We start from the raw sequence: 449309 nt of genomic DNA, 5'->3' as shown, positions 1-449309 counted from the left end.
GGTGCGCAGCCAGTGCTCCTTGACGTCCTCCGGCGTCTCGGCCTTCTCGTCGCCGAACACGTGCGGGTGCCGGTGGACGAGCTTGGCGACGATGCCGCCGGCCACGTCGTCGATGGAGAACGGCGCGTCCGGGTGCTCCTCGGCGATCCGGGAGTGGAAGACGACCTGGAGCAGGACGTCGCCCAGCTCTTCGCGCAGCTCCGCGCGGTCGCCGGCCTCGATCGCCTCGACCAGCTCGTACGCCTCCTCGATGCCGTACTTGGCGAGGCCCTGGTGGGTCTGCCGGGACGACCAGGGGCATTCGGCGCGGATGCGGTCCATGACCTGCACGAGGTCGAGCAGGCGGGCGCCGGGCAGGTCGTAGGAGGCGGGCAGCAGCTCCAGCTCGGGCATGGCGACCCGGCCGGAGCCGGCCAGCCGGGCCAGGCCGTCGGTGAGCGCGGGCTCCCCCTCGCCGGTGGCCACGACCACCACGGTCCGCCCGCCGGCACAGGCGTCGACGAGCTCCTGCGCGGTGGGGGACGCCTCCTCCACCCCTATCCCCGCCTCCCGCAGATACGGCAGCTGCGGATGCGTCCCGTCCGCGCACAGCACGGCATCGGCCGCGCGCAGGGCCTGCCAGGCGGGCCAGGAGAGCAGGCCGGGGGCGACGCGGTGGCTGGTGGTGAGCAGGACGATGCGACCGTGGTCGGCAGCGGGGGCGAGGCCGGGGCTGGATGCGTTCACGATCCGAACGTAACCCACCGCGGCCGGGAGCGGATTCGGTTATCCACAGGACGGGGACGATCGTGTGATCGTATGACCAAAGGCCGCCCGCTACGCCGTCACCGGCTGCCCGCCCGCCGCCGCCGTGACCTCCCGCACCCAGGGCGTCTTGGCGTCCACGCGGCTGCTCTTCTGCACGTCCCAGGTGCCGTAGCGCGGGTTGAGGTCGATGTGGAGTTCCCCGGAGGCCTTGGACAGCGCCTTCCAGAAGGCGGGCTGGCTGGTGTCGGTGCCGAGCCGCTCGGCCAGCTTCTGCGCCTCCAGCTGGAGCCGGAGGTTGTCGTCGAGGCGGGCGGGGGCGATGCCGTATTTCTGCAGCCAGGCGGTCTGCAGCCCCTTGGCACCGCCGGCCTGCTGCTCCAGGCCGGTGCGCATCTGCTGGACCTCCTTGCGGGTGACCGTGACGCCCTCGTCCTGCGCGGCGCGGTGCAGCACCCGGTCGAGAACCATGTTGTGCAGGGTGTCCCGGGTGAGGCTGCTGGTGGAGGCGAGGACCTGCTGGTACTGGGTCTCGTCCGGCACCGCGGCCCGCTGGGCCCTGCGGATCTCGTCGACCCGGTTCTCCAGCTGGGCGACGGTGATGCGCTGCCCTCCGACGACGGCGGCGGCGCCCGGGTGCGCGTCGTTTCCGCAGGCGGTCAGCAGGGGTGCCGCGGCGGCGATCGCGGCGGTGAGGACGAGCGCGGTGCGACGGCGGCGGTGCAAGGAAACCTCCCGAGGAGATTGTGCGACGGTGCACAAAGTCTTGCGGTGATCGATGGTAGGCAGTGGGCGGGCCGCGGCCAACCCATTCGACCAACGATTCGCATGCGCTTCGGGCACCGCCGCACCCACCGCACCCACCGCTTCGGCTCAGCCGGTGCCGTATGCGCTAACCGCGCACCTGCCCGAGCCACTGCAGGGTGCGCCGGATCTCCAAGGCCATCGGATAGCCGGGGCCGTGCAGCCGCTCCACGTCCATCAGCAGCCGGGCGAGGGTGTCGTGGGCGGACGGCCGGTCGCCGAGGGCGAGCAGCAGGTGGCCGATGCGCCGGCGGACCTCGTGGGCCAGCTGCGGATCGCCGGAGACGTACTGGTTCTCGTAGTACGGCAGCAGCGCGCGGTACTCGGCGAGCGCCGCCGCCGGCTGGCCGAGCTGCTCCAGGCACTGCGCGGCCTCGTAGCGGTAGCGCAGGGACTGCGGGTCGGCCTGGCCTGCCTCGGCGGCGCGTTCGTCGGCGAGTCGGCGCAGTTCGGGCAGAGCGCGCCGGTACTGGCCGTCGTCCATGAGCGTGGCCGCGTACTGCTTGCGCAGGGTGCGTACGACCGCGGAGTGCTCGCCGTGCTGCTCGGCGGCAGCGGGCAGGATCGCGCCCAGGATGTCCACGGCCTGGGTGATGCGCCCCTCCCCCAGCAGGCGCTTGACCTCGTCCACGGCCGCGGCGACATCGGGCTTCTCGGCCACCGGCGGCGCCGGCGCGACGGGGGCGGGCTGGGGCGCGGGGGTCCGCGCGCGATCCGGCCAGGGGGCGTGCGGGCGCAGGAAGGGGCGCGTGGGGTCCAAAGGAGCCCCGGTGGGCGTGCCGCGCGCGGGCAGGAGCTGCGCCAGGTCCTCGTAGACCTCCTGCGCGGACGCCGGGCGGTGCTGCGGGTCCTTGGCGAGCAGGCGCAGGACGAGCGTCTCCAGCGCCTCGGGGACCTCGGGGCGGATACGGCGCACGGGCAGCGGGGGCTCGTACAGGTGCCGGTGCAGCACGCCGAGCGCCGTCGAACCCGCGAACGGCACGTCACCGCTGAGCAGTTCGTGCATCAGCACACCGAGCGCGTACAGGTCGGTGTACGGGCCGACCGAGCCGCCCATCGCCTGCTCCGGCGCCATGTAGGCGGGCGAGCCGATCGGGGAGCCGGTGTGGGTGAGGCGGGTGGTGTCGGTGTCCATGACCGAGGCCACGCCGAGGTCGAGCACGGTGACGGTGCCGTCCTGCTTCACCATCACATTGCGCGGCTTGAGGTCGCGGTGCACGATCGGCACGGCGTGCACGGCGCTCAGCACGGCGCACAGTTGCGCGGCCACCGCGACCGCCCACTGCCACGGGTACGGATCGTGCTCGGCGAGGTGGTCGGACAGGTCGGCGCCGTCGACGTACTGCATGACGAGGAACAGCTCCTCGCCCTCGCTGCCCGCGTCGTGCACCGTCACCAGGCCCGGGTGGTCCACCTGTGCGGTCACCCGGCACTCGCGCATGAACCGGCGGCGCAGCTCGTCCGCCTCCTGGCCCGCCACCTTGTCGGGGCGCAGCAGTTTCACCGCCACGCGCCGGTCGAGCCGCTGGTCGTAGGCCGTCCACACCTGGCCCATGCCGCCCTGTCCGATGAGCGTGGACAGTTCGTACCGGCCGGCGACGACGCGTCCTGTCGCCACGCTCACCTTCCGCCCTCGTGGCTGTCGGGCCGGCCGTCGTGCTGGCGCAGGTAGTCGCTCAGCTCGTCCAGTTCGGCGCGGACCTGCTCGATGTGGGTGGGCGCCGGGCGCTGGGGCGGTGCGGGCACGTGCGGCTGGGGCGCGGGGACGTGGGGCATCGGGGCCGGGACGTACGGGGGTTGCGGCGTGCTCGGCCTGCTCGGCGCGGTCGTCGCGGTGAACGGCGAGACGGGCTGGGGGTATGCGTAGCCCGGCCCCAACCGCACCTGCCCGGCGTAGGCCTGGCGGAGCCGATGGAAGTGGCGTATGTCCGCGTAGAGGTAGTAGGCGACGCAGGCGACGGCGTTCAGCAGCAGCATGCTCATGCCCAGATTGCCGTTCGCCGAGCTGAAGTCGTCGGTGTGGTCGGTGCTGAAGAGTGCGAAGCAGATACCGAGGACGGTCACGGATCCGCCGAAGAACCACCACTCGGCGGGCCTGCGGGTCACGATCGCCGCACGCAGCGGCGCCACCCACGCCAGGAATCCGATGCTGAGGAACGCCAACGCCACGAAGATCACGCGCAACAGGACCAGCACCCCGGTCGAGGGTGGCTGCGGCGGAGGCGGCGCGTAGCCGTGGCCTTGCATGGCTGCTCCTGGAGGCCTGATGCGTACGGACGTGTGTGCTGAGTCCGAGCGTATAGGCCGCCAGGGACAGCCGGTCCCGGGTGTACCGAACCGTTGCCGCGCTCCGGGCCCTCAGTCCGGTGCCACCGTCCCGTCCGTCAGCCCGTCGTACATCCCGCGCACGAGTTGCTCACCGAGCCGGCCCGCAAGCCGCAGCGCCCGCTCGAACTCGTCGAGTGCGCGGAAGCGCGCACCGTAGCGCCGCTGTTCGTCCAGCGGGAGCCGGGGCAGCTGCAGGCGGCGCACGTCCAGGCGGGTCGCGGTGGAGGCGTAACTGCTGGCCTGCCGGTTGTTCGCGGTGCCGCGCAGAAAGCCGGCGAGGAACCACGGGTCGAGCGCGGTGCGATCGGGGCGCAGCAGCACGAGGTTGCGCCCCAGGGCGGCGCCCCCCGTCACATCGTCGATCACGCGCGCCATCGAGCCACCGCCCAGTACCGGTACGACGACGTCGCCCGGCTCGGTCAGCACGGCCTCCTCCTCGCTCTCGGGCAGCGTCCCGGAGGGCGCCGTGCCGGCGAGGACGTCGTGGTCGGTGAGTACCGGCACACGCGCGTGGCCGCCGTTTCCACCGGTGCGCATCAACAGCGCACCCCCGCGCGCGAGTTCACCGATGGTGGTGAGCGGCCAGCGCGCGCCGGGCGCGTGCGCGGCGGGCGGCGGAGTGAGGTCGGCGGTCAGGCGCAGGGTCGCGCCGAGGCCCTCGCGCACCGCCGTGAGCTGCTCCGCGCCGTCGGCCACGGCCGCCGGGGGCAGATGACGGGCGGGGGCGAGGTCCACGTCGTCGTCGAGGAGTTCGATGACCGGCACGGCACGGGCGAGCCCCGGTCGCTCCGCCGGCCGCCCCGTGCCCTCGAAGGCACTCCAGGCGTCCAGGACGGCCTCCCGCACCGCCGCCCAGTCCGGTCCGCCGCGCCCCTCCGCGGCGAACCTCCCCGTGTCCACGAGCAGCACCTCGGGCGCGGCGGGCGTCCGGTCGGGCCGGCGCAGCACCCACACGTGCAGCGGGATGTTGTACGGCGGCGCCGCCCCGACCGGCAGCGCCACCACGGCCCGGAGCGCGCCACGACGCAGCAGGTCGGCACGGATCCGGCGCCCGGAACGGCGGGAGGCGGCGGCCGGCGGCATCAGCAGGACGGCGAATCCGCCGTCGGCCAGCCGGGCGAGCGCGTGCTGCACCCAGGCCAGTTCGGACTCGGTGCGGGCCGGGAAGCCGTACTCCCAGCGGGGGTCGTAGGCGAGTTCGTCGTGGCCCCAGTTGCGCTCGTTGAACGGCGGGTGGCACAGCACCGCGTCGGCCCGCAGCTCCGGGTGGGCGTCGGCGCGCAGGGTGTCGCCGGCGGCGCCGCGCACGCCGGCCCGGGAGTGCAGCGCGAGCCGCAGCGCGGTGAGCGCGGCCAGGTCGGGTGCGCTGTCCTGGGCGTACAGCTCCTGGTCGGGGCGGGTGTCCACGGCCCGCAGCAGGGCGCCGGTGCCGCAGGCGGGGTCCAGGACGGTACGGGCGGGTCCGGCGAGGTCGGCCATGAGCCCGGCGAGTTCGGCCGGGGTGAGCGTGTACTGGCGGGGGTTGGCGTCCAGGTGCCGGCCCAGCAGGAACTCGAAGGCCTGCCGCGCCCCGATCTCGGCGGCCAGCTCGGCCGCGCCGCGCAGGAGGGGGGCGGAGGGGAGCAGCTGGGGACTGGTGGGGATGCGGAGGGCGGGGGTGTGGGGGGCGGGGGTGTGCGGGGTGTCGGGGGTGGAGGCGTGCTGAGGGGGGGTGTCGTGAACACCGGAGGTGCTGTGAATAGCTGGCGGGGTGTTCACAGGCTGCCCAGCAGACGGTGAGGAGTTCACACCGGATGCCCCAGGGCCCGGGTTCACACCAGCCGCCGTAGCGACCGGCACACCGCCGAAGCGCGGCGTCAGCACCTGCTCCAGTGCGCCCGGCAGCAGCGCGACCAGGCGGGCGTCGGTGCCGGCGCTCGCGTCCAGCCAGACGGTCGGGCGCTCATGGATCAGCAGCAGGGCGCAGCCCGCGTGCACCAGGGCGGTCAAAGGCCCCTCGGGGTGTCCGACGAGCTGCTGCCAGACGCGTTCCCGCAGCGGGACCTCGGCGAGTTTGCCCTGCTTGCGCAGCCAGGCCTCTACCTCGGCGAGCGCGAAGGACGGGCTGGTCTCGGTGCCGCCGACCGGCTTGGGGAAATCGGCGTGCCGACGGCGCCAGTTGCTGACGGCGGCCCGGCCCACTCCGGCGAGCCGGGCGATTCCGGCCGCGGTCACCTCTGTCGCGTTGTCCTGCACCGGCCCCGCTCCCCTCGTCCTGTGTGCACCGAGCATACCGACGTACACAAGATCCATGCATTCACGCCCGTGTACACAATCAGCTCTGTGAATCGTGTTGACTCGGTTCACAGGCTCTGCTCTTATTGACCCAGCGAACGAGCGGCCACCGGAGGGGGCGGCCGCCGCTTTGGGGAGGGATTCGCTATGGGCATGAAGACCAAGGTCGGGCTGGGTGCCGTCGTGGGGATCGCCGTCATCGCCGCTGTGTCCGCGAACGCCGGGGCCCACGGCAAGGACGGCGGTTCCGGCGGCAGCGGCAAGGGCTCTTCCGCCTCCGCCGCGCACAAGCCCGGCGGCACGAAGGAGGCGGCCGGGAAGAAGGCCGCCGCCATCTCGGGCGACGGCGAGTACCAGGTCGGCTCGGACGTGAAGCCGGGCACGTACCGCACGAGCGGCAACACCGACGACATGTGCTACTGGGAGCGCGCCAAGGACGCCAAGGGCGAGACGAACTCGCTGCTGGCCAACGACAACGTCACCGGCACGAGTTACGTCACCGTCAAGCCCACCGACAAGATCTTCAAGTCCAACGGCTGCAAGGACTGGGAGGCCGTCGACCCCAAGGCCAAGGGCACGCCCGCCCACGCCATGGCCGGCAACGGCGGCATGTACAAGGTCGGCACCGACATCGCGCCGGGCACCTACAAGTCGACCGGCAACACCGACGACTCCTGCTACTGGGAGCGCACCAAGGACGCCGAGCACGGGCTGAACTCGATCATCGCCAACGACAACGTGACCGGTACGGCCGTCGTCACCATCAGCCCGGGCGACGCCTACTTCAAGACCACCGGCTGCGGCGACTGGAAGAAGGCGGCCTGAGCCGCCCCCAGCCACCGCCCACCCCCCACCCCCACCACACCGCTTACGGAACATAGGCTTCCGCTCACGGGCTCGACGCCCCCACAGCCCGGCCGGTTCCGGACCCCGTACGGCATGCCGTACGCACCCCTGTCACACCCGCCCCCATTGAAGGACTGTCATGCGCCTCTCGCCCCGTGTCGCCACGCTGCTCGCCGTCGCGGCGCTTCCCCTGGCCCTCACCGCCTGCTCCTCCGCTTCCTCCTCCGACGCCGGGGGCGCGAGCGCCAAGCCGGCCAAGGCGAAGGACCTCAACGCCGGGCTCGCCACCGGTACGCAGTTGAAGAAGGCGCTGGCGCCCGCGTCGGCCTTCCCGGCCGGGTTCGCCTTCGAGGCCGACGGCGCCTCGGACACGGGCGGCAAGTTCCTCTCCCCGTCCGCCAGGAAGACCGCGAAGCCGGACTGCACCAGACTGGAGGGCACGTCCTGGATCCAGGTGACCGGCTACGAGGGGGGCGTGTCGTTCGCGCAGAACGACTACGCGAACCACGACAAGACCGAAGAGGTGGCCCAGGAGATCGACGCGTTCCAGGGAACGACGGCGGCCACGGTGATGAAGCAGCTGCGGACCGTGGCCGGCGAGTGCGCCACGTTCACGGACACCGACGCGCATGCCAAGGTGAAGCTCACGGGCAGGTCCACGGCCGGGCTCGGTGACGAGGCCTACACGATGACGCTGACGAGCGGTACCTGGCAGAACGGCACCACGCTCATCGCGGCTCGTTCCGGCAACTCCGTGGTCACCGTGCTGTCCACGGCGGGCGCCGACAACGGTGCCGCGACCGCGCAGAAGGTGACCGCGCGGATCCTGGGCTCCCTGAAGGACCTGAAGGCCGCCTGACCTGGCCTAACCTGGGCTGACCTGGCCCGGCCCGACCTGCGGAAAGACGCGGCACCCGCTCACAGCGGGTGCCGCATCCACACGTTGGGCTCGACGTAGACGGCGTATCCGCGCTCCGGTTCGCAGCGGACCGGGACCAGCGCGCCGGGCACCTCGACGTCCGCCGCGGTGTCGAACGGCAGCCCGGTCCAGCGGCGCCACTCCTCCAGCGAGGCGCCGACGGTCATGGAGGCCGGGGCGATGGAGTCGATGCGGGCGCCGGCACGGGCGTGGACGCGCAGCCAGGGATCCTCGGGCAGGCCGTCGGGGCGGACCCGGTGGGCGTACTCGGTGATCGGGGTGTGCGGTTCGCGGTGTTTGGCGCTGGGGCGGACGGGGGCGACGACCTCGCGGAAGCCGCGGGCGCGGGCTTTGTCACGCATCGCCGTGAGCATGAGGGCGGACAGGCCGTGGCCCTGGGCGTGCGGGGCGATGGTGACGGAGATGGCGCTCACCGTGTCGGGGCGGGTGCCGCGGCGCAGGTCGGCGAAGGCCCAGACCAGGATCTGGTCCCAGCCGCGCGCGGGCAGGGTGCGCCGGCCGTCGACATCGAGGGCGAAGGGCACACTGAAGGCGTGGGCGACGATCTCGCCCTGCTCGTCCTCGGCGAACAGCGCGTATTCGGGCAGTTCGGTGGGGATGCGGCCCCAGTGGGAGTTGCCCACGGGGTCGTTGGTCACGAACTCGGGCCATGTGTCGGCCATCTCGAACAACGCCGGCAGCCGGTCGGGCCGCTCGGCGATGCTGCTCACCTTGACGTCCATGCCCCTCACGGTAGGCGGCACGCACCCGGCCCGGTATCGGTTTTGCCGGTCAGCCGGTCGGCTGCGCCGGCACGCCGGCCGTGAGGGCTACCCGGTCGGTCAACGGGTCGTATCCAACCCCGGGCGTGCCGTGGCTCAGCGGGCGCGGAAACGCTCCGGGGCCTTGGTCGGGTTGCCGCCCGTGGGGAGTTTCTGGGCGGGGCAGCCGGTGAGGACCTTCTTCATGGCGGCCTTCTCGGCGGCGGTGACCCACAGGCCGTACTTCTTCTTCACCGCGACCTGGTCGGCCACATAGGTGCAGCGGTACTTCGTGTTGGGCGGGAGCCAGGTGGCCGCGTCGCCGTCGCCCTTGCCGCGGTTGGTGCTCGCGTCGACCGCGATGAGGTTGAGGGGGTCGTTGGCGAGCGCTATGCGCTTGCTCGCGTCCCAGTACTCGGCGCCCTTCTGCCAGGCGTCGGAGAGGGGGACGACATGGTCGATGTCGACCTGGCTGGAACCGCGCCGGTAGGTGATCTCCTTGCCGGAGTAGGGGTCGGGTTCGAGCAGCCCGTAGGAGACCTTGCAGGTGCCGCCGGTGAACTTCACGTCCTTCAGGTCGCGTTTGAGTATGTCGTCGCGGGTGTCGCAGGAGTTGGAGTCGGTGTCCGCCCAGGCGGTGCCGAACCGTGCCCGCGAGTATCCGGTCTTCGGCGCCCGGCCCTTGACGGTCAGCGAGTCGACGGCGGCCAGGACCGCGCCGTTGCCCCCGGTCCGCCCGGGCCCTGAGGACCCGTTGGTCTTGTCCTTGGTGCAGCCGGCCACGGCGACCAGCACGACCACGGCGGTGACCGCCCCGCCCCTCAGACGCGTCATGGTGCGTCCCCCCTCACTCGCCACTCGCCCACTCACCCTGGTCCGCCCCGGTCCACTCGTCGAACACAGGCGGAATCGTTCCGTCCCTTACGGTAACTGCCCCGACGCCGACTGCAGATGAGGACCAATGCGGCGTTTTCGGGCAACCAACGGGCGAGTTGGGGCATCCGGTGCCGTGTGGGGGGGGAGCCTCTCGCGGCCCCTACGACCCCAGGATCGAGGCGAGGAACTCGCCGACCCAGCCGAGCAGTTCGCGGCCGACCAGCGGCTTGCCGCCGACCTTCGCGGTCTTCGGGCGCGGGACCAGCACCTGGTGCACGGCCGGCTTGATGACCGTGCCCGGGTAGAGGCGCTTGACCCGCAGTTCCTGGGACTCGCGCAACTCCACCGGTGCGAAGCGGATGTTGGTGCCCTGGAGCACGATCTCACCGACGCCGCACGCGCGCGCGAGCATCCGCAGCCCGGCCACCAGCAGCAGGTTCTCCACCGGTTCGGGCAACTTGCCGTAACGGTCGGTGAGTTCCTCGCGGACGGCCTTGATGTCCTCCTCCGAGTTGGCGGAGGCGATGGCGCGGTACGCCTGCAGGCGCAGCCGCTCGCCGGGCGCGTAGTCGTGCGGGACGTGCGCGTCGACGGGCAGCTCGATCTTGACCTCGAGCGGCGGCTCCTCCTCGATCTCACCGGTCTCCAGCTGACGCCGGTAGTCGGCGACGGCCTCGCCGACCATGCGGACGTACAGGTCGAAGCCGACGCCCGCGATGTGCCCGGACTGCTCGCCGCCGAGCAGGTTGCCGGCGCCGCGGATCTCCAGGTCCTTCATCGCCACGTACATGCCCGCGCCCATCTCGGTGTGCTGGGCGATGGTCGCCAGGCGCTCGTGGGCCGTCTCCGTCAGCGGCTTCTCCGGGGGGTAGAGGAAGTACGCGTAGCCGCGTTCCCTGCCTCGTCCCACGCGGCCGCGCAGCTGGTGCAGCTGGGACAGGCCGAAGGTGTCACCGCGCTCCACGATCAGCGTGTTGGCGTTGGAGATGTCGATGCCGGACTCGACGATCGTGGTCGAGACGAGGACGTCGAACTTCTTCTCCCAGAAGTCGACGACGACCTGCTCCAGCGCCGATTCCGACATCTGGCCGTGGGCCGTCGCGATGCGCGCCTCGGGGACGATCTCGCGCAGGCGGGCGGCCGCGCGGTCGATGGACTCGACCCGGTTGTGGATGTAGAAGACCTGGCCCTCGCGCAGCAGTTCACGGCGGATGGCCGCGCCGATCTGCTTCTCCTCGTACGGCCCGACGAAGGTGAGCACCGGGTGGCGCTCCTCCGGGGGCGTGGTGATCGTGGACATCTCGCGGATGCCGGTGACCGCCATCTCCAGGGTGCGCGGGATGGGCGTGGCCGACATGGTCAGCACGTCGACGTTCGCCCGCAGCTTCTTCAGCTGCTCCTTGTGCTCGACGCCGAAGCGCTGCTCCTCGTCGACGATGACCAGGCCCAGGTCCTTGAACTTTGTTTCGGAGGAGAACAGGCGGTGAGTGCCGATGACGACGTCCACCGCGCCGTCCCTGAGGCCCTCCAGGGTCGCCTTCGCCTCGGTGTCCGTCTGGAATCGGGACAACGCCTTCACGCTCACCGGGAACTGCGCGTACCGCTCGGAGAAGGTGCCGAAGTGCTGCTGCACCAGCAGCGTCGTCGGTACGAGGACGGCGACCTGCTTGCCGTCCTGTACGGCCTTGAAGGCGGCCCGCACCGCGATCTCGGTCTTGCCGTAGCCGACGTCGCCGCAGATCAGGCGGTCCATGGGGACCGACTTCTCCATGTCCTCCTTGACCTCGGCGATGGTGGTGAGCTGGTCCGGGGTCTCGGCGTAGGGGAAGGCGTCCTCCAGCTCGCGCTGCCAGGGCGTGTCGCTGCCGAAGGTGTGGCCGGGGGCGGCCATGCGGGCGCTGTAGAGCTTGATCAGGTCGGCGGCGATCTCCTTGACGGCCTTCTTCGCGCGGGCCTTGGTCTTCGTCCAGTCGGCGCCGCCGAGCCGGTGCAGGGTGGGTGCCTCGCCGCCGACGTACTTGGTGATCTGCTCCAGCTGGTCGGTCGGGATGTACAGGCGGTCGCCGGGCTGGCCGCGCTTGGCGGGGGCGTACTCGACCACCAGGTACTCACGGGTGGCGCCCTGCACCGTGCGCTGCACCATCTCGATGTAGCGGCCGACGCCGTGCTGTTCGTGGACGATGTAGTCGCCCGCCTCCAGGGTGAGCGGGTCGATGGTCTTGCGGCGGCGGGCCGGCATCCGGGCGCCCTCGCGGCCGGTGGCGCGCTGGCCGGACAGGTCGGTCTCGGTGAGCACGGCGAGCTTGAGCGCCGGGTCGACGAGGCCGTACTCGATCGAGCCGCAGGAGACGTGCACCACCGAGGGGCTGAGCTCGCCGAGGTCGGCGTCGAGGCGGGCGGCGATGCCCTCGCCTCCGAGCACCTCCACGGTGCGGGCCGCCGGGCCGTGGCCCTCGGTGACGAACACCGCGCGCCAGCCGTCGGCGAGCCAGCCCTTGGTGTCGGCGAGGGCCCGCGCGGTGTCGCCGCGGTAGGTCTCGGGGGCGTGCATGCCGAGCTTGAGGGTGTCCGCGTCGAGTTCCTCGTCCGCCGCGAACGGCGAGACGGACCACCACATGATGTCCAGCTCGCGCGCGCGGTCGCGGACGTCGGCGATGGACCACAGCGAGGCAGCGCCGACGTCGATCGGGGCCTCGCCGCCGCCGGCGGTGGCCGCCCAGGAGGCCTGCAGGAACTCCTGGCTGGTCGCGACGAGGTCGGCCGCGCGCGTGCGGACCCGCTCCGGGTCGCAGACGACGGCCATCGCGCCCTTGGGGAGGACGTCGAGGAGCAGTTCCATGTCGTCGACCAGGACGGGGGCGAGGGACTCCATGCCCTCGACCGCGATGCCCTCGGCGATCTTGTTCAGCAGTTCGCCCAGCTCCGGGTGCGCCTCGGCGAGGGCACGCGCGCGTGCGCGTACGTCGTCGGTGAGCAGCAGCTCGCGGCAGGGCGGGGCCCACAGGCCGTGCTCGGCGACTTCGAGGGAGCGCTGGTCGGCGACCTTGAAGTAGCGGATCTCCTCGACGTCGTCGCCCCAGAACTCCACGCGCAGGGGGTGTTCCTCGGTGGGCGGGAAGACGTCCAGGATGCCGCCGCGCACGGCGAACTCGCCGCGCTTCTCGACCAGCTCCACGCGCGCGTACGCGGCCGCCGCGAGGGCTTCCACCACGTCGTTCAGGTCGGCTGTCAGGCCGGTCCTCAGGGACACCGGCTCCAGGTCGCCAAGGCCCTTGACCTGGGGCTGGAGCACGGAGCGCACGGGCGCTACGACGACGGAGACGGGGCCGGTCCCGGGGTCGTCCGGGTTGGGGTGGGCGAGGCGGCGCAGGACGGCGAGGCGGCGGCCGACGGTGTCGCTGCGCGGGCTGAGCCGCTCGTGCGGGAGGGTCTCCCAGGAGGGGTACTCCACGACGCCCTCGGGGGGCAGCAGGGAGCGCAGGGCCGCCGCCAGGTCCTCGGCCTCGCGGCCCGTCGCCGTGACCGCGAGCACCGGGCGGCCGGCCTCGCGGGCGAGGGCGGCCACCGCGAAGGGGCGGGCCGCCGGGGGGCCGACGAGGTCGACGTGCATGCGGTTGCCGTCCGCGGCCGCCGTGATCGCTTCCGCGAGGGCGGGGTCCTTGACGACGGCGTCGAGCAGACCGTGCAGGCTCATGGGGGCTTTCCGTCCGGGGGTGGGCAACGCAAGTAGCCCGGCGCGGGTGGCGACCGGGGCTGTCCAGCCTACGACGCCGACGAGGTTGCCGCCGGGGGCTGTGGACAACCCCTGTTCCCCATGACACGAAAGAACCCGGTGCCGGGAAGTCCCAAGACTCCCCGGCACCGGGTTTTCCCCCGCAACCCCCGTATGCGGTGGTCGTCGGCCCAGCCCGCGCGGCTGCTCCGCTGGTCCGTCTAGTCCGTCGCGATCGCGTTCAGGACGTTCATCCGGCCCGCCCGGAACGCCGGGATCAGCGCGGCGAACAGGCCCACGAAGGCCGAGGCGATGAAGACGGTGATAATCGTCGGCCAGGGGATGTCCAGGATCTTCAGGCCCTCCAGCGCGAGGAGCTGCTGGGCGGTCGCACCCCAGCCCATGCCGAGGCCGAGGCCGAGCAGGGCGCCGAAGACGGCGATCACCACGGACTCCAGGCGGATCATGCGGCGCAGCTGGCGGCGGGAGAGACCGATGGCCCGCATCAGGCCGATCTCCCGGGTCCGCTCGACCACCGACAGGGCCAGGGTGTTCACCACACCCAGGACCGCGACGATGATCGCGAGGGCCAGCAGGCCGTAGATCATGTTCAGCAGCTGGCCGATCTGGTCCTTCAGCGCCTTCTTGTAGTCGGTCTGGTCGCGCACGGTCAGGTCCGGGTTGCCGTGCAGGGCCGACTTCAGCGCCTTGTAGGCGGCTGCCTGCTGCCCGTCCTTGGCCGTGGCGAAGAGCAGCTCGTCCAGCGGCATCTTGTCGGCGGGGACGTACTTGGCCATCGTCTGGATGGACGTGTACTTCGCGCCCGCGTCGATGAGACCGTCGCTGCTGGTGATCGCCCGTACGGTCAGGTGGGCGGTGGAGCCGTCCGCGAACGCCACGGCGATCCTCGAGCCGAGCCGGATGCCGTGCTCCCTGGCGAACTTGTCGGGTACCGACATCGAGTCGGGTCGGTAGGCGTCCTTCAGATCGCCGGCGACCGTCTTGGTCCGCAGGTCGCTCGCGTAGGTCGGGTCGGCGGCCATGATCGTGGTCTTCTTGAGGGTCGTGCCGTCCGGCACGGTGAAGTCCGCCTCGGTCCACTTGTACTCGGTGACCCGCTTCAGGCCCGCCGTCTCCTTGACGGCCTTGACCGCCTGCGGGGCGATGAGCCCGCCCTGGTTGTCGCTCTGGATGATGAAGTCGGTGCCGACGGTCTTGTCGAGCTGGTCGGTGGCCGAGGCGACCATGGAGGAGCCGACCACCGACAGGCAGGCCACCAGGGCCAGGCCGATCATCAGGGCGGCGCCGGTGGCGCCGGTGCGGCGCGGGTTGCGCAGCGCGTTGCGCTCGGCCATCCGGCCCACGGGACCGAAGATCCGCAGGATGATCGCGCCGAGGATCCGGACCAGTCCGCCGGCGAGCAGCGGGCCGATGACGACGAAGCCGATCAGCGTGGTCACCACGCCGAGGCCCAGCCAGCCCGAGCCGGCCTTGGCCTTGTCGGCGGTGGCGGCGACGTACAGGCTCCAGCCGCCGGCGGCGGTGAGGAGCAGGCCGATCACGGCGCGGACGGTGCCGGCCTTGGCGTCGGCCGGGGCGCCCGCGTCGCGCAGGGCGGCCATCGGGGAGACCTTGCCGGCGCGCCGGGCGGGCAGGTAGGCGGCCAGGACGGTGACGACGACACCGAGGAGCAGGCCGACGGTGGGGGTCGTCCAGGCGATGGTCAGGTCGTCGGTGGACAGGTGCATGCCCATGTTCCCCATGAGCTTCATCAGGCCGACCGCGATGCCGACGCCCGCGCCGACGCCCAGCGCGGAGCCGATCACGCCGAGCAGCAGTGCCTCGATCAGCACGGAGCGGTTGACCTGCTTGCGGGAGGAGCCGATGGCACGCATCAGGCCGATCTCACGGGTGCGCTGGGCGACCAGCATGGAGAAGGTGTTGATGATCAGGAAGATGCCGACGAGGAGGGCGATCCCGGCGAAGCCGAGCATCGCGTACTTCATGACGTTCAGGAAGCTCTTGACGCTCTTCTGGTTGGCGTCGGCGACCTCCTTGGCCGTCTGCACCTTGTAGTCGTGGCCGAGGGCGGCGGTGACGTTCTTCTTCAGCTGGTCGTTCGTCACGCCCTTGGCGGCGGTGACGTTGACGTTGGTGTAGACGCCGGTCCGGCCGACGAGTGTCTGCTGGGCGGTCTCGGTGTCCAGGTAGAAGATCGCCGCGCCCGGGTTGGTGACCTTGAAGGCGGCGATGCCGGACACGCGCGCGTGGTGCGTGCCGACCACCGAGATCATGCCGACGTCGTCACCGATCTTCAGGTGGTGCTTGTCGGCGGTGTCCTTATCGACCATGACCTGGTCCGGGCCCCTGGGCGCCGTACCGGAGGTGATCTCCATGGTGCGGGCGTCGTTGCCGTTCCAGCTGCCGACGATGGTCGGGGCGCCGCTGCTCGGCGAGAGCTTGTCCTGCTTGGCGTCGATCACGGTGACCGAGGTGGAGAACACCGTGCCCTCGGCCCTCTGGACGCCCTCGGCCCCGCGGATCCTGCCGACGAGGGAGGCCGGCACGACCGGCGGCTTGCCGGTGCGGGAGGTGGTCTGACCGGTGTCGGAGGAGCCCTTGGCGCTGACCGTGACGTCCGAGGCCGTGGCCTGGAAGAGCTTGTCGAAGGTCGTGTTCATGGTGTCGGTGAACACCAGCGTGCCGCACACGAACGCCACCGACAGCAGGACCGCGACCGCGGAGAGCGCCATTCGGCCCTTGTGCGCGAAGAAGTTGCGCATCGAGGTCTTCAGGACGGTCATGACGTGCGCCCCCGGGCGTCGAAGTCCTTCATGCGGTCCAGGACCTGATCGGCCGTCGGCTGGTACATCTCGTCGACGATCCGGCCGTCGGCGAGGTAGAGCACGCGGTCGGCGTAGGAGGCGGCCACGGGGTCGTGGGTGACCATCACGATGGTCTGGCCGAGTTCGTCCACCGAGCGGCGCAGGAAGCCGAGGACTTCGGCGCCCGCGCGCGAGTCGAGGTTCCCGGTCGGCTCGTCCCCGAAGATGATCTCCGGGCGGGCGGCGAGCGCGCGGGCCACGGCGACGCGCTGCTGCTGGCCGCCGGAGAGCTGGGTCGGCCGGTGCTTGAGCCGCCCGGCGAGCCCGACGGTCTCCACCACGCGGTCCAGCCAGGCCTTGTCCGGCTTGCGGCCCGCGATGTCCATGGGCAGCGTGATGTTCTCGATCGCGTTCAGCGTCGGCAGCAGGTTGAACGCCTGGAAGATGAAGCCGATCCGGTCCCGGCGCAGCTGGGTGAGCTTCTTGTCCTTCAGGCCGGTGATCTCGGTCTCGTCCAGGTAGATCTTGCCGCTCGTCACGGTGTCGAGCCCGGCGAGGCAGTGCATCAGCGTGGACTTGCCGGACCCCGAGGGGCCCATGATCGCGGTGAACTGGCCCCGCGCTATGTCCACGTCGACGTGGTCGAGGGCGACGACACGGGTCTCACCGGACCCGTACGCCTTCACGACCTGCCGCGCCCGCGCGGCAACGGCCGTACGCCCTCCAGTGCCCCCGTGCCTGGGAATGGTTACAGCCGATGTCACGGTATGTCTCCTATGTCGATTTCCGAACGGTGTCGTGAAGCGGTACGTCGATGAGTCTCGTGGGAGGAGAGGCTTGTGCGCGCTGGTGCGAAGCCCCGTCTTGTACGGGGGAAATACCCACCCCCGCCGGTTCGGTCAGCCGCCCCCCAGCGGCGTAAAGCCAGGTTAAGGACCGGGTCCGGCCGCTCTCGTCCTCCGTCGGGACGAACCCTCCCCTGGCCCTGGTACGGAGGTCCCCCTAGGGGTGCTCCACCCCCGGGCGGAGTCCTTCTCGGGGTCGTCTCCACCCTTCGGCAGGGAAAGCCTCCACCCTGCCGTCGCGTCAGGGTCAAGTCCCAGCTTCCGTGGGAAGCTGTCGTAGCGGAATAGGTGCAAGGGGCACGGGAGGGGATCCGGTGGGGGGTACGACACCCGCGATACACAGCGGTGCCGATCGGCGCCAGGACACCGGGCGGCGGGGCGCGGTGGTCGCCGCGCTGATGCTGGCGATGGCGCTGGCCGCGCTGGACGCCACCATCGTCTCCACGGCCGTACCGCAGATCGTCGGCGACCTCGGCGGGTTCTCGGTCTTCTCCTGGCTCTTCTCCGGCTATCTGCTCGCCGTGACCGTCACGCTCCCCGTCTACGGCAAGCTCTCCGACACCTTCGGCCGCAAGCCGGTGCTGGTGACGGGCGCGGCCGTGTTCCTGCTGGGCTCGCTGCTGTGCGCGGGCGCCTGGAACATGGCGGCGCTGATCGCGTTCCGGATCGTGCAGGGCCTGGGCGGCGGGGCGTTGCAGGGCACCGTGCAGACACTGGCCGCCGATCTGTATCCGCTGGCCGAGCGCCCGAAGATCCAGTCCAAGCTGTCCACGGTGTGGGCGGTGTCGGCGGTGGCCGGGCCGGGGCTCGGCGGGGTGCTGGCCGCGTACGCCGACTGGCGCTGGATCTTCCTGATCAACCTGCCGATCGGCGCCGCCGCGCTGTGGCTGATCGTCCGTCATCTGCACGAGCCCAAGCGGGAGAAGCCGGAGAATCCGGGAAACCCTGGGAACCCGGAAAATGTCACCCACGCGCGCGTGGACTGGGCCGGCGCGCTCGCGGTGTTCGCTTGCGGCGGGGTGCTGCTGACCGCGCTGGTGCAGGGCGGGGTCGCCTGGCCGTGGCTGTCCGCACCCTCGTTGACGCTGTTCGGCATCGGCCTGGCGCTGGCCGGTGTGGTGGTCGTGGTGGAGCGGCGGGCGGCACAGCCGATCATCCCCGGATGGGTGTGGCGGCGGCGGACGATCGCGGCCGTCAATCTGGCGCTGGGGGCGCTGGGGCTGCTGATGGTGGCGCCGAGCGTGTTCCTGCCGACGTACGCGCAGTCGGTGCTCGGACTCGCGCCCGTGGCCGCCGGTTTCGTGCTGTCGGTGTGGACGCTCAGCTGGCCGGTGTCGGCGGCGTTCAGCCAGCACGTCTACCGGCGGATCGGCTTCCGGGACACCGCGCTGCTCGGCATCGGCCTGGCCGCGCTGATCCTCGTCGCGTTCCCGTTCCTGCCCTACCCGGGCTCGTGGTGGCAGCCGACGCTGCTGATGCTGCTGCTGGGCGGGGCGCTCGGGCTGTTCCAGCTGCCGCTGATCGTCGGTGTGCAGTCGACGGTGGGCTGGTCGGAACGGGGCACCACGACCGCGTCGGTCCTCTTCTGCCGGCAGACCGGACAGACCGTGGGCGCCTCGCTGTTCGGCGCCGTCGCCAATGGGGTGCTGGCCGGGCGACTGGGCGGGGGGGGCGATCTGGACTCCGTCACGCGCGCGTTGGACGCCGGCACGGCCCCGGAGACGACCCGGCGCGCGATCGCGGACGCGGTACACGCGGTCTACTTCGGCGCAGCGGCCGCGGCAGCGCTGGCCTTCCTCGTACTGCTCCTCGTGGCACCCCGGCGCTTCCCGGTACGGGACGAATGAGCACGCCGGCCGACGCCCACCGAGGAAGCGTTTCCGCCGCCGCCCGGTGAACGCCGCAGGCACGGGACGAGTGAGAAGGCCGACCGACGCCCACCGGGCAAACGTTTCCGCCGCCGCCCGGTGAACGCCGTGGGGGCTGCCGGTCAGGGCAGGCGGACGGAGACCTCGGGGTAGTGCGGTGACGGTCCGTCGAGCAGGGGCTGGGCCATCCCCTTCAGGTGCCGGTCGAAGAAGGCGGTCACGTACGCGCGCGTGATGGCCTCCGAGCGCTGCCCGGAGAGCCCGTCGGGATTGGCGCGGCCGGCGAGTTCGGCGAGGACCGGCATGTCGGTGAAGGTGCCGTGGTCGGAACCATCGACCGTCAGCCAGCGTTTCCAGCCGTCCAGGTCCTGCCAGCCCTGCTGCCAGGTGTCGTCCTTGACGCTGGTGGTCTCGCCGAGGAGCAGGAAGGGACGGTGGCCGAGGCCGGTCGCGGGGACGGGGGCGTAGAACGTGCCGTCCATGTCGACGCCCGCGCGCACCCGGTCGTCGGCGGCCATGGTGGCCGCCGCCGCGTCGCCCCCGATGGAATGTCCGGCCATGCCGATGCGCGCCGGGTCGATCGTGCGGGCGTACCGCCAGGCGGGCCGCCGGCCCGTCAGCTCGTCCAGGACGAAGGAGATGTCCAGGGCCCTGCTCCCGGCGATGGCCGGCGGGCCGCCCGCCGGCGGACTGTCGCAGATCGCACAGGGCACGGTCCGCCCGTCGGGCAGGGTCGTCCCGCTGTTCTCGTAGGGGTGATCGACCAGCGCGACGACGTACCCGTGACTGGCCAGGTCCTCGGCCAGGCCGGTGAGCGTGGCGCGGGGCAGCGTGAAGCCCGGCGAGAGCACCACCAGCGGGTATCTGCCGGGTGCCGGGCGGGCGCCGGGGTGGGACCAGGTCCGCACGCTGCTGAGGGCCTCGGGCGGGAAGGCGACGCTCTTCTCCGCCAGCAGCAGGCGCGCCTCCTCGACGGTCATGTAGGCGCCGGGCGGGCCGCCGGTGCCGGGGCGGGCCGGGTAGTACATCGAGACCATCAGCTGCCGTGCACCCGAGGACGGCACCCATGGATCCTGGCGGCCGGTGTCGACCAGGTGCAGCGTGTCACGGCCCACCGTGTGCGGACCGGTCGGGCGGGGCAGCGCCGCCGGGGTCTCGTGCGCGGCCCGGGTGGCCACCGGGGCCGGGGCCGCGGCCGCGGGAACCGCGCCGAGAAGCGGTAACGACAGGGCGAACACGGCGGCGGCGACCGCTGCCGTGCGGCGCCGTGCGGGAGATCCGGGAGGAATCGTCATGCCGCAACGCTAGGGATGTCGCGGGTCCCTGACGTCCCCTCAGGGAGGTACACCCGGTGCGGCCCGTACGACTCAGGTCGGACACCCCAAGGGTTAACGCGGGTAACACGCCAGGTCGGACACGTTTTCGCGAAGTAAGCGCATACCGACCGGCCAGTTCGGTGAAAACGCCACGCGGCCCGGAGCTCGCGAGTAGCGTGCGTGGCTCGTTCCCCCCACCTCCCTGCGGTCCGCCGCCACGGACCCGAGCCACGCAAGGAGCCCCGGGATGTCCTATGACCCGCCCCATCCCTTCTACGGCCCGCCTCAGCCTTCGTACGACCCACCCGCGCGGCCGTACGACCCACCCGCGCGGTCCTACGACCGGCCGCACCCCTCGGACCCGCCGCACCTCACCTACCCCTGGCTGCCCGCTCCCCCGCCACCGCCCCGTCCCGAACGGCGGCCGCCACGCGAACCCATCGGCCACCACAGCGATCTGCGGGTGCTGCGCAGCGCCTACCGCTGGCAGCGGCGCACCGCCACGCTCACCGCGCTGGGCTACTTCACGCTGTTCCTGGTCCTGTCCGCGAGCGCGCCCGGCGTCATGACGCGCACGGTCGCCGACACCATCCCGGCCGGGCTGCTGCTCGCCCTGCTCCAGGTCCCGGTCACCTGGCTGGCGATCGCCCTGTACGAGTACACCGCGCGCCGTCACGTCGATCCGCTCGCGGACCGCATCCGCAAGGAGGCCGAACTGGACGCCCGCCGAGGAGTACTGCGATGACCGGCGCCGCCAGCACCCCGCCCGCAGGAGGCTTCGCCGGTTTCAGCGGATCGGCCCAGTCCATGTCGCTGGTCGCCTTCTCCACCGTCGCCACGGTGACCCTGCTGCTGTGCGTGATGACCGGCCCCGACCGCGACGACCTCGACGAGTTCTACACCGGCTACGGCTCCCTGTCCCCGCTGCGCAACGGCCTCGCCATCGCCGGTGACTACATCTCCGCGGCCACCGTCCTCGGCACGGGCGGGGTGATCGCCCTGTGCGGCTACGACGGTGTCGCCCTCGCCCTCAGTACGGCGCTGTCGCTGATGCTGCTGATGTTCCTGCTGGCCGAACCGCTGCGCAACGCGGGCCGGTTCACCATGGGCGACGCGCTCGCCCGCCGGCTGCCGGGCCGCTCGGTACGCATCACGGCCTGCGCGGTGACGATCGCCGCCCTGCTGCCGCTGATGCTGGTCCAACTCGCCGGAACCGGGCAGCTGATGGCGTTCATCCTGGGCTTCTCCAACGCGTCGCTGAAGACCGCGTGCGTCGTGGGCCTCGGCGCCCTGATGATCGCCTACGCGGCGATCGGCGGCATGAAGGGCACCGCGCTCATCCAGATCCTGAAGATCGTGATGCTGGTCGGCTCGGGCGCCGTGGTCGCCGTACTGATCCTGCGCCGCTTCGACTGGGACCCGGGCGCCCTGTTCACCGCGGCCTCGCGGCAGAGCGGCACCGGACCCGCCTTCCTGCGTTCCGGGCTGGAGTTCGGCACCGGTACCACCTCCCGTCTGGACATGATCGCCTCGGAGCTGACCGTCGTGCTCGGCGGCGGCGTCCTGCCCCACATCACCATGCGCATGTACACCGCCTCCAGCGCCCGCCAGGTGCGCCGCTCGATGTCCTGGGCGGTGTCGATCGTCACCCTGTTCGTGCTGATCATCACAGTGGTCGGGTTCGGCGCCACGGCGCTGGTCGGCCGCGTAGTGATCGCCGGGGCCGATCCGCAGGGCAACACCGCGTATCTGCTCGGCTCACGGGCGGCGTTCGGCGCCGATGTGTCCACGGCGGAGACCTTCCTGTTCACCATGGTGACGACGGCGATCTTCCTGACCCTGCTCGCCTCGGTCGCCGGGATGATCCTCGCCTGCGCCAACTCCCTGGCCCACGACGTGTTCGCGGCCCGCGTGCAGGAGATGCCGGCGCGGCGCGAGATGGCCCTGGCCCGCGTCTCGGCACTGGCCATAGGGGTGCCGACGATCCTGCTGGCCACGCTGGTGCAGCACCACAGCCTGCAGCCGCTGGTGACGCTCTCCTTCTGCCTGGGCGCCTCGGCCATCGCGCCCGCCCTGGTGTACGGGCTCTTCTGGCGCCGCTACACCCGCAGCGGGCTGCTGGCCACGCTGATCGGGGGCTCGCTGACCGTGCTGCTGCTCATGCCGGGCACCAAACTGGTCTCCGGCTCGCCCGTCTCGGCCTTTCCGCACGCCGACTTCAACTGGTTCCCCTTCACCACGACCGGCATCGTCTCCATCCCGGCCGGCTTCCTCTTCGGCTGGCTCGGCACGGTGGCCTCGGGCCGCGCGCGGGCTGAGCAACAGCGCCACCAGTACGAGGCGGTGGAGGGGCGGATCCTGGCGGGGGCGGTGCGGAAGGGGGCTGACGGGGCTTAGGTGAGGTGGGGGTGGGGGTCAGGGCCGCTCTTCCAGCTCCAGTCCCAGTTCCAGTGCCGTCCTGCCCGTCAGCGACATCAGGCGGCTGCGGACGTGGTCCATGTGCGCCGTCACGTCCTCCCAGGTCTCACCGTGCTCGCGCAGCATCTCCTCCGTCTCGCGGGCGATACGGTCCTCGTGCACGCGCGCGTCGGCGATGATTTCGGCGGCACGCGCGCGTGCCTCCTCCTGGCTGCGGCGCGCGGACTCCCGGGCGTCCGCGAAGGCCTGTTCGGCATCGGACAGTTCGGCCTCGGCCCGGCTCATCCGCTCCGCGAACCCGGCGTCCAGCGCGGCGATCCGCTCGGCCTCCTCACGCTCGGCCTCGGCCCACCGCTCGGCGTACTCCCGGGACTGTTCGGCGAGCGTGCCGGAGGTGCGCTCCCGCACCTCGCGCAACGCGTCGAGCGCCTCCGTGCGCTCTTCCTTCACGTCGCGCCGCGCGCCGATGCGGAGGGCGTCGGCCTCGGCGCGCGCGGCGAGGAGCCGCTGGCGGGCGCGTTCGTCGGTTTCCGCGCGGAGCGCGTCCGCCGCTTCCTGCGCCTCCCGGCGTGCACTGTCGGCGCGCGCTTCGGCCTGCGCGAGGTGCTCGTGCGCTTCGCGCCGCGCGCGCTCACGGAGGTCCGCCGCCTCCTCCAGCACGAGCTGGAACAACCGCTGGGCGCGCTCCCCGAGCGACTCGTACGCCTGCGGTGCGAGCTGGGCGACGACCTCGCGCATCCGCACGGCCTCCGCCTCCATGTCCCTGGCGAGCACGGTCAGCCGCGCGGCCCGTTCCCACGCGGCGTCCCGGTCGTACGACAACGCCTCCAGGTAGGCGTCGACCTGGTCGGGGCGGTAGCCGCGCCCCCGGATCGTCCCGAAGCCGTGCGGCGACATCGATGCGCTGCTCACCCGGCGAACCCCTCTCCACCCGGACATACACGACAGGATGATTTCGCGCACATCTTGATGGATAGGGCGTAAGTGTTCATAACGCGACACTCCGCAGTCACGTCACGCCCGGGATCCCACGGTTCGCCATCACCGCGGCGGGTCGGGCCGCCTACAGCACCTCCTCCTCCTCCTGGGTGATGATCATGCTGCGAACGGGCGCGAGCTGCGCCAGACGCGCGGCGTCCGCCGCCGTCGCGCGTCCCTCGGGCGACTCGAACGCCGCGCGCAGCTCGTCCAGTGAGTCCCACTCCAGCGTCGCGACCAGGTAGTACGGCGCACCTCCGCGCACCGGGGCCGTGTCCCGGCCGACCGTGTAGCGGCGCAGTCCGGGCAGCCGACGGCCGAGCGGGATGTGCACCTCGCGGTAGTGCCGGTCGAATGCCCCGGCGTCGGCGGGGGCCTCGTACAGGGCGAGGAAACAGGCCGTCATCGTGCCGCCCTGCCATGACGCGTGAGAACGGCGGCGCCCACCCGTTCGGCCGACAGGCACTCCAGCGCGGCCGGCGGGCTCCCGGCCGGGAACAGCCGCCGGCCCTGCCCCAGCACCAGCGGGAAGGTCAGCAGCCGGTACTCGTCGACCAGGTCCTCGCTCCGCAGGGCGTCCACCACGGCGAGGCTGCCCGTGACGACCACGTCCCGCCGCTCGGCCCGTACGGCGTCCATCGGATCGCCTTTCAGCACGGTGGAGTCGGACCACGCGGACACGTCGGGGGTGCCGCGGGAGACGACCAGCTTGGGTACGGCGTTCATCCGCGCGGCGAAGGGGTCGTCCCGCCCCGGCCACAGCCGCGCGAACAGCTCCCAGGTCGTACGGCCCAGCAGCAGGACCCCTTCGTCCAGCAGGCGGCCGAGGCGGAACTTGTCCCCGGCGACCGCCTCCGGGCCGTGCCGGAAGGCCCAGCCGCCGTAGGGCGTACCCGCGGACCCGTCCGGGTCGGACACGATCCCGTCCAGGGTGATGAACTCGATGACGACGACACTCACGACGACGGTCCCTTCGCTCGGTTGCTCACCGGTACCTACCGGCGGCACCGGCCGGACTCATCGCTCCCGCCGGAAAAAAGCCGGGAGGGATGGTGCCGGAGGCGAAGGTCGTCTCGGAGTGAAGGTCGCCTCAGGGGGTGCCGGCGATGATGGGTGCTGGGGGCGCGAACGCGGTCAGTACGCGCGGGTCGGCGAACACCACGTTCCGGGCGACCCGGCCGCCGGTGACCGTGAGGACCTGCACGGTGTGGAGCGCGTGCCCGCCGCCGGGCTCCGGCGCGTACGCCGCGAGCGCCGGCTGTCCGTTGGCCGCCACGCGCTCCACCCGCCAGCCCGTGCCGCGCATCGCGAACACCCGCTCCATGAACAGGCCGTAGTCCCGTCGGCCCCGGTACCACAGCGGCACCGGCGGCATCTCCAGCACCGCGTCCTCGGTGAGCAGCCGCACCAGCGCCGGCACGTCCGCCGCCTCGAAGGCGCGCATGTAGCGCCGCACCACCGCCCGCACCTCGGGATCGTCCGGCTCGCCGACCTCACCGATCGCGCCCCCGCGCGCGAGGGCGGCGCGCGCCCGCTGCAACGCGCTGTTGACCGCGGCCACCGACGTGTCCAGCTGCTCGGCGACCTCCGCCGCGGAGAATTCCAGCACCTCCCGCAGCACCAGCACGGCCCGCTGCCGCGCCGGCAACAGCTGCAGCGCCGCCACCAGCGCCAGCCGCAGGTCCGCGCGCGCCTCCACGTCGAACCGCGCCTCGGGGAACGGCTCCAGCCACGGCACGTCCGGCGCGGGCGTCAGCGGCGCGCCGGGATCACCGGAGGGCGCCCCCAGCCCGGACGGCAGGGGGCGGCGCGAGCGGCTCTCCAGGGCGTTCAGGCAGGCGTTGGTCGCGATGCGGTACAGCCAGGTCCGCAGGGACGCGCGCGTGGGGTCGTAGCGGTCCCGCGCCTTCCAGGCCCGCAGCATCGTCTCCTGCGTCAGGTCCTCGGCCTCGTGGAACGAGCCCAGCATGCGGTAGCAGTACGCCACCAGCTCGCCCCGGTACGACTCGAAGTCCACCGGCCCATCATGCCCTTCACACGCGCGTGAAGGGCATGTTCCGCTCACCTCCGGCCGCTGCGCCCGGCGTGCCTGACCGGTGCGCCCGGCGTGCCTAGAGCAGCCCGTCCCACATCTGCTCCAGCAGCACCGACCACCAGCTCTCCGGCGAACCGAGCGCCGCCGGGTCCAGCGCGGCCAGCTGCGCCTGGAAGTCGACGGTCCAGCGGCCCGCCTGCTCCTGGTTCAGCCCGTACCTCAGGCGCCACATCCGGCCCAGCAGCGCCAGGCAGCGCGCGAACTCCGGCAGGCCGGTGTTCACGAACTGCGGCGGCACCGGAGCCCCGCCCGGCCCGGCCTCCACCGGCACGGCCACGATGCTCGCCGTCCCGTACTGCACACAGATCGCCTTGCCGAAGTCGGTACCCATCACGAGGTACGAGCCCGCGTCCGACGCCGGCTGCACCCCGCGCTCGGCCGCCATCTCCGCCAGCGTCGGCACCGGCCGGCCCGGCTGGGCCTGCGCCCAGAAGAACGGGCCCATGTCCAGCGGCAGTCCGGCCACGACCAGCGTGTGCGCCACGATCGGCGGCACACCCTGCCGGGACACCGCCTGCTGCTCGAACCGGAAGACCCCCGGCCCGAACGCCGCCGCCAGCTCCTGCGCGATGCCCTCCGGCGGGACGGGCGGCGCGGCCTGCACCGGCGGCAGCGGCGCCCGCACCGGCGCGGGCCGGGCCGGCCCGTCCGCCACCTGGTGCAACTCGCCCTGGTGCGCCAGCAACTGCTGCATGCCCTGCTGCCGGCTCGCGTGATCCGTACCGTACGGCGCGATGCTCGTGATCCGCGCCTGCGGCCACTGCTCCCGGATCATCCGCGCACAGTAGGCACCCGGCAGCGCACACGACTCCAGCTCCGTGTGCAGCTCCAGCACCTGGTCCGACGGCACGTTCATCGACCGCAGCTCGTGGAAGATCTGCCACTCCGGGTGCGGCGTACCCGGCGCCGAACGCCGGATCAGCTGCTGCTCCGAACCGTCCTGCGCGCGATAGCGCAGCACCGCCTGATAGCCGGGACCCACCGTCGGCTGCCCCTGCTGCGGATACCCGTACGCCGACGGCTGCCCCGGCACGGGCGCGCCCGGCGGCATCGGCTGCGGGACACCCGGAGCGCCCGGCGGCGTGCCGAGTGCGCCCGGGGCGGGCGGCGGCGGGGGTGCGCCGGGACCGGTCACGGGCGGCGCGGCCAGCATGGTCTCCGCATGGTGCACGTCCCCGCGCCCGCCCCCGGGAACGCCGGGCGCGCCCGGCGCGGCCGGCACTCCAGGGCCGGCGGGGGCACCCGGAGGCTGCGGGGCACCGGGAGCCGCAGGGGCGCCTGGCGGATTCGGCACACCCGGAGCGCCCGGACCACCCTGCACGCCCGGCGCACCGGGAACACCCGGGGCACCCGGAGGCTGCGGCGCGCCAGGCACGGGCGGCATGCCCGGGGCACCCGGAGGACCGGGCGGATTCGGCGTACCCGGGGCGCTCGGGGCACCCGGACCACCCTGCACGCCCGGCGCGCCCGGAACACCCGGAACACCCGGGGCACCCGGAGGCTGCGGCGCGCCAGGCACGGGCGGCATGCCCGGGGCAACCCCGCCCAGCTGACTGGGGTCGGCCAGCACCGTGGCCGCGTGGTGCACATTGCCCGGAGGCGCCGCAGGCGGCTGGGCGGCACCCGGAGCATTCGGCGCGCCCGGCGCCTGCGCCCCTTCCGCACCACCCGGGCCCAAGGGCATGCCCTGTCCCTCTGGCCCCTCCGGACCAAGGGACGACATCAGCTGCGTCGGCACATATCCACCGGCGGCCGCACCCGGCGCGGGCGGCGTCGCCGCGCTCCCCGGGCGCCCACCCGGCGCACCAGGGGCACCCGGCGGCGGAGGCGGCGCACCCACACCACCGCGCGCCTTCTTCGGCGGCGGCGCCGCCTTGCTCGTCGCGGCATCCGCGATGTCCCCGGCGTTCGGCGCGAGCCGTCGCGCGGACGCCCCCCTGTCGGCGGGAGGCTGCGGCGCGCCCGCCGCACCGCCCGGCGTCTGCGGGTAGCCGTAACCCGGAGCACCCTGCGCAGCGCCGGGCCCCTGCGGATAGCCGTACGCCGAGGGACCCGGAGGTGGCGGCGGGGGCGTCGTGCCCTGCGGAGCACCCGGCGCGGGGGGCGGAAGCGGGGTGCCCGGGGCCGACGGGTACGCGGGTACGCCCGGCGGAGGCGTGCCGGGAGCCGCGGGCGGCTGCGGGTAGCCGTAGGGAGGCGTACCGGGTGGCGGCGGGGGCGTACTGCCCTGCGGAGCGCCCGGCGCACCACCAGGGGCGGACGGGTCACCCTGCGCGCCCGGCGGGAAGCCCTGCGCGCCCGGCGTGTTCGAAGGATCGAGCGCCGGCGCAACCGCCGTCGGCGGCAGCTGGCTGCCCCCCGACATCAACGCCGTCTTCGCATCCGGCACGCTCACCGGCGGCCGCGAAGCCTCGCCGTCGGAGTCGCTCAGCGGCGGCGCGAACACCGTCGCGGGCAACGGCACGGAACGGTCGTCCTCACCCGGGTCCGCGTTCGTATCCGTACCGGCCCAGGGCGTGGCCCCCACCGGCACCTCCGCGGACGGCACACCCACACCGGCGGGCGGCCCGGACGGCGCCCCGGGCTGCGTCTGAGCGAACCCCGCACCACCGGCCGAAGCCCCACCGGCCGACACCTCACCACCGGCACCGGCACCGGCACCCGAAGCGCCACCGCCGGCCCCGGCACCGGCACCGGCACCCGAACCGCCCTGGCCCTCCGGCCGCCGATCCCCGATGCCCAGCTTGTCCGCCGCCTCCTGCAACCACTCCGGAGGAGTCAGCAGGAACGACGTCTGATTCAGATCCACCCGGGCAGCCGCCGGCGCGGGCACCGCGTCCTGCGGCTCCTCCGCACGGCCGTACTCCTCCTCGTACCGGCGGATCACCTCACCCACCGGCAGCCCCGGCCACAGCGTCGCCTCCCCGCTGTCCCGGGCGATCACCAGCCGCTGCGCACCCGCGTCCGAACGCGGACCCTCCGCCCGGTCCTCGCCCCAGACCACGAACCCCAGCTCGAACTCCCGCACCCGCACCTCACGATGCTGGTACGCGGGCACGTCACCGTTGATCCACTCCTCGGCGCGCTCCTGCGCCTGCGCGTAGGTCACCATCGCCTGAAGCTCACTCCCCCACCGGGCCGGAAGACACCGGAACGACACGCGCGAATCCGCCGTCGACCATCAGATCCGCCACCGTCTCCAACTCCGGCGGACTCCCCGCCAGCCGCGACAGGAACACATCGAAATCGTCACCGCACGGCAGCAGCAGACGCTCCACCCGCTCCGCCGGCGACCACGACGGATCCACATCACGCACATCGTCGTACGCGCAGAACCACACCGAACCCGGCCGCTCGCCCTTCACCTTCACCGCGAGCAACCCGCCCTGCACGAACCCCACCCCGAGGTAATCCTTCGTCAGATGGTCGCGCAGACACTTGTTGACATACACCAAGTCGTTCACGGCCGCCTCGTCGCGCACCGTGAAGAACGGCTGGTCCAGCAACAACCCCAACTCGGCAGCCAGCGCCGTACCCACCGGCGCACAACCACCCGCCGCCTTCAAGAACGAGCGATACGCCCCCGGAAGCCGGTACCCCAGGTCCTCCTCGACCCCCTGCACCTGCGCCTCCGACACCGCCACACCCGACTTCGGCAGCCCGAAATGCGCCGGCCGCGTCTCCTGCAACGGCCGCGTCCCCCGCTTGCCATGGTCCACCGGCGCCGTCGCCACCCCACCGTGATGCCGCAGCAACGCCTTCACCTCGACCGGAACCAACTCCAACCGCCGCGTACCGGCCACGTGATGCCACGTCCAGCCATGCGGCGTCGCCACATCCGGCACCGTGTCCCACAACTCATGCCGCTCCGCCGCCAACGCCGCGTTCGCCGACACATAGTCCGTCAACCGCAACTCATCGACACCGAAACCCTCCGGCGGCTCGGCGATCTCCACCGCCACGCGCGCGTACGGAGAGAAATCCGGGTAACCACGCTCATCGACCCGTACCCCTCTCGGGTGACGCGCCGCCCGGACCGGATCCGGAAAGTGCACGACCTGCCCGGCGTAGGCCGCGTTCGGCGGCGCGGCTTGCTGCCCGAGCCGACCTGTCGTCATGGCGGTAGCCCCCTGATGGGTTCTCTCTGGCCTCATTCGGCGGTGTCGATCGCGGATGGCCACAGCCTATGCGGTACGCGAACCCCGGTCACCGGCCCACCGCACCCCGGGAAAGCCACCCCTCCACATCCCGGGGAAAACCACCCACCGCTTGCGTCACCAGCCGTCACCCCACCGTGACGACCAGCCCCGATACGGGCGTGTCGCACCGCCCCAGCTTCCGCACCCGCCACGGCATTTGGCACCCTGTGTCCTTCGGGGGATGCCGGGGAAGGCCCGGGGAGGGGAAAACGATCATGAATAGCTTGCGAACCGGAGGAACGCACGTGCGGGCCGGCGACCCACGCATCGACTGGAGCGGCACCGACACACCCCCCGCCCCCACCCTGCGCCACCGCCGCGACGGCATCCTCCCCACCATCGCCGCCGCCCTCTCCGTCCGCGGCGCCACCCTCACCGGCACCGCCGCCCGCAGCGACCAACCCCCGCCCCTCCACCCCCTCGTCCAGGACTTCCTCGACACCCTCACCAGCGGCGAACGCGACCGCTTCACCGGCCGCTGCGCCGAAACCATCCTCATCTCCCGGCACATCACCGCCGCCGACGCCACCCGCAGCAGACGCGCCGCACGCAAACCCATGACCAACGGCGAAGCCCGCAAAGCCCTCAAACACGCCAAACTCACCGCCCGCCGCATACGCGAAGACGGCGACCCCCTCCACGGCAGCTTCGCCACCCCCTGCCGCGCCTGCACCGCCCTCAGCGCCCACTTCGGCGTCCGCATCGTCGACCCCACGGCAACCGACGGCTGAAAACCACCGTCAACCCCAGTACCACCGCACCACACCCCCGGCACGACGCACGACGAACGAAGGGCAGATGCACCCCGAACACGCCGCCGCACCCAAGCTCGCCGCCACCCGCCACGAGCACGGGGCCACCCCACCGCGCTTCCCCGTACTCGTCGACGCCGCCCTGCGCGCCGCCGGCTGGCAACCCGGACGCTGGGACATAAAGCAGGCCGAAATCTGGGCCGACGCCCTGCGCGACCACACCTCACCCGCCGGACACCGGCACACCGTCTTCCCCGCCGCCGTCGAAGCCTGGGCCGAATTCGGCGGCCTGACCATCACCCCCAACAGCCCCGGCCGCCAGATCGCCCCCGCCACCGTGCACATCGACCCCCTGCACGGCCTCCACCACGCCCGCACCCTCGTCGACCTCGGCCGCGCCCTCGGCACCGAACTCTGCCCCCTGGGCGAAGAGGCCGACACCGCCGCCGTCCTCGCCATCGACGCCGAAGGCCGCGTCTACACCCTCGACCACACCGGCGACTGGTACGTCGGCCCCGACATCGACCACGCCCTCGCCGCCCTCATCACCGGCATCGAACCCGTACGCCTCACCGCCGGCTGAACCCCCGCAGGGCGCGCCTACGCCGCCGGAATCACCGCCGACACCCGGAAACCCCCCGCATCCGTCGGCCCCGACACAAACACACCACCCAGCGCCACGACCCGCTCCCGCATCCCCACCAAGCCGTTCCCACCCGACGGCAAACCCGCCGCCGACGCCGACCCCGGCTCCGGCGGCGGCTCGTTCTCCACCTGCATCGCGATCTCCGACACCCGGTGCGCCAACCGCACATGCGTCTTCGCACCCGCCGCATGCTTGTGGACGTTCGTCAACGCCTCCTGCACCACCCGGTACGCCGTCTGCTCGATCTGCGCCGCATACGACCGCACCTCCCCCTCCACCGACAGATCAACGACCATCCCCGCCGCCGCCGACTGCCCGACCAGCTCCTCCAACTCCGACAGACACGGCCCGTCCTCCGCCACCACCCGGGAAGCCGCAGCCGCAACCGCCTCCCGCACCGCCGCCAACGGCACCCCCGAAGCACGCCGGCCCGGATCCTCCCCCGCCCGCAACACCCCGAGCATCTCCCGCAACTCGGTCAACGCCTGCCGCCCCATGTCCCCCACGAGCGCGGCATTGCGCACCGCCTTCTCAGGATCCTTGGGCGCCACCGCCTGCAACGCGGCCGCATGCACCACCATCAGACTCACCCGGTGCGCGACCACGTCATGCATCTCCCGCGCGATCCGGGTCCGCTCCTCGTTCCTGGCCCACTCGGCCCGCTCCTCCGCCCGCTCCGCGAGCAACTGAAGCTCCCGCTCCAGACTGTCCGCCCGCTCCCGCAAACTCTCCATCAACCGCCGCCGCGCCCCCACATACAGACCCAGCAGCACCGGAGGAGCCGTCAGCCCCAACGCCGTCGCGACCGCCGCGAACGGCACGAACCAGTCACCCAGCGTCAGATCACCCCGCGCCATGTCCTGCCGCACCCGCACGAACGTCACCACGGCCGTCCCCAACAGCGACATCCCCGCCAGCGCGCCGATGATCCGGCGCGGCAGCTCACACGCGGCGAGTGTGTACAGGCCGACGATCCCCAGCAGAAACCCCATCTGCGCCGGCGTGATCGCGATCGCGACCAGCACCACCGCTATCGGCCACTTCCGCCGTACGAGCAACACGGAACCGGCGATCAGACCGAAAACGATCCCCACCGACACCGGAATCCCGGCATCCCGAGCGAACGGGATCCCCTCCGCAGCGCACTCCATCGCGGACACCAGCGCGAGACTCCCATCGAGCACCGCACTGCGCCACCTCCCCCACCACCACGGGCCGGTCAGGCCCCTGGCGTGGTCTTCCCCCGTCGTGGTCATGCATCCAGCCTACGGGCCACCCCTGCGCCTTTTCCGGTGACTTTCACCTACCGCCACACACCACACTCCGTAACCGAACGACCTCGAAACCCACCGGTATCACTCGAACTGGCGAACGCTTCCTCTTCACCTCCGGAACGACCCATTCCGGCCGGACGGTATGCCCATGGCACATTCAGCAACCAAGTACGCCGACTTCGAGGACCTCCGGGAGCGGGCGGTCGCCCTGCGGCGGGCGGGTTACAGCCTCCGGCAGATCCGCGACGAGCTGAAGATCTTCAACAACGACATCCTCAACCAGCTGGTGAAGGGCGAGCCGCCGCCGGAGTGGACCAAGCGCCCGAACGCCAAGGACGACCTCCGCGCGAAGGCTCGGAAGTTACGACTCCAGGGCTGGACCTACGACCAGATCGAGGCGGAACTGGGGTGCTCGCGGAGTTCGGTTTCGCTGTGGGTTCGGGACCTTCCGCGGCCCGAGCCCCAGTACACGCCGGAAGAGCAGCGCGCACTCATGCAAGAGGGCCTGGCACGGCGCCGCGCCACAGAGAGGGAGAAGCTCGAGGAGACCAAAGTGGCTGCGCTGCGCGAGGTCGGGGAACTCACCGATCGCGAACTCTTCATGGTGGGCATCGCGCTCTACTGGGCAGAAGGGGCGAAGAGCAAGCCATACGACCGCCGCGAACGCGCCGTCTTCGTCAACAGCGACCCCGGCGTGATCAAGGCCTACCTGGCTTGGCTGGACCTGCTCGAGGTGGACCGCGAACGTCTGAATTTCCGGCTGCTCATCCACGAGTCGGCAGACGTCGACGCGGCACACCGCTTCTGGGCCGCCGCCGCCGACATCGACACGTCGGTCTTCGCCAAGCCGACCCTGAAGAAGCACAACCCGAAGACCGTCCGCAAAAACACCGGAGACGACTACCACGGCTGCCTGGTCATCGGCGTTGCCAGAAGCGCCCACTTGTACAACCGCATCGAAGGCTGGTGGGCAGGAATCGTGGCCCAAGCCGAGGCACGTCTCGGGTAAGGTCTGAGGCGCTGTCCCCCGTGGTGTAACTGGCAGCACACTGGTTTTTGGTACCAGCAGGACAAGGTTCGAATCCTTGCGGGGGAGCCACAGCACACAAGACCTAGGTTCGGGCCCTGACTGGCGAAAGCCCCCGTCAGGGCCCGCTCTCACCTCCCCCAGAACTCCCCCCGGTATCCTGCGGCTGTCATCCCCACTCACCCACAGCCGAAGGGCAATCCCGTGAGCGCCATTCGCCCGGCAGCCGTCGTCGTTCTCGCAGCGGGTGAGGGCACCCGTATGAAGTCGGCCACACCGAAGGTCCTGCACGAGATCTGTGGCCGTTCCCTGGTGGGCCATGTGCTGGCCGCCGCCCGCGAGTTGGACACGCAGAACCTGGTCGTCGTGGTGGGCCACGCCCGTGAGCAGGTCGCCGCGCACCTCGCCGAGATCGACCCGGAGACGAGGACCGCTGTTCAGGCCGAGCAGAACGGGACCGGGCACGCCGTGCGGATCGGTCTGGAGGAGCTGGGCGGGGCCGTGGACGGGACCGTCGTGGTCGTCTGCGGGGACACGCCCCTGCTCACCGCCGCCACCCTCAAGCAGCTCGCCGAGACCCACCACGCCGACGGCAATGCCGTGACCGTGCTGACGGCGGAGGTGCCGGACGCCACCGGGTACGGCCGTATCGTGCGGGACGAGGCGACCGGTGCCGTGACCGCGATCGTCGAGCACAAGGACGCCTCCGAGGTCCAGCGGGCGATCCGGGAGATCAACAGCGGGGTGTTCGCGTTCGACGGGCAGTTGCTGGCGGACGCGCTGAAGAAGGTGCGGACGGACAACAGTCAGGGTGAGGAGTACCTGACCGATGTCCTGGGCATCCTGCGCGAGGCCGGTCACCGTGTCGGCGCGTCCGTGGCGGCCGATCACCGGGAGATCGCCGGGATCAACAACCGGGTGCAGTTGGCCGAGGCGCGCCGGATCCTGAACGACCGGCTGCTGACCGCCGCGATGCTGGACGGGGTCACGGTCGTCGATCCGGCCTCCACCTGGGTGGATGTGACCGTGACGTTCGAGCGGGACGCTCTCGTTCATCCCAACACGCTGCTCACCGGGTCGACGCACATCGGTGAGGGGGCCGAGGTGGGGCCGAACAGCCGGCTGAAGGACACGCGGGTGGGCGCGGGGGCGCGGGTGGACAACACCGTGTCCGACGGGGCTGTCGTGGGGCCGCAGGCCGGCGTCGGGCCGTACGCGTACCTCCGTCCCGGTACCCGGCTGGGCGCCAAGGGCAAGATCGGGACCTACGTGGAGACGAAGAACGCCACGATCGGTGAGGGCACGAAGGTGCCGCATCTCTCGTATGTCGGTGACGCGACGATCGGTGAGTACACGAACATCGGGGCGGCGAGTGTGTTCGTGAACTACGACGGTCAGGAGAAGCACCACACGACGGTGGGGTCGCATTGCCGGACCGGTTCGGACAACATGTTTGTGGCTCCTGTCACGGTCGGGGACGGTGCTTACACCGCCGCCGGGTCTGTGATCACGAAGGATGTGCCGCCCGGTTCGCTGGCCGTGGCCCGTGGTCAGCAGCGGAATATCGAGGGTTGGGTGGCTCGGAAGCGTCCGGGGAGTTCGGCTGCGAAGGCGGCCGAGGCGGCGTCCCGGAGGGGCGAGAGCGAGGGCTGACCGGAAACGGGTGCGCCAAACACGGCGTACCGTGATAAGTGCACATCCGCACACGTGCATCCGCACCCCTACCAGCTGGTTCGGCCTCTCATGCCCAGACGGGAGGTCGGAGGAGCAGCCGGCTGGCTGAGACAACCTCTGAGGAGACTGTGCTGTGACCGGGATCAAGACGACCGGCGAGAAGAAGTTGATGTTCTTCTCCGGCCGCGCCCACCCCGAGCTTGCCGAGGAGGTCGCCCAGCAGCTGGGTGTCGGGGTCGTCCCGACGAAGGCCTTCGACTTCGCGAACGGTGAGATCTACGTCCGTTACCAGGAGTCGGCTCGTGGTGCGGACTGCTTTGTGATCCAGAGCCACACGGCTCCGATCAACCAGTGGATCATGGAGCAGCTGATCATGATCGACGCGTTGAAGCGTGCGTCGGCCCGTTCCATCACGGTGATCGTGCCGTTCTACGGTTACGCGCGGCAGGACAAGAAGCACCGGGGTCGTGAACCTATTTCGGCGCGTCTGATCGCTGATCTGATGAAGACTTCGGGTGCGGACCGGATTCTGACCGTGGATCTGCACACGGACCAGATCCAGGGCTTCTTCGACGGGCCGGTGGACCACCTGTTCGCGCTGCCGTTGCTCGCCGACTACGTGGGCGAGAAGGTGGACCGGGACAAGCTGACGGTGGTGTCGCCGGACGCCGGGCGGGTGCGGGTGGCCGACCGCTGGTGTGACCGGCTGGGTGCGCCTCTTGCCATCGTGCACAAGCGGCGTGACAAGGACGTGGCGAACCAGGTGACGGTCCACGAGGTCGTGGGTGAGGTCAAGGGCCGGGTTTGTGTGCTCGTCGATGACATGATCGACACCGGTGGGACGATCTGTGCCGCCGCCGATGCGTTGTTCGCGCATGGTGCGGAGGATGTGATCGTCACCGCGACGCATGGTGTGCTGTCGGGTCCGGCCGCTGACCGGCTGAAGAACTCGCGGGTGAGTGAGTTCGTGTTCACGAACACGCTGCCGACGCCGGCGGAGCTGGGCCGGGATCTGGACAAGATCACGGTGCTGTCGATCGCTCCGACGATCGCGAGTGCGGTGCGTGAGGTGTTCGAGGATGGTTCGGTGACGAGCCTCTTCGACGAGCAGTGAGGTTTCTGCACGTCCGTCACCGGCACTAGCCGTTGATCCTTTTGGGTACGGCCTCCCTCTCCGAGTAGACTGCTTCAGTTGCTCGGCGAGGGAGGCCGTACTCCGTTTCTGACGGGGGCACGGCGGTCCGTTATCGACGCGCTCTTCGTAGCAGGCCGTTCGTGGCCGGGTGACCACGTCCGTTCGATTTCTACGAGGAGTGATCATGTCCGAGGTCAAGATCTCCGCCGAGACCCGTACCGAGTTCGGCAAGGGTGCCGCCCGCCGTATCCGTCGTGACAGCAAGGTTCCCGGTGTGCTGTACGGCCACGGCTCGGACCCGCTGCACCTGACCCTTCCGGGTCACGACCTGCTGCTCGCGCTGCGTACGCCGAACGTCCTGATCTCCCTGGACATCGACGGCAAGACCAACGAGCTGGCCATCCCGAAGGCCGTCCAGCGTGACGCGATCAAGGGCTTCCTGGAGCACGTCGACCTGCTGCTGGTCAAGCGTGGCGAGAAGGTCACGGTCGAGGTTCCGGTGCACGCCGAGGGCGAGCTGGCCCCGGGTGGCAACCTGCTGGAGCACGTCCTGTCCGCGCTGCCGGTCGAGGCCGAGGCCACGCACATCCCCGAGGCCGTCACGGTCTCCGTCGAGGGCCTGGAGGCCGGTGCCTCCGTCCTCGCCAAGGACATCACCCTGCCGAACGGCGTGACCCTGGCCGTCGACGAGGACGCGGTCGTCCTGCAGGTCCTGCAGGCGCAGGCCGAGGAGACCGAGGGCGAGGCCGCCGAGGGCGAGGAGCAGGCCGAGGCCTGAGCACTGCCCACTGCCGTATCAGCCGCTGCTTCCCTCGGGGAGCGGCGGCTGTTGCACTGTATAAGGAGACATGGACGTGACCACCCCTGCCAGTGGCCCCTGGCTGATCGTCGGGCTCGGCAATCCCGGGCCGGAGTACGCCATGAACCGGCACAACGTCGGTTTCATGGTGGTGGATCTGCTCGCCGAGCGGATCGGGGGGAAGTTCAAGCGGGCGGGCAAGGCGCAGGCGCAGGTGCTGGAGGGGCGGATCGGTCCGGCGGGGCCGGCGAACCGGCGGGTGATCCTGGCGAAGCCGATGTCGTACATGAATCTGTCCGGTGGTCCGGTGAACGCGTTGAAGGACTTCTACAAGGTGCCGGTCGCCAACGTCGTCGCCGTCCATGACGAGCTCGACATCGACTACGGCACGCTGCGGCTGAAGCTGGGCGGCGGTGACAACGGGCACAACGGTCTGAAGTCGATGACGAAGGCGATGGGTTCGGATTACCACCGGGTGCGGTTCGGGATCGGGCGGCCTCCGGGTCGTATGCAGGTGGCGGATTTCGTGTTGAAGGATTTCGGGTCGGCGGAGCGCAAGGAGCTGGACTACTTCGTGGACCGTGCGGCGGACGCGGTGGAGTGTCTGGTGATCGAGGGTCTGGAGCGGGCGCAGGGCGCGTACAACTCCTGACATGTACTTCTACGGCGGACAGCGAGGTTGACCACCTGTGCGGGTATGGCCAATGATCCCGGCCATGCCTGCCACAGCCAGCTCCGCCCGCCAGGTGTCCGTGTCCGCGTTGCGCTTCGGGCGGGTCGCGGCGACGGGTGCGGTCGCCGCGTTGATCCTGTTCGCCGGGGTGTGGGGTTCCTGGGGGACCGCGCAGCACGTGATGCTGTCCAAGGGGCGTGAGCAGGGCACGGTGCGGGTGACGTCGTGCGCCGGGGGCACGTGCGGTGGTCCGTTCACGCCGACGTCGGAGGGGGCGCGGGCACGCGCGCGCGTGGAGCTCACGAAGTCGGTCGCGGTGCGCACGGGGCAGACGTACGACGTCGTCCTCAAGCCGGGTACGGCGGACGCGGTGCGTTCGGGTCCGGCGGGGATCCTGTACGCGTGGGTGCCGTTGGGCGGGGCGTTGCTGCTGGCCTCGGTGGTGGTGGCGGGCGGGATGCGGCTGACGCGGGTGGCGTGGGTGCTGGCGGGGTGCGGGTTGGCGTTGCTGACGGGGGCTTTTCTGGCGGTGTCCGCCGGTTCGTGACCCTGTGCGCCGGGTGTGGCCGGCGGGTGTTGCGTCTTCGTGATTGACCCTGGGTCAGCGGGGGTTGGAAGCTGAGCCGCCCCCTCCACATCTTCCCCATTGGCCACTCGAAGATGGACCAGCCTCATGCGTACCCTCATCCGTGCCGGCGCGGTGACCGCCGGTCTGTCGGCAGCGCTGTTCCTCGCGCCCGCCGCGCACGCCGCTCCGCCCGGTGACAACGGCGATGTGAAGATCCACAAGTCCGCGACGGACGAGTTCGACGAGCGCAATCAGCCGCACGTGTGCTCGTTCTACCTGGACGCCTTCCACTTCGACAGCGGCCAGCAGGTCGACTGGCGCATCGAGGTGTGGGCGCCGACCGGTGGGACGAAGGGCACGACCGTGAAGTCGGGTGCCCTGTCGCTGGACGCCGACGGCCACGGCCGCACCCCGGACATGACCCTGCCCGACGGGCACTACAAGCTGTTCTGGAACTTCGCCGGCGAGAAGGGCGCGGCCAAGCACAAGGTGTTCTGGACGGACTGCCACGGCTCCGGCGGCGGTGGCGGTACGCCGTCGTCGGGTCCGTCGGCGGGTCCGTCGTCCGGTACGACGTCGAGCGCGTCCCCCGCGCCGTCCGCGTCCTCGTCGCCGTCCTCGTCGGCCCCCGGTTCGTCGTCCTCGTCCGCCCCGGCTCCGTCCTCCTCGCCGTCCGCGCAGGGCGGGGGCGGCGGTCTCGCCGAGACCGGCAACGGTGTTCCGGTGGGTGCGCTGTCGGGTGTGGCGGCCGTGCTGGTCGGTGCGGGCGGCTACCTGGTGGCGCGGCGCCGCAAGGCGCGCGGCTGACCGGAGCCGGAAAGGAGGGTGCCCCCGGGGTCGTAGGACCCCGGGGGCACCCTCTTGTGTGTCGTGGCCGTCAGCCGGTGTTGCGCAGGCCGGCTGCCACGCCGTTGACGGTGAGGAGCAGGGCGCGGGAGAGCAGCGGGTCGGGGCTCGTGTCGGCCGCGGCCTCGTCGCGCTGGCGCTTGAGCAGGGTGACCTGGAGGTAGGAGATCGGGTCCAGGTAGGCGTCGCGGATGGCGAAGGTCTGCTTCAGGGCGGGCTCGGCGTCCAGCAGTTCCTGTTCGCCGGTGACGCGAAGGACCTCGCGGACGGTCAGCTCGTGTTCGGCCTTGATGGTGTCGAAGACGTGCTTGAGGTCGTCGGGGACGAGGGTGTCGACGTAGTGCTGGGCGATGCGCAGGTCGGTCTTGGCCAGGGTCATCTCGACGTTGGAGATGAAGTTCTGGAAGAAGTGCCACTGCTGGTGCATCTCGTCCAGGACGGTGTCGAGGCCCGCCTCGCGCAGCGCCTTCAGCCCCGATCCCACGCCGAACCAGCCGGGGACGATCTGCCGGGACTGGGTCCAGCCGAACACCCAGGGGATGGCGCGCAGCCCGTCGAGGCCGGCGCCGCTGTCGGGCCTGCGCGAGGGCCTCGACCCGAGGTGCAGGTCGGCGAGCTGGTCGACGGGGGTGGAGGCGAAGAAGTACGCCGGGAGGTCCGGGTCCTCGACCAGGCGGCGGTAGGCGGCGTGGGCGGCGTCGGAGACGACGTCCATGGCGGCGTCCCAGCGGGCGAGGGCCTCGTCGGACTGGCGGGGGGCGGTGTGCAGGGCGGAGGCCTGCAGGGTGGCCGCGACCGTCAGTTCCAGGTTCTCCCGGGCCAGGGCCGGGATGAGGTACTTGTCGGAGATGACCTCGCCCTGCTCGGTGACCTTGATCTCGCCTTCCAGGGTGCCCCAGGGCTGGGCGAGGATGGCGTCGTGGGAGGGGCCGCCGCCGCGGCCGACGGTGCCGCCGCGGCCGTGGAAGAGGCGCAGCCGTACGCCGTAGCGGTGGGCGACGTCGCGCAGGCGCCGCTGGGCGCGGTGGATCTCCCACTGGCTGGTGGTGATGCCGCCGAACTTGGAGGAGTCGGAGTAGCCGAGCATGACCTCCTGGACGTCGCCGCGCAGCGCGACCAGGCGCCGGTAGGACGGGTCGGAGAGCATGTCCTCGAGGATGGTGTCGGCGGCCTTCAGCTCGTCGGTCGTCTCCAGCAGCGGGACGATGCCGATCTTCGCCCAGCCGGCGTGCAGGTCGACGAGGCCGGCCTCGCGGGCGAGGACGGCGGCGGCGAAGACGTCGTCGGCGCCCTGGCACATGGAGATGATGTAGGACTCGATGACCTCGGGGCCGAAGACCTCCAGGGCCTTCTTGACGGTCTCGAAGACGCCGAGGGTCTTCTGCCCGGCGGCGTCGACGGGTGCCGGGGTGGGGGCCAGCGGGCGGCGCGAGCGCAGTTCCTTGGCGAGGAGCTTGGCGCGGTACTCGCGGGGCATGTCGGCGTAGCGCCAGGACTCCTCGCCGAGGCGGTCGAAGAGCTGGCCGAGGGCGTGGTGGTGGGCGTCGGCGTGTTCGCGGACGTCCATGGTGGCGAGCTGGAGGCCGAAGGCGGCCAGGGTGCGGATGGTGCGGTTGAGCCGGCCGTCGGCGAAGAGGCCGCCGCGGTGTTCGCGCAGGGAGGCCTGGATGAGCCGCAGGTCCTGCAGCAGCTCACCGGTGCCCAGGTAGTCGCGGCCGGGGTCGTGCGGGGTGCCCGTGGCGAGGCGGTTCTTGGTGTTCTCCAGCTTCTGCCGGATGCAGGTGGCCTTGAGCCGGTAGGGCTCCTCGGCGTTGAGGCGCTTGTAGCGGGGGCTGATCTCGGGGAGGAGTTCGAGGTCCGTGTTCAGGGACTGGAGGAGCTCTTCCGTGGCGCCGGAGTAGCGGATGGAGTTGGAGAGCAGGCCGCGCAGTTCGTCGATCATCTCCAGGGCGTCGTTGATGCCGTGCTCGTGCTGGAGGATGAGGACGTCCCAGGTGACCTGGGGGGTGACGTTGGGGTTGCCGTCGCGGTCGCCGCCGATCCAGGTGCCGAAGGTGAGGGGGCGGGTGGCGTCGGGGAGCTTGACGCCGACGCGCTCCAGTTCCGCCGTCAGGTCCTCCAGGACGTCGCCGACGGCGTCGGCGTGCAGTTCGTCGAGGTAGTAGATGGCGTTGCGGGCCTCGTCGGCGGGCTCGGGGCGCACGACGCGCAGTTCGTCGGTCTGCCACACCAGGTCGATGTTCTCGGCGAGGCGGACGTCGTGGCGGCGGCGGTCGGAGTCGAGGACCGGGGTGTCCAGGAGCGCGGCGATGCGCCGGAGCTTGTTCAGGACCGAGCGGCGCGCGGCCTCGGTGGGGTGTGCCGTGAACACCGGGCGAACGTTCAGGTGCTGGACGGTCTGCTTGAGGTGTTCGGGGTCGGCGTCCTTGAGCCGGTCGGCGGTGCGGGCGAGGAGGCCGCCCTCGGCGGCGCGCTTGGCGCGCAGCTCGCGGCCGCGGTGTACCTGTTCGGTGACGTTGGCGAGGTGGAAGTAGGTGGAGAAGGCGCGCACCAGCTTGGCCGCGGTCTCCAGTTCGGTGCCGCGCAGCAGCTCGGCGGCGGCATCGCCGTCCTCGCGGGTGAGGCGGCGGACCTTCTCGACCAGGTCGAGTAGCTCCGGGCCCTCCTGCCGTACGAGGGTCTCGCCCAGAAGATCACCCAGCCGGCGGATGTCGGCGCGCAGCTCGCTGCTGGTCGTGGTGGTCTGGTCGTCGGCACTGCTCACAGGTGCGGCTCCTTGGAGAGTGTTGAAGCTCGTCTGGGAGGGAACCCGGCCGGCTGCCACGCGGCTGGGCGCCGCATAGGGGCCGGAGCGTCCGGGAAGGAAACTTCAGCGGACCGCGCTGTCCGACCGACTCCCAGGATAGGTGTCCGCGCGGACGCGCAGGCTCGCGGGCTCTTGCCGCCGCGCGACACGCTGCCATACTTACGACGCCGTAGGTTACGGAACCGTAGGGAAGTACCGTCCACTCCCGCCCGGTCCCCGCGGCCCGGCTATCTGCCCCGACACCTCGACCCCACAGGGGACGCGCATGACCTCAAGTTCCGATGTGATCGAAGAAGCCCCCAAGGCCGACGACACTCCCTACCCCTCCGCCACGCTGGGTGGCGAGCAGAAGCGTTCGATCGAGCAGATCACGCTGCTTTTGTTCATCACCGTGCCGTTCCTGGCGCTCGTGGCGGCTGTGCCGCTGGCCTGGGGCTGGGGGGTGAGCTGGCTCGATCTGGGCCTTCTGGTGTTCTTCTACTACCTGGGCTGCCACGGCATCACGATCGGTTTCCACCGGTACTTCACCCATGGTTCCTTCAAGGCCAAGCGGCCTCTGCGGATCGCGCTGGCGATCATGGGTTCGCTGGCGGTCGAGGGCCCCCTGGTGCGCTGGGTGGCCGATCACCGCAGGCATCACAAGTTCTCCGACGCGGAGGGCGACCCGCACTCTCCGTGGCGGTTCGGCGAGACGGTTCCGGCGCTGATGAAGGGCCTGTGGTGGGCTCACATCGGCTGGATGTTCGACGAGGAGCAGACCCCGCAGGACAAGTACGCGCCGGATCTGATCAAGGACCCGGCCATCCGGGCGATCTCCCGCCAGTTCGTCTACTGGACGGTCGTGTCCCTCCTGCTGCCGCCGCTGATCGGTGGTCTGGTGACGATGTCCTGGTGGGGCGCGGTCACCGCGTTCTTCTGGGGGTCACTCGTACGGGTGGCGTTGCTGCACCATGTGACGTGGTCGATCAACTCGATCTGTCACGCGGTGGGCAAGCGGCCGTTCAAGTCGCGGGACCGCTCGGGCAATGTGTGGTGGCTGGCCGTGCTGTCGTGCGGTGAGTCGTGGCACAACCTGCACCACGCCGACCCGACCTCGGCGCGGCACGGTGTGATGCGCGGCCAGATCGACTCCTCGGCCCGGATCATCCGCTGGTTCGAGCTGCTCGGCTGGGCACACGATGTGCGCTGGCCGTCACGCTCGCGTATCGATTCCCGCCGGAACACCGGGGATGACGGTTCCCGGCGCCGGGGGGAGCCTGCGAAGGCGGCATGATTGACGGCGTGGCGACCGACTCCAGCAGCACTTCCAGCAACGACAAACAGCGGCGGACCCGCCGGACTCGTATGACCGGTGCCGAGCGCCGCCAGCAGCTGCTGGAGATCGGTCGCACGCTCTTCGCGGCGAAGGGTTTCGAGGGCACCTCGGTGGAGGAGATCGCGGCCAAGGCCGGGGTGTCCAAGCCGGTGGTGTACGAGCACTTCGGCGGCAAGGAGGGTCTGTACGCGGTGGTGGTCGACCGCGAGATGCGCCGCCTGCTGGACATGGTCACCAGCTCCCTGACGGCCGGCCACCCCCGCGAACTGTGCGAGCAGGCGGCGTTCGCCCTCCTGGACTACATCGAGGAGTACACGGACGGCTTCCGCATCCTGGTCCGCGACTCCCCCATCCCGCAGTCCACGGGTTCCTTCGCCTCACTGATCTCGGACATCGCCACCCAGGTGGAGGACATCCTGGGCCGCGAGTTCAAGAGCCGCGGCTTCGACCCGAAACTGGCCCCGCTGTACGCCCAGGCCCTGGTCGGCATGGTCGCGCTGACGGGCCAGTGGTGGCTGGACGTGCGCCGCCCGAAGAAGGCGGAGGTCGCGGCCCATCTGGTGAACCTGGCGTGGCACGGTCTGGACGGTCTGGAGCAGAAGCCGCGGTTGATAGGGCACCGCAAGAGCTGAGGTCAGCGCGGCTCCAGGAACTCCAGCCTGTTGCCGGCGGGGTCCTCGCAGAAGAAGCGAAGATGCCCCGGCAGGTTGTCGTCCCAGGCGACCGGGACGCCGTGCGCGGCCAGGCGGGCGGCGTACGCCTCGATGTCCGTGACCCGCAGCCCCGGGTGGGCCCTCCTCGCGGGTCGGCAGTGACATTTTCCGCCCGGGGCTGGGGCCTCCTCGATGCCCAGGTGGAGTTGCACGGCTCCCGCCTTGAACCAGCAGCCGCCGCGTGCCGCGAGCACCGGCGGCTTGGGGATCTCCGTCATGCCGAGGATGCCGGCGTAGTACGCCCGCAGCGCGTCCTCCGACCCGGGCGGGGCCGCCAGCTGCACATGATCGACCGCGACCAGCATGCTCAGGCCTCCTTCACCGCGAGGGCGAACAGCCGGCGGAAGGGCAGCACCGTGCCGTAGGGCGCGCTGGGGTAGGCCTGCCGCAGCAGGTCCCGGTACTCGGTGAGGAACGCCTCCCGTGCCTCGGGGTCGTCGGCGAGCGCGGTCAGGGCGGGCCGCAGGCCGGTTCCCTTCACCCAGTCCAGGACGGGGTCCTGGCCCTGCAGGACGTGGAAGTACGTCGTCTGCCAGACGTCCGTCGCGCAGCCGAGGCGGGCGAGGCGGTCCAGATAGGCGCCGGGGGTGTGCACCGAGTCGGTGTGGCGCAGGACGTCGGCGAGGCGGGACTTCCAGCGGGGGGTGCCGGCGAGTTCGCGCATCAGGGCGTGCAGCGGGGCGTCGATGTTGTCGGGCACCTGGAAGGCGAAGGTGCCGCCGGGCTTCAGGCCGGCGATCCAGTCGGCGAAGCGGTCGGCGTGCCCCGGCACCCAATGGAGCGTGGCGTTGGAGACGATCAGGTCGTACGGCTCCCCGGGTGCCCAGGTACGGGCGTCGGCGTGGGCGAAGTCGAGCCGGCCGCCCCCGGGGGTGGGGCCCTCGTGGTCGGTGTGCGCCTTGTCGAGCATCTCGGGCGAGTTGTCGTATCCGGTGACGTGGGCGGTGGGCCAGCGTTCGGTGAGCTGGACGGTGACGTTGCCGGGGCCGCAGCCGAGGTCGGCGATGCGGGGGTGCCCTGCGGGGCTTCCCGTGGGCAGGGCGGGGACGCGGGCGAGGAGGTCGGCGAAGGGGCGGGCCCGGTGGTCGGCGTGCCGCAGGTACTGACCGGGGTCCCAGATCGGGTTCGTCATACGTCCACTGTCCCCCCGGCTTTATCTCGATGTCAAGAGACTCGATATCAAGAGACTTCATGTCGACACAACCACTACACTGATCTCCATGGAGGACGAGGTCGATCGGCTGGTCGCAGCGTGGCGCCGGGAACGTCCGGACCTCGACGTGGAGCCGCTGGAAGTGCTCAGCCGGGTGAGCCGACTCGCCCGGCATCTGGACCGTGCGCGCCGGCTCGCCTTCGCCGAGCACCAGCTGGAGCCCTGGGAGTTCGATGTGCTGACCGCGCTCAGGCGCGCGGGCACGCCGTACCAGCTCTCCCCCGGCCAGCTGCTGACCCAGACCCTGGTCACCTCGGGCACGATGACCAACCGCATCGACCGGCTCGCCAAGAAGGGCCTGGTGGAGCGGCTGCCCGACCCGAGCGACCGGCGGGGCGTGCTGGTGCGGCTGACCGACACCGGCCGGGACCGCGCCGACCAGGCGCTGGCCGGGCTGCTGGAGCAGGAGCGGGCGATCCTCGCCGAGCTGTCCCGCGCCCAGCGTGCGGAACTGGCGGGCTTGCTACGCCAGTTGACCGCCCCGTTCGACAACATCCCCGGCTAGGTCGGCCGGTCCGACCCCCGCGCGCCGGGCGAGCGCGACGGCGGCCAGCGTCGAGTGGACACCCAGCTTGCCGAGGACGTTCTGCATATGGGTGCGCACGGTGTGCGGGGACAGGAACAGCCGCTCGGCGACGGCCTTGCGGCCGAGCCCCGCGACCATGCAGCGCAGCACCTCCCGCTCCCTGGGCGTGAGGGACTCCACCAGCCGCTCGCTCTCGGTACGGTGCCGGCGCGCGGCCGTCAGCTCCCTGAGCACCCCGGTGAGCAGGGCGGGCGGCAGATGCGTCTCGTCGCGCAGCACACCCCGGATGACCGTCAGCAGCCGCGACAGCGAGCAGTCCTTGGCGACCCACCCCGAGGCACCGGCCTGCAGCGCGAGCGCCGCCCGCCGGGGGTCGTCCTTCTCGGCGAGTACGACGTTGCGCACGCCGGGCTGGGCGGCCCGCACCCCGGAGACGAGGGAGATCCCGTCGACGAGCCCCTCCTCATTGCCCTCCTGCACGGGCACGGGAACGGACGGACGGCCGCCGGGCACATGGCCGCCACCGAGGTCGGCGTCGACCAGGAGGACGTCGAAGCGGCGGCCCTCACCGGCCGCCCGCTCCAGGCAGCGCAGCGCGGCGGAGCCGCTGCCGGCGGCGGCGACGTCGACGTCCGGCTCGGCGGCCAGGGCGGCGGCGAGCGACTCGGCGAAGATGCGGTGGTCGTCCACGACCAGGACTCGGATACGAACCACGAAACCCCCTTCCCCAGGCTCCGCACGGAGCAGGGGACAACCAAGGTCCGGAAAGAACGACGACCCGCGCGGGTACGACACCCACGGGCAGGGCGCGCGCGCCGCGCGGCCGCCGCCGTCGCGGAAAGTGCTACCCCCACCGCGGGCGCCGTACCCGCCTGTCTCGCCCCCTGATCAGCACCGGCCCCCACCGGTGCTGTTCCACAGAGTACGGATGGGAGCACGCAGCGGAAGGAGATTTACAGAACTGGCCGTCCAGCGCGAGTTTCGTGTGCCGCAAGTTACGTATTGGGGCGGAAGTCGACAGAGACATGATCGTTTGCCGGTCGTGGGTGGCGCGGCCGTCAGGTCAGTCGTGCGGCTCCCGCCGACGGCACCGCCTCGAAGACCCGCGGGACCGTGAAGCCCGCCGACGCGAAGGCGTCTTCGATCGCCTTCGTGAGGGTGTCGACGTCCGTGGCGTCCGCCAGGACGATCGCCGAGCCGCCGAAGCCGCCGCCGGTCATCCGGGCGCCGAGCGCGCCGTTCGCCAGGGCGGTGTCGACGACCAGGTCCAGCTCCGGACAGGAGATACGGAAGTCGTCGCGCAGGGAGGCGTGGCCCTCGGTGAGGACGGGGCCGATGGCGCGGGTCTCCCCGGCGCGCAGCAGGCCGACCACGCGCTCCACCCGCTCGTCCTCGGTGACGATGTGCCGCACCAGGCGGACGATCTCCTCCTCGTCGCCCAGCCGGGCCAGCGCCTCGTCCAGGCCGGCGTACGGAATGTCCCGCAGGGCGTCGACGCCGAGCAGGGCCGCGCCCTTCTCGCAGCCCGCCCGGCGCTTGCCGTACTCGCCGCCGCTGTGCGCGTGCTTGACCTGGGTGTCCACGACGAGCAGGCGCAGGCCTTCGGCCGCGAGGTCGAAGGGGATCTGCTGCTGGGACAGGTCGCGGGTGTCCAGGAAGAGCGCGTGGCCCTGTTCGCAGCAGGCCGACGCCGTCTGGTCCATGATGCCGGTCGGCGCGCCGACGTAGACGTTCTCGGCGCGCTGGCACAGCCGGGCCAGCTTCCAGCGCGGCAGGCCCAGTTCGTAGAGGTCGTTGAGCGCGAGCGCGATCACCACCTCCAGGGCCGCCGACGACGACAGGCCCGCGCCCGTCGGGACCGTCGAGGACAGGTGGACGTCCGCGCCGGTCACGCCGTGGCCCGCCTCGCGCAGGACCCAGACCACGCCCGCCGGGTACGCGGTCCAGTTCCCGTCGCCGCCCGGCTCCAGGGCGTCCAGTGACAGCTCCACGATGCCGCCGTCGATGTCCGCCGAGTGCAGGCGGAGAACGCCGTCGGTGCGGCGGGAGACCGCCGCGATCGCCCGGTGCGGCAGCGCGAACGGCATCACGAAGCCGTCGTTGTAGTCGGTGTGCTCGCCGATGAGGTTGACGCGGCCGGGCGCCGCCCACACTCCCTCCGGCTCCGCGCCGTACAGCTCTGCGAAACGCTCCGCGACCTGCTGTGCCCCCACTAGTGCTCCCTTGCGATGTGCTGCGCGAACTCCCAGGCGTCCGCGACGATGCCCGCGAGGTCCGCGCGGGTCGGGTTCCAGCCCAGTTTCTCGCGGGCCGTGTCCGCCGAGGCGACCAGGACGGCCGGGTCGCCGCCCCGGCGCGGGGCCACGATCTCGGGGATCGGGTGGCCGGTGACCTGCCGGACCGTCTCGATGACCTGGCGGACGGAGAAGCCCTCGCCGTTGCCGAGGTTGCAGATCAGGTGCTCGCCGGGCTGCGCGGCCGTCAGGGCCAGGAGGTGGGCCTCGGCCAGGTCGGCCACGTGGATGTAGTCGCGGACGCAGGTGCCGTCGGGGGTGGCGTAGTCGTCGCCGAAGACCGAGATCGCCTCGCGGCGGCCCTGGGCGACCTGGAGGACCAGCGGGATGAGGTGCGACTCGGGGTCGTGGCGCTCGCCGTACGCACCGTACGCGCCGGCCACGTTGAAGTAGCGCAGGGAGACCGCCGCCAGGCCGTGGGCGTTCGCCTCGCTGGTGATCATGTGGTCGACGGCCAGCTTGGAGGCGCCGTAGGGGTTGGTCGGCTTGGTCGGGGCGCTCTCCACGATCGGCACCTGCTCCGGCTCGCCGTAGGTCGCGGCCGTGGAGGAGAAGACGAGCGTGCGCACGCCCGCGTCGCGCATCGCGCCGAGCAGGGCCATGGAGCCGGCGACGTTGTTGTCCCAGTACTTCTCCGGCCTCACCACCGACTCGCCGACCTGCGAGGACGCGGCGAAGTGCAGGACGCCGTCGTAGGAGGGGTCGAGCCACTTGGCGGCGTCGCGGATGTCGCCCTCGATGAAGGCGGCGCCGGCGGGCACGCCCGCACGGAAGCCCGTCGAAAGGTTGTCGAGGACCGTGACCTCGTGGCCGGCCTCCAGCAGGTGCTGGGCGACCACACTGCCGACGTAACCCGCGCCACCCGTCACCAGGTACTTCATGAACTCGCTACCTCTCGCAGTCGCTCGGCCGCGCGCTCCGGCGGCACGTCGTTGATGAACACGCTCATGCCGGACTCGGAACCCGCGAGAAACTTCAGCTTGCCGGAAGTGCGGCGGATGGTGAAAAGCTCGAGGTGCAGGGCGAAGTCGCCGCGCTCCACGCCGTCGAACTCCTCCAGCGCGCCGAACGGGGCCTGGTGCCATGCGGCGATGTACGGCGTCGGAGGCTCACCGGTGCCGAAGATCCGGTCGAAGCGCCTCAAGAGTTCCAGATAGACCTGAGGGAATTCTGTGCGTGCCGCCTCGTCCAGCGCGAGCAGGTCGGGCACCCGACGCCTGGGGTAGAGGTGGACCTCGTACGGCCAGTGCGCCGCGTACGGGACGAAGGCCGCCCAGTGTTCACCCTCAAGGACGACCCGCTCACCGGCGAGTTCCCGCGCGAGGACGGCGTCGAACAGGTTCTCCCCGCCGGTCGCCTCCTTGTGGGCGGCCAGCGAGCGGAGCATCAGGGCGGTGCGGGGCGTGGTGAAGGGGTAGGCGTAGATCTGACCGTGCGGGTGGCCGAGGGTCACGCCGATCTCCTCACCCCGGTTCTCGAAACAGAAGACCTGCTCGACGGAGGGCAGATGCGACAGCTCCGAGGTGCGGTCCGTCCACGCCTCCAGCACCAGGCGCGCCTGCTCCTCGGTGAGGTCGGCGAAGGAGGCGTCGTGGTCGGAGGTGAAGCAGACGACCTCGCAGCGGCCGGAGTCGCCGGCGAGGGAGGGGAACCGGTTCTCGAAGACGACGACGTCGTACGACGAGTCCGGGATCTCGCTCAGCCGGTCGCCCTGCGTGGGGCACAGCGGGCACTCGTCGGCCGGCGGATGGTACGTGCGGCCCTGCCGGTGGGAGGCGACGGCGACACGGTCGCCGAGCAGCACATCGGGGCGGATCTCGGACGTCGTATGGGTCCGCTCCAGCGGACGGCGGTCGGCGGCGTCCCGCACGGTGTCGTCCCGCAGGTCGTAGTAGATCAGCTCACGACCGTCGGCCAGCCGTGTCGAGGTCTTCTTCAACGCCGGACTCCTCTACGCCCCGCACCCAATCACTCAACACAATCAAACATAACAGACCACAACTCGACAACACCTGTGTCCATCACAATCAAACAAAGAACACCAACAGAAGTGTTCAAATACTGAACGCGGAGGCGTAGGTTCCGCTCTGGATCAGTTCGCGCAACGAAGCGAGTTCTCATGCAAACCCCCACAGACAGTCCCCTGTATCTGGCGGCGGTGCTACGGCTCCCCACCAACTGGCTGGACTACACGATCCTGGCGATCTACTTCGTCGTCGTCCTCGGCATCGGCTTCGCTGCCCGCCGCTCGGTCAAGACCAGCCTCGACTTCTTCCTCTCCGGACGCTCGCTGCCCGCCTGGATCACCGGCCTCGCCTTCATCTCGGCGAACCTGGCGGCCACCGAGATCCTCGGCATGGCCGCGAACAGCGCCCAGTACGGCGCCTACACCGTGCACTGGTACTGGATCGGCGCCATCCCGGCCATGGTCTTCCTGGGCCTGGTGATGATGCCCTTCTACTACGGCAGCAAGGTCCGCTCGGTCCCCGAGTTCCTGCTGCTGCGCTTCGACCGGGGCGCTCACCTGCTCAGTTCGATCCTGTTCGCGTTCGCCGCGATCCTGATCGCGGGCGTCAACCTCTACGCCCTGGCGATCGTCGTCGAGGCCCTGCTCGGCTGGCCGCAGTGGGTCGCCATCGTCGTCGCCGGCGCCTTCGTCCTCGCGTACATCACCCTCGGCGGCCTCTCCTCCGCGATCTACAACGAGGTCCTGCAGTTCTTCGTGATCATGGCCGCCCTCATCCCGATCACCGTCCTCGGCCTGAAGAAGGTCGGCGGCTGGGGCGGACTGACCGACAAGCTCACCGCGACCCACGGCGCGAACTTCACCACCGCCTGGGGCGGCACCGGGATCGGCCACGTCAACCCGCTCGGCGCCAACTGGCTGACCATCGTCCTCGGCCTCGGCTTCGTGCTGTCCTTCGGCTACTGGACGACCAACTTCGCCGAGGTGCAGCGCGCCCTGTCCGCGAAGAACCTCTCGGCGGGTCAGCGCACTCCGCTCATCGCGGCCTACCCGAAGATCTTCATCGTCTTCCTGGTGATGATCCCGGGCCTGGTCGCCGCCGCACTCGTCCCGAAGATCGGCAGCTCCGGCTCGGGCCTGCAGTACAACGACGCCATCCCGTACCTGATGCAGGAGCTGCTGCCCAACGGCGTGCTCGGCATCGCCGTCACCGGCCTGCTGGCCGCGTTCATGGCGGGCATGGCGGCGAACGTGTCGTCCTTCAACACGGTCTTCACGAACGACATCTGGGCGCGGTACGTCGTACGGGGCCGGGAGGACGGGTACTACGTCCGGTTCGGCCGCCTGATCACCGCGATCGGTGTCCTGGCCTCGGTCGGTACGGCGTTCCTGGCGTCCTCGTTCTCGAACATCATGAGCTACCTGCAGACGCTGTTCTCCTTCTTCAACGTGCCGATGTTCGTCGTGTTCGTCGTCGGCATGTTCTGGAAGCGGGCGTCCGCCAAGTCCGGCTTCTGGGGCCTGCTGGCGGGCACCACGGCCGCGATGGTCAACTACTTCGTCTTCTACAAGAAGGGGATCATCTCCATCCCCTCCGACCAGGGCGCCAACTTCGTCTCCGCGATCGCCGGCTTCGTCGCCGGTGCGGTGGTGATGGCCGTGGTGTCCCTGTTCACCAGTCCGAAGCCGGCCCAGGAGCTCCAGGGCCTGGTCTACGGCACCCGCTCCCCCGGCATGGCCGAGCCGCCCGCGCCCGGTGACGAGGCCTGGTACCGCAAGCCGGCCCTGCTGGGCTGGGGCGCGGTCGCGCTCGCCGCCGTCTGCTACATCCCGTTCTCGTTCTGACGCGGGAGGATCGAGGAAACCATGAGCGACCACTCGCACCCCGAGCGCCATCACGAGGCCTTCCACTACAGCGAGGAAGACGTCCAGCGGGAAGTCACCGAGCTGGAGAGCAAGTCCGCGACCGCAGCCCGCATCTTCGACCTGCGCCGCATCATCGGCGGCCTGTTCGTCGTGTACGGCCTCATCGTTACGATCACCGGCATCACCGACTCCCGGTCCGCCATCGACAAGGCCCAGGGCGTCAACATCAACCTCTGGACCGGGATCGGCATGCTCCTGCTGGGCATCTTCTTCCTGACCTGGCTGAGGCTCCGACCCACCCCACCGCCGCCGCCGCTTCCTCCGGAGGAGGGGCCGGGGGAGTGGGCGGGGGAGTAACCCGCCGTTTCCGTCTGCGGGTGCGTGGGGGCTGGTCGCGCAGTTCCCCGCGCCCCTTCAGGGCGCTCACGCAGCTGCGCCCCGAACCGGGTCGGCACCGGCGCCGGGCGCCTACTCGGGACCGGAACTCAACGGCCCCGCCCGGTCCAGCAACCCCGTCCGCGCGGCCAGCGCCGCCGCCTCCAGCCGCGAGCCGACCCCGAGCTTCATCAGCACCCGCTGGACATGGGTGCGGGCCGTGCTCGGCGCGATCCCCATCCCGGCGGCGATCAGCCGCGTGTCCTCCCCGTCCGCCACCCGCACCAGCACCTCCACCTCCCGGGGCGTCAGCATCGACAGCAGCCGCTGAGCCTCGTCGTCAGGCTGCGCGGCGGGATTCAGCAGCTCCCCGAACGCCCCCTGCAACAGCTGCGGAGCAACCGCCGCCTCCCCCGCCCGCGCCTTCATGATCGCCCGCTCGACGCCCTCGATCCGCTCGTCGTGCCGCACGTACCCCGACGCCCCCGAGGCGAACGCCGCCGCGATCCCCCGCGGCGACGGCACCGGGCCGAGCACCAGCACCGCCACCTGCGGCCGCTCCCGCTTGATCTTCACCACCGGGTCGAAGACACCCGGTTCGGCCGGCGCCGCCGTACCCAGCAGACACACCTCCGGCGCCCGCGCGATCACCAGATCCGCCGCGCCCGCGGCCGGCGCCGCCGCGGCGAGCACCCGGTGCCCGCGCAGCTTGAGTGCCGATGCCAACGCCTCCGCGAGCAGGCGGTGGTCGTCGACGACCATGAGCCGCACTCCCATAGAGCAACCCCCCAGTCCCCCCCATGGATGCCCCACTATGGACGCCCACCGGTCCGCAAGGACAGAGGGCCCCCCAGCACCCCGTCCTTCATGCCCCCGGAAGCTACACGCTTGTTCGACGTCGCGCTGCCCCTACTGATGAGAAGTGCCCCGGATCGATGAAATCCGGGGCACTTCTCGGCAAGTCACCCATTCGGGCGAACCCGCGACGACGTCGGCGAGACGGTCAGCCCTTCGGGCCGAACGCCACCAAGAGGTACTTCTTGTCGTCCGACGTCCCCTTCTTGCTGGCGAAGACGTCCGACAGGTACAGGCGGCCGTTCCCGAAGAGGATCTCCGCGTAGTCCGGCAGCATGCTGGTCTCCGCCTGCCGCTCGTTCTGCGTGGCCGGGTTCTCCAGCAGCTTGGTCTGCTTGAACGACCCGCCGTCGATGCTGACGACCTGACCGCCCTTGTCGTACGGCGGCCGCTTGTAGGCGAGCAGGTTCGAGCCGTCCATGCGCAGCGGGGAGAGCGTGTAGCCGTCCCCGGCCTCGGCGCGCTGACCGGTCGGCTTGCCGGTGTTCAGGTCGAAGGAGACGATCTCGTTGGTCTCGCCGAAATCGCCGCTGCCGTCGTGCTCCGCGGTCGGCAGGTACAGCTTGCCGCCACCGACGACGATCTCCTTGCAGTCCTCGATGCGGCTGCTGCTGTCGCACCTGCCGCCGTAGGTCTTGTCCGGCGCGGAGATGTGGGCGAGCAGCTTGCCGGTCTTGTTGTCGATGGAGAAGTAGTCCAGGGCGTCGCTGCTGTCACCGGCTTCGGCGGCCACCACCAGCGGGTCGGTGGAGACGACCGAGGCGTACTCGATGCCCGGGCTCATCCGGTACTCGGAGATCACCTTGCCGGTCTTCGGGTCGATGGTCTGGATGAGCAGCCGCTCGTTGCCCACGTCTCCGCAGTGGCGCACCGCGACGAGCTTGGTGCCACCGCCGTAGCCCCCGTCGTAGCAGTCGTCGCCCGGCTTGGGCAGCCACAGCGGCTTGCCGGAGTCGATGTCGAAGGCGGCACCGCCGTCGGTGTCACCGAGCGCGACGGTACGCTGAGCGATCGTCACGTTCTGGTAGTTGACCGGGTAATCACCGGACTTGACCGTCTGCGTCCAGAGCTTCTTGCCCGAGTCGAGATCGATCGCGGCGATCTGGGTGCAGCCCGCGATGGTCTTCTTCGTGTCCCACTTCGGCTGGTAGGTGATCGCGGTCTTGTCGTCCGAAGTGACGTGCTTGCTGGCCGAGCAGACCGGGCCGGGCAGCTTGAGCGTCCACAGCTTGGTGCCCTTGACCGGGTCGTAGCCGACGATCTCGGCGACGCCGGTCTTGGCGTACACCTTGTCGGTCAGCCAGGAACCAACGGTCCTGACGAGGTCGTTCGCGGTGGGCATGGGCTCCTGGAACAGCAGCTTGCCCGACGGGTCGGCGGGCGCCTTCTCCTTGCCGCCGCCGCCCGTGTTCCCGGTGCCGCCGCTGCCGCCCGTGCCGCCGCTGGAGGAGGCGGTGTCGTGCTTCTTGCCGCCGTCCCCGGAGGAGTTGGCGTACCAGATGCCGCCGACGACGATCAGCGCGATGGCGACGACCGCCGCGACGACGACGAGCAGCGTGGTGTTGTTCCGCCCGCCGCCGCTCTGCCCCGGCTGAGGCTGCATCGGCACGGTCGGCGGCTGGGCCGGGTAGCCGTAACCCGGCTGCGTGGGCTGCGCGTACGGGTTCTGCGGCTGGCCATAGGCCGGAGGCTGCTGGCCGTACGGGGGCTGCTGCGCGCCGGGGTAGCCGTAACCGGGCTGGGGCTGGGGCGGCTGCGGGGCCGGTGCGGGCTGCGGGTAGCCGTAGCCGGGCTGCGGCTGGGGCGGCTGCTGCGGGGCCTGGGGCGGCTGCGCGGGCGGCTGCGGCTGCGGGGGCTGCGGGCTCGGGGGGCCGAAACCGCCCTGCTGCGGGGGCTGGTTCGGCGGCGGAGGGGGCGGCTGGGTCATGGGACGGGTACCTCGGTGGGCTCGAGAGCCGGACGGCGAACGGGATACGGCGAAGGGAATCGCCAGGTGCGGGGTGGAAGCCGGGACGGCGGCTCAGTTGCCGAAGGCCATGATCAGCTTCTCCTTCGACTGGTCACTGCCGGACAGCCGGCCGGCGGAGAGGAAGAACCGCCCGTCGGACCAGTCCACGACCGCCTCGTAGAAGGTCTCCTCGATCTGGGCCGTGCCCTTCGGGTTCTGCAGCAGCTTGGTGGTCGTGTGGGAGGAGCCGGTGAGCGGGATCGACACCACCTGGCCGCCCGCGTCGTACGACGGCTGCACATACGCGACGAGCTTGCCGCCCTCGGCCTTGATCGGGTACATCGGCTCGTCGGCCGGGGACTTGGCCCGCCACTTGGCCTTGCCGGTGGCGAGGCTGATGGCGACGATCTCGTTGGCGCTGCTCGTGCTGTCCGTCGGCAGGTACAGCGTGTCGGCGTCGGCCACGACGCCCTGACAGCCCTGCAGGCCCCGGTCGAGGAAGCCGCAGCGGGGGGCGAACTTCTCGTCGACCTTCACCTCGGAGCGGAACTTGCCGTCCTTGGTGAACGTGGAGATGTTCCAGGCCTTCTTGTCCGGGTTGGTCAGGTACACCACGAGCGGGTCCAGGGAATACACCTTGGACACCTGCCAGCCCTTCTTGACCGACTGGGACCACTTGACCCTGCCGGTGGCCGGGTCCAGTTCCTGGATCTCGTCGTGCTCGTTGGGCTCGTACGCGGCGCAGGAGGACGCCTGGATCAGCCGGCCGGCGCCACCCGTGTACGCGACCGGATAGCAGGACGCCCCGTACTTCCCCTTCTCGTACAGCTTCTTGCCGCTGTCGAGGTCGTACGCCGTGCCCGCCTCCCCGCGGCCCACCATCAGCGTCTTGCCGCTGATGGCCAGGTTGATTTCGACCTGGATGTCGAACGCCCCGCGTTGGTCGAGCGTGCCGCTCCAGCCCTTCTGGCCGGTGCCCAGGTCGATCTGCTGCAGCTGGTTGCACTTGGCGTTGCTGCTCGTGCCGTTCATGTACGCCACGACGACCTTGTCGTCGGCCGACTTCTGCGGGGTGACCGCGCATATCTTCTGCGGGAAGGAGATCGGAGCCCACGCGGGCTTGCCGTCACCGACGCCGTAGGCGAAGACCTGCTTGTACGCCGCCTTCACCGCCACCTTGCCGGTGACCCACAGGCCGGGCGCGTCGGCGCCGGAACCGGGCGCGTCCGGTGCCGACTTGTACCAGAGCACCTTCGCCTCACCGGCCTGCCGGCCCTCGTTGAGGTTCTCCGGGTCGTCACCGCCGGACGAACTCGACGGGCTCGGCGAGCCGGAAGCGGAGTGCTTGGGGTCGTCGCTCTGCTGGGCGACCGGCTTCTTCTTGCCGCCGCCCCCGCTCGTGACCGCGTACACCGTGCCGCCTATGACGAGCAGCGCGGCCACCGCGGCACCGATGATCAGCGCGGTCTTCCTCTTGCCGCCCGCGGTGGCGGGCGCGCCCGGGTACGGCGGCTGCTGCGGATGGCCGAACCCGGGCTGGGGCGCCGCCCCGTAGGGGCCCGGCTGCTGCGGATAGCCGTAGGGGCCCGGGGTGCCGGGCGCGCCGTACGGGCCGGGCTGCTGCGGGTAGCCGTAGCCCGGCTGGGGCTGCTGCGGCGGGGTCGCGGGCGGCTGGGCCGGCGGCGGGGGCATGGGAGGTACGGCGCCGAAACCGCCCTGGGCCGGTGGCGTCTGCGGGGCGCCGAAACCGCCGCCCTGGGCCGGTGGCTGGTCCTGCGGTGCTCCGAAACCGCCCTGCGGCGGCTGATTGGGCGGCTGGGTCATCAGCGCTCTTCCCCCTCGTTCACTGATTTTTAGCCACGCCCTGAGGTACTTGACGGACCCTGGGTCGTTACTCAGACAGTTCTCAGACGGCCCTTTCTATCACCCGGTACCGACAGCACACGGGCTCGGTTCCGCCGCTGTTCCCAAGGGACGACCGGCCCGTGATACCGCCGTTACGCGCCTTCACGCCCCCTTCACGCGGCGCACGCAACAGCCCCGCGCGCGGCTTGATTTCAGCCGCGCGCGGCGAGCACCTTCACGTCGCGTGTCCGCTACGCGTCTTCCGCCAGTTCCAGCCAGCGCAGTTCCAGTTCCTCGCGTTCCGCGGCGAGGTCGCGCAACTGGGCGTCCAGGTCGGCGACCTTCGCGAAGTCGGTGGCGTTCTCGGCGATCTGGGCGTGCAGCTTGGACTCCTTCTCGGAGACCTTGTCCAACTGGCGCTCGATCTTCTGGAGTTCCTTCTTGGCCGCGCGCTGGTCGGCGGCGCTCTTCTCCGCGGTGGCCGGCTTGGGCGCCGCGGCGGCGGCCTGTGCGGCGACCGCCTCCTCCATGCTCCGGCGCCGCTCCAGGTACTCGTCGATGCCGCGCGGCAGCATCCGCAGGGTGCCGTCGCCGAGGAGGGCGAAGACGCGGTCCGTCGTACGCTCCACGAAGAACCGGTCGTGGGAGATGACGATCATCGAGCCGGGCCAGCCGTCGAGGACGTCTTCGAGCTGGGTGAGGGTCTCGATGTCGAGGTCGTTGGTGGGCTCGTCGAGGAAGAGGACGTTGGGCTCGTCCATGAGGAGGCGCAGGAGCTGCAGGCGGCGCCGTTCACCACCCGACAGGTCCCCCACCGGCGTCCACTGCTTCTCCTTGTTGAAGCCGAACGTCTCGCACAGCTGCCCGGCGGTCATCTCGCGCCCCTTGCCGAGGTCGACGCGCTCGCGGACCTGCTGCACGGCCTCCAGGACCCGCCAGGTGGGGTCGAGTTCGGCGACCTCCTGGGAGAGGTAGGCGAGCTTGACGGTCCTGCCGACGGTGACGCTCCCACCGGCGGGCTGCGCCTCCCCCTCGGTCCGCGCCGCCTCGGCCATCGCCCGCAGCAGGGAGGTCTTGCCGGCGCCGTTCACGCCGACGAGACCGATCCGGTCACCGGGCCCGAGCTGCCAGGTGACGTGCTTGAGCAGCACCTTCGGTCCGGCCTGCACGGTGACGTCTTCCAGGTCGAAGACGGTCTTGCCGAGCCGGGAGGAGGCGAACTTCATCAGCTCGCTGCTGTCCCGGGGCGGCGGCACGTCCGCGATCAGCTCGTTGGCGGCCTCGACCCGGAAGCGCGGCTTGGACGTACGCGCGGGGGCGCCGCGCCGCAGCCAGGCCAGCTCCTTGCGGATCAGGTTCTGCCGCTTGGCCTCTTCGGTGGCGGCGATCCGCTCGCGCTCGGCACGGGCGAAGACGTAGTCGGAGTAGCCGCCCTCGTACTCGTACACGTCGCCGCGCTGCACGTCCCACATGCGGGTGCAGACCTGGTCGAGGAACCACCGGTCGTGCGTCACGCACACCAGCGCCGAGCGCCGGCTTTGCAGGTGCTTGGCGAGCCAGGCGATGCCCTCGACGTCGAGGTGGTTGGTGGGCTCGTCCAGGACGATCAGGTCCTGTTCCTCGATGAGCAGCTTGGCGAGCGCGATACGGCGCCGCTCGCCACCGGACAGCGGTCCGATGACGGTGTCCAGACCCTTGGGGAACCCGGGCAGGTCCAGCCCCCCGAACAGCCCGGTCAGGACATCCCTCACCTTGGCGTTTCCGGCCCACTCGTGGTCGGCCATGTCGCCGATGACCTCGTGGCGGACGGTGGCGGCGGGGTCGAGGGAGTCGTGCTGCGTGAGCACGCCGATCCGCAGCCCGCCGGAGTGGGTGACCCGCCCGGTGTCGGCCTCCTCCAGCTTGGCGAGCATCCGGATGAGGGTGGTCTTGCCGTCGCCGTTGCGCCCGACGACCCCGATCCGGTCCCCTTCCGACACGCCGAGCGAAACGCCGTCCAGCAGGGCACGGGTGCCGTACACCTTGCTGACGTTCTCGACATTGACCAGGTTGACGGCCATTTCACTCCTGTGCGCGGGGGTGGGTCAGCCTTCTAGCGTAGGGCCTGCGGGGGTGAGGGCGGGGCGCGAGGAGGTTGTCACTCTTTGTGATGACGTGATCGGGAAACGGCCGCTACGGTGGGAAGGCAGGCCGCAGGATCCCGTCCATGGGAGGAACTATGACTGCCGAGCACGCTGAGCAGGCCGGATGGCGGATGCCCCCGCTGGACGGCTATACCGTCGACGACTTGCTCACCTTGCCGGATCTCCCGCCGCACACAGAGCTGATCGACGGGAGCTTGGTCCTTGTGAGCCCGCAGCGCTATTTCCACTTCGCCACGATTGACCTGCTGGTGAGTGGCCTGCGCCGAACTGTGCCGTCCGATCTGAAGGTCGCACGTGAGATGACGGTGGTGCTGGACCGACGCAACGGCCCCGAGCCCGACATCTCCGTGATCAAGGCCGCCGCGAAGAAGGGACCGGCGCAGACGTACTTCGAGGGGAATGACGTGGTGCTCGCCGTAGAGGTCATCTCCCCGGAGTCCGAGGCCCGCGACCGGCTCACCAAGACGCACAAGTACGCCGCGGCGGGCATCCAGCACTACTGGCTTGTCGAGATGAGCGGGCCCAACGACCATCCCGTCGTCGAGGTGTTCGAACTCTCGGCGGACACGGGCGCGTACCGCTCGGCCGGAACCTATCGGGACCGCATCAAGGTCGACAAGCCGTACTCCATCGACATCGACCTGACGGAGATCGACGAACTCTGAGCCCCTGCCCCTCAGACCACCGTCGCCCCCGCCACCGCCCCCACCGCCACCCGCACCGCCCTGCACGTCCCCGACGCCCGCAGGGCCTGAGCCACCTTCTCCGCCGACTCGGCATCCCGGGCGAGGAACGCCGTCGTAGGCCCGGACCCGGAGACCAGCGCGGCGAGCGCGCCCGCCCCGCGCCCCGCCTCCAGCGTGTCCGCCAGTTCCGGGAACAGGGACAGCGCCGCAGGCTGAAGGTCGTTGGAGACGGAAGCCGCCAGCGCCTCCGCGTCCCCCTTCGCCAGGGCCTCCAGCAGCTCCGCCGAGGCCACCGGCTCCGGAATCTCCCGTCCCTGAGCCAGCCGGTCGAACTCCCGGAAGACCGCCGGGGTCGACAGCCCCCGCTCGGCCATCGCGAACACCCAGTGGAAGGTGCCGCCGGTCTCCAGGACCGTCAGCTGCTCCCCGCGCCCGACCCCCAGAGCCGCCCCGCCGACCAGGCTGAACGGCACATCGCTGCCCAACTCGGCGCAGATGGCGAGCAACTCGGCCCGGGAAGCACCCGTACCCCACAGCGCATTGCAGGCCAGCAGCGCGCCCGCGCCGTCCGCGCTGCCGCCCGCCATACCGCCGGCGACCGGGATGTCCTTGGCGATGTGGATGTGGACGTTGGGCTCGATGCCCCGGCGCCCGGCGAGGGCGATGGCCGCGCGCGCGGCGAGGTTGGTGTCGTCCAGGGGGACCTGGTCGGCGTCCGGGCCCTCGCAGGTGATCCGGAGTTCCTCCGCGGGGGTCACCGTCACCTCGTCGTAGAGGCCGACGGCGAGGAAGACGTTGGCGAGGTCGTGGAACCCGTCGGGGCGGGCGGCGCCCACCGCGAGCTGGACGTTGACCTTGGCCGGGACCCGTACCGTGACGCTCACTCGCCGCTCTCCTTGTGTTCCGCGATCCGCGCGAACTCCTCCACCGTCAGCGACTCCCCGCGCGCCTGCGGCGAGACCCCGGCGGCGACCAGGGCCGCCTCGGCGGCAGCGGCGGACCCGGCCCAGCCGGCGAGGGCGGCCCGCAGGGTCTTGCGGCGCTGGGCGAACGCCGCGTCGATCACCGCGAAGACCTCCCGCTTGGAGGCCGTCGTCTTGATCGGCTCGGCCCGCCGCACGAGGGAGACCAGCCCGCTGTCGACGTTGGGCGCGGGCCAGAAGACGTTGCGGCCGATGGCCCCGGCCCGCTTCACCTCGGCGTACCAGTTGGCCTTCACCGACGGCACGCCGTACACCTTGTTGCCGGGCGCGGCGGCGAGCCGGTCGGCGACCTCGGACTGCACCATGACGAGGGTGCGTTCGATGCTCGGGAAGGTGTCGAGCATGTGCAGCAGGACGGGTACGGCGACGTTGTAGGGGAGGTTCGCCACCAGCGCCGTCGGCGGGGGGCCGGGCAGTTCGGTGACGTGCATCGCGTCGGAGTGGACGAGCGCGAACCGGTCGGCGCGCGCCGGCATGCGCGCCCCGACGGTCGCGGGGAGGGCGGCGGCGAGTACGTCGTCGATCTCGACGGCGGTCACCCGGTCGGCGACCTCCAGCAGCGCGAGGGTGAGGGAGCCGAGCCCCGGGCCGACCTCGACGACCACGTCGTCGGGGCGGACCTCGGCGGTGCGCACGATACGGCGGACCGTGTTGGCGTCGATCACGAAGTTCTGGCCGCGCTGCTTGGTGGGGCGGACACCGAGCGCTGCCGCCAGCTCGCGGATGTCGGCCGGGCCGAGGAGGGCGTCGGGGGTGGGGCTGCTCACGGGACAAGGGTACGGGGGTCTGCCCGACGGGATTGCCAGGCACCCGATGCCGGGGCTGTATCGACATGCGGCTCGGCCGCGCGGGCGCGATCAGCCACCACGCACCCGCACTCGGCCGGCCCGCACCCGGGCGGCGAACCCCCCGCGACCGCCGCGCCCTCAGCCCCGCAGCCGCGTCCCGCAATGCGGCCAAGGCGTCGCACCCTGGCGCACGTACAGCTTCTTCGCGCGGAAGGTCTGTTCCTCCGCCGGTGCGTCCTGGGGGCGGCCGGCGCCGCCGAGGCTGTGCCAGGTGCGGGAGTCGAACTGGTAGAGCCCGCCGTACGTGCCGGAGGGGTCGACCGCGTGCGCGCGGCCGCCGGACTCGCAGGCGGCGAGGCCGCGCCAGTTCAGGTGGTCGGCGCCGTCCACGGACTTCGGCAGCGGCTTGGTACCCACCTTCACGACCTGTTTGCGCGGCTTGCGCACCACCTCGGAGGTCTCCCGGCGCGGCTTCTCCCGGACCCCGTTGACGATGCGCAGGAGGTAGGTGTCGCGGCGCAGTCCGGGCTGCCCGGGCTGGGCGACGACCTCGGTGCCCTGGAAGAGGGTGGGGTCCTGGGTGCGCTCGACCGCGAACGGGATCTGTTCCTCGCGCACCTCCTGGGTGCCGCTGATCCGCAGCACGGTCACCGTCTGCCCGTCGCGCGGGAAGCTGTCGGGCGGGACGGAGGTGGTGTCCTGGCCGTGCAGGCCGATGCCGGCCTCCTCGACGGCCTCGCGGACGGTGGCCGCGTTGGTGCGGATGGTCCGGGTCCGGCCGTCGGCCATGACCGTGACGGCACGCTCGGTGCGCACGTCGAGCGCGAGCCCGGCGCGTCCGATGCTCTGGGAGCGCGAGGCGGACAGATACGCGCCCTCCGCGCGCACCCCCAGCTCGTCCAGCGCTCCTGCCACCGTGCGCGCCGTCGTCCACACCTGGCGCCGCTGGCCGTCCAGAGTGAGCCGGACGGGGCGCCCGTAGCGCACGGCGACCGTGTCTCCGCTGCCGAGCGCCGTGCCGCGGGCGGGCGCGACCATGTCGTGCGCCCCGACCGGCACGCCCTGCTCGGCGAGCAGCTCGCGCACATCGTCGGCGAAGGTGTGCAGGGTGCGCTGCTTGCCGTCGACGGTCAGCTCGATCGCCTTGTCCTTGGCGACGAACGCGGTGGTACCACCGGCCAGGAAGGCCACGACCAGCGCCTGCGGCAGCAGGCGGCGCACCGCGGACTCCGGGCGCTCGGCGCAGCGGGCCCTGCGCCGACGCGCGGCCCGCCCGCCCGCACCGGGGGGCGCCTCGCCGTCGAAGGCCCCCACTTCGTCCAGCACACCCCCGAGGTCCAGTGCATTCTCCTCGTCCAGCGCGCCCCAGCCGTCCAGCGCGCCCTCCGGGCCCACCGCGTCGCCGGGCTCCGCCGTGCTCCGGCCCTGTCGGGGCAGCACCGGATCGGTGACGAAGTACGCCTGTGCCTCGTAGGCGGGCCGGTAGGTGTCCTCGTACAGCCCGTACGGCAGGGTCTCCGCGGTGTGCACGGAGGTGTCGGGGCCGTACGGCCCGTACGACTGGTACGGCTGGTAGGGGCCGTACGGCTGGTATGGGCCGTAGGTCTCGAACGTCTCGTACTGCGGTTTGCTCACGCCGACACGCTCCAGATGTGCCAGAGGGGTCCGGATCGGGCCCCCAGAACCTAGCGGAGCGGTCGTGACTCTCCAAAGCGACGCGACTACGCACTGTTGCCCGTCGAGTGTGCGCCCAGTGCTCGAACAGCAGGCCCAGTGGCGGACTCAGTAGCCGAAGGCGCGGGCGGTGTTGGCGGCCAGGGCCGTCGCCAGCACGTCCTCGTCGACGCCGCGCACGGCGGCCATCGCACGGACCGTGACCGGGACGAGATACGGCGCGTTGGGCCGGCCACGGTAGGGAGCCGGGGTCAGGAAGGGCGCGTCGGTCTCCACGAGGACCAGCTCCAGTGGGGCGACGGCGAGGGCGTCCCGCAGGTTCTGGGCGTTCTTGAAGGTGACGTTGCCGGCGAAGGACATGTAGTAGCCCTCGCGGGCGCAGATCTCCGCCATCTCGGCGTCGCCGGAGTAGCAGTGGAAGACGGTGCGCTCGGGGGCGCCCTCCTCCTTCAGCACGCGCAGGACGTCGGCGTGCGCCTCCCGGTCGTGGATGACGAGCGCTTTGCCGTGCCGCTTGGCGATCTCGATGTGGGCGCGGAAGGACCGCTCCTGGGCCGCCTTGCCCTCCGGGCCGGTGCGGAAGTAGTCGAGCCCCGTCTCGCCGACGCCCTTCACCTGGGGCAGCCCGGCGAGCCGGTCGATCTCGGCGAGCGCCGTGTCCAGCGCCGCGTCGCCGCCCGGCTCCCGGGCGCCCTGCCGGGACCAGCCGTCGGGGTCGCCGTGCACGATGCGCGGGGCCTCGTTGGGGTGGAGGGCGACGGCGGCGTGGACGCTGTCGTACGCGGCGGCGATCTCGGCGGCCCACTGCGAGCCCTTGATGTCGCAGCCGACCTGGACGACGGTCGTCACCCCCACCGACGCGGCCTTCGCGAGGCCCTCCTCGACCGTGCCGGACTGCATGTCGAGGTGGGTGTGCGAGTCGGCGACCGGAACCCGCAGCGGCGCCGGAAGCGGCGGTGCGGCGTTCTTGTCGCCCTTGGCGGTCGGGCCGGCGTTCGAAGGCATGCCCCGATCCTACGAAAGGGGCATGCCTTTCCGGGCTGGTGATCCGCTCAGCCGGCCTTGCGGTGGAAGGGGTGGAGGAGATCCGACAGGTGCCAGTGGTGCGGCTCCTTGGGCTGCCCGGCCACCTCGGGCGCCTCGACCGGGCCGGCCTGCGGCACGGTGTGGTGCCGCTCCGCGGCGCCGCGCACCGACGAGACCTGCCCCGCGCGCATGATCCGCACGACGTGGCCGTCGCAGTTCTGGCAGCTGGGCCGGCTCAGCGGCGACGGCACGACCTGGCCGTCGGCCACGTACAGCACGAACTCCTGCCCGTCGGCGTCCGTGTGGTGCTCTATCTCGTACGACTGCTCCCAGCCGTGCCCGCATCGCATGCAGGCGAAGGAATACGACTCGTGAACGACGGCTGTGGCCGTACCGCGGAGGCCGGTGTGCCCTGCGATCTCACTCATGCCAGCTCCTCTTGTCCGCTGGACAAGCGCCCCTCGACGGGGGCGCCTCTTCAACCAGTGGACGCCTTCACCAGCACGAACGCACCAGGGCTGTCGAGTGTTGGAGGCGATTTGAGCCTTCCTTGCAGAAAAGGCCCCGATCGGCCCCGTTTCCCTTTGCCATCGGCGACAGCCCTTTGCCGTCCCATGGCCCACCCGCTCACAAGAGAACGCCCCTGCTCAGAGTGGGTTTATGCAGCGCCCCCGAAGGGGCGCGGGGAACCGCGCGAACAAGCCCCCGTCACTCACCCACACGCTTCGCGGCGACAACCGCGTCGAAAACGACCCGCTTCGGCACCCCGGCCTCCACGGCCACCGCCGCGATCGCCTCCTTGCGCCGCTCCCCCGCCTCCTCACGCACGCGTACCCGCCGCACGAGCTCCTGCGCGTCCAGTTCCTCCGGCCCGCTCTCCGGCGCCCCCTCGACCACCACGGTGATCTCCCCGCGCACGCCCTCCGCGGCCCACTGCGCCAGCTCGGCCAGCGGGCCGCGCCGTACCTCCTCGTACGTCTTGGTCAGCTCCCGGCAGACGGCGGCCCGCCGGTCCGCGCCGAAGACCTCGGCCATGGCGGCGAGGGTGTCGTCGAGCCGGTGCGGGGCCTCGAAGTACACGAGCGTGCGCCGCTCGGCCGCGACCTCCCGCAGCCGCGACAGCCGCTCGCCCGCCTTGCGCGGCAGGAAGCCCTCGAAGCAGAACCGGTCGACGGGCAGCCCGGACAGCGCGAGCGCGGTGAGCACGGCGGACGGCCCCGGTACGGCGGTGACCCGGACGTCCTGCGCCACGGCGGCCGCGACCAGCCGGTAGCCCGGGTCGGAGACGGACGGCATCCCGGCGTCCGTCACGAGCAGCACGCGCGCGCCGCCGAGCAGCTCCTCGACCAGCTCCGGCGTACGAGCGGACTCGTTGCCCTCGAAGTACGACACCACGCGGCCCTTGGGCGTGACGCCGAGGGCCTGGGTGAGCCGGCGCAGCCGCCGGGTGTCCTCGGCGGCGACCACGTCGGCGCCGGCCAGCTCCTCGGCCAGCCGGGGCGGCGCGTCCGCGATGTCGCCGATGGGGGTACCTGCCAGGACAAGGGTTCCAGTCACGGTCCCATCCTCGCAGGAACCACTGACAGCCCGGTCGGCGATCCCCGGCGGGCGGCCGGGCCCGGAGGTCCACGGGAAACGACCGCATCCGGACCGGTACCCCCCATGCACGGGACTCGCACAGAACGGTTCCCTACCATGGCGCGGGTGACCAGTACCGCGTCCTCCATGGACCTCCGGCAGGGCCAGGCGCCGCACGACCGGCGGCCGTCCTGGCAGCAGCGGCTGCGCAGATTCGGGTACGTACCGGCCCAGGACGCCCCCTCGGGCGACGTACGCGACCGGCTGGTGCCCCCGTACACCGAGCCGAGCCCCCGGCTGTGGCAGGCGCTCGGCGTGCCGCCGGTCCTGGCCGAGCGGATCACCCGCTGGTCGGGCTGGGGCGGTCCGCTGCTGGTGACGCTGATGGCGGGCCTGATGCGGTTCTGGAACCTGGGCAGCCCGCGCGCGGTGATATTCGACGAGACGTACTACGCCAAGGACGCCTGGGCGCTCGTCCACCGCGGTTTCGAGGTCAACTGGGACAAGAACGCCAACGACCTGGTGCTGCAGAGGCACGGCCATCTCGCGATCCCTACGGACGCGTCGTACGTCGTGCATCCGCCGGTCGGCAAGTACGTCATCGGGCTCGGCGAGCTGATCTTCGGCTTCGACCCGTTCGGCTGGCGGTTCATGACCGCGCTGCTGGGCACGCTGAGCGTGCTGCTGCTGTGCCGGATCGGGCGCCGGATGTTCCGTTCCACGTTCCTCGGCTGCCTCGCGGGCACGCTGATGGCGCTGGACGGGCTGCACTTCGTGATGAGCCGGACCTCGCTGCTCGACGGCGTGCTGATGTTCTTCGTGGTGGCCGCGTTCGGCTGTCTGATCATCGACCGGGACCGGGCGCGGGAGAAGCTGGCCGCGGCCCTGCCCGCCGACTCCGACGGCCGGGTCCGCCCGGACGCGCGCGTGGCCGACACGTTCCGCTTCGGGCTGCGCCCCTGGCGCTGGGCGGCCGGGCTGATGCTGGGCCTGGCCATCGGCACGAAGTGGAACGGCCTCTACATCCTGGCCGCGTTCTGTGTGATGGCTGTCCTGTGGGACGTGGGCGCGCGCAGGACGGCCGGCGCCCACCAGCCGTACGCGGCGGCCCTGAAGTACGACACGGGCCTCGCCTTCCTGGCGACGGTCCCGGTGGCGATCGCCGTCTACCTGCTCTCCTGGACCGGCTGGATCCTCTCCCCGACCGACGGCACCGGCGGCTACTTCCGCAACTGGGCGGCCACCGACGGCAAGGGCGGCAGCTGGACCTTCCTGCCGGACTGGCTGCGCAGCCTGTGGCACTACGAGCACGAGGTGTACGAGTTCCACGTCGGCCTGACCTCGCCGCACACCTACCAGTCCAACCCGTGGAGCTGGATCGTGCTGGGCCGCCCGGTGTCGTACTTCTACGAGTCCCCGAACCCCGGCGCCGACGGCTGCCCTTCGGACGCCGGCCAGAAGTGCGCCCGTGAGGTGCTGGCGATCGGCACTCCGCTGCTGTGGTGGGCGGCCTGTTTCGCGATCCTGTACGTGCTGTGGCGGTGGGCGTTCCGCCGCGACTGGCGCGCCGGCGCCATCGCGTGCGGGATCGCGGCCGGTTATCTGCCCTGGTTCATGTACCAGGAGCGGACCATCTTCCTCTTCTACGCGGTCGTCTTCCTGCCGTTCCTGTGCCTGGCGGTGGCGATGATGATCGGCGCGATCATCGGCCCACCGGGCTCCTCCGACACCCGCCGGGTGGTCGGCGCCTCGACGGCGGGCGTCCTGGTGCTGCTGATCGCCTGGAACTTCATCTACTTCTGGCCGCTTTACACCGGTACGGCCATCCCGATCGACTCCTGGCGCTCGCGGATGTGGCTGGACACCTGGGTTTAGCGCACCGAATGTAAATCCCTGGCCATTGGTTCATGTAATGATCACAGAGAGCACATCCGTCTCTGGCAGGACCCATTGCATGCGAACCATCAGCGTCATCACCGCCGTACACAACGGCGGCCACCACTTCATCCGTGACGCCTATGAATCCCTGCGCGAACAAAAGCTCCCCGACGACTGGCAATGGGAATGGTGCGTGCAAGAGGACGGCACCTCGGGTATCCCCGCGAACAGTCTGCCCAGTGACCCCAGGGTCACATTCGGGACAGGACTGCAAGCGCGCATAGCGGTGACGCGTACACACGCCCTCGCGCGCGCGACAGGAGACCTGATCCGGACGCTGGACGCAGACGATGTCCTGCTACCGGGCGCGCTGGAGAGGGACATCGAGACCCTGGAACGCGTTCCGTGGTGCGTATCCGCCTGCATCGACCTCCACGAGGACGGGAGCACCGCACCGGGTCCTTACGACCCTCCGGGCGGCCTCTTGGAGCCGGCCCGCTTCTACCGCGAGGTGCGGGAGCACCGTCTGTCCGTTCAGGCGACCACATTCGCGGCTCACCGTCGCCTGGTACTCGCGCTGGGCGGCTGGCAGGCACTGTCCGGAGCCGAGACGGTTGCTCTGCTCCTTGCCGCGGAAGCCGTGGCGCCCGGAGAGTTCATAGCGGAGCCGAGCGTCCTTTATCGCAAGCACCCCAACCAGACGACCGCATCGAATCACTACTGGGAACCGACTGAAGCGGCCACTCGGATCGACGCGCTCATGCAACGCGCCGGTGCCCTCCGGGAGTCGGGCTGGAAATGGCGGTAGGTACGCGGCCTTATGGACGGCGTGGCCGTCCGGGGTCCAGAAGGGCGGGCCGATTGTCGCAAGCTTGCTACGGATTGACCGCCGACATCACCCTCCAAGGTGGGGACCTTAAGGTGAGTGCCGTCGTTGGGGAGTGTGAGGGCTACGGGGACCCCGGGGAAGGCACGGAGGAACTGAGGCTGTGGGCAAGAGAAGGCGCGTCGCCGAGCGACGCAGGACGGCCCGACCCGCCGTACTCGGCGGGCTGATCGCCGTGGTCGTCGGCGGCGCCGGCTTCGGCGTCTACGCCCTGACCGGCGGCGGGGCGGCGGCCGAAGAGCCGGCGTCCGGCACAGCCGACCACAAGGCCGTCAAGACCGGCCCGCTCAGCGCCGCCGAGGTCCGCACGGCTTCCACCCGTTTCCTCACCGCGTGGCAGCAGGGCAGGCTCACCGAGGCGGCCGCCGCCACCGACGACACGTCCGCCGCCGCCAAGCTCCTCACCGGCTACGCCAAGGACGCCCACCTGAAGGGCGTCACACTCACCGCCGGCACGCCCACGGGCGCGAAGGTGCCGTTCTCCGTCAAGGCGACGGTGTCGTACCAGAAGCTCAGCAAGCCGCTGGCGTACGGCAGTTCGCTCACCGTCGTACGGCGGGCGAGCGACGGCAAGCCGCTGGTCGACTGGCACTCCGCCGTCGTCCACCCGGACCTGAAGGACGGCGACACGCTCGTCACCGGCGAGTCCGGCACCCCGCCGGTCAAGGCGCTGGACCGGGACGGCGGCGAGCTGACGGCCGCCAAGTACCCGTCCCTGGGCGCGGTGTTGGACGGGCTGCGGGAGAAGTACGGCAAGACGGCGGGCGGCAAGGCCGGCATCGAGCTGCGGGTGGTGCGCGGCGAGGCCTCGCAGAAGGCCAAGCTGTCCGACAAGACGCTCGTGGAGCTGAGCAAGGGCACGCCGGGCACGGTGAAGACGACGCTCAGCCCCACCGTGCAGGCCGCGGCCGAGCAGCAGGTCGGCAAGCGGTCGCGGGCCTCCGTGGTGGTCGTACGGCCCTCGACCGGCGAGATCCTCGCGGTCGCCAACAGCGAGCACGGCTTCAACGTCGCCTTCCAGGGCTCCCTCGCACCCGGCTCCACGATGAAGATCGTGACGTCGACCATGCTGTTCGAGAAGAAGCTCGTCACCCCGGACGCCTCGCACCCCTGCCCCAAGACGTACAAGCTGGCCGGCTGGACGTTCCACAACGACGGCGACTCCGAGATCAAGAAGGGCACGTTCAAGCAGAGCTTCGGGGCCTCCTGCAACAACGCCTTCATCGACTTCGCGCCGAAGCTGTCCGACAGCGACCTGACGAAGGAGGCCCAGCAGGTCTACGGCCTCGGCATGGACAACTGGGCCATCGGCGTCCCCTCGTTCGACGGCTCCGTCCCGGTGCAGAGCGGCGCGCAGATGGGCGCGTCGCTGATCGGGCAGGGCGGGGTGCGCATGAACCCGCTGAACATGGCGTCCGTGGCGGCGACGGTGGAGTCCGGCGTCTTCCACCAGCCGTACCTGGTGTCCCCCTCGGTGGACGACCGCACGCTGGCCAAGGCCGCGCGCGCCATGTCGTCGAACACGCGGTCCCAGCTGAAGGACGTCATGCGGTTCACGGCGGACTACGGCACGGCCGCCAAGGCGATGGCGGGCATGAGCGGGGACTACGGCGCCAAGACGGGCTCCGCCGAGGTCGACGGGCAGAAGAAGCCCAACGGCTGGTTCACCGCCTACAAGGGCGACCTCGCCGCCGCGGGCGTGGTCCAGGCGGGCGGCCACGGCGGCGACACCGCCGGACCGATCGTGGCGGCCCTGCTCAAGATGGGCGGCTGATCAGTTCCGTATCGGATCAGTTCCGTATCGGATCCGCCGTATAGGTCTGGCGCAGGAATCTCAGCAGCGCCTTCGAGTCGAACTGGACCACCTCGACACCGTTGTCGGAGTGGAACTCGACGACGGCCTGCACGCGGCCGCACGGCCACACCCGTACCGCGCCGCTCTCGGCCGGTGCCCGCAGTCCCCGCTCCAGCAGCGCGCGCGAGAAGGTCCACTCGTGGGGGCCGGGCAGGCCCACCCGGACGGACCGTGGATCGGAGTCGGGGTCGTACCGCAGCACCACCGGTACGGCCCCCGGGTCCTCCTCGTCCGTGACGATATGGGCGCGCGCGTACTGCTCGACCACAGACATCGGACCGCCCTTTCACCCTGCGTGACTCATGCGAAAGCTGTGCATCCGCTTCTTCCCAATGTCGCACATTTTCCTGTTGGCGCCCTTTTGAGCGGGATGCCTCACGGGACGTACGCACCCGCATCGGCTGGAGCCGCCGTTCGGCTTCTACCCGCGCTCGGCGACTCAGGCACGTCCGTGACAATGGGCACGTGACGAACGAGGACCCCGCCGTGGAGGGCTCGCTGCTGCTGGACGACCAGCTGTGCTTCGCGCTGTACGCCGCACAGCGCGCCGTGACCGCCGCATACCGTCCACTTCTGGACGACCTCGGGCTCACCTATCCGCAGTACCTCGTGCTGCTGGTGCTGTGGGAGCGCGGCGAGACCAGCGTGAAGGAACTGGCGCGTGCCCTGCGCCTGGACTACGGCACCGTCTCGCCGCTGCTGAAGCGGCTGGAGGGGGCGGGTCTGGTGCGCAGGGAGCGCGCGGCGGGTGACGAGCGCTCGGTGCTCGTCACGTGCACCGGGCGCGGGGAAGAACTCCGTGAGCGCGCGGCGCGCATACCCGGCGCACTTCTCACCACGACGGGCCTCGGGGCGCAGGAGGTCGCGCGGTTGCGCGAGGAGTTGTGGAAGCTGACCGACCGCGCCGCCACGGCTGCCGACCGGCGCTGATCCTCACTGATCTGCCCTTACCCACGGTTGCCACCCCCGACTGCCGCCTGCTGACCTACCGGCCAGTACCTTGTGCACGATGTACTTGTGCGCCACTTGTTCCGGGGGAGACCGGCCATGACCGAGGACACCGCTGTCGACACCCGTCCGACGAAGATCATGTACGTCGCCGAGGCCACCGCCCATGGCGGCCGCGACGGCTATGTCACCAGCCAGGACGGCCAACTCGAACTGAAGGTCGCGATGCCTCCGGAGCTGGGCGGCGACGGCAACGGCACCAACCCGGAACAGTTGTTCGCGGCTGGCTACAGCTCCTGCTTCCACAATGCGCTGATCCTGGTCGGCAACCGCGCGGGCTACGACCTGACCGGATCCACGGTGGCCGCCAAGGTCGGCATCGGCCCGAACAAGCACCGCGGCTACGGTCTCGCGGTCGCCCTCAGCGTCTCCCTGCCGGTGCTGGACCCGGACCTGGCGGCTCGGCTGGTGGACGCCGCGCACGAGGTCTGCCCCTACTCCAACGCGACGCGCGGCAACATCGATGTAACGATCCTGCTGGGCTGATCCCACCGAGGAATCACAGGCGCACAGCCGGTGTTGCGCACACTGTCGCAGGCGATGGGACAGTGATCGAAAGGACGGCGGGCGTGGACGTGAACGGCACAGTGGCCGAGGGCTTCGAGCCGGTCAGGGAGGCGTTCGCAGCGAACTTCGCCCTGCTCGGGGAACGCGGCGCGGCCGTCGCCGTGTACCGGGACGGCCGCAAGGTCGTCGACCTCCGGGGCGGCACCAAGGACGTGGACGGGGAGGCCCCCTGGGAACCCGGGACCGCGCAGATCATGCGCTCCGCGACCAAGGGCGTCGCCGCCGCCGCGCTGCTGCTCCTGCACCAGCGCGGCGAGCTGGACCTGGACGCCCCGGTCGGCACGTACTGGCCCGAGTACAAGGCCGCGGGCAAGGAGCGCACCCTGGTCCGGCAGCTGCTCGCACACCGCGCGGGCGTACCCGTGCTGGACCGTCCGCTGACCCCCGCCGAGGCCGCCGACCCCGACCTGGGCGCCGCGGCCGTCGCCGCGCAGGCGCCGGTGTGGGAGCCGGGCACCGACCACGGCTACCACGCCCAGACCTACAGCTGGCTCACCGGCGAGCTGATCCGGCGCGTCACCGGTCGCCCCGTCGGCGCATGGATAGCGGACGAGATCACCGGCCCCGTCGGCGCGGACCTGTGGCTCGGTCTGCCGGAGTCGGAGCACGCGCGCGTGGGCCGCGTCGGCCCGGCCGAGGCACCCGAAGCGGTGGGCGGGTTGAGGACCCGCCCCAAGCGTGCGGTGGCCGAGGCCTATGCCGACCCGGACTCGCTGACCCGGCGCGCGTTCGCCGCGATCACCCCGCTCCCCGACGAGAACGACCCCGCCTACCGCGCGGCCGCCCTGCCCGCCTCCAACGGCATCGCCACCGCCGACGGGCTGGCCCGCTTCTACGCCTCGCTCATCGGCGAGGTGGACGGCGGCACCCGGCTGTTCACCCCGGAGACGACGGAACTCGCCCGCGCCGAGCAGTCCGCCGGACCGGACCGGGTCCTGGTGGTCGGCACCCGGTTCGGCCTGGGCTACATGCTGCACGGCGCGGCGTCCCCGCTGCTCTCCCCCGGCTCCTTCGGCCACCCGGGCCGGGGCGGCGCCCTCGGGTTCGCCGACCCGGAGACCGGCATCGCCTTCGGCTATGTCACCAACGGCTTCCGCAAGAGCGTGACGGCGGACCCGAGGGCGCAGGCGCTGGTACGGGCGGTGCGCGCCGTCACACGTTGATCGTGTGCGAGGTCCGTCCGGACGCCGCGTCGATCTCGTCGTGTGCCTTGGTCAGCAGTTGCATGGCCAGTTCGTTGAGGGCACGTGCGCCGGCGATCTCCTCGCCCACCCGGGGCTGGTTGGCGTCGACGCGGTGCCGGGTGGCCTGGCCGTGCGCCCGTACCTCGGAACCGTCCGGCAAGCGCACCAGGGCCGCCGCCTTCGTGTGCTGATCGTCCTCCTTGAACTCCAGCTCGACATGCCATCCGACAGCGGTGTGCATCATGACGATCACCTCCGAAAACCCGCTGCTTCCAGGGTGCGCCCCGGTACCCCGGCCCGTCATGTCGACACCTCGCCCTCGTCGTCGAAGCTGGCGAAGTACGCGGCGGCCATGTCCTCGTCGGCGTGGCCCTGGGCGGCGGCACGCGCGAACCGTTCCGCGGCCGCTTCGGCGACGTCCAGCCGTACGCCGCCACGTTCTCCGGCGCGCACGATGAGGCGGGCGTCCTTCTCGGCGGTGGCCACCGCGAACGACGCCGGGGACAGCTTGCCGTCGAGCACCAGGGCGGCCTTGGCCCGCAGATAGCCCATGTCGAGGGGACCGCCCTCGACGAGGGCGAAGAAGTCCTGCGGATCCACGCCGAGGGCCCGGGAGAGGGCGAGGACCTCACCGGTCGCCGCGGTGGCGGCGAGCACCCAGCTGTTGGCGACCAGCTTCAGCCGGCTGGCGCTGCCCGCGCCGCCGTCGTTCCCGGTCCACATGGTCTTCGCGCCGACCGCGTCGAAGACCGGCGCGACCGTCTCCCGCCCCTCCTCCGGCCCGGCGGCCAGCACGGTCAGCCGGCCGGCATCGGCGGGCTCCCTGGTACCGAGGACGGGGGCGTCGTAGAAGACGAGCCCGTGCTCGCCGGCGAAGGCGGCCAGGTCGGTGAGCAGCTCGATCCCGGCGGTGGTGCACTGCGCCCACACCGTGCCGGGTCGCAGGGCCGGCCCGGCCTCGCGCATGACGTCCAGCACGGTGTTGCCGTCGTACAGCATCGTCAGGACGACGTCGGCGCCCTCGACGGCCTCCGCCGGGGTGTCGGCGATCCGTGCACCGTCGGCGGCCAGCGGCTCGGCCTTCTCACGCGTACGGTTCCACGCGCGCACCTCCAGCCCGGCGCGGCAGAGGTTCCGGGCCATCGCGGCCCCCATGATGCCGGTGCCCAGCACGCTCACGGTCGGCTTGTCGGTCATTGACGGCTCCCTGTCGCCCGGTTGCTGCCCGATACGCTTCCCGCCCTCTTCGTAACGCCCGCGCTACCCCGCGTGCAACATCAACCCGATCCCCACCACCAGCAGCCCGGCCGCCGCGATCCTCGGCGCGCCGAACCGCTCCTTGAAGACCACCGCGCCGATCGCGGCACCGACGATGATCGAGGATTCCCGCAGGGCGGCGATCGGGGCCAGTTCGGCGCGGGTCTGGGCCCACAGGACCAGGGCGTACGCGGCGACGGACAGGGCGGCGCCGAGCAGGCCGAGGGCGGCGTAGGGGCGGAGCAGCCGGACGGTGTCGGCACGCGTGCGTGCGTACATGTAGGCCGGGATGACGACTCCCTGGATGGCCATGAGCCAGGCGATGTACCCGAGCGGTGAGTGCGCGGCCCGTACGCCCAGGCCGTCGATCAGCGTGTACACCGCGATCGTCAGCCCGGTCGCGAGGGCCGCGCCGATCGCGGCCCAGTCGGGCCGGCGTCCGCGCAGCCCCCACAGGCTGACGCCCATGAGTCCCACACAGGACACGGCGATCCCGGCCAGCGCCCAGCCACCGGGCACCTCATGCGCGAACACGGCGGCCAGCACGGTGACCACGAGGGGCGCGCTGCCGCGTGCGATGGGGTAGGCCTGACCGAAGTCGCCGAGCCGGAAGGAGGTCATCAGCAGGGCGTAGTAGGCGATGTGGACCACCGCCGAGGCCAGCAGGTACGGCCAGGCGGGCGCCGCCGGGAACGCCGTGAACGGCGCGATCGCCAGCCCGATCAGCACCCCGCCGCCGGATATCAGGGTGAAGCCGACCAGCTTGTCGGTGATCCGGTGGGCGATGGCGTTCCAGCTGGCGTGGGTCACCGCGGCGAGCAGGACGGCGGCCGTGACGAGCGGCGTCACGCGGTGTGCTCGCGCACGTCCACCAGGTCGGCACCGGCATGGGCCACGAGCGCCTTGGGCTCGATCGGGAAGACGGTGTGCGGCGTGCCGGCGGCCGCCCAGACCACGTCGTGGGTGAGCAGCGAGCGGTCGGCGAGGACACGCGTGCGCGTGCGGTGCCCGAAGGGCGGGACGCCGCCGATGGCGTACCCGGTGGTCTCGCGTACGACACCGGCGTCGGCCCGGGTGACCTCACCGGCGCCCAGTTCCTCCCGCACCCGCGCGACGTCCACGCGCGAGGACCCGTCCATGAGGACGAGCACCGGTACCCCGTCGGCGGCGAAGACCAGCGACTTGCAGATCTGGCTGAGCTCGCACCCGATGGCCGCGGCGGCCTCGGCGGCGGTCCGGGTGGCCTCCGGGAACCGCCTGGTCCGGGCGAGCACATCGGCGAGGCCGAGCGCGCGCAGGGCGTCGGCGAAACGGGGGTGGGCTCCGGGGTCGTCGGCGTCAGTGGCGGCTGTCGTCGTCATGCCGGGCACGCTACGCCATCGCCCGAGCCCAGCTCACGGGGTTTTCCAGGCACGGCGAACGACGGAGGAAGAGAAGGCCGGTGAGGGTGCGGCCCCGTCCCCACGGGCACCCTCACCGGCCGGTCCGGTGTCAGCGGCGGTACGTCAGGCCCGTACCAGCTCCCTCTCCTCGTCGGGGTCGGCGTCCTTGCGGCCCGCGTCGGCCCGGGTGCGCAGGCCCTCGCCCTCGACGTCGACGTTGGGCAGCGCCCGGTCGAGCCACTTCGGCAGCCACCAGGCCCGCTTGCCGAGCAGGGCGAGCACCGCCGGGACGATGGCCATGCGGACGATGAACGCGTCGAAGAAGACGGCGATCGCGAGGCCGAAGCCGATCATCTTGACCATCGAGTCGCTGGAGCCCATGAAGCCGGAGAAGACGGCGATCATGATGACGGCGGCGGCCGTGACGACCCGTGCGCCGTACTTGAAGCCGGTGACCACGGCCTGGCTGGGCTTCTCGCCGTGGACGTACGCCTCCCGCATCCGGGTGACGAGGAAGACCTCGTAGTCCATCGCGAGGCCGAAGACGACGCCCACCATGAAGATCGGCATCATCGACATGACCGGGCCGGTCTGCTCGACGTCCATCAGGCCGGACAGCCAGCCCCACTGGAAGACCGCGACCACCGCGCCGAGCGCCGCGAGCACGCTGAGCAGGAAGCCGAGGGCCGCCTTCAGCGGGACGAGCACCGAGCGGAAGACCACGATCAGCAGCAGGAACGCGAGGCCCACCACCAGCGCCAGATAGGGCAGGAGCGCGTCGTTCAGCTTCTGCGAGACGTCGATGTTCATCGCCGTCGAGCCGGTGACCAGGACCTTGGAGTCCGTGTTCCGGGCGATGTCCGCGCCCTTGTCGCGGATGGTCTGCACCAGGTCCTTCGTCGTCTGCGAGGACGGCTTGGACTTGGGTACGACGGTGATCGTCGCGGTGTCACCCGCCTTGTTGGGCATAGCCGGGGTGACCGTGACGACGTCCTTCAGGCCCTTGATCTCATCGCCGACCTCGGTGAACGCCTTCGTGGGGTGCTCGCTGCCCTTGGCGTCGACCACGACCATCAGCGGGCCGTTGAAGCCCGGACCGAAGCCCTCGGAGAGGAGGTCGTAGGCGCGGCGCTGGGTGGTGGAGGTCGGCTGGGAGCCGTCGTCGGGCAGGCCCAGCTCCAGGGAGGTGGCCGGGAGCGCCGCCGCGCCGAGGCCGAGCACGCCCAGCAGGAGGACGGCGACCGGGCGTCGCACGACGAAGCTCGCCCAGCGGGTGCCCATGTTGGGGCGGCCGGGCTCGCGGGGCGTACGGCCGCCGCCCAGCAGCTTGCTCTTCTGGCCGGCCGGCTTGACCCTGCGGCCCGCGTAGCCGAGCAGCGCCGGGATCATCGTCAGCGCGATCAGGACGGCGATGGCGACCGTGCCCGCCGCCGCGATGCCCATCTTCGTCAGCATCGGGATGTTGACGACCGACAGGCCGACCAGGGCGATGACGACGGTGAGGCCGGCGAAGACCACCGCAGAGCCCGCGGTGCCGACGGCCCGGCCGACGGCCTCCTCGCGCTCGCGCCCCTCGGCCAGCTCGGCCCGGTAGCGGGAGACGATGAAGAGGGCGTAGTCGATGCCGACGGCCAGGCCGATCATCGACGCCAGGGTGGAGGTCGTGGAGCCGAGGTCCAGGGTGCTGGCGAGCGCGGTGATCGTGGAGACGCCGATGCCGACGCCGATGATCGCGGTGAGCAGCGGGAATCCGGCCGCGAGCAGCGAGCCGAAGGTGATGACGAGGACGACGGCGGCGATCGCGATGCCGATGACCTCGCTGGAGCCGGTCTCGGGGGTCGCGTTCAGCGCGTCACCGCCGACCTCGACGGTCAGCCCGGCGTCCCGCGCGTGCTGTGCGGCCTCCTTCAGGGCGTCCTTGGAGGAGTCCTTCAGCTCCATGCCGGAGACCTTGTACTTCACCGAGGCGTAGGCGATCCGGCCGTTCTTGCTGACGGCGTGCCCGGCGTAGGGGTCGGCGACGGAGGTGACCTCGGAGCCGCTCTTCAGCTCCTTGACGGTCTTCTCGACGGCCGACTTGTTGCCGGCGTCGGTCATCTTCTCGCCGCCGGGCGCCTTGAAGACGATCCGCGCAGTGGCGCCGTCGGCGCTCATGCCGGGGAAGCGCTGGTCCAGCAGGTCGAAGGCCTTCTGCGCCTCGGTGCCGGGGATCGAGAAGGAGGTGTTGCCGGCGACCGGCGCGGAGGCGGCGCCCACCCCGGCGAGGGTGAGCAGCGCGACCCATATGAGGGCGACGAAGTGCCGTCGCCGGAAGGCGAGACGGCCGAGTTTGTACAGAAACGTGGCCACGGAGGCGTACTCCCGGTCAGGTCGTGGGGTTCATCAGGGCAGGGGTGATCAGCCCGACGACGTGAGCGGTGACGTCAGGTGGTGGGCTTACTCGGGGATCGGAAGGAGATCAGCTGGTGGGAACACCGAGGGCGGGGAGGACCACGGCGTCGATGTACGAAGTGAGGAAGTCCTGCGTGGGCGGTTGGTCGTCCAGCAGGGCCCGGGTGGCGAAGCCGCCGACCATCATGTGCAGCAGGAAGTCGAGCGCCGGGCAGTCCGCACGGACCTCGCCCCGGTCGACCGCCCGCTGCAGGACCTGCCGGAACCCGCCCATCTCGGGGTCGACGATCTGCTCCCGGAACGCCTGGCGCAGATCGTCGTTGTGGTGCATGGCCATGGCGACGCCCCGCATCAGCGCGGAGTTCCGCTCCATGGTGCAGTCGTCCTCCAGCGCCACGAGGGCGTGCAGGTCGCCGCGGAGCGAACCGGTGTCGATCTCCTCGAGGTGACCGCGCTTGCCGTGCCGCAGGGCCTTGACGACCAGCTGGGCCTTGCCGCCCCACTGGCGGTAGAGCGTGGCCTTGCTGGACCGGGTGCGGGCGGCGACGGCGTCCATGGTGAGGGCGTCGTAGCCGACCTCGCGGAGCAGGTCGAGCACGGCCTCGTACAGCTCGGCCTCACGCTCGGGCGTGATCCGGCTGCGACGTGCCGTTGAGACGACTTCGGTCATGCCACTCACCTTCCCACTCCCGGAGTTCCTGCTTCGTACCACCATGAAGATACCTCCGGAGCGTACGAAACGAAACCGTTTCGTACGTGTCTTGGGTCACGGTCGTGAGTGCCGCATAAGTTGCTGGGCCCCACCGGGCGGAAAAGCATGGGGAGGTGAGCTATCTGCGCCTTCCCCACCTCAGCGGCGACCTGCTGTGCTTCGTGGCCGAGGACGACCTCTGGCTGGCCCCCCTCGACGCCCCGGGCCGGGCCTGGCGGCTCACGGCGGACCGCACGAAGGCCGGGCCCCCGCGTTTCTCGCCCGACGGCCGCCAGATCGCCTACACGAACTGGCACAGCCTCGAACCCGAGATCCACCTCGTCGGCGTCGACGGCGGTCCCGAGCGGCAGCTGACGTACTGGGGCAGTTCGGATACACAGGTCTGCGGCTGGACGCCCCCCGAAGAGGACGGGAGGAGCCACATCCTGGCGGTCGCCTCCCACGGCCAGCCCTTCTCCTACTTCACCTGGGCCTACAAGGTGTCCACCGACGGCGACCCGGGCCGCAAGCTGCCCTGGGGCCCGGTCGCCGACATCCAGGTCGCCGATGTCGCCGGCGAGCACAAGACCCTCCTGCTCACCGGAACCCCGCCGCACGAACCGGCCTCGTGGAAGCGCTACCGGGGCGGCGCCATGGGCCGGCTCTGGCTGCACGGGCGGCAACTCGTGCCCGGCATCGGCGGCCATCTGCACTGCCCCATGTTCGTCGCCGGCCGGATCGCCTTCCTCTCCGACCACGAGGGCGTCGGCAACCTCTACTCCTGCGCCCACGACGGCACCGACCTGCGCCGCCACACCGACCACGACGCCTTCTACGCCCGGCACGCCTCCAGCGACGGCACGCGGGTGGTCTACCAGTGCGCGGGCGACCTGTGGCTGGTGGACGACCTCTCCCCGGACGCCGTACCGCGCAAGCTGGACATCCGCCTCGGCGGGCCGGCCAACGGGCGCCGCCGCTACCAGGTGCCGGCCGCGCAGAACGTCGACGGCATCTCCGTGGACGACACCGGCCGGGCCAGCGCCGTCGTCGTACGCGGCAGCCTGTACTGGCTCACCCACCGCGACGGCCCCGCCCGTACGATCGCCGACACGCCCGGTGAGCGAGTACGGCTGCCGGAGATGCTGGGCACGACCGGCCAGGTCGCGTACGTCACCGACGCGGAGGGCGAGGACGCCGTCGAGATCGCCCAGCTGCCCCGCGCGACCGGCGACCGAGCGCCGCGCCGGCTGGCCTCCGGCGCACTGGGCCGCGTCCTGGAGATGGCCTGCGATCCGGAGGGTGAACGGCTGGCGGTCGCCTCGCACGACGGACGGTTGCTGCTGATCGACGTGGCGGAGGAGGAGGCCACGGGCACGGAGACCGGGGAGGGCGGCGAGGGCGGCGAGGGTTCCGGGAGTTCCGAAGAGACCGGAGAGACCGGAGATGGCGGCGCTGGAGACGCGGGCGGTGCGGGGGAACGCGTCACCGAGCTGATCCGCTCCATCAACGGCCCGGTCCGCGACCTCGCCTTCTCCCCGGACGGCGCCTGGCTCACCTGGTCCCACCCCGGCATCGGCCGCTCGCTGCGCCAGATCAAGCTGGCCCGCATCAAGGACCGGCTGATCGTGGACGTGACCAACGGCCGCTTCGAGGACGAGAACCCCGTCTTCACCCGGGACGGCCGCTATCTCGCCTTCCTCTCCTGGCGCGGCTTCGACCCGGTGTACGACGTCCACACCGGCGACCTGTCCTTCCCGCTCGGCTGCCGCCCGTACCTCGTCCCGCTGAACTCGGCGACCCCCTCCCCCTTCGCCCTGAACCCCGAGGGCCGTCCGGCGGCCGGCGGGCTCGACCCCGTCGAGGAGGAGGAGACGGGCGAGGCCGGCACGGTGACCGTGGAGGTGGAGGGCCTGGCGATGCGGGTCACGCCGTTCCCGGTGATCGCCTCCAAGTACTCCGCGCTGCGCCCCGTCGCCGGCGGCGGACTGGTCTGGCTGCGCTGGCCGATCTCCGGCGCGCTCGGCGAGACCTTCGTCAACCCGGCCGACATCAGCGGCCGCCCGACCCTGGAGTACTTCAGCCTCACCAAGGCGAAGAAGTCCGAACTGGTCGACCACCTGGACTGGTTCGCGGTCAGCGGCGACGGCACCCGGCTGGTCGTCGTGGACGAGGGCGACCTGCGCGCGGTGCCCTCCACGGAGATGGGCGACAGCGACACGACCGTCTGGATCGACCTGCGCCGCCTCCTGCACGTGGTCGACCCGCCCGCCGAGTGGCGCCAGGCCTACGACGAGGCCGGCCGGCTCATCCGCGCCTACTTCTGGGACCCCGGCATGTGCGGCATCGACTGGGACGCGGTGCTCGACCAGTACCGCCCGCTCGTCGACCGGGTCGCCTCCCCCGACGAGTTCGCGGACCTCCTGCGCGAAGTGCTCGGCGAACTCGGCACCTCGCACGCCTACGTCACCGCCGCCCGGCGCAACGAGGGCCCGCCGCACTACCAGCGCTGGCAGGGCCTCCTCGGCGCCAACTTCGTGCACCGGGAGGCGGGGTGGATGATCAAACGCATCCTGCCCGGCGACTCCTCCGACTCCAAGGCCCGCTCACCGCTGGCCGGCACGGGCATCCGCGAGGGCGCCGTCCTCACCCACGTCGACGGCCGCCCGGTCGATCCGGTGACCGGCCCGTTCCCGCTCCTCGCCGGCTCCGGGGGCACGACCGTGGAGCTGACGTTCACCCCGCCGGAAGGGGAGCCGGGCCCGGCCCGCCGGGTGGCCGTCGTCCCGCTCGTCGACGAACGGCCGCTGCGCTACCAGGACTGGGTAGCCAAACGCCGTGCGGTCGTACGGGAGCTGAGCGGCGGCAAGTGCGGCTATCTGCACATCCCCGACATGGGCGGCTCCGGCTGGGCCCAGTTCAACCGCGATCTGCGCATGGAGGTGTCCCGGCCCGCGCTGATCGTGGACGTGCGCGGCAACGCGGGCGGCCACATCAGCGAACTCGTCATCGAGAAGCTGACCCGGACGATCCTGGGCTGGGATCTGACGCGGGACGCGCAGCCGGTGTCGTACACCTCGAACGCGCCGAGGGGCCCGGTCGTGGCCCTCGCCGACGAGGCGACGTCGTCGGACGGCGACATGATCACGGCCGCCTTCAAGCTGCTGAAACTCGGCCCGGTGGTCGGCCAGCGCACCTGGGGCGGTGTGGTGGGCATGACCGGCCGCCACCGGCTGGGCGACGGCACGGTCATCACGGTCCCGATGAACGCGGCCTGGTTCGACGCCTACGGCTGGTCCGTGGAGAACCACGGCGTAGCCCCCGACCTGGAGATCATGCGCACCCCCCTGGACTGGGCCGAGGGCCGCCACGCCCAACTGGACGACGCGGTCCAACTGGCCCTGGAACTGCTGGAGTCCACCCCGGCAGCCATCCCGCCCGACTACAGCGAGGCCCCCAACCGATCCCGCCCGAAGCTCCCCCCACGGTCCAGCTGAACAAGGGGCACGTGTTGAACAAGGGGCACGTGGTGAAGGGGCGCGGGGAACTGCGCGACAAGCCACAACGCACCCGCACCCGAAAACGCACCCCACCACCCCCAAACCAAGCGCAGGGCACCCTCCACAAAGAAGGGCGCCCCACGCCAAACCGGCCAAAGCCGAGCGCAGCGACTACGCGTCGTAGTTACGGCCGAAGCGGTCTTCCATCTCCTGCTCCGTGTCCTCGATGTCGCGCATGTTCGGGCGACCGCGCTCGGACTGCGGCTTCTGACCCTGCTGACCGCGCTGCGGCTGACCCTGCTGACCACGCTGCTGCTGGCCCTGCTTGCCCTGCTGGCCACGCTGCGGCTGACCCTGCTGGCCACGCTGCTGCTGACCGCGCTGGCCCGGCTTCTCCTTGCCCTGCTGCTGCCACTCGCCGGCCTTGTCCTGGAACTGGTCCTTCATACCCATGTGGGTTCACTCCTGTGGTGAGTGAGGGTGGGGGTGGCCCCTCGGCGAGACCCCCGGCGGGGCTCGGTGGGGCCTCGACCAGATTCACACGGGCGACCACGCAGCGCATGTGGATCAGTCACGACGCGTAGCACGCTCCGCCTCGTCGGCCTCCCCACCTGCACCGACGAGCCCCGAGCGCATTCCCTGCAGCCGGGGCGCGAACCGCTTCATCTCGCGCTGCCCGACCGTCCCGATGAGCGCCGGCAGATACCCGCGCACGCCCTGCATACCGCGCAGCCACCACTGCCCGTACACATGCGCCGAGCGCCGCTCGATCCCGGCGACGAGCCGGTCCACCGCGGGCCCCAGCGGGTAGGTCTTGTTGGACGGCCACGGCAGCCGCTGCCGCAGCTCGCGCATGACGTCGTCCTGGTCGGCGCCGCGCACCATGTCGGTGTCGGTCCAGGACAGGTACGCGACGCCGACGCGCACGCCCTGGTAGCCGACCTCGGCGCGCAGACTGTGCGCGTACGCCTCCACGCCCGACTTGGACGCGCAGTACGCCGTCATCATCGGCGCCGGGGTGATCGCGGCGAGCGAGGCGATCTGGAGCAGATAGCCCCGGCTCTCCACCAGCACCGGCAGGAAGGCCCGCGCGGTCACGGCCGAACCGATCAGGTTCACCTCGATCACCCGCCGCCAGGCCTGCGGATCGGAGTCGGCGAACGGACCGCCCGTCGCCACACCGGCGTTGGCCACCACGATGTCGACCTTCCCGAACCGCGCCTTCACCTCCTGCGCGACGCGGCTCATCGTCTCGTGGTCGGTGACGTCGGCGTACCAGTACGCGCTCTCGCTGTGCAGGCGCGAGGAGACCTCCTTGAGCGCCTCCTCCTCCAGCCCGACCAGCGCGACCTTCGCGCCGCGCGCGGAGAGCTTGCGCGCCAGCAGCTCACCGACACCGCGCGCCGCGCCGGTGACGACCGCGACCTGCCCTTCGAGGCTGACCCTGCTCATGCGCCCTCCTTAATCTGTGCGCCTGTGGCCTGCTTGGTGGTGACGTAGCTGGTGACGAGTTCCCGGATCCGGCCGGTCACCACGTCGGGGGCCTCGATCGGGGTCATGTGGCCGACGCCGGTCAGCTCGGTGAGGCCGACGCACTGCGGCAGCGCGGCGACCAGCGCGCGGGCGTGCACGGGGGGTGTGAGCCGGTCGGACGCGCCGTGCACGATCGCGGTGGGCGCGTGCAACTCCCGTACACCGTGGTCGAGATCGAGCGCCTCTAGGACGCGGGCCCAGGCGTGGCGCGCGGCGCGCGGGCAGGCGTGCACGATCCGTGCGCACGCCTCCACCATGTGCGGGGCGGAACCGGCGCCCATGGTGGCGTACTTGAGGATGCTCTTCGCGACCGGCGTGACCGGTCCGAGCGGGGCGCGCGAACCGAGGATGCGCCCGGTGATCCAGGTGCGCACGCGCCCGGCGCCGAGCGGCACCACGCGCGCCTCCGCCACCAGCCGCGCGCTGCCGGTGCTGCACAGCAGGACGGCGGCGGCGTGCTCGCGGAAGCGGGGGCGCGTGGCCGCGGCCATGACCGTCATCCCGCCCATGGAATGGCCGACGACCAGCGCCTTCTCCCCGCGCGCGAGTGTCTGCGCAAGCACCGCTTCGAGGTCGTCCGCCAGCGCGTGGGTGGTGCACGCCGAGCTCGCGGGACTACGCCCGTGCCCCCTCTGGTCGTACGCGATCACACGGTGGTCGGCGGCCAGGTCCCGTATCTGCGCGGCCCAGAAGGCGGTCGAGCAGGTCCAGCCGTGGGAGAGGACGACGGTGGGCGCGTTCTCGGGGCCGTGCACCTCGACGTGCAGCCGTGCGCCGTCGGCGGAGACGACGGTGAGTTCATGGGAGGGGGTGGCCGGGGCGTACGGCCCGGAGGTCACGGAGGCGATCCTGCTCATACGGCACCCTCGCTCTGCTGGGCGGCGACCACCGTCTCCGGTACGGCCGTACCGGCCTTCCGCTCGGCCGTTGCGGCCGGCTTGCTGTCGGCCTTGCGGAGAACCTCGTACTCCCCGAGGTCCACCCGCCGGGTCGCGCGCCGGAACTCGGAGGTCGTACCGGGCCAGATGGTGGTGTTGCGGCCGCTCGCGTCGAGGTACCAGCTGGTGCAGCCGCCGGTGTTCCACACGGTGCGCTTCATGCGCTCCTGGACCTTGCGGTTCCAGTCCTCGACGGCCGCGGGCCGGGCATCGAGGGCCGTACGACCTCCCCCAGTGCCTTGAGGGCCTGGGGGGACCCCCAGGACGTCCAGTTGCCGCAGATAGTCGGCCATGTAGTTCAGCTGGGACTCGATCATGAGGATCATGGAGGAGTTCCCGAGGCCGGTGTTGGGCCCGATGATCGTCATCCAGTTCGGGAAGCCGGCGGCCGCGGCGCCGCGCAGTGCCTGCATGCCGTTCTTCCAGGACTCGGCGAGGGTGATGCCCTCCGCCCCGACCACCCGCTCGGCGATCGGCATGTCCGTGACGTGGAAGCCCGTACCGAAGATGATCGCGTCGACCTCGGCCTCGGTGCCGTCGGCGGCGACGACGGTCGACCCGCGGATCTCGCTGAGCCCACTGGCGACGACGTCCACATTCGGCTTGGTCAGCGCCGGGTAGTACGTGCTGGACAGCAGGATCCGCTTGCAGCCGATGCGGTAGTCGGGGGTGAGCTTGGCGCGCAGGGCCGGGTCCTTGACGGCGCGGGCCATGTTCCGCTTGGCGAGCTGTTCGACCAGGCCGAGTTCGTCGGGGTGCTTGGTGAACGCCTGGACCTGCAGCTCCCGGATGCCCCACAGCAGGCCGCGCCTGAGCTGGGTGGTGAAGGGAAGGGCGCGGTGCAGCCGGCGCTCGGCTGCGCTGATGGCGCGGTCGATACGGGGCATCACCCAGGGTGGAGTGCGCTGGAAGAGGGTGAGCCGGCCGACGCTCGGCTGGATGGACGGCACGATCTGGATGGCGGAGGCGCCGGTGCCGACCATGGCGACACGCTTGCCGCGCAGGTCGTAGTCGTGGTCCCAGCGGGCGGAGTGGAACACCTTGCCCGGGAAGGACGCGAGGCCCGGGATCTCGGGGATCTTCGGGTCGGACAGCGGCCCGGTGGCGGAGACGACGACGTCGGCGGTGAGCGTGCCGCGCGCGGTCTCGATCTCCCACCGCAGGTTCTCGGTGTCCCAGCTCATCAGCTTGACCTCGGAGTCGAAGCGGATGTGCGGGCGCAGGCCGAAGACGTCGGCGACGTGCTCCAGGTAGGCGCGGATGTGCTGCTGCCCGGAGAAGGTGCGCGGCCAGTCGGGGTTGGGCGCGAAGGAGAAGGAGTAGAGGTGGGAGGGCACGTCACAGGCGCACCCGGGGTAACTGTTGTCCCGCCAGGTGCCGCCGACGCCGTCCGCCCGCTCCAGGACGACGAAGTCGGTGATCCCTTCGCGGCGCAGCCGCACGGCGGCCCCCAGCCCGCCGAACCCGGACCCGATCACCGCCACCCGTACATGCTCGTGCTCGGCCATCCCGGAGCCTCCACGCATCACCTTGGACTCTGCCAGTGAACACTGGCGCAATGGGACTGTAGAGCAGCTCCGTACCGAGCGGTAGGGGGCGGAGAACGAAAGTTACCGGCGGTACAACATAGGCTGCGGACGTGGCAGAGGACGCAGAACACCCGGAGGTACGGCCGCGGGCGCGGCGCGAGTACCGCATGGAGGAGCTGGCGCGACTGGCCGGCATCACCGTGCGCACGCTGCGCTTCTACCGCGAGCGCAAGCTGATCCCGCCGCCCCGCCGCGAGGGCCGTATCGCCTGGTACGACGAGCACCACCTGGCCCGTCTGCGCACCATCGCCGCCCTGCTGGAGCGCGGCCACACGCTGAGCGGCATCGCGGAACTCGCGGAGGCCCTCGACCAGGGCCGGAACGTCGCCGATCTCCTCGGCGTCGGCACCCCCACCGAGGAGGAGCCGGTCCGCCTCACCCCCGAGGAACTCGCCGCCCGCTTCGAGGGCGAGGTCACCCCCGAGAACCTCGCCGCCGCCATGGAGTTGGGCTACCTCGGCACCGACGGCGACGAGATCGTCCACATCAGCCGCCGCCTGCTGGACGTGTCCTCCGCACTGGTCCGCGAGGGCATCCCGCTCGGCGAGGTCCTCACGGCCGCCGCCCGCGTCCGCGAACACGCCGACGCCCTGGCCGAACTCTTCACCGCCCTGATCCTGCGCCACGCCCCCGAGGAGGACCTACACCGCCTGCGCCCCCTGGCCCGCAGCGTGGTGGAGGCGGAACTGTCGCTGGCCCTGGACCGGCGGATCAGCAAGCGGGACTAGAGGCCGTACGGGGCCAGCGGTCGTACGGGCCTAGAGGTCGTAGACGACGGTCACCGGCGCGTGGTCGGACCAGCGCTCGGCGTGCGTGGCCGCGCGCTCGACGAAGCCCTTGACGGCCTTCCCGGCGAGACCGGGGGTGGCGACGTGATAGTCGATGCGCCACCCCGAATCGTTGTCAAAGGCCCGCCCCCGGTACGACCACCAGGTGTACGGCCCCTCGGCCTCGGGGTGCAGGGCGCGTACGACGTCGACGTACCCGCCCTCCTCGGCGGCGAACACCCGGCCGAGCCACTCCCGCTCCTCGGGCAGGAAGCCGGAGTTCTTGGTGTTGCCGCGCCAGTTCTTGAGGTCGGCCTGCTGGTGGGCGATGTTCCAGTCGCCGCACACGACCACCTCGCGGCCGTCGGCCGCGGCCCGCTCGCGCAGCGCCTTGAGGTGGGCGAGGAACTCGTCCATGAAGCGGACCTTCTCGTCCTGCCGCTCGGTGCCGACCTCGCCGGAGGGCAGATAGAGGGAGGCGACCGTGACGCCGGGCAGGTCGGCCTCGACATAGCGCCCGCTGCCGTCGAACTCGGCCGAACCGAAACCGACCCGGACGCGGTCGGGCTCGCGCCGCGTGTAGAGGGAGACGCCCGCGCGCCCCTTGGCGGCGGCCGGGGCGTGCACGACGTGCCAGCCGTCGGGCTGTCGGACCTCCTCGGGCAGCTGGTGCGGCTCGGCACGCACCTCCTGCAGGCAGACGACGTCCGCGGAGGTCTGCGCGAGCCACTCCACGAAGCCCTTCTTGGCGGCGGCTCGCAGCCCGTTCACGTTCACCGAGGTCACAGTCAGCACCAGGGCACGATACCGGCACACTGGTCGGAGCCCGACCACGGAAGCCCGACGATCACCGTCCGCATAGAAGTACGATGCCCAGCATGAATATACGCCGCGTTCGTTTCGATCACCCCGACGCCATGAAGCTCAACGACGAGGTCCAGGCCGAGTACGCCGAGCGCTACGGCGACGACGGCGACGCCACCGTCCTCGACACGGCGGACTTCGACCCGCCCCGCGGCGTCTACCTGATCGCATACGACGAGTTCGACCGCCCCGTGGCCACCGGCGGCTGGCGCAGCCAGGACCGTAACGAGGAGGGCAACGAGGACGGTGACGCCGAGCTGAAGCGCATGTTCGTCATCGCCGGGATGCGCGGCCGGGGCCTGGCCCGCCGCATCCTCACCGCCCTGGAGGAGGACGCCCGCGCGGCCGGCCGTGTCCGCATGGTCCTGGAGACCGGCACCAAGCAGCCTGAAGCCATCGCCCTGTACACCTCGTGCGGCTACGAGCCCTGCACCAAGTTCGGCTACTACCGCCACCACGAGGACAGCCGCTGCTTCGCGAAGCGGCTGTAGACACGATCAAGCCTGCCGCGCCGGCCAGGCGAGCGGCGAGGGGCGCGACCTTGACTTGAAATCACCTTTAGGTGAGCCTTACCTAAGTCGTGCCTGTGATGGTCCTAGGAGTCGTCTGTGTCCGTGCTGCCCTCGGAGTCGTCCGTGTCCCCCCAGGCGGCGCCCATCCAGCGGCTCGGGCTGTACGACACGTGGTGGACGGTCGCAGCCGCTGCACTCGCCGCCAGCCTGGGCCTGGTGGCCTGCGCCTGGATATCCCTGCACCTGCGCGTGGATGCCACCCTCCACACCGTGGCGCTTTTCGCCCATCTGGCCTCGCTCGTGCTCGGCTTCGGAGCCGTCCTGGCGGCCGATTACTACGCTCTCCTGTGCCTGACGGGCCGGTGCACCCTGCGCGACGCCCTGAACAGCGCAGGCCGCCTCCACGTCCCCATCTGGACCGGCCTTGCCGGCCTCGTGGCCAGCGGCGTCATGCTCCAGCCGGACCTTGGCTCCGCCCTCACCCGCGTCAAGTTGGGGCTGGTGCTCGTCCTCACCCTCAACGGCCTCCAAGCCGGGCTCCTGAACAAGCGCATGACGCAGCAGGGCACGGCCGCGATCGCCCCGCGCTTCCTCGCCTGGGGAGCCGCAACAGCGCTGGTTTCCCAGGTCTGTTGGTGGGGCGCCGTGGTCATCGGATTCCGCAACAGTCAGCGCTGAGGTCGGCTGCTGGACGACACGTCAAAGCCCCGGTCGGGAGATCCCTACCGGGGCTTTGAGCTGCGTGGACCTGAGGGGATTTGAACCCCTGGCCCCCTCGATGCGAACGAGGTGCGCTACCGGACTGCGCCACAGGCCCTTGCAACGAGTGAAACTCTAGCATCCCCATCGGGGTGCTTGGAAATCCGTTCCCTGACTGGTCAGAGGCGGGCTTCCAGCGGCGTGACGGCGGTCACTCGTTGGCCGCGCGGGGGCGGTCGCCGTCCTCGTACTGATCGAAGAGGGGCGTGCGTCCGCGCTCGCGCGCCCGGCGCGCGGAGGCCGGGGTCGCGGTCCCCCCACGCGTGCGAGTCCGAGCGCGGGGAAGCGCGTCGCCGCGGCCGTCCCCCGGCTTGTCCCCGGACGCGGGCGCCTGCTTGTCCGACTCGGCCTCCGCCGCGCGGCCCGCCTGGTGTTCCGGCGCAACGGAGCTGGAGCGCGCCGAACTCCATGTGTCGGGCGCCCCCAGATCCACTTCGGACGTGGCGCGCGGCGCGACGGGCGCGGTCACATAGGTCGGCAGGGGCACCGGCACCGGGTCCCAGCTGTCACCGCCGGGCCGCCGCTGCCGCTCGCGCTGCTGGTCGACCCACTCGGCGTGGTCGGTCTGCTCGACGAGCGCACGCCGGTCCGCGGCGAGCGCGGAGAGTCCGGTGTCCGTCCCGGTCGCCGGGGCCTCCTCCGGTTCGTCGGCGGCGGAGCCCGGGTCGAGGGGCGCACGCCGGCGCGGCTGGCGCTCCCGCAGCCGCTGGGCGGCGGCCTCGGCGCGCCGGCGGTCCATCTGGTAGGCGAAACGACGGCGCTCCTGAGAGCGCAGGTACGCGATGTACGCGCTGAGCAGCACGGCCGGTACGGCGGGCACCCACAGGAAGGCGAGCCCGCCGACAGCGGCGACGATCGCGCCGAGCGTGAAGGCGAAGAAGAGCATCACGGTGGTGCGCCTGCGGCGCGCGAGGACCTTCGAGCGCCGGGCGCGCGCTGCGGACGCCTCCGCCGAGGAGGTCCGCCGCGCGGCCGGCACGTGCTTGCGCGCGGGCGTGGAGCCGGATGGGGGTGCGGACTTGGGCACCGGAGCGGCGGCCTGTTCGCGCGCCGGTTCCGCCCTCCCGGGCGCCTCGACCCCGGCGTCGGCGTGGACCTGACGACGGGTCGGAGGCATGGCGAAGGCCCGGACGTCCACCGAGTCGGTGACGGCATCCGGATCACTGGCGTCCGGCTCCCCCTCCTGGGCGGAGCGCGACCGCAGGTCCTTGGCGTACCGGCGCTCCATTCCCGCCCGTCCGGACAGCAGCCGGATGGCGGTGCTGAAGCGTTCCGTCGGACGAGCCTCGTTCAGCTCGTCCTGCCTACGGAGCCACATCGGCACCAAGTAGGCGGCCCAGGCCCCGACAATGACTGCGTAGATGAGGCCGCTGCTGCTCACGTCTCACACCGTAGAGGGGTTTACGCGAGGCCATCCGCCAATTGGACCGGTGTGTCGCACGATCTGGCTGATATTTCCAGCATTTTTTGCGACCGATGCGATCAGCGAACCCCCGCAGGCGCGAATTCAATGCCCTGAGACGGTCAGCACCCGATCGATTTCGAACATGTATTCAATTTTCGGAGGCTAGCCGGGATTCCCCGGCGTGTTCTGCGGATTGCGCGCACGCTCGCCCTGGGAGCTTGCCCGCTTCCACCGCGCGAGCAACCCGTCGGGCACCTCTTCCGCGGTGAGCGCGAACACCAGGTGGTCGCGCCAGGCGCCGTCGATGTGCAGATAACGCGGCCGGAGCCCCTCCTCACGGAATCCGAGTTTCTCCACCACCCGCCGGCTGGGCCGGTTCTCGGGGCGGATGCAGACCTCGATGCGGTGCAGCCCGACGCCGCGGAAACAGTGGTCCACCACGAGGGCGACGGCCGTCGGCATCACCCCGCGCCCGGCCACCGCCTCGTCCACCCAGTAGCCGATGTGCCCCGAGCACATCGACCCCCAGGTGATCCCGGCGACCGTCAACTGCCCGACGAGCCGCCCCTGGTACTCGATGACGAACGGCAGCATCCGGCCCGAGTTGGCCTCGGAGCGCAGGTGCCGGACCATCTGGCGGTAGGTCGGCCGGTGCGCGATCGGTCCGCTCGGCGTGGGCGGCGGAATCGTCGCCTCCCAGGGGCGCAGCCAGTCCCGGTTGCGCCGGTTCACCTCGCGCCAGGCCCGCTGGTCGCGCAGCCTTATCGGCCGGAGGACGAGCTCGCCGTCCGCCAGCACGACAGGCCAGGAAGGGCTGTTCAGCTCGCACCCCCGCTACTGGGTCTGGGGTGGTCGCCGCCGCGGATCTGGTCGACGGCATGGACCAGCAGGGACTCCAGCACGGCGAGACCGTCCTTCACCCCGCCCGCGGAGCCCGGCAGATTGACGATCAGGGTCCGCCCCGCCACTCCGGCCAGGCCTCGCGAGAGCGCCGCCGTCGCCACCTTCTCCCGCCCGAACGCCCGGATCGCCTCCGCGATGCCCGGTACCTCGCGGTCGATCACCGCACGGGTCGCCTCGGGCGTGCGGTCGGTGGGCGAGATACCCGTGCCGCCGGTGGTGACGATGACGTCGTACCCGGCGTCGGCTCCCGCCCGCAGCGCCGCCTCCACGGGGTCCCCGTCCGGGACGACCCGGGGGCCGTCGACGTCGAAACCGAAGCCCTTCAGGCCGTCGGCGATCAAGGGGCCGCCCTTGTCCTCGTAGACGCCCGCGGCAGCCCGGTTCGAGGCGGTGACCACCAGAGCACGGTAGGTCATGACCGGCTCCAGTCGCCCGACTTGCCGCCCGTCTTCTCCTCCACCCGTACGTCCGTGATGACCGCTCCCTTGTCGACCGCCTTGACCATGTCGATCACGGTGAGCGCGGCGACCGTCACGGCGGTGAGGGCCTCCATCTCGACGCCCGTACGGTCCGTCGTCCGCACGGTGGCCTGGATCTCCACGGCGTCGTCCGCGACCGACAGATCCAGTGTCACACCGGACACCGACAACGGGTGGCACAGCGGGATCAGGTCCGGGGTGCGCTTGGCGCCCATGATGCCGGCGATACGCGCGGTGGCCAGGGCGTCCCCCTTGGGCACGCCTTCGCCGCGCAGCAGCTCGACCACGCGGGGTGAGACGAGGACACGGCCGCTGGCACGGGCGGTGCGCGCGGTCACGTCCTTCCCGGACACGTCGACCATGCGGGCCGCGCCCGCCTCGTCGATGTGCGTCAGTCCGTCCTGCACAGGCGGTCCGGGGGTCTCCCCCCGGAAAGACTCAGTCATGCTGTGTGCCACTCCCGGTCCGGGCCCGTCGTTGTGCGGTGCACGGGCCTGTTGTGCGCGACACGGTACCGCCATGTCCGCTCACCCACCGGTCCAGGACCCCCGTGGGCGCACCGCACGCCCACGCGCGCGTGCCTCAGCCGAGCAGCACGACCTCCACCTCGGCGCCGGGCTCGACGGACTCCACGTCCTCGGGGACGACGATCAGCGCGTCGGCGTGCGCCAGCGCCGCGACCAGGTGCGAGCCGGCACCGCCCACGGGGGCCACCTCGCCCTCGCCGTACACACCGCGCAGGAACTGCCGGCGCCCCTTGGGCGAGCGCAGCGCCTCGTCCGCCCGCAGAGTGGCCCGGACGCGGGGCCGGTGCAGGTCCGGGAGGCCCATCAGGGCGCGGATGGCCGGACGGACGAACAACTCGAAGGAGACGTACGACGACACCGGGTTGCCCGGCAGAGCCAGCAGCGGTGTGTGGTCGGGGCCGATGGTGCCGAAGCCCTGGGGCTTGCCGGGCTGCATGGCGAGCTTGCGGAACTCCACTCCGCCGCCCGCCTCGTCCTCGTCGCCGACGTGCGACAGCGCCTCCTTGACGACGTCGTACGCCCCGACGCTCACCCCGCCCGTGGTGACCATCAGGTCGGCGCGGACGAGCTGGTCCTCGATGGTGGAGCGGAGGGTCTCGGCGTCGTCGGCGACGGCGCCCACCCGGTAGGCGATGGCGCCGGCGTCGCGCGCGGCGGCGGTGAGGGCGAAGCTGTTGGAGTCGTAGATCTGGCCGCCGGCCAGCTGCTCGCCGGGCTGGACGAGTTCGCTGCCGGTGGACAGGACGACCACGCGCGGGCGCGGGCGCACCCGTACCGTGCCGCGGCCGATCGCCGCCAGCAGCGCGATCTGCGGCGGGCCGAGGATCGTCCCGGCCTCCAGGGCGCGGTCGCCCGCCTTCACATCGCTGCCCTTCGCGCGCACGTGCGCGCGTGCCTCGGCGGGGCGGTGCACGCGCACCTGCCCCGCGGCGCCCTCGGGGGCCAGGCTGCGCGCCCGCATGCCGCTCACCGGGCCCTCGCCGAGTCCGCCGTCGGTCCACTCGACGGGGACGACGGCCTCGGCGCCGGGCGGCAGCGGGGCGCCGGTCATGATGCGGGCGGCCTGGCCGGGGCCGACCCGGACCAGGTCGGCCGCGCCCGCCGCGACGTCCCCGACGACCTCCAGGACGGCCGGGAACTCCTCAGTGGCGCCCGCGACGTCCGCGACCCGCACCGCGTACCCGTCCATGGAGCTGTTGTCGAACGGTGGCAGGGACACCGGCACCGTGACGTCGTCGACCAGGACACAGCCCTGGGCGTCGAGGAGTTGCAGCTCGATGGGTTCGAGGGGGTGGACGGTCGAGAGGATGTCCTCCAGGTGCTCGTCCACCGACCACAGGTGATCCGGGCCGGCGGGGTGGGTCGCGGCGCTGCTCAAGATTGCTGCATCTCCTCGGCTACGTAACTGCGAAGCCAGGTCCGGAAGTCCGGGCCCAGGTCTTCACGTTCGCACGCGAGTCTGACAATGGCACGCAGATAGTCGCCACGGTCGCCGGTGTCATAGCGGCGGCCCTGGAAGACGACGCCGTGCACCGGCCCGCCGGCCTTCTCGTCCGCCGCGAGCTGCTGCAGGGCGTCGGTGAGCTGGATCTCGCCACCCCGGCCCGGCTCGGTCTTGCGCAGTATGTCGAAGATCCGCGGGTCGAGGACGTACCGCCCGATGACCGCGTAGGCCGACGGCGCGTCCGCCGGATCCGGCTTCTCGACCAGTCCGGTCACCCGTACCACGTCACCCGCGTCGGTGCCCTCCACGGCCGCGCAGCCGTAGAGGTGGATCTGCTCGGGCGCGACCTCCATGAGGGCGATCACGCTGCCGCCGTGCTGCTCCTGGACCTCGATCATGCGCTTCAGGAGCGGATCACGCGGGTCGATCAGGTCGTCGCCCAGCAGCACCGCGAACGGCTCGTGGCCCACGTGCGGGGCCGCGCACAGCACGGCGTGACCAAGGCCCCTGGGGTCGCCCTGGCGCACGTAGTGCATGGTCGCCAGGTCGCTGGACTCCCGCACCTTCGCGAGCCGTTCGGCGTCGCGCTTCTTCTCGAGCGCCGACTCCAGCTCGTAATTGCGGTCGAAATGGTCCTCGAGAGGACGCTTGTTGCGCCCGGTGATCATGAGGACGTCGTCGAGCCCCGCCGACACGGCCTCCTCGACCACGTACTGGATCGCCGGCTTGTCGACAACCGGCAGCATCTCCTTGGGAGTGGCCTTCGTGGCCGGCAGGAACCGGGTGCCGAGGCCCGCCGCCGGAATGACAGCCTTGCTGATCCTGGGGTGCGACTGAGTCATGCCCGCAACCTTATCCGGTGCCTTTGTGGAGAAACTGTGGCTCCGGTTGGTTGACCCTTTATGACTGCATTCAAGAAGGGTGCGAGAACGACCCGTGGAACACGACGGACGCGCGAGCGAGCCTGACAAGCGAACGTTGCGGCGAGAGCTCCTCTCGGCGAGGAACAGGTTGACGGACGATGACGTCGACGAGACGGGCCGCGCGCTGGCGCAGCGCGCGCTGGAACTGCCTGAGCTGGCGGGTGCGCGCACGGTGGCGGCGTACGTCTCCGTCGGGAGCGAGCCGGGCACGCTCGCGCTGCTGGACGCGCTGCGCGCGCGGGGCGTGCGGGTCCTGCTCCCCGCGCTCCTGCCCGACAACGACCTGGACTGGGGCGAGTACGCCGGCCCGGACTCCCTCGCGCGGATCCAACACGGCGGGAAAATGGCGCTTTTCGAGCCCTCCGGCGCGCGCCTTGGCCCGGACGCCGTGACGGCCGCGGACGTCGTTCTGCTGCCCGGGCTCGCGGTCGACGCGCACGGAATGCGCCTGGGGCGCGGCGGAGGGTCGTACGACCGCGTCCTGGCCCGCCTGGAGCGCGCGGGCGCCCGCCCCCGGCTCGTGGTGCTGCTGTACGACACGGAGGTCGTCGCGCGCGTCCCCGCGGAGGCGCACGACAAGCCGGTGCACGCGGTGGTGACGCCCTCCGGCGTGCGCCGCTTCCCGGGCGCCTGACGGGACACGCCCGTACGCGAAACGGCCCTCCACGCGTGCGCGTGGAGGGCCGTTTTCCGTGCCGTCAGCCGGTCAGGGCTTGAGGACCAGTGTGTCGCTCGTGCTGCCGTCGACCGCCTTGGCCGAGAACGACCAGGGCAGCAGCTCGCCCTTGGCCCACAGGTCCGTCTGGTCCGTGTAGTGCGCGCTGAAGGCATGCCCGGAGGCGCCGGTCAGGTTGATCCACCTGGACTTGTCGAAATCGGCGAGGTTGACGACCATCCGCATGGACGGCACCCAGACGATGTTGTAGCCACCGGCGGCGTTCCAGCCCGTCGCGTTCACCGTGGCCTCGCCGCCGCTGAGCCTCCACGGGCCGCGGTTGAGGATGTATTGCAGGGCCTTGGGGCCATCGGTGCCGAGCGTCTGGTTCTTCAGGAACAGGCGGTGCAGCCGGCCCCAGCTCCAGGTGTCGATGTCCTTGCCGAGCTTGGCGGTCAGCTCCCAGCGGGCGTCGATCATGGCGCGGGCGAAGAGCTGGTCCATGTTGTTCGCCGCGGGACGGGTGCCCGACTTGGGCGTCTTCCACCAGTCGCTGTCCGGCTTGTCCATCAGGGTGCGCACGACCTCGAACCAGCGGTCGCCGCCGTCCGGCTGTGCCTGGTCGGCATCGCGCTGGCCGCACTCGCGCACCTTGGCGTCGTCGTCGACCGGGCCGGTGCTGTCGATCTTGTCGACCCACAGGCACTGTCCGTCGACGCGCAGTTCCTTGGGGAGCTTGTTGCCGAAGGCGAGCTTGAGGATGTTGCGCCAGACGGAGTTGAAGTAGGCGGCCGCCGCGGAGTCGGATTCCTGGGTGTAGTCCCAGCCCTCCAGCAGCTTCTGCGCCTCGCGCACGTTCTTGTCGCCGAGGTTGATCTTCAGCAGCTTCGGCACCAGGAGCTTGGCGATCTCGCTGCTGTTGTCCAGCTGCATCTGCCGCATGTCCTCGGTGGAGATCTTGCCGTCGTCCTTGATCTTGGACTCGATCAGGTCGGTGATGCGCTGGCTGCGCGTGCCGTAGCCCCAGTCGGTGGTGAGCGTGTACGGGTACTTGCTCTTGTCGACCACGGCCTGGTTGGCGGTGACGATGTAGCCGCGCTCGGGATCGAACTCGTAGGGCAGCTCGTCCTGCTTGATGAAGCCGGTCCAGCGGTACTTCGAGTTCCAGCCCGGCGCCGGGATGGAGCCGTCGTCCACCGAGGAGCGCGTGGGGATCTTGCCGGGCAGGGTGTAGCCGATGTGGCCGTCGGTGTCGGCGTAGACCAGGTTCTGCGAGGGCACGTCGAACAGGGCCGCCGCCTTGCGGAAGTCGCTCCAGTTCGCCGCCTTGTCGAGGGCGAAGATGGCGTCCATGGAGGTGCCCGGATCCAGCGCGGTCCACCTCAGGGCGATGCCGTAGCCGTCACCGCGGTCGGGTGCGGCGGTGTTGACCGTGGCCCGCTTGCCGACCTGGACGAGTTCGTCGTCGCGGTCGGACAGCAGCGGCATCCCGTCCTGGGTCTGGCGCACGACGATCGTCTTGGACGCGCCGCCGGCGACCTTGATGGTCTCCTCGCGGGTCTTGAAGGGCCGGATCTTGCCGTCGTACAGGTAGCCGTTCGCGGTCACCTTCTCCAGGTAGAGGTCGGTGACGTCGACGCCGGAGTTGGTCATGCCCCAGGCGATGTTCGCGTTGTGGCCGATGATCACACCGGGCATGCCGGCAAAGGTGTAGCCGGTCACGTCGTACTGGCACGTGCTGGAGACGCTGCGGCAGTGCAGGCCCATCTGGTACCAGACCGACGGCAGCGACGCCGACAGGTGCGGGTCGTTGGCGAGCAGCGGCTTCTTGTTGACGGTGTACTTCCCGGACACCACCCAGGAGTTGGAGCCGATGCCCTGGCCGTTCACGCCGACGGCGGTCGGGACGTTGTCCAGGACCTTGTAGAGGCCCCCCAGCTGGCTTGTGAGCGACGATCCCGTCGCGCCCGAGGTGGCGGTGCCGCTCGAGCCCTTCGTGCCCCCAGAGGCGCCCGTGGCGCCCCCGGTCGTTCCGGACGTACCCGCCGTGCCCGTCGCGCCCGTCGTGCCCGTGCTCTGAGAGCTGCCGGTGCCGCCGCTCTGCCGGAAGGACTTGGTCAGCGCGCTGTACTGGCCTTCCTGCACTATCGGCTTGTTACGGCTGTACGGGTACTCCGGGTACAGGTCCGCGATCTGCTGCGGGCCGAGCCGGCTGGTCATCAGGGCGCGGTCGATCTCGTCCTGCATGTTGCCGCGCAGGTCCCAGGCCATCGCCTTCAGCCAGGAGACGGAGTCGACCGGGGTCCACTTCTGCGGCATGTAGTCGTTGGTGAAGCCCAGCGCGACGTATTCCAGGGAGATGTCCTTGCCGTCCTTGCCCTGGAGGTAGGCGTTGACTCCCTTGGCGTAGGCCTGCAGGTACTTCTTCGTGGCGGCCGACAGCTTGGTGTCGTACTCCCGCTGCGCGATCCGGTCCCAGCCGAGGGTGCGCAGGAACTCGTCGTTCTTGGCCTGGCTCTTGCCGAACATCTCCGACAGGCGCCCGGAGGTCATGTGCCGGCGCACGTCCATCTCCCAGAACCGGTCCTGCGCCTGCACGTAGCCCTGCGCCATGAACAGGTCCTCGTCGGAGGACGCGTAGATCTGCGGGATGCCGTTGCCGTCCCGCTTGACGTCGACCGGCCCCGACAGGCCTTGGAGCGTGATCGTGCCCTTGGTCTGCGGGAAGGAGGCGCGGACCGTACTGATCGACCAGTACGCCCCGTAGGCGATGCCGCCGATGATGGCCAGTACGAGCACCAGCACGATCAGTCGGGCTTTGCGCCCCTTCTTCCTGCCGGACTTGGCGGGTTTGTCACCCGTTGTGGCGGTGGTATTGGGGGGCATCGCTGTCCTTGCTGTCCTAACGCGAGCGGCAGGTCGGGCTGTGACTTTGAATGAGCGCTGGAGCAACCATAGGCGCAGGGCCTTGTGCCGCTTGACGCGGAGTCGGCAACCAGCGCGCACGAGCGTTCGATCTTGCCTCGACAAGCGTCAAGAAAGCGTCAAGACTTAGGTAAGCTAACGAAGTAGCCGCGATTCCAGGGGAGGCACCACCGCTGACTGTTCACCACCTCAACCAGCTCCTGCTCGTCTGCTCCCTGGTCCTGCTCGTCGCCGTCGCGGCCGTGCGGGTCTCCTCCCGCAGCGGGCTCCCCAGCCTGCTCGTCTACCTGGGGATCGGCGTCCTCATGGGCCAGGACGGGGTCGGGGAAATCCACTTCAACAGCGCCGCGGCGACCCAGGTCATGGGATACGCGGCCCTGGTCGTGATCCTCGCCGAGGGCGGTCTCGGCACGAAGTGGAAGGAGGTCAGGCCGGTCCTGTCGTCCGCCTCGGTCCTGGCGACCGCGGGAGTGGCCGTCAGCGTGGGCGTCACCGCGGCGGGCGCGCACTATCTGGTCGGGCTGGAGTGGCGGCAGGCGCTCATCATCGGCGCGGTGGTGTCGTCGACGGACGCGGCGGCGGTCTTCTCGGTGCTGCGCAGAGTTCCTCTGCCCGCGCGCGTGACGGGCACGCTGGAGGCGGAGTCCGGCTTCAACGACGCCCCCGTGGTCATCCTGGTCGTGGCCTTCTGCGCGGCCGGCCCCGTCGAGCACTGGTACGTCCTGCTGGGCAAGATAGTCCTGGAGCTGGCCATCGGCGCGGCCATAGGGCTCGCGGTGGGCTGGTTCGGCTCCTGGGGGCTCAAGCACGTGGCCCTGCCGGCGTCCGGCCTCTACCCGATCGCGGTGATGGCGATCGCGGTGACGGCGTACGCCGCCGGCGCCCTGGCACACGGCAGCGGCTTCCTGGCCGTCTACCTGGCCTCGATGGTGCTCGGCAACGCCAAGCTCCCGCACTGGCCGGCCACGCGCGGCTTCGCCGAGGGGCTCGGCTGGATCGCCCAGATCGGCATGTTCGTCCTGCTCGGCCTGCTGGTCACCCCGCACGAGCTGGGCGACGACGTCTGGCCCGCCCTGGTCATCGGGCTGATCCTGACCATGGTGGCCCGCCCGCTGAGCGTGGTGCTCAGCCTGGCTCCGTTCCGCGTGCCGTGGCAGGAGCAGACCCTGATGTCGTGGGCGGGGCTGCGCGGCGCCGTGCCCATCATCCTGGCCACCATCCCGATGGTGAACGGCGTCACCGGCAGCCGCCGCATCTTCAACATCGTCTTCGTGCTGGTCGTGGTCTACACCCTCGTCCAGGGGCCGACCCTGCCCTGGCTGGCGCGCAAGCTGCGCCTGGGCGAGGAGGGCGAGGCCTCCGACCTCGGCATCGAGTCGGCACCCCTGGAGCGGCTGCGCGGGCACCTGCTGTCCGTCTCGATCCCCGAGGGCTCCCGGATGCACGGCGTCGAGGTCAACGAGCTGCGACTGCCGCCCGGGGCCGCCGTCACCCTCGTCGTACGCGAAGGAAAATCGTTCGTTCCCCTGCCCACGACCGTGCTGCGCCGGGGCGACGAACTGCTCGTCGTCGCCACCGACCCCGTGCGCGACGCGGCGGAGCGACGCCTGCGCGCGGTCGCCCACGGCGGCAAGCTGGCGGGCTGGCTGGGCGCGAACGGGGCACGCAGCTCGCGTTGAGGCTCGCGTTAAGGGAGCGTTGCGTACGGCTCACGCCTCATGAAATCCCAGGTGACCCAGCCGCATGGTGCTCGTTTTCACAGCCACGGGAGCCGATGATCCCTGTAGCATGAAGGCGCACCCTGATCGAACCAACTCTGCCTGACGCAGAGCTGGCGCGACCGTATGGCGGCCGGGTCCCCCCACCCGCAGTGGGCGCCGGTATCTACCGCAGTCCGCGCAAGAGGACAGCTCTCGGCGCCCGGGCCACACCAGGCCCGCGCTACCAGGCGGCAGAAAGGCATGGGCCGTGGGATCCACGGTCACCATCACCGAACCGGAGAAGACCTCGCCGGCCTCGTCCCACCCGGGATACGGACAGCTGCTGCGCACCCGCGGCGCCTGGACCTTCCTGCTCCCCGGTTTCGCGGCGCGTCAGCCGTTCGCGATGCTCACCCTCTCCATCGTGCTGCTGGTGCAGCACACCACCGGCTCCTACGGCGCCGCCGGCGCCGTCGCGGCCGCCACCGGTGTCTCCATGGCACTGTTCGCGCCGTACAGCGGTCGCCTCGCGGACCGCTACGGCCAGCGCGCCGTGCTGGTCCCCGGCGTTCTGGTGCACACGCTGGCGGGCCTGTCGCTGACGGCTCTCGCGCTGGCGCACGCCCCCCTGTGGGCGCTGTTCCTGGCGGCCGTCCCGACCGGCGCGTCCGTGCCTCAGGTCGGCCCCATGGTGCGTGCGCGCTGGGGCGTGAAGCTGCAGGGCTCGCCCCTGATGACCACCGCTGCAGCGTTCGAGTCGGTCACGGACGAGCTCACCTTCGTCTTCGGTCCGCTGCTGGCGACGGCGCTGTGCACCGGCGTGACGCCGGCGGCGGGCCTGGTCACGGAGGGCGCGCTCACCCTCGTCGGCGGTCTGCTCTTCGCCGCGCAGAAGGGCACGCAGCCGCCGGTGAGCGGTGACAGCGGGCACGCGCGCGTGCAGCACGCCTCCGCACTGCGCGTGCCCGGCGTGCGCGTGCTGGTCGTGACCTTCCTGGGCATCGGTTCCGTCTTCGGCGGCATGCAGGTGTCGCTGGCGGCGTTCACCGAGTCGATCGGCGAGCCCGGCCTGAACGGCGTCCTGTACGGCGTCTTCGCCGCCGGAAACATGCTGTCCGGCATCGTCTGCGGCGCGATCGCCTGGAAGACCGCCCCCCAGCACCGCCTGGTCGTCGGCTACGCGGCGCTCGCGATCGTCGCGTCCGCCCTGTGGACGGCGCACTCGGTGCTGCTGCTCGCCGGCCTCGGCCTGCTGGTCGGCATGTGCATCGCACCGGCGCTGATCACGGGCTACACGCTGGTCGAGGGCCTGGTCCCGGCCGGTGCCCGCACGGAGGCCTTCACCTGGCTGACCGGCGCGGTCGCGCTCGGGCAGGCGGCCGCCGTCACCGTCGCCGGGCAGCTCGAGGACCGGCTGTGGGACGGCGCGGGATTCCTGGTGCCGATGGCCGGCACCGTGCTCGCGCTGGTGACCCTGCTGACGCTGCGATCGCGGCTGGTCGCCCGGCAGCAGAACCGCACCGTCGCACGTGGCGTCGGTCACCGCGTGCCGGTGACGGTGGACTGATCCCCGGGAATACGTCACTATGGATCGTCGTTAGCACTCATCGAGTGAGAGTGCCAGGAGGAAGACAGTGCCGACCTACCAGTACCAGTGCACCGAGTGCGGCGAGGGCCTTGAGGCGGTGCAGAAGTTCACCGATGACGCCCTGACCGAGTGCCCCAACTGCGGTGGCCGCCTGAAGAAGGTGTTCTCCGCGGTCGGCATCGTCTTCAAGGGCTCCGGCTTCTACCGCAACGACTCCCGCGGCTCCACGTCGAGCAGCAGCCCGGCGTCGAAGTCGTCGAGCACGTCCTCGGCCGGTTCCTCGTCGTCCGAATCCAAGTCCTCCTCGGCGTCGTCGAGCTCCACCGGGTCGTCGAGCTCCGCCAGCAGCTCCGCGGCCTGACCTCTCTTTCCCTGACCCTGTCGTCGTACGACGACAGGGTCTTCGGCGCTCGCGGGCACCGGTTCCCCCGCCGTTTCGCCGCCCGCTAGTGTGCTGGTCATGGCGAACGCAGAGATCGGCGTAATCGGCGGCTCGGGCTTCTACTCGTTCCTCGACGACGTGACCGAGGTCCAGGTGGACACCCCGTACGGGCCGCCCAGCGACTCCCTCTTCTTCGGCGAGATCGCCGGCCGGCGGGTCGCCTTCCTGCCCCGGCACGGCCGCGGCCACCATCTGCCGCCGCATCGCATCAACTATCGCGCCAACCTGTGGGCGCTGCGCTCCGTCGGCGTCCGGCAGGTGCTCGGCCCCTGCGCGGTGGGCGGCCTGCAGCCCGAGTACGGCCCCGGCACCCTGCTCGTGCCGGACCAGTTCGTGGACCGTACGAAGTCCCGGGCACAGACGTACTTCGACGGGTTGCCGCTGCCCGACGGCACCGTGCCGAACGTCGTGCACGTCTCCATGGCCGACCCCTACTGCCCCACCGGGCGGACCGTCGCCCTGAAGGCCGCCCGGGGGCAGGACTGGGAGCCGGTGGACGGCGGAACCCTGGTCGTGGTCGAGGGGCCGCGCTTTTCCACGCGCGCCGAATCGTTGTGGCACCGGGCGCAGGGCTGGTCGGTCGTGGGCATGACCGGTCACCCCGAGGCGGCGCTCGCCCGGGAACTGGAGCTCTGCTACACGTCACTGACCCTGGTCACCGACCTCGACGCCGGGGCCGAGACCGGTGAGGGCGTCTCGCACGAGGAGGTGCTGCGGGTGTTCGCGGCGAACGTCGGCCGACTGCGCGGCGTGCTGTTCGACGCGGTGGCGGCACTCCCCGAGACCGGCACACGGGACTGCCTGTGCAGGAACGCGCTCGGCGGCATGGACCCGGGCTTCGAGCTGCCGTAGCGCACCGGCGGGGAGCGGACACATAGGGCGAGCCGGTGGACAGCCGAGCGGAATTCCCCGTTCGGGTGGGCGAGTTGTCCACAGTCCGCCCGTGGTCCACCGGCTCCGGCGGGATTCGGCGCGAGGCCTCATCGTGGCAGCACAAGCCGAATTCCTCGTCGCAGGCGGTGATCCCCCATGCCTTGGTCCTCGTCGTCCCCGAACCCCCTCCCGCCTCCCCTCCGGCTTCCGCGTCCGCTGGGCACGGACGCCCCGGCGACCTGTGAGGTCCCGCAGTTCCCTCCCGTGCGCGTGCGCGGCGGGCGGTATCAGCTGCAGCGGCTCGTACGGCACCGCAGGCGGGCCATCGCGGCCGGCCTCGCGGTGACCGCGGCCGCGCTCGTCGCCGCGGGGCCGCGCACCGGGGCCGAACCACACCGCGTGGCACAGGGCCGCGCCCACCCGGTCGCCGTGCCCGCACGCCGGCCTGCGGCGGTGAACCTGGTGACGGCACCGGTGCGGATCGCCGACGCGGCCGCCGTCCGGCTCCTGCGGCCCGGCGACCGCGTCGACGTCATCGCGGCCGAGGACCCGTCGACCGGGGGCATCGCCCGGGTGCTCGCCCGCGGTGTGCGGGTGGCCCAGGTGCCCGAGCCTGTGGAGAGCGGCGCCGAGAGCGGGGCGCTGGTCGTGCTGTCGGTGCCGCGCGCCACGGCGGCACGGCTCGTCGGCGCGAGCGCCACCGCGCGGCTGGCGGTGACGCTGTGCTGAACCGCGTCGGATGCCTTCTCGGCGGTTTGCCGTCAACCCGGACGACAGGGCCAGGGGACTGGACACGATGGCCGCACCGTGCCGTAGGTTGCGGAGCGTTTCGTTCCACACCCTGTGCATGCGAGGAGAGTCCCCGAGGTGAGCGAGAAGAAGGAACCGAGCGTCTGGCAGGGCTTCAAGGCCTTCCTGATGCGCGGCAACGTCGTCGATCTGGCAGTCGCGGTGGTCATCGGCGCGGCCTTCACGAACATCGTGAACTCGGTGGTGAAGGGCGTCATCAACCCGGTGGTCGGTGCGATCGGCAGCACAGAGCTCGACCAGTACAGCTCCTGCCTGATCCCGCAGTGCAAGGGCAAGGAAGGCATCCACATCATGTGGGGCTCGGTGCTCAGCGCCACGCTCAACTTCCTGATCACCGCGGCGGTCGTCTACTTCCTGATGGTCCTGCCGATGGCGAAGTACCTGGCGCGGCAGGCGGCCCGCAAGGCGGAGCGGGAGGGCACGAAGGAGGTCATCGATGTGACCGAGCTGGAGGTGCTCAAGGAGATCCGCGACGCGCTGGTCGCGCAGCGTGGACCGGGGCACGACGAACGCTAGCGGCGCTGCCGCGGACGGTTCCGGCGCTGCCGCGGACGGCTCAGAGGTGGTGGGGCGGCTTCTCGTCGAGGAAGCGCTTGAGGTCGGCGGCGCTGTCGCCGTCCGTGCGCTCGCCCCATCCGCGGTCGGTGTCGTCCGAGGACTGCTGGTCCAGCGGGTCGTCGAAGACCAGCGCGGGCTTCGGGTCGCGCGGCTCGGATGCGGGGGCGGTGCTCATGCCTCAAGGGTACGGTCCCGGCCCGGATGCCCAGGTGAAGTGGCCTCAGCCGATTTGTGAATCCGTTCACAAGATTTCGGGGCGGATTTCTGCTGTCCTGGGAGGCATGACGTCGAGTTCCGCTCCGGCGCCCGCCTCCCCGGGCGCGCCAAAGCCCTCCGGCCCCCTGCGACGGCTCACCGCGCGCGGGCGCGACGAGGCGCACCGGGTCTCGTCACCGCTGGAGCTCTTCTTCGACCTGTGCTTCGTCGTGGCGATCGCACAGGCGGGCGTACAACTGGTGCACGCCGTCGCCGAAGGGCACGCGGGCAGCGGAATCCTCAACTACGCCATGCAGTTCTTCGCCATCTGGTGGGCCTGGATGAACTTCACCTGGTTCGCCTCGGCGTACGACAACGACGACGCGCTGTACCGGGTCGTCACCCTGGTGCAGATCGCCGGCGTCCTGGTGCTGGCCGCGGGAATCTCCCGGGCCTTCCAGCAGCACGACTACCTGGTGGTCTGGCTCGGCTACGTGATCATGCGACTGGCGATGGCCGCACAGTGGCTGAGAGCCGCGAGATCGGCCGAGGGCGCCGAGCGAACCACGGCGTTGCGGTACGTGTGCGGCGTGCTGCTGTGCCAGGTCGGCTGGCTCGGGCTGCTGCTGCTGCCCAGGCCCGCGCGGCCGTGGGTGTTCCTCGTGATGGCGATCGCCGAGATGTGCGTGCCGCTCTACGCCGAGAGGCATCACGAGACCTCCTGGCATCCGCATCACATCGCCGAACGGTACGGCCTGTTCACCATCATCGTGCTCGGCGAGACGATCGCCGCGGCCACCGTCGCCGTGAAGGGGGCCTTCGACGAGCACAACGCGCTGGGTGAGCTGCTGCCGATCGCGGCCGGCGGCCTCCTGATCGTCTACTCCGCGTGGTGGATCTATTTCGTGGTCCCCATCCACGGCCATCTGCGGGCCAACGGGCAGGCGTTCCTGTGGGGTTACGGCCACTACCTGATCTTCGCCTCCGTCGCGGCGATCGGCGCCGGCCTGGAGGTGGCCGTGGAACACACGGTCGGCAAGACCCACATCTCCACGCTGTCGGCGTCGGCAGCGGTGACGCTGCCCACGGCGCTGTATCTGCTGACCGTCTGGGCGCTGCACTCTCGGCACTTCAAGGTCGGCATCGCCCAGCAGTTGGTGCTCCCGGCCACGGCGCTGCTGGTGATCTGCTGCACCTTCCTGGGCGACTGGGCGGTGCTCGCGGCCGGGCTCGTCTCCTCGGGCGCGGTCGCCACCGGAGTGACGCTGACGGCGCGCATGGTCAGACGCGAGCGTGCGGCGAGCGCCACCGCTCCGGCCGGCTGACTCCTCTCGGGCGCCTGGACCGGCGAGACTGGCCCCCATGACAGTTGACGCGATCACGGATGTCGCCGGGGTGCGCGTGGGGCACGCCACCCGCAGCGGGGACGGCTGGCTCACCGGCACCACGGTCGTCCTCGCTCCGCAAGACGGCGCGGTCGTCGCCGTGGACGTGCGCGGCGGTGGCCCCGGCACCAGGGAGACCGACGCGCTCGACCCGCGCAACGTGGTGCACCGGGTCGACGCGGTCGTGCTGACCGGTGGCAGCGCGTACGGGCTCGACGCGGCGTCCGGGGTGATGGCCTGGCTGGAGGAGCAGGGTCGCGGAGTGCGGGTGGGACCGGATCCGGCGCATGTCGTGCCGGTCGTGCCCGCCGCGTGCGTCTTCGACCTGGGACGCGGAGGGCAGTTCGGTGCGCGGCCGGACGCGGCGACGGGACGCGCGGCGGTGGAGGCCGCGGCGGCGAGCGCGCCGGGAGCTCGGGTGGCAGAGGGGTGTGTCGGTGCCGGTGCGGGCGCCGTGGCGGGGCGGATCAAGGGCGGGGTGGGCACCGCGAGCACGGTGCTCGACTCGGGTGTCACGGTGGCCGCGCTGGTGGTGGTGAACGCTGCGGGGTCGGTGATCGAACCCGGGACGGGAGCGCTGTACGGGGAGCTGTGCCAGGGGCGGGTGGAGTATCCCGAGGAGCGTGTGCACGAGGCCGCGCGCAGACGCCTCGACGAAACCGCTGCCACGTACACGCCGCCCCCGCTCAACACGACGCTGGCGGTGGTCGCGACCGACGCGAGCCTCTCCAAGGCGCAGGCGCAGAAGCTGGCGGGCACGGCGCACGACGGGATCGCGCGCGCCGTTCGGCCGGTGCACCTCATGAACGACGGCGACACGGTGTTCGCACTGGCGACCGGCGCGCGCCCGCTCGCCGAGCACCCGTTGGCGCTCAACGACATCCTCGCGGCCGGGGCGGACATGGTGACGCGCGCGATCGTGCGGGGCGTGCGCGCCGCGGAGTCGGTGGACGGGCCGGGCGGGGCGTGGCCGTCGTACGGGGAGTTGTACGGGGCGCGGTAGGGGTGGTGCCGACCATCGGAGGCAGGCCCCGTAGGGCGTGAATTGTCGCGGTTCTGTCACGTGATGGCGTTCACCGGGAACGCGAGGAACCTTCCCGGGCACCAGTGCCCTCTTTCATGACGCACTGGAACGGATCACGCACATCACACGAACCTGGAGCAGCCCGTGACAACGCCGGACATTGCAGCGCGGCGCGTACTGGGGGCCTGTGCCGCCCTGGTGGTCGGCAGCCTCGCCCTGACCGCTTGCGGTGGCAGCGCCAACGCCACCGATGACGGCAAGGGCGGCAAGGACTCCCCGAAGGCGTCGACGGCGAAGGTCGTGATCTCGGCCAGGGACGGATCGACCGGCGCGTCCATCAACGCGACCGGTGTGACGGCCAGCGGCGGCAAGCTGACCGAAGTGAAGATGACCGTGGCGGGGACGGGGCAGACCGTGGCCGGGGCGATAGCGGCGGACGGCAGCAGCTGGAAGCCGAAGCAGCAGCTGGAGCGCGGTACGAAGTACGAGATAGACGCGACCGCGAAGGACGCCGACGGGCGCACCACGGCGACCAAGTCCATCTTCACCACCGTCACGTCGGCGAACAGTTTCGTCGGCACCTACTCCCCGGACAACGGCAGCACGGTCGGGGCGGGCATGCCGGTGTCGTTCACGTTCGACAAGTCGATCACCGACAAGAAGACCGTGCAGTCGCACATCACGGTCAGCTCCAGCAGTGGCCAGCAGGTGGTCGGGCACTGGTTCGGGGACCGGCGGCTGGACTTCCGGCCGCAGGAGTACTGGAAGGCCGGCTCCAAGGTCACGATGAGGATCGCCCTGGACGGGGTCCAGGGCGCGAAAGGCGTCTACGGGGTGCAGAAGAAGACCGTCTCCTTCGTCATCGGGCGCTCGCAGGTCTCCACGGTGGACGCCGACACGCAGACCATGACCGTGGTGCGGGACGGCAAGACGATCAAGACGATTCCGATCTCCACCGGCAGCCCGGATCACACCACGTACAACGGGCAGATGGTGATCTCCGAGAAGTTCACGCAGACCCCCATGGACAGCCGGACGGTCGGCCTCGGCAACGCGTACAACATCCCGGACGTCCCGCACGCGATGCGCCTGACGAACTCCGGCACCTTCCTCCACGGCAACTACTGGTACAGCAAGGGCAATCCGCCCTTCGGCCGCGAGGGCACCAGCCATGGCTGTGTCGGCCTCGCGGACGTGCAGGGCGGGCAGAGCGCCACACCGGCCAAGTGGTTCTTCGACAACTCGCTCATCGGTGACGTCGTGATCGTGAAGAACTCCCCCGACTCGACGGTCGCCCCGGACAACGGGCTCAACGGATGGAACATGTCGTGGAGCGCCTGGACGGCGGGAAGTGCCGTCTGAGCGGCGGCTTTTGACGTGACGAGGGGCCGCGCGGGAACTTTTCGCGCGGCCCGCGCGTTTTCCCGGCGTACGTTTTCTCGGTTCCCGGACATGATGTCCGACCGAGGGGCTACGGTATGCACCCACAAGGTGACATGCAGCAACGCCGGGAGATGCCTTGAGCGTTCCGTACGAGACGGCAGCGTACGAATCAGCCGAGTCGCCCGAGTCTCCGGAGGAGCATCTCGAGCGGCTCCTCGGCCGTGCCCTGAACTCCTTCGAGCTGCCCGACAAGGTCATACGGCTGCTCGACCATGCGCTGGCGCACGACAGTTCGCTGCACTCCGCGTACCACAGCGCGGGGCTGCACCGAGAGACGTACCGGCACACCTGGCTGCTCGCCGACGGCTCCGCTGTCACGCTGTGGGAGCTCGTGCACAACCCCACGCCGGGCGGTGCCCCGGAGCACGAGGTGTACGTCGACGAGGAGGAGCTGCAGGCGGCCACGGCGCGGCTCGGGATGCCCCCGGACACAACGGAGTTCGAGCTGCCCACGCTGATGCGGCTGTGGGCGATACCGGAGCCTCGGCACGTGTTCGTCTCCGACGACTCGGCGGACCACGCGCGCCGGCTTCTGCGCCGTGCGGAGAACCCTGACCGGCCGGACGCGGAGACGGCGGCGCTGCTGGCGACGGCGACCGCGCACCAGATCACGCAGGCATTCGGACGCCCGGGGCGCGCCGGACGCGCGGGGCTGAGCTACGCGCTGTACGAGCACGCGTTCCTGCTGCCGGACGGCAGCGAGGTCTCCCTGTGGGAGGTCGAGCACACGGCGACGCCGGACGGGCGGCACATGTGCGAGGTCTACATGTCGGAGGACGCGGCCCGGGACGCCATGGAGCGGCGCGCGGCGCGGCAGGGGTAGCGCGCACGACGGCGTGAGCCCGGCTCACGGGGCGTTACGGCGTTCGGGAGCCGTTGGTGCTACGGCGTTCGGGCGCCGTTTCGCCGTCAGCCGCCCGCGAGTTGCCGTGCCAGACCCGCGAAGGCGTCCTGTTCGGCGGGCGTCAGCTCGACGGACTCCAGCGCGGGGCCTGTCCGCCGCTGGCGCGGCAGGGCCGGGAGCAGCGCGGTGGCCGGCCGGGCGGGGGCCTGGAGGCGCGCACGGCGCAGCAGGCGCGTCAGGACGACGGCCCATGCGACGGCGGCCACAGCGAGGACGGCCACGCCGATCAGCTGGAGAGTCGGGACGTGCTCAGGCATGCGTCCCAGTACACACCACGGTCCGGGACTTTGGCCCCGGACCGTGACGTATCTCGCAGGTGCCGTGAACAACTCACAGCGAACTAAAGGGACAAGGTGCGGCGGCGCGGCCGCGGTGGTCAGGCCGCCACGGGCTGCTTGGTCCCCTTCGGCGTGGTGGCGGCGTTCGCGGCGGGACCGGTGGCCGATCCGTCAGGGGTCTGCTTGCGCATGCCCTTGAGGAACACGACCAGAGCAGTGCTGGCGCCGACACCGGCCGCGATGGCGACGAGGTACAGGAACGGGTTCCCGATCAGCGGGACCACGAAGATGCCGCCGTGCGGGGCGCGCAGAGTGGCGCCGAAGGCCATCGACAGGGCGCCGGTGAGCGCGCCGCCGACCATCGACGAGGGGATCACGCGCAGCGGGTCGGCCGCCGCGAACGGGATCGCGCCCTCGGAGATGAAGGAGGCGCCCAGGACCCAGGCGGCCTTGCCGTTCTCGCGCTCGGTCTGGGTGAAGAGCCTGCCGCGCACGGTGGTGGCCAGGGCCATCGCCAGCGGCGGGACCATGCCGGCCGCCATCACCGCGGCCATGATCTTCATCGCGGAGTCGCCGGGGTTCGAGACCGCGATACCCGCGGTGGCGAAGGTGTAGGCGACCTTGTTGACCGGGCCGCCCAGGTCGAAGCACATCATCAGGCCGAGCAGGGCGCCGAGCAGGATCGCGTTGGTGCCGGTGAGGCTGTTCAGCCAGTCGGTGAGGCCCTTCTGGGCGGTGGCGATGGGCTTGCCGATCACGACGAACATCAGGAATCCGACGATCGCCGAGGAGATCAGCGGGATCACCACCACCGGCATGATGCCGCGCAACGCCGGGGGGATCCGCACCTTCTGGATCGCCATCACCACGCCACCGGCGATCAGACCGGCCACCAGGCCGCCGAGAAAGCCGGCGTTGATGGTCACCGAGATCGCACCGCCGACGAAGCCGGGGATCAGACCGGGCCGGTCGGCCATGCCGTAGGCGATGTAGCCGGCCAGCACCGGGACCAGGAAGCCGAAGGAGACCACGCCGATCTGGAACAGCAAGGCGCCCCAGCTGTCGGCCTGGGTCCACACGAAGTGGTCCATCACCGACGGCGCCTTGTTGATCTTGTAGCTGCCGATCGCGAAGCCCAGGGCGATGAGGAGGCCGCCCGCGGCGACGAACGGAACCATGTAACTCACGCCGCTCATCAGCCACTTGCGGAGCTTGGAGCCGTAGCCCTCGGTGGAGTCGCCCGCGCGCTCGACCGGCGTGCGGCCCGACACCGGCGCCGGCGCGCTCGCCTCGCCGCGCGCCGCCTTCTCGCGCACCTCCGTGATGAGTTCGGCGGGACGGTTGATGCCCGCCTTCACTCCGACGTCGACGGTCGCCTTGCCGGCGAAGCGGTCCTTGTCGCGTACCGGGAGGTCGTGCGCGAAGATCACGCCGTCCGCCGCCGCGATCACCGCCGGGTCCAGCCGGGTGAAGCCGGCCGAGCCCTGGGTTTCGACGAAGACCTCGACGCCCGCGGCACGGCCCGCGTTCTCCAGGGACTCGGCCGCCATGTAGGTGTGCGCGATCCCGGTCGGGCAGGAGGTGACGGCGACGATACGGAAGGGACGCTCGCCGGAATCCCCGGAGTCCCCGGAGTCTCCGGTGGCAGCGGCGCCCGTGGGGGCCACCTGCGCCGGGGCGGATGCGCCCGGCGCAGGCGCCGTGGTGACCGCTGCGGCGCCGGCGGAGGCCGCCACCGGCGTCGCAGCGGTGTCTTCAGGGGCGTCCGAGGCGCAGGCGGCGCCCTGCGAAGCGCCCGTCGCCGCGTTCGCGCCCGCGCCCGAGTCCGCGCTCCCAGCGCTCGCGGCCCCGCCAGCGCCCGCGCTCGCCTCCGCGCCCGCGCCCGTCCCCGCAGACGCCGCCGGCAGCTGCGCCGCAGCCGGTGCCTCGTCCCCGCGGATCAGCGCCGCCGCCGTCCCCGCGTCGGTCACCGCGCGCAGCGCCGAGGTGAACTCGGCGTTCATCAGCTGGCGGGCCAGCGAGGAGAGGATCGTGAGGTGGGCGTCGTCGGCACCGGAGGGTGCCGCGATCAGGAAGATGAGGTCGGCCGGGCCGTCCGCGGCGCCGAAGTCGATGCCGGTGGCGCTGCGGCCGAAGGCGAGGCTCGGCTCGGTGACGTGGGCGCTGCGACAGTGCGGGATGCCGATGCCGCCGTCGAGGCCGGTCGGCATCTGGGCCTCGCGGGCGGCGACGTCGACGAGGAAGCCCTCCAGGTCGGTCACCCGGCCCTGAGCCACCATGCGCTCGGCGAGGGCGCGCGCCGCCGCTTCCTTGGTGTCGGCGGACAGGTCGAGGTCGACCAGGTCCACGGTGATCATGTCGCTCATCGCGGGCTCCTATGCACGCGTATCGCCCGGGGAGAGGGGTGGGCGTAAGGGGGGACGGGGGTGCGGTGGGGGGATGAGGCCGTTCGGGATGCGGGGCCGGGGAAACCCCGCCTTCCCGGGGAACCTCGCCGCTTCGAGGCAGGCCGGGTGGGTGCGTCCTGGGGTGCGGATGCGGTGTGTGCGTCCTGGGGTGCGGACGCGGTGCATGCGTCCTGGGGTGCGGACGCGGTTCGTACGTCCCGGGGTACCGACGCGGTGCGCACGTCCCGGGGTGCGGACGCGGTGCGCACGTCCCGGGGTGCCGACGCGGTCCATGGGTTCTGGGGGCCCGGCACGGTCCATACGCCCTGGGCTGCGGGTGCGCTGCGTGCGCCCAACCGCCGGGTGCCGGGGCGGGTGGCGTGCAGGGCGAGCGCGTTCATGAGACCGGCTCCGTCAGCTCGCGGTCGAGGGGGATGTCGGCCGTGACGGTCACCGCGGCCGGGTCCAGGTCGGCGGGGGTCGGCATGACGCTGCCGGGGAGCTGGACGGCGGCGGCGCCGTGGGCGACGGCGGAGGCGAGGGCCTCGGGGCCGCTGCCGCCGGCGATCAGGAAGCCGGCGAGGGAGGAGTCACCGGCGCCGACGTTGCTGCGGACGGTATCCACGCGCGCGGTGCCGAACCACGCGCCGGCGTCCTCCACGAGGAGCTGCCCGTCGGCGCCCAGGCTCGCGAGCACGGCGCGCGCGCCCATGCCGCGCACCTCCTCGGCCGCCTTCAGCGCGTCGCCCACGGTCGCGAGCGGGCGCCCGACGGCCTCCGCGAGTTCCTCGGCGTTCGGCTTCACCACATCCGGCCGCGCGCCCAGCGCCTCCAGAAGCGCACGCCCCGAGGTGTCCAGTGCGATACGCGCGCCCCCGGCGTGCGCCTCCGTGACGACATCGGCGTACCACGAGGGCGCGAGCCCCCCGGGCAGGCTCCCGCAGCACGCGATCCAGTCGGCGTCACGGGAGTGCTCGCGGACGGTGACCAGCAGCAGGGCCTGCTCGGCCGCCGACAGCTCCGGACCCGGCGCGTTGATCTTGGTGAGGACCCCGTCGGACTCGGCGAGCGCGATGTTGGAGCGGGTGGCGCCGGCGATCGGGACCGGCGCGACCTCGATGCCCTGCGCGTCGAGCAGCTCGGCGACGAGCGCCCCCGGCGCACCACCCAGGGGCAGCACGGCGAGCGTGCGCTGGCCGGCGGCCGCGACGGCGCGCGCGACGTTCACGCCCTTGCCGCCGGGGTCCATGCGCTCGGTTTCGGCACGGATGACCTCGCCGCGCTTGAGGGCCTGGACCTCGTAGGTGCGGTCGAGGGAGGGGTTGGGGGTGACGGTGAGGATCATGCGCGCACTACTTCCGTGCCGCCGCGCTCGATGACGGCGGCGTCCTCGGGGCTCAGCCCGCTGTCGGTGATCAGCAGGTCCACGTCGCTCAGGGCACCGAAGCGGGCGAAGTGCTCCTGGCCGTGCTTGGAGGAGTCGGCCAGCAGCACCACGCGGCGGGCGGCGGCGACCGCGGCCCGCTTGACCGCGGCCTCGGCGAGGTCCGGTGTGGTCAGACCGTGCTCGGCGGAGAAGCCGTTCGCGGCCACGAACAGCACGTCCGCGCGGATCTCGCCGTATGCGCGCAGCGCCCAGGCGTCCACGGCGGCGCGCGTGCGGTGGCGTACGCGCCCCCCGACCAGGTGGAGCTGGATGCCCGGGTGGTCGGCGAGGCGGGCGGCGATGGGCAGGCTGTGCGTGACGACGGTCAGGGACGCCTCCAGCGGGATCGCGGCGGCGACCCGGGCGACCGTCGTACCAGCATCGAGGATCATCGTGCCCTCGGTCGGCAGTTCGGCGAGGGCCGCCTTGGCGATGCGGTCCTTCTCGTCGGCCGCGGTGGACTCGCGTTCGCTGAGGTCCGGTTCGAAGTCGAGGCGGCCGACCGGGATGGCGCCGCCGTGCACGCGGCGGACGAGGCCGGCCCGGTCGAGAGCCTTCAGATCGCGGCGGATCGTTTCCGCGGTGACCTGGAACTCCTCGGCGAGCGACAGTACGTCCACCCGGCCGCCGTCACGTGCGAGCCGGAGGATCTCCTGCTGCCGTTCCGGTGCGTACATGTCGTTGGCCTCCGCCCGTGTCTGTTCGCTTCCAGCTGATGCCCGAACGTGTGGTTTCGATGCGAGACTACGCCCGGATTTCCGGAAAGTAAACAGGTTCAGACTTGAATCGGGCATGATCGGACTTCCGACTGTGTCCGAAACAGCAGAGAGGCCCGGCACCTGATCGGTACCGGGCCCTCGTCGTGCCTGTTCAGGGCACCAGTACGGGTTCCTTCTCGCCCACCGGCAGCTCCTCGTCCACCGCCCCCTCGACATGCTGCGCGGGCCGCTTCGGCAGGGCCGACATCAGCAGGAAGATCGCGCCCATGATCCCGGCGACCCACCACAGCGCGTGCTGGAAGGCGTGCACGAAGGCCGGGCCGACCTGCTCCGGGGCCAGCCCGTCGCCGATCTCACCGAAGAACACCACCGACACGAGCCCCAGGCCGAGCGCGTTGCCCATCTGCTGCACCGTGTTGATCAGCCCGGACGCGGAACCGGCGTGCTCGCGCGGCACCTCCGAGAGCACCGCGTCGGTCAGCGGGGCGACGATCAGCCCCATGCCAACGCCCATCACGACCAGCGGCAGGGCCATCTGCCAGGAGGCGATGGCGAGGCCGTACCGGTGCGCCTCCCACAGATAGAGCAGTACGCCCACGCCCATGACCAGCGCGCCCGCCTGGAGCACCTTCCGGCCGAACCGCGGGACCAGCTGCTGCACCGACATCCCGGCCGCCGTGGACACCGCGAGGGAGAACGGCACGCCCGTCAACCCGGCCCGCAGCGGGCTCCAGCCCAGGCCGACCTGCATGTACAGCGTCCAGACCAGGAAGAAGATGCCGAGCGCGACACCGAAGACGGTCTGTACGGCGATACCCGCGGCGAAGCTCTTCACCCGGAAGAGGGACAGTTCGATGAGCGGGGAACCGTCCCGGGCGGCCTTCCGTTTTTCGTACGACACCAGCGCCACGAAGACGACGAACGCGCCGGCCATGCAGATGTACCCCCACAGTGGCCAGCCCAGCTCGCGGCCGCGGGTGAGCGGGTAGAGCAGCATGAGCAGACCCAGCGAGACCAGGGCGACACCAACGAGGTCCAGTTTCAGCGCCTTGGGGGCCTTCGACTCGGTGATGAAGCGGCGGCCCAGCATCCAGGCCAGCACGCCGACGGGGAGGTTGATGAGGAAGATGGGCCGCCATTCGAGGCCGAACAGGTTCCACTCGGTCAGCAGCGCGCCGAGCAGCGGTCCGGAGACCGCGCCCAGGCCGACGACCGCGCCGAACAGACCGAACACCTTGCCGCGTTCGTGGGCCGGGAAGGTGGCGTGCACGATCGACAGCACCTGCGGCACCATCATCGCCGCCATACCGCCCTGCAGGATGCGGGAGGCGACCAGCATCTCCGGGTTCGCGGCGAGACCGCACAGGGCGGAGGCGAGGGTGAAGCCGCCGACACCGATCAGGAAGAGCCGTTTGCGGCCGTGGATGTCACCGAGACGGCCGCCGGTGATGAGGCCTGCGGCGAAGGCGAGGGCGTAGCCGGCGGTCACCCACTGGATCTGGCTGACCGAGGCGTGAGCGCTCCGCTGGATGGACGGGATGGCGATGTTGACGATCGTCACGTCCACCAGGTCCATGAAGGCCGCGGCCATGACGATGGTCAGGGCCAGCCAACGGCTTCGGTCGGGGATGAGTTCGCGGGGCGTGTTGCGGTCGGTCGAGGTCATGAGGTGAACGTAGGCCTCCATTAGGTCAGATCATGTCCTAATCCTGCGGCATTCTCGTATGCATGACTACCGACACACCCGCGAGGCTCTTGCAGCTCCTGTCACTCCTCCAGACTCCGCGTGAGTGGCCCGGTGGGGAGCTCGCCGAGCGGCTCGGGGTGTCGCGGCGTACCGTGCGGCGGGACATCGACCGGCTGCGGGAGCTGGGCTATCCGGTGCAGGCCACGAAGGGCGCGGACGGCGGGTACCGGCTGGTGGCGGGCAAGGCGATGCCGCCGCTGGTGCTGGACGACGAGGAGGCGGTGGCGATCGCGGTGGGGCTGCGCGCCGGTGCCGGCCACGCGGTGGAGGGCGTGGACGAGGCGTCCGTACGAGCCCTGGCCAAGCTGGAGCAGGTGCTGCCGGCCCGGCTGCGCCACCGGGTGTCCACGCTGCAGGCGGCGACCACCCTGCTGACCAGCGGGGACGGGGCAAGCATCGCGCCGGAGACGCTGACCGTCATGGCCTCGACGGTGGCGGGGCACGAGCGGCTGCGATTCGCCTACCGCGACAAGGAAGGGGGCGAGTCCCGGCGGCTGACGGAGCCGCACCGGCTGGTGTCGACCGGGCGGCGCTGGTATCTCGTCGCCTATGACCTCGACCGCGCCGACTGGCGCACCTTCCGGGTGGACCGGGTGAGCGAACCGTTCGCGACCGGAGTCCGGTTCGCACCACGGGAGTTGCCGACGGGGAGCGCCGCCGAGTATCTGCGGCGCTCCATCCACCGGCGGCAGGAGACATACGAGTTCACGGTGCGGTTCGCCGCACCGGCGGGGCAGGTCTCCGTGAAGGTGCCGGCGTGGCTCGGGGTACCGGAGGACGACGGCGAGGGCGGTTGCGTCCTGCGTGGCACCTCCGGCGATCCCGTGGAGTGGCTGGTGATGCGGCTGGCGATGACGGGATACGAGTTCGCGGTGCGGGAGCCCGGTGAACTAGTGGCGGCCGTACGGGAGTTGGGTGGGAGGCTGAGCCGGGCGGCGGCGGGTGGTCCTGGGGCTTCTCCGCAGTGAGAGCTTCCGGACATGAGGGCTTCATCGGCCGACGGTGAGGGCTTCGCCGACCGGCGGGGAGGGCTTCGCCGACCGACGGTGAGGACTTCGCCAGCCCGCAGTGAGGGCTTCCCTGCGGCGCGTGGCCTGGGTGTGGCCCTAGCCTTCACCGCCCCATCCGAAGTCCCGCAAGCAATGGAGGTTGCGCAGCGCCAGGGCCGCGGGACCCTGCGGGCCTGTGGGCGGGGAGGATGTGGCCGCCCAGGACTCCACGGCCACCCGGACGGCGGCGCCGGCGACGGCTGCGGCGAAGCGGAGGGCCGGGGTGACCGGTGCGGGAGTCGCGGGGTGTGAGGCAACGTCGGTGCGCCCCGCGTGCCCACCGCGCCCTTCATGCGCCCCGCGCCCGTCACCGTCCCCCGCACCTGGCTTGACTTCACCGGTTCCGGTGCCCCCAACTGAGCCGCTGTCGCCCTCAGTTGGCGTCATCCGGGTCACGAGGATCCCGGCCAGGGTCTGGTCCGACTCCTGGCACACCTCCGCCCAGACCTTGCGCAGTGCGGGGCTGGTGTCGGCCAGGCGGATCAGGGTGCGGACCCATTCCCAGGACGCCGCCGAGACGCCGATGCCGGGGGTGAGGGTGTGGTGGACGGCGTGTTCCAGGGCCTCCGGGACGGTGAGGTGGGCCGGGGCCGAGCGGACCGCGTCGGTCCAGCGCTGGGCACCCACCGCGTAGAGGGGAGCGACCGCTTCCTCCTTGGTGGCGAAGTAACGGTAGAACGTACGCGGTGCGATCCCCGCGGCCTGCGCGATGTCCTCGGCGCGGGTCGCCCGCAGGCCCTGGCGGACGAACAGGGCGGCTGCCGCGCGGGCGATCTCCGTCCGGGTCTCGGCCTTGCGGCGCTCGGTCAGCGAGACCGGTGCGGGGGCGGAAAACTGCTGGTGGGCGGCGCTGGGGGTGGTGCCGGGGGTGGTGCTCATCCCGGCAGGTTATGTCCGTGTGGCAGAATCTGCCATCCGGCGGTCCACCCCGGGGTTCAGGTACGGGGTGGGCCGCCGTCCCAGGATGCGCCACCGCCGCCCCACCGCCCTATCGCCCGTGGTGACTTGAACGCTTCGGGTGCGCCGTCACAGAAATCGAAGCCCGGCCTACGGACTACGCACAAAGATGAAGCCGGGCCTCGGCACCCAGGGGGGATGGGCGCCGAAGCCCGGCTTGGGAAGGTCCCGGCGCCGGGGGGGATGTGCGTCGGGACGTGGCTGGGTGGTGCGGGCTGCGTGGGGTCGGCCGGTCAGTCTGGTGCTTGGGGAGTGCGGTTACCCGGGGCTTGGCTGCTGCTGTGGGGCCCGGAAGGGTTGTTCCCGCGGGCCCGGGAGTTGAAGCGATGGGACCACGCCATGTTTGCGCCGTCTTCCGCCACCGGCGTGCGCTCCCCCAGGCACCGTACGCCCACAGGCATCACACGCCCCCGCGCACCGTACGCCCCCAGACAGCACACACCGCCGGGCACAGCACAGTCGACGCACCCCGCGCGCGCAGGGAAGCGGCGGGCCGCCGGGCACAACTCGCCACCGGCCACCGCCGGTTGCCGCACGCCCGCGACGCCCCTGCGCCCGGGGCCCCGACCCCGTGCCCCGTGCCATGCCGTACCCCACCGCCCCTTCACAGCACCGATACCGGCTACCTCCGTTACGCCGCCGCGTCGAACCCCGTCTTACGGGCCAGCTTCTTCAGCTCGAGCAGTGCGTGCTTCTCGATCTGGCGGATACGTTCGCGGGTCAGGCCGTGTTCCTTGCCGACCTCGGTCAGGGTGCGCTCGCGGCCGTCCTCGATGCCGTACCGCATCTTGATGATGGAGGCCGTGCGCTGGTCCAGGCGGCCGATCAGGTCGTCCAGTTCCTCGCTGCGCAGCAGGGTGAGCACCGACTGCTCGGGGCTGACCGCGGAGGTGTCCTCCAGCAGGTCGCCGAACTGGGTCTCGCCCTCGTCGTCCACCGACATGTTCAGCGAGACCGGGTCACGGGCCCAGTCGAGGACGTCGATGACGCGCTCCGGAGTCGCGCCCAGCTCCGCGGCGATCTCCGCGGGCTCCGGGTCGCGGCCGTTCTCGCGGTTGAACTCGCGCTGCACGCGCCGGATGCGGCCCAGCTCCTCCACCAGGTGGACGGGGAGCCGGATCGTGCGGGACTGGTCGGCGATGGAGCGGGTGATGGCCTGACGGATCCACCAGGTGGCGTACGTCGAGAACTTGAAGCCCTTGCGGTAGTCGAACTTCTCGACCGCGCGCACCAGGCCGGCGTTGCCCTCCTGGATCAGGTCGAGCAGGGGCAGACCACTGCGCGGGTAGCGGCGGGCGACGGCCACGACCAGGCGGAGGTTGGAACGGATGAAGATGTCCTTCGCCCGCTCACCGGCGTCGACCAGGGCCTGCAGCTCCTCGCGGGAGGCATCCGCCGCGGACTCCTCCTCACCGTCGAGGATCTGCTGCGCGAAGACACCCGCCTCGATGGTCTGGGACAGCTCGACCTCCTTTGCGGCGTCGAGCAGCGGCGTACGCGCGATCTCGTCGAGGTACATGCCGACCAGGTCGCGGTCCGCGATCTCGCCGCCATGGGCGCGAACACTGCTTGCCGAGTCGACCGTCTCGCCGGAGGCGGACTGACGACGGGCGACGGCACGGGTTGCCATGCGTGCTCCCTTGCGATGGTGGGCTGGCGGGTGGTCCTGCTGAACGCTCGGCATCGGGGGGAGTGTCTCTGGCGACTCTCTCCGAGTGCCCTGCATCCGTGGGAAACAACGACTGGAATCCGGACAGAATTCCCAACCCGCCCCCCAATTTTTCTGATCATGCAGTACCCTGTTCCGCCACACAGGGAGGCGGGATGGCGACGGAACGTACACAGGTCCAGGTCAGGCCGGGAGCCGAGAGTGATCTCGACGCCCTCACCGCGATCTACAACCACTACGTACGTGAGACGGCCATCACATTCGATACCGCGATCTTCACTCCGGAAGAGCGCCGCCCTTGGCTGCTCTCCCACCCGGAAGACGGCCCGCACCGCCTGTTGGTTGCCACGGACACGGAGTCACAGGAGATTCTGGGGTACGCCACATCCAGCCCTTACCGGCCGAAGCCCGCGTACGTCACATCCGTGGAGGTTTCGGTGTACCTCGCCCCTGGCTCCGGGCGGGGTGGCATCGGCACACTGCTCTACGACGCCCTCTTCAAGGCGCTGGCCAACGAGGACGTACACCGCGCCTACGCCGGGATCGCCCAGCCCAACGAGGCCTCCGAGCGGCTGCACGCCCGTTTCGACTTCCGGTACGTCGGCACGTACCGCGAGGTCGGCCGCAAGTTCGGCCGCTACTGGGACGTGGCCTGGTACGAGAAAGAGCTGTAGCCGAAAAAAGAGCCCTCCCGAAAGGGGCCGTCCCTCACCCGAACTGCACCGACCGCTTCGCCATTCCCATCCAGAACCCGTCGATCACCGACTTCTGCGCGTCCAGCTCGCCGCCCGCCTCCGCCGCGCCCATGGTGACGAAGAGGGGGGCGAAGTGCTCGGTGCGGGGGTGGGCGTAGCGGCCGGCCGGGGCCTTGTTCAGGAAGTCCAGCAGGGCGTCCCAGTCACGGGCCTCCAGGGCGCGTCGGCCCCAGTCGTCGAACTCGGACGACCAGCTGGGCACACCGTTGCCCGTGTGGCGCAGGGCGGCCAGGTTGTGGGTGAAGAAGCCGGAGCCGACGATCAGCACGCCCTCGTCGCGCAGCGGAGCCAGCTTGCGGCCGATCTCCATCAGCCGCACCGGGTCCAGCGTCGGCATGGATATCTGCAGGACGGGGATGTCGGCGGCCGGGAACATCTCGACGAGGGGGACGTAGGCGCCGTGGTCGAGGCCGCGGTCGGGGATGTCCTGGACGGGGGTGCCGGGGGCGCGCAGCAGCTTGCGTACGGATTCGGCCAGCGCCGGGGCGCCAGGGGCGTCGTACCGCACCTGGTAGTAGTGCTCGGGGAAGCCCCAGAAGTCGTAGACGAGCGGGACGGTCTCGACGGCGCCCAGGGCGAGCGGGGCCTCCTCCCAGTGGGCGGAGACCATGAGGATCGCCTTGGGGCGGGGCAGGTCGGCGGACCAGGCGGCGAGCTCGCCGGGCCAGACGGGGTCGTCGGCGAGCGGCGGGGCGCCGTGGCTGAGGTACAGGGCGGGCATGCGCTCCGGCCCGGTCGTGGACCTCTCCGCTGCGGTGGTGGACATGACGGCGGCTCCAGCGGTCGATCCGGATTCGTTCCAGATGCTTTAACTCTCAAGCTCTATGCGGAACACCGTACGCCCGACTTGTTCAAGTTTCAAGGAGCCGCCTCGTACAGTGGGACACATGAACACGGCACCCGGCTCCGCCGCACAGCCCCGCTGGCTCAGCGACGAGGAACAGCGCGTCTGGCGCGCCTATCTGCACGCCACCACCCTGCTGGAGGACCACCTCGACCGGCAGCTGCAGCGCGACGCGGGCATGCCGCACATCTACTACGCCCTGCTCGTCGGCCTCGCCGAGGCACCGCGCCGCCGGCTGCGGATGACCGACCTGGCGATGCAGGCGAAGATCACCCGCTCCCGGCTGTCGCACGCGATCGCGCGCCTGGAGAAGAACGGCTGGGTACGGCGCGAGGACTGCCCCTCCGACAAGCGGGGCCAGTTCGCGGTGCTCACCGACGAGGGCGCCGAGGTGCTGAGGCGTACCGCGCCCGGCCATGTGGCGGCCGTACGGCAGGCGATGTTCGACCGGCTCAGCCCGGAACAGCAGAAGACCCTCGGCGAGATCATGGAGATCGTCGCCGAGGGCCTCCAGCCCAACGAAGCGGGTGCGGACCTGCCCTGGCTCCGCTAGGCCCCGCCGTCACATTCCCGTCTGCCCGGCAGGGCCTGGGCGCACTGCCCGGCAGGGCCTGGGTGCACTGTCAGTGGGCCACCACCGGCACCGGCACCTCGTCCTCGACGGCCTCGCCCTCGCCGGAGGCCACCGTGGTGGAGCCCGGCCGGCCGGCGTTGACGAAGGTGAAGGCGATCAGCGCGGCCAGCGTCAGGATGCCGACGGCGAACCAGATCGCGGTGCTGTAGCCGTGCACCATGCCCTGGAGCTTGACCAGCTGCTGCTGCGGCTTGGCGGCCGCACCGGCGATGTGGTCCTTGACGTACGACGTGGTCGCCGAGGCGGCGATGGTGTTCAGCAGGGCGGTACCGATCGCGCCGCCCACCTGCTGCGAGGTGTTGACCATCGCGGAGGCGACACCGGCGTCCCGGGGCTGCACGCCCTGGGTGGCCAGGGACATCGCCGGCATGAACGCCGTACCCATGCCGAGGCCGAGCAGCAGCATCGCGGGCAGCAGCTGGGTGCCGTACGACGAGTCGATCTTCAGCTGGGTCAGGATCAGCATGCCGAGCGCGGCGACCAGGAAGCCGGGGCCCATCAGGAAACGGGCCGGGATCCGGGTCATCAGCCGGGCGCCGATCTGGGTGGAGCCGGTGATCATGCCCGCCACCATCGGCAGGAACGCGAAGCCGGTCTTGACCGGCGAGTAGCCCTTCACGACCTGCAGGTAGTAGGTCAGGAAGAGGAACAGGCCGAACATCCCGATGATCGCGAGGCCGAGGGAGAGGTAGATACCGCCGCGGTTGCGGTCGGTCACCACGCGCAGCGGCAGCAGCGGCGCCTTGACCCGGGACTCGACGACGGCGAAGGCGGCGAGCAGCACCGCGGACGCGACGAACATCGAGACGGTCACGGAGTCGCCCCAGCCGTCGGTCTCGGCACGCGTGAAGCCGTAGACGAGGGCGACCAGGCCGAGGGTGGACAGGATCACGCCGGGGATGTCGAGCGGGGAGCGGTTGCGGCCGCCCTCGGGCTCACGGATGACGAAGTAGGCGCCGACCGCGGCGACGATGGCGAACGGGACGTTCACGAAGAAGGTCCAGCGCCAGTTCAGGTACTCGGTGAGGAAACCGCCGAGGATCAGGCCGACGGCACCGCCGCCGCCCGCGATGGCGCCGTAGATGCCGAACGCCTTGGCGCGCTCGTTGGCGTTCGTGAACATCACCGCGAGCAGGGAGAGCGCGGCCGGGGCGAGCAGCGCGCCGAAGACACCCTGCAGGGCGCGGGCGCCGAACATCATCGGGCCGGTGGTGGCGGCACCGCCCAGCGCGGAGGCGAGGGCGAAGCCGGCCAGACCGATGAGGAAGGCCCGCTTACGGCCCCACTTGTCGGCGATACGGCCGCCGAAGAGCAGCAGACCACCGAAGGCGAGGGCGTAGGCCGTGACGACCCACTGCCGGTTGCCGTCGGATATGCCGAGGTCGCTCTGGGCAGAGGGCAGGGCGATGTTCACGATGGTCGCGTCGAGGACGACCATCAGCTGGGCGAGCGCGATGAAGACGAGCGCTTTCCAGCGGTTGGCGTCGCCGGCCGGAGCGGCGGCGCCGGGAGCCTTGAGGGCTGTTTCGGACATGGGGGTACCCACTTCGGGACTTCGTGACGGAAAAATGATCAGAGGGGCTTACCGGGGTTTGCCGGGGCTCACAGGGGCTTACAGGGGCTTATGGCGGCCGGAGAAGCTGCTGCGTGGATGGACTGCGCGCGGAGGCCGGACTAATCGGTCAGCGCTCGGTCATCGCTTCGAATCGCTTCGGTCAGCACTCGCGCAGCTCCCCGATGGTCACGGCCGTCCCCGGGAGGGCGGATCGTGCGGGCGCCCGCAGGCCGTCGAGGAACAGTTGAAGGTGACGGTGGACGAAACGGTCGCCGCGCAGGCAGTCCGTACCGGCCGGGGGCCGGCTGAGCTGGGACACGACGATCATCAGGTCACCGACGCCGACGTCGGGCCGGAGCTGTCCGGCCGCCCTGGCCCGCCCCATGACCTCCTCGATGAGCTGCTCCAGGCGCTCACGGGAGGCTTCCAGGTCGGGATGGTGCCGATCGAAACTGCTGGAGATCATCGGGCACAGCGCGCTGATCCGCTCGTCGGCGGACGCGTGCACGAAACGCTCCAGTGCGGCGAAGGCGTCCCCGGTCTCGGCGAGGGCCACTTCCGCCGCCTCGGCCGTACGGTCCATGACGGAGCAGACGACCTCGAGTACGAGGGCCTCGCGATCGGGGAAGTTGCGGTACACCGTGGCATTGCCGACGCCGGCCCGGCGGGCGATCTCGTCGAGCGGCACGTCTGGGCCGTGCTCGACGAACATCTCCCGGGCGGCGGTGACGATCCGCTCCCGGTTGCGCACGGCGTCGGCGCGGGGCCGGGGCACCTTGCGCGGTGCGAGGGTGGGCGCGGTCGGCACGGTGGACTCTCCTGGGGAAGCTGTTCGGCAGTTGAAGCTGTTCGGCGGTTGAAGCTGTTCGGCGGTTGAAGCTGTTCGGCGGTTGAAGCTGTTCGGCGGTTGAAGCTGTTCGGCGGTTGAAGCTGTTCGGCGGTTGCCGAAGTGCGGAAGTGATGGGGGCGATCCGGGGAGCCAGTCCCCGTTTCGCTCGGACACAGGTCTAAACGGGGAGAGGTTCCCCGGTTATTTCCCGCCTGCCGAAAGAATGCCTGTGACCTGAGCCACACTCATCTCCCGCTGGGATTCACTCCCGTGCGGCCCGGATTTCCCACGAACGGTCTCCTCCAGCGCGCGCCCCGCACCCCGCCGACTCAGGGTGATCGCAGGGTGCAGCCGGAGACCGGCGGCTGCCGTGGAGCGAAAGGTCCATGCATGCAGCCGCAGTCGGAGCCGCCCCGCCCCATATCCCCCTCCCCCGGACGCCTCGCCGACGAAGGACACGCTCAAGGCTGTTACGGGGGACTCTCGCAAGGCCGTTATGGGGGACTCCGTGGACTCCACGGGCTTAGCGCACTCCACGGACCCAGCGCCGGGCGCGAAGGCCGGTCTCGTGAGGGCCGATCGGGTGGAGGTCGCTCTCGTGAGGGCCGATCGGGCGAAGGGCGTTCTCGCGACGGCCGCCCCCGAGAAGGCCGAGGGGGCGGAGGCCGAGGGGGCGAAGTCCGATCAGGCGAAGGCGGCACCCGGGAAGGCCGAGGGAGCGGAGCCCGCCCTCGGGAAGGCCGGTCGGGTGAAGGTCGTTCTCGCGACGGCCGCCCCCGAGAGGGCCGCTCGCGCGCCCGCCGCCGTCGCATACGCCCGCGCCGCGTGGCCGCTCTCACCGTGGTGACCGCGCTGACCTTCACGGTCAGCACCTCGGCCGGGACCGGACACCTGTCGGCGCCCACCACCGCCGGGCCCATCGGCATGGCCCGCTCCCCCGCCCTCGCCCCCTGTACCGTCCACGGCGGTCTCGACGTACAGATGACCGAGGGCCTGCCCACCCCACACGGTTACGCCCACTCCACGGGCACGCTCCACGCCCTGACCCTGATGGTCGACTTCTCCGACGCGCCCGGGCGGGGCAGTGCCATGGACCGGTTCCACGAGTTCTTCCCGCGGACCCAGGAGTGGTTCCGCACCTCGTCGTACGGCCGCCTGGACTACCGGCCGGAGACACCGATCACCACGTGGCTGCGGATGCCCAAGCCCTTCAAGGCGTACGGCATAGATCGCGGCGCCCCCTTCGATCCCGGCTACCGACAGCTCGTGCAGGACATCGTGGCCACGGCCGACCCGACGGTGGACTTCCGCACGTACGACATCCTCAACGTCCTGGTCACCCCGAACGCCGGCCCCTCCGCCCTGGACACGGTCCTGTCCGTGACCTTCGCCGGCAACGGCGACGCCCCGGTCGCCGACGGCGTTCCCGTCTCGAACGCCTCCTTCGTCTACTCCCGGCAGGACGACGGCTCCGGCTCCTACGACCACACCGGCTACCGGGTGCTGCCGCACGAGAACAGCCACACCTTCGGCCTGCCCGACCTGTACACGCAGGACGGCGGGGTCGCGGTCGGGCACTGGGACATCATGAGCGAGGACTGGGGGGCCAACAACGATCTGCTCGCCTGGCACAAGTGGAAACTGGGCTGGCTGGACGGCTCCCAGGTGGGCTGCGCGGCGACACGGGGCAGCGTCGAGTACGGGCTGACGCCGCTGTACAAGGCGGGGGGCGGGAAGCTGGTCCTCATCCCCGTCGACGCGCAGAGTTCGTACGCGGTGGAGGTGCGGGAGCAGGGCGGCAACGACGAGGTGGTGTGCCGGCCGGGCGTGCTGATCTACAAGGTGGACGGCACGATCGACACCGGACGCGGTCCGGTCACGGTCTACGACAGCCACCGCAACAGCGGCGGCTGCACCCGCAGCCCCAACGTCCAGTCAGAACTCTCCGACGCCCCCTTCTCCCCCGGCGAATCGTTCAAGGACCCGCGCCATGGCATCACCGTGCAGGTGGAGGGCAGGGACGAGGACGCGAACTATCGGGTGCGGGTGACGCGGGGGTAGGGGGGCGGGGCGGGGCCTGCGGACGGTTGGCGGTCGGCGGGCGGTCGGCGGGCGGGGGCGGCTGAGCCGGTAGGCGACGGTCGGCGGTCGGCGGCCGGCGGCTGCAGACGGCTGGCGGAATTTGTGGCGGCAGACGGAGCGAGCGGACCGGGGCCGGGGCCGGGACCGGAGCCGGAAGGCAGCGGACGGAGGCCAACGGAGTTCGGGGGCGACGGTACTCGCGGGCGGACGGTACTCGCGGGCGAGGGAGCTCGCGGGGGACGGTGCTCGCGGGCAACGGAGTAAGCCAGCCAGGCGGCCGGCGAGGCCAACACACGGACCCTGCACATGCCGGGCGGGGATTAACGTAGGCGTGCCCGAATGCCGTACCGGAGAGCCGATGCCCGCGAAGAGTGCGACCGCGCTGGATGCCGACGCCCGTGCCGAGGCGGGGGAAGCGGTCGGACCGCTGCTGCGCGGGGTCGGTGTGCTGCGACGGCTGACCGAGGCGGGCGGCACGCTGAGCCCGAGCGCGCTGGAACGGGCCACCGGCCTCGCCCGCTCCACGGTCGACCGCGTCACCGCGACCCTCTCCCGCATGGACTACGTCCGCCTCGACGGCCGGGACGTCGTCCTCACCCCCGGCGTGATGGAGCTGGGCAACGCCTACCTCGCCGCTCTCCGGCTGCCCGCACTGCTCGGCGCACGCGCCGACGCCCTCGCCGACGAGTTGGACGAGTCGGTGTCGCTCGCGGTCGCCGACCTCGACGGCATCCGCTTCATCCACCAGGCCACCCGCCGCCGCGCGATGTCCGTGAGCTTCCGTATCGGAGACCTGCTCCCGGCCGAACGCACCGCGCCGGGGCCGCTGTTCGCGACCGAGTGGACGGAACCGGACTGGACACGCTGGCGCACCCGCCGCGCGGCGGACCCGACGGACGCGGCCTTCCCCGCCGTACCCCCCCGGCAGGCCCACACCGGCGACCCCACCTTCGCGCAGCGGGTGGAGCGGGCGCGCCGGGACGGCTGGGCGCTGGACGACCAACTGATCGAACCGGGCCTGGTGGCCGTGTCCGTACCGGTACGGGATCCGGGCACCGGCCACCTGGCCTGCGTGGCGAGCGTGGTCAGTCACACCAGCCGGCACTCCGCGGCCGACCTGCGCACAAGCCTCCTGCCACGCCTTCGTACGGCGGTGGCGGCGATGGAGGCAGACCTGCGCACGGCACCCCCGCCCGAGCCGGGCCCGCCGCCGTCGGGCCTAGCGACCTGGACGACGGCGTCCAAGCACCAGCTGGGCCGGGACTTCGTGGAGTCGCTGGCGCGCGGCCTGACCGTACCGGCCGCCTTCGGCGAGGGCCGCGCGGCGCTGTCCCTGAGCGAGGTGGCACGGGCGACCGGCCTGGCCCGGGCCACGGCCCGCCGTGCGCTGCTCACCCACGAACACCTCGGCCTGGTCCACGCGCACCCCGACCGCACCTTCGCGCTCACCCCGCGCGTCCTGGACCTCGGCTTCCCACCCCTGTCCCGCACCACACTCCCCCGCCTGGCCGAGCCACACCTCCGCGCCCTCGCGGACCACCTGCACGAGCCGACGGCGCTGGCGGTCCTCACACCCGACGGCACGGAGATCCAGTACACCGCCGGCGCGGGCGCGAGCCGCGTCCTGACCGTGCACATCTCGGTGGGCGCCCGCCTGCCCGCCACGGCGACGTCCCTGGGCCGCGTCCTCCTGGCCGACACCACTTCCCCCCTCCCCCCGACTCTGGCCAAGGTCCGCGCCCAGGGATACGCCCTGGTGGACGAGGAACTGGAATCAGGCCTGCGATCCATCGCCGTACCGGTACGGGACCGGTCGGGCCGGGCGGTCACCGCGCTGAACGTCGCCACCCACGCGGCCCGTCGCACCCTCGAGGACTGCGTCCAGGAAGTCCTCCCAGCCCTCCGCACAACCGCCGACCACATCCAGCGAGACCTCCGCACAGCCTCCCGCTTCACCCACATCCCCACGTCCTGACCCCCACCCGCAACGCCCCTCCCGCACCCCGCCATACCGCCACGGCCCACCCGCTACACTGTCCGCGGTGACCCAGTCACCACCGATCAAGCAATGCCTTCGTAGCTCAGGGGATAGAGCACCGCTCTCCTAAAGCGGGTGTCGCAGGTTCGAATCCTGCCGGGGGCACAGAGAGAAGGGCCAGCTCAGGAGGGAATTCCTCCCAGGCTGGCCCTTCGGCGTTTCAGGGGTCGTGCCACAGGCGTGCCACTACGGGCCCGCAGGGTCCTTCTCGGAGGGCTGCTCGGACGCCGCTCCCCCACCGCCCCGGATCATTGCTCCGAGCCGGTCAGCGATGGCCCGGTCGCGGTCGCTGGTCATGTGCTGATAGATCAGCGCGGCCCGTGAGCTGCTGTGGCCCATCCGGGTCATCAGCTCGCGCGTGCTGGCGCCAGCCGTGGAGGCAAGCGTATTGCCGGTGTGCCGAAGGTCGTGGAAGTGCAGCTCAGCCGTGACGCCAGCCGCCTTCCGGGCTTGCACCCAGTCGTCGCGGAAGTTGCTACGCCGCAGTTGTCCGCCCTGCGGCCCGACGAAGATGTGCCCCTCGCTGCCAGGCGCGGCAAAGTGCTCCAGGTGGCGGGTGATCTCATCGAGCAGTTCAGCCGGGAAGGAGACGGAGCGGACGCCGGCTGCGGACTTCGGCGCCTTGTCAAAGAGCCGCCCGTTCTGCAGTTCGGCCTGAGCGCGGCGCACTGTGACGGTCAGTGCCCCCAGGTTGATGTCCCGGCGCCTCAGGGCCGCCAGCTCTCCGAACCGGAGAGTGGTGAAGGCCGCCAGGAGCACGAGCAGCCGATAGCGCGGAGCGATGGAGTCGGCAACGGCGAAGACTTCCGCGACCGTGAGGACCGGCCGCTCTGGCACGTCGTAGTGGTCCGCTCCCTTGATACGGCATGGGTTGCGCCGGATCAGCTCATCGTCCACCGCCGTGTTCATCAAGGCCCGGAGCAGCTGATACGCCTTGACCACCGTCGGCTCCCCGACGCCGGCGGCGAGGAGCTTGCCGCGCCAGCTGCGCACCCGAGCCGTCGACACGTCCGCCACGCTCCCGGCCCCGAACGTGGGCAGGATGTGCAGCCGAATCACCGACTCGTTGCGCTCGCGCGTGCGATCGGCCAGCTTCCGGTCTCGCAGCCAAGCAACGGCGTACTCCTCGAAGTTCACTGCCCCGGCGTCCGGGTCCGACCAGTGCCCACGCGCGATGTCGGACTCGATGTGTGTGAGCGCCGCTTGCGCGTCGGTCTTGGTCGGGTACGTCTTCTCGGCCGGGCGCAGTTGGCCCGTCTCGGGATCGCGGTACCGAACCTGCCAGCGGCCAGATGGGAGCTGCCGGACCGACCCGAAGCTTCTGCGCCTCCCCTGCTTGTTGGCCATCAGGCAACCCTCCGCAGCGAGCCGCGCCGGTGACCGATCGGCTGAACCGTGTGGGCGTCGATGAACGCGCTCAGCGAGCTTTCCGGGATGCGAACGTGCCGACCGACCTTGACGAACGTGATGCGTCGCTCGGCGATCAGGCGGCGCGGGAAGCGTTCCGTGGTCCCGAGGAGTTCGGCCACCTGAGCCACGGTGAGGTAGCGGTCAGCCATGGGTGGGTTCTCCTTCCGTTCCGGGGGCGGGTTCGAGGGATGCGGCGAGCCAGGCTTCGGTGTCGGACAGGCCGGTGCCGGCGAAGACCCAGTGGGCGAGGACGTACGTCGTGTCGGTCGGGCGTTCTTCGGTTGCTGCCTGGGCGCGGCGCCATTCGGCGCGGGCGTCGCGGAGGGCGCCGAGGGTGGTGGAGTAGCGGCGGGACTTGGTGGAGAAGTGGCCGCGGAATCCGAGCATGTGGGCCCAGGCGCGCAGGCGGAGGTGTTCGAGGTCCTTGCGGGCGCCGAGGGTCCAGGCGGTTCGGATGAGGCGGCGGGCGTGGTCGCTGATGTCGAACTGGGCGAGTTCGGCGGCGAACTTGAGCGGGCGGTCGAGGGCGCCCGTCGCGGTCTCGGCGCCCTTGGTGGCGTACTTGGCGATGTACGCCGCTACGGCCCGCTCGGTCAGCTCCTGGCCGTCGTTGAAGTCGGCGGAGCGGATGGTGCGGATGTCGAGTTGGCGGCCGAAGGCGAAGGTATGAGTGCGGCCCTCGATCACCGGACCGTCGACACGGACATTGGCGGCTGCTTCCTTGATGGCGTCCGTGAGCAAGTCAGCGGTGGCCCAGGCCGGGGGCGGGGTCTCTCCGCCATCGGGGCCGTCGATGCGGATCACGGCATGGAAGTGGACTGCACCGCGCTTCTGGTACTCGGCGACCTTGGCGAAGGAGACGCGGGCGTGTTCGCGGAACCGGCGCTGTGACAGGCCCGCGCGCTTGGCGACCTCACGGCGCAGGTAGATGGAGAAGCGGCGCCAGAGCTGCCCGGCGTGCGCGTTCCATAGGACGGCGGCTTCGTAGTCGTACGTGTCCGGGTCGAGCGGGGTGCCAAGGGTGTCGTCGTTCTGGTCGTGGTGGGTGCCGCAGCGGCACCGGCGGCCATCGGTACGGCGGTTGTGGACCGGGCCGAAGCCGGGGGCGGTGAAGGTGGCGAAGACCCGGGGATGGGCGGCGACGCGTTCCGGGGTGCCCTTGCCGCCGCGCAGTCCGGCGGTGATCAGGTGGAAGGTGTCACGCCGGTAGACCTCGGCGCAGGCAGGGCAGCGGGTGGTACGGCGGTTGTTGCAGCGGACGAGGAGTTGGCCGGCCGGGAGGGCGGTCGAGTCGAGATGCTGGAGGACACGGCCGATCTCACCGGTGGTGGTGTCGACGTCGTACTCGGTGCGGTGGCCGTCCAGCCGGATGGGGTGGGTGCAGCCGCCGAGCCCGGAGAGCTGCCGGAGGATACCCGGCAGGGTCCCGTCGGCGGCGAGGTTGCTGAGTTCCGGGAGCGGGGGCGGGGTGGTGCGGGCGAAGATGGCGGTCTCCTTCTGACTGGCGTTGTCGGGAGGAATGGGCCGCCGGGGCGGCGGATGCTTGGCCGTGTCGCGCCGCCTCGGAGGTCAAGGCGCGTCAGCGCCGGTTGTGCTCGCGGAGGAGCGAGCGCAGGACCACGGCGGCGATGGCCACCGAGATGGCCGTGACAGCGACGGCGGCCAGTAGCGCGGTGAGGACTACGCCACCGACGATCAGGGCCGCGACCGTCTTCTGATCGATGGAGAGGGACGGGCGGTAGCGCTGGAGCGGCGCCGGGTCCGTCGGGGTGTGGGTGTGGGCGGGCGGAGGGGTGGGGTTGTCCGGGTACTTGGGCAGGAACACAGCCGGGCTCTCCTTATCTACTCGTCTAGTCATGTGTGCCGTTTATGACGCCCACGCCGGAGCGCGTGCCGGACTCGATGCCGGGGGCGAGGAAGGTGTGCGAGAGCCAGAAGCCGAAGAGGGCGATCAGGACGACAGTCCAGGGCCGGATGCCGAGGAACTTGATCGCTCCCCAGACGAAGAAACCGAGGACGAGCACGAGCGGCAGACTGACGGTCACGGTTGGTCTTGGCCCTTTCAGCGGACGGGGCAGCGGTGGGTACGGGCGGCCAGTTCGGCGGCGGCGCGGCTGTCGTAGTCGGCGGAGAAGCCGCAGCGTGGAGCGGTGCAAGCGGCGGTGTGCTTCTCGCGGCCACGCTGGTCGTAGGAGGTGCCGACCTGGACGGGGCCGATGCGGGTGACGTCACGGAAGTTGCGGTTGGCGGCCATGGGTGTCCTTTCAGAGGTGGGCGGCGATGGCTTCGGCCATGGGAGCCGGGATGCCGAGGCGGGCGCGGAGGGTCGGCGTGTCGATCGCGGCGCCGGTACGGGCGTGGTGCTCGGCGGCGACCTTTCGGGCGTGGTCGACCAGGGCGGACGGGACCGGCACAGGCGGAGGCTCTGGCGGTGCTTCGATGGCGGGTTGGTCGGAGGGTTCGGGCATGGTTTCGGGCTCGTCCTCCTGGTCGTCAACGTCGGCGTGCTTCTCTGCCGCCGAGTGGGCGAGGAGGGTCCCGCCGAGAAAGGCGATGGCGGGCCAGCCAGCGACGAGGATGCGCAGCCAGGCGGGGACGTTGCCGAGGTCGAGGAGGCCGGCGGTGGCGACGTTGGCGCCGAGGGATGCCGTGAGCGCGATGACGAACCAGCACCAGGCCGCCGCTTTGGTCGTGCCCGAGCGCAGACGGCGCCAGGCGGCGACAAGCAAGAGGTCGACGGAGATGGGATAGGCCCATGCCTTCCACCCGTCCTGTCCGGCCGCCATGGCGACGTCGTGAAGGTGGGCGAAGGACAGCGCGGCGGCGATGAGTGCTTGGACAAGTACCGCGTCGACGCGGACCAGGCGGGCGCGCATGATGCGGCTCCTTCTGGAGTCGGGCGGGGAGAGGGGAAGGTCAGTCGGCTACCGGGTGGGGCAGAACGGCCGAGGGCGCGGTCTCGACCGGGCGCACGGGTGCGTCGGGCCGGAAGCACTTGAGCGCGGGCAGATCGGGCACGAGGTCCGCCGACTCACGGCAGGTCTCGGCGGCGGTGGCGAGGGAGAGGTACGGCGTGCGGATGCGGGACCAGCCGCCAGAGGTGTCACCGGCCACGGCGAGGCCGGGTCGTTCTGGGGCGATGGCGCAGGCGGCATAGACCGCTTCGGGGGCGATGTCGCCGAGCGCCATCTTGGCGGAGGCTTCGTCGTTGACGCGGTGGCAGACGCGGCCGGTGAGCTGGGCCCGGAGCATGGTCGCGCCCTTGCCGAGTTCGGCGCCGAAGCGCTGTCCGCAGACCTCCAGGTAGATACCGGCGGCGCGGCCGAGCTGGGCGAGGCGGATGAGCTGGGTGACCATCTCGTCCCGGCGTTCCTCGTCCTTGCGTGTGGCGACGAGGAAGAGTTCGGCCACCTCGTCCACGAACAGCACGATCGGCACCGGGCGTTGCTTCTCGGGCAGGCCCCAGACGTCGGAGGTGATCTCCTCGTCGGGCGTGTCCGGCGCGATGCCCTGTCGGGCCTTGATCAGGTCGTATCGGTCCTCCATTTCCTTGACCAGCACGGGCAGCAGTTCCGCCGCCTGTTCCGGGTCGGTTGCCAATGCCGAGAGCCGAGCGGCGAAGGGCGCCAGCTCCACTCCCCGCTTGCAGTCGATACCGACCAGGGCGACGGGCTGTCGGGCGAGTCCGGCGATCAGGTGACGTAGGTACATGGACTTGCCGGACAAGGTGGCGCCGAGGGTGAGTTGGTGAGGGATGGTGCGGTAGTCCCGTACGAACGGCATGGCGTCTTCCCGAAGCGCGACCGGAACCTTGAGGAAGCCGTTCGCGACCTTGCGGGGCATCCGCACCCGTCGTAGCACGTCGTAGCCGACCAGCCGCAGTTCGACCACGCCCGGTTTGACGGTCGTGACGTACACGGCGTGCACGCCCCAGGCATGCCGCAGCCGTTCGGCCGAGGCGGCGACGTCGGCGGGTTCCTGTCCCGGCGCGAGCCGGAGCCGGATCCGGAGACCGGTCGAGGTGGGCCGGATGACTCCCCGACGGGGCGGTACGGGCCGGACCTCACGGTTGGTCGTGGCCTTGATAGCGAGGACCCTGAGCCGGGAGGGCGCCACGGTCAGGCCGCACGCTTCCATGACCGAGCTGTACGAGCCGAGCAGCCGGGCCGTGGATATCGGCAGGCCGATCGTGGACCAGTACACCGCCGGGTGCTTGGCCCGGGTGTAGGCGGCCCCACCGCCGAGCGCGGCGAGGGGACCACCCACCTCCAGGAGCGTCGTCAGGTCGGTCATCAGGCAGCGGCCCCGGTGACGGCCGGGAAGGCGGCTGGAGTGACGGCGGCGGCCCGGTAGGCGATGCCATGTCGCTGCTGCCCGTTGAACACGGACTCCCACGGCCGGGCGACCAGTCCCGGGAGCGAGACCGGCGCTCCGAGGGCCAGCCCCTCGGAGATGCCGCCCTCCGGGACGGTGACCTTGATCAGCGACGACTCGCCGTCCTCGATGTAGACGACGCCGATCGTCATCAGGGCCTCACCGCTGTTCGCGTCCTTGGCGATCTCGCCCGTCTGCCGGTCGCGGACCTTCGGCTCAGGGGCCTCGGTGAGGAGGATCGTCGCGGCGGAGGTCTCAACGCGGATGGTACGCAAGGGATTTCCCCTATCTACTCGTCTATACAAGAGTCGTCCTACGAACCCGATCTCCCGGGTTCGTGCGGACCACTGTGCCACACAACTTGCCCACTCGTCTATACGAGTAAGCGTGTTGGGGTGTACGAGTTCGGAGAAGCGACCTGCGCCGGTGTCAGACCCACCCGCCACAATCCACCCATGCTGATAGCGACCAACGGCCGTGGCTACGAGCTGAAGCGCCCCACGAAGCCGGCAGTAGGGGCCATGCTCGCCAACCTGCAACGCGGCAACGAGTACCTGATCCTTGACCGGCGGGACGGGGAACGCGAGGGCGACTGGTACATCCAGGTCTGGTTCTGCAACAACAACACCTACCAGCTGGAATACCGCGATGGCGTCCCCTCGGAGCACTACCAGACCCGGACGGTGTCGCAGGAGAAGGTCCTCCAAGCACTCCTCGACTCGATGGCCGACAAGCCCGACTGGCGGGAGGGCTTCATGTGGAACAACATCGGCCACATCTTCCCGCCCGTCCCCGATGGCGAAGACGAGCCGACCGTCTAGAGCAGTGCCGCCGCCCATCTGATCACGTCGCCGGGAGCTGGTACGACAGGACGTACGCGTCCGCCGCCATCACCGTGTCGCAAACCTCGACGGCCCGCCCCTCGGTGTCGAAGGCGGTCCGGATCAGGTGGATCACCGGCACGCCGGCCGCCAGGTGCAGCGTCTTGACCTCGGCGGGCGAGGGCATCCGGGCACGGATCTCTTCCTCGAAGTGGTCGAGACGATGGCCCAGCTCTTCAAGGCGGGCGTAGATGCCGCCGGGGCCGGGGTTCGGCTCGGCGATCGGAGTCCCGCGCGCGATGTCGAGGGGCAGGTAGGAGGTCGCGAACTCGACAGGCCGTCCGTCGAGGAGGTACCGACGCCGCCGGGCGAGCACGCGCCGGACGGACCCGAGCCGAGTAGAGACGTCCTGGCTGGCCTTCTCCTCCTTGACCTCAAGACTGTCGACCTGGGGGTGACTGCCGGCCGCATTGGCCTCCACGATGAACGCGGACTTCCCCTGCTCCCTGTGCCGCCGGGCGAACCGGTCGGAGGCGAGGCGCCGCACCGGTGGCCGGGGCCGCACGAAGACGCCCTTGCCGTGCTCGGCGTGCACCAGACCCTCCCCCTGGAGGATGGAGAAGGAGTTCCGGACGGTCATCCGGGACACCCCGTAGTGCTCGACAAGCTCAGCTTCCGAGGGCAGCTTTTCACCCTCGCGGAACCGCCCACGGTCAATGGCCTCGCGCAGCTGGTCAGCGATCTGACGGAAGACCGCACGATCGCTCGTGGGGTCGAGATCGCCGAGGAGGCCGGAAGGGAGAGGGCTCACGTTGAGTACTCCTTTAGGTATCTAGACGAGTGGGCGAGTGTTGTTGCTACGGTGGAGAGCCTAGCCAGCCGAGAGGGCCGAGGAACGTGAGCACAGAACGCCCGCACTCCGTGAGCGTCGCCGGGGTCGTCGTCGACGACCACGGTCGGGCCCTCCTGATCCAGCGCCGGGACAACGGCAAGTGGGAACCCCCGGGCGGCGTCCTCGAACGCGAGGAGACCATCCCGGAAGCCCTGCAACGCGAAGTCCTCGAAGAGACCGGCATCAAGATCGCCCTTCCGGCGACCCTGACCGGCGTCTACAAGAACATGAAGGGCTTGATCGTCTCCCTGGTCTTCCGTTGCGAGGCCGCCGACGGCACGCCCACCACCGGTGACGAGACCCGCGCGCTGCGCTGGGCCACCCGTGAAGAGGTCACCGAGCTTGCCGACCAGGCGTACGCGATCCGCGTCCTGGACGCACTCGACGCGGCGTCCCCGCCGGCCATCCGCGCCCACGATGGCGTGAAACTCGTCTAGCCCGAACCCGCTGCACATGGCGGCCTACCAGCACGAAGGAACTTGTATGCACGAGTATACGAGTACAGCCCGGGTCTGGGGACTGAGTTGCCCAGGATTCCCAGAAGAAGTGAGCCGGGCCCGCCGCTGGACCCGGGACATCCTGCGCGGATCGCCCTTAGCGGCGGATGCCGAACTGATCGTGAGCGAGCTGAGCACGAACGCGATCCTCCACACGGCCAGCGGCCTGGAGTCCGGCAGGTTCCACCTGGCCCTTGCGGTCTCCCCGCAGGTGATCGCCCTGTCCGTCACAGACGACGGAGGCGCGGCCACCGCCCCGAAGGTCGAGGACCAGGCCGAGGACGCCGAGCACGGCCGGGGCCTGGGCATGGTCAGCGCGATCGCTCACCGGGTCGTGGTCCACGACAGCGACGGCGGCCACACGGTCACCGCGGAACTCTTCGCACAGCCGGGCTCAGAGGGTCAGTCATGCTGACGTCAGCCCTTGCTGAGGACCTGCATGCGGGCGGGCGGTACGGCTCTTATCAGTGCTGGGCCGCCGCCTACCCCTTGCACGAAGTCCGTTCCATCACGCTGGGATCGCACGCCGCCACAAGCCCCCGTCTGGCGTTGCGTTGGCTTCAGGAGCGTACGAGTCACATCACGGACCAGCTCGACGCCGCATACGCACAGCCGGGCCGCCACTGGCTCACCGACGAGCCGGAGCATGAGCGAGCCCTCGCCTATCTGGCCACAGGCACGGCCTACCAACTCACCCTGTACGACGAGAACACGCGCTACGTACTCGTGGCCTACCCCAGAGGAGCGGCATCGTGACGGGACTCGCGCGCGGCTACTGGTGCGAGTGCTGGACTGAGGACCTCGACGGCGACCAGCTGCCGGCACTCCGGGCAGCTTTCGACGCGTACTCGGCACCCCAGGCAGACAGGTGGGTCGCGGTCACGCTCCGCACGATCTCACCGGCGCTGGACTCCGACGCTTCCGACCAGGCATGGGCTTGGCTGTACGAGGGCCGCATAGAGACCCGACGTGCCCTCCTGCGCTCCGATCCCTGCACGGTCACGGTCACTCAGGCCAGCACTCGCATCACGTGGACGATCCGGCCGGTTCTCTTCCTGCCACTCGCCCACCGCCAAAGGGCCGAACTGCCAGCCTGCGCATACGACTTCAAACCCCACGCGGCCGACTGAGTTACAACTTTCTCTACTGGTTCAAGGCGGCTCGCTCCGCTCACCGCGCGCGGCCCAGCCCCCGGCCGGGCCGCGCTCCTGTCTCCGCCCCGCTCCAGCCCGGCCGGCGCCCGTGCCGCGCACACAGCGATCAGCCACCTGGCCTCAGAGAAGGGGTCCATCGTGGCTGGGGCGGTCGGCTCCACGGCTTTACGGGGCCATGATCACTCCCGCCAAAGCAGCACCACCCCAAAGCCGCTCCATCGACCTGGCGTCGCCTATCTAGTGCCCTCGCCCTAATGGATCACTACATCTAGTGGCCGCGCCGATTCACATTCTGATCGATACTGGATCACCGTCGCGCCCCTTCCGACCGACATCTTTCCCCTCCCTGTCGGCGACTGTAAGGTTGATAGCATCCGAGCGTATGGGGAGAGTAACGGTGGGTGACAAAAAGAGCCCGACACAGAAGCACGAAGAACTTCTGAGTGCCGCGATGAAGCGCCCTGGAGTTGCAGAGGTAATGCGCATCTATCAAGCCGCAAATAAGCGCGCACCCCAGCCTACGATTTCCGTGCCCCTCACCCGCTTCACTACCGGAGGGAACGCTTAGTTCAGTGCCAGGCTGGGGAGACATTCTCCGGGAAATCGGAGAATCGGCTAGTAACGGGTCCGCTGGGCCAGACTTCGATTTGATCCGACGCAAATATCTTACGGAACTACATGCTCACACTGGGCGCAATGTGGTTCTGTACGCAACAGACTTCCTTGGCGCACAGGCCAATCCTGCAAATACATCCATCACATTGCAGGATATGCAAGGGTTGATGGAGTGTTTCAGGGATCTCCCCGGGCCAAACCTGGACTTGATCCTTCATAGCCCTGGGGGGTCTCCCGAAGCCGCCAATAGCCTAGTCAGCTACATGCGATCCAAGTACGAAGACGTGCGCGTCTTCGTACCTCTGGCCGCTATGTCAGCCGCAACGATGTGGGCCCTTTCAGCGAATGTGATTGTGATGGGCAAGCATTCCCAGCTAGGCCCAATCGACCCACAGCTCGTCACGGGCGGGCGCGCCATGCCTGCAAGGGCTCTCATTCGACAGTTTGAGCGCGCCGCCGAAGAGTGTTCCAACGATGCAAGCCGTTTGAGCGTCTGGCTTCCAATTTTGCAGCAGTACGCTCCAGGCCTCCTGGAGGTTTGCGCCCAGTACGAGGAACTGGGGCGCGAGCTGGTACAAGAGTGGCTCAGAAGCTACATGTTTGCAGCAGATCCTGAGCGCGACCAGAAGAGCGCAGAAATAGCAAGATATTTCGCGGATGCTGATCTGCACAAGGCTCACGGTCGGGGCATCGATCGCGAACACGCTCGCGCTCAAGGAGTGCTCATTCAGGACCTAGAGGATGACCAAGTCCTACAGGATCTTGTGCTTAGCGTTTTCCATGCCACGACTCACACTTTCGGCAGCACAGGCGCTGTAAAGATCATTGAGAATCATATCGGTCGCGCTTTCGCCGTACAGCAAATGGCAGTCAACGTAGCACAAATGATGCCCCCTGTCGGCGGCCTTCAAATCCCATTCGGCTCCCTGGGGACCACTCCGTAGACGTTTCACGCGCAGCGGTGGGCTGCCCATCACTGTAAGCAGCCCACCGCAGGACAGCAGCCCTACCCCGCCGACGCACGCAGACCGCCGGATCGTGCGCCACGCGGCCCGCACCACAAGCGGACCCAATCCGCTTTCGATGCCCCAGCTCCCCAAGAAGCCGGGGGCTCCCGCCCCTGTCACGGGCCGGCCATCGCGGTTGCTCTGGCCGACGACAAACCTGGATAGCGTGGCTGAGGCCAGCGGAGGTGCAGCGAAACACACGCGCGCCTGGTCAGTCGGCCCACCCGCCATCGTGGCTGACTTTCGTGGGCTGAGGTACAGACGCACCTCCTATCGGACCTGATCTGACGACCGCACTCGTATTGGGATGTCAGCCGTGTCTACATGACCTCAGAGTGTTAGCACACTTTTTTCTCGATATTCCGAACCAGAGCTTCTGCGTCTGCGTAATTCTCGGGGATCTCGTGCCAAATCGAGAATGCCGCCCTCAAGCAGTAGCGCCAGTCGTTCCCTGTTCTCCGCGCCAGAATCTCCAACCATCTATGGTGATCCATTCCAGCCAGTTCAGCCAAATAGATACTGATCGAAGAATCAGAGCATCCCAGCCCCCTTGCCAGCTCTTTCGGATTCTGCGCCGCGCTGCGCATCACCACCTTCTCCGGGGATTCCTTTCCAGGCAGGAACAAAGCATCGCGGCCAGTTCCCTTCCCTTTCAGATTCTCACGCTGATCACCGTCAATAACGGCGGCAACCCGCAACCTGCCCGAGTTTGAAATACCGCTGGCGGTAACTAGCACGTCATTCCACGATCCTACGTCTATCACCTCAATTTCATTGCCGCCGATAAAGCCATGCACAGAAAGCATCAGCCTAAGGAGCTCACGAGCCACCTCATCCTCAACTAGGACGACGCCTCGCAGTGGACTCTCCACGCCCAGCATGTCACGCAGATCCGATACCAGGGAGGGCTGAAGAAGCAGAGGGTCGCCTTCGCCACGAACGCAAATCCTAACAAAATCTAGCGGGACCCTGGTAATGAAGGCGGGGGAATGCGTAACGGCGATTACCTGGACTCCAGCGGAACGTGCCAATCGTGCCAACTCATCCACCAGAGCTGCATGCCCACGCGGAGCAATATTGGCTTCCGGCTCATCCAGGATCACCAGGGAATCCTGGTAAGGATGTCTGACGAACCACCGCATCCTGTGAACTGACAATTCGCCATAACTCATGGAGAAAGAGTCGACCCACCGATTTCCCCGTCGAGCGCGTACATACGGAAAGATAGGTGCGAGACTGTCAGCCCTAACCGGATAGTAAATGACTTCCTCATAAGCAACCCCTAGGATGTCCCTGAGGGCATCCAGATCTCTTCGAGATTGACTCCAACTATCGCCTTCCTGAAGGCTCAATATATCCTGCCTGCGAGATTCTTGAAAGAACATCGAGATCTCGCTCGGCACCTCGAATGTGTTATGAATATCGGGATACACGTCAGCTATGCTTTCGCCGCGCTTTCGCGGGTGCCCTAGGTTGGCGGCGTATGAGATCCTATCCTCCCCCTTACGTAGCCAAACTTGCACAAACCCGCCTAGCGAAATACCCTCTCCCATTGGGCCGAGGAATGGCGGATGTTCATTTCTCCAGGACCCAGTCTGGAGTGATTCAGAGATGCACTTTAGGAGCGTGCTCTTACCAGCCCCATGCAATCCGGAAATCACAGTGAACGGCGAGAGGTTTATCTTTTGACCAGGGAAGGGTGAATCAGTATCGAAGTCCATAGACTCCAATTGCACCAACGGAGTGAACTTCCGCATGCCTTCCCACAATTTGAGTGAAGTCTGCGACATCCCACTCATTCTCCCCCCTCAGTCTGCTGATAACGAATTAGCATGTTAGCCAGTTTCGTGGATGCTGGGGGCAGGTTTGGGTACAGCAGCCGCTTCAGACACGGGTGAGCGCTGGCCGCCATCCACGGACATGCCGGCGGCTGGGCTGTGAGCGCATCCGCCCCGTCTCAACTTCCGTCTCATCCGCCAGCATCCGGGCTCGTTCACCGCCGACCAGCGGCAGCAACCGCCCAGCATCGCCGTATCCGAGTAGACGCAGATGAACGGTCTTGGACGGATCTACGGCCACGGCCAACAGACTTGGAAAGCGTGCACATCGAGGAGATGCGCCGGATGCTCTGACCGCGTACGCGCGGGGCCCCGGGTGCCGCCTGCCATTCGCCCTCCCCTACGTCTGCACGATCACGCACGCTGGTTGCCGACAGGTGAGTTGGGCTACCGGGAGCGGACCGTGGGCAAGTGGAAGCAAGGGAAGTGCGGTTGGCCAACGGTGGCCGGCGGTCGCTGCCAGAACAAGACAGTGACGGGCACGTCGCGCTGTTACCTCCACCAAGGTGACTAGGCGAAGCGTGGCCAAGCCGAGCTGAAGAAGAGGGCGAGCAAGCGCCGCAAGAAGTGAGCCGGAGTCGCGGCGGATGAGTGTCTAACTGCGTGACAACGCCGACGAACACCGACGGACGAGCGCGAACGTCTATGGACCAGAAACGCAGGTGGGACGCGCAGCGGCCCAAGGCAGCACCCCGGACCGATCTTAGTCTGGGGCCTTGGTTCCGGTCTCCGAGAGGTGCCATCAGGCCCGGCGGAATGTACCACTTTGTGGTCTGGGGCCGTGCGAGTGCACCACCTAGGCTGTTCGTATGGGGCGATCAGACGAGGATCCAGAGCGCCGGCGCAACATTCCCGCGGCAGTTGAGGCCGCTCTCTGGACGCTTAGCAACGGCCGGTGCTACGCCCCTGGGTGTCCCTTCCCTGTGATCTATGAAGTCCGGCCAGGTGTCTTTCAGAAGAACGCTCAGATCGCCCACATCATCGGGGTCAAGCGCACTGCCGCCCGTTACCGCCCCTGTCCTTCAGAGAAGGAAGCGCGGGAGCGCGAGTCGTTCAAGAACCTGATACTTCTCTGTCTTGCCCATCATGCCGAGGTCGACGACAAGAACCACGGCGAGGAGCGATATCCACCTGATCTGCTTCGGGAGTGGAAGCGCGCCCACGAAGGCAGGAATGGCCCGGCGTTGGACCTGATCCCGCCACTTAGCGAGGATCAGCTCGCTGCCCTCCTCATCTCGGTGTTTACCCCGCCGGTAACGCGGCTGGAGAAGATCGCCGACGAGTTGGAGCGAACAGGGACGCTCACGTCAGATGCCCTTCGTGAGCTGCGCAACATCGTCACCGTCATGTCGGACAAGTCCGGTGGCCTGGAAGCGGATAGCGCTCGACGACTGGCCTATGCAGCAGAGGTTTTCGACGCTCAAGGACTTCGGGGCTCCGCGAACTCGCTCGCGCACGCTGCTGACATCCTCCCATCGCTCTTGACTCAGCTCGATCAGCGGCTCAAAAGGCTTCGGAACTTCATGTAGGTGCGAGCACGCCCCGCCGCTGGCAGGACATGTTGTACTGCGACGAGACTCCTGCGTGAACTTATGACGCCGTACCACAGCGACGTACCGCAACTGCAGCGGCCACTTGCACCCAAGGGCGCGCCTGGAACGCCCGCGGGCGACCTGTCTGCCCTTCACCGACGGTCCCACATAGAGCTACGGATCAGAGATCTTTGACATCCACGGCTGACATCAACGACGCCGGACGGAGTGGTACCTCAGCACCCCTGTCCGGCCGTCGTGCCAGTGAGCAGTGGCGGCAGGGAGAGGCACGGATCGAACTCCTAAAGCGGTGCTTACCCTCTAACCCCGCGAGCAGCCCGGAGCCGTTGAGATCAACGGTCAATCCTGAATCGACGCATCGCAATAGTGGCTTGCCGCAACCCGACTGTGAAATCCTGACTACGAGCCACTTTGTCGATTCCCTGAGCCCGGTTCCCTCTGAGTGTTGCACGGTATTCGCGATCCAGAAGATTCGCCATTGGCCCCAAAAGGGCATCCGTCAGATGCTCAGTTCTCACGTTCAGTAGATCCCTTTGCGTGGGTCGCCTCAAACGCGTCAGAGTAAATGAACTCATGTATGCAAGATGGTACCGCCAGTTCTCCGCCGTATCGCCGAGCAGTGGGCGATCTTCGGCATAATAGGCAAGAAACTCTCCGACCCGCACATGTACATCAAGTACCAACCTGTAGAGGTCGAGATCATTGTCAGTCGAGAAGACTTTGTAGTAGTGAGAATCGTCCAATAGTAGCGTTTCCGAGTACTTAAGTGCGGTGTGCGGCTCCCCGACGACAAACGCTGTGTACTCTCGGGCAAGTCGCGACATGGAGACGACTTGCTCCAGAGGGAATCCCAAGTTCTTGTAGTAATTCGCCCGCCGCTCGTAGTAGTAGCCGTCTCGCGCCAGCGACTCTTCAATGTCTTTCTGGATCTTCTCGGTAGCGCGTAGTGCTCCCGGTGGGAGCTGGGTCTGGCTGTTAGTCGCGCGGATAATGACATCCCTCGCGCGCCCAGAAGTCGGCGGAACCATGACTCTTACGAGGACCGAACGATCGTTGTGCTGTCCAGCATTCTGAAAGTGGTTGAATATCTCATGGCTCGTTTGGAGACCATTCACGATCTGAGGATCCCTGATTACGATCTTCTTACCGGCAATTCTAACTTCTTCTGCCACGATGGTCACGCCGTTATTGAACCACCAGAAATCTTCGCGGTGACTAGACTTTAGCGTCTCCCCGATCGCGGTATTTACCGATGTGCGTCCCGCATAGTCTCGCACGTTCGATTCGAACAATTCAAGACGCAACGCTCCATTACTCGACGTGATGAATTTGTAGTATTCATCGAGACGTACCAGGCAGACATAACCTTCACCAAGTGACGTGCTCATAGGCGTCTCGGTAAACACCATTTCAGAAACGACCACGGCACCGCGAGCCGACAATGCCCTAAGTTCTGCCGCACCCAGATACTCGACGTCGCACTTTGTTTGTGATGCAACCTTGGCCAACTCGCGAGCAAGCCTGGTCCCTTTCGCCCGGACGTTAGGATGCGGCTGCTCTGCTGATCGAGTGGCATAAATGACTCTGATTGACACCTCCGGGAAGGAGGATGCAAGAGCCTCCAAGACGTTAAGGAATCGACCGGTGCGGTCCAGAAGCTTTGCATTTGTCGACTCGGAGAGCTCCTTGATATCGCGATCCATGTCGAGTAGCAAGGGCAAGTGGTAGTGCAGTTTCTCGAAAGCGTTCTCTTGATAACCGGGGGACGTCTTCGCTTGTAGAATTACTAGCTCAATTTTATTGGCCCGAACGGTTACGTGTCGTTCTATATTGGCTGAAACGTAGCGGTCGTCGACAAAAACCCAAAGGCCGTCAATGCCACAGTCATGCGATCCATCGACGATGCCATCTCGGAGCTCATCAATGTCCAGATCCAGGTCCTGCAATGCTGTGCTCGCCGCAAAATAGTTAAAGAAATCGTCCATCTTCTGGTTCGGCGCAAGTCGGCGCCGTTGATCTTCAAGGATGCGGTCGAGTAGGCGTTGATCGTTGCTCTTCACAGCCATATGCAGAGTCCCCCCAGGTGATCTCTGTGACTACGCAAGCTCCCATCTTGGCGATGAGCCGCGCCGGTCGCAAGACAACGGGGCTAGGAATCCGCTCCCCGACCACAGGGGTTCGAACTGTTGAACTGACCCAGCGCTGGCGCCGCTGAATGCATGACTGTCGGCCCGAGGCTCGAAGTCGCCAATCATCGCCTCCGTGCCGGCGGAGACGACGAGTCGGCGGCCCAGACTGAGGGCAACTGAGACCTCGTCGCTTCCCGGGCGACCCCCGACGCGGACACTCACCGTCGCCGCACACGCACCACAAGCGCTCCAGATCGGGCGGGGAACAGCGGGGAATCACGGTGAGAGTAGACGAGCACGCAGAAGCCGCAAACCGACTGTTCGAGCAGGCCGGCGCCCACAACAGACCTTTGATGTCCACAGCTTCCCAAGCTGGGAGCGCAAGTTCGATCCTCGCTACCCATTCGAGAGAGGTTGCTGCCCTCCATGGGCACCGCAGTGATGGTGCGCAGGGTGTGCGACCTGTCCGCGCCCTGCGTGGCCCGGCTTCGCGCTGGGGTGCCAGGAAGAGCAGACGCCTGTAGGAGCAGTGGCCGGCACCACTCCCTGTCGGGCTCTGTTGGCTCCTCAGGGGCCGCCCCTTTTGCAGTATCAGCAGTATCCAACGTGGGGCCGTAGCCCTGAACTGCATTCTTGTGCCGGCGGGAAGCCGGTTCGACCATCGCAGAAATGGTCGGACTGCCCCCGCCGGGAGGTCCGACCGCTCTCAGAGAGGCCGGATCCTTGGGCGACAGGTTGACCCTCGCCATCCTGACAATCTCCAGCGTGATCACCATGACGCTGATTGCCATCAAAGGCATGCTGGATCAGCTACCTGATGTCCTGGACTCATGGTGCCGGGCTGTCCAGGCGATGCGTGGAAATGCCGAGCATCGTCAAGGTGAGGATGAGCCTCCAAGCCACGACGACCGAGGAACAGCAGGGCGATAGCAAGGCAACCGGCCAGGGGCCATGGGTGAGTAAGCGCCGCAAGAAGTAGGCCGGACTCGCGGGGTGAGTGTCTAACTGCGTGACAACGTCGACGAACATCGGCAGACGAGCGCGGACGGCTGCGGACCATCAGCGCAGGTGAGCGGCAGACCAGCTCAGGGCCAAGGCCCCTTCCAAGTTGCTTCGGGACGAAGAGGTCGCCGTGCCACAGCCGTGCCAGATGCAGGGGTCAGCAGCGGTCAACAAGGGTCGCTAGCGGGTGCATCCTCGCCCGCTAGCTCGGCCGGCGAAGCAGCAGGTCACTGGCTCGACGGCCCACCCTCTCTCCTAAAGCGGGTGTCGCAGGTTCGAATCCTGCCGGGGGCACCGTAGTGAGCAGAACTAAGGCCCCGGAACTCCCAGGTCAGGGAGGGTCCGGGGCCTTTTTCCTTGGGCCACTTCCCCACGCTCGCTGCATCTTCTTTACGGGTGGATTCACTCTCACCACGAGTGCCGACCTACTGAGCATCGCCTAAACGATCAGAGGAAGCCGCAGGACTTCAGACGCGAACAGCCCCCGCACGCTGTCAGGGGCGCTGCTGGCTAATTCGGGGGCGACGTCGGCCGGAGAGGGCCGGGGTTGACCAACGGCATCGAGCGCCTCGGGAAGCAAGGCTGCACACAACTGGCCTTCGACGCCTCATCCTCCCTGGGCTGTGACGTCGGTGATCTCCACGGACACTTTCGTGCCCGCCGAAGCGGTGCTGATCACGGACGGCGTGTAGTTCAGGCTCGTCCGGTCCGACAGCTCGGCGGTCTCGATGACCGGGCCGGACTCGTCGCCGTGGATCTCGTAAGTGATCTCGTACACGGCGTTCGGGTCGATGCCCTCGCTGTCCCCCAGGTAGGTGAGGTCCGGCTCGACCGTCACATTGCAGCCGGCCGTCCCGAAGCACTGCCGTTTCGTGGTTCTCAGCTCGATGGTGAAGCTGTCGGCGGTCACCTCGTCGTACGACGGCGTGGGGGTCGGTGTGTCCGTGGCGCCGCCCGTCGGCTTGGCGGCCGCGGCCGGCTTACTGCCGTAGCTGGAGTGCATGACGATCATTCCGGTGCCTATGACCGCCGCGATGACGGCCGCGGCTGAAGCCGCGATGATCAGGTTGGTGCGGGACTTCTTCACCGGTGGTGTCGGGCTGTACGGCGGCATCGGTGGTGGGCTGGCGTCGGTCATGGTTCCCCCCAGGGGCAGTTGTTCGGTTCGAGGATGGGCGGCCTGGAATCTGGGCCCCTCTTACTGCCAGCCGCCGGTGAAGTCGCTGCTGAGCTGGGCATCGCAGATGTTGTAGCCGCCCGACGCGTGCCCGGACTTCGTTTGCCCGTCCACGGTCACGCTGCAGTTGACGTCCCCCGAACCCTGCAGCTGGGCGTTCAGCGCGTAGTACATCGCCCCCTTCTTGAGGGGCAGGGTGGCCTCGAACTTGCCGTTCTTGAAAACGCCCTTGCGGGTGTCGTTGTCGGAGCCGTAGTTGATGTCGAGACCGCCAAGCGCTCCGGCCGGGGCGGTCCCCCAGACTTTGAAGACGACGGTCTTCGGGGCGCTGGCCTTCTTGCTGTCGTCCTTGGCGCCGGCGGCCGTCTTGTTGCCGGTCGTGGACTTCGAGGCGCTGCTGCTGGAGTCGTTCGAGGCGCCGCCGCTGACGGCCGCGGCGGCGATGCCGAGGACGACGGCCACGCCGACGAAGCCGAGACAGCCGAGACCGATGGCCTTCCCTGCGCCGGGTCCCTTTCTCGGCGGCTGCGGCTGAAACGGCGGCTGCCCGTACGGCTGCTGGCCGTGAGGGGCCTGGCCGTAGGGCTGCTGCGGGCCGGCCCATCCGGGATGCTGCGGCTGCTGGTTACTCACGGGTCCCCCCAAGATGTCTGCTGTCGAAAGCAAGATGTGGGACATGTGAAGATGGCGTGAGGTTGCCGCTTACCTGCTGGATTCACCCCATCGTGGTAACCGGCCAGGCGTGCACGGCCAACTGCCCCGCAACGGAGGCTCCAACTGGGCGGATCGCTGCGAAGGGATGAGACGCGGGTGCGGGCGAGGGGCGGCCGGTGAGCCAGGCGCAGAGTCGCGCCCGGTTGATGACGGCGCCGGTGAGGTGCTGCTGCAGACGGGCCTTGGCGAGGCTGCGGTGGCGGGATCTGCCCGAACGCGTGGGCTGCTGGGGAGATGGCGCCCTCGACGCCGGTGCGGTGTCCGTTGCGGCGGCGCCAGTGGCCGGTGCCAACCGTGCTGAGAAGGACCCCTGGCAGCCTCGCCATCAGTCGTCGCCGGAACGGATTCAGCACACAAGGGGACGGGAAGTCCCGTGAAGACGTGAGAACTACGGAGGGGTGTTTTCCTAGGCCAGACGCCACGTAGTCGACGTTTCCGCAGGTCAAAGCCCCGCCCAGATAAAACCCCTAAAGCGGGTGTCGCAGGTTCGAATCCTGCCGGGGGCACAAAGGAATAAGCCCCGGACCGATCATGGTCCGGGGCAGCGTGACTGGGGCTGGATTGTGCTGACGCAGGCGATGCCCTCCGATACGGTCCCGAGCCATGGCGAATGGCAACGGCGTGCCGGAGAAGGTGGCGTGGATCCTGGTTCGGGACGACCGAGTGTTGGTGACGCGCAGTCACGGCAAAGATCGCTTCTACTTCCCGGGCGGTCATCGTGAACCGGGCGAGTCCGACGGCGAAACCCTGGTGCGGGAGATCGACGAGGAGCTGCAGGCGACGATCGACCCTGGTTCCATGGTCCACTTCGGCACTTTCGAGATCGGCGAGGGCCATCCGGATCACGACCCCTTCCGGATGATCTGTTACACCGCCGATCACCTCGGTGAGCTGACCCCGTCGAGGGAGATCGCCGAGAAAGCGTGGTTCCGCTACGCCGATCGGCACCGAGTCTCGGCCGTCGACGAGATGGCTTTCGACGCGCTTCACGAGGCCGGGCGGCTTTCCTGATCCCATGACAGCTGTACAGCAGCGAAGTACAGCAACCGTGGCCAAGAAACCCAAGCTGCCCAAGCTCATGGCCTCGGGGATTTCCGAGCGGTTGCTACCCGCCTAAGAATCGGGACGGCTCTCCCGCTGTGTGGGAAACCGCCCTGGGTGCTCAGCCCGGGGCGGTCGTCTGTGTCTAGCTGGACGGGGTTGTGATCCGCTCACGCACGTCAGCATCTGATCGTCCCAGGTCGCGCAGTTCCCACCACGCCGCGGGGCTTGGGCGCCGATGCTGCCAGTAGGGATGGAAGTACAGCTCAGCCGACAGCCGGTACAGACGCCGGCGCAGCTCGGTACGGCCGGGCCGCTCGGCGAGCTGTCGGTAGGTGGCACTCCACTCCTTCTGTGCCTGGGCAAGGTCGTCGGGGAACGCTCGCATGGCCAAATTCAAGCATGTGTTCGATTTTCTCTGCCACCATGTGGTTGTGTGCATCCAGCGCCTCCTCCCACATCGCGGTGAGCGCGGCCATGAGTGCCTGCCGCATCCCCGGTGGTGATGTGGTCGTAGCGGGGACTGCACCGAGCCGTCCTCATGGCCAAGCCGACGTCCCGGCCGCACCGCATCCAACGATCTCGCTACTTTCCGCATTCAGCAGTAACTCTTTGTATAGTTTTCTCATGGCCGCTCCCCGTGCCGTCCGCCGCATCCTGCTCGCCACCGGCTTTCTGGTGCTTGTACAGGCGGGGGTCGGCCTGGTCGTCAATCTCTACGTCCTCTATCCGGCTCGCCATCCGGGCTCTCGGGCGGGGGCCTATGAGAGCTTCGTCTGGGCGGTCGGGCACGGCACCCTCGCCCTCGCCGTGCACACCGCGCTCGGCCTCACACTCGTCCTGCTGTCGATCATCGCGGCAGTGCGCGCCGTGCTGCTCCGCGAGCGCGCGGTCGCATTCTGGACCGTGCTCGGGGCGCTCCTCGTCATCGGTGCGGCCGCATACGGTGGGAGCTTTCTCGCTAACGGCAAGATCCTCGACTCCCTGCTGATGGCCCTGTTCGCGCTCAGCGCCGAGGTGTGTTTCCACTTCGCCATCCACCTTCTGCCTTCCGGACGGCACCCGGCCTTTGCGTGAGGCTGGGAGAAACCTGGGAGAAGATCTTCTCTCCAAGCCTCCCGCGGACAGCATGAGATCTTGCCCGGACCTTCTTCGGGGCGAGGAGGTCGCCGTGCCGTGGAAACGCTGCCGAATGTGATCGCGGCCCCGTTACACGCCCGCGAAGAGGTCGTTGACGAATCATGAGCGATCCATACGACTCTCCTATTGTCATCACTGGGCGCGACGACTCGAACGAAGCCGTTGTGACGGCCGTGCGGCAGCTCTCCCGCAGCACCGTCTGGACGGTGCGGGGCAAGGTGCCGTTCGACTTCGCCGCGCATCACCCCCAGGGCATCACCCGTGGTCACGACCACCGGCTCTACGTGTCGACCGCCGAGATCATCGAAGCGACAAGGCCGTACGACAAGCCCGTGGACGGCTACGACCGCACACCCGGTCGTGGCGTCGGGCATGTGTTCGCCACCGACGCCGAGGGCGCGGGGCTAGGGCACGTCACCGTGGGCGAGGGCACGGTCTACCACCCCGGCGGCATCGACTTCGACGGTGAATCCCTCTGGGTCCCGACCGCTGAGTACCGGCCCGACTCCCGTTCCATCGTCTACCGCGTGGATCCCGGCACTCTGGCCGTCACCGAGGCGTTCCGCTTCGACGACCACATCGGCGGCATCGTCCGCGACCGCAAGACCGGCCTGCTGCACGCCGTGACGTGGGGATCCCGGCAGCTGCTCACCTTCACCACCGAAGGGCGGCTCATCCGCCGGGTCGACAACAAGAGCCACTTCGTCGACTACCAGACCTGCGTCACGGCCGGCGGCGGCCACATGGTGTGCACCGGCATCGCGGAGTACCCGCTCGCGGGCAACGGCGTCTTCAGTCTCGGCGGTATCGCTGTCGTCGACGTCGAGTCGGGCCGGATCGAGCACGAGGCTCCGGTGACCACCCTGTCTCCTGCCGGCCGCGTCGTCACCTACAACGCGGTCCATCTGGAGATCGACGGCAGCACCCTGCGGATGTTCGCCGCACCCGACGACGGCGAAGCGGCCGGCGACTCCCACCTGCTCACGCTGGAGACACCGCTTGCATGACCCTTCCGGCCGTGCCGGTCACGCCCGTACGGCCAGGAAGTAGCGCCCGGTGTACATCAGTTCACCGTCCAGTTCCGTGCTCAGGCTCTCGGGGGTGAAGCGGCGCCGGAAGATCGGGTAGGTGGTCCCGTCGACGGTCCGCAGCTCCGTCTGCTCCTCATGCAGGTCGCCGTCGCTGCGCAGGTCGATCACGATCAGCTCGCGGGCCGTACGTCGCGCTTCGGCAAGAAAGACGGCCCGCTCAGGCGGTCTGAGCAGCCCGTAGAAGTTGCCCGTGACGATGCGGTCCAGGCCACCGGTGGCAAACGGCAGCGGCGGAAACAGCGCCTGCACCCTCCGGGCCTGCGGCACCCGTGCGTACGTCAGCTGAAGCATCTCCGCACTCTGGTCCAGGGCGACGACGTCGCCGCGCAGGAACTGGGTCCACGCGCCCGTCCCGCAGGCGACATCCACCACCCGCCCCTGCGGCAGAGCGTTGAGTAGCTTCCCGATCTCGGCCGTCTCCCGGTCCAGCCCGGCGTTCACCACCTCGTCCCCGCGATAGCTGGTCTCGTCGTAGACCGGGGCACGATGCCGGTAGTACTGCTCCCGCACTAAGTCACGCATGGCCCGAGAGCTACCCCCGAGTGAACACAGCGCAAACCGCGAGCAGTTACCCAGAATCGGAACGGCCGAACCCGCTGACCTCGCGTGCTGATCCCGCGTGCTGACCCCGCGCGCTGACAACCGGCGGCGGCCTCACGCGACGGCAAGGGACTCGTCCTCGCTCTCGCTCTGGCCTGCGCCACTCAGGTGGTGCCTCCGTGCAGCTGTCCCGGCCCGCCGACCGCCGGAGCTGTCCGGCCTACGGCCGGGCTCAGATCGCAAACCCGTTCATGTGATCACTCGATGCGGTAATGCGGGCGATGCGGAGTGATCACGCGGTCATCCTGTGATCGGCAGCGCCGCGTGCCGGCGCGTGTGCCGCATCTGACCGACATCGCAGGGGGATCTGTATGACGTCTACGGCATCTACTCCGCAGAGCGGCCGGGGTTTGGACGAGCAGGCGGTGCTGCTCGTCGCGGGTCTGGCGGACCTGGCGGTGAGCGCCATCTGCTCGGCCGCCGGAACCGTGCAGCAACTGCTGCGCCGATCCGACGGGCCCGAACTCGCACGGGATGCCCAGCAGGACCTGATGGCCCGCGGCCGTATCGCCCTGGACCGCGCCGCATCCGCTCCCCCGGCCCATCTGGAGGTGCTGGCCCGGCACGTTGTGGCCCGACAGGCGGCGACCGCCAGCGATGTCTGACCACTGGGATCCGGCCGGGTTCAAAGACCGTGTCGACGCCCTTCTGGACGACTTCCTGGCAGGCGAAGCCGAACAGCTTCTCGCGATCGACGACGCTCTGAAGCCGGTCGCCGAGCAGTTGCAGGTGGCCGCGCGGCACGGCAAGCGCCTGAGGGCCGCCTTCTGCTACTGGGGGTGGCGTGCGGCCGGCCAGCCCGACAACGATGCCCTGATGCGTGCGGCTGCCTCCATGGAGCTCGTCCACGCCGCGGCGACCGTCCACGACGACATCATCGACGACAGCCCACTGCGTCATCACCTGCCCACCGTTCACATCTCCCTGCGGACCACCCTCGCCGGGCGTCCACAGGCGCGTGCTGCCGCCCGCTCACTGGCCATGCTGGTCGGGGATCACCTGATGGCGCTGGCGGGGCACCTGTTCGCCGCCAGCGGCCTTCCCGGCGCCTACCTGGCCAGGGCCCGGCCGATGTGGGCGCAACTCGCGCGGGAACTGATCGCAGGCGAATGCCTGGAGATCCTGACCGCGGGCGCCCACCCGGACCCGGACGTGTCCCTGAAGGTGGTCCGCTACAAGACGGCCAAGTACACCGTCGAGCAGCCCCTGCTCATCGGTGCCCTGCTCGCGGGCGCCTCCCCGACGCTGCGGGCCGCCCTGTCCGCGTACGGGCTTCCGCTGGGGGAGGCATTCCAGCTGCGCGACGATCTCCTGGGCCTCTTCGGCGAACCGGAGCACACGGGCAAGGCCAGCCTGGACGACATCCGCGGCCACCGCCCCACCACGCTCCTGGCCAAGACCTGGCAGGCCGCCCTTCCCGCACAGCGTGAGCGTCTTGCCGGCGTGCTGGGGCGCCGCGACCTCGACGAGAAGCACCTGCGGGACGTACGCGCGCTGATGGTCGCGCTCAAGGCCCCGCAACAAGTGGAAGACATGATCGCCTCCCGAGTCCGGGAAGCCGTCGGCCGCCTGGGCGGACTCGACATGTCTCAGCAAGCACGGCGGGCCCTGACCGCTCTGGCCCACTCCGCCACCGACCGCCACAACTGACCCGCTCTGCGCCGCCCACACCGACCGCCGTACCTGACCCGCTCCGCGCCACCGCACACCATCGTGCGGCCTGTCGAGAAGGACTGCTGACATGACCTACACCGAAGCCTCGATGAACGCCCTGCGCCAGTCCGGCGACGAACTCGCCGATGCGGTCGTGACCACGCTGTTCGAGCGGGGGGAGGTCGGCACGTTCAACACCCTGATGCGCTACGTCTCCACCGCCGGCTCACCCCTGCCCGATGGACTGCCCGAGGTCGCCCGCGAGTACCTGCAGACCACCAGCGTGCCCCCGTCCTGGGTGGACTGGGGCGAGATGGAGAAGGCCCGGCTCTTCTTCATCGACAACAACGTGCACATCTCCACCGCACTGTCCTTCGCCTCCATGCCCGCCTGCTACGCCCTGCCGCACGCCGCGAAGCTGCTGTCCGCCACGCACGGGTTGAACTACCCGTCCAAGCGGATGGCGGAGACGGGCCAGTTCACCGTCTACCTGATGCAGCCCGACGCCTTCGAAGCGGGCAGCCGGTTCATCCCAGCCGCGCAGAAGGTTCGTCTCCTGCACGCCTCCATCCGCCACCACCTGGGGCGCGAGAACCGCTGGGACACCGAGGCCATGGGGACGCCGATCTGCCAGGAGGACATGATCGGCGCGCAGATGCTGTTCTCCCTCCTCGTCCTGGACAGCCTGCACCGGCTCGGGATCCACATGTCCACCGAAGGCGCCGAAGCGTACTTCTACGCATGGCGTGTGGTGGGCGCCATCCTCGGAGTCGACCAGGACGCCGTGCCCAAAACCCTCGAAGAGGCCCGGCAGTTCCTCGACCTGTACATGATCCGCCACATGGGCCCTTCGGAAGAGGGCGCCCATCTGACCCGACAGCTGATCGACCTCTACGAGGAGGTCGTCCCCGGCACCTTCTTCGACCCCATCGTCTCCGCTCTCCTCCGCTACCTCGTCGGCGACACCTGCGCCGACTGGCTCCGGGTCCCCCGCACCGGCTGGGACAGCGTGGTCAAGATCGTGCCCAGCCTGCTCGGCGTGCTGGAGACCATCGAGGACAGCTCACCGCTGGGTGCCTGGGCCCTGGACCGCCTCGGCCACCTCACCACCGTCTTCGAGCTGTCCTCCCTCACCCGCGGCCGCGTCATGCACTACGCCATCCCCGAACAGCTGAAGAAGGACTTCGGCATCAGCGCCAACGTGCCCCCTACCCATCGCTGGACTCCACCCGCACCCACCGTCGCGCCCTGACGGTGCCGCTGAGGCCGGCCCCGCGTGACAGCGCCCGAAGTTCTGGATCGACGACCACAGGGTGCGGCTGCTTACGACATGACAGCGCTTGCGAAGGAGCGCAAGCTGGGAGGAGTGCTGGGGGACACCTGGCGATCGATCAGGCGAGGCGAGGCGAGGCGAGGCGAGGCGAGCTGTGCATACGGCGTCGGGCCCGCCGTAGGTCTCGTCGTTCCCGCCCGGAACGTCCGCCGGGTTCGTCGGGTGCCGCGACGAAAGGTCACTCATGCCGCGATCCATGCGCGCGCTCGTAGCCGGAGAGGTCGGCGAGCCGAACGATGTGCTGCGGCTGGAATCCCGGCCTGTTCCCACGGCAGAACCCGGCCAGGCGCTGATCCGTGTGAAGGCGACTCCGATTCACGCCAGCGATCTGCACGTGTTGCGTGGTCGCTACGGTTACTCCCCCGAGTTCCCCACGGTCGGGGGCCACATGGAATGTGTGGGCCGTATCGAGGCCCTGGGTCCGGACACCGAGGGACTGAAGATCGGCGACCGCGTGGTGGCCGTCGCCGTCCCGGCCGTACCCGGACCGCGTGTGGCCGGCACCTGGCAGGAATACCTTGTCGCCGACACACAGAGGCTTCTGCCGGTCCCCGACCGTCTGAGCGACTCCACCGCCTGTCAACTCGCTGTCAACCCGTTGACCGCCCTGCTCCTGGTGACGCGCGAACTCGACGTACAGCCGGGGGAATGGTTGCTGCAGACGGCGGCGGGCTCCACCGTCGGCCGGCTCGTCATTCAGCTGGCCGGGCATCTGGGTATCCGCACGATCAATGTGGTGCGGCGGCGCGATGCCGTTGAGGAGATCAAGGAGCTTGGCGGCGACGAGGTCATCTGCACCGAGGACGAGGGCCTGTTGCGGCGCGTGACGGAGATCGCCGGACCGGCCGGCGTGCGCAAGGCCATCGACTGTGTCGCGGGCCACGTGGGCGCTCAGGTGTCCCAGGCATTGGCGCCGGGAGGAGAGGTCGTGGTCTACGGCGCGCTCTCCACCCATCGGCAGACCGACCCGGCGGCGCTGACGATTCCGCTGCCGGCGCGCTCGGTCATCTACGAGACCAAAGTGGTCCGTGGCTTCTGGCTGAACCGCTGGTTCGGCGCTGCCTCACCTGCGGACGCGGTGCGCGCGCTGTCCGAGGTTCGCAGCCTCGTCGCTGATGAAGTGCTGAGCATCCCCCAAGGCCGGCCGTTCCCGCTCGAATGCTTCACCGAGGCCATCTCGCTCGCCGAAACACCCGCACATGGCGGCAAACCGCTCTTCGTCTTCGAAGGTGGCCGGGACGACGACGAGTAGGACGCGGTATGGCGCGGGGAGACCACGCATGGCCGGCCCACTCCTGTCCGTCGCCTACAGCATGAATGCCTCTGCCTGATAGGCCATCGGGGCGTCCTGGCGTGCCGTCGCGCAGTTGTTCGTCGGCTGGCTGCTCGGTCTCTTCGCTCGGGACGGCCTGGGCGGTGGACCCGGCCGCCGGCGCCCGTGTCGGTGCGTCGTCAGCCGGAACCGCGCTTCGCCACTGGTGGCCATTGAGTTCCTGCAGCTCGGTCCTGTGGAATTCGATCCGCTTGGCGATCCCCGTCAGCCGCCGGCGTTGGGGCGCTGCATCATTTCGCGGCCGAGCAGCCAATGCCCCAGGGAGGCGGGGCCGCTGCCCGACCTCCTCGGTACGGCGGTTCACTCGCTCACCGCGGCAGCCTCACAAGACCTGCATTGACATGGCATTGACCAGCCCGAGAGGGCGGCCGCATGGTGAATCCATCCGGCCCGCAGCTGACCTGACACGCCATCTGTCAACGCTGTTTTTCGTCATGTGGCCCTTCCGAACCGCCTGAAACCGCACGGAGGCTTGATGCAACGAAGCGAGATACCCTCCGGATCCCTGGTGATCCACCGCCACCAACTGACACGCCGGATCCGGCGGATGGCAGCCGCGCTCACCGCGATGCTCACACTCGCCGTCACTGCCCTCACCATCGGCCTGGCCACCGGTGTCCAGGCCGCCGCTCTCTCGTCCGCCCCGCGCGCGTCCGCCTCCGCGAGTACGACGGGCTTCGGCTGCTTCCATCCCTTGCACGCGGGACAAGCCCGCTGTTTCGGCGTCCTGAAGGCCCACCGCACCACCTCGGGCCGCATGTCACCGTTCACCACCGGATCCCCGACCACGACGGGGCATATCCCGTCCGATCTGCGTTCCGCCTACAAACTGGGCGGCACCTCGGGATCCGGTCGGACGGTGGCCATCGTCGACGCCATGGACGATCCGAACGCCGAGTCCGACCTGGCCGCTTACCGCAGCGCCTACGGTCTGCCGGCGTGCACCACCGCCAACGGCTGCTTCCGCAAGGTGAACCAGAGCGGCCACGCATCGCCGTTGCCCTCCGGTGACTACGGGTGGGCCGAGGAGATCAGCCTCGACCTCGACATGGTCTCGGCGACATGCCCCGGCTGCCACATCCTGCTGGTCGAGGCGAACTCGGCTAACGTCCCGGATCTCATGAAGGCCGAGGACACCGCCGCCACCACATCGGGAGTCGTCTCCGTCTCCAACAGCTGGGGTGGGTCCGAGGACAACACCGTCACCTCCTTCGACTCGCACTTCCACCACCCCGGCGTCGCGATCACGGCGAGCTCGGGTGACTCCGGTTACGGCGTCTCCTGGCCGGCCTCCTCCTCGTACGTCACCGCCGTGGGCGGCACCTCGCTGAGCAAGGCGTCCAACTCTCGCGGCTGGACCGAGACGGCTTGGAGCGGCGCGGGCTCGGGCTGCTCGGCGTACGAGGCCAAGCCGTCCTGGCAGCACGACTCCGGATGCGCCAAGCGCACCGTCGCCGATGTGGCTGCGGTCGCCGATCCCAACACCGGGGTGGCGGTCTACGACTCGTACAACAGCTGCGGCGGCGGGTTGTTGTGCGACACCGAGCTGCAACTGGGTGTCGCACAGGGGGCCGACGGATGGGTCGAAGTCGGTGGCACCAGCGTCTCGTCGCCGATCATCGCGAGCGTCTACGCACTGGCCGGAAACACCTCTCAGGTCGTTGACGGCTCGTATCCGTACGGCCACAAGTCGGCGCTCAACGACGTCACTTCGGGCAGCAACGGCTCCTGCGGCGGCGGTTACCTGTGCACCGCGCGTCCGGGATACGACGGGCCGACCGGTCTCGGCACGCCCAAGGGCACCGGCGCCTTTTGACGGCGGCTCACTCCGACAGACAAGGGCTGGGCTCGCGCCGCAGTAGTGCGGCGCGAGCCCAGCCCTCCTCGTCGTGCCAGAGGGCTCCTGCGTGAGGTGCGGCCGACCGGTCAGCCGATGGTCGCGATCCCGTCGGTGGTGACGGTCGGGCGGCCCGAGGTACCGACCACGACGATCTTCAGGGTGTGCTTGGCGGAGCCGGACCAGGTCTTGGTCCAGATCGCCTGGCGGTAGAGGGTGGTGGAGGACTTCAGGTCCACCGCGGTGACCTTGGTGCCGTCGACGTATATGTACGCCTGGCCGGAGGTGGAGGCCCGCGAGACGATCCACGCCACCGAGCGCCCGGTGAAGGTCCAGCTGATCGAGGCCCCGGCGGACGAGGAGCTGTAGGAGTAGCCGCCGAGGTAGCTGGTGCTGCTCCGGTGCGTCCAGGTGCCGGTCCGGGTGGTGGAGCCCTCCTGGATGATGTTCGGCGTCCGGGAGACGGAGGTGCCGGCGCTGTTACCGGCCACGTCGTACGCCTTGAGGGCGAACAGGTCCGAGGTGCCGGGCTTGGCGGTGGTGTTCCAGGACGTCACCGTCGGGCCGAAGGTGGCCGCGGACGGCGAGGTCGCCAGGACTTTGGCGAGCGCCGCGTTGTCGGCGGCCTTCCAGGTCACCGTGACCGGGACCGCGGTGGAGCTCACCGTGCCGGTGCGCACCTGCACGCCGGGAGCGGTCGGGAAGGTGGGTGCGGTGGTGTCGCCCACCAGGGTGGCCGCGCCGGACAGTGTGGTGGAGCCGCGGACGTGGGTGGCACGGACCTGGACGGTGTGGCTGCCGGAGGCGACCGAGACCGCGGCGGAGCGGGCGGAGCCGGAGGTGTGCGCCACGGCCTTGCCGTCGACCAGGACGTCGAAGCCGGAGATCACCTGGGACGGTGTGGAGGTCGTCCAGCTCACCGTGGCCGCGCCCTTGGTGTAGTAGCTCGTCCCGGACTTGGTCGCCCCGCCGGACATTCCGGTGACGGAGACCGCGCCTACCGGGCCCGCCGCGTAGGAGCGGATCGTGCTCAGGGCGTTGTAGAGCTGGTTGCCGGGGCAGTCGGTGGCGAAGCCGTTGCGGTGCCCGGAGATCGCGTTGAAGCTGTAGCTCTTGCCCAGCGTGAAGCCGTAGCTGTCGGAGGCGCCCTCGGGCAGGGAGGCGGTACCCGTGCCCGGGTTCACGCCGGTCATGCCGAACTTCCAGGCCGCGATCCGGGCGATGGAGCCCAGCATCGCCTGGCTCGGCGTGGCTCCGGGGAAGGTGCTGGCCGTGGAGTCGCCGCCGCTGAGGTCGGTGTACGTGCCGATGGCGGCCACGCCCATGCTGTTGGTGTTGAACCCGTAGGTCTGGGCGCCCACGACCGGCAGCGCCATCCCGCCGAAGCGACCCTCGAAGATCGTGCCGCACTTGTCGACGAGGAAGTTGTAACCGAGGTCGCGCCAGCCCTGGTTGAGGTGCTCGGCGTAGATGCCGCGCACGATCGCAGGTGAGTCGGCACAGGAGTAGTTGTTCGTGGTGTCCGTGTGGTGGACGAACATCACCTTCACCGCCGAGCCGTACAACGGGTAACCGGACTCCCGCGCGCACTCGTCCGCGCCCCAGCCGGCCCGGGTGACCACGGTGGGCGGCGCCACCGTCGAGGTGGTCGCGGCCGGCATCGGGTCCGGCGGGGTCGGCGACGCCGACGGGGAGGGGCTGGCGGAGGAGGCCGGGCAGGAGGGGTACGCCTGGTCCATGGTCGGCAGCTGGCTGGGCCAGGGCGTCGGGGACGCGCTCGGCGAGGTGGAGTCGGAGGCGGAGGTCCCGGTGGACGGCGTGCCGGTTGCCGAGTCCGTGGCCGTGGGGGTGTCGGTGGCCGTCGGGGAATCCGTTGCCGTGGGCGAGGCGGAGTCCGTCGCGGTCGGGGTGCCCGAAGCATCGCCGCCCGCCGTGGCCGTCGCGGTGTCGGTCGGGGCGACGCTGTCCGTCGGCGTCGCGGTGTCGGTGGCGGTCGCGTCCTGGGCGTATGCCGCCAGGCCCATGCCGGAGTCCTGCGTGCCGCCGGTGGCGGGCTTGCCCGGGTCGACCAGGTCCACCCGCAGCCCGCCGGGCAGCGCGGTCGCCTTGCCCGCGCCGGTGGCGCGAACCTGGATCCCGTTCGACGGCCCCGACCACATGGGTGACATCCCGCCGCGCACCCCGGGACGGTTCAGCTCGGCGGCGTCGGGGAGGTCGTCCGGCTGCTGCATCTTCAGCCACGGTGTCCAGTGGCCGCTGTCGGCGGACCGGGTCCGCACCTCCACCGTGCCGCGCAGCTTGGCGTGCGCGCCGTTCCAGGTGACACCCACCATGCTGAACGGGGCCGTGGACCGGGACCCCAGCGTCTTGAGTGACGCGCCGGCCCCGGTCAGGGGCAGCGAGTGGACATGCGTCTTGATCGGTCCCCGCGCGGCCGACGCTCCGCCGTGGCCCGGCAGCCCGGCCATGGCGACGGTCGCCACGGCCACGCCGCCACCGGCGACGACCGCCCCCAGCGCCACCCACGTGCGCTTCTTCAGACCGGCTCGACGGCGACCGTGCCGAACCCTGTGTTCAGTTCTCATGCCCCACCCGGAAGACCCGTTGTCGTTGTCATCAGCCATCACAGGGCACAGATGTCACAGGAGTGCCCTGAAATACCAGCGCATCCGAACGTTCAAGCGTCACGAGTCTCGGGTGGGTGTCGGCGGATCACGCCAGGGTGACGTGCATGCCGCCCTCGGCCAGAGCACCCAGGACCTCGGCGAACAGGTCGTAGGGCCGGCCGTCCGGTGTCATGGCCTGGGACAGGTGCTCGCGTGCGGTCGCGGCGTTTCGCCACAGGAGGGTTGCGGGCGCGGTGTAACCGAAGGTGCCGCGCAGGCAGTCGTCGAGGGCGGCCAGACAGCCGCCGAAGTAGCCACCCGGCCCGTTCACCGCCTCGCCCAGCGCCAGGTAGAGGCCCGGTTCGTCGGTGACGTGCCGACCGTCGAGTTCATAGGCGTGACCAGCCGGCCGGTCGCCGTGGGGGCGCCGACAGGGCCGCTCACGGACGAGGTCGAGCCAGGCCCCGCGGCGCCGGGTGTCCAGGCCCGCCCAGGTGCTCAGGGTGTCCGGCGGCCCGGCGAGCCACCGCTCCCAGACGGGCCGGGCGTATTCGGGAACAGGTGTGAAGAGCTTTCCGTCGAGTTCCAGGTCGATCAGACCGGTCTCGTAGGAGGACGGGTGCCAGGCGCTGACTTTGGTCCACAGCAGCCGAGCGGTGAGCGGCTCGCCTTGGTCGTCATGTATCTCCAGGGCGGCCTCCTCCAGATCCAGCGCCCTGCGAGTGCCCTTCATCAATGCGGCCCGCAGCTGATCACCCTGGGCGAGCCCGCGCAGGACGAGTGGGGGCGCCACCTGCTCGGCCGGCAGGACGCGGGCGAGTTCCCGGCAGGAGCCCAGCCACCGGTGCCCGTCGTGCACCCGGACACGACCCGTGTGTCCCTCGGGTGGACTCTCGTAGTCGTCCAGACCGGTGAGCACGAGACTGTCCGCCCCCCGGACCCGCCCTGGGCTCTCCGCGTCCTCCAGCAGCCAGGGCTCACGTGTGTCGTCGTCCGGCACCAGCCATACGCGGCTGCCGACCCAGCCCCGGACATCGGCGCCTTCCGGTACCCAGCCGAACAGTTCATAAGTCCCGCGCCGGGGCTCCCCGAAGAGGCCGTCTACCGCAGAGCACACGCCCCAGACGTGGCCGTGCTCCGTGTCCGTCAGCGTGTACCGCCCGTGCCCACGATGGTCCCTGTCCTCACGCACGGTGGTAATCATGCCCACACCAGGCTTTGGCGGCGAAGCCGTTTCCCGGTCGGTCACCGCGCAGGCGGCCGGGGCGGGGCTACTGGTGCGAGTGCCGGACCGAGGACTTGATCGAGCAGGAGCGGCCGGCGCTCAGGAACGGTCGCCACCCCCGGAAGAACGGTGACTGCGGCCTACCCCACCGACGGTTTCCTGGGCGCCGCCTCTTTGGGAAGCCGCATGGTGGGTCAGCACCTTCATGATCTCCGAGGCCAGCGCATCTGCCAGGGCGGGCGCGAGAGATTCCGCCAGTGCGGTCGCCAGGGTCTGTGCGAGCAGCACCCTTTCCAGTTCGGAAGAACGGGTGGGGGGCTGGGACAGGGACGCCACGACCGCTTCCATCAGGGCTCCCGCCATTGGATCCTTTCCACGTCGCATACCAATGCCGGTATGCGGGATTCCGGCATCGCGCACAATTTCCTCGAAGACCTCGTCGATGAAGGCCTCCAAGGGATCCCGTTCCGATTGTCCGCCCGACTCAGCTGCCATTCTGATTCCTCAAGTCTTCGATTGCCGTACGGGGCCTGCCCCCCGATGCTGACGACTGCAACGATCGGGGGGCAGGGGGTCGCCATTTCCTATTAGCGGCGCATGAGCGCAGCGAGGAGAAGCGGGTGCTCGATGATCGACTCGCCGCGCTCCTCACGGCGCCGACGCATCAACGCGGCGAGCAGAAGCGGGTGCTCGATGCCCGACTCCTCACCACGCTCCTCACGGCGGCGCATCAGCGCGGCCAGGAGAAGCGGGTGCTCGATGATCGACTCGCCGCGCTCCTCACGGCGCCGACGCATCAGCGCGGCGAGCAGAAGCGGGTGCTCGATGATCGACTCCTCACCACGCTCCTTACGACGGCGCATGAGCGCGGCCAGGAGAAGTGGGTGCTCGATGATCGACTCCTCACCGCCCTCTTCGCGGCGTCGCGCGAGCGCGGCGAGGAGAAGCGGATGGTCGACGATCGGTTCCTCGCCGCGCTCCTCACGACGGGACAGCATCGCTGCCAGCAGGAGCGGACCGAAGGCGGATTCCTCGCCGAACTCTTCCTGGCCTGCAGCGGCCTTTTCTCGAGTGGGAGTCTCCGTCGTTGCCGTCATGGTTCCCTCTTTCTTTGACGCATGACTCAGCGGAGTGCTCGACTGCCACGGCTCGCACTCCGCCCTTCACCGCCATCGTCGAGGCATGCGACGCTGACCGCACTTCGATCATGCGTTACCCGGCCGCGAAAATTCCCGGAACTCACGCAACACTGGTTGCGAAATAGAGAAAACGAGGGAACAAGCATGTTCCAGAGCTAATCGCATGCGGATTGGGCCGCGTGGCCCAGCCAGTGATGCCGGACGCGGTGCGTATGGGGTCCGGCCCTGCGCTGACAGATCCAGCTCCCCGTGAACGTTTCTGCAGGTCAGCACGGTTATCTCTTGATCACTCACGGCAGTGAATCAACCGGAATCCTGCAACCAGCCGCGATGTGACGCAGTTGTCCCAGGTGCTCATCAGGAAATCACCAGAAAGGGACCGCCTTGGTCACGCCGTACCTCACGCGCCTCGCCACTGCTCTGGCCTCAGCAGGGGCTCTTGTCCTCGCCGCCTCGACCGGTGCGCACGCCACAGCGATCGGGACGACTCCCGTGCGCACCTTCGAGTACAGCGTGGGCGGTGTGACGATGAAGGTCCCGACGGGCTGCATGTTCACCCACATCATCCGGGGAAGCGGGAGGAGGATCACGTATCAGAACGCCGGCGTCGACTGCGCCTTCGTCGGGGCGCTCAGCAGCGGCTTCTGCAACTGGCGCATCGACTTCACGTACGCCGACACCGACAACCACACCTACCGCACCTCACGCGGCAGGACGCACAACGAGTGCAAGATCGACCCGATGCGGAACAACTCTCCCCAGCGACTGCCTCGTTATGGCAAGGCGTGCGCTCACCTCCTCGTCAACGGAGTGCGGCGCGTGAGCCAGTGCCACCACATCACGAAGTGAGTAGCTCATGATCGAGCAGCAACCCGGACAGGACTCGGACCAGGTACCGGGCAGGTGGCGGCGTCGGAGCCGGATCGCCGTGTTTCTTGGGGGTCTTGTCGCCACGCTCGCCTTCTTCGCCTTCTTCCCCGGGCTGCCGCACGTCATCGACGGGGGCGCCATCCTCGTGTCCCTCGCTGTGGGTGGACTTGCTCAGTGGGGGTGCCGGACCTGGATGACCAGGGCCGCGAAGAAGAGAGCGGAACGTGTGTGATCGCCGCGGGAAGATCATGTCAGAGTGACCCCATGACGACGCCAGAAGACACCGCCGTAGTGGTCGACGAGGTCGAGGGGCTCGCGGTGGACGGGCTGCGGTGGTTGGGTGTCGTGGCGCGGGAGACCCGTGGCGGGGGGCTCGGCTGGGCGACCCGGGCCTCGGAGGGTGAGATCAATCCGATGCTCTACAGCGGTACGGCCGGGATCGTCCCCGGACTTCTGGAGGCTTGGCGGCACTTCGGTGACGACTCCTACGCCGACACCGCCCTGCGCGCCGCCCGCGGTCTCGCGGAGTTCGTCGACGGGGCCGACGACGACTCCCTCTACTTCGGCCGTACCGGAATGGCCGTCGTCCTGCGGGCCGTTCACGACAAGCTCGGTGACTCGGCCGCCGGCGCCGCCGCGGACCGTGCGCTGGAAGTCGTGCGGTCGCGCTTCGACGGGACACGCTGGGGCGAGTTGTTCGAGCTGATGGGCGGCAACGCGGGGATCGGTCTGGGCGCGCTGGTGGCCGGTGACGCCGAGCTGGCCGTCCTCGCCGTGGAGCCGTATCTGCGGACGGCGGAGCAGACCCCGGCCGGGGTGCAGTGGGCCCACCGGGCGGGCGTGGAGTCCCGGTTGCACCACATCTCGCACGGCACCCTCGGTATCGTCCTGGCGCTTGCCCGGATCGGGCGGGCCACCGGTCGTGCGGACCTGGTCGAGCTGGCGCTGGCCGGTGCCGCGGACGTCGTCGCGCGTGACGAAGCGGGGGCGGAGGGCTTCCTGGTGCCGCACTCCACCCCGCTGTACCGCCCCGATGTGGTCGAGCCCATCAGTTACGGCTGGTGTCACGGGCCGGCCGGGGACGCCCAGGTCTTCCGGCTGCTGCGGGACATCACCGTCGACCCCGTCTGGGCCGCCCTCGCCGACCGCTGCTGGCTCACGGTCTCCCGTTCCGGCCTGCCCCGGCGGCTGCGCCCCGGCTTCTGGGACAACAACGGCCGCTGCTGCGGCACCGCGGGCGTCCTCGCCCTGGCCTGTGATCGGATCGCCGAGCAGTCCGACCCGTACGACTTCGCCGACCTCCTCGTCGCCGACCTCGCCGCCCGCGCGATCCGGGACGGCGACGGCGCCCGCTGGTCCAACGTCGCGCACCGGCCCACCCCTGGCGACCTCGAACCGTGCGCCGGCTGGGCCATGGGCAACGCGGGCATCGTCCGCGAACTCCTGCGCTTCGTACGGCTGAGCCGCGGGGGCGATCCCCGGTACGCGTTCGCCTGGCCCGATCAGCCGCCCGTGGTGCCCACTCGGCCTCAGCCTCAGGCTCATCCTCAAGCTCAGGCCACGATCCGCCCCCTCCCCCTTTCTTGACGCATTCATGACGCGAGCGGCCGCATCCATTCGGCCATAGCCGGTGTCCTTCCCCGTGTCCGTGCCCTTGCGAGGAATGGAGTGCCATGGAAGGCACCGTGGTGGCGGTCGTCGTGGTGGCGCTGTTGGCGCTGCTCGTGCTGAAGAGCGGTATGCGGGTGGTCAACCAGGTGGAGCGCGGGGTCGTGTTCCGGTGGGGGAAGGCGCTGCCGAGCTACCGGCAGCCGGGCGTCACCTTCCTGATCCCCTTCGCCGACCGTATGCGCAAGGTGAACGTGCAGGTCGTGGCCATGCCCGTGCCCACGCAGGAGGGCATCACCAAGGACAACGTGTCGGTGAAGGTGGACGCGGTCGTGTACTTCCGGGTGACCGACCCGGTGCGCGCCGCCATCGAGGTGCAGGACTACATCTTCGCCGTCGGGCAGGTCGCCCAGTCCTCCCTGCGGTCCGTCATCGGCAAGAGTGATCTGGACGACCTGTTGAGTGACCGGGAGCGGCTGCACGAAGGGCTGGCCCTGATGATCGACAGTCCGGCCGCGGGGTGGGGTATTCACATCGATCGCGTCGAGATCAAGGACGTACAGCTGCCCGAGTCGCTGAAGCGGTCCATGTCGCGGCAGGCCGAGGCCGAGCGGGAGCGGCGGGCCCGGGTCATCACCGCCGACGGTGAGTTCCAGGCCGCGCAGCAGCTCGCCAACGCGTCCCGGATCATGTCCGACACGCCGGAGGCCATGCAGCTGCGGCTGCTGCAGACGGTCGTCGAGGTGGCCGCCGAGAAGAACTCCACGCTCGTGATGCCGTTCCCCGTCGAGCTGTTGCGCTACTTCGACCGGGCCGTGAAGAAGATCGACGCCGACCTCAGCGTGCCTCCGTCGCAGCAGGCTCCCGCCCCGGCTCCGGAGAACACCGCTCCGCAGAGCACCGCTCCGGAGACCTCCGCTGCGGAGAGCGCCGAGCGGCCGTAGCCAGCGCCAGCGTCACGCACACCGAGCCCGCCGCCATCACCGTCATCCCCACGGCGGGCGAGGTGAGCTGGGACACCGCGCCGGCCAGCGAGGCACTCACGCCTTGCAGGGTGAGCATGCCGGACGAGTGCAGACCCAGAGCCTGACCGGCGAGTTCGGCGGGGGTCAGGTCCATCAGCCGCTCCTGCTGGACCAGGCTCGCGCCGAAGCCCACGGAGGCGACCGTCACGCACACCAGCGCCACGGCCAGGGGCGGACGCGCGCAGAACACCAGGTACGGCGTCGCCAGCAGCAGCAACAGGGGCGTGGCCAGCCGGTGTCGTACCCCGGGCGGGAGCAGGCGGCCCACCGTCACGTCGCCCACGAACATGCCGAGCGCCCCGCAGGCGAACAGGGTGCCGGCCGCGTGCGGCGCGTACGACACGTACAGCGACTCGCAGCCGACGACCAGCCCGTTGGGCAGCCACAGGCCCAGATAGGTGAGGCGGCGCGGGCGGGACGACCACAGCAGGGCGTTGGTGCGCCAGGTCACCGACGCGGAGGGGCGGCCCGCGGTGCGGGGTGGGCGGGCGGTCAGGCCCAGGCGCAGCACCAGCGCGGCCGTCAGATACAGGGCCGCCGACAGCAGCAGGCAGACCTGCGGGGAGAGCGCGGCGAGCAGTGCGCCGCCGGTGGCGAAACCGGCGATCTGCATCAGCCCGCTCATCATGTTGAACAGCGAACGCCCGGGCAGATAGCCGTCCTTGGCGAGGATCTCGTTCAGCAGGCCCCAGCGGACCCCGCCGCCGAGGGAGGCCACGAGACCCAGCGCGAGGAGGAGCGCGAACACCGCGCCCACCGGCAGACCGGGCAGCGCCTGTACGGCCGTACCGGCGGCGAAGGCCAGCGCGATCGCCGACAGCGCCGTACGCGGGGGCAGCCGGTCGGCGCCGGACAGCAGGAAGGTCGCGCCCAGCATCTGGGCGAGCGACGGGCCGAACATGCTCACCGCCGACAGCAGCGGGGAGCCGGTGGACCGGTAGACGAGCGTGCCGAGGGCGAGGCCGCCGACGGTCTGGGCGGCCGTCTGGGCGGCCGAGCCGAGGAAGAGCGGGGTGAACTCCGGGGTGCGGAACAGGGATCGGTAGCTGGGCATGCCCGGGAGTCTCGGGCGGTCGCGAGCGGGCTCGTTATTGTTTCGCCTCAGTGCGAAAGGTCGTACGGCCGTGAGGGGGGTGCGGAAGTGGGCTGGTGGCAGCTCAACGCGGACACGCTCGCCCACAGCCGGTTCGTCATCTCACCGCTCGCCGAGACCTTCGCGAGCCTGAGGCTGCTGCAGGTGCGGGACGCCGCCCATCCCGGTGAGCAGGAGTGGCTGCGCACCCATCTGCCCGCCTATCGGGCGTGGCTGGCGGCCGAGCCGGTGACGGCACGGCTGGTGCGGGCGACGCTCGGCCGGCCATGGATCGCCGACTTCCTGACGCCGACGCCGAGGGACGGGGAGGCGTTCGCGGACGAGGTCGCCCGGGTCCGCTCGACCCCGCCGGACGCCGCCCGCGCCCATCTGCGTACCTCGCTCGCCGGGCCGCTCCCCGCCGAGCTGGACCGGGACGACCTGCCCGAGCAGGCGGCCGCGCTGCTGGAGTGGGTGTGGGAGACGACCGTACGACCGTCCTGGGAGCGGCGCCGGCGGGTGCTGGAGGCCGATGTGGTCGCGCGGACGGCGCAGGTGAGCCGGGGCGGCTGGGTGAGCGTGCTGGACGCCCTGCGGCCCGGGCGCACGCGCTGGCTCGGCGAGAACCGGCTGCAGATCAATCTGCACGAGTACCCGCCGCGGGAGATCTCCGGGGCCGAGCTGGTCTTCGTGCCGGTGACCGTGCAGCGGGCGGGCTGGGTGGCCTGGGAGGACGGGGTGCGGTACGCGGCGGTCTACCCGTGCGCCGGTGCCCTCACCCATCCTGCCGAGCGGGCTGTCCCCTCCGCCCTGGGTGCGCTGCTCGGTCCGGGCCGCGCCGCCATCCTCACCCTCCTCGACTCGCCCATGAGCACCACCCAGCTGACGGCGGTGACGGGGCAGGGGCTGGGGTCGGTGGGGCGCCATCTGAAGGTGCTGCGGGAGGCGGGGCTGGTGGAGCGGTGGAGGGCGGGGCGGTCGGTGCTGTATGCGAGGACGGCGGCGGGGGACGTGCTGGTGGAGGCACCGGGGCGGCTGCCGGCCGGGAGTGGGGACGCTCACCGCCGCCGGCCGCAGGGCACTGCGGCTCCTCCCGGTACGCCGGTGGGCGCATAGCATCCAGGCATGACCAATGTGCTGAACGTCGACATCGATGCCCTCGCCGGCGGCCCCGCGGACCTCTCCCAGTACGCCGGAAAGGCCGTCCTCATCGTGAACGTCGCCTCCAAGTGCGGCCTCACCCCCCAGTACACGGGCCTGGAGAAGCTCCAGGAGCGGTACGCCGAGCGCGGGTTCACCGTGCTCGGTGTGCCCTGCAACCAGTTCCTCGGGCAGGAGCCCGGCAGCGCCGAGGAGATCGCGGAGTTCTGCTCGGCGACGTACGGCGTGACCTTCCCGCTGACCGAGAAGGTCGAGGTGAACGGCGAGGGCCGGCACCCGCTGTACGAGCGGCTCGTCGGGTTCGCCGATGCCGAGGGGCACAGCGGTGACATCCGCTGGAACTTCGAGAAGTTCCTGATCGGCCGGGACGGCACGGTCGTCGCCCGGTTCTCGCCGCAGACCGAGCCGGAGTCCGCCGAGGTCGTGGCGGCCATCGAGGGGCAGCTGGCCTGACCGGTTGACCTTGCCCCTGGGGCAAGCGGGAGCGTCCCTGTCGCCGGGCGGAAAGAGCCGCCCGGTGACGGAGGATGGCAATCGTGGACGACGACCTGCTCACCATCGGCGCGTTCGCCGCGCGGGCCCGGCTGTCGGCCAAGGCGCTGCGGCTGTACGACCGGCTCGGCCTGCTGGCACCGGCGCAGGTGGACGAGACCAGCGGCTACCGCTATTACCGCGCCGACCAGATCGAGCGCGCCCGGCTGGTGGCCCTGCTGCGGCAGCTGGACATGCCGCTGGCCCGGATCGCCGAGGTGCTCGGGGCCGAGGGCGGCCCCGAGGCCGCGGGCCGGCTGGCCGCCTACTGGGCGGACGTGGAGGCCCGGGTGGCCGGACAGCGGACGCTCGCCGAGTACCTCCGTGGACGGCTGTCGGGGAGGAGCTCCGAGATGTACGAGAAATTCGTGATCGAGACCGTGGACGTGCCGGCCCAGGTGGTGCTCACCGAGTCGCGGCACACGCTGGCGGACGAGCTGCCGACGTGGATCGGCGCATCGCTGGACCGGCTGGTGGCGGCCGCGCGGGAGTGCGGGGGCGTCACGGGAGCGCCGTTCGTGGTCTACCACTCCGAAGTCTCGATGGAGAGCGACGGCCCGGCCGAGTCCTGTGTGCCGGTGGCCGACGAGGCGGCGGCCCGGGCGTGGGCCGCCGAGCGGGGGCGGGCCTGGGAGACGGCGGTACGGGTGGAGCCGGCGGCCCGGCTGGCCTACACCCGGATCACCAAGGCCCAGGTGGCGCACCCGCAGATCCTGGCCGCCTTCGAGGCGGTGGAGCAGTGGATGGCCGGGGAGGGGCTGGAGATGACGGGGCCCTGCCGTGAGATCTACTTCGCGGACTGGGACGCGGCGGGCCCGCAGGACCCGGTGTGCGACGTGGCGTTCCCGGTGGTGCCATCCACGAGGACGGCGTGACCGCACCCCCGAACACCTGACCGCACCCCGAACAGAAAAGGCCCTCTCGGCAAGGACGGCGACCGGTCGAGAGGGCTCTTCTGGTAGTGCTTGTGAAGTTGTTTCTTCGGGGGTGTCGTTACGGACGAAGGTCAGGGAGAACCCCCTAGGCCTTGACCGAGGCCACGAAGGCGTTCCACGCGTCGGCGGGGAAGGCCAGGACCGGGCCCTCGGTGACCTTGGAGTCACGGACGGCGAGTTCGGCGTCGGTGGGCGACTTGACCTCGACGCAGGCGCCGTTGCCCGCGGAATAGGAGGACTTCATCCACGTCTCCGAAGCGCCCTGAATCAGTGCCATGTCCACTCCTGTTGCGAGTTGCGGTAGTGCGGTTCACGCCAACCTTGTCGTCTGATTGGCGTGATCGACGCTACCGGGCAACTGCCTCTGCTGGAGTAGTCGTTCACTCGACCGGATGGCATATTCCAGAGGAGCCTTCCGCTGGGGCGGACCGACGGTGTACGATCCGCCGCCCTCCGTGACGGCAGCTCATTCGGCGTAGTCTTTGGCCACCTTTGCAATGAACTGCCGGGATTGCTCCACATTGAGGGACTGCGCCCGCAGATGCTCGTACATCACGGCGTACCGCTGCACGTCCTGGGCCTTCTCCAGGTACAGGTCGCTGGTGACGCCCTCCAGGTACACCACGCTGGAGTCGGCCGCGTCCGTGAACTCCAGGATCGCGTACTGGCCGTTGAGCCCCGGATGGGCGCCCACCTCGAACGGCAGCACCTGCACGGTGACGTGCGGCAGCTGGGACATCTCGATCAGGTGTTCCAGCTGCTCGCGCATCACCAGCTTGCTGCCGACGACCCGCTTCAGCGCCGCCTCGTCGAGCACGACCCACAGCCGGAGCGGGTTGTTCTCGGCGGTGATACGTTCCTGTCGGCGCATGCGCACCTGCACACGCTTCTCGATCTCGGCGGTCGACGTCTCCGGCAGCGCACCCTGCACCAGGGCCTCCGCGTAGGCGCGGGTCTGCAACAGACCGGTCACCAGCTGGGGTTCGTACACCCGCAGCGACTCGGCGTCGGTCTCCAGGCCGATGTACACGCTGTACGGGATGTCCCCGAAGGTGTGCCACCACCCCTGCTGCCGCGAATCGCGGGCCATCTCCATCAGCGAGTCGACGATCCGCTGGTCCTCGACCTCGTACACCCCGCACAGGTCGCGCACATCGCGCTGGCTGATGCTTCTCCGGCCGTTCTCCAGCCGACTGATCTTCGACTGCGACACCAGCAGTCGTTCCGCCACTTCCTCGGCCGTCATGCCCTTGAGCTCGCGGAGCCTGCGCAGCTCCTGGCCCAGCCGGCGCCGCCTGACGGTGGGATTGACATTGGACGCCACGGGACGTGCACCTCCGGCTGTCTGCCTGTACTAACACTTTCCGTATCTGCTGTTGAGCAGACTGCCACCAAGGTGCTTTCTACCGCTGGGAAATGGTGGATATGCGGCGCGTACGCGTCAGTTCGCCACGGCTCGCCACCCGATGGTGTGCCCGGACGCAGTCGAGCGGGACGGCGAGATCCCAAGGGAGGATCTCACCGCCCCGCTCTGACCAGCGGCTCCCGAACCGGGTCTGGGCGAACCGGGGTTGCGGCTCAGTGGGCCACGGCGCGTGCCATGGATCCGCGGTGCGGCTGCATCGGAACCCCGCGTGCGGGTTCCGCCGCGGACCGGGCGGCTGCCGCGCCCTGCCGCCCGGTGGCGGCCGGGCCGCGGCGCGGCTGCGCGGCCGCCCCGTTCTGCACGTCCATCACGGCGTGCGCGACAAGACCGCCCATGGGGTCGTGCCGGATCAGATCCCGCAACCGGGACCGCGAGGACCGGCCCTCGTTCCCCGGGTACAGGTGCTTGCCCAGTCCGACGGCGTGCGCGAGGGCGGCGAGCGCCGCGGTCCGCGGGTCCGGCGGTACGCCGGTGCGGATCGCGGAATCCAGCCGGGCTCGGATCTCCCGGCTGATGGCGGTGTCCGTCGCCTGGTAGCGCGTCGTCGGCAGCACCCCGCACATCTGACCCGGTACGGCGGCGACCATGCCGCACCGCTCCAGATGCGAGAGGTAGACCTGGCGAAGCCCCAGCCGTGGCCCGCCGATCCAGTGAACAGCCCGCACGGGAGCGCCGCGCCTTCGCAGCAACTCCAACGCACAGTCCAAAGTCGGATCTCCAGTCGGCCGTGGTACCACCACGGCGATACGATCCCCGTCTGGGGCTATCCGTCCGGCCAGCGCCAGCTCCACTAGCTGTGCTCCGGCCAGACCGAGGTCGAGCGACTGCGGCTGCGCAGTGGTACCCGTGGCCGGGTCCAGTGCCAGCAGCAGAAGCTCCTCCGGAAGTGTTCTGCGGCTCCTGCCCATCCATGCCTCCCCGCGTGGATGAATGACAGGGTGACCCCTCTCACATTGGTCTGTCGAGGGTGCGTGACCGGTTCGTGAGGGAACCGGTAGGTATGTCGTTCTCGTCTACCGCAGGGGCCAAGCCCTCACACAGGACACTGGTACATGGTTCGGACAGGGCGCGCGCGTGGGCGCGCGCCGCATGGAGGAGGCATCGGTGGCGGGCGAGTCCCCCGACAGGTCGAAGCAGCGCGAGTCGTCGGCAGAACCGACGTCGGGGAGCGCGGGTCCGGTTCCCGAGGCACGCGATCCGCGCCTCGCGGTCTCCCGCGAAAAGGATTCCTCGCCCGGCGGCGTGGATACCGCGACGAAGATCCTGTCGGTCCGTGACGCGAAATCCCCCGCGCCGGAAACCCCGTCGGAGGACACCGCCCTGCGCGACGCGGTCTCCTCCTGGGTCCGCGGCGCCGCCCCCACCGACACCGACACACCTGCAAACCCCAAGCGGACGGCGGGGGATGAGGGGGAGACCGGTGCCACGGCCGCCGAAGCCACGGCGGACACGGGTACGGACGAGAAGGCGGACGCGGGTTCCGACGCGGACGCAAAGGCTGACGCCGACGCGGACTCCGACGCGGGTGCGGAGGCGGAGGCCGGCGCTGACGCGGGCGAGAAGGCGGCTGCCGACGACACCGAGAAGGCCGACGCGGAGGCGGACTCCGAAGCTGACAAGAAGGCCGAAGCCGGCGAAGGCGAAGGCGGAGCCGAGGCGGATGAGGCCGAGGACGGGCCGGAGGCCGCCGACGGCGAGGACGCCCCGCAGGGGCCACCCGCAGCCGACGACGAGAGCCGCACGGGTGGTGCGGGTGGGAGCACGGACGCCGAAGGCGAAGCCGAGGCGGACGAGGACGCGAAGACGGAACCCGAGGACACCCCCGCCAAAGCGCCGCAGGCTGACGCGTCCGTCGATCAGCCCACCGCCATTTTCAAGGCCGTAAAGCCCAAGTCGGCCCCCCAGGTCGACCAGCCCACCACCATGCTGAAGCTCGGGCCGAAGTCCAAGACCCCCGAGCCCGACCCCGAGCGCACCAGCAAGTTCGTCGCGCTCAAGAACGACATGGCACCGGCCACCAAGCCGACGGCCAAGCCGGCCACCAAGCCTGCCGCCAAGCCGGAGGCCAAGCCGGACGCCACCACCCCCGTCCCCCACGTCGGCCCCGAGCGCACCACCCAGCAGCCCCTCCCCCCGAAGCCCCCGCTGGACCTCCTGGCGGAGCTGACGAACACGCCCCCGCCCCCGGAGACCCCGGTCCGCACGCTGGTGCGGAGGATCAAGATCTGGACCCCCCTGGCCCTGCTCCTGGTGATCATCTTTGCGGTCGTACAGGCCGTACGCCCGCTGCCGTCCCCCACGCTCGGGCTCACCGCCAAGGACACGTACACGTTCGACGGCGGCCGGACGAACCTGCCCTGGCCGGGCGAGGGCCAGGGCTGGATAGACGTCGACGGTATCGGCACGATGGGCCACTTCGGTCAGCAGAAGCCCGTGGCCATCGGCTCGGTCGCCAAGACCATGACCGCGTACATCATCCTCCGGGACCACCCGCTGAAGCCGGGGCAGGACGGCCCGAGGATCAAGATCGATCCGAAGGCCGAGACGGAGGGCGGCTACGACAAGGCCGGTGAGTCCACGCTCAACACCGTCAAGGCCGGCGACTCCCTCACCGAGAAGCAGGCCCTGTCCGCCGTCATGATCCCCTCCGCCAACAACATCGCGCGGCTGCTCGCGCGCTGGGACGTCGGCTCGGAGGCGGCGTTCGTGCAGAAGATGAACGCCACCGCCAAGGAACTGGGGATGGCCGACACGACGTACACCGACCCCTCGGGTCTGAAGGAGAGCACCATCTCCACGGCCGAGGACCAGGTGAAGCTCGGCCGTGCGGTCGTCAAGAACCCGGCCCTGGTCGCCATCACCAGCGCGGCCAGCTGGACCGACCCCACCGGCCACTACTGGACCAACTACAACGAGCTGCCGTTCCGCATGGGCGCGATCGGCATCAAGACCGGCAGCACCACGGCGGCCGGCGGCAACCTGCTCTTCGCCTCCCGCAAGCAGGTCGGCGGCCGGACGGTCACCCTCGTCGGCGCGATCCTCGGCCAGCACAAGCCGAAGATCCTCGACACGGTCAACAAGGTCAGCAAGACGGCGCTGCTCGCCGCCCAGGACGCGCTGACCTCGTCGACGATCCTGAAGAAGGGCGACGTGGTCGGCTATGTGGACGACCAGCTCGGCGGCCACACCCCGGTCGTGATCACGAAGGACGTCGTCGCGGTCGGCTGGGCGGGCCTGGAGGCCAAGCTGTCGTTCGCCTCCGGCAAGGTGCCGCACACCGCGAAGGCCGGCACCGAGGTCGGCTCGCTCACCGTGGGTGACGGGACCGCCGGGGCCGTCAAGGTCCCGGTGGCCCTGCAGAAGGACCTGGCCGAGCCCGGCTTCGGCGCCAAGCTGACCCGTCTGGGCTGACCTCCGGGCCGGACGCGTCGCCGTCCGTCCGCCCGGCCGCGCACCCCGTCGTCGGAGCCCCACCCGGGGGCCCCGCGGCGGGGTGCGTGCTAGCGTCACGAAACGGGGCAGGTCGCCGGTCACGGGACAGGGCCGGGAACTGGACGGAAAGCGGCCGGGAACATCCGGGAACATCATGGAACACGGCCGAGAACAGAAGACGGGACACGGGGAGTGCCTTCAGGTGGCCACAGCGGAGCCGACACGCGCCGACGACGCCGATCCGGGCCCGGGATCCGGCCCGCGAATACGCGTGTCCACGGCTGACCCGGAGGGTCCCACCGACCACCCGGACAGCCCTACCGACAGTGATCGTCCCGACGCGCGCCCGAATCGGCTCGCGCGTCTCCTCATCGCCGCCGAACCCCTGAGACAGCGGCTGCTCAAGCACCCCGTACTGTCCATAACAGCCCTCGCGGGCGTCCTGCACATCATCTGGTTCTTCACGTTCGCGAACAGTGGTGGCGATCTCGCGGCCCAGGACGCCTGGGCGGAGTTCGTCGGCCGGCACCCGGACTCGGCGTACAACCTCGCCTGGTACGGCGGCATGCACCCGGTGTCGTACAGCGTGGTGTCGCCGTATCTGATGGCCGTCCTCGGCGTCCGTACGACGATGATGATCGCCGGGACCGTGTCGGCGGGTCTGCTGACGCTGGTCCTGATCCGCAGCCGGGCGGTGAAGAACCCGCTGTGGGCGTCGCTCACGGGGGTCGTCGCGCTGCTGTGCAACGCGATCTCGGGCCGGGTGACCTTCGGGCTCGGCACGATGTTCGCGCTCGGCGCCGTCGCGGCCGTCTTCTGCTGGCCGTACCGGTGGCGGCACAAACGCTGGGCGAAGGCGGCCGTGGCCGCGCCGCTGGCCGGTCTTTCCACCATGGCCTCGCCCGTCTCGGGGCTGTTCGTGGGTCTGGTCGCGGCCGCGCTGTTCCTGCAGAAGCGGCGGCCGGGCGCCTGGGCGCTGGGGCTCGCCCCGACGGTGGTGGTCGCCGCCTCGTACTTCCTCTTCCCCTTCTCCGGCACCCAGCCGATGACGATCGGCTCGGTGATCCTGCCGCTGCTGTCCGGCCTGCTGTGCCTGTTCCTGGTCCCCGAGGAGTGGGTGACGGTCCGGCTGACGGCCGCCGTGTACAGCCTCGGCGTGGTCCTGGTCTGGCTGATCAGCTCGCAGATCGGCTCGAACATCTCCCGGCTGCCGATGCTGTTCGCGGGTGCGACGCTGGTCGCCGCGCTGCCGTTCACGGTGCGGAAGTCGCGCAAGTGGTACGCGACCGTGCTGGCGCTGCTCGGCTTCGCCGGCTGGATCGGTTTCAAGTCGGTCGACGACATCATCCATACGACCCCGGCCGCGTCCTGGGCCCGGGAGCTGGCCCCGCTCGTCCACCAGTTGCAGAAGGCCGGCGCCGAGAAGGGCCGGGTCGAGGTCGTCCCGGCGCGCTCGCACCGGGAGGCCTCCGCGCTCGCGCCGTACGTGAACCTGGCGCGCGGCTGGAACCGGCAGGCCGACATGGAGCGCAACCCGCTCTTCTACGACGACACCCTCAACTCGGCGAACTACCACGAGTGGCTGCAGCGCTGGGCCGTCCACTTCGTCGTCCTGCCGAAGGACAACCCGGACGGCGACGGCGGCGAGCGCGAGCGGCAGCTGCTGCGGCGCGGGATGCCGTATCTGACGCAGGTCTGGGGGGACGCCAACTGGCAGCTGTTCCGGGTGACCGACCCGGCGCCGCTCGCCGAGCCCAACGCGGTGGTGGACCGCGCCGACCAGGGCGAGATGACGCTTGAGGTGCGCAAGGCCGGGCGGATCCTGATCAGGATCCCGTACTCGCCGTGGCTGAGCGTCGTCGACGAGCACGGCAAGAGTCTGAAGCCGCCGCAGCTGGTCTCCTCCGGTCCGCCGAAGACGTACCGGAACGTCGACGGGTGTCTGATGGAGTCGCCGCAGGATGTGAACGGGGACAAGTGGACGGTGCTGCTCGCTCCGCGGGCCGGGACGTACAGGTTGGCGGCGCCGTACCAGCTGCCACGCGGCACCCCCTGCCCGGACGAACTCAAGTAGCGCCGCGCAGCTCGGCGACGTAGGCATCCGTGCCGGGAATCGTCGGGACGAACGGCGCCACCAGCTCCACCCGCCCCAGCCCCGAGCCGGAGATCTCCGTGTCCAGCCCGGTGAAGCGCTCCTGCCAGCACTCCCGTGGGTCCCGTTCCAGGAACCACAGCAGGGTCACCCGCGTGTCCACGCCCTCGACCTGCTTGACGTAGGTCATGCGGTCGCCCGGCAGGGGGGTCGGCCGGAAGACGGTGACCATGGCCGCCGGGGAGCCGGCGAGGCGGCGGGGCAGGTGCCGGGCGCGCAGCCACTCCACCAGTTCGGCCCGCTGCCGCGGCGACTCGCTGTCGACCACCTCCAGCACCAGCCCGGCGTAGGGATGGTCGAGGGCGTGGAAGTCCCGGGGGCCGGCCGCGCCGTCGCGGTAGACCGTCGTCTCGTGGTCCTGGAAGGACGTGAAGACGTGGGTGCGGGCGTGGTGGACGCGTGCGTCGCGGTTGAGACGCTTGTTGATGGCGACGGTCCACTTCATGTGGTCGTCGTAGCGGCCGGCGGTGATCCAGTAGGTGGAGAGGTAGCAGCCGGCCGTGACGGGCTGGGCGACGGCCGACTTCTCCGGGTACCGCAGGAGTTGCAGATCACGGGTCGCCACCCAGCGGCGGCCGGCGTACATCCAGGGCATGGCCATCGCGCCGGCGTAGTAGTGGTCGTCCTCGTACCAGCGGTTGTAGGCGTACTCGTGGCCCGGGTGCGGCTCGACCATGGTGATCAGGGCGTGGCCGGGTCGGACGCCGTACGGTCCTACGGCGGCCAGTTCGGCGTACGTCTCGCTACGGGTGTCCTCGCCCATGCGGTTCCCCTTTCCTGCGATGGGCCATACTCTGACGCTCCGTCAGATAAAGCGCCATACCGCGGGAGGCACCGATGTCCCTGCTCGCAGGCAAGACCGTCGTCGTCTCGGGAGTCGGCGCCGGGCTCGGTCACCAGGTCGCCGCGGCCGTCGTACGGGACGGCGGGAACGCGGTGCTCGGGGCGCGCACCGAGGCGAACCTCGCCAAGAGCGCGGCCGAGATCGATCCGGAGGGCGCGCGTACGGCGTACCGGGCGACCGACATCACCGACGAGGCGCAGTGCGCGGCGCTGGCCGCGCTGGCGCGGGAGCGGTTCGGCGGGATCGACGCGGTGGTCCATGTCGCGGCCTGGGACTCCTACTTCGGCGGGTTCGAGGACGCGGACTTCGCGACCTGGCAGTCGGTCCTCGACGTGAACCTGCTGGGCACCCTGCGGATGACGCGGGCGTGCCTGCCGGCGCTGAAGGCGGCCGGAGGCGGCTGCGTCGTCTTCATCGGGACACAGTCGGCCGTCGCCGCGCCCTCACAGGTCAAGCAGGCCGCGTACGCCGCGTCGAAGGGGGCGCTGACCAGCGCGATGTACTCCCTGGCGCGGGAGCTCGGGCCGCACCGGATACGGGTCAACACCGTGCTGCCGGGCTGGATGTGGGGGCCGCCGGTGCAGGCGTACGTGACGTTCACCGCGCAGACGGAAGGGGTGCCGGAGGCGGAGGTGCTGGGGCGGCTGACCGAGCGGATGGCGTTGCCGGAGCTGGCGACGGACGGGGACGTGGCGGATGCGGCGGTGTTCCTGTCCTCGGACCGGGCGCGGGCCATCACGGGGCAGTCGCTGCTGGTCAACGCGGGGGAGCTGATGCGGTGACACCACGCCCGCCACGCGTGCCGGCGACCAGACGGTCGTTCAGGTAGGTGAACGCAAGTCATCAAGTCGAACATCTTTACCGCGACTTGACCTCCCTCTTGCTTGTCGCGTTCATGTGAACACACCCACGATCGAGCACATGAACAGTCTCGACTGGGCCGTACTCATCGGCTACTTCGGTGTGATGGTCGCGATCGGCGTCTGGTCGCACAAGCGCGTGGACAACGTCTCCGACTTCTTCACGGCCGGCGGCAAGATGCCCTGGTGGCTGTCCGGCATCTCGCACCACATGTCGGGCTACAGCGCGGTCATGTTCACCGGGTACGCGGGCATCGCCTACACCTACGGCGTCACCTCCTTCGCCACCTGGTCCTTCCCCATCGCGCTCGGCATCGCCATCGGGTCGAAGCTGTTCGCGCCCCGCATCAACCGGCTGCGCTCCCGGCTGCATGTGGCCTCCCCGCTGGAGTACCTGAAGAACCGTTACGACCTGTCCACCCAACAGGCGCTCGCCTGGTCCGGCATGCTGCTGAAGATCGTGGACGTGGGCGCCAAGTGGGCGGCGATCGCCACCCTGTTGTCGGTGTTCACCGGGGTCACCCTGAACCAGGGCATCCTCATCACCGGCGCGATCACGGCCGTGTACTGCACGATCGGCGGCCTGTGGGCGGACGCGCTGACCGAACTCGGCCAGTTCGTCATCCAGTTGCTGGCCGGCGTCTCGATGTTCGTGGCGGTCGTACTCAAGCTGAACGACAAGCACATCGGCTTCTTCGACGCCTGGAACCAGCCCGCGCTGCACGGCCATGGCAAGCCGCTGGTCGGCCCCTACGGCACGGTGTTCCTGCTGGCGTTCCTGTTCATCAAGCTCTTCGAGTACAACGGCGGCATGCTCAACCAGGCGCAGCGGTACATGGCGACGGGCAGCGCGTACGCGGCCGAGCGCTCGGCCCGGCTGTCGGCGGTCCTGTGGCTGCTCTGGCCGGTCGTCCTCTTCTTCCCCATGTGGATGTCCCCGCTGCTGGTCCACGCGGCGAAGCCGGACGGCTCCGACTCCTACGGCCTGATGACCGAACAGCTGCTGCCACACGGGCTGCTGGGCCTGGTCGTCGTCGGTTTCTTCTCCCACACGATGGCCATGTGCTCCTCCGACGCGAACGCGATCGCGGCGGTGTTCACCCGTGACGTGGCGCCGGTGCTGTCCGCTCGCGCTCGGGCGTGGGGACAGCGGTCGGGGCTGATCGCCGCCCGCGTCACCACGGTCGTCTTCCTGGCCCTGTCCATGGCGGTGGCGACGCAGGTGAACTCGCCCGCCTTCAAGGACATCATCACGGTGGTCATCAAGTGGGTGGCCGGCCTCATGGGCCCGATCGCGATCCCGATGATGCTGGGTCTGCTCCGTCCGTTCCGCCGCTCCGGTCCCACGGCGGCGCTGACCAGCTGGGCGGCGGGTCTGCTGGCGTTCTGGCTGGTGAACTACCCCATCAGCTGGAACGTCTCCGGCGGGGTCCCGCTCCAGTACCAGGTCTCCGTCCCGCTGGCAGTGTCCCTGGTGCTGTACATCGCCATCGGCTACCTGAAGCCGGAGGAGACGCCGGAGCGGCTGGCCGTCATCGAGAAGGTCAATGCGGACGGGGACGCGGTGACGGCGGTGCCGGTGCCGGCGGGTGCGGGGGACGACGTGGTGGGGGCGCCGTAGCGCTCAGGCTCGCGGATACCGGGCCAGCCACCCCGGCGAAGACCCCGCGGGACCGTGCAGAGCCGGGCCCTGTGTCATCTCCATGGCGAAGTCGTCGGCGAGTTCCAGCACCGTAGGGCGGCCCTCCAGCTCGGTCAGCCAGGCCGGCGGGAGGGCCGTCTCGCCGTGGAGCGCGCCGAGGAGGCCGCCGGTGAGGGCGCCCGCCGCCGCGGAGGGGCCGCTCTGGTTCACCGCCAGGCACAGGCCGTGCCGTACGTCCTCCCCCACCAGCGCGCAGTACACGGACGCCGCCAGCAACCCGTCCGCCGTACCGTCGCCGGCCAGTTCCTCCACCCGCGTCGGGCCCGGGATCCCCTGCCGTACCGCCCCGAGCGCATGCTGCAGGGCGTCCGAGACGGGCTGGTGGCCGGGCCGGGCGGCGAGCAGCGCGAGGGCCCGCTGCACGGCGCCGTCCAGGCTCTCGCCCCGGGCCAGCGCATGCACGATCACGGCGTACGCGCCCGCCGAGAGATAGGCGATGGGATGCCCGTGGCTCTGCGCGGCGCACTCCACCGCCAGCTGTGCGACGAGCTGCGGCTCCCAGCCGACCAGCAGCCCGAAGGGCGCGGACCGGGCCACCGCCTCCGGGCCCAGCTCGCCGGGGTTCTTCGGTGACTCCAGCGTGCCCATGGTGTCGTCGCCGAAGCCGATGAGCAGCGGCCGGGTCGGCTCCCGGCGGGCGTACAGCCACTCCTCGCGCGCCAGCCAGCCGTCGTCCTTGCGGCGCTCGTCGGGCCCCCAGTCCCGCTGGGTGGCCGCCCACCGCCGGTACGCCCGGTGCAGATCGGTCGGCGGGTGCCAGGCGCCGGTGTCCCGGCGCACCTGGGCCCTTATCAGCCCGTCCACGGTGAACAGGGTGAGCTGGGTGTGGTGGGTGACCGTGCCGCGCCGCCCGTGCCCGAAGGCCAGGTCGAGCAGGCCCTCGGGGCCGTAGGCGGCCCGGATCTCCTCCAGGGACAGCGGATCGGCGGGCCCGCCGAGCGCGTCGCCCACGGCGGCCCCGAGGAGGGTGCCGCGCACCCGGCTGCGGAAGTCCTGCTGCTCGGCTCGGCCCCAGACGGCGCCGGTTGTCGCACTCACCCAGACCTCCCCACGACACCGTCCGTCCGTACGACGCTCAGCACTGTAATCGACGGGGAACGGTCCGTTCACGGGGGCAAATCGCCCCCGAGGGGTCATTCCCGCCCAGCTACGAGCGCTTCGACCCCGTCGAGAATCCGGTCGATCCCGAACTCCAGCGGATCGATGCCGTCCGGCTCGAACGCGCCCTCGGCGACGGCCTTGGTCAGGGCCGGGAAGCGGTCGGCGTGCCGGGCGAGCAGCTCTCCGGCGAGCCGGTCCCACTCCGTGTTCTGTTCCGCGGCCTGTTCCCCCTGTGCGTCGCGCCGCTGCTGGGTGACATTGCGGACGAGCCCGATCAGCAGCAGGAAGATCTGGTGACGCTGGGCGGCGCCGAGACCGGTGGGCTCCAGGGCGGCGAGGGCCACGTCCAGCCAGCGCAGCTGGCAGGGGCCCATGATCTGGCGGCGCATGGCGAGGGCGGTGAGCATCCAGGGGTGGGCCGCGTAGACGCGCGCGCACTGCCGCGTCCACTGCCGTACCCCCGCCCGCCAGTCCCCCTCCGGCACGCCGGCCGGATCCGGCCCCTCGGCCAGCACGGACTCCACCATCAGCTCGACGAGTTCCGTCTTACCGGGGACGTACCGGTACAGGGCCATCGCCGAGACCCCGAAGGTGCCGGCCACCTTGCTCATGGAGACCGCGTCCAGCCCCTCCGCGTCGGCGAGTTCGGCGGCGGCCGCCGCGATGCGCTGCGGGGTCAGCTTCGGCTTGGGTCCGCGCGTGGGCTTCTCCTGCTCGCCCCACAGCAGCGCGAGGGTCGCCCGTGGATCGCGGGGCGCGTCCTGCTGCTGCTCTTTGTTCCGTCCACCCATCGGACCCCTCCCGGTCTGCGCCGAAGCGGGCGTTGACTTCGCCCACCAACTGTATATACCTTAAACACAACAGCTGACGGCATAAACAGTTTAGGGGGAACACCATGCTGTTGACCTACCGCGCCCTCAAGCGCCGCGCCCTCGCCAAGAAGCTCGCGATCACCACCGCGAACGGCATCGACGAGTCCTCGTACGTCCGCATCGGCGGCATCGACCAGTGGATCTCGATCCGCGGCGAGGACCGGACGAACCCCGTGGTCCTGGAGATCCACGGCGGCCCCGGCGCCTCCAACCTGATCTTCATCCCGCGCACCCGCGCCTGGGAGCGGCACTTCACGATCGTCCGCTGGGACATGCGCGGCGCCGGCCGGACCTTCGCGGCGGGCGGCCCGGAGGGCCAGGGCGAACTGACCCTCGACCGCCTCTACTCCGACGCCCTGGAGGTCACGGCCCACATCCGCACCCGCCTGGGCGTGGACAAGGTGCTGCTCCTGGCCAACAGCTTCGGCACGGTCACCGGCCTCCGCCTGGCCCGCAACCACCCCGAGCTGTACTCGGCGTACGTCGGCACCGACCAGAACATCGTCGGCGGCGGCCGGGACACCTCCGCCTACCAAGCGCTGCTGGCCCGCCTGGAGCAGGCCGGCAAGAAGAAGCAGCTGTCAAAGATGGCGGCCCTGGGCCCGGACCCGTCCGCCTGGTCGCCCCACGAGTGGGCGGAGTACGCGAAGACGGTGGTCACGACCGACCCCCTCACCTACGACACGATGAAGACGGTCGTGATCCGCTCCCTCTGGTTCTCCCCCCTCCACACCCTCCGCGACCTGTGCACCTACCTGAAGGCCCAGACCTTCTCCGAGTCACTGGGCCCCCAGGCCATGACGATCGACGAGCACGCCGAAGGCACCGCCTTCCGCCTCCCCTTCTTCCTCTTCCAGGGCGCCGCCGACGTCCTCACCCCACCGGAACCGGCCCGCCGCTTCTACGAGTCGGTCACGGCCCCCGTGAAGGACTTCGCCCTGATCCGGGAGGCCAGCCACTTCGCGTCCTTCCGCCACCCCGACCGGTTCCTGGAGCTGCTGCTGACTAGGGTGCGGCCGGTGGTGACGGGAGAGCCGGTCAGTTGACCGAGGACGGGTGGTGGCGTGGGGGTGGGGGTGTGGGGGCCGAGAGGTGGGCGGCCTGGGTCTCGTCCGCCTCGGCTCGGTCGGGTGCGCCGAGTCTGCGGTGTACCTCCGCGCGCCGCTCCAGCGCCCACACGTACACCGGGTTGAGCAGCAGGGCGCGGTCGAGGTCGGTGAGGGCCTGCTGGAGGCGGCCGAGGTTGGCGTGCGAGGCGCCGCGGCTCGCGTATGCCGAGGCGTAGTCGGGGTCCAGGGCGAGTGCGCGGTCGTAGTCGGCGAGGGCCTCCTCGTCGCGGCCGGCCACCCGGAGGGCGTCGCCGCGTTCGCAGCGGCCCCAGGCCCAGTCCGGCTGGAGGGTGAGGGCCCGGTCCAGGTCGGCGAGCTGCCGGGTGCGGTCCCGGCGGGCGCGCCAGAGACGGGCCCGGCGGGCGAGCGCCCACGCGTAGTCGGGGTTGAGTTCGAGCGCCCGGTTCAGATCGGCCTGTGCCTCGTCCAGCTCGCCGCGGGCCAGGCGGGCGGCGCCCCGGGAGGCCCAGGCGAAGGCCTGGCCGGGGTCGAGCCGGATCCCCTGGTCGAGGTCGGCCACCGCCTCCTCGTACCGGCCCAGGATCCGCAGGTGCTCGCCGCGCAGGAACATGTTGTACGGGTTGTCCGGCTCCAGCTCCAGCACCCGGCGCAGGTCCTCCAGTGCCCCCCGGTAGTCGCCGAGCGAGCTGCGCGCCAGGACCTTGCCCCGCAGGGCCCGCACCAGGCAGGGGTCGAGCGCGAGGGCCCTGTCGTACTGGTCCAGCGCGCCCTGCTGGTCGTCGGCCCGCGCCAGGGCGTCGCCCAGGACCGCGTACGCCGTCGCCCGCCACGGCTCCTCGGCCCGCGCCCGCTCCAGCAGCAGAGCCGCCACCCCGGCGACCGTGTCCGCCGCGAACGCCTCCGCCAGCGCGCTCCCCCAGCTCGCCAGGGTCCGTGCGCCCGTGTCACCCGCGTCCTCGCCCGCCTCGACCAGCAGGCGCACCCAGCGCCACAGGACGTCGTCCCCGTGGTCGCAGGCCGTGACGACGTCCGCCAGCACGGCGGGCAGGGCGGACCGGGGATCCGCGCACAGGGAGTGGTAGGACTCCGACAGGCGCAGCTCCCGCCAGTCCTCCTCCTTCCAGAACTCCCCCGGTTCCAGGGCCGCTTCGGTCTCCCGGAGCCACTGCCCGAACGTCCGCGCGAGCCGCCGGTGCCGCTCCGCCCAGCCCCTCGGGGACTGCCGGCGCTGGAGCCGCAGCATCGGCGCCCGGACGAGATCGTGGTACCGCATCCGGTCCCCGCGCCCGCTGACGAACGGCATGCCCTGCAGCCACGCGTACAGCCCGTCGGACTCCTCCTCCGGGCACTCGGTCACGGCCCGGAACACGTCCGCGTCCAGTGTCCGGGGCAGCGCGCAGGCCAGCGCGGTGGCCCGGCGCACCGGATCCCGCTCCCACTTCAGGAACCGCTCCACGGCCGTCCCGCTGGGATCACCCACGTCCCGCGGATCGGCGGGCCGGGCCTCGGCCAGAGTCGAGACGAGCACCGGCAGGCCCCCGGTCAGCCGCAGCACCTCGGCGACGACCGGCTCATCGCGCACGCCCTTGTCCGCGAGGAGCCCGCGCGCCTCCGCCTCCGTGAACGGACCGAGCGGCACGTCCGTCACGAAGTCCGCGAATCCGCCCCAGCGGGCCGGGGCGAGCGGGAGCTGGCCCGCGGTCACCAGGACGACGTTGGCCGGCAGGGTGCCGTACCGGTCCGTCGTCATGATCTCGTGCAGCCAGCCGTCCAGGAACCGGCCCGTGCGCTCGTAGGTGTCGAAGAGCAGGACGATCCACGCCGCGGCGGAGGCGGCGGAGGCGAGTTCGCCCAGCAGCGTCGGTGTCAGTTCCCGCTCCGGCGCGAGCACCAGGTTCACGTCCTCCTGGTTGCGCAGCCGCGCGCTGAGCCCCGCCCGCAACCGGTCGGCGCCCTGGGCGAGTTGCTCCGCGTCCAGCGCGCCCGCGAACGGTCCGACGCCCGGCACCATGCCGAGCCCGACCAGCCCGGCCCGCGCCACGGCCAGCGCACCGGCCGACGGACGCGGCGCCGCCTCCGGGTCGAGCGCGAGCGCCGCGGCCTCGGCCTCGTGCCGCCGCTCCCGGTAGGCGGCCAGTTGCCGCTCCAGCTCCTTGCAGCGGTGGCCCTGCTGACCGAGCTGACGGCCGATCGCCGCCATCGCCTCCGGCACGCTCCCGGCGCTCTCGTCCACATACGCCGTCAGCGCGCCGCGCTCGCGCGCGATCTGCTCCAACTCCCTGATCAGGAAGGTCTTTCCGACGCCTGCGTTGCCGTGGACGTGGAAGAGGAAGCGGTGGCTTTCGTCCTCGGGCGAAAGGTCCAAGTTGGCCCGGAACGCGGCGCGTTCGCCACCGCGCCCGACGAACCCCGCCCGTCTGCGCCGTCCGATCAGTTCGTGCATCGACGGCCGTGCCTGCGCCATCCCTACGCCCCTCCCCGCAGCCCGCGTTCTCATTCTGGCGCAATGACCACGCGATAACCGGGCCCTGGACAGGGGAGAATTCAGCCATGACCACCACCCCCACGCGCCACACCGGCCTCACGCTTGCCGCCGGTGTGCTCACCGGCATACTCGCCCTCTACATCGCCCTGGTCGCCTTCGGGAACATCACCGACTTCGGGACGAACCAGCAGTTCGTACGGCATGTGCTGGCGATGGACACGACCTTCAAGGACGACGACCTGATGTGGCGGGCCATCACCAGTACCGCGCTGCAGGACACCGCCTACGTCCTGATCATCGCGTGGGAGACGGTGTCCGCCCTGGTCCTGATCTGGGGCACGTACCTGTGGGCGCGGCGCGATCACGACCTCGCCCGGCGCGTTTCCACCTACGGGCTGCTGATGCTGCTGCTGCTCTTCGGCGCCGGGTTCATCGGGATCGGCGGTGAGTGGTTCTCGATGTGGCAGTCCAAGACGTGGAACGGGCTGGAGGCCGCGACCCGGATCTTCCTGCTCGCCGGGGTCGCCCTGATCGTCAACCAGCTGCCCACCCGGCAGGCGGGGGCAGAGGCAGAGGCAGAGGCTATTTGACGACCGCCACACTCGTGCCCTGATCACCGAAGGACCACAGGGCGGCGCCGTCCTGCTTGTGCATACGGATGCCGCCCAGCTTCTTGCCGTCGGTCGTCGGTGGCGGCGAGGAGCCGTCCAGGGCGTTGGAGAAGGCTATGTTCACGCCCTCCACCTTGGTGAAGTACATGATGTGTTCGATCTCCACGCCGTCCGAGCCCCTGAGGGACTGCCGGCGCAGCGTGACCGAGAACCGGCCGGGCTGCGGGCTCACGGTGCCCGGCCACACCGTGAACGTACGGGTCGCCTTGCCCGTCGCGTCGACCAGCCACACCCGCTTCTCGCCGAGCGAGTACACGATCCGGCGGCCCTCGCCCGACGCGTCCGGCAGCGCGGGCGCCGCCGGGGAGTGCGGTGCGGCGGAGCCGTGGGCGCTCGCCGACGCGGACGGGCTCGGCCTGGCCGCCACGGCGGCCGTGGGATGCGGCCCGCGGTCCGCCTGTACGGCAAGGGCGACGACGGCCGCGGTCGCTCCCGCCGTCAGGCCGGTGACCCAGGCCCAGGAGGGCAGTCGGGCAGCCACGGGTACGCATCTCCTCCGCTAGGGGGCCCGCCCGGGGGTGCTGTGGGGCCCCTTCCCGGGTCCGGGTCGGATCATCGTACTCAGTCCAGGACCGGCAACAGTTCCGGCAGGTGCCCGTCGGAGGCCTCCGCCGCCCGCTGCCGTTCCTCCGGCACCTCGCCGTAGAGCGTGGTGCGCGGCTTCGCCGGGCGGCCGGCCGTCTCGGCGACGGCCACCAGGTCGCGGATCGACTTGTACGAGCCGTACGACGAGCCCGCCATCCGGGAGATCGTCTCCTCCATCAGCGTGCCGCCCAGGTCGTTCGCGCCGGAGCGGAGCATCTCCGCCGCACCTTCCGCGCCCAGTTTCACCCAGCTTGTCTGGATATTGGGGATCCAGGGGTGCAGGAGCAGGCGGGCCATCGCCGTCACCGCCCTGTTGTCCCTCGTCGTGGGGCCGGGCCTGGCGATGCCCGCCAGGTACACCGGGGCGTTCGTGTGAATGAACGGCAGTGTCACGAACTCGGTGAAACCGCCCGTCTCACGCTGGATCCGGGCCAGCGTGCGCAGATGGCCCAGCCAGTGGCGGGGCTGGTCGACATGGCCGTACATCATCGTCGAGGACGAGCGGATGCCCAGCTCGTGGGCCGTCGTGACGACCTCGATCCAGGTGGCCGCCGGCAGCTTGCCCTTGGTCAGCACCCAGCGGACCTCGTCGTCCAGGATCTCCGCCGCCGTGCCCGGGATGGTGTCCAGGCCGGCTTCCCTGGCCGCCGTCAGCCACTCGCGGATCGACATCCCGGTGCGGGTCGCGCCGTTGACGACCTCCATCGGCGAGAAGGCGTGGACGTGCATGCCGGGGACCCGCTCCTTCACCGCCTTCGCGATGTCGAAGTACGCCGTCCCGGGCAGATCCGGGTGGATGCCGCCCTGCATGCACACCTCGACCGCGCCCACGTCCCAGGCCTGCTGGGCGCGGTCCGCGACCTGTTCCAGCGAGAGCGTGTAGGCGTCGGCGTCCGTACGGCGCTGGGCGAAGGCGCAGAAACGGCAGCCGGTGTAGCAGACGTTGGTGAAGTTGATGTTGCGGGTGACGATGTAGGTCACGTCGTCGCCGACCGCGGAGCGACGCACGTCGTCGGCGACCCGGCACAGCGCGTCCAGCGCCGGGCCGTCCGCGTGCAGCAGGGCCAGGGCCTCGGCGTCGGTGAGCTTCGTCGGGTCGTCCGCGGCCGTGCGCAGCGCCTGCCGTACGTCCGTGTCGATGCGCTGCGGCGCCATACCGGGGGCGGCCGCCTCGCGCAGCGCCTCCCAGTCGCCGTACACCTCGTCGAAGTCGTCGCGCCGGTCGGCCGTACGGCCCTCGGTGTCGATGGTGTGGTGCAGGTCCGTGCGGCCGGTGGCCACGAACGACTCCTCCGGCTCCTGCCACGGGTGGCCCTCCACGGTCGCGTCCGGGAGGGCCAGACCCGTCGCCGGGTCGGCCAGCGCGCTCACGTGCGGGCGCAGGCGCGGATCCAGCCAGGGCTCGCCGCGGCGCACGAACTCCGGGTAGACGCAGAGGCGTTCACGCAGTTCGAAACCGGCCGCCCGGGAGCGGTCGGTGAGTTCCTCGATCTGCGGCCAGGGGCGTTCGGGGTTGACGTGGTCGATGGTCAGGGGCGACACCCCGCCCCAGTCGTCGATGCCCGCCCCGATCAGCCGCTCGTACTCGCTGTCGACCAGGTTCGGCGGGGCCTGGAGGCAGGCGGACGGGCCCATGATGTGGCGGGCGACGGCCACCGTGGCGACCAGGTCGTCCAGTTCGGCGTCCGGCATGCCGCGCATCGCCGTGTCCGGCTTGGCGCGGAAGTTCTGGATGATCAGTTCCTGGATGCCGTGGTAGGCGCGGGAGACCTTGCGGAGGGCGAACAGGGACTCGGCGCGCTCCTCGTACGTCTCGCCGATGCCGATCAGCAGGCCGGAGGTGAAGGGCACGGAGGAGCGTCCGGCGTCCTCCAGTACCCGCAGGCGTACGGCCGGTTCCTTGTCCGGGGAGCCGTGGTGCGGGCCGCCGGGCTCGGACCAGAGCCGGGTCGCGGTCGTCTCCAGCATCATGCCCATGGAGGGCGCCACCGGCTTGAGCCGCTGGAAGTCCGTCCACGTCATCACACCGGGGTTGAGGTGGGGCAGCAGCCCGGTCTCCTCCAGGATCCGGATGGAGATGGCGCGGACGTAGGCGATGGTGTCGTCGTAGCCGTGCGCGTCGAGCCACTCGCGCGCCTCGGGCCAGCGGTCCTCCGGCTTGTCGCCGAGGGTGATGAGGGCTTCCTTGCAGCCGAGGGCGGCGCCCTTGCGGGCGATGTCCAGCACCTCGTCCGGGGACATGAACATCCCGTGGCCGGCCCGGCGCAGCTTGCCGGGGACGGTGACGAAGGTGCAGTAGTGGCATTTGTCCCGGCACAGCCGGGTCAGGGGGATGAAGACGCTCTTGGAGTACGTGATGACACCGGGGCGGCCCGCCTGTTCGAGGCCGGCGTCGCGCACCCGGGCGGCGGACGCGGCGAGGCCGGTCAGGTCCTCGCCGCGGACCTGGAGCAGCACCGCCGCCTCGGCGACGTCCAGGGCGACGCCGTCCCGGGCGCGTTTGAGGGCGCGACGCATGGAGTTCTCGGTCGGGCCGGTTCCGGAGGTCGCGGAAGTCGTCATCCCACAACCTTACGTTCGACGTGGTCAGGGCAGACGGCTCCACCGGCGGCAACCGGAGTACGACCGGCACCGGCACACGTCCCGGCGATGACGTCGCGTGCATGACACACAGCCGTTTGCCGGATCCCGTATACCAACCCCCTTCCCTTTCACGGGAGTTCACGCAGAGACTGGAGCATGACCACCATGTGTGACGACACGCACGGTCAGGCCCAGGGCATCGGCAGACGCGCGCTGTTCGTGACGGGCGCCGCCGCTGCCCTTACGTTGGGAAGCGTGAGCTTCGCAGCGGCGGACGGCCAGCAGCAGGAGACCCGGACCGTGGGCGGCACGCTGCCGCCCGGCTCCCCCGACTTCGTGTACGTACCGGTCGAAGTCCCCGTCGGCGTACAGGAGATCAAGGTCTCCTACACCTACGACAAGCCCTCGGTCCCGGTCGGCACCCAGGGCAACGCGCTCGACATCGGCCTCTTCGACCGGCACGGCACCGAGCTGGGCGGCCGGGGCTTCCGAGGCTGGTCGGGCGGGGCACGTACGGAGTTCTTCGTCCGGGCCGACGACGCGACCCCCGGGTACATCCCGGGCCCGCTGCGGGAGGGCACCTGGTACGTCGCACTGGGCCCCTATACGGTCGCGCCGCAGGGGCTGACGTACGAGCTGACGATCACGCTGACGTACGGCGAGGCCGGTGCGACCCCGCGGCCGGTGTATCCGCCGCCCCGGGCGAAGGGGCGGGGCCGGGACTGGTACCGGGGCGACTGCCATCTGCACTCCTGGTACTCCGACGGCCGCCGCACCCCGGCCGAGATCGCGGCCCTGGCACGGGCGGCGGGACTGGACTTCATCAACTCCTCGGACCACAACACCCACTCGTCCCACCCCCACTGGGCGGACCAGGCGGGCGACGACCTGCTGATCATGCTCGGCGAGGAGGTCACCACGCGGAACGGCCATGTGGTGGCGCTCGGCACGGAGCCCGGCACGTTCGTGGACTGGCGCTACCGCGCCCGGGACAACCGCTGGGCCCATTACGCCCGGGAGATCCGCCGCGCCGGCGGCCTGGTCGTCCCCGCCCACCCGCACGCCAGCTGCGTCGGCTGCGGCTGGAAGTTCGGCTTCGGCGAGGCGGACGCCGTGGAGGTGTGGAACGGCCCGTACACCCCGGACGACGAGGTCACGCTGGCCGACTGGGACAACCGGCTGGTCGCCTCCGTGCGGCAGGGGCGGGCCTGGCTCCCGGCGATGGGCAACAGCGACGCCCACCGCGACCCGGACGCGGTCGGCTCGCCCCAGACGGTCGTCCTCGCCGACGACCTGACCCGCGAGGCGATCCAGGAGGGCATCCGCGCGGGACGCTCGTACGTGGCCGAGTCGAAGAACGTCGTCCTCGGCTTCACGGTGACGGGCGGGCGCGGACAGCAGGCGGGCATCGGGGAACGGCTGGACGTGGACGCCAACACCCCGGTGACCGTACGGCTGGAGGTCTCGGGGGCCCCGCGCTGCTCGGTGCGGTTCGTCACCGACCAGGGTGTGCTGTTCACCAGCGATCCGCTGCCGGTGTCGGGCGCGGGCACGGTCGAGTGGGGTACGACGCCTGCCTACGCGGCGTACGTGCGCGCCGAGGTGCGGCACGAGACGGCGCTCGGGCCGGTGCCGGGGGCGCTGGCGGCCTTCACCAACCCCGTCTTCCTCGGCAGCACGTGACCCTCGGGGCTACTTGATCTGCCCGGCCGCCCACTCGGCCCACTCGCGCCGCATGGCGTTGAACCGCAGGCCGTACTCCAGGGCGATCCGGCCATAGACCGAGAGGTTGCCGTCGTCCCAGTCGATGGAGTCGGAGAGCTGCCGCAGCTGGTCGTATCCCGTCTGGGACATGTCGACCAGATGGGTCAGGTAGGCGCGCGCCTGCTCGGGGCTGAGCACACCCAGGAAGAAGACGCGCAGCAGGAGGTCGCTGCGGGCGGCGGGCTGGGGCGCGACCTCGGTGAGCCAGTGGCGCAGCTCCGCCATGCCCTCGTCGGTGATCTCGTACTCCTTGCGGCCGCGCGGGCCCTCGGCTGCGACCTTGATCAGCCCGGAGCCGTCCAGTTTGGTCAGCTCGGTGTAGATCTGGCTCTGGGTCGCGGGCCAGACGTTGGCCAGTGAGGTCTCGAACGTCTTCAGCAGGTCGTAGCCACTGGCGCGGCGGTCCGAGAGCAGACCGAGCAGTGCGTGTTTGAGGCTCATACCCCTCAGCCTACCTTCCACTATTGACATGTCGAGCCTCGACCTTCTACTTTTGACATGTCGAAACAGGAACTCGAAGCTCACCACTCGGACCGACCTACCGGGGGATCCCATGTCGTACCTGCGCACGTTCTTGCCGTGGATCGTCTTCGCCCTCGTCCCCTCGGGGGACTGGCAGTGGGGCGCCCTGGCCGCCCTGCTGGTGGCCGTGGGGATCACCGCCCAGCAGAGGCGGGCCGGAGCGGGCTTCGACGCCCTCGTGATCGAGGCCGGCTCGGCGGCCTTCTTCGCCGTCCTCGCGGCCATCGCCTTCGCCGACCCGCACTCGGGCGTGCACGACTACTCCGCCGCCCTCTCCTCCGGCACCCTCGCCGTCATCGCCGGCCTCTCGCTCGCCGTCGGCCGGCCCTTCACCCTGGGCATCGCCAAGCGCACCACCCCGCGCGAGTACTGGGATCTGAAGCCCTTCGTCCGGGTCAACGTCGTCATCACGGCGGTGTGGACCGCCGCCTTCGCGGTGACCGCCGTCGCCCTCGCCGTGCTGGCCCACTCCGGGAACGCCCACGCGACGCCCGCGACCGTCGTCCAGATCGCCGGCTTCGTCGTCCCGATGGTCTTCACCGTCCGCTACGTCGCCCACGTCCAGGCGAAGGCCCAGGCCGCCGGGCAGGTGACCCGATGAACTCCGTCCCGAAGCACCTCTGCGGCAACTACGCCCCGGTCACCGAGGAACTCACCGCGCACGACCTGCCGGTGACCGGCACGATCCCGCCCGAGCTGACCGGCTGGTACCTGCGCAACGGCCCGAACCCGGCCGACGCCGCCTCCGGGCACTGGTTCTTCGGCGACGGCATGGTCCACGGGGTGCGCCTGGAGGGCGGGCGGGCCGTCTCCTACCGCAACCGCTGGGTCCGCACCAGCCGGCTCACCGACGGGGCGCGGCTGTACGACGACCGGGGCCACCGCGACCTCACCGCCGGCCCGGCCAACACCCACGTCGTCCGGCACGCGGGCCGCACCCTCGCCCTGGTCGAGACCGCCCTGCCCTACGAGCTGACCTGCGCGCTGGACACCAAGGGCCCGTACGACTTCGACGGCCGCCTCACCACCGCGATGACGGCCCACCCGAAGACCTGCCCGGCCACCGGCGAACTGCACTTCTTCGGCTACGGCCTGCTGGAGCCCACCCACCTCACCTACCACCGGGCCGACGCCACGGGCGAGTTGGTGCTCAGCAGGCCCGTCGAGGTGCCCGGGCCGACCATGCTGCACGACTTCGCGCTCACCGCCGGACACGTCGTCTTCATGGACCTCCCGGTCGTCTTCGACGTCGAACTCGCCCTGACCGGCGGCACGATGCCGTACAGCTGGGACGACGGCTACGGCGCCCGGCTCGGCGTGCTGCGCCGCGACGACCCGCACGGCGAGGTCCGCTGGTTCGCCGTCGACCCCTGCTACGTCTTCCACACCCTCAACGCCTACGACGCGCCGGACGGCACCATCGTGCTGCACGTGATGCGCTACCCCGAGCTGTGGCGGCGCGACGCGGACGGCGGCACGCGGCCGCAGCGGGCCGTGCTGTGGAAGTGGACCATCGACCCGGCGGCCGGCACGGTCCGCGAGGAGCAGTGCGACGACCGGGCGGGCGAGTTCCCGCGCGTCGACGACCGCCTGACCGGCCTCGCCGCCGGACACGGGCACATGACGAGCGGCACCGCGCTGGTCCGCTACGACCTGTCCTCCGGTGCCGCCACCGCCCACGACTTCGGCCCCGGCCGCACCCCCGGCGAGGCCGGCTTCGCCCCCGCCGACGGCACACCCGGCGGCCCCGGCTGGCTCCTGACGTACGTGTACGACGCCGCCGCCGACCGCAGCGACCTGGTCGTCCTCGACGCCGGCGACCTCACCGCACCGCCGGCCGCCACGATCCACCTGCCGGCCCGGGTGCCGTTCGGTTTCCACGGCAACTGGCTGGCCGACCAGGACACTTAGGTGGTGCCCTCCCGGGTGGCCCGGCGCAGGGCGATGATCTCGGCCACCGCGGCCAGCCAGCGGGCGGCCAGCGTCTCGGCCTCCGGGGTCGTCGCGGTCTGCGCCGCCCCGGTCAGCCAGTCGCGCAGGATCGCCGCCGGTTGCGGGGACGGCAGCGGCTCGGGCAGGCCGGCCGCGTACGCCAGGCCGCCGGACCGGACGATCTCGGCGAGGAAGACCAGCGAGCGCGGCAGTACGCCGAGCCGGTCGAGGGTGACCGCGGCGGCGATCGCGCCGTCACCGAACAGGGCCGTGCGGAAGGCGTCCTGGGTCAGGCCGTAGCGCAGCAGCACGGCGACGTCGGTGGCCGCCAGGACCTCGTCGTCGGTGCGGCTTTCGGGGGCTGGGGGCATGAGGGCCTCGGTTCCGTCGGTACCGGTCCGGATCAGCGGACGGTGATCGTGAAGACGTAGAAGCCGGCGCCGACGTGGGAGTGCGGGTCGGCGGTCAGGGTGGGGTACGGGGACGGGGAGGCGGACGCCGTACCGCCGGGGCCGGGGCCCAGGGTGGACCGGTCGTGGGGGCCGGGGCCGGTGCACGTGTCCAGGGGGCAGTGCAGCAGCCGTACCGTGACCTTGCCCCTCGCCAGTGCGGTGAAGTCGAAGGACTGGGTACCGCCCGTGCTGCCGACGAGGTCGCTGTCGTCGCCGGACTCCCGTACACCCCGGTACTTCAGCACGGCCGCGTCCGGCTCGGGAGCGGCGAGGTACCAGTGCTCGCCCAGGGTCGCGGCCGACGGGACGGTGAGGGAGAACCGTTTGCCCGGCTCGACGGTGATGGTCCGGTGATCGAGGCCGTACCCGGCACCGGCAGCCGCGCCGGGCGTGGCAGGCATGCCGGTCGTCGCCGTCACGCGGGGGGTGTCGGTGCCGCCGGCCCCGCCCCCCTTCCCGCAGCCGGTGAGGGCGAGCAGGCAGGCGAGCGCGGCCGAGCCGAGCAGTGGTGCACGTGAAGTCATGGCCGGTCTTCGGTTCCTCGGTCTCTCAGTCCTGCGGCAGGTGCACGGCGTACGCGTTCGGCAGCCGGTTGTCGCTGGCCTTCGCCATGCCGCCGTTGACGAAGTCGTCCTCGCTGACCCAGGTGGTCTGCCCCCACGGGTTGTAGACCTCCAATTTGTCGCCCTCGTGACCGACGATCATCATGGAGTGGCCGTGCCGCCGGCCGTTCGTGTACCCCTCGGCGTCGAAGGGCACCGGCTTGCCGTCCGCCACCGACTTCTCGATCTGCGGCAGGATGTCGCGCCGGGAGTCCGGGTCCCGGACCACATGCAGGTCGTAGGAGCTTCCGGTCTCCGGGCTGATCTCCTTGTTGGAGATCTCGCTCTGGCCCCGCAGGTCCATACCGTCCCAGTTGGCGCCGCCGTGGCCCTCCACGTGCATCCGGTGCTGTTCGGCGATCAGGCGCTGCCGGAACGCCGCCGGGTCGTCCTCCTGGCCGCCGGGGCCGCCGGTGAGCGAGAGGGCGTAGACCGGGTCGACCATGGCACGCGCGGTGACCGTGGTGGACGAGACACAGGTGCCCTCCTGACCGTCGCCGCCCTGCGCCCATTTCTGGCCGTCGAAACTCTGGATGACGGTGTTGATGTTGGCGCCGTTACCGGGGTCCGTCCCCTCGTCCTTGAGGCTGTCCGCCCCGGTGACGATCGGCGACAGGTGCCGCTGCAGCCAGGCCGGGTCCTTGCCGTGGATCTTGCCGTCGAACGTCTGGATGTCGTCGACGCCGTGGCCCGCGGCGAGGGCCTTCATCAGGTACGCCTTCTCCTGCGGGGTCTTGGCGCCCGCCAGGAGCTGGTCCATCCGGGCCCGGTCGGCGGGCGAGAGCTGGTCCATGGCCCGGCCGGAGCGTTCCAGGTCGTTGGCTGTGAGGATCTCGTTGTAGTCGGGCGCGCCGTCCTTGCCGCTGGTGTCGGCGAGCATCAGCCGGTCCACCGCGCTGAGCCGACCGGTGTGCATCTTCCCGGCGCGGGCCTCGGCCGCCCACTTGTTCAGGTCCCGGACGGCGGCGCGCACGGCGTCGTCCGCGGCGACGGCCGCCCTGTGCATCAGCTCGACCCCGTCGGTGGCGAGGGTCCGGCCGGCGTCGAGGGCCGCCTTCTTCGCCCGCTTCTCCTGGTCGGTCTCGATCAGGTTGCCGAGGTCGAAGAAGCTGTCCTCGGGGCCGAGCGTCTGCTTGGCCTGCCGCAGCTTGGCGCGGCCGTCGGCGTCCTGCTTCTTCGCGGTGCCGAGCGCGTCGGCCAGTGCGTGCAGTGCCTTCGCGCCGCCCTGGAACGCCTCGGACATCTTGGTCACGGCGCGGACGGCGGCGCCCACCGCGGCTCCGGCGAGGACGCTGGTGTCGCCCACCCAGACCTCCGGCAGACCCTTGCGGGCCACCTTGTTCACCCGGTCGTGCAGTTCACCGGCCTTGTCGACCTGACCGCGGTAACGCTTGCCGAGCGATTCGAGGGTGGCCGTGTCGCCGGCCGGCGCGGAGACGAAGAGCGCGCCGTCGATCTGGTCCAGCAGATCGTTCTTGGTCCCGGCCTTGGGAATGCTCGTGCACAGGTCGGCCAGCCAGTCGCGGCGGCCGGCCGGCGTGTCCAGGGCACCCAGGGGGGTCAGGAATCCCATCGGCCCGCCTTCAGTAGCGCGTCAGGGCCGACGGGCGGTCGGCGTGAACCGGCATCGTGGTGATCCCGCTCCCGATGCCCGCCCCGTCGACGGACACGGCCGCGGTACGCGTCGCCACGGCGTGGTCGGAGCCCCGGTAGGCGCCCTTGGCGAGGCGGACCTTGTCCGCGAGCTCGTGCAGCGCCGACTCCAGCGTGGCCGCGTCCTCCAGCCAGGCCGCGGCGAACGCGTTGAACGCCGCCGCCGACTCGGCGCCGCCCAGGGTGTCCGGTCCGTAGCACTGGTCGGTGACGATCGCCGTGTGGATGTGTCCCGCGTCGTCGCCCGCGCCGTCGAGTTCCTTCGCCTGCCCGGACATGCCGGACCGGACCGTGTAGCCGTCCGAAGACGCGCCCATCCCGCTCCCCCGTTTGCGCTGGTTCATGACCGCGGGGGAGGCTAACACGGGGCCGTCGTACGACAGTCCACGCATCACACGGCCCGCACGGGCCCGACACAGCATCCACGCGGGCAGGAGACCGAGACAGATGTCAGGCCGCACCGACCTCAAGCACCGCCTCGTGACCCGCTTCCAGCGGTATCTCGCCAACCCGCTCAACCGGCGGCTGCCGTTCCAGGTCCTCCTGGAGACCACCGGCCGCAGCTCCGGCCTGCCCCGGCAGACGCCGGTCGGCGGGCGCCGGGTCGGCACGTCCTTCTGGCTGGTCTCCGAGTTCGGCTACAAGTCGCAGTACGTACGCAACATCCAGGCCGACCCGAGGGTCCGCGTCCGCCTCGCCGGCCGCTGGCACCACGGCACCGCCCACCTCCTCCCCGACGACGACCCGGTAACCCGCCTGCGCTCCCTGCCCCGCTTCAACAGCGCGGCGGTACGGGCATTCGGCACGGACCTGCTGACGGTACGGGTGGACCTGGAGGACTGAGGGGCCGGCCGGGGTCGGTCCGGGTGGGCCCGGAGGAAGAGCACGGTGCCGGACCCTCAGCCCGGCCACACGATGGCCTGCACCTCGCTGTAGGCGTGCAGCGCGTAGGAGCCCACGTCCCGGCCCACACCGCTCTTCTTGAAGCCGCCGAAGGGGGCCTCCATGTTGCGGGCGACGGTGTTCACGCCCACGCCCCCGGCGCGCAGTCGCCGGGCCACCCGGAAGGCCCGGGCCACGTCGCCGGACCAGACGTAGTCGATGAGCCCGTAGTCGGAGTCGTTGGCGAGGTCCACTCCCTCGTCCTCCTCGTCGAAGGGGATCACCACGACCACCGGTCCGAAGATCTCCTCCCGGGCCACCCGCATGTCGTTCGCGCAGTCGGCGAGGAGGGTGGGAGCGACGTAGAAACCCCGGTCCAGGGGCGGCCGTTCGCCGCCCGCGACCACCGACGCGCCCTCCTTGCGACCGAGTTCGACGTACGACTCCACGCGCGCGCGGTGCTCGGCCGAGATCACCGGTCCGACGACCGTGTCCGGCTCCCGCGGATCCCCGACCTTCAGCCGGCCCGCGTAGGCGGCCAGTTGCTCCACCAGTCGCTCGTAGACCCCGCGCTGGGCCAGCACCCGCGTCGGTGCCGTGCAGATCTGCCCGCTGTAGAAGGAGAACGTCGTACCGATACCGGCGACGGCGGAGCCCACGTCCGCGTCGTCGAACACGAGCGCCGCGCCCTTCCCGCCCAGCTCCATCAGCTGGCGTTTCATGTCCCGCCCGCACACCTCGGCGATCCGCCGGCCGACGGCCGTGGACCCGGTGAAGCTGACCATGTCGACGTCGGGGGACGCGACGGCGGCCTCACCGACCTCCGTGGCACGCCCGGAGACGACGTTCACCACCCCGGGCGGCGCCCCCGCCGCCTCCAGCGCCTCGGCCATCCGGTAGACGGACAGCGGATCCTGCGGCGCGGGCTTCACCACCACCGTGTTGCCCATCGCCAGTGCCGGCGCGACCTTGCCGGCCGGGTTGGCCCACGGGTTGTTGTAGGAGGTGATGCAGGTGACGACCCCGACGGGCTGCCGTACCGCCAGGGCGCCTATCACCCCGGCCTTCCCCATCGGCCCGGCCTCGTTGACCTGCGGCGTGATCGCCCACTCGGCGGGCTCCACGCTCGCGTACCGGCGGAACCGGGCGGCGCCCACCCCCACCTGCATCGCCCGGGCGGTTCCCGTGGTCGCGCCGGTCTCCGCGCGGGCCAGCTCGGTGTACGGGTCCACGCGGCTGCGGATGATCTCCGCCGCCCGCCCCAGCACCGCCGCCCGCTCCTGCGGCCGGGTCCGCGACCACGCCCCGAACGCCTCCCGGGCCGCCGCACAGGCCGCCCGCACCTGCTCCGGCGAGGCCTCCGGCGCCCAGCCGACGGTCTCCTCGGTGGCCGGGTCGGTCACCGGGTAGTGCCCGCCGGCCGGCTCCACCCACGCCCCGCCGACGAACAGCCGCTGCCCCTCGCTCACCGCGTACTCACCGTCCGGGTGTCCGTCCCCGACCGCAGCACCTTCCCGGGTACGGCCCCGCTCACCACGTCGTCCCGGATCGCCTCGACGCCGTTGACCCACACGGCCCGCACCCCGACCGCCCGGGAGTCCAGGCGCGGACCGCCACCCGGCAGGTCGTGCACCAGCCGGGCCTGACCGGCGTCGATGCGCGAAGGGTCGAAGAGGACGAGATCCGCGTGCCAGCCCTCCTGCACCCGCCCCCGTTCCCGCAGCCCGAACAGCCGCGCCGGATCGTCGGTCAGCATCCGCACCGCCCGCTCCAGCCCGACCAGCTTCCGGCCGCGCAGGCAGTCCCCGAGGAACCGGGTGGTGTACGGCGCCCCGCACATCCGGTCCAGATGCGCGCCCGCGTCGGAGCCGCCGAGCAGGACGTCCTCGTGCTGCCAGGTCTCGGCGCGCAGCGCCCAGGAGGCGGGGTCGTTGTCGCTGGGCATCGGCCACAGCACCGTACGCAGCTCGTCATGGGCGCAGATCTCCACCAGGCAGGCGAAGGGGTCAAGACCCCGCTCCTCGGCGATGTCCCGTACGACCCGGCCGGTCAGGCCCTGGTTGGCCGCGCTGTAGGTGTCCCCGATGACGTACCGCCCGAAGTTCGCCAGCCGCCGCAGGACACCGGCCTCCTTGGAGCGGGCCTGCCGCAGCAGCTCCGCCTGGACGGCCGGATCCCTCAGCCGCGCGATCCGCTCCGGCACCGGCAGCCCGAGGACCGGCCCCCATCCCGGGATGAGATGGAGGGCGCAGAACGTCCCCAGGGACATGTTCATCGGGGTGAGGATCGGCATGGTGAGCGCCACCACCCGCCCCCCGGCCTTCCGGGCCCGCTCACTCGCGCTGAGCTGCCTGGGCACCCGCTCCGGTACGGCCGCGTCCACGGTGAGCACGTTCCAGTTGAGCGGCCGCCCGGACGCCGCGCTCATCTCCACGAGCAGGTCGATCTCGTCGTCGCCGAACTGGTCCAGGCACCCGGTGACGATCGCCTCGATCTGCGTCCCCTCGTGCTCACCGACGGCACGCGAGAGCGCCAGCAGCTCCTCGGGCCTCGCATGCCGGGAGGCGACGGGCTGTCCGTTCCCGTCCGAGTGCGTACGGGACTGGGTCGTGGACAGCCCCCAGGCCCCGGCGTCCATGGCCTCGTGCACCAGCCGCAGCATCGCCCCGAGCTGCTCCTGATCGGGCTGCCCGCCGACCGCCTCCGGCCCCATGACATGGCGCCGCACCGCGCAGTGCCCCACCATGAAACCGGCGTTGACGGCGATACGGCCCTCCAGGGCGTCCAGGTACTCCCCGAAGGAATGCCAGCTCCAGGGCGCCCCCTCCTCCAACGCCACCAGGGACATCCCCTCCACCTTGGACATCATGCGGCGTGTGTAGTCGGCGTCCTCGGGGCGGGCCGGATTGAGCGGCGCGAGGGTGAATCCGCAGTTCCCGGCGGCGACGGTGGTCACGCCGTGGTTGAGGGAGGGGGTGGCGTAGGGGTCCCAGAAGAGCTGGGCGTCGTAGTGGGTGTGGGGATCGACGAAGCCGGGGGTGAGCACGAGACCGCGCGCGTCCTCGGCGCTGCGGGCTTCCTCGGTGACGGTACCGATGACGGCGATACGCCCGTCGCGTATGCCGACGTCGGCGACGAAGGCGGGAGCGCCGGTGCCGTCCACGACGGTGACGCCCTTGATCAGGTGGTCCAGCATGTGCGAAACCCCCTCAGACAGCCTGGCGGAACCGCGAGGTCCGGTGCACCGGATCCGTATCGATCTTCGGAATGACGTGCTCCCCGATGAGCCGGATCGTCCGCAGCGTCTCCTCCTTGGGCACCCCCACCGGCAACCCGAAGCTCAGCTGATCCGCCCCGGCCTGCTCCCACCGCTTGCACTGCCGCAGCACCTCGTCCGGATCCCCGCAGATCAGCAGCTCCTCCTCGATGAGCAGCTCCACGAACTCCGGCGTGTACTCGGGCAGGGTCTCCGGCCACACGGGGAAGCCCTCGGGGCGCGGGAACGTGTCGTGGTACCGGAAGACGAGCGAGGGCAGATAGTGCAGCCCCCCGTTCACCGCGGTCTCGATGGCCTCCGCGTGCGTCGGCGCGCAGATGGCGGTGGTCGTCACCATCACGTTGTCGTTGACGAAGTCCCCCACCGGTTCCGCGTTCACCACCGCCGTCTTGTACTGCTCCAGCACCCACTCCATGTCGGAGACCTTCTGGATGCTGAAGCCGAGCACGCCGAGCCCCTTCTTCGCGGCCATGGCGTACGACGGCGGCGATCCGGCCGCGTACCACATCGCCGGGTGCGACTTCCCGTACGGCTTCGGCAGGACCTTGCGCGGCGGCAGCTGCCAGTGCTTGCCCTGGAAGCCGGCGTACTCGTCCTGGAGCCACATCTTCGGGAACTCGGCGATGGTCTCCTCCCAGATCTCCTTGGTGTAGTTCATGTCGGTCACACCCGGTATGAACCCGAGGATCTCGTGCGAGCCGGCGCCCCGCCCGCTGCCGAACTCGAAGCGCCCCTCGCTGAGGTGGTCCAGCATGGCGACCTTCTCGGCGACCTTCACGGGGTGGTTGACCTGGGCCAGGGGGTTGAAGATCCCGGAGCCGAGGTGGATGCGCTCGGTCGCGTGGGCCAGGTACCCCAGGAACACGTCGTTGGCCGACAGGTGCGAGTACTCCTCCAGGAAGTGGTGCTCGGAGGCCCAGGCGTACTTGAAGCCGGACTGGTCCGCCTGGATGACGTACTCGGTCTCCTCCATCAGCGCCTTGTGCTCGGCGAGCGGGTCGGTCTCGGCGCGCTTGCCCACGTATCCCTGTACAAAGAGCCCGAATTCCACGGTGGTTCACCGTCCCAGTCCAGGTGGTCCCTACGAGTCCTACGACTTTCCGACGTACTTTCTGACGTACCGTCAGATTCGTCAATAGATGACGAGACGTCAGATCACACTGACCCCCGCCAGCCACCCGCCGTCGATCACGAACGGCTGCCCGGTGATGTACGACGAGTCCTCGGAGGTCAGGAAGAGCGCCAGCCGGGCCACCTCCGCCGGCTGCCCGACCCGCCCGAGCGGTACGAGCCCCCGGTACAGCTCGTCCAGGGCCCGGCTCATCTCCTCCGGGTCGGCGTCCGGGTCGAGGCGGGCCGGGTTGGACATGGGCGTGTCGATGGCGCCGGGGCAGATCGCGTTGACCCGGATGCCCCGTCCGGCCAGCTCCAGCGCGGCCACCCGGGTCAGGCCCAGCACGGCATGCTTGGTGGCGGTGTAGGCCCCCACGGCCGCCATGCCGGTCATGGCCGTGTAGGAGGCGGTGTTCACGATCGTGCCGCCGTCGGCCAGCTCGGGGGCCAGCGTCTTCATGCCCAGGAAGCAGCCGACCTGGTTGACCTGCACGACCTGCATGAACTCGTCCAGCGGGGTGTCCACCAGCGCGTTGAAGCGCAGGATCCCCGCGTTGTTCACCAGCCCGTCGATGTGCCCGTACGCCTCCTTGACCGCCGTCACGGCCTCCCGCCAGCCCTCCTCGGTGCCGACGTCGAGGTGGACGTACAACGCGCCTATCTCCTTGGCCAGGGCCTGCCCCTGGTCGTCCAGCACATCCGCGACGGCCACCCGCGCGCCCTCCGCCCGGAAGAGCCGCGCCTCCTGCTCGCCCTGTCCGCGTGCCGCCCCGGTGATGACGACGACCCGCCCGTCCAGCTTGCCCATGGCGCCCTCCTCAGCCCAGCCGGGGTGCGACCTCCGCCCCGAACAGTCCGATCTGCTCGATGAGTTCGGCCCGGTCCCGGCTGCGGAACCGCACCTGGATCTGGTCCACGCCCAGCGCCCGGTAGGCCCGCAGCGACTCGGCGATCTCCTCCGGCGTCCCGGTGCGGGTCCGTCGCCCGACCTCCCAGCCGGGCCGTCCGACGTACAGCGGCTCGGCGATCGCGCCGACGGTGAACGGCCCCTCGATGCCCGCCTCTTCGCGCAAGCGCCGCAGCCGGGCGATCTGCGCGGGCAGCCGTTCGCGCGGGTCCCCCTGCGGCAGCCAGCCGTCGCCCTTCAGCGCGGCCCGGCGCACGGCGGCGGGGGACGAGCCGCCGACCCACAGCGGTACGTCCGCCCGCGCGGGCCGGGGCCGCTGCCCGAGCCCGCCGAAGTCGTAGAGCTTCCCGTGGTGTTCGGGAAACTCCTCTGGCCCGAGCGCGGCCCGCAGGGCGTCGATCACCTCGTCCAGCACGGTTCCCCGCCGCTCGAAGTCGGCGCCGAGCACCTCGAACTCCTCCCGTACGTGCCCGGCCCCGACCCCGAGGATCAGCCGGCCGCCGGAGAGGTGGTCGAGGGTCGCGTACTGCTTGGCGGTCAGGAGGGGATGGCGCAGTCCCACGACCGCCACATGGCTGAGCAGGCGCACCCGCTCGGTCACCGCCGCGAGGTGGGCGAGGGTGGCGACGGGGTCGTACCAGACCGTGCCCATCGCCGGGGCGAGCCGGCGCGGGATGGCCACGTGGTCGCAGGCGGCGAGGTAGTCGAACCCGGCACGGTCCACGGCCCGCGCGAGGGCCACCAGGTCCTGTGGCCCGGCCCCGGCCTCCCAGTCCTCCGCGAACAGGGCGCTCTGCGCCTGCACCGGGAGCTGGATGCCGTACGCCAGGGCACTCACCGCCAGAGCCCTTCGGGGCTGAGCCCCAGCAGCTCGATGGCGTTGCCGCGCACGATCCGCTCGACCACGTCCGCCGGCAGATGCCCCATCTGCGCCTCGCCGACCTCGCGGGACTTCGGCCAGGTGGAGTCCGAGTGCGGGTAGTCCGTCTCGTACAGGACGTTCCCGACGCCGATGGAGTCGAGGTTCCTGAGGCCGAAGGCGTCGTCGAAGAAGCAGCCGTAGACGTGTCCGGCGAAGGTCTCGGACGGTGGCCGGGTGACCTTGCCGGCGATCCCTCCCCAGCCCCGGTTCTCCTCCCAGACCACGTCGGCCCGCTCGAGGACGTACGGGATCCACCCGATCTGCCCCTCGGCGTACATGACCTTCAGGTTCGGGAAACGCTCGAACTTCCCGCTCATCAGCCAGTCCACCATCGAGAAGCAGCAGTTGGCGAAGGTGATGGTGGAGCCGACGGCGGGCGGGGCGTCGGCGGAGGTGGAGGGCATCCGGCTGCTGGAGCCGATGTGCATGGCGACGACCGTGCCGGTCTCGTCACAGGCCGCGAGGAACGGGTCCCAGTCGTCGGAGTGGACGGACGGCAGACCGAGGTGGGGCGGTATCTCGGAGAAGGCGACGGCCCGCACGCCCCGCGCGGCGTTGCGCCGTACCTCCGCTGCGGCCAGCCCGGCGTCCCACAGGGGTATGAGGGTGAGCGGGATGAGCCGCCCGTGTGCCGCCGCCCCACACCACTCCTCCACCATCCAGTCGTTGTAGGCGCGCACGCACAGCAGGGCGAGTTCCTTGTCGGCGGCCTCGCAGAAGGTCTGCCCGCAAAAGCGCGGGAAGGTCGGGAAGCAGACGGCGGACTGCACATGGTTGACGTCCATGTCGGCGAGCCGGGCGGGCACGTCGTACGACCCCGGCCGCATCTGCTCGTACGTGATCACCTCCAGCCTGACCTCGTCCCGGGCGTACCCGACGGCGGTGTCGAGCCGGGTGAGGGGGCGGCTCAGCTCCTCGTACACCCACCAGTCGCCGAGCGGGCCGTCCGTACTGCCCGGTTCGCCCATGACGGGCCTGAAACGTCCGCCCAGAAAGGTCATCTCCTTCACCGGGGCGCGCACGATCCGGGGCCCGACGTCCAGGTACTTCCTCGGCAGCCGGTCCTGCCAGAGGGCGGCGGGCTCCACGGTGTGGTCGTCGACGGAGATGATCAGCGGGAACTCTGTGGTCTCCATGGCCTTCACGGTAGCGCCGATCTGACGGTCCGTCAGCTAGTGGGTGCTTGCAAAGAGGGTGTGAGGGGTTTGTGTGCTGCGCGGCCCCGGCCTGTGATCGGCGTCTCCCACGGCTGACGGAACCGCCCGGAACAAGGCAAACTGACGGGGTTGTTCGTGATGCCGAGGGGGACGAACGCATGGACGGTGGGCCGCGAGTGCCTGAGCAGCGGCGTCCCGGCTCCGTGACCGTCACGGAGCGGGAGGCGCTGCGGTTCGGCGTGCTCGGCCCGGTGCGGGCCTGGCGGGGCGAGGAGCAGCTCAGCACGGGCTCCCCCCAGCAGCGCGCCCTGCTGGCCGCCCTGCTGCTGCGCGAGGGCCGTACGGCGACGGCGGCCGAACTGATCGACGCGCTGTGGGGCCCCGAGCCCCCGTCCCAGGCGCTGGCGGCGGTGCGCACCTACGCGTCCCGGCTCCGCAAGATCCTGACCCCCGGCGTCCTGGTCAGCGAGTCCGGCGGTTACGCGGTGCGGTCGCCGGGCGAGGGCGCCCTGGACCTGGCGGTCGCGCAGGACCTCGCGGCACAGGCGGAGAAGGCACGGGCCGCCGGCGACCTGTGCCGGGCCCGGGACCTGCTGAACCGGGCACTGTCCCTCTGGGACGGCGAGGTCCTGGCCGGCGTCCCCGGCCCCTACGCCGAGACCCAGCGGGTCCGCCTTGAGGAATGGCGCCTGGGCCTCCTCGAATCCCGTCTGGACATGGACCTGGAGCAGGGCTGCCACGCGGAGGCGGTCTCGGAACTGACGGCCCTCACGGCCGCGCACCCCCTGCGGGAGCGGTTGCGCGAGCTGCTGATGCTGGCGCTGTACCGCAGCGGCCGCCAGGCGGAGGCGCTGGCGGTCTACGCGGACACCCGCCGCCTCCTGGCGGAGGAGCTGGGGGTCGATCCGCGGCCGGGGCTTCGGGACCTCCAGCAGCGGATCCTGCAGGCGGACCCGGCACTGGCGGAGCCGTCGTCCCCGGCGGCGGAGCCGTCCACGGCCCCGGTCCGCCCGGCCCAACTCCCGGCTTCCGTACCCGATTTCACGGGACGGGCCGCCTTCGTCGACGAGCTGAGCGAGGTCCTGTCCTCTGCGTCGACGGCACCGGAGTCGGCGCGGCCGACGGGGTCGGCGGGGTCGGCGCAGGCACCGGACTCGGCGGGCGGCCGGGTGATGGCGGTCTCGGCACTGGCCGGCATCGGCGGGGTCGGCAAGACGACCCTGGCGGTGCACGTGGCGCACCGGTCACGGGCGGCCTTCCCGGACGGCCAGCTGTACGTCGACCTGCAGGGCGCGGGCCCGAGACCGGCGGAACCGGAGACGGTCCTCGGCTCCTTCCTGCGCGCGCTGGGCACGGCGGACTCGGCGATCCCCGATTCCCTGGACGAACGGGCGGCCCTGTACCGCTCGGTCCTGGACGGCCGCCGGGTCCTGGTCCTGCTGGACAACGCGAAGGACGCGGCCCAGATACGCCCGCTGCTGCCGGGCACGGGCGGCTGCGCGGCCCTGGTGACGTCCCGCGTCCGCATGGTCGACCTGGCGGGCGCGCACCTCGTCGACCTGGACGTGATGTCCCCCGAAGAGGCCCTCGCCCTCTTCACGAGGATAGTGGGCGACGAACGGGTCGCGGCGGAGCGCGAGTCGGCGCTGGACGTCGTGGCGGCCTGCGGCTTCCTCCCCCTGGCGATCCGCATCGCCGCGTCCCGCCTGGCGGCCCGCCGCACCTGGACGGTCTCGGTCCTGGCGGCCAAGCTCGCGGACGAACGCCGCCGCCTGGACGAACTCCAGGCCGGCGACCTCGCGGTCAAGGCCACCTTCGAGCTGGGCTACGGCCAGCTGGAGCCGCCCCAGGCCCGAGCCTTCCGCCTGCTGGGCCTCGCGGACGGCCCGGACATCTCGCTCGCCGCCGCGGCCGCGGTCCTGGACTTGCCTTTGGAGGACACGGAAGACCTGCTGGAGTCCCTGGTGGACACGTCCCTGCTGGAGTCCGCGGCACCCGGCCGCTACCGCTTCCACGACCTGGTCCGGCTCTACGCGCGTGCGTGCGCGGAAAGGGACGAACAGCCTCCCAGCGAACGGGAGACCGCGATGTCCCGGCTGCTGGACTTCTATCTGGCGACGGCGGCACAGGTTTACGCGATGGAGCGGCCGGGGGACCGGCTGGTGGATCATCTGGAGCCGACCGAGTACCGGGGATTGAGCTTCGAGGACAGGCATGGCGCACAGGACTGGCTGTACGCGGAGGCCGTCTGCCTGCTCGCCTGTGTACGGCAGTCCGCCGATGGAAGCACGTTGCGGCGCGCGATCGATCTTCTGTGGGCGTCCGTCGACCTTGCCGAATCCGGCGCCAACTCGCGCGAGTACGAAGCGGCCGCGGCCGCGCTCAGGGCAGTCGCGCGGGCCGTCGGCGATGTGCGGGCCGAGGGCAGGGCATCGGTCGTTCTGAGCAATGCGCGGCTGTTCTCCGGGGTGTTCGATCAGGCGTACCGCGAAGCGCTGGAGGCGTTCCAGCTCGCTGAAGCAGCCCACGATCCGCTGCCCTCCTGCTGGGCGGCGAACGTGCTGGGCAGCACGGCGTTCTACCAGAACCGGCACGAGGACGCCGAAGGCTATTTCAGCCAGGCCATCGAGAAGTTCCGCAGCTGCGGTGACCTCGCGGGCACGGCGGCCGCCCTGTGCAACCTGTCACGTCTGCACCTTGCGACCGGCCGCGCCGACACAGCGGTGGTCCTCGCCCGCCAGGGAACGGACATCTACCAGGATCTCGGCCACACCCTCAGGGGAGCGAACGGGCGCTACGCCTTCGGCCTGGCCCTCGGCAAGACCGGACAGCACGAGAGCGCGGCCGAGCAGTTGGAAGGGGCCCTGCGCGTCTTCCGGGACAGCCGTCAGCGCCTGTGGGAAGGAATGACGCTGTGCCGGCTCGCGGAGGTCGACCTGGACGCGCGCAGGCCGTCGCAGGCCGCGAGCAACGCCGAGATGGCGCTCACCGTCCTTCGAGGCATCGGAGGCGAATGGCGCCGCGGCCATGTCCTCACCGTGCTGGGCCGTGCCCTGAACGGCATCGGCCACTCCGGCCGGGCCCAGGTCTGCTGGCGTGAAGCCCTGGAGATCTACGAGCGCCTGGCCGCCCCGGAGGCCGACGAGGTCCGCGAGCTCCTGACTTTGGTGGCGGCCGCCTGAACTCCTGCCGGGGCGTTCATCGTTCGTTTATCGCGCCCCGGCACTCTCCTTGTTGTCGATCCGTCGCGTCGGGGGGCAGACGGACCGCGGTGAGGGTCGCCACACCGGGGGATTAGGGTTGGGCGGCCCGAGTGGCCCGCCCGGCCACCCACGGGGGAGTGACCGGGCGGGCTCTCACGTTCCACAGTGATCCACCAGGGGAGGCACCATGAGCAACACCGACAACAACACGATTGTCCAGCCGGACAACACGCATGTCACCGACGCCCCGGCGAGCGGGAAGGTCCAGCCGCTCAACACGCACGTCACGGACGCCCCGGCGGACGAGACGGTCAAGCCGCTCAACACCCATGTCACGGACGTCGAGGCAGCCGCCGCCGACGGCACGGTGACTCCGGACAACACCCACGTGACGTCCGAACCCAGCTGAGCCACCTCCCGCACGGGGGACCGGCCGCGACGGCGCCGAGGGGGAGCCGTCGCGGCCGAGGTGTGTCCAGGGGCAGTCAGGTTCGATGAACTCCGAGCTCGCACCACACCGTCTTGCCCTCCGCCTCCTGCTCCACGCCCCAGCGCAGCGCCACCGCGTCCAGCAGGGCGAGGCCACGCCCGTCCTCGGCGTCGAGCGCGCCGGGCAGGGACACGGGTAGGGCCTGCCCGGCCGAGTCCGTGACCTCGACGCGGATGCGGTTGCCGTCCGCCCGGGCCACCCGCACACGGACCGGAGTCGCCTCCCCCACATGCCGGATCACGTTGGTGACGAGTTCGGTGACACAGAGCTGGACATCGGAGCAAGGCGCGTCCAAGTAGCGGCGCACGGTACGGCGCAGGCCCCGGAGCGCCTCCGGTACGGCGGGAAGCTCCACGTCCAGCGGCGGCCGGCTCGGTGCCGTACCGAAACTCCGCAGCACCGCTGCCAGCCTGCGTGCCGTAGCGGTGTTGCAGTTGCCGAGCGCCACCAGGCCGGCAGGAGGCTGGCACCTGCCCGCGAAGCTCGGCAGGTCCACCCGGAGGGACGGCAGGGTGATGCCGTGGACGCAGAGGGCGTCGCGCAGGTCCTCCACGCAGAGGGTGGTGTCGAAGGCGGAGTTGGCGGGGTGGGCGGAGGGGGGATTCGAGGACGACACGGGTGCGTACGCCTTCCTGTGCTCTCTGTGATGAATCAGTCACACAGTGGCGCCGACGACGGTACCTTTTGAAGAGATTTCGGCTGCGCAAGCGCAAGTGGCAAACGGCGGTGATGAGTTGTGCCCCCACGCAAAGATCCCGATGCGTCGGCGAACGTCCCCTCCTTCTACGGCGCCGAGTTGCGCTACCAACGGGAGCTGGCGGGGCTGACGTTGGAGCAGTTGGCCGAGGGAAGCTTCCGGGGCGTGCCGTTCCTGAGCCAGATCGAGCGCGGTGAGCGGCGCATGCCGATGGATCTGGCCCGGCATGTCGACAAGGTGCTGAGAACCGACGGGTTTTTCGAGCGCCGCTGTGAAGATGCGCGCCGGGCACGGCAGTCGGGGCATGCGGAGTACTTCGCGGATGTGGCGGAGTTGGAGCAGCATGCGGAGACGATCGAGGACTGGGCGCCGATGCTGGTGCCGGGGTTGCTGCAGACGGCCTCCTATACCCGCGCGATCGTACGAGCCGCCATGCCCCGGGCCTCGGACGAGGAGGTCGAGGAGAAGGTCAGCGCCCGCATGGAACGGGCCAAGCTCTTCGACTCGGACAGCCCGCCGAAGTTCTGGGCAATCCTGGACGAGTCGCTGATCCGGCGACCAGCCCTTCCCGATGTACGGATGGCGGAACTGCTGGAGCACATCGCGCAGGTGGTGAAGAGGACGCACTCCATTCTGCAGATCGTCCCGCAAACCACCGGCGTCCATCCGTTCATGATGGGCATGACCAGGTTCATGAGCTTCACGGACGCACCTCCAGTGGTGTACACCGAGTCCCTGCACAGCGGCCAACTCATCGACTATCCGGCGCTCGTGAAGCAGTACCGCGAGTCGTACGATCTGCTCAGGGCCGCCGCACTGCCGCCTGAGGCGTCCCTTGCGATCATCGAGGCTGCGGCAGAGGACTACCGAGATGGCAAGCACCGGGATTGACCTGAGTACCGTCGTGTGGCGGAAGAGCAGCTACAGCAACGGCACCGGCGGCGAGTGTGTCGAAGTCTCCAACGCACACCCCAGCGTGGTGATCCCCGTCCGCGACTCGAAGAAGGCCCAGGACGGCCCCGTACTCCTCTTCCGCCCCCTCGCCTGGACCACCTTCCTCGGCTCCCTGAAGGGCTGACCCAGCCCGGTTATCCACAGGCCAAGCGGCAAGTCGCGGACTCTGCGATCTTGCCGGGGTGGAGCGGACGGAACTAAGGGCACTGGCGGACCGGGGCGTCCTGCTCACCTCACGTGCTGTGGAGGCCGGCTGGCCCCGGCGCAGTCTCACGCGTGCGCTACGGGCAGAGGGCTGGACCCGGCTGCGGCAGGGTGCCTGGGCCGAGCCCGGGCGGGACCCGGACCTGCTCACTCACCTCCGGGCCGTGCTGCTCCGCGACCCCCGGCTGATCGTGAGCCACGGTTCAGCGGCTGCCCTCTGGCGGGTCGAGATGCTCGGGGACGGCCGCAGGAGGCCGCTGGAGTTCATCGACCCGCAGCTCACCATCCGCGGTGTGAGCGACGGCGTGCACGTACACCGGATACCGCTCAGCACGAGGGACGTGGTGGAGCGACAGGGATTACGGCTCACGACGCCCACCCGCACGCTCGCCGACCTGCTCCGGCGCGGCCCCAGGGACGAGGCGATCGTCGCCGTGGACTCGGCGCTGACGTACCGCAGGGTCGGGCGGGTCCGCCGCGCACCGCTCACCAAGCTGGACGAGATCGCCGAGGCGCTTGAGACGACCTTGCAAGGGTCGGTCCGGGCCCGGAACTGGCTGCCCCTGGCCGACCCGCTCGCCGGTTCCCCCGCCGAGACGATTGCCCGACTACGCATGTACGACGCCGACCTGCACCCCGAGAGCCAGGCCGAGTTACGCACCCCGGACGGCAGTCGCCGCGTCGTCGATTTCCTGTTCAGGGCAGCAGGGCTGGGGGTGGAGATCGAGGGCTACGCCTACCACGGAACCCGTGATGCGCACCGGAGGGACGTTGCCCGCTTCAACCAGATCCTGAGGTGTCCGGAGATCCGCACCCTCCTCCGCTACAGCGCCGAGGACGTTTTCCACCGCCCTGAGTACATGGTCGAGGAGATCCGGGCCACCCTGGCTCCCCTGACCGGCGTTTCCCAGTGACCGTGGGGCCGCCCGCTTCTTCGGCCAGTGTCGTGCTTCCGCGAGGCGAGTCAAGGGCGCTCCCGTTCCGCTGCGCTCCACTCCGCGTCGGCTTCGCCGATGGCCTCCGGCCACCCTTGACACGCCTCGCTCCAGCACGGGGAAGAAGCGAGCGAGCGACCCGGAGAGACGGGTGACCCGGCGGGGTTTGCGGTGTGGGGTCGGCTGCGTTCTGGGCCGAGGCCGACGGGCGCGGCCGCGCCTCGCCTGCACGCCGGGTGCGTTTGGCGGCTTGCGGCCGGTGGGTGGGGCGCGTCAGCGGAGTCGGGTCGGCCGGGTGAGGCCGGCGGCGAGCGGCCGGCGGGTCGGGCGCGTCAGGGGGCGGGGGCACGCCGGGCGCGTTTGGCGGCTTGCGGGAGAGGCAGGCGCGCCAGCGAGGTGGGGCAGGCCGGGGCGGGTTGGCGGCTTGCGGGAAGTGGCCGGGGCGCGCCAGCCCGGCGACGGCACGCCCGGTCGGCTCGGCGACTTGCGGCAAGTGGCCGGGGCGCGCCAGCCCGCGAACGTCGGCTTGGCGGCGCGGGATCCTGGCATCTGAGGGCCCCGAAGGTGAGGACGGCGGGGGTTGGCATCTTTGGGCACCCTCGTCCTCAGCGGACGGCGGGTCAGCTCTCCCGGGCTGGCTCCCAGGCTGGCCCAAGCCTGCCAATTGCTCGGCTTGCCGTGGCCTCTGGGGCTGGTGTGACAGAAGGGCACGCCCTTGGGGTCACATCAGCCACTCAAGTCGCCTCCTGAGGCACCCAGTTGCCTCGCCTGCCGCGCGCACCCACCCACGGCCGAGCGCCGCCAACCCGCACGCCACCCACCGCAAGCCGCCGAGCCCACCGGGCGTGTCCCCACCCCGCGCCCGCGCACCCCACCGGCCGAAAGCCGCTTAGCCCACCCGGCGTGCAGGCGAGGCGCGACCGCGCCCCCTCGGCCGACGACGCGAACGCAGCTGACCCAAGGGGCCGACGGGCCTGAGCCGGCCACTTTCCCCGGGCTGCCCGCTCGCTTCTTCCCCGTGCTGGAGCGAGGCGTGTCAAGGGTGGCCGGAGGCCATCGGCGAAGCCGACGCGGGAGTGGAGCGCAGCGGAACGGGAGCGCCCTTGACTCGCCTCGCGGAAGCACGACACTGGCCGAAGAAGCGGGCGGCCCCACGGTCACTACCCAGCGCCGGAAGTGCAATTCGCCCCCTCCCCCTCACCCCCTCCCCCGCAAAACCCCCTTCACCACCTTCCCGCTCGCGTTCCTCGGCAGTTCCGCCACGAACTCCACCGACCTCGGCACCTTGTAGTTCGCCATCTCGCGGCGGGACCAGGCGATCAGGTCGTCGGACGTAAGGGGCGAGCCCGGCACTCGTACCACGAACGCCTTGGCGACCTCGCCCAGTCGGGCGTCCGGTACGCCGATCACCGCCGCCTCCCGCACATCCGGGTGGAGGGCGAGCAGCTGCTCTATCTCCGCCGGGTAGGCGTTGAAGCCGCCGACGATGAACATGTCCTTGATGCGGTCCGTGATGCGTAGGTTGCCCAGCTCGTCCAGGACGCCCACGTCGCCCGTGTGCAGCCAGCCGTCCTCCGAGATCACCTCGGCGGTCGCGTCGGCGTCCTCGTAGTAGCCGTGCATCACGTTGAAGCCGCGAACCAGCACTTCGCCCGCCGCACCGGGCCGTACCGGCTTGCCGGTCGCGTCCACCATCTTCACCTCCGTCCCCGGGATGGCCCGGCCCGAGGTGGAGGCGATGACCGACGGGTCGTCGCCGCGCCGGCACATCGTGACGATGCCGCTCGCCTCCGAGAGGCCGTACGCGGTGAGGACCGTGTCCACGCCCAGTTCGCCGCGCAGGCGTTCCACCAGGAGCAACGGGACGACGGCGGCGCCTGTCACCACCAGTCGGAGTGCCGAGAGGTCGTGGGTGTCGCGGGACGGGTGGTCCAGCAGTGACTGGTGGAGGGTGGGTGGGCCGGGGAGGACCGAGATCCGTTCCGCCGCTATGTTCGCCAGGGCCGTGTCCACGTTGAACACCGGCTGCGGGATCATCGCCGCCCCGCGCATGAGGCACGCGATCAGCCCGGCCTTGTAGCCGAAGGTGTGGAAGAACGGGTTGATGATCAAGTAGCGGTCGCCGGCCCGCAATCCTGCCAGGTCCGCCCAGATCTCGTACGCCCGGAGGGTCTGGGCGTGTGTGATCATCGCGCCCTTGGGGCGGCCCGTCGTACCCGACGTGTAGATGATGTCCGACAGCGCCGAGCCGTCCAACTCCAGGCTCCGCGCCTCCACTTCGGCCGCCGACACCCCCTCCCCTCCCGCCAGGAAGTCCTTCCAGGTACGGAAGTCCTGGGGCGCGTCCTCCGACAGGACCACCACCTCCTCCAGTCCCGGCAATCCCGGCAGCGGGCCCGGGCCCGTCGGAACCCCCTCCCCCGCCGCCCGGCGCAGCGACGCCACGTATGACGTGCCCAGGAAGGTCCCCGTCACGAACAGCAGTCTCGCCCCGCTGCGGCGCAATACGTCCGCCGCCTCCGTGCCCTTGAAGCGGGTGTTGAGGGGGACGAGGACCGCGCCCGCCGTGACCGCGCCCAGGGCTGCCGTGATCCAGTCCAGGGAGTTGGGGGCCCAGACCGCCACCCTGTCGCCGAGTCGGACACCCCTCGCCAGGCACGCCGCCGCCGCGCGCTCCACCCTCGCGCCCAGTTCGGCGTACGTGATCCTCGTGCGGCCCTCGACCACGGCCTCGATGTCCGCGTACCGCTCGGCCGACCAGCGCACCAGCTCGGGGATCGTGTTCCACTCGCCCACAGCAGCCCTCCCGCACCTCGTAGCTGACTGTCCGTCAGATTAGCTGTAATCTGACGAGCAGTCAGGAGAGGGGGGAAGCCTTGAGAGCCTCGAGAGCCGCGACAGCCTCGACAGGGACCGGACTTAAGGACGCCACCGCCATCGTCGGGATCGGGCAGACCTCGTTCGCCAAGCACCTTGCGGAGGATGAGAAGACCCTCGCCTGCCGGGCCGTGCTCGCCGCGCTCGACGACGCGGGGATCTCGCCCGGTGAGGTCGACGCCCTCGCCTCCTACACCATGGAGGAGACCGACGAGGTCGAGCTGGCGAAGGCGGTGGGGTTCGGGGATCTGACCTTCTTCAGCAAGGTGGGGTACGGAGGTGGTGGGTCCTGTGCCACCGTCGGCCATCTCGCCGCCGCCATCGCCGCCGGGCAGGCCACCGTCGGTGTCGCCTGGCGGTCGCGGAAGCGGGGCTCCGGGCCGCGGCCCTGGACCAGCACGGCCGTGCAGTTGCCCACCCCGGCCCAGTGGACCCGGCCCTTCGGGCTGCTCCGGCCCGCCGATGAGATCGCCATGCTGGCGCGGCGGTACATGCACGAGTACGGCGCCACCCGCGACCACCTCTTCAACGTCGCCCTCGCCTGCCGCAACCGCGCCAACCAGAATCCGGCGGCCGTCATGTACGAACGGCCGCTCACCCGCGAGATGTACATGACCTCGCGCTGGATCAGCGAGCCGCTGTGCCTCTTCGACAACTGCCTGGAGACGGACGGGGCCCTCGCCTGTGTCCTGGTCTCCAGGGAACGCGCCCGGGACTGCGCCAGGAAGCCCGTGTACGTCCACTCCGCCGCCCAGGGACTGCCCGCCCAGCACCACGGCATGGTCAACTACTGGAACGACGACCCCCTCACCGGGCCCGCCTGGACCGCCGCCCGGCACCTGTGGAAGCACGCCGACTTCACGCCGGAGGACGTCGACGTGGCGCAGATCTATGACGCCTTCAGCGTGCTCATACCGCTCTCGCTGGAGGGGTACGGCTTCTGCGGGCGGGGGGAAGGCGGCGCCTTCACCGAGGGCGGGGCGCTGGAGATCGGGGGGCGGCTGCCGCTCAACACCGGCGGGGGCGGGCTCAGCGAGGCCTATGTGCATGGCTTCAACCTCATCAACGAGGGCGTGAAGCAGCTGCGCGGGACCAGCACCGCCCAGGTACCCGGCGCCGCCACCTGCCTGGTCACGGCCGGTGAGGGCGTGCCCACCTCCGCCCTCCTCCTCCGGAGCTGACGATCAGGAGCTGACGATGCTGACTCCCGTCACCGACACCGACGGCGCCCCCTTCTGGGAGTACGCCGCCCGGGGCGAACTGCGCGTCCAGGCGTGCGGCGACTGCCACGAACCCCGCTTCCCGCCCCGCCCCTGCTGCCCGCACTGCCAGTCCTTCTCGACCGAGTGGCAGCTCACCAGCGGGCGCGGACGGATCTGGTCGTACGTCGTGCCGCATCCGCCGCTGCTGCCCGACTACGCCGCGCAGGCGCCGTACAACGTGGTGGTGGTGGAGCTGGCGGACGCGCCGCGGATACGGCTGGTCGGCAATGTGGTCAGCCACGCCGGTGCGCCCCTCGACTCCCTCGATCCGGGGCGCCTCAGGGTGGGCGCCCGGGTGCATGTCGTCTTCGGCGACGGCGGGCTTCCGCAGTGGGTGCTCGCATGAGCACCGTGCGGGTCGAGGCGGACAAGGACAGCGGGGTCGCCGTCGTCACGCTGGACCGGCCGCACCGGCTCAACGCCATCGACATGGACATGGTTCACGAACTCACCGTGATCTGGCGGGCGTTGCGGTTCGACGATTCCGTGCGGGCCGTCGTGCTCACCGGGAGCGGGGAGCGGGCGTTCTGTACCGGGATCGACCGGGACGTCGTCGTACCGCAGCCCTCGTCGCCGTACATGCAGGACGATCCGCTGCTGGCCATCGGGCCCAAGGCGAACGACCTGTGGAAGCCGGTCGTGGCCGCCGTACGCGGAATGGCCTGCGGGGGTGCCTTCTATCTGCTGGGCGAGTGCGAGTTCGTCGTCGCCGATCCGACGGCCGGGTTCTTCGATCCGCACACCAGCTACGGCATGGTCAGCGCCTACGAGTCCATGCTGATGGCCGCGCGGATGCCGTACGGGGAGGCGGCCCGGATGGCACTCATGGGGAACGCCGAGCGGATCTCCGCGCGGCGGGCCCATGAGATCGGGCTCGTGTCGGAGGTCACGGAGGAGGGCGGGGCGTTGGCGGCCGCCGTGCGCTGTGCCGCCGTCATCGCCGGGTATCCGCCGGAGGGGGTGCAGGGGACCGTGCGGGGGCTGTGGGCGGCCCGGGAAGCGGCCCTGGCCCAGGCGTTCGCGCAGGCCCCGCCGCTCATCGCCCTGGGCAATCTGCCGGCCGGGCGGCAGGCGGAGCTGTTCGGGAACAGGGACCGTACCGGGCCGCGGATACGGTGAGTGACCGCATGGCGCGGAGGGCGCACCCGGGGTAGCGTCAGCCCTGGGACGGCCGCCGTCTGGAGCCCTTCCGTGACACACCGGTACGACGGCCGTCGCACTCCCTCGTCACGCCCTCACGCCGTGCGGGCCGTGCCCGTCCCCTTCTCCGCGTCCAGCGCGTACACGCACCGGTCCTTGCTGCACGCGTACACCACGCCGTCCTTGACCACCGGGGAGCCGGTGATCTCGCCGCCCGTCGCCAGCTTCCAGCGCAGCCGGCCGTCGTCGGCCTTCAGGGTGTAGAGCAGGTGGTCGGTGGAGCCGAAGTGGATACGGCCCTCCGCCACGGCCGGGGAGCCCACGACGTCCCCGCCCGCCTGGAAGCGCCACTTGGGCGTGCCGGTGACCGCGTCCAGGGTGTACAGGCCCTTGCCGCTGCCGACGTGGACGTGGCCGGCCGCCACCAGCACCGGCTCGATGGAGGAGCGGGCCTCCGTGGCGATGCGCCAGCGGTCGCGGCCGTCGGTGGCGTCGAGGGCGTAGACGGTGCCCAGGTAGTCCGCCAGGTAGATGCCGCCGCCCGTCACCGCCGGACCCGGGCTGAAGACCGGCGGGCTGAGGAAGACCGCGGGGGCCTCGAAGTGCCAGCGGACCATGCCGCTCGCCGCCTCGATGGCGAGGACCCTGGTGCCGGCGGAGACGTAGACATAGCCGTCGGGGGCCGGGGCGAGCCGCACGGGCACTCCGCCGCAGGAGGCCGCGTCGCCGACCGGGTACGACCAGCGCTCCTCGCCGGTGCGGGCCTCCAGGGCGCGCAGCCGGGCGTCCTGCCAGACGTAGACCGTGCCGTCGTGGACGAGCGGCCCGGCCTCGGGGGACTCGAAGTCGGTCTGGCAGCCGGAGATCTCCCACAGCTTCTGCCCGTTCGACGCCTCCCAGGCCTGGACGCCGCCGCCGCGGGTGCCGGTGACGACCGTGCCGTGGTCGGCCTTCAGGGAGTACACCCAGGAGTCCGTCGACAGCCGCCACAGGTCGGTGCCCTCGCGGGCGTCCAGGGCGAACAGGGTCGGGCCGTCGGAGGCGTGGATACGGCCGTCCGCCACCGCCATGGACCAGGCGACGTCCCGCGTCTTGAAGCGGCGCCGGCCGGTGGCCACGTCCAGGGCGTGCACCTCGAAGGAGGTGACGTAGACCAGGTCACCGTCGACGGAGGGGGTGCCCCAGACCTCGTTGGACATGCGGAACCGCCAGGGCCGCCAGCCGCTCGCGGTCTCCGGGGGCTGGGGCGGCACGGGCGGTACGGCAGGGCCTACGGCAGGATCTGCGCCGACGACGCCGGGGCGCGGGCGGGACCAGCTGGCGACCAGGCCCGCCTCCGGCGGCGGCGCCTTGACGGCGGCGGCGCGGGCGTCGGCGACGCGCGGGCCGGGGCCGATGGGCACCTGGGCGCCGGCCAGCCGGACCGGGCCGGTGTCGGGGGTGCCGGGAGCGGGGGCGCCGACGGGGACCGGCGGGTCGTACGAGGGCGGCGGGGGTACGGCCGCCCGGCCGCCGCTCCTGGGGCCGCCGGTCGGCGCCGGGGACGGCTTGGCGGCGGGGCGGCCGCCGCGCCGGGCCTCGATGAGACCGACGGCCTTCTCGGGCAGCCAGGCGGAGGCGGTGCCGCTGTCGTCGGAGCCGGAGCCGAAGAGATGGGGCGCCAGCTGGGCCTGGAGGTCGGCCGGGGTGGGCCGGGCGGAGGCGTCCATCTGCATGCAGACTTCGATGAGCGGGCGCAGCTCGTCGGGCAGGCCGGTGAGGTCGGGGCCCTCGCGCAGCAGCATGAAGACGGTCTCGACCGGGTTGGCGCCGTGGAAGGGCGGGTGACCGGTGGCCGCGAAGACCAGCATGGAGCCGAGGGAGAAGACATCGCTGGCGCCGGTGACGCTGCGGGAGTCCTTGGCCTGCTCCGGGGACATGTAGGCGGGGGTGCCGACGGCGACGTTGGTCATGGTCAGCCGGGTGTTCGAGACACCGGAGGCGATGCCGAAGTCGATCACCCGGGGGCCGTCCTCGACCACGAGCACGTTGGACGGCTTGAGGTCGCGGTGGACCAGCCCGGCGCCGTGGATGGACTGGAGGGCCTCCGCCACGCCCGCGGCGAGCCAGCGCACGGCCTGGGCCGGGAGCGGCCCGCAGTCGTTCACTATCTCTTCGAGGGAGGGCGCCGGGACATAGGCCGTGGCCAGCCAGGGCACGGCGGCGCGCGGGTCGGCGTCCACGACGGCCGCCGTGTAGAAGCCGGAGACCGCGCGGGCCGCCTCCACCTCACGGGTGAAGCGGACCCGGAAGAGCTGGTCCTCGGCCAGCTCGGTGCGCACCGTCTTGATCGCCACGCGCCGGCCGGACGCCGAGCGCGCGAGATAGACCAGCCCCATGCCGCCGGCGCCCAGCCGCCCCAGCACCTCGAACGGCCCGATTCGCCGCGGATCGTGCTGTGTCAGCTGATCCACCACTTGCCTGCCACCTCCCCGTACGAGCCGCGCCATCCACATATGTACGCGACCGAAGTGCAGCGTCTCACCACCGCACCGCCGTGGCGGCACGCACCCCAGATTCTTCCTGGCCGGGCCGCTGGTTGCGAACCCGGTGATGTTCGGGGTGTCTCATACCTAATCCGCCTAAACCGGACGGATCAACGCTGCAGTAGTGCGAACGACGCCCCCTGATTGTCGGTGACGACGGCCACTCGTCCGTACGACGTCTCGAAGGGTGGCGCCTGCACCCGGCCGTCCAGCCGCTGTACGGCCCCCAGAGCGCCGTCGAGATCCACCACCCGGAAATGGGTGAGGAAGTGCGGAGGCATCTCGGCCGGGAAGACGTCGGTGACCTCGGCCCGGCCGAAGTCGGGCTCGGCACCCGCGCCGAACAGGGCGTCGTGGAAGAGACCGCCGTAGAAGGTGTTGGCCGCGGCCGTGTCCCGGGTGTACAGCTGGGCCCAGACGAAGGTGCCGGGCTCGTGCCGCCGCCCGAAGCCCCGGTGCCTGCCCGCCTGCCACAGCCCGAACACCGCGCCCTCGGGATCGGCGGCGAGGGCGGCGACCCCGAGATCGCCCACCGGGAACGGGGCCATGACCACGTGCCCGCCGGCCGCGATGATCCGCCGGCCGAGGCTCTCGGCGTACGGGGTGGCGAAGGAGACCGTCCAGACGGTGGGCATCCGGCCGTCGATCTTGGGGGCCAGCGAGGCGACGGGCTCCCCCGCCAGCCGGGCCCACACCGAGGATCCGTACGCCGCCTCGAAGGTCCACCCGAAGAGCTCACCGTAGAACCGTTTGCCCGCCTCGACGTCGGCGAGCTGGGCGTCCACCCAGCAGGGCACGCCCTCCCCGTACACCTCTTCCGCCTCTTCCGCCTCTACCACTTCCCCCTCTACTACCTCTTCTGCCTCTTCCCCCTCTTGATGCGCGGATGCCCTGTTTTCGGCCATGTCGTCAAAGTAACCGGGCCGCGCGCACCCCGCAGACCAGGCGCACCACCCTCAGAGCACCCGTGCACCCCATTTGCACTCGGCCGAATCGCGCTCCGATCACCCCTCGGTAAGCTGACGGCATGACAGGACAAGTGCGTACCGTCGACGGCCGCGTGGCCGGCCGGCGTGGGCAGGCGACCCGGCAGAAGCTGCTCGACTGCCTCAGCGAGATGCTCAGCTCCTCCCCCTACCGGGACGTCAAGGTCATCGATGTCGCCCGGAAGGCGGGAACTTCACCCGCGACCTTCTACCAGTACTTCCCCGACGTCGAAGGCGCCGTCCTGGAGATCGCCGAGCAAATGGCGACCGAGGGCGCCGGGTTGACCGAACTGCTCGCAGGGCGGTCCTGGGCCGGGAAGTCGGGATGGCAGACCGCGCAGGAACTCGTGGACGGCTTCCTCGAGTTCTGGCGCAAGAACGACGCGATCCTGCGGGTCGTCGACCTCGGCGCGGCCGAGGGGGACAAACGGTTCTACAAGATCCGCATGAAGATCCTGAACTCGGTGAACAACTCCCTCGCGGAATCCATCACCGAATTGCAGGCCAAGGGCAGGGTCGACAAGGACGTGAACCCGGCGGCGGTGGCCGGCTCCCTGGTCGCGATGCTCGCGGCGGTGGCGGCACACCAGAAGGGCTTCCAGACCTGGGGCGTGAAACAGGCAGAACTCAAGCCGAACCTGGCGCTGTTGGTGCACCTGGGCGTGACGGGCAAGAAGCCGAGCAAGTAACACCCGGCTGCGCCGCACGGTACGCGCCCCTTGTTTCCCATACCCCAAGTCCTGTCTGGCAGGCGGCAGTTCACCGAGGTGAGCTGCCGCCTGCCGTGCTACGCGGGCAGTGGCCGGTCCCGCACCACGTGCTTCATGACCAGCGTCGAGGTTAGCCGCTGTACTCCGGGCAGGGTCGCCAGCCGCTCGTCGTAGAGCCGCTGGAAGGCCGCGAGGTCGGCGGTGGCGACCCGGAGCAGATAGTCGGGCTCGCCGAACAGCCGCTGGGCGTCGAGGACGTGCTCCAGCTCGCCGACCGCCCGCTCGAACTCGGCGACCGTGTCCCGGTCCTCCTGCCGCATGGACACGAAGACCAGCGCCTCGAAGTTCAGCCCGAGCGCGCCCGGGTCCACCAGCGCCCGGTAGCCCTGGATGGCGCCGGAGCGCTCCAGCTCGCGCAGCCGGCGGTGGCAGGGCGAGACGCTGAGCCGCACCCGCGCGGCCAGCTCGGTCACGGTCAGCCGCCCGTCCTGCTGCAACTCGGCAAGAATTTTCCGATCAACGGAGTCCATGAGGTAAATCTTCCCTCGAAACCCCCCTCGCCCGGCAAACTTCGGGAACACTTTCGGGCCATTCACGCCTAATGTCCCCAGCATGGACTCGGGACTGCTCTTCTCCTTCCTCGCCGTGGACCTGCTGCTGGTGTGCGTACCGGGCGCCGACTGGGCGTATGTCATCGCGACCGCTCTGCGCGGTGGCTCGGTGCCGCGCGCGGTCGCCGGCCTGGTCTCCGGTTACGCCCTGCACACGGTCCTGGCGACGGCGGGCCTCGCGGTCCTGGTGGCGGGCTCGCCGAAGCTGCTGACGGCCCTGACGGTGGCGGGAGCCGGCTATCTGCTGTGGCTGGGCTGGAGCGTCCTGCGCCGCCCGGCGATTCCGGGGGCGGGGGACACGGCGGCCGGTGAGAGGCGTCTCTTCCTGCGCGGGGCCACGATCAGCGGCCTGAACCCCAAGGGCCTGCTGCTCTACCTCTCCGTCCTCCCCCAGTTCCTCACCCTCCGCGGCACCCACCTGCCCGTACCCGCCCAGACGGCGGCCCTCGGCCTCCTCCACATGGCCTGCTGCGCGGCCGTCTACCTCACGGTCGGCACGTTGTCGCGTGCGCTGCTTTCCGCGAGGCCGGCCGCGGCCCGGGCGGTGACGCGCACGTCGGGGGCGGCGATGTTGGGGATCGGCGCGTTTTTGCTGGTGGAGCGACTGGCCACGCTTTAGCTCCGCTGGGGGTGCCGTGGCGCTTCAGGAAGTGCGCGGTGCGGGGCCGTCGAGCGTCTGCGGGACCGTCGTGGCTGGTCGCGCAGTTCCCCGCGCCCCTAGGCAGCTGCAGTCCCCTCCCTGGTAAGTGATCCCCCCGCCGAGACCGCCCCGGCTCCGCCTTCAACCCCGACGGCGTCTCGGGCAGCCTCCCCCATTCTCGGCTTTGCTCGAACGGGGGGACCCCCATCGCGGGCGAACAGCCCCAGAACTCGGGCAACCCGCACTCGGTCTCGCAGTACGACGTGGCGTGTCTGCAGGTCTCCACGCACTGAGACCGGGCTCACCGCGGGACGAGCCGGAACAGCCGGATCTCCCGCTCCACCCGCGCCTGGTAGGTGCCGTACGGCGGCCAGAACGCCAGCAGCGCCTGCCAGGCCGCGGCCCGCTCCTCCCCCGCGAGCAGCAGGGCGGTGACCGGGATGTCCCGGCCCTTCCAGCTGATCGACACGTCCGGATGGGCGAGGAGGTTATGGGTCCATGCCGGATGCCCGGTCCGCCCGAAGTTGGAGCCGACCAGGATCCAGCTCTTGCCGTCCTCCTCCGGCATACAGGCCAGCGGGGTCCGCCGGGGCAGTCCGGAGCGGGCGCCGGTGGAGGTGAGGATCACCCCGGGGAGCATCCGGGCGCTGAGCAGGAGGCGGCCCCGGGTGAGCCGGTGGACGGCCCGGTCGAGAGCCGGGACCACATGCGGGGCGACCTTCGCGAAGGCCCGGGTGGAGGAGACCCGCTGTACGAACCGCACGCCGGGCCCAGCCATCAGACGGCCACCTCGCCGCCCGCGAAGAGACCGGCGGCCTCGGCGGCCCGGTCCCGCAGCCGGTGCACGGGCCCGAACAGCAGCTCGTCCCCGGCCGCCCGCTTGAAGTACAGCTGCGCGTCGTGCTCCCAGGTGAACCCGATCCCCCCATGCAACTGGATCCCCTCGGCAGCGGCCCCCCGCAACGCCTCCAGGGCCTGAGCAAGCGCCAGCCCACCGGCCCTTTCCACAGCAGGTAGCGAACCGGACGACGACCCGCAGGCCGCCGACGGCGAGGACGCCCCACGGGGGCCACCCGCACCCGACGACGAGAGCTGCACGGGTGGTGCGGGTGGGAACGAAATCCCCGCCGAAGGCGAAGCCGAGGCGCAGGCCGCCCAAGCGGCGAAGTACGCGGCCGACCGAGCCGCCTGCACCCCCACATACACATCCGCCAACCGATGCTTCACCGCCTGGAAGGACCCGACAGCCCGCCCGAACTGCTCCCGCTGCCCCACGTACTCCACGGTCCGCTCCAGCACCCGGTCGGCCGCCCCCACGGCCTCACAGGCGAGCACGGCGGCAACCCCGTCCCCGAGCGCGGCAAGCGCGCACAGCACAGCCGTATCCCCCGCGCCCGCCACCTCCTCCTCCCCCAGCAACTCCGCCCGCACATCCCGGAGTTGCACCCGCCCCTGCGGCCGCGTCGCGTCAAGCGCCGTCTGCCGGGCCCGTACGACCCCCACCGCATCCCCCGCCACCAGGAACAGCCGGGTTCTCGGCCGCGCGAAACCCCCGGTGTGCGCGGCGACGAGCAGCAGCCCCGCACTGTGCCCGTCCAGCACCTGGTCGACCTGCCCGTACAGCCGCCAGTCACCGTCGACCCGCCGGGCCTGGACACCCCCGGCCCGCCCGCCACCGGCGCAGAACCCGCCGTTCTCGCGGGTCAGGGCGAGCGCCACGGCGAGGGCGGGCCCGGGGACGGCGAGCGCGGCGGTGAGGGCACCGGAGGCCAGCCGGGGCAGCAGCTCGGCGCACTGCGTCTCCGTCCCCAGGGCGAGGATCAGCGGCGCGGTCAGAACGGACGTGGCAAGCAGCGGGGAGGGAGCCAGCACCCGCCCGGTCTCCTCGCAGGCGAGGGCCAGTTCGGTGAGCGTGCAGCCGACACCGCCGTACCGTTCGGGCAGGGCGAGCCCCGGCAGGCCGAGCTGGTCGGCGAGGGCGGACCACAGGAGGGGGTCGTGTCCGGCCGGGCTGTCGACGGCGCTCCGCAGCTCCGCCGGCCCGCACCGCTTGTGGAGCAGCTCGCGCAGGGTGCGGCGGATCTCGTCCTGCTCGGCGGTCAGGCGCGTGTCCATGGCGGGTCCCTCATCCCTCCCGAGCCGATCTGACGGATCGTCATATTAGGCCGCCGGTCCGGGGATGCCCAGAGCCGCAACACCTGCCGCAGCCCGCAAGATCTGATGTACCGTCAGATTCATGACGGCTGGGAGCAGGAAGGTCGCCGTGGTCGGCGTGGCCCTCTCCGACTGCGGACGCGTGGCCGACGCCACCCCGTACACCCTGCACGCGCAGGCGGCCCGCCGCGCCCTCGCGGACGCGGGCCTGGACCGCACCCTGGTGGACGGCCTCGCCTCGGCGGGCCTCGGCACACTGGCCCCGGTGGAGGTGGCCGAGTATCTGGGCCTGCGCCCCACCTGGGTGGACTCCACCTCGGTCGGCGGCTCGACCTGGGAGGTCATGGCGGCGCACGCGGCGGACGCGATAGCGGCGGGCCACGCGAACGCCGTCCTCCTCGTCTACGGCTCGACGGCGCGCGCGGACATCAAGGCGGGCCGCAGGACGGGCGACCTCTCCTTCGGCGCCCGCGGCCCCCTGCAGTTCGAGGTCCCCTACGGCCACACCCTGATCGCCAAGTACGCGATGGCCGCCCGCCGCCACATGATCGAACACGGCACGACCATCGAGCAGTTGGCCGAGGTGGCGGTCCAGGCCAGGGCCAACGCGGCACTGAACCCGGAGGCGATGTTCCGCACCCCGATCACGGTCGAGGAGGTGCTGGACGGCCCGATGATCGCCGACCCCTTCACCAAGCTGCACTGCTGTCTGCGCTCGGACGGCGGCGCGGCGGTCCTGCTGGCGGCCGAGGAGTACGTACGAGAGAGCCGTTCGGCCCCCGTGTGGATCCTCGGCACCGGCGAACACGTCTCGCACGCGGCGATGTCCGAGTGGCCGGACTTCACGGTGTCCCCGGCGGCAGTGAGCGGTCGCCTCGCCTTCGAGCGGGCGGGGGTGGGGCCGGACGAGATGGACTTCGCGCAGATCTACGACGCCTTCACCTACATGACCCTGGTCACCCTGGAGGACCTGGGCTTCTGCGGGAAGGGCGAGGGCGGGGCGTTCGTGGAGAAGGGCCGGCTGCTGGTGCGGGGCGGGGAGCTGCCGGTGAACACCGACGGGGGCGGGCTGTCGGCCCAACACCCCGGTATGCGGGGATTGTTCCTGCTCGTGGAGGCGGTGCGGCAACTGCGCGGGGAGGCCGGGGAGCGGCAGGTCCGGCGGCGTGACGGAGAGCTGCCGCGCCTCGGGGTCGCCTCGGGGACGGGGGGCTGGTTCTGTTCGTCCGGGACGGTGGTACTCGGCCGGAACTGATCGGCCGGGCGGCCCGGCGGGAAGACGGCTCGTGCGGGCCGGTGTTGCCGCCGGCCACGGACGAGCCGCAGGAGGAGACCGACATGGCGTTGACCCGCGAAGAGCGAGAGGCGTTCCTGGCCGAGGCCCACGTTGCCGCGCTGGCGGTGGACGCGGGCCCGGGGCGTGCGCCGCTGGCGGTGCCGATCTGGTACTGGTACGAGCCCGGCGGGGACGTGTGGATCATGACCGGGCGGAAGTCCCGCAAGAACGATCTGATCAGCGCGGCGGGCCGGTTCACGCTGATGGTCGAGCGGGTGGAGCCGACGGTCAGGTACGTGTCGGTGGAGGGCCCGGTGGTGAGGACGGACCCGGGGACGATCGAGAAGCTGCGGGAGATCTCGGCGCGCTATCTGCCGGCCGAGAAGGTGGACGGTTACGTCGACTTCGCCTGGAAGAACCACGGGGAGCAGGTGGTGATCCATATGCGCCCGGAGCGGTGGGTGTCGTCGGATCTCGGCCAAGTGTGAACATGGGGGCATGGGAACTGATCTCCCGGCACTGCTGAGGTCGCTCCGGGTCTGGGACCCCAAGGCGACCGAGCTGCGCCCCTTCGACCCGGACACCGCCCCGCCGACCCCGCTCGCGCTGTTCACCGGCTGGTTCGCGGACGCGGTGGCGGCCGGGCAGCCGGAGCCGCACACGATGTCGCTGGCCACGGTGGACAAGGAGGGGAAGCCGGACGTACGGATCGTGATGCTGCACGGTGCCGACGCGGACGGCTGGTCCTTCGCCACGCACGTCTCCAGCCGCAAGGGCCGGGCCCTGAGCGCCCACCCGTACGCGGCCCTGGCCTTCTACTGGCCGGCGCTGGGCCGCCAGGTGCGGGTGCGCGGACCGGTGACCGCGGCACCCTCCCAGGAGAGCCAGGCCGACCTGCACGCGCGCTCCACGGGGGCGCTGGCCGCGGCGCTCACGGGCCGGCAGAGCGAGCACCTGCCGTCGCTGGACGAGCTGCGGCGGGCGTCGCAGGCAGCCTGGGACCGGGCCCGTGAGAACCCCACCGAGCCGTCCCCCACCTGGACTCTTTATCGGCTGCGCCCGGAGACGGTGGAGTTCTTCCAGGGGGACCCGGAGCGGCGGCACGTACGACTGGAGTACCGGAGCACGGAGTTCGGCTGGAGCAAGACGCTGTTGTGGCCGTGAGGGCGCTCACTGCCCGAACCCCCACTCCGCGAAGTCCGCCACCGGACGGTACCCGATCCGCTGGTACAGCCCGTTGCTCGTCGGGTTGGCGAGGTCGGTGAAGAGGAGGATCTCCGGTACGCCCGCCGCCCGCGCGGCCCGGCTCACCTCGGCCGTGGCCGCGCCCGCGTATCCGCGGCCCCGCAGCCCGGCCGGGGTGTAGACGGGAGCGATCCGTACCTGGCCGGCGATCTCCGGGGTGACGCCGGCGAGGGAGACGGGTGTGCCGTCCGCGGTCTCCCAGAGGGTGATGCCGCCCTCAGTGATACGCGCGTCGGCCCACGCCGCCGCGTCCGTGCCGACGCCGTGACCGGTGTCCGCGTCGAACCCGGCCTTCCAGCCGATCAGCAGCTCGCGGTCCCCGGTCCCGGCGATCCGCGCCCGCCCCGCGGGCCTCGGCCGCGGAACGGTCAACTCCCCCAGCCGGTACAGCCGTTTGCGCTGGCTGAGCACGGCCGTCGTGCCGGTGTGCCGCCGCCAGGCCGCCGCGAAGGCCTCCGCCGTCTCCGGCGGGCCGGAGATCCCGGACACCGGGCGGCCCAGCTCCGTGAGCCGGACGGCCAGGGCCTCGGCCTCCCGCGGGGCGAGCGCGCTGACGTGGACGGGGAAGGGTGGCGTGTGGAGCAGGGCCGCGCGGACCGTGCCGTCGTCCAGGACGCCGAAGAGCGGTGCCTCGGCGCTGTACGCGTGCAGCCCACGGCGCCGCAGCGCGTCCGTCACCGTCAACGGCACGGTGTGCAGGGCCGGCCGGGAGCGCAGGAAGCCGCCCGCACGGGAGAGGAAGTCGTCCAGGTCTTCGGTGAGATGCCAGTTCTCGGGGCGCATGCGCCCCATGGTCGTGCTCAGCCGCCGGGCTCGAACAGCGGTTTTCCGTCCTGGTAGGTCACCCGCAGCGCCATCCCGGCCGCCAGGGATCCCTCGGCGCAGTTCACGATCCGCGTCATCATCCGCGGCCCCTCCGCCAGATCGACCACCGCGGCCACGTACGGCGTGCGCTCGCGGAAGGGCGGCAGGTCGTTGCGGTGGACCGTGGACCACGTGTAGAGCGCGGCCCGGCCGCTCGCCTCCTCCCAGGTCACCTCCTCGCTCCAGCAGTGCGGGCAGAACTCGCGGGGGTAGTGGTGGGCCCGCCCGCAGGCCCCGCAGCGGCGGATCAGCAGCCGGCCCGCCGCGGCCGCCTCCCAGTAGGGGCGCGTGAAGGCGTCGGGCTCGGGAAGGTCGTAACGCGCCGCACTCATCGGAACCACCCCAGCCACGCGTCCACCGACCACGCCTGCCAGGCCATGCCGAAGAAACCGACCAGCGAGATCAGCCCCATCATCGAGTTCTGGCCCTGCTCGGCCCAGTCGTGGATCATCAGGACGAAGTAGATCGCGTTCAGCAGCAGGCCGCCGATGAGGGCCACCGGTGTCAGGAAGCCGAGGATCAGGCCGAGGCCGAGGGAGAGTTCGGCGTAGGCGACGACGTAGGCCATGAGCCGTGGGTACGGCTTCACCACCACCTCGAACCCCGTCCGCACCGGCGTCCAGCGGTGCTTCGCCGCCACGTCCGCCGCCCAGGCGATGCCGCTGCCGCGCTCGAACCAGGCCTTCTTGTCCTTGTGCCGCCAGCTCTCCAGCCACCACAGACCGAGGCCGATCCGCAGCACCGCCAGCCACTCCGCGCCGCCGAGCCATATCGAGTCCATGGATCTGACGGTACGTCAGATCAGCGGCGAAGCCCACCTGTTGGACACCGGCCCGTGAGCCCACGCCCCGCCTCCAATGATCTTTCAATGGTTGCGTCTTCACCAATCGCCCTCCATTCCCGTACACCCGTGATCAATCCGCAACCAATTCCGGTCTTGACCGAGACCCATCAACGGGGTGCGTGATTACGCTCCCCACCATGGCCGACTCCCGTTCCGCTTCCGTACCGCTCTCCGCCACCCCCGCCGACCGCCCGGTCTATGTCATCGGCGCCGGTCCGGGCGGTCTGGCCGCCGCGTACGCGCTGCGGGCGCGGGGCATACGGGCCGTGGTGCTGGACAAGGCCGACCGGGTCGGCGCGTCCTGGCGCGGCCACTACGACCGCCTCCGTCTGCACACCACCCGGCGGGCCTCGGCGCTCCCCGGCCTGAAGATCCCCAGGAAGTTCGGGCGCTGGGTGTCCCGGGACAACGTGGTGCGTTACCTGGACAAGTACGCCGAGCACCACGAGCTGGAGATAGTCACCGGTGTGGAGGTCTTCCGCGTCGAGCGGGCCGGGGACGGCACCGGCTGGCTGCTGCACGCCTCCGGCGGGCGCGAGCTGACCGGCAGCGCGGTGGTCGTGGCCACCGGCTACAACCACACCCCGCGCATCCCCGACTGGCCGGGCCGCACGGAGTACGGCGGCGAGTTGCTGCACGCCGGCGCCTACCGCAATGCCGAGCCGTACGCCGGCCGGGACGTCCTGGTCGTCGGCGCCGGCAACACCGGCGCCGAGATCGCCGTGGACCTGGTGGAGGGCGGCGCGGCGCGGGTGCGGCTGGCCGTCCGTACCGTTCCGCACATCGTGCGCCGCTCGACGCTCGGCTGGCCCGCGCAGTACTCGGGCGTGCTGGTACGGCGGCTGCCGGTAGGGCTCGTGGACCGGCTGTGCCGGCTCCAGGCGAAGGTCGCCGTGCCGGACCTGTCCGCCCAGGGCCTGCCCCGCCCGGACACCGGGCTGTACAGCAGGGTCACCGAAGGCGCCATCCCGGTCCAGGACGTCGGCCTGATCGACGCCGTGCGCCGGGGCAAGGTGGAGATCGTGGCCGCCGTCGACTCCTTCGAGGACGGGAACCCCGGAAAGGTCGTCCTCGCCGACGGCAGCCGCATCGAGCCGGACGCCGTGATCGCGGCGACGGGATACGCCCGCGCCCTGGAAGGGCTGGTCGGACACCTGGGCGTACTGGACGGCCGGGGCGGGCCGGTGGTGCACGGCGGCCGTACGCCCGCCGGGGCGCCCGGGCTGTACTTCACCGGGTTCACCAACCCGATCAGCGGGATGCTCCGGGAGCTGGCGCTCGACGCCGGGCGGATAGCGAAGGCGACGGCCAGGCACCTCGGCAGCACCCGTCGGTAACTTTGCGCGCCCGACCTGTTCCTGACATTACGTCAGTTCAGTAATCTGACAGAGCGTCAGTTTACTTGTGCTGTCTCACAGGAGCGGGCGGACCGATGCTTGGATCAACCCACGGCACCCTCACCACCGACTCCCGCCGGGCCCGGGTCATCGCCTGCGGTGAGCAGCGGCCCGGCCCCGTCGTACACGATCAGGTCGACGACCTGGACGTCAGCGGGCGGCCGCTGTATGCGGACGTACCGGACCTGACCCGCTTCTTCCGGCCCGAGTCCGTCGCCGTGATCGGCGCCTCGGACGCGGAGGGACGGCCGAACACCGGGATCACCCGGCAGCTGCTGGCATGGGCCGAGCGGGTCGGTGCGCGGGTGCACCCGGTGCACCCGACCCGCCCCTGCGTCTTCGGCATCCCCTGCGCCGCCTCCGTCGCCGAACTGCCTTCCGGGCAGGTCGACCTGGCCGTGCTGCTGGTGGCCGATCCCCTGCCGGTGATCGAGGAGCTGGCGGACGCCAAGGTGAAGTTCGCGGTCGCCTTCGCCTCCGGGTTCGCCGAGACGGGCGAGGCGGGCGCCGAGGCACAGCAGCGGCTGGCGGACGCCGTACACCGCTCGGGGATCCGGCTCCTCGGCCCGAACACCAACCTCAACGCCTTCGAGCACTTCCGGGAGGACCTGACCGGACCCGCGATCGCGCTGATCACCCAGTCCGGCCACCAGGGCCGCCCGGTCTTCTCGCTGCAGGAGCTGGGCGTCCGGCTCTCCCACTGGGCGCCCACCGGCAACGAGGCCGACCTGGAGACGGCGGACTTCGTCTCCTGGTTCGCCGAGCAGCCCGAGGTCGGCGCCATCGCCTGCTATGTGGAGGGCCTCAAGGACGGCCGTGCCTTCCTGCTGGCCGCCGACCGCGCCGCCCGCCGCGGGGTGCCGGTGGTCGCGGTGAAGGTGGGCCGCACCGAGACCGGCGCGCGCACGGCCGCCTCGCACACCGGCAAGCTGACCGGCGCCGACGACGTGGTGGACGCGGCGATGCGCCAGTTCGGGGTCGTACGGGTCGACGGCCTCGACGAACTCCAGGACACCGCAGCCCTGTTGGCGCGGGCGCGGGCCCCGCTGGCGGACGGGGTCGCGGTGTACTCGATCTCCGGCGGCACCGGCGCCCACGCGGCCGACCTGGCCACGGTGGCCGGACTACGGCTGCCCCGCCTGTCCGAGGCCAAGCAGACGGAACTCCACCAGTGGATACCGTCGTATCTGAGCGTGGCCAATCCCGTGGACAACGGCGGGCACCCGGTCGGCGACGCCCGTGGCCGCAAGATCATCGACGCGATCCTGGCCGACCCGTCGATCGGCGTCCTGATCTGCCCGATCACCGGCCCCTTCCCCCCGCTGAGCGACAAACTCGTCAAGGACCTGGTCGAGGCGGCGGAGGAGACGGACAAGCTGGTGTGCGTGGTGTGGGGCTCGCCGGTGGGCACGGAGGCCGCGTACCGCGAGGTCCTGCTCGGCTCGTCCCGTGTCGCCACCTTCCGCACCCTGGCCAACTGCCTCACGGCGGTCGGCGCCTGGCTGAACCACCACACGTTCAGCAGCGGCTACCACTCCCCCTTCGACGAGGCCCCGCGCACCCCGTCCCCCTCCTTCCGCAAGGCCGAGGCCCTGATGCGCCCCGGCCGGCAGCTCAGCGAGCACGCGGCGAAGCAGCTGCTGCGGGCCTACGGCATCCGGGTGCCGCGCGAGCAGCTGGTGACCAGCGCGGCGGCGGCCGTACGGGCGGCGGCCCAGGTCGGCTACCCGGTGGTGATGAAGGCCTCCGGCGCCCAGATCGCCCACAAGACCGAACTGGGCCTGGTCAAGATCGGGTTGACGTCCGCGAGCCAGGTCCGCGACGCCTACCGCGAGCTGACGGACATCGCGCGCTACGAGGGTGTCTCGCTGGACGGGATCCTGGTGTGCCAGATGGTCGAGCAGGGCGTGGAGATGGTCGTCGGGGTGACGCACGACGACCTCTTCGGCCCGACGGTGACGGTCGGCCTGGGCGGAGTCCTGGTGGAGGTGCTGCACGACGCGGCGGTCCGCGTCCCCCCGTTCGGCGAGGACCAGGCCCGCGCCATGCTCACCGAACTCCGCGGCAGGGCCCTGCTGGACGGCGTCCGCGGCCGCCCGCCGGCCGATCTGGACGCCCTGGTGGAGGTGGTCCTGCGGGTCCAGCGCATGGCGCTCGAACTGGGCGAGCACGTGGCCGAGCTGGACATCAACCCGCTGATGGTCCTGCCGCGGGGGCAGGGGGCGGTGGCGTTGGACGCGCTGGTGGTGTGCGCATGACCGATCTCCTCTCGGATGCCCGCGACCAGGTCCTGCACCTCACACTGAACCGCCCGGACTCCCTCAACGCCCTCACCCCGGACCTGCGCAACGACCTCATCGCCCGCCTGGCGGAGGCATCGGCGGACCCGGACGTCCGGGCGGTGGTCCTCACCGGCACCGGGCGGGGCTTCTGCGCGGGCGCGGACCTGAGAGGCGGTACCGGCAGCGGCGACCGGCTCCCCGGAGACGTGGCCAGGGTGCTGCGCGTGGGCGCCCAACGCCTGATCGCGGCCGTCCTGGACTGCGAGAAGCCGGTGATCGCCGCTGTGAACGGCACGGCGGCGGGTCTCGGCGCGCACCTCGCCTTCGCCTGCGACCTGGTCCTGGCCGCCGAGTCGGCCCGCTTCATCGAGGTGTTCGTACGGCGGGGTCTGGTACCGGACGCCGGCGGCGCGTACCTGCTCCCCCGCCTCCTGGGCCCCCACCGGGCGAAGGAGCTGATGTTCTTCGGCGACGCGCTCCCGGCACCGGACGCCGAACGCCTGGGCCTGGTCAACAGGGCCGTACCCGACGCCGATCTGCCCAAGGCGGCCCGGGAGTGGGCGACCCGCCTGGCCTCCGGCCCGACCCGCGCCCTGGCCCTGACCAAGCACCTGCTGAACACCTCCCTGGACTCGGACCGCACCACCGCCTTCGCGGCGGAGGCCTGGGCCCAGGAGATCAACATGACGACCGAGGACGCCCGGGAGGGACTGCGGGCGTTCGTGGAGCGGCGGGGGGCGGGGTTCCGGGGGCGGTGAGGGCCGGTTCAGGTCGGCACTTTCGGGCGCCGCGCACCTCGTGGCCTGAGTACGCGTACTCAGGACGGATGGGGTGCTTCACGGATGGGACCGGTACAGCGCGCATCTACACTTAACCGGGGCACAACGACCGGCACGGGGGAGGGACCACGCGTGGCGTGGGAGGAGTGGGAGCAGCTCAAGTCGGCGGCTGCCGAGCGGCATGGAACGCGCATGCAGCTCAATCAGGTTCCGGCCGATGTCGGCGGTTCCGGCAGCGGGGCCGGCGGGGGGAGCGGCACCGGGCGACTGCGGCACACGCACGGCCCCTGGACGCGGGCCGCGAGCGTGGCCGACGATCTGCACACCAGCACGGTCAAGTCCAAGGCGGACCTGGGCCTCGCCCACGACGACATGGCCGCTTCCCTCGGGGGCCTCGCAAGTCTCGGCACCCTCAGGGCCGTTCTCACCTCGTGGGAGAACCGTCTGGGCACGGTCCGCGACGAGTGCAGCACCCTGGGTCCCAAACTGCGCCAGGTGGCCCTGGACATGGGTGAAGCGGACCACGCGGTGGGCACCAAGGTCGGTGCCGTGCACGTGTCCGGTTCCGGGAAGGGCTGACCGTGACATCGACGCTGACCTGGCAGCAGCTCAAGGACCTCAAGCCGGACACGCTCAGCCACGCGGCCGACGGATGGGGTGCCGTCTCTCGGCACGCGGACTCCGCTCGCGAACAGATCGCGGGCCGGATGAGTGGCCCCCTCGGCAAGACCCAGGAGAGCGAGGCCGCCCAGGCCGCGGTCAAGCGCCTCGAGCGGCTGGAGGACAACTACCACTACATCCACGCCGAGTGCGGTCTCATCCGAGGCGCCATCGACGGCCTGGCGGCGGAGCTGACCACCCAGCGCAAGGCGCTGACCGGGGCACTGGACGACGCCGCGGCACTCGGCTACACGGTCGACGACAACGGCGGTGTCACCTACCCAGCCGACGGGAAGAACGAGCAGACCGGAGCGGAGTATCCGGGCGGCACGGTCTACGGCGAGGACGGGCACTTCACGCCGGGGAACGCGGCTCCGTCCTCGGGAAAGCACCGGATGTACCAGCCCGGCCTGGGCGATGCCGACGGGAAGGTCAGAGTCCCGAACCCGCACTACGCCAAAGCACAGGAGATTGCCAACCGCATCTCTCTCGCCGTGCTGCGCGCGCGTGGTGCCGATGACCGGTACTCCGGAGCCCTGGCGAGACTGAAGGCCGCCCCCGGCCTGACCGTGGACACCAGGACGTGGGCGGATGTCGCATCCGACGTCGACTCGGTCGGCGCCTCCGCGCTGCCCTACATCAAGGACAAGCTTCCGCTGGACAAGACACCGGCGGAACGCAAGGACTGGTGGGACCACTTGACGGCGGACGAGCGCGAGGAATACCTGACGGCTTTCCCGGGGCTGATCGGCAGCCTCGACGGCATACCGGCAACAGCCCGCGACGACGCCAACCGGGAGAACCTGAAGTTCCTCATTGCGAAGCTCGAGGGTCAGCACGACGATCTGTCCAAGGCCCAGCTCGACGGCATGAAGGGAATCCAGGCCAAACTCGACGCGGGCAGCAACCCGCCCATGTTCCTGCTGGGCATCGGGGACGAGGGGAACGGACGGGCAATCGTCAGCTACGGAAACCCCGACACCGCCAAGAACGTCTCCGCATACGTTCCCGGCCTCGGCACCGCACTGGACGGGGATTTCGCGGACGACACAGTCCGCAGGGCGTTCCAGACCGCCAAAGGCGCGCGCAAGTACGACCACTCGACGGCCTCTATCGTGTGGCTCGGCTACGACGCGCCGGGCTTCACCGAGGTGGGATCCACCGCGAACGCGGAAAAAGGTGCCCCGGAATACCGCAGTTTCATGGAGGGCATACAGGCGACCAATGTGCACAAGGACCCCCACGTCACCGCCATCGGGCACTCCTACGGTTCCCTCGTGGTCGGCACGGCGGCGCGTCAGCACGGCGGTATTCCCGGCGCCGACGACATCGTCCTGCTGGGCAGCCCTGGCACCGGGGCTCAGCGGGCCGAGGAACTGAATGTGGGCAAGGGCCACGTTTTTTCCGCTTCGGCCGGCAACGATCCTGTTTCCTGGCTACCCGGGAAGGAAAGCCTCCTGGGCCCGGTCCAGGCGGTGGACAGCTATATGGACAACCAGCGCTGGTTCGGCCGGGACCCGGTCAGCGAGGAGTTCGGTGCCGTCCGTATAGAATCCGGGGACGGGCCGCTGCCGCTCAATCTCTCAGGTAAGGGGATGACGCCGGCCCACTCCGGATATTTCGATTCCGACAGGAATCCCTCTGCGGCGAACAACATCGCCAAGATCGTCGCCGGCAGGTCAGACATCGTCACGACGGAAGATCCCCGATGAAAAGGCTCACCACTCAGCTGGCCGGCATCGCACTGGGCATCGTGGCCGTAGCCGGCTGCGGTGGGAGCGACGGGAGTGTGAAGGGGAACTCGAAGGTGGACATGCAAGAGGCGGCGGAGAAGGCCGACGCGCTGGTGTACCGGACGTTCGGCGCAGTCCGGCCCCCGCTCGACTGGACGCATGACGCCTCGGACCACGGCAGTTGCGAAGGGTCGGACGAATACGGGGACGTCACGCGCCGCGCGGTCGTCATGACGAAGGTGTCCGCTGAGCGGCGCGGGGCTCTCCTCGGCATCATCGAGCGGTACTGGAAGAAGACGGGGCTGAAGATCACCAAAGTCGGCTCCGACAAGGAGTTCCCCGAGATGTACGCCGAGACCGGTGACGGCCTGCTGCGCACCAGCCTCGTCGTCGGCGGGGAAGGGCAGTTCTTCCTCGATGTGCAGACCGCCTGCGTCAGCATGTCCGACGTCAAGGCGCCGGCGACCCAGGCGCGTGGACACAGCTACTACGGCAAGGACGTGCCGCGCCCCAACGTGACCGACCCGTTCTGGTCCTCCCGCGAACCGATCGGCCACTGAACCTAGCGATCTGACCTACTGTCATTTTCGTTCGCGGAATGACGGGACACGCAGGAGCCGCGGCTTTCGCCGTTCGGCATCTGGGGCCCAGAGAGCTTCACCAACGGAGTCACCGCGATCACGGAACCGGACGCCTGGGTCTGATCAACAGGGGGAGCGGGCGGCCCGGCCTGGGCGCAGGAGATCAACATGACGACCGAGGACGCCCGGGAGGGACTGCGGGCGTTCGTGGAGCGGCGGGGGGCGGGGTTCCGGGGGCGGTGAGGGTCAGTCGCCGGTGCGGTCCAGGGTCCGGAGGGTGCCCGCGTCCGCGTCGCCGAAGAAGGCGAACAGCTGGGGGGCGGACTCGGTGCCGCTGACGGACCAATGGGTGTCGCTGTCGCAGGTGCCGTCGAGGTGCAGGAGGACGGCGGGGCGGTCGATGTCGTCCCTGCCGGGTTTCCAGGTGCCGGAGCCCGCGCAGACCGCGTAGTCCTCGTGGTGCGGTTCCGCCCCGTTCTGGTCCGTGGATTGGGTGGGGAGGCTGCGGGCCTCGGCCCGGCCGTCGGGGGTCAGGCGCAGCTCGGCGCCATTGTCGCCGCGCCAGACTCCGGCGAGCTGGGCGGGGGTCAGCTCGGGTGGTTCGTACCGGGGGATCAGGCCGGTCGCGGAGGCCGCGAGCCCGCCGCCGAGGGTCAGGGCGAAGAGGCCGGCGCAGGCGAGTGCCGAGCGCCACCACAGGCCCCACGCCGACCAGGAACGCGTGCGGACGTAGGCGATGCCGAACGCGGGCAGCAGGCCCAGGGCGGTGAGGACCGAGGCGGTGGTGACGAACGGCCAGCGGAAGAGTGCCGTCGTCACCGCGCCCCAGCCGGCGGCGGCGGCCGCTGCCGCGACCGTGCGGCAGGCCCACTCCGGCCCGCCGAACCACCTGAGCGTCGGCCGGGCCAGCAGGATCGCGGGCAGCGTCAGCACGACGGAGAGCAGCAGGCCCAGGAGCGGCAGCAACAGCGGGGCGAATACCAGCAGGCAGAAGATGCCGAAAGCGCCGCCGTAGCCGGTGTCGTACTGGTCCTGGCTCGTGCTCCAGATCCACCACAGCAGCCCGGCCGCCGGCAGCTGTGTCGCGTTCACCGGGATCGCCGCGGTCAGATCGCTCCCGGTCGCACGGACTCGCTCACGCGCCTTCTCCCACCCCATGCCCGCAGCCTACGAAGTGCCGGTACGAGGCCCCGCCACCAGGCTTCACATCTGACGAACCGTCAGCTTCAATGGATGGCGTGATGGGACACGCAGGGGCGGCTGCCGCCGCCGTCCGGTATCTGGGGCCGGGGCCCGTGGAGGCTTTGCCACGGCCGGAGTTGCGGTGCGTGCGGGAGGGCGAGCGCGCCCCGGTCGACCCGGCCGAGTTCCGGCGGGTACTGGGAAGCTTCGCGAGCGGCGTGACCGTGATCACGGCACCGGCCGCCGACGACGAGCCGGGTCCCGCCGGTTTCGCCTGCCAGTCCTTCGCCTCCCTCTCCCTCGAACCACCGCTGGTCTGCTTCATGGTGGGCCGTACGTCGACCACCTGGCCCCGCATCGCCCACGCCGGCGTCTTCTGCGTCAACGTGCTCAGCGCCGGCCAGGACGAGCTGTGCCGGGCCTTCGCGGTGAGCGGCGCGGACAAGTTCGCAGGCGTCGCGTACGACCCGGCACCCGTCTCCGGCTCGCCCCGCCTGACCGGCGCCACCGCGTGGATCGACTGCACGGTCCACGCCGTGCACACCGGGGGCGACCACCTGATCGTCGTGGGCCGGGTGAACGCCCTGGGCACGGGGGAGCCGGACGAGCCGCTGCTCTTCCATCGGGGGCGGTTCGCCCGGCTCGGCTGAGTGGTGATCACGGGGGCGGGGAAATGGGTGGCAGGCATGATGATCAAGCTGTTAGCTTGCGGTTGACCGTGACGCCGCCCGAGGAGGTGAGACCCATGAACGCTGTATCGACGTGGGTGCTCCCCCTTCCCGTCACGGCCGGCGATTGACGTAGTTGCCGCCGGGAGCGCCTCGACAACAAGGCACTCCCGAAAGGCAACACCTATGTACTCTCTGCAGTTCACCGCCGAGTCGTCGTCGAACGGCGTGATCGAACGCGACTTCACCGTGGGCGACGTCCCCGGCGTCCTCTGGTCCCCGGCCTCCGGTGCCGATCGTGCGCCCCTGGTCCTGATGGGCCACGGCGGAGGCAACCACAAGAAGCACCCGGCGATGTCGGGCCGGGCCCGGCTCCTGGTGACCGGCTGCGGCTTCCACGTCGCCGTCATCGACGCGCCCGGTCACGGCGACCGGCCGCGCACCGCACACGACGAGGCGGAAATCGCCGAGCTGTTCCGGGCGCGGGCGGCCGGCGAGCCGGAAGGCCCGATCGTCGTCCGCTACAACGCCCACCTGGCGGAGCTCGCCGTACCCGAGTACCAGGCGACCCTGGACGCCCTCCAGGAACTCCCGGAGATCGGCACCGACGGGCCGGTCGGCTACTGGGGCATCAACATGGGCACCGCGATCGGCATACCGTTCGTGGCGATCGAACCCAGGATCACCGCTGCGGTCTTCGGCCAGCACTGGCCCCACGTCCTGGCCGAGAAGGCGAAGCAGATCACCGTCCCGATCGAGTTCGATCTGCAGTGGGACGACGAGCACATCTCCCGCGAGGAGGGTCTCGCCCTGTTCGACGCCTTCGCCTCGAAGGAGAAGTCGCTGCACGTGAACTCGGGCAAGCACAAGGAGCTGCCCCGGTTCGAGGCCGACAGCGCGGTCCGGTTCTTCGCCCGACACCTCGACCGAGCGGTCACCGGGTCCGCCTGACGTGCACGGCGGCGACTACCGGGACACGCCCGGCCACTCTGACGCCAGGGTGAGAGACGAAGAAGCCCCCCGCCGCCCGCACAGGCGGACAGCGGGGGCGGACAGGCGCCATGGACGCGCCGCTACGGCGTGACGGTCAGCGCACCGCCAGTCGCCACAGGGACGTCACCTCGGCCGCGCGGGCCGTGTGCAAGGGGTCGTTCGGGTCGGTCGCGCGTGGGTGGCGGGGGCGGGTGTCCGTGCGGGACAGGATCTTCAGACCCGCCCTCTCGATCGCGGCGAGCAACTCGGTGCGGGTGCGCAGGCCCAGGTGTTCGGCCAGGTCGGACAGGATCAGCCAGCCCTCGCCGCCGGGTTCGAGATGTGCGGGCAGGCCCGCCAGGAAGGCGCGCAGCATGGTGCCGCCGGGGTCGTACACGCCCTGGTCGAGGTCGGAGGCGGGGCGGCCCGGGAGCCAGGGCGGGTTGCAGACGACCAGCGCGGCCCGGCCGGGCGGGTACAGCTCCGGGCCGGTGACCGTGACCCGGTCCGCGAGGCCGAGGCGGGTGACGTTGTCCCGGGCGCAGGCGCGGGCCCGGGGGCTGAGGTCGCTCGCGAGAACGCGGCGCACACCGCGCCGGGCCAGGACGGCGGCCAGCACACCGGTGCCGGTGCCCAGGTCGAAGGCGGTGGGGGTGGGGGTGGTGGGCAGTGGTGCCTTCGCCACCAGGTCGACGTACTCGCCGCGGACCGGGGCGAAGACGCCGTAGTGCGGGTGGATCCGGGCATCCAGCGCGGGCACGTGGACGCCCTTCTCGCGCCACTGGCGGGCGCCTAGGGCTCCCAGCAGTTCCCGGAGCGGGACGAGGGTGGGGCCGGCCGCTGGGCCGTAGGCGTCGGCGCAGGCGGCGCGGACGTCGGGGGCGCGGCGCAGGGCCAGGGTGTGGTCCGCCTCCAGCAGGACCAGGAGGCGGCCCAGTACGCGGGCGCGGTGGGCGCGGAAGCGGCGCTGGTGGTGGAAGGTCTCGGCCGCGCAGGGCGCCGGGTCCGGTGCCTTGCGGTCGATACGGCGGGCCAGCGCGGTCAGCAGCCGGCGGGCGCCGTGGTAGTCGCCCCGCCACAGCAGGGCGGTGCCTTCGCAGGCGAGGCGGTGGGCGACGGCGGCCGGGATACGGTCGTCGGCGACGACCAGGCGCCGGGGCGGCGGGAGTTCGCTCTCAGAGTGCCAGCGGGCGGACAGGGGTTGCTTCTCGGTCCAGTGGACCAGGGACACGGCATGCTCCTCGGGAGGACGTTCCTACGTGGGCGGGCACGAGGAACGCGTCGCCGAGGACCATGCCGGGAACCATGAAGCCGCCTGTCATACGCATGAGTTCACGATAGTGCCGGCTGCGCGGCCACTGGGGCCCGGCGGATCACCAGGGCCATCAGCGCCGCAGCCGCGCACAGCGTGCCGGAGGCGTACCAGACCATGTCGTAGGAGCCGAAGACGTCGCGGGCGAGGCCGCCGAGGTAGGCGACGAGGGCCGCGCCGATCTGGTGGGAGGCGAGTACCCAGCCGAAGACGATGGCGCTGTCCTCGCCGTACTGCTCGCGGCACAGGGCGAGGGTCGGCGGGACGGTGGCCACCCAGTCCAGGCCATAGAAGACGATGAAGAAGAGCATCGGGGGGTGGACGGCGGGGCCCAGCAGCATCGGGAGGAAGAGGAGCGAGAGGCCGCGCAGGGCGTAGTACACGGCCAGCAGGCGGCGGGGTTCGAAGCGGTCGGTGAACCAGCCGGAGGCGATCGTGCCGACGACGTCGAACACGCCGATGACCGCGAGCAGCGAGGCCGCCGTGGTGACGGGCATGCCGTGGTCGTGCTCGGCGGGCACGAAGTGGGTCTGGATCAGGCCGTTGGTGGAGGCACCGCAGATCGCGAAGGTGCCGGCGAGCAGCCAGAAGGTGCCGGTGCGGACGGAGGTGGACAGGACGTTCAGGGTGCGGCGGGCGGCGCCGGTCACCGGGGGCGGCTTGGGTGTGAACTCGGCGGCGCCGTAGGGCTTTTGGCCGATGTCGGCCGGGTGGTCGCGCAGCAGGATCCACACGAAGGGGACCACGGCGAGGGCGGCCAGGGCGACGGTCACGGCGGCCGGGCGCCAGCCGTGGTGTTCCGTCAGCCAGGACAGCAGCGGAAGGAAGATCAGCTGGCCGGAGGCGGACGCGGCGGTGAGGATGCCGCTGACCAGTCCGCGCCGCTCGGTGAACCACCGGTTGGTGACCGTCGCGGCGAAGGCCAGCGCCATCGAGCCGGAGCCGAGGCCGACCAGCAGGCCCCAGCACAGCCACAGCTGCCAGGCCGCCGTCATCCACACGGTCAGCCCGGAGCCGATCGCGATCACGGTCAGCGCCACGGCGACGACCCGGCGGATGCCGAAGCGGTCCATCAGCGCGGCGGCGAAGGGCGCGGTGAGGCCGTAGAGCGCGAGGTTGATGGAGACGGCCGCGCCGATCGTGCCGCGCGACCAGCCGAACTCCTGGTGCAGCGGGTCGATGAGCAGGCCGGGCAGGGAGCGGAAGGCGGCCGCACCGATGATCGTGACGAAGGTGACGGCGGCGACGAACCAGGCACGGTGAATACGGTGCTGCCGGGTGGGCGGGGTGGCCTGGACGGGGGCTGCGGCTGGGCTTGTCTGAGTCACGTCATAGAGCGTCCACGGTCCGTTCCCGCGCATCGAGTGGCCCGGAGGGCAGCATTCGCTAGGATCGGGCCATGAGTGTCGATCGGGCCATGACCGCCGCCACCGGCGATTTCCGTCCGCACCGGGTCGTCGTCCTCGCCCTCGACGGCCTGCTCCCCTTCGAGCTGGGCATCCCGCACCGCATCTTCGGCCGCCCGAAGGACGAGCGGGGGCGGCATCTGTACGAGGTCGTGACCTGCTCGGTACGGCCGCCCGGCCCGGTCGAGACCGACGCCGACTTCGCGGTGCACGTACCCAACGGCCCGGAGGCCCTGGCCGACGCCGACACGGTGATCGTTCCGGCGTCGTACGAGCTCGGTCCGGTCTTCGACGAGGGCCGGCTCACCGGCGAACTGGCCGCCGCGCTCGCCCGCGTCCGCCCCGGCACCCGGCTCGCCTCCATCTGCACCGGTGTCTACGTCCTCGCCGCCGCCGGATACCTCGACGGCCGCCCGGCGACCACGCACTGGGCCGACGCCGAGCGCTTCCAGCGACTCTTCCCACAGGTCAAGGTGGACGCGGACGTGCTGTTCATCGACGACGGCGACGTGCTGACCTCGGCCGGGGTGGCCGCCGGGATCGACCTGTGCCTGCACATGGTGCGCCGCGACTTCGGTACGGCGATCGCCAACGACGTCGCCCGGCGCACGGTCGTACCCCCGCACCGCGACGGCGGCCAGGCCCAGTACATCCACCGCCCCGTCCCGGACCCCCAGCTGGCCACGACGACCGCCGCCCGCGCCTGGGCGCTGGGCCGCCTCCACGAGCCGATCCAGCTGCGGGACATGGCCGAGCAGGAGGCCATGTCGGTACGCACCTTCACCCGCCGCTTCCGCGAGGAGGTCGGGGTCAGTCCCGGCCAGTGGCTCACCCAGCAGCGCGTCGAACGGGCGCGCCACCTGCTGGAGACCACCGACCTGTCCATCGACCAGGTGGCCCGCGAGGCGGGCTTCGGCACGGCCCAGTCGATGCGCCAGCATCTCCAGCAGGCACTCGGGGTGACGCCGACCGCCTATCGCAGGACGTTCCGGACCGGCGTCAGAACGTGAGCACCGCCCGCGCCACCCGCCCCGCCTCCGCATCCGCGCGGGCTTTGTCGAAGTCCTCCACGGGGTAGGCCGCCGTCACCAACTCGTCGAGCAGCAGGCGCCCTTGGCGGTACAGCTCGGCGTAGAGGGCGATGTCCCGCTGGGGGCGGGAGGAGCCGTAACGGCAGCCGAGGACGGACTTGTCCAGGTAGAGGGAGGAGACGAGGAAGGACGCCTCGGCCGTGGCCGGCGGGACGCCGAGGAGGACCGCCTGGCCGTGGCGGTCGAGGAGGTCGATCGCCTGCCGGACCAGTTCCACCCGGCCGACGCACTCGAAGGCGTGGTCGGCGCCCGTGGGCAGCAGGTCCCGCACGCCCTCCGCCGAGGTCAGGAAGTCGGTGGCGCCGAACTGCCGGGCCACCTCCTCCTTGGCCGGGTTGGCGTCCACGGCGACGATCCTGAGCGCACCCGCGAGCCGTGCGCCCTGCAGTACGTTCAGCCCGATCCCGCCGGTCCCGATGACGACGACGCTGTCGCCGCGGTCCACGCGGGCCCGGTTGAGCACGGCCCCCACTCCCGTGAGCACCCCGCACCCGATCAGCGCGGCCGACTCCAGGGGGATGTCCTTCGGGATCGGTACCGCCTGCACGGCCTTCACGACCGTGCGTTCCGCGAAGGCCGAGTTGGAGGCGAACTGGTGGACCGGGCCGGTCCCGCCCCGGGTGAACGGCCGTCCCGGGCGCCCGATCGCCTGCCGGCACATCGTCGGCCGGCCCCGGTCGCACTCCGCGCAGGTGCCGCAGTTGGCGAGCGTGGACAGCGCCACATGGTCGCCGGGCGCGACATGGGTGACGCCCGCGCCGACCGCCTCCACGACCCCGGCACCCTCGTGCCCCAGCACCACCGGCACCGGGAAGGGAATGGTGCCGTCCACCACGGACAGGTCGCTGTGGCACAGCCCGGCCGCCGCGATCGCCACCAGCACCTCGCCGGGCCCCGGCTCCCGCACCGCGAGATCGTCGACCACCTGCACCTGCCTGCCGTCGAACACCACGCCACGCATCACACGGCCCCCTTGGGCTCTCTGGGCAGGCCGAGCACGCGCTCGGCGATGATCGTGCGCTGGACCTGGTCCGAGCCGCCGTAGATGGTGTCGGCCCGGGAGAAGAGGAACAGGTGCTGGTCAGCGTCGAGTCGGTACGGCGCCGACGGCGACCAGTCCTGAGGCCCCACGGTGGCCGCCGCGCCCCTGACCTGCATCGCCAGCTCGCCCAGCCGCTGGTGCCAGCCGGCCCAGAGCAGCTTGGCCACGCTGGGCGCGTCGGGGTCGGCGGAGCCGCCGAGGGTGCGCAGGGCGTGCCGGCGCATGGTCCGCAGCTCGGCCCACTGGCGCACGAGCCGCTCCCGTACGACGGGATCCCGTACGGCACCCGTCCGCGCGGCAACCCGGATCACGGCTGCCAGCTCCTCGGCGAACCCGATCTGCTGGGCAAGGGTGGACACCCCCCGCTCGAACCCGAGCAGACTCATCGCCACCGGCCACCCCTGCCCCTCACCCCCTACGACGTGCTCCACGCGCGCGTGCGCGCCCTCGAAGAAGACCTCGTTGAAGTCGCTGGTGCCGGTCAGCTGCCGGATGGGGCGCACCTCGACACGGCCGGGCTGGTCCATGGGGACGAGCAGGAAGCTGAGTCCGTGGTGGCGCCGGGAGTCCGGGTCGGTGCGGGCCAGTACGAAGCACCAGTCGGCCTCGTGGGCGAGCGAGGTCCAGATCTTCTGCCCGGTGATCCGGTAGCGGTCCCCCTCCCGTACGGCCGCAGTCCGCACCCCCGCCAGGTCCGAACCGGCGCCGGGCTCGCTGTAGCCCTGGCACCACAGCTCCTCGCCGGCCGCGACCGGGGGCAGGAAGCGGGACTTCTGCTCGTCGGTGCCGTGGGCGATGAGGGTGGGGGCGAGCAGGTTCTCACCGATGTGGCCGGAGCGTGGGGGTGCGGGGGAACGGGCGTACTCCTCGGCCCAGACGACCTGCTGGGTGAGGGGGGCGCTCCGGTTGCCGTATCCCGCCTCCGACCAGCCGATTCCGATCCAGCCGGCTTCACCAAGGGTGCGTTCCCAGGTGCGGCGGTCTGTCGAGGGTGTTGCGTTGGCCTTGAGCCAGGCACGGGCCTCAGCACGAAACTCTTCGTCCTCTTGACTGAACTCGAAATCCATGAAGCTCCCTCAGCTTGAGCGCCCCAAAGGGGCGCGGGGAACTGCGCGAACGACCCCAACGCACCCGCAGCCGCCGGACCACAACGCACCCCGACCCATTAGGCGTTCGGCCGAGTACCACTCCGTGCCGCCTCTTCCATCGCCAAAAGCTGGGACAGCATCGGCATCGGATCCACCCCCACCGACCCCGGCAGCAACTCGGCGATCCGCTCCGGAGTCCAGGGCCCCTCCCCGTAAACCGAACGGAGTTCACGCGGCTGCGCCCACACCGCGATCTTCGGCCCCGCGACGGTGTACACCTGCCCGGTGACGCCCTGCGCAGCAGCCCCGTCGGACAGCAGGTACACCACCAGCGCGGCGACGTCCTCCGGCTCGCCGATCTCCGTCAGCTCCATGGGGACGTTCGCCGACATCCGCGTACGAGCCACCGGCGCCACCGCGTTCGCGCTCACCCCGTACTTGTGCAGGCCGAGAGCCGCACTGCGGACGAGCGAGATGATCCCGCCCTTCGCCGCGCTGTAGTTGGCCTGGGACACGGAGCCCTGGTGATTGCCGCTGGTGAAGCCGATCAGGGTGCCGGAGCGCTGCTTGCGCATGACGGCGGAGGCCGCCCGGAACACGGTGAACGTGCCCTTGAGGTGGGTGGCGATCACCGGGTCCCACTCCTCCTCGGTCATGTTGAACAGCATCCGCTCGCGCAGGATCCCGGCCACGCACACGACCCCGTCGAGACGGCCGTACGACGACAGGGCCGTGTCCACGACCCGTTGCCCGCCCGGCATCGTGGAGATGTCGTCGGCCACCGCGACAGCGTCCCCGCCCGCCGCCTCGATCTCCTTGACGACGGCCTCGGCGACCTCGCTCGTGGGCGAGGCGCCGTCCATGGAGACGCCGTAGTCGTTGACGACGACCTTCGCCCCCTCGGCGGCGGCCGCCCGCGCGACCGCCCGGCCGATACCGCGTCCGGCGCCGGTCACGGCGACGACCTTTCCTGTCAAGAAGTTCCCCACGTCCGGCCCCTTCCCGCAGTTTCTGACGGTCCGTTAGATTTTAAGGCGCGTCGGATGCGCGGACACAAGCCCCGGGGAGGCACCGGATGGCACTGCCGGAGGAGTTCCACGAGATCGCCAAACGCGTGAACAACTGGGGGCGTTGGGGCATCGACGACGAGATCGGCACGCTGAACCTGATCGGCGACGAGGTCGTCCGGGAGGCCGCCGCCTGCGTCCGCACCGGGCGGCGTGTGCCCCTCGCCCTCCCCCTCCACCAGGACGGGGTGCAGACGGGCATGATCCCCGGGCGGGTCAACCCGCTGCACGCGATGGTGCAGATCAACCAGGAGCTGTTCGGGCCGGGCACGGTGGCGTGCAGCGACGACGCGGTGACCATGGGGCTGCAGGCGGGCACCCACTGGGACGCGCTCACCCATGTCTCGCACTCCGGGAAGCTCTACAACGGCCGCCCCGCCCACACGGTGACCGCGCACGGCGGCGCCGAGTTCGGCGGGATCGACAAGGCGCGGCACATCGTCTCGCGCGGGGTGCTGCTGGACGTGGCCCGCGCGCGTGGTGTGGACCGGCTGGCGGGGGGCCACGCGGTCACGCCGGAGGACCTGGAGGCGGCCGAGGAGTTCGGCGGCGTCCGGGTCCGCGCCGGGGACATCGTGCTGGTGCGGACCGGGCAGGTGCAGGTGTATCTGGCCGGGGACAAGCACGGGTACGGCTATCCGTCGCCGGGGCTGTCCATCCGCACGCCGGAGTGGTTCCACGCGCGCGATGTGGCGGCGGTCGCCAACGACACGCTCACTTTTGAGATATTTCCGCCCGAGTCGGAGAATCTCTGGTTGCCCGTGCACGCCCTGGACCTGGTGGAGATGGGGATGCTCCAGGGGCAGAACTGGAATCTCGAAAAGTTGTCCACAGCCTGTGGAGAAGAGGGGCGGTACACGTTCCTGCTGTCGGCGATGCCGGAGCCGTTCGTCGGTGCGACGGGGACGCCGGTGGCACCCGTGGCCGTCCTCTGAGGGCCCCGCACGGACCGTTGGACCGGCCGGCGGCGCGTCTCCCCCACCGTCGCGCGCACGCGCCGCCCACCGGGTGCGACCCACACTCGGCGAGGGCCGCCGTCACCCCGGCCCTCGCCGTCCCCTCGCGGCGAATCGTCGCCCACAAGCGTGTTCAGGCAGTGACGGGTCGTCAACGCCGATACGGGTATTTGTTACGTACGCCCTGTTCGCGGCACCCGCGCACGGATGCACCCCCGGCGCACCACCGCGCCGGGTCCTACACCGCCTCGAAGGCGAGACCCTCGTACGCGGGCAGACCGCCCCCGTACGCCATATCCGCTCTCTCCCCCGGCTTCGAACAGCGGTCCAGTTCGCACCAGATGCTCTTGCCGGCACCTTCCGGGCTCCAGCCCCAGCGATCGGCCAGGCAGTCCACGAGGGCCAGGCCGCGGCCCCCGGTGGCGTCACCGCCGGCGCAACGCGGCACGGGGGCGCGGGAGCTGTTGTCGGCCACCTCGACGCGCACCGTGACCGCCGCGGGCACCGGCACCCGCTCGGGCTCCTCGGTCGCCGCCTCGGGCTCCGCGCCCGGCAGGGACAGCCGCAGCACGGCCGTGTGACCGGTGTGCACCACGGCGTTGGTGACCAGCTCGGAGACGAGCAGGATCAGGGTCTCGGCCAGCGGCTCGTCGGCCGCTATCCCGAGCCCGGGGAGCCGCGAGCGGGCCCACCTCCTCGCCCGTCCCACCTCCGTGGGATCGGGCCGGATCTCCAGCTGCACTTGAAGCACCTGCACCGCTCACACCATCCGAACCGGCGGACACATGACCCCGCGCCAGACGGCCGACGCGACTGGCGAAGCCGCGTCGACGATCACGAGGGCCACGATCGTAGCCATTTTCTGCATGGCCAGGACAACGGCCAGAGCAAGGGTCACCGAACGTGATTCCCTTACGCGACAGCATGGTTGACGTACAGTCACCCCAACAAGCGCTTCGGGCATATTCCAGCGCGAAGGAGTACGCCTAAGGCATACTGTGCGACGCTCGTGCCGGGGAGTCGAACAGGCGACGACCGGAGCCGCTACCGCCCCGCGAGCAGCGACGCGCACCGCGCGACCCGGCATCACCTCAGGGACACCGTCGGCCCGGCTCGTGCTCGCAGCCACTCGCATCCCACACAAGGTACCGGAGGGGACACCCGACTCCGGGCCGTGACGAGTCGCCCGAAGGACACAACCCGGTATCGACGCTCCGTGATACCGGTATGCCACGATCCGCGACATCGTGGGCCAAGGCTTTGTCGTTGGTGCAGTCCAGGGCGGAGTCGACGCGTCAGGCCACGAGTCGCGCGGCGAGGAGTTCCTCACTCTCCGTACTCCCGCCGCCACGCTGGGCCCTGACCCAGGCTCGCTTCAGGTGCAGGTGCACGTCCGCCTCCCAGGTGAACCCCATGCCGCCGTGCACCTGGAGGCAGTCACGGGCGCCGCGTACGGCGGCCTCGTCGGCGAGCAGGCGGGCGGCGGCGATGTCGGCCGGGTCTCCGGTGACGGCAGCGGCGTAGACGGCGACCCGGGCGGTCTCGGCGCGCACCAGGAGGTCGGCGCACAGGTGCTTGACGGCTTGGAAGGCGCCGATGGGCTGCCCGAACTGCTCGCGTGTCCGGGCGTGTTGCACGGCCAGCTCCTGTACCCGCACGGCGGTGCCGAGCTGCTCCGCGGCGGTGAGGAGGCGGGCCACGGGGTCGGGAGTGCGGGTGCCGACGGGATCTGCTGCGCCGGTGTGGGTGCCGTCGGGATCCTGGGCGCCGGTGCCGCTGCAGGCCGGGGGGTGGGCCGCTTGCCCACGCTGACGGGGTCCCGCTTCCTGGGGGACGGCCACCGCCCCAGCGGTACGACTGCCGGCGGCTGCGGCGGACGCCGACTGCCGGGTGGGCGCAGCCTCAGCGGCACGACTGCCCGCAGCTGCGGCGGACGCCGACTGCTGGATGGGCGCCGACCCAACGGCACAACTGCCCGCCGCTGCGGCGGAGTCGCTTCCTGCAGTTGGGGCGGCGGCGCAGGCCGTGGGGATTCGGTGCAGCGGTGTGAGGGGGTCCAGCGAGCGCAGTGGTACGGCCTTCGCCGCCTCGCCTCGCACCACGTCCGCCGCGGCCAGCCACTCCACCAGTTTCCCGTCGACGGCGGCCACCACCGTCTCCCCCGTGGCCGCGCCCGGCACGCTCCCGGCTGCGAGATGCGTGGCGACCAGAGGACCCGGCAGCAGCGCCCGCCCCGCTTCCTCGAAGACCAGGACCGCCTCCGGAAGCCCCAGTCCGACGCCGCCGTGCGCCTCGGGCAGGCGCAGGGCGAAGAACCCGGCGTCGCCGAGCGCCCGCCACAGCTCCCGGTCGAGTCGCCCCGGCGCGTCGACGGCCGCCCGCAACGCGTCCCGCCCGAACCGCCGGTCCAGCAGCTCCCGCACACCGGCCTTCAACGCCAGCTGGTCTTCGGTGAGTTGAAAACGCACGCTCATCTTCCCTTCGGCAGCCCCAGAATCCGCTCGGCAACGATGTTCCGCTGGATCTGCGACGTGCCCGCGGCGATGGTGTACGACAGGGAGGACAGGCGGTCCAGGACCCAGGGGCGGTCCAGGTCGAGGCCGGTCGGGCCGAGTACGTCGGCTGCGGTGTCGTACAGCTCCTGACGGGCGTGTGAGTAGCGGAGTTTGAACACCGAGCCGCCGACGCCGGGCACCCCGCCGCTCGCCTCCGCCTCGCTCACGTTCCACTGGGTCAACCGCCACAGCGCCCGGAACTCCGCCTCCAGACGGCCCAGCCGGCGACGCAGTGCGGGGTCGTCCCAGCGGCCGTTCGCCCGTGCCGCACCCGCCAGTTCACGCAGCACCCGGCGGCAGGCCACCACCTCGCCGACGAAGGCCGTGCCGCGTTCGAAGGACAGGGTCACCATCGTCACGCGCCAGCCGTCGTTCTCCGCCCCGACCCGGTTCGCGGCCGGTACCCGGACCTCGTCCAGGAACACCTCGGCGAACTCCGCCGACCCGGCGAGCGTACGCAGTGGCCGTACCGTGATGCCGGCGGCGTCCATGGGCAGGGCCAGCCAGGTGATGCCCCGGTGCTTGGGTGCCTGCGGGTCCGTGCGGACCAGCAGTTCGCACCAGTCGGCGACCTCGGCGTGCGAGGTCCAGATCTTGGACCCGGTGACCACGTAGTCGTCTCCGTCGCGCCACGCGCGCGTGCGCAGCGCGGCGAGGTCGGAGCCCGCGTCCGGCTCGCTGAATCCCTGGCACCACACCTCCTCGCCGCGCAGGATCGGCGGCAGCCAGCGCGCCCGCTGCGCGGGAGTGCCCTCGGCGGCGATCGTCGGGCCGGCGTGCAGCAGCCCGACGAAACCCGCCCCCACATAGGGTGCGCCCGCCTTCTCCGTCTCCTCCAGGAAGATCAGCCGGGTGGTCGGCGAGGCGTCCCAGTGGACGTCGGCGTACCCGGCGTCGTACAGCATCCGCTGCCAGCCCAGGTCGTAGGCCCTGCGCGCGGGCCAGTCGTCGGGGGACGGCTTCGGCGGCAGCGTGGGCAGCACCTTGGCGAGCCACTCCCGCAGCCGGGCCCGGAACTGCTCTTCCTCGGGCGTGCAGGAGAGGTCCACTAGCGGTCCAGGTCCAGGTCGAGGCCGAGCATGCGGATGGCGTTGCCTCGCATCAGCTTGTAGACGGTCTCCTCGTCCAGGCCCTTCACATGGTCGAGGGCGACCTCCTTGGTGTGCGGGAAGGTCGAGTCGACGTGCGGGTAGTCGGTCTCGAAGGTGGCGTTGTCCCGCCCCACCACGTCCAGCGAGGCGACCCCGTGCTTGTCGCGGAAGAAGCAGCAGAAGATCTGCCGGTAGTAGTACGTCGACGGCGGCTCCGGGATCAGGTCCCGGACCCCGCCCCAGGCGCGGTGCTCCTCCCACACGTCGTCGGCGCGTTCCAGGGCGTACGGCACCCAGCCCATCTGCCCTTCGGAGTAGGCCAGTTTGAGCTGCGGGAACTTCACCAGGACCCCGCTGAAGAGGTAGTCCATCATGGAGGCCATCGCGTTGTTGAAGCTCAGCGAGGCCTGGACGGCGGGCGGGGCGTCCGGGGAGGCGGCCGGCATCTGGGAGCTGGAGCCGATGTGCATGTTGACGACGGTCCCGGTCTCCTGGCAGACGGCGAAGAAGGGGTCCCAGTAGCCGGAGTGGATGGAGGGGAGCCCGAGGTGGGTGGGGATCTCGGAGAACGTCACCGCCCGGACGCCGCGCTCCGCGTTCCGCCGGATCTCCGCGACCGCGAGTTGGACGTCCCACAGCGGGATCAGGCACAGCGGGATCAGCCGCCCCCCGCTGTCCCCGCACCACTCCTCCACCATCCAGTCGTTGTAGGCGCGCACACAGGCGAGGGCGACCTCCTTGTCGTGCGCCTCGGCGAAGGTCTGCCCGCAGAAGCGGGGGAAGGTCGGGAAGCAGAGGCTGGCCTCGACGTGGTTGAGGTCCATGTCCTTCAGGCGCTCGACGGGGTCCCAGCACCCCGGGCGCATCTGCTCCCTCGTGATCCCCTCCAGGGTCATCTCGTCCCGGTCGAAGCCGACGGCGGCGATGTTGCGCTTGTACGGGAACTTCAGGTCCTCGTAGATCCACCAGTCCGTCGGCTGACCGGCCGGGTCCATGGTGATCTGGTACTTGCCGCCGACGTAGGCCAGTTCCCCGATCCCGGCGGTCAGCGGTTTGGGCCCCCGGTCCCGGTACCTGGCCGGCAGCCAGGTCTCGAAGAGGTGGGCGGGCTCGATCACATGGTCGTCGACGCTGATGATGCGGGGCAGTTCGCTGGCCATGATTCCCCTCCGCCGGACAGCAGTCATCTGATGCTCCGTCAGATAGCATGACACCTGACGGTTCGTCAGCCAAGCCAGTCAGGGGGCATACGTGAACGAGACCCCGCACTCCCCGAGGCCGGACACCCCCCACGCCCTGAGTTCCGCGCGCACCCTGTGGGACCTGGTCGCCCGCCGAGCGGCCCTCACCCCCGAGCGCCCGGTCCTGCTCCAGGAGGACCGCACGCTCACCTTCGGCGAACTGCGCGCGCGTGCCGAGCGGGTGGCGGCCGGCCTGTACGACATGGGCGTGCGCCCCGGCACGGTGGTCGCCTGGCAGCTGCCCACCCGTATCGAGACCGCCCTGCTGTCCTTCGCGCTGGCCCGCCTGGGCGCCGTACAGTCCCCGGTGATCCCCTTCTACCGGGACCGGGAGGTCGGCTTCGCGCTGCGCGAGTCCAAGGCGGAGTTCTTCGCGGTCCCGGGCGTCTGGCGCGGCCACGACCACCTGGAGATGGCCCGCCGCCTGGGCGCGAAGGGCATCTTCGAGGCGTACGACACCCTCCCCGACGGCGACCCGTCCGTCCTCCCCACTCCCCCCACCGAGGGCACCTCGGTCCGCTGGATCTACTGGACCTCGGGCACGACCTCCGACCCCAAGGGCGTGCTGCACACCGACCGTTCCCTGATCGCGGGCGGCTCCTGCCTGGCGCATGCGCTGAGGCTGACGGCCGGCGACGTGGGCTCGATCGCCTTCCCGTACGCCCACATAGGCGGCCCGGACTACCTGGTGATGCTCCTGCTCTACGGCTTCCCGGCGCTGATGTTCGAGCACTTCGCGCTGCCGGACGCGCTGGCGGAGTACCGGCGGCACGGGGTGACGGTGGCCGGCGGCTCCACGGCGTTCTACTCGATGTTCCTGGCCGAGCAGCGCAAACGGCCGGGCGAGAAGGTGATCCCCTCCCTGCGGCTGCTCGCGGGCGGCGGCGCGCCCAAACCGCCCGAGGTCTACCACTCGGTGGTCCGCGAGATGGGCGTCCAGCTCACCCATGGCTACGGCATGACCGAGGTCCCGATGATCACCATGGGCGACCCGGAGGACACCCCCGACCACCTGGCGACGACCGAGGGCCGCCCCCCGGCCGGAATGGAGATCCGGATCGTCGACGGCGAGGTACGCCTCCGCGGCGAGGCCGTCTGCCAGGGCTACCTGGACCCCGCCCAGACCGCCGCCGCCTTCGACCCCGACGGCTTCCTCCGCACCGGCGACCTGGGCCATGTGACGACCTCCGGCCACCTGGTCCTCACCGGCCGCCTGAAGGACGTCATCATCCGCAAGGGCGAGAACATCTCGGCCAAGGAGATCGAGGACCTGCTCGCCGCACACCCGGCGGTAGCGGACGCGGCGGTGATCGGCCTGCCGGACGCGGAGCGCGGGGAACTGGTGTGCGCGGTCGTCGAACCGTCTCCGGAGGCCGCGGAGTTGACCCTCCCGGCGATCCTCTCGTACCTGCGCTCCTCGGGCCTCTCCGTGCACAAGCTGCCGGAACGACTGGAGGTGGTGGAGGCGCTGCCCCGGAACGACACGCTGCGGAAGGTACTGAAGTACAAGCTGCGGGAGCGGTTCTCGGGACCGGTCCCGCAGGCTGCTCGGCGGCCTTCTGATCCGTAGGACCGGGCCCCGCCGGAGGTTTCCGGTCCTCCAACGGGGCGGGCCGTCCCGCCCACTGCGTTGCGCATCGTGTGCTTGCAGTGGACGGTGTCAGGATGCGGCCGCCAAGACGCGGCGAGGTGGCCGCGGCCCTGCCGTCACTCCTTCGACGGGATGATGAATCCCCTTACTGGCTGCGGCTGCGGGTCACGGGACTCCGGCTGCTGCGCGCGTCGCCACGCCGCCACCAGGTCCACGTACCGCGGGTCGATCCACTCAGCCATGCTCACACCTCCGCCGTCAGGCTACGGGAGGCTGCGGAGTCGGCATGGGCCTGATGGTGCACTCCGGTGCGTGCTGGCACTTCGCCGCGACCGAGACGAGGGTTTCGTCCGACGGCGGCCCCCACAGCTCCGGGTCCGCGGTCCAGCCGAGCTCGGCGATCTTCTCGCGGGTGCGGTCCAGGATCCGCGGGTCGTAATTCGTCGGGTCCCAGCCGGGATAGTGGTGGACGAACGGGCTCCTTCGAGCCGCTCGCACAGGTCGGCGTACATGGCGGTGTGCAGGACCAGCGCGTGCCAGCCTTCGTCCACGATCCGCGACGGCGCCAGGCCGACGCCCGGGTTCGCCGAGCAGGCGGCCACGAACTTCAGAGCCTCCTCGACGATCCGGCCAGTCATGTCCTCCGACATGTCGGGGTTGGCATCCATCACCGTCTTGCGGCAGGAGGTGAACCGCTCGTCGGTGATGAGCATCCGGGCGAGGGCCGGCGGCTTGGGATCGGGTCCAGGCGGCGGCATGGGGCCGGGGCCCGGCAGGGGTACGCTCACGGGCGTCTCCTTCGCTGGTTGCGGATGGGATGGCAGCCCGGGCCGGTGGTCTTCATGGGATTCGCCGGTCCGGGCTCGGTGAGTAGCTCGTCTTCCTGGGGTGATTGCCGCCGGGACGGGGTGGCCCGGCGTCAGGCGGCCTCCAGCGCAATGCCTTGCTCCCGGTTCGCCGTTGGGGAGCCCGCTGGAGTCCAGCCCGTGCCCGGCGCGTCGGCGCGCCGGGAGCGGGAGCATCAGCGACGCGTCGGTGCTGTCTGTTGGGGAGCGCGGCGGCAGAGTCGCGCGTGCACGACGACGGAGCCGCCGGCGGCAGTCGCGCCATGGTTCTGGATTTCCTCGGTCGGCTCGCCGGGGCGGAACGGCTTGGTGCAGCGTGAGCAGTTCATCGGCGCAGTTCCAGGGCCAGGGCGTGCAAAGCACGGCGGGTCTCGCAGAGGTCGGCGTCGTCGGTGCACTGCTCGCACCGACCGGGATGGTCATTGCGCGTGGCCAGGACGGCGCGCCGCGTGCAGGGCCGGCAGGCGCGTGGGAACCAGTGGCCCCCGTCGGTTTCGCGCTCGCCGAGGTCGATGGCCGTCGCGGTGGACAACCGCTCGCCGCCCCACACGCACTCGGCGCCGCGCGCCCTGGCGTCCGGTAGGACTTCCAGCGGCGGCAACAGGATGAGCGGCAGGAGATCGATCGGGATGCCGACCAGGGCTCTGGTCTCGGCGGTCGTCATGCGCCGGCCTCCGCTTCGGGCAGGTGGCCGCCGGGCCCGAATGCGGCGGCGATGAGCGCAGGGTCGTTGAGGTGGCCCGATCCGTCGGGGCGCCACAGCCAGAACCGGCCGTCCACCTGCCGACCCGTAGGCGGGCAAGGCAGCAGCCAGCCCGCAGGGTGCACGGCCAGATGGCGGACGTCGGCGAGTTCCTCGGCAGCGCCCAGTGCCACCAGCCAGAACATCTTGTTGGCGTCGGGGTCGGCGAGGACGGGGCCGTGCGGCGAGGAGTTACGGATCCTGGAGGCCGCTGGCCACCCCTGTGTGAGTCTGGACTCGGCGACGGCCCAGTGTTCGCCGGAGGCGATGGGGGCGAGGGTCTGCTGATCCCATGCCGCGCGGACGACGGCCGGGTGTTCGCTGCATTCAGCGAGCCACGTATCCCCGGCCTCGTACAGTGCGGCGGAGCGCATCGGGTGAGCCATGCCCCGACCGTATGCAGGGCGATTGCGGGCCTGCTCGCTGAATGCGCGTGATTGCGCGGCTTGTTGAAGGCGTTGCGGCGGATTGCCTACGAGAGGTCCAGCGAGGCCCGTGCACGGCCTACCAGACGCCGCGCCGGGGCACCGTACTCGGCGGACTCGCTGAGCCACTGCCAGGCCCGTTCGTACAGTTCAACGTCCTCGTCACCGGTCAGCCACAGTTCCTCGCTGATCGTCTCAACGATGACAAGGCGTCGGTCGTAGATCCAGAACGCATGCGGGGCGGTGCGACGCAGCTGCGCGCCGAACGGGATGATCCCGAGTTCGACGCGCTTCTGCCCGATGAGGTTATAGAGGCGGTCCAGTTGCTCGGCCATCACGTCGACGGGGCACGGGCGGTGATAGAGCGCGGCCTCACAGAGGACGAATCGGAACGTCTTCTCCGGGTCGTACAGGGCCTCTTGCCTGCGCATCCGCTTCTCAACGGCCGCGTCGGTCGTCGCGGGGATCCCCCGGAATTCGGCGAGCGAGTCGAAAACGGCGCGTGCGTACTCCGGCGTCTGGAACAGGCCCGGTATCCGGGAGACCTCGAGGCCGCGGATCTGCTTCGTGTTCTCGGTCAGGCGTACGGCGATCTCCTGCCGGCCGCGGAATCCGCCGGCGAGCTGCTTGCGCCATGACCGGTTGCGCTGCTTCATGTCCAGCCCGGCAAGCAGGCCGTGCAGTTCAGCCTCGGCTTCCGGCCGGTTGAGGGCGTGCACCCACGCGCTCAGGTCGTCGCGGGTCGGGGTCTGCTTGCCGTTCTGCATGCGGCTGACCTTCGAGGTCTGCCAGTCGAGGCGCGCGGCCAGTTCTTTGCCTTCCAGCCCGGCCTCGGTGCGTAGCTCGCGCAGCCGGGCGCCGAGGGCTTCGCGAGCCGTCTGGAAGTCGGTGGTCACGCAGTCGAAGCTACCTGCCGCGCGAACTCCTGCGTAGGCACAGCATGGTGCCAGGCAGCGTCCCTGGCCTGGCAGGCGGCGAGTACCTCGGCAGGGTCCTCGGTGACGTACACGCCGAGGGTGGTGTCGTTCTCGTCGAATGCGAACCGGGCCACGATCTTGGAGTCGAACAGCCAGAAGTCGTAGTCCGGCAGCCGTAGATGCTCGGCCTGCGCGCGGGTGAGGTTACGGATGTCCTCACCCGCGGCCACGTTGCCCGGCGCGCTGGCGAGAAGGAACCGCTGCCCGTCGGTGGGCGGGTCATCGACCAGGCGGACGCGCTCGAACCGCTTCCCTGCGGCCGTCTGCTCGGCGACGTTCCCCAGCCACGAGCTCGCCTCGGTGGCAATGCCCTCGCCGGCCTGCCAGCGCGCCCACTTCGGGCTGCGCCGGTCGGAGGCATACCCGCGGCGGGTCTCCAGCCGCCACGCGGTGTGCCGGAACCCGCGGAATAGATGGGAGATCGCCGAGAACGGCTGCAGCTGCGGCGCATCGGCGCGCGTAGCGTACCGGGTGAGCAGACTGCGGGGGACGCGGACGAACGTCTCGGACGGCTTCACGTCCCGCAGCTGCACCAGGTGCTCGGGGTCGGTCTCGCGGTCGCCCTGGACGAGGATCTCGTCCGTTCCCACGATCTCGTACAGGGTGGGGCAGTCGCCTTCGTCGCTGGTCGTGCCGATGAACCTGAGCGCCATCTCGCGCTCCGCGTCCGGGTGGTTGGGCTCCCAGAATGCGCGGGACGGCTCAAGCGCGCCCGAGGATTGCGGCAGATTGCGCGCTCCGGCCCCGTAGTCGCGGTTGCGCGCAATCCCACCAGCGAGGCGACAGAAGGCCCTCAGATAGCCCGTGAGCTGGTCTGATTCAGGAAGCTGATGCCTCTTCCTCTGTCGGTGGCAACGGGTCGGCGACGAACCATCCTCGCTGGGGGACGGTGAACACCCAGCCTTCTTCGGCCAGTAGGGCAAGCCCCCGCCGGACGGTCGTACGCGCGATCCCGTACCGCTGCACGAGCTGAGCCTCGCTCGGCAGCATCCGGCCCGGCTGCCAGTCACCGCGCCGGATCTGCGCGCGAAGGATCTCCGCCAGTTGCCGGTACGGAGTCAGTGGCGCGCCGTGATCGATCTCAGCGTCAGGATTCATGCAGTCGACGCTAGGCAACGAGATTGATCTGCGCTCCTTGGGATACGTATCGCGTCGTAGCGATACAAGTAGATACCATTGACGTAATGAAGCGCCTCGACGGGAAGGGTGAGAGCTTCCACGCCGAGGCTGAGCCGACTGAACTGGAGTCGACCTGATGCGCAGCCTACTGACCGTGATCCTGCGTCTCTTCCTGCCTTCCAAGGGCGCCCACCGCGCCGCCCCACCGCCCGCTCCCCCCGGCCCGCTGGTTCCGCCGCCCAGGCCCAACAGGCCGCCCGTGCCCGTTCTCCTCGCGGACGGCCAGCCCCTCGTCCGGCCGTACGTCACCCTCTGGGAGCGCGAACGCGATGAACTCGAGCGCCGCTTTCTTCAACGCGAACGGCGCCGGGCTGCCGTGCTGGCGACGATGGGCCAGGACTATGTCGTCCCGCTGGAGGTCTCCGTATGAGCGCGTCGCGCCTGCGCAGCCTCGGCATCGACCCGGCCACCGGCAAGGAGACCTACTCGGTCACACGCCCCGGCGGTTACCTCGAGGCACTGGCCGACGCCCACGCACTCAAGTCCGCCGCCGCGCTGCTCGCCGTCGTAGGCGCCGTACTGGATGCGGGGAACGCGTCCGACGCAGAACTTGCCGCGTTCGTGGCGCCCTTGCACGCGGCGCTCGGCGACTGTGTCGGCCTGATCGTGGAGGGCGTGGAGTAGTTGTACGGCGCGAAACGGGTGCGCCGTTCAAAGGCGGCCGTCATGCTGCACCCATGCGCCCCCGCATTCGCTACGCACTCGCCGCGCTCCCTGGTGCCGCTCTGTTCGTCGGTGCGGCTCTGCTCGGTGCCTGGGCGGACGGTCATCACCATGTCTGGCTGAGCCGCGTGTGTGTCATGGGCGCCTCGGCCGGCGCGGTGGTGGCGGTCGGCGGCGTGGTGCTGGCCGTCGTGCCCCGGTCCTGGCGGCCGTTCCTCTTTCCGAACTGGCCCCGGGGGGACCGGCTGTGGGGCCCGAGGCGCAGGAAGCTGCCGGACGACTGGCGCCGCTGAGAGGGCTACTCGGGGACGGTGAAGTACCGCGCGAACGCCGGGACGATCTCCGGCTCGCCCACCATGCCGTCGCCGTCCGTGTCCAGCGCGGTGGCCGTCGCCCGGGCGATCTCCTCCGGCACGTGGAACACCCGCAGCACGCGTGCGGTGTCCGCGACCGTGGCCCGGCCGTCCCCGTCGGTGTCCGCCACCGCGAGGGCCGCGTGCAGGAAGGGGCGGGCGATCTCGGCGAAGCGTTCGGGGTTGTCGCGCAGGCGCTTGACCGCGCCGGAGACGAACTCCTCACGGGTGATGCGCTGGTCGCCGTCGCGGTCCGCGATGCCGGCCATGCCCTGCCAGAACGCCTCCGCGCCGGCGTACAGCGCCTGCCCCTTGTCGGAGCGGGCGGTCACGTCGAACTCGGCGAGGAGCGCCTTGGCCGCCGCGCTGAAGTCCTCGCGGTCGATCCAGCCGTTGCCGTCCTGGTCGAAGGTGGCGAACCGGGCGGCGATCCTGCGCTCGTACTCGGTACTGACCATGTCTGTTCGGGCCGCCTTACGTGTACGTCTCGTGCGTCTCGCGGGTGCGTGAGGCACCTGGCAGGGAGCGTACGGCGCGGGTGGTCGGCGGATGGCGGTAATGCGGCGACTGTGCCAGGACTGGGGGAATTCTGCGACAACAGTGTGGCCGTGTCGCAAAGACCGGCCCGTCGTTCAGGCGGAGAGCGGGTCCGCCTCGTCCGTCGTCGCCGCATCGAGATCGGGGCGTACGTCGAAGAGGCGGCGCACGCCCAGCGCGCCGAGGACCCGGTTGACGTGCGAGCCGTCGTCGGCGCCCCGGTCGGGCAGGATCAGCCGGAGCCGGCCCTGACAGGAGCGGATCAGTCTGCGGGCGGCGACGAGGACGCCGACCCCGCTGGAGTCGCAGAAGAACACGTCGGAGAGGTCCACGACCAGGCTGTGGTGCCCCTCGGCGACGACGTCGTGCACACGTTGCCGCAGGACGGGCGAGGTCATCAGGTCCAGTTCCCCGGACACCCGGAGCACGGCCCACTCGCCCTGCTCGACGCCGGTCACGTTGAATGCCACGGCCATGCCCCTCCGCTCGCCGGAACTCCCGGAACCGCCCGGAAACGGAAGCAGTTCCTACGTTTGCTTCCGCGCGGCTGCCCAGCGGCCGTTCCCTGAAACGTCGCGCAGCAAACTAGACGTGATCGACAAGGGGCTTGTTTTGGTCACTATCGATCCTGTTCGATCAGAGATGCACACGCATTGTGTGAAGGTTATGTGGAGGGGGCACTATCACCTGCGGCGCTTCGGGGGGCGCACATTGACACAAAGGGGCGTGCACCGTCCGAGGTGCCGACTACATTCGGGAAGACGGCACAGAGACGCTGGACGGACCGGACACGGGTGAGGGGAGGGGACCGCATGGCCGGCAAGGACGTACCACCCCGCTGGGACCGCAGGATGCAGCAGCGGCTCGCTCGCGGTGAGGCCGCCGCCCTGGGCGAGCTGTACGACCGCTTCGCCTCACTGGTGCACGGCCTCGCCCACCGCGTCCTCGGCGACGAGAAGGCCGCCGACACCCTCACCCGCGAGGTCTTCGCCCACCTCTGGGAACACCCCGAGACCTACGACCCCAAGAAGGGCCCCCTGCGTACCTGGGTCGCCGGGGTGACCCACCGGCTCGCCGTGCAGCGGCTGCGCGACAGCGAGACCGCCGCGCTGCCACAGGGCGGCGGCTCCATGGCGGATCTGGAGCGCACGGTCCGCCGCGCCTCCGTCGCCGCCCGCGCCGACTACATCGTCCACTCCATGCCCGCCCCGCTGCGCGCCGCCCTCGACCTGGCCTACTTCCAGCGCCGCGACTACCACCAGACCGCCGTCGACCTCGGCGTCACCGAGGACGAGGCCCGCCGCCGGCTCCGCCTCGGCCTGCAACTGCTCTCCACCGCCCACGACGCCGGGACACCGCCGGGATACGGGGGTGCGGGGTGAGCGGAGCCGGACGGTTCGAGGCACACGACGAGCACGAGGGAGAGCACGAGGGAGAGTACGAGGGAGAGCACCGGGGAGAAGAGGAGCACGAGGGGCGGTCGCACGAGGCGTACGACGCGTACGAGGAGGACGGCGGGGGCGCCGGTGGTGGCTCGGGACAGGGTTCCCAGGGGACCGGCGAGCCCGAGCCGGACCGGCCGCCGCGCATACCCACGCCCCGCGCCTCCGTCGAGGACGGTGCGCTTCCGCTGCCCGATCTCACCGACCTGGGCGGCGATCTCGCGCCCGCGCCGCTCGACCTGCCGCACGACGTCCTGAAATCGCTCCTCGGCGCCTGGGCGCTGGCCGCCTGCTCCGCGGCGGAGACGGCGGCCGTCGAGGACCACCTGGGCTCGTGCGGAAGCTGCGCCGACGAGGCCCGCCGACTGCGCGAGGCGGTCGGCCTGCTGCACCAGCCGGAGAGCCTCGACCTGGACCCGGGGCTGCGCACCCGCGTCCTGGAGAGCTGCCTGGAGCGCCGGCCACCGCGCATCCCGGTCCCCGAATGGGCGGCGGCGTACGACGCCGAGACCGCGCGGCTGGACGCCCTGTTGCAGGACTTCGGGGACGCGGAGTGGCATGCGCCGGTGCGGCTGCGGTGGTACGAGGCCGACACGGCACGGAGCCGTCGTACGACCGTGGCCGGGGTGATCGCACATCTGCTGTCCGTGGACGGGCTGGTCGCGGTCGCGCTCGGCCTGGAGGATCCGCAAGCCGAGGTCGCGGGCGCCAAGGAGCGGCAGGCGAGGGGACCGGCCGAGCGCACCGAGGCGTTCTGGCGGACCTCCCACTTCCCGCCGACCCGCTCGGTGCGGGCGCCCTGGCGGGAGCAGAGCCACGGCCTGGTGCGGACGGTGTCCTTCACCGGCGGCCACGCGGGCGGACTCTCGGTGTCGTACGGCGACTTCGAACTGCCGCTGCACGACGCGATGCTGGACCGGGCCTTCGAGTGCTGGGTGCACGCCGAGGACATCGCGGACGCGGTGGACTATCCCTACCCGGCGCCCGCGCCGCGCCACCTGCACAAGATGATCGACCTCACGGTCCGCACGCTGCCCGCCGCGCTGGCCAGGCGCCGGCGGACCGGGCTGGCGTCACCGGCTCGTGGCCGCCACCTGAGCCTGGCCGGCGGGCCCGGCCGCAGCCTGCGGCTGGAGATCGAGGGCTCCGGCGGCGGCGAGTGGCTGATCCCGCTGGACTCTCCGGCGGCGGTGGGCTCCGCCGAGCACGAGGTGGCTCATGTCGCGCTGGACGACGTGGAGTTCTGCAAGCTGGCCGCCGGCCGTGTTCCTCCGGAGGAGGCGGCGGTGGGGCAGGCCGGTGACCGGGAGGCGATCAGGGATGTGCTGTTCGCGACGGCGGGCTTGAGCCGACTGTAGGGGTGGGTCGCGGTTTCGCGGGCGGCTGCCGGTGCGTCGTGGCTTGTCGGCCCCCACACACCCGCAGCCGCCGGACGACGCGCGCCCCGAGCTGCTAGGCGAACACCACCGTACGGCGCCCGTTGAGCAGAATGCGCCGCTCCGCATGCCACTTCACGGCCCGCGCCAGCGCCTGGCACTCGACGTCACGCCCGATCGCGACCAGCTGGTCCGGCGTGACGCCATGCCCGACCCGCTCGACCTCCTGCTCGATGATCGGCCCCTCGTCCAGATCGGCGGTCACATAGTGCGCGGTCGCCCCGATGAGCTTGACCCCCCTGGCATGAGCCTGGTGATACGGCTTCGCGCCCTTGAAGCTCGGCAGGAAGGAGTGGTGGATGTTGATGATCCGGCCGCTGAGCTGCTTGCACAGGTCGTCCGAGAGGACCTGCATATAGCGGGCGAGGACGACCAGTTCGACGCCCTCCTCGCGCACGATCTCCAGCAGCTTCGCCTCGGCTTCCGCCTTCGTCTCCTTCGTCACCGGAATGTGGTGGAAGGGGATGTTGTAGGAGCCGACCAGCTCCTCGAAGTCGGTGTGGTTCGAGACCACGCCCACGATCTCCACCGGCAGCGCGCCGATCCGGGCCCGGAACAGCAGGTCGTTCAGACAGTGCCCGAACTTGCTGACCAGCAGCAGGATCCGCATCTTCGCGTCGGCCCGGTTGATCTGCCAGTCCATCTGGAAGGAGTCACCGACCGCCGCGAAGCTCGCCCGCAGCTTCTCCACCGTCACCGGCGCCTCGGCCGAGAAGTGGACGCGCATGAAGAACAGGCCCGTGTCGTGGTCGCCGAACTGCTGGCTGTCCTCGATGTTGCAGCCGGTCATGAAGAGGTAGCTCGACACGGCGTGCACGATGCCCTGCTTGTCGGGGCAGAACAGGGTGAGGACGTACTGGTCGGCTGGTGCGGCGGCGGCAGCCGCGGACTGCTCGGTCATGCACTACAGGTTCTCACGTCCGGACCGCCCCCGGCGCTGTGGTCCGCTACGCGGACCTCGTCATGATGCGCAGCACTTCCAGGGTCCGCGGCGGAGTGTCGGGATCCTCGCCGTCGCTCGCCGCGAGGCGCACGTGCGCGTCCCGCGCCGCCCGCACCGCGTCCGGCCACCCCTGGTGGTCGAGGTACACGGCGACCGGTGCGTCCGGGCCGACCTGGTGCATGATCCGCAGCACCCGCAGTACGGCGGTGTCCACGAGCGCCGCCTCCTGCGAGTCACGGAAGATCGTGCCGACGTACTTCTCGGCGGACCAGTTGTCCAGCCAGGTGTCCTCCACCAGTCGGTAGACGGCGTCGGTGACGTCGCCGTACCCGTCCACGCCGGCCAGCCAGACGTCCCGCTGGAACACCGGGTCGGAGAGCATGTGCAGCGCCGAGCGCACATTGCTGCGCCAGCGCCACCACGGCATGTCGCTTAGGGGCATGCCGCCCATGGTGGAGGAGCGACGGCCACGACGGGAAGAGTTCTCCGAACCTTGCACGGTCATCGATCGTACGTTCCCCGTCACACTGGCCTCACCGCCCCCTGTAATTCACCTCGATGTCACCCTTCGTTGACTCAGGGTCACCGGCCGGTTAGTGGTGTGAGGGAATCGTGCGGGAGCATGACCGGCAGGCGACGCACCTTTCGTACTTTCCTCCACTCGCCCCTCCGCCCCGGCAGAGCCACCGCGCTGTCCGCGGGTGCCGTGGCCCTCTGTGCGTCGCTCACCGCCGGATGCGGGGTCATCCCCGGTGCCACGGGGGGCTCCGGGGATGACCCGGTCAAGGTCATGACCTGGGCCCCGCAGGACACCGACGCCACCAACAAGCCCGGCATGCCCGCGATGGCCCTCGCCTACGCCAGGTGGATCAACGCGCACGGCGGCCTGGGCGGCCGCAAGCTCCAGGTGCTGACCTGCAACGACCACAACGACAGCGTGGGCGCCGCCAAGTGCGCCCGGTACGCGGCCGACGAGAACGTGGTCGCGGTCGTCGGCTCCTACAGCCAGTTCACCGACTCCTACTCCGCCCCGCTGGAAGGCGCCGGGATCCCCTACATCGGCGGCTACGGCGTCACCAACGACGAGTTCACCGGCCAGCTGTCGTACCCGGTCAACGGCGGGCAGCCCGCGCTGCTGGCCGGTCTCGGCAAGGCCCTCGCGGCCGCCTGCGGCAACATCTCCCTGGTCCGCCCCGACACCATCGCCGGCGACGAGCTGCCCGTGTTGCTCGACTCCGGGCTGAAGGCGGGCGGGCACGCGAAGGCGGGCGACCTGCTCGCCGCGGAGGACTCCACCGAGTACGGCGACCAGGCCGACAAGGCGCTGCGGAACGCCACCGCGGGCGGGCCGAAGAAGGGCTGCGTGGTCCCCTCGCTCGGGGACCGCACCGACACCTTCATGGACTCCTTCCGGCGGGCCCGCGAGAACTTCCCCGAGGTACGGCTCGGGACCGTGCTGGGCAGCGTCGACCAGACCGTGATCAACGCCACGGGCGGGGCGTCGGGGCCGTACGAGGGGGCGTACATCACCGGCTGGTATCCGCCGGCGTCGGACGGGCGGTGGGACCCGATGAAGAAGGTGATCAACGAGGAGGCCTTCGGCGACAACCGCATCGACCCCGCGGACGCCGGAGTGCAGACCACCTGGATCGCCTACACCGTGCTGAAGGCCGCGCTGGACAAGATCGGCCCGGGCGAGGTGAGCGCCGACACCGTGCGGCGCACCCTCGACAACGGCCTGCAAGTCTCCACCGGCGGCCTCACCCCGGCCCTGCGCTGGACCTACTCGGGCAAGCTCGCCTCGGTCGGCTTCCCGCGCATGGTCAACGCCGACGTCACCCTCCAGGTGGTCCAGGACGGCAGACTGGTCGCGGCCCGCAGGGGCGTCGGCGGCCTCAACGGGACCACCGACATGACCCGGACGCTGGAGAGCGCCGACGTGCAGTGACGCCCGCCGGCGCGTCCCCGGGGTCCCTCACAGCTGGGTGGGCTGGCGCTGGGTCAGGCCGTACTTCTGCGCGATCGCGTTCCACAGCGCGGCCGCCTTCACCTTCTGCGCGCTGGCGGTGCCGCTCGCCCGGTTGCCGGCCTGGGTCTCGCCGGTGGGGCGGGCGTGGCCCTTGTGGCAGACCTTGCGGTTCTTGGCCTGGTCGGCCCAGGCCGCGTAGTGGTTGTCGGCCGCGGCGGAGGCCTGCCAGGCCCTGGTCAGCGAGGCGGTGAGGGCGCCGTTGTCCGGCAGCTTGTCGACGGACAGCTTGCCGAGCCGGGTGACCAGGTCGCCCCGCTGCTTGGCCGCGTCGCGCAGGTTCGAGGCGGCCTGGTCGAGGTTGTCGCACCCCTTGACGTCGGCCACCGCCTTGATCACCGAGGCGCGGCTGCTGCCGCTGTCGGCGAGCAGCCTGTCCAGTTCGACCGCCTGCTGCCGGGCCGGGTCGGCGGCCGGCGAGGAGCCCTGACCGGGGGCCGGGGACGCGGCCGCGACCGTCTTGCCGTCGTTGCCCTGGTCCTTGCCGCCGCCACCGCTGAGCAGCGCGCCGACGCCCACGCCGATGACGACGATGCCGACACCGATGGCGGCGATCAGCGGCACCCGCGAGCGGGTGCGGGGCCGGTCGTCGTCGTGCTCAGGGGCGTACGACGGCTGCGATCCGCCGTACGAGGGCTGCTGCGCGCCGTACGACGGCTGCTGCGCCGGGCCGGGGTAGGCGTCCGGCTGCCGCATCAGCGGCAGTTGCTGGGTGGCGCCGGCGGGGCCGTCACCGCCCGCCGGGCCACCGCGGAAGAGGTGGTCGAACCCGTCCGACGGCTGCCGGTCCGCGCCCTGCGCCGGGGGCTGTGCCGGTGCGGCGAAGGGCGGGATGTACTGGGTGGCCTCCGCGTCGGACGACGCGGGCGCCGCCTGCTGGGGCACCTGGCCGAGGTACCGGGTCTCCTCGCCGCCCGTCTCGGGCGGCAGCGCGCCGGGCGCCACCGGCGGGATGTACTGGGTCGCGCCCTCGTCGGCGGGGGCGGCCGGGACCGGCGGCATGTACTGCGTGGCACCCTCGTCGGCGGGGCCCGCCGGGACGGGCGGTATGTACTGGGTGGCGCCGTCGGCCGCCGGGGGCAGCGGGGCTCCGGCCGCCGGGTACGCGTCCGGCATGGCGAGCGGAAGCGGCGCGGCGCCGGCCGGCGGCTGCGGGTACTGCTGGGGCTGGTGCTGCGGCTGCTGGTGCTGGTGCTGCTGGTGGTACGGCTCGGGTGCCGTGCCGTACCCGGGCTGCTGACCGGCGCCGTAGCCGCCGCCCTGGTGGTCGTACGACGAGTTCTGGCCGCCGTACGACGCGGCCGCGGCGCCCTCCGGGGGCAGCGGGCCGGGGTTCGCGGCGGGCGGCTGGTGGTTCGGGGCGTCCGTGTGCCACTGCTGGGCCGCCGCCGGGGGCCAGCCCTGACCCGGCTGGGACGGCTGCTGCTCGGGCCCCCAGGAGCCGCCCCAGGCCTGCCCGCCTGCCGGGGCGGCGGGGGCGGGCGCGCCGGTCATGCCCGGCAGCAAGGGCTCGCCTCCGTCGGAGGGCAGCACGATGCCTTCGCGCGCGGGCCGCGCCGAGGGCTCCTCGCTCTGTCCACTCTGCGTCACCGGGACTCCTACTAATGGGGGACCTTGTGAATCGGGCTCACGCTACCGGGTCCCCCGAGCCGGGTGCCACGCAGCTCAGGGCGCGATCTTTTTCCCTGTGACAGCGGTAACAAAACGGTCCCGCGGTGCGCTGACATATGGCACCCTCGCGCGCCCCTCGGGCCTCCAGGTGCCGTTCGCCGCACGTTCACGCAACCGCGGGACCGGTGTTCACGCGGCCTGCTGGAGATCGAGACGCGCCCCGAACTCCCGTACCACGGCCTCCTCCCGGAAGGGTTCCAGGCGCTGCTGGAGATCCTCCAGATACTCGGCGCCCCGGTTGGACCGGAGCGTCTCCAGCAGCTCCACCGCCTTCGTGCCGGTGCCGCAGGCCTGTTCGATCTCCCGCTGCTGCACCTGGGCGGTGGCGAGCAGCACATAGCCGATGGCGCGCCGGCGGACCCGGGACTCGGGATGCCCGGCCAGCGACTGCTCGGCGTAGCGGGCCGCCTGCTCGGGCTGGCCGAGGTCGCGGTGGCAGTGCGCCAACTCGTCGGCCAGATACGCCTCGTCGAAGTGCCGAATCCACACCGGGTCGTCGCCGGAGGAGTCGTCCGCCTGCTCCATCGCCGTCACCGCGCGCCCGGTGGACGCCTGCGCCGCGCGTACGTCGCCGAGCAGGGCGTGCCCGCGTGCCTCGGCCGCGTGGAACATGGCCTCCACGCGCGGGGTCACATGCCCGCGCGCCCCCTCCTGCGCCGCCCGCGCCAACTGGGCGATCTCACGCGGGTTTCCGAGCTGGGCGGCGAGGTGGCTCATGGACGCGGCCAGGACGTAACCGCCGTACCCGCGGTCCCCGGCGGCCTGCGCGAGCCGCAGCGACTGGATGTAGTACCGCTGGGCCAGCCCCGGTTGGCCGGTGTCCACCGCCATGTACCCGGCGAGCTCGGTCAACCGGGCCACCGTGGCGAACAGTTCCCGCCCGACCGTCTCCCGGTACGAGCCCGCGAGCAGCCCGGAGACCACGCTGTTGAGGTAGTGCACGACCACCGGGCGCACGTGCCCGCTGCCGAACTGGTGGTCCAGGTCGGTCAGCGCCTGCGTCATGGACCGTACGGCCGCCACGTCGGCCTGGCCCACGCGCGGGCCCGCCTGCCGGGCCACCTGGGCGTCCGGCGCCGAGATCAGCCAGTCGCGGCTGGGCTCGACCAGCGCGGAGGCGGCGACGGAGGAGCCGGACAGGAAGTCCCGCCGGCCCACGTCGCTGCGCCACAGCTCGCAGACCTGCTCGATGGCCCCCAGTACCGTCGGCGAGAACTGGAGACCGACCCCCGAGGCGAGGTTCTTGCCGTTGGCCATGCCGATCTCGTCGATCGTGACCGTACGGCCGAGCTTGCGCCCGAGCGCCTCCGCGATGATCGCCGGTGCCCGGCCCCGCGGCTGCTGTCCGCGCAGCCAGCGCGCCACGGACGTCTTGTCGTAGCGCAGGTCGAGGCCGTGCTCGGCGCCGCACATGTTGACCCGCCGGGCCAGCCCGGCGTTCGAGCACCCCGCTTCCTGGATGAGTGCCTGCAGCCGTTCGTTCGGCTGCCTCGCCACGAGAGGCCTTGCGGCCATGTGCTACCCCCTGCGGTGCGATCCCCTGGAGCAGACGATCAGGACAGGAAGATCACTGCCCAATTGACATACCGTCAATGCGTGACATGTGCGGTTTGCCGGGGTACAGACGGCTACCAACCCCACCCCTGGCTACCCAGCTCACGCCCCGGTTCCCCCCGCGCGCCCCCGCCTGTGCACCCATGCGCCCCGACTGCGGAATCGATGCTCCACCCCCGCGCGCGCTACAGCCGTAACTCCAGTTGGATGCGGGAGTTGAGAGGAGCGTGGAAGAGACGATCGCGGGCGCCGAAAAAACTCAGATTGCCGGTCAGATTCCGCAGCAACGCGGGGAATCGCTGCTGGAGAACGCCGTACGCTACGCCGAGGAACGGCACTGGGACGTGTTCCCGGGCACCTGGCTGGAAGCGGTCGACGGAACGCAGCGCTGCTCCTGCGGCGACGCCACCTGCCCTGCGCCGGGTGCGCATGCCGCGCGCCCCGACTGGGCGACCCAGGCGACCGGCAGCGCGACCGTGGCGCGCCGGATGTGGCAGAAGCAGCCGACCGCGTCGATCCTGCTGCCCACGGGGCGGACGTTCGATGCGCTGTCCGTCCCGGAGAGTGCGGGGTTCCTGGCTCTCGCCCGGATGGAGCGGATGGAGCTGACCTTGGGGCCGGTCACGCTCTCTCCTGATCGGCGGATGCAGTTCTTCGTGCTGCCGGGCGGGTCCGCGAAGGTGCCGGAGCTGGTGCGGAAGCTCGGGTGGTCGCTCGTGTCTCTGGATCTGGTGGCCCTCGGTGAGGGGGCGTACGTGGCCGCTCCCCCGACTCGGTTCGGGTCCCGGGGGGCTGTGCAGTGGGCTTGCCGGCCTACGCCGGCGAATCGGTGGTTGCCGGATGCGGAGGAGTTGATCTCGCCGCTTGCCTATGCGTGCGGGCGGGACAGGTAACGCGAAGGAATTCCCCCGCCGTAGCCTTCATGCATGACCGAAGTCGCAGTACGCGTGCACGGGCTCTGGAAGCAGTTCGGGCAACAGGTTGCCGTCGGCGGGATCGATCTCGAGCTGCCCGCCGGGAAGTTCATCGGCCTGGTCGGCCCCAATGGGGCGGGGAAGACCACCACCCTCTCCATGGTGACCGGTCTGCTGCGGCCGGACGGCGGGACCGTCGAGGTCGTCGGTCATGACGTGTGGCGGGACCCCGTGGCCGTCAAGGCGCGGATCGGCGTCCTGCCCGAAGGGCTGCGGCTGTTCGAGCGGCTGTCGGGGCGGGAGCTGCTCGGGTACTCGGGGCGGCTGCGCGGGCTGCCGGGAGCCGAGGTCGACAAGCGGGCCACACAGCTGCTGGAGGTCCTCGACCTGGCCGGGGCCCAGCACAAGCTCGTCGTCGACTACTCGACCGGCATGCGCAAGAAGATCGGGCTCGCGGCCGCGCTCCTGCACAACCCCGAGGTGCTCTTCCTGGACGAGCCGTTCGAGGGCGTCGACCCGGTGTCCGCGCAGACCATCCGGGGCGTCCTGGAGCGGTACACGGCCTCCGGTGCCACCGTCGTGTTCTCCTCCCACGTGATGGAGCTGGTCGAGTCGCTGTGCGACTGGGTGGCGGTGATGGCGGCCGGGCGGATCCGCGCCACCGGACCGCTGGCAGAAGTGCGCGGCACCCATCCGACGCTCCAGGGGGCGTTCCTGGAACTGGTCGGGGCGAGCGGCCGGGACGCCGGGTCCGATCTGGACTGGCTGGGCGGCGGGGCGGCCCGATGACGCACCTCACCTCCACCGTCGTACGGCTGAAACTGTCGCTGCTGCGGGGCGGGCTGCGGCAGTCCGGGGGCCGGCGGGCCGCGTTCGTCGCGTCGGCGGTCGTCGCGGTCCTGTTCGCGCTGCTGCAACTGCTGGGGATGCTCACACTGCGCGGGCACGCGCACGCCGACGCGGTCGCCGTGCCGGGTACGGCCGTGCTGGCGCTGGGCTGGGCGGTGCTGCCCCTGTTCTTCCCGACCGGCGACGAGACGCTGGACCCGACCCGGCTGGTGATGCTCCCGCTGCGCCCCCGGCCCCTGGTCCGGGCGCTGCTCGCGGCCTCCCTGGTCGGCATCGGCCCGCTGTTCACGCTGCTGGTGCTGGCGGGCTGCGCGCTGTCCGTCGCACGGGGCGGCGCGGGCTACGCCGTGGCGGTCCTCGCCGTCGCCCTCGGCCTGCTGGTCTGCGTGGCGCTGGCACGGGCCGTCGCCACGGCCAACGTACGGCTGCTGAGCAGCAGGAAGGGCCGCGATCTGGCCGTGCTGAGCGGGCTGGTGATCGCGATCGGGGCGCAGCTGGTCAACTTCGCGGCACGGCAGCTGGGTTCGGCCGGGCTGGGGCGGTTGCAGCCGGTCGCGGACGTGCTGTCCTGGGTGCCGCCGGCATCGGCGGTGGCGGCGGTGCGCGCGGCGAGCGAGGGGTCGTACGGCGTCGCCGTGGCCCAACTCGCGCTGACGGCGGCCGGGTTGGCGCTGCTGATCGTCGTGTGGGCGCGCAGCCTCACCCGGCTGATGACCGCGCCCGACCAGTCCACGCTGCAGCCCGTCGACGCCGGGGAGCGCGGCCGCTCGGCCGCCGGACTCGGACGACTCCTGCCGCGCGGCCGCACGGGTACGGTCATGGAGCGCAGCCTGCGCTACATCTGGCGGGATCCGAAGACCAAGGCCGCCTGGGTGACCTCGCTGGCGATCGGGCTGATCGTGCCGGTGTTCAACGCGGTGCAGGGCACCGGATCGATCTACTTCGCGTGCTTCGCCGCCGGGATGCTCGGCATCCAGATGTACAACCAGTTCGGGCAGGACACCTCCGCGTTCTGGATGGTGGCCACGACCATCTCCTCGCCCCGGGACGCCTACGCCGAGCTGCGCGGCCGCGCCCTCGCCCTGCTGTTGATCACCCTGCCGTACGCGGCACTCGTCACCACCCTGACCACGGCCCTGCTGGGCGCGTGGGAACAGTTGCCGGAGGTGCTGGGCCTGTCCTTCGCGCTCCTCGGCGCGATGCTGGCCACCGGCGCCTGGACCTCGGCCCGCTTCCCCTACTCCATCCCCCAGGAGGGCCACAAGAACGTGGCCGCCGGCCAGGCGGGCCTCGCCTGGATCTCCATCTTCGGCGGCATGGTCTCCGCGGCCCTGCTCTGCTCCCCCGTCCTCACCCTCACCATCTGGCTCCACGTGAGCGCGGAGGGGGAGGCGTGGAGGTGGCTGCTGCTGCCGGTCGGCGGCGCGTACGGCGCGGTCCTGACCCTTCTGGGCCTGCGCCTGGCAGCTCCGAGGACAGCGGCACGCCTACCCGAGATCCTTGCGGCTGTCAGCAAGGGGTAGGGGGACTTACCCAAGGGGCGCGGGGAACTGCGCGAGCACCCCCCACGCGCCCGCACTCGCCGACGAAAGCCCAACCCGGCAGACGAAAAGGCGCGCTCAATCCCCCAGCACCCGATCAAGAAACGGCTGCACAGCCCCCCGCCAGGCCGACGGCAGTTCATAGTGCGCCAGATGCCCGGCGTCGCAAACCTCCGCATACTCACCCGCCGGCAGCACCCGCACCATCTCCTGCGCCTCCGCCCGCCCCAGCTCCCCGTCCACCCCGCGCACCACCAGCGTCGGGCACCGCACCTGGGCCAGCTCCTCCCAGTGCGCGTCGTACACCCACGTCTCACGGGAGCGGAGCATCTGCTCCGGCTCGAACACCGGCCGCCATCCGTCCTCGCACTCGTGCATGACCTCGGCGTAGAACGCCCCGCGCGCGGGATTCGGCCGCTCCACCCACGGATCGTCCGCACCGAACCACTTGCGCACGTCGGCCAGCGTGGCGAAGGGAACGGGCCAGGCCTCGAACCAGTCCGCCCACTCCCGCTGCGAGGCGGCGCCCAGCGCGGAGGCCCGCATATCGCAGATGATCAGACCCCGCACCAGCTCGGGGCGCTTCGCGGCGAGCTGCCAGGCGGTCAGCGCGCCCATGGCGTGGCCGATGAGGAGAGCGGGGGCGAGGCCGAGCTGTTCCACGGCGGCCTCGGCGTCCTCGACGTACGCCTCGCGGGTGTAGGCGGCCTGTGGGGGCTTCTCGCTCTGGCCGTGACCGCGCTGGTCGAGGGCTACGGCGCGGTGGCGCGCGGCGAGCCAGCGGGCGGTCGAGGCCCAGTGGGAGGCGCGGCCCATCAGGCCGTGCAGTAACAGCACGCCGGGAGCGCCGGCCGCCGCGTCCGCCTGGTCGTCCGCCTGGCCGTCCGCCTCGTCGAGCCCCGTCTTGGGAGGGTCGGCGAACTCCCAGGCGGCCAGGCGCACGCCGCCCGCTCCCGTCACGTCGATACGCCGTGCCATGGGCCTGGCACCCCCCAGCTCCGCCTGCCTCGTACCGGTGTACTGCCGTACTCGCTCGTACTCGCTGCTGTCGCTGTCGTACTCGTCCTGCCGCCGCAGACTATCGAATCTGTCGAATATTTATTCGAAGATTCCGTCTCTGCGGACAACACCCCTCGTTCGAGTGACACCCCTCAAGGAATGATCGCCGCCACCGAGGGGATCTCTTCTGGCGGGAGGCGGACCACTCGGGGAAAAGCGGTCCGAGGGGGATGACCCTGAGAGCTCGGGGCTCCGGGTCAGCACAGGGGAGGACAGGCCCCGGCGCCACAAGGCGCCGGGGCCCTCTCATGCTCAGCGCTTGGCGACGAACACGTGCGAGGCGACGTCCGCCTCCAGCTCGGCCGCCTCGCCGCCGCTGCCCACCAGGACACCGCCGGCCGACTCCGTCACGCTCACCACGGAGCCGGGCTGCACGCCCGCGCGCCGCAGCGTGTACATCAGCTGCGCGTCCGTCTGGATCGGCTCGCCGATACGGCGGACGACGACCGTCTTGCCGTCGGTGCCCGCGTCCAGGTCGGCCAGCGAGACCATGCCCTCGTCCAGGAACGGGTCGGCACCGTCCTTCTCGCCCAGCTCCTCCAGGCCCGGGATCGGGTTGCCGTACGGCGACTCGGTCGGGTGCCGCAGCAGCTCCAGCACGCGGCGCTCCACGGCCTCGCTCATCACGTGCTCCCAGCGGCAGGCCTCCGCGTGCACCTGCTCCCACTCCAGGCCGATCACGTCGACGAGGAGACACTCGGCCAGCCGGTGCTTGCGCATCACGCGCGTGGCGAGCCTCCTGCCCTCGTCGGTCAGCTCCAGATGACGGTCGCTGGCCACCGAGACCAAGCCGTCACGCTCCATGCGCGCCACCGTCTGGCTCACCGTCGGCCCGCTCTGGTCGAGCCGCTCCGCGATGCGGGCGCGCATGGGGACGACGCCTTCCTCTTCGAGCTCGAGGATGGTGCGGAGATACATCTCCGTGGTGTCGATCAGTCCGGACATACGTGCCCCTCGATTACCTCTGCCGGCAGCCCGGCGCGTGCGCTGGCCCTGACACCAATTCTGCCGGATCCCACTGACATACGGGGGCCGCCGGGAAAACGGGGCCACCGCGAGGGTTCGGGCCGTGACCGCTCAATCCTGTGGGACCCATCTTGTGGGACCAATCTTGCGGGAACAGGATGTGGGCTGGGTCACGTTCCAGTTGAATGAAGGCCAGTGAGCGAACCGTGCGCCACATACGCGCCGACGCAGCCTGCAGGGGGTCCAGGTGAGTGCTTCCCGGCGGAGTGGGACCACCGATGAACTGGGGCCGGACGAGCCCGGTGAGTCCGGGGGATCCGATCTGCTCGCCGCGCTGCTCGACGGCATGGACGCGGCCCTGTGCGCCTTCGATGCCGACGGGGTCGTCACGCACTGGAACCGTGAGGCCGAGCGGATCCTCGGCTGGACGGCCGGCGAGGCGGTCGGGCGGCACGGGTTCGCCGGGTGGGCGGTGCGCAGCGCCGACGCCGAGGAGGTGCAGGCCCGGCTGATGTCGGCGATGCACGCACCCGGGCGGCAGGTGCACGAGTTCGCGCTGGTCACGAAGGACGGCGGGCGGGTCCTCGTACGGACGCAGACCGCCGCCGTACGCGGGCCCGAGGGCAAGCCGGCCGGGGTGTACTGCGCGTTCAGCGAGGTGCACACGCAGATCGATCTGGAGCGGTCGATCGCGCTGAGCGAGGCGCTGTTCGAGGACGCCGCCTGGGGTGTCGTCCTCATCGACGCCGATCTGCGGCCCGCCGTCGTCAACGCGCACGCGGCCCGTGTCCTCGGGATCGGGCGGACGTCCGCGCTGGGCCGGCCGCTCGGCGAACTGCTCGCGCAGGGCGTGGAGGAGCTGGAGGCCGCGCTCACCCATGTGCTGGCCGAGGGCGCGCCGCCCGCGCCCGCCGAGATGTGGGTGACCGTACGCACCGCGGAGGGCGAGAAGCGGCGCTGCTGGCGCAGCGGGTTCGTGCGGCTGGCCTCGCCGCTCGCGGAGGAACCGGTGCCGCTCGGCGTCGGCTGGCTGTTCCAGGACGTCACGGAGGCCAAGCAGGCCGAGCAGGAGGCGGCGCTGCTGCGGTTCCGCACCAACCAGCTGCACCGGGCCGCGCGCGCCGCCGCCGAGTGCGAGGACCCGGCGGAGGCGGCCACCGTCCACCTGGACTTCGCCCTCGCCGGCTTCGCCGACCACGCGCTGATCGACCGGGTGGTGCCGTCCCCGCGCGCGGACGGCGGGGAGACGGCCGTACGGCTGGTGCGGCTCGCCGCGACGCCCGCCGGGGCACCGGGGCCGAGCCTGCTCACCGGTGCGGCCGGGCTGCCCGTGCGCTACGAGCCGGGCCATCCGGCGCTGCAGTGTGTGGAGCGGGCCGGAGCCGTGCGCGCGGACGCCGGGTCGGTCCCGGCGGAAGCGGCCCGGGAGTGGGCGCTGGCCCGGCAGTGGCCCGGCGACGCCGTGCACGCCCTGTGCGCGGTGCTGCGCAGCCGGGGGCGGACGCTGGGCGTGGTGACGTTCCTGCGCGGCTGCGGCCGCAGCCGCTTCGAGCGGTCCGACACCGCTTACGCGGAGGACGTGGCGGTCCGCATCGCGGCGGCACTCGACCTGGCGGACGCGGTGCGGGAGGGATAGGCCGGGATGGGCCCCCGGGTGGCTCAGCGCCGGTAGAAGATCCGGTCGCCGTACTCCCGCAGCACGCGGCCGTTCCACTCGTGGCCGCCGTCGACGTTCCCGGAGCGCAGCAGCGGGGGTTCGATGCCGCGGTCGGCCAGGGCGGCGGCGGCGGTCGCCATGACGGCCTGCATCAGGGCGCTGGTGACCACCGTGGAGGCGGGGGCGAAGGGCGCGGGGATGGTGTCGAGGGTGAGTTCCGCGTCGCCGACGGCGATCTTCGAGTCCAGGACGATGTCGCAGTGGTCCTTCAGGAAGGTGCCGGAGGAGTGCCGGGAGGTGGTCTGCGCGGCGTACGCGACCGAGGTGACGCCGATGACCTTCACGCCGAGCGCGCGGGCGCCCCGGGCCATCTCCACGGGCAGGGCGTTGCGGCCGGAGAGGGAGATGATCACCAGGGCGTCGCCGGAGCGGAGCGGGGAGGTGTCCAGGACGGCGCTCGCGAGGCCGTCGACACGTTCGAGGGCGGAGCCGAGGGTGGCCGGGGTGACGTCGACGCCGACGACACCGGGTACGGCCAGCAGGTTCATCAGGGCGAGCCCGCCGGCGCGGTAGACGACGTCCTGGGCGGCCAGGGACGAGTGCCCGGCGCCGAAGGCGAACAGGCGGCCCCCTGCGGCGACGGTGTCCGCGAGCAGGGCACCGGCCGCGCCGATCGACTCGGCCTCCTCCTCACGGACCCGTTGCAGCAGGGTGATGGCGGCGTCGAAGAACAGGTCGGCCGGCGTGCCGTCGCTCATGCGGTGCCCCTTCGCAGCGTCTGTGTCGCGGATCACCGTGCGGTCTGGACCAGTGCGGTGTCAATACGGGCGGGGCCTGTCGGACGCATCCGACAGCGTCCGGAAAAAATCACTTGAGCGCCTTCCCTTGCCTTCCCTAAGGTGTGGGGTACACGAGAAGGGAGGTGGTTCGGCAAATGTATGAATACCGGACGCGTGAGGTGGCTGCGGGCTAGCGGTCCGCCACCACATCCAGTGCGGTGCCGGACCAGCACGTGACAGACGCGTGCAGCCGGCCCCATTCCCAAGCAGTCACCCGACCCGCGGGCTGCCGGTACGTCCGGCCGGCTCCTCTCCTTGAGGAACCCAGCCCGCGGGTCGTCTGCGTTCTCGGGCCCTCTCAGGGGGCGAGGCGCTCCACCCTCCACTTGCCGTCCGGCTGGGCGACGTAGCGCAGGCGGTCGTGGAGGCGGTTCTCCCGGCCCTGCCAGAACTCGATCGTCGCCGGGGTGATGCGGAAGCCGCCCCAGTGCGGGGGGACCGGGACCTGTTCGCCCTCGGGGTAGCGGGTCTCCAGTTCGGCGTAGGCGGTGTCCAGTTCGGTGCGCGAGGTGATCACCGTCGACTGGGGGCTGGCCCAGGCGCCCAGCTGGGAGCCGTGCGGGCGGGTGCGGAAGTAGGCGGCGGTCTCGTCGCGGCCGGTGCGGCGGGCGGTGCCGGTGACGATCACCTGGCGGGCCAGCGGGTGCCAGGGGAAGAGCAGCGAGATGTGCGGGTTCTCCGCCAGGTCGCCGGCCTTGCGGGAGTCGTAGTTGGTGAAGAAGACGAAGCCCTCGGTGTCGAACTGCTTCATCAGGACCGTGCGCGAGGTGGGGCGGCCCGTCGCGTCCGCCGTGGAGACGACCATCGCGTTGGGTTCGTAGACCGTGCCGTGCAGGGCCGCCCGGGCGGCGTCCTCGAACCAGCGGGCGAACTGGTCCATGGGGTGCGTGGCGAGGTCCTGTTCGGCGAGGCCCTCCGCCCGGTACTGCTTGCGCATGGCGGCGGGGTCGAGGACGGGGTCCAGGAGGGGGTCGCGGTCGGTCACGCGGTCATCTTGCCGTATCGAACGCCGCTGGCACTCGGTGTCGTACGGACTCCCCAAGGATGACACTGGGGGTTATCGTGCAGGTCCCCCCGTGGTTCGACTGACCACCGGATGACCACCGGCCGATCGGGGCATCACCGGGGTGACCGCCGCCGACCACTTCACGAGGAGCCGCCTGATGTCCGATTTCGTACCCGGACTCGAGGGAGTCGTCGCGTTCGAGACGGAGATCGCCGAGCCGGACAAGGAGGGCGGCGCCCTGCGCTACCGGGGCGTCGACATCGAGGATCTCGTCGGTCATGTCTCGTTCGGGAACGTGTGGGGGCTGCTGGTCGACGGGGCCTTCAATCCGGGGCTGCCGCCCGCCGAGCCGTTCCCGATCCCGGTGCACTCCGGTGACATCCGGGTGGACGTGCAGTCGGCGCTCGCCATGCTGGCCCCGGTGTGGGGGCTGAAACCGCTGCTGGACATCGACGAGCGGCAGGCGCGGGATGATCTGGCGCGGGCCGCCGTCATGGCGCTGTCCTACGTCGCCCAGTCCGCGCGCGGCCAGGGGCTGCCGATGGTGCCGCAGCGGGAGATCGACAAGGCGCACTCGGTCGTGGAGCGGTTCATGATCCGCTGGCGGGGTGAGCCGGATCCGAAGCATGTGGCGGCCGTGGACGCGTACTGGACGTCCGCCGCCGAGCACGGCATGAACGCGTCGACTTTTACGGCGCGGGTGATCGCGTCCACCGGTGCGGATGTCGCCGCCGCGCTGTCCGGTGCGGTCGGGGCCATGTCGGGGCCGCTGCACGGAGGTGCGCCGTCGCGGGTGCTCGGGATGATCGAGGAGATCGAGCGGACCGGGGACGCGCAGGCCTACGTCAAGCGCGCCCTGGACCGGGGTGAGCGGCTCATGGGGTTCGGGCACCGGGTCTACCGGGCCGAGGATCCGCGGGCGCGGGTGCTGCGGCGTACGGCACGGGAGCTGGGCGCTCCGCGGTTCGAGGTGGCCGAGGCGCTGGAGAAGGCCGCGCTGGAGGAGCTGCACAACCGTCGGCCGGATCGTGTGCTCGCCACCAACGTGGAGTTCTGGGCCGCGATCACGCTGGACTTCGCCGAAGTGCCGGCGCACATGTTCACGTCGATGTTCACGTGCGCCCGGACTGCCGGGTGGTCGGCGCACATTCTTGAGCAGAAGCGGACGGGACGACTGGTGCGGCCTTCTGCTCGGTATGTGGGGCCGGGGGCGCGTAGCCCGCGGGATATCGAGGGTTACGGCGATATCGCCCACTGAAGCGGTGCCTGAGGAGCGCGGGCGACTGCGGGCCGGTCGTGGCTGGTCGCGCAGTTCCCCGCGCCCCTGGGGAGTTCACGCCGCCGGCGTCAACAAGGTGCCGTGGTGCCGTTCCGCCACCAGCGGGTGGGCCCTCAGTTTGCCCTTCAGTTCGTTGTAGCCGTACTCGGCGTACAGGGGGTTCGTCGGGTCGGTCGTGATGCCCGGGGCCTTCGCCGCGTGCGGGAACGGGAGGGGGTCGACCCTCGCGTCCAGGCGGGGGTTGTAGAAGAACGGGACCGAGTAGCGTTCCGTTGCCCCGGGTGGGCTCACCACGCGGTGGTTGGTGGCCAGGAGGTAGCCGTTGGTGGCGACCTCCAGGAGTTCGCCGAGGTTGACCACGAAGGCGCCGTCGAGGGGCGGGACGTCGTGGAAGAGGCCGTCCTCGCGGTGGACCTGGAGGCCGCCGACGGTGTCCTGGAGGAGCAGGGTCAGGAAGCCGTAGTCCTTGTGGGCGCCGACGCCCTGGTCGGTGCCGTCGCCCGCGCTGCCGGGGTAGCGGACCAGCTTCAGGTGCGGGTGGGCGCGGTCGCCGAAGACCGGGTCGTAGAAGTCGGCGGGGGCGCCGATGGCGGTGAGCAGCTCGTGCAGGAGGCGTTCGGCGACCGCGCTCAGCCTGTCGATCCAGGTCAGGGCCGCCGTGCGCAGTTCGGGCAGGGCGGTGGGCCACTGGTTGGGGCCCTGCAGCCACCAGTACGGGGGCTCGCCGGGTCCGGGGACGCGGGCGGGGCGTTCGGCGCCTATGTCGAGCTGGTCGCGCCAGTCGCGGGCGCCGGCGGTGCGCTCGTCGCCGGTACGCGTGTAGCCGCGGAAGTGCGGGGAGTTCACGTTGTCCAGGGCGAGCCGGTCGGCCTCGGGGAGGGCGAAGAAGGCGCGCATGGCGGTGAGCAGCGCGTCGGTCTCGGCCCGGGTCACGCCGTGCCCGACGAGCTGGAAGAAGCCGACGTCGTGGGCGGCGCTGTGCAGCTGGGCGTGGAGCAGGGCGCGGGCCTGCGGGCCACGGTCGGCGGCCGACAGGTCGATGATGGGGAGCTGGTCGTACGACGGGGTCGCCGTCGCGGTGTGCGTCGTCATGGGTGCGTCCACAGGGTTGTGTGGGCCACGGGCAGGCCGCCGAGGGTAGGGGGCGGCGCCCAGAATGCCGTAAGAAGGGGCAGAAAAAAGGGGCTGAATCAGGCCGAAGGCCGACAGCCCATGCTCGTGACGCGCACGTAGTCCACGTGGCGGCGGCGAACGAGCATCGGAAGCATGGGGCAAGGGTACTGCCCGATGCCGGATACGGGTGTGGCCCGCCTCACCGGTCGAGAACTCAGCGCAGCGCCTGTTCCAGCAGGTCCGCCCACTGTGCGACGACCCCCTCGCGGCGGGTGGTGTCGTCGGTGAGGAGGTTGGCGAGGCCGAGGCCGCGGGCCATGTCCAGGAAGCCCTGGACGGTTTCGCGGACGCCGGGGCGGGACTCGTCGGCGCCGAGGAGTTCCACGGCGATGCGGTGGCTCTCGCGGCCGACGCGGGCCTCCAGCTCGGTCACGCGGGCGCGGAGCTGGTCCTCGTTGGAGGCGGCGACCCACAGGTGCAGGGCGGCGCGGAAGAGGGGGCCGGTGTAGAGGTCGACCAGGGCGGCGACGACGGCCCGGCGGTCGGCGGCACGGTCCGGGAAGAGGGCCCTGAGCGCGGTGGAGCGTTCCTCGGCGACGTACTCGACGGCGGCGGTGAACAGGTCCTCGCGGGTCGGGAAGTGGTGCTGGGCGGCCCCGCGGGAGACGCCGGCGCGTTCGGCGACGACGGCGACGGTGGAGCCCGCCCAGCCGTGTTCGGCCAGGCAGGCCACGGCGGCCTCCAGGAGCCGCTGCCGGGTGGCCCGGCTGCGGTCCTGCTTGGGGCTGCGGTCCGGCTTCGGGCTCGGGTCCTGCCGGGCCACGCCGTCGCGTTCCGCCGTCGTGCTCATCCGGTCACACCACCCATGCCGCGTCTCGTCTGTCCAGGAAGGCCGTCATCCCCTCCCGGGCCTGGTCGGAGGCGAACAGCCGGGCCGAGAGGGCGGTCAGGTCCGCCGCGTCCCGGTCGAATGTCTCCAGCACCCTAGCCGTGAGCAGCCGTTTCGTCTCGGCCAGGGCGTGCGGGGAGGAACGGCGCAGGCCGTCGAGGATGGGGGCGAGGGCCTCGTCGACGTCGTCGGCCGTCGTCGTCAGGAGGCCGAGGCGTACGGCTTCCGCCGGGTCGAAGCGTTCGCCGGTGAGGTAGTAGCGGGCCAGGGCGCGGGGGTCGGTGCGCGGGAGGAGCGGGAGGGAGATCACCGCGGGGGCGACGCCTATGCGGACCTCGGTGAAGGCGAAGGTGGCCGCGGTGGAGGCGGCGGCGATGTCGCAGGCGGCGACCAGGCCGAGGCCGCCTGCGCGGACGTGACCGGTGATGCGGGCGAGGACCGGCTTCGGCAGTTCGGCGATCTGCCGGAGCAGGCCGACCAGGGCGTCCGGCTGCGGCGGGTCGCGCAGGTCGGCGCCCGCGCTGAAGGTGTTGCCGGTGTGGGTGAGGACGACGGCGCGTACGTCCGGGTCCTTGCCGCAGGCGGTGAGGGCGCTCGCGAGGTCGGACACGAGGGCCGCCGAGAGCGCGTTGCGGGTGTCGGGGGAGTCGAGGCCGAGGGTCTCGACGGCACGCGTGCGCGTGCGGCTGATCAGTGTCACAGCAGCTCCCTCAGTTCCCTGCGCAGGATCTTGCCGGAGGCGGCGCGCGGGACGGTGTCGATGAAGGTGACCTGGCGGACCCGTTTGTACGGGGCGACGCGCTCGGCGACGTACAGCATGATCTCGTTCTCCGTCAGCGGCTCGGCGGCGTCGGCCCGGCGGACGACGAAGGCGTGCGGGACCTCGTTGCCGTCGTCGTCGCGGCCGCCGATGACGGCGGCGTCGGCGATGCCGGGGTGGGTGAGCAGCAGGGCCTCCAGTTCGGCGGGGGCCACCTGGAAGCCCTTGTACTTGATGAGTTCCTTCACCCGGTCCACGACGAACAGCCAGCCGCCCTCGTCGACGTGTCCCACGTCCCCGGTGTGCAGCCACCCCTCGGCGTCGATCATGGCGCTGGTGGCGTCGGGGCGGCCGAGGTAGCCCTTCATCACCTGGGGGCCGCGGATCAGGATCTCGCCGGACTCGCCGGTGCCGAGGTCCTTGCCGGGGTCGTCCAGGGACACGATCCGCATCTCGGTACCGGCGATGAGCCTGCCGACGGTGCCGGCGGGGGCGTCGCGCAGCCGGTCGAGGGGGACGACATGGGTGCCGGGGGACAGTTCCGTCATGCCGTAGGCCTGGCCTATCGGGGGCAGGCCCAGCCGCTCGGCACAGGCGCGGGCGAGCCGGGCGTCCAGTGGGGCGGCGGCGCTCAGCACGTACTTCAGGGACGAGAGGTCGTAACGGGTGACCGCCGGGTGCTTGGCGAGGGCCAGGACGATCGGCGGGGCGACGTACAGGCCGGTGATGCGGTGGTTCTCGATCGCCGCGAGGAAGGTCTCCAGGTCGAAGCGGGGCAGGACGACGACCGTGGCGCCCTTGCGCAGGGGCGCGTTCATCAGGGCGGTGAGGCCGTAGATGTGGAAGAACGGCAGGACGGCGAGGATGCGCTCGTCCGTCCCGGCCGGTACGGCGGGCTCCAGCTGGGCGAGGTTGGTGGCGATCTGCCGGTGGGTGAGCATCACGCCCTTGGGGACGCCGGTGGTGCCGGAGGAGTACGGCAGTGCGGCGATGTCCTCGGCCGGGTCGAAGGCGAGCCGCGGCTCGGGTGCGGTGGTGGCGAGCATGTCGATGAGCGACCGGTGGCCGGGCGCGCTGTCGCAGACGAATATCTCCCTTATCCCGCCCACGAGTTCGGCCGCTCGCCTGGCCGACTCCAGCAGCGGCGAGACGGTGACGATCCAGCGCGCGCCGCTGTCGCCGAGCTGCCCCGCGAACTCCTCGGGCGTGGCGAGCGGGTGCACCGTGGTGACGGAGGCACCCGCGCGCGTGGCCGCGTAGAAGGCGGTCGGGAAGGCGATGGAGTTGGGGCTGTGCAGGGCGAGGACATCGCCCTTGCGGACGCCCGCGTCGGCGAGACCGGCGGCGAGGCGCCGGTGGAACCGGTTCACCTGCTCGTACGTGAGGGTGGTGCCGTCCGTGCCGTCGACGAGGGCGGGACGCTCGCCGAACTCGGCGGCGTGGCCCAGGACGGCCTCGTGGATGGGGAGTTCTACGGGCGGAACGTCTGCGTACTCGCTGCGGAACACGGTTCCTCCAGTGCGGTCGCGGTCGCCTAGTACGACTTGGGCAGGCCCAGGGTCTGGTGAGAGACGTAGTTGAGAATCATCTCCCGGCTCACCGGGGCAATACGAGCCACGCGTGCGGCCGTTATCAGCGAGGCGAGCCCGAACTCGCGCGTGAGGCCGTTGCCGCCGAGGGTGTGCACGGCCTGGTCCACGGCCTTCACGCAGGCCTCCCCCGCCGCGTACTTGGCCATGTTCGCGGCCTCGCCCGCGCCGATGTCGTCGCCGGCGTCGTAGAGGTGGGCCGCCTTCTGCGTCATCAGCCGGGCCAGCTCCAGGTCGATGTGCGCCTGCGCCAGGGGGTGGGCGATGGCCTGGTGGGCGCCGATGGGGGTCTTCCACACGGTGCGGTCGCGGGCGTACTCGACCGCCCTGGCGAGCGCGTACCGGCCCATCCCGATGGCGAAGGCCGCCGTCATGATGCGTTCGGGGTTGAGCCCGGCGAACAGCTGGAGCAGACCCGCGTCCTCGTCGCCGACCAGCGCGTCGGCGGGCAGCCGTACGTCGTCCAGGACCAGCTCGAACTGCTTCTCCGCGGCGGCCAGTTCCATGTCGATCGGCCGTTTCTGGAAGCCCTCGGCGTCCGTCGGGACGATGAACAGGCAGGGCTTGAGGCGTCCGGTGCGGGCGTCTTCGGTACGGCCGACGATCAGGACGGCGTCGGCCATGTCGACGCCGGAGATGAAGACCTTGCGGCCGGTGAGGAGCCAGTCGGTGCCGTCGCGGCGGGCCGTGGTGGTGATGCGGTGGGAGTTGGAGCCGGCGTCGGGTTCGGTGATGCCGAAGGCCATGAGGCGGGTTCCGTCGGCGATTCCGGGCAGCCACTGCCGTTTCTGGGCGTCGGTGCCGAAGCGGGAGATCACGGTGCCGCAGATGGCCGGGGACACGACGAGCATGAGGAGGGGGGAACCCGCGGCGCCCAGCTCTTCGAGGACGATGGAGAGTTCGCTGATGCCGCCGCCTCCGCCGCCGTGCGCCTCCGGCAGGCTGACGCCGAGGTAGCCGAGCTTTCCGGCCTCGGACCAGAGTTCGGTGAGGGGGTTTCCTTCGGCGATGGTGCGGGTGAGGTAGTCGCGGCCGTAGCGCTTGCCGAGGGCGGCCACCGCGGATCGGAGGGCCTTGTGCTCTTCGGTTTCGATGACGGGAGACATGCGGCTCCTAAGAAGAGGGTTCCGGTTCCTGCACTACGGCGAGCAACATTCCGGGCTCCACCTGCTGACCGGTCCTGACGTGCAACGCGCTGAGCGTTCCCGTGACCGGCGCCGAGATCTGGTGCTGCATCTTCATCGCCTCCAGCCAGATCAGGGGCCGGCCCGCCTGGACGGTCGCCCCCACCTCCAGGCCTTCGGAGACGCGTACGACCGTGCCCGGCATCGGGGCGAGCAGGGAACCCGGTGCGAGCTGGGCGGTGGGGTCGGGGAAGCGGGGCAGGGCGGTGAGGCGGGTGGAGTTGACGTGGACCTCGTCGCCGTAGCGGGCGATCGTGAACTTCCGCTCCACGCCGTCCACTTCGAGTACGACCACGCGCGCGTCGGCGTGTACGACCCGTACCCCGTCGGCCGCGAGGCCCTGCCGGGTGTGCCGGTAGTGGACCTCGTGCTCCTCCCCCGCCATCTCGTACCGCTTGACCTGCGGCTGGGAGGGCAGGTTGCGCCAGCCGCCGAAGCGGGAGCGGGCGTGGGCGTCGGCGAGGGCGGCGGCCAGCGGGGCGTGGGGGTCGGGTGCGGGCTCGGTCAGCTCGGTGAGGTGGCGGTGGTAGAAGCCTGTGTCCATGCGGGCCCGGACGAACTCCTCGTGCCGCAGGGAGCGCACCAGCAGCTCCCGGTTGGTGAGCGGGCCGTGCAGGTCCGCCCGCTCCAGGGCGCCCGCGAGCCTGCGGATCGCCTCCGCGCGTGTGGGTGCGTGGGCTACGGCCTTGGCGAGCATCGGGTCGTAGTGGACGCCGATGGTGTCGCCGTCGGTGTAACCGGTGTCCAGGCGGACCCCGGCCGGCAGGGCGAGGTGGTGCAGGGTGCCGGTCTGCGGGGCCCAGTCGTGGGCGGGGTCCTCGGCGTACAGGCGGGCTTCGATCGCGTGGCCACGCGCGCGTGGCGGCTCTTTCGGCAGGGCGTGGCCCTCGGCGATGCGGATCTGCTCGGCGACCAGGTCGATGCCGAACACGGCCTCCGTCACCGGGTGTTCGACCTGGAGGCGGGTGTTCATCTCCAGGAAGTGCGCGCGGCCGTCGGCGACCAGGAACTCGACGGTGCCGGCGCCCTCGTAGGCGACGGCGCACACGGCCTGTACGGCCAGCGCGTACAGATCCTCCGTGAGCCCTTCGGGGAGGCCGGGTGCCGGGGCTTCCTCGATGACCTTCTGGTGGCGGCGCTGGAGGGAGCAGTCGCGGGTGCCGAGCGGCCAGATGGTGCCGTGGGCGTCGGCGAGGATCTGGACCTCGACATGGCGGCCGTGCTCCAGGTACGGCTCCACGAAGACCTCGCCGTCGCCGAAGGCGCTCGCGGCCTCGGCGCGCGCGCTCCGCAGTGCGCCGCTCAGCTCCTCCAGGCGGCGCACGATCCGCATCCCGCGCCCCCCGCCACCGGCGGCCGCCTTCACCAGCACCGGCAGATCGGCCTCGGTGATCTCGGACTCGGCGAGGGACGCGAGGCCCATCAGGTCCTTCGCGCGGGTCTTGGACGCCATCGCCTCGATGGCCTCCGGGGGCGGGCCGATCCAGGTCAGGCCGGCGCCCTGGACGGCACGGGCGAAGTCGGGATTCTCGGAGAGGAAGCCGTATCCGGGGTGCACGGCGTCCGCGCCGGCGGCGAGGGCCGCCTTCACGATCAGGTCGCCGCGCAGATACGTCTCGGCGGGCGCCGCCCCCGGCAGTCGTACCGCCGTGTCGGCCACGCGCGCGTGGAGCGCGTTCTCGTCCGCGTCCGAGTGCACGGCGACCGTCCGGATGCCCAGCTCACGGCAGGTGCGGAAGATCCGGCAGGCGATCTCGCCCCGGTTGGCGACGAGCAGAGTCGAAATCACGTGGTCCCTCACATCCGGAAGACGCCGAAGCCGCCCCGCGCGCCCTCGTACGGCGCGGTGTGGAGGGCGGACAGGCACAGGCCGAGGACGGTGCGGGTGTCGCGCGGGTCGATGACCCCGTCGTCGTACAGCCGCCCGGACAGGAACATCGGCAGCGACTCGGACTCGATCTGCTGCTCCACCATCGCCCGCAGGGCGGCGTCCGCGTCCTCGTCGTACGGCCGGCCCTTCGCCGCCGCCGACTGGCGGGCGACGATCGACAGCACGCCCGCGAGCTGCTGCGGGCCCATGACGGCCGACTTGGCGCTGGGCCAGGCGAACAGGAAGCGGGGGTCATAGGCGCGCCCGCACATGCCGTAGTGCCCGGCGCCGTACGACGCCCCCATGAGCACGGACAGGTGCGGGACCCTGCTGTTGCTGACCGCGTTGATCATCATCGAGCCGTGTTTGATGATCCCGCCCTGCTCGTACTCCTTGCCGACCATGTAGCCGGTGGTGTTGTGCAGGAAGAGCAGCGGGATGTCCCGCTGGTTGGCGAGCTGGATGAACTGGGCGGCCTTCTGCGACTCCGCGCTGAAGAGCACGCCCTGGGCGTTCGCCAGGATGCCGACCGGGTAGCCGTGCAGGGCGGCCCAGCCGGTCACCAGACTGGTCCCGTACAGCGGCTTGAACTCGTCGAAGTCGGAGCCGTCCACGATCCGGGCGACGACCTCGCGCGGGTCGAAGGGGATCTTCAGATCGCCGGGGACGATGCCCAGCAGCTCCTCCGGGTCGTACTTGGGCGGCTCGGCCGGGCCGGGATCCGGATATGCCTTGCGGTGGCCCAGCCGGGACACGACCCTGCGGGCCTGCCGCAGCGCGTCCGGCTCGTCGACGGCGAAGTAGTCGGCGAGGCCGGACACGCGCGCGTGCATCTCGGCGCCGCCCAGGGACTCGTCGTCGCTCTCCTCGCCGGTGGCCATCTTCACCAGCGGCGGTCCGCCGAGGAAGACCTTCGCCCGCTCCTTGACCATGATCACGTGGTCGGACATGCCGGGGATGTAGGCGCCGCCGGCGGTGGAGTTGCCGAAGACGACCGCGATGGTCGGGATGCCGGCGGCCGAGAGGCGGGTGAGGTCGCGGAAGATGGCGCCGCCCGGGATGAAGATCTCCTTCTGGGAGGGGAGGTCCGCACCGCCCGACTCCACCAGGGAGATGCAGGGCAGCCGGTTGGCGAGGGCGATGTCGTTGGCGCGCAGGGCCTTCTTCAGACTGAACGGGTTGCTGGCGCCGCCGCGCACGGTCGGGTCGTTGGCGGTGATCAGGCACTCCACGCCCTCGACCACACCGATGCCGGTGACGAGCGAGGCGCCGACCGTGTAGTCACTGCCCCAGGCGGCCAGCGGGGACAGCTCCAGGAACGGCGTGTCCGGGTCGAGGAGCAGCTCGATGCGCTCGCGGGCCGGCAGCTTGCCCCGTTCCCGGTGCCGCCCGACGTACTTCTCGCCGCCGCCCGCGAGCGCCTTGGCGTGCTCGGCGTCGAGTTCGGCGAGCTTGGCGAGCATGGCCTCGCGGTTGGCCCGGTAGTCGGGGCCGCCCGGATCCAGGGCCGAGGTCAGGGTGGTCACAGCAGGGCCTCCGGGATGTCCAGGTGGCGGGAGCGCAGCCATTCACCGAGGGCCTTGGCCTGCGGGTCGAAGCGGGCTTGCGCGGCGACGCCCGCGCCGAGGATGCCCTCGACGACGAAGTTGACCGCGCGGAGGTTCGGCAGCAGATGCCGGGTGACGGGCAGGTCCCGGCTCTCGGGGATCAGTTGGCGGAACCTTTCGGCGGTCAGCTCGTGCGCGAGCCACCGCCAGGCGTCGTCACTGCGGGCCCAGACGCCGACGTTGGCGTTCCCGCCCTTGTCCCCGCTGCGGGCCCCGGCGACCAGGCCGAGGGGTGCGGGCCGGGTCGGTCCGGGCGGGAGGGGGTCCGGAAGGTCGGGTTCCGGTACGGCGTCCAGGGGCCGGGTGTCGTGGGGCGGAGGCACAGGGACACGGCGTCCGTCATGGAGGACGGCCCTGTGGTCTACGGCGCCATGGGGGACGTACACATCCTCGAAGACCCCATAAGGGGAGCCCTTTCCAGGTGGGGACAGCATATGGAAGCCCGGGTAGCTGGCCAGTGCCAGCTCCACGGCGGCCCCGCTCAGCGCCCGCCCGACGACCCGCTCGTCCGCGTCCCGCACGACGAGCCGCAGCAACGCACTCGCCATCTCCTCGGTGCCGGCGTCGGCCCGGTCGGTGCGGACCAGCTCCCAACGGACCTCTGTGGGCGGTGACTTGGTGAGCGCGTCGGTGAGCTGTGCCCGCACCAGGTCGGCCTTGGCCTCGATGTCGAGTCCGGTGAGGACGAAGACGACCTCGTTGCGGAAGCCGCCGAGCCGGTTGAGCCCGACTTTCAGGGTCGGCGGCGGCGCCTCGCCCCGCACCCCCTCGATCCGCACCCGGTCCGGCCCGTCCTGGCTCAGCCGTACGGTGTCCAGCCGGGCGGTGACATCGGGCCCGGCGTACCGTCCGCCGCCGGTCTCGTACAGCAGCTGCGCGGTGACCGTGCCGACGTCGACCAGGCCGCCGGTGCCGGGGTGCTTGGTGATGACACTGGTGCCGTCGGCGTGGATCTCGGCGAGCGGAAAGCCCGGCCGGCGTATGTCCCCCTCCTGGAAGAACGCGTAGTTCCCGCCGGTGGCCTGCGTCCCGCACTCCAGGACGTGCCCGGCGACGACGGCGCCCGCGAGCCGGTCGTGGTCCGTGGGGCTCCAGCCGAAGTGGGCGGCGGCGGGCCCGGTGACGAGGGCCGCGTCGGTGACGCGCCCGGTGACGACGACGTCCGCACCGGCCCGCAGGCACTCGGCGATGCCGAAGCCGCCGAGATAGGCGTGGGCGGCGAGGGTGCCGGGGTGCTCGGCGGTGCGGTCGTCGCCCTCGACATGCGCGATCCGGGCCGGGATGCCGAGGCGCCCGGCCACCTCCCGTACGGCGGCGGCGAGTCCGGCCGGATGGAGTCCGCCCGCGTTGGTGACGATCTTCACCCCGCGCTCGTGGGCGAGGCCCAGGCAGTCCTCCAGCTGGCGCAGGAAGGTGCGGGCGTAACCGGCGCCGGGGTCCTTCAGCCGGTCGCGGGCGAGGATCAGCATGGTGAGTTCGGCCAGGTAGTCGCCGGTGAGCACGTCGACCTCGCCGCCGGTGAGCATCTCGCGCAGGGCGTCGGAGCGGTCGCCGTAGAAGCCGGAGAAGTTGCCGATGCGCAGCACCGTCATGCCTGGGCCCCCTTCGGCGGGCGGCCGGTGCCGGGCGGGCCCGCGAAGGCCTGCGCGATGTCCAGCCAGCGGTCGGCGTCCGGGCCGACGGCGGTCAGGGCGAGGTCGGACCGGTGGGCGCGCTGGGTGACGAGGAGGCAGAAGTCGAGGGCGGGGCCGGTGACGCGCTGCGGGGCGTCCTCGGGGCCGTATGTCCACACCTCACCGTCTGCTGTGGTGAGTTCTACCCGGAACTCCTCGGCGGGCGGGGTGAGCCCATGGACGGTGTGGGCGAAGTCGCGGGTGCGGACCCCGAGCCGGGCCACATGCCTGAGTCGGTCGGTAGGGGCGCGGACCACACCCAGGGCCTCGGCGATGTCCAGGCCGTGGGCCCAGGTCTCCATGAGGCGGGCCGTTGCCATGGAGGCGGCCGACATGGGCGGGCCGTACCAGGGGAAACGGGCGCCGGGTGGTGCGGTGCGCAGGGCCTGGTCGAGGGCTTCACGTCCGGTCCGCCAGGTCCGCAGCAGTTCGGCGGACGCGAGCCGGGCGCCGGCCTCCGCGCCCTCGTCCACGAAGGAGTCGGGGGCGGCGAGCGCCTTCTCGACCAGCGCGTGAAAGGCGTCCGCGTCGGTGACGGCGAGCAGCGCCGAGCGGTCGGTCCAGGCGAGGTGCGCGATCTGGTGGGCGAGGGTCCAGCCGGGCGCGGGGGTGGGCAGCGCCCATTGCTCGGGGCTCAACTCGGCCACGAGCAGGTCGAGTTCCTCGCTCTCGGCACGCAGGTCGTCGATGACGGGCGTCGGGTCGGCCATGGAGTGAGGATGGCAGTGCCGACAGAAACAATCAAGCGTGCTTGCATGAATTTAGCCGGGCGGGGCGCCCGTGGGGTCGTAGGCGCGCATCGGGTCCGCGTCCCGCTGGCCCTCAGCGGATGTCGTGGTCGGGGTGGGTGTCGTCGTACGCGCGGCGGGCCTCGGCGATGACGGCGCGGTGGGCCAGGGACCAGTCGGCGAGCGCCTTGACCAGGTGGGTCAGGCCGGCACCGGTCTCGGTCAGGCGGTAGTCGACCTGCGCGGGGACGGTCGGGTAGACGGTGCGCAGGACGAGGCCGTCGCGTTCGAGCCGGCGCACGGTGAGGGTGAGCATGCGCTGGGAGATCCCGTCGATGGCACGCTGGAGTTCACGGAAGCGGCGCGGGCCGGCGGCGAGTTCGACGATCACCAGCACGGACCACTTGTCCCCGATGCGGTCCAGGACGTCACGGATGCCGCAGTCGGGATGGTCGTCGCGTCCGCAGGGTTCGAGGTCGGCGGGGGTGGTGGTTACCCCCGTGTGCGTGGGTGACATCAAACTGCCTTCTTGTGACGGGTGGTTGTGCGGTCGAGGATCAAGCGTAGTTACCGATGAGAACCACGACGGAAGACCGCGATTGACATGATCTTGGTGACCGGAGCGAACGGGAACCTCGGCTCGGCCACGCTCGCCGCGCTGCGCGCCCGTGGCATCGACGCGACGGGTGGCAGCCGCACCCCGGGTGAGGGGATGCGGCGCCTCGACTTCGACAGCCCCGACGGCCTCGATCTGACGGGGGTGCCGACGCTGGTGCTGGTCTCCGCCGGTTATGCGGAGGACGACCAGGTGGTCGGGCGGCATGCGGCGGCGCTGGACGCCGCCGTACGGGACGGCGTCCGGCACATCGTCTACACGAGCCTGACCGGCGCCGGCGACCATCTCGGGTTCGCCCTCGCGCACCGGGCGACGGAACGCCTGGTGCGGGCGAGCGGTCTGGCGTGGACGATCCTGCGCAACGGCCTGTACGCCGAACTCTTCGGCGGACTGCTGATGTGGACGGCCGACGGGGGCCTAGAGTCCGCGTTCGGCCGGGGTGCCCTGGCCGCGGTCGCGCGAGCGGACCTCGCGGAGGCGGCGGCGATCGTCGCGGCGGATCCCGCACGGCATGCCGGGCGCGTGTACGACCTCGTCGGCACGCCGATCACCGCGGGGCAGGTCTCCGACCGGCTGGGCGTCCCCCACCGCACGATCGGCCTGGGCGAGTACCGGCGCCGCCTCCTCGACGAGACGCCGGGACTGCTGCCGTTCCAGCCACCCATGCTCGCCTCGATCGCCACCGCCGTACGACACGGCTTCCTCGCCGAGACCACCCCCGACCTCGCCGGCCTCCTGGGCCACCCGGCCCGCGATCCGCTGGCCACGGCCATTGCGGCGGCGTCCGCGGCCCGGCCGGCAGCGAGCGTCCAGCACCGAGCGGGCCGATGAGACCCCGGGTGGGTGTGGGGGGCCGCACCCAGGTGGGCCGGGTCCGTCAGGCCTCCGGGGCCCGTTCCACCCTGGCCTTGCCCCGGCCCACCTGGGTGCGGACCGCGCCGATGCTTGCCGCGATGACCAACGCGATGGCTCCTGCCTCTGTCAAGGACAGGGACTGGCCCAGGATCAGGAAGCCGGCCGTGGCCGCCAGTGCCGGCTCCAGGCTCATCAGGATGGCGAACGTGGAGGCGGGCAGGCGGCGCAGGGCGAGGAGTTCGAGGGTGTAGGGGAGGACCGAGGAGAGCAGGGCCACGGTCGAGCCGAGGGCGAGGGTGGTGGGGTCGAGGAGGCGGGTGCCTGCCGAGGCGATGCCTATGGGGAGGAAGAGGAGGGCCGCCACCGCCATGGCCAACGCCAGGCCGTCCGCCTGGGGGAAGCGGCGGCCCGTGCGGGCGCTGAAGAGTATGTAGGTCGCCCACATGGCGCCGGCACCCAGGGCGAATCCGACACCTGTGGGGTCGAGATTGCTGAAGCCTCCGCCGCCCAGCAGGAAGACGCCGAGCAGGGCCAGGCCCGCCCACAGCGTGTTGATCGCCCGGCGGGAGGCCAGAACGGACAGGGCGAGGGGGCCCAGGACCTCCAGGGTGACCGCCGGGCCGAGCGGGATGCGGGCGACCGCCTCGTAGAAGAGGCCGTTCATCGCGCCCATCGCGATACCGAAGGCGATCACCGTGCCCCAGTCGGCGCGCGAGTGGCCGCGCAGCCGGGGGCGGCAGACCAGCAGGAGGACCACGGCCGCCGCGAGCAGGCGCAGGGCGACGACGCCCGGGGCGCCGGCCCTCGGCATCAGCGTCACCGCCAGCGCCCCGCCGAACTGGACCGAGATGCCGCCCGCCAGCACCAGGCCGACCGGGCCGAACGAGCCGAAGCGGCGCGGGCCTTGGGTCGGGGTGACCGGGGTCGGTGTGGCTGTGCTGGGGGTGGCGGTCACGGGCGGTCCTGATGCTTGATCGGATTCGTTCAGCTCGATGTACTACCGGGTCCAGGGTAATGGACTTCGACAGGAGCGTAAACCCTTTAAGCAACTGTCCCGCATGATGGGATCAGACGCCCGGCCAGGCCTCCTCGTCACGGAAGAGGGGGCGGCCGTCGGGGAGGTACGACGGCGCGTTTCCGTACGCCCCGTATGCGGGTCCGTATGCCTCGTACGCGTGCGGCTGCGGCTGTGCCTCCTCCCACAGCGGCATGCGCAGTTCACCCGTGTCCATCACCGCGTTGTTCTGCGAGCGGTGCAGCCGGGAGTACGCGCCGCCCCGGGCGAGGAGTTCGTCATGGCGGCCGGTCTCCACGATGCGGCCGCGGTCGACGACGAGGATGCGGTCGGCGTCGGGGGCGAGGTTGAGGTCGTGGGTGATCATGATCGTCGTACGGCCGGCCATCAGTCGGCGCAGGGGTTTGACGACGCGGCGCGCGGCCATCGCGTCGAGGCCCGTCGTCGGCTCGTCCAGGACCAGGACGGGCGCGTCACGCAGGATGGCGCGGGCGATGGCCAGGCGCTGGAGCTGGCCGCCGGAGAGGCGGGCCGAGTGGGGGTCGACCCGTGTGTCGTAGCCGTCGGGCAGCCGCGAGATGAACTCGTGCGCGTCGGCCGCCTTCGCCGCCTCCTCGATCGCCCGGTCGCCGGCGCCGGGCCGGCCGCAGGCGATGTTGGCGCGGACCGTGTCGCGCAGGACCAGGGTCTCCTGCGGGAGAAGCGTCACGTACGCGCGCAGGCGGGCCAGCGGGAAGTCGCGCAGGGGGACGCCGTCCAGGAGGACTTCGCCCGCGTCCGGGTCGTAGAAGCGCAGGAGGAGCTTGGAGACCGTGGACTTGCCGGCGCCGCTCGGGCCGGTGACGATCACCAGCTCGCCGGGGCTGACCGTGAAGGAGAGGGCTTCGAGGGCGGCCTTCTCGGCGCCCGGGTAGTGGAAGGTGACGTTCCGGACCTCGACCGTGCCGTCCGGGCGGCCGGTCTCCGAGGGGCGGCGCGGGTCGGTGACGGAGGGGCGCACGTCCAGGATCTCGATGAGCCGCTCGGCGCCCGCCGTGGCGGCGGTGACGGTGAGGCCGAGCTGGGCGAGGCCGCGCACCGGCGGATAGAGGTAGCCGAGGAAAGCCGCGAAGGCGAGGAGCTGACCGAGGGTCATCCGGCCGGTGGAGATCTCCCAGGCGCCGATGCCGATCACGGCGAGCACGCACACCGTCTCGATGACCTGGACGAGCTGTTCGTACGCCTCGTTCAGGCGGGTGGAGCGGACCGAGGCGCGGAACCAGGCGTTCGCCTCCTCGCGCAGCCGGCGGCGTTCGGCGTCCCGGCGGTCGTAGGCCTGGGTGAGCACGATGTTGCCGAGCGACTCCTCCACCACGGAGGTGATCGCGCCGTCGGCGACCCGGCCCTCGCGGGAGACGTCCTTGATGGAACCGGAGAAGCGGCGCGCGGCCAGCCAGAACAAGGGCGCGAGGACGAAGGTCGCGGCGGCCAGGTCCCAGCGCAGCCAGAACGCGGCGGCCGCGTAGAACAGGGCGGAGAAGGCGGCCGAGGCGGCGCCGACCAGGCCGGACACGACCATCGTCTCGATCGCCTCGACGTCACCGGTCAGCCGGGAGAGCAGATCGCCCTGGCGGTGGCGCTGGAAGAAGTGCGGGGGCAGCTGCTGGACATGGTCGAAGACGTGCTCGCGCAGCCGCATCACGAACCGTTCGGTCGCCCAGGCGGCGAGGGAGTTGCCGGCGTAGGCGACGACGGCGCCGAGCACCGCGATCCCCAGCCACTTGCCCGCCGGGCTCCAGAACGCGGCGAGCGAGCCCTTCTGCAGGGCGTGGTCGGTGAGGTCGCTGAACAGCAGGATGGCCTCGGTCTCGGCGAGCGCGGCGAGCACCGTGCACAGCCAGACCAGCAGCAGCCATTTTCTGAGCCCCTTGGTCAGCGGCCAGAAGCGGTGGAATGCGGTACGGGCCAAAATGGTGGGGGTCTCGTATTCGAAATCGTCACCGTCGCCGTCCATGCGATTCCCCTTTCTCGACATCTTCCCGAACGGAAAGGAAAAGGGGCCGACGGTGCACCGTCGGCCCCTTTCAGATCAGCGTCGGATCAGTGATCCCGGCCGGGCAGCGGCTTGGGCAGCGGCTTCGGCGCGTGCTTCTTCTTGTGCTTCGGCGGGGGCGGGGGCGGGAGCTGCTTCTTCGGCTTCGGGGGCAGCGGGGCGAGCTTCTTCAGGCTCATTCCGACTCCTAGTGTTTCGCGGTTCTGTGATTCTCAGTTCTGCGGTTCGAGAATTCCGCGTCCGGCGTTCCCGACACCAAAGAAGCTACACGCCGAACGAGCCCCCGAACGGCAAAAATGGCAAAGGGGAGCTGTGAATCCCCTGGGAAAAGCTGGGTATTGGTTCGAGAAGCTGAGAGTGACCTCAGCGCAGGCCCATGTAGACGTCAAGCGCCTTGTGCAGCAGGCGGTTCAGCGGGAAGTCCCACTCCCCCACGTACTCCACGGCCTCGCCGCCCGCGCCCACCTTGAAGCGGAGCAGACCGAGGAGGTGGTTGGACTCCTCCAGGGTGTCGGTGATGCCCCGGAAGTCGTAGACGTGCGCACCGAGTTCGTGGGCGTCGCACATCATGCGCCACTGCATCGCGTTGTTGGGCTGCACCTCGCGCTTGCGGGCGGTGGAGGCGCCGTAGGAGTACCAGACGTGGCCGCCGACGATCAGCATCGTGGCCGCGGCGAGCACCTCGCCGTCGTGGTGGGCGAGGTACAGCCGCATCCGGTCGGGGTCCTCGGCGGCGAGCGCGGTCCACATGCGCTGGAAGTACGGCAGCGGACGCGGGATGAACCGGTCGCGCCCGGCGGTCTCGGCGTACAGCTCGTAGAAGGCGGGCAGGTCCTCGTAACCGCCCCGGACGACCTTCACGCCCGCCTTCTCGGCCTTCTTGATGTTGCGCCGCCACTGCTGGTTGAGCCCCCGGTGGATGTCGTCCAACGACCGTCCGGCGAACGGGATCTGGCACACGTACCGGGGCTGTCCCGCGGCGAAGCCCTCCTCCGTGCCGGGCTCGGCCTGCCGCCAGCCCATCCGGCGCAGCCGGTCGGCCAGGTCCGCGGCGCCCGGCTCGGTCGAGGTCGGCGGCACGTCCCGCAGCCGGTGCAGGTCCGGGTCGGCGATCGCGGCCTTGACCGCCTCGGGGCTCCAGCGCCGGGCCACCACGGGCGGGCCCATCTTCACGGAGAAGGCGCCCTGTCCCTTGAGATGGGCCAGCATCGGCCGCAGCCATCGCTCCAGTTCGGGCGAGTCCCAGTCGATGAGCGGCCCCTCCGGCAGATAGGCCAGATACCGCTTCACCTTGGGCAGCGGCCGCAGCAGCACCAGCCCGGCCCCGACGAGCCGCCCGTCCCCCTCGAACCACCCCAGGCTCTCCGCCCGCCAGTCCGGCTTCACATCCCCCCAGGACGGCACCTGCATATGGCTGGCGGAGGGACGCCCCGCCACGAAGGCGAGGTGCTCGGCACGGGTGAGGGACCGGACGGTGAGGGTCATGCGCGCTCCTTGAAGATCGCCGATCTCCTCACCCTACGAAAGCCCGCGCATCGCCCCTCCCGTATTCCTCGGTCACTTCGCACCCCCGGTCTCCCGCTCCTCCTCCTGCTCCTTGTCCAGCGCCTCCGCCAGCACCTCGGCCAGGTGCCGTCCCCGCACCCCGGCCAGTTGTTGCAGCTGGGTGCGGCAGGAGAAGCCGTCCGCCAGGACCACCGTCTCCTCGGGGGCCGCCCGGACCGCCGGGAGGAGCTGTTCCTCCGCGCACGCCCGCGACACCTCGAAGTGGCCTTTCTCGAAACCGAAGTTGCCCGCGAGGCCGCAGCAGCCCCCGCTCAGCTCGCCGGTGAGGCCCGCGGCCTCGCGCAGTCGCCGGTCGGGGGTGTCGCCGAGGACCGCGTGCTGGTGGCAGTGGGTCTGGCCGGCGACCGGGCGGTCCACGGCAGGCGGGGTCCAGTGCGGGGCGTGCCGCTCCAGGGCCTCGGCGAAGGTGACGACGGCGCGGGAGAGCCGGGCCGCGCGCGGGTCGTCGTGCAGCAGCTCGGGCAGGTCGGTGCGGAGGGCGGCCGCGCAGCTCGGTTCCAGGACGACGACCGGGGCCCCGGCCCGCAGCACCGGCTCCATCAGGTCCAGCGTGCGGCGCAGGACCTGCCGGGCGCGGTCGAGTTGGCCGGTGGAGATGTAGGTGAGGCCGCAGCAGACCCGGGCCCGGCGGGCGGTGAGCAGCGCCGTGGCCGGCCTGGTCCGGCCGGCGCCGATCCCTCCCCCGCGCACCAGCAGCGTCGGCGGCAGGGCCACCCGCAGCCCGGCCGCCTCCAGCACCCGGACGGCGGCCCGGCCGACGGACGGGGCCAGGTGCTCGGTGAAGGTGTCCGGCCAGAGCACGACCAGATCGCCCGGCCCCGAGCTCCCCGGCACCGGCCCGCCGCTGCCGCCGAGGGCGGGCTTCCTGCCGCGCCACCAATCGGTGAACGTCCGCGTCGCCAGCCGGGGAATCTCCCGCTCGGCCGCGATCCCGCCCAGCCGTTTGCCGACGCGGGCCAACGGCCATACCGCGGCGAGGGAGTTGAGCAGCGGGGCCGTGCGGGTCAGGGCGACCCAGCGCAGCCACTGCGGCAGCCGGCCCATGCTGAGGTGGGCGGCGGGACGGCGCCGGCCGGCGTAGTGGTGGTGCAGGAACTCCGCCTTGTAGGTGGCCATGTCGACGCCGACCGGGCAGTCGGAGCGGCAGCCCTTGCAGGACAGGCACAGGTCGAGGGCGTCGCGGACCTCCGTCGACCGCCAGCCGTCGGTGACCAGTTCGCCGGCCAGCATCTCGTGCAGCAGGCGGGCCCGGCCGCGCGTGGAGTGCTGCTCCTCGCCCGTCGCCCTGAAGGAGGGGCACATCACGGCGGGGCCGGCCGCCGTGGTCGTACGGCACTTGGCGACGCCGACGCAGCGGCGGACGGCCGCGCGGAAGTCGCCGCCGTCGGCGGGGTAGCCGAAGGCCACGTCGACAGGTTCGCGGGGCAGCACCGAGAAGCGGAGGTTCTCGTCCAGTGCCGCCGGGCGGACCAGCATGCCGGGGTTGAGCAGGTCGTCCGGGTCCCAGACCGCCTTGGCCCGCTCGAAGACGGCCACCAGGTCCTCGCCGTACATGCGGGGCAGCAGCTCCGCGCGGGCCTGTCCGTCGCCGTGCTCCCCGGACAGCGAGCCGCCGTGCTCCACCACCAGGCCGGCCAGTTCCTCGGAGAAGCGGCGGAAGCGGCCGATACCGGCCTCGGTGAGCAGGTCGAAGTCGATACGGACGTGGATGCAGCCGTCGCCGAAGTGGCCGTACGGCGTGCCGCGCAGGCCGTGGGCGGACAACAGGGCGCGGAAGTCCCGCAGATAGGGGCCGAGCCGGGCGGGCGGCACCGCGCAGTCCTCCCAGCCGGGCCAGGCCTCGCTGCCGTCGGCCATCCGGGTGGCCGTACCGCTCGCGTCCTCGCGGATGCGCCACAGCGTCCGCTGGGCCGCGGGGTCCGTCACCACCAGGGAGTCGACGACGTCGGCCGCGCGGGCGATCGCCTCCGCACGCGCGTGCGCCTCGGCCGCCGAGTCCCCGCCGGTCTCCACGAACAGCCAGGCGCCCCCCTTGGGCAGCCCGGCCGGCGAGCGCACCAGGTCGGCCGCCATGCCCTCCACCGTCAGCGGGCCGTACGGCAGCAGGCCCGCGGCCGCCTCCGCTGCCGCGCTCTCGTCGGCGTAGGCCAGCACGGCCAGGGCACGCGCGCGTGGGGACTCCACCAGCCGGACGGCCGCTTCGGTGAGGATGCCGAGGGTGCCCTCGGAGCCGCAGAAGGAGCGGGCGACGTCGGCGCCCTTCTCGGGCAGCAGCGCATCCAGCGCGTATCCGGAGATGCGGCGGGGCAGGTCGGGAAAGCCGGTGCGCAGCCGGGCCAGTTCGCCCTCCACCAGCTCGCGCAGCCCCTCGGGCGCCCCTTGCCAGCCTTGCCCGAGCCTCAGCCGGTCTCCGCGCGCGGTGATCACGGACAGCTCCCGCACGCTGTCGGCGGTCGTGCCCCAGGCGACCGAGTGCGAGCCGCAGGAGTTGTTGCCGATCATCCCGCCGAGCGTGCACCGGCTGTGCGTGGACGGGTCCGGGCCGAAGCGCAGGCCGTGCGGGGCGGCGGCCTCCTGGAGCCGGTCGAGGACCAGGCCCGGCTGGACGACGGCCGTGCGCGCCTCGGGATCGATCGACAGCAGCCGGTCCATGTGCCGGGTGAAGTCCAGGACGACCCCTGCACCGGTCGCCTGCCCGGCGATCGACGTACCCCCGCCGCGCGCCACCACCGGCACCCCGCGCGCCCGGCAGACCTCCAGCACGGCGGCCACGTCGTCGGCGTCTCTCGGGGCGACGACGCCGAAGGGGACACGCCGGTAGTTGGACGCGTCCATGGTGACCAGCGCCCGGGAGGTGGTGTCGAAACCGACCTCGCCCCGGACGGCGCCGCGCAGCTCCGCTTCGAGACCCGAGTGATCCGTCATGCGTCCAGGATGCATCCGATCACGCACAGTCACCGAAAGTTTTCCACAGCCCCACGCATATCGTCGTACTGATTCACAAGTCCATGCTTCGACAAACTTGTCTCATCGAACGGACACAGCCCCGTCCGTTTTCGCCCGCCGGTATACCCTCCGACTCGTGGCCGACATTCAGATCCCCGCTGACATCAAGCCCGCCGACGGACGTTTCGGCTCGGGCCCCTCCAAGGTGCGCACCGAGGCGCTGGACGCCCTGGCCGCCACCGGTACGTCCCTGCTGGGCACCTCCCACCGCCAGGCGCCCGTCAAGAACCTGGTCGGCAAGGTCCGCGAGGGCATCTCCCAGCTGTTCTCCCTGCCCGAGGGCTACGAGGTGATCCTCGGCAACGGCGGCTCGACCGCCTTCTGGGACATCGCCACCCACGGCCTGATCGAGAACAAGTCCCAGCACCTGAACTTCGGCGAGTTCTCCTCCAAGTTCGCCAAGGCGGCCAAGCTCGCCCCGTGGCTGGCCGAGCCGACCGTCATCTCGACCGACCCCGGCACCCACCCCGAGGCGCAGGCCGAGGCGGGCGTCGACGTGTACGCCTTCACCCACAACGAGACCTCCACCGGCGTCGCCATGCCGATCAAGCGGGTCGAGGGCGCCGACGAGGGCGCGCTGGTCCTGGTCGACGCCACCTCCGGCGCGGGCGGCCTGCCGGTCGACATCGCCGAGACCGACGTCTACTACTTCGCCCCGCAGAAGTCCTTCGCCTCCGACGGCGGCCTGTGGATCGGCGTCTTCTCCCCGGCCGCGATCGAGCGCGCCGAGCGCGTCCACGCGTCCGGCCGGCACATCCCGGAGTTCTTCAGCCTTCCCACGGCGATCGACAACTCCCGCAAGAACCAGACCTACAACACCCCGGCCCTCGCCACGCTGTTCCTGCTCAACCAGCAGCTGGAGTGGCTCAACGGACAGGGCGGCCTGGCCTTCTCCACCGGCCGCACCAAGGACTCCTCGACCCGCCTGTACTCCTGGGCGGACGAGTCCAAGTACGCCACTCCGTTCGTCGCCGACCCGGCCAAGCGCTCGCAGGTCGTCGGCACGATCGACTTCGCCGACGAGATCGACGCGGCCGCGGTCGCCAAGGTGCTGCGCGCCAACGGCATCGTGGACACCGAGCCGTACCGCAAGCTCGGCCGCAACCAGCTGCGTGTCGCGATGTTCCCGGCGGTCGACCCGGCGGACGTCGAGGCGCTGACGAAGTGCATCGACTACGTGATCGAGAAGCTGTAGTCGTCTCTTCCACGACGACGAAGGGCGCCCGGTGGTCACCGGGCGCCCTTCGTTTGCTCTTTCACACCCTTCCGGGGCATTGGCGTCGCTTTTCCGCGCCAACAATCCCTATGGAGGTGCCATATGGGCCGAGGAAGATGGATCAGTGTAGGCGTGGCGGCGCTGGTGGGCGGGCTGCTCCCGCCGATGGTGGGCGCCGACAGCGCTGTGGCCCAGCCGGACCCGCGCTTCACCTTCACGTCTCCGGGCCAGTCCACCTTCACGGTTCCCGGCAGCCCCACTTCGGGCCTCCTGAACATCCTGACCATCAGGGTCTGGGCCGCCGGGGCCGGCGGGAGCGGGGGAGCCGGTGGCGGCGGCGGGGGCGGCGGAGGAGGCGGCGGCAACGCCCTCCTCGCGGCGGGCGGCGGAGGCGGAGGCGGGGGCGGAGGCGGCGGAGGGGGTGCCGCCGGCGGGGGCGGGGGCTCCGGAAGCTTCGTGCAGTGCACCGAGTTGGCCGTCGCCGGCGAGACCCTGACCGTCGTGGTGGGAGCGGGGGGAGCAGGCGGCGGCGCGGGGAACGGCGGAGGCGGCGGCACCGGCGGCAGCGCCGGCGGTCCCTTCGGCGGCGGTCCCGGCACCGCGGGCACCTCCGCCGGCCTCGGTGGCGCCGGTGGGGTCAGCAGGGTGACCCTCACCACGGGGGTGGACCTGGCCTTCGCCCCGGGCGGCACGGCCGGCACCAGGGCCGCGACGGGCGGCCAGGGCGGCGGAGGCGGCGCTCCCGGTGTGCTCGGCGGGGCCGGAGGGCTGGGCGGTGGCGGTGGAGGTGGCGGCGCCATCACCGGTTCCGGTGGTACGGGCGGCGGACTCTCACGCTGCCTGCCCGCTCCCGGAGTCCCGGAGGACATGGTGAACGGCAACAACGGCAGCGCCGGAGCCGTGGGCAACCCGGGTGGGCCCGGCGCCAGTGGCGCGAGCCAGCACAGCGGCACGGGCGGCGCGGGCGGAGGCGGCGGCACGGGCGGAGGCGGCGGCAGCGGCGGGACCGGCGGCACCGCCATCAGCGCCGCCGGGTTCAGCTTCGGCGCGGGCGGCAATGGTGGCGGTGGCGGCACGGGCGGCGCCGGTGGCACCGGCGGTACCGGCACCACCAGCGGCGGCGCTTCCGCCACGAGCGGCGCCGCCGGGAGCACGGGGGACAGCGGCACGGGCGGGAGCGTCGGCGGCGACGGGGCGGTCATCATCGACGTGGCACCGGTTCCCTAGTGCTGATGCGCACACGGACACGGAACCGACAGACCGGTGACCGGTCAGCCCCGTCGCCGCAGGCGCCGCACCCCGAAGAGGACGGCCGCCCCGGCGGCGACGACGACGGCACCGAGCTTGTAGCCACCCCCGCCGAAGGAACTCCCTGAGCTGCTCGAACTCCCGGCCGCGGAGGGCGACTTGGACGCGGGCAGGCCCGGCACGTCCTTCGCCACGACCTCGCTGTCGGCGCCCTCGCTGCTGTACAGCAGCTTGGTCCCGTCGGCGGAGTAACTGACGCCCTCGCCCTGCCCCTGCTGGGGTACGTCGAGTTCGCCCCCGCGTTTGATCCGGCCGCCGTTCCAGTCGTAGTAGATCCCGCCGAAGTACCCACGCACGGCGAGCTGCCGCCCGTCCGGCGAGAAGGCCGCGTCGGTGGCCCAGAGGTCGACGGCGGCGACGGGCTTGAAGATGTTCGCGCCGGAGGTGGACAGGGCGGCCGGGCCCTCGTACAAGTGCCCGCCGTCCTCCTTCTTGTCGATGATGTAGACACGCCCGGTCTTCGGGTGGACGATCAGCGACTCGGCGTCGCGCGGCCCGTTCACGTACTTCACGACGTACTGCGTGGCGTTGACCGTCTGGTCCCTCAGCTGCTTCGGCTCGGGCAGCCGGTAGATCCACACGTACGGCCACTTGCCGCCGAGGTTGTCGCCGATGTCGCCCAGGTAGATCTCGTTGTGCGGCCCGATGGAGATGGCCTCCACGTCACGCGGGGCGCCGATGCCGCGCAGGGTGATCCGGGCGACGGTCTTACCGGTCCTGCTGTCGACGGCGTAGATGTACGGTCCGTCGCCGCTGTCGTTGTGCGTCCAGTAGATGCCGGGGTGGAGGTGGGAGGCGGCGAGCCCGCTGGACTCGGCGATCCGCGGGTCCTTGATGGTGAAGCCCTGGTCACCGTCGGCGGCCGACGCGGGCGCGGCGAGCGCGCCCACGAGCAGGGCCCCGGCGAGAACGGCGAACGATCGGCGCATGTCCCAAGACTGCCATTGCCTGCGGGGGTTCGGTCGAGGCGCTCCTGCGGGCGGCGCGGACGTGGTGGGCCTCACACCCCGTTGCGGCTCGTGATCGTCCATGATGAGCGGATGCTTAGGTTCATGCCCGTAGGTGACTCCATGACGATCGGGAGCGCGGGCGAGCACACATGGCGTTACCGGCTGTGGCGTCACCTGTGCACCGCGTACGGCGGTCCGTTCACCTTCGTCGGCCCCCGCGAGGAGCTGTACGACAAGGCGGCCGACGCCCCCACGTCGCACGCGTACGCCGACCCCGACTTCCCGCGCCGCCACCTGGCCGGCTGGGGCGAGGGCTGGCTGCACATGGCTCCGCTGATCGGCGAGGCGGTGCGCACACACCGCGCGGACGTGCTCCTGGTCTCCCTCGGGCTGATCGACCTGGGCTTCTACACCAACGCCGAACAGACGGCCGAGAACGTACGGGCCTTCATCGCCGAGGCCCGGCAGGCCAACCCGCGCATACGCATGGCCCTGCTCCCGGTGATCCCGAACATCCGCGCCGAGACGGACGCCCCCTTCGGCGAGCAGGTGGACCTCTTCAACGTCCTGCTCGCGAAGGCGGTCGCCGACCTGGACGAGCCCCGGTCGCCCATCCTGCTGGCCTCGCCGCCGGAGTCGTACGACATCCATGCGGACACATACGACGGGACGCATCCCAACGCGAGCGGGGAGCACCGGATCGCGGGGGCGTACGCGGGGGCGATGTGGGAGGCCTGGGGGATCGGACAGGCGTACGCGGTCGGAACAAGTTGACCTAATTCGGGCGACTCCGGATCACCGTGCGTATCGTTGAACCGCGCGGCTGCACTCGCCGATGGGGCAGCCGGGGAGGAGCGCCACGATGACCGTCCTTGAAGACAGGATCGAGATGGCCGACGCCGACGCCAACACCAAGCGTTTGGACGAGTGGTTCGAGCGCCTTGAGCGGATGCCCGTCCCCGAAGGATTCAGGGTCGAGATCGTCGGGGGCAACGTTTTCATGACGCCGCAGCGCGACACGCATTGGCTGATCATCCGGGCATTCCTCTGGGCCCTCGAGGACAGGTTCGGGAGGCGGGTCAGGGTGTTCTCGGACGTCCGGGTCGACTTCCCGGGCTACCAGAACGGCTTCTGCCCAGACATCGCCATGTTCAAGGACTCGGCGAAGAAGGACGACAACGGCCGCTGGCGCTACCAGGACGTCGAGTTCGTCGCCGAGGTCATCTCAGAGGGCACCGCTGCCAACGACTACGGCCCCAAGAAGACCGCCTACGCGATCGCCGAGGTCCCCCTCTACGTCGTCGCCGACCCCTACCAGGGACGCTGCTTCGTCTACACCGACCCCAAGGACGGCGACTACGAGAACAGGACCCCGGTGGACTTCGGCACCGACATCGACCTGACCGGCACCGTCATCGACCTCATCCTCAAGACCGACGGGTTCCCCCGCGACTAGGAGCGTCACCCGTTCGGCCCACAGCGCTCGCTGCGGCACATGGGTCCGGTTTCGATGGGAGTGAGCCCGGCGTGTGACCGGGACTCGCCTCCCCCCCATCGAGCGAAGGAGACACAGCCGTGTCCAGAGGCAAGATTCAAAAGTGGGAACCGGAGCAGGGCGAGGGAAAGATCCGGGACGACAAGGGTGGTCCCCAGCTGGACTTCACGGTAGAAGACCTCCTGAATCCCGCCGCTGTCGAGGATCTGCATAAGGGGGACACGGTCTCGTTCCAGATCGAGGAACCCGGACACGCGGTCATGGTCGCCAAGGCCTGAGCCTCCAGAACACCGCACGGCAGGCGCCACCCGTAGGGCAGCGGGCGGTGCCTGTCCGCGTTCCGGTCACCTCACAGCTCCGGGCGCCAGCACCTGCCCCGCCACCTCCTCCAGCAACTCCCCCACCACGAACAGCCTCTCCTCCGTCGGCACCGACCTCCAGCCCAGCGGCCAGGTGGCCCCCGTCAGCGCGGGCACACCCACGTACGACACGCTGCGGTGACCCCGCGTCAGCGTCCTTGCCTCCGGCGGCCAGTCGTACGCCGTCACCGTCTCCGGGGGCAGCAGGAAGTACATGTACCGCGCCCCCGTGGCCTCCTGCACGATCGCGCCCGCCGCAAAGCCGGTCCGCACCATCAGCTCCGACGCGACGCGGCTGCCTGCGGCGCCCTCGATACGTACGGCGTCGAAGTGAACGCCGGCGCGGCGGAGGGCGTGACCGGAGTGGGGGATCCAGGTCGGAATCCGGGGGGTGGAGATTCGCTGGTTCATGCACTTGATGTTTCCGTCTCCTTACATACTGTGACCAGGGTTACGCAACGTCCGTGCGGGGCCGTGCACTTGGGGAGGCGGTTGTGCATTCCGGTGAACGAGGTTCCGAGACCTTCGGCGCCTTGCTTCGGTTCTACCGAGAGCGGGCCGGAATCACGCAGGAGGGGCTCGGTAAACATGTCGGCTACTCCAAGTCCCAGGTGGCGATGGTGGAGCGAGGTGAGCGGCTCCCCCGGGGGCAGTTCGTCGAGGTCGCCGACCAAGCGGTGGGTGCACAAGGTGCACTGCTGGTGTTGGCGGACAAGGAGTTCAGGGGCGGCCTGCCGCCGTGGACCGAGGACTATCTGGCCGAGGAACGCAAGGCCGCCGCCCTGCACGTGTACCAGAACCACGTCATCCCCGGCTCGCTCCAGACCGAGGCCTACGCACGGGCCATCTACAACTGCCACGTTCCGGCTCTGGACGACGAAGAGATCGACAAGCGTGTGGCCGCGCGTCTGGAACGCCAGCAGCTCTTCGAGCGCAAACCCCGGCCCCTGGTCAGTTACGTACTGGAAGAAAGCACCCTCACACGGCCGTTGGGGGGTCCAGAAACGCTCCAGGAGCAGTTGAGGCGCATCCTCGCCATCGGTCGACTGCGCCACGTCGAGATCCAGGTCATGCCGCACGAGCGACAGGCGCACGCCGGGCTGAACGGCGCCATGATCCTTCTGGAGACGGCAGAGCACCGCCAGTTCGCCTACGTCGAAGGTCCGAGCGGCGGCTACTTCGTCAGCGAACAGCCTGATCTGGCAGAGCTGTTCGCCCGGTATGGCATTCTGCGAGCGCAGGCTCTCAACCCTGACGAGTCCGCGAAACTGATCGAAGAGGTGGCACAGGGACTATGAGCGCGAACCTCCACTGGTTGAAGAGCAGCTACAGCGGTGACCAGGGCGAGTGTGTGGAGATAGCCCCCACCCCCACCACCATCCACATCCGCGACTCAAAGACCCCCGCCCCCACCGCCCCGATCCTCAAAGTCACCCCCACCACCTGGACGGCGTTCATCACCACCCTCGCGTCGCTTGCATAGAGCGCACTCCAAGCCGTTGGCTAGTGGACCATGAAGTACACGCAGCTTGGACGCACGGGACTCAAGGTCAGTCGGCTCGTCCTCGGGACGATGAACTTCGGGCCGCAGACCGATGAAGCCGACAGCCACGCCATCATGGACGCGGCGCTGGACGCGGGCATCAACTTCTTCGACACCGCCAACGTGTACGGGTGGGGTGACAACAAGGGGCGGACCGAGGAGATCATCGGCAACTGGTTCGCCAAGGGCGGTGACCGCCGTGACAAGGTCGTCATCGCCACCAAGGTCTACGCCAACATGGCCTCGGACGGAAGGCCGGCCTGGCCCAACCACGACAAGCTCTCCGCGCTGAACATCCGGCGCGCCGTGGACGCCAGCCTGAAGCGGCTGCAGACCGACCACATCGACCTCTACCAGTTCCACCACATCGACCGGGACACCCCGTTCGAGGAGATCTGGCAGGCGATCGACACCCTGGTCCAGCAGGGCAAGATCCTCTACGCCGGGTCCAGCAACTTCCCGGGCTACAAGATCGCCCAGGCCAACGAGATCGCCGCCCGCCGCGGCGGCACCATCGGCCTGGTCAGCGAGCAGTGCCTGTACAACCTCGCCGAGCGGCGCACCGAGATGGAGGTCATCCCGGCCGCGCAGGAGTACGGCCTCGGGGTCATCCCGTGGTCCCCGCTGCACGGCGGTCTGCTCGGCGGGATCATCAAGAAGGAGGTCCAGGGCGGCCGCCGCGCCTCCGGCCGGGCCGCCGACACCCTCAAGGTCCCCGCCGCCCGCGCGCAGGTCCAGGCCTACGAGGACCTGGTCGACAAGCACGGCCTGGAACCGGGCGAGGTGGCCCTGGCCTGGCTGCTGACCCGGCCGGGTGTGACGGGTCCCATCGTCGGTCCGCGTACGGCCGAACAGCTGGAGTCGGCGCTCAGGGCCGTGGAGCTGGAGCTGGGCGAGGAGCTGCTGGCGGGCTTGGACGAGGTCTTCCCGGGCCCCGGCCCGTCCCCGGAGGCCTTCGCCTGGTGATGCCGATGCTCTTCGAAGCTCCGTAGGGGACGGCGCCCCGAAAGGGGCGCTTCCCCGCAAAACCCCTACCTGACGGCCGCCGACACAGCCACCACCACAAACATCAGCACAAGCACACCGGCCATGATCCGGTTCCTGGTCTTCGGGTCCACGTCCCCGAGCCTAACCAACCCCGCCGAAAGCCCAGCGGTCAACCGCCTCGTAGCGCGGCTGCTCCCCCGCCACCCCCGACCTCGGCAGGTTGCTGCGCACGAGCACCAGCTCGTTCACCGTCCAGGTCCGGCTGGTGAACTCCCGCAGCAGCTCGACATACGGCCGTACGTCCACCGAGTCCCGGCTCCGCGCCACCGTCAGGTGGGCCGTGTACCGCCGGTGCTCCCCCATCGGCACGCCCGCCTTCCGCGCCGCCGCCTCCGCCCGGTCGGCCAGCAGCCGCATCGCCTCCACCTCGCCGTAGGCGCCGGTCCACAGGGCCTTGCCGTGCCCGAACTGGCCGCCGCCGGAGAGGGCCAGGTCGAAGGGGGAGGTGCGGTGGGCCACGCGGGACAGGCGCTCCGACAGGTCCGGTAGGAGGTCGTCGGCGACCTCGCCGTAGAACGCGAGGGTGAAGTGCCAGCCCGGCCGGTTGGTCCAGCGCAGCCGCTCCGCACCGGGCAGCCTCTTCAACTTGGCCACCTCGGCGGCGAGTTCATGGACGACGTGCTCCGGTGGGAGCACCGCGGCGAAGAGTCTCATGCCTTCACCTTCGCAGACGGCGGTGGGCATGACGGGTCAATGACGATCACCGTGCGCGAAGGCGGCCCCGACGACATCCCTGTGATCGCCGAGGCCAACGGGTTCACGCCGACGCAGACCTATACCGCCGGCGAGCGGAACGACTGGCCGGGGCAGGTGCTCGCCCGGCGGGTGTGACCGCCCGGCGAGTACCCGGAGTGTGGTCGACGGATCAGCGCTCGGCGCGCAGGGTGCCGAGCAGCCCGTGCGCCTCGTCCTCGATTCCCGCGGCGAACCAGACGCTGTCCCTGCCCCCGGACCGGGCGGTGCCCCGCTCCAGCCCCCACAGGCCCTCGATCGCGATCGGCCGCCCATGGCGGTTCTTCAGGGTCCCCTCGAACCGGCCGGTCCTGAGGTCGAAGGCGTGGATGCGGCCGTCGCCGAAGTTGCCTACGAGCAGGTCGCCGGCGAACTTCCCGAAGCCCTTGGGAGCCGTTTCCAGGCCCCAGGGCGAGTTGAGCACCCCACGGCGGGCGAAACGCTGGAGCAGCCTGCCCTTGGTGCTGAACACATCGATGAAGCCGTTGCCCGGGCCCGCGACGTCGTCGTGCTTGTCCGCGTCCTGCTTGGCGTAGGTGACGAAGACCCTGCCGCCGATGTTCTTGACGTCGAAGGGCGCGAAGCCCTTGGGGATCCTCCGGTCGCGGAACGCGCCGGCGGCCTGCTTCACGAGCTTGAAGTGGGTGTCGAAGACATCGATGCGCGCGTCGTGGAAGTTCGCGACGAGGATGCGCGGCCGGTGCCGGTCGCCCTTCGTGGCCTTCCGCTCGTGGTCCACGAGGGTCAGGCCCTTGAAGACGGCGTTGGCCTCCTGGGCGACCTGGACGCCGGTCGTCGGGAGCACGCGCGGGTTGAAGGCGAAGAGGGCGCCGTTCTCCCCGGCGAAGATGAACTGCGCGGGACCGGAGCGTCCGGAGGCGGTGAAGCGGAAGTCGCGGGTGTCGTTGCGCACGATCCCGGTCGGGTCGGCGTCCTCGGGGAGGTGGACGACGGGGGTGAGGAAGATGACCGGCCGGTTGTCCCGGGCGCCCGCGTACACCGTGGACGTGCTGGTGCCGTTGTTGGAGACCCTGATCGCCCCGTTCGACGTGCGCACCAGCCCCCAGGGGTTGACCAGGTTCTGGTCCCGCCGCTCCGCCCTGCCGGCGAGGTCGGAGACGAGGTCCCGCTCCCGGAAGCCGTGGTCGGCCTTGTGCGGCGCGGCGACGGCGCCGGACGGCGCGGCGGCGGCGAGCGCGCCGACCGTGCCCAGGGCCAGCGCGACCGCCGTCAGCCGCCGTACGCGGGAGCGGGGTCTCGGGCTCGATGCCTGTGCTGCCATGTGATGCTCCTGTTCCCATACGAGCCCCAAAAGGGGCGTACTGGCAGAAGTCATCTCATGGGAGAGAATCGCACCGGCGATCGACACGCAGACACGCATCCGTACGGGGACACACCGTGGCGATCCCTACGCCGCCGTCGCCAGCTCCTCCCGCTCTCCGCGCGGCACGAACCGGACCCGTGGGTGGCCGTGGTGCCAGCCCACCGCGAGCCGCAGACCGCCGATGCGGGCCAGGACCAGGCCGATCACACCGGCCGCGGCGACCGATACGACACCACCGGCGGCGAAGCCGACCCTCGCGCCGTAGGTGTCGGTGATCCAGCCGACGATCGGCGCGCCCAGCGGCGTACCGCCCATGAACACCATCATGAACAGGGACATCACCCGGCCGCGCATGGCCGGGTCGGTGGCCATCTGGACCGCGGTGTTCGCCGTGACGTTCACCGTGAGGCCGAAGACCCCGATCGGGATCATGAGCAGCGCGAACAGCCAGTACGACGGAGCCAGCGCGGCCACGACCTCCAGCGCGCCGAAGGCCAGCGCGGCGGCGATCAGGATGCGCAGCCGGGCCGTGCCGCGCCGGGCGGCCAGCAGGGCGCCGCACAGGGAGCCGACGGCGATCAGGGTGTTGAAGAGGCTGTAGGCACCGGCGCCGGCGTGGAAGATGTGCTCGGCGTAGGCCGACAGCCAGACCGGGAAGTTGAAGCCGAAGGTGCCGATGAAGCCGACCAGCACGATCGGCCAGATCAGCTCCGGGCGCCCGGCCACGTACTGCAGGCCTTCCCGCAGCTGGCCCTTCCCCCTCGGCGTGCGCCGGACCACGTGCAGCTCACGGGCGCGCATCAGCAGCAGGCCGGTGATGGGCGCGACGAAGGACAGGCCGTTGGCGAGGAACGCCCAGCCGGTGCCCACGCCGGTGATCATCAGACCGGCGACGGCGGGGCCGACCAGGCGGGCGGACTGGAAGTTCGCCGAGTTCAGGCTGACCGCGTTCTGCAGCTGCTCGGGCCCGACCATCTCGGAGACGAAGGACTGGCGGGCCGGGTTGTCCAGCACCGTGGCGAGGCCGACGGCGAAGGCGGCGACGTACACGTGCCAGACCTGGACCTGCCCGGTGAGGGTCAACGTGGCGAGCGCGAGGCCCGTCACGGCCATCGAGGACTGTGTGACCAGCAGCGTGGGGCGCTTGGGCAGGCGGTCGACCAGGACACCGCCGTAGAGGCCGAAGACGAGCATCGGCAGGAACTGCAGGGCGGTCGTGATGCCCACGGCGGCGGAGGAGCCGGTGAGGCTGAGGACGAGCCAGTCCTGGGCGATGCGCTGCATCCAGGTGCCGGTGTTGGAGACGGCCTGGCCGATGAAGAACAGGCGGTAGTTCCTGACCTTCAGCGAGCTGAACATCGAGGACTTGCGGGCGGTGGGGGTGGTAGTGACGGTCGGTGCGGGGGCGGAAGGTGTTCCGGATCCCGTACTCAAAAGGGTTCGCCTCCTCCGACGGCTTGGTTACAGGTGTGCGAGTTTCTCCAGCACGGGGGCGGCGGCGCGCAGTGCGGCCCACTCGTCCTCGTCGAGGCCCTCGACCAGGCCGGCCAGGAAGGCGTTGCGCTTGCGGCGGCTCTCTTCGAGCATCGCCTCGGCCTGCTCGGTCTGGGTGACGACCTTCTGGCGCCGGTCCTCGGGGTGCGGCTCCAGCCGGACCAGCCCCTTGGCCTCGAGCAGCGCGACGATGCGGGTCATCGACGGCGGCTGGACGTGCTCCTTGCGGGCCAGCTCGCCCGGGGTGGCCGAGCCGCAGCGGGAGAGGGTGCCGAGCACCGACATCTCGGTGGGGCTCAGCGACTCGTCGACCCGCTGGTGCTTGAGCCGACGGGACAGCCGCATCACGGCGGAGCGGAGAGAGTTCACGGCGGCAGCGTCGTCGCCATGGGTGAGGTCCGGCATGTCCTTAGAGTAACTCATTACTCTCCCTAACGACGCCGCGACGCGCCCGGATTCCCGTGACACGCGCCACTGAAGCCTTTGATCACCCATATGAGTGAGTCGCTTCCGGAAAGTGACGCATCGGGTGGCCGGATGTGGCGACCCTCTAGACATGGGGACCAGCGTGCTCAGCCTGCGGATAGACGGAGAGCTCCTCGAGAGGCTCCGGCTCCACGCGGCGAAAAGGGGAATGAGCGTGCAGGACTATGTGATCCGCACGCTCACCCGGAACGACTTCGACGAGCGGTTCCAGGCCGCCGTCGAGGAGACGGAAAAGTTCTACGGCGTCAACTGAGGTCTCACGCGAGACCCAGGGCCGGCATCAGGTAGTAGAAGGCGAAGACCGCCGAGACGATGTACATCGGCGCCGGGATCTCCCGGGCCCGGCCGGCGGCCAGGCGGAGCACCGTGAAGGTGAGGAAGCCCATGCCGATGCCGTTGGTGATCGAGTAGGTGAACGGCATCATCAGCATCGTCACGAACGCCGGGATCGCGATGGTGTAGTCGGCCCAGTCGATCTCCTTGATCGAGTTCGACAGGATCAGGAAGCCGACCGCGATCAGCGCCGGGGTCGCCGCCTGGGACGGGACCATCGTGGCGACCGGGGTGAGGAACAGCGCGGCGGTGAAGAGACCGCCCGTGACGACGTTCGCGAGGCCCGTACGGGCGCCTTCGCCGACACCGGCCGTGGACTCCACGAACGCGGTGGTGGCCGAGGAGGAGCCGGCACCGCCCGCCGCGACCGCGAGGCCGTCGATGAACAGGACCCGGTTGATACCCGGCATATAACCCTCGGCGTCGGTCAGCTTCGCCTCGTCGCTGACGCCCATGATCGTGCCCATCGCGTCGAAGAAGCACGACAGCAGCACGGTGAAGACGAAGAGGATGCCGGTCAGCAGGCCGACCTTGTGGAAGCCGCCGAACAGGCTGACGTGGCCGACCAGGCCGAAGTCGGGGGAGGCGACCGGGTTGCCCGGCCACTTCGGGACGGTCAGGCCCCAGGACGGGATCGTGGTGACCGCGTTGATGATCACCGCGAGGACGGTCATGCCGACGATCGAGATCAGGATCGCGCCCGGCGCCTTGCGGACGATCAGCACGAAGGTGAGCAGCACGCCGAGGATGAAGACCAGCACCGGCCAGCCGTGCAGATGGCCGCCCACGCCGAGCTGGACCGGGACGGTGGTCTGGGCGGCGTCCGGCATACGCGTGATGAAGCCGGAGTCGACCAGGCCGATCAGCATGATGAACAGGCCGATACCGATCGAGATCGCCTTGCGCAGACCGAACGGCACGGCGTTCATCACGCGCTCGCGCAGACCGGTGGCGACCAGCAGCATGACCACGAAGCCCGCGAGTACGACCATGCCCATCGCGTCCGGCCAGGACATACGGGGGGCGAGCTGGAGCGCGACGACGGAGTTCACGCCGAGGCCGGCGGCGAGGGCGATCGGGACGTTGCCGATGACACCCATGAGGAGGGTGGCGAAGGCCGCCGTCAGCGCGGTCGCCGTCACCAGCTGGCCGTTGTCCAGGTGGTGCCCGTACATGTCCTTCGCGCTGCCGAGGATGATCGGGTTCAGCACGATGATGTACGCCATCGCGAAGAAGGTGGCGAAACCGCCGCGGATCTCACGGGCGACGGAGCTGCCGCGCTCGGAGATCCTGAAGTAGCGGTCGAGCGGGCCGCGGGCCGGCGCACCGCCCGGTATTTCGGGGGTGGGGACCTTGGCGGGTGCCGAGGTGGACATGCGGGACCTCATCACCAAAGGGGTTCCCCCGAGCCTCTTTGGCGTTTCATACGAGCAGAAGTGGTCAAAGGCAAACGGTTTCAGTATGAACGTATGAGTGCCAGATCGCTATCTCCGCGCGTAGACCTGATCGCCTCGTAAGCTGTGCCCATGGCCAAGTGGACCCCCAAGCACGAGGCGCCCGAGCCCCTGGAGGGCCCCGTGGTCGCCACCATCACCGGCGGCACGATCATCTGGTTCGTCCTCTTCCTCGTGCAGCTCCCCTTCTACGGCTGGTTCGACTCGCACGGTCACCTGTGGTGGCTGTGGACCTGCCTGGCCGGAGGCGGGCTGGGGCTGATCGGCATCTGGTACGTGCGCAAGCGGGACGCGGCGATCAAGCGGGCGGCGGCGCTGGGGTCGACGTCGGCTGAATAAAGCGGGCAAGTGGGCAAATCGGCACGTACCGTCGAATGCATGACCCATATAGACGCGGGCGCGGAGCTCGACCCCGTGCATCCGGTGGCCCTACCGATGACCAGGTCGGCGGGGCTGACCGGCGCCGAGGTGGCCGAGCGCGTCGCCCACGGCCAGGTCAACGACGTGCCCGTGCGGAGCAGCCGGTCGATGGGCGAGATCGTCCGGGCGAACGTCTTCACCCGGTTCAACGCGATCATCGGCGTGCTCTGGCTGGTCATGCTGTTCGTCGCACCGATCCAGGACAGCCTCTTCGGCTTCGTGATCCTCGCCAACACCGGCATCGGCATCGTCCAGGAATGGCGGGCCAAGCAGACCCTCGACTCGCTCGCGGTCATCGGGGAGGCCCGGCCGACCGTGCGCAGGGACGGGGCGGCCGTCGAAGTCGCCACCAACGAGATCGTCCTCGACGACCTCATCGAGATCGGGCCCGGGGACAAGATCGCCGTGGACGGGGTGTGCGCCGAGGCCGACGGGCTCGAAATCGACGAGTCGCTGCTCACCGGCGAGGCCGACCCCGTCGTCAAACGCCCCGGCGACGCGGTCATGTCCGGCAGTTTCGTGGTCGCGGGCGGCGGCGCCTTCCAGGCGGCCAAGGTCGGCCGCGAGGCCTACGCCGCCCAGCTCGCCGAGGAGGCCTCCCGCTTCACCCTGGTCCACTCCGAGCTGCGCACCGGCATCTCCACGATCCTCAAGTACGTCACCTGGATGATGGTCCCGGCGGCCGTCGGACTCGTGATCACCCAGCTCGTCGTCAAGAGCAGCGGCTTCAAGGACTCCATCGCCCGCACGGTCGGCGGCATCGTCCCGATGGTCCCGGAGGGGCTGGTCCTGCTCACCTCGGTGGCGTTCGCGATCGGCGTCATCAGGCTCGGCCGCAAGCAGTGCCTCGTGCAGGAACTCCCCGCCATCGAGGGGCTGGCCCGCGTCGACACCGTCTGCCTGGACAAGACCGGCACGCTCACCGAGGGCGGCATGGACGTCACCGAGCTGCGGATGCTGGACGGGGCGGACGAGACGCACGTACGCAAGGTGCTCGGCGCGCTCGGCGAGTCCGACCCGCGCCCCAACGCCTCCCTCCAGGCGATCATCGACGCCTACCCGGACAGCGAGGACTGGCGCTGCGTGGAGTCGCTGCCCTTCTCCTCGGCCCGCAAGTACAGCGGGGCCGCGTTCAGCGAGGCCGACGGCGAGATCAGCACGTGGCTGCTGGGCGCCCCCGATGTCCTCCTCAGCCCCGGCGCCCCGGCCCTGGCCGAAACCGAGCACCTCAACGAGCAGGGGCTGCGGGTGCTGCTGCTGGCCCGCGCCGGCCGCGACCTGGACGACGCCGACCCGGCCCACGGCGCCCGCGCCACCGCGCTCGTCGTCCTGGAGCAGCGGCTGCGGCCCGACGCGGCCGACACCCTGCGCTACTTCGCGGACCAGAACGTCCGCGCCAAGGTCATCTCCGGCGACAACGCGGTCTCGGTCGGCGCGGTCGCCGCCAAGCTGGGCCTGGAGGGTACGGCCGTGGACGCGCGGCGGCTGCCCGCCGACCGGGCCGGGATGGCGGACGCGCTGGCCGGGGGGACGGTCTTCGGGCGGGTCACCCCGCAGCAGAAGCGGGACATGGTCGGGGCGCTGCAGTCGCACGGGCACACGGTCGCGATGACCGGCGACGGCGTGAACGACGTGCTCGCGCTGAAGGACGCCGACATCGGGGTCGCCATGGGCTCCGGCTCGGAGGCGACGCGGGCGGTGGCGCAGATCGTGCTGCTGGACAACAGCTTCGCGAGCCTGCCGTCGGTGGTGGGCGAGGGCCGCCGGGTGATCGGCAACATCACGCGGGTGGCGACGCTGTTCCTGGTGAAGACCGTCTACTCGGTGCTGCTGGCCGTCCTGGTGGTGTGCTGGCAGGTGGAGTACCCGTTCCTGCCCCGGCACCTGACCCTGCTCTCCACCCTCACCATCGGCGTCCCGGCGTTCTTCCTCGCCCTCGCGCCCAACAGGGAACGGGCGAAACCGCACTTCGTACGCAGAGTCATGCGCTACTCGGTCCCGGGCGGCGTGGTGGCGGGGGTGGCGACCTTCGTCACCTACCTGATCGCCCGCCAGTACTACCCGGGCGGCCAGTTGGGCGCCGAGACCAGCGCGGCGACCCTGACCCTGTTCCTGGTCTCCATGTGGATCCTGGCGATCATCGCCCGGCCGTACACCTGGTGGCGGGTCCTGCTGGTGGCGTCGATGGGCCTGGCGTTCGTGTTCATCCTCGCCGTGCCGGCGCTGCAGGGCTTCTTCGCCCTGAAGCTGGTCGGGGACACGATGCCGTGGACAGCCGTCGGCGTCGCGGTGGTGGCGGCGGCCGCCCTGGAGTGGCTCTGGAAGTGGGTCGACCGCCGCTTTCCCGACTAGGTGGGGGTTACTTCGCGCCGACGTAGACGCCCGTGGCGCTGACCGCCGGGGTGGTCGTGGTACCGGCGAAGCTGAAGCTCCAGTAGCCGCTGTAGTTCACGGTCGCGCTGGTCTTCAGGTTGCCGTACGCGTCCGTGTACACCGTCTTGACCGTGCTGTACGTGCTCGTGCCGGACTTGCGGAACTGGAGCTTGACCGGCTGGTTGGCGTAGCCGTGGTACAGGTTGTCGTCCCAGTCGGCGCGGGAGAGCTTGCCGGACGCCGTGAAGGTCTTGCCCTTGTAGACGGACGTCGAGCTCACGGTGGTCGTCAGCTTCGAGTAGCGCTGCACCAGGGTCGTGCCCAGGCCGCTCTGGTCCTTGTAGCCGACCTTGCTCATGTCGGGGTTCTGCTCGTCCTGGCCGTTGAAGGCGATGGCCTCGGCGGCCACGTTCCAGGTGCCGGCGTCCGCGATCTTCGGGTCGGCGTCGGTCGGGTAGATGTCGACCGTGCCCGTGCAGGTGGCGGTGGTGGACGAGGTGGGAGTGCAGGTCGCCCAGTCGTCGCCGTACAGCTCGGGCTCCGTGTCGCTGTACGTGCCGTGGTACAGGAAGGCGTCGGTGTGGAAGTCGCTCGCGGCGATGTCCACGTCCGGGCCGTGCGTCAGCGTGTACGAGTACGTCGTGCTGACCTTGTTGGTGCTGCCGACCTTGATCGCCTTGGCGATCGTGACGTTCGAGAAGCTGACGTTCAGGGTGTACGGCGCGCCCGAGTCGGTGACGGCCTGCGCGGCCGGGACTGCGAGGGCGGAAAGGGCCAGGGCGCCGGAGACGGCGGCCGCGGTGGCACGTATGCGCATGTGCGTTCCCCTGGAGGGAGAAGTGATCGTGGAGTCGGTTGACTCGAGCGATCAGATCCGCGGGGGATGCGACTGGTTGTACAGCCGGAGCCCCCGCGGACCAGATTTTGTACCTGGATTGCTGATCCATTACACAAGTGAGAGACAGCGTCCCGCTTACCGCACGCCGTCAAAGGCGCAGCTAGTCGAACCAGCGGTCCCGGGCCAGTTCCTCCGTCCGGGACGGGTCCTCCAGCAGGGCCGCGACCTCGAAGCGCCGGGGCCACTGCCCCGCCGCCCAGGCCAGCCCGGCCGCGACCCCCTCCAGCGTGGCCGCGTGCAGCACGCCGTCGTCGGTGTGCCGCCAGTCGATCTCCACGCCGTCCACGACCAGTTCCTCGTGCTCGACGTACGTCTGCGCGGTCCGCGGCCCGAGCAGTACCCGCACCGGCTCCGGCACCTCGTGCTCGGCCCCCTCGGAGTGCACCTCGCCGGTGACGGACTCGCTCAGCCGCCGCACCTGGAACAGCTCCGCCAGCTCGGCGGCCCGGGCCGGCCGGACCGGCAGCAGCGGCACCCGGGAGGTGAACGGCAGCAGATCGGGTGAGTCGACGACGACCGCCTCGGCCGCGTCCACGACCTCCACACGCCCGTCGACCACGGCCCGCAGCTCGTCCGGCAGGGTCACCTGCTCGGGGTCCAGCTCCGCCAACGCCCCGTAGATTCCGTGCAGTTGGGCCGAGGACACGGGACGCGCCGGGTCGGCCAGCCGGTCCAGCAGCTCGGCGGCGCCGCCGGGCTCGTCCAGCAGGGCCGCGACGGAGGTGCGCACGCCGAGCGCCCGCAGTACCTGCTCGTCCTCGAACCCGGTCGCGTCGGCCTCGTCGTACAGGCCGCGCAGCAGCGGGTCGCCGCCCGCCGCGAGGAGACCGGCCGGGCGGCGGCCGTCGAGCACCGGGTGCCCGCGCAGCCACCACGCCGTGTACGGCCGTACGACCTCGTGGGTGCCGTCGTGCAGCAGGATACGGACCGGCTGGGTCAGCGCGTCCCGCAGCGGGGGCTGGGCGAGCAGCGCGAGCGCCTCCGGCCAGTGCTCGTCGTCCACCAGGTCCAGATCGCGTACGGCGACCAGCTCGGTGGCGACCGGGGGCACCGGGCTGTCCGGGAAGCGGTCGAGGATGTCCTCGCACCACACGTCGACGGCGTCCAGCAGCCCGGCGTCGTCGGGCTCGGCGAAGTCGCCCTCCCGGGGCTCCAGTTCGTCCGGGTCGAGGACGACGTCGGCGGCGCGCACGAGCGCGAAGTTCGCGAGCACCCCACAGGCGGCCAGCGGCTGCTCGCCCCACTTCTCCGCCAGGTCGTGGTCGACGGCGGCCAGTTCGTCGGGACGGATCACGCGGGCGAACGGACTGCCGGGGAGGACCAGCTCACCCGCCGGCGCCAGTTCTCCGTCCTCGTCGGGCAGCGCCAGGGCCCCCAGCCAGGGCTCCTCGCCCGGCTCGAGACCGGCGTCGCGCACCAGGGAGAGGACGGTGTCGGCGAGTTCCTCGGCGTCCAGGGCGTCCTCCTCCCAGCCCCCGATCGCGCCCTCCTCGTCCAGCGAGGCGGCGACGGCGGCCCGCACCTGCGGGGTGGTGAGCACCGCGCGCGGAGTGGCGGGCAGCGCGCCCAGCTTCTCCAGCAGCGGGTGCGCGGCGTCCTCGTGGGCCACCTTCAGCCCGAGCCGCCCGAGGACGTCCGGGTCGATCCGGGCGGCGTCCGGGGTGGGGAGGAGGACCTGGCGAGGGCCGATCGTGGTCCGCCCGTCGGCGAGCGGCACGGGAAGACCGGAGAGCCGGTCCGGGTCGACCCCGGCGAGGCTGTCGTAGAGCCGCCACCACCAGTCGGGGTCCTTCTCGAGACCGGCGAGCCGGTCGACGGCGTCCGCGAGCCGCAGCCGGGCGACGCCGAGGGTGCGCAGTTCGACCCGCCGCTCAAGACCGGCCGGCAGCAGCGTGGGCAGCACCTCGGCGAGCACCCGCACGGTGTCCGCCCCGGCGCCCTCCACAATCTCCGCCTCCCGGGGCCGCAGCGCCTGGGGAAGTTCGTCGTCGTCGCTCTTGGCCCGAGCGGCGGGCGGCAGGAAAGCCGGGTGGGCGGGCGGGAGAAACGCGATACGCGGCAGCCGCTCCAGGACGGCCTGCCGCAGCGCCCCGTCCAGCTGCCCCTTGCCGAGCGGCCCGGGCACGAGGTCGATGATCCCGTCCGTCACCGGCCGCCAGCCGGCGAGCAGTTCGGTGTAGGCGTCGGCCGCGCGCTGCACCAGGAAGTCGGTGAGCGGGCCGGGAGCGGTGTGCCGGCGGGTGGTGTCGAGGGGGAAGGAGGCGATGAGGAGGGCGGGGACGCCGAGGGGTTCGTCGCTCGGGGTGGGCGCGTGCACGACGGCCGTGGTCCGGGGCCGCACCGGCCGCCCGTCCTCGTCCTCGGGTACGGCCCAGGTCACCGACCAGTGGGGGCGCAGCCGCTCCTCCACGGGCCGGTCGGCGAGCAGGTCGGGGGTGAGCGGCCCGTGCGCGGAGGCGGTACGCCACCGGGTGGTCCCCTCCCGCGAGTCCTCCACGACGGTGACGACGCCCTCGGTGCGCCGGCGCAGCACACGCGGCGCCTCGTCCCCGGCCTCCACGACGACCTCCTCCAGGCCCGGCAGGGCGAGGAGCAGGGCGTCGTCGACGGCGTTCAGCAGCCGCTCGGCGAGGTCGGCGGCGGCCGCGTCCCGCAGGGGCAGGATGACGGCGGTGTCGTACGGCTCGGGGGCGGTGCCCTCGGCGGCGAACGGCAGCCGGAGCAGCGGCACATGCCCGTCCCGGCGCCGGACCTCGTCGCCCAGGCCCGGGCTGTGCCGGGCGGTGCCGGCGGCCAGCTCCCGCGCCTCGGCGAGGGACCAGCGGACACCCCCGTGCCGCCCCACGATCGCGGGCTCGTCGGTCACCGCGAGTACGGCGGCGAACCCGACCCCGAACCGCCCGACGGCACCCTGGGTCGCATCGGCGTCCCTCTTGGCGGAGGCCCGCAGCGTGGACAGCGACTCGACACCGGCCGCGTCCAGCGGGGCACCGGTGTTGGCGGCGACGAGGACGCCCTCCCGGAGGGTGAGCCGCATCCGCCCGGGCACCTTCGCCCGCGCGGCGGCGTCGGCGGCGTTCTGGGCCAGCTCGACGACGAGCCGGTCCCGGTAGCCGCCCAGGACCAGGTCCTCCTCGGCGTTGGCGTCCTCGCGGAACCGGGCGGGGCTGGTGGCCCAGGCGTCGAGGACACCACGGCGCAGACGGGCGGTGCCGAAGGGGTCGGCGCCCTCGGCCGCCGGCCGCACGTACTTGCTCACGTTCACACTCCTCGTCGACGTGAGCACGAAGGTACAGCGCGCGCGGGGCGGCCGGGGCACGGGTGCCGGGCGGTCGGGCGGCGGGCGCCGGTCAGCCGCCGAGCACCGGGAGGGTGAGGCCGCAGTCGACTGGCTGCGCGTGGGCGGGGTCGAGGGCGTTGCGGACGAGCTGGGCGGCGTTGGCGTCGTACGCGATCGACACGTGCTCGGAGAAGTCCCTGGGGCAGATGTCCTGGATCAGGATGTTCTTGACGGTCGCGCCCGGACCCGCGGTCAGGAACTGCTGCGTGTAGGGGGTGACGACCTCGTCGAACTTGGTGACGATGGTGGTGTAGTCGACCCCGGGCCGGGTGTCCCCGTCCCGGTCCAGCGTCGTGTTCACTTCGGAGCCGACCAACTGATCCGTGACCGCCTCACCGGCGACGAGGCCCACGGGCTTGCCGAGACCCAGCTTGGTGACCAGGGTGCCGATGCCGTCGGCGGTCGTACCGTGGTTGGACGGCGCCAGGCCGACGAGGCTGTGCACCTTGTTGCGCTCCGGGTGCGCGGGATCCGTACCGCCGTCGAACCGCAGGTACCAGCGGGGCGTCACACCGCCGCCCTGGGAATGCCCGACGAGGTCGACCTGACGGGCACCGGTGGCCTTCAGTACGCGGTCGACGTAATCGGCGATCTGCCGGGCGGAGTCCGGGACGTGTGCGGTGGCCTTGACCGGATTCCCGGGCGCCCCGCCGTAGTTGACGGCGAAGACGCAGTAGCCCAGCTGCTTCAGGTACGGGGACATCATTCCCCAGTTCTCATGGGCGTTCGCGAAGGTCCCGTGCACCAGGACGACCGGACGCGGATGCTCGGGGCTGGGCTTGCAGCTCCAGTCGTCGGCCCCGGCCGGCGGGGCGTCCGGGTGGACGAGCCCCCCGATCCCCGCCAGGGGCAGGCCGAGGATCCCCCCACGCGGTGGCGGAGGAGCGGGGACGGTCGCCGCCACTGCCGCGCCCTGTCCCACGCCGAGCGCCAGGGCGAGTCCCGCACAGACCGCGGCCCATCTGCCGCGCCGCCGGTTCGACCGGCTCCGGGAAACACACCGCTCCGCCATCGGCCACTCCTCGCCTCAAGGCCGGCCGAACGCCGACTCGGCGATGATCAAGGAGCGGGGTCCCTGCGGGGCTTGACGACGGGGCGCAGCACTTCTTATGGAGCAGCCCGGTTCATCCGTCCAGACCGGTGCCGACCGGTCAGGAGGGTCGATCAGGCGGGGGAACGTCCGATCGACGCAGGCGTGCGCCCGAGCAGGCTCCGGGCGGTACGGGTGAAATGGGCTTGGTCGGCGAAGCCCGCGACGGCCGCGGCGGAGGCCGCGGACTCGCGCGGCAGGTCGGCGACGGCCACCCGCAGCCGGGCCCATTGCCGCAGCCGTGTGAGCGGGACGCCGACCGAGGCGTGAACGAGCGCGCGCAACCGCGGCGCCGAGAGCCCGACGTCGGCGGCGATGGAGCCGATGGGGGCGTCGGAGCCGGCCCGGGTGCTTTCCCGCACCGCGTGGGCCACCCGGGGATCGATGGGCCGGCCCGCTCCGGTCAGGGTCAGGAGTTCGGCGCGCGCCGCGGCCAGGTCGCTGTCCGCACCGGGGACGAGGCCGGGAGCAGCGGTGTGCCCCAGAGCCGCGAGGAGGCGCCGGACGGCACCGCCCTCCAGCCGTACCGGGCGCGGGCCGGGGCCCAGCACCCAGGGGTCGAGGAAGAGGGCCACGTAGCCGGAGGACGCGGCACAGGTGTGGGGCAGCTGCGGGGGCACGATCACTCCGGGCGCCGCGACCATGCGGCCTGCGCCGTATCCGACCTCGACATGGCCGCCGAGGGGCAGTACGACCTTCCACGCCGGGTGGCGGTGGCGGGTGACGTGGAACGGGGCGGACTCGGCGAACACCGTCGCGTCGGGGCCGGATGCGAAGTGGACTCGGCGATCGTTTCGTTCAAGCGCCCACGCGCGGGTTGGGACCACGATCACGTTCATGAATGCTACTGCCATCGCACTGGCGGTCTTCCTGATCGCCGTGGGGATCGGGCACTTCCTGTTTCCCGGGTACTTCCGCACTCTGGTGCCGTCATGGCTGGGCCGGGCCGGACTCCTCGTCGCCGCCGGCGGGGCGGCGGAGATCGTCGTCGGAGCCGGGATCCTGACGCCGGCGGGCCGGACGGTCGGCGGCTGGGCCGCGGCCGCACTGATCACGGGCTATCTGGTCTGCCATCTGGACGCCCTGTGGCGGGCATCCCGTGATCGGCCGCGCCTGCTGGAACGTCCCGTCGGCGCGGCGGTCCGGCTGGCGGTCAACCTCGTCTACATCGGCTGGGCGGTCGCGGTCGCACGGGCGGCGTAGGTCACGAACTCCGTCCAGGTGGAGCGGCCGTCGCGCTCGCCACGGAACAACTCCGTTCATGGGGAATTCCGTTGGCCCCGGGGCTACCGCCCCGCAAAACGGTGTGGGCGGAAGTCCGTTTCACACCGGAACCCGGGGGTCCGTGCTCGGGTGCCGGGGGCGGTCTTTCCCAAAGGACGACGGGGAGCCCGGCGGCCGTATCGTCACCCGCACGATCTCCTGCAACCAGCCGGGACGGCGGAGTGGGCTTCTGAGCCGCCCGCTCGACCGCGGGCGACCCCCTGAAACCCAGCGCCGCTACGAGTGCCCCAGCTCCGCCGTCTCCTCGTCGCTCGTCTCCGGGACCGAGCCCGAGTCGCGGGCCGGGCGGAGGGGGAAGGGGTCCACTCGGGTCTCGTCGATGACCGGCGGGGCCGGCTGGGGCGGCTTGGGCATGACCGCGGCCTCCGAGTGGCCGCCGCAGCCGTAGGACAGGGAGACCACACGGCCGTCGGCGGGCGCGAACTCGTTGGCGCAGACGCCGAAGGCCTGGCCGAGGGAACCGCCGATGGGGGTGAGGAAGCCGCAGGTCTGGCAGGTGGCCGGGGCCGCCTGGGCCATCGCGGTCTTGGGGCCGTACGACTCCTCCCAGCGGTCGGCGGCGACATGGAGGCCGTAGCGGGAGAGGACTCGGGCGCGGCGCATGCCCAGTTCCTCGGCGACTGCCGCGATCGAGCCCCGGGAGGGGACCGTGGGCTGGACGGCCGGGGCGCCGGGGGTCACGTCGGCGTCCTCGGCCTCCGCCAGTTCGGCCATCTCGTGGGAGACCACCGAGTTCGGCGGTGGCTCCTCCTCACCGGTGTAACCGGGCTCCAGGCGCAGATCGTCCTGGTCGGTGGGGAGCAGATCGCCGGGGCCGAGATCGCCGGGGCGCAGCCGCTCGCTCCACGGCACCCACTCGGGGGCGAGCAGGGCGTCGGGGCCGGGGAGCAGGACCACCTCGTCCAGCGTCACGATCTTGGCGCGGGAGGCACGGGCCACGGTCGCCGCCCAGCGCCAGCCGCGGTAGCCCGGCTCCTTGCACTCGAAGAGGTGCGTGACAACACGGTCGCCCTCGGAGACGAGGCCCACGTGCTCGCCGACCACACCGGGGGCGGCGGCCTCCTCTGCCGCACCGCGTGCGAGGTCGACCGCCTCGGCGCACAGACGGTCGGGGGTGCGGCTTCGCGTTGTCGCTGCGCTCACAGGTATCGCTTCTCTCCTACGCCGTCTCGTCGAGTGCGGCTGCCTCCGGCGGGCCTGCCGACGGAGCGGACCGGGGGACCGCGTCGACGTCATGCATCCGCGCGCTCGGGCGCACCTCTGCCATCCATTCTGCGTTATGGCTGAGATACGCACGCTACACCGAACGAGATTCGTCTCCGCCACGCGGCATTGTCTCCCACCCCGGCCACCCCTCGCGCCCGGTCGCAGCGCACGGGATCGGCGGCGAGGTCGGCATCATCCGTGCCGTACCGCACTATCCGGCCGCTTCTCAGGGCACTATGAAGCACGTGGCGACCGCGGACAGGCGTGGTGTTCGGGGTGGCGGTGCGAGCCGGGTCGGTGGCACCGTCCGTTCCGTCGGGCGTGCCCTGCACTTCCCGGTCACCGGTGCCGCGCGGGGCATCCGCAAGGCCACGCACGCGCACGGGGCGGGCGAGTCGGGGCTGGGCAAGCTGATCGAGCTGCACGCGGTGAACGGCGCCGGCGATGTCATGATCACCGTGGCGCTGGCCTCCACCGTGTTCTTCTCCGTGCCGACGGATGAGGCGCGGGGGCGCGTCGCGCTGTATCTCGCCATCACGATGGCGCCCTTCACCGTCCTCGCCCCGGTCATCGGGCCCCTCCTCGACCGGCTGCCGCACGGGCGGCGCGCCGCGATGGCCGGGGCCATGCTGGCCCGTGCCCTGCTCGCGCTGGTCATCTCGGGCGCCGTCGCCAGCGGCAGCCTGCAGCTGTATCCGGCCGCGCTGGGTGTGCTGGTCGCGTCGAAGGCGTACGGCGTGGTCCGCAGCGCCGTCGTACCGCGGCTGCTGCCGCCCCGGTTCTCGCTGGTGAAGGCCAACTCGCGGGTCACCCTGGCCGGGCTGCTGGCCACCGGTGTCGCCGCTCCGGTCGCGGCGGGCCTGCACAAGGTGGGCGATCCCTGGCCGCTGTACGGCGCCTTCGTGATCTTCGTGGCGGGAACGTTCCTGTCCTTCTCCCTGCCGCCCAAGGTCGACTCGGCCAAGGGCGAGGACAGGGCGCTGCTCGCGGCCGACGAGCAGCATCTGCACGGGCCGCAGCGCCGCAAGGAGCAGGTGAGGCGGCCGGGGCTGCGTACCGTGGGGCCCGCCGTCACGCACGCGCTCGGCGCCAACGCCGCCCTGCGCTGCCTCTCCGGCTTCCTGATCTTCTTCCTCGCCTTCCTGCTGCGCGAGCACCCGCTGACCGGGGAGAGCGCGGCGGTCTCGCTCGGGATCGTCGGGGTCGCCGCCGGTGTGGGCAACGCGCTGGGTACGGCCGTCGGGGCCTGGCTGAAATCACGCGCCCCGGAGATCATCATCGTGACCGTCGTCGCGGTGGTGCTCGGCACGGCGGTCGTGGCCGCCCTGTTCTTCGGGGCGTTCCTGGTGGCCTGCCTCGCCGCCGTCGCCGGGTTCGGGCAGGCGCTGGCCAAGCTGGCCCTGGACGCGCTGATCCAGCGGGACGTGCCGGAGCTGGTGCGCACCTCGGCGTTCGCCCGCTCGGAGACGCTGCTGCAGATGGCGTGGGTGTTCGGCGGGGCCGTCGGCATCGTGCTGCCGCTCGACGGGACCCTCGGACTGCTGATCGGCTCGGCGTTCGTGGCGGCCGGCTGGCTGACCACGCTGAAGGGCCTCGTCGCCTCGTCGCGGCACGGCGGCCGCCCACGGACCCGCGTGACCTGATCCGCCGTGACGCGCCCCGGCCCACCTGTTCCGCCGTGGCGTGCCCCGGCATAACGAACCGGACACGGTCTGCCGACCGCGTGGGCACGGCTGGCGTAACGAACCGGGCACGCCGCACCCCACGTGGGCGGACGGCTCCGGGCGCCCTATAGCCTTCGGCCATGACCACGCTGCAATCCGTTGTGCGACGCCGCCGCGCCGTCGCCGCCGCCGGCGCCGTTTCCGCCGGACTGCTCCTGCTCACGGCCTGTGAGAAGCCGTCGCCCGTCGCGACGGTCACCGTCGGCCGAAGCTCGGTCAACTCCGAGGCCCTGTGCTACAACGACGGCAACACGCTGGACGCCAAGTCGCTGGCGAAGTGCATCAAGAACGTCGACAAGGCCAAGTCGATCAAGGTCGACCAGGACGAGACGGTCCGCATCGGTGTCGACCCGAAGATCGCGGACGCGGGCTGGGTCCTCCTCGTGAACGGCCAGCAGTTCACCGACGTCAGCAAGAAGACCTACCGCACCATCCCGGGCAGCGCCTTCTTCAACCAGCAGTACGGCACCCAGGGCAACACCAACACGGTCACGATCCGCATGGGCGACAAGTCCAACCAGGGCATGTGGTCGTTCAAGCTGGAGAAGGCCTGATCACGACCTCCGTACGGGTCCTCGTGGCCACCGCGGTCCCCATCGAGCGGGACGCGGTGGCACGGGCGTTCGGCTCGGCCGTGACCGAGGTACGGCTGCCCGGCGCGCTGCTGTGCCGCACCGACGCCGGCTGTGATCTGCTGGCCGCCGGGGTCGGCCCGGCCCTCGCCGCCGCCTCCACCGCCGGCGCCCTGACCGCGGCCGCCCTCGAAGGCGCCCCCTACGACCTGGTCGTCTGCGCCGGGATCGGCGGCGGCTTCCAGCCCGGGGCGCCCGTCGGCTCGCTCGTCGTCGCCGACGCCATCACCGTCGCCGACCTGGGCGCCGAGACCGCCGACGGCTTCCTTCCGGTCACCGAGCTGGGCTTCGGGACCGTCACCCACCACCCGCCGGAGCCCGTCGTACGCCTCGCGTCCGAGGCCACCGGCGCCCGTACCGGGACGATCCTCACCGTCTCCACCGTCACCGGCACCGCCGCCCGCGCCACCGCCCTGCGCGAACGGCACCCCGGCGCGCTCGCCGAGGGCATGGAGGGCTTCGGGGTCGCGGAGGCGGCCGCCGCGCACGGGGTGCCGGTGCTGGAGATCCGCGCGGTCTCCAACCCGGTCGGCCCGCGCGACCGCGCCGCCTGGCGCATCGGCGACGCCCTCACCGCCCTCACCGAGGCGTTCGGGAAGCTCGCCCCCGCATTGCAGAGTTGGAGCAGACATGACGAGTGAGCCGCTGCAGATCGCGTACTCCCCCTGCCCGAACGACACCTTCGTCTTCGACGCCCTCGCCCACGGCCGCATCCCCGGCGCCCCCGCGCTGGACGTGACCTTCGCCGACATCGACATCACCAACGGCATGGCCGAGCGCGGCGAGTTCGACGTGCTGAAGGTGTCGTACGCCGTCCTGCCGTACGTCCTCGACGAGTACGCGCTGCTGCCCTGCGGCGGCGCGCTGGGCCGGGGCTGCGGGCCGCTGGTCCTGACCCGCGAGCCGGGGGCCGACCTCGCGGGCCGCACGGTCGCGGTGCCCAGCGACAAGTCGACGGCCTACCTGCTGTTCCGGCTCTGGGCGGCCGACACCCTGCCGGCCGGCGGGGTCGGCGAGATCGTGGTCCTGCCGTTCCACGAGATCATGCCGGCCGTGCGGGACGGCAAGGTGGACGCGGGGCTCGTCATCCACGAGGCCCGGTTCACCTACCAGAACTACGGGCTGCACAAGCTCGCCGACATGGGCGAGCACTGGGAGCGGACGACCGGCCTGCCGATCCCGCTGGGCGCGATCATCGCCAAGCGCACGCTGGGGGCCGAGGCCCTCACCCGGCTCGCGGACTCCATCCGCGCCTCCGTACGGGCCGCCTGGGACGATCCCGAGGCCTCCAGGCCGTACGTCATGGCGCACGCCCAGGAGATGGACCGGGCCGTGACGGACCAGCACATCGGGCTGTACGTGAACGAGTCCACCGCCGACCTCGGCGAGGACGGCTACGCGGCGATCCGGGGGCTGCTCACACGCGCGGCGGCCGAGGGGCTGCTGCCGCCCCTCGGCCCGGATGCGCTCGCTTTTCCCTGACGGGTCCCTATACGTCCAGCTGGTCGGCGACCGCCCGCAGCAGGCCGGCGATCTTCTTGCCGGAGGCCTTGTCCGGGTAGCGGCCCTTCTCGAGCATCGGCGTGATGTTCTCGAGGAGGGTCGTCAGGTCCTGCACGATCGAGGCCAGTTCGTCCGGCTTCTTGCGCTGTGCGGCCGCGACCGACGGGGTCGGCTCCAGCACGGTCACCGACAGCGCCTGATCACCGCGCTGCCCGGCGACGACGCCGAACTCCACGCGCTGTCCCGGCTTGAGTGCGTCGACTCCGTCAGGGAGAACCGAGGAATGGACGAAGACGTCACCGCCGTCGTCGCGGGAGAGAAAGCCGAAGCCCTTCTCGCTGTTGAACCATTTGACACGCCCGGTCGGCACCGTCTGTCCTCGTCCTCGTACTAGTTGGGAACTTCTACTGCTGCTAGTGCTACTGCTCGGAAAGTGCTCTTGATAGCACTAGAGCGGGTCGACTGTGACCCGCCGCTACCAAGCGTAATGGTCTCGGGGCGGGTGACAAGACGTCCCCCGGTTGTTCTCTCGCGCTGGGAACTACCCTGGTGCGGTGCGTGACAAAACCCAAACGAATTCCGCCGCGCCCGGTGAGCGGCTGATCCGTACCGGTGCCATCGTCTTCTTCGTCGGGGCCGTGGCCACGCTGGTCACGGTGGCCCCGCTGTTCCTCGGCGCGAAGCCGTTTCCGACGTACATGTACTGCATGAGCATGCTCATGGGCGTCGGTTTCCTGCTGGCCGGCGCGGGAGTGCTGCGCTCGGTGGCCACGAGCCGCCGTCAGGCCCGCGCGGCCGCGCGGTAGCGGGTCACGCCGTCGCGCGGTAGGCGGTCAGCCAGTCGGGGAAGGCGGACAGGTCGTCGAGGACGACGTCCGCCCCGGCGGCGCGCAGTTCGTCGGCGGTGCAGGGTCCGGTCGCCACGGCGACCGACACGGCCGCCGCCGTACGGGCCCCGCGCACGTCCCCGACGTGATCGCCGACGTACACACCCGCGCCGTACTCGCGCAGCGCCTCCGCCTTCCGCTCGGCCCACAGGTCGCCGACGACCACGTCCGGCTCGATGCCGAGGTGGCTCAGGTGCAGCTTGGCGCTGGGCTCGTACTTCGCGGTGACGACGATGGTCCGTCCACCGGCCGCCTGAACGGCGGCTATGGCCTCGCGGGCGCCGTCCATGGCGGGCGTCGCGGTGATGGCGATGCCCGGGTACATCTCCCGGTACAGATCGGCCATCGCCGGGACGCGCTCCTTGGGGAACCAGTTGACCAGCTCCTCCACGAGCGGCGGACCGAGCCGGCTCACCGCCAGATCGGCGTCGATGTACGTCCCGGTCCGCTCCGACAGCGCGATGTAGCAGGCGTGGATACCGGGCCGGGAGTCGATGAGCGTCATGTCGAGGTCGAAACCGACGGTGAATGTCATATGCGGCATCCTCTCACCGCCACCGAACGCGACTCCGTGCCCGACAACTCCACCGACTCCAGGCCACCTCCCGCCGCAGCTGCGGGCAGTCGTGCCGCCGGGGCGACGCCCACCCGGCAACGACCGACGTACCCGCGGAGCTGCGCTCAGCCGTATCGCTACCCCGGGGCCCCACCCGGCAGCGGCCGTCATGCCGCCGCAGCTGCGGGCAGTCGTGCCGCCGGGGCGGCACGGGTGTGCGCAGCGGCGCCCCGCGAGCGCGGGTGAGCGGGACCAACCCCCGGCCAGCCGCAGCTCAGGGGCATCCCGGCGGTGCCGGTGGGCGGACCCGCTCCCAGGGCCCGACGGCGTTCACCTGGTCCTTTGTGAGCGCCAGACCAGGTACAGGGCCGAGGCGACGGCGGCTCCGCGGACCACCCACGGCCACGTCCCGGCGATCGCGTCGTTCATGTGGCCCTGGGCGATCGGAGTGCCCCAGCGGCCGTTGTCCCGGCCCCAGAGCCAGACCAGGCCGGCCGCGATCGCCGTACCGGGCAGGACCATCACCGCCACCTTGGTCTCCGCCGGGCTCAGCCTGCGGGAGCCGTACGCGATCGCCCACCCGAGCAGCAGGGCGAACCAGTTCCCGAGCACCGCACCGGCGACCAGCGCGGCAGCGGCCAGCAGCAGAAACGGGTTGGTCCAGCCGGCAGCGGGACGGGAGAACAGGCGGCGGCGCGGGGCCGGTTCGGCCGCCCCGGTGGCGTCCGGTTCGGGCGCTGCCGCCTCCGGGGCAGGCTCCGCCGTCTCCTCCGCCGGCTTCGGCGGGCGCTTGAGCAGCTCCGGGATCTCCACCCCGCCCACGAACCCCGGCACCGAGTCACTCGCCTCGGCCGGGACACCGAACGGGCTACCGCCGAGCCGCCACCAGTCGGGCTGCACGGCACTGTCCCCGAGCTCGTGCGCGGCGGCCAGATGCGGCGGGGACGGGGCGTCAGGCGGGCTCGACGGCAAGGACTCGCCGGGGCGGGAACGGGGACGGGGGCGGGGGCGGGGGCGGGGGCGGGGGACGATCCGGCCCAGGCCCTTGGCGCGTTCCCCGTCCCCCGGCTCCGGCCACGCCTTCGCCTTCGCTGTCGGTGTCGGCTCACGCGGCGCAGGCTGTACCGGCACCGCGGCCGACGGCGGCTGCGCACCGGCCGCACCCAACGTGCCGCCCGCCGCCTCGACCACCTCGTCCGGGGTGCCCAGGCGGTCCAGGATGCGACGGACCGCGGCGGGGCTGTCGACCGTCGCCTTGGCCCGGTGCCGGTCGATCTCGTTGCGCAGCTCCGACACGAGCCGCATCCGCGTGCCCGACGGCAGCTGCCGCTGCTGCGCGATGTCTCCGACACGGCTCAGGTACTCGTAGACGACCTGGTCGCTCTCGATCCCCAACGGAACCCCTCCGGGGTGAAGGCGATGAAACCCCGTGAGGACGGTACCGCTTCCGCCCGACCACCCGGGTCCCGCCACCCGACCCGCTCGGCTGGAACCTACTCACCCGCTACCGTGGGTCAGATGAGCCAAGCGGCCCACCCAGCCCCCCGTTCCCTCGCGGAAGCGCTCCGCGCGCGGGACGACTTCTCCCTGGCCGCGCTGCTGCGCAGCCGCCCCGACCTCATCACGCCCGTCCCGACCGACCTCACCCAGCTGGCCACCCGCGCCGGGACCCGTGCCTCGGTGCTGCGCGCGCTGGAGCGGCTGGACCGGTTCGCGCTGCAGACGGCGGAGGCCCTGGCCGTGGCCCCGGACCCGGCGTCGTACGACACGCTGCTGTCCCTGATGGCCGGGGACGCCGGGGACGAGACGGTCGCCGCCGCGCTGCCGCACGCCCTCGCCACCCTGCGCGAACAGGCGCTGGTGTGGGGCGACGACGAGCGGCTGCGGCTGGTCCGCACGGCCCGCGAACTCCTCGCGCCGTCCCCGCAGCACCCCTCCCCGACCGGCCTCGGGCCCTCCGTGCAGGAAGCCACCTCGGGCATGTCACCGGGCCGGATCCAGGAGCTCGTCACGACCGCCGGGCTGCCCTCCACGCACGACTCGGTGTCGGCCATGGCGGCGCTCACCGCGCTGTTCGGCGACCGGAAGAAGATGGCCGAGCTGCTCGCCGGGGCCCCGGAGCCGGCCCGCGAGGTGCTGTCCCGGCTGGTGTGGGGGCCGCCGTACGGGCAGGTCACCCCAGACCCGGCCGCACATCTGCGCTGGCTGCTCGACCGCGGTCTGCTGCTGCCGACCACGCCGGGCACGGTCGTCCTGCCCCGTGAAGTGGCCCTGCATCTGCGCGGGGGCCGCGCCCACCGCGCACCCGAGCCGCTGCCGCCCGCCGTCGAGCCGGCCGCGGCCCACAGCCCGCAGGTGGTGGACGCGACGGCGGCCGGGCAGGCGTACACCGCGCTCGCCACCGTCGAGGAGCTGCTGAAGGACTGGGACGAGGGCGGCCCCGCCGTGCTGCGGGCCGGTGGCCTGAGCGTCCGGGACCTGAAGCGGACCGCCGTCGCCCTGGACGTGGCCGAGCCGGTCGCCGCGTTCTGGGTGGAACTGGCGTACGCGGCCGGCCTGATCGCCTCCGACGGCGAGGCCGACGAGCGGTACGCGGCCACGCCCGCCTACGACGAGTGGCTGGAGCGGCCCCCCGCCGAGCGCTGGGGCCGGCTGGCGGAGGCCTGGCTGACGGCCACCCGGACGGCGGGGCTGGTCGGCGGGCGGGACGCGAAGGAGCGCACGCTCGCCGCGCTCGGCCCGGGCCTGGACCGCTCGGCCGCGCCCGAGGTACGGCACCGGGTGCTGACCCTGCTGGCCGGGCTGCCGGCGGGCGCGGCCCCGGACACCGAGTCGGTGCTGGCCCGCCTGCGCTGGGAACGGCCGCTGCGCGGACCCCGGCAGGAGGGCGACGAGGACCTGCGCTCCCGGCTGGCCCGCTGGACCCTGACCGAGGCCGAACTGCTGGGCATCACCGGCCGTGGTGCCCTGTCGGCCCACGCCCGCGCACTCCTGGGCGCCGCCGGCACCTCGGTCTCCTCCGCCGCCTCCGCCGACCTGGCCGAGTCCGTCGAACCCGTCGGCCCGGGTGACAAGCTCCCCGTCCACCATCACCACCGCCCCACCGCCGCTCCGGCCTCCCTCTCCCCCGCCGAACAGGCCGTGGCGACCGCCGCCGCTGCCCGGCTCCTCGCGCCGCTGCTCCCCGAGCCGCTGGACCACGTGCTGCTCCAGGCCGACCTGACGGCGGTGGCGCCCGGGCCGCTCGAACGCCCCCTCGCCGATGTGCTGGACGTGCTCGCGGACGTCGAGTCCAAGGGCGGCGCGACCGTGTACCGCTTCACCCCGGCCTCGGTACGGCGTGCCCTGGACGCCGGCCGCAGCGCCGCCGATCTGCACGCCTTCCTCGCCGAGCACTCCCGCACACCGGTCCCGCAGCCGCTCGCCTATCTGATCGACGACGTGGCCCGCAAGCACGGTCACCTCCGCGTCGGCGCGGCCTCGGCGTACGTACGCTGCGACGACGACACCCTGCTGAACGAGATCCTCGCCGACAGGCGCGCCGCCGCCCTGCGGCTGCGCAGGCTGGCCCCGACCGTGCTGGCCGCCCAGTCCGACCCGGCGGCCCTGCTGGAGGGTCTGCGCGCGATGGGCTACGCGCCGGCCGCCGAGTCCGCCGAGGGTGACGTCCTGATCGCCCGTGCCCACGCCCACCGCACCCCGCCGCGCACCGCACCCGAGCCGGTCCCGGACGGACCGCCGACGCCCGACGCGACGCTGCTGGCGGCGGCGATCCGCGCGATCCGGGCCGGCGACCTGGCCGCCACCACCCCGCGCAAGCCGGTCGGCGAGTCCGGCGGCGGATCCGGCGGTGCGCCCCCGGCGGGCGGCGAACTGCCCCGCACCTCCTCCGCCGAGACCCTGGCCACCATGCAGGCCGCCGTCCTGACCGGCGGGTCCCTCTGGATCGGCTACGTCAACGCCGAGGGCACCGCCAGCCAGCGTGTCATCGCCCCGGTCAAGGTGGAGGGCGGTTTCGTCACGGCGTACGACCACACCGCGGACGAGGTGCGTACCTATCCGCTGCACCGGATCACGGGGGTGGCGGAGCTGGCGGAAGACTGACGGTGATCGTCGGTGTTTAGGGCACACTGGACGTTTGGTGTTTGTGGAAAGGGTGTGTGCCGCACGTGAATGGACCGCTGATCGTCCAGTCCGACAAGACCCTGCTCCTGGAGGTCGACCACGAGCGGGCCGACGACTGCCGTCGGGCCATCGCGCCGTTCGCCGAGCTGGAGCGGGCGCCGGAGCACATCCACACCTACCGGGTCACCCCGCTCGGGCTGTGGAACGCGCGCGCCGCCGGGCATGACGCCGAGCAGGTCGTGGACGCGCTGGTGCAGTACAGCCGGTATCCGGTGCCGCACGCGCTGCTGGTGGACATCGCCGAGACGATGGACCGCTACGGCCGCCTGACCCTCAGCAAGCACCCCGCGCACGGGCTCGTCCTCACCAGCACCGACCGGCCGGTCCTGGAGGAGGTGCTGAAGTCCAAGCGGATCGCCCCGCTGGTCGGGGCGCGGATCGACCAGGACACCGTCGTCGTGCACCCGTCCGAGCGCGGGCAGATCAAGCAGGTGCTGCTGAAGCTGGGCTGGCCGGCCGAGGACCTCGCCGGGTACGTCGACGGTGAGGCGCATCCGATCGAGCTGCTGGAGGACGGCTGGGCGCTCAGGCCGTACCAGAAGCAGGCCGTGGAGAACTTCTGGCACGGCGGCAGCGGCGTTGTGGTGCTGCCCTGTGGCGCCGGTAAGACGCTGGTCGGGGCCGGGTCCATGGCCCAGGCGAAGTCCACCACCCTCATCCTCGTCACCAACACCGTCTCCGCGCGGCAGTGGAAGCACGAGCTGGTGAAGCGGACCTCGCTGACCGAGGACGAGATCGGTGAGTACAGCGGTACGAGGAAGGAGATCCGCCCGGTCACCATCGCCACCTACCAGGTGCTGACCACGAAGCGGAAGGGGATCTACCCCCACCTCGAACTCTTCGACTCCCGGGACTGGGGCCTGATCGTCTACGACGAGGTGCATCTGCTGCCCGCTCCCGTCTTCAAGTTCACCGCCGATCTGCAGGCACGCCGGCGGCTGGGTCTGACGGCCACGCTCGTCCGCGAGGACGGCCGTGAGTCGGACGTGTTCTCCCTCATCGGGCCGAAGCGGTTCGACGCGCCCTGGAAGGAGATCGAGGCGCAGGGGTACATCGCCCCGGCCGACTGTGTCGAGGTCCGGGTGAATCTGACGGACTCCGAGCGGCTGGCGTACGCCACGGCCGAGACGGAGGAGAAGTACCGCTTCTGTGCGACGACCGACACCAAGCGGAAGGTGACGGAGGCGATCGTCCGCCGTTTCGCCGGCCAGCAGATCCTGGTGATCGGCCAGTACATCGACCAGCTCGACGAACTGGGCGAGCACTTGAACGCCCCGGTGATCAAGGGTGAGACCTCCAACGCGCAGCGCGAGAAGCTCTTCGACGCCTTCCGTGAGGGCGAGATCAGCGTGCTGGTGGTGTCGAAGGTCGCGAACTTCTCCATCGACCTTCCGGAGGCGACGGTCGCCATCCAGGTGTCCGGCACCTTCGGCTCCCGCCAGGAGGAGGCCCAGCGCCTCGGCCGCGTCCTGCGCCCCAAGGCGGACGGCCATCAGGCCCACTTCTACTCGGTCGTCGCCCGCGACACCATCGACCAGGACTTCGCCGCCCACCGCCAACGCTTCCTGGCCGAGCAGGGCTATGCCTACCGCATCGTCGACGCGGACGAGATCCTGACCGAGGACAGCACCGGCTGAGCCCGAGGAAGAGGGCTACTTACGGCGTATGCCCGTTTCCTCTCCGTACTCGCCGAGGATGACCACGCCGAACGCGGCCTCCGCGAACACCTTGACGGCGCGCAGGGCGTTGCCGATCCAGTGGTGATGCGGGCCGTCCACGGCTGTGGCGCCGGTCGGCGGGTGGACAGGACCTGGGGAGATGGTTGCTGCGCTCATGTCTCCATGGTGGATCGCCGGGCACGGGATCGGCATCGGTCTCCAGAGCCAATCCCGCACGGCCGCGTGTAGATCTCCGGGTGGACGGCGGCCCCTACTTCGGGGGCCGTGCGTCCCCTAGGGGTCGGAAAAACCATTGGCCTCCTCCCCGGCCGCGCCCCTAAAATCTCCGCTCTTGCCCGCCTCCTTTCCGCGGAGTGCAGCCACCCGGTCGGAAACCGGGCGGCATCGTCGTAGTCACCCAGCAGGTCCACCGGAGGCACCCCTGTGTCCACGTCCATGCCCGCCGACGATCCCCTCGCCCGAGAGCGCTCCCACCTCGCCGGATCCCGTGCCGCCCTGCGCGCCATGCGCGAGGACGTGGAGTCGCTGGACATCCGGGACGTCACCGCGAACTGGGTCAACGCCGAGGTGCTCGCCCACCAGATCGACGAGCGCATCAAGGCGCTGGCCGACCTCAGCGACACCCCGCTGTTCTTCGGCCGGCTGGACTATCTGCACGCCCCCGGCGCCGACCAGGCCGAGGGCGCGGAGGGCGAGCGGTTCTACATCGGCCGGCGGCACGTCCACGACGCCGACGGCGACCCCATGGTCATCGACTGGCGCGCCCCGGTCTCGCAGCCGTTCTACCGGGCGTCCAAGAAGGACCCGATGGACATCGGGCTGCGCCGCCGCTTCGGTTACACCGGCGGCGACCTGACCGCGTACGAGGACGAGCACCTCTCCGACCCGGCCGATCCATCGGCGGCGGCCACCACCAGCAAGCTGCTCCAGCAGGAGATCGAACGGCCGCGCGTCGGCCCCATGCGGGACATCGTCGCCACCATCCAGCCCGAGCAGGACGAGATCGTCCGCTCCGGCCTGTCCGGCACGGTCTGCGTCCAGGGCGGCCCCGGCACCGGGAAGACCGCCGTCGGCCTGCACCGGGTCGCCTACCTCCTCTACGCCCACCGGGAGCGGCTCGCCCGCACCGGCACGCTGGTCATCGGGCCGAACAAGTCCTTCCTTCACTACATCGAGCAGGTCCTGCCCGCGCTGGGCGAGTTGTCGGTGCAGCAGGCCACCGTGGACGACCTGGTCGCGCATGTGGAGGTGCGCGGCACGGACGAGGCGGCCGCCGCCGTGGTCAAGGGCGGCGCCGGGATGGCCGAGGTGCTGCGCCGGGCCCTGTACTCCCATGTGACCATGCCGACGGAGGCGGTCGTGGTGGTGCGCGGCTCGCGGCGCTGGCGGGTGCCGTCGTACGAACTGGAGGAGATCGTCCGGGAGTTGCTGGAGCGGGACATCCGGTACGGCGCCGCCCGCGAGGCCCTGCCGCAGCGGATCGCGCACGCGGTGCTGGTGCAGATGGAGCGGTCCGGGGAGGCCCCGGACGACCGGGTGCAGGACGCGGTGGCCCGCAACAGCGCGGTGAAGGCGGCCGTGAAGGCCCTCTGGCCGGCCGTGGACCCCGCGAAACTGGTCCTCCGCCTGCTGACGGACGCGGACTTCCTCGCCGAACACGCCGCCGGGATCCTGGACGAGGACCAGCAGAAGACGATCCTGTGGGCCAAGCCGGTGCGCAGCGTGAAGTCGGCCAAGTGGTCGGCGGCGGACGCGGTGCTGATCGACGAGACGGCCGACCTGATCCAGCGCACGCACTCGCTGGGCCATGTCGTCCTCGACGAGGCGCAGGACCTCTCCCCCATGCAGTACCGGGCCGTCGGGCGCCGCTGCACCACCGGCAGCGCGACCGTCCTCGGCGACCTGGCGCAGGGTACGACGCCGTGGGCGACCCGCAGCTGGGACGAGGCGCTGGCGCACCTGGGCAAACGCGAGGGGGTCGTCGAGGAGCTGACGGCCGGTTTCCGCGTGCCCACGGACGTCATCGGCTACGCCTCCCGCCTCCTCCCGCACATCGCGCCCGGACTCACCCCGGTGGCCTCGGTCCGTGAGAACCCGGGCTTCTTCGAGATCCGTGCGACCACGGAGGACTCCGAAGTCATCGCCGCCTGCGAGGAGTTGCTGCGCAACGAGGGCTCGACCGGCCTGATCGCCGCCGACGCCCGTGTCCCGGCGCTGTCCGAGGCGCTGACGGCGGCCGGGATCCCGTACCTCGCCCCCGGCGAGGAGACCACCCGGCAGACCCGCCTCACCCTGGTCCCGGCGTCCCTCGCCAAGGGCCTGGAGTACGACTACGTGGTGCTGGACGAGCCCCAGGCGGTGGTGGACGGCGAGCCGGACGAGCGGACGGGCTTGCGGCGGCTGTACGTGGCGCTCACGCGTGCGGTGTCGGGTCTGATCGTGACCCACGCTGCACCGGTACCGGCTCAGTTGGCCTGAGGGCACGCGGCTAGGGTGTCGTGCGGTTTCGGCATGTCCCCATGGAAAGGCCTCCGTTGAGCACCTCGCAGCCTCCCCACCCCGCGTACCAGCAGAACCCCGGGCCATACCAGGCCGCCCCCGGGCCGTACCAGGCCGCCCCCGGCCCGTACCAGCAGGCTCCGGGGCCGTACCAGCAGAGCCCCGGGCCGTACGCGCAGGCCCCCGCGGGTTCTCCGCAGGCGCCGACGGGGCACCCGCAGCCTTCCGGGCCGTACGCGCAGGCGCCGGCGGGCTACGCACAGGCTCCGTACCCGCAGGCGCCCGGCGGCTACGGGCAGGCCGGGTACCAGCAGGCCCCCGGCGCATACCCGGCCGCTCCCGGCGCCGGGTGCGAGGTGTGCGGGGCGTCGCCCGCGGCGCCGGTGACGGTCCGCGGCCACCAGGGCATGGTGGTGATCATGCGCCAGCTGCGGCGGCAGGGCACCTTCTGCCACACCTGCGCGCTCGCCGTCTTCCGGAAGATGCAGTCGGACACCATGGCGCAGGGGTGGTGGGGCCCGATGTCGATGATCATCACGCCCATCACGCTGCTGATCAACCTCTTCGCCCTGGCCAAGATCCGGAAGCTCCCCGCACCGGTCGCCCCGCAGGGCCCCGGGCTGGACCCGGGCCGCCCGGTGCTCGCGCGGCCGATGGGAATGGTGGGCCTCGTCCCGCTCACCGGCTTCACCCTGTTCCTGCTGCTCGTGTTCATCGGGATGGCGGCCGGCTGAGGGCCGGGTCCACGGGTGCGGCGCCCCGGAAGGGGCGCTACTCCGCGTCCAGCACCCTGCGCCACTCCCGCACGGCCCCCTCGGAAACCGCCCCCGCCCAACCCGCGGAGCGCGCCGCGCCGCCGATGTGGAAGGCGTCGATGCCGGCGGCCCGCAGCCGGGGCACGTGCTCCAGACGCAGGCCGCCGCCGACCAGCAGTGTCTGGCCGTACCCCGGCTCGCCCCGCCGGCCGGCCTCCGCGACCAGCGTCGGCAGCCCCTCGTCCACCCCGCCGGCGGCGCCCGCGGTGAGGTAGGTGTCGAGGCCGGGCAGGTCGGCGAGCTGCTTGCGCAGGGCGTCGCGGTCGGCGGCCCGGTCGATCGCCCGGTGGAACGTCCACGCACAGCCGTCCAGCGCGCCGGCCACCCGCTCCACGGCGGCCAGGTCGACCCCGCCGTCCGCGTCGAGGAAGCCGAGGACGAACTGGTCGGCGCCCGCCTCGCGCAGGTCGCCGGTGACCCGGACCAGACGGTCCGGGTCACCGGCCGCGAACCCGTCCGCGAGGCGGAGCATCACGCGCAGGTCGATGTCGACGGCGGCCCGGATCCCGGCGAAGACGGCCACCGGCGGGGTCAGCCCGTCGGCCGCCATGTCGGTGACCAGCTCCAGGCGATCCGCGCCTCCCGCCTGGGCGGCGACCGCGTCCTCGACGTCGAGCGCGATCACCTCCAGGACTGCACGCTTGCTCATGGCACCCCATTCATCGGCGTTCCTCGGCTCTTACGGCCCGACGCTACAGGTCTAGTCCAATTCCACAGACTACGCCCTCCGTGCCATCGCGGCAGAATGGCCGCATGGCCGATCTCGACGACCTGCGTTCCCGCTGGCTGCGCGCCCTGCTCGCGGCACGGGACGACGACTCCTGCGCCCCGGACCCCTACCGGTACGCCAATGCCCTGCTGCGCCGCTGGCAGGAGCCGCAGCGCCGGTACCACACCGTCGAGCACCTGGCGGCGGTCCTCGACCACATCGACGTACTCCAGGAGCACGCGGACGACCCGGCCGTCGTACGCCTGGCCGCCTGGTTCCATGACGCCGTCTATCTGCCCGAGCGGTCGACGAACGAGGAGCGGTCCGCGCGGCTGGCCGAACGCGCGCTCCCCGAGGCAGGGGTCTCGCGGGACAGGACGGCCGAGGTGGCCCGCCTGGTCCGGCTCACCGTCACGCACGACCCCGCCGACGACGACCGGGACGGCCAGGTGCTGTGCGACGCGGACCTCGCGATCCTGGCCGCGCCCCCGTCGGCCTACGCCGCCTACACCGCCGAGGTGCGCGAGGAGTACCACTTCGTACCCAACGACGCCTTCAGGGCGGGCCGTTCGGCCGTTCTGCGCCAACTCCTGGACCTGCCAAGGCTGTTCCGCACCCCGTACGGGCAGGAACACTGGGAGGCCACCGCCCGCTACAACCTCTCCGGCGAGCTTGAAATGCTGTCGACCTGAGGGGACCGTCCCCCTAGGGTTCGCCCCATGAGACCGATAAACGGGGACGATGTGATCGAGGCCGTGGCAGGCTGCACGGCGGCACTGCGCGCGGCGGTGGACCGGGACTGGAAGGCCGTGCCGGCCGGGCGGCTGGAGTGGGACTGCCACACCACCGCGGTCCATGTCGCCGACGACCTGATCGCCTACGCCGCCAACCTGGCCGGACGCGCCCAGGACGACTACGTCCCCTTCGAGCTCACCCTCGACGAGGGCACCGACAACACGGGCCTGCTGCACGTCATCGAGACGACCGGCGCCCTGCTGGCCGCCGCCGTCCGCACCGCCGAGCCCGGCGTCCGCGGCTTCCACCCCTACCCCTTCCGCAGCGCCGACGCCGAGGGCTTCGCGGCGATGGGCATCGCCGAGGTGCTGCTGCACACCCATGACATGACGCAAGGGCTGGGGCTCCCCTACGAGCCGCCCGCCGAACTCGTCGACTCCCTCCTCGCCTGCCTCTTCCCGCACGTCCAGCCCGGTCCCGCCCCGTGGCCGACCCTGCTGTGGGCCACCGGCCGCGGCGAGCTGCCCGGCCGCGCGCCGGTCACCGAATGGCGCTGGCACAACAACCTCGTCATCCCGGCCGAGCGCCTCACCCTCACCGGCCTGCGCCCGGCCGCCGCCCACGATCTGCGCCTCGGCGGCGACGGCGGCTTCGACTGGGTCGAGGGCGGGCCGTACCAAGGCACCCGGGATGCCGCCGGTCTGCTGCTCAAGGCGTACGAGGCGGGCGTGCACCGGCCGGAGTTCAGCGTCTTCATCCTGATCCGCACTCAGGACTGCCGTGCCCTCGGCGCCATGGGCTTCCACGGCGTCCCGGACGGTGACGGATGCGTGGAGATCGGCTACGACCTCGCCGAGACGGCCCGCGGCCAGGGCTACGCCACCGAGGCCCTGCGCGCGCTGTCGCGGTGGGCGCTGGCCCGCGACGACGTGACGACGCTGCTCGCGAAGATCGACGTGGACAACGCCGCGTCCCGGGCCGTGGTCTCGCGCGCCGGCTTCGAGCAGGTCAGCGCGGACGACAAGCTCGTGACCTACGAACTGCGCCGCTGAGCTAGCCCCTTGGGCCTGCGCAGTCCCGACGTCCGCAGCAGCCGCACCACTTCGCGGCTGCTGATCTCCACCGCCCCGGCGGCCACCGCGTCCGCGTACCGGTGTGACGGAAGGTCGTAGTGGTCGCGCTCGAAGGCGCGCCTCGGCACGCCCAGCCGGTCGGCGAACGCGTGGAGTTCGTCGTACGACTCGTCGCTGACCAGGTGTGACCACAGACGGCCGTGTCCGGGCCAGGCGGGCGGGTCGATGTACAGCGTCACGACGAGGTCATTCCACCCGTGGCCAGGCCGAGCGAGCCCACCGCGGCGACCTTCACCCCGATCTTGTGGCACACCCAGTGCGGGTCGGGGCCCAGCTCGGGTTCCACGTCCAGCGCGTGCGGGTCGCCGGAGCCGCACACCGGGCACAGCGGCCAGCGGCCGTACCGGTCCAGCAGTGCGTCCTGGACGTCCTGGGCGACCAGCCCGGCGACATAGGACGCGCCGTCCGGCCACTGCTCGACCCACCAGCGTCGCTCCGCGACGGAGTCCTCGACCAGCGAGACCACGTCGGCCTCCGCGACCTCGCCCGCGACCAGATCGGCGAGCACCAGGGCTCGCGCGGCATGCAAGGCCTGCTCAAGGGGAGCGATGGGTTCCATAGAACCCATTGTGCGCACTCTTGACCGCCGCAACGAACCGAAAATATCTTTCATCTGTGACCCAGGACGTGAAGGAAATTTTCGGCGGTCCGGGTGGTTCCCTCGCCGCCAAGGTGCGCACCCTCGCGCCTTCCATGACCCGCTCCATGCAGCGCGTCGCGGAGGCCGTCGCGAGCGACCCGGCCGGCTGCGCCGCCCTCACGGTCACCGGCCTCGCCGAGCTCACCGGCACCAGCGAGGCCACGGTCGTCCGCACCGCCCGGCTCCTCGGCTACCCCGGCTACCGCGATCTGCGGCTCGCCCTCGCCGGGCTCGCCGCGCAGCAGCAGTCCGGGCGGGCGCCCGCGATCACGACCGACATCGCGGTGGACGACCCCATCGCCGACGTCGTCACCAAGCTGGCCTACGAGGAGCAGCAGACCCTCGCCGACACGGCCGCCGGACTCGACACCGTCCAGCTCGGCGCCGCCGTGAGCGCGCTGGCCTCCGCCCGGCGCACCGACGTCTACGGCATCGGCGCCTCCGGCCTCGTCGCCCAGGACCTCACCCAGAAGCTCCTGCGCATAGGCCTCATAGCCCACGCCCACAGCGATCCGCACCTCGCCGTGACCAACGCGGTGCAGCTCCGGTCGGGCGACGTGGCGATCGCCATCACCCACTCCGGCTCGACGGGGGACGTCATCGAGCCGCTGCGGGTCGCCTTCGAGCACGGGGCCACGACCGTGGCCATCACCGGCCGGCCGGACTCGCCGGTCACCCAGTACGCCGACCACGTACTGACCACGTCCACCTCACGGGAGAGCGAGCTGCGCCCGGCCGCGATGTCCTCGCGGACGAGTCAACTGCTCGTGGTGGACTGTTTGTTCGTGGGAGTGGCCCAGCGCACCTATGAGACCGCGGCGCCCGCGTTGGCCGCGTCCTACGAGGCGCTGGCTCATCGGCATCGCACCAACCCCAGGTGAGTAACCGCACGCACAAACGGCACCCGACCTGAGAGAGCCACCCCCCATGACCTCCCATGATCTGCGCAGCCAGCTGGCTTCCCTGACCACCGAGGCCTTCCGGCCCGAACTCGCCGACATCGACCGTCTGCCCACCCTCGCCATCGCCCGCCTCATGAACGGCGAGGACGCCGGGGTGTCCGCCGCCGTCGCCGCCCAGCTTCCCCGGATCGCCGCCGCCATCGACGCCGTGGCCGAGCGCATGGGCCGCGGCGGCCGGCTGATCTACGCCGGCGCCGGCACCGCCGGCCGGCTCGGCGTCCTGGACGCCTCCGAGTGCCCGCCCACCTTCAACACCGATCCCGCGCAGGTCGTCGGCCTGATCGCAGGCGGACCGGAGGCGATGGTGACCTCCGTCGAGGGCGCCGAGGACTCCGCGGAGCTGGCCCGCCAGGACCTGGACGCGCTGAAACCCACCCCGGACGACACCGTTGTCGGCATCTCCGCCTCCGGCCGCACCCCCTACCCGATCGGCGCCGTCGAGCACGCCCGCGCCCTGGGCGCGCTGACCGTCGGCCTGGCCTGCAACGAGCACAGCGCGCTCGCGGCCGCCGCCGAGCACGGCATCGAGGTCGTCGTCGGGCCCGAGCTGATCACCGGGTCCACACGGCTGAAGGCCGGTACGGCCCAGAAGCTGGTCCTGAACATGCTCTCGACCATCACGATGATCCGGCTCGGCAAGACCTACGGAAACCTGATGGTCGACGTCCGCGCCTCCAACGACAAGCTCCGGGCCCGCTCCCGCCGTATCGTCGCGCTGGCCACCGGGGCGGGCGACGACGACATCGAGCGGGCCCTCACCGAGTGCGGCGGCGAGGTGAAGCACGCGATCCTGGTGCTCCTCGCCGAGATCGACGGCCCGACGGCCGCCCGCCTTCTGGAGGACTCCGGCGGCCATCTGCGTGCCGCGCTGGCACACGCGGCCCGCTGACCCGCACGCTCGGGGCGTGCGCAACGACCCCGCCTCCACCGCGACCGCCCTCCTCACCCTGGTCGGCGGCCCGGCCAACGTCACCTCCGTGGCCCACTGCATGACCCGCCTCCGGCTGACCCTCGCCAACCCGGCGGCGGCGGACGAGGCGGGGCTACGGGCCCTGCCCGGTGTACTCGGGGTGGTGTCCGACGGCACCGCCCACCAGATCGTCCTCGGCCCGGGGGTCGTCGACGAGGTCACGGCTGAGGTGGAGGCGCGGGTGGAGGGGCGGGGTGCGGCACCTTCCCACCCCGAACAACCGGCCCCCTCCGACCCCCAGTTGACGGAAGGGAAGGCCCTCAAGACCGCCCTGCGTCGCGTGGCGAACGTCTTCCTCCCCCTCATCCCCGCCCTGATCGGCTGCGGCATCCTGTCCGGGGTCAACGGCCTGCTGCTGAACACCGGTTGGCTGACCGCCCTGACCCCCGCCCTGTCCGCGATCGCCTCGGCGTTCCTGGCGCTGATCGCGGTCTTCGTCGGCTACAACACCGCGCGGGAATTCGGCGGCACGCCGGTACTGGGCGGGGCCGTGGCGGCGGTGGTGGTCTACCCGGGCGTGGCGAAGGTGACGGCGTTCGGGACGCACCTGGCACCCGGCCAGGGCGGGGTGCTCGGCGCGCTCGCGGCGGCGCTGCTCGCGACCCGCGTGGAGAAGTGGGTCCGGGGCCGGGTGCCGGGCGCGCTGGACGTCCTCCTCACCCCGGCCGTCACGGTCCTGGTCTCCGGCCTGGTGACGCTGTACGGCCTGATGTACGCGGCCGGCGCGGTCGCGACGGGGATCGGCACGGCCGCGAACTGGCTCCTCACGACCGCCGGAGCCGTCGCCGGACTCGTCCTCGGCGGCCTCTTCCTCCCCCTGGTCATGCTGGGCCTGCACCAGGCCCTCATCCCCATCCACGCCACCCTCATCGAGCAGCAGGGCTACACGGTCCTGCTCCCGCTGCTGGCCATGGCGGGCGCGGGCCAGGTGGGCGCGGCGCTCGCGGTGTACGTCCGCCTGCGCCACGACACCTCGTTGCGTACGACGATCCGCTCGGCGCTCCCGGCGGGCCTGCTGGGCGTGGGCGAGCCGTTGATCTACGGGGTGTCCCTGCCGTTGGGCCGCCCGTTCCTGACCGCCTGCGCGGGCGGCGCGGCGGGCGGGGCGTTCGTCGGCTTCTTCGCGATGCTCGGCACCAAGGTGGGCGCGACGGCGATCGGCCCGTCGGGCTGGGCGCTCTTCCCCCTCCTCGCGGGGAACAGGGGCGCGGGGATGGCGGCGGCGATCTACGGCGGCGGTCTCCTCACCGGCTACCTGGTCGGTTTCCTGGCGACCTACGCCTTCGGCCTCACCCGCCACCCCCGTGTGGGCGCACCCGCGTGACGTACGGCCCGACCGGTCGTTCCCCGGTCATGATGAAGAAGCTCCTGGTCACCGCCGTCCTCACGGCCTCCGCCGCGGCCCTGGCCGCCCCCGCCCACGCCGACACCCGCGCCTCCGAGGTGGACGCCGTGAGGTGTGCCGAGAACCTCGCCCTCCTTCCCACCCTCACCCCCATCTCACCGCTGTCTCTGGCGGCCGGCGCCCTCACCGCCGCCCCCGTGTGCGGCGCGGAGGGTGCTCTCGGCCGCATCAACGGCTGACGGACGGATCGCCGGGGCGGCGGGAGCGGTCAGCTCCCGCACCCCACATCCGGCGGCAGCACGTTCACGTCCTCTTTCCTCCATGAACGCGCTACCGTCGAACACCATGAACCACGCCCAGCTCGCCGCCCTCGGACGGGCCCTCCGGCTGCTCGGGGAGCACGGGGAGGCCCTCACCGCCGACACCCCGGATGCCCGGCTGCACGAGATCAAGGCGGATCTGCGGCGGGCGCTCGATCTGCTGGACGAGAGTGTCGGCACCAGCGCGCCCGCCACCCGGTGTGCCGAGCATCCGCAGGGGCCCGTCGACGAGAGCGCGCCCGATCTGTGCCTGCTCTGCGAGACCCGGCGCCGGGCCGCCCGGCGGTCGGAGTTCCAGGGCGGGAGAGCCGAACCCGCACCCGTCGCCACCGCACCCTCCCGTTACGGCGTCCGAGCCGACCGGCCGCAGCCGCAGCAGCGCTGGCTGCCGGAGTCGTGGAACGGGCAGGAGTGGCAGCTGTGCGGGACGCCCCGCAGGGACCGGCGGGAGGCCGAGGCCTACCTCGCCGCCCAGCGGCGCTCGTCCCGGCCCGCCATGGCCTACCGGCTCGTGCACGAGTTCACCGACTACGAGGTGCTGCGGGTGTGGGGCACACCCGTGCACATCGACATCGAGCCCATGGGAAATCTCTAGGGGGAATCTCTAGCCGAGCAGGGGCAGGGGGAGGTAGTCGTACCCCTCCCATATGCGCCTGCTCCGCTCCTCCGGGTACGGCGCCACCGTCGGCTGCACGTCCAGGATCTGCACCAGGCGGGCGTCGGTGTCGTAGCGCGGCCAGCCGGGGTCGCCCGTCCGCGCGAACGTCGTCCAGGCGCGGCGGAAGAAGGCCGAGAGCTGCTCCGCCTCCGGTGGGGGGTTTCCGCCGGGGAAGACGAGTGCGCCGAGGTCCGCGCCGTACGTGCCGAAGAGCAGGGGGATGTCCAGGGCGTGGCAGGCGCCCAGCAGGCCGTCGCTGTCGGGAGCCGGCCAGGTCAGTTCGTAGACGTGGGCGCGGCCGCCGCCGGTGTGCTGGGCCTCCGCGAGGCGCAGGCTCGGTATCGCGAACAGCCAGTCGGTCTGGACGCGTTCGAAGAGCTGCTGGGCGGAGAAGTCCGGGTACGCCGCGCGGTAGGCCGCTTCGCCCGCCGCCCCGCCCGGCGCGTACAGCCGCAGGGTCGCCGTCGCCAGGTCGTCCGTGACCTTGCCGTACAGGCCCCCCATGACCAGGAACAGGCGCCACTCGTCACGGTTGTGGCCGACGAGGAGGTCCACGTCCCTCGCCGAGCCGGCGGCCAGCGCCTCCCAAGGGGTCGTGGGCAGTGTGTCGCCGTCGACGACCGGGGCGAAGGGGACGGTCGTCGGGGCTGCCTGGCCCCATCGGTCGGTGAACCGGGCCATGGTGGACCCCAGCGCAGCGCCCGCCTCGGTGAGCCGCTGCGGGTCGACCGTCGCCAGGTCGGCCGCCGTCGGTGCACGGCCCGCCTCGGCGGCCAGGGCCTGCGCGATGTCGCGGGCCAGTTCGGGCGAGAGGAACGTGCCGGGCACGCTCTGTGCCACCGCGCGCCGGAACAGGCCGCGGGCTCTGGGCATCGCCAGCAGGGAGGCGATGGAGCCCGCGCCCGCCGATTCGCCGAAGACGGTGACCTGGGCCGGGTCGCCGCCGAACGCGGTGATGTTCTCCTGCACCCACTCCAGGGCCGCCACCTGGTCCAGCAGGCCCCGGTTGGCCGGCGCGCCGTCCCAGAGGGCGAAACCCTCCATGCCCACCCGGTAGTTGAGGGTGACGAGCACCGCGTCGCCCTCGCGGGCCAGGTGCTGCGGGTCGTAGCCGGGCTGTCCGCCGTGGCCCAGTTTGAACGCGCCGCCGTAGATCCACACCATCACCGGGCGGGCGGCGGACGGGTCCGGGTCCGGGGTCCAGACGTTGACCGTGAGCCAGCCGTCGCCCTTCGGGGCGGGCGGCTGGGCCGCGCGGGCCAGGAAGCCCGTCTCCTGCGGGGGCGGCGGGCCGAACGCGTACGCCTCCCGGACCCCGTCCCAGGCGCGGGGCGGGCGCGGGGCCTGGAAGCGGGCCGCGCCGACCGGGGGTTCGGCGAAGGGGATGCCCCGGAACACCGACAGGCCCCGCTCCCGCAGACCGCGCACCGCGCCGGAGGCGGTGCGCACCACGGGACCGTCGGGACCCTCGGTCTCCGGGGCCGCCTGGGACTCCCTCGTCGTCATCACTCGCTCCTCACTCGCTGCCCTGACTGCCCTGACCGTTCATCAGGACAACGGACGACGACGATCACGAGTGCCCGGGGCGGGAAGGTCAGCTGAGCGTCTTCACCGCGGCCGCGTCGTACGGCTGCAGCTCGTCGAACCGGCCGGAGAGCACCTTGGCCGCCCACTGCGGGTCCTGGAGCAGGGCCCGGCCGATGGCGACCATGTCGAACTCGTCGGCCTCCAGGCGGTCGAGGAGGTTGTCGATGCCCTGGACCGGGGAGCCCTCGCCCTGGAAGGCGTTGAGGAAGTCGCCGTCGAGGCCGACCGAGCCGACGGTGATCGTCTGCTTGCCGGTGAGCTTCTTCGTCCAGCCGGCCAGGTTCAGGTCCGAGCCGTCGAACTCGGGCAGCCAGTAGCGGCGGGTGGAGGCGTGGAAGACGTCGACGCCGGCCGCGGCGAGCGGGGTCAGGATGGCCTCCAGCTCCTCCGGGGTCTCGGCGAGGCGGGCGGTGTAGTCCTGCTGCTTCCACTGGGAGTAGCGGAAGAGGACCGGGAACTCGGGGGAGACGGCCTCGCGGACCGCGGCGACGATCTCCGCGGAGAACTTCGTACGGGCCACCGGGTCGCCGCCGTAGGCGTCCGTGCGCCGGTTGGTGCCCTCCCACAGGAACTGGTCGAGGAGGTAGCCGTGGGCGCCGTGCAGCTCCACGCCGTCGAAGCCGATGCGCTCGGCGGCGGCCGCGGCCTCGGCGAACGCGCCGATGACGGCGTCCAGGTCCGCCTGCGTCATGGCCTTGCCGGTGGCCTCGGCACCCGCGGTGACCAGGCCGGACGGGCCCATCGCGGGGGCGTCCGGGTAGGGGGCGTCACCGTCGTTGCGGACCATGCCGATGTGCCACAGCTGCGGGACGATCGTGCCGCCCGCCGCGTGCACGTCCTCGGCGACCTTCGCCCAGCCCGCGAGCTGCTCCTCCCCGTGGAACCTCGGCACCCGGTCGCTCTGGCCGGCCGACTCGTGGCCCACGTACGTGCCCTCGGTGACGATCAGGCCGACCCCGGCGGCGGCCCGGCGGGCGTAGTAGGAGCGCACGTCCTCGCCGGGTATGCCGCCCGGGGAGAACATGCGGGTCATCGGCGCCATCGCGATCCGGTTGGGGACCGTGAGGCCGTTGAGGGTGATCGGACGGGACAGGATCTGGGCCGCGCGGGAGGCGGGGGTCGTGACGGTCACGCGGGGGCTCCTCGTGGGGGACGGTGTTAACCAGTCGGTATGTGAGCACGCATTGTTGCAGCTCCTTAAGTAACGGCCTATGCAGTGGCCCACATTCCACCCCGCCGCAAACCTTCACGTGACGCCGCTCACACCCCTCGAGCGGCCCCAGAGCTGGGTCGCCGTCTGTTCCGTGAACGCCGTCGGTGAGGGATCCGTCGGCAGCTGAGCGGGCACCGTCGTGTCCTTCTTCTTGCCCGGCTTGTCGGCGAAGAGGGCGACGGTCAGGGTGAGCCGGGTGTCGTAGGCGACGGTCCACACCGTGCGGCGGGTGATGCCACCGCCCGCGCCCGCCGTGAACAGGTTCGCCGGAGAGCCGGCGGCTGGCGCGGCCACCGCACCGGCCGCCTTCTCCGGAAGGACCCGGTGGCGGTCGGGGTGCGCGGAGTAGACGGTGCGGCCGTCGCGGGTGATGCGGGCGACGGTGTACGGCGCGGCGTACATACCGTCGGCCGCGACCGCCGCGTACGCCGACGTGAGCTTCAGCGGTGTGGGCGCGGCCGTCCTCGGAAACCCGGTGAGCGGCGCCCCGAACCGCCGGCCCTCCAGCGGCGTCATCACCGTACCCGCCTCCACCGCCCCGCTCACCGCGTCGTTGAAGGGTTGCCGGGCGTAGTCCGATCCCCCGTACAGCACCCGCACCGCACCGTCGCCGGGCTCGATGCCGACGACCGCCGTGTGCAGCCGTACCCCGCCCTTGGCGGACTTGAGACCCTTGACCAGTTCCGCCGTGGAGTCCTGCTGGGTCAGGTCGAAGGTGGTGCGCACGGTGTAGCCGCCGCGCGCCAGCTGGTCCTCGGTGATGCCGAGCCGGTCGGCGGCCTCTTTCGACGCGGCGTCGATCAGGTACTGCCGCTGCCCGTCGGTCGCCCCCGGCGGATAGAACCGGAACGCCGGGAAGCGGGCCTCGGCCCGCTGTTTCGCCGTGATGTTCCCGCTCGCCGCCATCGCGTCCAGCACCCACTCCCAGCGGCGCTGGAGCGTCGCCGTGACCTTCGGGTCCGAGCCGGCCTTCTCGTAGTAGGAGGGGAGGTTGATGATGGCGGCCAGGGCCGCGCCCTGGGAGACGGTGAGGTTCTTGGTGTCGACGTCGAAGTAGTTGCGGGCGGCGGACTGGACGCCGGCGGCGCCCCGGCCGAAGTAGACCGTGTTGAGGTAGCCCTCCAGGATCTGGTCCTTGGTGCGGGTGCGGTCCAGCTTGACCGCGATCAGCGCCTCGCGCGCCTTGCGCGACAGGCTCTGCTCGGGGCTGAGCAGAGCGTTCTTGACGTACTGCTGGGTGATGGTGGAGCCGCCCTGCCGTTCGCCGCCGGTCAGCGCCGCCGCGACGGCACGGACGAGCGCCTTCGGGGAGACCCCGGAGTCGGTGCGGAAGGAACGGTTCTCGGCGGCGATCACCGCGTCCTGCACATATCGCGGCACCTGCGACAGCGGCACCTCCTGACGGTCGACCGGCCCCCGGCGGCCCAGGTAGGCGCCCTTCTCGTCGAGGAAGACGGTGCTCTGGACGACGGTGTCCGGGTGTGGGTCGGGAATGACGGTGAGCTTGTACGCGACGACGACCGCCCCGACCAGCAGGGCGAGCAGGAGCAGGAAGGCGACCAGCAGCCGGCGCACGATACGGCCCCGGTTGCGGCGCAGCCGGACGCGGAGCGGAACGCGCCGCGAACGCACGGGCGAGGAAGCCTTCTTGGGCCCCCGCCCGGGCTCCGTCTCGGGCTCCGTCTCGGGCTCCTTCTCGGGCTCCTTCTCGTGCTCCTCCTTGAGCTCCGGGGTCATGCGCGCCACCCCCCGCTCCGCAGCCGGGCCACGACGGCGCCCGCGGCGTCGTACACCCTGACGCCGTCACCGCCCATGCCTTCGACGATGAGCGTCTTGGTGTCCCGCGCGGACAGCGGCGTACTCGCGTACCAGACGCCCCAGCCGGGGCTGCCCGCCAGGGTGAGCACATGGGCGGCGACCTTGCCGTGGCCGGTGCTCAGCTCGACACGTCCGGGGTCCCCGGTGACGCCGTAGTACAGCCCGGACAGGAAGTACCGGTCCTTCAGCGGCTCCGCCTGCAGGGACACCCCCGGCGTGTGGCGTGGGTAGGCGTCCAACCCGCGGAACTGGTTGGACTGTTCCGGCGTCGACCAGTGACTGCCGTCCGCGGTCAGCCACATCTCCACACCGGGCGCCGCCTGCACCCGCTCCCCCGGCGCCACGATCCGTACGGAACCCGCCTCGCGACCCGCCACCGTACGGGACGGCGAACCGCTGCCGGCCCCGCCGACCAGGCCCACGGCGACGAAACCCCCGGCCACCAGCACCACCGCACAACCACCGGCGACCACCGCGACCCGGCGGCGCCGCCGCACCCGCCCCCGCTCCATCACCGCGTCCAGCGGGACCGGAGGGGGAACCACATCCCCGGCCGCGGCGGCGTAGGCCTCGCGCAACCGCTGCTCATCGCCCCCGGCCGCCTTCAGTCCCCGCTTGCCGAAGTAGCGCGCCGCGCCCTTGGAGATGCCGAGCAACTGACCGATCTGCGCATCCGGCAGCCCCTCCCCGTACCGCAGCACCAGCACGGCCCGCTGCCGGCCGGCACGCCGCCCGAGCGGCCACGGCCGCCGCCGTATCCAGCTCCGCACGAGCTGACGCCGTACATGGAAGTCCACGTCGTTGCGCGGAACGCGGCGCCAGCGCGCGTGCACGCGTATCAGCGTTCTGAGCGCGAGATCCTGCGCGGCGGGCAGGTCTTCGGTGAGCAACCGGGCGGTGACGACGAGTCGGGACCAGCGGGTGCGCGCGTACGCAGCGAAGTCATGTGGGATCCCGGCGCCCATCCGCATCGTCTTCTCCTTGGGTCGCGTGTGTTTCGATGTACGCCACGTGCGGCCTACGGGACCTGTACGCGCGGGCGGGGCGGGCGGGTTGCACGGGAAACGAGAAACTCAGGAAGACTGCGGCGGAGGGCATGACCGAGGACGAGTTCGATGCTTTCTACGCGACCGCGTTCCCCCGCCTGACCGGGCAGCTCTACGCCTTCACCGGAGACCACGGCGAGGCCCAGGACGTGGTGCAGGAGGCGTTCGTACGCGCCTGGGACCGGCGGAAGTCCTTCCTGGCCGACAGCGCCCCCGAGGCCTGGATCCGCACGGTCGCCGTACGGCTGGCGGTCAGCCGCTGGCGGCGTGCCAGGCGCTGGCTGGAACTGGTGCGACGGCACACGCTCCCCGAGTCGACCCCGGGCCCCGGCCCCGAACACGCCGCGCTGGTGGCCGCGTTGCGCCAATTGCCCCAGGCGCAGCGGTTGGCGATCGTCCTGCACCATCTGTGCGACCTGAGTGTCGAGCAGGTAGCCTCCGAGACCGGCGCACCCGTGGGCACCGTCAAGGCCCGGCTGTCCCGGGGCCGGGCGGCACTGGCGAAGCAGCTGGGTACGGACGAGGCCGAGGAGCCGGTACGGAAGGAGGGCGGCCGTGTCGGATGACCCCACCACGGATGAACTGACCACCGCGCTCCGTGAGTTGGCGAAGGAGAACGAGACCGCGCCGACCCTCGGCGCCCCCGGGATCCGACGCCGCGCCGTCCGCCGGGGTCGCCGCCGTCGCGCGGGCCTCGCCATCGGCGCGGGCGCCGCGGCCCTCGCCCTGGCGGCACTCGCACTGACCCTGGACTCGGGCGGGACCCCTGCTCACCGCCGGCCCCCGGCCGCCACCGCTCCCCGCCTCCCGTCCCCGACCCCGACCCCCTCCGCCTCTGCCTCCGCCGCGGTCCCGGTCACCGGCACGGTGAACTTCGAGAAGCACACCCTGACCGTCGACGGCCGGGTCATGCCCATCGCCTCGGGCGCCCCGGTCCTCGTCACCGCCGACCTGCTGACCGTGTCCGCGAAACTCGACCTCAAACGGGACCCCGTCGAGCAACTCGCCAAGGACGCCTGCAAGGTGCGGGAACCGTACGTGGTCGAACTCCGCGACACCCACCGGACCACCCTCCACGTCGGCTCCCTCGCCTGCACCTCCCGAACCGGCGGCTGGATCGGCCTGGACGTGAAGGACGCCGTATGGCTCTACAACAGGCTGGAGCCGGGCGACACGCTCTCGGTGGTCACACCGGGGGCCTAGGCGCTGTCCCGATCCGGCGCCCCGAAGCTCAAGCCGCCAGCTCCGAGCGCTCTTTGCAGGGAATGGGTGGAGGGCCTCAACCCGCCCTCCCACCCCGCGAGTTGACTTGACGCAACCGACTTGCGACGGACAGTCACAACCCTCTAACGTCCCGCATAACGAACAGCCCCCGTCAGGTGCTACCAACACCTGCGGGGGCTTAACCAGCAAGATCGATTAGACGAGAGCTCGATCCTGTGGCTGAAGCCAACCTTAGTCCTGCCTTCCTGCCCACGCACCCGTCCCCCCACCCGATGGCCAATCCGGGTTACGGCAAGCGCTCGGCGTCGGACCAACGCCCCCGCACCAACCACGACTTCGCGCACCTCCCGCCCCGCGAGGCGGCCATCGCCGCGTACATCGACCGCCTCCCCGAAGGCGCCGACATCTCGGTGAAAACGCTGGCCAAGCAGCTTCCGTACGGCCAGTGCGCGCTCCGCACCGCCCTCAACCGGCTCCAGGCGGCAGGGCACTTACGGCGAGGAAGGGAGCGGCTGGAGACGGAAGGCGGCGGCTCGCGCTGGATCACCCGATCGTGGTGGTCCCGTACCGCACGCGACGACGGCTGGTGGGCGGCCTTCACGCGCGGCGACGTACCGGAGCCGGAGCCGCCGCCGGACGAGCGCACCGCCCACCCCACCCGCTCCCGTGCCCACATCCTCCTCGCCGCCCTGGGCCGTACGGCCCCGGTCCTGTCCCTCTCCGCCGCCGACTGCGCGGCGCTCGCCCCGCTGCTGGAGGGGTGGTTCGCGCGCGGCGCCACCGACGACGCCGTACTCCGCGCCCTGACCGAGGGCCTGCCCACCCCGGTCCACCACCCGGCGGCCCTGGTCCGCCGCCGCCTGATCGACAAAGTCCCCCCGGAACCGGTCCGCCGCCCACCCCGCCGGGTCCTGGAGTGCGCGGAGTGCGGGGTACCGGGGCGGCCGGAGGCACTGCCGGGGGGTGTGTGCGGCGGCTGCCGGGGCGAGCGCGCGCCAACGCACTCCAACGCGCCCCTGCCCGTTTCGGCGGTCCAAGTCCACGCAGCGGAGATCCGCGCTGCGATGGCCCTCAAACGACGAGAAAGGACACCCGTATGACGGCTTCCACGGTCCGACATGACCACTCAGGGGCACGATGGAGGGGAGGAGGCGACGCCATGACCCCTGACACCGAAGAACGCCCGCAGATGTCCGTCGAGGACTTCGAGGAACTCGTCCGCAGGGCTCCGAGGGAACTGCGGAACCGGCTGGAGTTCCTCGGCGGGCGGCTGTGTGTGAGGCACGGGCCGCTCGACGTCGAGGAGTTCGAGGAGCTGGCCGCGGTGGCCCCCGAAACCGTGCGGCTTGAGTACATCAACGGAAAGGTAGTAGTAAAGGCCATGCCGGACGGCAACCACTGCGAGATCTTCATGTGGCTGCTCCGTCAGTGCATGCAGCAGCGCCCCGAGCTGAACCTCGTGCCCGAACGAGGTGTCAAGACCGAGGCATACCGTAAGGGCCGCTCTATCACGGACGGCTTTCTCGCGCCCAGGGGCCACTTCAAGGGACACGGCAACTGGTCCCCGGCCGACGGCGCCCTCATGGCCGTGGAGATCACCTCTCACGACCGCGACACCAACCAGCGCGACCGTATCGACAAGCCCGTCGGCTATGGAGCGGCCGACATCCCCGTCTACCTCCTCATCGACCGTGACAACAACACCGTCGTCGTCTACAGCGAGCCCAAGGACGGCCGCTACCAGCAGTCCCAGTCCCACTCCTGGGGCGCCACCGTCGAACTTCCGCCGCCGGTGAGCATCACCCTGGACACGGAGGAACTCAAGGACTACGCCGACTGACCTCGACAAACGCCCGAGGGCGGCACCCCCAGCCAGAAGCTGGACGTACCGCCCTCGGTCCGTAGGACAGGCGATCAACCGTCAGGTCGATCAGAAGTCCATGTCACCGCCCGGCATGCCGCCGCCGGCCGGGGCCGCGGCCTTCTCCGGCTTGTCGGCGATGACGGCCTCGGTGGTGAGGAACAGCGCGGCGATGGAGGCGGCGTTCTGCAGCGCGGAACGGGTCACCTTCGCCGGGTCGATGATGCCCTCGGCGATCATGTCGACGTACTCACCCGTGGCGGCGTTCAGACCGTGGCCGACGGCCAGGTTGCGCACCTTCTCCACGACGACGCCACCCTCGAGACCACCGTTGACGGCGATCTGCTTCAGCGGGGCCTCGAGCGCGATGCGCACGGCGTTGGCGCCGGTCGCCTCGTCACCCTCCAGCTCCAGCTTCTCGAAGACGCCCGAGGCCTGCAGCAGGGCCACGCCACCACCGGCGACGATGCCCTCCTCGACGGCCGCCTTGGCGTTGCGCACGGCGTCCTCGATGCGGTGCTTGCGCTCCTTGAGCTCCACCTCGGTGGCGGCACCGGCCTTGATGACCGCGACACCGCCGGCGAGCTTCGCCAGGCGCTCCTGCAGCTTCTCGCGGTCGTAGTCCGAGTCGCTGTTCTCGATCTCGGCGCGGATCTGGTTCACGCGGCCGTTGACCTGCTCCGAGGAGCCGGCACCGTCGACGATGGTGGTCTCGTCCTTGGTGATGACGACCTTGCGGGCGCGGCCCAGGAGGTCCAGGGTCGCGTTCTCCAGCTTGAGGCCGACCTCCTCGGAGATGACCTCGCCGCCCGTGAGGATGGCGATGTCGCCGAGCATGGCCTTGCGGCGGTCGCCGAAGCCCGGGGCCTTGACGGCGACGGACTTGAAGGTGCCGCGGATCTTGTTCACGACCAGGGTCGACAGGGCCTCGCCCTCGACGTCCTCGGCGATGATCAGCAGCGGCTTGCCCGACTGCATGACCTTCTCCAGCAGCGGGAGCAGGTCCTTGACGGAGCCGATCTTGGAGTTCGCGATGAGGATGTACGGGTCCTCGAGCGACGCCTCCATGCGCTCCATGTCGGTCGCGAAGTAGGCGGAGATGTAGCCCTTGTCGAAGCGCATGCCCTCGGTGAGCTCGAGCTCGAGGCCGAAGGTGTTGCTCTCCTCGACGGTGATGACGCCTTCCTTGCCGACCTTGTCCATGGCCTCGGCGATCAGCTCGCCGATCTGGGTGTCGGCGGCGGAGATGGACGCGGTGGAGGCGATCTGCTCCTTGGTCTCGACGTCCTTCGCCTGCTCCAGCAGGGCGGCGGAGACGGCCTCGACGGCCTTCTCGATACCGCGCTTCAGGGCCATCGGGTTGGCACCGGCGGCGACGTTGCGGAGGCCTTCCTTGACCAGGGCCTGGGCCAGGACGGTCGCGGTCGTCGTGCCGTCACCGGCTACGTCGTCCGTCTTCTTCGCGACTTCCTTGACCAGCTCGGCGCCGATCTTCTCGTACGGGTCCTCGAGCTCGATCTCCTTGGCGATGGAGACACCATCGTTGGTGATCGTGGGGGCGCCCCACTTCTTCTCGAGGACGACGTTGCGGCCCTTGGGGCCGAGCGTCACCTTGACGGCGTCCGCGAGCTGGTTCATGCCGCGCTCGAGGCCGCGCCGCGCCTCCTCGTCGAACGCGATGATCTTGGCCATGTGAAGTGGTCCCTCCAGGACTGGGGGTGATTCCTTCGGACCGCGCCCGCGCCCGCGACGGACGGCTCGCCGGCCTCGTGGTTCCTTGCCCCACTTGGCCTGCGGGCCTCACCGACCCGGTCCTTCTTTGTCACTCTCACCTTCAGAGTGCTAACGCCAATGATTAGCACTCGGCACCCTCGAGTGCAAGCGCCTCGGGCATGCCGGTGGGGGCGCTCAGCCGCGCGCGAACAGGGGGCGGCGGGCACGACGAAGGGCCCGTACCCCAGGAGGTACGGGCCCTTCGAAGATGAACAGAAGAACGTCGCTGTCAGTCGACGCGTGCTTCAGCTGGTCGCCAGCCGGACCATGTCCGCCTGCGGGCCCTTCTGGCCCTGCGAGATCTCGAAGTCGACCCGCTGCCCCTCTTCCAGGGTGCGGTAACCGTCCATCTGGATCGCGCTGTAGTGGACGAAAACATCCGCACCACCGTCGACCGCGATGAAGCCGTACCCCTTCTCCGCGTTGAACCACTTGACGGTGCCCTGAGCCATGCCTAACTCCCCTATTACTGGCCCTTGCACAGATCCACACTTCGCGGATCCGGGTCAGACCTCACCCCCCATCGGACGGGGGCGTGCGCCGGAACGCGTCGACCGCGGCTGAATGTATCTGTCCAACTGCCGTCTGCAACAGGTCAATCGGACGAGAATTCTGGACGGGAACGGTCCGGAATGTGGCGAGAATTCGTCTGAATTCCGGGCAAGTCGGGCCCCGCAAACGCCACAAAAGCCGCATAAAACCCGCGCAGTTTGGCTGCTTCTTATCGAGTGTTGCGGCATGAATCCAGGGCTCGCGACCCGAAGACCGCGACCAGGTTCCCCAACTGTACCGCGCTCAATCACGCAGAATTGCCCCCTCCGCTTCTCTTACGGAGGGGGCAATTCAATGAACAATCAGTAACCGCAGTTACCTAAGGTAACGATCAGCCGCCGGCGACCGCCGGAATGATGGAGACACCTGCGCCGTCCGGGGTGGCGGTCTCCAGGCCCTGCTCGAAGCGGACGTCGTCGTCATTGACGTAGACATTCACGAACCGGCGCAGCTTGCCCTGGTCGTCCAGGACGCGGGCGGCGATCCCGGTGTGGTTCTTCTCCAGGTCGGCGATGACCTCGGCGAGGGTCGCGCCCTGGGCACTGACCTCGGCCTGGCCACCGGTGTAGGTGCGCAGGATGGTGGGGATGCGAACGGTCACGCTCATGCGAGGCCAGCCTCTCGGAAGGAGTCCAGGGTCGGGCGGATGGTGGCGGTGAGCCCCGTGTCGGCCACCGCGTCCAGCGTCTTCAGGCCGTCACCCGTGTTGAGGACGACCGTGGTCTTCGTCGGGTCCAGCACACCGGCCTCGACCAGCTTGCGCGTGACGCCGACCGTCACACCGCCCGCCGTCTCCGCGAAGATGCCCTCGGTACGGGCGAGCAGCCTGATGGCGTCGACCACTTCCTCGTCCGTCACGTCCTCCACGGCACCACCGGTGCGGCGCGCGATGTCCAGGACGTACGGCCCGTCGGCCGGGTTGCCGATGGCGAGGGACTTGGCGATGGTGTTCGGCTTCTGCGGGCGTACGACGTCGTGCCCGGCCTTGAAGGCGGTGGACACCGGCGAGCAGCCCTCGGCCTGCGCGCCGAAGATCTTGTACGGCTTGTCCTCGACCAGACCCAGCTTGATCAGCTCCTGCAGACCCTTGTCGATCTTCGTGAGCTGGGAGCCGGAGGCGATCGGCACCACGATCTGGTCCGGCAGCCGCCAGCCGAGCTGCTCGCAGATCTCGTACGCGAGGGTCTTGGAGCCCTCCGCGTAGTACGGCCGCAGGTTGACGTTGACGAAGCCCCAGCCCTCGCCGGCCGGGTCGCCGATCAGCTCGGAACAGAAGCGGTTCACGTCGTCGTAGTTGCCCTCGATGCCGACGAGCTCGCCGCCGTACACCGCAGCCATGACGACCTTGCCCTGCTCCAGGTCGTGCGGGATGAACACGCAGGAGCGGAAGCCGGCGCGGGCCGCGGCGGCGCCGACGGCACCGGCGAGGTTGCCGGTGGAGGAGCAGGACAGGGTGGTGAAGCCGAAGGCGCGGGCGGCCTCCAGGGCCTGGGCGACGACGCGGTCCTTGAAGGAGTGCGTCGGGTTTCCGGAGTCGTCCTTGATGAACAGGCCGCCGGTGACGCCGAGTTCACGGGCCAGGTTGTCGGCCCTGACGAGGTGGGTCCAGCCCGGGTTCAGGTTCGGCTTGTCGGCCACGTCGGCCGGGACGGGCAGCAGCGGGGCGTACCGCCAGATGTTCGCCGGGCCGGCCTCGATGCGGCGGCGCAGCTCCTCGGTGTCGTAGGCGGAGAAGTCGTAGGCGATCTCCAGCGGGCCGAAACACTCCTCGCAGGCGAAGACCGGGCCGAGCGGGACGCGGTGACCGCACTCGCGACAGCTCAGGGCCGCGGCGGGACCGAGGTCGACGGTGGGAGTGGAGGTGCTTGCAACTGTCTGCACAGCCATGGAGGCGAGGCCCTTTCTCCTCATCTTCCTCACGACGCATCTCGCCGTGAGACGGATTTGGCACCTTCCCTAGCCGGGAGCCTCGCTGCGAAGACGAGTACCGACTGGAGGGTTGCCGGGGCTTCATCGGGCCGTGTCCCTCTGCCCCTCTGGATGAGCGGTATGCGGTTGTGTGCGCACGTTGACCCTCGACATGCGATGGTCATCGGCGTTGTTCAAGACTGTAACCGAAGGCCAGGACAGTTGAGATAGTCGTCCGAACCGCGAGATGGATCACACGGTGCAGCCCGTGCGATCACGAACAGTGAGGAGTCGCAGACCGTGCTGGAAGAAGTCGAGCGCTGGCTGGCCACCCGCTCCTGGTCCGTGACCGATCGCCCGCTCCACCGGATCCTGTCCGCCAAGCAGCGCACCGGCCAGACGGTCAGCGTCGTGCTGCCCGCGCTCAACGAGGAGGAGACGGTCGGCGACATCGTCGCGGTCATCCGTCACGACCTCGTGGAGCAGGTCCCGCTCGTCGACGAGATCGTCGTCGTCGACTCCGGCTCCACCGACCGCACCTCCGCGATCGCCGCCGCCGCGGGCGCGCGGGTGGTTCACCGGGACGAGATCCTGCCGCGCCTCCCGGCGGTCCCCGGAAAGGGTGAGGTGCTCTGGCGCTCCCTCCTGGTCACCACCGGGGACATCCTCTGTTTCATCGACGCCGACCTGAGGGAGTTCTCCTCCGACTTCGTCTCCGGGATCGTGGGCCCGCTGCTCACCGAGCCGGGCGTGGACCTGGTCAAGGCGATGTACGACCGTCCGCTCGCCGGGGCCGCCGGTCAGGGCGGCCGGGTCACCGAACTGATGGCCCGCCCGCTGCTGAACATGCACTGGCCGCAGCTCGCGGGATTCGTCCAGCCGCTCGGCGGGGAGTACGCGGCCCGGCGCAGCCTGCTGGAACAGCTCCCCTTCCCCGTCGGCTACGGCGTCGAGCTGGGCATGCTGGTGGACGCCCTGCACCTGGTGGGGCTGGATGCGCTGGCCCAGGTGGACGTGGGCGTGCGCAAGCACCGGCACCAGGACGGGCAGGCCCTCGGCCGGATGGCCGCCGCCATCTACCGCACGGCCCAGCTCCGGCTGGCCCGCGGGCACCTCGTCCGCCCCTCCCTCACCCAGTTCGAACGCGGCGAGGACGGTTTCGAGCCACGCACGTACTCGGTGGACACCGAGGAACGGCCACCGATGCTGGAGATCGCGGAGTACGCCGAACGCCGGGTGGCTTGAGTTCGTATACGGCCGCGGGCAGCGGAGGCAGCCGTACGTTTGAGCGTTTCCGGGCCGGGCTAGGGCCTGCCCGGCGGATCTGGCCCGAGGAAACCGACGGTCCCTGACCAGCACAGGTGAGCGGGGGCTGGTGCGTGCAGCTGCAAGGCGGAGGAGGGAGTCGATGCGGAGCATCGGCGACCGACGACAACGCGGCAGATGTGCGTGCCAGCCCCCGCGTCTCTGGCAAGATCCGCCGGGCAGGCCCTAGGTTGAGGACCATGGCTTCCACGCAGGGTGCTGCTGAGAGAGCTCGGGTGCTGGTCGCGAGCAATCGCGGGCCGGTTTCGTACACGGTGGGCGACGAGGGGGCCGGCTCGCTGCGCGCCAAGCGGGGCGGGGGCGGGCTGGTCTCGGGGCTGTCGGCCATCGGGGCGGACGCCCATGCCGTATGGGTGTGCGCGGCGCTCGGTGACGGCGACCGGGAGGCCGTGCGGCGGGCGGACGGCGGGCTGCTGCCGACCGAGGACACCGGCGGCCAGCGGGTGCGGATGCTCGACATCGACGCGGCGGTGCACGCCGACGCCTACAACGGCATCGCCAACTCCGTGCTCTGGTTCGTCCACCACATGCTGTACCAGACCCCGCTGGAGCCGGTCTTCGACGCGGAATTCCGCCGGCAGTGGGCGGCGTACGAGGCCTACAACCGGGCCTTCGCCGAGGCGCTGGCCGAGGAGGCGGCCGAGGGGGCGGCGGTCCTGGTGCAGGACTACCACCTGTGCCTGGTCCCCGGGATGCTCCGCGCACTCCGCCCCGACCTGCGGATCGGCCACTTCTCGCACACGCCGTGGGCGCCGCCGGAGTACTTCGGGCTGCTGCCCGACGACATCGCGGCCCAGTTGCTGAAGGGCATGCTGGGCGCGGACCGGGCGGCGTTCCTGACCCGGCGGTGGGCGGACGCGTTCACGGCGTGCTGCACGGCGGTACTGGGTCCCGGGAGCCTCGCCGATACGGCGATCGGGGTGCACGGACTGGGCGCGGACGGCGACTTCCTGCGCGAACGGGCCCATGAGCCGGATGTGGACGAGCGGATGGCGGCGCTGCGGGAGGAGATCGGCGAGGGGCGGAAGACCGTCGTGCGCGTCGACCGCACCGAGCTGTCCAAGAACATCGTGCGCGGGCTGCTGGCGTACCGGCAGCTGCTGGAGGAGCACCCCGAGTGGCGTGAGCGGGTGGTGCACGTCGCGTTCGCGTATCCGTCGCGGCAGGACCTGGCCGTGTACCGGGACTACACCGCCGAGGTGCAGCGGGTGGCCGAGGAGATCAACGCGCAGTACGGGACGCCCGGTTGGACCCCGGTCGTGCTGCACGTCAAGGACGACTTCGCGCGCTCCCTGGCCGCGTACCGGCTCGCCGACGTGGCCCTGGTCAACCCCATCCGGGACGGCATGAACCTGGTCGCCAAGGAGATCCCGCTCGTCTCCGACCACGGCTGCGCACTGGTGCTGTCCCGGGAGGCGGGGGCGTACGAGGAGCTGCGCGCCGACGCGCTCGTGGTGAACCCGTACGACGTGCTGGAGACCGCGCGGGCCCTGCACGAGGCGCTGGGCATGCCGGACGGGGAGCGCGCGGAGCGGTCGAAGAGGCTCGCCGCGGCCGCCACCGCGCTGCCGCCCGCCCAGTGGTTCCTGGAGCAGCTGCGGGCGCTCAGGGAACTTCAGTCCAGCTGAGCGGCCAGCGCCCGCAGGAGGTGTACGACGCCGGCGGGGCCGTCGACCACCACGTCCGCTCGTTCCGCCAGTTCCGTGACCTCCGTGCTGCCGCTGCAGACCAGGAGGCCGGGGACGCCTTCGGAGCGGAGTTCGTCGACGGCGTCGAAGGCGGGGAGGTCGCCCAGGTCGTCGCCGGCGTAGAGGACCGACTCGGCGCCGGTCTTGCGGACGTACTCGCCGAGCGCCACGCCCTTGTCCATGCCCGGCGGGCGCAGTTCCAGGACCATGCGGCCGGGTTCCACGATCAGGCCGTGGCGGGCGGCGAGGTCGGTGAGGGGGCCGCGCAGGGCGTCGAACGCGGCCTGCGGGTCGTCGGCGCGGCGGGTGTGCACCGCGACCGCCCGGCCCTTCTCCTCGATCCAGGTGCCGTGCCAGGCGCCGGCGCGGTCCAGTACGCCCGGCAGCTCGGCGCGGACCGCCTCGACGCCGGGATGCGGGGCGGGGGCGGTGACGGTGCCGGTGGCCGCGTCCCAGCGTTCGGCGCCGTAGTGGCCGAGGACGGTCAGGTGCCCCAGGCCGGGGACGCCGGCGAAGCCGCCGTACCGTACGGCGACTCCGGCGGGGCGGCCGGTGATCACGGCGACGGAGGCGACCTTGGGCGCCAGGGCCGCGAGCGCGGGTACGGCCTCGGGGTGGGCGCGGGCCTGTTCGGGGTCGGCGACGATGGGGGCCAGCGTGCCGTCGAAGTCGAGTCCGACGATCGCCGCGGTCGGCTTCGCCAGGAGGGCGGCCAGTCCGTCCCGGCCGGGTTGGGTCTGCGGGGTCGGCAGAGGGTCCATACGGCGACACTATCCAGCGCCGGCCGGTATCACTCCTGCACTCCAGGGGCTCCGCCCCTGGACCCCGCCTCGACTCAGCGCTCCGTTCGCCGGGAGTCCCGTACCCTCCGCAGACGGTTCACCGTGACCGGGTCCGCCGCCAGTGCTCTCTCGTCGTCCAGCAAGGCGTTGAGGAGCTGGTAGTAGCGGACCGGGGACAGGCCCAGTTGCTCGCGTATCGCTCGTTCCTTCGCGCCGGGGCCGGGGAAGCCGCGGCGCTCCAGGGCGAGGATGGCTTGTTCGCGGGGGCCGAGTTCCATGGAAGAACCGTAGCGCCGGGCACTGACAGACGGCTCAGCTCCTGCTGCTGCTGTCCGCCGCCGTCGCCGTCGCCTGGATGCGGGACAGGACGCCGGCCGGGCTGCCGCCGGGCTCGACGGCCTGGCCTATGTCCTGCTTCACGGCCGCGCTGACCGACGCCCAGGAGGTCTTGCCGACCGGATACAGCTCGGAGGTCGGCAGCTGGTCGAGGAAGGGGTGCAGCGCCTTGTCGGGGGCGGCGTCCGAGTCGCTCATCGCGGTGGAGGCGGAGCCGGTGACCGGCAGCAGGCCGTACTCGCGGGAGAAGTCGAGGACGTTCTTCTCGGAGTAGGCGAAGTTGAGGAAGTCGCCGATCTGGTCGCGGTGCCCGTTCTGCTTGAAGGCCATCATCCAGTCGGCGACGCCCATCGAGGCCCTGGCCTTGCCGTCCCGGCCCGGCATCGGCACCATGCCGAACTTCACGCCCTTGCTCTCGGCCTGCTGGATCAGCGTCGGGTGCCCGTTGAGCATGCCGACCTGGCCGGCGGCGAACGCGGAGAAGGCGTCCGCGCGGTTCAGCTTGCCGGGGGCGACCGGGCCGGTCAGGCCCTTGCCGACCAGGTCGTCCCTGAGCCACGTGAAGGTCTGGACGTTCGGCGCCGAGTCGATGGTGTAGGTGCCGATGCCGTCGGTGTAGCCGTTGCCGTCGTTGCTGCCGGAGGCGCCGCTGAGCAGCCACTGCATGGTCTCGGCCTGGGCCTCCTCGGGGCCGAGCGGCAGCGCGTAGGGGTACTTCACGCCCTTGTCCTTGAGCGCCTTGGCGTCGGCGGCCAGCTCGTCCCAGGTGGTGGGCGGGGTGATGCCGGCCTTGGCGAACAGGGTCTTGTTGTAGAAGAGCACGCGCGTGGAGGCGGCGAAGGGGATGCCGTACTGCGTGTGGTTCCACTGCCCGGCCTCGGAGAGCTGGGAGAGGAAGTCGGCCTGGGTGCGGATGGAGAGCAGGTCGGAGGCCGGGTAGAGCTTGCCGGCGGCCGCGTAGTCGGCGTAGGCGCCGATCTGGGCCAGGTCGGGGGCGTGGCCCGCGGCGACCATGTCCTTGACCTTGGCGTCGACGTCGTTCCAGGAGTACACGCTGACGTCGATCTTCACGCCGGGGTGCTTGGACTCGTACTCCTTGACCAGGGTGTCCCAGTACTTCTTGGAGCTGTTGGCCGGGGAGTCGCCGTAGTCGGCGGCGACGAGTCTCAGTGTGACGTCGGAGGAGCCCGTACTCCCGCAGCCGCCGAGGACCGCCGTCATGCCCAGTGCGGACACCACCGCGATCGTTCCTGCCGTACGCCGACGCACCGTCAAAGCCCCAACCCTGCTGTCTGACCGTTCAATATATGGACACATAAGGTCTACACCACGTGAGTGGACTAGACCTCTCCCGGGTGGGGGGCCACACTAGGTGCTGTGGTGAGACATGTCATCGCCCTGGACGTGGGCGGTACCGGGATGAAGGCCGCCCTCGTCGGCGACGACGGCGAGCTGCTCCACCGCGCCCGCCGCGCCACCGGACGCGAGCGCGGACCGGACGCGGTGGTCGAGACGATCCTCGGCTTCGCCGCCGAGCTGCACGCCTACGGCGCGGAGCGCTACGGCGAGGCCGCCGCCGCAGCGGGCATAGCGGTCCCCGGCATCGTCGACGAGGAACAGGGCATCGCCTCCTACGCCGCCAACCTCGGCTGGCGGGACGTACCACTGCGCGCGCTGCTGACCGAACGGCTCGGCATCCCCGTCGCCCTCGGCCACGACGTGCGCACCGGCGGCCTCGCCGAGGGCCGGATCGGCGCGGGCAAGGGCGCCGACCGGTTCCTGTTCGTGCCGCTCGGCACCGGGATCGCGGGCGCCATCGGCATCGACGGCCGGGTGGAGGCGGGCGCGCACGGCTTCGCCGGCGAGATCGGGCACGTCGTCGTACGCCCGTCCGGCATCCCCTGCCCCTGCGGGCAGCACGGCTGCCTGGAGCGGTACGCCTCCGCGTCCGCCGTCAGCGAGGCCTGGGCGGCCGCCTGCGGTGACCCGGACGCGGACGCCGCCGACTGCGCCAAGGCCGTCGCGTCCGGTGACCCGAACGCCGTCCGGGTCTGGCGGGAGGCGGTCGACGCCCTCGCCGACGGCCTGGTCACCGCGCTCACCCTGCTGGACCCGCGCACCCTGATCGTCGGTGGCGGTCTCGCCGAGGCGGGGGAAGTGTTGTTCCAGCCGCTGCGGGACGCCGTCCGGCAGCGGGTCACCTTCCAGAAACTGCCGACCATCGTGCCCGCCGCCCTCGGCGACACCGCCGGCTGCCTCGGCGCGGGCCTGCTGGCCCGCGACCTGCTCGACTCCACCGACCTCGACCCCACGAACCCCACCGACCCCACCGACCCTTCGGAGGTAACCGCCTGATGGCTCCCAGCTTGGTTCTCGCAGGTGCTCGGGTGGTGCTGCCCGGCGGGGTCGTGGACGACGGGCGCGTGGTCGTCGAGGGCACGAAGATCGCGGCCGTCGCTCCCGAGAGCGCCGACGTGCTCGACGTGACCGGCCACTGGCTGATCCCCGGCTTCGTGGACATCCACAACCACGGCGGCGGCGGTGCCTCCTTCTCCGGTACGGCCGACGACGTGCTGAAGGCCATTCGTACGCACCGCCTGCACGGCACCACCACCCTGGTGGCCTCCACGGTGACCGACGAGATGGACCTGCTGGTCCGGCAGGCCGGGCTCCTGAGCGAGCTGGCCGAGCAGGGGGACATCGCGGGCATCCACTTCGAGGGGCCGTTCATCTCGCCGTGCCGCAAGGGCGCGCACTCCGAGGAGCTGCTGCGCGACCCGGACCCGGCCGAGGTGCGCAAGCTGATCGACGCGGCGCGCGGCAGGGCGACGATGGTCACGCTGGCCGCGGAGCTGCCGGGCGGCATCGATTCGGTACGGCTGCTCGCCGAGCACGGCGTCATCGCGGCGATCGGCCACACGGACGCGACGTACGAGCAGACGGTCGAGGCCATCGACGCGGGCGCCACGGTCGCCACCCACCTGTTCAACGCCATGCCGACCCTGAACCACCGGGCGCCGGGCCCCATCGCCGCCCTGCTGGAGGACGAGCGGGTCACGGTCGAGCTGATCAACGACGGCGTACACCTCCACCCCGCCGCCCTGGAGCTGGCCTTCCACCACGCGGGCGCCTCCCGCGTCGCCTTCATCACGGACGCGATGGACGCGGCGGGCATCGGCGACGGGCGTTACATGCTCGGCCCGCTGGAGGTCGAGGTCAGCGAGGGGGTGGCCCGGCTGGTGGAGGGCGGCTCGATCGCGGGCTCCACGCTGACCCTGGACCGCGCGTTCAAGCGGGCGGTGACGGTGGATCGGCTCTCGGTCGAGGACGCCGTACAGGCCCTGTCCGCGGGCCCGGCCCGCCTCCTCGGCCTGTCCGACCGCATCGGCTCGCTGGAGCCGGGCAAGGACGCGGACCTGGTCCTCCTGGACGCGGACTTCGACGTGCAGGGCGTGATGCGGCAAGGCGAGTGGATGGTCGTACCGCCCCAACTGGCCTGATCTGCCCGTCTTTTCCCTGGACGGCGGCCGACTCGTGACTGGGCCGACCGCCGTCTCTTTGGCATGATCGGGCCCCGGAAACCGATGACGGGCGCGATGACGCACGCAAGGGATGTTGAGGGAGGTCGGCCGGGGTGATCCTCACGGTCACGCTGAACACCGCTCTCGACCTCACCTATCGCGTACGGTCCCTGCGGCCGCACACCTCGCACCGGGTCTCGGAGGTCATCGAGCGGCCCGGCGGCAAGGGCGTGAACGTGGCCCGGGTACTGGCCGCGCTGGGGCACGAGGTGACGGTCACGGGCTTCGCGGGCGACGGGACCGGACGGGCGATACACGACCGGCTGGCCGACACGGCCGGCCTCACGGACGCGCTGGTTCCGGTGACCGGGGCGAGTCGGCGCACGATCGCGATCGTGGACGAACTCTCGGGTGATACGACCCAGTTGAACGAGCCGGGCCCGCAGATAGCGCCAACCGAGTGGGGCGCGTTCCTGGACCGCTACGAGGAACTACTGCCCGGCGCCTCGGCAGTGGCCCTGTGCGGCAGCCTGCCGCCGGGCGTGCCGGTCGGCGCGTATGCCAACCTCGTCCGGGCCGCCCGCACCCACGGCGTCCCCGCGCTGCTGGACACCAGCGGCGAACCCCTGCGCCGCGGGGTGGCCGCCCGCCCCGACCTCATCAAGCCCAACGCCGACGAACTGGCCGAACTCACCGGCTCCCACGAACCGTTGCGCGCCACCCAGGACGCCCGCCGCCGCGGCGCCCACGCGGTGGTCGCCTCCCTGGGCGCGGAGGGCCTACTGGCCGTCACCCCCGAAGGCCGCTGGCGCGCCACCCCACCGGCCCACCTCCACGGCAACCCGACGGGCGCGGGCGACTCGGCGGTGGCGGGCCTCCTGTCGGGCCTGGTGGAGAACCTCCCCTGGCCAGACCGCCTAGCCCGCGCGGTCGCCTTGTCGGCGGCGACGGTACGGTCCGCGGCCGCCGGCGAGTTCGACCCGGCGGTGTACGAGGAGCTGCGGGGGCGGGTGGCGGTGGCCCGGGTGGCCAGCGCGGCTTAGCCGTCCTTCTTGACCTGCCCCGGCTTCAGCTTGACGTTGCTGATCAGGGCGTTGCACTGGTCTCCGGAGCCGCAGGAGATGGAGATGGTGTTGGAGCCCTGCTTCAGGGTCGGCCACACAAAGGTCCTGGTCCAGCCGTTGGCGAAGTCGCCGTCCTTGGCGTGCCGGTAGTTCCGCAGGTCCAGCTTGCTGCCGAACGGGGTGCCGTTGACGCTGACCGTCATCGACTGGTCGGGGCCGGCCACGCTGTAGTACACGAAGACGGTGTACGTGCCGTCCGACGGGGCGTTGACCGTCCAGGTGAGCGAGGAGCCGGGCGTGTTCAGTCCCGCCATGTAGCTGCCGTCGGAGGAGCTCGCGCCCTTGACGTCCGAGGCCTTCGCCGCACCGCCGGCCGGCGTGAGCGCCGAGGCGTCGGCCTGCATCGAGCCACTCGCCGCCGAGTTGCTCCCCGACGGGCTCGGAGACTGGCCCTGGGACTGGGTCGGGGTCGTGCCCGCCTGGTTGTTGTTCTTCTTGTCGTCGTTGCCGTTGAGCATCGCGGCGCCGATGCCGACGACCACCGCGGCGACCACCGCGATCGCGCCGATCAGCAGGCCCTTGGTGTTGGGGCCGCGGCGGCCGGGAGCGGGCGGTACCGGCTGGCGGCTGGTCGGGGCGCCGCCGGGGAGGGTCTCCGGGGCCTGGTAGTGGGCGTTCGGCTGGCCGTAGGCACCCTGCTGCTGCGGGATGCTGGGCTGCTGGCCGTACTGGCGCTCGCCGACCGTGCGCACCCTGCTGACCGAACCCGGGTAGCCGTAACCGCCGGACGGCGGCTGGGCGCCTCTGGCCTGGCCGTCGGCGTACAGGTAGCCGAACGGGTCGTCGTCCTCGGGCGTGCTCGGGCCGTTTTCGCCGGGCGTCATCCCTAGGTCTCCTCAGCGGGTGCGGGTGGATGCGGTACAGGTCTGGAAAGGCGAGCCTACCCGCTCTGGCTGGGCCAAACGGGTGACTCAGACCGCATCACCTCGCTGACCTGGGGTTCACCCGGCGCGTCGATGTTGTTTGGGACGAGATCGTTTCTCTACGTACATACGCTCGTCGGCTGACTTCAACACTTCGTCCGCAGTCATGCCGCAGTGTGCCCACCCGATGCCGAAGCTGGCGCCCACCCGCACGGCCCGGCCCTCGGCCCGGATCGGCTGGATGATCTCGTTGCGCAGCCGTACGGCGAGGTCCTGGGCGTCGGCCTTGCCGAGGCCGTCGGCGAGGATCACGAACTCGTCGCCGCCGAGGCGGGCCACCGTGTCGCCGTCCCGGACGCCGCGCGTGAGGCGTCGGGCGACCTCGATCAACACCGCGTCGCCCGCGTTGTGGCCGAAGCGGTCGTTGATCGACTTGAAACCGTCGAGGTCGCAGAAGAGCACCGCGAGGCCCTTGGTGCCGTCGTCGCGCTCGTCCTCGGGGGCGACCGTGTGGACGTGGTGGTCGTAGGCGTCGTAGCCCTCCGTGCCCGGCCGGAAGTCGAAGCCGTGGCCGGGGGCGTCGAAGGCGGGGTGGCCGTAGGCCGCGTCCAGGGACTCCAGCTCACCGGCGTGCGCCGGGCGCCGGCACAGCCGGGCCGCGAGGCGTGAGCGCAGCTCGGCGGAGTTCGGCAGGCCGGTGAGGGAGTCGTGGGAGGCGCGGTGGGCGAGCTGCAGCTCGCGGCGCTTGCGCTCCTCTATGTCCTCGACGTGGGTGAGGAGGAAACGGGGGCCGTCGGCGGCGTCCGCGACGACGCTGTTGCGCAGGCTCACCCAGACGTACGTGCCGTCGCGGCGGCCCAGGCGGAGTTCCGCCCGGCCGCCCTCCGCCGAGGTCCGCAGCAGCGTGCCGATGTCCTCGGGGTGGACGAGGTCCGAGAAGGAGTAGCGGCGCATCGCGGACGCGGGGCGGCCGAGCAGGCGGCACAGGGCGTCGTTGGTGCGCAGGATGCGGCCGTGCTGGTCGCCGCCCATCTCGGCTATCGCCATGCCGGAGGGGGCGTACTCGAACGCCTGCCGGAAGGATTCCTCACTGGCCCGCAGGGCCTGCTGATCGCGCTCCAGGCGGACCAGGGCGCGCTGCATGTTGGCCCGCAGCCGGGCGTTGCTGATCGCGATGGCGGCCTGGAAGGCGTACATCTGCAGGGCCTCGCGGCCCCAGGCGCCGGGCCGGCGGCCGTTGCGCGGCCGGTCGACGGAGATCACCCCGAGCAGCTCGCCGCAGGAGCCGCCCTGCACGCCCGGCGTGTACATGGGGGCGAAGAGGCGGTCCGAGGGGTGCCACTCGTCCTCGAAGCGCGGCGCGGGGCCGTCCGTGAACCACTGGGGTACGTCGTCGTCGTCGAGAACCCAGCCCTCGGTGTGCGGTATGAAGACCAGGTCGCCCCAGCGCTCGCCCATGTTCAGCCGCCGCTCCCAGGAGTCGCGGGAGCCGACCCGGCCGGTGATCAGGGCCTCGGCGGCGGAGTTCCCGGAGAACGCGGCGACGACGAGATCGCCGTCGGGCCGTACGAGGTTCACGCACGCCATCTCGTACCCGAGGGCGCCCACGGCGCCGTCGGCGACGGTCTGCAGTGTGTCCGCCAGACTGCGTGCCGTGTTCATGTCGGCCATGACCTGGTGCAGCTGTCGCAGGGACGCAAGACGGACATACGGCTCCGACTCGGTCTCCATGCTTACCCTCCCCCCGAGGCCTCGCAGCGAATCAAGGGTGCTCTTTATCAACCTCCCGCCACTGAATCACAGCGCGCTGCCCACTCGGTACACAGGGTCAACAATTCCTGCCTCTTGTGACTCAAGTCACAGAAGAACGTGAACAATTGAGTGGAGCTTCTGCGTTTTGCCTGTGCATTTACTGAACCCGGTTCCTCTCGTCCGCTGGTCCTAGGACCCTGCTCGGCCTACGGCCCGATGCGGCTCGCGCGGAGCCGGGATTAGCGTTTCCGGCGTGCTGAAGACTCCCTCACCCACCGCCACCGCCGCTTCCGGGCATGCTGAGGGGGTGAGCAACGACGAGTTCCGGGCCGCGATGTCCCGACTGGCCGCCGGGGTCGTCCTGGTGACCGCGCAGGAGCCGCCGCTGGACCCGGACGACCCGGGCTCGCCGGGCATGGAGGACGTCGGCATGACCGCCACCGCCTTCATGTCGGTCTCCCTCGACCCGCCGCTGGTCCTGGTCAGCCTGCGCACGGGCGCCCGCATGGACGACCTGCTCGACGAACAGCCCCTGTGGGCGGTGTCGGTGCTCACCGAGAGCCAGCGGCACATCGCGGGCCGCTTCGCGATGAAGGGCCGTATCAGCGACCGCCTGCTCTTCGAGGACATCCCCTACGTCCGCGGCGAGGCCACCGGCGCCCCGCTGGTGGGCGGCGCGCTGGCCACCCTGGAGTGCCGCACCGAGCAGCGGGTGACCGCGGGCGACCACACCCTCGTCATCGGCCGCGTCCTGACCGCGCACGTCCCGGGCGCGGAGGGCGGGCCGCTGCTGTACTTCCGCGGTCGGTACCGGCAGTTGGGCTGAGCGCCGGCGATCGGGCTGGGCGCCGGTGATCCGATAATGCGTGGCCGCGCGGTGATCCTCTTTCCTACTCTGCGCGGATGACACCTCGCCTGGAAGAAATCACCCCCGCGAACTTCGACGCCGCGATCGGCATCCGGATCCGCCCCGACCAGGAACACGCGGTCGAGCCGGTCGTGAAGTCCCTGGCCGAGGCGTACGTCCGCCCCACCGGCGTCGCCTGGCCCCGCCTGATCGTCGACGGCGACCGCCCGGTCGGCTTTCTGATGGCCTTCCTCGGCATCGACTGGCACGGCGACGGCAGCGTGCACCGCTCGGGCCTGTGGCGCCTCAACATCGCCGCCGACGCACAGGGGCGGGGGTACGGCCGCTATGCCGTCGACGCCGTCGCCGACCTGATCCGCCGCAGGGGCGGCAAGGAGATGTACGTCACCTGGCATCCCGGCCCGGACGGCCCCGAGGAGTTCTACCTCCGCCTGGGCTTCCGGAAGAACGGCGAGACGAGCGGGGGGCAGACGGTGGGAGTGCTGGAGCTGTGACACCGGCGCGCAGGCGGGCTTCATACGGGCTCGATGGTCAGGGCCGACAGGTCGGCCGGGTTCGTCAGCACGTCGATGGTCGTGATGCGGTCGTCGACGAAGGTGAACGTCAGAGCCCGCTCCAGGCGACCGTCGGCGTACACCACCAGGCCCGTCGCCCCGTCGACCAGCGCGGGGTGCGCCACGCGCGCGAGATGCGCGAAGCTTTTCGCACCGGAGGCGACCCGCACCGCACCGGCGGTCACACCCACCTCGCTGCGCGCCACGACGTCCGGATCGAGCACCGCCAGCAACCCGTCGAAGTCACCGTCCCGTGCCGCCGACAGAAAGGCGTCGACGACCTCCCGCTGCCGTACCAGGTCGGCCTCCGGCGCCTGGGCACCCCGCACCCGGCGCCGCGCCCGGCTGGCCAGCTGCCGCGCGGCGGCCGGGCTGCGCCCGAGGATGCCGCCGACCTCCTCGAACGGCACCCCGAACAAATCGTGCAGCACGAACGCCAGCCGCTCGGCCGGCGAGAGCGTGTCCAGGACGACCAGCAGCGCCACCCCGACCGAGTCCGCGAGCAGGGCGTCCTGCGCGGGGTCCGGCTCGGCGGAGGATCCCGGCTGCCAGCTCTCCAGCGGCTGCTCGCCCCGGGAACGGCGGGAACGGAGCATGTCGAGGCAGACCCGGCCGACGACGGTCGTCAGCCAGCCCCCGAGGTTGGCCACCTCCCCGGTGTCGGACCGGCTCAGCCGGAACCACGCCTCCTGCACGGCGTCCTCCGCCTCGGCGGCCGAGCCCAGCATCCGGAAGGCGACGGCCCGCAGATGCCCCCGGTACGCCTCGAACCGCTCGGCGAGGAAGTCGTCGTCACGGTGCTGCTCGTTGTCGTTCATCGAGGTGCCCGGCCTCTCGGTCGCCGTCGGTGGTCTGCCGGCTCACTGACGAACGCCGGACACCAGATGTGACAGCCCTACCGGCGAACGGCGGGCAGCAGACGTGACGGTCATCCGTCCGCTCACCCCCAGTCCCGGCCCGAGCGCCCCCGCTTGGTCTCCGAGCGCTGCTTCTTCTCCCGCAGCCGGCGTTCGTTGATGCCGCGGGGGATCCGGGTCGGCCTGCGCGGCTTGGGCGGAGGCGCGCTGGCCTCCGCGAGGAGGGAGGCGAGGCGTACGGCGGCGGTCTCGCGGTTGCGCCACTGGGAGCGGTGCTCGGAGGCCCGTACCGACACCACTCCGTCGACGAGCCGGTCCGCGAGCCGCGCGAGCGCCCGCTCCTTCCACACCGGAGGCAGCGCCTCGGTGCGGGCGAGGTCGAAGCGCAGCTCCACCTGCGAGTCACTCGTGTTGACGTGCTGTCCGCCGGGCCCGGACGACCTGGAGAAACGCCACATCAGCTCGGCCTCGGGGAGCGAGACGGAGCCACGGATGACGTAAGGACCGGACATGCCCTCCATGTTCCCGGCCGGGCCCGGTCCACGTCACCTGGATTTCCGCCCCGGGGCTCCCGCTCGGTAAAAAAGGTAAAGGGATCCGGAACCACCGGGACCCCCCTCGACGTTCTTCCCGATGACGGTAGCTTCATCGGCACAGATACACAGGTATCCGACAGATATCCCAAGGGAAGGGACTCCCAACATGGCTGTAAGCCTGTCCAAGGGTGGCAACGTCTCGCTCACCAAGGAGGCTCCGGGCCTGACCGCCGTCACCGTGGGCCTCGGCTGGGACGTCCGCACCACCACCGGCACGGACTTCGACCTGGACGCCTCCGCCATCGCGGTCAACCCCCAGGGCAAGGTCTACTCGGACGCGCACTTCGTCTTCTTCAACAACAAGCAGACGCCGGACAACTCCATCGTCCACACCGGCGACAACCGCACGGGCCAGGGCGAGGGCGACGACGAGGCGATCAACGTCAACCTGGCCGCGCTCCCGGCCGACATCGACAAGGTCGTCTTCCCGGTCTCCATCTACGACGCCGAGAACCGCGGCCAGAACTTCGGCCAGGTCCGCAACGCCTACATCCGCATCATCAACCAGGCCGGCGGCGCCGAGATCGCCCGCTACGACCTTTCCGAGGACGCCGCCACCGAGACGGCCATGGTCTTCGGCGAGCTGTACCGCAACGGCGCGGAGTGGAAGTTCCGCGCGGTGGGCCAGGGTTACGCCTCGGGCCTGGTCGGCATCGCCCAGGACTTCGGCGTCAACGTCTGACGGATGCTGCCGGACGCTCCGGTCGTGGTGAGCGGCGGCCTCCGGTCGTGGTGGGCCACGGCCGGAGGCCGCCGGGCTCGCGTGGTCCGCGGCGGCGGAAAACCGGAGGTGGGCGACGGCTCCCCGGCGATAGTTTGCCCCGCGTGATTCTCGAGCCCCTCTCCCCCGGCCAGGACATCGCGGCCCCGTTGCTGACCGAACTCACCGCGCTGTATGCGTCGAACCGCGAGTTCCACCGGCTCAGTGGGGACTTCCCCGATCCGGACGACGTACGTCCCGAGCAGGTCGCGGCGATGCTGGCCGAGGACCTGGCCGTGCCGGGCGCCGAGGTGCTGCTCGCCCGCACCGAGGAGGGACGCCTCGTCGGACTCGCGGGCACGCTCGCCCATCATCCCCAGCCCGTCGACCCGGACCCGTGGATCGGCCTGCTGATGGTGCACGCGGAAGACCACGGCAAGGGCCACGGCCGTACCCTCGCGGAACTCGTCGAGGACCGCTTCCGCGCACGGGGCCGCCGCAGCGCCGTACGGCTCGCCGTCCTCGAGAACAACCCCAAGGCCCTGGCCTTCTGGACCACCCTCGGCTACGAGGTGATCGACCACCGCCCCGACCGTGCCCACGGCCGCCCCTGCGCCGTACTGCGCAAGGTGCTGGGCGACGGACCGCGCGCACCGAGGAAGGCGGCCCGGATCGCCGTCGTGGACCCCCGGGGCGCCGTGCTCCTCTTCCGGTACGACAACGTCGAGGTCGGCGTCCACTGGGCCCTGCCCGGCGGTGGCCTGGAGGCCGGTGAGTCCCCGCGCGAGGGCGCCCTGCGGGAGCTGGCCGAGGAGACCGGCTGGACGGACCTGGAGCCGGGCCCGCTGCTGTGCACCTGGGAACACGACTTCACCCACACGGGCACTCCGGTCCGCCAGCACGAGCACATCTACGTCGCCCATGGCCCGCGCCGGGACCCCTCCGGCCCCCAGCCGGCCGCCGCCCACACGGCCGACGGCATCCTCGGCCGGCGGTGGTGGATGAGAGGGGACCTGGCCGAGGCCCCCGAGCCGGTGTGGCCGCCGGGGCTCGCGGGACTGCTGGACGCGTACGAAACGGCACACTAACGCCCGGTGCGTCACGGATGGGCCGGCTTGCCGTCGCCGTACAGCCAGTCCTTCCAGATCTCGGTGAAGTCCTTGTGCGGGGCCTTCTTCTCCACGTACGCGGTGAAGTCGGCGGTGTTCGCGCTGCCGTGGCGGTGGGCGGCGGCCCAGCCCTGGATGATGTCGTAGAACGCGTCGTCGCCGACCTTCTGCCGGATCTTCTGCAGGACCATCGCGCCGCGCTGGTAGACGGGGCTGTCGGAGATGTGGGCGGCGCTCGACGGCTTCGCGGGCGGGTAGGCCCAGATGGCCTCGTTGTCGCCGTCGTAGAGGTCCAGGAAGGTCTGCTGGGTGCTCTTGCCGCCGTGGTCCTCCTGGTACAGCCACTCCGCGTAGGTGGCGAAGCCCTCGTTGAGCCACATGTCCTGCCAGGACTTCGGGGTGACCGAGTCGCCGTACCACTGGTGGGCGAGTTCGTGCACGAGCGTGCTGATCTCGAGGTGGTCTGCGGGGACGGTCGGCCGGTTCTGGGTCTCCAGGGCGTAGTCGGCGTCGCCCGCGCCGGGGACGATCGCTCCGGTGGAGGAGAAGGGGTAGGGGCCGAAGTTGTACTCCTCCCAGTCGATGATGTCGGGGAGCTTCGCGAGCACCTTCTTGCTCGCCTTCTCCTGGGTGGGGTCCACGGCGGTGAGGATCGGCAGTCCGTGCGGGCCGGTGCCGCGGATGAGGTCGAAGTGGCCGACGGAGAGCGTGGCGAGGTAGCTCGCCATGGGCTGGGCGGTGTGCCAGCGGTAGGTCGTACGGCCGCCCTCGGTGGACTGGTCCGTCAGCTCTCCGTTGGAGACGGCCTGGAGCCCCTTGGGGACGGTGACGGTGAGGTCGTAGGTCGCCTTGTCACAGGGGTGGTTGTTGCCTGGGAACCAGGCCATGGAGCCGACGGGTTCACCGAGGGCGAGGGCGCCGTCGGCGGTGGGCAGCCAGCCCTCCTTGGAGCCGTCGGGGTCGGTGAGGGTACGCGGGGTGCCCGAGTAGCGGACGGTGGTGCTGAAGGTCTCGCCCTTGCTCAGGTCGTCGTGCGGGCGGACCGTGAGTTCCTGCCCGGCCCGTTCGAAACGGGCGTCCTTGCCCTCGACGGTGACCGAGTCGACGTGCAGTCCGGCGAGGTCGAGGTCGAAGGCGGACAGGTCCTGGGTGGCGCGGGCGGTGATGACGGCCGTGCCGGTGAGACGGCGGCCGGCGGGGGTGTAGTCCAGGGTGAGGTCGTAGTGCCCGACGTCGTAGCCGCCGTTGCCGGCCTTCGGGAAGTACGGGTCGCGTACGCCGGAGCCGCCCGGGGTGCCGTGGACACCGGCGCCGCACGCGGTGGCGGTGAGGGCGAGGGCGAGCGTGGCCGCGGCGGCCGGGACAAGGCGCACGGATCTGGACATGTCAGTGATCTTAAGTGCCGGGTGTTCGAGTGATCCGTGGTGCCGGTGCTCCCGCTGGGGCGTGACACCATCTCTCCCGTGCTCGACATCGGCTACGCCCTCTCCAACCGCTTCCCCGACCCCCCGCAGACGGACTACCGCCGCGCGGACGTCCACGCGCTGCGGCACGACCTGTTCTGCGGTGATGTGTATCTCGCGGACACCGAGACGGACCGGGAGCTGTCCACAGCCTGGGGATGGGTGCCGGTGCTGGACTTCGCGTGGGCGCTGTGCGACATCGTGGAAAGGCTGGACCGGGATCCGATGGGCTCCCGCGCCGCCCGGCCGCAGCGGGCGGAGCTGGACTTCACCGAGTCCACCGACCGGATGCTGTTCGAGCGGCGCTTCGGCTGGGTGGACATCGCCGCCGACTGGATGCCGGCCGAGGAGTCCCCGCTGTCCTTCTCCCACGCCGAACTGCGCCGCGAGGCCCGCGACTTCCTGCACGACCTGATCGCCGACCTGACCGACCTCCATGAGGAGCTGGCGGAGAACCCGGCGATCTGGACCCTGCAGGCCCGCTTTCCGCGCCTGCCGTGAACACCGCGGGGCCGAGCCTCCCTACTCCACCCGGATCCCCAGCTCCGCCGCCAGCACCGGTGCCAGATCCAGTAGTTGCCCGGTGCTGATCACCGCACCCGACAGCCGGTCGAGGCCCCGCACGATCTCCAGCGGAGCGGCCCCACGCAGGTCCACGTCCTTCAGTGTCGCGCTGCCGAAGTCGGCCTTTCTCAGCGCGCAGTCGACGAACTCCACCCGCTCCAGGCTCGCGCCCGCGAAGTCCGGCTCGACCAGGACGCAGGACTCGAACACGACGTCCTTGAGGCCGGCCTCGCGCAGATTCAGATAGTCGATCTTGCCGCCGCGGACCACGACCCGCTCCAGAACCGCCCCGTGCAGCTGCGTGCCGCCCAGCCGGGCGTCGATCAGCTCCACGTCCCGGAACGTGGACTCGGCCAGATGCGTGCCCACCCCGCGCAGTCCGGTCAGGACCGAGTCCAGCACTCTGGCCCGGCCCAGCGCCGTCCCGTCCACCGCGCAGCCCGTCAGCGCGCAGTCCATGAACCGGGCGCCCACACCGTCCTGTCCGGTCAGGTCGGCGTCCCGGAACTCCAAGCCGTCGTAGTCCCCGTCGGGCTCCAACTCCCCCTGCGCCCAGGGCTCCAGGGGCGGCAGCCGCAGCTCCGGCCGCCGCGCGCCCTTCACCCCTGCCCGCCCCGCCGGACGGCTGCCTGTCGCTCTCCTCGCCATGCCCCCATGCTGCACCCCACCACTGACAATCGCCCTGACCTGGGCATATCCCGGCGATGTCACATTCCGGCCCCGCCGAACAGTCCTACTCACGGACCAACAGCCGTACGCACGGACCGGATGAACCGACCCGAGGGAGGGGCCCACCCATGCGCCACCCCATGCAACGACCCACGCACCGCCCCACGCACCACATCACCGTCATCGGCGGCGGCTTCGCCGGACTCACCGCCGCGATCACCGCCGCCGAGGCGGGCGCCACGGTCACCCTGTACGAGGCCCATCACACCCTGGGCGGCCGGGCCCGCACCGCCGAGGGCCCGTACCGCACCAACGAAGGCCCCCACGCCCTCTACAACGGCGGCCCGCACTGGACCTGGCTCAAACAGCGGGACCTGATCGGCCCGCTCGCCCCGATCCCGCCACTGGAGGCGGCCCGGCTGCGGCTGCGCCACCACGGCGTACTGCGCCGCACCCCGCCCTTCGGCATGCTGAAGCTGCTGCGCCCCGGCATCCGGCAGGCCCCGGTCGACGCCGACTTCCAGAGCTGGGCGACCGCTGTCGCCGGTGAGGAAGGCGCCCGCGCCGCGGCCCACTACGCGGCCGTCAACCTCTTCCACCACGACCCGGGCGCCCTGTCCGCCGCGTTCGTGCAGGAACGCCTGCGCCGGGCCACCAAACTGCCGCCGGAGGCCCACTACCCGGTCGGCGGCTGGGCCTCCCTGATCGAGCGGATGGCCGCGCGGGCCTGGAACCTGGGCGTGCGCGTCGAGACGCTGTCCCGCGTCGACACCCTGCCCACCGACGCACCCGTGGTCGTCGCCACCTCCCTGCCCGCCGCCCGGCGGCTGCTCGGCGACAACTCACTGACCTGGCCCAGCGGCCGTACCGTCCTGCTCGACCTGGCCGTGCGCACCCGGCGCGGTGACCCCTTCATCCTCTCGGACCTCGACGCGACCGGCTGGCTGGAGCGGTGCACGGCACCGGACCACTCCCTCGCACCGGCCGGGCAGCAGCTGATCCAGGGACAGTTCCCGATCGGGCCGGGCGAATCCCGGGCCGACGGCCTCGCCCGCGCCGAGGAGCTGCTCGACCTGGGCTTCAAGGGCTGGCGGGAGCGGCTGACCTGGCGACGGGAGGCCGTCGCGGACGGCCGTACCGGAGCGCTGGACCTGCCGGGGAACGGCTGGCGGGACCGGCCCGCGGTGGACCGCGGCGACGGCGTCTACCTCGTGGGCGACTCGGTCGCGGCGGCGGGCGTGCTGTCGGAGGTGTCCTTCAACAGCGCGGTCACCGCGGTGTCCCTGATCCTCGGTCGGCCCGCGCTTGACCTCAAGCGTGCTTGAGGTCGGAGGCTGGGCCGGGAAGAGACAGTCGTCCTCCAGGGGGATCACCATGCACGCCGTCCGTCTGCACGCCTTCGGCCCGGCCGAGAACCTGACCTACGAGCGGACCGAGGACCCGGTACCCGGCCCCGGTCAGGTGCGGATCGCCGTCGCCGCGGCCGGGGTGCACCTGCTCGACGCGGCCCTGCGCGCGGGACACCAGGGCCCACTGCCCGAGCGGCCCGCGCTGCCGACCGTGCCCGGCCGGGAAGTCGCCGGAGTCGTGGACGCACTCGGCGACGGCGTCGCCGGGCTCTGGCTCGGCAGGCGCGTCGTGGCCCACCTCGGCTTCGCGCCCGGAGGCTACGCCGAACTCGCCGTCACCGACGTCGACCGCCTGCACGAGATCCCGGACACCCTCGGCTTCGCCGCGGCCGTCGCCATGATCGGCACAGGGCGTACGGCGCTGGGGATCGTGCAGTTCGCCGAGCCGGGACCGGACGACGTGGTCGTCGTACCGGCCGCCGCCGGCGGCATCGGCACCCTGCTCGTGCAGTACGCCAAGAACGCCGGCGCCACCGTCGTCGGACTCGCGGGCGGCCCCGAGAAGACCGCCCGCGTCCAGGCGAACGGCGCCGACCTCGCCGTCGACTACACCGACACCACCTGGCCCGCGAAGATCCGCGCCCACCTCGGCGGCCGCCCGGCCGACCTCGTCTACGACGGCGTCGGCGGCGAAGTGGCCCGGCAGGCCGTCGCCCTGCTCGGACCCGGCGGACGGCACCTCGTCTTCGGCTGGTCCGCGGAGGGCATCGGGGACGGTGCGGGCCACTTCACCGAGGGCGTCTCCGAGTCGGTACTGGGCCCGGCGATGCTCAGCAAGGCGGGCGGCCTGCGCGCGCTCGAACTGCGCGCGCTCGCCGAGGCCGCCCACGGCCGGCTGCGCCCGGCCATCACCCGCTTCCCGCTCACGGAGGCGGCCGCCGCACACCGCGCACTCGAGAACCGCGGCACGATCGGAAAGGTGGTGCTGGAGCCATGAAACGCCCGCCGAAAACGAGGAAACCGGATGTAATACGCCCCGATTCGTAGTCTTCTGGCCAGATGAGTATCGGCCGAACGGGTGACACCGGCACCCCCACGACGGCCCCCGAAGACACGGATCCGCACCGCTGGTGGGGCCTCGTCGTCATCGCCCTCGCCCAGCTGATGGTCGTCCTGGACGCGACGATCGTGAACATCGCGCTCCCCTCCGCCCAGCACGCCCTGCACATGTCCGACAGAACCGGCTGGGGGTGCCCCCACGCCCTTAAGGCAGTGGGGGAGGGTGATCACCGCCTACACCCTCGCCTTCGGCGGCCCGCTCCTGCTCGGCGGCCGCATCGCCGACCTCGTCGGACGCAAACGCACCTTCGTCATCGGGCTCATCGGCTTCGCCGTCGCCTCCGCCCTCGGCGGCGTCGCCACCAGCTCCGGCATGCTCTTCGGCGCCCGCGCCCTCCAAGGCGTCTTCGCCGCCGTCCTCGCGCCCTCCGCGCTCTCCCTGCTCACCACGACCTTCACCAACCCGCACGAACGCGGCAAGGCCTTCGGCATCTACGGCGCCCTCGCCGGCAGCGGCTCGGCGATCGGCCTCATCGTCGGCGGCCTCCTCACCGAGTACCTCGACTGGCGCTGGTGCCTCTACGTCAACGTGCCCATCGCCGTCCTCGCGGTCATCGGCGCCTCCGCCCTCCTCCACGACCGCCCCGGCCACCGCGAAGCCCGCCTCGACGTACCCGGCGTCCTCCTCGGCTGCGGCGGCCTCGTTGCCAACCGCAACCGCGCGGGCTGCTTCCTGACCATGATGCTCGCGGTGATCGGCATGTTCGGCCTGTTCCTGTTCATGACCTACCACCTCCAGGTCATCCTCGGCTACTCGCCCGTCAAGGCAGGCCTCGCCTTCCTGCCCCTGACCGCCGCGATCATCACCGGCTCCACCCAGATCTCCGCACGCCTCCTGCACCACGTGCCGCCGCGCACCCTGATGGTCCCGGGCATGCTCCTCGCCGCCGGCGGCCTCCTCCTGCTCACCCGCATGCAGGTCGGCTCCTCCTACACCACCGAAATCCTCCCCGCCCTGCTCCTCATGGGCCTCGGCATGGGCCTGACCTTCATGCCGGTCTTCGCCACCGCCACCTCCGGCGTCACCTCCGCGACCGTCAACTCCGCCCAGCAGGTCGGCGGCTCGATCGGCACAGCGCTGCTCAACACCATCGCCACCAGCACCAGCGCCGGCTACATCACCGCCCACCTGCGCACCGGCGCCCCCAAGGCCCTCGTCATCCCGGCCGGCGTCGTCCACGGCTACACCGTCGCCATCTGGTGGGCAGCCGCCGTCATGCTCCTGGCAGGCCTCACCGCCGGCCTGATGGTGACGGCCAAGGCCCCCGAACACGCGGCGGCGGCGGAGGAACCGGTCGTGGAATCGGTGACCTGACCCCGCACCCGGACTCGCATCCACGAGATCGCCGGGAATGTCGATCACGGACCGGACGACACCGGCGTGCGTGAATCGGCTCATGCGAATCAACCGGGGCCTCAACGGCGTATGGGCGTACATCCGCCGCTCCCCCGGCACGTACGTGTGGCTGGCAGTCCTCTTCGTCACGACCGTCGCACTGCACCAGATGTCGCCGGAGTTCGAACAGCACTTCCTGCGGCAACGGTCGACCAACATCCACGAACTGTCACGCAACCCGGTACGCGTGCTGGTCGCGAGCGCCCTGTGGATCGACAGCGGCCACTGGCTCCCCTACGTCGTGCTGTACACCGTGTTCCACGCACCCGCCGAACGCTGGCTCGGCACGGCCCGCTGGCTCACGGTGTGCGCCCTGGCGCACGTCCTGGCCACACTGATCAGCGAGCTGGCACTGCTGAAGGCCATCCGAGACGGCATGGCCCCGCACTCCGCCGTCAACACCCTCGACATCGGCGTCAGTTACGCCCTCGCCGGCATCGTCGGCGTCCTCACCTACCGCATCGCCCCACCCTGGCGATACACCTACCTCGTGGTGGTACTCGTCGTCTTCGCCCTCCCACTGGCCGAGGGGCGCACCTTCACCGAATTCGGACACTTCGTGTCCCTGCTGATCGGCCTGGCCTGCTATCCGCTGGCCAGAGGCCGCGGAAAAGCATGGAATCCGAAGGAGACACTGACCACTCTCAGGAGTTAACGTCCCGGCCATGAGCAGCTCGGCAAGCAGCGTCGTCAACGGCGGAATCTCCTACTGGTACACGGACGACGGCTTCCCCCCGGTCCGCGAACCTCTGTCCGGGGACGCGACGGCCGACGTCGTCATCGTCGGCGGCGGCTACACCGGCCTGTGGACCGCGTACTACCTGAAGAAGGCCGCCCCCTTCCTGCGCATCACCCTCCTGGAGCAGAAGTTCTGCGGCTACGGCGCCTCCGGCCGCAACGGCGGCTGGCTCTACAACGGCATCGCCGGCCGCGACCGCTACGCCGCACTCCACGGCCGCGAGGCCGCCGTACGGCTGCAGCAGGCGATGAACGACACCGTCGCCGAGGTGATCGCCGTGACCGGGACCGAAGGCATCGACGCCGACGTACACCAGGGCGGCGTCCTCGAAGTGGCCACCACACCCGCCCAGTTGGCCCGCCTCAAGGCCTTCCACGAGCACGAGCTGTCCTACGGCGAGAAGGACCGCGAACTCTACGGCGCCCGGGAGACCGCCGAACGGATCCGCGTCGCCGACGCCGTCGGCTCCACCTGGACCCCCCACGGCGCCCGGCTGCACCCCGTGAAACTGGTCAAGGGCCTGGCGGCGGCGGTGGATGCCCTCGGCGTCACGATCCACGAATCGACACCGGTGACGGAGATCCGCCCCAAACACGCGGTGACCCCGTACGGCACGGTCCGCGCCCCGTACATCCTGCGCTGCACCGAGGGTTTCACGGCATCCCTCAAGGGCCAGAAGCGCACCTGGCTGCCGATGAACTCCTCGATGATCGCCACCGAACCGCTGACCGAGGAACAGTGGTCGGCCATCGGCTGGGAGGGCCGCGAGACCCTCGGCGACATGGCCCACGCCTATATGTACGCCCAGCGCACGGCAGACGGCCGTATCGCACTCGGCGGGCGTGGAGTGCCGTACCGCTTCGGCTCCAAGACCGACAACGACGGCCGCACACAGGCGGCGACCATCGAGGCCCTGCGCGAGATCCTGACCCGCTTCTTCCCCTCCCTGGCCGGGGTCCGGGTGGAACACGCCTGGTCGGGCGTGCTGGGGGTGCCGCGCGACTGGTGTGCGACGGTCACCCTGGACCGCTCGACCGGCCTCGGCTGGGCCGGCGGCTACGTCGGCTCCGGCGTCGCCACCGCCAACCTGGCCGCCCGCACCCTGCGCGACCTGGTCCAGCAGGACTCCGGCCAGGGCGGCCGCACCGAACTGACCGACCTGCCCTGGGTGAACCACAAGGTCCGCAAGTGGGAGCCGGAACCCTTCCGCTGGCTGGGCGTGCATGGCATGTACGCCACGTATCGCACCGCCGACCAGCGCGAACGGCTTCGGCCGGGGCTGGAGAGCTCCCGGCTGGCGAAGGCGGCGGACTGGGTGGCGGGCAGGCACTGAACGGGCCGGCCTGAGTGTCGGCGGCCAACTATCACCGTCACCACCCTCCACCACCGACCTGTTGGAGTTTGCTGCAGGCGCGTCCCGGCATGCATCCGTCCTCCGCGCAGTAACATCGCATTTTGCGCCTGTTTGGTCGTTTTTGGGCAAATGCACTGGGCCGACCGGGCGCACCATCGGACGACGCGCCCCTGAGCGGAGGCCATGGCGGTGATCTCCCACGAAGAGGCCGACGGCATGACCACGGTCGCGGTGGTCCGGTCCACCCGGACCCGGCCGCTTTCGCCCGAGGGTTTGCTGGCGGATGCGGTCACCCGGGCCGGACTCTGGCAGCGTCTCGCCGAACGTGCAGGTGGCGACCCAGGCGGGCTGGCGGTGATCCTGACGCCGGGGACATCCGCGTACGGCGACCCGACGACCGCAGTCAGCGCCGTGCTCGTGGAGCACCTGATCGACCTGCTGTGTGACAGAGGCTACGGAGACATCACTGTCGGAGCCGCCCGCTGCGGTCCAGACGTATGGCTCAAGGGCCCCGGGCTACTGGAGACCTGTCGCCGGCTCGGCTACGCCGGTCGTACCCGCCGAGGCAACGCCTATCGGATCGTAGATCTGTCCGAGGACATCGAACCGGGTGGGTTCCCGGCTTCCAGCGTGCTGCACGGCAGCGGAATGGCGCGCGCCTGGCTGGAAGCGGACTTCCGCATCAACATCGCGAAGAACAGCACCCATCCGGAGTTCGGGTACGCCCTCTGCCTGGCCAATCTGTTGGGTGTGCTGCCCCACGCCGACAAGCACCATCACTACCGGGCACGGCGCGACGGCGCCGAGGTCATCGTGGATCTGCTGGATTCCTACGCACCGGACTTCCACATCATCGACGCGGTGGTGAGCAGTCACGGGTGCGCCGGCTCACACGTGGGCAAGCCACTGGGAACGGGGACGGTCATCGCCGCACCGGACGGTGCGCTGGCGGACATGGCCGGTGCACTGCTCATGCGTGTCGATCCTGCCTCATCGCCACTGAACGCGCGGGTCCTCAGCGCCCGCGGTCTGCCGGACGACTATCACCTCGTCGGGGATCTGACGCCGTACCAGGGATGGCGTAATCCTCCGAGGGCCCTGGTCGAGGCGGTGCGCCGACTCGCCCCGGACGGCCGGGTCCACCGGCTGTTCAGCATCGCTTCCTGGCAGGTGACCTCGGACACGGCGGCCATCACCGATCCCGCGCTGGCACGGCTTTCTCGCACACTCGCCACGCTGATCCGCAGCGCGGACGAGAACCCGGCGGCTTCTGCTGCCCTCTGTGCGGCGATCGGGGCAGCCGCGTCCGCGTCGTCCACCGTTCGCGCCTGGCGTACCGGGTACGGGAAGGAGAAGATCCGGCGCCGGGACGTCTCCCTCGCCGTCGACCCGGACGCCTATACCCACGGCGACTTCGACCGGATCAATGCTCTCCTCCGGCCGCTGGAAGGAGTGATCGACGCGCTTCCGGCGGACGCCTGGCTGATGCGGTGGCAACACCTGGGAAATTCGATCCTCTTCGGGTGCGAACGCACCGTCAACGCACCGTACGCGGAGTTCGTGCGCCGGGTGGATATCAGCCGGTCCATCAGCTACATGACCGACTACCTGGGCGGACGGGTCCACGTGGTGTCCCGCGACGCGCAGGGGCGACCCACCCGCCAGATCGAACGAAACCTGTATCTGGCGCAGCCGAACTACATGGCGTTCTACGGTGGTCCGCCGATCGATGTCTGCAAGCTCGAGTCGATCACCTACGAGGAGCAGTCGCAGCGGATCGCCTGGCGAACGGTTCACAGCCCGAACGGCTCCGCCGACTACGACGACGGTTCGGTGGCCCTTTTCGCGGCTGACGGCGGAGCCAGGACCCGGATCGTGATCCGGGTGCGCCAGCGGTTCACGCTGCCGCTGTCCTGGCAGGTGTTCCGTCCCGAAACCCGGCCGAAGCTCAGGGACCCGCTGGTACAGGATGCCTACCAGCGGTTCTTCATCCGCACGCTCGACAACTTCGAGGCGCGGTACGAGGGCCGGCCGTACCGGATCGGCCGGGCTTGGGAGGAGCATGACGACATGCTGGCCGCCGAACTGCCCACCCAGCGCCTGACCGAGGCCGCCCGGCTCGTACGGAACGCCGCATCGCAGGCCCTGGCCGTGTCGAGGCTGCCGGGGCGGCTGGGGCCGGACGGCTTCTGGCATGTCGCGCCCGACGACGTCCCGTCCCGTTTCGGGCTGCTTGCCGATCTGCGGGAAGAGCTGCGTCCCGCGGTCAGCGGTTTCTGGCAGGGGCTGCGCGAGGCCGCGGCCCGGGACAGGGGAGCGAGGTAGTCACTGTGAAAGCGTGTGTGACCGGAGCCTCCGGACTTGTCGGTGCCCAGGTGGTGAGCGCCCTGCTGCGGGCCGGCCACGAGGTGAGGGCGCTGGTCCGCCGGGACAGCGACACGCGGCACCTGCACGCGCTCCACGTCCCTGTGGTCCACGCGGATCTCCAGGCTCCCGCCACCTTGCGGCCCGCGTTCGAGGGCTGCGAGGCGGTGTTCCACTGTGCCGCCGTCTTCGCGTACTGGGACATCACGCGGGAGGAATTGGCCCGAGCCAATGTGGAAGGCACCCGTGAGGTGCTGCGGGCGGCAGCGGCGGCGGGGGTCCGGCGGGTGGTGGTGACCTCGTCGTCGGTCACCTGCGGCTCGTCCGACGGACCGGCGTCCCGCGGCGAGGACGGGGTGCCCGGCGAGGAGTATCTGCCGGACTACTTCCTCACCAAGCTGGAGCAGGAACGGGCAGCGTTCGCGCTGGGCGCCGAACTGGGGCTGGAGGTGGTGGCCGCCTGCCCGACCATCGTGGTCGGGGGTCCCGACTGGCGGCTGGTACCCAGCAACGCGCTGCTCACCCGGTATCTGGCCGATCCACTGCGCACCACCTACCCCGGCGGATGCAACATCGTCTCCGTCCGGGACGTCGCCCACGGCCACGTACTGCTCGCGGAGCACGGAACCGCCGGGGAACGCTATCTGCTGGGCGGTGAGAACTGGGCGTGGCGGACCATCCACCAGACGGTCTCCGAGCTGTGCGGCACCCACGGGCCGTGGGCCACGGCCACGCATACTGCCGCGTACCTGACGGCGACACTGGCGGAGATCCGGGCCGTGCTGGGCGCCCGGCCTCCTGCGACCACCCGCGCGGAGGCCCGGACGATGGGCCGGTACTACTGGTACCGGCACGACAAGGCCGCTGCCCTCGGGTACACGCCGCGCCCCGCGCGCCAGGCGCTCGCCGAGGCGCTCGGCTGGCTGGTGACCAGCCCGCACGTGCTGGACCGGGTCAGGTCCGGGCTGCGGCCGCAACCGGAGGTCATGAGCACGCGGGTGCTCGTTCCCGGACCGCTGGACCCGGACGAGGGAGCCGACGAGGGGGCCGGAACGCCGAGCTGACCCCCGCCGTCATCGCTTGGTGCCCCTGGAACGGGGCGAGGGACCGGCCGTTGCGCCCCCGCCACCCCCGTTGTCCGGTGCGGCTCCCGGTGCGGACGCGCGCAACTGCTCCCAGAGGCGCTGTTCGTACTCCCGGGTCAGTTCGGTCACGTTCCTGGCGTAGTCGATGCCGAGTCCACTCAGCGCCGCGGCGTACTTCAGGCCCTCGTCGCCGACGAACTGCCAGTACGCCCTGTTGACGTCGCCCCAGGTGGGTTTGCCGTTGAACAGCCCGGTCATCAACTCCGCACAGTCACCCCACATCGCGGTCTGGAGTTCGCCGATCCGGACGGCTGCGGTCCGGAAGTGTTCCCAGCTTCGCCGGAGTTCGGTGGTCAGCTCTTCGGTCGTCTCAGTGCTCATGGGTACTCCTCGGATCGGGCCCCGGCAGGCTCCGGGACCGGGCTCAACAGGGTGCTGTGGTGGAACCCCAGCCGGGGATCCGTCCACACAGGCAGATCGGGAAGGTAGGCGCGCAGTTCCGGCATCTCGACCCGCAGGCGCACGGCATTGGCCGGATAGTCGTACACGGTGATCGTGTTGAGCCCGCGGTTGGCCGTGAACAGCAGCTTCTGGTCAGCGGAGAGCTGACAGGCGTAGACCGAGTCGAGCAGTGTGCCGCGCGTGACGCGCAGCGCGCCGACGAAATGTCTGCTGCTCGGGATGAGGGATCCCCGGGTGAAGGCGTCGGTGACCTGCCGGGCGGCCTGGCGTGCGGAGCGCACCTGTGCGGACAGTCCTGGTCGTTCGTCGATGACCCGGTACGAGGTGAAGTCGTCGAGGTCGATCATGACGATGGTGCCGCTGCCGCCGTTGCAGTAGATCAGCTCGCGGTCGGAGACACACACGTCCGAGTTGATGTGCGCGGGCACGTTCTGACCGCAGGTCCAGTGCCGCAGGACCTGCCCGCTGCCGGCGTCGATCTCGAACACGTACTCCTTGAAGTAGGCCATGGCCCATTCGTGCCAGTCCCGGCCCTCCTGAGGATGGACCCGGAAGGACAGTGCGTAGAAGACGTCCTCATAGGGATGGCAGGCCACGTGCCAGCAGGTCGTCGGCAGGGGGATCCGCCGGGCGACGCGATGTTCGAGGTCGAAGATTCCGACCTCCGCGGCCTCCCCCTGACCCGGATGGTCCATACCGCCGTACACGAGGTAGCGGCCGGAGGCGGTGCGTTTCATGGCATGCGGAAGTTTGAGCAGGTGATCGCCGATGCGCTCGGCCTTGGTCGAACGGTCGAGGTCCACCAGCCAGAGGCCGTCGCCGATGGCCGTCACACCCTGGGTGTTGTCCAGCCACACCATGTGCGTGCTGCTCTTGATGGACGCGTCAGGGGTTTCGAACCGCAGGGTGGAGACCCGCTCGCACTCGTCCAGCGAGTGGACGTCGTAGAACAGGAGCTGTTGCCCGGCATTGCCGAGGAACCCGAACCTCCGGTCGGGCGCGATGCTGACGGCATGGCCGCCGGCCACGCCGTCGTAGTACTGCACGCGGTAGGCGTACTCGCCGCTGTCCGGGTCGTAGCGGAAGACGCAGACACCGGCCGCCCCCTCCAGACCGTTCAGACCGTTGCCATCGAGGGCGATATGGAAGGCATAGGGGTAGCGGCCCGTGGATGCAGCCATCGAGGACCGCCCTACCGTGGTGACAGCGTGTCGCTTACGGGGGATTCGTCCATACGCTCGGCCTCCATGGATCATCGTAAGAGGGGTGCGGTCTGGTCGCATTTCGTTGCTATTGGGCATCAGACCATATGCGGGCGTCACCGAGGGTGACCGGCATGGTGTCGGAGACGTCGAAATAGCGTCCAGGGCCCTGCGCGTGGCGATGGCTTCGGCGACGGTGGAGGCGGCCCGGAACATATTGGTCACAACTCGGGAAGTCCCGGGACGTCGGCGAGTTCAGGCTTCATGCCCCAGGCAGGGTCGGCCGGGATGCGCTCCGCATGCTCTGGCACCGTCTCCCGGAGGTAATGGGCGAAGCGGCGCTTGGCCTGGAGGCTGGGTGAGCTGGCGGGTGCGGTGCCAGTGCATCGCGAAGGCCACCGCGGTGAGTGCGGCGTCCAGGAGCACGGCGAACCCGGACCCGTCCCTGTCCTGCCGGTGTGCTCATCGCCGTGGGTGAGGTGGTGGGGGATGCGTTCGGTGGCGGCGTGCTTGAGGCGCACGGTCACGCCTGTCGCCTCCGGCAGTGCGAAGAAGCCGTGGCGGCTCATCCGCTCACGCACCGCTCACGCACCGCTCACGCAAACGGCCCCGGACGCGGAGTCCGAGGCCGAAAGAGCGTCTCGCCTGGGATAAACCCCAGGTCAGAGCTGGTTTTCCAGAGCCCCCTGTCGGATTCGAACCGACGACCTTCGCTTTACAAGAGCGGCGCTCTGACCAGCTGAGCTAAGGAGGCGTGCATCTGGTGCCCGTGCAGTGTACCCAGGTCCGCGGCGGGTCCCGTCGAAAATTTCCGCGAAGTTCACAGTCGTAGGGGTACTGACAGACCGAGCGAACGCCAGGTAGCGTCCTGAGCCAGTTCACCCGTGTTCACTCGTGTGGACTACCACCACCTTCCTACAACGGATCGTCCGGCACGTTCCTGCCGGTAGAAGGGGGCCCATTCACCATGGCCACTGTCACGTTCGACAAGGCGACCCGGATCTACCCGGGTTCCACCAAGCCCGCCGTCGACCAGCTCGACATCGCGATCGAGGACGGCGAGTTCCTCGTCCTGGTCGGCCCGTCCGGTTGCGGAAAGTCCACCTCCCTGCGGATGCTCGCGGGCCTGGAGGACGTCAACGGCGGAGCCATCCGCATCGGTGACCGCGACGTCACGCACCTGCCGCCCAAGGACCGGGACATCGCCATGGTGTTCCAGAACTACGCGCTCTACCCGCACATGACGGTCGCCGACAACATGGGCTTCGCGCTCAAGATCGCCGGCGTCAACAAGGCGGAGATCCGGCAGAAGGTCGAGGAGGCCGCGAAGATCCTCGACCTGACCGAGTACCTGGACCGCAAGCCGAAGGCCCTCTCCGGTGGTCAGCGGCAGCGTGTCGCGATGGGCCGGGCGATCGTGCGTGAGCCGCAGGTGTTCCTCATGGACGAGCCGCTGTCCAACCTGGACGCCAAGCTGCGGGTGAGCACGCGTACGCAGATCGCGTCGCTGCAGCGCCGCCTCGGCATCACCACCGTCTACGTCACCCACGACCAGGTCGAGGCCATGACGATGGGCGACCGTGTGGCGGTCCTCAAGGACGGTCTGCTCCAGCAGGTCGACTCGCCGCGGAACATGTACGACCGCCCGGCCAACCTCTTCGTCGCCGGCTTCATCGGCTCCCCGGCCATGAACCTGGTCGAGGTCCCGATCACGGACGGCGGCGTGAAGTTCGGCAACAGCGTCGTCCCGGTCAACCGTGAGGCCCTGACGGCGGCCTCCGACAAGGGTGACCGCACGGTGACGGTCGGTGTCCGGCCCGAGCACTTCGACGTGGTCGAGCTGGGCGGCGGTACCGCCGCGTCCCTGACGAAGGACAGCGCGGACGCCCCGGCCGGTCTCGCCGTCTCGGTGAACGTGGTCGAGGAGCTGGGCGCCGACGGTTACGTCTACGGCACCGCCGAGGTCGGCGGCGAGGTCAAGGACCTGGTCGTCCGCGTCAACGGCCGCCAGGTGCCGGAGAAGGGCTCCACGCTGCACGTGGTGCCGCGGCCGGGCGAGATCCACGTGTTCTCGACGTCCACGGGTGAGCGTCTCTCCGACTGAGCAGCGCGTTTGCGCGGAAGTTGACGAATGGGGCCCCGCGGAGTGCCGCGGGGCCCCATTCGTGTGAGTTGTTCCTTCGGCCATACCCCGGCAGAGCGATCATTTCGGGCGGGGCGCGTCAACCTCTTACCCAGAAAAAGGCGCTTCCTCATCCCCCAAAGGGGTGACTCAATGTCGCCAAATCATCACCCCGCGCTACCCTCACACGCGTGAAGCACTCCACCACCTCCCAGACGCGACGCGGCCATCGGGGCGGCCCTGCCCGCCGTATCGGCCGCTCTCTCGCCCTAGTCCTGCCCGTCGTCCTGGTGCTCTCCGGAACCCTCGCGGTCACCCGGGTCAACTGGACGGGAAGCCCCTCCAGCTCGGTGCTGGCCGCCTCGGACGTCTCCTCGGCGGAGGTCTCCACCAAGTCGGTCTCCCGCGCCCCGCAGGACGTGCTCCGCGACCAGCTGATGGGCGAGCTCCAGCAGAAGAACCCCGGGGTCGTCCTCACCCACCTCCAGCAGGCGGTCAACGGGCGCCCCTCGCTGGCCCGGCACTGCTCGGGCATCGCCCGTGCCCTGGGCCGGGCGGCGGCGCGCATGTACGGCGCCTCGGTGGCCCAGTCCTACGCCCGCCCCGTGTGCGACACGTCGTTCGCGTCGGGTGTGCTCGCCGCGCACAGCTGAGCGCCGGCGCACCGGATCGTGACGCGCTCCTTCGGGGGGCGTTTCCTCGCCCTTGAAGGGTTCGCGAGGACAACGGCTCCCGAAGGAGCGCGTCGCTGCCGGCCGACCCGAGCGGGGCGCCACGTACAGTGCGGTCATGACCCATCCCAACGCCGCGTCGCGCCCCACTCAAGCCGTGGTCCTGGCCGGTGGCCAGGGCTCCCGGCTGCGCCCTTACACCGATGACCGGCCCAAGCCGATGGTCGAGATCCCTGGTACGGGCACTCCGATCATCGGCCATCAGCTGACCTGGCTCGCCGAGGAAGGCGTGACCGACGTGGTGGTCTCCTGCGGCCACCTCGCCGATGTCCTGCAGAAGTGGCTGGACTCCGCCGACCTGCCCGTCTCCGTCACCACCGTCGTCGAGACCGAGCCACTCGGCCGTGGCGGCGGCCTGAAGTACGCCGCCGCGCATCTTCCCCGCCCCGACCGGCCCTGGTACGCCACCAACGGCGACATCTGGACCCGCTTCTCCCTGCGGGACATGGCCGACTTCCACACCGAGCGGGATGCCACGGCGACCCTGGCCCTGGCCCGGCCGCGTATCCCCTGGGGCGCGGTGAAGAGCGACGGGTTCGGGCACATCACCGACTTCATCGAGGCTCCGCCGTCCACGTTCGAGATCAACGCGGGTGTGTACGTCTTCTCGCCCGAGTTCGCCTCGATGCTGCCCGAGCGGGGGGATCACGAGCGGACGACGTTTCCCCGGTTGGCCCGGGAGCGGAGGCTTTTCGGGTTCCCGATTCCTCAGGGGGCGTACTGGCGGGCGATCGACACCGCCAAGGATCTGACCGAGGCGGCCAAGGAATTGGCGACCCTGGGCCGGTAGCACCGAAAAGGCCCCGTACCTCCACTGGTACGGGGCCCTCTCCTTTTCTCGTTCCGTTCGTCAGCCCAGCAGGCCGCCCACCAGGCCCGGCTCGCCGGAGGACGAGGAGCCGCCCGAGCTGCCGGTGCCGCCGGACGACGAGGAGCCGGTGCTCGTCGGGCCCGCCGTGGTGCTCGGGGCGCCACCGGTCGGGGAGGACGGGCGGGACGGGGTCTGGCCCGTGGTGCCCTGGGTCTGGCTGGGGGTCCTGGCCGTACCGCCGGCGGACCGGGTGGCGCCCGGGGTCGTCGCCGCGCCGGAGGGGCTCGCGCCGGCCGTGGCGCCGCCCGTGGGCGAGCTGGAGGCGGCCGGGGTCTTCTTGTGCCGTTTGCCGGTGTCCTGCGGGAGCGGGGAGCCGGGGAGGTTATTGCGGGGGGCCTCGCCGGGGCCGGGGACGACCACGCGGCTGGAGTCGCGCACGGCGCCGCCGAACAGGGAGCCGACGAGGAGGGTGAGGCCGACGGTGATGGCCGTGATCAGGGCGCCGCGGCGCAGGACGTAGCGGCGCAGGTCCCAGATGTCGGCGCGGGGGCCGAGGCGGCGCCAGGCACCGGCGGCGAGGCGGCCGTCCACGGAGTAGACGGGGGCACCGGCGATGATCAGCGGGGACCAGGCGGCGAGGTAGATGATGTCGGGGGCGTCGTAGGCGGGGACGGTCTTCCAGCTGACGGTGACGATCAGGGCGGCCGAGAGCAGGGCGCCGACCACGGCGGCGACGCGCTGCCAGCAGCCGAGGACGGTCAGGACGCCGACGGCCACCTGGAGGAAGGCGATGACCAGGCCGGAGCCGACGGGGTGGTGCAGGGCGAACTGGCGCAGTGGCTCGGCGACCTCCCAGGGGTGGAGGGTGTTGAGCCACTTGACCATGGAGCCGCGTTTGCCGCCGTCGAAGTAGAGCGGGTCGCACAGTTTGCCCATGCCGGCGTAGATGGAGATGAAGCCGAGGAAGATGCGCAGGGGGAGGAGGACGACTCCGAGGTTCATCCGGCGGCCGGGGTAGTAGGCGTGCCGGGCCGGGTCGTCGCCGTGGGCTCTGGTGGGGCGGGGGGTGTCGGTGTCGGACGGTTCCGCGTGGGTGTCGTACGGCTCGAAGTCGTCGTCCGCGTACGGGGGTTCGTCGTAGGGGGGGTCGTCGTAGGCGCCGCCCACCGTGCGCATGTGCGGGAGTACGCGGGTGCCTTCGGCGTCGGCGGGGGTGCGCTGGTGGCCGACGACGGGGGTTTCGACGGTCTGTTCCAGCTCGTCGTAGGTGTCGGCGTAGCCGGTGGTTCCGACGCGTGGGAGGACCTGGGTGGCGCCGGCCTCGGGTTCGTCGGCGTGGCGGACGCTGTTGCCCCGCACGGCCTGGAGGAGGCGGTGGGCGCCGGTGTCGTCGGGGGCGGACCTGCCGCTCCACACGACGGGGCGCCGCCGCCCGGTCGTGCCCACGACGGGCATGCGGGCGGTGGCCTGGGTGGCGCTCAGGTGCCGGGCGATCCGCGGGGATTGGGTGCGTTTCGCCGACGGGCCCAGCTGCACGCGGAAGCTGGGGTGGTTGACGATGACCTGCGCCGGATCGCTCGGCACCTTCACCATGCTCAGCGCGGGAGCGTCGTCGTATCCCGACGAGCGGTCCCCCGTGGGTGTGCGGGGTGTTCTGGTGTCCACACGGATCTAACCGAGTGACGTGGTGTTAGGACACTGCCTTGACCGGACGGATGTGTCCGGACCCCGTCAAAGCCGCCCTGAACGCCATACGGGCGCCGGAATTCCCCCGCAAGGGTGAAATTCCGGACGCTTGTTCAGCTGCGCCTGCGGGCCGCCTCGTACAGGACGATTCCGGCCGCGACGCCCGCGTTCAGCGACTCGGCGCCACCGGGCATCGGGATGCGGACGCGGAAGTCGCAGGTTTCGCCGACCAGGCGGGACAGGCCCTTGCCCTCGCTGCCCACGACGATGACGACGGGGCCGTCCAGGGCCTCCAGGTCGCCCAGCTCGGCCTCCCCGTCCGCCGCGAGGCCGACGACCGTGATGCCGGCCTTCTTGTACGCCTCCAGGGTCCGGGTGAGGTTGGTGGCGCGGGCGACGGGGGTGCGGGCGGCCGTACCGGCGGAGGTCTTCCAGGCGCCTGCGGTCATGCCGGCCGAGCGGCGCTCGGGTACGACGACGCCGTGGCCGCCGAAGGCGGAGACCGAGCGGACGACCGCGCCGAGGTTGCGCGGGTCGGTGACGCCGTCCAGGGCGACGATCAGGGGGTCGGCGCCCTCGTCGTAGGCGGCGTCGGCGAGGTCCTCGGGGTGTGCGTACTCGTACGGCGGGACCTGGAGGACGAGGCCCTGGTGGTTGAGGCCGTTCGTCATGCGGTCCAGTTCGGGGCGGGGGGCCTCCATGAGGTTGATGCCGCCGCGCTCGGCGGCGAGCTGGAGGGCCTCGCGGACGCGTTCGTCGTTGTCGATGAACTGCTGGACGTAGAGGGTGTTCGCGGGCACGCCCTCGCGCAGCGCTTCGACCACGGGGTTGCGGCCGACGACCAGCTCGGAGGCGGACTTGCCGCCGCCCCGGCGCTGCTGTGGGCGGCCGCCCTGGGCGCGGCGGGCCTTCGCGGCCGCGGCGCGCTGCTTGGCGTGGCCCTTGCGCATCTCGGCGGGCGGGGTCGGGCCCTTGCCCTCCAGGCCCCGGCGCCGCTTGCCGCCGCTGCCGACCTGCGCGCCCTTCTTGCCGGACATGCGGCGGTTGTTCGCGGCCATGAGTAACTCGTCTCCGTGAGCGTCGTACGTACGTCTGTCGCACTGTGTCTTGCAGTGCGTCTTATGCAGTGTGCCGCCCGGGGGGCCGGGCGGCACAGTCGATCAAGCAGGGGTCAGCGCTGGCCCAGGGTCCAGCGGGGGCCCTGCGGGCTGTCCTCGATGACCAGGCCGGACTGGCCCAGCTGGTCGCGGATGGCGTCGGCGGTGGCCCAGTCCTTGCGGGCGCGGGCGGACTCGCGCTGGTCGAGGACGAGGCGTACGAGGCTGTCGACCACGCCGTGCAGGTCCTCGCCCTGGCCCGCGCCCTCGCCGGCCCAGCACTCGTCCAGCGGGTCGAGGCCGAGGACGCCGAGCATGGCCCGTACCTCGGCGAGGCGGGCGACGGCGGCGTCCTTGTCGTCGGCGGCCAGTGCGCTGTTGCCCTGCCGGACGGTGGTGTGCACGACGGCGAGCGCCTGCGGGACGCCCAGGTCGTCGTCCATCGCCTCGGCGAAGGCCGGCGGGACCTCGGCGGCCGGCTCGACGGTCTTGCCGGCCAGCTCCGTGACGCGCTGCACGAAGCCCTCGATGCGCGCGAACGCCGACTCGGCCTCGCGCAGCGCCTCCTCGCTGTACTCGATCATCGAGCGGTAGTGCGGGGTGCCGAGGTAGTAGCGGAGCACGATGGGGCGCCAGTGCTTGACCATCTCGGAGACGAGCACGCTGTTGCCGAGCGACTTCGACATCTTCTCGCCGCTGAGCGTGACCCAGGCGTTGTGCACCCAGTACTTCGCGAATTCGTCGCCGAACGCCTTGGCCTGGGCGATCTCGTTCTCGTGGTGCGGGAAGATCAGGTCCAGCCCGCCGCCGTGGATGTCGAAGGCCTCGCCCAGGTACTTGTGCGCCATGGCGGAGCACTCCAGGTGCCAGCCGGGCCGGCCGCGTCCCCACGGCGTCTCCCAGCTGGGCTCGCCCGGCTTCACGGCCTTCCACAGCGCGAAGTCGCGCTGGTCCCGCTTGCCGGTCTCGCCCTCGCCCTCGGGCTGGCGCAGGTTGTCCAGCTCCTGGTTGGAGAGCTGGAGGTACTCCGGGAAGGAGCGCACGTCGAAGTAGACGTTGCCGTCGGCCGCGTAGGCGTGCCCGCGCTCGATGAGCCCGCGCATCATCTCGATCATCTCGGGGACGTGCCCGGTGGCCCGCGGCTCGTACGTCGGGGGCAGGCAGCCGAGCACCGTGTAGCCGTCGTCGAACGCGCGCTCGTTGGCGTAGCCGATGGCCCACCAGGGGCGGCCCTGGTCGGCGGCCTTGGCGATGATCTTGTCGTCGATGTCCGTGACGTTCCTGATGAACGTCACGTCGTAGCCGCGGTACTCGAACCAGCGGCGCATGATGTCGAAGTTGAGGCCCGAGCGGATGTGCCCGATGTGCGGTGCCGCCTGCACGGTGGCGCCACACAGGTAGATCGAGACACAACCCGGCTTGAGCGGGGCGAAGTCACGGATCTGCCGGGCGCTGGTGTCGTACAGGCGAATGGTCACCACTCCAGGGTAGTGGGCGCTGGGTGGTGCCCGGTGCCGCATGGCTCAGAACATGCCCACGACCTTCTCCGGCGTGATCCTGACGATCACACGGTCGGCGTCGGCGGCGGACGCCGGGTTGAACTCCGCGTACTTCTTGCCGGTGTACTTCAGCGACAGTTCGTCGATCAGTTCCTTGGCGCCCTGTGTGGTGAACTCCGCGGTGCCCCGGATCTCGCCGTAGACGTAGGGCGTCTCGGGGTCCTGGACGACGACGCTCACCCGGGGGTCGCGGTCGAGGTTCTTCTTCTTGCGGCGGTCGACGGTCGTGGAGAACAGGATCTGGTCACCGTCCCGCTTCACCCACACCGGGGACAGCTGCGGGCGGCCGTCGGGCTGGATGGTGCCGACCACGATGAAGACCGGACCGTCGAGCAGGGACTTGAGCCGTTCGGGCAGGGCGGCGGGCATGGGGTACCTCCTCGGTCGGCAGTGACTCTCCGGGTACCCTCGCACGCTCTCCGCTCACCCGCACCACGAGCAGAGCGGCGGCGGCCTCAGCCCGTACGGACCACCAGTGCCGTCGCGATCGCCATCAGCCCTTCCTCGCGGCCCGGGAAGCCGAGGCCGTCCGTCGTGGCGCCGGAGACGGTGACGGGGGCGCCGGCCGCCGCGGAGAGGATCTTCTGGGCCTCGGTGCGCCGCTTGCCGATCTTCGGACGGGGGCCGATCACCTGGACGGCGATGTTGCCGATGGTGAAGCCCGCCGCGCGGACGATCCGGGCGGCCTCGGTGAGCAGCGTGACCCCGGCGGCGCCCGACCACTCGGGCCGGCCGGTGCCGAAGTGCTGCCCCAGGTCGCCGAGCCCGGCGGCGGAGAAGAGGGCGTTGCAGGCCGCGTGCGCGACGACGTCGGCGTCGGAGTGGCCGGCCAGCCCCGGCCCCTCGTCCTCCCACTTCAGGCCCGCGCACCACAGCTCGCGGCCCTCCTCGAAGGCGTGGATGTCGGTGCCGATGCCGACCTGCGGCAGGGGCAGCACGAAGCCGGCCTCAGAAGCCATCGTTCAGCCTCCTGCGGGCCAGGACCGCCTCGGCGAGGACGAGGTCGAGGGGGCGGGTGACCTTGAAGGCCTCCTCGTGACCGGGGACGGCCACGACCGTCAGGCCCAGCTGTTCGACCATGCTCGCGTCGTCGGTGACGTTGTCGGTGACCGTCTCGTGGGCGCGGATCAGGGTCTCGCGGTCGAAGCCCTGGGGCGTCTGGACCGCGCGGAGGCGGGCCCGCTCGGGGGTGGCGACGACCGGTTCCGGCTCGCCGGGCTCGATGGCGGGCTCGACCTCCTTGACGGTGTCGGCGAGCGGCAGCGCGGGGACGACGGCGGGGGCGCCGTCGCGTACGGCCTCGATGACCGCGTCGACGGTGTCGACGGGGACCAGGGGGCGGGCCGCGTCGTGGACGAGGACGACGCCGTACTCGGGGGGAAGGGCGTCGAGGCCCAGCTTGACCGATTCCTGGCGGCTGTCGCCGCCGGGGACGACGAGGAAGTCGGTCCGCTCGGGCAGCGCGTGCGCGTCGAGCAGGGACTTGACCTCGGCGGCGCCGTCCGACGGGGCGACGACGATCACCAGGGAGACATGGCGGGACGCGGCGAGCGCGCGGACCGCGTGGATAAGCATGGGCGTGCCGTTCAGCGCGCGTAGCGCCTTGGGGGCGCCCGGACCGAGGCGTACGCCCCGGCCGGCTGCGGGAATCACGGCGGCGACGGGGGTCGGCGCGGGCGAAGGGCGCGATTCGTCAGACATCGGTTCCTGTCAGGTTTGTGTGCTCGACCTAGGTGGGTATGGCCTGGAGGAGTGCCGGGCGCGACGCCTTGACCGGACCCTTTCCGTGACCCTGGTCGAGCCATCTGCCCGGGCCCGGCACAACCAGCAGGGGGCCAGCTTTCCCTGAGATGTACGGTAGGCGTTTCGGCGCCCCGTTTCCGGCTGCCGGAGCCGCGCTGAAACGGTGCGGCCTTTCCCAGGGACGAACATGCCGCAGCGCCCGGCGACATGGTCAATGTCATCGGGCACCGCGGCATTTCACTGTGCTGAACGTGCTGAGCGTGGCGGAAGCGAAGGACCGCCACCGTGGTGCGTCAGGAGGCGAGCACCTCGTCGAGCAGGGCCTCGGCCTTGTCCTCGTTCGTGTTCTCCGCGAGAGCCAGCTCGCTCACCAGGATCTGGCGGGCCTTGGCGAGCATGCGCTTCTCACCGGCGGAGAGCCCTCGCTCGCGCTCACGACGCCACAGGTCACGCACGACTTCCGCGACCTTGATGACATCGCCGGAGGCGAGCTTCTCCAGGTTTGCCTTGTAACGACGGGACCAGTTCGTGGGCTCCTCGGCGTACGGCGCGCGCAGCACCTCGAAGACCCGGTCCAGCCCGTCCTGACCGACCACATCACGCACGCCCACGAACTCAGCATTGTCCGCTGGCACACGCACCGTCAGGTCACCCTGGGCGACCTTCAGCACCAAGTAGGTCTTGTCCACGCCTTTGATCTGGCGAGTTTCGATGGCCTCGATCAGCGCGGCCCCGTGATGGGGATAGACCACGGTGTCGCCAACCTTGAACGTCATGTGACAGGTACCCCTTCCGTGGCTATCCAGGGTAACACGGATACGGCGTCTTCTGAATGGCGTTTTCGCAGGTCAGGGCATATCTCGGGGCTTGACAACTGCGACTGGAACGTGCTGCGGGGGGCGTTGTGGAGCGGGAATTCGCAGGTGGGAGGGGCTCTCCGGGCGGGGTGAAACGCGTACGGTACACACCCTCGGAGCCGTCTCCAAGCGGATGAACATCCCGTTTTGTCCGGTTCCAAGCGTACGACTTCCGCTACTCCGTTCGGTGACTCGGGGCCGCTCCGTGTCGAATCCGGAATTGATCAACGACCGCCGGGCGGGTGGCGAGTGATCAATATCGGGGTCGGTCATCGAGGACGGAGTTCGGGACGGAGTTCGGGGACGGTCTTCGAGGATCGCGCATTCCTTCACGGAAATTTTGCGAGCGGTTATGTGAATGGCGGACCAGCGCTCGGCAAAGTGACTGGAGAGTCACTTGTGACGGGAGTGGCGAAGGCCGTTGCGGTACCCCCAGCCGGAGGCAAGCGGCCTGCTTGGGGAGGGTCGGGTGCGGCCGCTCGGGAACGGCTCGGTAACCTAAGGCCGCTGACAGACACTTAGGGTGGCTTTATAAGAGGAGCCGCCCGCGCGTTCAAGGAGTTGCCGCCGCCGTGAGCAGCAGCCTTCGACGCGGCGCCCTCGCCGCCTCCGCCATCGTCTTCTCGATCGCCTCGCTCGCCGCCTGCGGCGCCGGCAACAACTCGCAGACCCTGGAAGTCAAGCCGGACAACGCGGCGACGAGCGTCGGCGACATCAAGATCCAGAATGCCCTGGTCATCACCCAGCCCGACCTGAAGTCGACGGGTCCGGCCGTGATCTCCGCGACCCTGTTCAACACGGGCGACACGGACGAGACCCTGCAGTCCATCGCCATTGCGGGCAGCAGCGAGACGGTCAAACTGACCGCGACCAAGGGCGGGAACCTGACCGTCCCGGCCCACGGCTCCCTGCTCCTCGGCGGCAAGGGCAACGCCTCCGCGGAGCTGCCCAGCGGCCGCACGGCGGTCCAGGACGGCAACGCGCAGAAGGTCACCTTCACCTTCAGCAAGACCGGTGACGTGAGCCTGCGCGCCTACGTGGTGCCGGCCACCAGCTACTTCGACAAGTGGGGCCCGAGCCAGATCCCGTCCGCCTCGGCGGCCCCCAGCGGCGCCCCGGGTGCCACGCCCTCCGGTTCCGCCAAGCCGCACAAGGGCGGCAAGGCCACGCCGTCCTCCTCAGCGAGCTCCGCGGGCGACACCACGAACACCGGCGCCACCCCGTCCGACTCGGCGTCCCAGTCGACCGCCGGTCACTGAGGCCGTACACACGAGGGCGGCACCCAGCGCGGGTGCCGCCCTTCGTCGTACAGCCGGTGTCTACGGCTTACGGCTCGAACTTGTAGCCCAGCCCCCGCACCGTCACCAGGTAACGCGGCGCCCCTGGGTCCGGCTCGATCTTGGCGCGCAGGCGCTTGACGTGGACGTCGAGGGTCTTGGTGTCGCCCACGTAGTCGGCGCCCCAGACGCGGTCGATGAGCTGCATGCGGGTCAGGACGCGGCCGGCGTTGCGCAGGAGCATCTCCAGCAGGTCGAACTCCTTGAGGGGGAGGTCCACCTTCGAGCCGGAGACCGTCACCACGTGCCGGTCGACGTCCATGCGCACCGGGCCCGCCTCCAGGGCGGCCGGGGTGACCTCCTCCGGCTCGCCGCGGCGGCGCAGCACGGCGCGGATGCGGGCGACCAGCTCCCGCGAGGAGAACGGCTTGGTGACGTAGTCGTCGGCTCCTATTTCGAGGCCGACGACCTTGTCGATCTCGCTGTCCTTGGCGGTCACCATGATCACGGGGACGTTGGAGCGGCCACGCAGCTGGCGGCACACCTCCGTGCCGGGCAGACCCGGCAGCATCAGGTCGAGGAGGACGAGGTCGGCGCCGTTGCGCTCGAACTCGTCGAGTCCGTCGGGGCCCGTGGCCGCGATGGCGACCTCGAAGCCCTCCTTGCGGAGCATGTACGACAGGGCGTCGGAGAAGGACTCCTCGTCCTCGACGACGAGCACTCGGGTCACGGAAGGACCTCCGGGGCGGGAAGCGGTTCGTACGGGGATGACTCGTTGGTGCCGGCCTCGTCGTCGAGGTCGGGGTCGGGATGCTGCGATGCGCGGTCGCGGGCCGCACCCGCCTCCGGCAGCCTGAGGGTGAAGGTGGAGCCCTGGCCCTCGGCGCTCCAGACCGTGACCTCCCCGCCGTGCGAGGCGACCACGTGCTTGACGATCGCGAGACCCAGACCGGTGCCACCGGTCTGGCGGGAGCGGGCGGGGTCGACGCGGTAGAAGCGCTCGAAGATGCGCTCCTTGTCCTTGTCGGAGATGCCGATGCCCTGGTCCGTGACGGCAAGTTCGATCATGTCGCCGCCGGGCGCGGTGACCCGGCGGGCGGCTATGCCGACGCGGGTGCGGGCCGGGGAGTAGTTCACGGCGTTCTCGACGAGGTTGCCGAGGGCCGCGGCGAGCTGGCCGCGGTGGCCCCAGACGTGCAGGTCGGCCGTACCTCCCGCGGCCATGGTGATCTGCTTCGTGCCGGCCTGGTGCCGGCAGCGGTCCACGGCCTCGGCGACCAGCTCGTCCACGCGGACGGGCTCGGCGTCCTCCAGCGGGTCGTCGTTCTGCACCCGGGAGAGGTCGATCAGCTCCTGGACCAGGTTGGTCAGGCGGGTCGCCTCGATCTGCATACGGCCCGCGAAGCGCTGTACGGCCTCGGGGTCGTCGGAGGCGTCCATGACCGCCTCGGACAGCAGGGAGAGGGCGCCGACGGGCGTCTTCAGCTCATGGCTCACATTGGCCACGAAGTCGCGTCGTACGGCCTCGATCCTGCGGGCCTCCGTCAGGTCCTCGACCAGCAGCAGGACCAGGCGGGAGCCGAGCGGGGCCACGCGCGCGGAGACGGCGAGGGCCTCGCCGCGGCCGGTGCCGCGCCGGGGCAGGTCCAGCTCGACCTGCCGTATCTCGCCGTCCCTCCTCGTGTCCCTGGCCATCTGGAGCATGGGCTCCACGGCGAGCTTGCCGCCGCGGACCAGCCCGAGGGCGTAGGCCGCGGAGCTGGCCTTGACCACGGCATCCGCCTCGTCGAGGACGACGGCGGAGGAGCGGAGCACGGACAGTACGGTGTCCACGCCGGGCGGGAGTACGGGATCGGTGTGCAAAGAAGTCCTGGTCGGTCGCTTCTGGTCGCGTTCGCTCCAACGGAACGCCAGCATGGCGATGACACCGGTGAGCACCCCGGCGATCGCTGCCGCTGCGGCGACCGCCGCGTTCACGTCCATGCCTCCAGGTTAAGCAGGGGGTACGACATACCCACAGCCGTCCAGGTGGCACCTCGGAGACTCGTCGCCCAGAGTTCACCTGGGAGCCAGTATTGGTTCATTTGGGGTGGCGGAAACGGACGCGTGCGGGTCGGAACGTGGGAGCGTGGGGACCAAGCACACCTATGAGAGGGAACCCTGATGCGGGACGCGTACCACGAGGAACTTGACTCGATCGGTGACGGTCTGGTGGAAATGGCCCGGCTGGTCGGGTCGGCGATCGGGCGCGCCACGACCGCCATCCTGGACGCCGATCTCAAGCTGGCCGAGAGCGTGATCGAGGCGGACAAGAAGGTCGACGAGCTCCAGCACGACCTGGAGGCGCGCGCCATAGCCCTGCTCGCCCGGCAGCAGCCGGTGGCGACCGACCTCCGTATCGTCGTCACCTCCCTGCGTATGTCCGCCGACCTGGAGCGCTCCGGCGACCTCGCCCAGCATGTGGCGAAGCTGGCCCGGCTGCGCTTCCCCGAGCGTGCGGTCCCGAACGACCTGCACGCCACGATCCTGGAGATGGGCCAGCTCGCGCAGCGCCTGATGGCGAAGGCGGCCGAGGTGATCATCACGAAGGACGTCGACCTGGCGCTCCAGCTGGAGCAGGACGACGACGAGATGGACCTGCTGCACCGCACGCTGTTCCAGCACCTGATCGACGAGCGCTGGAAGCACGGCATCGAGACGGCGGTGGACGTCACCCTGCTCGGCCGCTACTACGAGCGGTACGCCGACCACGCGGTGGCCGTCGCCAAGCGGGTCGTCTACCTGGTCACGGGCGAGCACGCGGACGAGCTGCAGGCGGACATCCAGCCGGTCACCGGGGTGGACGGGGCGTGACCCCGCCGGGGGCCGGGAGCCGCCTGCCGGCGCCTTCGCGGCGCCGCCGGGGGCGCGTCGGCGCATCTGTGCGCCGTTGATGCGCCCAGGGAAACGGGCATGAAATGGGCGAGGGCATCCCTGCCCCAGTGTTTAGGAGGGACCCATGGCCGAATCCCCCAGCACCACGCCCGACCCCACACAGGAGCGCGAGACCGCCCAGCCCGCCGAGACCAGGAGCCTTCCGCTGATCGGTGCGTGCGGCTGCGGCTCGGGCTGCGGCTGCGGCTGCCAGGCAGGTGGCCCCTGCCAGTGCGGCTGAGGGGCGGTACGACGTCATAGGACGGGGCCGGTGTGAACGCGATTCACACCGGCCCTGCCCGTGTACTGAAGTCCTTTTGGAAGCGGAGCTTGCGGGCCAGGACCTCGCGGGCCAGCTGGCTGACCATGCGGCCCTCGGCATACGCGCGGGCCCGCAGCCGGTCCAGGGCCTGCTCGGGGTCCAGGTCCAGCTGCACCATCACCATCCCGACCGCCTGGTAGACCTCGGTGTGGTCGGCCTCGGAGGCCGCCACCCAGGACGCCACCTCGTCCTCCGCACCCGGCTCGGTGCCGCCGCGTTCCTCCCCGGTCCGGTCCTGGTCGGCCGCCCGCAGCCTCATGAGCGCGTGGGTGACCGCGTCCCGCACCCACAGCGCGGTCCGCATCTCCCGCCCGGTCAGCCCGCCGACGCGTTCGCTGTACAGGTCGAGGGTGCCGATCGCGGCGCCGTCGGCGCCGAGCGGCAGCGAGAAGACCGCGCGGACGCCGATCTCCACCGCCTCGTGCGCGAAGATCGGCCAGCGGCGGGCGTCGGGGCCCTGGGTGAGGTCGGCCGCGATGACAGGGACACCCTGGTCGAGCGCGGTCTGGCAGGGCCCGTCCCCGACGGTGTACTGCAACTCGGCGAGCCGCGCGGCGAGCGGGTCACTGGCACACCAGGTGACGCATATGCCCTTTCCTCCGGAGATCGACACGGAGGAGCCGCTGACCGGCAGCAGCCGGACACACGCCTGACACAGCGCGCTCTCGGACGCCATGACCATCACCCCAGGCTCCGGGTTCCCACCCCGGGAGAACCTAGCCGCTCGTGCCTGCCGGGGAGCCTGACGGCGGCCGGTCCAGGCGCGTTCGGACGGCTCGGTGTCCGCCGTCGCCCATGTGGCGGTGCCCGGCATGGTCGACTTCGTCGTCGACCCCGGCAGGAGCCATCGTGTGGCCCGATGACACCGCCAGGCCGATCGTCTTCGGCGCCGCCTTCGTCCACTCGCTGGACCCGGCCGTGCCGGCCGGCGTGGAGCCGCGGCCGCTGGTGCGCCGCGGCGACCTCACGCCGCTGCACGACCGGAGGCCGGCACAGTGGTGCTGCTCGACGGGCTGTTCGGCGGGTCGACGGCCCTCACCCCGACCGAGTGCCGGGAACTGCTCGGCGCCGGCTGGACGACGGTCGGCACCTCCAGGGGGGCGCTGCGGGCCGCCGACCTGTGGCCGCCGGGCGCGATCGGCGACGTCTTCACCCTGTACCGGCCGGGCGCGCCGGCCTCGGACGCCGATGCCGCCACCCTGCCGGGCTCCGACGCCGACCACACCGAACTGACCGTGTTCATCGTCCACTTACGGGCGGTCCTGGCGGCCGCCACCGGCTCGGGTGTCCTCGCCCCCGCCGTGCGGACGGCGATGTCCCGGGCCGCCGAGGGCGTCCACTGGACGGAGCGGTCGTGGCCGGCGTGCGCTGGGCGTCCAAGGGCGTGGTCGGGCCGTCGCTGGTCGCGGGCGGTGTGGTGGCCGCAGGGCGGGGCGCGCCGCCCGGGTCAGTGGGCCGGGTGGTCGTCGTGCAGCACCCGCTGGAACATCCGGTGGTCCCGCCACTGTCCGTTGATGTGCAGATAGCGCGGGGCCATGCCGATCGCCTCGAACCCGCACTTCTCCAGCACCCGTTGGGAGCCGGTGTTCTCCAGGAGGGTGGTCGCCTCGATCCGGTGCAGCCCGACCTGGTCCCGGGCGATCCGGCAGACCCGCTCCACGGCGGCGGTCGCGAGCCCCCGGCCCTGCTCATGCTCGGCGACCCAGTAGCCCAGATAGGAACTGCAGAAGGGGCCCATGGCGATCCCGGACAGCGTGATGGCCCCCACGATCCGCCCGTCGGACTCGAGGAGCCACGGCACGAGCCGGCCGTCCGCGTACTGCCGTTTCCGCTCTTCCAGGCGCTGTGCCTGACCGGCCACGGTGAAGAAGGACTCGGGGCGGCGCGGTTCCCAGGGTTCGAGGTATTTCCGGTTCTCGACATAGGCGGTGCAGAGCGCCGGGGCGTCCGCCGGTTCGGCGAGCCGCAGTATCACGCCGTCCGTGACTTCTTCGCTTCCGATGTCCATGCGCGCACCCTAGTTTCCCGAGCCGGGGGTTCGTCGGCAGGAGGGGGAAAGCCCCCCGGACCGGATCGGTCCGGGGGGCTTTCCCGTGCGACGAAGGGTGCTGTCACCACCACTCGTCGTCGCAGACCACGCGGAAGCTGCCGACGACGCCGTGGTGACCGAATACGCCATCACGGTCGAAACCGAATTCGCCGCCGTGCTCATGGGGCACCACGCCGAAGGTCTCGCTGCGGGGTCCCACCGTGGCGACCGGAGGGCCCTCGTCGCAGTCGAAGCCCCGGAAGACCTCGACGGTTCTCCTGCTTTCATTGCGGACATTGAAGCTGTCCGCACCCAATCCGCTGGCCACGGTGATGCACCCGTCAACGAAGCCGGGGTACGAACGTTCGTTGAAGAAGATCCTTCCGGCTCTCCTGTGGCCGTCACCGCGTCCACCGCCGCCGTCACGTCCACCGCCGCCATCGCGTCCACCGCCGTCGCGGCCCCCGTTTCCGCCTCCGCCCCCGTTCTTGGCGCCCGAAGGAGCCTTGGCGGAAGCGGCAGGAGCTGCGGATGCGGCGTGTTGCGCAGACTGGGCGGCGTGGTGGGCCGGTTGGGCGGGGTGGTGCAGTGGCTGGGCCGCCCGGTGGACAGGCGCGGAAGCCTGGGTGGATTCGGCGGTCGAGGCATAGGTGAGGCCGGCGGCCGCGAGGACGGTCGCGCCTATCCCGGCGCCGACCACAGCGAAAGCACGTGAGGGCATGGGCACTTCTCTCTCTTTCTTATGTGCGTCGGCCGGACGACCGATCTTCGATGAACGTACCGACAGCTCACATAACCGGCATTCCGGGCATGTCCAAGGTGTGAGGCTGTGAGGCCAACCAGGTGTCAGAAACGGGAGGAGATCCGGGATGGCGGTCGAGTACGTCACGTTGGTCTGCGACGAGGCGCCCCATGAGCCTGAGCCTCTGGCGCAGCAAGGTCCTGGTGGAGCAAGCCCCCGTCGTGATCTCCGCTCACATTCCAGAGGAGATCGCCGAGCTCACGGCCCGGAGACGGTCCCAGCACAGCACGAAGGCCCCCACCAGCGGCCGAGCCGCAGGTAGGGGCCTTGATCAGTCAGGCTTACTTCTTCTTGCCCTGGTTCTTGACCGCCTCGATGGCCGCCGCGGCCGCCTCGGGGTCGAGGTACCTGCCACCGGGGGTGGTCGGGTTGAAGTCGGCGTCGAGCTCGTAGTAGAGCGGGATGCCGGTCGGGATGTTCAGGCCCGCGATGTCGGCGTCGGAGATGCCGTCCAGGTGCTTGACCAGGGCACGCAGCGAGTTGCCGTGGGCCGCGACCAGGACCGTGCGGCCGGCCAGGAGGTCGGGGACGATGCCGTCGTACCAGTAGGGGAGCATCCGGACGACGACGTCCTTCAGGCACTCCGTGTTCGGGCGCAGCTCCGGCGGGATCGTCGCGTAGCGGGGGTCGTGCGCCTGGGAGAACTCCGAGTCGTCCGCGAGCGGGGGCGGCGGGGTGTCGTAGGAGCGGCGCCAGAGCATGAACTGCTCCTCGCCGAACTCGGCCAGCGTGGCCGCCTTGTCCTTGCCCTGGAGGGCGCCGTAGTGGCGCTCGTTCAGGCGCCAGCTGCGGTGGACCGGGATCCAGTGGCGGTCCGCGGCCTCGAGGGCCAGCTGGGCCGTGCGGATCGCGCGCTTCTGCAGGGACGTGTGGACCACGTCGGGGAGGAGGTCGGCGTCCTTCAGGAGCTCGCCACCGCGGACTGCCTCCTTCTCGCCCTTCTCGTTCAGGTTGACGTCCACCCAGCCGGTGAACAGGTTCTTCGCGTTCCACTCGCTCTCGCCGTGGCGGAGGAGGATCAGCTTGTACGGTGCGTCGGCCATGGGACAGAGCGTAATCCAAGGGGTCCGGGGCCCGCCCTGCCCGGCCGAGGGGTGGACTGTTGACGGCTTCTGTTAATCGAGTGGCCACGGGTGGAGCCGATATGTAAGTTGTGCTTACCGCTTGAGCCACTTACTAACGCTTCCAGCGCCCGCACCGGGCGCCCTTCGATCCATGGGGGGTCTTGTCATGTCCGCCGCCCGTCTCAGACGTGCCGCCCGGGAAAGCGTCTCCGGGCTACCCCGCGAGTTCTGGTGGCTGTGGGCCAGCACCCTCGTCAACCGGCTCGGCGCCTTCGTGGCCACCTTCATGGCCCTCTACCTCACCCTGGACCGCGGCTATTCCGCCTCGTACGCCGGTCTCGTCGCCTCGCTGCACGGGCTCGGCGGTGTCGTCTCCTCGCTCGGGGGCGGGGTGATGGCCGACCGGCTCGGCAGGAGGCCCACCCTTCTCATCGCCCAGTCGGCCACGGCCGCCTCGGTCGCCCTGCTCGGCTTCATGACCGACCCCGTCGCCATCGCCGCCGTAGCCTTCCTCGTCGGCATGGCCTCCAACGCCTCCCGGCCCGCCGTGCAGGCGATGATGGCCGACATCGTCCGCCCCGAGGACCGGGTGCGGGCGTTCTCCCTGAACTACTGGGCCATCAACCTCGGGTTCGCCGTCTCCTCCATGGCCGCCGGGTTCATCGCCGAGTACAGCTACCTCGCCGGATTCCTCATCGAGGCCGGGATGACCGCGGTCTGTGCGGCCCTCGTCTTCCTCAAGCTGCCCGAGTCACGGCCCACCGCCACGGCCCGGCACGCCGGCACCGCCGTCAGCCTCGGCACCGTGCTGCGCGACGGGCGGTACATGGCCGTCGTCGGGCTGTCCTTCCTCGTCGCCCTCGTCTTCCAGCAGGGCTCGGTCGGGCTGCCGGTCGCCATGGGCCGCGCCGGGTTCTCGCCCGCCGACTACGGCCTCGCCATCGCCGTCAACGGCATCCTGATCGTCGCCCTGCAGATCCCGGTGACCCGGTTCATCGAGCACCGCGACCCGCGCACCCTGCTGGTCGTCTCCTCGCTGCTCGCCGGCTACGGCTTCGGGCTCACCGCCTTCGCCGGGTCGGTCGGCGTCTTCGCCCTCACCGTCTGCGTGTGGACCCTCGCCGAGATCGTCAACGCCCCGACCCAGACGGGGCTCGTCGTACGGCTCTCCCCGGTGCACGGGCGCGGGCGCTACCAGGGCGTCTACACGCTGTCCTGGTCCGTCGCCGCGCTGGTCGCGCCGCTGATGTCCGGCGCGGTGATCGACCGGCTGGGCGCGCAGTGGCTGTGGGGGACCTGCGCCGTGGTGGGGACGGTCGCGGGCGTGGGGTACGCAGTGCTCATGCGCGGGCTGCCGAAGGAGAGCCCCGCCGCCGCAGCCCCGAGGGCCGACGCAGAGCCCGAGGTCAGCGCCGCCTGACGCAGGACAGGAGGGCGGACCTCACCATCACCCCATGGCATCCGCGCGCATCGCCGGACCACGCGGCTCGGCGAGGCTGAGCGTCCGCGGCGCGTGCAAAGATCCCCGCCCCGCACCGAGAGCATCACGGTGCGGGGCGGGAAATGAAGGAGCGGCCCAGCGGTCAGTTACCAGTGGAGCGATCGAAAATGCCCCCGACCTGGCCGAAACCTGCCCCCTTCGGATCGAAATCGAAATGGGATTTATCGTGAGAGGTGTTCCCGAAGCCGCCTCCGCTGTTGCCCGCGGCGCTACTACCCATACCCGTGTCGTCGTTGCCGCCGGCGAGGGCCTGGGCCGCGCCTCCGAGCAGGACGGCACCGGCGAGAGCGACGGCGGCCAGCGCGGTAGGTGCACGCATGAACGTCTCCTTCGATAGGGAGTGTGCTTGCCGGAGGTATGCCGCCGGCCCCCGTACGAGAAGCGCTGACGTACCCACAAGCACTCGAACAGGCGGCACACATGGCGGCGGCCGCGCCGGCACCCCCACCCGTCGCAGAAGACATGACCGGGCCCCCTACCTGGGAGGTCTCCACCGGTAGGGGGCCGGGCCGGGTACGGCGGTCGGGGTGATCAGACGGAGAGGTTGACGCCGATCTGGTGGGACTGGCCGAGGGCGCCCAGCGCCTCGCCCTGGACGGCGGAGAGCTGCGACAGCACGCCGGCGCTGCTGAGGGTCGTGTTGTCGAGGGTGAGGCCGGCCTCGGGGCTCAGACCGCCGGAGACGTTGTCGAGCTCGGCGTCGGAGATCTCGAGGGTCTGAACCTGGTGAGCGGAGTTCATGGGGAAACTGCCCTTCGCATGGTGGTCCACAGGGGAAAGCGGCCCCGCTGGGGACAGACGGTGGGCCGCGGCCGCGGGCGTACGCCATCCCTTTCAGGACACTCTGGCGGGATCCCGGCGGCGCGAGCGATCAAATCACGGAGTGCGCCGGGCATCCAGCCAACCGGCGTTCACTCCACGCCAGTTGACCGCCCCGGTGACGCATCCGTGCGCACACGGTCACGCTTTGGGGGCAGTTTCTGCACATGCCGCGTCACACAGGCGGGCCACAGGTCTTGCCACCGCCGCGCCGACCGGGACAACTCGGTACCAACGGCACCGCGCGCGCCGCGATTGCGTACGCCCTGTGCAGGTTCCGTTCCGGTTGCGTAGACCATTTAATTCCAGTACTCAGGGAATGAAATTTCTGGGTATTCATAATTGCGCCGAACGCCGCCCCGTTCAGGTGACGCGCATTCCCTCGAATGCACCAAAGCCCACCTCCGGTGGCCGTCGTTAGGTGACCGTGACGCGATTGGACCGGCGCACCGCCGACGATTACCCGACGATCTGGTTCCGCCACGCTGACGACGCGGATCTCACGTCCTGCTCGGACCTGCTCGACGATTTTCTGTCGACAATCAACACCATGGAAAAGGAATATCGGCGGACCATGGCAAGTCTGTATGGAGCTTCCTGAGTGGAGGGACGCGGAGGGTTTACCGATGGACAGGATGCAGCAGGACGCCGGTCTCTACGACCCCACTTGGACCATCCCGGAACCGGACCTCGTGTCGCACGAGTGGGACCCGGTCGAGGAGCTGGCCCAGATGCTGTCCGCCCCGACCGGCACGAACCCCGCCCCCACCCCGCTGGACGTGCCGCCCCCGCGCAGGAACAGCCGCCGACGGCTCCGGCATGAATCCCATCTGCTCGACGGCGGCCGGCGCGTCACCCACATCACTCTCCTGATCGCGGCGGTCTCGCTGTGTGCCGTGGTGATGCTCGTGTGGTCCGTCGCCTATTCCTACGGGCAGCTGCGCGCGATCGCCTCGGCGGTGCTGCCCATGAGACTGGCGCAGTGGTGGCCGCTGACGGTGTACGGGCCGTGGTTCGTGGCAGCGCTTTCCGTCCTGCGGGCCACCGCCCAACGCCGGACCGCCCGGCGCTCCTGGTGCATCGTGCTGGCCGCCTCCGCGATGGCCGTGGGGCTGTGCGTGAGCCATTCCTCCCAGGCGGTGCTCTCGCTGGTGATCTTCGGGATCCCGCCGGTCACCGCCCTGGTGTGCTTCTCGGAACTCGTCGGCCAGCTCTCCTCCAGGAACCGACCCCGGCACGCCGCACACACCGAGCCACTGAATCAACGCGAGGAAGGCCGTGAAGGGCCCTGACGGGCCGCATGGAAAAAGCCCCTTACCGGTGGGTGTGCCGCAGGTAAGGGGCTTGTTGCCGGAATGGGACGGAAGGCGCTCGGCCGTACGAGTGGTTAGTTCGGTGAGCGGTTTTTCAGAATGAATGCCAGGGGTAGCTCGGCGGAGACCCGTTGTCCCACATGAGGTGATACCCATGCGTGCACGCAGAGCCCTGACCATCGCGATCGCCACCCCCCTTCTGCTCGCCACGGTCGGAATGGCCGGCGCGTCAGCCGCCACTCTTCCCACGCCGCAAAAGCCCAAGCCCGAGGAATCGGTCACCTGGTCCAAGCCGGAGGCCCCCAGTACGGACAGCCAGGCTTCCAGTACGCACAGCCATGACAAGAAGCCCGCTGGCGACGAAGCCAAGAAGTCCAGCGATGACGAAGCGGAAGAAGGCCTCCTCGGCACTCTCACCGGTGAACTCGCGGAGCGCATCGGACCAGGCGCGCATGCGTGACCCACGTCACATGCCGCCACGTCACATCCCACCGCGGCGCCCCGTCAAGGAGGTGTAATCACCGGCAACCAGCAACCAGGAGCACCCCATGGACGCTCGTCTGAACCTCTTCACCAACCCGGTCACCGGCAAGTTCTTCAAGTACATCAACTCGGCTGGGAAGGTGATCTCGGACTCGACCCTGCCGGCCGCGACGCAGGAGCTGGTGAAGATCCGGGCCAGCCAGATCAACGGGTGCGGGTTCTGCACCGACATGCACACCAAGGACGCCACCGCCGCCGGTGAGACCGCGCAGCGGCTGCACCTGGTCGCGACCTGGCGGGAGGCCAAGGTGTTCAGCGAGGCCGAGCGGGCCGCACTGGAGCTGACGGAGCAGGGCACCCGGATCGCCGACGCCGCCGGCGGTGTCCCGGACGAGGTCTGGGCGAACGCCGCCAAGCACTACGACGAGGACCAGCTCGCCGCCCTCGTCGCGCTGATCGCCCTGATCAACGCCTACAACCGGGTCAACGTCATCGTCCAGCAGCCCGCCGGCGACTACCAGCCCGGCATGTTCGACTGACCCGGGACAAGGTCCTCAACGACGTCCGGAACAAGGTCCTCACGGATGCATCCGCGCACCCTTGAGGACCTTGTCCACGCCGCTGCGCGGGCCGTACACCGCCAGCCCCACCAGATCCAGCTCCGCGGTCGCCACGGCGCGTACCGCCGCCCGGTTGTCGCGGTCGTTGCCCGTCGTGAACAGGTCCGAGGTGAAGACGGCACGGGGCAGGGCACGGCTCAGTGCCCTGCCGTGGGCCGCCTTCAGGGTCTCCTTCGAGCCCTCGAAGACCAGCACCGGCTGGCGGAACATGGGGAGGTACGACACCCCGTCCGCGTCCTCGTACGGCTCGCCGATCACCTCGGGGACCGTCGCGCCCAGGCCGCTGACCAGGAACGCGGTGACGTTGAGCCGCTGCCAGGGCTCCAGGTCCGCGCGCAGCAGTACGGCGATCTTCGTGTCGAAACGGATGGGTTCAGCGCTCATGGAATGAGACTGCCGACCGCCGTACGACGCCGTCTTGTACGTTCTTTGCATGGCCGCCCGGCAGGAAGGCAACCGGCACGAAGGCAACCGGCAGGAAGTCAGCGCGTGGCGCCCCCGCGTCCCGGGCGTCACCGAGGTCTTCCACGCCCGCTTCACCGAGTACGCCTACCCGATGCACGTCCACGACGACTGGACGCTGCTCATCGTGGACGACGGGGCCGTACGGTACGACCTCGACCGGCACGAGCACGGCACCCCGCACGACACCGTCACCCTGCTCCCGCCGCACGTGCCGCACAACGGCTCCCCCGCCACCCCGGACGGCTTCCGCAAGCGGGTCGTCTACCTCGACACCAGCCGTCTCGACAGCGATCTCATCGGGCGCGCCGTCGACACGCCCGATCTGCGGGACGCCGTACTGCGGCTGCGCGTCGGTCAGTTGCACTCCGCTCTCGCCCGCCCGGGCGACGAACTGGAGGCGGAGAGCAGGCTGAGCCTCGTCGGGGAGCGGCTGCGGGGGCATCTGCGGCGGACGGCCCCACCGGCGCACCGCGCGGATCCCGTTCTCGCCCGTTCGCTGCGGGAGCTGCTCGACGCCCGGGTCGTCGACGGCGTCCTACTGGAGGAGGCCGCGCGGCTGCTGCACGCCCATCCCGCCCATCTGGTACGGGCGTTCAGCGGCGCCTACGGCATCGCCCCGCACCAGTACCTCATGTCCCGCCGGGTCGGGCGGGCGCGACGGCTGCTGCTGGACGGGCTGGCGCCGGGCGAGGTGGCCTCGGCCACCGGCTTCTACGACCAGGCCCATCTCACCCGGCACTTCAAGAAGCTGGTCGGGGTGACACCGGGGCGTTATCGCATCAGTGCGGGCGCTCGATCAGATGCCTGAACGCGTCCAGGTTGCGGGTGGACTCCCCCCGGGACACCCGCCAGGCGTACTCCTTGCGGATCGAGGAGGCGAAGCCCAGCTCCAGGAGGGTGTTGAAGGCGCCGTCGGCCGCTTCCAGGACCTGGCCGAGGAGGCGGTCGATCTCGTCGGGGGTGACGGAGGCGAGGGGCAGGCGGGCGGTGACGTAGATGTCGCCGAGGCGGTCGACGGCGTAACTCACGCCGTACAGCTTGAGGTTGCGCTCCAGGAGCCAGCGGTGGACGCCCGCCTCGTTCTCGTCGGGGTGCCGGACGACGAAGGCGTTCAGGGAGAGGGAGTGGCGGCCGACGAGGAAGGAGACCGTCGTGGACAGCTTGCGCGTACCGGGCAGCTTGACCACGTAGTTCCCGGGCTCGGGGCTCTCCCACTCCAGCTCGGTGTCCTTCAGGACACCTTCCAGGACCTGCCCGGCCCTCTCGACATCACCCATGGTGGGAGCGTACGCGACGGCGGTGCGACTGGGTCGCGGCCATGTAGGCGTCGGCAGTCTCGGCGGCCGCCCGGTCCCAGCCGAAGGACTGCGCGTGCCGCGCGGCGGCCCGGCCCATCCGGTCGGGGAGTTCCGGCTCGTCGACGAAACGGCTCAGCACGCGCGCGTAGTCGGCGGGATCGTGGCCGTGGACCAGGAACCCGGTGTCGCCGTCGCGTACGGCCACCGGGAGGCCGCCGACCGAGGCCGCGAGCACGGGCGTGCCCGCCGCCTGCGCCTCTATGGCGACCAGCCCGAAGGACTCGCTGTAGGACGGCATGACCAGCACGGACGCGGCCCGGAACCAGTCCGCGAGCTGCTCCTGGCCGACCGGCGGCCGGAACCGTACGACATCCGCGACACCGAGCCGCGCGGCGAGCTTCTGCAGCCCCTCCGGCTTGGCGAGCCCGCTGCCGCTCGGGCCGCCGACGACCGGGACGAGGATGCGGGAGCGCAGCTCGGGCCGCTCGTCCAGCAGCACCGCCACCGCGCGCAGGAGGACGTCCGGGGCCTTCAGGGGCTGGATGCGGCCCGCGAAGAGCGGGATCAGGGCGTCCTGCGGCAGGCCGAGGCGGGCGCGGGCGGCGGCGCGGCCGTCGGCGGGGCGGAAGCGGTCGAGGTTCACGCCCGGGTGGACCACGGCGACCTTGGCGGGGTCGGCCGTGTAGTGCCGTACCAGCTCGTCGGCCTCCTCCGCCGTGTTGGCGATGAGCCGGTCGGACGCGGCGACGATCTGGGTCTCGCCGATGACCCGGGCGGCGGGCTCGGGGGTGTCGCCGTCGGCCAGGTTGGCGTTCTTGACCTTGGCCATGGTGTGCATGGCGTGCACCAGCGGCACGCCCCAGCGCTGGGCGGCGAGCCAGCCGACGTGGCCGGAGAGCCAGTAGTGGGAGTGGACGAGGTCGTAGTGGCCGGGGCGGTGACCGGCCCAGGCCTGCATCACGCCGTGCGTGAACGCGCACAGCTGGGCCGGGAGGTCCTCCTTGGCGAGACCCTCGTAGGGGCCCGCGTCCACGTGCCGGACGAGGACGCCGGGCGCCAGCTCGACCATGGGTGGCAGACCGCCCGCCGTGGCCCGGGTGAAGATCTCGACCTCGATGTTGATCGCGGCGAGCCGCTGGGCCAGCTCCACGATGTAGACGTTCATGCCGCCGGCGTCACCGGTGCCGGGCTGGTGGAGCGGGGAGGTGTGCACCGAGAGCATGGCGACCCGGCGGGGCCTGCGGTGCAGCCGGAGCCGTGCCGCGGCCGCCGGGGAGCGTCGCCCGAGCCTGCTGACGTACTGGCTCACCTGGCGGTCCTCTCCTCGCTGCGGGCATGCCGGACGGAGGACCGACCTCGCCCTCCAAGGAGGTCCAACAGCGACGAGGGCTGCGCCATTTCCCGGCCAAGGGGCTTTGCCCAATCATTACCTTCGGTGGGGCGCCCCACCGACGCGCGGGGCTGTGTCCGACGCGCTCGCTTACCCTCGTACCGTGATAGCCCGCGCAGCGCCCCGCCCCGTGGGAAACGTGACGCGCGGGACCACGAACCCCAACCGGCTCCGCCGCATGGACCGCTGGATAGCCGCCACACACGGCGGCGAACTGCGGCGCGCCGACGACCCGCTGGCCATCGACCTCGGTTACGGCGCAGCTCCCTGGACCGCCGTAGAGCTCCTCGGGCGCCTGAACACCGTCGCGCCCCGCGCACGCGTCGTCGGCATCGAGATCGAACCGGCGCGGGTCGCGGCGGCGAAGGCGTACGAGCGGCAGGGCCTGACCTTCGCGCACGGCGGCTTCGAGGTGCCCGTGTCCGGGCGGCCGGTGCTCATCCGGGCCGCCAACGTGCTGCGCCAGTACGACGAGACGCAGGTCGCCGCCGTCTGGGAGCGGCTGTGCGCGCGGCTCGCCCCGGCCGGCGGCGGCTCGCGCGGCGGGCTGCTGGTCGAGGGGACGTGCGACGAGATCGGGCGGCGGCACGTGTGGGTGGCGCTCGGCCCGGAAGGGCCGCGTACCGTCACCTTCGCCACCCGGCTGGGCTCGCTGCAGCAGCCGTCCGACCTCGCCGAGCGGCTGCCGAAGGCGCTGATCCACCGGAACGTACCCGGCGAGCCGGTGCACGCCTTCCTGCGCGACTTCGACCGCGCCTGGGCCGCCGCCGCGCCCTACGCCTCCTACGGCGCCCGTCAGCGCTGGCTGCGCGCGGTGCGGGACCTGACGGCCGACTGGCCGGTGACGGACTCCCCGGCCCGCTGGCGGCAGGGCGAAGTGACCGTGGCCTGGGCGGCCTTGGCACCGCAGGGCTGACACCACCCGCGCGCGGGCGGTGAGACGGAACGGATCCCGTGGCTCGTTCGTCACACCGGCGGGGAGATCGTCATGCTGGGCGGTTCAGGGGGGAACTCCTCCCCCTGTCGTTTTGTGGCGCAACGTGACACCATCCCCGGGGCACCGTAAGTTACTGACGGTAAATCAGCTTTGGGGGCATGTGTGATGGGCTGGGGCAAGCGCAGCATCCTCTCGGCCGCCGTGACCGTGGTCTGCGCGGTGACCGTGCTGGGCGCGCCCGGCACGGCCTTCGCCGACCCGGAGCCGACCCCGAGCGCATCGCCGACTCCCGCACCGGGCAAGGACCTTGAGAAGGTCCGCGAGAAGCTCGACAAGCTCTACCACGACGCGGCCGTCGCCACCGACGCCTACAACGCGGCGGAGGAGAAGGCGAAACAGCAGTCCGCCGAGATCGTCGCGCTGGCCAGGAAGATCGACGAGGGACAGCAGAAGCTCGCCAGACTCAAGGACCAGGCGGGCGCGGCCGCCCGCGAGCAGTACCGCACCGGCGGCATGCCACCCACCGCCCAGTTCCTGCTCAGCGACGATCCCGGGCAGGTCCTGGAGGGGGCCGGACTGGTACTCCAGGGCCAGCGGGCGACGAAGTCGCTGATGAGCGAAGTGACCAGCACCCAGGAACAGTTGCAGGCCTACGCCACCGACGCCGCCGACCGGTGGAAGAAACTGGACGCCGAGAGCCAGGCCAAGGCCGCCGCGAAGAGGAAGATCCAGCAGCAGATCTCCGCCGCCGAGAAGCTCCAGTCCGAGCTGGAGAAGAAGGACAGGGAGCGGCTCGCCAAGCTGGAGGAGCAGGACGCGCTGAAGGCGCAGACCGCCTGGCTGGACACCGGCATCCTCAAGAGGATCCACGGCAAGGCGTCCGCGCAGGGCGAGAAGGCGGTCGCGTTCGCCTCCGACCAGCTCGGCAAGCCGTATGTGTGGGGCGCCGAGGGCCCGAAGTCCTACGACTGCTCCGGCCTGACCTCCCAGGCCTGGGCCGCGGCCGGCCACCCCATCCCGCGCACCTCGCAGGAGCAGTGGAAGCAGCTCAAGCACGTCGACATCAAGGACATGCGCCCCGGCGACCTCATCATCTACTTCGACGACGCCAGCCATGTCGCCATCTACATCGGCGACGGCGCGATCATCCAGGCCCCGCGCCCCGGGCGCACGGTGACGATCGCGGGCGCCGGTTCGATGCCGATCCTGGGCGTCGTACGACCCGACGCGTAGGCCTCACGGCCGGGGCGCGGGGGCGGTGCGGGGCAATCCCCGTGACCCACGTCATGTGACCCACCGCACCGCCAACCTCCGCCCAAACCCGGGCCGGACGTGAGCTTCGTCATCCCCCGCACCGGGGCACCCTGTCCAACTGTCGTACGGAACGCGGCATATGACAGCGGCCTGCGCGGGAGCGACGCCGCTCACACCATTCCATCGGGGCGGTCGATGCCGCTATGGTCACCCGTCGGTGGCTTCGAGACCCTCGGTGCCGCCGTGCCCTCGGGGGGAGGGAAGGAAACCAAGACGATGCCCGTACCCGTACCGCGGCAGAGAGCGATCCCGGCCGTGGAGAGTGGTCAGGCGCAGGCCGCCACCGCAGTCGGCGGCCCCCTCAAGGAAGAGGCCCACCGCGACGCCACGCCCACCAGCGGCACCGGCGCCACTCTCACCCTGCTGCTGATCGAGGACGATCCGGCCGGTTCGCCGATCGTGCCCGACCTGCTGGACTCGGCCGGCAAGCCGATCCGCGTGCGCACCGCCCGCAACCTCACCGAGGCCGAGCGGCTGCTCACCGACGACGTCCACTGCATCCTGCTGGACCTGGCGCTCCCGGCGCCGGGCGGCAGCGACACCGACGACGAGCTGGCCGTGCTCAAGCACGTGCTCCGGCTCGCGCCCCGGCATGCCGTGCTCGCGCTGACCGCCTCCGCCGACGCCGAGCGCGGCGCCGAGGCCGTGCGCGTCGGCGCCCAGGACTACCTCTTCCGGGACGAGCTGGACGGCCGGCTGCTCAGCCGCGCCATCCGCTACGCGGTGGAGCGCAAACGCTCCGACACCGCCGAGCGGCGCCTGGCCGAGGGCCGGCTGCGCGCACAGGAGAACCGCCGTCTGGAGCGCGGGCTGCTGCCCACGCCCCTGCTGGAGGGCTCCTCGCTGCGCTTCGCCGCCCGCTACCGCCCCGGCCGCTCCCGGGCGCTGCTCGGCGGCGACTTCTACGACGCCGTCCGCACCCCCGACGGCACCGTGCACGCCATGATCGGCGACGTCTGCGGCCACGGCCCGGACGAGGCCGCGCTCGGCGTGGAGCTGCGCATCGCCTGGCGGGCGCTGACGCTCGCCGGGCTGTGCGGGGACGAGCTGCTGAGCACGCTGCAGGAGGTGCTGGAGCACGAGCGCGCCGACGAGGAGATCTTCGCGACGCTGTGCACGGTGGACATCGCGCCGGACGGCCGGAGTGCGGGCCTGTGCCTGGCCGGGCACCCGGCGCCGCTGGTCGCCCGACCGGGCCGGCCCGCCCGGCTGCTCCCCTACGACAACAACGGCCCCGCCCTCGGCCTGCTGCCCGGTGCCCGCTGGCCCCGGATGCAGGTGGAACTGGGCGCCGAGTGGAGCCTGATGCTCTACACCGACGGCCTGATCGAGGGCCGGGTCGGCGAGAGCGGGGAGCGGCTGGGGCAGGACGGGATGGTGGCGATGATCCGCCGCCAGCTCTCCGAGGGTTTGCGGGGTGAGGGGCTGCTGCGGGCCGCGGTGAGTGAGGTGCGGGACCTCAACGGTGGGGAACTGACCGACGACGTCGCGGTTGTCCTGCTGGATCGGACGCGGTGATCGGGGTCTCGCCGTAGCGCCTTCTAGCGGCCGCCGTTCCAAGGGCCGTACGGACCGTCGCTGCTGCTCCCCCGCCCCCCGCGGCGACGGAAGCCCCTGCCGCCTGAGACCTGCTGGAGCGCGGGACGTACGTCCACGAAGAAGACGATCGTGGCTACCAGACCCGCGAGCTGCAGGAACAGCCAGGGCACGAACAGGTTCACCGCGACCGCGACGCCCAGGATGATCAGCCAGAACCCCTTGTTCTGCTTGTCCGCGGCGCGGTACGCGTCCTCGCGGTAGATCGCGGCCATCACGAACGCCACGATGGCGAACGCCAGCATGGCGGTGAAGATCAGCCACATCACTCCGCCGATTGCCGTCGTCAGCACAATGCCCACCACCTGATTCGACTCGTCCGTACAGCCACCGTACCCGTACAACGGGCCGGACACCCCCAAGGTGCCCGGCCCTTTGTCATCCCGGCCGTGCCGGTCACTTGGCCGGCGGGACCGTCTTCTTCGCCGTGGTGCTCTTGCGCGGAGCCGGCGTCTTCTTCGCCACCGGCTTCTTGTCGGCGGCGGGCTCGGCCCCCGCCTCTGACGCGGCCGGCTTCGGCTCGTCCTCGGCCGGCTCGGACTTGCCCTCGACGGCGATCGCGAGGTCCTCGATCTCCTCGGCGGCCTCGCCGCGCCAGCTCTTCACGGCCTGCTCGCCGTGCTCGGCGACCTTCTCGTAGGTCTCGCGGGCCTTGACGGCGTACTCGGCGGCGACGCCGACGCCGCGCAGGGCGAGGTCCTGGGCCTGCTCGCCGATCTTCTTCAGGTCGACGTCGAGGGTGCCGAGGAACTCGTTGACCTTGGTCTGGAGGGTCTCCTGCGCCTCCTTGGCGCGGGCGGCGGCCTTCTCCTGCACGGCCTTCGGGTCGGTGTTGCGCACGGCCTCGATGCGGGCCGGGGCCTCGGCGCGCAGCTGCTCGACCAGGGCGGGCACCTTCTTGGCCTGCTGGAAGGCGAGGTCCGCGGTGCCGGCGGCGAAGTAGAGCGGAGTCGGGTCGCTGAGGGTCTTGCGCAGGTCGTCGGTGATGGCCATGGTGATCAGGTCCTCCCGGATTCGCGTTCGGCTGAGGTTGGTGTGGTCCGCGGTGTGGCGGCCGGCGCCCTGGTCCGGTTATCCGGCCGTCCGCCGCGGACCCGCATCGGCATCGTGTCCGTCCGCCGTGCCGGTGCCGGGCACGGCGGTGTCGGCGTTGTCGGCGGTGTCCTCTTCGAAGCCCTGATCCGCGTCCTCGTCCGCCGCGGGCTCGCCGATCCCGAATCCGTTCTCTTTCCGGAAGGACTCGTAGATCTGGAGCAGCACCTGCTTCTGCCGCTCGTTCAGCGAGGGATCGGCGAGGATGACGGCGCGCGTCTCCACCTCGTCCCGGTCCCGCTCGGCGTCGAGGATCCCGGCGCGGACGTACAGCGTCTCGGCGGAGATGCGCAGGGCCTTGGCGACCTGCTGGAGCACCTCCGCGCTGGGCTTGCGCAGCCCGCGCTCGATCTGGCTCAGGTACGGATTGGACACCCCGGCGGCGTCGGCGAGCTGCCGCAGCGACAGCTGGGCGTTCCGCCGCTGCTCGCGCAGATACTCACCGAGATTGCCGACGTTCAGCGATGCCATGCCTCCACCTTGCCCCACCCTCGCTAACAATTGCAAGCACCCGCTTGCAAAAGTGTGTCGGGGATCGACTCACTCGGCGTAGCGGACCCGGAAGCGATCGGGCTCCGCCGGATCCCGGTCAACGACCTGGACCGGCGTCCGAGCCCATTGCCACACGCTGATGCCTGGCGTGCGGGAGAACCGGATCTCCCCGCGGGTGCCTTCGACCGCGGCGTGCGGCCAGGATTCGGCCGTGCGCGCCCGGTCCGTGCCGTGAGAACGCAGCACCTCGGCGAGGACGGCGATCGTGTCGTAGCCCTCGAAGACGACGAAGGAGGGCGCTTCGGCCAGCCGCTCGCGCAGGGCCGTCCCGACTCGTACACCGAGTGGGCCGAGGCGCTCGGGCAGGTAGCGCAGGAACGGGACCCCGGCTCCGTCGTCGCCCAGCAACGCCGCCCATTCGGCGAACTCCGGTTGCCCGGCCGGAGCACCGATCATGACCCCGGCGAGGCGCCGGTCCCGGCGGACGGACCTGACGATCGGCACTGCCGGATCCGGGTGGCCGACCAGCAGGAGGAGGGCTGTCGCGCGATGGTGGGCGAGTTCGTCGCACAGGTCTGCGGGGGTCAGCGCACTCATGTCGAGTTCGATGACGGTGCCGCCGCGTGGGGCGAGGTGGTCCCGCAGGATGCGGGTCCCGGTTGCCCAGTAGACACTCGGCTGGGCTGCTACGGCTATGCGGCTGTGGCCCGCGCCGAGCAGGAAGTCCGCGTAGACCCGCCAGCCGCGGGACTGCGGCGGGGACAGGCGCGCGACCCATTCCGTCGGCTGGTCGGTGAGCGCGTCGAGAACCGCTGACGAGCAGAGGTACGGCAGGCCGAGGGCGTCGGCCCTGGTGGCAGCGGAGCGGGCGACGACGCTGTGGTACTCCCCCGCCAGGGCGGCCACGCCCAGGCGAGCCAGTTCGTCCACGGCCGCCGCGGCCCTCTGCGGATCGGCCGCGGTGTCCCGGACCACCAGCTCGACTGGCCTTCCGGCGATCCCGCCCGCGTCATTGACGTCGCGAACGCCCAACTCCAGGCCGGCGAGCAGGTGTCGGCCCGCCTCGACCCAGCCGGGCCGAGTCAGCGGAACGAGGGCACCGATCCGGACGGACGATCCGTCGGTCCGCTCCGCGGCTGGTGGCGATGGTGGCGTGTTCATGCGTTGGCATCTCCCGAGTGACGATGGCGTCGTGCTCCCGAAACTAGCCACCATCAGCGCGTGCTGATGCAGAAGGGGTGCCCGGCCGGATCGGTGAGGACCCGCGCCTTGTCGCCGTGCGGCTGGTGATCCGGCTTTCCCGCGCCCAGCGCCAGGAGGCGGGCCTCGGCTTCGTCCAAGTCCTCCTCGACCTCGAAGCAGATGTGGAGCTGCTGGGGAACGACTTGGCCGGGCCAGCTCGGGGCCCGGTAGTCGTCGACCCGCTGAAAGCCGATGAAGAGTCCGTGTTCACCGACCAGACCCGCGAAGTCGGCGTCCGACTTCGGGTGCGGTTCAAGGCCGGTGGCCTGCTGGTAGAACGCCGCCAAGGCCGGTGGATCAGGGCAGTCGAGCGTTATCGCAACCAACTTCATCTGCGGGATCATGGCATATCCGCCATGGGGAATCCTGAAGCATGCTCCCGGATGACTGGCACCTCACGGACGACGTCGACGACTTCCTCGCCCGGGCCGGAGGCTTCCTGCGCTCGCGGCCCGGCCCGCACGTCATGCAGCTGACGTGGGCCGAGAGAGTGCGAGCGCGCGGGGCGGAGTCGTTCGGCGGCGAAGCCCCCGTCTTCGGCGTGCTGGAGCGAGCGGGCGAGGTGCGCGCCACCTTCTACCGCCTCCCGCCCCGCGGTCTGGGCCTCTCCCCGCTCACGCCCGAGCAGGCCGACTCCCTCGCCGCCCGCCTGGCCACCCTCGGGCACTCCCTTTCCCGTGTCAGCGCGGACCACGGCACCGCCACCGCTTTCGCCGGGGCCTGGCAGCGGCACACCGGGGTGACGCCGGAACTGCGCGACACGCGGCTCCGTCTGTACCGCCTCGGCACGCTGACCCCACCGGAGCCGCTGCCGGCGGGCCGGGGCCGTGTCCTGGGCGAGCAGGACCTCGAGCACGTCATGTACTGGTGCGGCGAGTTCGCCAGGGCCGTCGGGGAGGACGTCTCCCTCGACGCCGGCTCCTGGGCAAGAACGCGCTTCGCCGACAAGCGCTACACGCTCTGGGAGACCCCGGACGGCACCCCCGTCTCCCTCGCGGGAATGAACCCGATGATCGGTGGCCAGATCCAGGTGGACATCGTCTACACCCCGGCCCACCTGCGCGGCCGCGGCTACGCGGGTGCCGTGACGGCGGAGGTGAGCCGGGCCGCGCTGGCCGCGGGCGCGAGGGACGTCGTCCTGTTCGCGGACCTGTCCAACCCCACCAGCAACGCCCTCTACCAGCGCCTCGGCTATCGCACACTCACCGACTGGGCCGTGTACGACTTCTCCTGACCCGGGAGCGGACGCCGGGGCCTACCGGGCGAGTTCGGCCGGCTCGTCCAGGCGGGTCAGCTTGTGCGGGTTGCGGACCACGTGGATGCGGGTGATCCGGCCGTCCTCCACCGTGAGACTCACCGCGCTGGGTTCGCCGTCGAACTCGATGCGGCCGGCCGGTGTGCCGTTGAGCCATACGGCCGCCACGTCCAGGGTGTCCACCAGCCGGTGTACGCGCGCGAGCACCTCGGCCACCACGTCGGCGCCGTGGAACGGAGTCAGCGCCGCGGCGACCACCCCGCCGCCGTCGGTGATCATGACCACGTCCGGGGACATGATCTCCAGCAGCTCCCGCAGCTGCCCGGTGCGCAGTGCGGCCAGGAAGCGGTCCACCACGGCCCGCTGCTCCGCGCGGCTCACCCGCACGCGCGGCCGCCGGGCCGCCACGTGTTCGCGGGCCCGCCGGGCGATCTGCCGTACCGCGGCCGCCGTCTTCCCGACGGCCGCGGCGATCTCGCCGTACGACAGGTCGAAGACCTCGCGGAGCACGAACACCGCCCTCTCGGTCGGCCCCAGCGTTTCGAGTACCGTCAGCATCGCGATCGACACGCTCTCCGCGAGTTCGACGTCCTCGGCGACATCGGGGCTGGTCAGCAGCGGTTCCGGCAGCCATTCGCCGACGTACTCCTCGCGGCTGCGCGACAGCGTGCGCAACCGGTTGAGCGCCTGCCGGGTGACGATCCGGACGAGGTACGCCCGCGGGTCGCGCACCTGCGACCGGTCGGCGTCGGCCCACCGCAGCCAGGACTCCTGCAGCACGTCCTCCGCGTCGGCCGCCGAGCCGAGCATCTCGTAGGCGACCGTGAAGAGCAGGCCGCGGTGGGTGAGGAAGGGGTCCTCGGTCATGAAGCCGGCTGCTCCCGGCGTACGGCCAGGGGGATCTCGCAGGCGTCGGAGAAGCCCTGCGACGTGACCCCGAGCGCCGTGTTGTTCCTGGTCGCGAAGTTGGCGAAGGCGATCGTCGCGGTCAGCTCGACCAGCGCCGCCGGGCCGAGCCGGTCCAGCAGGCTCGCGGACAGCTCGTCGGTGACGGTCGGCGGGGTACTGGTCATGGCCTCGGCGTACTCCATCACGTCCCGCTCCAGCGGCGTGAACGCCTCCGACTCCCGCCAGCGCGGCACCTGGCTCGCCTTGGTCAGGTCCAGGTTCTTGTTCTGCGCCTGGAAGTAGTTGATGTCCAGGCACCAGCTGCAGCCGACCTGTGCCGCGACGGCCATGTGCGCGAACGACTTCAGGCTCTCGTCCGCCACATCCCACGCGTTCACCCGGGCCCCCAACTCCTGGGCCGCCTCGGTGACCGCCGGGTTGTGCCAGGTGGCCAGGACGGGCTCGAACACGGTACCGAACTGCTCGACCATGCTCTTGGTGAGCTCGGCGGTGAGCTCGGCCTTCGGGACGCGGAGCGTCATGGTGTCCTCCTCAAGTGCTTACCGGTTCGGCATGAAGACACCGCCGGGCGCACGGATGTGACACCCCGGCCCGCGTTCAGTCGGTGACCAGGTCCTCCGGGGCCGAGCGGGCGAGTCCGGCGAGCGTGCCGAGTGCCTGGGCGAGGGCGTCCGGCCGCGCGGTGGCGAGGCCGAGGCGGACGGCGGCCGGGGCGTGGCTGTCGCCGATGGTGAACGCGGCCGCGGGCACCACCCCGATGCCGTGCCGCGCGGCGGCGGCGACGAACGTGTCCGCGCGCCACGGCTGCGGCAGCCGCCACCAGCAGTGGTAGGAGCGCGGATCGCTCCGCACGGCGAAACCGGCGAGCTCCCGGGCGGCGATCCGCTGCCGGGCCGCCGCCTCCCGCTGCTTGGCCCGCACCAGCTTCCGTACGGTGCCCTCCTGCTGCCAGCGGTGGGCGGCCTCCAGGGCGAACCGCATGGGCGTCCCGCCGCCCGCGCGCAGGGCGGCCCCGATCCCGCTCGCCAGCGCGGGCGGCGCCACCGCGAAACCGAGGGTCAGACCGGGCGCCACGCGCTTGGACAGGCTGTCGATCAGTACGGTCCGCTCGGGGGCGTAGGCGGCGAGCGGCGGCAGTTCGTCGCGCAGGAACGCCCAGACGGCGTCCTCGACCGCCGGCAGCGCGAGCCGCGCCAGGACCTCGGCCAGCGCCCCGACCCGCCCCTCGGGCATCGACAGCGAGAGCGGGTTGTGCACCCGCGGCTGGACGTAGACGGCGTGCAGCGGGGCCGCGGCGTGGGCCTCGGCCACGGCCCCGGGGACCAGTCCGTCCTCGTCCATGGCCAGCGGTACGAGGGTGATGCCGAGCCTGGCCGCCATGGCCTTGACGACGGGGTACGTCAGTTCCTCGACACCGAGGCGGCCACCGGGCGGGACGAGGGCGGCGAGGGCGGCCGAGAGGGCCTGCCGTCCATTGCCCGCGAACAGGATCCGCGCCGGGTCGGGGCGCCAGCCGCCACGGGCGAGGAGGCCGGCGGCGGACTCCCGCACGGCCGGCAGGCCGGACGCGCCGACCGGCCGCAGGGCCCGGCCGAGCGCGTCGGGGCCCAGCAGCGCGCCGAGCCCCTCGGCGAGCAGGGCGCTCTGCTCGGGTACGGCCGGGTAGTTGAGCTCCAGGTCGACCCGGGTGGCCGCCGGTTCGGTGAGCGCGAGGGCGCTGCCGCCGGGGTCGGTGGACGCGGCGCGCACGAACGTACCGCGGCCCACCTCCCCCACCGTCAGGCCGCGGCGGGCCAGTTCCCGGTACACGCGCGTGGCGGTGGAGTTGGCGATGCCGCGCTGCCGCGCGAACGCGCGCTGCGGGGGCAGGCGGTCGCCGGGGCGCAGGGCGCCGGAGATGATCTCTTCGGCGACCGCGTCGGCGACACTCAGGTAGTCCTTCACGACACGCCATCCCAGCACAGGATTGCACCGAGTGCAATGTTTTGATTGCACTGAGTCATTGCACTGCCCTACGCTCGCCGCAGCGCAACCGTGACTGGGGGGTTTTCGTGGTCGATGTGAGCGGGATCGTCGGCGTGGCGGTGGTGGCACTCGGCATGGTGCTCACCCCCGGCCCGAACATGATCTATCTGGTCTCCCGGAGCATCACCCAGGGCAGACGCGCCGGGATGATCTCCCTCGGCGGGGTGGCGCTGGGCTTCATGGTGTACCTGCTCGCCGCGAACCTGGGCCTGTCGGTCGTCTTCCTCGCCGTACCGGAGCTGTATGTCGCGGTGAAGCTGGCCGGCGCCGGCTACCTCGCCTACCTCGCCTGGAACGCCCTGAGGCCGGGCGGCATCTCCGTCTTCGCCCCGCAGGACGTGCCGCACGACTCGCCGCGCAGGCTGTTCGCCATGGGGCTGATGACGAACCTGCTCAATCCGAAGATCGCCATCATGTACGTGTCCCTCATCCCGCAGTTCATCGATCTGGACCGGGGCCATGTGCTGCTCCAGGGCCTGCTGCTCGGCTCGGTGCAGATCGTCGTGAGCATCGCGGTGAACCTCGCCATCGTGCTCGCCGCCGGCACGATCGCCGTCTTCCTCGCCCGCCGCCCGTCCTGGCTCAAGATCCAGCGATGGCTGATGGGGACGGTCCTCGGCGGGCTCGCCGTCTCGCTGGCCGCCGACACCTCGGGACCGGCGTAGCCGGGCCGCAGCGGACAGGGGACGTGGTCAGGGCAGGTGGTCGGGACAGGTGGTCAGGATTCGAGAAGCGCCCGGCGGTCCGCCCCCGCTACGGTGACCGCCATGGACGACGCCACCGCACCGCACGCAGCCGACAGCCACGATCTGATCCGGGTGCACGGCGCCCGGGAGAACAATCTCAAGGACGTCAGCGTCGAACTCCCCAAGCGCCGGCTGACCGTGTTCACCGGTGTGTCCGGCTCGGGCAAGAGCTCGCTGGTGTTCGACACGATCGCCGCGGAGTCGCAGCGGCTGATCAACGAGACGTACAGCGCGTTCATACAGGGCTTCATGCCGACGCTGGCCCGGCCCGAGGTCGACGTCCTCGACGGGCTGACCACCGCGATCATCGTGGACCAGCAGCGGATGGGCGCCGACCCGCGCTCCACCGTCGGCACCACCACCGACGCCAACGCCATGCTGCGCATCCTGTTCAGCCGGCTCGGGCGGCCGCACATCGGCTCGCCCAAGGCGTTCTCCTTCAACGTCGCCTCGATCAGCGGTGCCGGTGCGGTCACCGTGGAGCGCGGCGGGCAGCAGATCAAGGAGCGGCGCAGCTTCAGCATCACCGGCGGCATGTGCCCGCGCTGCGAGGGCCGCGGCACGGTCTCCGACCTCGACCTCACCCAGCTCTACGACGACTCCCTCTCCCTCAACGAGGGCGCCCTCACCATCCCCGGCTACAAGACGGGCGGCTGGAACTACCGCCTCTACACCGAGTCCGGCCTGTACGACCCGGACAAGCCGATCCGCGCCTTCACCAAGCGGGAGCTGCAGGACTTCCTGTACCGCGAGCCGACCCGGATGAAGATCGCGGGCATCAACATGACCTACGAGGGTCTGATCCCGCGGATCCAGAAGTCGATGCTCGCCAAGGACAAGGAGGGCATGCAGCCGCACATCCGGGCCTTCGTGGACCGTGCGGTCACCTTCACCGTGTGCCCCGAGTGCGAGGGCACCCGGCTCACCGCGGCGGCCCGGTCCTCGAAGATCGAGGGCGTCAGCATCGCCGACGCGTGCGCGATGCAGATCAGCGACCTGGCCGAGTGGGTGCGGGGGCTGGCCGAGCCGACGGTGGCGCCGCTGCTCGCGTCGCTGCGGCACACCCTCGACTCGTTCGTGGAGATCGGCCTCGGCTACCTCTCGCTCGACCGGCCGGCCGGCACCCTCTCCGGCGGCGAGGCCCAGCGCGTGAAGATGATCCGCCACCTCGGCTCGTCACTCACCGACGTGACGTACGTCTTCGACGAGCCCACGATCGGCCTGCACCCGCACGACATCCAGCGGATGAACGAGCTGCTGCTGCGGCTGCGCGACAAGGGCAACACCGTGCTGGTCGTGGAGCACAAGCCGGAGGCGATCGCGATCGCCGACCATGTCGTCGACCTCGGTCCCGGCGCCGGTACGGCGGGCGGCACCGTCTGCTTCGAGGGCACCGTGGAGGGGCTGCGGGCCAGCGGCACGCTGACCGGCCGCCACCTGGACGACCGGGCCGCCGTGAAGGACACGGTGCGCAAGCCGGCCGGCGCCCTGGAGATCAGGGGCGCCACGACGCACAACCTCCAGAACGTGGATGTCGACATCCCGCTGGGCGTGCTGTGCGTCGTCACGGGTGTCGCCGGCTCCGGCAAGAGCTCGCTGGTACACGGTTCGCTCCCCTCGGGCGCGGACGTCGTGTCCATCGACCAGGCCCCGATCCGCGGCTCGCGGCGCAGCAACCCGGCGACGTACACCGGGCTGCTGGAGCCGATCCGCAAGGCGTTCGCCAAGGCCAACGGCGTGAAGCCGGCCCTGTTCAGCGCCAACTCCGAGGGCGCCTGCCCCACCTGCAACGGCGCCGGTGTCATCTACACCGACCTGGCGATGATGGCCGGTGTCGCCACGACCTGCGAGGAGTGCGAGGGCAAGCGGTTCGAGGCCTCGGTGCTGGAGTACACCTTCGGCGGGCGGGACATCGCGGAGGTGCTGGCGATGTCGGTGACGGAGGCGGAGGAGTTCTTCGCGGCGGGCGAGGCGCGCACACCGGCCGCGCACAAGATCCTCGAGCGGATGTCGGACGTCGGCCTCGGCTACCTCACCCTGGGCCAGCCGCTCACCACGCTCTCCGGCGGCGAACGCCAGCGGCTGAAGCTGGCCACGCACATGGCCGACAAGGGCGGCGTCTACATCCTCGACGAGCCGACGACGGGCCTCCACCTGGCCGACGTCGAGCAGCTGCTCGGTCTGCTCGACCGGCTGGTGGACTCCGGCAAGTCGGTCATCGTCGTCGAACACCACCAGGCGGTCATGGCCCACGCGGACTGGATCGTCGACCTCGGGCCGGGGGCCGGGCACGACGGCGGCCGCGTCGTCTTCGAGGGCACCCCGGCCGACCTGGTCGCCGCGCGCTCGACGCTGACGGGGGAGCATCTGGCGATGTATGTCGGTGCGTGAAGGGAGCCTTGTCAGCGGACGACGTCGAAGACGTTCTTCTGCAGGCCGTTGGCGTAGACCTCGTGCTCGACGAGCTTCAGCTTCTGGGCGTCCTTGTCGGTGGCGCTGAACAGACGCTTGCCCGCGCCGAGCAGGAGCGGGAAGACGAGCAGGTGGTAACGGTCGATCAGGCCGGCGTCCGAAAGGGCCCCGTTGAGGGAGGCGCTGCCGTGGACGATGATCGGGCCGCCCTCGGTCTGCTTCAGCGCCGCGACCTCGTCGAGCGAGCGCAGGATCGTGGTCTCGCCCCAATTCGACACCAGGCGGTCCTGGGTGAGGCTGGTGGAGACGACGTACTTCGGCATCGGCTTGTAGTCGGCGAAGTCCTCCATGTCCGGCCACACCGGGCTGAACGCCTCGTAGCTGACCCGGCCCAGCAGCATCGCCGTGGCTTCCTTCTGCTCCCGGCCCTTGATGTCGAACGCTTCAGGGAGGAACTCGACGTCCTTGAAGGTCCAGCCGGAGTTCCGGTAGCCGGGCTCGCCGCCCGGGGCTTCCACAACGCCGTCGAGCGAGATGAAGGCGGTGCTGATCAGGGTACGCATCTGGGGCTCCTCGGGGTCTGATGTGCCGGTGCTGTCTCGCGGCCAAGCTTGTGTACGATGTCCACATTCGGGCGGCGTGATGATCCGCACCCCCCGACCGATCATGCAGGAGCCTAGACGAGACAAGTGGATGCTGTCCACATTGGAGGCGGGTGGCCGTGCCGGGGACCGAGAACGACACCGGGACCGACGCCGGGAGCGGAGACAGGGCCAGCGGCGGCACATCGACCGGCAAGGCGAAGCGGGACAGCTACCGCCACGGCGACCTCCGCAACGCGCTGATCCGAGCCGGTCTCGAACTGGCCCGTCAGGGCGGCCCGGAGGCCGTCGTGCTGCGCGCTGCCACCCGACAGGCCGGGGTCGTCCCCAACGCCGCCTACCGGCACTTCGCCGACCGGAACGCGCTGCTGCACGCCGTCTCCCAGGCGGCGATGGCCCAGGTCGCCCGCACGATGGAGGCCGAGCAGGCCGCCCTACGGCCCACCGCGGACCCCGCCGAGGCCGCCCGGGCCCGCTTCCGGGCCGTCGGCACCGGCTACCTCCGCTTCGCGCAGGAGGAACCGGGCCTGTTCCGGGTGGCCTTCCACGTCCCGGGCGACATGACCCACGCCGCAGCCGACACCGCCGCGGGCGACACCGGGAAGACCCCCTTCGAGCTGCTCGGCACCGCCCTCGACGGCCTCGTGGAGAACGGCCTGTTGCCCGAAGACCGCCGCCCCGGCGCCGAGTTCCTCGCCTGGTCCGCCGTCCACGGCCTCGCCGCCCTCCTCATCGACGGTCCCCTCCGCGGCCTCCACCCCACCCAGGCGCACGACGCCGGCCAGCACGTCATCGACATGATCGAACGCGGCCTCTGACCTCGGCGCGGTGGACGGCGGCGTGCAGCATGAGGTTGTCGCCGGGCGGGCAGCTGTCGGTGAACGCCGGTCCGGCGACGCGCGGTACGGGCGCCCACAGGGGCCCTATCCCGATGTCCATGACCTGTTCGCGGCCGCGGCTTCAGTGTCGGTCATGGTCCCGCACGCAACCCGCGTCAGAACGGCAACGGGCGTGCGTGGACCACGTCCAGCCGGGACACCGCGCGGGTCAGGACCACGTACAGCCGGTGCGCGCCGCGCTCCTCCGCCTCCACGACGGCGGCCGGTTCCACGGCGACGACATGGTCGTACTCCAGGCCCTTGACCATGCTCGCCGCCACCACGGTCACCCGGGCGCCGAGCGCGTCCGGACCGGCCGTGGCGACACCCGCCGCCGTGAGCGCCTGCCGCACGGCCGCCACGTCCGCGTCGGCCGCCACGACGCCCACCGAGCCCTCCTGGGCCAGCGCCTCGCGCACGGCGGTCACGGTCGTGCCCGGCACGTCGTCCGTCGGGCGGATCCGCAGCTCGCCGTCCGCGCGCAGGGAGCCGGCCGGGGGGACCGACACGTCCAGGCGGGGCAGGAGGCGGTTGGCCAGTTCCACCACCGCCGCAGGCACCCGGAACCCGGTGGTCAGCGGCACCACCGCCGCGTCCGGCCGGCCGAGGTGGCGCAGCTGGACGGACCAGTCGCGGGCGGCCCACGCGGTGGTGCCCTGGGCGAGGTCGCCGAGGACGGTCAGCGAGCCGAAGACCGCCCGGCGGGCGATCGCCCGGCACTCCATGGGGGAGAGGTCCTGCGCCTCGTCCACGACGATGTGCCCGTAGCCCTCGGGGTGTTCGATCAGTCCGGACAGTTCGTCCAGCAGCACGGCGTCCGCGGCCGACCAGCGGGCCGACTTGTACGAGCGCGGCGGGCGCGGCCAGAGCAGCGCCGACTGCTCGCCGGGGTCCAGCAGGCCGTCGGCCGCGCGCGCCAACGCCCGTGCGTCGGTGAGGAGTTCGGCGAGGACCTCCTCGGGGCGGACCTTGGGCCAGACCAGGTCGAGGTGCTCGGTGAGCGGCCGGGCCCGTTCGACACGGCGCACCCAGGAGGCGGGCAGCACCCCGGAGCGCCGTTCGGCCCGCTCGCGCAGCCGCCCTGCCACCCGGGCGCGTACCCGCTCGCGGCCGACGGCGTACGGCGGTTCCTCGGCGCGCACCGCCTCGACGATGTCGGTCAGTTCACCGGCGGGTACCCGCCACCGGCTGGAGCCGTCCCGCACGGCGAGGTCGGTCACGCCGTCGGTGGTCACGCGCGCGTACAGCGCCCGGCGCAGCACCTCGGCCATCCGGGCGTCGTGCTTGACCGCGGCGGTCTCCACCGGCTCGCTGCCGGTGACCGGCCGGCGGGCGATCTCCTCCAGCAGGGTGGACTGGCGCACGCCCGACTCGCCGAGCGAGGGCAGGACCTCGGCGATGTACGACAGGAAGGTGCGGTTGGGGCCGAGGATGAGCAGGCCGGCGCGCTGGAGTCGTTTGGGGTGGGTGTACAGGAGATAGGCGGCGCGGTGCAGGCCCACGGCGGTCTTGCCGGTGCCGGGCGCGCCCTGCACGCACACCGAGTCGGTGAGGGCGGCGCGGACCAGGTCGTCCTGCTCGGGCTGGATGGTGGCGGCGATGTCCCGCATGGGTCCGACGCGCGGCCGCTCGATCTCGCGGGCCACGATGTCGCTGGTCCGCGACTCGCCCCGGCCCAGGTGCTCGTCCTCCAGACCGGTCAGGTCGGCGGAGTCGCCGGTGCTGCCGGGCGCCCAGCCGAACCGGCGCCGTACCTCGACGCCGCGCGGGTCGCGGGCGCTCGCCTGGTAGAAGGCGCGGGAGACGGGGGCCCGCCAGTCGACCACGAGGGGCGGGACGGCCGGGTCCTCGGTGATCCGCAGCCGGCCCACGTGGTAGTTCTGCCCGCCGTGCTCGGGGTCGCCGCCGGAGAAGTCCAGGCGGCCGAAGAACAGCGGCCCGGGCGGCAGTTCGCGCAGCGCCTTGGCCTGGCTGCGCAACCGGTAGCCGAGGACCTCGGCGTCGGCCCCGGAGGCGGAGACGTCCTCGCCGATGACGACCTGTTCCGCGGCGCCCTCGACCATCGCGGCGAGGGCGGCACGACAGGTGTCGTGGTAGGCGCGCTCGGTGTGGAGGGTGTCGGTGAGGGCGGGGTCGAGTGACGTCATGACACCAGCGTACGCCAAAACATTACCGAGTCACATTTTTAACCAAGCCTCAGGATTCACGCTTCAGCTCCCGCAGCCCCTCCCCCAGCCGCCGGAACGCCCGCTCGGCCGCCCGTACGGCATCCGGAGCCACCTCCTCGGCCCGCTCTCCCGCCGCGATCCGCCGCCAGTTCTCCAGCGCGAGGATGCGCTGCACGGCGATGATCTGCCCCGCGGCCAGCCGGGCGTCCAACCCGTCCCCGAGCGCCTCGGCCAGCGCCGCCTCGGACCGCTCCAGGTGGCCGTACGCCCGCGCCACCAGGGCCGGGGTGCCGTAGAGCAGGGTGTGGAAGGCGAGCACCGCGGGATGGTCGTTGAGGCCGGTGACCGGGTCGTTGCGTTCCAGCCCGGCGAGGAAGTGGCGGCGCAGCGCATCCACCGGGTCGGCCGCACCGGCGACCACCCGCGCGGCCTCCGTCTCGTGGTCCGCGATCCGGTGCAGGACCAGGTCCTCCTTGGCCGGGAAGTACCGGAAGAGGGTCGGCTTGGAGATCCCGGCCGCCGCCGCGACCTCGGCCACGGACACCGCGTCGAAGCCCCGCTCCAGGAACAGCCGCACGGCGATGTCCGACACGTCCTGGTACATCCGCTGCTTCTTGCGCTCACGCAGACCCATCTCACCCATGAGGGGAGCGTACGCAAGGTCGGCCGGGCGGGCTGGGTCAGGCCAGGGCGCGGGCCAGGTACGGGTTGACACCGGGCCGGGACCGGGGCCGCAGGGCGGGCAGGGGCGGCAGTTTGGCGCTGCGGGAAGCCCCTCCTCGAAAGCCCCCTCTCCTCGGCGGCGGCGAGGAAGTCCCTGACGACGCTCACCACGATACGGCCGATCGGCCGGGTCCCGTACGGCAGAGGGCAGTCAGCGCACGGCTTCCGGGCGGGTGCCGTGCTCGCGGCACCAGCGCGTCAGCGCCGACGCGATCCGGTAGGGACCCGGTACCGGGTCCAGGCCCAGCGGCACGGCGGCCTGGGTGAGGATCCGGCGCAGCTTCAGCGCCGCGGGCGCGAGCTGCCGCCAGCCGGCGTCCGGTACGGCACCCAGCATCAGGGCGGAGCGGATGACATCGGTGATGACGGACTGGGCCCGCTTGTAGCCGAGCAGCAGCGGCAGGTCCTTGTGCCAGCCGTTCGTGCTGCCGGGGCGCACCTCCTCCACGGTGGTGTGCCACAGCTCGGCCACCCTGCGCGCCTGTCCCGCCGGGTAGCGCATCAGATGGAGGTGGGTCGCCAGTTCGTAGAGCGGATCGCCGACCATGGCGAGTTCCCAGTCGATGGTCCACAGGCGTTGTTCGGCGTCCACGATGAAGTTCTCGCGGTGCAGGTCGGCGTGGAGCAGGCTGAACGGGCGCCGGGTGAGGCCGGAGACGTGCTTTCGCAGGTGGGCGAACGCGTCGTCGTGCACGCCCAGTTCCCGGAAGAGCCCCTCGAACCGGTCGAGGTTGTGCCGGTAGACCCGGTGCTCGGTGAAATGGACGAGCCGTTCGAGGAAACCCTCGGTGTCACCGTCGTCCGGGCGGTCCTCCGGATCGCATCGTCGCGCCGCCCGAAGGCTCGTGGGCGCCACGGCGGCCAGCTGCCGGAAGAGCTCGACGATCTGCAGGTGGTAGACGTCCGGGACGGGCCTGCCGGAGGTGTGCAGGGAGCCGAGCGTGCGGCCCTCGATGAAACGCATCAGGCTGATGCCGCCGACCTCGGCGATCTCGGGAATGCCGCGGATCCGCCCCTGAAGATCCTGCAGCAACTGCTCCTCCGAGGCGAAGCAGCGCCGGTCGAACCACAGCAGGTCGGGCCGCGGCTCCCGGCACTTCCACCGCCCCGGCCGCACCCGGCCCGCCTCGCCGAGCAGCGGGAAGACGTACGTCTCGTGGTGATACCCGTGGAGCGGGCCCTCGACCAGACTCTCGTCGCCGCTCACCTCGACCGCGTGCAGTCGAGCAACCGAAGCTGATTGGGGGGACATTGCCCGTTTCTCTCGCGTTACCACCGGTGCAGGGTGCAGAGGTGGCAGCACGCTACTCCTTCCGCGGGCGTGCATCGTGCCAGACGCCGTCGACTCATCGAACCCGGTCGCTCCGGACGGCGACCGGACGCACACTTGTGCCCCGCTCGCCCCGCGCCCGCGCCATGACATGACCTGCGGTGCTGGCAGCGTGGCCGTCGGTGGTCCACACTGGCCGGGGTGGCGGGAGGAGTTCGATGGGCGGCCCACTCGACGAACGCGTGGCTCTGCGGCGGCTGCTCCTGGGCGCACACGCCGTGCTGCTCGACTTCGACGGACCGGTCACCGACCTGTTCGGCGACGAGTCCACCGCGCCCGTCGCACACGAGATCAAGGACGTCGTACGCGGGATCTGGGGGGACCTGGACCGCGATGTCGAGGAGTGCGACGACTCCCACGGCATCCTGCGGCACCTCAGGAACATGTCCGACCGGCCGGCCGCCCACCCCCCCCCTCGGCGGAACGCGCTCGGCAGATGAGCGGCCGGGGCGCGGACGCGGTCGTGCACACGCACGCCCCGGTGATCGAGGCCGCGCGAGCCCTGGCGGCCGCCGGAGTCAATTAGCCCCCACCGTCGCGCAGTTGGCGTGCGGGCCGGGCCCGTGGGCCATCACCCTCCCGCACCGACGGCGCACACACGGGGGGTACGTGTGGCATCTCGCACTCCGGGCGACAACGGCCCGAGCCGGCTCCAGCGACTGCGCGGGACGCTCGGGGAGTGGAAGCCGCGCATGATCCGCTGGCTGCTCGCCCTGGTCGCCCTGCTCGGAGTCGCCGCCGAACTGATCGATCCGCTGGGCAACGCGCTCAAGGGCCAGCAGTGATCCGGGAGTCGCCGCAGATACCCGAACGGAAGCTGTACATCCTCAACCAGGAGACCGTGTTCACCACCCCGTACGGCATCGAGCGCAGGGAGGTGACCTGGCACGACACCACCTACCGGATCCTCGACACGGAGGGCTTCGGGCCGCTCTACGGCCAGGCCCGCTACATCGGCTGGGACCTGCGCTCGACGTCCCGTACGACCGCGCAGATCGCGGAGCACCACATGGAGTGCCACCGCAACCTCTGGGACAAGCTCGCCTACATCAAGCCCGAGAGCCCCGTCATCACCGACCCGGTGTGGACGCCGCCTCGCCGGTAGGCGCGCCGCCGGTGAGCGCGCCTCACCAGCCGCGCAGGGTCCGCAGCAGCGGCTGCAGCGAACCGACCACGCACGTGGCTCCGAAGTCCCGCAGCAGCTTCGCCTTCCGTTCGTTACGCGCGTAGCCGAGGAACGGCACGGCGGCGGATCTCGCGGCGGCGAGGTCGGAGGGGGAGTCGCCGATCATCAGTGCCTCCTCGGGGGCGGAGCCCATCGCGTTCAGGGCCCGGCGCAGGCAGTGCGGGTGCGGCTTGAGGAGGTGCAGGTCGGTGGTGCGGCCGTAGATGTGGGGGGCGAAGCAGGCGGTGAGGCCGCGGTCGTTCAGGTAGGTGCGGACCACCTTCGGGGAGTTGTTGGTGGTGATGGCCAGGCGGGCGCCCACCGCTGTCCAGGTGCGTATCAGGGGGTCGGCGTAGGGGGTGGGATACGCGGAGCCGGCGGCCCGCAGCTCCTCCTGGGTGAGACGTTCCTCCAGCTCGGTCACGAGGTCGCTGCCGGGGTGCCGGCGGTCCACGGCGTGCAGCACCTCGTGCGGGTCCAGCGAGTCGCGCTCGGAGTCGCTGAGCAGGTTGTGCAGCCCGCGCCCGGCGAGCCAGTCCACCAGCTCGGCCGCCACCCGTTCCGCCGTGTGCCGCGCGAACAGACGGCAGATCGGCCCGTCGAAGTCCCACAGGACCACCCGGGCACCTTCGATCAGATCCCGGAGCTTCTCGGTCTCGTTCGCGGTCTGTTCGGTCTGCGTCGTCTCAGTCTGCGTCGCATCAGAAGTCACTAGGAGAGTGTCAGGTCCGTGGTGATGGTTTCCCAGAGGGCGTCGAACCACTTCTGCGATTGCTCCACGAACGCCGCGTCGCGCTGTCCGGCCCGCTGCTCGAAGGAGAACAGCAGGGACTCCGAGCCGAGGGTGTCGTACATCTCCAGCGTCCCGCGGTCGGTGGGCTCCGCGCGGCGCGTGACCATGTAGTGCGCGAACAGCGCCTCCACCCCGTTGAGCAGGTACAGCTTGACCGGCGGGGTGAACGGCAGGGCCCGGAAGGTGACCTGGACGTCGATGTCGTGGGTGCCGCGCAGCGCCTGCAGGTTGTACTGCAGCACCTGGCCCTGGGCGTTGCGCATGGCCAGCCAGCGCCGGTGGACGGCGTCGTCCTCCTCGCTCCCGGCGTCGACCGAGACCGGGAAGGCGAGGTTGATGTCGCGGGACGGCAGCAGGATGCGGGCGTCGATCCGCTCGGGGCACAGCCGGCCCTCGTGGACCAGGCGCAGCGGCTCGCCGAGCGCGGGGATCAGGCTCTGCGCGGTCAGGCAGACGGCGTCGATGCGCACGTGCGGCGCCGAGAACGCCTCGGTCAGCCGGGGCGCGAGGGCCACCATGGTCGGCTGCGGCTCCCCGCGCCCGGGCCCGGGCTCGGCGACCCGCGGCGGGCTGCCCTTGCTGACGTCGCTGAGCAGCCCGTCCTCCGCGAGCACCCGCAGCGCCTGGCGTACGGCACCCCGCTCCACCCCGAACTCGCCGGCCAGCTCGGCCTGGGTCGGCAGCCGCTCGCCGGGCCGCAGGGCGCCGGTGCGGATGCGTTCGCGCAGGGTGTCGGCGATCTCCTGGGGGGTGAGCCTTCTGCTGCCGTTCACTGCCACATGCTCCTGGGTCACGACCAAACGCTACAACTTTGTTCCATCTAGGGGCAGTTACCTGAAAGTTGTTTATAAACTATCACCAACTGGGGACAACCTAGATGGAGTTGGTTGCCAACTTTAGCAAGTTGGCCGTCTTCTGAAAGGGGGAAATCGCCGTGCAGACCTTCGCTTTCGTCCTCGAACAGCTGGTCCAGTGGAAGTACGGCACCGCAGGCGGCGTCGGCCTGTTCCTGTTCTCGGCCGGTATCAAGGCCAACCGCCCGGCGGTCACGTCCACCGGCGCCGTCCTGCTCGCCGTGCTCCTCGCGGGCCCGGTGCTATGAGCTGAGCACCAGGTCCGAACTGATCGTCTCCCACAGCGCGTCGAACCACAGCCGCGACTGCTCCACGAACGCGGCGTCCCGCTCCCCGGCCCGCCGCTCGAAGGCGAACAGCATCGAGCGCGTGCCGTCGGCGTCGTACAGCTCCAGATGCTCGTGCTCGATCTCCCGCTCACGGCGCAGAAGCGTGTAATAGGCGAACAGCGCCTCCTGGCCGTTGAGCAGATACAGCTTGACCGGCGGGGTGAACGGCAGCGCCCGGAAGGAGACCCGCACGTCGACGCCGTGCGTGGTGCGCAGGGCCAGCAGATTCTGCCGCAGCACCATGCCCTGGGCATTGCGCTGGGCCAGCCAGCGCCGGTGCAGCAGACCACCGTCATCGGCGGCCACCGCCGCCGGGAAGGCCAGGTCGATGTCACGGCTGGGCAGCAGCACCCGGACGTCGATCTTGGCCGGTTTCCATCGCCCCGCGTGGATCTGCCGCAGCGGCTCACCGATGGCCAGGGTGAGCGAGACCGAGGTCAGACAGAGCGCGTCGATCCGCACATGGGGGGCGGCGAAGGCGTCCGCGATACGGGGCGCGAGGCCGACCATCGTGGGCTGCGGCGCCGCAGGTCCGGCGGGCGGCCGGGCCGGTCCCGGCACCCCCGCCACGGTGGCCGGACTGCCCTTGGACACGTTGGTGAGCAGCCGCTCCGCCTGCAGGATGCGCAACGCCTGCCGTACGGCCCCGCGCTCGACACCGAACTCGCCGGCCAGCTCGGCCTGCGTGGGCATGCGCTGGCCCGGTCGCAGCACACCGGTCCTGATCCGGCTGCGCAGTTCGTCGGCGATCTCGCTGTGGGACGGATGGGGCCGCTGTGACCTCGTCCGTCCACTGGCGGAGACGTGCTCCGGGTCCACGGACAAACACTACAACTTCCCGCCAAGTTGCGGCAGTTCGTCGATAGCTGGTTATGAGCCGCTTCTCAACGGAGATAAGTACAGTGAAGTTGGCTGCCAACTTGCACGACATGGTCAAGCTTCCCAGTGGTTGGCCGACCGGGCTCCCTTCCGGAGGGGAGCCGGGAGTCCGGACAGGGGACGGCCACCGAAGCGCACCGTCACAACTGAACACGCCATCGCACAGCCACAACTGAACACCGCAGCACAGCCACAACTGAACAGCTCGCTACGGATGCACAGTCGGCGTCACCGGGAGAAGGGAACGGTCAGAAGATGTCCGGGCACCACGGTCGCCCGGACGAGCGGAACAGGGCGTCTGCCTTCCGGGCGGCGCCCTCTCGTTCTTCCCGGACCCGCCCGAGCGCGACGAGCCGCAGCACCGACTCACCACCGAGCCACACCGACGCCAAGTCCCCGACGTCCAGCGTGAGATCGGCACTCGCGGCGCCCGCCGGCACACAGGACGCCCCGTCCGGCGAGGCCTCCAGCCGGAACCGGCCCCCGGTCAGCCCCGCGTCATCCACGACGTCCAGGACCAGCGCCCCCGCCCCCTCGTACGTCCGCGCCTCCAGGGCCCGTACGACATCCAGGATCCGCACCCACAGCCAGTCGGCGTGCCCGGTGATCCGGGCCGCACGGGGGTCGGGCAGGTACCGGGGGAGCAGGTCGTCGGGGCCGCGGAAGCCGCTCTTGACCTTCGTGATCCAGTCGATCGAGCACAGGTAGTGCCACAGCGCCCGCTCGGCCGCCGGGGTGGTGGCGATGAGCCCGAGCACGGTGGCGGTCTGGTCCGGCTGCTTGCCGTTCCAGGTCTCGTCGGACTTGTACGCCACCAGCCCCTGGACCTCGCCGTCGGCCGCGCGGTGGACGGCGTAGAACGGCTCGGTCCAGTCGGCGTGGAAACGGACGACTCCGGTGTTCGCCTGCCACCACAGCTCGCTCCGGCTCACCGCGCCGGGCTGGAGGCGGCGGAACCGCTCGTACAGCTCAGGGCCCAGCTTGCGGACGTCCTCGCCGTCCACGAAGTCGATCCGCCCGCCGTCCCGAGGTCCCGACCAGCGCGGATCGAGGCCGGCCCGGGGCACCTCGACGGTCCACTCGGTCGTCCAGGTCGCCGGGCCGAAGCCGTAACGGCCGTAGATCGGGTACTCGGCGGCGATCAGGGTGGCGACGACGTCACCGCGCTCCTTCGCCGCCGCGAGGTCCTGGTTCATCATGCGGGTGAGCAGGCCGCGGCGGCGATGGGTGGGGCTGACGGTGACGTTGGAGATCGCGTCGGCGGGAACGGGCGCGCCGCCGACCGCGGTCAGCTCCTGCGCGAAGGACCGGAAGGTGGCCACACAGCGCCCGCCGTCGAAGGCACCGAGCAGCCGGCCCGGCACGAACTTCGCACGACGGGCCTCGATTTCCTCGGGCAGCGCCCGCGGCTGCAGAAACCCTGTGGCCAGCGCGCGCTGCCAGTCCTCGAATTCGTCCTCGGTGACGATCCGGACATCGCTCATGGGCCCACGGTAGGCGGACGGCCGCAGGGTGTCCTCCGAGTTTTTCCCTCGTCAGATCAGCAGGTCGTCCACCTGGGCCTCGCCCTCGCGGTAGCGCCGCGCGATCTCCCCGCTGCACTCGTCGGTCGTCTGCTGCAACCGCTGCCGGCGCCGCGAGACCTCCTGCTCGTAGCACACCAACCGCCCCATCGCACTGGTCAGTTCGAGGTCCGTGCGCGCCTGGAGGTCCGACAGCTCGACCTCGGCGAGCATCTCGGCGGCCAGCTGCCGGTACTCCTCGTTGTGCGGGGTGCCGAGCGTGACATGGCGGGCCGAGGAGCGGTGCCGGGCCGGGGCGTCCTTGAGGATCTCCGGGAGCCGGTCCACCACGGAGCCGTCCGCGGGCGCCGGCACGGACGCCTTGCCGCGCCGGCACAGCTCCGCGCGCAGGATGTCGATCCGGCCCTGCAGCAGCCGCCGCACATAGCTGAGGTCCGCCTCGTCGCGCTGGGAGTCACGGCGCAGGGTACGCAGTTCGGGCAGGCTCAGCCCGGCCAGATCGGGCGGATGGGGGTCCCCCCAGCTCGAAGAGGCTGGGGGAGGCTCTGCGGGCAGCGCCGGGCCCGCCGGCCCGTCGGCGCGCTGGACGGGCGGCCGGTACGTCCCCTGCGTCCCCAGCCACCCACTGGTGCTCGGTGTGCTCATGTGCTTCTGACCGTCCCCTCGACCGGCGTGTGGAAGCATCGTGCCACCCCAAGTGGCCGCTATGTGACCGAGTGCCCCCGAACGGCCCCAGATGGGGGGTAAGGGATCTATATTGGACCCCCTGTAACCGCGTGCCGGGCACCCGGCATGATGGTCCGCATGCGTGCGGTGGTGCAGAGAGTGGACGGCGCGAGCGTCGTCGTGGACGGCGAGACGGTCGGCGCGATCGAGGGCGAGGGCCTGTGCGTCCTCGTCGGCGTGACCCATGACGACACCAAGGAGAAGGCGGCGCAGCTGGCGCGCAAGCTGTGGTCGATCCGGATGCTGCAGGACGAGAGGTCGTGCAGCGACATCGCTGCCCCGCTGCTGGTCATCAGCCAGTTCACCCTGTACGGCGACGCTCGCAAGGGGCGCCGGCCGACCTGGAACGCGGCCGCGCCCGGCGATGTCGCCGAGCCCCTGGTGGACGAGGTCGTGGCTCAGCTGCGGGGGTTGGGGGCGACGGTGGCGACGGGCCGGTTCGGCGCGCAGATGCGGGTGTCCCTGACGAACGACGGGCCGTTCACGGTGCTGCTGGAGATCTAGGCGCGGTCGGCTGGGGCTGGGCCCCTAAGGGGCGCGGGGAACTGCGCGACCAGCCCCCACCGGCCCGCAGCCGCACGACTACGGCTCCACGACCACTTCCTGCGCGGCCGCCGTCTCTCCGGCCAGGAGCCTCGCCTCGACCGGGACGTTCCGCTTGACCAGTGCCAGGGCCACCGGCCCCAGCTCATGGTGCCGTACGGACGTCGTCACGAAACCGATCTTGCGGCCCTCCGGGCCCTCGTCCGCGATGCGGAGCTCCGTGCCCGGCACCGGGAGGTGGACGTCGCTGCCGTCGAGGTGGAGGAAGACCAGGCGGCGCGGCGGCTTGCCCAGGTTCTGGACGCGGGCGACCGTCTCCTGACCGCGGTAGCAGCCCTTCTGGAGGTGGACCGCGGTGCCGATCCAGCCCAGCTCGTGCGGGATCGTGCGGTGGTCGGTCTCGAAGCCGAGCCGCGGCCGGTGCTGCTCGACGCGCAGCGCCTCGTGGGCGAGGAGGCCGGCGGCGGGCCCGTGCGCGGCGGCGAAGGACTCCAGCTCCTCGCGCGGGAGGAACAGATCACGGCCGTACGCCGTCTCGCGTACGACGACGCCCTCCGGCGCCTCGGCGATGGACCCGGCGGGCAGCTGGACGACCGCGAAGTCGGCGGTCCGGTCGGCGACCTCCACCCGGTAGAAGAACTTCATCGACTCCAGGTACGCGATCAGCGCGTCCTGCGTGCCGGGCTCGACGTGCGCCCAGACGGTCGTACCGTCGTCCACCAGGTACAGCGCGTGCTCGATGTGCCCGTGCGCGGACAGGATCAGCGCCTCGGTGGCCTCGCCCGGGGGCAGCTCGCTGACGTGCTGGGTGAGGAGCAGGTGCAGCCAGCTCAGCCGGTCGTCGCCACTGACGGTGATGACACCGCGATGGGACAGGTCGACGAAACCGCTGCCGTCGGCGAGGGCGCGCTGCTCGCGGAACAGATCGCCGTAGTGGGCGGCGACACCTTCGTCCACGCCCTCGGCGGGGACGGCACCGGGCAGGGACAGCAGAGGGCTCTTCATACCGCCAGCCTACGACCTGGTAGTTGAACTCTTCAGCGCACAGTCCTTGCACCGGCCGAAGATCGCGAAGTGCTTCATGTCGGTGTCGAAGCCGAACTGCTGCCGCAGCTTGGCGGTGAACTCGGCCGCGACCTCCACGTCGGCCTCGATCACGTTCTCGCAGTCGCGGCACACCAGGTGCAGATGGTGGTGCCGGTCGGCGAGGTGGTACGTCGGCGCACCGTGCCCGAGGTGGGCGTGGCTGACCAGCCCCAGCTCCTCCAGCAGCTCCAGGGTCCGGTAGACCGTGGAAATGTTGACCCCCGACGCCGTCTTCCTCACTTCCACGAGGATGTCGTCGGGGGTCGCGTGCTCAAGGGTGTCGACGGCTTCGAGGACAAGCTGCCGCTGCGGCGTCAGCCGGTAGCCGCGCTGCCTGAGGTCGCTCTTCCAGTCGGTGCTCACCACACCGCCGAGTGTAGAACTACGTCAGCCGCCCAGGCAGTCGTGCCGGGTTTGCAGCTCGGATCATCGATGGCTTCGAAGCGTCCGGCCGCGTCCAGCCCTCACGTCACAGGGATGAGGGCAGGGGCCACTGACTTGGCCCCGCGAACCCACACCCACCAGCCGCGAGCGGCGATGTTGTGGGACGAGTTCAGATCCGCATGTTCAACGAAACCGCAGGATCTACAGGTGAACACGGCCTGAGACGGCCGGTTGCGCTTGTCGGTGTAGTGGCACCGGGAGCATTCCTGGCTCGTGTGAGCCGGATCGACATGCACGACCGGCACCCCGGCTCGTTTCGCCTTGTATGCGATGAACCGGCCGAGCTGATGAAAGGCCCAAGAGTGCAGCGTGACGCGTTGGGGCTTCCTGAGCCGTACCCGCTCGCGGATCCCGCCCAGGTCTTCCAGGGCAATCCCGCGACCAGTGCGTTGAGCCTCCGCCACGATTTGCTTACTGATCTTGTGGTTGATATCGCGGGCTCTACGCGCTTCTCTGCCCGCGTGCTTCGTCGCCCTTCTCTTGGCGGACTTGGTTCCCTTCCGCTGCAGCTTGGCACGCAGCTTCCGGTTCTGATCGCGACAGCGGTTCAAGCGCCGTCCGCTATATCGCCGCCCGGTGGAGGTGGTGGCTATGTTCACGATCCCGAGATCCACTCCGATGAACCCGTCCGGCTGGCCATTCTCATCGGCCTCGGGAACCTCGCAGGTAGCGACCAGGTACCACCGCCCGTTCCGACGGACCAGATCCGACTCGCCTCGTCGGTAGCGGGCCAGCAGTTGCATATGCTCCGGGCGCCCGGTGAAGGCGATGCCCTTCAGCCGACCGCTGGTGGTCCAAATCGACACCGTACCGGCGTCCATCTGCCAGGACAGACAACGGTCGTCGAACGGCTGAGCCGCTTCCGCTCGGAACGCGATCGGCTTCGACGTGGCGGCTGCCCACCTCTTGGAGTGTGACGAGCGCCGACGCCTGCTGAGGCGTCGGCAGCAGCTTGACCCGCACCACCGACTTCACGATCAAGAACGCTAGGCAGCGGGGCCCCACTGTGTCCCACCGAGACACATTCTTCACCCGAACAGGTGACCGAGATGGCGTTCTACTTGAAGAAGGCGATGCCGTCGTCCGGCATGTCGTCCGGGAGGGCCTTGGCCCAGCGTTCGACGTCCTCGGGGGTGACGACCTTCTTCAGGTGGGCCGACATGTAGGGGCGCAGCTCGACCTCGGGGGTCTGCTTCTCGCCGACCCACATGAGGTCGCTCTTGACGTAGCCGTACAGGCGCTTGCCGCCGCTGTAGGGCTGCGAGGCGGCCGTGCGAGCCACCGCGTCCGTGACCAGGTCGATCTGCGGCTTCTGGTGGGCCATCTCGCCGTACCAGATCTCGATGACACCGTCGTCGCGGGTCATCGTCACCTCGACCTTGCGGTCGGCGTCGATCCGCCAGAAGCCGTGCTCCGACTCCAGCGGGCGGACCTTGTTGCCGTCCTCGTCCAGCACCCAGGTCTGGGAGTGGTACTCCAGGAAGTCCCGGCCGTCGTGGGTGAAGCTGACCTCCTGGCCGAAGTTGCACTTCTGCGAGCCGGGGAAGTCGTGCACGCCCGCACCGGCCCAGTTGCCGAGCAGGAAGGCGAGCGGGACGAGGTCCTTGTGGAGGTCGGACGGGATCTCGATCATGAGGGAAGCTTCCTAGAGGTGGTTCAGCGCTGGCCCTGGTACAGCTTCTTCACGGTCAGACCGGCGAAGGCGAGCACGCCGACGCAGACCAGGACCAGCAGGGTTTCGAAGAAGATCTCCACGGGTGCTCCTTGACCGAGGGTGGGCATACGACAGGGCCGGGGCCCAGCTTACGCGGCCGGGGCCCGGCTCTCCGTTCGAGGTGCGCTGTCCGGGGCCCGCCGGCACACGCCGGGCTCGCGGCGGGTACGCCGCGACGGCTCAGCACCGTACGCCGAGGCTGCTCAGGTCCGTCCACTCGTGGGTGCCGGATTCGTTGACGATCACGAGGCGGTCGACACGTGAGCCGCCGCCGTGCGGCTTGCACAGGTTCTCCCGCGCCTGCCGGAACTCCCGACCCGTCGAGAGGAACTTTCGCAGGTCGGCCGTGGAGGCCAGGGAAAGCAACGGCCCCACGGCCGGCTCCAGGTCTATCCGGAGAACCCGTTCGAAGCCGGGCGGCGCCTTCTCGCCCTCGGCGCCGTCCCCCGTCACCGCCCCCAGCTCCTTGACGCTGTGCACGGTCTTCACCCGCACGGCGCGCCGGACCTCCTGGCCCTGCCGGGTACTGGTGTAGAGGTAGTCGGTTCGGTACGTCTCGCCATTGACCTCGTACAGCCCGCCCCACGTGACTTTCGCGTTCGGATCGGTCTTCAGCAGGTGCGCGACCTGCTCCATCACGCGCTGTTCGCGGAGGTGGGCGGTGGTGGGGACGACCTCGCGCAGGTCCTGCGGATTTTGCAGGCGGCCGGAGTCGGCGATCGCCTTCAGAGCGGGAAGCCGGCCCCGGTCGGCGGCCCCCTTGAGCGCCTCGACGGCCCTGTCGCCGGCTTGCGTGTCCGAAGCGGGAGCGTCCTTCGTCATCAGGTCCAGGAGTTTCGCGACGGTGGGCTTCAGGGGTGTGGCGACGGAGACGTCGTCCGGTCCCAGTCCCCGTGCGTGCAGGCGGCTCCCCACGCCGGGGTCCGGGCCGTACAGAGCGGGTGAGTAGACCCAGGCGTAGTCGGTGTACCGCACGGATTGCCCGGGGGGCGCCAGGTTGGGGCCTGTGCCGCCGACCTCCTGGGATTGCCCGGGTTCCAGCGTGCCGAGGGGGTGGGGCTGGTCCGGCACGTCCGGGAAGCTGAGATACAGGGTGGCTTCGCCCGCCTGGTCGCCGCTGTTCGTGATCGTCAAGGAGTACGGGCAGGGATCGGCCGTGCACAGGTGCGCACTGTTGTCGGTGTTGTCGGTGATCGTGAAGTCCGGCCCCTGTGCCGTGGAGACCGCGTCGTCGGACGCTGCCGGAGGCACGGCGGCGACGGCCTCCGCGGCGGCCGCATGGACGGCGGCTGCCTGCTCTTCGGTGGCAGGCTTCGGAACCATCACGAGGTAGGGGTGGGAGTAGTCGTCCGGGTCATCGGCCGGCCTGACCGGGCCGGCGTCGAGGGGCTCCCCTCCCACGGCGAGGACGGTGTACGGGGAACTCGAGGCGAGGAGGACCGTCCAGCCCCGCGCGGTGTAGGAGACCGCCTTGTGCCCCTCGATCGTCCCCCCGTCTTCCTGCACTGCTCCGGGATCGGAGGTGACCTGCCGCACCAGGGCTGCCAGCGATTGCGGGGACAGGGAGCCCGCGTTCACCCCGAAGCTGTCGAGCATGGCGGAGCCGGAGCGCTTCGTCGGCGCGATCCAGTGGCCGCTGCCGGTCAGGTCCGTCCCGTACGAGGGACCCTGTTGGGCCCAGAAGTCGGTGTCCCCCTTGAGGTAGAGCCGGTCACCGGACCACGCCAGCGCGGCTTCGCCGGTCACCGGTTCGTGCAGGGTTCCCGACACTTCCCCCGACGCGGTGGCGGTCAGGTTCGCATGGGTCACGGGCCGGTCCCCGGCCGGGGCGTAGGCCATGGAGAGGCTGACGGCCGGAAGCGCGCCCAGCACCCGAGCGGCCGACGCTCCCCGGTCGGCCGCTGTCACGTGGGAGACCGGGGATTCCCGTTGGGACGCGCCGGAACCGTGTGACCACAGCACATACCCGACGCACGCCAGTACGACTGTCACGGCGACGCCCATGGCGACGAGGGCCGTGGCACGCCCTCTGTGGTGCAGGAGTGCGACCGGCGTTCCCGCGCCGGCCTGGGGCACGCGGCGACGCCACGCCGGGGCCGGCCACGGCGGCCTGGACGGCGGGGGCACGGCGAGCGGCCGGGCCGGTGGTGGAGGGGCGGTCGGGGTCGGGGGCTCGGGAGACGGTGTGGTCGACCAGGTCTGTCCGCCGGAGGCGGGCGGGGCTGCCGGGGGCGAACCCGTTTGCGCGGGCGGTGATTGCGGTACCGACGGGAACGGTTGCCCGAGAGGGGGCGGCACAGCCCGTGGTGTCTGCTGCCATAAGGGAAGGTCCGGCTCGTCGGGGCCGGTCTGCCAGTGGTGGTTTCCCAAGTCGAATCCCCCGAGTCGCTTCCGCCCGCCATTCCTCTTTGGGAAGATACGACACCGGCGGGGGCGCTCCTAGAGGGCGATTCCCCTCAAGTGCGAGACAGCAACGGGGAGTTGGATCGTCATGGCGGAGACGAGGGGCGTGCTGCTGCCGGCCTATGTGCTGGCGGACGAGTCGGGGTCGATGGGCCCCTACCGGCAGGATCTGTCCGACGGTCTGGTGTCGTTATGCGAGGGGCTTCGGGCCGAGCCGATGGTCGCGGCCAAGCTCCGTCTGGCCGTGCTGGGCTTCTCCGACGACGTGCAGGTGCGTCTCGCGGTGGCCGACATGCGCACCGAGACCAGCCTGCCCCAGGTCGTCATCCGGGGTGTGACCAACTACGAGGCGGTGTTCGACGACCTGCTGAGCCGGATCCCGTCCGACGTGCAGTGGCTGCGCGGCGAGGGATACAAGGTCCATCGCCCGGTGGTGTTCTTCCTCAGCGACGGTCAGCCCACCGACGGCGGGGCCTGGCGCCGGCCGCACGCCCAGCTGACCGACAGGGCGCTGACCCCGACCGCTCCGAACATCGTGGCCTGTGGGATCGGTGATGCCCAGGCCCACACCATGGTCGAAGTCGCCACGCGCAAGGAGTTCGCGTTCGTCGCCAGGCCCGGGACCGACATCGGCCGGGCGGTCGCGGAGTTCTTCCATGCGCTCACCGCGAGTCTGGTCGCCTCGGGGCACGCCCTGAACTCGGGCGCCCCGTCGTTGGTGGTCAACCGGCCGGACCAGTTCACCATGGCGATTGACGAGGTCGGGGAGTGACGTCGCCGGGTGGCGATGGCGGTACCGCGGCGTCGATCGTCCCCGCGCCCTGGCAACGGATCACGGTAGGTGTGCCCGGACCGGAATTCGAAGCCCGCCCACCGGGGCAGTACGCCTTCGACTTCCCCGACACCGAATGTGACGGCTGGTCAACCCAGTCCCTGGCCGTGCGCTTCGCCTCGGTGCGCGGTGCCAAGCACCGCTACTACCGCCAGCCACGCCAGGACGCCGCGCGCGCCGCCGTCCACGAGGCCACGGGCAGCATCGCCTTCGCCGTCGCCGACGGCGTGTCCAGTGCCTCCAGCTCCGAGTTCGGCGCCATCGAGGCGTGCCGGGCCGCGCTGGAGAAGATGCTTCACCAGCTGTCCCAGGACCAGGGCGAGGTGGACTTCGACGCTGTGGTCCGTCATGCCGCCGAGCGGCTTCGGCAGCTCGCCCAGTGGCGTCTGAACGACCGAGAGCCCCAGCCACGCGAGGTGGCGCGACTTTACGCGACCACGCTGGTGGCCGGCGTGGTACGCCCCCATCGGGCCGGGCCCGTGGTCGAGGTCTGCCGTGTCGGCGACTCGGGGGCCTGGATCCTGGATTCGGCCAACGGGTGGTACCAGCCGTTGTTCGGTTCGAAGAGCGCCCCCGATGCCGTGGTGGTGTCGAACGAGGTGACACCGCTGCCCCACGTGCCCGATCAGCTGGAACAGGCCGGTGTCCACCTCGCCTCCCGCCAGGTGCTGCTGATCGGCACCGACGGCTTCGCGGATCCGCTGGGCGACGGAGACGGCCAGGTCGGCGCGCTGTTCGCCCGGCACCTCGCGGTACCGCCGACTCCGTCCTGGCTCGGGCACCTGCTGGACTTCTCCCGGGAGACCTTCGACGACGACCGCACCCTGCTGGCCGTCTGGCCCCACGTCGCGGCAGATCCACGATGACCCCCGGGCGTTCACCGGCCGTGGAACACCGCACGCTGAGCCTGGGACGCCAGTTGGGCCAGGGCGGCCAGGGCACGGTGTACGAGGTGCTCAACAAGAAGATCAACGAGGCGGACGGCGGCGGCTGGGACGTTGCCTACAAGGAGTACTCAGCCGCCGTACTGCCCGGCCTCGACGCGACCGCACTGGCAGCGCAGGTCGGCCTGCTCGGCGAGTTGAGCGCCGCCGAGGGCCGGTGGCTGAGCGACAAGACGGCCTGGCCCGCGGCCGTGGTGGAACGGGGCGGCCAGGTCTGTGGGTTCCTCATGCGCGCCATTCCCGACCGCTTCCGGTTCGACTACCGGAGCCTGGGCAGCACCACCACGGCGACACGGCGCCTGGCGAACCTGGAGTACCTGCTCAACGACGACACGTACGTCGCCTCGATCGGGCTGAACATCAGCGAACGCGACCGGCTCCTGCTCCTGGCCGACCTGGCGGCCACACTCACCCGGCTGCACCGCATCGGCATCGCCGTCGGCGACCTCTCTCCCAAGAACCTGCTCTTCACCACCGACCCGAGGCCTGAGTGCTTCCTGATCGACTGCGACGCCATGCGGCTGCGGGGCGCCACCGTGCTGCCCCAGGCCGAGACGCCCGACTGGCAGGTCCCGGCCGGCGAGGAGAGGGCCACCCGTACAAGCGACGTCTACAAGCTCGCTCTCCTCGCCATCCGGCTCTTCGCCCGCGATCAGATCGCCACCGACCCCGCCGCCCTGGCCGCGGTCAGTCCGGCACTCGGCGACCTGGCCCGCGCCGGCCTCAACCCCGACCCGGCCCGCA

428 protein-coding genes, 5 tRNA genes, 5 pseudogenes and 1 riboswitch (2 of these 439 running past the window's edge) are annotated in these 449309 nt (G+C 71.0%); of the genes and pseudogenes, 198 read left to right on the top strand and 240 right to left on the bottom strand.

What is annotated here, in order from left to right; all coding sequences use genetic code 11:
• The 5 genes from ACWC0C_RS02490 to ACWC0C_RS02470 all read right to left on the bottom strand — a co-directional run.
• Positions 1–726: the 5' portion of a nucleoside triphosphate pyrophosphohydrolase gene (locus tag ACWC0C_RS02490; protein WP_450861012.1), read on the bottom strand. The gene continues 336 nt to the left of window position 1, outside the view; 726 of the gene's 1062 nt are visible here — the first part of the coding sequence; it begins with the start codon at positions 724–726; the stop codon falls past the left edge of the window.
• 90 nt (positions 727–816) lie between these two features.
• Positions 817–1470 carry a SurA N-terminal domain-containing protein gene (locus ACWC0C_RS02485; RefSeq protein ID WP_449197416.1) on the bottom strand — a complete coding sequence of 218 codons (654 nt, stop codon included), beginning with the start codon at positions 1468–1470 and terminating at the stop codon, positions 817–819.
• 166 nt (positions 1471–1636) lie between these two features.
• Entirely contained in the window at positions 1637–3130 is a 1494-nt protein-coding gene (locus ACWC0C_RS02480; protein WP_450861135.1) for a protein kinase domain-containing protein, read from the bottom strand.
• A 38-nt stretch (positions 3131–3168) separates the two neighbouring features.
• Positions 3169–3795 carry a hypothetical protein gene (locus tag ACWC0C_RS02475; protein WP_449197415.1) on the bottom strand — a complete coding sequence of 209 codons (627 nt, stop codon included), beginning with the start codon at positions 3793–3795 and terminating at the stop codon, positions 3169–3171.
• A gap of 111 nt (positions 3796–3906) precedes the next feature.
• Positions 3907–6111 (bottom strand): N-6 DNA methylase, encoded by a 2205-nt coding sequence (locus tag ACWC0C_RS02470; protein ID WP_450861010.1) that lies wholly within the window; start codon positions 6109–6111, stop codon positions 3907–3909.
• A gap of 186 nt (positions 6112–6297) precedes the next feature.
• Here ACWC0C_RS02470 and ACWC0C_RS02465 point away from each other — a divergent pair, with 186 nt between their 5' ends.
• The gene (locus ACWC0C_RS02465; RefSeq protein ID WP_450861008.1) at positions 6298–6975 is read left to right on the top strand and encodes a hypothetical protein; all 678 of its coding nucleotides are present in this window, start codon (positions 6298–6300) and stop codon (positions 6973–6975) included.
• Between the two features lie 160 nt (positions 6976–7135).
• The gene (locus ACWC0C_RS02460; protein WP_450861006.1) at positions 7136–7855 is read left to right on the top strand and encodes a hypothetical protein; all 720 of its coding nucleotides are present in this window, start codon (positions 7136–7138) and stop codon (positions 7853–7855) included.
• A 59-nt stretch (positions 7856–7914) separates the two neighbouring features.
• Here the strand turns inward: ACWC0C_RS02460 and ACWC0C_RS02455 are convergent, their stop codons facing one another.
• From ACWC0C_RS02455 to ACWC0C_RS02435, 5 genes are all read right to left on the bottom strand, one after another.
• Positions 7915–8658: an N-acetyltransferase gene (locus ACWC0C_RS02455; protein WP_450861004.1), complete on the bottom strand. Its 744-nt coding sequence runs from the start codon at positions 8656–8658 to the stop codon at positions 7915–7917.
• A 135-nt stretch (positions 8659–8793) separates the two neighbouring features.
• Positions 8794–9510 (bottom strand): HNH endonuclease family protein, encoded by a 717-nt coding sequence (locus ACWC0C_RS02450; RefSeq protein WP_450861002.1) that lies wholly within the window; start codon positions 9508–9510, stop codon positions 8794–8796.
• Between the two features lie 202 nt (positions 9511–9712).
• A complete protein-coding gene (gene mfd, locus ACWC0C_RS02445) occupies positions 9713–13246 on the bottom strand; it encodes a transcription-repair coupling factor (RefSeq protein WP_449197409.1) in 3534 nt (1177 codons plus the stop codon).
• A 239-nt stretch (positions 13247–13485) separates the two neighbouring features.
• Positions 13486–16068 (bottom strand): ABC transporter permease, encoded by a 2583-nt coding sequence (locus tag ACWC0C_RS02440; RefSeq protein ID WP_450861000.1) that lies wholly within the window; start codon positions 16066–16068, stop codon positions 13486–13488.
• On the bottom strand, positions 16065–16853 hold the full coding sequence (locus ACWC0C_RS02435; protein WP_450860999.1) for an ABC transporter ATP-binding protein: 789 nt from the start codon (positions 16851–16853) through the stop codon (positions 16065–16067). The genes ACWC0C_RS02440 and ACWC0C_RS02435 overlap by 4 nt, the downstream gene beginning before the upstream one ends.
• 395 nt (positions 16854–17248) lie before the next feature.
• Here ACWC0C_RS02435 and ACWC0C_RS02430 point away from each other — a divergent pair, with 395 nt between their 5' ends.
• The gene (locus ACWC0C_RS02430; protein WP_450860998.1) at positions 17249–18781 is read left to right on the top strand and encodes an MFS transporter; all 1533 of its coding nucleotides are present in this window, start codon (positions 17249–17251) and stop codon (positions 18779–18781) included.
• 143 nt (positions 18782–18924) lie between these two features.
• Here ACWC0C_RS02430 and ACWC0C_RS02425 read toward each other — a convergent pair whose 3' ends face one another.
• Positions 18925–20097, bottom strand: coding sequence for an alpha/beta hydrolase family protein (locus ACWC0C_RS02425; protein ID WP_450860996.1), 1173 nt, complete (start codon positions 20095–20097; stop codon positions 18925–18927).
• 268 nt (positions 20098–20365) lie between these two features.
• Here ACWC0C_RS02425 and ACWC0C_RS02420 point away from each other — a divergent pair, with 268 nt between their 5' ends.
• Positions 20366–20863: a DUF485 domain-containing protein gene (locus tag ACWC0C_RS02420; protein WP_449197404.1), complete on the top strand. Its 498-nt coding sequence runs from the start codon at positions 20366–20368 to the stop codon at positions 20861–20863.
• On the top strand, positions 20860–22515 hold the full coding sequence (locus tag ACWC0C_RS02415; RefSeq protein WP_450860994.1) for a sodium/solute symporter: 1656 nt from the start codon (positions 20860–20862) through the stop codon (positions 22513–22515). The genes ACWC0C_RS02420 and ACWC0C_RS02415 overlap by 4 nt, the downstream gene beginning before the upstream one ends.
• 18 nt (positions 22516–22533) lie before the next feature.
• Here the strand turns inward: ACWC0C_RS02415 and ACWC0C_RS02410 are convergent, their stop codons facing one another.
• The 6 genes from ACWC0C_RS02410 to ACWC0C_RS02385 form a co-directional block, all read right to left on the bottom strand.
• The gene (locus ACWC0C_RS02410; RefSeq protein ID WP_450860992.1) at positions 22534–23448 is read right to left on the bottom strand and encodes a cellulose-binding protein; all 915 of its coding nucleotides are present in this window, start codon (positions 23446–23448) and stop codon (positions 22534–22536) included.
• 151 nt (positions 23449–23599) lie between these two features.
• Positions 23600–23920: an EthD family reductase gene (locus tag ACWC0C_RS02405; RefSeq protein ID WP_450860991.1), complete on the bottom strand. Its 321-nt coding sequence runs from the start codon at positions 23918–23920 to the stop codon at positions 23600–23602.
• Positions 23917–24474 carry a dihydrofolate reductase family protein gene (locus ACWC0C_RS02400; RefSeq protein ID WP_449197400.1) on the bottom strand — a complete coding sequence of 186 codons (558 nt, stop codon included), beginning with the start codon at positions 24472–24474 and terminating at the stop codon, positions 23917–23919. Before ACWC0C_RS02400 ends, ACWC0C_RS02405 begins: the two co-directional genes overlap by 4 nt.
• Before the next feature lie 130 nt (positions 24475–24604).
• The gene (locus tag ACWC0C_RS02395) at positions 24605–25531 is read right to left on the bottom strand and encodes an RNA polymerase subunit sigma-70 (protein ID WP_450860989.1); all 927 of its coding nucleotides are present in this window, start codon (positions 25529–25531) and stop codon (positions 24605–24607) included.
• A 94-nt stretch (positions 25532–25625) separates the two neighbouring features.
• Entirely contained in the window at positions 25626–28721 is a 3096-nt protein-coding gene (locus ACWC0C_RS02390; protein ID WP_450860987.1) for an SUKH-4 family immunity protein, read from the bottom strand.
• A 10-nt stretch (positions 28722–28731) separates the two neighbouring features.
• Positions 28732–29727, bottom strand: coding sequence for an SMI1/KNR4 family protein (locus ACWC0C_RS02385; protein WP_449197397.1), 996 nt, complete (start codon positions 29725–29727; stop codon positions 28732–28734).
• A gap of 296 nt (positions 29728–30023) precedes the next feature.
• Between ACWC0C_RS02385 and ACWC0C_RS02380 the strand changes: the two genes are divergently transcribed.
• Both ACWC0C_RS02380 and ACWC0C_RS02375 read left to right on the top strand, forming a co-directional pair.
• Positions 30024–30539, top strand: a complete 516-nt coding sequence (locus tag ACWC0C_RS02380; protein WP_450860984.1) for a YwqJ-related putative deaminase — start codon at positions 30024–30026, stop codon at positions 30537–30539.
• 67 nt (positions 30540–30606) lie between these two features.
• On the top strand, positions 30607–31143 hold the full coding sequence (locus ACWC0C_RS02375; protein ID WP_450860982.1) for an SUKH-3 domain-containing protein: 537 nt from the start codon (positions 30607–30609) through the stop codon (positions 31141–31143).
• Between the two features lie 17 nt (positions 31144–31160).
• Here the strand turns inward: ACWC0C_RS02375 and ACWC0C_RS02370 are convergent, their stop codons facing one another.
• Positions 31161–32462, bottom strand: coding sequence for a sensor histidine kinase (locus ACWC0C_RS02370; protein WP_449197394.1), 1302 nt, complete (start codon positions 32460–32462; stop codon positions 31161–31163).
• A 166-nt stretch (positions 32463–32628) separates the two neighbouring features.
• Here ACWC0C_RS02370 and ACWC0C_RS02365 point away from each other — a divergent pair, with 166 nt between their 5' ends.
• The 8 genes from ACWC0C_RS02365 (at position 32629) to ACWC0C_RS02330 (ending at position 39163) form a co-directional block, all read left to right on the top strand.
• A complete protein-coding gene (locus tag ACWC0C_RS02365; RefSeq protein WP_450860980.1) occupies positions 32629–33489 on the top strand; it encodes a helix-turn-helix domain-containing protein in 861 nt (286 codons plus the stop codon).
• A gap of 14 nt (positions 33490–33503) precedes the next feature.
• Positions 33504–33579 (top strand) — tRNA-Gln (locus ACWC0C_RS02360).
• A 132-nt stretch (positions 33580–33711) separates the two neighbouring features.
• Positions 33712–35160, top strand: a complete 1449-nt coding sequence (glmU, locus tag ACWC0C_RS02355) for a bifunctional UDP-N-acetylglucosamine diphosphorylase/glucosamine-1-phosphate N-acetyltransferase GlmU (RefSeq protein WP_450860979.1) — start codon at positions 33712–33714, stop codon at positions 35158–35160.
• A 154-nt stretch (positions 35161–35314) separates the two neighbouring features.
• Positions 35315–36295, top strand: a complete 981-nt coding sequence (locus ACWC0C_RS02350; protein WP_449197391.1) for a ribose-phosphate diphosphokinase — start codon at positions 35315–35317, stop codon at positions 36293–36295.
• Positions 36296–36500: 205 nt separating this feature from the next.
• The gene (locus ACWC0C_RS02345) at positions 36501–37094 is read left to right on the top strand and encodes a 50S ribosomal protein L25/general stress protein Ctc (protein ID WP_449197390.1); all 594 of its coding nucleotides are present in this window, start codon (positions 36501–36503) and stop codon (positions 37092–37094) included.
• A 70-nt stretch (positions 37095–37164) separates the two neighbouring features.
• On the top strand, positions 37165–37767 hold the full coding sequence (gene pth, locus ACWC0C_RS02340; protein ID WP_450860977.1) for an aminoacyl-tRNA hydrolase: 603 nt from the start codon (positions 37165–37167) through the stop codon (positions 37765–37767).
• Positions 37768–37819: 52 nt separating this feature from the next.
• Positions 37820–38335 (top strand): hypothetical protein, encoded by a 516-nt coding sequence (locus tag ACWC0C_RS02335; RefSeq protein ID WP_450860975.1) that lies wholly within the window; start codon positions 37820–37822, stop codon positions 38333–38335.
• 126 nt (positions 38336–38461) lie between these two features.
• Entirely contained in the window at positions 38462–39163 is a 702-nt protein-coding gene (locus tag ACWC0C_RS02330) for an LPXTG cell wall anchor domain-containing protein (protein ID WP_450860973.1), read from the top strand.
• Positions 39164–39233: 70 nt separating this feature from the next.
• On the opposite strand, the gene ppc is transcribed toward ACWC0C_RS02330, so the two are convergent.
• On the bottom strand, positions 39234–41966 hold the full coding sequence (gene ppc, locus ACWC0C_RS02325; RefSeq protein WP_449197386.1) for a phosphoenolpyruvate carboxylase: 2733 nt from the start codon (positions 41964–41966) through the stop codon (positions 39234–39236).
• A 307-nt stretch (positions 41967–42273) separates the two neighbouring features.
• Here ppc and ACWC0C_RS02320 point away from each other — a divergent pair, with 307 nt between their 5' ends.
• A complete protein-coding gene (locus ACWC0C_RS02320; protein WP_450860971.1) occupies positions 42274–43281 on the top strand; it encodes an acyl-CoA desaturase in 1008 nt (335 codons plus the stop codon).
• Positions 43278–43955: a TetR family transcriptional regulator gene (locus tag ACWC0C_RS02315; protein ID WP_449197384.1), complete on the top strand. Its 678-nt coding sequence runs from the start codon at positions 43278–43280 to the stop codon at positions 43953–43955. The genes ACWC0C_RS02320 and ACWC0C_RS02315 overlap by 4 nt, the downstream gene beginning before the upstream one ends.
• 2 nt (positions 43956–43957) lie before the next feature.
• Here the strand turns inward: ACWC0C_RS02315 and ACWC0C_RS02310 are convergent, their stop codons facing one another.
• Together ACWC0C_RS02310 and ACWC0C_RS02305 are read right to left on the bottom strand one after the other, a co-directional pair.
• The gene (locus tag ACWC0C_RS02310; protein WP_450860969.1) at positions 43958–44341 is read right to left on the bottom strand and encodes a VOC family protein; all 384 of its coding nucleotides are present in this window, start codon (positions 44339–44341) and stop codon (positions 43958–43960) included.
• Between the two features lie 2 nt (positions 44342–44343).
• Positions 44344–45168, bottom strand: coding sequence for a trans-aconitate 2-methyltransferase (locus ACWC0C_RS02305; protein WP_450860967.1), 825 nt, complete (start codon positions 45166–45168; stop codon positions 44344–44346).
• An 88-nt stretch (positions 45169–45256) separates the two neighbouring features.
• Between ACWC0C_RS02305 and tamR the strand changes: the two genes are divergently transcribed.
• On the top strand, positions 45257–45754 hold the full coding sequence (gene tamR, locus ACWC0C_RS02300; protein WP_069780386.1) for a MarR family transcriptional regulator TamR: 498 nt from the start codon (positions 45257–45259) through the stop codon (positions 45752–45754).
• Here tamR and ACWC0C_RS02295 read toward each other — a convergent pair.
• From ACWC0C_RS02295 to galT, 4 genes are all read right to left on the bottom strand, one after another.
• Positions 45713–46489 carry a LuxR C-terminal-related transcriptional regulator gene (locus tag ACWC0C_RS02295; protein WP_450860965.1) on the bottom strand — a complete coding sequence of 259 codons (777 nt, stop codon included), beginning with the start codon at positions 46487–46489 and terminating at the stop codon, positions 45713–45715. The two genes, tamR and ACWC0C_RS02295, sit on opposite strands and share 42 nt — an antisense overlap.
• Positions 46490–46833: 344 nt before the next feature.
• Positions 46834–47988 carry a galactokinase gene (gene galK / locus ACWC0C_RS02290; RefSeq protein ID WP_450860963.1) on the bottom strand — a complete coding sequence of 385 codons (1155 nt, stop codon included), beginning with the start codon at positions 47986–47988 and terminating at the stop codon, positions 46834–46836.
• The gene (galE, locus tag ACWC0C_RS02285) at positions 47988–48950 is read right to left on the bottom strand and encodes a UDP-glucose 4-epimerase GalE (protein ID WP_449197379.1); all 963 of its coding nucleotides are present in this window, start codon (positions 48948–48950) and stop codon (positions 47988–47990) included. The genes galK and galE overlap by 1 nt, the downstream gene beginning before the upstream one ends.
• Entirely contained in the window at positions 48947–50008 is a 1062-nt protein-coding gene (gene galT, locus ACWC0C_RS02280; RefSeq protein WP_450860960.1) for a galactose-1-phosphate uridylyltransferase, read from the bottom strand. The genes galE and galT overlap by 4 nt, the downstream gene beginning before the upstream one ends.
• A 180-nt stretch (positions 50009–50188) precedes the next feature.
• On the opposite strand from galT, the gene ACWC0C_RS02275 reads away from it, so the two are divergent.
• On the top strand, positions 50189–51880 hold the full coding sequence (locus tag ACWC0C_RS02275; RefSeq protein ID WP_449197377.1) for a sodium:solute symporter family protein: 1692 nt from the start codon (positions 50189–50191) through the stop codon (positions 51878–51880).
• A gap of 21 nt (positions 51881–51901) precedes the next feature.
• On the top strand, positions 51902–52258 hold the full coding sequence (locus tag ACWC0C_RS02270; protein ID WP_450860958.1) for a hypothetical protein: 357 nt from the start codon (positions 51902–51904) through the stop codon (positions 52256–52258).
• A gap of 111 nt (positions 52259–52369) precedes the next feature.
• Here ACWC0C_RS02270 and ACWC0C_RS02265 read toward each other — a convergent pair whose 3' ends face one another.
• From ACWC0C_RS02265 to ACWC0C_RS02250, 4 genes are all read right to left on the bottom strand, one after another.
• The gene (locus ACWC0C_RS02265) at positions 52370–53053 is read right to left on the bottom strand and encodes a helix-turn-helix transcriptional regulator (protein WP_449197375.1); all 684 of its coding nucleotides are present in this window, start codon (positions 53051–53053) and stop codon (positions 52370–52372) included.
• Positions 53054–53279: 226 nt separating this feature from the next.
• Complete coding sequence (locus ACWC0C_RS02260) at positions 53280–55058, bottom strand: outer membrane protein assembly factor BamB family protein (RefSeq protein ID WP_450860956.1); 1779 nt, start codon at positions 55056–55058, stop codon at positions 53280–53282.
• Positions 55059–55151: 93 nt separating this feature from the next.
• A complete protein-coding gene (locus ACWC0C_RS02255; RefSeq protein ID WP_449197373.1) occupies positions 55152–56903 on the bottom strand; it encodes an outer membrane protein assembly factor BamB family protein in 1752 nt (583 codons plus the stop codon).
• A gap of 272 nt (positions 56904–57175) precedes the next feature.
• Positions 57176–58984: an ABC-F family ATP-binding cassette domain-containing protein gene (locus tag ACWC0C_RS02250; protein WP_450860954.1), complete on the bottom strand. Its 1809-nt coding sequence runs from the start codon at positions 58982–58984 to the stop codon at positions 57176–57178.
• A 158-nt stretch (positions 58985–59142) separates the two neighbouring features.
• Between ACWC0C_RS02250 and ACWC0C_RS02245 the strand changes: the two genes are divergently transcribed.
• Entirely contained in the window at positions 59143–59733 is a 591-nt protein-coding gene (locus tag ACWC0C_RS02245) for a Uma2 family endonuclease (RefSeq protein ID WP_450860952.1), read from the top strand.
• A gap of 11 nt (positions 59734–59744) precedes the next feature.
• Here the strand turns inward: ACWC0C_RS02245 and ACWC0C_RS02240 are convergent, their stop codons facing one another.
• The 6 genes from ACWC0C_RS02240 to rsmI all read right to left on the bottom strand — a co-directional run bounded on the left by ACWC0C_RS02240 (position 59745) and on the right by rsmI (position 65782).
• The gene (locus tag ACWC0C_RS02240; protein WP_450860950.1) at positions 59745–60638 is read right to left on the bottom strand and encodes a 4-(cytidine 5'-diphospho)-2-C-methyl-D-erythritol kinase; all 894 of its coding nucleotides are present in this window, start codon (positions 60636–60638) and stop codon (positions 59745–59747) included.
• Positions 60635–61504 (bottom strand): 16S rRNA (adenine(1518)-N(6)/adenine(1519)-N(6))-dimethyltransferase RsmA, encoded by an 870-nt coding sequence (gene rsmA / locus ACWC0C_RS02235; RefSeq protein ID WP_449197369.1) that lies wholly within the window; start codon positions 61502–61504, stop codon positions 60635–60637. Before rsmA ends, ACWC0C_RS02240 begins: the two co-directional genes overlap by 4 nt.
• 159 nt (positions 61505–61663) lie before the next feature.
• A complete protein-coding gene (locus ACWC0C_RS02230; protein WP_450860948.1) occupies positions 61664–63160 on the bottom strand; it encodes a ubiquitin-like domain-containing protein in 1497 nt (498 codons plus the stop codon).
• A 147-nt stretch (positions 63161–63307) separates the two neighbouring features.
• Positions 63308–64204 carry a TatD family hydrolase gene (locus ACWC0C_RS02225; RefSeq protein ID WP_449197367.1) on the bottom strand — a complete coding sequence of 299 codons (897 nt, stop codon included), beginning with the start codon at positions 64202–64204 and terminating at the stop codon, positions 63308–63310.
• Positions 64205–64251: 47 nt separating this feature from the next.
• Positions 64252–64653: a hypothetical protein gene (locus ACWC0C_RS02220; RefSeq protein WP_449197366.1), complete on the bottom strand. Its 402-nt coding sequence runs from the start codon at positions 64651–64653 to the stop codon at positions 64252–64254.
• Between the two features lie 280 nt (positions 64654–64933).
• Positions 64934–65782 (bottom strand): 16S rRNA (cytidine(1402)-2'-O)-methyltransferase, encoded by an 849-nt coding sequence (gene rsmI / locus ACWC0C_RS02215; RefSeq protein WP_449197365.1) that lies wholly within the window; start codon positions 65780–65782, stop codon positions 64934–64936.
• Positions 65783–65929: 147 nt separating this feature from the next.
• On the opposite strand from rsmI, the gene ACWC0C_RS02210 reads away from it, so the two are divergent.
• The 3 genes from ACWC0C_RS02210 (at position 65930) to ACWC0C_RS02200 (ending at position 70341) form a co-directional block, all read left to right on the top strand.
• Complete coding sequence (locus ACWC0C_RS02210) at positions 65930–67678, top strand: dolichyl-phosphate-mannose--protein mannosyltransferase (RefSeq protein ID WP_450860945.1); 1749 nt, start codon at positions 65930–65932, stop codon at positions 67676–67678.
• Between the two features lie 79 nt (positions 67679–67757).
• Entirely contained in the window at positions 67758–68489 is a 732-nt protein-coding gene (locus ACWC0C_RS02205; RefSeq protein WP_450860944.1) for a glycosyltransferase family 2 protein, read from the top strand.
• A gap of 181 nt (positions 68490–68670) precedes the next feature.
• A complete protein-coding gene (locus tag ACWC0C_RS02200; protein ID WP_450860942.1) occupies positions 68671–70341 on the top strand; it encodes a penicillin-binding transpeptidase domain-containing protein in 1671 nt (556 codons plus the stop codon).
• 16 nt (positions 70342–70357) lie between these two features.
• Here ACWC0C_RS02200 and ACWC0C_RS02195 read toward each other — a convergent pair whose 3' ends face one another.
• Positions 70358–70696 (bottom strand): SsgA family sporulation/cell division regulator, encoded by a 339-nt coding sequence (locus ACWC0C_RS02195; protein ID WP_449197361.1) that lies wholly within the window; start codon positions 70694–70696, stop codon positions 70358–70360.
• A 191-nt stretch (positions 70697–70887) separates the two neighbouring features.
• Here ACWC0C_RS02195 and ACWC0C_RS02190 point away from each other — a divergent pair, with 191 nt between their 5' ends.
• The 3 genes from ACWC0C_RS02190 to ACWC0C_RS02180 all read left to right on the top strand — a co-directional run bounded on the left by ACWC0C_RS02190 (position 70888) and on the right by ACWC0C_RS02180 (position 73160).
• Positions 70888–71352, top strand: coding sequence for a MarR family winged helix-turn-helix transcriptional regulator (locus ACWC0C_RS02190; protein WP_450860940.1), 465 nt, complete (start codon positions 70888–70890; stop codon positions 71350–71352).
• A 117-nt stretch (positions 71353–71469) separates the two neighbouring features.
• Positions 71470–71916 (top strand): organic hydroperoxide resistance protein, encoded by a 447-nt coding sequence (locus ACWC0C_RS02185; protein ID WP_449197359.1) that lies wholly within the window; start codon positions 71470–71472, stop codon positions 71914–71916.
• 83 nt (positions 71917–71999) lie between these two features.
• Complete coding sequence (locus tag ACWC0C_RS02180; RefSeq protein ID WP_449197358.1) at positions 72000–73160, top strand: serine hydrolase domain-containing protein; 1161 nt, start codon at positions 72000–72002, stop codon at positions 73158–73160.
• On the opposite strand, the gene ACWC0C_RS02175 is transcribed toward ACWC0C_RS02180, so the two are convergent.
• The 6 genes from ACWC0C_RS02175 to ACWC0C_RS02150 form a co-directional block, all read right to left on the bottom strand.
• Positions 73150–73425, bottom strand: a complete 276-nt coding sequence (locus ACWC0C_RS02175) for a DUF1876 domain-containing protein (RefSeq protein WP_449197357.1) — start codon at positions 73423–73425, stop codon at positions 73150–73152. The genes ACWC0C_RS02180 and ACWC0C_RS02175 overlap by 11 nt on opposite strands.
• A gap of 56 nt (positions 73426–73481) precedes the next feature.
• A complete protein-coding gene (locus ACWC0C_RS02170) occupies positions 73482–74378 on the bottom strand; it encodes an NAD(P)-dependent oxidoreductase (RefSeq protein ID WP_450860938.1) in 897 nt (298 codons plus the stop codon).
• A 63-nt stretch (positions 74379–74441) separates the two neighbouring features.
• On the bottom strand, positions 74442–75287 hold the full coding sequence (locus tag ACWC0C_RS02165) for an EamA family transporter (protein ID WP_450860936.1): 846 nt from the start codon (positions 75285–75287) through the stop codon (positions 74442–74444).
• Positions 75284–75799, bottom strand: a complete 516-nt coding sequence (locus ACWC0C_RS02160) for a YbaK/EbsC family protein (RefSeq protein WP_450860935.1) — start codon at positions 75797–75799, stop codon at positions 75284–75286. The genes ACWC0C_RS02165 and ACWC0C_RS02160 overlap by 4 nt, the downstream gene beginning before the upstream one ends.
• 144 nt (positions 75800–75943) lie before the next feature.
• On the bottom strand, positions 75944–78169 hold the full coding sequence (locus tag ACWC0C_RS02155) for an MMPL family transporter (protein WP_449197354.1): 2226 nt from the start codon (positions 78167–78169) through the stop codon (positions 75944–75946).
• Positions 78170–78278: 109 nt separating this feature from the next.
• Positions 78279–78881, bottom strand: coding sequence for a TetR/AcrR family transcriptional regulator (locus tag ACWC0C_RS02150; protein ID WP_449197353.1), 603 nt, complete (start codon positions 78879–78881; stop codon positions 78279–78281).
• A 155-nt stretch (positions 78882–79036) separates the two neighbouring features.
• Between ACWC0C_RS02150 and ACWC0C_RS02145 the strand changes: the two genes are divergently transcribed.
• A complete protein-coding gene (locus ACWC0C_RS02145; protein WP_450860932.1) occupies positions 79037–82396 on the top strand; it encodes a S41 family peptidase in 3360 nt (1119 codons plus the stop codon).
• 174 nt (positions 82397–82570) lie between these two features.
• Here the strand turns inward: ACWC0C_RS02145 and ACWC0C_RS02140 are convergent, their stop codons facing one another.
• The 4 genes from ACWC0C_RS02140 to ACWC0C_RS02125 all read right to left on the bottom strand — a co-directional run bounded on the left by ACWC0C_RS02140 (position 82571) and on the right by ACWC0C_RS02125 (position 86378).
• Positions 82571–82852, bottom strand: coding sequence for a hypothetical protein (locus tag ACWC0C_RS02140; protein ID WP_450860931.1), 282 nt, complete (start codon positions 82850–82852; stop codon positions 82571–82573).
• 114 nt (positions 82853–82966) lie between these two features.
• Positions 82967–83851, bottom strand: coding sequence for an SDR family oxidoreductase (locus ACWC0C_RS02135; RefSeq protein ID WP_450860930.1), 885 nt, complete (start codon positions 83849–83851; stop codon positions 82967–82969).
• A complete protein-coding gene (locus ACWC0C_RS02130) occupies positions 83848–84789 on the bottom strand; it encodes an alpha/beta fold hydrolase (RefSeq protein ID WP_450860928.1) in 942 nt (313 codons plus the stop codon). Before ACWC0C_RS02130 ends, ACWC0C_RS02135 begins: the two co-directional genes overlap by 4 nt.
• Positions 84786–86378: a flavin-containing monooxygenase gene (locus ACWC0C_RS02125; protein WP_450860926.1), complete on the bottom strand. Its 1593-nt coding sequence runs from the start codon at positions 86376–86378 to the stop codon at positions 84786–84788. The genes ACWC0C_RS02130 and ACWC0C_RS02125 overlap by 4 nt, the downstream gene beginning before the upstream one ends.
• 188 nt (positions 86379–86566) lie before the next feature.
• On the opposite strand from ACWC0C_RS02125, the gene ACWC0C_RS02120 reads away from it, so the two are divergent.
• The gene (locus ACWC0C_RS02120) at positions 86567–87187 is read left to right on the top strand and encodes a MerR family transcriptional regulator (protein WP_449197498.1); all 621 of its coding nucleotides are present in this window, start codon (positions 86567–86569) and stop codon (positions 87185–87187) included.
• 30 nt (positions 87188–87217) lie between these two features.
• Here the strand turns inward: ACWC0C_RS02120 and ACWC0C_RS02115 are convergent, their stop codons facing one another.
• Positions 87218–88021: an exodeoxyribonuclease III gene (locus ACWC0C_RS02115; RefSeq protein WP_449197347.1), complete on the bottom strand. Its 804-nt coding sequence runs from the start codon at positions 88019–88021 to the stop codon at positions 87218–87220.
• 83 nt (positions 88022–88104) lie between these two features.
• On the opposite strand from ACWC0C_RS02115, the gene ACWC0C_RS02110 reads away from it, so the two are divergent.
• The gene (locus ACWC0C_RS02110; RefSeq protein ID WP_450860924.1) at positions 88105–88581 is read left to right on the top strand and encodes a GNAT family N-acetyltransferase; all 477 of its coding nucleotides are present in this window, start codon (positions 88105–88107) and stop codon (positions 88579–88581) included.
• A gap of 117 nt (positions 88582–88698) precedes the next feature.
• The gene (locus ACWC0C_RS02105) at positions 88699–89280 is read left to right on the top strand and encodes a hypothetical protein (RefSeq protein ID WP_450860922.1); all 582 of its coding nucleotides are present in this window, start codon (positions 88699–88701) and stop codon (positions 89278–89280) included.
• Positions 89281–89345: 65 nt separating this feature from the next.
• Here ACWC0C_RS02105 and ACWC0C_RS02100 read toward each other — a convergent pair.
• From ACWC0C_RS02100 to galU, 7 genes are all read right to left on the bottom strand, one after another.
• Positions 89346–89419, bottom strand: a tRNA-Ala gene (locus ACWC0C_RS02100).
• A 93-nt stretch (positions 89420–89512) separates the two neighbouring features.
• Positions 89513–90742 carry a divisome protein SepX/GlpR gene (sepX, locus tag ACWC0C_RS02095; protein ID WP_450860920.1) on the bottom strand — a complete coding sequence of 410 codons (1230 nt, stop codon included), beginning with the start codon at positions 90740–90742 and terminating at the stop codon, positions 89513–89515.
• 186 nt (positions 90743–90928) lie between these two features.
• A complete protein-coding gene (locus ACWC0C_RS02090) occupies positions 90929–91564 on the bottom strand; it encodes a GNAT family N-acetyltransferase (protein ID WP_450860918.1) in 636 nt (211 codons plus the stop codon).
• A gap of 20 nt (positions 91565–91584) precedes the next feature.
• Complete coding sequence (locus ACWC0C_RS02085) at positions 91585–92085, bottom strand: MogA/MoaB family molybdenum cofactor biosynthesis protein (RefSeq protein ID WP_449197342.1); 501 nt, start codon at positions 92083–92085, stop codon at positions 91585–91587.
• Positions 92082–92594, bottom strand: coding sequence for a cyclic pyranopterin monophosphate synthase MoaC (moaC, locus tag ACWC0C_RS02080; RefSeq protein ID WP_449197341.1), 513 nt, complete (start codon positions 92592–92594; stop codon positions 92082–92084). The genes ACWC0C_RS02085 and moaC overlap by 4 nt, the downstream gene beginning before the upstream one ends.
• 136 nt (positions 92595–92730) lie before the next feature.
• Entirely contained in the window at positions 92731–94053 is a 1323-nt protein-coding gene (glp, locus tag ACWC0C_RS02075) for a molybdotransferase-like divisome protein Glp (protein ID WP_450860916.1), read from the bottom strand.
• The gene (galU, locus tag ACWC0C_RS02070; protein WP_450860914.1) at positions 94050–94961 is read right to left on the bottom strand and encodes a UTP--glucose-1-phosphate uridylyltransferase GalU; all 912 of its coding nucleotides are present in this window, start codon (positions 94959–94961) and stop codon (positions 94050–94052) included. The genes glp and galU overlap by 4 nt, the downstream gene beginning before the upstream one ends.
• A 94-nt stretch (positions 94962–95055) precedes the next feature.
• Between galU and ACWC0C_RS02065 the strand changes: the two genes are divergently transcribed.
• Positions 95056–95676, top strand: coding sequence for a 5-formyltetrahydrofolate cyclo-ligase (locus ACWC0C_RS02065; protein ID WP_450860912.1), 621 nt, complete (start codon positions 95056–95058; stop codon positions 95674–95676).
• Positions 95677–95748: 72 nt separating this feature from the next.
• On the opposite strand, the gene ACWC0C_RS02060 is transcribed toward ACWC0C_RS02065, so the two are convergent.
• On the bottom strand, positions 95749–98583 hold the full coding sequence (locus ACWC0C_RS02060) for a penicillin acylase family protein (RefSeq protein ID WP_450860910.1): 2835 nt from the start codon (positions 98581–98583) through the stop codon (positions 95749–95751).
• A 191-nt stretch (positions 98584–98774) separates the two neighbouring features.
• On the opposite strand from ACWC0C_RS02060, the gene ACWC0C_RS02055 reads away from it, so the two are divergent.
• The 6 genes from ACWC0C_RS02055 to mscL all read left to right on the top strand — a co-directional run bounded on the left by ACWC0C_RS02055 (position 98775) and on the right by mscL (position 104551).
• On the top strand, positions 98775–100301 hold the full coding sequence (locus ACWC0C_RS02055; protein ID WP_449198792.1) for a potassium/proton antiporter: 1527 nt from the start codon (positions 98775–98777) through the stop codon (positions 100299–100301).
• 289 nt (positions 100302–100590) lie between these two features.
• Entirely contained in the window at positions 100591–101889 is a 1299-nt protein-coding gene (locus tag ACWC0C_RS02050; protein ID WP_449198664.1) for an MFS transporter, read from the top strand.
• 67 nt (positions 101890–101956) lie between these two features.
• Positions 101957–102271, top strand: coding sequence for an FmdB family zinc ribbon protein (locus ACWC0C_RS02045; RefSeq protein WP_450860907.1), 315 nt, complete (start codon positions 101957–101959; stop codon positions 102269–102271).
• 99 nt (positions 102272–102370) lie between these two features.
• A complete protein-coding gene (locus ACWC0C_RS02040) occupies positions 102371–103204 on the top strand; it encodes an S-methyl-5'-thioadenosine phosphorylase (protein WP_449198666.1) in 834 nt (277 codons plus the stop codon).
• A 177-nt stretch (positions 103205–103381) separates the two neighbouring features.
• Entirely contained in the window at positions 103382–103954 is a 573-nt protein-coding gene (locus tag ACWC0C_RS02035) for an RcpC/CpaB family pilus assembly protein (RefSeq protein ID WP_449198667.1), read from the top strand.
• 138 nt (positions 103955–104092) lie between these two features.
• On the top strand, positions 104093–104551 hold the full coding sequence (mscL, locus tag ACWC0C_RS02030; RefSeq protein WP_450860904.1) for a large conductance mechanosensitive channel protein MscL: 459 nt from the start codon (positions 104093–104095) through the stop codon (positions 104549–104551).
• Positions 104552–104591: 40 nt separating this feature from the next.
• Here mscL and ACWC0C_RS02025 read toward each other — a convergent pair whose 3' ends face one another.
• Positions 104592–104768: a hypothetical protein gene (locus ACWC0C_RS02025; protein WP_365727584.1), complete on the bottom strand. Its 177-nt coding sequence runs from the start codon at positions 104766–104768 to the stop codon at positions 104592–104594.
• A gap of 106 nt (positions 104769–104874) precedes the next feature.
• Here ACWC0C_RS02025 and ACWC0C_RS02020 point away from each other — a divergent pair, with 106 nt between their 5' ends.
• From ACWC0C_RS02020 to ACWC0C_RS02005, 4 genes are all read left to right on the top strand, one after another.
• Positions 104875–106113: a low temperature requirement protein A gene (locus ACWC0C_RS02020; RefSeq protein WP_450860902.1), complete on the top strand. Its 1239-nt coding sequence runs from the start codon at positions 104875–104877 to the stop codon at positions 106111–106113.
• A gap of 37 nt (positions 106114–106150) precedes the next feature.
• Positions 106151–107176, top strand: coding sequence for a P1 family peptidase (locus ACWC0C_RS02015; RefSeq protein WP_450860900.1), 1026 nt, complete (start codon positions 106151–106153; stop codon positions 107174–107176).
• Positions 107177–107341: 165 nt separating this feature from the next.
• Positions 107342–108559 (top strand): L,D-transpeptidase, encoded by a 1218-nt coding sequence (locus ACWC0C_RS02010; RefSeq protein WP_450860898.1) that lies wholly within the window; start codon positions 107342–107344, stop codon positions 108557–108559.
• A gap of 157 nt (positions 108560–108716) precedes the next feature.
• On the top strand, positions 108717–109463 hold the full coding sequence (locus ACWC0C_RS02005) for a DUF6227 family protein (protein ID WP_450860897.1): 747 nt from the start codon (positions 108717–108719) through the stop codon (positions 109461–109463).
• 86 nt (positions 109464–109549) lie between these two features.
• Here the strand turns inward: ACWC0C_RS02005 and ACWC0C_RS02000 are convergent, their stop codons facing one another.
• From ACWC0C_RS02000 to ACWC0C_RS01980, 5 genes are all read right to left on the bottom strand, one after another.
• On the bottom strand, positions 109550–109801 hold the full coding sequence (locus ACWC0C_RS02000; protein WP_450860895.1) for a hypothetical protein: 252 nt from the start codon (positions 109799–109801) through the stop codon (positions 109550–109552).
• Between the two features lie 119 nt (positions 109802–109920).
• Positions 109921–112188 carry a PTS fructose transporter subunit IIABC gene (locus ACWC0C_RS01995; protein WP_450860894.1) on the bottom strand — a complete coding sequence of 756 codons (2268 nt, stop codon included), beginning with the start codon at positions 112186–112188 and terminating at the stop codon, positions 109921–109923.
• A 418-nt stretch (positions 112189–112606) separates the two neighbouring features.
• Positions 112607–113554: a 1-phosphofructokinase gene (gene pfkB, locus ACWC0C_RS01990; RefSeq protein WP_450860892.1), complete on the bottom strand. Its 948-nt coding sequence runs from the start codon at positions 113552–113554 to the stop codon at positions 112607–112609.
• Positions 113551–114312: a DeoR/GlpR family DNA-binding transcription regulator gene (locus ACWC0C_RS01985; RefSeq protein WP_449198676.1), complete on the bottom strand. Its 762-nt coding sequence runs from the start codon at positions 114310–114312 to the stop codon at positions 113551–113553. The genes pfkB and ACWC0C_RS01985 overlap by 4 nt, the downstream gene beginning before the upstream one ends.
• 193 nt (positions 114313–114505) lie before the next feature.
• Positions 114506–116020 carry an MFS transporter gene (locus ACWC0C_RS01980; RefSeq protein WP_450860890.1) on the bottom strand — a complete coding sequence of 505 codons (1515 nt, stop codon included), beginning with the start codon at positions 116018–116020 and terminating at the stop codon, positions 114506–114508.
• Between the two features lie 62 nt (positions 116021–116082).
• Here ACWC0C_RS01980 and ACWC0C_RS01975 point away from each other — a divergent pair, with 62 nt between their 5' ends.
• A complete protein-coding gene (locus ACWC0C_RS01975) occupies positions 116083–117069 on the top strand; it encodes a helix-turn-helix transcriptional regulator (RefSeq protein ID WP_450860889.1) in 987 nt (328 codons plus the stop codon).
• A gap of 138 nt (positions 117070–117207) precedes the next feature.
• Here ACWC0C_RS01975 and ACWC0C_RS01970 read toward each other — a convergent pair whose 3' ends face one another.
• Complete coding sequence (locus ACWC0C_RS01970) at positions 117208–118029, bottom strand: TetR/AcrR family transcriptional regulator (RefSeq protein WP_450860888.1); 822 nt, start codon at positions 118027–118029, stop codon at positions 117208–117210.
• Between the two features lie 709 nt (positions 118030–118738).
• Positions 118739–119737, bottom strand: coding sequence for a sigma-70 family RNA polymerase sigma factor (locus tag ACWC0C_RS01965; protein ID WP_450860886.1), 999 nt, complete (start codon positions 119735–119737; stop codon positions 118739–118741).
• A gap of 194 nt (positions 119738–119931) precedes the next feature.
• Here ACWC0C_RS01965 and ACWC0C_RS01960 point away from each other — a divergent pair, with 194 nt between their 5' ends.
• Entirely contained in the window at positions 119932–120450 is a 519-nt protein-coding gene (locus tag ACWC0C_RS01960) for an N-acetyltransferase family protein (protein ID WP_450860884.1), read from the top strand.
• Between the two features lie 34 nt (positions 120451–120484).
• On the opposite strand, the gene ACWC0C_RS01955 is transcribed toward ACWC0C_RS01960, so the two are convergent.
• Positions 120485–121252 (bottom strand): dioxygenase family protein, encoded by a 768-nt coding sequence (locus tag ACWC0C_RS01955; RefSeq protein WP_450861132.1) that lies wholly within the window; start codon positions 121250–121252, stop codon positions 120485–120487.
• A gap of 166 nt (positions 121253–121418) precedes the next feature.
• On the opposite strand from ACWC0C_RS01955, the gene ACWC0C_RS01950 reads away from it, so the two are divergent.
• Complete coding sequence (locus tag ACWC0C_RS01950) at positions 121419–121928, top strand: MarR family winged helix-turn-helix transcriptional regulator (protein WP_449198682.1); 510 nt, start codon at positions 121419–121421, stop codon at positions 121926–121928.
• A gap of 70 nt (positions 121929–121998) precedes the next feature.
• On the opposite strand, the gene ACWC0C_RS01945 is transcribed toward ACWC0C_RS01950, so the two are convergent.
• Positions 121999–123543 (bottom strand): MFS transporter, encoded by a 1545-nt coding sequence (locus tag ACWC0C_RS01945; RefSeq protein ID WP_450860882.1) that lies wholly within the window; start codon positions 123541–123543, stop codon positions 121999–122001.
• 181 nt (positions 123544–123724) lie between these two features.
• A complete protein-coding gene (locus tag ACWC0C_RS01940) occupies positions 123725–124372 on the bottom strand; it encodes a TetR/AcrR family transcriptional regulator (protein WP_449198684.1) in 648 nt (215 codons plus the stop codon).
• A 619-nt stretch (positions 124373–124991) separates the two neighbouring features.
• On the opposite strand from ACWC0C_RS01940, the gene ACWC0C_RS01935 reads away from it, so the two are divergent.
• The 4 genes from ACWC0C_RS01935 (at position 124992) to ACWC0C_RS01920 (ending at position 128618) form a co-directional block, all read left to right on the top strand.
• On the top strand, positions 124992–125240 hold the full coding sequence (locus tag ACWC0C_RS01935) for a hypothetical protein (RefSeq protein WP_450860880.1): 249 nt from the start codon (positions 124992–124994) through the stop codon (positions 125238–125240).
• On the top strand, positions 125219–126454 hold the full coding sequence (locus tag ACWC0C_RS01930) for a M6 family metalloprotease domain-containing protein (RefSeq protein ID WP_449198686.1): 1236 nt from the start codon (positions 125219–125221) through the stop codon (positions 126452–126454). Before ACWC0C_RS01935 ends, ACWC0C_RS01930 begins: the two co-directional genes overlap by 22 nt.
• Positions 126455–126833: 379 nt before the next feature.
• Entirely contained in the window at positions 126834–128450 is a 1617-nt protein-coding gene (locus ACWC0C_RS01925; RefSeq protein ID WP_450860878.1) for an IclR family transcriptional regulator domain-containing protein, read from the top strand.
• A gap of 95 nt (positions 128451–128545) precedes the next feature.
• A tRNA-Arg gene (locus ACWC0C_RS01920) sits at positions 128546–128618 on the top strand.
• Positions 128619–128699: 81 nt separating this feature from the next.
• Here ACWC0C_RS01920 and ACWC0C_RS01915 read toward each other — a convergent pair.
• From ACWC0C_RS01915 to ACWC0C_RS01875, 9 genes are all read right to left on the bottom strand, one after another.
• Positions 128700–129860, bottom strand: coding sequence for a tyrosine-type recombinase/integrase (locus tag ACWC0C_RS01915; RefSeq protein ID WP_450860876.1), 1161 nt, complete (start codon positions 129858–129860; stop codon positions 128700–128702).
• The gene (locus ACWC0C_RS01910) at positions 129860–130072 is read right to left on the bottom strand and encodes an excisionase family DNA-binding protein (protein WP_228623273.1); all 213 of its coding nucleotides are present in this window, start codon (positions 130070–130072) and stop codon (positions 129860–129862) included. Before ACWC0C_RS01910 ends, ACWC0C_RS01915 begins: the two co-directional genes overlap by 1 nt.
• Positions 130065–131345, bottom strand: coding sequence for a replication initiator (locus ACWC0C_RS01905; protein ID WP_376287737.1), 1281 nt, complete (start codon positions 131343–131345; stop codon positions 130065–130067). Before ACWC0C_RS01905 ends, ACWC0C_RS01910 begins: the two co-directional genes overlap by 8 nt.
• Before the next feature lie 157 nt (positions 131346–131502).
• Complete coding sequence (locus ACWC0C_RS01900; RefSeq protein WP_376287739.1) at positions 131503–131748, bottom strand: SpdD protein; 246 nt, start codon at positions 131746–131748, stop codon at positions 131503–131505.
• A 25-nt stretch (positions 131749–131773) separates the two neighbouring features.
• Entirely contained in the window at positions 131774–131968 is a 195-nt protein-coding gene (locus ACWC0C_RS01895; protein ID WP_450860874.1) for a hypothetical protein, read from the bottom strand.
• Positions 131969–131985: 17 nt separating this feature from the next.
• Positions 131986–132177 carry a mobile element transfer protein gene (locus ACWC0C_RS01890; RefSeq protein WP_228623269.1) on the bottom strand — a complete coding sequence of 64 codons (192 nt, stop codon included), beginning with the start codon at positions 132175–132177 and terminating at the stop codon, positions 131986–131988.
• Between the two features lie 10 nt (positions 132178–132187).
• The gene (locus ACWC0C_RS01885; protein ID WP_450860872.1) at positions 132188–132799 is read right to left on the bottom strand and encodes a DUF2637 domain-containing protein; all 612 of its coding nucleotides are present in this window, start codon (positions 132797–132799) and stop codon (positions 132188–132190) included.
• Between the two features lie 40 nt (positions 132800–132839).
• On the bottom strand, positions 132840–134216 hold the full coding sequence (locus ACWC0C_RS01880; protein ID WP_450860870.1) for an FtsK/SpoIIIE domain-containing protein: 1377 nt from the start codon (positions 134214–134216) through the stop codon (positions 132840–132842).
• Complete coding sequence (locus tag ACWC0C_RS01875; protein ID WP_450860868.1) at positions 134216–134572, bottom strand: SCO3933 family regulatory protein; 357 nt, start codon at positions 134570–134572, stop codon at positions 134216–134218. Before ACWC0C_RS01875 ends, ACWC0C_RS01880 begins: the two co-directional genes overlap by 1 nt.
• Positions 134573–134752: 180 nt before the next feature.
• On the opposite strand from ACWC0C_RS01875, the gene ACWC0C_RS01870 reads away from it, so the two are divergent.
• Entirely contained in the window at positions 134753–135118 is a 366-nt protein-coding gene (locus ACWC0C_RS01870) for a hypothetical protein (RefSeq protein ID WP_450860866.1), read from the top strand.
• 22 nt (positions 135119–135140) lie between these two features.
• On the opposite strand, the gene ACWC0C_RS01865 is transcribed toward ACWC0C_RS01870, so the two are convergent.
• Positions 135141–135929 carry a GntR family transcriptional regulator gene (locus ACWC0C_RS01865; protein WP_365717973.1) on the bottom strand — a complete coding sequence of 263 codons (789 nt, stop codon included), beginning with the start codon at positions 135927–135929 and terminating at the stop codon, positions 135141–135143.
• A 110-nt stretch (positions 135930–136039) separates the two neighbouring features.
• Here ACWC0C_RS01865 and ACWC0C_RS01860 point away from each other — a divergent pair, with 110 nt between their 5' ends.
• The 5 genes from ACWC0C_RS01860 to ACWC0C_RS01840 all read left to right on the top strand — a co-directional run bounded on the left by ACWC0C_RS01860 (position 136040) and on the right by ACWC0C_RS01840 (position 139220).
• Positions 136040–136447 (top strand): NUDIX hydrolase, encoded by a 408-nt coding sequence (locus ACWC0C_RS01860; RefSeq protein WP_450861130.1) that lies wholly within the window; start codon positions 136040–136042, stop codon positions 136445–136447.
• Positions 136448–136493: 46 nt separating this feature from the next.
• On the top strand, positions 136494–136922 hold the full coding sequence (locus ACWC0C_RS01855; protein WP_450860863.1) for an ATP-binding protein: 429 nt from the start codon (positions 136494–136496) through the stop codon (positions 136920–136922).
• The gene (locus ACWC0C_RS01850; RefSeq protein WP_450860862.1) at positions 136916–137263 is read left to right on the top strand and encodes a hypothetical protein; all 348 of its coding nucleotides are present in this window, start codon (positions 136916–136918) and stop codon (positions 137261–137263) included. Before ACWC0C_RS01855 ends, ACWC0C_RS01850 begins: the two co-directional genes overlap by 7 nt.
• Positions 137260–137637, top strand: coding sequence for a hypothetical protein (locus ACWC0C_RS01845; protein ID WP_450860860.1), 378 nt, complete (start codon positions 137260–137262; stop codon positions 137635–137637). Before ACWC0C_RS01850 ends, ACWC0C_RS01845 begins: the two co-directional genes overlap by 4 nt.
• A 596-nt stretch (positions 137638–138233) precedes the next feature.
• Positions 138234–139220: an SDH family Clp fold serine proteinase gene (locus ACWC0C_RS01840; protein WP_450860859.1), complete on the top strand. Its 987-nt coding sequence runs from the start codon at positions 138234–138236 to the stop codon at positions 139218–139220.
• Between the two features lie 401 nt (positions 139221–139621).
• Here ACWC0C_RS01840 and ACWC0C_RS01835 read toward each other — a convergent pair whose 3' ends face one another.
• The gene (locus ACWC0C_RS01835) at positions 139622–140668 is read right to left on the bottom strand and encodes an AAA family ATPase (protein WP_450861129.1); all 1047 of its coding nucleotides are present in this window, start codon (positions 140666–140668) and stop codon (positions 139622–139624) included.
• Between the two features lie 1376 nt (positions 140669–142044).
• Between ACWC0C_RS01835 and ACWC0C_RS01830 the strand changes: the two genes are divergently transcribed.
• Entirely contained in the window at positions 142045–142650 is a 606-nt protein-coding gene (locus tag ACWC0C_RS01830; RefSeq protein WP_450860857.1) for a hypothetical protein, read from the top strand.
• 356 nt (positions 142651–143006) lie between these two features.
• Here the strand turns inward: ACWC0C_RS01830 and ACWC0C_RS01825 are convergent, their stop codons facing one another.
• Complete coding sequence (locus ACWC0C_RS01825) at positions 143007–144740, bottom strand: AIPR family protein (RefSeq protein WP_450860855.1); 1734 nt, start codon at positions 144738–144740, stop codon at positions 143007–143009.
• Between the two features lie 828 nt (positions 144741–145568).
• Here ACWC0C_RS01825 and ACWC0C_RS01820 point away from each other — a divergent pair.
• Both ACWC0C_RS01820 and ACWC0C_RS01815 read left to right on the top strand, forming a co-directional pair.
• On the top strand, positions 145569–145733 hold the full coding sequence (locus ACWC0C_RS01820; RefSeq protein WP_450860853.1) for a hypothetical protein: 165 nt from the start codon (positions 145569–145571) through the stop codon (positions 145731–145733).
• Positions 145734–146029: 296 nt separating this feature from the next.
• Positions 146030–146096 (top strand) — tRNA-Arg (locus tag ACWC0C_RS01815).
• A 316-nt stretch (positions 146097–146412) separates the two neighbouring features.
• On the opposite strand, the gene ACWC0C_RS01810 is transcribed toward ACWC0C_RS01815, so the two are convergent.
• The gene (locus ACWC0C_RS01810) at positions 146413–146943 is read right to left on the bottom strand and encodes a hypothetical protein (RefSeq protein ID WP_450860851.1); all 531 of its coding nucleotides are present in this window, start codon (positions 146941–146943) and stop codon (positions 146413–146415) included.
• A 60-nt stretch (positions 146944–147003) separates the two neighbouring features.
• Positions 147004–147615 (bottom strand): hypothetical protein, encoded by a 612-nt coding sequence (locus ACWC0C_RS01805; protein ID WP_450860849.1) that lies wholly within the window; start codon positions 147613–147615, stop codon positions 147004–147006.
• Positions 147616–148299: 684 nt separating this feature from the next.
• On the opposite strand from ACWC0C_RS01805, the gene ACWC0C_RS01800 reads away from it, so the two are divergent.
• The gene (locus ACWC0C_RS01800) at positions 148300–148707 is read left to right on the top strand and encodes an NUDIX hydrolase (RefSeq protein WP_450860847.1); all 408 of its coding nucleotides are present in this window, start codon (positions 148300–148302) and stop codon (positions 148705–148707) included.
• A 175-nt stretch (positions 148708–148882) separates the two neighbouring features.
• Here the strand turns inward: ACWC0C_RS01800 and ACWC0C_RS01795 are convergent, their stop codons facing one another.
• Positions 148883–149125 carry a hypothetical protein gene (locus ACWC0C_RS01795; RefSeq protein WP_450860845.1) on the bottom strand — a complete coding sequence of 81 codons (243 nt, stop codon included), beginning with the start codon at positions 149123–149125 and terminating at the stop codon, positions 148883–148885.
• A gap of 239 nt (positions 149126–149364) precedes the next feature.
• Between ACWC0C_RS01795 and ACWC0C_RS01790 the strand changes: the two genes are divergently transcribed.
• Entirely contained in the window at positions 149365–149814 is a 450-nt protein-coding gene (locus ACWC0C_RS01790) for a hypothetical protein (RefSeq protein ID WP_450860843.1), read from the top strand.
• 164 nt (positions 149815–149978) lie between these two features.
• Positions 149979–150884: a DUF6454 family protein gene (locus ACWC0C_RS01785; protein ID WP_450860841.1), complete on the top strand. Its 906-nt coding sequence runs from the start codon at positions 149979–149981 to the stop codon at positions 150882–150884.
• Between the two features lie 18 nt (positions 150885–150902).
• On the opposite strand, the gene ACWC0C_RS01780 is transcribed toward ACWC0C_RS01785, so the two are convergent.
• Positions 150903–151490, bottom strand: coding sequence for a class I SAM-dependent methyltransferase (locus ACWC0C_RS01780; RefSeq protein WP_450860839.1), 588 nt, complete (start codon positions 151488–151490; stop codon positions 150903–150905).
• Between the two features lie 389 nt (positions 151491–151879).
• Between ACWC0C_RS01780 and ACWC0C_RS01775 the strand changes: the two genes are divergently transcribed.
• The 5 genes from ACWC0C_RS01775 to ACWC0C_RS01755 all read left to right on the top strand — a co-directional run bounded on the left by ACWC0C_RS01775 (position 151880) and on the right by ACWC0C_RS01755 (position 157703).
• On the top strand, positions 151880–152173 hold the full coding sequence (locus ACWC0C_RS01775; protein WP_450860837.1) for a polyprenyl synthetase: 294 nt from the start codon (positions 151880–151882) through the stop codon (positions 152171–152173).
• Positions 152166–153218: a polyprenyl synthetase family protein gene (locus ACWC0C_RS01770; protein WP_450860835.1), complete on the top strand. Its 1053-nt coding sequence runs from the start codon at positions 152166–152168 to the stop codon at positions 153216–153218. Before ACWC0C_RS01775 ends, ACWC0C_RS01770 begins: the two co-directional genes overlap by 8 nt.
• A gap of 91 nt (positions 153219–153309) precedes the next feature.
• A complete protein-coding gene (locus ACWC0C_RS01765) occupies positions 153310–154473 on the top strand; it encodes an oxygenase MpaB family protein (protein WP_450860834.1) in 1164 nt (387 codons plus the stop codon).
• 277 nt (positions 154474–154750) lie between these two features.
• Complete coding sequence (locus ACWC0C_RS01760) at positions 154751–155806, top strand: zinc-dependent alcohol dehydrogenase family protein (RefSeq protein WP_450860833.1); 1056 nt, start codon at positions 154751–154753, stop codon at positions 155804–155806.
• Positions 155807–156362: 556 nt separating this feature from the next.
• Positions 156363–157703: a S53 family peptidase gene (locus tag ACWC0C_RS01755; protein ID WP_450860832.1), complete on the top strand. Its 1341-nt coding sequence runs from the start codon at positions 156363–156365 to the stop codon at positions 157701–157703.
• Between the two features lie 110 nt (positions 157704–157813).
• On the opposite strand, the gene ACWC0C_RS01750 is transcribed toward ACWC0C_RS01755, so the two are convergent.
• From ACWC0C_RS01750 to ACWC0C_RS01735, 4 genes are all read right to left on the bottom strand, one after another.
• Positions 157814–160246: an N-acetylmuramoyl-L-alanine amidase gene (locus ACWC0C_RS01750; RefSeq protein WP_450860830.1), complete on the bottom strand. Its 2433-nt coding sequence runs from the start codon at positions 160244–160246 to the stop codon at positions 157814–157816.
• A gap of 190 nt (positions 160247–160436) precedes the next feature.
• Complete coding sequence (locus tag ACWC0C_RS01745) at positions 160437–161534, bottom strand: barstar family protein (protein ID WP_450860828.1); 1098 nt, start codon at positions 161532–161534, stop codon at positions 160437–160439.
• Between the two features lie 120 nt (positions 161535–161654).
• On the bottom strand, positions 161655–162050 hold the full coding sequence (locus tag ACWC0C_RS01740; RefSeq protein WP_450860826.1) for a hypothetical protein: 396 nt from the start codon (positions 162048–162050) through the stop codon (positions 161655–161657).
• 92 nt (positions 162051–162142) lie between these two features.
• Positions 162143–162652 (bottom strand): hypothetical protein, encoded by a 510-nt coding sequence (locus ACWC0C_RS01735; RefSeq protein WP_450860824.1) that lies wholly within the window; start codon positions 162650–162652, stop codon positions 162143–162145.
• A 534-nt stretch (positions 162653–163186) separates the two neighbouring features.
• Here ACWC0C_RS01735 and ACWC0C_RS01730 point away from each other — a divergent pair.
• The 4 genes from ACWC0C_RS01730 (at position 163187) to ACWC0C_RS01715 (ending at position 166116) form a co-directional block, all read left to right on the top strand.
• Positions 163187–163543, top strand: coding sequence for a hypothetical protein (locus tag ACWC0C_RS01730; RefSeq protein ID WP_450860822.1), 357 nt, complete (start codon positions 163187–163189; stop codon positions 163541–163543).
• Positions 163544–163550: 7 nt separating this feature from the next.
• Positions 163551–163796: a hypothetical protein gene (locus tag ACWC0C_RS01725; protein WP_450860821.1), complete on the top strand. Its 246-nt coding sequence runs from the start codon at positions 163551–163553 to the stop codon at positions 163794–163796.
• A gap of 32 nt (positions 163797–163828) precedes the next feature.
• Positions 163829–165151 carry a lanthionine synthetase LanC family protein gene (locus ACWC0C_RS01720; RefSeq protein ID WP_450860819.1) on the top strand — a complete coding sequence of 441 codons (1323 nt, stop codon included), beginning with the start codon at positions 163829–163831 and terminating at the stop codon, positions 165149–165151.
• 86 nt (positions 165152–165237) lie between these two features.
• The gene (locus ACWC0C_RS01715) at positions 165238–166116 is read left to right on the top strand and encodes a slipin family protein (protein ID WP_450860817.1); all 879 of its coding nucleotides are present in this window, start codon (positions 165238–165240) and stop codon (positions 166114–166116) included.
• On the opposite strand, the gene ACWC0C_RS01710 is transcribed toward ACWC0C_RS01715, so the two are convergent.
• A complete protein-coding gene (locus tag ACWC0C_RS01710) occupies positions 166010–167251 on the bottom strand; it encodes an MFS transporter (protein ID WP_450860816.1) in 1242 nt (413 codons plus the stop codon). The genes ACWC0C_RS01715 and ACWC0C_RS01710 overlap by 107 nt on opposite strands.
• An 87-nt stretch (positions 167252–167338) precedes the next feature.
• On the opposite strand from ACWC0C_RS01710, the gene ACWC0C_RS01705 reads away from it, so the two are divergent.
• The 3 genes from ACWC0C_RS01705 to ACWC0C_RS01695 all read left to right on the top strand — a co-directional run bounded on the left by ACWC0C_RS01705 (position 167339) and on the right by ACWC0C_RS01695 (position 169836).
• The gene (locus ACWC0C_RS01705) at positions 167339–168385 is read left to right on the top strand and encodes an ArsR/SmtB family transcription factor (RefSeq protein ID WP_450860814.1); all 1047 of its coding nucleotides are present in this window, start codon (positions 167339–167341) and stop codon (positions 168383–168385) included.
• A gap of 9 nt (positions 168386–168394) precedes the next feature.
• Positions 168395–168883 carry a glutathione peroxidase gene (locus tag ACWC0C_RS01700; protein WP_450860812.1) on the top strand — a complete coding sequence of 163 codons (489 nt, stop codon included), beginning with the start codon at positions 168395–168397 and terminating at the stop codon, positions 168881–168883.
• 74 nt (positions 168884–168957) lie between these two features.
• The gene (locus tag ACWC0C_RS01695) at positions 168958–169836 is read left to right on the top strand and encodes a MerR family transcriptional regulator (RefSeq protein ID WP_450860810.1); all 879 of its coding nucleotides are present in this window, start codon (positions 168958–168960) and stop codon (positions 169834–169836) included.
• A 145-nt stretch (positions 169837–169981) separates the two neighbouring features.
• On the opposite strand, the gene ACWC0C_RS01690 is transcribed toward ACWC0C_RS01695, so the two are convergent.
• From ACWC0C_RS01690 to ACWC0C_RS01680, 3 genes are all read right to left on the bottom strand, one after another.
• A complete protein-coding gene (locus ACWC0C_RS01690) occupies positions 169982–170173 on the bottom strand; it encodes a DUF397 domain-containing protein (protein ID WP_449198735.1) in 192 nt (63 codons plus the stop codon).
• A 189-nt stretch (positions 170174–170362) separates the two neighbouring features.
• On the bottom strand, positions 170363–171220 hold the full coding sequence (locus ACWC0C_RS01685; protein WP_450860808.1) for a helix-turn-helix domain-containing protein: 858 nt from the start codon (positions 171218–171220) through the stop codon (positions 170363–170365).
• A 254-nt stretch (positions 171221–171474) separates the two neighbouring features.
• Entirely contained in the window at positions 171475–172230 is a 756-nt protein-coding gene (locus ACWC0C_RS01680; RefSeq protein ID WP_449198737.1) for a GOLPH3/VPS74 family protein, read from the bottom strand.
• Positions 172231–172426: 196 nt separating this feature from the next.
• Here ACWC0C_RS01680 and ACWC0C_RS01675 point away from each other — a divergent pair, with 196 nt between their 5' ends.
• Both ACWC0C_RS01675 and ACWC0C_RS01670 read left to right on the top strand, forming a co-directional pair.
• A complete protein-coding gene (locus tag ACWC0C_RS01675; protein ID WP_450860806.1) occupies positions 172427–174733 on the top strand; it encodes a D-alanyl-D-alanine carboxypeptidase in 2307 nt (768 codons plus the stop codon).
• A 223-nt stretch (positions 174734–174956) separates the two neighbouring features.
• Positions 174957–176828 carry an MFS transporter gene (locus tag ACWC0C_RS01670; RefSeq protein WP_450860804.1) on the top strand — a complete coding sequence of 624 codons (1872 nt, stop codon included), beginning with the start codon at positions 174957–174959 and terminating at the stop codon, positions 176826–176828.
• On the opposite strand, the gene ACWC0C_RS01665 is transcribed toward ACWC0C_RS01670, so the two are convergent.
• A complete protein-coding gene (locus ACWC0C_RS01665) occupies positions 176821–177669 on the bottom strand; it encodes a hypothetical protein (RefSeq protein ID WP_449198740.1) in 849 nt (282 codons plus the stop codon). The genes ACWC0C_RS01670 and ACWC0C_RS01665 overlap by 8 nt on opposite strands.
• A gap of 74 nt (positions 177670–177743) precedes the next feature.
• Between ACWC0C_RS01665 and ACWC0C_RS01660 the strand changes: the two genes are divergently transcribed.
• Together ACWC0C_RS01660 and ACWC0C_RS01655 are read left to right on the top strand one after the other, a co-directional pair.
• Positions 177744–178532: an SDR family oxidoreductase gene (locus tag ACWC0C_RS01660; protein ID WP_450860801.1), complete on the top strand. Its 789-nt coding sequence runs from the start codon at positions 177744–177746 to the stop codon at positions 178530–178532.
• Between the two features lie 139 nt (positions 178533–178671).
• The gene (locus tag ACWC0C_RS01655; RefSeq protein WP_450860800.1) at positions 178672–180231 is read left to right on the top strand and encodes a sodium:solute symporter family protein; all 1560 of its coding nucleotides are present in this window, start codon (positions 178672–178674) and stop codon (positions 180229–180231) included.
• Positions 180232–180234: 3 nt separating this feature from the next.
• Here the strand turns inward: ACWC0C_RS01655 and ACWC0C_RS01650 are convergent, their stop codons facing one another.
• Complete coding sequence (locus ACWC0C_RS01650; RefSeq protein WP_450860798.1) at positions 180235–181350, bottom strand: ADP-ribosylglycohydrolase family protein; 1116 nt, start codon at positions 181348–181350, stop codon at positions 180235–180237.
• Positions 181351–181445: 95 nt separating this feature from the next.
• Entirely contained in the window at positions 181446–182204 is a 759-nt protein-coding gene (locus ACWC0C_RS01645) for a TetR/AcrR family transcriptional regulator C-terminal domain-containing protein (protein WP_450860796.1), read from the bottom strand.
• Positions 182205–182308: 104 nt separating this feature from the next.
• Here ACWC0C_RS01645 and ACWC0C_RS01640 point away from each other — a divergent pair, with 104 nt between their 5' ends.
• A complete protein-coding gene (locus tag ACWC0C_RS01640; RefSeq protein ID WP_450860794.1) occupies positions 182309–183331 on the top strand; it encodes an alpha/beta fold hydrolase in 1023 nt (340 codons plus the stop codon).
• On the opposite strand, the gene ACWC0C_RS01635 is transcribed toward ACWC0C_RS01640, so the two are convergent.
• Positions 183324–185819 (bottom strand): tetratricopeptide repeat protein, encoded by a 2496-nt coding sequence (locus ACWC0C_RS01635; RefSeq protein ID WP_450860793.1) that lies wholly within the window; start codon positions 185817–185819, stop codon positions 183324–183326. The two genes, ACWC0C_RS01640 and ACWC0C_RS01635, sit on opposite strands and share 8 nt — an antisense overlap.
• Positions 185820–185905: 86 nt before the next feature.
• Between ACWC0C_RS01635 and ACWC0C_RS01630 the strand changes: the two genes are divergently transcribed.
• A complete protein-coding gene (locus ACWC0C_RS01630) occupies positions 185906–186430 on the top strand; it encodes a DUF2165 domain-containing protein (RefSeq protein WP_450860791.1) in 525 nt (174 codons plus the stop codon).
• On the opposite strand, the gene ACWC0C_RS01625 is transcribed toward ACWC0C_RS01630, so the two are convergent.
• Together ACWC0C_RS01625 and ACWC0C_RS01620 are read right to left on the bottom strand one after the other, a co-directional pair.
• On the bottom strand, positions 186423–186992 hold the full coding sequence (locus tag ACWC0C_RS01625) for a hypothetical protein (protein WP_450860789.1): 570 nt from the start codon (positions 186990–186992) through the stop codon (positions 186423–186425). The genes ACWC0C_RS01630 and ACWC0C_RS01625 overlap by 8 nt on opposite strands.
• An 80-nt stretch (positions 186993–187072) precedes the next feature.
• Positions 187073–189658 (bottom strand): bifunctional FO biosynthesis protein CofGH, encoded by a 2586-nt coding sequence (locus tag ACWC0C_RS01620; protein ID WP_450860788.1) that lies wholly within the window; start codon positions 189656–189658, stop codon positions 187073–187075.
• 186 nt (positions 189659–189844) lie between these two features.
• Here ACWC0C_RS01620 and ACWC0C_RS01615 point away from each other — a divergent pair, with 186 nt between their 5' ends.
• Entirely contained in the window at positions 189845–191362 is a 1518-nt protein-coding gene (locus tag ACWC0C_RS01615; RefSeq protein ID WP_450861127.1) for a CehA/McbA family metallohydrolase, read from the top strand.
• Positions 191363–191371: 9 nt separating this feature from the next.
• Here the strand turns inward: ACWC0C_RS01615 and ACWC0C_RS01610 are convergent, their stop codons facing one another.
• On the bottom strand, positions 191372–191884 hold the full coding sequence (locus ACWC0C_RS01610; protein ID WP_449198750.1) for a PadR family transcriptional regulator: 513 nt from the start codon (positions 191882–191884) through the stop codon (positions 191372–191374).
• A gap of 112 nt (positions 191885–191996) precedes the next feature.
• Here ACWC0C_RS01610 and ACWC0C_RS01605 point away from each other — a divergent pair, with 112 nt between their 5' ends.
• Both ACWC0C_RS01605 and ACWC0C_RS01600 read left to right on the top strand, forming a co-directional pair.
• Positions 191997–192566, top strand: a complete 570-nt coding sequence (locus ACWC0C_RS01605; RefSeq protein ID WP_450860785.1) for a hypothetical protein — start codon at positions 191997–191999, stop codon at positions 192564–192566.
• Positions 192563–193876 (top strand): carotenoid oxygenase family protein, encoded by a 1314-nt coding sequence (locus ACWC0C_RS01600; protein ID WP_450860784.1) that lies wholly within the window; start codon positions 192563–192565, stop codon positions 193874–193876. The genes ACWC0C_RS01605 and ACWC0C_RS01600 overlap by 4 nt, the downstream gene beginning before the upstream one ends.
• Here ACWC0C_RS01600 and ACWC0C_RS01595 read toward each other — a convergent pair.
• From ACWC0C_RS01595 to ACWC0C_RS01580, 4 genes are read right to left on the bottom strand one after another with little or no spacing between them, the layout of a single operon-like run.
• On the bottom strand, positions 193873–194268 hold the full coding sequence (locus ACWC0C_RS01595) for a hypothetical protein (protein WP_449198753.1): 396 nt from the start codon (positions 194266–194268) through the stop codon (positions 193873–193875). The two genes, ACWC0C_RS01600 and ACWC0C_RS01595, sit on opposite strands and share 4 nt — an antisense overlap.
• Before the next feature lie 32 nt (positions 194269–194300).
• Complete coding sequence (locus ACWC0C_RS01590; protein WP_450860782.1) at positions 194301–194873, bottom strand: protease inhibitor I42 family protein; 573 nt, start codon at positions 194871–194873, stop codon at positions 194301–194303.
• Between the two features lie 25 nt (positions 194874–194898).
• The gene (locus tag ACWC0C_RS01585; protein ID WP_450860780.1) at positions 194899–196524 is read right to left on the bottom strand and encodes a peptidoglycan-binding protein; all 1626 of its coding nucleotides are present in this window, start codon (positions 196522–196524) and stop codon (positions 194899–194901) included.
• 10 nt (positions 196525–196534) lie between these two features.
• Entirely contained in the window at positions 196535–196921 is a 387-nt protein-coding gene (locus ACWC0C_RS01580; protein WP_450860779.1) for a hypothetical protein, read from the bottom strand.
• A gap of 130 nt (positions 196922–197051) precedes the next feature.
• On the opposite strand from ACWC0C_RS01580, the gene ACWC0C_RS01575 reads away from it, so the two are divergent.
• Positions 197052–197447: a nitroreductase/quinone reductase family protein gene (locus tag ACWC0C_RS01575; protein WP_449198757.1), complete on the top strand. Its 396-nt coding sequence runs from the start codon at positions 197052–197054 to the stop codon at positions 197445–197447.
• Between the two features lie 56 nt (positions 197448–197503).
• Here the strand turns inward: ACWC0C_RS01575 and ACWC0C_RS01570 are convergent, their stop codons facing one another.
• The 6 genes from ACWC0C_RS01570 to ACWC0C_RS01545 all read right to left on the bottom strand — a co-directional run bounded on the left by ACWC0C_RS01570 (position 197504) and on the right by ACWC0C_RS01545 (position 204841).
• Positions 197504–198955 carry an aldehyde dehydrogenase family protein gene (locus tag ACWC0C_RS01570; protein ID WP_450860776.1) on the bottom strand — a complete coding sequence of 484 codons (1452 nt, stop codon included), beginning with the start codon at positions 198953–198955 and terminating at the stop codon, positions 197504–197506.
• On the bottom strand, positions 198952–200682 hold the full coding sequence (locus tag ACWC0C_RS01565) for an N-acyl-D-amino-acid deacylase family protein (RefSeq protein WP_450860775.1): 1731 nt from the start codon (positions 200680–200682) through the stop codon (positions 198952–198954). Before ACWC0C_RS01565 ends, ACWC0C_RS01570 begins: the two co-directional genes overlap by 4 nt.
• A 13-nt stretch (positions 200683–200695) precedes the next feature.
• Entirely contained in the window at positions 200696–201814 is a 1119-nt protein-coding gene (locus ACWC0C_RS01560; RefSeq protein WP_449198760.1) for an LLM class flavin-dependent oxidoreductase, read from the bottom strand.
• Between the two features lie 99 nt (positions 201815–201913).
• Positions 201914–202684 (bottom strand): SDR family NAD(P)-dependent oxidoreductase, encoded by a 771-nt coding sequence (locus ACWC0C_RS01555; protein ID WP_450860773.1) that lies wholly within the window; start codon positions 202682–202684, stop codon positions 201914–201916.
• Positions 202685–202694: 10 nt separating this feature from the next.
• Positions 202695–203621 carry an LLM class F420-dependent oxidoreductase gene (locus ACWC0C_RS01550; RefSeq protein ID WP_450860771.1) on the bottom strand — a complete coding sequence of 309 codons (927 nt, stop codon included), beginning with the start codon at positions 203619–203621 and terminating at the stop codon, positions 202695–202697.
• Positions 203618–204841 (bottom strand): amidohydrolase family protein, encoded by a 1224-nt coding sequence (locus ACWC0C_RS01545; protein WP_450860769.1) that lies wholly within the window; start codon positions 204839–204841, stop codon positions 203618–203620. The genes ACWC0C_RS01550 and ACWC0C_RS01545 overlap by 4 nt, the downstream gene beginning before the upstream one ends.
• 179 nt (positions 204842–205020) lie before the next feature.
• Between ACWC0C_RS01545 and ACWC0C_RS01540 the strand changes: the two genes are divergently transcribed.
• Both ACWC0C_RS01540 and ACWC0C_RS01535 read left to right on the top strand, forming a co-directional pair.
• On the top strand, positions 205021–208044 hold the full coding sequence (locus tag ACWC0C_RS01540; protein ID WP_450860767.1) for an AfsR/SARP family transcriptional regulator: 3024 nt from the start codon (positions 205021–205023) through the stop codon (positions 208042–208044).
• A gap of 208 nt (positions 208045–208252) precedes the next feature.
• Complete coding sequence (locus ACWC0C_RS01535; protein ID WP_449198765.1) at positions 208253–208474, top strand: hypothetical protein; 222 nt, start codon at positions 208253–208255, stop codon at positions 208472–208474.
• A 76-nt stretch (positions 208475–208550) separates the two neighbouring features.
• On the opposite strand, the gene ACWC0C_RS01530 is transcribed toward ACWC0C_RS01535, so the two are convergent.
• The gene (locus tag ACWC0C_RS01530; RefSeq protein WP_450860765.1) at positions 208551–209171 is read right to left on the bottom strand and encodes an ATP-binding protein; all 621 of its coding nucleotides are present in this window, start codon (positions 209169–209171) and stop codon (positions 208551–208553) included.
• 120 nt (positions 209172–209291) lie between these two features.
• On the opposite strand from ACWC0C_RS01530, the gene ACWC0C_RS01525 reads away from it, so the two are divergent.
• From ACWC0C_RS01525 to ACWC0C_RS01515, 3 genes are read left to right on the top strand one after another with little or no spacing between them, the layout of a single operon-like run.
• Positions 209292–210143: a helix-turn-helix domain-containing protein gene (locus ACWC0C_RS01525; protein WP_450860763.1), complete on the top strand. Its 852-nt coding sequence runs from the start codon at positions 209292–209294 to the stop codon at positions 210141–210143.
• On the top strand, positions 210124–210330 hold the full coding sequence (locus tag ACWC0C_RS01520; RefSeq protein ID WP_449198768.1) for a DUF397 domain-containing protein: 207 nt from the start codon (positions 210124–210126) through the stop codon (positions 210328–210330). Before ACWC0C_RS01525 ends, ACWC0C_RS01520 begins: the two co-directional genes overlap by 20 nt.
• Before the next feature lie 58 nt (positions 210331–210388).
• Positions 210389–211324 carry a hypothetical protein gene (locus ACWC0C_RS01515; protein ID WP_450860761.1) on the top strand — a complete coding sequence of 312 codons (936 nt, stop codon included), beginning with the start codon at positions 210389–210391 and terminating at the stop codon, positions 211322–211324.
• A 1218-nt stretch (positions 211325–212542) separates the two neighbouring features.
• Here ACWC0C_RS01515 and ACWC0C_RS01510 read toward each other — a convergent pair.
• Positions 212543–214141, bottom strand: coding sequence for a FadD3 family acyl-CoA ligase (locus tag ACWC0C_RS01510; RefSeq protein ID WP_450860759.1), 1599 nt, complete (start codon positions 214139–214141; stop codon positions 212543–212545).
• Between the two features lie 80 nt (positions 214142–214221).
• Here ACWC0C_RS01510 and ACWC0C_RS01505 point away from each other — a divergent pair, with 80 nt between their 5' ends.
• The 3 genes from ACWC0C_RS01505 to ACWC0C_RS01495 are packed head-to-tail and all read left to right on the top strand — an operon-like array spanning position 214222 to position 216603.
• On the top strand, positions 214222–215403 hold the full coding sequence (locus ACWC0C_RS01505; RefSeq protein ID WP_450860758.1) for a lipid-transfer protein: 1182 nt from the start codon (positions 214222–214224) through the stop codon (positions 215401–215403).
• Positions 215404–215419: 16 nt separating this feature from the next.
• Positions 215420–215830: a Zn-ribbon domain-containing OB-fold protein gene (locus ACWC0C_RS01500; protein WP_450860756.1), complete on the top strand. Its 411-nt coding sequence runs from the start codon at positions 215420–215422 to the stop codon at positions 215828–215830.
• Positions 215827–216603 (top strand): enoyl-CoA hydratase/isomerase family protein, encoded by a 777-nt coding sequence (locus tag ACWC0C_RS01495; protein WP_450860754.1) that lies wholly within the window; start codon positions 215827–215829, stop codon positions 216601–216603. The genes ACWC0C_RS01500 and ACWC0C_RS01495 overlap by 4 nt, the downstream gene beginning before the upstream one ends.
• Positions 216604–216719: 116 nt before the next feature.
• Here the strand turns inward: ACWC0C_RS01495 and ACWC0C_RS01490 are convergent, their stop codons facing one another.
• Both ACWC0C_RS01490 and ACWC0C_RS01485 read right to left on the bottom strand, forming a co-directional pair.
• Positions 216720–219080 (bottom strand): outer membrane protein assembly factor BamB family protein, encoded by a 2361-nt coding sequence (locus ACWC0C_RS01490; protein ID WP_450860753.1) that lies wholly within the window; start codon positions 219078–219080, stop codon positions 216720–216722.
• A 179-nt stretch (positions 219081–219259) separates the two neighbouring features.
• Positions 219260–219934 carry a VOC family protein gene (locus ACWC0C_RS01485; protein ID WP_450861125.1) on the bottom strand — a complete coding sequence of 225 codons (675 nt, stop codon included), beginning with the start codon at positions 219932–219934 and terminating at the stop codon, positions 219260–219262.
• A gap of 242 nt (positions 219935–220176) precedes the next feature.
• On the opposite strand from ACWC0C_RS01485, the gene ACWC0C_RS01480 reads away from it, so the two are divergent.
• Positions 220177–220824, top strand: a complete 648-nt coding sequence (locus ACWC0C_RS01480; protein WP_449198775.1) for a TetR family transcriptional regulator — start codon at positions 220177–220179, stop codon at positions 220822–220824.
• Between the two features lie 98 nt (positions 220825–220922).
• Here ACWC0C_RS01480 and ACWC0C_RS01475 read toward each other — a convergent pair whose 3' ends face one another.
• Positions 220923–221375: an Lrp/AsnC family transcriptional regulator gene (locus ACWC0C_RS01475; protein ID WP_449198776.1), complete on the bottom strand. Its 453-nt coding sequence runs from the start codon at positions 221373–221375 to the stop codon at positions 220923–220925.
• A gap of 82 nt (positions 221376–221457) precedes the next feature.
• Between ACWC0C_RS01475 and ACWC0C_RS01470 the strand changes: the two genes are divergently transcribed.
• Positions 221458–222075, top strand: coding sequence for a LysE family translocator (locus ACWC0C_RS01470; RefSeq protein ID WP_450860750.1), 618 nt, complete (start codon positions 221458–221460; stop codon positions 222073–222075).
• A 322-nt stretch (positions 222076–222397) separates the two neighbouring features.
• Here ACWC0C_RS01470 and ACWC0C_RS01465 read toward each other — a convergent pair whose 3' ends face one another.
• Together ACWC0C_RS01465 and ACWC0C_RS01460 are read right to left on the bottom strand one after the other, a co-directional pair.
• Positions 222398–222874 carry a nitroreductase family deazaflavin-dependent oxidoreductase gene (locus ACWC0C_RS01465; protein ID WP_450860749.1) on the bottom strand — a complete coding sequence of 159 codons (477 nt, stop codon included), beginning with the start codon at positions 222872–222874 and terminating at the stop codon, positions 222398–222400.
• The gene (locus tag ACWC0C_RS01460) at positions 222874–224211 is read right to left on the bottom strand and encodes an acyl-CoA dehydrogenase family protein (RefSeq protein ID WP_450860747.1); all 1338 of its coding nucleotides are present in this window, start codon (positions 224209–224211) and stop codon (positions 222874–222876) included. The genes ACWC0C_RS01465 and ACWC0C_RS01460 overlap by 1 nt, the downstream gene beginning before the upstream one ends.
• 121 nt (positions 224212–224332) lie before the next feature.
• Between ACWC0C_RS01460 and ACWC0C_RS01455 the strand changes: the two genes are divergently transcribed.
• The 3 genes from ACWC0C_RS01455 (at position 224333) to ACWC0C_RS01445 (ending at position 226690) form a co-directional block, all read left to right on the top strand.
• Positions 224333–225505, top strand: a complete 1173-nt coding sequence (locus ACWC0C_RS01455; protein ID WP_449198780.1) for a thiolase C-terminal domain-containing protein — start codon at positions 224333–224335, stop codon at positions 225503–225505.
• An 83-nt stretch (positions 225506–225588) separates the two neighbouring features.
• Positions 225589–226014, top strand: coding sequence for a pyridoxamine 5'-phosphate oxidase family protein (locus ACWC0C_RS01450; RefSeq protein WP_450860745.1), 426 nt, complete (start codon positions 225589–225591; stop codon positions 226012–226014).
• Positions 226015–226024: 10 nt separating this feature from the next.
• Positions 226025–226690, top strand: a complete 666-nt coding sequence (locus tag ACWC0C_RS01445; protein WP_450860744.1) for a pyridoxine/pyridoxamine 5'-phosphate oxidase — start codon at positions 226025–226027, stop codon at positions 226688–226690.
• A gap of 6 nt (positions 226691–226696) precedes the next feature.
• Here ACWC0C_RS01445 and ACWC0C_RS01440 read toward each other — a convergent pair whose 3' ends face one another.
• The 3 genes from ACWC0C_RS01440 to ACWC0C_RS01430 are packed head-to-tail and all read right to left on the bottom strand — an operon-like array spanning position 226697 to position 228416.
• Positions 226697–227554 (bottom strand): GNAT family N-acetyltransferase, encoded by an 858-nt coding sequence (locus ACWC0C_RS01440; RefSeq protein ID WP_450860742.1) that lies wholly within the window; start codon positions 227552–227554, stop codon positions 226697–226699.
• A 17-nt stretch (positions 227555–227571) separates the two neighbouring features.
• Complete coding sequence (locus tag ACWC0C_RS01435; RefSeq protein ID WP_450860740.1) at positions 227572–227967, bottom strand: Zn-ribbon domain-containing OB-fold protein; 396 nt, start codon at positions 227965–227967, stop codon at positions 227572–227574.
• Complete coding sequence (locus ACWC0C_RS01430; protein ID WP_450860738.1) at positions 227964–228416, bottom strand: DoxX family membrane protein; 453 nt, start codon at positions 228414–228416, stop codon at positions 227964–227966. The genes ACWC0C_RS01435 and ACWC0C_RS01430 overlap by 4 nt, the downstream gene beginning before the upstream one ends.
• A 200-nt stretch (positions 228417–228616) precedes the next feature.
• On the opposite strand from ACWC0C_RS01430, the gene ACWC0C_RS01425 reads away from it, so the two are divergent.
• The 7 genes and pseudogenes from ACWC0C_RS01425 to ACWC0C_RS01395 all read left to right on the top strand — a co-directional run.
• On the top strand, positions 228617–229816 hold the full coding sequence (locus ACWC0C_RS01425) for a flavin-containing monooxygenase (protein WP_449198786.1): 1200 nt from the start codon (positions 228617–228619) through the stop codon (positions 229814–229816).
• Positions 229817–229911: 95 nt separating this feature from the next.
• Positions 229912–232134, top strand: a complete 2223-nt coding sequence (locus tag ACWC0C_RS01420) for an acetate--CoA ligase family protein (RefSeq protein ID WP_450860737.1) — start codon at positions 229912–229914, stop codon at positions 232132–232134.
• Positions 232131–232916 carry an enoyl-CoA hydratase/isomerase family protein gene (locus ACWC0C_RS01415; RefSeq protein ID WP_450860735.1) on the top strand — a complete coding sequence of 262 codons (786 nt, stop codon included), beginning with the start codon at positions 232131–232133 and terminating at the stop codon, positions 232914–232916. Before ACWC0C_RS01420 ends, ACWC0C_RS01415 begins: the two co-directional genes overlap by 4 nt.
• A 153-nt stretch (positions 232917–233069) precedes the next feature.
• Positions 233070–233516, top strand: coding sequence for an amino acid ABC transporter permease (locus ACWC0C_RS01410; protein WP_450860733.1), 447 nt, complete (start codon positions 233070–233072; stop codon positions 233514–233516).
• Between the two features lie 2 nt (positions 233517–233518).
• A complete protein-coding gene (locus ACWC0C_RS01405; protein ID WP_450860732.1) occupies positions 233519–235309 on the top strand; it encodes an alpha/beta hydrolase in 1791 nt (596 codons plus the stop codon).
• On the top strand, positions 235306–235890 hold the full coding sequence (locus tag ACWC0C_RS01400; protein ID WP_450860730.1) for a hypothetical protein: 585 nt from the start codon (positions 235306–235308) through the stop codon (positions 235888–235890). The genes ACWC0C_RS01405 and ACWC0C_RS01400 overlap by 4 nt, the downstream gene beginning before the upstream one ends.
• Before the next feature lie 168 nt (positions 235891–236058).
• Positions 236059–236154, top strand: a pseudogene (locus ACWC0C_RS01395) (enoyl-CoA hydratase/isomerase family protein); the annotation flags it as partial.
• A gap of 3 nt (positions 236155–236157) precedes the next feature.
• On the opposite strand, the gene ACWC0C_RS01390 reads toward ACWC0C_RS01395, so the two are convergent.
• A complete protein-coding gene (locus tag ACWC0C_RS01390; protein WP_450860728.1) occupies positions 236158–237069 on the bottom strand; it encodes a hypothetical protein in 912 nt (303 codons plus the stop codon).
• Between the two features lie 83 nt (positions 237070–237152).
• Here ACWC0C_RS01390 and ACWC0C_RS01385 point away from each other — a divergent pair, with 83 nt between their 5' ends.
• Positions 237153–237743 carry a flavin reductase family protein gene (locus tag ACWC0C_RS01385; protein WP_450860726.1) on the top strand — a complete coding sequence of 197 codons (591 nt, stop codon included), beginning with the start codon at positions 237153–237155 and terminating at the stop codon, positions 237741–237743.
• 204 nt (positions 237744–237947) lie between these two features.
• Positions 237948–238712, top strand: coding sequence for an alpha/beta hydrolase (locus ACWC0C_RS01380; protein WP_450860724.1), 765 nt, complete (start codon positions 237948–237950; stop codon positions 238710–238712).
• A gap of 136 nt (positions 238713–238848) precedes the next feature.
• Here ACWC0C_RS01380 and ACWC0C_RS01375 read toward each other — a convergent pair whose 3' ends face one another.
• On the bottom strand, positions 238849–239964 hold the full coding sequence (locus tag ACWC0C_RS01375) for a methyltransferase (RefSeq protein WP_450860723.1): 1116 nt from the start codon (positions 239962–239964) through the stop codon (positions 238849–238851).
• Between the two features lie 101 nt (positions 239965–240065).
• A complete protein-coding gene (locus tag ACWC0C_RS01370) occupies positions 240066–241373 on the bottom strand; it encodes an MFS transporter (protein ID WP_450860721.1) in 1308 nt (435 codons plus the stop codon).
• A 71-nt stretch (positions 241374–241444) separates the two neighbouring features.
• Between ACWC0C_RS01370 and ACWC0C_RS01365 the strand changes: the two genes are divergently transcribed.
• Positions 241445–242461: a GlxA family transcriptional regulator gene (locus ACWC0C_RS01365; protein ID WP_450860719.1), complete on the top strand. Its 1017-nt coding sequence runs from the start codon at positions 241445–241447 to the stop codon at positions 242459–242461.
• Here ACWC0C_RS01365 and ACWC0C_RS01360 read toward each other — a convergent pair.
• The 3 genes from ACWC0C_RS01360 to ACWC0C_RS01350 all read right to left on the bottom strand — a co-directional run bounded on the left by ACWC0C_RS01360 (position 242451) and on the right by ACWC0C_RS01350 (position 245661).
• The gene (locus tag ACWC0C_RS01360) at positions 242451–243503 is read right to left on the bottom strand and encodes a Zn-dependent alcohol dehydrogenase (protein ID WP_449200906.1); all 1053 of its coding nucleotides are present in this window, start codon (positions 243501–243503) and stop codon (positions 242451–242453) included. The genes ACWC0C_RS01365 and ACWC0C_RS01360 overlap by 11 nt on opposite strands.
• The gene (locus ACWC0C_RS01355) at positions 243503–244651 is read right to left on the bottom strand and encodes an acyl-CoA dehydrogenase family protein (RefSeq protein ID WP_450860716.1); all 1149 of its coding nucleotides are present in this window, start codon (positions 244649–244651) and stop codon (positions 243503–243505) included. Before ACWC0C_RS01355 ends, ACWC0C_RS01360 begins: the two co-directional genes overlap by 1 nt.
• Positions 244652–244749: 98 nt before the next feature.
• Positions 244750–245661: an SDR family NAD(P)-dependent oxidoreductase gene (locus ACWC0C_RS01350; protein ID WP_450860714.1), complete on the bottom strand. Its 912-nt coding sequence runs from the start codon at positions 245659–245661 to the stop codon at positions 244750–244752.
• A gap of 86 nt (positions 245662–245747) precedes the next feature.
• Here ACWC0C_RS01350 and ACWC0C_RS01345 point away from each other — a divergent pair, with 86 nt between their 5' ends.
• Positions 245748–246674: a cyclase family protein gene (locus ACWC0C_RS01345; RefSeq protein WP_450860712.1), complete on the top strand. Its 927-nt coding sequence runs from the start codon at positions 245748–245750 to the stop codon at positions 246672–246674.
• 259 nt (positions 246675–246933) lie between these two features.
• Here ACWC0C_RS01345 and ACWC0C_RS01340 read toward each other — a convergent pair whose 3' ends face one another.
• From ACWC0C_RS01340 to ACWC0C_RS01325, 4 genes are all read right to left on the bottom strand, one after another.
• Positions 246934–247437: an ATP-binding protein gene (locus tag ACWC0C_RS01340; RefSeq protein WP_450861124.1), complete on the bottom strand. Its 504-nt coding sequence runs from the start codon at positions 247435–247437 to the stop codon at positions 246934–246936.
• A 553-nt stretch (positions 247438–247990) separates the two neighbouring features.
• The gene (locus ACWC0C_RS01335) at positions 247991–249163 is read right to left on the bottom strand and encodes an acyl-CoA dehydrogenase family protein (protein ID WP_450860711.1); all 1173 of its coding nucleotides are present in this window, start codon (positions 249161–249163) and stop codon (positions 247991–247993) included.
• 2 nt (positions 249164–249165) lie between these two features.
• Positions 249166–250299 (bottom strand): acyl-CoA dehydrogenase family protein, encoded by a 1134-nt coding sequence (locus tag ACWC0C_RS01330; RefSeq protein WP_450860710.1) that lies wholly within the window; start codon positions 250297–250299, stop codon positions 249166–249168.
• Complete coding sequence (locus ACWC0C_RS01325) at positions 250299–251501, bottom strand: amidohydrolase family protein (RefSeq protein WP_450860709.1); 1203 nt, start codon at positions 251499–251501, stop codon at positions 250299–250301. Before ACWC0C_RS01325 ends, ACWC0C_RS01330 begins: the two co-directional genes overlap by 1 nt.
• A gap of 91 nt (positions 251502–251592) precedes the next feature.
• Between ACWC0C_RS01325 and ACWC0C_RS01320 the strand changes: the two genes are divergently transcribed.
• The gene (locus ACWC0C_RS01320) at positions 251593–253152 is read left to right on the top strand and encodes a class I adenylate-forming enzyme family protein (RefSeq protein ID WP_450860707.1); all 1560 of its coding nucleotides are present in this window, start codon (positions 251593–251595) and stop codon (positions 253150–253152) included.
• A gap of 137 nt (positions 253153–253289) precedes the next feature.
• Here the strand turns inward: ACWC0C_RS01320 and ACWC0C_RS01315 are convergent, their stop codons facing one another.
• From ACWC0C_RS01315 to ACWC0C_RS01285, 7 genes are all read right to left on the bottom strand, one after another.
• The gene (locus ACWC0C_RS01315) at positions 253290–253415 is read right to left on the bottom strand and encodes a hypothetical protein (RefSeq protein WP_450860706.1); all 126 of its coding nucleotides are present in this window, start codon (positions 253413–253415) and stop codon (positions 253290–253292) included.
• Between the two features lie 16 nt (positions 253416–253431).
• A complete protein-coding gene (locus ACWC0C_RS01310) occupies positions 253432–253671 on the bottom strand; it encodes a hypothetical protein (protein WP_450860704.1) in 240 nt (79 codons plus the stop codon).
• A 672-nt stretch (positions 253672–254343) separates the two neighbouring features.
• A complete protein-coding gene (locus tag ACWC0C_RS01305) occupies positions 254344–254682 on the bottom strand; it encodes a hypothetical protein (RefSeq protein ID WP_450860702.1) in 339 nt (112 codons plus the stop codon).
• Positions 254679–255146, bottom strand: a complete 468-nt coding sequence (locus tag ACWC0C_RS01300) for a hypothetical protein (protein ID WP_450860701.1) — start codon at positions 255144–255146, stop codon at positions 254679–254681. Before ACWC0C_RS01300 ends, ACWC0C_RS01305 begins: the two co-directional genes overlap by 4 nt.
• An 86-nt stretch (positions 255147–255232) precedes the next feature.
• Entirely contained in the window at positions 255233–256081 is an 849-nt protein-coding gene (locus ACWC0C_RS01295; RefSeq protein ID WP_450860699.1) for a helix-turn-helix domain-containing protein, read from the bottom strand.
• Positions 256078–256815, bottom strand: coding sequence for a DUF6879 family protein (locus tag ACWC0C_RS01290; RefSeq protein WP_450860698.1), 738 nt, complete (start codon positions 256813–256815; stop codon positions 256078–256080). Before ACWC0C_RS01290 ends, ACWC0C_RS01295 begins: the two co-directional genes overlap by 4 nt.
• 166 nt (positions 256816–256981) lie before the next feature.
• The gene (locus ACWC0C_RS01285; RefSeq protein ID WP_450860696.1) at positions 256982–257260 is read right to left on the bottom strand and encodes a GntR family transcriptional regulator; all 279 of its coding nucleotides are present in this window, start codon (positions 257258–257260) and stop codon (positions 256982–256984) included.
• A gap of 157 nt (positions 257261–257417) precedes the next feature.
• Here ACWC0C_RS01285 and ACWC0C_RS01280 point away from each other — a divergent pair, with 157 nt between their 5' ends.
• The 3 genes from ACWC0C_RS01280 to ACWC0C_RS01270 are packed head-to-tail and all read left to right on the top strand — an operon-like array spanning position 257418 to position 258297.
• A complete protein-coding gene (locus ACWC0C_RS01280) occupies positions 257418–257711 on the top strand; it encodes a hypothetical protein (protein WP_450860695.1) in 294 nt (97 codons plus the stop codon).
• Entirely contained in the window at positions 257708–257965 is a 258-nt protein-coding gene (locus ACWC0C_RS01275) for a hypothetical protein (RefSeq protein ID WP_450860694.1), read from the top strand. The genes ACWC0C_RS01280 and ACWC0C_RS01275 overlap by 4 nt, the downstream gene beginning before the upstream one ends.
• A 53-nt stretch (positions 257966–258018) precedes the next feature.
• The gene (locus tag ACWC0C_RS01270) at positions 258019–258297 is read left to right on the top strand and encodes a hypothetical protein (RefSeq protein WP_450860692.1); all 279 of its coding nucleotides are present in this window, start codon (positions 258019–258021) and stop codon (positions 258295–258297) included.
• A gap of 5 nt (positions 258298–258302) precedes the next feature.
• On the opposite strand, the gene ACWC0C_RS01265 is transcribed toward ACWC0C_RS01270, so the two are convergent.
• Both ACWC0C_RS01265 and ACWC0C_RS01260 read right to left on the bottom strand, forming a co-directional pair.
• Positions 258303–258815 carry an EF-hand domain-containing protein gene (locus ACWC0C_RS01265; RefSeq protein WP_450860691.1) on the bottom strand — a complete coding sequence of 171 codons (513 nt, stop codon included), beginning with the start codon at positions 258813–258815 and terminating at the stop codon, positions 258303–258305.
• 174 nt (positions 258816–258989) lie between these two features.
• Positions 258990–259370, bottom strand: a complete 381-nt coding sequence (locus ACWC0C_RS01260; protein WP_449200897.1) for an STAS domain-containing protein — start codon at positions 259368–259370, stop codon at positions 258990–258992.
• A 336-nt stretch (positions 259371–259706) separates the two neighbouring features.
• Here ACWC0C_RS01260 and ACWC0C_RS01255 point away from each other — a divergent pair, with 336 nt between their 5' ends.
• Positions 259707–260276, top strand: a complete 570-nt coding sequence (locus ACWC0C_RS01255; protein ID WP_450860690.1) for a sigma-70 family RNA polymerase sigma factor — start codon at positions 259707–259709, stop codon at positions 260274–260276.
• The gene (locus tag ACWC0C_RS01250; RefSeq protein WP_450860688.1) at positions 260273–261694 is read left to right on the top strand and encodes a maleylpyruvate isomerase N-terminal domain-containing protein; all 1422 of its coding nucleotides are present in this window, start codon (positions 260273–260275) and stop codon (positions 261692–261694) included. The genes ACWC0C_RS01255 and ACWC0C_RS01250 overlap by 4 nt, the downstream gene beginning before the upstream one ends.
• 94 nt (positions 261695–261788) lie before the next feature.
• Here the strand turns inward: ACWC0C_RS01250 and purU are convergent, their stop codons facing one another.
• Positions 261789–262673 carry a formyltetrahydrofolate deformylase gene (gene purU / locus ACWC0C_RS01245; RefSeq protein ID WP_450860687.1) on the bottom strand — a complete coding sequence of 295 codons (885 nt, stop codon included), beginning with the start codon at positions 262671–262673 and terminating at the stop codon, positions 261789–261791.
• A 46-nt stretch (positions 262674–262719) separates the two neighbouring features.
• Positions 262720–263220: an SCO4402 family protein gene (locus ACWC0C_RS01240; protein WP_449200893.1), complete on the bottom strand. Its 501-nt coding sequence runs from the start codon at positions 263218–263220 to the stop codon at positions 262720–262722.
• 117 nt (positions 263221–263337) lie between these two features.
• Between ACWC0C_RS01240 and ACWC0C_RS01235 the strand changes: the two genes are divergently transcribed.
• Entirely contained in the window at positions 263338–264663 is a 1326-nt protein-coding gene (locus ACWC0C_RS01235) for an ABC transporter substrate-binding protein (RefSeq protein WP_450860686.1), read from the top strand.
• A 27-nt stretch (positions 264664–264690) separates the two neighbouring features.
• On the opposite strand, the gene ACWC0C_RS01230 is transcribed toward ACWC0C_RS01235, so the two are convergent.
• Together ACWC0C_RS01230 and ACWC0C_RS01225 are read right to left on the bottom strand one after the other, a co-directional pair.
• Complete coding sequence (locus ACWC0C_RS01230) at positions 264691–266331, bottom strand: hypothetical protein (RefSeq protein WP_450860684.1); 1641 nt, start codon at positions 266329–266331, stop codon at positions 264691–264693.
• 210 nt (positions 266332–266541) lie between these two features.
• A complete protein-coding gene (locus ACWC0C_RS01225) occupies positions 266542–267927 on the bottom strand; it encodes a transcriptional regulator (RefSeq protein ID WP_449200890.1) in 1386 nt (461 codons plus the stop codon).
• A gap of 266 nt (positions 267928–268193) precedes the next feature.
• On the opposite strand from ACWC0C_RS01225, the gene ACWC0C_RS01220 reads away from it, so the two are divergent.
• From ACWC0C_RS01220 to ACWC0C_RS01210, 3 genes are read left to right on the top strand one after another with little or no spacing between them, the layout of a single operon-like run.
• Positions 268194–268859: a bifunctional DNA primase/polymerase gene (locus ACWC0C_RS01220; RefSeq protein WP_449200889.1), complete on the top strand. Its 666-nt coding sequence runs from the start codon at positions 268194–268196 to the stop codon at positions 268857–268859.
• Positions 268860–268892: 33 nt separating this feature from the next.
• The gene (locus tag ACWC0C_RS01215) at positions 268893–269669 is read left to right on the top strand and encodes an ABC transporter ATP-binding protein (protein WP_450860682.1); all 777 of its coding nucleotides are present in this window, start codon (positions 268893–268895) and stop codon (positions 269667–269669) included.
• Complete coding sequence (locus ACWC0C_RS01210) at positions 269666–271252, top strand: transporter (RefSeq protein ID WP_450860681.1); 1587 nt, start codon at positions 269666–269668, stop codon at positions 271250–271252. Before ACWC0C_RS01215 ends, ACWC0C_RS01210 begins: the two co-directional genes overlap by 4 nt.
• 96 nt (positions 271253–271348) lie before the next feature.
• On the opposite strand, the gene ACWC0C_RS01205 is transcribed toward ACWC0C_RS01210, so the two are convergent.
• Both ACWC0C_RS01205 and ACWC0C_RS01200 read right to left on the bottom strand, forming a co-directional pair.
• Positions 271349–272248: an alpha/beta fold hydrolase gene (locus ACWC0C_RS01205; RefSeq protein ID WP_450860679.1), complete on the bottom strand. Its 900-nt coding sequence runs from the start codon at positions 272246–272248 to the stop codon at positions 271349–271351.
• 333 nt (positions 272249–272581) lie between these two features.
• On the bottom strand, positions 272582–273274 hold the full coding sequence (locus tag ACWC0C_RS01200; RefSeq protein WP_020940714.1) for a metal-dependent transcriptional regulator: 693 nt from the start codon (positions 273272–273274) through the stop codon (positions 272582–272584).
• Positions 273275–273542: 268 nt separating this feature from the next.
• Here ACWC0C_RS01200 and ACWC0C_RS01195 point away from each other — a divergent pair, with 268 nt between their 5' ends.
• On the top strand, positions 273543–274931 hold the full coding sequence (locus ACWC0C_RS01195; RefSeq protein ID WP_450860677.1) for a PAS domain-containing protein: 1389 nt from the start codon (positions 273543–273545) through the stop codon (positions 274929–274931).
• Between the two features lie 23 nt (positions 274932–274954).
• On the opposite strand, the gene ACWC0C_RS01190 is transcribed toward ACWC0C_RS01195, so the two are convergent.
• Both ACWC0C_RS01190 and pdxH read right to left on the bottom strand, forming a co-directional pair.
• Entirely contained in the window at positions 274955–275710 is a 756-nt protein-coding gene (locus tag ACWC0C_RS01190; protein WP_449200884.1) for an SIS domain-containing protein, read from the bottom strand.
• Positions 275711–276089: 379 nt separating this feature from the next.
• A complete protein-coding gene (pdxH, locus tag ACWC0C_RS01185) occupies positions 276090–276776 on the bottom strand; it encodes a pyridoxamine 5'-phosphate oxidase (protein ID WP_450860675.1) in 687 nt (228 codons plus the stop codon).
• 178 nt (positions 276777–276954) lie between these two features.
• Here pdxH and ACWC0C_RS01180 point away from each other — a divergent pair, with 178 nt between their 5' ends.
• Entirely contained in the window at positions 276955–278055 is a 1101-nt protein-coding gene (locus tag ACWC0C_RS01180; RefSeq protein WP_449200882.1) for a citrate synthase 2, read from the top strand.
• 75 nt (positions 278056–278130) lie between these two features.
• Here ACWC0C_RS01180 and ACWC0C_RS01175 read toward each other — a convergent pair whose 3' ends face one another.
• The 10 genes from ACWC0C_RS01175 to ACWC0C_RS01130 all read right to left on the bottom strand — a co-directional run bounded on the left by ACWC0C_RS01175 (position 278131) and on the right by ACWC0C_RS01130 (position 290006).
• Positions 278131–279168 carry an isopenicillin N synthase family dioxygenase gene (locus ACWC0C_RS01175; protein ID WP_449200881.1) on the bottom strand — a complete coding sequence of 346 codons (1038 nt, stop codon included), beginning with the start codon at positions 279166–279168 and terminating at the stop codon, positions 278131–278133.
• Between the two features lie 235 nt (positions 279169–279403).
• On the bottom strand, positions 279404–280039 hold the full coding sequence (locus tag ACWC0C_RS01170) for a TetR/AcrR family transcriptional regulator (RefSeq protein ID WP_449200880.1): 636 nt from the start codon (positions 280037–280039) through the stop codon (positions 279404–279406).
• A gap of 4 nt (positions 280040–280043) precedes the next feature.
• Entirely contained in the window at positions 280044–280778 is a 735-nt protein-coding gene (locus ACWC0C_RS01165) for an enoyl-CoA hydratase family protein (protein ID WP_450860672.1), read from the bottom strand.
• A complete protein-coding gene (locus tag ACWC0C_RS01160) occupies positions 280775–282346 on the bottom strand; it encodes a 4-coumarate--CoA ligase family protein (RefSeq protein ID WP_449200878.1) in 1572 nt (523 codons plus the stop codon). Before ACWC0C_RS01160 ends, ACWC0C_RS01165 begins: the two co-directional genes overlap by 4 nt.
• Positions 282347–282372: 26 nt before the next feature.
• A complete protein-coding gene (locus ACWC0C_RS01155; RefSeq protein ID WP_450860671.1) occupies positions 282373–283533 on the bottom strand; it encodes an acyl-CoA dehydrogenase family protein in 1161 nt (386 codons plus the stop codon).
• 7 nt (positions 283534–283540) lie between these two features.
• Positions 283541–285400 (bottom strand): acetyl/propionyl/methylcrotonyl-CoA carboxylase subunit alpha, encoded by a 1860-nt coding sequence (locus ACWC0C_RS01150; protein WP_450860669.1) that lies wholly within the window; start codon positions 285398–285400, stop codon positions 283541–283543.
• Between the two features lie 8 nt (positions 285401–285408).
• Positions 285409–287007, bottom strand: a complete 1599-nt coding sequence (locus ACWC0C_RS01145; protein ID WP_449200875.1) for an acyl-CoA carboxylase subunit beta — start codon at positions 287005–287007, stop codon at positions 285409–285411.
• On the bottom strand, positions 287004–288680 hold the full coding sequence (locus ACWC0C_RS01140; RefSeq protein WP_450860666.1) for an acyclic terpene utilization AtuA family protein: 1677 nt from the start codon (positions 288678–288680) through the stop codon (positions 287004–287006). Before ACWC0C_RS01140 ends, ACWC0C_RS01145 begins: the two co-directional genes overlap by 4 nt.
• Complete coding sequence (locus ACWC0C_RS01135; protein WP_450860664.1) at positions 288677–289471, bottom strand: TIGR03084 family metal-binding protein; 795 nt, start codon at positions 289469–289471, stop codon at positions 288677–288679. Before ACWC0C_RS01135 ends, ACWC0C_RS01140 begins: the two co-directional genes overlap by 4 nt.
• A gap of 112 nt (positions 289472–289583) precedes the next feature.
• Entirely contained in the window at positions 289584–290006 is a 423-nt protein-coding gene (locus tag ACWC0C_RS01130; RefSeq protein ID WP_450860662.1) for a winged helix-turn-helix transcriptional regulator, read from the bottom strand.
• Positions 290007–290093: 87 nt separating this feature from the next.
• Here ACWC0C_RS01130 and ACWC0C_RS01125 point away from each other — a divergent pair, with 87 nt between their 5' ends.
• Complete coding sequence (locus ACWC0C_RS01125) at positions 290094–290936, top strand: NAD(P)H-binding protein (protein WP_450860660.1); 843 nt, start codon at positions 290094–290096, stop codon at positions 290934–290936.
• A 46-nt stretch (positions 290937–290982) separates the two neighbouring features.
• Here the strand turns inward: ACWC0C_RS01125 and ACWC0C_RS01120 are convergent, their stop codons facing one another.
• The 5 genes from ACWC0C_RS01120 to ACWC0C_RS01100 form a co-directional block, all read right to left on the bottom strand.
• Positions 290983–291915, bottom strand: a complete 933-nt coding sequence (locus tag ACWC0C_RS01120) for an EamA family transporter (protein ID WP_450860659.1) — start codon at positions 291913–291915, stop codon at positions 290983–290985.
• Between the two features lie 112 nt (positions 291916–292027).
• A complete protein-coding gene (locus ACWC0C_RS01115; protein WP_450860657.1) occupies positions 292028–293968 on the bottom strand; it encodes an ABC transporter ATP-binding protein in 1941 nt (646 codons plus the stop codon).
• 86 nt (positions 293969–294054) lie between these two features.
• On the bottom strand, positions 294055–294186 hold the full coding sequence (locus ACWC0C_RS01110) for a hypothetical protein (RefSeq protein WP_449200868.1): 132 nt from the start codon (positions 294184–294186) through the stop codon (positions 294055–294057).
• A gap of 184 nt (positions 294187–294370) precedes the next feature.
• On the bottom strand, positions 294371–295492 hold the full coding sequence (locus ACWC0C_RS01105; protein ID WP_450860655.1) for a lipid II:glycine glycyltransferase FemX: 1122 nt from the start codon (positions 295490–295492) through the stop codon (positions 294371–294373).
• Positions 295493–295564: 72 nt separating this feature from the next.
• Positions 295565–298498 (bottom strand): FAD-binding and (Fe-S)-binding domain-containing protein, encoded by a 2934-nt coding sequence (locus ACWC0C_RS01100; protein ID WP_450860654.1) that lies wholly within the window; start codon positions 298496–298498, stop codon positions 295565–295567.
• 157 nt (positions 298499–298655) lie between these two features.
• Between ACWC0C_RS01100 and serC the strand changes: the two genes are divergently transcribed.
• Positions 298656–299774, top strand: coding sequence for a phosphoserine transaminase (serC, locus tag ACWC0C_RS01095; RefSeq protein ID WP_449200865.1), 1119 nt, complete (start codon positions 298656–298658; stop codon positions 299772–299774).
• 153 nt (positions 299775–299927) lie between these two features.
• Positions 299928–301022 (top strand): hypothetical protein, encoded by a 1095-nt coding sequence (locus ACWC0C_RS01090; RefSeq protein ID WP_450860652.1) that lies wholly within the window; start codon positions 299928–299930, stop codon positions 301020–301022.
• 44 nt (positions 301023–301066) lie between these two features.
• Here ACWC0C_RS01090 and ACWC0C_RS01085 read toward each other — a convergent pair whose 3' ends face one another.
• Positions 301067–302032 carry a WD40 repeat domain-containing protein gene (locus tag ACWC0C_RS01085; protein ID WP_450860650.1) on the bottom strand — a complete coding sequence of 322 codons (966 nt, stop codon included), beginning with the start codon at positions 302030–302032 and terminating at the stop codon, positions 301067–301069.
• 111 nt (positions 302033–302143) lie between these two features.
• Here ACWC0C_RS01085 and ACWC0C_RS01080 point away from each other — a divergent pair, with 111 nt between their 5' ends.
• From ACWC0C_RS01080 to ACWC0C_RS01070, 3 genes are all read left to right on the top strand, one after another.
• Positions 302144–302827: an SGNH/GDSL hydrolase family protein gene (locus tag ACWC0C_RS01080; protein WP_450860648.1), complete on the top strand. Its 684-nt coding sequence runs from the start codon at positions 302144–302146 to the stop codon at positions 302825–302827.
• 88 nt (positions 302828–302915) lie between these two features.
• On the top strand, positions 302916–303509 hold the full coding sequence (locus ACWC0C_RS01075; RefSeq protein ID WP_450860646.1) for a Uma2 family endonuclease: 594 nt from the start codon (positions 302916–302918) through the stop codon (positions 303507–303509).
• A 119-nt stretch (positions 303510–303628) separates the two neighbouring features.
• Positions 303629–303826 carry a hypothetical protein gene (locus tag ACWC0C_RS01070; protein WP_450860644.1) on the top strand — a complete coding sequence of 66 codons (198 nt, stop codon included), beginning with the start codon at positions 303629–303631 and terminating at the stop codon, positions 303824–303826.
• 66 nt (positions 303827–303892) lie between these two features.
• On the opposite strand, the gene ACWC0C_RS01065 is transcribed toward ACWC0C_RS01070, so the two are convergent.
• Entirely contained in the window at positions 303893–304318 is a 426-nt protein-coding gene (locus ACWC0C_RS01065) for a hypothetical protein (protein ID WP_449200859.1), read from the bottom strand.
• Positions 304319–304401: 83 nt separating this feature from the next.
• Here ACWC0C_RS01065 and ACWC0C_RS01060 point away from each other — a divergent pair, with 83 nt between their 5' ends.
• Genes ACWC0C_RS01060 through ACWC0C_RS01050 form a run of 3 tightly spaced genes read left to right on the top strand, consistent with a single transcriptional unit; the run spans position 304402 to position 306416 of the window.
• On the top strand, positions 304402–305205 hold the full coding sequence (locus ACWC0C_RS01060) for a helix-turn-helix domain-containing protein (protein WP_450860642.1): 804 nt from the start codon (positions 304402–304404) through the stop codon (positions 305203–305205).
• Positions 305202–305390 (top strand): DUF397 domain-containing protein, encoded by a 189-nt coding sequence (locus ACWC0C_RS01055; RefSeq protein WP_450860640.1) that lies wholly within the window; start codon positions 305202–305204, stop codon positions 305388–305390. Before ACWC0C_RS01060 ends, ACWC0C_RS01055 begins: the two co-directional genes overlap by 4 nt.
• A gap of 30 nt (positions 305391–305420) precedes the next feature.
• Positions 305421–306416: an aldo/keto reductase gene (locus ACWC0C_RS01050; protein WP_450860638.1), complete on the top strand. Its 996-nt coding sequence runs from the start codon at positions 305421–305423 to the stop codon at positions 306414–306416.
• 162 nt (positions 306417–306578) lie between these two features.
• On the opposite strand, the gene thpR is transcribed toward ACWC0C_RS01050, so the two are convergent.
• Positions 306579–307151, bottom strand: coding sequence for an RNA 2',3'-cyclic phosphodiesterase (thpR, locus tag ACWC0C_RS01045; protein WP_450860636.1), 573 nt, complete (start codon positions 307149–307151; stop codon positions 306579–306581).
• A gap of 39 nt (positions 307152–307190) precedes the next feature.
• On the opposite strand from thpR, the gene ACWC0C_RS01040 reads away from it, so the two are divergent.
• Positions 307191–307328, top strand: coding sequence for a hypothetical protein (locus tag ACWC0C_RS01040; RefSeq protein ID WP_450860634.1), 138 nt, complete (start codon positions 307191–307193; stop codon positions 307326–307328).
• Positions 307329–307362: 34 nt separating this feature from the next.
• Here the strand turns inward: ACWC0C_RS01040 and ACWC0C_RS01035 are convergent, their stop codons facing one another.
• The 3 genes from ACWC0C_RS01035 to ACWC0C_RS01025 all read right to left on the bottom strand — a co-directional run bounded on the left by ACWC0C_RS01035 (position 307363) and on the right by ACWC0C_RS01025 (position 310452).
• Positions 307363–308511: a TIGR03118 family protein gene (locus ACWC0C_RS01035; protein ID WP_450860632.1), complete on the bottom strand. Its 1149-nt coding sequence runs from the start codon at positions 308509–308511 to the stop codon at positions 307363–307365.
• A gap of 126 nt (positions 308512–308637) precedes the next feature.
• A complete protein-coding gene (locus tag ACWC0C_RS01030; RefSeq protein ID WP_450860630.1) occupies positions 308638–309987 on the bottom strand; it encodes an MFS transporter in 1350 nt (449 codons plus the stop codon).
• Positions 309988–310014: 27 nt separating this feature from the next.
• Entirely contained in the window at positions 310015–310452 is a 438-nt protein-coding gene (locus ACWC0C_RS01025; protein ID WP_351029110.1) for a MarR family winged helix-turn-helix transcriptional regulator, read from the bottom strand.
• A gap of 151 nt (positions 310453–310603) precedes the next feature.
• On the opposite strand from ACWC0C_RS01025, the gene ACWC0C_RS01020 reads away from it, so the two are divergent.
• Positions 310604–310786: a ribbon-helix-helix protein, CopG family gene (locus ACWC0C_RS01020; RefSeq protein ID WP_449200851.1), complete on the top strand. Its 183-nt coding sequence runs from the start codon at positions 310604–310606 to the stop codon at positions 310784–310786.
• 4 nt (positions 310787–310790) lie between these two features.
• Here ACWC0C_RS01020 and ACWC0C_RS01015 read toward each other — a convergent pair whose 3' ends face one another.
• Entirely contained in the window at positions 310791–312242 is a 1452-nt protein-coding gene (locus ACWC0C_RS01015; RefSeq protein WP_449200850.1) for an NCS2 family permease, read from the bottom strand.
• Between the two features lie 150 nt (positions 312243–312392).
• Here ACWC0C_RS01015 and ACWC0C_RS01010 point away from each other — a divergent pair, with 150 nt between their 5' ends.
• Complete coding sequence (locus ACWC0C_RS01010; protein ID WP_450860628.1) at positions 312393–312659, top strand: DUF2530 domain-containing protein; 267 nt, start codon at positions 312393–312395, stop codon at positions 312657–312659.
• A gap of 39 nt (positions 312660–312698) precedes the next feature.
• On the top strand, positions 312699–315092 hold the full coding sequence (locus ACWC0C_RS01005) for an HAD-IC family P-type ATPase (protein WP_450860626.1): 2394 nt from the start codon (positions 312699–312701) through the stop codon (positions 315090–315092).
• 7 nt (positions 315093–315099) lie between these two features.
• Here the strand turns inward: ACWC0C_RS01005 and ACWC0C_RS01000 are convergent, their stop codons facing one another.
• The 4 genes from ACWC0C_RS01000 to ACWC0C_RS00985 form a co-directional block, all read right to left on the bottom strand.
• Positions 315100–315930: a DUF5707 domain-containing protein gene (locus ACWC0C_RS01000; RefSeq protein WP_450860624.1), complete on the bottom strand. Its 831-nt coding sequence runs from the start codon at positions 315928–315930 to the stop codon at positions 315100–315102.
• 181 nt (positions 315931–316111) lie between these two features.
• Complete coding sequence (locus tag ACWC0C_RS00995; RefSeq protein WP_450860622.1) at positions 316112–319270, bottom strand: sacsin N-terminal ATP-binding-like domain-containing protein; 3159 nt, start codon at positions 319268–319270, stop codon at positions 316112–316114.
• Between the two features lie 91 nt (positions 319271–319361).
• Positions 319362–320363: an esterase/lipase family protein gene (locus ACWC0C_RS00990; protein WP_450860620.1), complete on the bottom strand. Its 1002-nt coding sequence runs from the start codon at positions 320361–320363 to the stop codon at positions 319362–319364.
• Between the two features lie 152 nt (positions 320364–320515).
• On the bottom strand, positions 320516–321274 hold the full coding sequence (locus ACWC0C_RS00985) for a helix-turn-helix domain-containing protein (RefSeq protein ID WP_450860618.1): 759 nt from the start codon (positions 321272–321274) through the stop codon (positions 320516–320518).
• Positions 321275–321278: 4 nt separating this feature from the next.
• Between ACWC0C_RS00985 and ACWC0C_RS00980 the strand changes: the two genes are divergently transcribed.
• Entirely contained in the window at positions 321279–321644 is a 366-nt protein-coding gene (locus ACWC0C_RS00980; protein ID WP_450860616.1) for a DoxX family protein, read from the top strand.
• A gap of 297 nt (positions 321645–321941) precedes the next feature.
• On the opposite strand, the gene ACWC0C_RS00975 is transcribed toward ACWC0C_RS00980, so the two are convergent.
• Complete coding sequence (locus ACWC0C_RS00975; RefSeq protein ID WP_449200842.1) at positions 321942–322868, bottom strand: DUF3027 domain-containing protein; 927 nt, start codon at positions 322866–322868, stop codon at positions 321942–321944.
• Between the two features lie 299 nt (positions 322869–323167).
• On the opposite strand from ACWC0C_RS00975, the gene ACWC0C_RS00970 reads away from it, so the two are divergent.
• The 4 genes from ACWC0C_RS00970 (at position 323168) to ACWC0C_RS00955 (ending at position 326769) form a co-directional block, all read left to right on the top strand.
• Entirely contained in the window at positions 323168–324574 is a 1407-nt protein-coding gene (locus tag ACWC0C_RS00970) for an MFS transporter (protein WP_450860614.1), read from the top strand.
• Between the two features lie 161 nt (positions 324575–324735).
• Positions 324736–325209: a DUF2771 domain-containing protein gene (locus ACWC0C_RS00965; RefSeq protein ID WP_450860612.1), complete on the top strand. Its 474-nt coding sequence runs from the start codon at positions 324736–324738 to the stop codon at positions 325207–325209.
• On the top strand, positions 325182–325928 hold the full coding sequence (locus ACWC0C_RS00960) for a futalosine hydrolase (RefSeq protein WP_450860610.1): 747 nt from the start codon (positions 325182–325184) through the stop codon (positions 325926–325928). Before ACWC0C_RS00965 ends, ACWC0C_RS00960 begins: the two co-directional genes overlap by 28 nt.
• Positions 325918–326769, top strand: coding sequence for a 1,4-dihydroxy-6-naphthoate synthase (locus tag ACWC0C_RS00955; protein ID WP_450860608.1), 852 nt, complete (start codon positions 325918–325920; stop codon positions 326767–326769). Before ACWC0C_RS00960 ends, ACWC0C_RS00955 begins: the two co-directional genes overlap by 11 nt.
• A 7-nt stretch (positions 326770–326776) precedes the next feature.
• Here ACWC0C_RS00955 and ACWC0C_RS00950 read toward each other — a convergent pair whose 3' ends face one another.
• On the bottom strand, positions 326777–327160 hold the full coding sequence (locus ACWC0C_RS00950; RefSeq protein ID WP_449200837.1) for a cold-shock protein: 384 nt from the start codon (positions 327158–327160) through the stop codon (positions 326777–326779).
• A 184-nt stretch (positions 327161–327344) separates the two neighbouring features.
• Between ACWC0C_RS00950 and ACWC0C_RS00945 the strand changes: the two genes are divergently transcribed.
• Positions 327345–327596, top strand: a complete 252-nt coding sequence (locus ACWC0C_RS00945; RefSeq protein WP_450860607.1) for a hypothetical protein — start codon at positions 327345–327347, stop codon at positions 327594–327596.
• 4 nt (positions 327597–327600) lie between these two features.
• On the opposite strand, the gene ACWC0C_RS00940 is transcribed toward ACWC0C_RS00945, so the two are convergent.
• The gene (locus ACWC0C_RS00940; protein WP_450860605.1) at positions 327601–328212 is read right to left on the bottom strand and encodes an HAD family hydrolase; all 612 of its coding nucleotides are present in this window, start codon (positions 328210–328212) and stop codon (positions 327601–327603) included.
• 351 nt (positions 328213–328563) lie between these two features.
• The gene (locus ACWC0C_RS00935) at positions 328564–329628 is read right to left on the bottom strand and encodes a hypothetical protein (protein ID WP_450860603.1); all 1065 of its coding nucleotides are present in this window, start codon (positions 329626–329628) and stop codon (positions 328564–328566) included.
• 123 nt (positions 329629–329751) lie between these two features.
• Between ACWC0C_RS00935 and ACWC0C_RS00930 the strand changes: the two genes are divergently transcribed.
• Together ACWC0C_RS00930 and ACWC0C_RS00925 are read left to right on the top strand one after the other, a co-directional pair.
• Positions 329752–332337, top strand: a complete 2586-nt coding sequence (locus tag ACWC0C_RS00930; RefSeq protein WP_450860602.1) for a helicase-associated domain-containing protein — start codon at positions 329752–329754, stop codon at positions 332335–332337.
• Between the two features lie 65 nt (positions 332338–332402).
• A complete protein-coding gene (locus tag ACWC0C_RS00925) occupies positions 332403–334055 on the top strand; it encodes a DNA repair helicase XPB (protein WP_450860600.1) in 1653 nt (550 codons plus the stop codon).
• A gap of 15 nt (positions 334056–334070) precedes the next feature.
• On the opposite strand, the gene ACWC0C_RS00920 is transcribed toward ACWC0C_RS00925, so the two are convergent.
• The gene (locus ACWC0C_RS00920; protein ID WP_449197682.1) at positions 334071–334253 is read right to left on the bottom strand and encodes a hypothetical protein; all 183 of its coding nucleotides are present in this window, start codon (positions 334251–334253) and stop codon (positions 334071–334073) included.
• Between the two features lie 279 nt (positions 334254–334532).
• On the opposite strand from ACWC0C_RS00920, the gene ACWC0C_RS00915 reads away from it, so the two are divergent.
• Together ACWC0C_RS00915 and ACWC0C_RS00910 are read left to right on the top strand one after the other, a co-directional pair.
• Positions 334533–336575 carry a HelD family protein gene (locus ACWC0C_RS00915; protein ID WP_450861122.1) on the top strand — a complete coding sequence of 681 codons (2043 nt, stop codon included), beginning with the start codon at positions 334533–334535 and terminating at the stop codon, positions 336573–336575.
• Positions 336576–336631: 56 nt separating this feature from the next.
• On the top strand, positions 336632–337330 hold the full coding sequence (locus ACWC0C_RS00910) for an LppU/SCO3897 family protein (protein WP_450860598.1): 699 nt from the start codon (positions 336632–336634) through the stop codon (positions 337328–337330).
• 37 nt (positions 337331–337367) lie between these two features.
• Here the strand turns inward: ACWC0C_RS00910 and ACWC0C_RS00905 are convergent, their stop codons facing one another.
• Positions 337368–338060, bottom strand: a complete 693-nt coding sequence (locus tag ACWC0C_RS00905) for a copper homeostasis protein CutC (RefSeq protein ID WP_450860596.1) — start codon at positions 338058–338060, stop codon at positions 337368–337370.
• A 104-nt stretch (positions 338061–338164) separates the two neighbouring features.
• Here ACWC0C_RS00905 and ACWC0C_RS00900 point away from each other — a divergent pair, with 104 nt between their 5' ends.
• On the top strand, positions 338165–338812 hold the full coding sequence (locus ACWC0C_RS00900) for an HD domain-containing protein (protein WP_450860594.1): 648 nt from the start codon (positions 338165–338167) through the stop codon (positions 338810–338812).
• Positions 338813–338839: 27 nt separating this feature from the next.
• The gene (locus ACWC0C_RS00895) at positions 338840–339907 is read left to right on the top strand and encodes a GNAT family N-acetyltransferase (RefSeq protein ID WP_450860593.1); all 1068 of its coding nucleotides are present in this window, start codon (positions 338840–338842) and stop codon (positions 339905–339907) included.
• Here the strand turns inward: ACWC0C_RS00895 and ACWC0C_RS00890 are convergent.
• Entirely contained in the window at positions 339889–340167 is a 279-nt protein-coding gene (locus tag ACWC0C_RS00890; protein ID WP_450860591.1) for a DUF4031 domain-containing protein, read from the bottom strand. The genes ACWC0C_RS00895 and ACWC0C_RS00890 overlap by 19 nt on opposite strands.
• Positions 340164–340547: a hypothetical protein gene (locus tag ACWC0C_RS00885; RefSeq protein ID WP_449197676.1), complete on the bottom strand. Its 384-nt coding sequence runs from the start codon at positions 340545–340547 to the stop codon at positions 340164–340166. Before ACWC0C_RS00885 ends, ACWC0C_RS00890 begins: the two co-directional genes overlap by 4 nt.
• A gap of 56 nt (positions 340548–340603) precedes the next feature.
• Here ACWC0C_RS00885 and ACWC0C_RS00880 point away from each other — a divergent pair, with 56 nt between their 5' ends.
• From ACWC0C_RS00880 to ACWC0C_RS00860, 5 genes are all read left to right on the top strand, one after another.
• Positions 340604–341509 (top strand): MurR/RpiR family transcriptional regulator, encoded by a 906-nt coding sequence (locus ACWC0C_RS00880; RefSeq protein ID WP_449197675.1) that lies wholly within the window; start codon positions 340604–340606, stop codon positions 341507–341509.
• A 46-nt stretch (positions 341510–341555) separates the two neighbouring features.
• Positions 341556–342479, top strand: a complete 924-nt coding sequence (murQ, locus tag ACWC0C_RS00875; protein ID WP_450860588.1) for an N-acetylmuramic acid 6-phosphate etherase — start codon at positions 341556–341558, stop codon at positions 342477–342479.
• A gap of 16 nt (positions 342480–342495) precedes the next feature.
• Positions 342496–343884: a PTS transporter subunit EIIC gene (locus ACWC0C_RS00870; protein WP_449197673.1), complete on the top strand. Its 1389-nt coding sequence runs from the start codon at positions 342496–342498 to the stop codon at positions 343882–343884.
• A gap of 29 nt (positions 343885–343913) precedes the next feature.
• Positions 343914–344144: a hypothetical protein gene (locus tag ACWC0C_RS00865; RefSeq protein WP_449197672.1), complete on the top strand. Its 231-nt coding sequence runs from the start codon at positions 343914–343916 to the stop codon at positions 344142–344144.
• Positions 344145–344250: 106 nt separating this feature from the next.
• Positions 344251–344820, top strand: a complete 570-nt coding sequence (locus ACWC0C_RS00860; protein ID WP_449197671.1) for a hypothetical protein — start codon at positions 344251–344253, stop codon at positions 344818–344820.
• A 9-nt stretch (positions 344821–344829) separates the two neighbouring features.
• Here ACWC0C_RS00860 and ACWC0C_RS00855 read toward each other — a convergent pair whose 3' ends face one another.
• From ACWC0C_RS00855 to ACWC0C_RS00840, 4 genes are all read right to left on the bottom strand, one after another.
• Positions 344830–346389, bottom strand: a complete 1560-nt coding sequence (locus tag ACWC0C_RS00855) for a carboxylesterase/lipase family protein (RefSeq protein ID WP_450860585.1) — start codon at positions 346387–346389, stop codon at positions 344830–344832.
• Between the two features lie 88 nt (positions 346390–346477).
• Positions 346478–347602 (bottom strand): NADH:flavin oxidoreductase, encoded by a 1125-nt coding sequence (locus tag ACWC0C_RS00850; RefSeq protein WP_449197669.1) that lies wholly within the window; start codon positions 347600–347602, stop codon positions 346478–346480.
• A gap of 114 nt (positions 347603–347716) precedes the next feature.
• Entirely contained in the window at positions 347717–349420 is a 1704-nt protein-coding gene (locus ACWC0C_RS00845; RefSeq protein WP_450860583.1) for a transglycosylase domain-containing protein, read from the bottom strand.
• A complete protein-coding gene (locus ACWC0C_RS00840; RefSeq protein WP_450860581.1) occupies positions 349417–350472 on the bottom strand; it encodes a sigma factor-like helix-turn-helix DNA-binding protein in 1056 nt (351 codons plus the stop codon). The genes ACWC0C_RS00845 and ACWC0C_RS00840 overlap by 4 nt, the downstream gene beginning before the upstream one ends.
• A gap of 125 nt (positions 350473–350597) precedes the next feature.
• Between ACWC0C_RS00840 and ACWC0C_RS00835 the strand changes: the two genes are divergently transcribed.
• The 4 genes from ACWC0C_RS00835 (at position 350598) to ACWC0C_RS00820 (ending at position 353611) form a co-directional block, all read left to right on the top strand.
• Positions 350598–351113: a SigE family RNA polymerase sigma factor gene (locus ACWC0C_RS00835; RefSeq protein ID WP_449197666.1), complete on the top strand. Its 516-nt coding sequence runs from the start codon at positions 350598–350600 to the stop codon at positions 351111–351113.
• Positions 351103–351750 (top strand): hypothetical protein, encoded by a 648-nt coding sequence (locus tag ACWC0C_RS00830; protein WP_450860579.1) that lies wholly within the window; start codon positions 351103–351105, stop codon positions 351748–351750. The genes ACWC0C_RS00835 and ACWC0C_RS00830 overlap by 11 nt, the downstream gene beginning before the upstream one ends.
• Before the next feature lie 293 nt (positions 351751–352043).
• Positions 352044–352871: a hypothetical protein gene (locus ACWC0C_RS00825; RefSeq protein WP_450860577.1), complete on the top strand. Its 828-nt coding sequence runs from the start codon at positions 352044–352046 to the stop codon at positions 352869–352871.
• Between the two features lie 59 nt (positions 352872–352930).
• Entirely contained in the window at positions 352931–353611 is a 681-nt protein-coding gene (locus ACWC0C_RS00820) for a Uma2 family endonuclease (RefSeq protein WP_450860576.1), read from the top strand.
• Between the two features lie 90 nt (positions 353612–353701).
• On the opposite strand, the gene groL is transcribed toward ACWC0C_RS00820, so the two are convergent.
• The 4 genes from groL to thrC all read right to left on the bottom strand — a co-directional run bounded on the left by groL (position 353702) and on the right by thrC (position 357844).
• The gene (groL, locus tag ACWC0C_RS00815) at positions 353702–355324 is read right to left on the bottom strand and encodes a chaperonin GroEL (RefSeq protein ID WP_449197661.1); all 1623 of its coding nucleotides are present in this window, start codon (positions 355322–355324) and stop codon (positions 353702–353704) included.
• A 326-nt stretch (positions 355325–355650) separates the two neighbouring features.
• Positions 355651–355857 (bottom strand): cold-shock protein, encoded by a 207-nt coding sequence (locus ACWC0C_RS00810; protein ID WP_019057200.1) that lies wholly within the window; start codon positions 355855–355857, stop codon positions 355651–355653.
• A 431-nt stretch (positions 355858–356288) separates the two neighbouring features.
• On the bottom strand, positions 356289–356564 hold the full coding sequence (locus ACWC0C_RS00805; RefSeq protein ID WP_449197660.1) for a MoaD/ThiS family protein: 276 nt from the start codon (positions 356562–356564) through the stop codon (positions 356289–356291).
• Positions 356561–357844 (bottom strand): threonine synthase, encoded by a 1284-nt coding sequence (thrC, locus tag ACWC0C_RS00800; RefSeq protein WP_450860574.1) that lies wholly within the window; start codon positions 357842–357844, stop codon positions 356561–356563. The genes ACWC0C_RS00805 and thrC overlap by 4 nt, the downstream gene beginning before the upstream one ends.
• A 17-nt stretch (positions 357845–357861) precedes the next feature.
• Positions 357862–358004, bottom strand: a riboswitch (SAM riboswitch).
• Positions 358005–358165: 161 nt separating this feature from the next.
• On the opposite strand from thrC, the gene ACWC0C_RS00795 reads away from it, so the two are divergent.
• Both ACWC0C_RS00795 and ACWC0C_RS00790 read left to right on the top strand, forming a co-directional pair.
• Entirely contained in the window at positions 358166–359110 is a 945-nt protein-coding gene (locus ACWC0C_RS00795; protein ID WP_449197658.1) for a glucosyl-3-phosphoglycerate synthase, read from the top strand.
• A 260-nt stretch (positions 359111–359370) separates the two neighbouring features.
• Entirely contained in the window at positions 359371–360819 is a 1449-nt protein-coding gene (locus tag ACWC0C_RS00790) for an alpha,alpha-trehalose-phosphate synthase (UDP-forming) (RefSeq protein ID WP_450860572.1), read from the top strand.
• On the opposite strand, the gene otsB is transcribed toward ACWC0C_RS00790, so the two are convergent.
• The 3 genes from otsB to ACWC0C_RS00775 form a co-directional block, all read right to left on the bottom strand.
• Positions 360807–361640 carry a trehalose-phosphatase gene (gene otsB, locus ACWC0C_RS00785; RefSeq protein ID WP_450860570.1) on the bottom strand — a complete coding sequence of 278 codons (834 nt, stop codon included), beginning with the start codon at positions 361638–361640 and terminating at the stop codon, positions 360807–360809. The genes ACWC0C_RS00790 and otsB overlap by 13 nt on opposite strands.
• 74 nt (positions 361641–361714) lie before the next feature.
• The gene (locus ACWC0C_RS00780) at positions 361715–361939 is read right to left on the bottom strand and encodes a DUF3263 domain-containing protein (protein WP_449197655.1); all 225 of its coding nucleotides are present in this window, start codon (positions 361937–361939) and stop codon (positions 361715–361717) included.
• Positions 361940–361973: 34 nt separating this feature from the next.
• A complete protein-coding gene (locus tag ACWC0C_RS00775) occupies positions 361974–363266 on the bottom strand; it encodes an extracellular solute-binding protein (protein WP_450861120.1) in 1293 nt (430 codons plus the stop codon).
• 111 nt (positions 363267–363377) lie between these two features.
• On the opposite strand from ACWC0C_RS00775, the gene ACWC0C_RS00770 reads away from it, so the two are divergent.
• The 3 genes from ACWC0C_RS00770 to ACWC0C_RS00760 all read left to right on the top strand — a co-directional run bounded on the left by ACWC0C_RS00770 (position 363378) and on the right by ACWC0C_RS00760 (position 366561).
• Positions 363378–364352: an ROK family protein gene (locus ACWC0C_RS00770; RefSeq protein ID WP_450861118.1), complete on the top strand. Its 975-nt coding sequence runs from the start codon at positions 363378–363380 to the stop codon at positions 364350–364352.
• Complete coding sequence (gene nagA, locus ACWC0C_RS00765) at positions 364352–365497, top strand: N-acetylglucosamine-6-phosphate deacetylase (RefSeq protein ID WP_450860568.1); 1146 nt, start codon at positions 364352–364354, stop codon at positions 365495–365497. The genes ACWC0C_RS00770 and nagA overlap by 1 nt, the downstream gene beginning before the upstream one ends.
• Before the next feature lie 134 nt (positions 365498–365631).
• Complete coding sequence (locus ACWC0C_RS00760; protein WP_450860566.1) at positions 365632–366561, top strand: 1-phosphofructokinase family hexose kinase; 930 nt, start codon at positions 365632–365634, stop codon at positions 366559–366561.
• Here ACWC0C_RS00760 and ACWC0C_RS00755 read toward each other — a convergent pair.
• Together ACWC0C_RS00755 and cdgB are read right to left on the bottom strand one after the other, a co-directional pair.
• Entirely contained in the window at positions 366558–367466 is a 909-nt protein-coding gene (locus ACWC0C_RS00755; RefSeq protein WP_450860564.1) for a carbohydrate-binding protein, read from the bottom strand. The two genes, ACWC0C_RS00760 and ACWC0C_RS00755, sit on opposite strands and share 4 nt — an antisense overlap.
• Before the next feature lie 117 nt (positions 367467–367583).
• On the bottom strand, positions 367584–369236 hold the full coding sequence (cdgB, locus tag ACWC0C_RS00750; RefSeq protein WP_450860562.1) for a diguanylate cyclase CdgB: 1653 nt from the start codon (positions 369234–369236) through the stop codon (positions 367584–367586).
• A 274-nt stretch (positions 369237–369510) separates the two neighbouring features.
• On the opposite strand from cdgB, the gene ACWC0C_RS00745 reads away from it, so the two are divergent.
• Positions 369511–370083 (top strand): flavin reductase family protein, encoded by a 573-nt coding sequence (locus ACWC0C_RS00745; protein WP_449197650.1) that lies wholly within the window; start codon positions 369511–369513, stop codon positions 370081–370083.
• Between the two features lie 77 nt (positions 370084–370160).
• On the top strand, positions 370161–370619 hold the full coding sequence (locus ACWC0C_RS00740) for a GNAT family N-acetyltransferase (protein ID WP_450860560.1): 459 nt from the start codon (positions 370161–370163) through the stop codon (positions 370617–370619).
• Between the two features lie 20 nt (positions 370620–370639).
• On the opposite strand, the gene ACWC0C_RS00735 is transcribed toward ACWC0C_RS00740, so the two are convergent.
• Entirely contained in the window at positions 370640–371497 is an 858-nt protein-coding gene (locus tag ACWC0C_RS00735) for a sigma-70 family RNA polymerase sigma factor (RefSeq protein WP_450860559.1), read from the bottom strand.
• Between the two features lie 122 nt (positions 371498–371619).
• The gene (arfB, locus tag ACWC0C_RS00730; RefSeq protein ID WP_449197647.1) at positions 371620–372057 is read right to left on the bottom strand and encodes an alternative ribosome rescue aminoacyl-tRNA hydrolase ArfB; all 438 of its coding nucleotides are present in this window, start codon (positions 372055–372057) and stop codon (positions 371620–371622) included.
• A 181-nt stretch (positions 372058–372238) separates the two neighbouring features.
• Here arfB and ACWC0C_RS00725 point away from each other — a divergent pair, with 181 nt between their 5' ends.
• Entirely contained in the window at positions 372239–372814 is a 576-nt protein-coding gene (locus tag ACWC0C_RS00725; protein WP_449197646.1) for a TerD family protein, read from the top strand.
• Positions 372815–372957: 143 nt separating this feature from the next.
• Positions 372958–373920: a GNAT family N-acetyltransferase gene (locus ACWC0C_RS00720; RefSeq protein ID WP_450860556.1), complete on the top strand. Its 963-nt coding sequence runs from the start codon at positions 372958–372960 to the stop codon at positions 373918–373920.
• A gap of 11 nt (positions 373921–373931) precedes the next feature.
• Here ACWC0C_RS00720 and ACWC0C_RS00715 read toward each other — a convergent pair whose 3' ends face one another.
• Entirely contained in the window at positions 373932–375326 is a 1395-nt protein-coding gene (locus ACWC0C_RS00715) for a M1 family metallopeptidase (RefSeq protein WP_450860554.1), read from the bottom strand.
• A gap of 78 nt (positions 375327–375404) precedes the next feature.
• On the opposite strand from ACWC0C_RS00715, the gene ACWC0C_RS00710 reads away from it, so the two are divergent.
• Entirely contained in the window at positions 375405–375905 is a 501-nt protein-coding gene (locus ACWC0C_RS00710; protein WP_450860552.1) for a hypothetical protein, read from the top strand.
• A gap of 21 nt (positions 375906–375926) precedes the next feature.
• On the opposite strand, the gene ACWC0C_RS00705 is transcribed toward ACWC0C_RS00710, so the two are convergent.
• Complete coding sequence (locus ACWC0C_RS00705; RefSeq protein WP_449197642.1) at positions 375927–376616, bottom strand: pentapeptide repeat-containing protein; 690 nt, start codon at positions 376614–376616, stop codon at positions 375927–375929.
• Between the two features lie 161 nt (positions 376617–376777).
• Between ACWC0C_RS00705 and ACWC0C_RS00700 the strand changes: the two genes are divergently transcribed.
• The 7 genes and pseudogenes from ACWC0C_RS00700 to ACWC0C_RS00670 all read left to right on the top strand — a co-directional run bounded on the left by ACWC0C_RS00700 (position 376778) and on the right by ACWC0C_RS00670 (position 386022).
• Complete coding sequence (locus tag ACWC0C_RS00700) at positions 376778–377962, top strand: NAD(P)-binding protein (RefSeq protein WP_450860550.1); 1185 nt, start codon at positions 376778–376780, stop codon at positions 377960–377962.
• A 49-nt stretch (positions 377963–378011) separates the two neighbouring features.
• On the top strand, positions 378012–378983 hold the full coding sequence (locus tag ACWC0C_RS00695; protein ID WP_450860548.1) for a zinc-binding dehydrogenase: 972 nt from the start codon (positions 378012–378014) through the stop codon (positions 378981–378983).
• A 62-nt stretch (positions 378984–379045) separates the two neighbouring features.
• Positions 379046–380420, top strand: a pseudogene (locus ACWC0C_RS00690) (MFS transporter).
• Between the two features lie 82 nt (positions 380421–380502).
• Positions 380503–381156: a rhomboid-like protein gene (locus ACWC0C_RS00685; RefSeq protein ID WP_449197696.1), complete on the top strand. Its 654-nt coding sequence runs from the start codon at positions 380503–380505 to the stop codon at positions 381154–381156.
• 10 nt (positions 381157–381166) lie between these two features.
• On the top strand, positions 381167–382573 hold the full coding sequence (locus ACWC0C_RS00680) for an NAD(P)/FAD-dependent oxidoreductase (RefSeq protein WP_450860546.1): 1407 nt from the start codon (positions 381167–381169) through the stop codon (positions 382571–382573).
• 210 nt (positions 382574–382783) lie between these two features.
• Positions 382784–384919 (top strand): DUF362 domain-containing protein, encoded by a 2136-nt coding sequence (locus ACWC0C_RS00675; RefSeq protein WP_450860545.1) that lies wholly within the window; start codon positions 382784–382786, stop codon positions 384917–384919.
• A 17-nt stretch (positions 384920–384936) separates the two neighbouring features.
• Complete coding sequence (locus ACWC0C_RS00670) at positions 384937–386022, top strand: NAD-dependent epimerase/dehydratase family protein (protein WP_450860544.1); 1086 nt, start codon at positions 384937–384939, stop codon at positions 386020–386022.
• A 9-nt stretch (positions 386023–386031) separates the two neighbouring features.
• Here the strand turns inward: ACWC0C_RS00670 and ACWC0C_RS00665 are convergent, their stop codons facing one another.
• From ACWC0C_RS00665 to ACWC0C_RS00650, 4 genes and pseudogenes are all read right to left on the bottom strand, one after another.
• Complete coding sequence (locus tag ACWC0C_RS00665) at positions 386032–386424, bottom strand: hypothetical protein (RefSeq protein ID WP_449197636.1); 393 nt, start codon at positions 386422–386424, stop codon at positions 386032–386034.
• Positions 386421–387686, bottom strand: a complete 1266-nt coding sequence (locus ACWC0C_RS00660) for a hypothetical protein (protein WP_450860542.1) — start codon at positions 387684–387686, stop codon at positions 386421–386423. The genes ACWC0C_RS00665 and ACWC0C_RS00660 overlap by 4 nt, the downstream gene beginning before the upstream one ends.
• Positions 387687–387976: 290 nt before the next feature.
• Positions 387977–388160 (bottom strand): annotated as a pseudogene (locus tag ACWC0C_RS00655) (mobilization protein); the annotation flags it as partial.
• 227 nt (positions 388161–388387) lie between these two features.
• A tRNA-Thr gene (locus tag ACWC0C_RS00650) sits at positions 388388–388461 on the bottom strand.
• A 213-nt stretch (positions 388462–388674) separates the two neighbouring features.
• On the opposite strand from ACWC0C_RS00650, the gene ACWC0C_RS00645 reads away from it, so the two are divergent.
• The 3 genes from ACWC0C_RS00645 (at position 388675) to ACWC0C_RS00635 (ending at position 391350) form a co-directional block, all read left to right on the top strand.
• The gene (locus tag ACWC0C_RS00645; protein WP_450860540.1) at positions 388675–389811 is read left to right on the top strand and encodes an ABC transporter ATP-binding protein; all 1137 of its coding nucleotides are present in this window, start codon (positions 388675–388677) and stop codon (positions 389809–389811) included.
• 209 nt (positions 389812–390020) lie between these two features.
• Positions 390021–390482, top strand: a complete 462-nt coding sequence (locus ACWC0C_RS00640; RefSeq protein WP_449197617.1) for a hypothetical protein — start codon at positions 390021–390023, stop codon at positions 390480–390482.
• Positions 390483–390618: 136 nt separating this feature from the next.
• On the top strand, positions 390619–391350 hold the full coding sequence (locus ACWC0C_RS00635; protein WP_450860538.1) for a nucleotidyltransferase family protein: 732 nt from the start codon (positions 390619–390621) through the stop codon (positions 391348–391350).
• Positions 391351–391410: 60 nt separating this feature from the next.
• On the opposite strand, the gene ACWC0C_RS00630 is transcribed toward ACWC0C_RS00635, so the two are convergent.
• From ACWC0C_RS00630 to ACWC0C_RS00600, 7 genes are all read right to left on the bottom strand, one after another.
• The gene (locus ACWC0C_RS00630; protein ID WP_450860536.1) at positions 391411–393036 is read right to left on the bottom strand and encodes a DoxX family membrane protein; all 1626 of its coding nucleotides are present in this window, start codon (positions 393034–393036) and stop codon (positions 391411–391413) included.
• A 134-nt stretch (positions 393037–393170) separates the two neighbouring features.
• On the bottom strand, positions 393171–394115 hold the full coding sequence (gene rlmB, locus ACWC0C_RS00625) for a 23S rRNA (guanosine(2251)-2'-O)-methyltransferase RlmB (RefSeq protein ID WP_449197614.1): 945 nt from the start codon (positions 394113–394115) through the stop codon (positions 393171–393173).
• A 113-nt stretch (positions 394116–394228) separates the two neighbouring features.
• A complete protein-coding gene (cysS, locus tag ACWC0C_RS00620; RefSeq protein WP_450860534.1) occupies positions 394229–395632 on the bottom strand; it encodes a cysteine--tRNA ligase in 1404 nt (467 codons plus the stop codon).
• 45 nt (positions 395633–395677) lie between these two features.
• Complete coding sequence (locus tag ACWC0C_RS00615; RefSeq protein ID WP_449197612.1) at positions 395678–396082, bottom strand: PPOX class F420-dependent oxidoreductase; 405 nt, start codon at positions 396080–396082, stop codon at positions 395678–395680.
• An 86-nt stretch (positions 396083–396168) separates the two neighbouring features.
• On the bottom strand, positions 396169–396672 hold the full coding sequence (gene ispF / locus ACWC0C_RS00610; protein ID WP_449197611.1) for a 2-C-methyl-D-erythritol 2,4-cyclodiphosphate synthase: 504 nt from the start codon (positions 396670–396672) through the stop codon (positions 396169–396171).
• Complete coding sequence (ispD, locus tag ACWC0C_RS00605) at positions 396662–397414, bottom strand: 2-C-methyl-D-erythritol 4-phosphate cytidylyltransferase (RefSeq protein WP_450860531.1); 753 nt, start codon at positions 397412–397414, stop codon at positions 396662–396664. Before ispD ends, ispF begins: the two co-directional genes overlap by 11 nt.
• Before the next feature lie 335 nt (positions 397415–397749).
• On the bottom strand, positions 397750–398232 hold the full coding sequence (locus ACWC0C_RS00600) for a CarD family transcriptional regulator (RefSeq protein ID WP_003953493.1): 483 nt from the start codon (positions 398230–398232) through the stop codon (positions 397750–397752).
• 653 nt (positions 398233–398885) lie between these two features.
• Between ACWC0C_RS00600 and ACWC0C_RS00595 the strand changes: the two genes are divergently transcribed.
• Complete coding sequence (locus tag ACWC0C_RS00595) at positions 398886–399572, top strand: DUF461 domain-containing protein (protein ID WP_449197609.1); 687 nt, start codon at positions 398886–398888, stop codon at positions 399570–399572.
• Positions 399573–399639: 67 nt separating this feature from the next.
• On the opposite strand, the gene ACWC0C_RS00590 is transcribed toward ACWC0C_RS00595, so the two are convergent.
• Both ACWC0C_RS00590 and ACWC0C_RS00585 read right to left on the bottom strand, forming a co-directional pair.
• Positions 399640–400320 (bottom strand): response regulator transcription factor, encoded by a 681-nt coding sequence (locus ACWC0C_RS00590; RefSeq protein ID WP_007382946.1) that lies wholly within the window; start codon positions 400318–400320, stop codon positions 399640–399642.
• Positions 400317–401573, bottom strand: a complete 1257-nt coding sequence (locus tag ACWC0C_RS00585; protein WP_449197608.1) for a sensor histidine kinase — start codon at positions 401571–401573, stop codon at positions 400317–400319. The genes ACWC0C_RS00590 and ACWC0C_RS00585 overlap by 4 nt, the downstream gene beginning before the upstream one ends.
• A 180-nt stretch (positions 401574–401753) precedes the next feature.
• Between ACWC0C_RS00585 and phoU the strand changes: the two genes are divergently transcribed.
• Both phoU and ACWC0C_RS00575 read left to right on the top strand, forming a co-directional pair.
• Positions 401754–402443 carry a phosphate signaling complex protein PhoU gene (phoU, locus tag ACWC0C_RS00580; protein WP_449197607.1) on the top strand — a complete coding sequence of 230 codons (690 nt, stop codon included), beginning with the start codon at positions 401754–401756 and terminating at the stop codon, positions 402441–402443.
• Positions 402444–402588: 145 nt separating this feature from the next.
• Entirely contained in the window at positions 402589–402744 is a 156-nt protein-coding gene (locus ACWC0C_RS00575) for a hypothetical protein (protein ID WP_449197606.1), read from the top strand.
• Positions 402745–402787: 43 nt separating this feature from the next.
• Here ACWC0C_RS00575 and ACWC0C_RS00570 read toward each other — a convergent pair whose 3' ends face one another.
• A complete protein-coding gene (locus ACWC0C_RS00570) occupies positions 402788–403501 on the bottom strand; it encodes a GAF and ANTAR domain-containing protein (RefSeq protein ID WP_450860528.1) in 714 nt (237 codons plus the stop codon).
• Between the two features lie 319 nt (positions 403502–403820).
• On the opposite strand from ACWC0C_RS00570, the gene ACWC0C_RS00565 reads away from it, so the two are divergent.
• On the top strand, positions 403821–404351 hold the full coding sequence (locus tag ACWC0C_RS00565) for a TfuA-like protein (protein WP_450860526.1): 531 nt from the start codon (positions 403821–403823) through the stop codon (positions 404349–404351).
• On the opposite strand, the gene ACWC0C_RS00560 is transcribed toward ACWC0C_RS00565, so the two are convergent.
• The 3 genes from ACWC0C_RS00560 to ACWC0C_RS00550 form a co-directional block, all read right to left on the bottom strand.
• Positions 404273–404833 (bottom strand): GNAT family N-acetyltransferase, encoded by a 561-nt coding sequence (locus ACWC0C_RS00560; protein ID WP_450860524.1) that lies wholly within the window; start codon positions 404831–404833, stop codon positions 404273–404275. The genes ACWC0C_RS00565 and ACWC0C_RS00560 overlap by 79 nt on opposite strands.
• A gap of 103 nt (positions 404834–404936) precedes the next feature.
• Entirely contained in the window at positions 404937–405575 is a 639-nt protein-coding gene (locus ACWC0C_RS00555) for a hypothetical protein (protein WP_450860523.1), read from the bottom strand.
• A 362-nt stretch (positions 405576–405937) separates the two neighbouring features.
• Complete coding sequence (locus ACWC0C_RS00550) at positions 405938–406699, bottom strand: phosphoglyceromutase (RefSeq protein ID WP_449197602.1); 762 nt, start codon at positions 406697–406699, stop codon at positions 405938–405940.
• A gap of 187 nt (positions 406700–406886) precedes the next feature.
• Between ACWC0C_RS00550 and ACWC0C_RS00545 the strand changes: the two genes are divergently transcribed.
• Positions 406887–408140 carry an MDR family MFS transporter gene (locus tag ACWC0C_RS00545; protein ID WP_450860521.1) on the top strand — a complete coding sequence of 418 codons (1254 nt, stop codon included), beginning with the start codon at positions 406887–406889 and terminating at the stop codon, positions 408138–408140.
• Between the two features lie 163 nt (positions 408141–408303).
• On the opposite strand, the gene ACWC0C_RS00540 is transcribed toward ACWC0C_RS00545, so the two are convergent.
• Both ACWC0C_RS00540 and ACWC0C_RS00535 read right to left on the bottom strand, forming a co-directional pair.
• Positions 408304–408540: a hypothetical protein gene (locus ACWC0C_RS00540; RefSeq protein ID WP_450860519.1), complete on the bottom strand. Its 237-nt coding sequence runs from the start codon at positions 408538–408540 to the stop codon at positions 408304–408306.
• A 212-nt stretch (positions 408541–408752) separates the two neighbouring features.
• Positions 408753–408962 carry a hypothetical protein gene (locus tag ACWC0C_RS00535; protein WP_449197599.1) on the bottom strand — a complete coding sequence of 70 codons (210 nt, stop codon included), beginning with the start codon at positions 408960–408962 and terminating at the stop codon, positions 408753–408755.
• A gap of 514 nt (positions 408963–409476) precedes the next feature.
• Between ACWC0C_RS00535 and ACWC0C_RS00530 the strand changes: the two genes are divergently transcribed.
• From ACWC0C_RS00530 to ACWC0C_RS00515, 4 genes are all read left to right on the top strand, one after another.
• Complete coding sequence (locus ACWC0C_RS00530) at positions 409477–409641, top strand: hypothetical protein (protein WP_450860517.1); 165 nt, start codon at positions 409477–409479, stop codon at positions 409639–409641.
• A gap of 25 nt (positions 409642–409666) precedes the next feature.
• Complete coding sequence (locus ACWC0C_RS00525) at positions 409667–410332, top strand: DUF2637 domain-containing protein (RefSeq protein WP_449197597.1); 666 nt, start codon at positions 409667–409669, stop codon at positions 410330–410332.
• Between the two features lie 175 nt (positions 410333–410507).
• Positions 410508–410813, top strand: a complete 306-nt coding sequence (locus tag ACWC0C_RS00520) for a hypothetical protein (RefSeq protein WP_450860516.1) — start codon at positions 410508–410510, stop codon at positions 410811–410813.
• An 88-nt stretch (positions 410814–410901) separates the two neighbouring features.
• Positions 410902–411375 (top strand): carboxymuconolactone decarboxylase family protein, encoded by a 474-nt coding sequence (locus ACWC0C_RS00515; protein ID WP_450860514.1) that lies wholly within the window; start codon positions 410902–410904, stop codon positions 411373–411375.
• 39 nt (positions 411376–411414) lie between these two features.
• Here ACWC0C_RS00515 and ACWC0C_RS00510 read toward each other — a convergent pair whose 3' ends face one another.
• A complete protein-coding gene (locus tag ACWC0C_RS00510) occupies positions 411415–411840 on the bottom strand; it encodes a DUF2000 family protein (protein WP_449197594.1) in 426 nt (141 codons plus the stop codon).
• A gap of 49 nt (positions 411841–411889) precedes the next feature.
• On the opposite strand from ACWC0C_RS00510, the gene ACWC0C_RS00505 reads away from it, so the two are divergent.
• Complete coding sequence (locus ACWC0C_RS00505; protein WP_449197593.1) at positions 411890–412729, top strand: AraC family transcriptional regulator; 840 nt, start codon at positions 411890–411892, stop codon at positions 412727–412729.
• On the opposite strand, the gene ACWC0C_RS00500 is transcribed toward ACWC0C_RS00505, so the two are convergent.
• On the bottom strand, positions 412701–413198 hold the full coding sequence (locus ACWC0C_RS00500) for a YbjN domain-containing protein (protein ID WP_449197592.1): 498 nt from the start codon (positions 413196–413198) through the stop codon (positions 412701–412703). The genes ACWC0C_RS00505 and ACWC0C_RS00500 overlap by 29 nt on opposite strands.
• Complete coding sequence (gene mshA, locus ACWC0C_RS00495; RefSeq protein ID WP_449197591.1) at positions 413191–414528, bottom strand: D-inositol-3-phosphate glycosyltransferase; 1338 nt, start codon at positions 414526–414528, stop codon at positions 413191–413193. The genes ACWC0C_RS00500 and mshA overlap by 8 nt, the downstream gene beginning before the upstream one ends.
• A 211-nt stretch (positions 414529–414739) precedes the next feature.
• On the opposite strand from mshA, the gene ACWC0C_RS00490 reads away from it, so the two are divergent.
• The 3 genes from ACWC0C_RS00490 (at position 414740) to ACWC0C_RS00480 (ending at position 418378) form a co-directional block, all read left to right on the top strand.
• Positions 414740–415525 carry a class I SAM-dependent methyltransferase gene (locus tag ACWC0C_RS00490; protein WP_450861116.1) on the top strand — a complete coding sequence of 262 codons (786 nt, stop codon included), beginning with the start codon at positions 414740–414742 and terminating at the stop codon, positions 415523–415525.
• 186 nt (positions 415526–415711) lie between these two features.
• Positions 415712–416779: an NlpC/P60 family protein gene (locus ACWC0C_RS00485; RefSeq protein ID WP_450860511.1), complete on the top strand. Its 1068-nt coding sequence runs from the start codon at positions 415712–415714 to the stop codon at positions 416777–416779.
• Between the two features lie 297 nt (positions 416780–417076).
• Positions 417077–418378, top strand: a complete 1302-nt coding sequence (locus ACWC0C_RS00480) for a PP2C family protein-serine/threonine phosphatase (protein WP_450860509.1) — start codon at positions 417077–417079, stop codon at positions 418376–418378.
• Between the two features lie 23 nt (positions 418379–418401).
• Here the strand turns inward: ACWC0C_RS00480 and ACWC0C_RS00475 are convergent, their stop codons facing one another.
• The 5 genes from ACWC0C_RS00475 to ACWC0C_RS00455 all read right to left on the bottom strand — a co-directional run bounded on the left by ACWC0C_RS00475 (position 418402) and on the right by ACWC0C_RS00455 (position 421626).
• A complete protein-coding gene (locus tag ACWC0C_RS00475) occupies positions 418402–418722 on the bottom strand; it encodes a DUF2516 family protein (protein WP_449197693.1) in 321 nt (106 codons plus the stop codon).
• A gap of 130 nt (positions 418723–418852) precedes the next feature.
• A complete protein-coding gene (locus tag ACWC0C_RS00470; protein ID WP_449197588.1) occupies positions 418853–419449 on the bottom strand; it encodes a hypothetical protein in 597 nt (198 codons plus the stop codon).
• Positions 419450–419527: 78 nt separating this feature from the next.
• The gene (locus tag ACWC0C_RS00465; protein WP_450860507.1) at positions 419528–420019 is read right to left on the bottom strand and encodes a helix-turn-helix domain-containing protein; all 492 of its coding nucleotides are present in this window, start codon (positions 420017–420019) and stop codon (positions 419528–419530) included.
• 69 nt (positions 420020–420088) lie between these two features.
• Positions 420089–421201 carry an ABC transporter substrate-binding protein gene (locus tag ACWC0C_RS00460; protein WP_450860505.1) on the bottom strand — a complete coding sequence of 371 codons (1113 nt, stop codon included), beginning with the start codon at positions 421199–421201 and terminating at the stop codon, positions 420089–420091.
• A 53-nt stretch (positions 421202–421254) separates the two neighbouring features.
• A complete protein-coding gene (locus tag ACWC0C_RS00455) occupies positions 421255–421626 on the bottom strand; it encodes a VOC family protein (protein WP_450860503.1) in 372 nt (123 codons plus the stop codon).
• Positions 421627–421655: 29 nt separating this feature from the next.
• On the opposite strand from ACWC0C_RS00455, the gene ACWC0C_RS00450 reads away from it, so the two are divergent.
• Positions 421656–422516, top strand: a complete 861-nt coding sequence (locus ACWC0C_RS00450; protein WP_450860501.1) for a GNAT family N-acetyltransferase — start codon at positions 421656–421658, stop codon at positions 422514–422516.
• Between the two features lie 21 nt (positions 422517–422537).
• On the opposite strand, the gene ACWC0C_RS00445 is transcribed toward ACWC0C_RS00450, so the two are convergent.
• From ACWC0C_RS00445 to ACWC0C_RS00435, 3 genes are all read right to left on the bottom strand, one after another.
• The gene (locus ACWC0C_RS00445) at positions 422538–423404 is read right to left on the bottom strand and encodes an RNA polymerase sigma-70 factor (protein WP_450860499.1); all 867 of its coding nucleotides are present in this window, start codon (positions 423402–423404) and stop codon (positions 422538–422540) included.
• Complete coding sequence (locus ACWC0C_RS00440) at positions 423401–423967, bottom strand: carboxymuconolactone decarboxylase family protein (protein WP_450860497.1); 567 nt, start codon at positions 423965–423967, stop codon at positions 423401–423403. The genes ACWC0C_RS00445 and ACWC0C_RS00440 overlap by 4 nt, the downstream gene beginning before the upstream one ends.
• Positions 423968–424043: 76 nt before the next feature.
• Positions 424044–425390, bottom strand: a complete 1347-nt coding sequence (locus ACWC0C_RS00435; RefSeq protein WP_450860495.1) for an aminotransferase-like domain-containing protein — start codon at positions 425388–425390, stop codon at positions 424044–424046.
• A 107-nt stretch (positions 425391–425497) separates the two neighbouring features.
• Between ACWC0C_RS00435 and ACWC0C_RS00430 the strand changes: the two genes are divergently transcribed.
• Both ACWC0C_RS00430 and ACWC0C_RS00425 read left to right on the top strand, forming a co-directional pair.
• Positions 425498–426136: a LysE family translocator gene (locus ACWC0C_RS00430; protein WP_449197580.1), complete on the top strand. Its 639-nt coding sequence runs from the start codon at positions 425498–425500 to the stop codon at positions 426134–426136.
• Positions 426137–426238: 102 nt separating this feature from the next.
• Positions 426239–428608: an ATP-binding cassette domain-containing protein gene (locus ACWC0C_RS00425; protein ID WP_450860493.1), complete on the top strand. Its 2370-nt coding sequence runs from the start codon at positions 426239–426241 to the stop codon at positions 428606–428608.
• Between the two features lie 11 nt (positions 428609–428619).
• Here the strand turns inward: ACWC0C_RS00425 and ACWC0C_RS00420 are convergent, their stop codons facing one another.
• Positions 428620–429192: a dihydrofolate reductase family protein gene (locus ACWC0C_RS00420; protein ID WP_450860491.1), complete on the bottom strand. Its 573-nt coding sequence runs from the start codon at positions 429190–429192 to the stop codon at positions 428620–428622.
• Positions 429193–429350: 158 nt separating this feature from the next.
• On the opposite strand from ACWC0C_RS00420, the gene ACWC0C_RS00415 reads away from it, so the two are divergent.
• Positions 429351–430049 carry a TetR/AcrR family transcriptional regulator gene (locus ACWC0C_RS00415; RefSeq protein WP_450860489.1) on the top strand — a complete coding sequence of 233 codons (699 nt, stop codon included), beginning with the start codon at positions 429351–429353 and terminating at the stop codon, positions 430047–430049.
• Between the two features lie 4 nt (positions 430050–430053).
• On the opposite strand, the pseudogene ACWC0C_RS00410 reads toward ACWC0C_RS00415, so the two are convergent.
• The 4 genes and pseudogenes from ACWC0C_RS00410 to ACWC0C_RS00395 form a co-directional block, all read right to left on the bottom strand.
• Positions 430054–430185: pseudogene (locus ACWC0C_RS00410) on the bottom strand (RraA family protein); the annotation flags it as partial.
• Positions 430186–430225: 40 nt separating this feature from the next.
• The gene (locus tag ACWC0C_RS00405) at positions 430226–432256 is read right to left on the bottom strand and encodes a HelD family protein (RefSeq protein WP_450860487.1); all 2031 of its coding nucleotides are present in this window, start codon (positions 432254–432256) and stop codon (positions 430226–430228) included.
• A 49-nt stretch (positions 432257–432305) separates the two neighbouring features.
• On the bottom strand, positions 432306–432920 hold the full coding sequence (locus ACWC0C_RS00400) for a TetR family transcriptional regulator (RefSeq protein WP_450860485.1): 615 nt from the start codon (positions 432918–432920) through the stop codon (positions 432306–432308).
• Positions 432921–433151: 231 nt separating this feature from the next.
• Positions 433152–434252: a phosphotransferase family protein gene (locus tag ACWC0C_RS00395; RefSeq protein WP_449197574.1), complete on the bottom strand. Its 1101-nt coding sequence runs from the start codon at positions 434250–434252 to the stop codon at positions 433152–433154.
• A gap of 236 nt (positions 434253–434488) precedes the next feature.
• Between ACWC0C_RS00395 and ACWC0C_RS00390 the strand changes: the two genes are divergently transcribed.
• The 3 genes from ACWC0C_RS00390 (at position 434489) to ACWC0C_RS00380 (ending at position 435435) form a co-directional block, all read left to right on the top strand.
• The gene (locus ACWC0C_RS00390; RefSeq protein WP_450860483.1) at positions 434489–434770 is read left to right on the top strand and encodes a hypothetical protein; all 282 of its coding nucleotides are present in this window, start codon (positions 434489–434491) and stop codon (positions 434768–434770) included.
• A 171-nt stretch (positions 434771–434941) separates the two neighbouring features.
• A complete protein-coding gene (locus tag ACWC0C_RS00385; RefSeq protein WP_450860481.1) occupies positions 434942–435115 on the top strand; it encodes a hypothetical protein in 174 nt (57 codons plus the stop codon).
• Positions 435112–435435, top strand: coding sequence for a hypothetical protein (locus ACWC0C_RS00380; RefSeq protein ID WP_450860479.1), 324 nt, complete (start codon positions 435112–435114; stop codon positions 435433–435435). The genes ACWC0C_RS00385 and ACWC0C_RS00380 overlap by 4 nt, the downstream gene beginning before the upstream one ends.
• A 22-nt stretch (positions 435436–435457) precedes the next feature.
• Here the strand turns inward: ACWC0C_RS00380 and ACWC0C_RS00375 are convergent, their stop codons facing one another.
• Positions 435458–436207: an HAD family hydrolase gene (locus ACWC0C_RS00375; RefSeq protein WP_450860477.1), complete on the bottom strand. Its 750-nt coding sequence runs from the start codon at positions 436205–436207 to the stop codon at positions 435458–435460.
• Positions 436207–437088, bottom strand: a complete 882-nt coding sequence (locus ACWC0C_RS00370; RefSeq protein WP_450860475.1) for a winged helix-turn-helix domain-containing protein — start codon at positions 437086–437088, stop codon at positions 436207–436209. Before ACWC0C_RS00370 ends, ACWC0C_RS00375 begins: the two co-directional genes overlap by 1 nt.
• Before the next feature lie 134 nt (positions 437089–437222).
• Between ACWC0C_RS00370 and ACWC0C_RS00365 the strand changes: the two genes are divergently transcribed.
• On the top strand, positions 437223–437390 hold the full coding sequence (locus ACWC0C_RS00365) for a hypothetical protein (protein ID WP_449197569.1): 168 nt from the start codon (positions 437223–437225) through the stop codon (positions 437388–437390).
• Here ACWC0C_RS00365 and ACWC0C_RS00360 read toward each other — a convergent pair.
• From ACWC0C_RS00360 to ACWC0C_RS00350, 3 genes are all read right to left on the bottom strand, one after another.
• The gene (locus ACWC0C_RS00360) at positions 437385–438296 is read right to left on the bottom strand and encodes a winged helix-turn-helix domain-containing protein (protein WP_449197568.1); all 912 of its coding nucleotides are present in this window, start codon (positions 438294–438296) and stop codon (positions 437385–437387) included. The genes ACWC0C_RS00365 and ACWC0C_RS00360 overlap by 6 nt on opposite strands.
• A gap of 302 nt (positions 438297–438598) precedes the next feature.
• Positions 438599–439834 carry a GNAT family N-acetyltransferase gene (locus ACWC0C_RS00355; protein WP_450860473.1) on the bottom strand — a complete coding sequence of 412 codons (1236 nt, stop codon included), beginning with the start codon at positions 439832–439834 and terminating at the stop codon, positions 438599–438601.
• Between the two features lie 51 nt (positions 439835–439885).
• Positions 439886–440518, bottom strand: a complete 633-nt coding sequence (locus ACWC0C_RS00350; protein WP_450860471.1) for an RsiG family protein — start codon at positions 440516–440518, stop codon at positions 439886–439888.
• A gap of 159 nt (positions 440519–440677) precedes the next feature.
• Here ACWC0C_RS00350 and dtd point away from each other — a divergent pair, with 159 nt between their 5' ends.
• Complete coding sequence (gene dtd / locus ACWC0C_RS00345) at positions 440678–441103, top strand: D-aminoacyl-tRNA deacylase (RefSeq protein ID WP_449197565.1); 426 nt, start codon at positions 440678–440680, stop codon at positions 441101–441103.
• 78 nt (positions 441104–441181) lie between these two features.
• Here the strand turns inward: dtd and ygfZ are convergent, their stop codons facing one another.
• The 5 genes and pseudogenes from ygfZ to ACWC0C_RS00320 all read right to left on the bottom strand — a co-directional run bounded on the left by ygfZ (position 441182) and on the right by ACWC0C_RS00320 (position 446462).
• Positions 441182–442147, bottom strand: coding sequence for a CAF17-like 4Fe-4S cluster assembly/insertion protein YgfZ (gene ygfZ, locus ACWC0C_RS00340; RefSeq protein ID WP_450860470.1), 966 nt, complete (start codon positions 442145–442147; stop codon positions 441182–441184).
• A gap of 9 nt (positions 442148–442156) precedes the next feature.
• Positions 442157–442594: a Fur family transcriptional regulator gene (locus tag ACWC0C_RS00335; protein ID WP_449197563.1), complete on the bottom strand. Its 438-nt coding sequence runs from the start codon at positions 442592–442594 to the stop codon at positions 442157–442159.
• A gap of 16 nt (positions 442595–442610) precedes the next feature.
• Positions 442611–443583 (bottom strand): annotated as a pseudogene (locus ACWC0C_RS00330) (RNA-guided endonuclease InsQ/TnpB family protein); the annotation flags it as partial.
• A gap of 146 nt (positions 443584–443729) precedes the next feature.
• Positions 443730–444305, bottom strand: coding sequence for an FABP family protein (locus ACWC0C_RS00325; RefSeq protein WP_449197561.1), 576 nt, complete (start codon positions 444303–444305; stop codon positions 443730–443732).
• A 261-nt stretch (positions 444306–444566) separates the two neighbouring features.
• A complete protein-coding gene (locus ACWC0C_RS00320) occupies positions 444567–446462 on the bottom strand; it encodes a hypothetical protein (protein WP_450860467.1) in 1896 nt (631 codons plus the stop codon).
• 415 nt (positions 446463–446877) lie between these two features.
• On the opposite strand from ACWC0C_RS00320, the gene ACWC0C_RS00315 reads away from it, so the two are divergent.
• From ACWC0C_RS00315 to ACWC0C_RS00305, 3 genes are all read left to right on the top strand, one after another.
• Positions 446878–447561, top strand: a complete 684-nt coding sequence (locus ACWC0C_RS00315) for a vWA domain-containing protein (protein WP_449197559.1) — start codon at positions 446878–446880, stop codon at positions 447559–447561.
• 71 nt (positions 447562–447632) lie between these two features.
• The gene (locus tag ACWC0C_RS00310; RefSeq protein WP_450860465.1) at positions 447633–448487 is read left to right on the top strand and encodes a protein phosphatase 2C domain-containing protein; all 855 of its coding nucleotides are present in this window, start codon (positions 447633–447635) and stop codon (positions 448485–448487) included.
• A protein-coding gene (locus tag ACWC0C_RS00305; RefSeq protein ID WP_450860463.1) for a hypothetical protein crosses the window boundary here: on the top strand, positions 448484–449309 show its start. 899 nt of this gene lie beyond the right edge of the window; 826 of the gene's 1725 nt are visible here — the first part of the coding sequence; it begins with the start codon at positions 448484–448486; its stop codon lies off the right edge, out of view. The genes ACWC0C_RS00310 and ACWC0C_RS00305 overlap by 4 nt, the downstream gene beginning before the upstream one ends.

Source organism: Streptomyces sp. NPDC001709 (genome assembly GCF_053596375.1).
The sequence above is the reverse complement of the archived record's forward strand: the minus strand, read 5'-3'. Positions and strand labels throughout refer to the sequence as shown.

Coding starts and splice junctions, on each gene's coding strand:
- ACWC0C_RS02475 (WP_449197415.1), bottom strand. CDS start 3,795: ATGCAAGGCCACGGCTACGCGCCGCCTCCGCCGCAGCCACCCTCGACC.
- ACWC0C_RS02465 (WP_450861008.1), top strand. CDS start 6,298: ATGGGCATGAAGACCAAGGTCGGGCTGGGTGCCGTCGTGGGGATCGCC.
- ACWC0C_RS02460 (WP_450861006.1), top strand. CDS start 7,136: ATGCGCCTCTCGCCCCGTGTCGCCACGCTGCTCGCCGTCGCGGCGCTT.
- ACWC0C_RS02455 (WP_450861004.1), bottom strand. CDS start 8,658: ATGGACGTCAAGGTGAGCAGCATCGCCGAGCGGCCCGACCGGCTGCCG.
- ACWC0C_RS02450 (WP_450861002.1), bottom strand. CDS start 9,510: ATGACGCGTCTGAGGGGCGGGGCGGTCACCGCCGTGGTCGTGCTGGTC.
- mfd (WP_449197409.1), bottom strand. CDS start 13,246: ATGAGCCTGCACGGTCTGCTCGACGCCGTCGTCAAGGACCCCGCCCTC.
- ACWC0C_RS02440 (WP_450861000.1), bottom strand. CDS start 16,068: ATGACCGTCCTGAAGACCTCGATGCGCAACTTCTTCGCGCACAAGGGC.
- ACWC0C_RS02425 (WP_450860996.1), bottom strand. CDS start 20,097: ATGACGATTCCTCCCGGATCTCCCGCACGGCGCCGCACGGCAGCGGTC.
- ACWC0C_RS02420 (WP_449197404.1), top strand. CDS start 20,366: ATGTCCTATGACCCGCCCCATCCCTTCTACGGCCCGCCTCAGCCTTCG.
- ACWC0C_RS02415 (WP_450860994.1), top strand. CDS start 20,860: ATGACCGGCGCCGCCAGCACCCCGCCCGCAGGAGGCTTCGCCGGTTTC.
- ACWC0C_RS02405 (WP_450860991.1), bottom strand. CDS start 23,920: ATGACGGCCTGTTTCCTCGCCCTGTACGAGGCCCCCGCCGACGCCGGG.
- ACWC0C_RS02390 (WP_450860987.1), bottom strand. CDS start 28,721: ATGGTGACCTACGCGCAGGCGCAGGAGCGCGCCGAGGAGTGGATCAAC.
- ACWC0C_RS02385 (WP_449197397.1), bottom strand. CDS start 29,727: ATGACGACAGGTCGGCTCGGGCAGCAAGCCGCGCCGCCGAACGCGGCC.
- ACWC0C_RS02380 (WP_450860984.1), top strand. CDS start 30,024: ATGAATAGCTTGCGAACCGGAGGAACGCACGTGCGGGCCGGCGACCCA.
- ACWC0C_RS02375 (WP_450860982.1), top strand. CDS start 30,607: ATGCACCCCGAACACGCCGCCGCACCCAAGCTCGCCGCCACCCGCCAC.
- ACWC0C_RS02370 (WP_449197394.1), bottom strand. CDS start 32,462: ATGACCACGACGGGGGAAGACCACGCCAGGGGCCTGACCGGCCCGTGG.
- ACWC0C_RS02365 (WP_450860980.1), top strand. CDS start 32,629: ATGGCACATTCAGCAACCAAGTACGCCGACTTCGAGGACCTCCGGGAG.
- ACWC0C_RS02345 (WP_449197390.1), top strand. CDS start 36,501: ATGTCCGAGGTCAAGATCTCCGCCGAGACCCGTACCGAGTTCGGCAAG.
- pth (WP_450860977.1), top strand. CDS start 37,165: ATGGACGTGACCACCCCTGCCAGTGGCCCCTGGCTGATCGTCGGGCTC.
- ACWC0C_RS02335 (WP_450860975.1), top strand. CDS start 37,820: ATGATCCCGGCCATGCCTGCCACAGCCAGCTCCGCCCGCCAGGTGTCC.
- ACWC0C_RS02330 (WP_450860973.1), top strand. CDS start 38,462: ATGCGTACCCTCATCCGTGCCGGCGCGGTGACCGCCGGTCTGTCGGCA.
- ACWC0C_RS02320 (WP_450860971.1), top strand. CDS start 42,274: ATGACCTCAAGTTCCGATGTGATCGAAGAAGCCCCCAAGGCCGACGAC.
- ACWC0C_RS02315 (WP_449197384.1), top strand. CDS start 43,278: ATGATTGACGGCGTGGCGACCGACTCCAGCAGCACTTCCAGCAACGAC.
- ACWC0C_RS02310 (WP_450860969.1), bottom strand. CDS start 44,341: ATGCTGGTCGCGGTCGATCATGTGCAGCTGGCGGCCCCGCCCGGGTCG.
- ACWC0C_RS02305 (WP_450860967.1), bottom strand. CDS start 45,168: ATGACGAACCCGATCTGGGACCCCGGTCAGTACCTGCGGCACGCCGAC.
- tamR (WP_069780386.1), top strand. CDS start 45,257: ATGGAGGACGAGGTCGATCGGCTGGTCGCAGCGTGGCGCCGGGAACGT.
- galE (WP_449197379.1), bottom strand. CDS start 48,950: ATGAAGTACCTGGTGACGGGTGGCGCGGGTTACGTCGGCAGTGTGGTC.
- ACWC0C_RS02275 (WP_449197377.1), top strand. CDS start 50,189: ATGCAAACCCCCACAGACAGTCCCCTGTATCTGGCGGCGGTGCTACGG.
- ACWC0C_RS02270 (WP_450860958.1), top strand. CDS start 51,902: ATGAGCGACCACTCGCACCCCGAGCGCCATCACGAGGCCTTCCACTAC.
- ACWC0C_RS02265 (WP_449197375.1), bottom strand. CDS start 53,053: ATGGGAGTGCGGCTCATGGTCGTCGACGACCACCGCCTGCTCGCGGAG.
- ACWC0C_RS02260 (WP_450860956.1), bottom strand. CDS start 55,058: ATGACCCAGCCGCCCCCTCCGCCGCCGAACCAGCCCCCGCAGCAGGGC.
- ACWC0C_RS02255 (WP_449197373.1), bottom strand. CDS start 56,903: ATGACCCAGCCGCCCAATCAGCCGCCGCAGGGCGGTTTCGGAGCACCG.
- ACWC0C_RS02250 (WP_450860954.1), bottom strand. CDS start 58,984: ATGGCCGTCAACCTGGTCAATGTCGAGAACGTCAGCAAGGTGTACGGC.
- ACWC0C_RS02245 (WP_450860952.1), top strand. CDS start 59,143: ATGACTGCCGAGCACGCTGAGCAGGCCGGATGGCGGATGCCCCCGCTG.
- ACWC0C_RS02225 (WP_449197367.1), bottom strand. CDS start 64,204: ATGCCTTCGAACGCCGGCCCGACCGCCAAGGGCGACAAGAACGCCGCA.
- ACWC0C_RS02220 (WP_449197366.1), bottom strand. CDS start 64,653: ATGAGTGAGATCGCAGGGCACACCGGCCTCCGCGGTACGGCCACAGCC.
- ACWC0C_RS02205 (WP_450860944.1), top strand. CDS start 67,758: ATGCGAACCATCAGCGTCATCACCGCCGTACACAACGGCGGCCACCAC.
- ACWC0C_RS02195 (WP_449197361.1), bottom strand. CDS start 70,696: ATGTCTGTGGTCGAGCAGTACGCGCGCGCCCATATCGTCACGGACGAG.
- ACWC0C_RS02185 (WP_449197359.1), top strand. CDS start 71,470: ATGACCGAGGACACCGCTGTCGACACCCGTCCGACGAAGATCATGTAC.
- ACWC0C_RS02175 (WP_449197357.1), bottom strand. CDS start 73,425: ATGATGCACACCGCTGTCGGATGGCATGTCGAGCTGGAGTTCAAGGAG.
- ACWC0C_RS02170 (WP_450860938.1), bottom strand. CDS start 74,378: ATGACCGACAAGCCGACCGTGAGCGTGCTGGGCACCGGCATCATGGGG.
- ACWC0C_RS02160 (WP_450860935.1), bottom strand. CDS start 75,799: ATGACGACGACAGCCGCCACTGACGCCGACGACCCCGGAGCCCACCCC.
- ACWC0C_RS02150 (WP_449197353.1), bottom strand. CDS start 78,881: ATGACCGAAGTCGTCTCAACGGCACGTCGCAGCCGGATCACGCCCGAG.
- ACWC0C_RS02140 (WP_450860931.1), bottom strand. CDS start 82,852: ATGGGTATGAAGGACCAGTTCCAGGACAAGGCCGGCGAGTGGCAGCAG.
- ACWC0C_RS02135 (WP_450860930.1), bottom strand. CDS start 83,851: ATGAGCAGGGTCAGCCTCGAAGGGCAGGTCGCGGTCGTCACCGGCGCG.
- ACWC0C_RS02130 (WP_450860928.1), bottom strand. CDS start 84,789: ATGAGCAGGATCGCCTCCGTGACCTCCGGGCCGTACGCCCCGGCCACC.
- ACWC0C_RS02125 (WP_450860926.1), bottom strand. CDS start 86,378: ATGGCCGAGCACGAGCATGTACGGGTGGCGGTGATCGGGTCCGGGTTC.
- ACWC0C_RS02120 (WP_449197498.1), top strand. CDS start 86,567: ATGGAGGAGCTGGCGCGACTGGCCGGCATCACCGTGCGCACGCTGCGC.
- ACWC0C_RS02110 (WP_450860924.1), top strand. CDS start 88,105: ATGAATATACGCCGCGTTCGTTTCGATCACCCCGACGCCATGAAGCTC.
- ACWC0C_RS02085 (WP_449197342.1), bottom strand. CDS start 92,085: ATGACCTACCGTGCTCTGGTGGTCACCGCCTCGAACCGGGCTGCCGCG.
- moaC (WP_449197341.1), bottom strand. CDS start 92,594: ATGACTGAGTCTTTCCGGGGGGAGACCCCCGGACCGCCTGTGCAGGAC.
- galU (WP_450860914.1), bottom strand. CDS start 94,961: ATGACTCAGTCGCACCCCAGGATCAGCAAGGCTGTCATTCCGGCGGCG.
- ACWC0C_RS02060 (WP_450860910.1), bottom strand. CDS start 98,583: ATGCCCCCCAATACCACCGCCACAACGGGTGACAAACCCGCCAAGTCC.
- ACWC0C_RS02040 (WP_449198666.1), top strand. CDS start 102,371: ATGGCGAACGCAGAGATCGGCGTAATCGGCGGCTCGGGCTTCTACTCG.
- ACWC0C_RS02035 (WP_449198667.1), top strand. CDS start 103,382: ATGCCTTGGTCCTCGTCGTCCCCGAACCCCCTCCCGCCTCCCCTCCGG.
- ACWC0C_RS02025 (WP_365727584.1), bottom strand. CDS start 104,768: ATGAGCACCGCCCCCGCATCCGAGCCGCGCGACCCGAAGCCCGCGCTG.
- ACWC0C_RS02020 (WP_450860902.1), top strand. CDS start 104,875: ATGACGTCGAGTTCCGCTCCGGCGCCCGCCTCCCCGGGCGCGCCAAAG.
- ACWC0C_RS02015 (WP_450860900.1), top strand. CDS start 106,151: ATGACAGTTGACGCGATCACGGATGTCGCCGGGGTGCGCGTGGGGCAC.
- ACWC0C_RS02000 (WP_450860895.1), bottom strand. CDS start 109,801: ATGCCTGAGCACGTCCCGACTCTCCAGCTGATCGGCGTGGCCGTCCTC.
- ACWC0C_RS01995 (WP_450860894.1), bottom strand. CDS start 112,188: ATGAGCGACATGATCACCGTGGACCTGGTCGACCTCGACCTGTCCGCC.
- pfkB (WP_450860892.1), bottom strand. CDS start 113,554: ATGATCCTCACCGTCACCCCCAACCCCTCCCTCGACCGCACCTACGAG.
- ACWC0C_RS01985 (WP_449198676.1), bottom strand. CDS start 114,312: ATGTACGCACCGGAACGGCAGCAGGAGATCCTCCGGCTCGCACGTGAC.
- ACWC0C_RS01980 (WP_450860890.1), bottom strand. CDS start 116,020: ATGACCTCGACCGACCGCAACACGCCCCGCGAACTCATCCCCGACCGA.
- ACWC0C_RS01975 (WP_450860889.1), top strand. CDS start 116,083: ATGACTACCGACACACCCGCGAGGCTCTTGCAGCTCCTGTCACTCCTC.
- ACWC0C_RS01970 (WP_450860888.1), bottom strand. CDS start 118,029: ATGAGCACCACCCCCGGCACCACCCCCAGCGCCGCCCACCAGCAGTTT.
- ACWC0C_RS01965 (WP_450860886.1), bottom strand. CDS start 119,737: ATGGCAACCCGTGCCGTCGCCCGTCGTCAGTCCGCCTCCGGCGAGACG.
- ACWC0C_RS01960 (WP_450860884.1), top strand. CDS start 119,932: ATGGCGACGGAACGTACACAGGTCCAGGTCAGGCCGGGAGCCGAGAGT.
- ACWC0C_RS01955 (WP_450861132.1), bottom strand. CDS start 121,252: ATGCCCGCCCTGTACCTCAGCCACGGCGCCCCGCCGCTCGCCGACGAC.
- ACWC0C_RS01950 (WP_449198682.1), top strand. CDS start 121,419: ATGAACACGGCACCCGGCTCCGCCGCACAGCCCCGCTGGCTCAGCGAC.
- ACWC0C_RS01945 (WP_450860882.1), bottom strand. CDS start 123,543: ATGTCCGAAACAGCCCTCAAGGCTCCCGGCGCCGCCGCTCCGGCCGGC.
- ACWC0C_RS01925 (WP_450860878.1), top strand. CDS start 126,834: ATGCCCGCGAAGAGTGCGACCGCGCTGGATGCCGACGCCCGTGCCGAG.
- ACWC0C_RS01915 (WP_450860876.1), bottom strand. CDS start 129,860: ATGGCCAACAAGCAGGGGAGGCGCAGAAGCTTCGGGTCGGTCCGGCAG.
- ACWC0C_RS01910 (WP_228623273.1), bottom strand. CDS start 130,072: ATGGCTGACCGCTACCTCACCGTGGCTCAGGTGGCCGAACTCCTCGGG.
- ACWC0C_RS01890 (WP_228623269.1), bottom strand. CDS start 132,177: ATGGCCGCCAACCGCAACTTCCGTGACGTCACCCGCATCGGCCCCGTC.
- ACWC0C_RS01885 (WP_450860872.1), bottom strand. CDS start 132,799: ATGCGCGCCCGCCTGGTCCGCGTCGACGCGGTACTTGTCCAAGCACTC.
- ACWC0C_RS01880 (WP_450860870.1), bottom strand. CDS start 134,216: ATGACCGACCTGACGACGCTCCTGGAGGTGGGTGGTCCCCTCGCCGCG.
- ACWC0C_RS01870 (WP_450860866.1), top strand. CDS start 134,753: ATGCTGATAGCGACCAACGGCCGTGGCTACGAGCTGAAGCGCCCCACG.
- ACWC0C_RS01855 (WP_450860863.1), top strand. CDS start 136,494: ATGCACGAGTATACGAGTACAGCCCGGGTCTGGGGACTGAGTTGCCCA.
- ACWC0C_RS01850 (WP_450860862.1), top strand. CDS start 136,916: ATGCTGACGTCAGCCCTTGCTGAGGACCTGCATGCGGGCGGGCGGTAC.
- ACWC0C_RS01835 (WP_450861129.1), bottom strand. CDS start 140,668: ATGTTCTTTCAAGAATCTCGCAGGCAGGATATATTGAGCCTTCAGGAA.
- ACWC0C_RS01825 (WP_450860855.1), bottom strand. CDS start 144,740: ATGGCTGTGAAGAGCAACGATCAACGCCTACTCGACCGCATCCTTGAA.
- ACWC0C_RS01810 (WP_450860851.1), bottom strand. CDS start 146,943: ATGACCGACGCCAGCCCACCACCGATGCCGCCGTACAGCCCGACACCA.
- ACWC0C_RS01800 (WP_450860847.1), top strand. CDS start 148,300: ATGGCGAATGGCAACGGCGTGCCGGAGAAGGTGGCGTGGATCCTGGTT.
- ACWC0C_RS01795 (WP_450860845.1), bottom strand. CDS start 149,125: ATGCGAGCGTTCCCCGACGACCTTGCCCAGGCACAGAAGGAGTGGAGT.
- ACWC0C_RS01790 (WP_450860843.1), top strand. CDS start 149,365: ATGGCCGCTCCCCGTGCCGTCCGCCGCATCCTGCTCGCCACCGGCTTT.
- ACWC0C_RS01785 (WP_450860841.1), top strand. CDS start 149,979: ATGAGCGATCCATACGACTCTCCTATTGTCATCACTGGGCGCGACGAC.
- ACWC0C_RS01780 (WP_450860839.1), bottom strand. CDS start 151,490: ATGCGTGACTTAGTGCGGGAGCAGTACTACCGGCATCGTGCCCCGGTC.
- ACWC0C_RS01775 (WP_450860837.1), top strand. CDS start 151,880: ATGACGTCTACGGCATCTACTCCGCAGAGCGGCCGGGGTTTGGACGAG.
- ACWC0C_RS01770 (WP_450860835.1), top strand. CDS start 152,166: ATGTCTGACCACTGGGATCCGGCCGGGTTCAAAGACCGTGTCGACGCC.
- ACWC0C_RS01765 (WP_450860834.1), top strand. CDS start 153,310: ATGACCTACACCGAAGCCTCGATGAACGCCCTGCGCCAGTCCGGCGAC.
- ACWC0C_RS01760 (WP_450860833.1), top strand. CDS start 154,751: ATGCGCGCGCTCGTAGCCGGAGAGGTCGGCGAGCCGAACGATGTGCTG.
- ACWC0C_RS01755 (WP_450860832.1), top strand. CDS start 156,363: ATGCAACGAAGCGAGATACCCTCCGGATCCCTGGTGATCCACCGCCAC.
- ACWC0C_RS01745 (WP_450860828.1), bottom strand. CDS start 161,534: ATGATTACCACCGTGCGTGAGGACAGGGACCATCGTGGGCACGGGCGG.
- ACWC0C_RS01740 (WP_450860826.1), bottom strand. CDS start 162,050: ATGGCAGCTGAGTCGGGCGGACAATCGGAACGGGATCCCTTGGAGGCC.
- ACWC0C_RS01735 (WP_450860824.1), bottom strand. CDS start 162,652: ATGACGGCAACGACGGAGACTCCCACTCGAGAAAAGGCCGCTGCAGGC.
- ACWC0C_RS01725 (WP_450860821.1), top strand. CDS start 163,551: ATGATCGAGCAGCAACCCGGACAGGACTCGGACCAGGTACCGGGCAGG.
- ACWC0C_RS01720 (WP_450860819.1), top strand. CDS start 163,829: ATGACGACGCCAGAAGACACCGCCGTAGTGGTCGACGAGGTCGAGGGG.
- ACWC0C_RS01715 (WP_450860817.1), top strand. CDS start 165,238: ATGGAAGGCACCGTGGTGGCGGTCGTCGTGGTGGCGCTGTTGGCGCTG.
- ACWC0C_RS01710 (WP_450860816.1), bottom strand. CDS start 167,251: ATGCCCAGCTACCGATCCCTGTTCCGCACCCCGGAGTTCACCCCGCTC.
- ACWC0C_RS01700 (WP_450860812.1), top strand. CDS start 168,395: ATGACCAATGTGCTGAACGTCGACATCGATGCCCTCGCCGGCGGCCCC.
- ACWC0C_RS01695 (WP_450860810.1), top strand. CDS start 168,958: ATGGCAATCGTGGACGACGACCTGCTCACCATCGGCGCGTTCGCCGCG.
- ACWC0C_RS01690 (WP_449198735.1), bottom strand. CDS start 170,173: ATGGCACTGATTCAGGGCGCTTCGGAGACGTGGATGAAGTCCTCCTAT.
- ACWC0C_RS01680 (WP_449198737.1), bottom strand. CDS start 172,230: ATGGGCAGGAGCCGCAGAACACTTCCGGAGGAGCTTCTGCTGCTGGCA.
- ACWC0C_RS01665 (WP_449198740.1), bottom strand. CDS start 177,669: ATGGGCGAGGACACCCGTAGCGAGACGTACGCCGAACTGGCCGCCGTA.
- ACWC0C_RS01660 (WP_450860801.1), top strand. CDS start 177,744: ATGTCCCTGCTCGCAGGCAAGACCGTCGTCGTCTCGGGAGTCGGCGCC.
- ACWC0C_RS01655 (WP_450860800.1), top strand. CDS start 178,672: ATGAACAGTCTCGACTGGGCCGTACTCATCGGCTACTTCGGTGTGATG.
- ACWC0C_RS01645 (WP_450860796.1), bottom strand. CDS start 182,204: ATGGGTGGACGGAACAAAGAGCAGCAGCAGGACGCGCCCCGCGATCCA.
- ACWC0C_RS01640 (WP_450860794.1), top strand. CDS start 182,309: ATGCTGTTGACCTACCGCGCCCTCAAGCGCCGCGCCCTCGCCAAGAAG.
- ACWC0C_RS01635 (WP_450860793.1), bottom strand. CDS start 185,819: ATGGCGCAGGCACGGCCGTCGATGCACGAACTGATCGGACGGCGCAGA.
- ACWC0C_RS01630 (WP_450860791.1), top strand. CDS start 185,906: ATGACCACCACCCCCACGCGCCACACCGGCCTCACGCTTGCCGCCGGT.
- ACWC0C_RS01620 (WP_450860788.1), bottom strand. CDS start 189,658: ATGACGACTTCCGCGACCTCCGGAACCGGCCCGACCGAGAACTCCATG.
- ACWC0C_RS01615 (WP_450861127.1), top strand. CDS start 189,845: ATGTGTGACGACACGCACGGTCAGGCCCAGGGCATCGGCAGACGCGCG.
- ACWC0C_RS01610 (WP_449198750.1), bottom strand. CDS start 191,884: ATGAGCCTCAAACACGCACTGCTCGGTCTGCTCTCGGACCGCCGCGCC.
- ACWC0C_RS01605 (WP_450860785.1), top strand. CDS start 191,997: ATGTCGTACCTGCGCACGTTCTTGCCGTGGATCGTCTTCGCCCTCGTC.
- ACWC0C_RS01600 (WP_450860784.1), top strand. CDS start 192,563: ATGAACTCCGTCCCGAAGCACCTCTGCGGCAACTACGCCCCGGTCACC.
- ACWC0C_RS01595 (WP_449198753.1), bottom strand. CDS start 194,268: ATGCCCCCAGCCCCCGAAAGCCGCACCGACGACGAGGTCCTGGCGGCC.
- ACWC0C_RS01590 (WP_450860782.1), bottom strand. CDS start 194,873: ATGACTTCACGTGCACCACTGCTCGGCTCGGCCGCGCTCGCCTGCCTG.
- ACWC0C_RS01585 (WP_450860780.1), bottom strand. CDS start 196,524: ATGGGATTCCTGACCCCCCTGGGTGCCCTGGACACGCCGGCCGGCCGC.
- ACWC0C_RS01580 (WP_450860779.1), bottom strand. CDS start 196,921: ATGGGCGCGTCTTCGGACGGCTACACGGTCCGGTCCGGCATGTCCGGG.
- ACWC0C_RS01575 (WP_449198757.1), top strand. CDS start 197,052: ATGTCAGGCCGCACCGACCTCAAGCACCGCCTCGTGACCCGCTTCCAG.
- ACWC0C_RS01565 (WP_450860775.1), bottom strand. CDS start 200,682: ATGCTGGACCACCTGATCAAGGGCGTCACCGTCGTGGACGGCACCGGC.
- ACWC0C_RS01555 (WP_450860773.1), bottom strand. CDS start 202,684: ATGGGCAAGCTGGACGGGCGGGTCGTCGTCATCACCGGGGCGGCACGC.
- ACWC0C_RS01545 (WP_450860769.1), bottom strand. CDS start 204,841: ATGGAGACCACAGAGTTCCCGCTGATCATCTCCGTCGACGACCACACC.
- ACWC0C_RS01540 (WP_450860767.1), top strand. CDS start 205,021: ATGGACGGTGGGCCGCGAGTGCCTGAGCAGCGGCGTCCCGGCTCCGTG.
- ACWC0C_RS01535 (WP_449198765.1), top strand. CDS start 208,253: ATGAGCAACACCGACAACAACACGATTGTCCAGCCGGACAACACGCAT.
- ACWC0C_RS01520 (WP_449198768.1), top strand. CDS start 210,124: ATGGCAAGCACCGGGATTGACCTGAGTACCGTCGTGTGGCGGAAGAGC.
- ACWC0C_RS01500 (WP_450860756.1), top strand. CDS start 215,420: ATGCTGACTCCCGTCACCGACACCGACGGCGCCCCCTTCTGGGAGTAC.
- ACWC0C_RS01495 (WP_450860754.1), top strand. CDS start 215,827: ATGAGCACCGTGCGGGTCGAGGCGGACAAGGACAGCGGGGTCGCCGTC.
- ACWC0C_RS01480 (WP_449198775.1), top strand. CDS start 220,177: ATGACAGGACAAGTGCGTACCGTCGACGGCCGCGTGGCCGGCCGGCGT.
- ACWC0C_RS01475 (WP_449198776.1), bottom strand. CDS start 221,375: ATGGACTCCGTTGATCGGAAAATTCTTGCCGAGTTGCAGCAGGACGGG.
- ACWC0C_RS01470 (WP_450860750.1), top strand. CDS start 221,458: ATGGACTCGGGACTGCTCTTCTCCTTCCTCGCCGTGGACCTGCTGCTG.
- ACWC0C_RS01465 (WP_450860749.1), bottom strand. CDS start 222,874: ATGGCTGGGCCCGGCGTGCGGTTCGTACAGCGGGTCTCCTCCACCCGG.
- ACWC0C_RS01460 (WP_450860747.1), bottom strand. CDS start 224,211: ATGGACACGCGCCTGACCGCCGAGCAGGACGAGATCCGCCGCACCCTG.
- ACWC0C_RS01455 (WP_449198780.1), top strand. CDS start 224,333: ATGACGGCTGGGAGCAGGAAGGTCGCCGTGGTCGGCGTGGCCCTCTCC.
- ACWC0C_RS01450 (WP_450860745.1), top strand. CDS start 225,589: ATGGCGTTGACCCGCGAAGAGCGAGAGGCGTTCCTGGCCGAGGCCCAC.
- ACWC0C_RS01445 (WP_450860744.1), top strand. CDS start 226,025: ATGGGAACTGATCTCCCGGCACTGCTGAGGTCGCTCCGGGTCTGGGAC.
- ACWC0C_RS01440 (WP_450860742.1), bottom strand. CDS start 227,554: ATGCGCCCCGAGAACTGGCATCTCACCGAAGACCTGGACGACTTCCTC.
- ACWC0C_RS01435 (WP_450860740.1), bottom strand. CDS start 227,967: ATGAGTGCGGCGCGTTACGACCTTCCCGAGCCCGACGCCTTCACGCGC.
- ACWC0C_RS01430 (WP_450860738.1), bottom strand. CDS start 228,416: ATGGACTCGATATGGCTCGGCGGCGCGGAGTGGCTGGCGGTGCTGCGG.
- ACWC0C_RS01425 (WP_449198786.1), top strand. CDS start 228,617: ATGGCCGACTCCCGTTCCGCTTCCGTACCGCTCTCCGCCACCCCCGCC.
- ACWC0C_RS01420 (WP_450860737.1), top strand. CDS start 229,912: ATGCTTGGATCAACCCACGGCACCCTCACCACCGACTCCCGCCGGGCC.
- ACWC0C_RS01415 (WP_450860735.1), top strand. CDS start 232,131: ATGACCGATCTCCTCTCGGATGCCCGCGACCAGGTCCTGCACCTCACA.
- ACWC0C_RS01400 (WP_450860730.1), top strand. CDS start 235,306: ATGAAAAGGCTCACCACTCAGCTGGCCGGCATCGCACTGGGCATCGTG.
- ACWC0C_RS01390 (WP_450860728.1), bottom strand. CDS start 237,069: ATGGGGTGGGAGAAGGCGCGTGAGCGAGTCCGTGCGACCGGGAGCGAT.
- ACWC0C_RS01385 (WP_450860726.1), top strand. CDS start 237,153: ATGGGACACGCAGGGGCGGCTGCCGCCGCCGTCCGGTATCTGGGGCCG.
- ACWC0C_RS01380 (WP_450860724.1), top strand. CDS start 237,948: ATGTACTCTCTGCAGTTCACCGCCGAGTCGTCGTCGAACGGCGTGATC.
- ACWC0C_RS01365 (WP_450860719.1), top strand. CDS start 241,445: ATGAGTGTCGATCGGGCCATGACCGCCGCCACCGGCGATTTCCGTCCG.
- ACWC0C_RS01360 (WP_449200906.1), bottom strand. CDS start 243,503: ATGCGTGGCGTGGTGTTCGACGGCAGGCAGGTGCAGGTGGTCGACGAT.
- ACWC0C_RS01355 (WP_450860716.1), bottom strand. CDS start 244,651: ATGGATTTCGAGTTCAGTCAAGAGGACGAAGAGTTTCGTGCTGAGGCC.
- ACWC0C_RS01345 (WP_450860712.1), top strand. CDS start 245,748: ATGGCACTGCCGGAGGAGTTCCACGAGATCGCCAAACGCGTGAACAAC.
- ACWC0C_RS01325 (WP_450860709.1), bottom strand. CDS start 251,501: ATGGCCAGCGAACTGCCCCGCATCATCAGCGTCGACGACCATGTGATC.
- ACWC0C_RS01315 (WP_450860706.1), bottom strand. CDS start 253,415: ATGGCTGAGTGGATCGACCCGCGGTACGTGGACCTGGTGGCGGCGTGG.
- ACWC0C_RS01305 (WP_450860702.1), bottom strand. CDS start 254,682: ATGACGACCGCCGAGACCAGAGCCCTGGTCGGCATCCCGATCGATCTC.
- ACWC0C_RS01300 (WP_450860701.1), bottom strand. CDS start 255,146: ATGGCTCACCCGATGCGCTCCGCCGCACTGTACGAGGCCGGGGATACG.
- ACWC0C_RS01290 (WP_450860698.1), bottom strand. CDS start 256,815: ATGGCGCTCAGGTTCATCGGCACGACCAGCGACGAAGGCGACTGCCCC.
- ACWC0C_RS01285 (WP_450860696.1), bottom strand. CDS start 257,260: ATGAATCCTGACGCTGAGATCGATCACGGCGCGCCACTGACTCCGTAC.
- ACWC0C_RS01280 (WP_450860695.1), top strand. CDS start 257,418: ATGCGCAGCCTACTGACCGTGATCCTGCGTCTCTTCCTGCCTTCCAAG.
- ACWC0C_RS01275 (WP_450860694.1), top strand. CDS start 257,708: ATGAGCGCGTCGCGCCTGCGCAGCCTCGGCATCGACCCGGCCACCGGC.
- ACWC0C_RS01270 (WP_450860692.1), top strand. CDS start 258,019: ATGCGCCCCCGCATTCGCTACGCACTCGCCGCGCTCCCTGGTGCCGCT.
- ACWC0C_RS01265 (WP_450860691.1), bottom strand. CDS start 258,815: ATGGTCAGTACCGAGTACGAGCGCAGGATCGCCGCCCGGTTCGCCACC.
- ACWC0C_RS01260 (WP_449200897.1), bottom strand. CDS start 259,370: ATGGCCGTGGCATTCAACGTGACCGGCGTCGAGCAGGGCGAGTGGGCC.
- ACWC0C_RS01255 (WP_450860690.1), top strand. CDS start 259,707: ATGGCCGGCAAGGACGTACCACCCCGCTGGGACCGCAGGATGCAGCAG.
- purU (WP_450860687.1), bottom strand. CDS start 262,673: ATGACCGAGCAGTCCGCGGCTGCCGCCGCCGCACCAGCCGACCAGTAC.
- ACWC0C_RS01240 (WP_449200893.1), bottom strand. CDS start 263,220: ATGACCGTGCAAGGTTCGGAGAACTCTTCCCGTCGTGGCCGTCGCTCC.
- ACWC0C_RS01235 (WP_450860686.1), top strand. CDS start 263,338: ATGACCGGCAGGCGACGCACCTTTCGTACTTTCCTCCACTCGCCCCTC.
- ACWC0C_RS01225 (WP_449200890.1), bottom strand. CDS start 267,927: ATGGCCGCAAGGCCTCTCGTGGCGAGGCAGCCGAACGAACGGCTGCAG.
- ACWC0C_RS01215 (WP_450860682.1), top strand. CDS start 268,893: ATGACCGAAGTCGCAGTACGCGTGCACGGGCTCTGGAAGCAGTTCGGG.
- ACWC0C_RS01210 (WP_450860681.1), top strand. CDS start 269,666: ATGACGCACCTCACCTCCACCGTCGTACGGCTGAAACTGTCGCTGCTG.
- ACWC0C_RS01205 (WP_450860679.1), bottom strand. CDS start 272,248: ATGGCACGGCGTATCGACGTGACGGGAGCGGGCGGCGTGCGCCTGGCC.
- ACWC0C_RS01200 (WP_020940714.1), bottom strand. CDS start 273,274: ATGTCCGGACTGATCGACACCACGGAGATGTATCTCCGCACCATCCTC.
- ACWC0C_RS01190 (WP_449200884.1), bottom strand. CDS start 275,710: ATGAGCGACGGCACGCCGGCCGACCTGTTCTTCGACGCCGCCATCACC.
- ACWC0C_RS01180 (WP_449200882.1), top strand. CDS start 276,955: ATGTCCGATTTCGTACCCGGACTCGAGGGAGTCGTCGCGTTCGAGACG.
- ACWC0C_RS01175 (WP_449200881.1), bottom strand. CDS start 279,168: ATGACGACGCACACCGCGACGGCGACCCCGTCGTACGACCAGCTCCCC.
- ACWC0C_RS01170 (WP_449200880.1), bottom strand. CDS start 280,039: ATGAGCACGACGGCGGAACGCGACGGCGTGGCCCGGCAGGACCCGAGC.
- ACWC0C_RS01155 (WP_450860671.1), bottom strand. CDS start 283,533: ATGTCTCCCGTCATCGAAACCGAAGAGCACAAGGCCCTCCGATCCGCG.
- ACWC0C_RS01140 (WP_450860666.1), bottom strand. CDS start 288,680: ATGACGGTGCTGCGCATCGGCAACTTCTCCGGCTTCTACGGCGACCGC.
- ACWC0C_RS01135 (WP_450860664.1), bottom strand. CDS start 289,471: ATGGCCGACCCGACGCCCGTCATCGACGACCTGCGTGCCGAGAGCGAG.
- ACWC0C_RS01130 (WP_450860662.1), bottom strand. CDS start 290,006: ATGTCACCCACGCACACGGGGGTAACCACCACCCCCGCCGACCTCGAA.
- ACWC0C_RS01125 (WP_450860660.1), top strand. CDS start 290,094: ATGATCTTGGTGACCGGAGCGAACGGGAACCTCGGCTCGGCCACGCTC.
- ACWC0C_RS01115 (WP_450860657.1), bottom strand. CDS start 293,968: ATGGACGGCGACGGTGACGATTTCGAATACGAGACCCCCACCATTTTG.
- ACWC0C_RS01110 (WP_449200868.1), bottom strand. CDS start 294,186: ATGAGCCTGAAGAAGCTCGCCCCGCTGCCCCCGAAGCCGAAGAAGCAG.
- ACWC0C_RS01105 (WP_450860655.1), bottom strand. CDS start 295,492: ATGACCCTCACCGTCCGGTCCCTCACCCGTGCCGAGCACCTCGCCTTC.
- ACWC0C_RS01100 (WP_450860654.1), bottom strand. CDS start 298,498: ATGACGGATCACTCGGGTCTCGAAGCGGAGCTGCGCGGCGCCGTCCGG.
- ACWC0C_RS01085 (WP_450860650.1), bottom strand. CDS start 302,032: ATGCGCCGATCGTTCGCCGTTCTCGCCGGGGCCCTGCTCGTGGGCGCG.
- ACWC0C_RS01080 (WP_450860648.1), top strand. CDS start 302,144: ATGCTTAGGTTCATGCCCGTAGGTGACTCCATGACGATCGGGAGCGCG.
- ACWC0C_RS01075 (WP_450860646.1), top strand. CDS start 302,916: ATGACCGTCCTTGAAGACAGGATCGAGATGGCCGACGCCGACGCCAAC.
- ACWC0C_RS01065 (WP_449200859.1), bottom strand. CDS start 304,318: ATGAACCAGCGAATCTCCACCCCCCGGATTCCGACCTGGATCCCCCAC.
- ACWC0C_RS01055 (WP_450860640.1), top strand. CDS start 305,202: ATGAGCGCGAACCTCCACTGGTTGAAGAGCAGCTACAGCGGTGACCAG.
- ACWC0C_RS01050 (WP_450860638.1), top strand. CDS start 305,421: ATGAAGTACACGCAGCTTGGACGCACGGGACTCAAGGTCAGTCGGCTC.
- thpR (WP_450860636.1), bottom strand. CDS start 307,151: ATGAGACTCTTCGCCGCGGTGCTCCCACCGGAGCACGTCGTCCATGAA.
- ACWC0C_RS01040 (WP_450860634.1), top strand. CDS start 307,191: ATGACGATCACCGTGCGCGAAGGCGGCCCCGACGACATCCCTGTGATC.
- ACWC0C_RS01035 (WP_450860632.1), bottom strand. CDS start 308,511: ATGGCAGCACAGGCATCGAGCCCGAGACCCCGCTCCCGCGTACGGCGG.
- ACWC0C_RS01025 (WP_351029110.1), bottom strand. CDS start 310,452: ATGCCGGACCTCACCCATGGCGACGACGCTGCCGCCGTGAACTCTCTC.
- ACWC0C_RS01020 (WP_449200851.1), top strand. CDS start 310,604: ATGGGGACCAGCGTGCTCAGCCTGCGGATAGACGGAGAGCTCCTCGAG.
- ACWC0C_RS01015 (WP_449200850.1), bottom strand. CDS start 312,242: ATGTCCACCTCGGCACCCGCCAAGGTCCCCACCCCCGAAATACCGGGC.
- ACWC0C_RS01010 (WP_450860628.1), top strand. CDS start 312,393: ATGGCCAAGTGGACCCCCAAGCACGAGGCGCCCGAGCCCCTGGAGGGC.
- ACWC0C_RS01005 (WP_450860626.1), top strand. CDS start 312,699: ATGACCCATATAGACGCGGGCGCGGAGCTCGACCCCGTGCATCCGGTG.
- ACWC0C_RS01000 (WP_450860624.1), bottom strand. CDS start 315,930: ATGCGCATACGTGCCACCGCGGCCGCCGTCTCCGGCGCCCTGGCCCTT.
- ACWC0C_RS00990 (WP_450860620.1), bottom strand. CDS start 320,363: ATGGCGGAGCGGTGTGTTTCCCGGAGCCGGTCGAACCGGCGGCGCGGC.
- ACWC0C_RS00980 (WP_450860616.1), top strand. CDS start 321,279: ATGAATGCTACTGCCATCGCACTGGCGGTCTTCCTGATCGCCGTGGGG.
- ACWC0C_RS00970 (WP_450860614.1), top strand. CDS start 323,168: ATGAAGCACGTGGCGACCGCGGACAGGCGTGGTGTTCGGGGTGGCGGT.
- ACWC0C_RS00965 (WP_450860612.1), top strand. CDS start 324,736: ATGACCACGCTGCAATCCGTTGTGCGACGCCGCCGCGCCGTCGCCGCC.
- ACWC0C_RS00955 (WP_450860608.1), top strand. CDS start 325,918: ATGACGAGTGAGCCGCTGCAGATCGCGTACTCCCCCTGCCCGAACGAC.
- ACWC0C_RS00940 (WP_450860605.1), bottom strand. CDS start 328,212: ATGACATTCACCGTCGGTTTCGACCTCGACATGACGCTCATCGACTCC.
- ACWC0C_RS00930 (WP_450860602.1), top strand. CDS start 329,752: ATGAGCCAAGCGGCCCACCCAGCCCCCCGTTCCCTCGCGGAAGCGCTC.
- ACWC0C_RS00920 (WP_449197682.1), bottom strand. CDS start 334,253: ATGAGCGCAGCAACCATCTCCCCAGGTCCTGTCCACCCGCCGACCGGC.
- ACWC0C_RS00915 (WP_450861122.1), top strand. CDS start 334,533: ATGCCCGCCGACGATCCCCTCGCCCGAGAGCGCTCCCACCTCGCCGGA.
- ACWC0C_RS00905 (WP_450860596.1), bottom strand. CDS start 338,060: ATGAGCAAGCGTGCAGTCCTGGAGGTGATCGCGCTCGACGTCGAGGAC.
- ACWC0C_RS00900 (WP_450860594.1), top strand. CDS start 338,165: ATGGCCGATCTCGACGACCTGCGTTCCCGCTGGCTGCGCGCCCTGCTC.
- ACWC0C_RS00895 (WP_450860593.1), top strand. CDS start 338,840: ATGAGACCGATAAACGGGGACGATGTGATCGAGGCCGTGGCAGGCTGC.
- ACWC0C_RS00885 (WP_449197676.1), bottom strand. CDS start 340,547: ATGGAACCCATCGCTCCCCTTGAGCAGGCCTTGCATGCCGCGCGAGCC.
- murQ (WP_450860588.1), top strand. CDS start 341,556: ATGACCTCCCATGATCTGCGCAGCCAGCTGGCTTCCCTGACCACCGAG.
- ACWC0C_RS00865 (WP_449197672.1), top strand. CDS start 343,914: ATGATGAAGAAGCTCCTGGTCACCGCCGTCCTCACGGCCTCCGCCGCG.
- ACWC0C_RS00860 (WP_449197671.1), top strand. CDS start 344,251: ATGAACCACGCCCAGCTCGCCGCCCTCGGACGGGCCCTCCGGCTGCTC.
- ACWC0C_RS00855 (WP_450860585.1), bottom strand. CDS start 346,389: ATGACGACGAGGGAGTCCCAGGCGGCCCCGGAGACCGAGGGTCCCGAC.
- ACWC0C_RS00845 (WP_450860583.1), bottom strand. CDS start 349,420: ATGACCCCGGAGCTCAAGGAGGAGCACGAGAAGGAGCCCGAGAAGGAG.
- ACWC0C_RS00840 (WP_450860581.1), bottom strand. CDS start 350,472: ATGCGGATGGGCGCCGGGATCCCACATGACTTCGCTGCGTACGCGCGC.
- ACWC0C_RS00835 (WP_449197666.1), top strand. CDS start 350,598: ATGACCGAGGACGAGTTCGATGCTTTCTACGCGACCGCGTTCCCCCGC.
- ACWC0C_RS00825 (WP_450860577.1), top strand. CDS start 352,044: ATGGCCAATCCGGGTTACGGCAAGCGCTCGGCGTCGGACCAACGCCCC.
- ACWC0C_RS00820 (WP_450860576.1), top strand. CDS start 352,931: ATGACCCCTGACACCGAAGAACGCCCGCAGATGTCCGTCGAGGACTTC.
- groL (WP_449197661.1), bottom strand. CDS start 355,324: ATGGCCAAGATCATCGCGTTCGACGAGGAGGCGCGGCGCGGCCTCGAG.
- ACWC0C_RS00810 (WP_019057200.1), bottom strand. CDS start 355,857: ATGGCTCAGGGCACCGTCAAGTGGTTCAACGCGGAGAAGGGGTACGGC.
- ACWC0C_RS00805 (WP_449197660.1), bottom strand. CDS start 356,564: ATGAGCGTGACCGTTCGCATCCCCACCATCCTGCGCACCTACACCGGT.
- thrC (WP_450860574.1), bottom strand. CDS start 357,844: ATGGCTGTGCAGACAGTTGCAAGCACCTCCACTCCCACCGTCGACCTC.
- ACWC0C_RS00790 (WP_450860572.1), top strand. CDS start 359,371: ATGGCTTCCACGCAGGGTGCTGCTGAGAGAGCTCGGGTGCTGGTCGCG.
- otsB (WP_450860570.1), bottom strand. CDS start 361,640: ATGGACCCTCTGCCGACCCCGCAGACCCAACCCGGCCGGGACGGACTG.
- ACWC0C_RS00780 (WP_449197655.1), bottom strand. CDS start 361,939: ATGGAACTCGGCCCCCGCGAACAAGCCATCCTCGCCCTGGAGCGCCGC.
- nagA (WP_450860568.1), top strand. CDS start 364,352: ATGGCTCCCAGCTTGGTTCTCGCAGGTGCTCGGGTGGTGCTGCCCGGC.
- ACWC0C_RS00755 (WP_450860564.1), bottom strand. CDS start 367,466: ATGACGCCCGGCGAAAACGGCCCGAGCACGCCCGAGGACGACGACCCG.
- cdgB (WP_450860562.1), bottom strand. CDS start 369,236: ATGGAGACCGAGTCGGAGCCGTATGTCCGTCTTGCGTCCCTGCGACAG.
- ACWC0C_RS00740 (WP_450860560.1), top strand. CDS start 370,161: ATGACACCTCGCCTGGAAGAAATCACCCCCGCGAACTTCGACGCCGCG.
- ACWC0C_RS00735 (WP_450860559.1), bottom strand. CDS start 371,497: ATGAACGACAACGAGCAGCACCGTGACGACGACTTCCTCGCCGAGCGG.
- arfB (WP_449197647.1), bottom strand. CDS start 372,057: ATGGAGGGCATGTCCGGTCCTTACGTCATCCGTGGCTCCGTCTCGCTC.
- ACWC0C_RS00725 (WP_449197646.1), top strand. CDS start 372,239: ATGGCTGTAAGCCTGTCCAAGGGTGGCAACGTCTCGCTCACCAAGGAG.
- ACWC0C_RS00715 (WP_450860554.1), bottom strand. CDS start 375,326: ATGTCCAGATCCGTGCGCCTTGTCCCGGCCGCCGCGGCCACGCTCGCC.
- ACWC0C_RS00705 (WP_449197642.1), bottom strand. CDS start 376,616: ATGGCGAGGAGAGCGACAGGCAGCCGTCCGGCGGGGCGGGCAGGGGTG.
- ACWC0C_RS00700 (WP_450860550.1), top strand. CDS start 376,778: ATGCAACGACCCACGCACCGCCCCACGCACCACATCACCGTCATCGGC.
- ACWC0C_RS00695 (WP_450860548.1), top strand. CDS start 378,012: ATGCACGCCGTCCGTCTGCACGCCTTCGGCCCGGCCGAGAACCTGACC.
- ACWC0C_RS00685 (WP_449197696.1), top strand. CDS start 380,503: ATGCGAATCAACCGGGGCCTCAACGGCGTATGGGCGTACATCCGCCGC.
- ACWC0C_RS00680 (WP_450860546.1), top strand. CDS start 381,167: ATGAGCAGCTCGGCAAGCAGCGTCGTCAACGGCGGAATCTCCTACTGG.
- ACWC0C_RS00665 (WP_449197636.1), bottom strand. CDS start 386,424: ATGAGCACTGAGACGACCGAAGAGCTGACCACCGAACTCCGGCGAAGC.
- ACWC0C_RS00660 (WP_450860542.1), bottom strand. CDS start 387,686: ATGGCTGCATCCACGGGCCGCTACCCCTATGCCTTCCATATCGCCCTC.
- ACWC0C_RS00645 (WP_450860540.1), top strand. CDS start 388,675: ATGGCCACTGTCACGTTCGACAAGGCGACCCGGATCTACCCGGGTTCC.
- ACWC0C_RS00635 (WP_450860538.1), top strand. CDS start 390,619: ATGACCCATCCCAACGCCGCGTCGCGCCCCACTCAAGCCGTGGTCCTG.
- rlmB (WP_449197614.1), bottom strand. CDS start 394,115: ATGGCCGCGAACAACCGCCGCATGTCCGGCAAGAAGGGCGCGCAGGTC.
- ACWC0C_RS00615 (WP_449197612.1), bottom strand. CDS start 396,082: ATGCCCGCCGCCCTGCCCGAACGGCTCAAGTCCCTGCTCGACGGTCCG.
- ispF (WP_449197611.1), bottom strand. CDS start 396,672: ATGGCTTCTGAGGCCGGCTTCGTGCTGCCCCTGCCGCAGGTCGGCATC.
- ispD (WP_450860531.1), bottom strand. CDS start 397,414: ATGTCTGACGAATCGCGCCCTTCGCCCGCGCCGACCCCCGTCGCCGCC.
- ACWC0C_RS00600 (WP_003953493.1), bottom strand. CDS start 398,232: ATGACGTTCAAGGTTGGCGACACCGTGGTCTATCCCCATCACGGGGCC.
- ACWC0C_RS00585 (WP_449197608.1), bottom strand. CDS start 401,573: ATGGACGTGAACGCGGCGGTCGCCGCAGCGGCAGCGATCGCCGGGGTG.
- phoU (WP_449197607.1), top strand. CDS start 401,754: ATGCGGGACGCGTACCACGAGGAACTTGACTCGATCGGTGACGGTCTG.
- ACWC0C_RS00575 (WP_449197606.1), top strand. CDS start 402,589: ATGGCCGAATCCCCCAGCACCACGCCCGACCCCACACAGGAGCGCGAG.
- ACWC0C_RS00570 (WP_450860528.1), bottom strand. CDS start 403,501: ATGGCGTCCGAGAGCGCGCTGTGTCAGGCGTGTGTCCGGCTGCTGCCG.
- ACWC0C_RS00560 (WP_450860524.1), bottom strand. CDS start 404,833: ATGGACATCGGAAGCGAAGAAGTCACGGACGGCGTGATACTGCGGCTC.
- ACWC0C_RS00555 (WP_450860523.1), bottom strand. CDS start 405,575: ATGCCCTCACGTGCTTTCGCTGTGGTCGGCGCCGGGATAGGCGCGACC.
- ACWC0C_RS00550 (WP_449197602.1), bottom strand. CDS start 406,699: ATGGCCGACGCACCGTACAAGCTGATCCTCCTCCGCCACGGCGAGAGC.
- ACWC0C_RS00545 (WP_450860521.1), top strand. CDS start 406,887: ATGTCCGCCGCCCGTCTCAGACGTGCCGCCCGGGAAAGCGTCTCCGGG.
- ACWC0C_RS00540 (WP_450860519.1), bottom strand. CDS start 408,540: ATGCGTGCACCTACCGCGCTGGCCGCCGTCGCTCTCGCCGGTGCCGTC.
- ACWC0C_RS00535 (WP_449197599.1), bottom strand. CDS start 408,962: ATGAACTCCGCTCACCAGGTTCAGACCCTCGAGATCTCCGACGCCGAG.
- ACWC0C_RS00525 (WP_449197597.1), top strand. CDS start 409,667: ATGGACAGGATGCAGCAGGACGCCGGTCTCTACGACCCCACTTGGACC.
- ACWC0C_RS00520 (WP_450860516.1), top strand. CDS start 410,508: ATGCGTGCACGCAGAGCCCTGACCATCGCGATCGCCACCCCCCTTCTG.
- ACWC0C_RS00515 (WP_450860514.1), top strand. CDS start 410,902: ATGGACGCTCGTCTGAACCTCTTCACCAACCCGGTCACCGGCAAGTTC.
- ACWC0C_RS00510 (WP_449197594.1), bottom strand. CDS start 411,840: ATGAGCGCTGAACCCATCCGTTTCGACACGAAGATCGCCGTACTGCTG.
- ACWC0C_RS00505 (WP_449197593.1), top strand. CDS start 411,890: ATGGCCGCCCGGCAGGAAGGCAACCGGCACGAAGGCAACCGGCAGGAA.
- ACWC0C_RS00500 (WP_449197592.1), bottom strand. CDS start 413,198: ATGGGTGATGTCGAGAGGGCCGGGCAGGTCCTGGAAGGTGTCCTGAAG.
- ACWC0C_RS00485 (WP_450860511.1), top strand. CDS start 415,712: ATGGGCTGGGGCAAGCGCAGCATCCTCTCGGCCGCCGTGACCGTGGTC.
- ACWC0C_RS00480 (WP_450860509.1), top strand. CDS start 417,077: ATGCCCGTACCCGTACCGCGGCAGAGAGCGATCCCGGCCGTGGAGAGT.
- ACWC0C_RS00475 (WP_449197693.1), bottom strand. CDS start 418,722: ATGTGGCTGATCTTCACCGCCATGCTGGCGTTCGCCATCGTGGCGTTC.
- ACWC0C_RS00470 (WP_449197588.1), bottom strand. CDS start 419,449: ATGGCCATCACCGACGACCTGCGCAAGACCCTCAGCGACCCGACTCCG.
- ACWC0C_RS00465 (WP_450860507.1), bottom strand. CDS start 420,019: ATGGCATCGCTGAACGTCGGCAATCTCGGTGAGTATCTGCGCGAGCAG.
- ACWC0C_RS00460 (WP_450860505.1), bottom strand. CDS start 421,201: ATGAACACGCCACCATCGCCACCAGCCGCGGAGCGGACCGACGGATCG.
- ACWC0C_RS00455 (WP_450860503.1), bottom strand. CDS start 421,626: ATGATCCCGCAGATGAAGTTGGTTGCGATAACGCTCGACTGCCCTGAT.
- ACWC0C_RS00450 (WP_450860501.1), top strand. CDS start 421,656: ATGCTCCCGGATGACTGGCACCTCACGGACGACGTCGACGACTTCCTC.
- ACWC0C_RS00445 (WP_450860499.1), bottom strand. CDS start 423,404: ATGACCGAGGACCCCTTCCTCACCCACCGCGGCCTGCTCTTCACGGTC.
- ACWC0C_RS00440 (WP_450860497.1), bottom strand. CDS start 423,967: ATGACGCTCCGCGTCCCGAAGGCCGAGCTCACCGCCGAGCTCACCAAG.
- ACWC0C_RS00425 (WP_450860493.1), top strand. CDS start 426,239: ATGGACGACGCCACCGCACCGCACGCAGCCGACAGCCACGATCTGATC.
- ACWC0C_RS00420 (WP_450860491.1), bottom strand. CDS start 429,192: ATGCGTACCCTGATCAGCACCGCCTTCATCTCGCTCGACGGCGTTGTG.
- ACWC0C_RS00405 (WP_450860487.1), bottom strand. CDS start 432,256: ATGACGTCACTCGACCCCGCCCTCACCGACACCCTCCACACCGAGCGC.
- ACWC0C_RS00400 (WP_450860485.1), bottom strand. CDS start 432,920: ATGGGTGAGATGGGTCTGCGTGAGCGCAAGAAGCAGCGGATGTACCAG.
- ACWC0C_RS00395 (WP_449197574.1), bottom strand. CDS start 434,252: ATGTCCCCCCAATCAGCTTCGGTTGCTCGACTGCACGCGGTCGAGGTG.
- ACWC0C_RS00390 (WP_450860483.1), top strand. CDS start 434,489: ATGGGCGGCCCACTCGACGAACGCGTGGCTCTGCGGCGGCTGCTCCTG.
- ACWC0C_RS00355 (WP_450860473.1), bottom strand. CDS start 439,834: ATGAGCGATGTCCGGATCGTCACCGAGGACGAATTCGAGGACTGGCAG.
- ACWC0C_RS00350 (WP_450860471.1), bottom strand. CDS start 440,518: ATGAGCACACCGAGCACCAGTGGGTGGCTGGGGACGCAGGGGACGTAC.
- dtd (WP_449197565.1), top strand. CDS start 440,678: ATGCGTGCGGTGGTGCAGAGAGTGGACGGCGCGAGCGTCGTCGTGGAC.
- ygfZ (WP_450860470.1), bottom strand. CDS start 442,147: ATGAAGAGCCCTCTGCTGTCCCTGCCCGGTGCCGTCCCCGCCGAGGGC.
- ACWC0C_RS00325 (WP_449197561.1), bottom strand. CDS start 444,305: ATGATCGAGATCCCGTCCGACCTCCACAAGGACCTCGTCCCGCTCGCC.
- ACWC0C_RS00315 (WP_449197559.1), top strand. CDS start 446,878: ATGGCGGAGACGAGGGGCGTGCTGCTGCCGGCCTATGTGCTGGCGGAC.